General features: G+C 64.5%; 409 protein-coding genes and 3 tRNA genes (2 of these 412 only partly in view). 244 read left to right on the forward strand and 168 right to left on the reverse strand.

Features of this window, described 5'->3' with window-relative positions:
- The 8 genes from bioD to IB243_RS05880 form a co-directional block, all read right to left on the reverse strand.
- Window positions 1-661 carry the 5' portion of a dethiobiotin synthase gene (gene bioD, locus IB243_RS05845; RefSeq protein ID WP_192425715.1) on the reverse strand. It extends 11 nt beyond the left edge of the window, so 661 of the gene's 672 nt are visible here — the first part of the coding sequence; the start codon lies at window positions 659-661; the stop codon falls past the left edge of the window.
- Window positions 658-1,986, reverse strand: a complete 1,329-nt coding sequence (gene bioA / locus IB243_RS05850) for an adenosylmethionine--8-amino-7-oxononanoate transaminase (RefSeq protein ID WP_192425717.1) — start codon at window positions 1,984-1,986, stop codon at window positions 658-660. Before bioA ends, bioD begins: the two co-directional genes overlap by 4 nt.
- Window positions 1,987-1,988: 2 nt before the next feature.
- The gene (gene panD, locus IB243_RS05855) at window positions 1,989-2,369 is read right to left on the reverse strand and encodes an aspartate 1-decarboxylase (RefSeq protein WP_010463239.1); all 381 of its coding nucleotides are present in this window, start codon (window positions 2,367-2,369) and stop codon (window positions 1,989-1,991) included.
- An 82-nt stretch (window positions 2,370-2,451) separates the two neighbouring features.
- Window positions 2,452-2,826, reverse strand: a complete 375-nt coding sequence (locus tag IB243_RS05860; RefSeq protein WP_192425719.1) for a 6-carboxytetrahydropterin synthase — start codon at window positions 2,824-2,826, stop codon at window positions 2,452-2,454.
- 26 nt (window positions 2,827-2,852) lie between these two features.
- Window positions 2,853-3,488 (reverse strand): 7-carboxy-7-deazaguanine synthase, encoded by a 636-nt coding sequence (gene queE, locus IB243_RS05865; protein WP_192425721.1) that lies wholly within the window; start codon window positions 3,486-3,488, stop codon window positions 2,853-2,855.
- Window positions 3,485-5,104, reverse strand: a complete 1,620-nt coding sequence (gene nadB, locus IB243_RS05870) for an L-aspartate oxidase (protein ID WP_192425723.1) — start codon at window positions 5,102-5,104, stop codon at window positions 3,485-3,487. Before nadB ends, queE begins: the two co-directional genes overlap by 4 nt.
- A gap of 67 nt (window positions 5,105-5,171) precedes the next feature.
- On the reverse strand, window positions 5,172-5,969 hold the full coding sequence (locus IB243_RS05875; protein ID WP_225584818.1) for a ScpA family protein: 798 nt from the start codon (window positions 5,967-5,969) through the stop codon (window positions 5,172-5,174).
- A 123-nt stretch (window positions 5,970-6,092) separates the two neighbouring features.
- Window positions 6,093-6,299, reverse strand: coding sequence for a DUF3460 family protein (locus IB243_RS05880; RefSeq protein WP_192425725.1), 207 nt, complete (start codon window positions 6,297-6,299; stop codon window positions 6,093-6,095).
- A gap of 43 nt (window positions 6,300-6,342) precedes the next feature.
- Between IB243_RS05880 and IB243_RS05885 the strand changes: the two genes are divergently transcribed.
- Window positions 6,343-6,855, forward strand: coding sequence for an outer membrane protein assembly factor BamE (locus tag IB243_RS05885; protein WP_192425727.1), 513 nt, complete (start codon window positions 6,343-6,345; stop codon window positions 6,853-6,855).
- Window positions 6,856-6,867: 12 nt separating this feature from the next.
- Here the strand turns inward: IB243_RS05885 and IB243_RS05890 are convergent, their stop codons facing one another.
- On the reverse strand, window positions 6,868-8,535 hold the full coding sequence (locus IB243_RS05890; RefSeq protein WP_192425729.1) for a SulP family inorganic anion transporter: 1,668 nt from the start codon (window positions 8,533-8,535) through the stop codon (window positions 6,868-6,870).
- Between the two features lie 407 nt (window positions 8,536-8,942).
- Between IB243_RS05890 and IB243_RS05895 the strand changes: the two genes are divergently transcribed.
- Complete coding sequence (locus IB243_RS05895; RefSeq protein WP_192425731.1) at window positions 8,943-9,590, forward strand: YitT family protein; 648 nt, start codon at window positions 8,943-8,945, stop codon at window positions 9,588-9,590.
- A 254-nt stretch (window positions 9,591-9,844) separates the two neighbouring features.
- Window positions 9,845-12,175 (forward strand): FG-GAP repeat protein, encoded by a 2,331-nt coding sequence (locus tag IB243_RS05900; protein ID WP_225584767.1) that lies wholly within the window; start codon window positions 9,845-9,847, stop codon window positions 12,173-12,175.
- Between the two features lie 119 nt (window positions 12,176-12,294).
- Here the strand turns inward: IB243_RS05900 and metG are convergent, their stop codons facing one another.
- A complete protein-coding gene (gene metG / locus IB243_RS05905) occupies window positions 12,295-14,409 on the reverse strand; it encodes a methionine--tRNA ligase (protein ID WP_192425735.1) in 2,115 nt (704 codons plus the stop codon).
- A 175-nt stretch (window positions 14,410-14,584) separates the two neighbouring features.
- Between metG and IB243_RS05910 the strand changes: the two genes are divergently transcribed.
- Window positions 14,585-15,751 (forward strand): SMP-30/gluconolactonase/LRE family protein, encoded by a 1,167-nt coding sequence (locus IB243_RS05910; protein WP_192425737.1) that lies wholly within the window; start codon window positions 14,585-14,587, stop codon window positions 15,749-15,751.
- 69 nt (window positions 15,752-15,820) lie between these two features.
- Here IB243_RS05910 and IB243_RS05915 read toward each other — a convergent pair whose 3' ends face one another.
- Window positions 15,821-17,077 (reverse strand): patatin-like phospholipase family protein, encoded by a 1,257-nt coding sequence (locus IB243_RS05915; protein ID WP_192425739.1) that lies wholly within the window; start codon window positions 17,075-17,077, stop codon window positions 15,821-15,823.
- A gap of 209 nt (window positions 17,078-17,286) precedes the next feature.
- Here IB243_RS05915 and pyrF point away from each other — a divergent pair, with 209 nt between their 5' ends.
- Window positions 17,287-18,000, forward strand: a complete 714-nt coding sequence (gene pyrF / locus IB243_RS05920; protein ID WP_225584768.1) for an orotidine-5'-phosphate decarboxylase — start codon at window positions 17,287-17,289, stop codon at window positions 17,998-18,000.
- A gap of 86 nt (window positions 18,001-18,086) precedes the next feature.
- Here pyrF and IB243_RS05925 read toward each other — a convergent pair whose 3' ends face one another.
- Window positions 18,087-18,656, reverse strand: a complete 570-nt coding sequence (locus tag IB243_RS05925) for a restriction endonuclease (protein ID WP_192426323.1) — start codon at window positions 18,654-18,656, stop codon at window positions 18,087-18,089.
- A 142-nt stretch (window positions 18,657-18,798) separates the two neighbouring features.
- Here IB243_RS05925 and apbC point away from each other — a divergent pair, with 142 nt between their 5' ends.
- A complete protein-coding gene (gene apbC, locus IB243_RS05930) occupies window positions 18,799-19,890 on the forward strand; it encodes an iron-sulfur cluster carrier protein ApbC (protein ID WP_010463262.1) in 1,092 nt (363 codons plus the stop codon).
- A 25-nt stretch (window positions 19,891-19,915) separates the two neighbouring features.
- Complete coding sequence (locus IB243_RS05935) at window positions 19,916-20,869, forward strand: LysR substrate-binding domain-containing protein (protein WP_192425741.1); 954 nt, start codon at window positions 19,916-19,918, stop codon at window positions 20,867-20,869.
- Between the two features lie 66 nt (window positions 20,870-20,935).
- Here the strand turns inward: IB243_RS05935 and IB243_RS05940 are convergent, their stop codons facing one another.
- Entirely contained in the window at window positions 20,936-21,334 is a 399-nt protein-coding gene (locus IB243_RS05940; RefSeq protein WP_010463265.1) for a hypothetical protein, read from the reverse strand.
- A 17-nt stretch (window positions 21,335-21,351) separates the two neighbouring features.
- A complete protein-coding gene (locus tag IB243_RS05945; protein ID WP_192425743.1) occupies window positions 21,352-21,750 on the reverse strand; it encodes a DUF4345 domain-containing protein in 399 nt (132 codons plus the stop codon).
- A gap of 68 nt (window positions 21,751-21,818) precedes the next feature.
- On the opposite strand from IB243_RS05945, the gene IB243_RS05950 reads away from it, so the two are divergent.
- The 17 genes from IB243_RS05950 (at window position 21,819) to IB243_RS06030 (ending at window position 43,493) form a co-directional block, all read left to right on the forward strand.
- Window positions 21,819-22,427 (forward strand): TetR/AcrR family transcriptional regulator, encoded by a 609-nt coding sequence (locus tag IB243_RS05950; protein WP_225584769.1) that lies wholly within the window; start codon window positions 21,819-21,821, stop codon window positions 22,425-22,427.
- A 181-nt stretch (window positions 22,428-22,608) separates the two neighbouring features.
- Window positions 22,609-24,507 (forward strand): NAD(P)H-dependent oxidoreductase subunit E, encoded by a 1,899-nt coding sequence (locus IB243_RS05955; RefSeq protein WP_192425747.1) that lies wholly within the window; start codon window positions 22,609-22,611, stop codon window positions 24,505-24,507.
- The gene (gene fdhF / locus IB243_RS05960; protein WP_192425749.1) at window positions 24,504-27,410 is read left to right on the forward strand and encodes a formate dehydrogenase subunit alpha; all 2,907 of its coding nucleotides are present in this window, start codon (window positions 24,504-24,506) and stop codon (window positions 27,408-27,410) included. The genes IB243_RS05955 and fdhF overlap by 4 nt, the downstream gene beginning before the upstream one ends.
- A gap of 82 nt (window positions 27,411-27,492) precedes the next feature.
- Entirely contained in the window at window positions 27,493-28,071 is a 579-nt protein-coding gene (locus IB243_RS05965; RefSeq protein WP_192425751.1) for a DUF3305 domain-containing protein, read from the forward strand.
- The gene (locus IB243_RS05970; protein WP_192425753.1) at window positions 28,064-28,834 is read left to right on the forward strand and encodes a DUF3306 domain-containing protein; all 771 of its coding nucleotides are present in this window, start codon (window positions 28,064-28,066) and stop codon (window positions 28,832-28,834) included. Before IB243_RS05965 ends, IB243_RS05970 begins: the two co-directional genes overlap by 8 nt.
- Window positions 28,794-30,863: a 4Fe-4S binding protein gene (locus tag IB243_RS05975; RefSeq protein WP_192426324.1), complete on the forward strand. Its 2,070-nt coding sequence runs from the start codon at window positions 28,794-28,796 to the stop codon at window positions 30,861-30,863. Before IB243_RS05970 ends, IB243_RS05975 begins: the two co-directional genes overlap by 41 nt.
- Window positions 30,860-31,495: a molecular chaperone TorD family protein gene (locus IB243_RS05980; RefSeq protein WP_192425755.1), complete on the forward strand. Its 636-nt coding sequence runs from the start codon at window positions 30,860-30,862 to the stop codon at window positions 31,493-31,495. Before IB243_RS05975 ends, IB243_RS05980 begins: the two co-directional genes overlap by 4 nt.
- A 147-nt stretch (window positions 31,496-31,642) precedes the next feature.
- Window positions 31,643-31,852 carry a formate dehydrogenase gene (locus IB243_RS05985; protein WP_010463284.1) on the forward strand — a complete coding sequence of 70 codons (210 nt, stop codon included), beginning with the start codon at window positions 31,643-31,645 and terminating at the stop codon, window positions 31,850-31,852.
- Window positions 31,853-31,866: 14 nt separating this feature from the next.
- Entirely contained in the window at window positions 31,867-34,842 is a 2,976-nt protein-coding gene (locus IB243_RS05990; protein WP_192425757.1) for a formate dehydrogenase subunit alpha, read from the forward strand.
- A 25-nt stretch (window positions 34,843-34,867) separates the two neighbouring features.
- Window positions 34,868-35,485 carry a formate dehydrogenase FDH3 subunit beta gene (fdh3B, locus tag IB243_RS05995; protein WP_010463288.1) on the forward strand — a complete coding sequence of 206 codons (618 nt, stop codon included), beginning with the start codon at window positions 34,868-34,870 and terminating at the stop codon, window positions 35,483-35,485.
- Window positions 35,482-35,724 (forward strand): hypothetical protein, encoded by a 243-nt coding sequence (locus tag IB243_RS06000; protein WP_010463289.1) that lies wholly within the window; start codon window positions 35,482-35,484, stop codon window positions 35,722-35,724. The genes fdh3B and IB243_RS06000 overlap by 4 nt, the downstream gene beginning before the upstream one ends.
- An 8-nt stretch (window positions 35,725-35,732) precedes the next feature.
- Entirely contained in the window at window positions 35,733-36,956 is a 1,224-nt protein-coding gene (locus tag IB243_RS06005) for a formate dehydrogenase subunit gamma (protein ID WP_192425759.1), read from the forward strand.
- Between the two features lie 11 nt (window positions 36,957-36,967).
- Window positions 36,968-37,354 carry a hypothetical protein gene (locus IB243_RS06010; protein WP_192425761.1) on the forward strand — a complete coding sequence of 129 codons (387 nt, stop codon included), beginning with the start codon at window positions 36,968-36,970 and terminating at the stop codon, window positions 37,352-37,354.
- A gap of 228 nt (window positions 37,355-37,582) precedes the next feature.
- Window positions 37,583-38,566 carry a formate dehydrogenase accessory sulfurtransferase FdhD gene (locus IB243_RS06015; RefSeq protein WP_192425762.1) on the forward strand — a complete coding sequence of 328 codons (984 nt, stop codon included), beginning with the start codon at window positions 37,583-37,585 and terminating at the stop codon, window positions 38,564-38,566.
- Between the two features lie 174 nt (window positions 38,567-38,740).
- Window positions 38,741-39,172 (forward strand): hypothetical protein, encoded by a 432-nt coding sequence (locus IB243_RS06020; RefSeq protein ID WP_192425763.1) that lies wholly within the window; start codon window positions 38,741-38,743, stop codon window positions 39,170-39,172.
- Window positions 39,173-39,282: 110 nt separating this feature from the next.
- Window positions 39,283-40,920: a C13 family peptidase gene (locus IB243_RS06025; protein WP_192425764.1), complete on the forward strand. Its 1,638-nt coding sequence runs from the start codon at window positions 39,283-39,285 to the stop codon at window positions 40,918-40,920.
- A 53-nt stretch (window positions 40,921-40,973) separates the two neighbouring features.
- Complete coding sequence (locus IB243_RS06030; protein ID WP_192425765.1) at window positions 40,974-43,493, forward strand: ABC transporter permease; 2,520 nt, start codon at window positions 40,974-40,976, stop codon at window positions 43,491-43,493.
- Window positions 43,494-43,596: 103 nt separating this feature from the next.
- Here IB243_RS06030 and IB243_RS06035 read toward each other — a convergent pair whose 3' ends face one another.
- The 4 genes from IB243_RS06035 to IB243_RS06050 form a co-directional block, all read right to left on the reverse strand.
- A complete protein-coding gene (locus IB243_RS06035) occupies window positions 43,597-44,340 on the reverse strand; it encodes an amino acid ABC transporter ATP-binding protein (RefSeq protein ID WP_192425766.1) in 744 nt (247 codons plus the stop codon).
- The gene (locus IB243_RS06040) at window positions 44,337-45,056 is read right to left on the reverse strand and encodes an amino acid ABC transporter permease (RefSeq protein WP_192425767.1); all 720 of its coding nucleotides are present in this window, start codon (window positions 45,054-45,056) and stop codon (window positions 44,337-44,339) included. The genes IB243_RS06035 and IB243_RS06040 overlap by 4 nt, the downstream gene beginning before the upstream one ends.
- 200 nt (window positions 45,057-45,256) lie before the next feature.
- The gene (locus IB243_RS06045) at window positions 45,257-45,955 is read right to left on the reverse strand and encodes an amino acid ABC transporter permease (RefSeq protein ID WP_192425768.1); all 699 of its coding nucleotides are present in this window, start codon (window positions 45,953-45,955) and stop codon (window positions 45,257-45,259) included.
- Between the two features lie 174 nt (window positions 45,956-46,129).
- Complete coding sequence (locus tag IB243_RS06050; RefSeq protein WP_192425769.1) at window positions 46,130-46,957, reverse strand: ABC transporter substrate-binding protein; 828 nt, start codon at window positions 46,955-46,957, stop codon at window positions 46,130-46,132.
- A 178-nt stretch (window positions 46,958-47,135) separates the two neighbouring features.
- Between IB243_RS06050 and IB243_RS06055 the strand changes: the two genes are divergently transcribed.
- The 8 genes from IB243_RS06055 (at window position 47,136) to IB243_RS06090 (ending at window position 53,510) form a co-directional block, all read left to right on the forward strand.
- On the forward strand, window positions 47,136-47,549 hold the full coding sequence (locus IB243_RS06055; RefSeq protein ID WP_192425770.1) for a group II truncated hemoglobin: 414 nt from the start codon (window positions 47,136-47,138) through the stop codon (window positions 47,547-47,549).
- Window positions 47,550-47,772: 223 nt separating this feature from the next.
- Window positions 47,773-48,369, forward strand: a complete 597-nt coding sequence (locus IB243_RS06060; protein WP_192425771.1) for a LemA family protein — start codon at window positions 47,773-47,775, stop codon at window positions 48,367-48,369.
- A 150-nt stretch (window positions 48,370-48,519) separates the two neighbouring features.
- Window positions 48,520-49,611 (forward strand): M48 family metalloprotease, encoded by a 1,092-nt coding sequence (locus IB243_RS06065; RefSeq protein WP_192425773.1) that lies wholly within the window; start codon window positions 48,520-48,522, stop codon window positions 49,609-49,611.
- 154 nt (window positions 49,612-49,765) lie between these two features.
- Complete coding sequence (locus IB243_RS06070) at window positions 49,766-50,248, forward strand: RidA family protein (protein ID WP_192425775.1); 483 nt, start codon at window positions 49,766-49,768, stop codon at window positions 50,246-50,248.
- 48 nt (window positions 50,249-50,296) lie between these two features.
- A complete protein-coding gene (locus IB243_RS06075; protein ID WP_192425777.1) occupies window positions 50,297-50,710 on the forward strand; it encodes a GFA family protein in 414 nt (137 codons plus the stop codon).
- A 5-nt stretch (window positions 50,711-50,715) separates the two neighbouring features.
- Window positions 50,716-51,108, forward strand: a complete 393-nt coding sequence (locus IB243_RS06080; protein WP_057226513.1) for a GNAT family N-acetyltransferase — start codon at window positions 50,716-50,718, stop codon at window positions 51,106-51,108.
- Between the two features lie 14 nt (window positions 51,109-51,122).
- Complete coding sequence (locus IB243_RS06085) at window positions 51,123-51,341, forward strand: hypothetical protein (protein WP_192425779.1); 219 nt, start codon at window positions 51,123-51,125, stop codon at window positions 51,339-51,341.
- Between the two features lie 93 nt (window positions 51,342-51,434).
- Complete coding sequence (locus tag IB243_RS06090) at window positions 51,435-53,510, forward strand: bifunctional 2',3'-cyclic-nucleotide 2'-phosphodiesterase/3'-nucleotidase (RefSeq protein WP_192425781.1); 2,076 nt, start codon at window positions 51,435-51,437, stop codon at window positions 53,508-53,510.
- A gap of 129 nt (window positions 53,511-53,639) precedes the next feature.
- Here IB243_RS06090 and IB243_RS06095 read toward each other — a convergent pair whose 3' ends face one another.
- On the reverse strand, window positions 53,640-54,386 hold the full coding sequence (locus IB243_RS06095; protein WP_225584770.1) for a Smr/MutS family protein: 747 nt from the start codon (window positions 54,384-54,386) through the stop codon (window positions 53,640-53,642).
- Between the two features lie 194 nt (window positions 54,387-54,580).
- Window positions 54,581-55,294: a DNA repair protein RadC gene (gene radC / locus IB243_RS06100; protein WP_010463323.1), complete on the reverse strand. Its 714-nt coding sequence runs from the start codon at window positions 55,292-55,294 to the stop codon at window positions 54,581-54,583.
- Window positions 55,295-55,382: 88 nt separating this feature from the next.
- Here radC and IB243_RS06105 point away from each other — a divergent pair, with 88 nt between their 5' ends.
- Both IB243_RS06105 and ispH read left to right on the forward strand, forming a co-directional pair.
- On the forward strand, window positions 55,383-55,847 hold the full coding sequence (locus tag IB243_RS06105; RefSeq protein WP_192425783.1) for a peptidylprolyl isomerase: 465 nt from the start codon (window positions 55,383-55,385) through the stop codon (window positions 55,845-55,847).
- A complete protein-coding gene (gene ispH, locus IB243_RS06110) occupies window positions 55,847-56,842 on the forward strand; it encodes a 4-hydroxy-3-methylbut-2-enyl diphosphate reductase (RefSeq protein WP_192425785.1) in 996 nt (331 codons plus the stop codon). Before IB243_RS06105 ends, ispH begins: the two co-directional genes overlap by 1 nt.
- Before the next feature lie 111 nt (window positions 56,843-56,953).
- Here ispH and IB243_RS06115 read toward each other — a convergent pair whose 3' ends face one another.
- Complete coding sequence (locus IB243_RS06115) at window positions 56,954-57,670, reverse strand: HPP family protein (protein ID WP_192425787.1); 717 nt, start codon at window positions 57,668-57,670, stop codon at window positions 56,954-56,956.
- 170 nt (window positions 57,671-57,840) lie between these two features.
- On the opposite strand from IB243_RS06115, the gene IB243_RS06120 reads away from it, so the two are divergent.
- The 4 genes from IB243_RS06120 (at window position 57,841) to mnmH (ending at window position 62,696) form a co-directional block, all read left to right on the forward strand.
- Window positions 57,841-58,785, forward strand: a complete 945-nt coding sequence (locus IB243_RS06120) for a threonine/serine dehydratase (RefSeq protein ID WP_192425789.1) — start codon at window positions 57,841-57,843, stop codon at window positions 58,783-58,785.
- Window positions 58,786-58,818: 33 nt separating this feature from the next.
- The gene (gene serS, locus IB243_RS06125; protein WP_192425791.1) at window positions 58,819-60,138 is read left to right on the forward strand and encodes a serine--tRNA ligase; all 1,320 of its coding nucleotides are present in this window, start codon (window positions 58,819-58,821) and stop codon (window positions 60,136-60,138) included.
- 297 nt (window positions 60,139-60,435) lie between these two features.
- On the forward strand, window positions 60,436-61,506 hold the full coding sequence (gene selD / locus IB243_RS06130) for a selenide, water dikinase SelD (RefSeq protein ID WP_192425792.1): 1,071 nt from the start codon (window positions 60,436-60,438) through the stop codon (window positions 61,504-61,506).
- A 2-nt stretch (window positions 61,507-61,508) separates the two neighbouring features.
- Window positions 61,509-62,696: a tRNA 2-selenouridine(34) synthase MnmH gene (gene mnmH / locus IB243_RS06135; protein ID WP_192425794.1), complete on the forward strand. Its 1,188-nt coding sequence runs from the start codon at window positions 61,509-61,511 to the stop codon at window positions 62,694-62,696.
- Here the strand turns inward: mnmH and IB243_RS06140 are convergent.
- Window positions 62,673-63,584 (reverse strand): LysR family transcriptional regulator, encoded by a 912-nt coding sequence (locus tag IB243_RS06140; protein ID WP_192425795.1) that lies wholly within the window; start codon window positions 63,582-63,584, stop codon window positions 62,673-62,675. The two genes, mnmH and IB243_RS06140, sit on opposite strands and share 24 nt — an antisense overlap.
- A 111-nt stretch (window positions 63,585-63,695) precedes the next feature.
- On the opposite strand from IB243_RS06140, the gene IB243_RS06145 reads away from it, so the two are divergent.
- Window positions 63,696-64,901, forward strand: a complete 1,206-nt coding sequence (locus tag IB243_RS06145; protein ID WP_192425796.1) for an alpha-hydroxy acid oxidase — start codon at window positions 63,696-63,698, stop codon at window positions 64,899-64,901.
- Between the two features lie 104 nt (window positions 64,902-65,005).
- Here IB243_RS06145 and IB243_RS06150 read toward each other — a convergent pair.
- A tRNA-Ser gene (locus IB243_RS06150) sits at window positions 65,006-65,095 on the reverse strand.
- Window positions 65,096-65,330: 235 nt separating this feature from the next.
- On the opposite strand from IB243_RS06150, the gene IB243_RS06155 reads away from it, so the two are divergent.
- From IB243_RS06155 to IB243_RS06185, 7 genes are all read left to right on the forward strand, one after another.
- Window positions 65,331-65,951, forward strand: a complete 621-nt coding sequence (locus tag IB243_RS06155) for a hypothetical protein (protein WP_192425797.1) — start codon at window positions 65,331-65,333, stop codon at window positions 65,949-65,951.
- 110 nt (window positions 65,952-66,061) lie between these two features.
- Complete coding sequence (locus tag IB243_RS06160; RefSeq protein ID WP_010463337.1) at window positions 66,062-66,679, forward strand: hypothetical protein; 618 nt, start codon at window positions 66,062-66,064, stop codon at window positions 66,677-66,679.
- An 88-nt stretch (window positions 66,680-66,767) separates the two neighbouring features.
- Complete coding sequence (locus tag IB243_RS06165) at window positions 66,768-69,707, forward strand: hypothetical protein (protein ID WP_225584820.1); 2,940 nt, start codon at window positions 66,768-66,770, stop codon at window positions 69,705-69,707.
- On the forward strand, window positions 69,704-70,345 hold the full coding sequence (locus IB243_RS06170) for a tail fiber protein (protein WP_192425798.1): 642 nt from the start codon (window positions 69,704-69,706) through the stop codon (window positions 70,343-70,345). The genes IB243_RS06165 and IB243_RS06170 overlap by 4 nt, the downstream gene beginning before the upstream one ends.
- A gap of 42 nt (window positions 70,346-70,387) precedes the next feature.
- Complete coding sequence (locus IB243_RS06175; RefSeq protein ID WP_192425799.1) at window positions 70,388-71,797, forward strand: hypothetical protein; 1,410 nt, start codon at window positions 70,388-70,390, stop codon at window positions 71,795-71,797.
- Window positions 71,784-72,644 carry an FkbM family methyltransferase gene (locus tag IB243_RS06180; protein ID WP_192425800.1) on the forward strand — a complete coding sequence of 287 codons (861 nt, stop codon included), beginning with the start codon at window positions 71,784-71,786 and terminating at the stop codon, window positions 72,642-72,644. Before IB243_RS06175 ends, IB243_RS06180 begins: the two co-directional genes overlap by 14 nt.
- Complete coding sequence (locus IB243_RS06185; RefSeq protein ID WP_192425802.1) at window positions 72,645-74,942, forward strand: glycosyltransferase family A protein; 2,298 nt, start codon at window positions 72,645-72,647, stop codon at window positions 74,940-74,942. It abuts the gene before it with no gap.
- A 21-nt stretch (window positions 74,943-74,963) separates the two neighbouring features.
- Here IB243_RS06185 and IB243_RS06190 read toward each other — a convergent pair whose 3' ends face one another.
- Together IB243_RS06190 and IB243_RS06195 are read right to left on the reverse strand one after the other, a co-directional pair.
- Window positions 74,964-76,475, reverse strand: a complete 1,512-nt coding sequence (locus IB243_RS06190) for a protein kinase (RefSeq protein ID WP_225584771.1) — start codon at window positions 76,473-76,475, stop codon at window positions 74,964-74,966.
- A gap of 17 nt (window positions 76,476-76,492) precedes the next feature.
- Window positions 76,493-77,488, reverse strand: coding sequence for an FHA domain-containing protein (locus IB243_RS06195; protein WP_192425803.1), 996 nt, complete (start codon window positions 77,486-77,488; stop codon window positions 76,493-76,495).
- Between the two features lie 548 nt (window positions 77,489-78,036).
- On the opposite strand from IB243_RS06195, the gene IB243_RS06200 reads away from it, so the two are divergent.
- The 3 genes from IB243_RS06200 (at window position 78,037) to IB243_RS06210 (ending at window position 79,768) form a co-directional block, all read left to right on the forward strand.
- Window positions 78,037-78,705: a hypothetical protein gene (locus IB243_RS06200; protein WP_057227220.1), complete on the forward strand. Its 669-nt coding sequence runs from the start codon at window positions 78,037-78,039 to the stop codon at window positions 78,703-78,705.
- Between the two features lie 4 nt (window positions 78,706-78,709).
- Window positions 78,710-79,357 (forward strand): glycoside hydrolase family 25 protein, encoded by a 648-nt coding sequence (locus tag IB243_RS06205; RefSeq protein WP_192425804.1) that lies wholly within the window; start codon window positions 78,710-78,712, stop codon window positions 79,355-79,357.
- 87 nt (window positions 79,358-79,444) lie between these two features.
- Window positions 79,445-79,768: a hypothetical protein gene (locus IB243_RS06210; RefSeq protein WP_192425805.1), complete on the forward strand. Its 324-nt coding sequence runs from the start codon at window positions 79,445-79,447 to the stop codon at window positions 79,766-79,768.
- A gap of 176 nt (window positions 79,769-79,944) precedes the next feature.
- Here the strand turns inward: IB243_RS06210 and IB243_RS06215 are convergent, their stop codons facing one another.
- The 7 genes from IB243_RS06215 to IB243_RS06245 all read right to left on the reverse strand — a co-directional run bounded on the left by IB243_RS06215 (window position 79,945) and on the right by IB243_RS06245 (window position 88,621).
- Window positions 79,945-82,296, reverse strand: coding sequence for a CHASE2 domain-containing protein (locus tag IB243_RS06215; protein ID WP_192425806.1), 2,352 nt, complete (start codon window positions 82,294-82,296; stop codon window positions 79,945-79,947).
- 42 nt (window positions 82,297-82,338) lie between these two features.
- Window positions 82,339-84,141 (reverse strand): FecR domain-containing protein, encoded by a 1,803-nt coding sequence (locus tag IB243_RS06220; RefSeq protein ID WP_192425807.1) that lies wholly within the window; start codon window positions 84,139-84,141, stop codon window positions 82,339-82,341.
- 79 nt (window positions 84,142-84,220) lie between these two features.
- Window positions 84,221-84,919, reverse strand: a complete 699-nt coding sequence (locus IB243_RS06225) for a response regulator transcription factor (protein WP_010463363.1) — start codon at window positions 84,917-84,919, stop codon at window positions 84,221-84,223.
- Between the two features lie 95 nt (window positions 84,920-85,014).
- A complete protein-coding gene (locus IB243_RS06230) occupies window positions 85,015-86,040 on the reverse strand; it encodes a formylglycine-generating enzyme family protein (RefSeq protein WP_192426327.1) in 1,026 nt (341 codons plus the stop codon).
- A 47-nt stretch (window positions 86,041-86,087) separates the two neighbouring features.
- Entirely contained in the window at window positions 86,088-86,354 is a 267-nt protein-coding gene (locus IB243_RS06235) for a hypothetical protein (protein WP_010463366.1), read from the reverse strand.
- A 244-nt stretch (window positions 86,355-86,598) separates the two neighbouring features.
- A complete protein-coding gene (locus tag IB243_RS06240) occupies window positions 86,599-87,906 on the reverse strand; it encodes a tryptophan--tRNA ligase (protein ID WP_192425808.1) in 1,308 nt (435 codons plus the stop codon).
- Window positions 87,907-87,952: 46 nt separating this feature from the next.
- A complete protein-coding gene (locus IB243_RS06245; protein ID WP_010463370.1) occupies window positions 87,953-88,621 on the reverse strand; it encodes a site-2 protease family protein in 669 nt (222 codons plus the stop codon).
- A gap of 516 nt (window positions 88,622-89,137) precedes the next feature.
- Between IB243_RS06245 and IB243_RS06250 the strand changes: the two genes are divergently transcribed.
- On the forward strand, window positions 89,138-90,340 hold the full coding sequence (locus IB243_RS06250; protein WP_010463374.1) for a methyl-accepting chemotaxis protein: 1,203 nt from the start codon (window positions 89,138-89,140) through the stop codon (window positions 90,338-90,340).
- 182 nt (window positions 90,341-90,522) lie between these two features.
- On the opposite strand, the gene IB243_RS06255 is transcribed toward IB243_RS06250, so the two are convergent.
- Window positions 90,523-91,158, reverse strand: coding sequence for an L-threonylcarbamoyladenylate synthase (locus IB243_RS06255; RefSeq protein ID WP_010463376.1), 636 nt, complete (start codon window positions 91,156-91,158; stop codon window positions 90,523-90,525).
- 13 nt (window positions 91,159-91,171) lie between these two features.
- A complete protein-coding gene (locus IB243_RS06260; protein ID WP_010463379.1) occupies window positions 91,172-92,041 on the reverse strand; it encodes a 3',5'-nucleoside bisphosphate phosphatase in 870 nt (289 codons plus the stop codon).
- Between the two features lie 286 nt (window positions 92,042-92,327).
- On the opposite strand from IB243_RS06260, the gene IB243_RS06265 reads away from it, so the two are divergent.
- On the forward strand, window positions 92,328-94,157 hold the full coding sequence (locus IB243_RS06265) for a methyl-accepting chemotaxis protein (protein ID WP_192425809.1): 1,830 nt from the start codon (window positions 92,328-92,330) through the stop codon (window positions 94,155-94,157).
- A gap of 168 nt (window positions 94,158-94,325) precedes the next feature.
- A complete protein-coding gene (locus tag IB243_RS06270) occupies window positions 94,326-94,550 on the forward strand; it encodes a 4-oxalocrotonate tautomerase family protein (protein ID WP_057226547.1) in 225 nt (74 codons plus the stop codon).
- Window positions 94,551-94,732: 182 nt separating this feature from the next.
- Here the strand turns inward: IB243_RS06270 and recJ are convergent, their stop codons facing one another.
- The gene (gene recJ / locus IB243_RS06275) at window positions 94,733-96,457 is read right to left on the reverse strand and encodes a single-stranded-DNA-specific exonuclease RecJ (RefSeq protein WP_192425811.1); all 1,725 of its coding nucleotides are present in this window, start codon (window positions 96,455-96,457) and stop codon (window positions 94,733-94,735) included.
- Window positions 96,454-97,410 carry a phosphoglycerate mutase gene (locus IB243_RS06280; RefSeq protein WP_192425813.1) on the reverse strand — a complete coding sequence of 319 codons (957 nt, stop codon included), beginning with the start codon at window positions 97,408-97,410 and terminating at the stop codon, window positions 96,454-96,456. Before IB243_RS06280 ends, recJ begins: the two co-directional genes overlap by 4 nt.
- 82 nt (window positions 97,411-97,492) lie before the next feature.
- Between IB243_RS06280 and IB243_RS06285 the strand changes: the two genes are divergently transcribed.
- Together IB243_RS06285 and lolD are read left to right on the forward strand one after the other, a co-directional pair.
- A complete protein-coding gene (locus IB243_RS06285; protein WP_010463389.1) occupies window positions 97,493-98,746 on the forward strand; it encodes a lipoprotein-releasing ABC transporter permease subunit in 1,254 nt (417 codons plus the stop codon).
- Window positions 98,739-99,428: a lipoprotein-releasing ABC transporter ATP-binding protein LolD gene (gene lolD, locus IB243_RS06290; RefSeq protein WP_192425815.1), complete on the forward strand. Its 690-nt coding sequence runs from the start codon at window positions 98,739-98,741 to the stop codon at window positions 99,426-99,428. The genes IB243_RS06285 and lolD overlap by 8 nt, the downstream gene beginning before the upstream one ends.
- 55 nt (window positions 99,429-99,483) lie before the next feature.
- On the opposite strand, the gene IB243_RS06295 is transcribed toward lolD, so the two are convergent.
- The 5 genes from IB243_RS06295 to IB243_RS06315 all read right to left on the reverse strand — a co-directional run bounded on the left by IB243_RS06295 (window position 99,484) and on the right by IB243_RS06315 (window position 104,017).
- Window positions 99,484-99,732, reverse strand: coding sequence for a hypothetical protein (locus IB243_RS06295; RefSeq protein WP_010463393.1), 249 nt, complete (start codon window positions 99,730-99,732; stop codon window positions 99,484-99,486).
- A gap of 46 nt (window positions 99,733-99,778) precedes the next feature.
- Window positions 99,779-100,822, reverse strand: a complete 1,044-nt coding sequence (locus IB243_RS06300) for a VWA domain-containing protein (protein ID WP_057226559.1) — start codon at window positions 100,820-100,822, stop codon at window positions 99,779-99,781.
- 32 nt (window positions 100,823-100,854) lie between these two features.
- The gene (locus IB243_RS06305) at window positions 100,855-101,877 is read right to left on the reverse strand and encodes a DUF58 domain-containing protein (protein WP_192425817.1); all 1,023 of its coding nucleotides are present in this window, start codon (window positions 101,875-101,877) and stop codon (window positions 100,855-100,857) included.
- Window positions 101,878-101,886: 9 nt separating this feature from the next.
- Window positions 101,887-102,882, reverse strand: a complete 996-nt coding sequence (locus IB243_RS06310; RefSeq protein ID WP_010463399.1) for a MoxR family ATPase — start codon at window positions 102,880-102,882, stop codon at window positions 101,887-101,889.
- 184 nt (window positions 102,883-103,066) lie between these two features.
- Window positions 103,067-104,017 (reverse strand): S1C family serine protease, encoded by a 951-nt coding sequence (locus tag IB243_RS06315; protein ID WP_192425819.1) that lies wholly within the window; start codon window positions 104,015-104,017, stop codon window positions 103,067-103,069.
- Between the two features lie 122 nt (window positions 104,018-104,139).
- On the opposite strand from IB243_RS06315, the gene IB243_RS06320 reads away from it, so the two are divergent.
- From IB243_RS06320 to IB243_RS06360, 9 genes are all read left to right on the forward strand, one after another.
- On the forward strand, window positions 104,140-104,967 hold the full coding sequence (locus IB243_RS06320) for a TatD family hydrolase (protein WP_192425821.1): 828 nt from the start codon (window positions 104,140-104,142) through the stop codon (window positions 104,965-104,967).
- A 158-nt stretch (window positions 104,968-105,125) separates the two neighbouring features.
- Window positions 105,126-105,776, forward strand: a complete 651-nt coding sequence (locus tag IB243_RS06325) for a DNA-deoxyinosine glycosylase (protein WP_192425823.1) — start codon at window positions 105,126-105,128, stop codon at window positions 105,774-105,776.
- A gap of 9 nt (window positions 105,777-105,785) precedes the next feature.
- The gene (locus IB243_RS06330) at window positions 105,786-106,550 is read left to right on the forward strand and encodes a hypothetical protein (RefSeq protein WP_010463406.1); all 765 of its coding nucleotides are present in this window, start codon (window positions 105,786-105,788) and stop codon (window positions 106,548-106,550) included.
- Between the two features lie 46 nt (window positions 106,551-106,596).
- Window positions 106,597-108,390, forward strand: a complete 1,794-nt coding sequence (locus IB243_RS06335; RefSeq protein WP_010463408.1) for a GspE/PulE family protein — start codon at window positions 106,597-106,599, stop codon at window positions 108,388-108,390.
- Between the two features lie 138 nt (window positions 108,391-108,528).
- Window positions 108,529-109,017: a tripartite tricarboxylate transporter TctB family protein gene (locus IB243_RS06340; RefSeq protein ID WP_010463410.1), complete on the forward strand. Its 489-nt coding sequence runs from the start codon at window positions 108,529-108,531 to the stop codon at window positions 109,015-109,017.
- 15 nt (window positions 109,018-109,032) lie between these two features.
- Window positions 109,033-110,544 carry a tripartite tricarboxylate transporter permease gene (locus tag IB243_RS06345; protein WP_010463412.1) on the forward strand — a complete coding sequence of 504 codons (1,512 nt, stop codon included), beginning with the start codon at window positions 109,033-109,035 and terminating at the stop codon, window positions 110,542-110,544.
- 120 nt (window positions 110,545-110,664) lie between these two features.
- A complete protein-coding gene (locus IB243_RS06350) occupies window positions 110,665-111,963 on the forward strand; it encodes a DUF3422 family protein (protein ID WP_057226568.1) in 1,299 nt (432 codons plus the stop codon).
- A gap of 160 nt (window positions 111,964-112,123) precedes the next feature.
- A complete protein-coding gene (locus tag IB243_RS06355) occupies window positions 112,124-113,746 on the forward strand; it encodes a gamma-glutamyltransferase family protein (RefSeq protein WP_225584772.1) in 1,623 nt (540 codons plus the stop codon).
- A 33-nt stretch (window positions 113,747-113,779) separates the two neighbouring features.
- Entirely contained in the window at window positions 113,780-114,709 is a 930-nt protein-coding gene (locus IB243_RS06360) for a DMT family transporter (protein ID WP_192425825.1), read from the forward strand.
- Between the two features lie 43 nt (window positions 114,710-114,752).
- Here IB243_RS06360 and IB243_RS06365 read toward each other — a convergent pair whose 3' ends face one another.
- Entirely contained in the window at window positions 114,753-115,739 is a 987-nt protein-coding gene (locus tag IB243_RS06365) for a M48 family metallopeptidase (protein ID WP_225584773.1), read from the reverse strand.
- A gap of 10 nt (window positions 115,740-115,749) precedes the next feature.
- Window positions 115,750-116,364: an SH3 domain-containing protein gene (locus IB243_RS06370; protein WP_010463423.1), complete on the reverse strand. Its 615-nt coding sequence runs from the start codon at window positions 116,362-116,364 to the stop codon at window positions 115,750-115,752.
- 67 nt (window positions 116,365-116,431) lie between these two features.
- Between IB243_RS06370 and IB243_RS06375 the strand changes: the two genes are divergently transcribed.
- The 4 genes from IB243_RS06375 (at window position 116,432) to IB243_RS06390 (ending at window position 121,952) form a co-directional block, all read left to right on the forward strand.
- A complete protein-coding gene (locus IB243_RS06375; RefSeq protein ID WP_057226573.1) occupies window positions 116,432-117,262 on the forward strand; it encodes an SDR family oxidoreductase in 831 nt (276 codons plus the stop codon).
- Window positions 117,263-117,536: 274 nt separating this feature from the next.
- Window positions 117,537-118,646 (forward strand): TRAP transporter substrate-binding protein, encoded by a 1,110-nt coding sequence (locus tag IB243_RS06380; RefSeq protein WP_225584774.1) that lies wholly within the window; start codon window positions 117,537-117,539, stop codon window positions 118,644-118,646.
- A 59-nt stretch (window positions 118,647-118,705) separates the two neighbouring features.
- Window positions 118,706-121,342 carry an EAL domain-containing protein gene (locus IB243_RS06385; RefSeq protein ID WP_225584775.1) on the forward strand — a complete coding sequence of 879 codons (2,637 nt, stop codon included), beginning with the start codon at window positions 118,706-118,708 and terminating at the stop codon, window positions 121,340-121,342.
- Between the two features lie 103 nt (window positions 121,343-121,445).
- Complete coding sequence (locus IB243_RS06390; protein WP_010463431.1) at window positions 121,446-121,952, forward strand: hypothetical protein; 507 nt, start codon at window positions 121,446-121,448, stop codon at window positions 121,950-121,952.
- A gap of 50 nt (window positions 121,953-122,002) precedes the next feature.
- Here IB243_RS06390 and IB243_RS06395 read toward each other — a convergent pair whose 3' ends face one another.
- Window positions 122,003-122,902 (reverse strand): DMT family transporter, encoded by a 900-nt coding sequence (locus IB243_RS06395; RefSeq protein WP_192425827.1) that lies wholly within the window; start codon window positions 122,900-122,902, stop codon window positions 122,003-122,005.
- Between the two features lie 155 nt (window positions 122,903-123,057).
- Between IB243_RS06395 and IB243_RS06400 the strand changes: the two genes are divergently transcribed.
- The gene (locus IB243_RS06400) at window positions 123,058-124,041 is read left to right on the forward strand and encodes a quinone oxidoreductase (RefSeq protein WP_010463435.1); all 984 of its coding nucleotides are present in this window, start codon (window positions 123,058-123,060) and stop codon (window positions 124,039-124,041) included.
- Window positions 124,038-124,883: an NUDIX domain-containing protein gene (locus IB243_RS06405; RefSeq protein WP_192425829.1), complete on the forward strand. Its 846-nt coding sequence runs from the start codon at window positions 124,038-124,040 to the stop codon at window positions 124,881-124,883. Before IB243_RS06400 ends, IB243_RS06405 begins: the two co-directional genes overlap by 4 nt.
- 218 nt (window positions 124,884-125,101) lie before the next feature.
- Here IB243_RS06405 and IB243_RS06410 read toward each other — a convergent pair whose 3' ends face one another.
- From IB243_RS06410 to IB243_RS06435, 6 genes are all read right to left on the reverse strand, one after another.
- A complete protein-coding gene (locus tag IB243_RS06410) occupies window positions 125,102-126,757 on the reverse strand; it encodes a Na/Pi cotransporter family protein (RefSeq protein ID WP_010463442.1) in 1,656 nt (551 codons plus the stop codon).
- 400 nt (window positions 126,758-127,157) lie between these two features.
- Window positions 127,158-127,682: a signal peptidase II gene (gene lspA, locus IB243_RS06415; RefSeq protein WP_010463444.1), complete on the reverse strand. Its 525-nt coding sequence runs from the start codon at window positions 127,680-127,682 to the stop codon at window positions 127,158-127,160.
- A complete protein-coding gene (ileS, locus tag IB243_RS06420) occupies window positions 127,682-130,564 on the reverse strand; it encodes an isoleucine--tRNA ligase (RefSeq protein WP_192425831.1) in 2,883 nt (960 codons plus the stop codon). Before ileS ends, lspA begins: the two co-directional genes overlap by 1 nt.
- A 110-nt stretch (window positions 130,565-130,674) precedes the next feature.
- A complete protein-coding gene (locus IB243_RS06425; RefSeq protein WP_370540316.1) occupies window positions 130,675-130,839 on the reverse strand; it encodes a hypothetical protein in 165 nt (54 codons plus the stop codon).
- A gap of 35 nt (window positions 130,840-130,874) precedes the next feature.
- The gene (locus IB243_RS06430; RefSeq protein WP_192425833.1) at window positions 130,875-131,918 is read right to left on the reverse strand and encodes a DUF1513 domain-containing protein; all 1,044 of its coding nucleotides are present in this window, start codon (window positions 131,916-131,918) and stop codon (window positions 130,875-130,877) included.
- A gap of 176 nt (window positions 131,919-132,094) precedes the next feature.
- Window positions 132,095-133,108, reverse strand: a complete 1,014-nt coding sequence (locus IB243_RS06435; protein WP_192425834.1) for a bifunctional riboflavin kinase/FAD synthetase — start codon at window positions 133,106-133,108, stop codon at window positions 132,095-132,097.
- Window positions 133,109-133,276: 168 nt separating this feature from the next.
- Here IB243_RS06435 and IB243_RS06440 point away from each other — a divergent pair, with 168 nt between their 5' ends.
- Window positions 133,277-133,834 (forward strand): HNH endonuclease, encoded by a 558-nt coding sequence (locus IB243_RS06440; RefSeq protein WP_010463449.1) that lies wholly within the window; start codon window positions 133,277-133,279, stop codon window positions 133,832-133,834.
- A gap of 157 nt (window positions 133,835-133,991) precedes the next feature.
- Here the strand turns inward: IB243_RS06440 and IB243_RS06445 are convergent, their stop codons facing one another.
- From IB243_RS06445 to IB243_RS06455, 3 genes are all read right to left on the reverse strand, one after another.
- Entirely contained in the window at window positions 133,992-135,383 is a 1,392-nt protein-coding gene (locus IB243_RS06445; protein WP_192425835.1) for an alpha/beta fold hydrolase, read from the reverse strand.
- An 83-nt stretch (window positions 135,384-135,466) separates the two neighbouring features.
- Entirely contained in the window at window positions 135,467-136,582 is a 1,116-nt protein-coding gene (locus tag IB243_RS06450; RefSeq protein ID WP_192425836.1) for an acyl-CoA dehydrogenase family protein, read from the reverse strand.
- 12 nt (window positions 136,583-136,594) lie between these two features.
- A complete protein-coding gene (locus IB243_RS06455; RefSeq protein ID WP_057226592.1) occupies window positions 136,595-137,776 on the reverse strand; it encodes an acyl-CoA dehydrogenase family protein in 1,182 nt (393 codons plus the stop codon).
- A gap of 249 nt (window positions 137,777-138,025) precedes the next feature.
- Here IB243_RS06455 and IB243_RS06460 point away from each other — a divergent pair, with 249 nt between their 5' ends.
- Genes IB243_RS06460 through IB243_RS06470 form a run of 3 tightly spaced genes read left to right on the forward strand, consistent with a single transcriptional unit; the run spans window position 138,026 to window position 141,609 of the window.
- Entirely contained in the window at window positions 138,026-138,196 is a 171-nt protein-coding gene (locus IB243_RS06460) for a hypothetical protein (RefSeq protein ID WP_010463458.1), read from the forward strand.
- Window positions 138,197-138,207: 11 nt separating this feature from the next.
- The gene (locus IB243_RS06465) at window positions 138,208-138,663 is read left to right on the forward strand and encodes a hypothetical protein (RefSeq protein ID WP_192425837.1); all 456 of its coding nucleotides are present in this window, start codon (window positions 138,208-138,210) and stop codon (window positions 138,661-138,663) included.
- Window positions 138,664-138,672: 9 nt separating this feature from the next.
- On the forward strand, window positions 138,673-141,609 hold the full coding sequence (locus tag IB243_RS06470; RefSeq protein WP_192425838.1) for a DUF4132 domain-containing protein: 2,937 nt from the start codon (window positions 138,673-138,675) through the stop codon (window positions 141,607-141,609).
- A gap of 37 nt (window positions 141,610-141,646) precedes the next feature.
- On the opposite strand, the gene IB243_RS06475 is transcribed toward IB243_RS06470, so the two are convergent.
- Entirely contained in the window at window positions 141,647-142,336 is a 690-nt protein-coding gene (locus IB243_RS06475; RefSeq protein WP_192425839.1) for a YceH family protein, read from the reverse strand.
- Between the two features lie 21 nt (window positions 142,337-142,357).
- Here IB243_RS06475 and purN point away from each other — a divergent pair, with 21 nt between their 5' ends.
- Complete coding sequence (purN, locus tag IB243_RS06480; protein WP_192425840.1) at window positions 142,358-142,939, forward strand: phosphoribosylglycinamide formyltransferase; 582 nt, start codon at window positions 142,358-142,360, stop codon at window positions 142,937-142,939.
- A 317-nt stretch (window positions 142,940-143,256) separates the two neighbouring features.
- On the opposite strand, the gene IB243_RS06485 is transcribed toward purN, so the two are convergent.
- Window positions 143,257-143,511, reverse strand: coding sequence for a DUF1653 domain-containing protein (locus IB243_RS06485; RefSeq protein WP_192425842.1), 255 nt, complete (start codon window positions 143,509-143,511; stop codon window positions 143,257-143,259).
- 67 nt (window positions 143,512-143,578) lie between these two features.
- On the opposite strand from IB243_RS06485, the gene IB243_RS06490 reads away from it, so the two are divergent.
- The 3 genes from IB243_RS06490 to IB243_RS06500 all read left to right on the forward strand — a co-directional run bounded on the left by IB243_RS06490 (window position 143,579) and on the right by IB243_RS06500 (window position 148,227).
- Window positions 143,579-145,432, forward strand: a complete 1,854-nt coding sequence (locus tag IB243_RS06490) for a M48 family metallopeptidase (protein WP_192425844.1) — start codon at window positions 143,579-143,581, stop codon at window positions 145,430-145,432.
- Between the two features lie 171 nt (window positions 145,433-145,603).
- Window positions 145,604-146,878 (forward strand): RsmB/NOP family class I SAM-dependent RNA methyltransferase, encoded by a 1,275-nt coding sequence (locus IB243_RS06495; protein WP_192425846.1) that lies wholly within the window; start codon window positions 145,604-145,606, stop codon window positions 146,876-146,878.
- Between the two features lie 134 nt (window positions 146,879-147,012).
- Window positions 147,013-148,227: a fatty acid desaturase gene (locus IB243_RS06500; RefSeq protein ID WP_192425848.1), complete on the forward strand. Its 1,215-nt coding sequence runs from the start codon at window positions 147,013-147,015 to the stop codon at window positions 148,225-148,227.
- Between the two features lie 73 nt (window positions 148,228-148,300).
- On the opposite strand, the gene IB243_RS06505 is transcribed toward IB243_RS06500, so the two are convergent.
- Window positions 148,301-148,702 carry a hypothetical protein gene (locus IB243_RS06505; protein ID WP_192425850.1) on the reverse strand — a complete coding sequence of 134 codons (402 nt, stop codon included), beginning with the start codon at window positions 148,700-148,702 and terminating at the stop codon, window positions 148,301-148,303.
- 275 nt (window positions 148,703-148,977) lie between these two features.
- Here IB243_RS06505 and IB243_RS06510 point away from each other — a divergent pair, with 275 nt between their 5' ends.
- Complete coding sequence (locus IB243_RS06510) at window positions 148,978-150,465, forward strand: PLP-dependent aminotransferase family protein (protein ID WP_225584777.1); 1,488 nt, start codon at window positions 148,978-148,980, stop codon at window positions 150,463-150,465.
- An 83-nt stretch (window positions 150,466-150,548) separates the two neighbouring features.
- Here IB243_RS06510 and rpmG read toward each other — a convergent pair whose 3' ends face one another.
- The 3 genes from rpmG to trxB form a co-directional block, all read right to left on the reverse strand.
- Window positions 150,549-150,719, reverse strand: a complete 171-nt coding sequence (rpmG, locus tag IB243_RS06515; protein WP_008904999.1) for a 50S ribosomal protein L33 — start codon at window positions 150,717-150,719, stop codon at window positions 150,549-150,551.
- Between the two features lie 11 nt (window positions 150,720-150,730).
- On the reverse strand, window positions 150,731-150,964 hold the full coding sequence (rpmB, locus tag IB243_RS06520; protein WP_010463481.1) for a 50S ribosomal protein L28: 234 nt from the start codon (window positions 150,962-150,964) through the stop codon (window positions 150,731-150,733).
- A 182-nt stretch (window positions 150,965-151,146) separates the two neighbouring features.
- A complete protein-coding gene (gene trxB / locus IB243_RS06525) occupies window positions 151,147-152,100 on the reverse strand; it encodes a thioredoxin-disulfide reductase (RefSeq protein WP_010463482.1) in 954 nt (317 codons plus the stop codon).
- Between the two features lie 197 nt (window positions 152,101-152,297).
- Here trxB and IB243_RS06530 point away from each other — a divergent pair, with 197 nt between their 5' ends.
- The 11 genes from IB243_RS06530 to IB243_RS06580 all read left to right on the forward strand — a co-directional run bounded on the left by IB243_RS06530 (window position 152,298) and on the right by IB243_RS06580 (window position 163,825).
- The gene (locus tag IB243_RS06530; RefSeq protein ID WP_010463484.1) at window positions 152,298-152,975 is read left to right on the forward strand and encodes a Crp/Fnr family transcriptional regulator; all 678 of its coding nucleotides are present in this window, start codon (window positions 152,298-152,300) and stop codon (window positions 152,973-152,975) included.
- 73 nt (window positions 152,976-153,048) lie between these two features.
- A complete protein-coding gene (locus IB243_RS06535; RefSeq protein ID WP_057226605.1) occupies window positions 153,049-155,385 on the forward strand; it encodes a DNA translocase FtsK in 2,337 nt (778 codons plus the stop codon).
- A 50-nt stretch (window positions 155,386-155,435) separates the two neighbouring features.
- Window positions 155,436-156,068, forward strand: coding sequence for an outer membrane lipoprotein chaperone LolA (gene lolA, locus IB243_RS06540; protein WP_192425854.1), 633 nt, complete (start codon window positions 155,436-155,438; stop codon window positions 156,066-156,068).
- Between the two features lie 93 nt (window positions 156,069-156,161).
- Window positions 156,162-157,514, forward strand: a complete 1,353-nt coding sequence (locus IB243_RS06545) for a replication-associated recombination protein A (RefSeq protein ID WP_192425856.1) — start codon at window positions 156,162-156,164, stop codon at window positions 157,512-157,514.
- A 312-nt stretch (window positions 157,515-157,826) separates the two neighbouring features.
- Entirely contained in the window at window positions 157,827-158,756 is a 930-nt protein-coding gene (locus IB243_RS06550) for a branched-chain amino acid ABC transporter permease (protein WP_010463492.1), read from the forward strand.
- A 13-nt stretch (window positions 158,757-158,769) separates the two neighbouring features.
- Window positions 158,770-159,846, forward strand: coding sequence for an ABC transporter ATP-binding protein (locus IB243_RS06555; protein ID WP_010463494.1), 1,077 nt, complete (start codon window positions 158,770-158,772; stop codon window positions 159,844-159,846).
- 20 nt (window positions 159,847-159,866) lie between these two features.
- Window positions 159,867-160,661 (forward strand): ABC transporter ATP-binding protein, encoded by a 795-nt coding sequence (locus IB243_RS06560; protein WP_010463497.1) that lies wholly within the window; start codon window positions 159,867-159,869, stop codon window positions 160,659-160,661.
- A gap of 2 nt (window positions 160,662-160,663) precedes the next feature.
- Window positions 160,664-161,392, forward strand: coding sequence for an ABC transporter ATP-binding protein (locus IB243_RS06565; protein WP_010463498.1), 729 nt, complete (start codon window positions 160,664-160,666; stop codon window positions 161,390-161,392).
- A 232-nt stretch (window positions 161,393-161,624) separates the two neighbouring features.
- Window positions 161,625-161,987 (forward strand): DMT family protein, encoded by a 363-nt coding sequence (locus IB243_RS06570; RefSeq protein WP_029414044.1) that lies wholly within the window; start codon window positions 161,625-161,627, stop codon window positions 161,985-161,987.
- 161 nt (window positions 161,988-162,148) lie between these two features.
- The gene (locus IB243_RS06575) at window positions 162,149-162,796 is read left to right on the forward strand and encodes a DUF47 domain-containing protein (RefSeq protein WP_010463500.1); all 648 of its coding nucleotides are present in this window, start codon (window positions 162,149-162,151) and stop codon (window positions 162,794-162,796) included.
- An 18-nt stretch (window positions 162,797-162,814) separates the two neighbouring features.
- Complete coding sequence (locus tag IB243_RS06580; protein ID WP_010463501.1) at window positions 162,815-163,825, forward strand: inorganic phosphate transporter; 1,011 nt, start codon at window positions 162,815-162,817, stop codon at window positions 163,823-163,825.
- A gap of 115 nt (window positions 163,826-163,940) precedes the next feature.
- Here the strand turns inward: IB243_RS06580 and IB243_RS06585 are convergent, their stop codons facing one another.
- Both IB243_RS06585 and IB243_RS06590 read right to left on the reverse strand, forming a co-directional pair.
- Window positions 163,941-164,387: a TM2 domain-containing protein gene (locus IB243_RS06585; RefSeq protein WP_010463502.1), complete on the reverse strand. Its 447-nt coding sequence runs from the start codon at window positions 164,385-164,387 to the stop codon at window positions 163,941-163,943.
- A gap of 93 nt (window positions 164,388-164,480) precedes the next feature.
- A complete protein-coding gene (locus tag IB243_RS06590; RefSeq protein WP_010463503.1) occupies window positions 164,481-165,002 on the reverse strand; it encodes a GNAT family N-acetyltransferase in 522 nt (173 codons plus the stop codon).
- Window positions 165,003-165,146: 144 nt separating this feature from the next.
- Here IB243_RS06590 and rpsP point away from each other — a divergent pair, with 144 nt between their 5' ends.
- The 6 genes from rpsP (at window position 165,147) to IB243_RS06620 (ending at window position 169,195) form a co-directional block, all read left to right on the forward strand.
- Window positions 165,147-165,398: a 30S ribosomal protein S16 gene (rpsP, locus tag IB243_RS06595; RefSeq protein WP_010463504.1), complete on the forward strand. Its 252-nt coding sequence runs from the start codon at window positions 165,147-165,149 to the stop codon at window positions 165,396-165,398.
- Window positions 165,399-165,472: 74 nt separating this feature from the next.
- Complete coding sequence (gene rimM / locus IB243_RS06600) at window positions 165,473-166,042, forward strand: ribosome maturation factor RimM (RefSeq protein ID WP_192425857.1); 570 nt, start codon at window positions 165,473-165,475, stop codon at window positions 166,040-166,042.
- A 28-nt stretch (window positions 166,043-166,070) separates the two neighbouring features.
- Complete coding sequence (trmD, locus tag IB243_RS06605) at window positions 166,071-166,829, forward strand: tRNA (guanosine(37)-N1)-methyltransferase TrmD (protein WP_192425858.1); 759 nt, start codon at window positions 166,071-166,073, stop codon at window positions 166,827-166,829.
- A 128-nt stretch (window positions 166,830-166,957) separates the two neighbouring features.
- Window positions 166,958-167,347, forward strand: a complete 390-nt coding sequence (gene rplS / locus IB243_RS06610; protein WP_057226615.1) for a 50S ribosomal protein L19 — start codon at window positions 166,958-166,960, stop codon at window positions 167,345-167,347.
- 84 nt (window positions 167,348-167,431) lie between these two features.
- Window positions 167,432-168,151: a CoA pyrophosphatase gene (locus IB243_RS06615; RefSeq protein WP_029414045.1), complete on the forward strand. Its 720-nt coding sequence runs from the start codon at window positions 167,432-167,434 to the stop codon at window positions 168,149-168,151.
- A gap of 57 nt (window positions 168,152-168,208) precedes the next feature.
- Window positions 168,209-169,195: a CobD/CbiB family protein gene (locus IB243_RS06620; RefSeq protein WP_010463513.1), complete on the forward strand. Its 987-nt coding sequence runs from the start codon at window positions 168,209-168,211 to the stop codon at window positions 169,193-169,195.
- Window positions 169,196-169,323: 128 nt separating this feature from the next.
- Here the strand turns inward: IB243_RS06620 and rsgA are convergent, their stop codons facing one another.
- The 3 genes from rsgA to IB243_RS06635 are packed head-to-tail and all read right to left on the reverse strand — an operon-like array spanning window position 169,324 to window position 171,937.
- Window positions 169,324-170,268 (reverse strand): ribosome small subunit-dependent GTPase A, encoded by a 945-nt coding sequence (gene rsgA / locus IB243_RS06625; protein WP_192425859.1) that lies wholly within the window; start codon window positions 170,266-170,268, stop codon window positions 169,324-169,326.
- A 29-nt stretch (window positions 170,269-170,297) separates the two neighbouring features.
- Complete coding sequence (locus IB243_RS06630) at window positions 170,298-170,633, reverse strand: 4a-hydroxytetrahydrobiopterin dehydratase (protein ID WP_010463517.1); 336 nt, start codon at window positions 170,631-170,633, stop codon at window positions 170,298-170,300.
- Window positions 170,630-171,937, reverse strand: a complete 1,308-nt coding sequence (locus IB243_RS06635) for a M48 family metallopeptidase (protein ID WP_192425860.1) — start codon at window positions 171,935-171,937, stop codon at window positions 170,630-170,632. Before IB243_RS06635 ends, IB243_RS06630 begins: the two co-directional genes overlap by 4 nt.
- A gap of 37 nt (window positions 171,938-171,974) precedes the next feature.
- On the opposite strand from IB243_RS06635, the gene orn reads away from it, so the two are divergent.
- The 3 genes from orn to IB243_RS06650 all read left to right on the forward strand — a co-directional run bounded on the left by orn (window position 171,975) and on the right by IB243_RS06650 (window position 176,358).
- Complete coding sequence (orn, locus tag IB243_RS06640) at window positions 171,975-172,553, forward strand: oligoribonuclease (protein WP_010463521.1); 579 nt, start codon at window positions 171,975-171,977, stop codon at window positions 172,551-172,553.
- Between the two features lie 322 nt (window positions 172,554-172,875).
- The gene (locus IB243_RS06645) at window positions 172,876-174,750 is read left to right on the forward strand and encodes a DEAD/DEAH box helicase (protein WP_057226618.1); all 1,875 of its coding nucleotides are present in this window, start codon (window positions 172,876-172,878) and stop codon (window positions 174,748-174,750) included.
- Window positions 174,751-174,891: 141 nt separating this feature from the next.
- Window positions 174,892-176,358 carry a diguanylate cyclase domain-containing protein gene (locus IB243_RS06650; RefSeq protein ID WP_029414047.1) on the forward strand — a complete coding sequence of 489 codons (1,467 nt, stop codon included), beginning with the start codon at window positions 174,892-174,894 and terminating at the stop codon, window positions 176,356-176,358.
- Between the two features lie 60 nt (window positions 176,359-176,418).
- Here IB243_RS06650 and IB243_RS06655 read toward each other — a convergent pair whose 3' ends face one another.
- From IB243_RS06655 to bcsZ, 3 genes are all read right to left on the reverse strand, one after another.
- Entirely contained in the window at window positions 176,419-177,549 is a 1,131-nt protein-coding gene (locus tag IB243_RS06655; protein ID WP_225584778.1) for an HD-GYP domain-containing protein, read from the reverse strand.
- 112 nt (window positions 177,550-177,661) lie between these two features.
- Complete coding sequence (locus IB243_RS06660; protein WP_057226620.1) at window positions 177,662-178,894, reverse strand: multidrug effflux MFS transporter; 1,233 nt, start codon at window positions 178,892-178,894, stop codon at window positions 177,662-177,664.
- 78 nt (window positions 178,895-178,972) lie between these two features.
- The gene (gene bcsZ / locus IB243_RS06665; protein WP_225584779.1) at window positions 178,973-180,139 is read right to left on the reverse strand and encodes a cellulose synthase complex periplasmic endoglucanase BcsZ; all 1,167 of its coding nucleotides are present in this window, start codon (window positions 180,137-180,139) and stop codon (window positions 178,973-178,975) included.
- Between the two features lie 327 nt (window positions 180,140-180,466).
- Here bcsZ and IB243_RS06670 point away from each other — a divergent pair, with 327 nt between their 5' ends.
- The 3 genes from IB243_RS06670 to IB243_RS06680 are packed head-to-tail and all read left to right on the forward strand — an operon-like array spanning window position 180,467 to window position 182,833.
- Entirely contained in the window at window positions 180,467-181,033 is a 567-nt protein-coding gene (locus IB243_RS06670) for a dTDP-4-dehydrorhamnose 3,5-epimerase family protein (RefSeq protein WP_057270022.1), read from the forward strand.
- On the forward strand, window positions 181,027-181,959 hold the full coding sequence (locus IB243_RS06675) for a Gfo/Idh/MocA family protein (RefSeq protein ID WP_192425861.1): 933 nt from the start codon (window positions 181,027-181,029) through the stop codon (window positions 181,957-181,959). Before IB243_RS06670 ends, IB243_RS06675 begins: the two co-directional genes overlap by 7 nt.
- 4 nt (window positions 181,960-181,963) lie before the next feature.
- Window positions 181,964-182,833 (forward strand): glycosyltransferase family 2 protein, encoded by an 870-nt coding sequence (locus IB243_RS06680; protein ID WP_192425862.1) that lies wholly within the window; start codon window positions 181,964-181,966, stop codon window positions 182,831-182,833.
- 151 nt (window positions 182,834-182,984) lie between these two features.
- On the opposite strand, the gene IB243_RS06685 is transcribed toward IB243_RS06680, so the two are convergent.
- Window positions 182,985-183,060: transfer RNA gene (locus IB243_RS06685), tRNA-Lys, on the reverse strand.
- A gap of 84 nt (window positions 183,061-183,144) precedes the next feature.
- Window positions 183,145-184,029, reverse strand: a complete 885-nt coding sequence (locus IB243_RS06690; RefSeq protein ID WP_192425864.1) for an NAD(P)-dependent oxidoreductase — start codon at window positions 184,027-184,029, stop codon at window positions 183,145-183,147.
- Window positions 184,030-184,158: 129 nt separating this feature from the next.
- Between IB243_RS06690 and IB243_RS06695 the strand changes: the two genes are divergently transcribed.
- The gene (locus tag IB243_RS06695) at window positions 184,159-185,040 is read left to right on the forward strand and encodes an alpha/beta hydrolase (protein WP_192425866.1); all 882 of its coding nucleotides are present in this window, start codon (window positions 184,159-184,161) and stop codon (window positions 185,038-185,040) included.
- A gap of 34 nt (window positions 185,041-185,074) precedes the next feature.
- Here IB243_RS06695 and IB243_RS06700 read toward each other — a convergent pair whose 3' ends face one another.
- Window positions 185,075-186,052 carry a GMP reductase gene (locus tag IB243_RS06700; protein WP_010463537.1) on the reverse strand — a complete coding sequence of 326 codons (978 nt, stop codon included), beginning with the start codon at window positions 186,050-186,052 and terminating at the stop codon, window positions 185,075-185,077.
- A gap of 225 nt (window positions 186,053-186,277) precedes the next feature.
- On the reverse strand, window positions 186,278-187,003 hold the full coding sequence (locus IB243_RS06705; protein ID WP_192425867.1) for a hypothetical protein: 726 nt from the start codon (window positions 187,001-187,003) through the stop codon (window positions 186,278-186,280).
- Window positions 187,004-187,046: 43 nt separating this feature from the next.
- Here IB243_RS06705 and IB243_RS06710 point away from each other — a divergent pair, with 43 nt between their 5' ends.
- A complete protein-coding gene (locus IB243_RS06710) occupies window positions 187,047-189,500 on the forward strand; it encodes a UvrD-helicase domain-containing protein (RefSeq protein WP_192425869.1) in 2,454 nt (817 codons plus the stop codon).
- Complete coding sequence (locus IB243_RS06715) at window positions 189,497-190,060, forward strand: AAA family ATPase (protein ID WP_192425871.1); 564 nt, start codon at window positions 189,497-189,499, stop codon at window positions 190,058-190,060. Before IB243_RS06710 ends, IB243_RS06715 begins: the two co-directional genes overlap by 4 nt.
- Here the strand turns inward: IB243_RS06715 and IB243_RS06720 are convergent.
- Window positions 190,057-190,671, reverse strand: coding sequence for a hypothetical protein (locus IB243_RS06720; RefSeq protein WP_100199468.1), 615 nt, complete (start codon window positions 190,669-190,671; stop codon window positions 190,057-190,059). The two genes, IB243_RS06715 and IB243_RS06720, sit on opposite strands and share 4 nt — an antisense overlap.
- Window positions 190,672-191,048: 377 nt before the next feature.
- On the opposite strand from IB243_RS06720, the gene IB243_RS06725 reads away from it, so the two are divergent.
- The 9 genes from IB243_RS06725 to IB243_RS06765 all read left to right on the forward strand — a co-directional run bounded on the left by IB243_RS06725 (window position 191,049) and on the right by IB243_RS06765 (window position 199,863).
- Window positions 191,049-191,408, forward strand: a complete 360-nt coding sequence (locus IB243_RS06725) for a hypothetical protein (protein ID WP_010463544.1) — start codon at window positions 191,049-191,051, stop codon at window positions 191,406-191,408.
- 102 nt (window positions 191,409-191,510) lie between these two features.
- Window positions 191,511-195,089, forward strand: a complete 3,579-nt coding sequence (locus IB243_RS06730) for a beta strand repeat-containing protein (RefSeq protein WP_370540317.1) — start codon at window positions 191,511-191,513, stop codon at window positions 195,087-195,089.
- Window positions 195,090-195,151: 62 nt separating this feature from the next.
- Window positions 195,152-195,610, forward strand: coding sequence for a hypothetical protein (locus IB243_RS06735; RefSeq protein ID WP_010463547.1), 459 nt, complete (start codon window positions 195,152-195,154; stop codon window positions 195,608-195,610).
- Window positions 195,611-195,686: 76 nt separating this feature from the next.
- Window positions 195,687-196,850 carry a hypothetical protein gene (locus IB243_RS06740; RefSeq protein WP_225584780.1) on the forward strand — a complete coding sequence of 388 codons (1,164 nt, stop codon included), beginning with the start codon at window positions 195,687-195,689 and terminating at the stop codon, window positions 196,848-196,850.
- 14 nt (window positions 196,851-196,864) lie between these two features.
- Window positions 196,865-197,656: a sel1 repeat family protein gene (locus IB243_RS06745; protein WP_225584781.1), complete on the forward strand. Its 792-nt coding sequence runs from the start codon at window positions 196,865-196,867 to the stop codon at window positions 197,654-197,656.
- The gene (locus IB243_RS06750; protein ID WP_225584782.1) at window positions 197,656-198,183 is read left to right on the forward strand and encodes a hypothetical protein; all 528 of its coding nucleotides are present in this window, start codon (window positions 197,656-197,658) and stop codon (window positions 198,181-198,183) included. The genes IB243_RS06745 and IB243_RS06750 overlap by 1 nt, the downstream gene beginning before the upstream one ends.
- A 58-nt stretch (window positions 198,184-198,241) precedes the next feature.
- Window positions 198,242-198,862 carry a hypothetical protein gene (locus IB243_RS06755; RefSeq protein ID WP_192425875.1) on the forward strand — a complete coding sequence of 207 codons (621 nt, stop codon included), beginning with the start codon at window positions 198,242-198,244 and terminating at the stop codon, window positions 198,860-198,862.
- Window positions 198,862-199,605 (forward strand): OmpA family protein, encoded by a 744-nt coding sequence (locus IB243_RS06760; protein WP_225584783.1) that lies wholly within the window; start codon window positions 198,862-198,864, stop codon window positions 199,603-199,605. The genes IB243_RS06755 and IB243_RS06760 overlap by 1 nt, the downstream gene beginning before the upstream one ends.
- 3 nt (window positions 199,606-199,608) lie before the next feature.
- Window positions 199,609-199,863 (forward strand): zinc ribbon domain-containing protein, encoded by a 255-nt coding sequence (locus IB243_RS06765; protein WP_029414052.1) that lies wholly within the window; start codon window positions 199,609-199,611, stop codon window positions 199,861-199,863.
- Between the two features lie 121 nt (window positions 199,864-199,984).
- On the opposite strand, the gene IB243_RS06770 is transcribed toward IB243_RS06765, so the two are convergent.
- The 4 genes from IB243_RS06770 to IB243_RS06785 all read right to left on the reverse strand — a co-directional run bounded on the left by IB243_RS06770 (window position 199,985) and on the right by IB243_RS06785 (window position 205,017).
- On the reverse strand, window positions 199,985-201,121 hold the full coding sequence (locus IB243_RS06770; protein ID WP_370540318.1) for a DUF1513 domain-containing protein: 1,137 nt from the start codon (window positions 201,119-201,121) through the stop codon (window positions 199,985-199,987).
- Window positions 201,114-202,232, reverse strand: coding sequence for an imelysin family protein (locus IB243_RS06775; protein WP_192425878.1), 1,119 nt, complete (start codon window positions 202,230-202,232; stop codon window positions 201,114-201,116). The genes IB243_RS06770 and IB243_RS06775 overlap by 8 nt, the downstream gene beginning before the upstream one ends.
- An 80-nt stretch (window positions 202,233-202,312) precedes the next feature.
- The gene (locus IB243_RS06780; RefSeq protein ID WP_192425880.1) at window positions 202,313-203,803 is read right to left on the reverse strand and encodes a di-heme oxidoredictase family protein; all 1,491 of its coding nucleotides are present in this window, start codon (window positions 203,801-203,803) and stop codon (window positions 202,313-202,315) included.
- A 2-nt stretch (window positions 203,804-203,805) separates the two neighbouring features.
- Window positions 203,806-205,017, reverse strand: coding sequence for an imelysin family protein (locus IB243_RS06785; RefSeq protein ID WP_192425882.1), 1,212 nt, complete (start codon window positions 205,015-205,017; stop codon window positions 203,806-203,808).
- 313 nt (window positions 205,018-205,330) lie between these two features.
- Here IB243_RS06785 and IB243_RS06795 point away from each other — a divergent pair, with 313 nt between their 5' ends.
- Entirely contained in the window at window positions 205,331-207,556 is a 2,226-nt protein-coding gene (locus IB243_RS06795) for a PhoX family phosphatase (protein ID WP_192425884.1), read from the forward strand.
- Window positions 207,557-207,707: 151 nt separating this feature from the next.
- Here the strand turns inward: IB243_RS06795 and IB243_RS06800 are convergent, their stop codons facing one another.
- The 4 genes from IB243_RS06800 to IB243_RS06815 all read right to left on the reverse strand — a co-directional run bounded on the left by IB243_RS06800 (window position 207,708) and on the right by IB243_RS06815 (window position 210,954).
- Window positions 207,708-208,583 (reverse strand): iron dicitrate transport regulator FecR, encoded by an 876-nt coding sequence (locus tag IB243_RS06800; protein ID WP_192425886.1) that lies wholly within the window; start codon window positions 208,581-208,583, stop codon window positions 207,708-207,710.
- Complete coding sequence (locus IB243_RS06805; RefSeq protein WP_192425888.1) at window positions 208,531-209,382, reverse strand: BPSS1780 family membrane protein; 852 nt, start codon at window positions 209,380-209,382, stop codon at window positions 208,531-208,533. The genes IB243_RS06800 and IB243_RS06805 overlap by 53 nt, the downstream gene beginning before the upstream one ends.
- A gap of 158 nt (window positions 209,383-209,540) precedes the next feature.
- Window positions 209,541-210,491, reverse strand: coding sequence for a homoserine kinase (locus IB243_RS06810; protein WP_010463575.1), 951 nt, complete (start codon window positions 210,489-210,491; stop codon window positions 209,541-209,543).
- A 103-nt stretch (window positions 210,492-210,594) separates the two neighbouring features.
- Window positions 210,595-210,954, reverse strand: coding sequence for a hypothetical protein (locus IB243_RS06815; RefSeq protein WP_010463577.1), 360 nt, complete (start codon window positions 210,952-210,954; stop codon window positions 210,595-210,597).
- Window positions 210,955-211,007: 53 nt separating this feature from the next.
- Here IB243_RS06815 and polA point away from each other — a divergent pair, with 53 nt between their 5' ends.
- From polA to IB243_RS06845, 6 genes are all read left to right on the forward strand, one after another.
- Complete coding sequence (gene polA / locus IB243_RS06820; RefSeq protein ID WP_192425890.1) at window positions 211,008-213,806, forward strand: DNA polymerase I; 2,799 nt, start codon at window positions 211,008-211,010, stop codon at window positions 213,804-213,806.
- A gap of 180 nt (window positions 213,807-213,986) precedes the next feature.
- Window positions 213,987-215,708, forward strand: a complete 1,722-nt coding sequence (locus IB243_RS06825) for an AAA family ATPase (RefSeq protein ID WP_192425892.1) — start codon at window positions 213,987-213,989, stop codon at window positions 215,706-215,708.
- The gene (locus tag IB243_RS06830; protein ID WP_192425894.1) at window positions 215,695-216,570 is read left to right on the forward strand and encodes a DNA adenine methylase; all 876 of its coding nucleotides are present in this window, start codon (window positions 215,695-215,697) and stop codon (window positions 216,568-216,570) included. The genes IB243_RS06825 and IB243_RS06830 overlap by 14 nt, the downstream gene beginning before the upstream one ends.
- A 197-nt stretch (window positions 216,571-216,767) precedes the next feature.
- Window positions 216,768-217,676 carry a glutathione-dependent disulfide-bond oxidoreductase gene (yghU, locus tag IB243_RS06835; protein WP_192425896.1) on the forward strand — a complete coding sequence of 303 codons (909 nt, stop codon included), beginning with the start codon at window positions 216,768-216,770 and terminating at the stop codon, window positions 217,674-217,676.
- A 20-nt stretch (window positions 217,677-217,696) separates the two neighbouring features.
- The gene (locus tag IB243_RS06840; RefSeq protein WP_192425898.1) at window positions 217,697-218,329 is read left to right on the forward strand and encodes a glutathione S-transferase family protein; all 633 of its coding nucleotides are present in this window, start codon (window positions 217,697-217,699) and stop codon (window positions 218,327-218,329) included.
- Between the two features lie 115 nt (window positions 218,330-218,444).
- The gene (locus IB243_RS06845) at window positions 218,445-219,371 is read left to right on the forward strand and encodes a LysR family transcriptional regulator (protein WP_057226658.1); all 927 of its coding nucleotides are present in this window, start codon (window positions 218,445-218,447) and stop codon (window positions 219,369-219,371) included.
- Window positions 219,372-219,420: 49 nt separating this feature from the next.
- On the opposite strand, the gene IB243_RS06850 is transcribed toward IB243_RS06845, so the two are convergent.
- On the reverse strand, window positions 219,421-220,638 hold the full coding sequence (locus IB243_RS06850) for a D-amino acid dehydrogenase (protein ID WP_192425900.1): 1,218 nt from the start codon (window positions 220,636-220,638) through the stop codon (window positions 219,421-219,423).
- A gap of 319 nt (window positions 220,639-220,957) precedes the next feature.
- Here IB243_RS06850 and IB243_RS06855 point away from each other — a divergent pair, with 319 nt between their 5' ends.
- The 3 genes from IB243_RS06855 to IB243_RS06865 all read left to right on the forward strand — a co-directional run bounded on the left by IB243_RS06855 (window position 220,958) and on the right by IB243_RS06865 (window position 223,693).
- Window positions 220,958-221,848, forward strand: a complete 891-nt coding sequence (locus IB243_RS06855; protein ID WP_192425902.1) for an amino acid ABC transporter substrate-binding protein — start codon at window positions 220,958-220,960, stop codon at window positions 221,846-221,848.
- Between the two features lie 12 nt (window positions 221,849-221,860).
- Window positions 221,861-222,637, forward strand: coding sequence for an aspartate/glutamate racemase family protein (locus IB243_RS06860; protein ID WP_010463590.1), 777 nt, complete (start codon window positions 221,861-221,863; stop codon window positions 222,635-222,637).
- Between the two features lie 102 nt (window positions 222,638-222,739).
- Window positions 222,740-223,693 carry an amino acid ABC transporter substrate-binding protein gene (locus IB243_RS06865; RefSeq protein ID WP_225584784.1) on the forward strand — a complete coding sequence of 318 codons (954 nt, stop codon included), beginning with the start codon at window positions 222,740-222,742 and terminating at the stop codon, window positions 223,691-223,693.
- Window positions 223,694-223,733: 40 nt separating this feature from the next.
- On the opposite strand, the gene IB243_RS06870 is transcribed toward IB243_RS06865, so the two are convergent.
- Together IB243_RS06870 and IB243_RS06875 are read right to left on the reverse strand one after the other, a co-directional pair.
- On the reverse strand, window positions 223,734-224,624 hold the full coding sequence (locus IB243_RS06870) for an NAD-dependent epimerase/dehydratase family protein (protein WP_192425905.1): 891 nt from the start codon (window positions 224,622-224,624) through the stop codon (window positions 223,734-223,736).
- A 106-nt stretch (window positions 224,625-224,730) separates the two neighbouring features.
- Window positions 224,731-227,097: a GGDEF domain-containing protein gene (locus tag IB243_RS06875; protein ID WP_192425908.1), complete on the reverse strand. Its 2,367-nt coding sequence runs from the start codon at window positions 227,095-227,097 to the stop codon at window positions 224,731-224,733.
- Window positions 227,098-227,316: 219 nt separating this feature from the next.
- Here IB243_RS06875 and IB243_RS06880 point away from each other — a divergent pair, with 219 nt between their 5' ends.
- Together IB243_RS06880 and IB243_RS06885 are read left to right on the forward strand one after the other, a co-directional pair.
- The gene (locus IB243_RS06880) at window positions 227,317-228,213 is read left to right on the forward strand and encodes a dienelactone hydrolase family protein (RefSeq protein WP_192425910.1); all 897 of its coding nucleotides are present in this window, start codon (window positions 227,317-227,319) and stop codon (window positions 228,211-228,213) included.
- A 129-nt stretch (window positions 228,214-228,342) separates the two neighbouring features.
- Window positions 228,343-229,176 (forward strand): ZIP family metal transporter, encoded by an 834-nt coding sequence (locus IB243_RS06885; protein ID WP_057226670.1) that lies wholly within the window; start codon window positions 228,343-228,345, stop codon window positions 229,174-229,176.
- Window positions 229,177-229,248: 72 nt separating this feature from the next.
- On the opposite strand, the gene IB243_RS06890 is transcribed toward IB243_RS06885, so the two are convergent.
- Together IB243_RS06890 and IB243_RS06895 are read right to left on the reverse strand one after the other, a co-directional pair.
- Window positions 229,249-230,007, reverse strand: coding sequence for a LytTR family DNA-binding domain-containing protein (locus IB243_RS06890; protein ID WP_010463601.1), 759 nt, complete (start codon window positions 230,005-230,007; stop codon window positions 229,249-229,251).
- Entirely contained in the window at window positions 229,988-231,289 is a 1,302-nt protein-coding gene (locus tag IB243_RS06895) for a sensor histidine kinase (RefSeq protein ID WP_192425912.1), read from the reverse strand. The genes IB243_RS06890 and IB243_RS06895 overlap by 20 nt, the downstream gene beginning before the upstream one ends.
- Before the next feature lie 51 nt (window positions 231,290-231,340).
- Here IB243_RS06895 and argH point away from each other — a divergent pair, with 51 nt between their 5' ends.
- Both argH and IB243_RS06905 read left to right on the forward strand, forming a co-directional pair.
- The gene (gene argH, locus IB243_RS06900) at window positions 231,341-232,831 is read left to right on the forward strand and encodes an argininosuccinate lyase (protein ID WP_192425914.1); all 1,491 of its coding nucleotides are present in this window, start codon (window positions 231,341-231,343) and stop codon (window positions 232,829-232,831) included.
- A gap of 105 nt (window positions 232,832-232,936) precedes the next feature.
- The gene (locus IB243_RS06905; RefSeq protein ID WP_010463607.1) at window positions 232,937-233,929 is read left to right on the forward strand and encodes a Bug family tripartite tricarboxylate transporter substrate binding protein; all 993 of its coding nucleotides are present in this window, start codon (window positions 232,937-232,939) and stop codon (window positions 233,927-233,929) included.
- Between the two features lie 187 nt (window positions 233,930-234,116).
- On the opposite strand, the gene IB243_RS06910 is transcribed toward IB243_RS06905, so the two are convergent.
- Both IB243_RS06910 and IB243_RS06915 read right to left on the reverse strand, forming a co-directional pair.
- Complete coding sequence (locus IB243_RS06910) at window positions 234,117-234,725, reverse strand: hypothetical protein (RefSeq protein WP_057226678.1); 609 nt, start codon at window positions 234,723-234,725, stop codon at window positions 234,117-234,119.
- A 42-nt stretch (window positions 234,726-234,767) separates the two neighbouring features.
- Window positions 234,768-236,885, reverse strand: coding sequence for a catalase (locus IB243_RS06915; protein WP_192425916.1), 2,118 nt, complete (start codon window positions 236,883-236,885; stop codon window positions 234,768-234,770).
- Between the two features lie 236 nt (window positions 236,886-237,121).
- Between IB243_RS06915 and IB243_RS06920 the strand changes: the two genes are divergently transcribed.
- Window positions 237,122-238,588: a rhomboid family intramembrane serine protease gene (locus IB243_RS06920; protein ID WP_192425918.1), complete on the forward strand. Its 1,467-nt coding sequence runs from the start codon at window positions 237,122-237,124 to the stop codon at window positions 238,586-238,588.
- Window positions 238,589-239,578: 990 nt separating this feature from the next.
- Here the strand turns inward: IB243_RS06920 and IB243_RS06925 are convergent.
- Window positions 239,579-240,895, reverse strand: coding sequence for a tol-pal system YbgF family protein (locus IB243_RS06925; protein WP_192425920.1), 1,317 nt, complete (start codon window positions 240,893-240,895; stop codon window positions 239,579-239,581).
- Between the two features lie 15 nt (window positions 240,896-240,910).
- Window positions 240,911-241,450: a hypothetical protein gene (locus IB243_RS06930; RefSeq protein ID WP_192425922.1), complete on the reverse strand. Its 540-nt coding sequence runs from the start codon at window positions 241,448-241,450 to the stop codon at window positions 240,911-240,913.
- Window positions 241,451-241,633: 183 nt separating this feature from the next.
- Here IB243_RS06930 and IB243_RS06935 point away from each other — a divergent pair, with 183 nt between their 5' ends.
- The 5 genes from IB243_RS06935 (at window position 241,634) to IB243_RS06955 (ending at window position 254,183) form a co-directional block, all read left to right on the forward strand.
- Window positions 241,634-247,651: an MG2 domain-containing protein gene (locus IB243_RS06935; RefSeq protein ID WP_192425924.1), complete on the forward strand. Its 6,018-nt coding sequence runs from the start codon at window positions 241,634-241,636 to the stop codon at window positions 247,649-247,651.
- 56 nt (window positions 247,652-247,707) lie between these two features.
- A complete protein-coding gene (locus IB243_RS06940; protein ID WP_192425926.1) occupies window positions 247,708-248,076 on the forward strand; it encodes a hypothetical protein in 369 nt (122 codons plus the stop codon).
- Complete coding sequence (pbpC, locus tag IB243_RS06945; RefSeq protein WP_225584785.1) at window positions 248,069-250,411, forward strand: penicillin-binding protein 1C; 2,343 nt, start codon at window positions 248,069-248,071, stop codon at window positions 250,409-250,411. The genes IB243_RS06940 and pbpC overlap by 8 nt, the downstream gene beginning before the upstream one ends.
- An 84-nt stretch (window positions 250,412-250,495) precedes the next feature.
- Window positions 250,496-252,775, forward strand: a complete 2,280-nt coding sequence (locus IB243_RS06950; RefSeq protein ID WP_192425928.1) for a diguanylate cyclase domain-containing protein — start codon at window positions 250,496-250,498, stop codon at window positions 252,773-252,775.
- A 241-nt stretch (window positions 252,776-253,016) separates the two neighbouring features.
- The gene (locus IB243_RS06955; protein ID WP_010463628.1) at window positions 253,017-254,183 is read left to right on the forward strand and encodes an alpha-hydroxy acid oxidase; all 1,167 of its coding nucleotides are present in this window, start codon (window positions 253,017-253,019) and stop codon (window positions 254,181-254,183) included.
- 4 nt (window positions 254,184-254,187) lie between these two features.
- Here IB243_RS06955 and IB243_RS06960 read toward each other — a convergent pair whose 3' ends face one another.
- The gene (locus tag IB243_RS06960; RefSeq protein ID WP_192425930.1) at window positions 254,188-254,595 is read right to left on the reverse strand and encodes a c-type cytochrome; all 408 of its coding nucleotides are present in this window, start codon (window positions 254,593-254,595) and stop codon (window positions 254,188-254,190) included.
- A 272-nt stretch (window positions 254,596-254,867) separates the two neighbouring features.
- On the opposite strand from IB243_RS06960, the gene IB243_RS06965 reads away from it, so the two are divergent.
- The 5 genes from IB243_RS06965 to IB243_RS06985 all read left to right on the forward strand — a co-directional run bounded on the left by IB243_RS06965 (window position 254,868) and on the right by IB243_RS06985 (window position 258,594).
- Window positions 254,868-255,443: an RNA polymerase sigma factor gene (locus IB243_RS06965; protein WP_010463632.1), complete on the forward strand. Its 576-nt coding sequence runs from the start codon at window positions 254,868-254,870 to the stop codon at window positions 255,441-255,443.
- Between the two features lie 16 nt (window positions 255,444-255,459).
- Window positions 255,460-256,251 carry an anti-sigma factor domain-containing protein gene (locus IB243_RS06970; RefSeq protein WP_192425932.1) on the forward strand — a complete coding sequence of 264 codons (792 nt, stop codon included), beginning with the start codon at window positions 255,460-255,462 and terminating at the stop codon, window positions 256,249-256,251.
- Window positions 256,252-256,408: 157 nt separating this feature from the next.
- Window positions 256,409-257,341 (forward strand): DUF3034 family protein, encoded by a 933-nt coding sequence (locus tag IB243_RS06975; RefSeq protein ID WP_192425934.1) that lies wholly within the window; start codon window positions 256,409-256,411, stop codon window positions 257,339-257,341.
- A gap of 34 nt (window positions 257,342-257,375) precedes the next feature.
- Window positions 257,376-257,843, forward strand: a complete 468-nt coding sequence (locus IB243_RS06980) for a group 1 truncated hemoglobin (RefSeq protein ID WP_192425936.1) — start codon at window positions 257,376-257,378, stop codon at window positions 257,841-257,843.
- Between the two features lie 73 nt (window positions 257,844-257,916).
- Window positions 257,917-258,594, forward strand: coding sequence for a plastocyanin/azurin family copper-binding protein (locus IB243_RS06985; RefSeq protein WP_192425938.1), 678 nt, complete (start codon window positions 257,917-257,919; stop codon window positions 258,592-258,594).
- Between the two features lie 262 nt (window positions 258,595-258,856).
- Here the strand turns inward: IB243_RS06985 and IB243_RS06990 are convergent, their stop codons facing one another.
- The 8 genes from IB243_RS06990 to IB243_RS07025 all read right to left on the reverse strand — a co-directional run bounded on the left by IB243_RS06990 (window position 258,857) and on the right by IB243_RS07025 (window position 266,971).
- Window positions 258,857-259,906: a cytochrome c gene (locus tag IB243_RS06990; protein WP_192425940.1), complete on the reverse strand. Its 1,050-nt coding sequence runs from the start codon at window positions 259,904-259,906 to the stop codon at window positions 258,857-258,859.
- A gap of 185 nt (window positions 259,907-260,091) precedes the next feature.
- Window positions 260,092-261,165 carry an ABC transporter substrate-binding protein gene (locus IB243_RS06995; RefSeq protein WP_192425942.1) on the reverse strand — a complete coding sequence of 358 codons (1,074 nt, stop codon included), beginning with the start codon at window positions 261,163-261,165 and terminating at the stop codon, window positions 260,092-260,094.
- A 62-nt stretch (window positions 261,166-261,227) separates the two neighbouring features.
- Entirely contained in the window at window positions 261,228-262,388 is a 1,161-nt protein-coding gene (locus IB243_RS07000) for an FAD-binding oxidoreductase (protein ID WP_192425944.1), read from the reverse strand.
- On the reverse strand, window positions 262,385-263,797 hold the full coding sequence (locus IB243_RS07005) for an FAD/NAD(P)-binding oxidoreductase (protein WP_192425946.1): 1,413 nt from the start codon (window positions 263,795-263,797) through the stop codon (window positions 262,385-262,387). Before IB243_RS07005 ends, IB243_RS07000 begins: the two co-directional genes overlap by 4 nt.
- On the reverse strand, window positions 263,794-264,090 hold the full coding sequence (locus tag IB243_RS07010; protein ID WP_225584786.1) for a (2Fe-2S)-binding protein: 297 nt from the start codon (window positions 264,088-264,090) through the stop codon (window positions 263,794-263,796). The genes IB243_RS07005 and IB243_RS07010 overlap by 4 nt, the downstream gene beginning before the upstream one ends.
- A 15-nt stretch (window positions 264,091-264,105) precedes the next feature.
- Window positions 264,106-264,900, reverse strand: a complete 795-nt coding sequence (locus IB243_RS07015) for an ABC transporter permease (RefSeq protein WP_010463652.1) — start codon at window positions 264,898-264,900, stop codon at window positions 264,106-264,108.
- A 95-nt stretch (window positions 264,901-264,995) separates the two neighbouring features.
- The gene (locus IB243_RS07020) at window positions 264,996-265,868 is read right to left on the reverse strand and encodes an ABC transporter permease (RefSeq protein ID WP_192425949.1); all 873 of its coding nucleotides are present in this window, start codon (window positions 265,866-265,868) and stop codon (window positions 264,996-264,998) included.
- On the reverse strand, window positions 265,865-266,971 hold the full coding sequence (locus IB243_RS07025; protein WP_192426343.1) for an ABC transporter ATP-binding protein: 1,107 nt from the start codon (window positions 266,969-266,971) through the stop codon (window positions 265,865-265,867). The genes IB243_RS07020 and IB243_RS07025 overlap by 4 nt, the downstream gene beginning before the upstream one ends.
- Window positions 266,972-267,259: 288 nt before the next feature.
- Between IB243_RS07025 and IB243_RS07030 the strand changes: the two genes are divergently transcribed.
- The 6 genes from IB243_RS07030 to IB243_RS07055 all read left to right on the forward strand — a co-directional run bounded on the left by IB243_RS07030 (window position 267,260) and on the right by IB243_RS07055 (window position 274,735).
- Window positions 267,260-268,105, forward strand: coding sequence for an IclR family transcriptional regulator (locus IB243_RS07030; RefSeq protein WP_192425951.1), 846 nt, complete (start codon window positions 267,260-267,262; stop codon window positions 268,103-268,105).
- Between the two features lie 214 nt (window positions 268,106-268,319).
- Window positions 268,320-269,177, forward strand: coding sequence for a DUF5677 domain-containing protein (locus IB243_RS07035; protein WP_192425953.1), 858 nt, complete (start codon window positions 268,320-268,322; stop codon window positions 269,175-269,177).
- A gap of 693 nt (window positions 269,178-269,870) precedes the next feature.
- Window positions 269,871-270,257 (forward strand): TipAS antibiotic-recognition domain-containing protein, encoded by a 387-nt coding sequence (locus IB243_RS07040; RefSeq protein ID WP_192425955.1) that lies wholly within the window; start codon window positions 269,871-269,873, stop codon window positions 270,255-270,257.
- Between the two features lie 55 nt (window positions 270,258-270,312).
- Complete coding sequence (locus IB243_RS07045; RefSeq protein ID WP_225584787.1) at window positions 270,313-270,945, forward strand: GNAT family N-acetyltransferase; 633 nt, start codon at window positions 270,313-270,315, stop codon at window positions 270,943-270,945.
- A gap of 245 nt (window positions 270,946-271,190) precedes the next feature.
- Window positions 271,191-272,705 (forward strand): diguanylate cyclase, encoded by a 1,515-nt coding sequence (locus IB243_RS07050; protein ID WP_192425958.1) that lies wholly within the window; start codon window positions 271,191-271,193, stop codon window positions 272,703-272,705.
- Window positions 272,702-274,735, forward strand: a complete 2,034-nt coding sequence (locus IB243_RS07055) for an acyltransferase family protein (protein ID WP_225584788.1) — start codon at window positions 272,702-272,704, stop codon at window positions 274,733-274,735. Before IB243_RS07050 ends, IB243_RS07055 begins: the two co-directional genes overlap by 4 nt.
- 93 nt (window positions 274,736-274,828) lie before the next feature.
- Here the strand turns inward: IB243_RS07055 and IB243_RS07060 are convergent, their stop codons facing one another.
- Window positions 274,829-275,746, reverse strand: coding sequence for a LysR family transcriptional regulator (locus tag IB243_RS07060; RefSeq protein WP_192425960.1), 918 nt, complete (start codon window positions 275,744-275,746; stop codon window positions 274,829-274,831).
- Window positions 275,747-275,982: 236 nt separating this feature from the next.
- On the opposite strand from IB243_RS07060, the gene IB243_RS07065 reads away from it, so the two are divergent.
- The 10 genes from IB243_RS07065 (at window position 275,983) to IB243_RS07110 (ending at window position 286,697) form a co-directional block, all read left to right on the forward strand.
- Entirely contained in the window at window positions 275,983-277,518 is a 1,536-nt protein-coding gene (locus tag IB243_RS07065; RefSeq protein WP_192425962.1) for an aldehyde dehydrogenase family protein, read from the forward strand.
- A 23-nt stretch (window positions 277,519-277,541) separates the two neighbouring features.
- A complete protein-coding gene (locus tag IB243_RS07070) occupies window positions 277,542-278,738 on the forward strand; it encodes an FAD-binding oxidoreductase (RefSeq protein ID WP_192425964.1) in 1,197 nt (398 codons plus the stop codon).
- 119 nt (window positions 278,739-278,857) lie between these two features.
- Window positions 278,858-279,775 (forward strand): amino acid ABC transporter substrate-binding protein, encoded by a 918-nt coding sequence (locus IB243_RS07075; protein WP_192425966.1) that lies wholly within the window; start codon window positions 278,858-278,860, stop codon window positions 279,773-279,775.
- The gene (locus IB243_RS07080) at window positions 279,772-280,998 is read left to right on the forward strand and encodes a pyridoxal phosphate-dependent aminotransferase (protein ID WP_192425968.1); all 1,227 of its coding nucleotides are present in this window, start codon (window positions 279,772-279,774) and stop codon (window positions 280,996-280,998) included. Before IB243_RS07075 ends, IB243_RS07080 begins: the two co-directional genes overlap by 4 nt.
- A gap of 32 nt (window positions 280,999-281,030) precedes the next feature.
- The gene (locus IB243_RS07085) at window positions 281,031-282,716 is read left to right on the forward strand and encodes a thiamine pyrophosphate-binding protein (RefSeq protein ID WP_192425970.1); all 1,686 of its coding nucleotides are present in this window, start codon (window positions 281,031-281,033) and stop codon (window positions 282,714-282,716) included.
- A 164-nt stretch (window positions 282,717-282,880) separates the two neighbouring features.
- The gene (locus IB243_RS07090) at window positions 282,881-284,110 is read left to right on the forward strand and encodes a DNA polymerase IV (protein WP_192425972.1); all 1,230 of its coding nucleotides are present in this window, start codon (window positions 282,881-282,883) and stop codon (window positions 284,108-284,110) included.
- A gap of 117 nt (window positions 284,111-284,227) precedes the next feature.
- Window positions 284,228-284,866, forward strand: a complete 639-nt coding sequence (locus IB243_RS07095) for an RNA polymerase sigma factor (protein WP_192425973.1) — start codon at window positions 284,228-284,230, stop codon at window positions 284,864-284,866.
- Window positions 284,863-285,645, forward strand: a complete 783-nt coding sequence (locus tag IB243_RS07100) for an anti-sigma factor domain-containing protein (RefSeq protein WP_192425974.1) — start codon at window positions 284,863-284,865, stop codon at window positions 285,643-285,645. Before IB243_RS07095 ends, IB243_RS07100 begins: the two co-directional genes overlap by 4 nt.
- 151 nt (window positions 285,646-285,796) lie before the next feature.
- Entirely contained in the window at window positions 285,797-286,285 is a 489-nt protein-coding gene (locus tag IB243_RS07105; protein ID WP_010463691.1) for a tetratricopeptide repeat protein, read from the forward strand.
- A gap of 145 nt (window positions 286,286-286,430) precedes the next feature.
- Complete coding sequence (locus IB243_RS07110) at window positions 286,431-286,697, forward strand: hypothetical protein (protein WP_010463693.1); 267 nt, start codon at window positions 286,431-286,433, stop codon at window positions 286,695-286,697.
- 12 nt (window positions 286,698-286,709) lie between these two features.
- Here IB243_RS07110 and queF read toward each other — a convergent pair whose 3' ends face one another.
- The 4 genes from queF to IB243_RS07130 all read right to left on the reverse strand — a co-directional run bounded on the left by queF (window position 286,710) and on the right by IB243_RS07130 (window position 292,688).
- The gene (gene queF / locus IB243_RS07115) at window positions 286,710-287,555 is read right to left on the reverse strand and encodes an NADPH-dependent 7-cyano-7-deazaguanine reductase QueF (protein WP_192425975.1); all 846 of its coding nucleotides are present in this window, start codon (window positions 287,553-287,555) and stop codon (window positions 286,710-286,712) included.
- 57 nt (window positions 287,556-287,612) lie between these two features.
- Window positions 287,613-288,524, reverse strand: coding sequence for a 2OG-Fe(II) oxygenase (locus IB243_RS07120; protein WP_010463697.1), 912 nt, complete (start codon window positions 288,522-288,524; stop codon window positions 287,613-287,615).
- A 33-nt stretch (window positions 288,525-288,557) separates the two neighbouring features.
- Complete coding sequence (yaaA, locus tag IB243_RS07125) at window positions 288,558-289,340, reverse strand: peroxide stress protein YaaA (protein ID WP_192425977.1); 783 nt, start codon at window positions 289,338-289,340, stop codon at window positions 288,558-288,560.
- Window positions 289,341-289,553: 213 nt separating this feature from the next.
- Window positions 289,554-292,688, reverse strand: coding sequence for an Rne/Rng family ribonuclease (locus IB243_RS07130; protein WP_057269973.1), 3,135 nt, complete (start codon window positions 292,686-292,688; stop codon window positions 289,554-289,556).
- Between the two features lie 599 nt (window positions 292,689-293,287).
- Here IB243_RS07130 and IB243_RS07135 point away from each other — a divergent pair.
- From IB243_RS07135 to IB243_RS07150, 4 genes are all read left to right on the forward strand, one after another.
- Entirely contained in the window at window positions 293,288-294,289 is a 1,002-nt protein-coding gene (locus IB243_RS07135) for an RluA family pseudouridine synthase (RefSeq protein ID WP_192425979.1), read from the forward strand.
- Window positions 294,290-294,308: 19 nt separating this feature from the next.
- Entirely contained in the window at window positions 294,309-294,983 is a 675-nt protein-coding gene (locus IB243_RS07140; protein ID WP_192425981.1) for an HAD family hydrolase, read from the forward strand.
- A gap of 27 nt (window positions 294,984-295,010) precedes the next feature.
- Window positions 295,011-295,388 carry a Rieske 2Fe-2S domain-containing protein gene (locus IB243_RS07145; protein WP_057226752.1) on the forward strand — a complete coding sequence of 126 codons (378 nt, stop codon included), beginning with the start codon at window positions 295,011-295,013 and terminating at the stop codon, window positions 295,386-295,388.
- Between the two features lie 95 nt (window positions 295,389-295,483).
- Complete coding sequence (locus IB243_RS07150; RefSeq protein ID WP_010463709.1) at window positions 295,484-296,530, forward strand: S49 family peptidase; 1,047 nt, start codon at window positions 295,484-295,486, stop codon at window positions 296,528-296,530.
- A 150-nt stretch (window positions 296,531-296,680) separates the two neighbouring features.
- On the opposite strand, the gene IB243_RS07155 is transcribed toward IB243_RS07150, so the two are convergent.
- From IB243_RS07155 to IB243_RS07165, 3 genes are all read right to left on the reverse strand, one after another.
- Entirely contained in the window at window positions 296,681-297,859 is a 1,179-nt protein-coding gene (locus IB243_RS07155; protein ID WP_225584789.1) for a toxin-antitoxin system YwqK family antitoxin, read from the reverse strand.
- A 2-nt stretch (window positions 297,860-297,861) separates the two neighbouring features.
- Window positions 297,862-298,638 (reverse strand): SAM-dependent methyltransferase, encoded by a 777-nt coding sequence (locus IB243_RS07160; RefSeq protein ID WP_192425983.1) that lies wholly within the window; start codon window positions 298,636-298,638, stop codon window positions 297,862-297,864.
- Window positions 298,639-298,792: 154 nt separating this feature from the next.
- Window positions 298,793-299,392, reverse strand: coding sequence for a Maf family nucleotide pyrophosphatase (locus tag IB243_RS07165; RefSeq protein WP_192425985.1), 600 nt, complete (start codon window positions 299,390-299,392; stop codon window positions 298,793-298,795).
- A 25-nt stretch (window positions 299,393-299,417) separates the two neighbouring features.
- Here IB243_RS07165 and IB243_RS07170 point away from each other — a divergent pair, with 25 nt between their 5' ends.
- From IB243_RS07170 to nagZ, 21 genes are all read left to right on the forward strand, one after another.
- Window positions 299,418-299,966, forward strand: a complete 549-nt coding sequence (locus IB243_RS07170; protein WP_010463716.1) for a DUF177 domain-containing protein — start codon at window positions 299,418-299,420, stop codon at window positions 299,964-299,966.
- Between the two features lie 110 nt (window positions 299,967-300,076).
- A complete protein-coding gene (gene rpmF / locus IB243_RS07175; protein WP_005794249.1) occupies window positions 300,077-300,259 on the forward strand; it encodes a 50S ribosomal protein L32 in 183 nt (60 codons plus the stop codon).
- Window positions 300,260-300,367: 108 nt separating this feature from the next.
- A complete protein-coding gene (gene plsX / locus IB243_RS07180; RefSeq protein WP_057269968.1) occupies window positions 300,368-301,423 on the forward strand; it encodes a phosphate acyltransferase PlsX in 1,056 nt (351 codons plus the stop codon).
- Window positions 301,423-302,400, forward strand: coding sequence for a beta-ketoacyl-ACP synthase III (locus IB243_RS07185; RefSeq protein ID WP_010463733.1), 978 nt, complete (start codon window positions 301,423-301,425; stop codon window positions 302,398-302,400). Before plsX ends, IB243_RS07185 begins: the two co-directional genes overlap by 1 nt.
- A 60-nt stretch (window positions 302,401-302,460) precedes the next feature.
- A complete protein-coding gene (gene fabD / locus IB243_RS07190; protein WP_192425987.1) occupies window positions 302,461-303,411 on the forward strand; it encodes an ACP S-malonyltransferase in 951 nt (316 codons plus the stop codon).
- Window positions 303,408-304,154 carry a 3-oxoacyl-ACP reductase FabG gene (gene fabG, locus IB243_RS07195; protein WP_192425989.1) on the forward strand — a complete coding sequence of 249 codons (747 nt, stop codon included), beginning with the start codon at window positions 303,408-303,410 and terminating at the stop codon, window positions 304,152-304,154. The genes fabD and fabG overlap by 4 nt, the downstream gene beginning before the upstream one ends.
- Before the next feature lie 103 nt (window positions 304,155-304,257).
- On the forward strand, window positions 304,258-304,497 hold the full coding sequence (acpP, locus tag IB243_RS07200) for an acyl carrier protein (protein WP_003058049.1): 240 nt from the start codon (window positions 304,258-304,260) through the stop codon (window positions 304,495-304,497).
- 48 nt (window positions 304,498-304,545) lie between these two features.
- Window positions 304,546-305,790 (forward strand): beta-ketoacyl-ACP synthase II, encoded by a 1,245-nt coding sequence (fabF, locus tag IB243_RS07205; RefSeq protein WP_192425991.1) that lies wholly within the window; start codon window positions 304,546-304,548, stop codon window positions 305,788-305,790.
- A 651-nt stretch (window positions 305,791-306,441) separates the two neighbouring features.
- Complete coding sequence (gene rpoE / locus IB243_RS07210; protein ID WP_057226769.1) at window positions 306,442-307,068, forward strand: RNA polymerase sigma factor RpoE; 627 nt, start codon at window positions 306,442-306,444, stop codon at window positions 307,066-307,068.
- A 9-nt stretch (window positions 307,069-307,077) separates the two neighbouring features.
- Entirely contained in the window at window positions 307,078-307,749 is a 672-nt protein-coding gene (locus IB243_RS07215) for a sigma-E factor negative regulatory protein (protein WP_082606866.1), read from the forward strand.
- 141 nt (window positions 307,750-307,890) lie between these two features.
- A complete protein-coding gene (locus IB243_RS07220) occupies window positions 307,891-308,865 on the forward strand; it encodes a MucB/RseB C-terminal domain-containing protein (RefSeq protein ID WP_192426350.1) in 975 nt (324 codons plus the stop codon).
- A gap of 172 nt (window positions 308,866-309,037) precedes the next feature.
- Window positions 309,038-310,504: a DegQ family serine endoprotease gene (locus IB243_RS07225; protein WP_370540319.1), complete on the forward strand. Its 1,467-nt coding sequence runs from the start codon at window positions 309,038-309,040 to the stop codon at window positions 310,502-310,504.
- Window positions 310,505-311,008: 504 nt separating this feature from the next.
- Window positions 311,009-312,817 carry a translation elongation factor 4 gene (gene lepA, locus IB243_RS07230; protein WP_057226774.1) on the forward strand — a complete coding sequence of 603 codons (1,809 nt, stop codon included), beginning with the start codon at window positions 311,009-311,011 and terminating at the stop codon, window positions 312,815-312,817.
- Complete coding sequence (lepB, locus tag IB243_RS07235; RefSeq protein WP_192425995.1) at window positions 312,817-313,794, forward strand: signal peptidase I; 978 nt, start codon at window positions 312,817-312,819, stop codon at window positions 313,792-313,794. Before lepA ends, lepB begins: the two co-directional genes overlap by 1 nt.
- Before the next feature lie 38 nt (window positions 313,795-313,832).
- The gene (locus IB243_RS07240) at window positions 313,833-314,201 is read left to right on the forward strand and encodes a DUF4845 domain-containing protein (protein WP_057227248.1); all 369 of its coding nucleotides are present in this window, start codon (window positions 313,833-313,835) and stop codon (window positions 314,199-314,201) included.
- The gene (rnc, locus tag IB243_RS07245; protein ID WP_192425997.1) at window positions 314,201-314,884 is read left to right on the forward strand and encodes a ribonuclease III; all 684 of its coding nucleotides are present in this window, start codon (window positions 314,201-314,203) and stop codon (window positions 314,882-314,884) included. The genes IB243_RS07240 and rnc overlap by 1 nt, the downstream gene beginning before the upstream one ends.
- Entirely contained in the window at window positions 314,881-315,885 is a 1,005-nt protein-coding gene (era, locus tag IB243_RS07250; RefSeq protein ID WP_010463755.1) for a GTPase Era, read from the forward strand. The genes rnc and era overlap by 4 nt, the downstream gene beginning before the upstream one ends.
- 105 nt (window positions 315,886-315,990) lie before the next feature.
- Window positions 315,991-316,758: a DNA repair protein RecO gene (gene recO / locus IB243_RS07255; protein WP_192425999.1), complete on the forward strand. Its 768-nt coding sequence runs from the start codon at window positions 315,991-315,993 to the stop codon at window positions 316,756-316,758.
- A complete protein-coding gene (locus IB243_RS07260) occupies window positions 316,755-317,549 on the forward strand; it encodes a pyridoxine 5'-phosphate synthase (RefSeq protein WP_192426001.1) in 795 nt (264 codons plus the stop codon). Before recO ends, IB243_RS07260 begins: the two co-directional genes overlap by 4 nt.
- A gap of 59 nt (window positions 317,550-317,608) precedes the next feature.
- The gene (gene acpS / locus IB243_RS07265; protein ID WP_192426003.1) at window positions 317,609-318,004 is read left to right on the forward strand and encodes a holo-ACP synthase; all 396 of its coding nucleotides are present in this window, start codon (window positions 317,609-317,611) and stop codon (window positions 318,002-318,004) included.
- Between the two features lie 78 nt (window positions 318,005-318,082).
- On the forward strand, window positions 318,083-319,174 hold the full coding sequence (gene nagZ / locus IB243_RS07270) for a beta-N-acetylhexosaminidase (protein ID WP_192426005.1): 1,092 nt from the start codon (window positions 318,083-318,085) through the stop codon (window positions 319,172-319,174).
- Window positions 319,175-319,235: 61 nt separating this feature from the next.
- Here the strand turns inward: nagZ and IB243_RS07275 are convergent, their stop codons facing one another.
- From IB243_RS07275 to IB243_RS07330, 12 genes are all read right to left on the reverse strand, one after another.
- The gene (locus IB243_RS07275; protein ID WP_029414066.1) at window positions 319,236-319,898 is read right to left on the reverse strand and encodes a mechanosensitive ion channel family protein; all 663 of its coding nucleotides are present in this window, start codon (window positions 319,896-319,898) and stop codon (window positions 319,236-319,238) included.
- Between the two features lie 62 nt (window positions 319,899-319,960).
- Complete coding sequence (locus IB243_RS07280; RefSeq protein WP_010463761.1) at window positions 319,961-320,995, reverse strand: diguanylate cyclase domain-containing protein; 1,035 nt, start codon at window positions 320,993-320,995, stop codon at window positions 319,961-319,963.
- Window positions 320,996-321,062: 67 nt separating this feature from the next.
- Entirely contained in the window at window positions 321,063-322,607 is a 1,545-nt protein-coding gene (gene lysS, locus IB243_RS07285) for a lysine--tRNA ligase (RefSeq protein WP_192426006.1), read from the reverse strand.
- Between the two features lie 87 nt (window positions 322,608-322,694).
- Window positions 322,695-323,306 (reverse strand): sugar transferase, encoded by a 612-nt coding sequence (locus IB243_RS07290; protein WP_192426008.1) that lies wholly within the window; start codon window positions 323,304-323,306, stop codon window positions 322,695-322,697.
- A gap of 1 nt (window position 323,307) precedes the next feature.
- Window positions 323,308-324,477, reverse strand: coding sequence for a DegT/DnrJ/EryC1/StrS aminotransferase family protein (locus IB243_RS07295; protein ID WP_225584790.1), 1,170 nt, complete (start codon window positions 324,475-324,477; stop codon window positions 323,308-323,310).
- A gap of 43 nt (window positions 324,478-324,520) precedes the next feature.
- Complete coding sequence (locus tag IB243_RS07300) at window positions 324,521-325,219, reverse strand: class I SAM-dependent methyltransferase (RefSeq protein ID WP_192426010.1); 699 nt, start codon at window positions 325,217-325,219, stop codon at window positions 324,521-324,523.
- Window positions 325,216-326,247 carry a glycosyltransferase family 2 protein gene (locus IB243_RS07305; RefSeq protein ID WP_192426012.1) on the reverse strand — a complete coding sequence of 344 codons (1,032 nt, stop codon included), beginning with the start codon at window positions 326,245-326,247 and terminating at the stop codon, window positions 325,216-325,218. The genes IB243_RS07300 and IB243_RS07305 overlap by 4 nt, the downstream gene beginning before the upstream one ends.
- Window positions 326,248-326,252: 5 nt before the next feature.
- The gene (locus IB243_RS07310) at window positions 326,253-327,308 is read right to left on the reverse strand and encodes a glycosyltransferase (protein WP_192426354.1); all 1,056 of its coding nucleotides are present in this window, start codon (window positions 327,306-327,308) and stop codon (window positions 326,253-326,255) included.
- Between the two features lies 1 nt (window position 327,309).
- The gene (locus IB243_RS07315; RefSeq protein ID WP_192426014.1) at window positions 327,310-327,888 is read right to left on the reverse strand and encodes an acyltransferase; all 579 of its coding nucleotides are present in this window, start codon (window positions 327,886-327,888) and stop codon (window positions 327,310-327,312) included.
- Window positions 327,872-329,104 carry a lipopolysaccharide biosynthesis protein gene (locus IB243_RS07320; RefSeq protein WP_192426016.1) on the reverse strand — a complete coding sequence of 411 codons (1,233 nt, stop codon included), beginning with the start codon at window positions 329,102-329,104 and terminating at the stop codon, window positions 327,872-327,874. The genes IB243_RS07315 and IB243_RS07320 overlap by 17 nt, the downstream gene beginning before the upstream one ends.
- Window positions 329,101-331,017 carry a nucleoside-diphosphate sugar epimerase/dehydratase gene (locus tag IB243_RS07325; protein ID WP_192426018.1) on the reverse strand — a complete coding sequence of 639 codons (1,917 nt, stop codon included), beginning with the start codon at window positions 331,015-331,017 and terminating at the stop codon, window positions 329,101-329,103. Before IB243_RS07325 ends, IB243_RS07320 begins: the two co-directional genes overlap by 4 nt.
- Window positions 331,018-331,057: 40 nt before the next feature.
- Complete coding sequence (locus IB243_RS07330; RefSeq protein WP_010463783.1) at window positions 331,058-331,699, reverse strand: LON peptidase substrate-binding domain-containing protein; 642 nt, start codon at window positions 331,697-331,699, stop codon at window positions 331,058-331,060.
- Between the two features lie 79 nt (window positions 331,700-331,778).
- Between IB243_RS07330 and IB243_RS07335 the strand changes: the two genes are divergently transcribed.
- Window positions 331,779-332,327 (forward strand): YggT family protein, encoded by a 549-nt coding sequence (locus IB243_RS07335; protein WP_192426020.1) that lies wholly within the window; start codon window positions 331,779-331,781, stop codon window positions 332,325-332,327.
- Window positions 332,328-332,616: 289 nt separating this feature from the next.
- Here the strand turns inward: IB243_RS07335 and accD are convergent, their stop codons facing one another.
- The 7 genes from accD to asd form a co-directional block, all read right to left on the reverse strand.
- Window positions 332,617-333,489, reverse strand: a complete 873-nt coding sequence (gene accD / locus IB243_RS07340; protein WP_010463787.1) for an acetyl-CoA carboxylase, carboxyltransferase subunit beta — start codon at window positions 333,487-333,489, stop codon at window positions 332,617-332,619.
- A 109-nt stretch (window positions 333,490-333,598) separates the two neighbouring features.
- A complete protein-coding gene (gene trpA, locus IB243_RS07345) occupies window positions 333,599-334,408 on the reverse strand; it encodes a tryptophan synthase subunit alpha (protein WP_057226817.1) in 810 nt (269 codons plus the stop codon).
- Window positions 334,405-335,688: a tryptophan synthase subunit beta gene (trpB, locus tag IB243_RS07350; protein WP_192426022.1), complete on the reverse strand. Its 1,284-nt coding sequence runs from the start codon at window positions 335,686-335,688 to the stop codon at window positions 334,405-334,407. Before trpB ends, trpA begins: the two co-directional genes overlap by 4 nt.
- Window positions 335,666-336,421, reverse strand: coding sequence for a phosphoribosylanthranilate isomerase (locus IB243_RS07355; RefSeq protein WP_192426024.1), 756 nt, complete (start codon window positions 336,419-336,421; stop codon window positions 335,666-335,668). Before IB243_RS07355 ends, trpB begins: the two co-directional genes overlap by 23 nt.
- Window positions 336,418-337,239: a tRNA pseudouridine(38-40) synthase TruA gene (gene truA / locus IB243_RS07360; RefSeq protein WP_057226825.1), complete on the reverse strand. Its 822-nt coding sequence runs from the start codon at window positions 337,237-337,239 to the stop codon at window positions 336,418-336,420. The genes IB243_RS07355 and truA overlap by 4 nt, the downstream gene beginning before the upstream one ends.
- Before the next feature lie 26 nt (window positions 337,240-337,265).
- On the reverse strand, window positions 337,266-339,920 hold the full coding sequence (locus IB243_RS07365; protein WP_192426026.1) for a FimV/HubP family polar landmark protein: 2,655 nt from the start codon (window positions 339,918-339,920) through the stop codon (window positions 337,266-337,268).
- A gap of 289 nt (window positions 339,921-340,209) precedes the next feature.
- The gene (asd, locus tag IB243_RS07370) at window positions 340,210-341,340 is read right to left on the reverse strand and encodes an aspartate-semialdehyde dehydrogenase (RefSeq protein WP_192426028.1); all 1,131 of its coding nucleotides are present in this window, start codon (window positions 341,338-341,340) and stop codon (window positions 340,210-340,212) included.
- A gap of 380 nt (window positions 341,341-341,720) precedes the next feature.
- Here asd and IB243_RS07375 point away from each other — a divergent pair, with 380 nt between their 5' ends.
- The gene (locus tag IB243_RS07375; protein ID WP_192426030.1) at window positions 341,721-342,395 is read left to right on the forward strand and encodes a dihydrodipicolinate reductase C-terminal domain-containing protein; all 675 of its coding nucleotides are present in this window, start codon (window positions 341,721-341,723) and stop codon (window positions 342,393-342,395) included.
- 73 nt (window positions 342,396-342,468) lie between these two features.
- Here IB243_RS07375 and leuB read toward each other — a convergent pair whose 3' ends face one another.
- The 9 genes from leuB to grpE form a co-directional block, all read right to left on the reverse strand.
- Window positions 342,469-343,542: a 3-isopropylmalate dehydrogenase gene (leuB, locus tag IB243_RS07380; RefSeq protein ID WP_192426032.1), complete on the reverse strand. Its 1,074-nt coding sequence runs from the start codon at window positions 343,540-343,542 to the stop codon at window positions 342,469-342,471.
- Between the two features lie 89 nt (window positions 343,543-343,631).
- The gene (gene leuD / locus IB243_RS07385) at window positions 343,632-344,282 is read right to left on the reverse strand and encodes a 3-isopropylmalate dehydratase small subunit (protein ID WP_192426034.1); all 651 of its coding nucleotides are present in this window, start codon (window positions 344,280-344,282) and stop codon (window positions 343,632-343,634) included.
- 8 nt (window positions 344,283-344,290) lie between these two features.
- Window positions 344,291-344,416, reverse strand: a complete 126-nt coding sequence (locus IB243_RS07390) for an entericidin A/B family lipoprotein (RefSeq protein ID WP_010463809.1) — start codon at window positions 344,414-344,416, stop codon at window positions 344,291-344,293.
- 12 nt (window positions 344,417-344,428) lie between these two features.
- Window positions 344,429-345,850: a 3-isopropylmalate dehydratase large subunit gene (gene leuC, locus IB243_RS07395; RefSeq protein ID WP_192426036.1), complete on the reverse strand. Its 1,422-nt coding sequence runs from the start codon at window positions 345,848-345,850 to the stop codon at window positions 344,429-344,431.
- A gap of 21 nt (window positions 345,851-345,871) precedes the next feature.
- Window positions 345,872-346,828 carry a LysR family transcriptional regulator gene (locus IB243_RS07400; protein WP_010463812.1) on the reverse strand — a complete coding sequence of 319 codons (957 nt, stop codon included), beginning with the start codon at window positions 346,826-346,828 and terminating at the stop codon, window positions 345,872-345,874.
- Window positions 346,829-346,964: 136 nt separating this feature from the next.
- Window positions 346,965-348,332 carry an MBL fold metallo-hydrolase gene (locus tag IB243_RS07405; RefSeq protein WP_225584791.1) on the reverse strand — a complete coding sequence of 456 codons (1,368 nt, stop codon included), beginning with the start codon at window positions 348,330-348,332 and terminating at the stop codon, window positions 346,965-346,967.
- Window positions 348,333-348,484: 152 nt separating this feature from the next.
- Complete coding sequence (gene dnaJ, locus IB243_RS07410; protein WP_010463817.1) at window positions 348,485-349,630, reverse strand: molecular chaperone DnaJ; 1,146 nt, start codon at window positions 349,628-349,630, stop codon at window positions 348,485-348,487.
- Window positions 349,631-349,716: 86 nt separating this feature from the next.
- Entirely contained in the window at window positions 349,717-351,666 is a 1,950-nt protein-coding gene (gene dnaK, locus IB243_RS07415; RefSeq protein ID WP_010463819.1) for a molecular chaperone DnaK, read from the reverse strand.
- A 94-nt stretch (window positions 351,667-351,760) separates the two neighbouring features.
- Complete coding sequence (gene grpE, locus IB243_RS07420) at window positions 351,761-352,312, reverse strand: nucleotide exchange factor GrpE (protein ID WP_029414071.1); 552 nt, start codon at window positions 352,310-352,312, stop codon at window positions 351,761-351,763.
- A gap of 305 nt (window positions 352,313-352,617) precedes the next feature.
- Here grpE and rpsF point away from each other — a divergent pair, with 305 nt between their 5' ends.
- The 5 genes from rpsF to dnaB all read left to right on the forward strand — a co-directional run bounded on the left by rpsF (window position 352,618) and on the right by dnaB (window position 355,689).
- Entirely contained in the window at window positions 352,618-353,025 is a 408-nt protein-coding gene (gene rpsF, locus IB243_RS07425) for a 30S ribosomal protein S6 (protein ID WP_029414072.1), read from the forward strand.
- 14 nt (window positions 353,026-353,039) lie between these two features.
- Window positions 353,040-353,330, forward strand: a complete 291-nt coding sequence (priB, locus tag IB243_RS07430; protein ID WP_010463825.1) for a primosomal replication protein N — start codon at window positions 353,040-353,042, stop codon at window positions 353,328-353,330.
- Between the two features lie 17 nt (window positions 353,331-353,347).
- The gene (gene rpsR / locus IB243_RS07435; protein ID WP_005795932.1) at window positions 353,348-353,629 is read left to right on the forward strand and encodes a 30S ribosomal protein S18; all 282 of its coding nucleotides are present in this window, start codon (window positions 353,348-353,350) and stop codon (window positions 353,627-353,629) included.
- A 12-nt stretch (window positions 353,630-353,641) separates the two neighbouring features.
- Window positions 353,642-354,094, forward strand: coding sequence for a 50S ribosomal protein L9 (rplI, locus tag IB243_RS07440; RefSeq protein ID WP_010463838.1), 453 nt, complete (start codon window positions 353,642-353,644; stop codon window positions 354,092-354,094).
- A 179-nt stretch (window positions 354,095-354,273) separates the two neighbouring features.
- The gene (gene dnaB, locus IB243_RS07445) at window positions 354,274-355,689 is read left to right on the forward strand and encodes a replicative DNA helicase (protein WP_010463840.1); all 1,416 of its coding nucleotides are present in this window, start codon (window positions 354,274-354,276) and stop codon (window positions 355,687-355,689) included.
- Window positions 355,690-355,816: 127 nt separating this feature from the next.
- Here dnaB and IB243_RS07450 read toward each other — a convergent pair whose 3' ends face one another.
- The 4 genes from IB243_RS07450 to IB243_RS07465 all read right to left on the reverse strand — a co-directional run bounded on the left by IB243_RS07450 (window position 355,817) and on the right by IB243_RS07465 (window position 359,220).
- The gene (locus IB243_RS07450; RefSeq protein WP_370540320.1) at window positions 355,817-356,173 is read right to left on the reverse strand and encodes a hypothetical protein; all 357 of its coding nucleotides are present in this window, start codon (window positions 356,171-356,173) and stop codon (window positions 355,817-355,819) included.
- A 31-nt stretch (window positions 356,174-356,204) separates the two neighbouring features.
- Window positions 356,205-357,944 carry a PhoH family protein gene (locus IB243_RS07455; protein ID WP_192426040.1) on the reverse strand — a complete coding sequence of 580 codons (1,740 nt, stop codon included), beginning with the start codon at window positions 357,942-357,944 and terminating at the stop codon, window positions 356,205-356,207.
- A 193-nt stretch (window positions 357,945-358,137) separates the two neighbouring features.
- Window positions 358,138-358,623, reverse strand: a complete 486-nt coding sequence (locus IB243_RS07460) for a peroxiredoxin (RefSeq protein WP_010463846.1) — start codon at window positions 358,621-358,623, stop codon at window positions 358,138-358,140.
- Window positions 358,624-358,848: 225 nt separating this feature from the next.
- A complete protein-coding gene (locus IB243_RS07465; protein ID WP_057269942.1) occupies window positions 358,849-359,220 on the reverse strand; it encodes an Mth938-like domain-containing protein in 372 nt (123 codons plus the stop codon).
- A gap of 150 nt (window positions 359,221-359,370) precedes the next feature.
- Here IB243_RS07465 and IB243_RS07470 point away from each other — a divergent pair, with 150 nt between their 5' ends.
- From IB243_RS07470 to moaD, 7 genes are all read left to right on the forward strand, one after another.
- Window positions 359,371-360,615 carry a pyridoxal phosphate-dependent aminotransferase gene (locus IB243_RS07470; RefSeq protein ID WP_057226858.1) on the forward strand — a complete coding sequence of 415 codons (1,245 nt, stop codon included), beginning with the start codon at window positions 359,371-359,373 and terminating at the stop codon, window positions 360,613-360,615.
- Window positions 360,616-360,646: 31 nt separating this feature from the next.
- The gene (locus tag IB243_RS07475; protein WP_225584792.1) at window positions 360,647-361,672 is read left to right on the forward strand and encodes a DUF1176 domain-containing protein; all 1,026 of its coding nucleotides are present in this window, start codon (window positions 360,647-360,649) and stop codon (window positions 361,670-361,672) included.
- Window positions 361,673-361,736: 64 nt separating this feature from the next.
- Window positions 361,737-363,071, forward strand: a complete 1,335-nt coding sequence (locus IB243_RS07480) for a homoserine dehydrogenase (protein ID WP_192426042.1) — start codon at window positions 361,737-361,739, stop codon at window positions 363,069-363,071.
- Complete coding sequence (gene thrC, locus IB243_RS07485) at window positions 363,071-364,510, forward strand: threonine synthase (RefSeq protein ID WP_192426043.1); 1,440 nt, start codon at window positions 363,071-363,073, stop codon at window positions 364,508-364,510. The genes IB243_RS07480 and thrC overlap by 1 nt, the downstream gene beginning before the upstream one ends.
- Window positions 364,511-364,657: 147 nt before the next feature.
- Complete coding sequence (gene mobB, locus IB243_RS07490) at window positions 364,658-365,215, forward strand: molybdopterin-guanine dinucleotide biosynthesis protein B (RefSeq protein WP_192426044.1); 558 nt, start codon at window positions 364,658-364,660, stop codon at window positions 365,213-365,215.
- Window positions 365,212-366,462, forward strand: a complete 1,251-nt coding sequence (gene glp / locus IB243_RS07495) for a gephyrin-like molybdotransferase Glp (protein WP_192426045.1) — start codon at window positions 365,212-365,214, stop codon at window positions 366,460-366,462. Before mobB ends, glp begins: the two co-directional genes overlap by 4 nt.
- Entirely contained in the window at window positions 366,459-366,710 is a 252-nt protein-coding gene (moaD, locus tag IB243_RS07500) for a molybdopterin converting factor subunit 1 (RefSeq protein WP_010463863.1), read from the forward strand. Before glp ends, moaD begins: the two co-directional genes overlap by 4 nt.
- A 31-nt stretch (window positions 366,711-366,741) precedes the next feature.
- On the opposite strand, the gene dapA is transcribed toward moaD, so the two are convergent.
- The 3 genes from dapA to IB243_RS07515 form a co-directional block, all read right to left on the reverse strand.
- The gene (gene dapA / locus IB243_RS07505; RefSeq protein WP_192426047.1) at window positions 366,742-367,650 is read right to left on the reverse strand and encodes a 4-hydroxy-tetrahydrodipicolinate synthase; all 909 of its coding nucleotides are present in this window, start codon (window positions 367,648-367,650) and stop codon (window positions 366,742-366,744) included.
- 272 nt (window positions 367,651-367,922) lie between these two features.
- Entirely contained in the window at window positions 367,923-368,285 is a 363-nt protein-coding gene (locus IB243_RS07510) for a hypothetical protein (RefSeq protein ID WP_010463868.1), read from the reverse strand.
- A gap of 9 nt (window positions 368,286-368,294) precedes the next feature.
- Complete coding sequence (locus tag IB243_RS07515) at window positions 368,295-368,549, reverse strand: hypothetical protein (RefSeq protein WP_192426049.1); 255 nt, start codon at window positions 368,547-368,549, stop codon at window positions 368,295-368,297.
- A gap of 85 nt (window positions 368,550-368,634) precedes the next feature.
- On the opposite strand from IB243_RS07515, the gene IB243_RS07520 reads away from it, so the two are divergent.
- Both IB243_RS07520 and IB243_RS07525 read left to right on the forward strand, forming a co-directional pair.
- Window positions 368,635-368,865 (forward strand): hypothetical protein, encoded by a 231-nt coding sequence (locus IB243_RS07520; protein WP_192426050.1) that lies wholly within the window; start codon window positions 368,635-368,637, stop codon window positions 368,863-368,865.
- 47 nt (window positions 368,866-368,912) lie between these two features.
- Entirely contained in the window at window positions 368,913-369,386 is a 474-nt protein-coding gene (locus tag IB243_RS07525) for a molybdenum cofactor biosynthesis protein MoaE (RefSeq protein ID WP_192426051.1), read from the forward strand.
- A gap of 238 nt (window positions 369,387-369,624) precedes the next feature.
- Here the strand turns inward: IB243_RS07525 and IB243_RS07530 are convergent, their stop codons facing one another.
- Together IB243_RS07530 and IB243_RS07535 are read right to left on the reverse strand one after the other, a co-directional pair.
- Window positions 369,625-371,388, reverse strand: a complete 1,764-nt coding sequence (locus tag IB243_RS07530) for a hybrid sensor histidine kinase/response regulator (RefSeq protein WP_192426052.1) — start codon at window positions 371,386-371,388, stop codon at window positions 369,625-369,627.
- Complete coding sequence (locus IB243_RS07535; protein ID WP_192426053.1) at window positions 371,385-371,993, reverse strand: response regulator transcription factor; 609 nt, start codon at window positions 371,991-371,993, stop codon at window positions 371,385-371,387. The genes IB243_RS07530 and IB243_RS07535 overlap by 4 nt, the downstream gene beginning before the upstream one ends.
- A 530-nt stretch (window positions 371,994-372,523) precedes the next feature.
- Between IB243_RS07535 and IB243_RS07540 the strand changes: the two genes are divergently transcribed.
- From IB243_RS07540 to IB243_RS07560, 5 genes are all read left to right on the forward strand, one after another.
- A complete protein-coding gene (locus IB243_RS07540) occupies window positions 372,524-372,877 on the forward strand; it encodes an IPTL-CTERM sorting domain-containing protein (RefSeq protein WP_225584793.1) in 354 nt (117 codons plus the stop codon).
- A gap of 404 nt (window positions 372,878-373,281) precedes the next feature.
- Window positions 373,282-373,614, forward strand: a complete 333-nt coding sequence (locus tag IB243_RS07545) for a collagen-like protein (protein ID WP_057226880.1) — start codon at window positions 373,282-373,284, stop codon at window positions 373,612-373,614.
- A gap of 245 nt (window positions 373,615-373,859) precedes the next feature.
- Window positions 373,860-376,466, forward strand: a complete 2,607-nt coding sequence (gene clpB, locus IB243_RS07550) for an ATP-dependent chaperone ClpB (protein ID WP_192426055.1) — start codon at window positions 373,860-373,862, stop codon at window positions 376,464-376,466.
- A gap of 75 nt (window positions 376,467-376,541) precedes the next feature.
- Entirely contained in the window at window positions 376,542-376,898 is a 357-nt protein-coding gene (locus IB243_RS07555) for a hypothetical protein (RefSeq protein WP_057226882.1), read from the forward strand.
- Window positions 376,899-377,030: 132 nt separating this feature from the next.
- Window positions 377,031-378,470, forward strand: a complete 1,440-nt coding sequence (locus IB243_RS07560; RefSeq protein WP_192426056.1) for a coniferyl aldehyde dehydrogenase — start codon at window positions 377,031-377,033, stop codon at window positions 378,468-378,470.
- Here the strand turns inward: IB243_RS07560 and IB243_RS07565 are convergent.
- Both IB243_RS07565 and IB243_RS07570 read right to left on the reverse strand, forming a co-directional pair.
- Complete coding sequence (locus tag IB243_RS07565; protein ID WP_192426057.1) at window positions 378,442-380,316, reverse strand: hybrid sensor histidine kinase/response regulator; 1,875 nt, start codon at window positions 380,314-380,316, stop codon at window positions 378,442-378,444. The genes IB243_RS07560 and IB243_RS07565 overlap by 29 nt on opposite strands.
- Window positions 380,303-380,938 carry a response regulator transcription factor gene (locus IB243_RS07570; protein ID WP_010463891.1) on the reverse strand — a complete coding sequence of 212 codons (636 nt, stop codon included), beginning with the start codon at window positions 380,936-380,938 and terminating at the stop codon, window positions 380,303-380,305. The genes IB243_RS07565 and IB243_RS07570 overlap by 14 nt, the downstream gene beginning before the upstream one ends.
- Window positions 380,939-381,102: 164 nt before the next feature.
- Here IB243_RS07570 and IB243_RS07575 point away from each other — a divergent pair, with 164 nt between their 5' ends.
- From IB243_RS07575 to IB243_RS07585, 3 genes are all read left to right on the forward strand, one after another.
- A complete protein-coding gene (locus tag IB243_RS07575) occupies window positions 381,103-381,705 on the forward strand; it encodes a hypothetical protein (RefSeq protein ID WP_010463892.1) in 603 nt (200 codons plus the stop codon).
- 210 nt (window positions 381,706-381,915) lie between these two features.
- Window positions 381,916-382,437, forward strand: coding sequence for a GNAT family N-acetyltransferase (locus IB243_RS07580; RefSeq protein ID WP_029414078.1), 522 nt, complete (start codon window positions 381,916-381,918; stop codon window positions 382,435-382,437).
- An 18-nt stretch (window positions 382,438-382,455) separates the two neighbouring features.
- On the forward strand, window positions 382,456-383,631 hold the full coding sequence (locus IB243_RS07585; protein WP_192426058.1) for a methyltransferase: 1,176 nt from the start codon (window positions 382,456-382,458) through the stop codon (window positions 383,629-383,631).
- 38 nt (window positions 383,632-383,669) lie between these two features.
- Here the strand turns inward: IB243_RS07585 and IB243_RS07590 are convergent, their stop codons facing one another.
- Window positions 383,670-384,206 (reverse strand): hypothetical protein, encoded by a 537-nt coding sequence (locus tag IB243_RS07590; protein ID WP_057227257.1) that lies wholly within the window; start codon window positions 384,204-384,206, stop codon window positions 383,670-383,672.
- A gap of 244 nt (window positions 384,207-384,450) precedes the next feature.
- On the opposite strand from IB243_RS07590, the gene IB243_RS07595 reads away from it, so the two are divergent.
- Window positions 384,451-385,422, forward strand: a complete 972-nt coding sequence (locus IB243_RS07595; RefSeq protein WP_192426060.1) for a tRNA-dihydrouridine synthase — start codon at window positions 384,451-384,453, stop codon at window positions 385,420-385,422.
- Here IB243_RS07595 and IB243_RS07600 read toward each other — a convergent pair.
- The 9 genes from IB243_RS07600 to IB243_RS07640 form a co-directional block, all read right to left on the reverse strand.
- Window positions 385,419-387,341 carry a phospholipase D family protein gene (locus IB243_RS07600; protein WP_192426062.1) on the reverse strand — a complete coding sequence of 641 codons (1,923 nt, stop codon included), beginning with the start codon at window positions 387,339-387,341 and terminating at the stop codon, window positions 385,419-385,421. The genes IB243_RS07595 and IB243_RS07600 overlap by 4 nt on opposite strands.
- A gap of 121 nt (window positions 387,342-387,462) precedes the next feature.
- A complete protein-coding gene (locus tag IB243_RS07605) occupies window positions 387,463-388,665 on the reverse strand; it encodes an ammonium transporter (protein WP_192426064.1) in 1,203 nt (400 codons plus the stop codon).
- Window positions 388,666-389,236: 571 nt separating this feature from the next.
- Window positions 389,237-390,346 (reverse strand): bifunctional diaminohydroxyphosphoribosylaminopyrimidine deaminase/5-amino-6-(5-phosphoribosylamino)uracil reductase RibD, encoded by a 1,110-nt coding sequence (gene ribD, locus IB243_RS07610; protein WP_192426066.1) that lies wholly within the window; start codon window positions 390,344-390,346, stop codon window positions 389,237-389,239.
- A gap of 25 nt (window positions 390,347-390,371) precedes the next feature.
- The gene (locus IB243_RS07615; RefSeq protein ID WP_057226895.1) at window positions 390,372-390,800 is read right to left on the reverse strand and encodes a type IV pilin protein; all 429 of its coding nucleotides are present in this window, start codon (window positions 390,798-390,800) and stop codon (window positions 390,372-390,374) included.
- Between the two features lie 30 nt (window positions 390,801-390,830).
- On the reverse strand, window positions 390,831-394,157 hold the full coding sequence (locus tag IB243_RS07620) for a PilC/PilY family type IV pilus protein (RefSeq protein WP_192426068.1): 3,327 nt from the start codon (window positions 394,155-394,157) through the stop codon (window positions 390,831-390,833).
- A gap of 12 nt (window positions 394,158-394,169) precedes the next feature.
- Window positions 394,170-394,916, reverse strand: a complete 747-nt coding sequence (locus tag IB243_RS07625) for a PilX N-terminal domain-containing pilus assembly protein (RefSeq protein WP_192426069.1) — start codon at window positions 394,914-394,916, stop codon at window positions 394,170-394,172.
- A gap of 18 nt (window positions 394,917-394,934) precedes the next feature.
- Window positions 394,935-395,825, reverse strand: a complete 891-nt coding sequence (locus tag IB243_RS07630; protein ID WP_192426071.1) for a PilW family protein — start codon at window positions 395,823-395,825, stop codon at window positions 394,935-394,937.
- Between the two features lie 3 nt (window positions 395,826-395,828).
- A complete protein-coding gene (pilV, locus tag IB243_RS07635) occupies window positions 395,829-396,437 on the reverse strand; it encodes a type IV pilus modification protein PilV (protein ID WP_082606873.1) in 609 nt (202 codons plus the stop codon).
- Window positions 396,428-396,991: a GspH/FimT family pseudopilin gene (locus tag IB243_RS07640; RefSeq protein WP_192426073.1), complete on the reverse strand. Its 564-nt coding sequence runs from the start codon at window positions 396,989-396,991 to the stop codon at window positions 396,428-396,430. The genes pilV and IB243_RS07640 overlap by 10 nt, the downstream gene beginning before the upstream one ends.
- 201 nt (window positions 396,992-397,192) lie before the next feature.
- Between IB243_RS07640 and IB243_RS07645 the strand changes: the two genes are divergently transcribed.
- The 23 genes from IB243_RS07645 (at window position 397,193) to IB243_RS07755 (ending at window position 418,143) form a co-directional block, all read left to right on the forward strand.
- The gene (locus IB243_RS07645) at window positions 397,193-397,414 is read left to right on the forward strand and encodes a hypothetical protein (protein ID WP_192426075.1); all 222 of its coding nucleotides are present in this window, start codon (window positions 397,193-397,195) and stop codon (window positions 397,412-397,414) included.
- A gap of 168 nt (window positions 397,415-397,582) precedes the next feature.
- Window positions 397,583-397,849 carry a 30S ribosomal protein S15 gene (gene rpsO, locus IB243_RS07650; RefSeq protein ID WP_005793232.1) on the forward strand — a complete coding sequence of 89 codons (267 nt, stop codon included), beginning with the start codon at window positions 397,583-397,585 and terminating at the stop codon, window positions 397,847-397,849.
- A gap of 207 nt (window positions 397,850-398,056) precedes the next feature.
- Entirely contained in the window at window positions 398,057-400,303 is a 2,247-nt protein-coding gene (gene pnp / locus IB243_RS07655; RefSeq protein ID WP_192426077.1) for a polyribonucleotide nucleotidyltransferase, read from the forward strand.
- Between the two features lie 99 nt (window positions 400,304-400,402).
- A complete protein-coding gene (locus IB243_RS07660; protein WP_192426079.1) occupies window positions 400,403-401,389 on the forward strand; it encodes an NAD(P)H-quinone oxidoreductase in 987 nt (328 codons plus the stop codon).
- A 2-nt stretch (window positions 401,390-401,391) separates the two neighbouring features.
- Window positions 401,392-402,141 carry a triose-phosphate isomerase gene (gene tpiA, locus IB243_RS07665; RefSeq protein ID WP_057269921.1) on the forward strand — a complete coding sequence of 250 codons (750 nt, stop codon included), beginning with the start codon at window positions 401,392-401,394 and terminating at the stop codon, window positions 402,139-402,141.
- 39 nt (window positions 402,142-402,180) lie between these two features.
- Window positions 402,181-402,543, forward strand: coding sequence for a preprotein translocase subunit SecG (gene secG / locus IB243_RS07670; RefSeq protein ID WP_192426081.1), 363 nt, complete (start codon window positions 402,181-402,183; stop codon window positions 402,541-402,543).
- A gap of 114 nt (window positions 402,544-402,657) precedes the next feature.
- Window positions 402,658-402,742 (forward strand) — tRNA-Leu (locus IB243_RS07675).
- A 73-nt stretch (window positions 402,743-402,815) separates the two neighbouring features.
- Window positions 402,816-403,175 (forward strand): NADH-quinone oxidoreductase subunit A, encoded by a 360-nt coding sequence (locus IB243_RS07680; RefSeq protein ID WP_010463935.1) that lies wholly within the window; start codon window positions 402,816-402,818, stop codon window positions 403,173-403,175.
- Window positions 403,176-403,199: 24 nt separating this feature from the next.
- On the forward strand, window positions 403,200-403,679 hold the full coding sequence (locus IB243_RS07685; RefSeq protein ID WP_192426083.1) for an NADH-quinone oxidoreductase subunit B family protein: 480 nt from the start codon (window positions 403,200-403,202) through the stop codon (window positions 403,677-403,679).
- 10 nt (window positions 403,680-403,689) lie between these two features.
- The gene (locus IB243_RS07690; RefSeq protein ID WP_192426356.1) at window positions 403,690-404,298 is read left to right on the forward strand and encodes an NADH-quinone oxidoreductase subunit C; all 609 of its coding nucleotides are present in this window, start codon (window positions 403,690-403,692) and stop codon (window positions 404,296-404,298) included.
- A gap of 27 nt (window positions 404,299-404,325) precedes the next feature.
- Window positions 404,326-405,579, forward strand: coding sequence for an NADH-quinone oxidoreductase subunit D (locus tag IB243_RS07695; RefSeq protein WP_010463937.1), 1,254 nt, complete (start codon window positions 404,326-404,328; stop codon window positions 405,577-405,579).
- Window positions 405,576-406,085, forward strand: coding sequence for an NADH-quinone oxidoreductase subunit NuoE (nuoE, locus tag IB243_RS07700; RefSeq protein WP_192426085.1), 510 nt, complete (start codon window positions 405,576-405,578; stop codon window positions 406,083-406,085). The genes IB243_RS07695 and nuoE overlap by 4 nt, the downstream gene beginning before the upstream one ends.
- On the forward strand, window positions 406,082-407,437 hold the full coding sequence (nuoF, locus tag IB243_RS07705) for an NADH-quinone oxidoreductase subunit NuoF (protein WP_010463939.1): 1,356 nt from the start codon (window positions 406,082-406,084) through the stop codon (window positions 407,435-407,437). Before nuoE ends, nuoF begins: the two co-directional genes overlap by 4 nt.
- Before the next feature lie 14 nt (window positions 407,438-407,451).
- The gene (gene nuoG, locus IB243_RS07710) at window positions 407,452-409,596 is read left to right on the forward strand and encodes an NADH-quinone oxidoreductase subunit NuoG (protein ID WP_192426087.1); all 2,145 of its coding nucleotides are present in this window, start codon (window positions 407,452-407,454) and stop codon (window positions 409,594-409,596) included.
- On the forward strand, window positions 409,593-410,675 hold the full coding sequence (nuoH, locus tag IB243_RS07715; RefSeq protein WP_057269918.1) for an NADH-quinone oxidoreductase subunit NuoH: 1,083 nt from the start codon (window positions 409,593-409,595) through the stop codon (window positions 410,673-410,675). The genes nuoG and nuoH overlap by 4 nt, the downstream gene beginning before the upstream one ends.
- A 12-nt stretch (window positions 410,676-410,687) precedes the next feature.
- A complete protein-coding gene (nuoI, locus tag IB243_RS07720; protein ID WP_010463942.1) occupies window positions 410,688-411,200 on the forward strand; it encodes an NADH-quinone oxidoreductase subunit NuoI in 513 nt (170 codons plus the stop codon).
- A 50-nt stretch (window positions 411,201-411,250) separates the two neighbouring features.
- Window positions 411,251-411,919 carry an NADH-quinone oxidoreductase subunit J gene (locus tag IB243_RS07725; RefSeq protein WP_010463943.1) on the forward strand — a complete coding sequence of 223 codons (669 nt, stop codon included), beginning with the start codon at window positions 411,251-411,253 and terminating at the stop codon, window positions 411,917-411,919.
- A complete protein-coding gene (nuoK, locus tag IB243_RS07730; RefSeq protein WP_005793248.1) occupies window positions 411,916-412,224 on the forward strand; it encodes an NADH-quinone oxidoreductase subunit NuoK in 309 nt (102 codons plus the stop codon). The genes IB243_RS07725 and nuoK overlap by 4 nt, the downstream gene beginning before the upstream one ends.
- Window positions 412,225-412,255: 31 nt before the next feature.
- Window positions 412,256-414,304 carry an NADH-quinone oxidoreductase subunit L gene (gene nuoL, locus IB243_RS07735; protein WP_192426089.1) on the forward strand — a complete coding sequence of 683 codons (2,049 nt, stop codon included), beginning with the start codon at window positions 412,256-412,258 and terminating at the stop codon, window positions 414,302-414,304.
- Between the two features lie 12 nt (window positions 414,305-414,316).
- Window positions 414,317-415,792 (forward strand): NADH-quinone oxidoreductase subunit M, encoded by a 1,476-nt coding sequence (locus tag IB243_RS07740; RefSeq protein ID WP_192426091.1) that lies wholly within the window; start codon window positions 414,317-414,319, stop codon window positions 415,790-415,792.
- Window positions 415,793-415,805: 13 nt separating this feature from the next.
- Complete coding sequence (gene nuoN, locus IB243_RS07745; RefSeq protein ID WP_192426093.1) at window positions 415,806-417,299, forward strand: NADH-quinone oxidoreductase subunit NuoN; 1,494 nt, start codon at window positions 415,806-415,808, stop codon at window positions 417,297-417,299.
- A gap of 25 nt (window positions 417,300-417,324) precedes the next feature.
- A complete protein-coding gene (locus IB243_RS07750) occupies window positions 417,325-417,633 on the forward strand; it encodes a DUF2818 family protein (protein WP_192426094.1) in 309 nt (102 codons plus the stop codon).
- Between the two features lie 24 nt (window positions 417,634-417,657).
- A complete protein-coding gene (locus IB243_RS07755; RefSeq protein WP_192426096.1) occupies window positions 417,658-418,143 on the forward strand; it encodes a DUF1178 family protein in 486 nt (161 codons plus the stop codon).
- A gap of 165 nt (window positions 418,144-418,308) precedes the next feature.
- Here the strand turns inward: IB243_RS07755 and IB243_RS07760 are convergent, their stop codons facing one another.
- Window positions 418,309-420,123, reverse strand: a complete 1,815-nt coding sequence (locus tag IB243_RS07760) for an ABC transporter transmembrane domain-containing protein (RefSeq protein ID WP_192426102.1) — start codon at window positions 420,121-420,123, stop codon at window positions 418,309-418,311.
- 443 nt (window positions 420,124-420,566) lie between these two features.
- On the opposite strand from IB243_RS07760, the gene IB243_RS07765 reads away from it, so the two are divergent.
- From IB243_RS07765 to IB243_RS07785, 5 genes are all read left to right on the forward strand, one after another.
- The gene (locus tag IB243_RS07765; RefSeq protein WP_192426103.1) at window positions 420,567-421,337 is read left to right on the forward strand and encodes an ABC transporter ATP-binding protein; all 771 of its coding nucleotides are present in this window, start codon (window positions 420,567-420,569) and stop codon (window positions 421,335-421,337) included.
- Window positions 421,337-422,050: an ABC transporter ATP-binding protein gene (locus IB243_RS07770; RefSeq protein ID WP_010463951.1), complete on the forward strand. Its 714-nt coding sequence runs from the start codon at window positions 421,337-421,339 to the stop codon at window positions 422,048-422,050. The genes IB243_RS07765 and IB243_RS07770 overlap by 1 nt, the downstream gene beginning before the upstream one ends.
- Window positions 422,051-422,107: 57 nt before the next feature.
- A complete protein-coding gene (locus IB243_RS07775) occupies window positions 422,108-423,304 on the forward strand; it encodes an ABC transporter substrate-binding protein (protein ID WP_057226913.1) in 1,197 nt (398 codons plus the stop codon).
- Between the two features lie 130 nt (window positions 423,305-423,434).
- Entirely contained in the window at window positions 423,435-424,319 is an 885-nt protein-coding gene (locus IB243_RS07780) for a branched-chain amino acid ABC transporter permease (protein WP_010463953.1), read from the forward strand.
- A gap of 12 nt (window positions 424,320-424,331) precedes the next feature.
- On the forward strand, window positions 424,332-425,333 hold the full coding sequence (locus tag IB243_RS07785) for a branched-chain amino acid ABC transporter permease (protein WP_010463954.1): 1,002 nt from the start codon (window positions 424,332-424,334) through the stop codon (window positions 425,331-425,333).
- A gap of 57 nt (window positions 425,334-425,390) precedes the next feature.
- On the opposite strand, the gene IB243_RS07790 is transcribed toward IB243_RS07785, so the two are convergent.
- The 7 genes from IB243_RS07790 to IB243_RS07820 form a co-directional block, all read right to left on the reverse strand.
- On the reverse strand, window positions 425,391-426,470 hold the full coding sequence (locus IB243_RS07790; RefSeq protein WP_192426358.1) for a lipocalin-like domain-containing protein: 1,080 nt from the start codon (window positions 426,468-426,470) through the stop codon (window positions 425,391-425,393).
- A gap of 113 nt (window positions 426,471-426,583) precedes the next feature.
- Entirely contained in the window at window positions 426,584-427,657 is a 1,074-nt protein-coding gene (locus IB243_RS07795; protein ID WP_010463956.1) for a PLP-dependent cysteine synthase family protein, read from the reverse strand.
- Window positions 427,658-427,692: 35 nt separating this feature from the next.
- Window positions 427,693-428,763: a glycosyltransferase gene (locus IB243_RS07800; RefSeq protein ID WP_192426104.1), complete on the reverse strand. Its 1,071-nt coding sequence runs from the start codon at window positions 428,761-428,763 to the stop codon at window positions 427,693-427,695.
- A gap of 1,196 nt (window positions 428,764-429,959) precedes the next feature.
- Entirely contained in the window at window positions 429,960-431,030 is a 1,071-nt protein-coding gene (locus IB243_RS27350; protein ID WP_304503440.1) for a hypothetical protein, read from the reverse strand.
- Window positions 431,031-431,057: 27 nt separating this feature from the next.
- Window positions 431,058-431,756 (reverse strand): IPTL-CTERM sorting domain-containing protein, encoded by a 699-nt coding sequence (locus IB243_RS07810; protein ID WP_225584796.1) that lies wholly within the window; start codon window positions 431,754-431,756, stop codon window positions 431,058-431,060.
- A gap of 228 nt (window positions 431,757-431,984) precedes the next feature.
- Window positions 431,985-434,651 carry an FtsX-like permease family protein gene (locus IB243_RS07815; protein ID WP_192426105.1) on the reverse strand — a complete coding sequence of 889 codons (2,667 nt, stop codon included), beginning with the start codon at window positions 434,649-434,651 and terminating at the stop codon, window positions 431,985-431,987.
- A 172-nt stretch (window positions 434,652-434,823) separates the two neighbouring features.
- Window positions 434,824-435,585, reverse strand: coding sequence for an IclR family transcriptional regulator (locus tag IB243_RS07820; RefSeq protein ID WP_010463961.1), 762 nt, complete (start codon window positions 435,583-435,585; stop codon window positions 434,824-434,826).
- Between the two features lie 230 nt (window positions 435,586-435,815).
- Here IB243_RS07820 and IB243_RS07825 point away from each other — a divergent pair, with 230 nt between their 5' ends.
- The 11 genes from IB243_RS07825 (at window position 435,816) to IB243_RS07875 (ending at window position 447,626) form a co-directional block, all read left to right on the forward strand.
- Window positions 435,816-436,568, forward strand: coding sequence for an SDR family oxidoreductase (locus IB243_RS07825; RefSeq protein WP_192426106.1), 753 nt, complete (start codon window positions 435,816-435,818; stop codon window positions 436,566-436,568).
- A 32-nt stretch (window positions 436,569-436,600) separates the two neighbouring features.
- Window positions 436,601-437,470: an amidohydrolase gene (locus tag IB243_RS07830; RefSeq protein ID WP_010463963.1), complete on the forward strand. Its 870-nt coding sequence runs from the start codon at window positions 436,601-436,603 to the stop codon at window positions 437,468-437,470.
- Window positions 437,471-437,483: 13 nt separating this feature from the next.
- Window positions 437,484-438,998 (forward strand): sugar ABC transporter ATP-binding protein, encoded by a 1,515-nt coding sequence (locus tag IB243_RS07835; RefSeq protein ID WP_192426108.1) that lies wholly within the window; start codon window positions 437,484-437,486, stop codon window positions 438,996-438,998.
- Window positions 438,999-439,003: 5 nt separating this feature from the next.
- A complete protein-coding gene (locus tag IB243_RS07840) occupies window positions 439,004-440,038 on the forward strand; it encodes an ABC transporter permease (protein WP_192426110.1) in 1,035 nt (344 codons plus the stop codon).
- A gap of 54 nt (window positions 440,039-440,092) precedes the next feature.
- The gene (locus IB243_RS07845) at window positions 440,093-441,043 is read left to right on the forward strand and encodes an ABC transporter substrate-binding protein (RefSeq protein ID WP_010463966.1); all 951 of its coding nucleotides are present in this window, start codon (window positions 440,093-440,095) and stop codon (window positions 441,041-441,043) included.
- Between the two features lie 61 nt (window positions 441,044-441,104).
- A complete protein-coding gene (locus IB243_RS07850; RefSeq protein ID WP_192426112.1) occupies window positions 441,105-441,962 on the forward strand; it encodes an ureidoglycolate lyase in 858 nt (285 codons plus the stop codon).
- Window positions 441,963-441,997: 35 nt separating this feature from the next.
- On the forward strand, window positions 441,998-443,278 hold the full coding sequence (locus tag IB243_RS07855) for an L-fuconate dehydratase (RefSeq protein ID WP_192426114.1): 1,281 nt from the start codon (window positions 441,998-442,000) through the stop codon (window positions 443,276-443,278).
- 25 nt (window positions 443,279-443,303) lie between these two features.
- A complete protein-coding gene (locus IB243_RS07860; protein ID WP_057226933.1) occupies window positions 443,304-444,080 on the forward strand; it encodes an SDR family oxidoreductase in 777 nt (258 codons plus the stop codon).
- Window positions 444,081-444,115: 35 nt separating this feature from the next.
- On the forward strand, window positions 444,116-444,457 hold the full coding sequence (locus IB243_RS07865) for an L-rhamnose mutarotase (protein ID WP_192426116.1): 342 nt from the start codon (window positions 444,116-444,118) through the stop codon (window positions 444,455-444,457).
- A 144-nt stretch (window positions 444,458-444,601) separates the two neighbouring features.
- Window positions 444,602-445,666: a porin gene (locus IB243_RS07870; protein ID WP_192426118.1), complete on the forward strand. Its 1,065-nt coding sequence runs from the start codon at window positions 444,602-444,604 to the stop codon at window positions 445,664-445,666.
- 238 nt (window positions 445,667-445,904) lie between these two features.
- Window positions 445,905-447,626 carry a serine hydrolase gene (locus tag IB243_RS07875; RefSeq protein WP_370540321.1) on the forward strand — a complete coding sequence of 574 codons (1,722 nt, stop codon included), beginning with the start codon at window positions 445,905-445,907 and terminating at the stop codon, window positions 447,624-447,626.
- 15 nt (window positions 447,627-447,641) lie between these two features.
- On the opposite strand, the gene IB243_RS07880 is transcribed toward IB243_RS07875, so the two are convergent.
- From IB243_RS07880 to gdhA, 5 genes are all read right to left on the reverse strand, one after another.
- Window positions 447,642-448,298 carry an ABC transporter ATP-binding protein gene (locus IB243_RS07880; RefSeq protein WP_192426122.1) on the reverse strand — a complete coding sequence of 219 codons (657 nt, stop codon included), beginning with the start codon at window positions 448,296-448,298 and terminating at the stop codon, window positions 447,642-447,644.
- Window positions 448,295-449,326, reverse strand: a complete 1,032-nt coding sequence (gene miaA, locus IB243_RS07885) for a tRNA (adenosine(37)-N6)-dimethylallyltransferase MiaA (protein WP_192426124.1) — start codon at window positions 449,324-449,326, stop codon at window positions 448,295-448,297. Before miaA ends, IB243_RS07880 begins: the two co-directional genes overlap by 4 nt.
- Window positions 449,319-450,560, reverse strand: coding sequence for a multidrug effflux MFS transporter (locus tag IB243_RS07890; protein WP_192426126.1), 1,242 nt, complete (start codon window positions 450,558-450,560; stop codon window positions 449,319-449,321). Before IB243_RS07890 ends, miaA begins: the two co-directional genes overlap by 8 nt.
- Before the next feature lie 144 nt (window positions 450,561-450,704).
- On the reverse strand, window positions 450,705-451,538 hold the full coding sequence (locus IB243_RS07895) for an alpha/beta hydrolase (RefSeq protein ID WP_192426128.1): 834 nt from the start codon (window positions 451,536-451,538) through the stop codon (window positions 450,705-450,707).
- Window positions 451,539-451,678: 140 nt separating this feature from the next.
- Window positions 451,679-453,022: an NADP-specific glutamate dehydrogenase gene (gdhA, locus tag IB243_RS07900; RefSeq protein ID WP_192426130.1), complete on the reverse strand. Its 1,344-nt coding sequence runs from the start codon at window positions 453,020-453,022 to the stop codon at window positions 451,679-451,681.
- 252 nt (window positions 453,023-453,274) lie between these two features.
- Here gdhA and IB243_RS07905 point away from each other — a divergent pair, with 252 nt between their 5' ends.
- Window positions 453,275-453,827, forward strand: the 5' portion of a protein-coding gene (locus IB243_RS07905; RefSeq protein WP_192426131.1) for a glycerophosphodiester phosphodiesterase. Its footprint extends 611 nt past the window's final position; the window shows 553 of its 1,164 coding nt (coding positions 1-553); its start codon is at window positions 453,275-453,277; its stop codon lies off the right edge, out of view.

The raw sequence follows: 453,827 nt of genomic DNA on the forward strand, positions 1-453,827 counted from the left end.
CTCCGGGGAGCTCAAACACCAGGCTGCGCGCATCGGGCAGGTCCTGGTAAGGCACCTCGGCCAGCAGCGGTGCGCCCAGGCGCGCACGCAGGTAGGCGATGTTCTCGTCGGTGGCGTCCATCTCGGGGTCCACACGGTTGGCCACCCAACCGGCCAGGGTGAGGCCGCGCGTGCGAATGGCTTCGGCCGTGAGCAGCGCATGGTTGAGGCAGCCCAGGCGCAGGCCTACCACCAGCACCACCGGCAGCGCCAGGGCCTGGGCCAGGTCGGCACCGGTCTGGGTGTTGGTCAGCGGCACATGAAAGCCCCCCGCGCCCTCCACCACCACCGCATCGGCCTGCGCGGCCAGAGCCTGGTAGCTGCGCACGATGGCGGCGATGTCGATCTGCACCCCGGCGCGTTCTGCCGCGATGTGGGGCGAGAGCGGGTCGAGCAGCAGAACGGGGTTGTCCAGCTCTGGTGCCACGGCCAGGGTGGAGGCCGAGCGCAGTGCGATGGCGTCCTCGCTGGCCCAGTCCTCGCCCCACGGTACGACGCCGGCCGCCACGGGCTTCATGCCGACCACGCGGCGGTGGTGCGGCGCGAGGGCGTGCAGCAGGCCGGTGGACACCAGCGTCTTGCCGACGCCTGTGTCGGTACCGGTGACAAAACATCCAATCATGGGTTCTCCTCCTGCAGGGTGGCGTTCAGTGCGTCGAGCGCACCGCTGGCAAGGCACTGCACGGCCTCTTCATCCAGCGCATAGGGTGGCATGGCATACAACGTATTTCCAATAGGCCGCAGCACCAGCCCACGCGCCATGGCGTGCTGGTGGTAGCGGCGTGCAAAGTCGGGGGCTGCCGTATCAATGTCCCAGGCCCAGATCATCCCCAGACGGCGCGCATGGCGCACGCGCGGATGGTGGGTGAGAGGCGCACAGGCGGCGTCGAGGCGCAGGGCCAGGGTCGCGTTGGCGTTCAGGGCATCGAGTTCGTCGAACAGTTCCAGCGTGGCCAGCGCCGCGCGGCAGGCCAGCGGGTTGCCGGTGTACGAGTGCGAATGCAGAAAGCCCCGCGCCACATCGTCGTCGTAGAACGCGGCGTACACCCCATCGGTGGTCAGCACGGCCGACAGGGGCAGCGTGCCGCCCGTGAGTCCTTTGGACAGACAAATGAAATCCGGCCGGATGCCCGCCTGCTGGTGCGCGAACATCGTGCCGGTGCGGCCAAAGCCGACGGCGATCTCGTCCACCACCAGGTGCACCTCGTAGCGGCTGCACAGCGCGCGCGCCAGGCGCAGGTATTCGGGGCTGTGCATCGCCATGCCGGCGGCGCACTGCACCAGCGGCTCGACGATGAAGGCCGCGGTGGTGGTGTGGTGCTCCTGCAGCCAGGCTTCCAGCGCGGCGGCGGCGCGCCGTGCCATGTCCTGTGCCGTCTCACCCGGGGCCGCTCCGCGTGCATCGGGGCTGGGCACGGTGTCGGCCAGGCGCACCAGCGGGGCATAGGCCTCCCGGAAGATGGCGATGTCGGTCACGGCCAGCGCGCCCACCGTCTCGCCGTGGTAGCCCCCGGCCAGACCCACGAAGCGGCTCTTGGCGGGCAGGCCCCTGTTGCGCCAGTAGTGCGCGCTCATCTTCAGCGCGATCTCGGTGGCGGCTGCTCCGTCGCTGCCGTAGAACGCGTGGCCCAGGCCGGTGAGCGCAGCCAGGCGCTCGGAAAGCTCCACCACCGGCGCGTGCGTGAAGCCCGCGAGCATCACGTGGTCGAGCCGGCCCAGCTGGTCCACCAGCGCAGCCTGGATGTGCGGGTGGCTGTGGCCAAACAGGTTGACCCACCAGGAGCTGATGCCGTCCAGGTAGCGCTGGCCGTCGGTGCCATAGAGCCACGGGCCCTGCGCGCGGGCGATAGCCACGGGGGGCTGGGCCTCGTGCCGCTTCATCTGCGTGCAGGGGTGCCAGACGCTGGCGAGGCTGCGGGCCACGAGCCCGTCGTGCGTAGGCTGCATGTTCAGACCACTTGGGTAGGCACGGCGTGGCGCAGTTCGGTCTGGCGGTTGTGGTCGTCCACAAACACCAGCTGGGGCTGGTGGGTGGGCACCTGGTCCTCATGCACCTGGGCGAAGGCCGCGATGATGATCAGGTCGCCTGCGGATGCGCGGCGCGCGGCCGAGCCGTTCACCGAGATCATCCCGCTGCCGCGCTGGCCCTTGATGGCGTAGGTGACAAACCGCTCGCCGTTGTTGATGTTCCAGATGTGGATCTGCTCGTTCTCGGCGATGTTGGCCGCATCGAGCAGGTCTTCGTCGATGGCGCAGGAGCCCTCGTAGTGCAGCTCGCACTGGGTCACGGCCACGCGGTGGATCTTGGATTTGAGCAGGGTGCGGAACATCGGACTTCCTTGCGATGAAGACGTTGAAAGGATGACGGCAGACAGCGCCAGTGCTTGAAGGCACGCGAGGCGGGCGGCAGGGTCAATGGACAGAAAAATCGAGCACGCAGCTGTCACCCAGTGCTTCGCGCCACACGCGCACGCGGCTCACGCGGGGGCGAAGTTCGGAAGGCAGGGCCTGGGCGATGAAGACGCACAGGTTCTCGAGCGTGGGTGTGCCCAGGCCCGGCACGTCGTCCAGCATGTGGTGGTCGAGCTGCTCGCGCACCACCTCCAGGCCCCGGCGCAGCAGGCCCAGATCCAGCACCATGCCGGTGGCGGGGTCGAGCGGTCCGCTGAGCGAGACCTCGGCGTGGTAGGTGTGGCCGTGCACGCGGCGGCTGCCTTCGGCCTCGATCTCACGGCGCAGGGTGTGGGCGGCGTCGAAGAAGAACCGCTGGGAAATGGTGAACAACATAGACAACGACAACAAAGAAGGTCCGCTTACCGGATGCCGGTGAGCTTGTGGGTTTGCAGGCTCAGGCGCCACGCCGGGTTGGCCATGCAGGCATCAATGCAGGTGGCGGTGTTCTGGCGCTGCAGCAGGCCATCCATGGGTTGGAGAAAGCGGTGGGCAAACTGCGTGTCTTGTTCCAATGCCTGCAGGTCAAACCCCGGCTGGGGCCACACGAGTTTCAGCTCCTGCCCGCTGCGCTGCACCCACGGGGCACCGGCCTTGGGGCTGATGCACAACCAGTCGATGCCTTCGGGGGCGGCAACCGTGCCGTTGCTTTCGACGGCGATGCGGAACTGCTGGGCGTGCAGCGCGTCGATCAGCGCCGCATCGACCTGCAGCAGCGGCTCGCCACCCGTCAGCACCACCAGGCGGTGGCCCGCGCCTGCAGGCCATTGGGCGGCGATCAGCTCTGCCAGCGCCGTGGCTGTCTTAAACTTGCCGCCCAGCGTGCCATCGGTACCCACAAAGTCGGTGTCGCAGAACTGGCAGATGGCCTGCGCGCGGTCCTGCTCACGGCCCGTCCAGAGGTTGCAGCCCGCAAAGCGGCAGAACACGGCGGGTGTGCCCGCCTGGCCGCCTTCACCCTGCAGGGTGTAGAAGATTTCCTTGACGCTGTAGGTCATGGCCGCAGGCTCGGTTTCTCGGCGGTGCGCCGGGCCACCGGAGGTACCAGGATGGTGGGCGCGGCGGGAGCGGCCAGCTCGGGGTAGTCGCGGCTGAAGTGCAGGCCTCGGCTTTCGCGGCGCATCTGTGCGCTCTGCACGATGAGGTCGGCCACCTGCACCAGGTTGCGCAGCTCCAGCAGGTCGCGCGTGACGTGGAAGTGGGCGTAGAACTCGTTGATCTCGCCCTGCAGCGTGGCGATGCGGTGCGCAGCGCGCTCCAGGCGCTTGTTGGTGCGCACGATGCCCACGTAGTCCCACATGAAGCGGCGCAGCTCGTCCCAGTTGTGCGAGATGACCACGCACTCGTCGGCATCGGTCACGCGGCTGTCGTCCCAGGCGGGCAGGGCGGGCAGCTCGGGCGCGGGCGCTGCGGCAATGGCCTGGGCCGCAGCGCGCGCGAACACCATGCATTCGAGCAGCGAGTTGCTGGCCAGCCGGTTGGCGCCGTGCAGGCCGGTGCAGGCTACTTCGCCCACGGCGTACAGGCCGGGCAGGTCGGTGCGGCCGGCCAGGTCGGTCAGCACACCACCGCAAGTGAAGTGGGCCGTGGGCACCACGGGGATGGGCTCTTTGGTGATGTCGATGCCCAGCGCGGCGCAGTGGGCCAGGATGTTCGGAAAGTGTTCCTGCAAAAACGCGGGACTCTGGTGCGAGATGTCCAGGTGCACGCAGTCCAGGCCGTGTTTTTTCATCTCGAAGTCGATGGCGCGGGCCACCACGTCGCGCGGGGCCAGTTCGGCGCGCGGGTCGTGGTCGAGCATGAAGCGCGTGCCGCCGGCCGATGGGGGCAGCTTGAGTTGCCCACCTTCGCCACGCACCGCCTCGCTGATGAGGAAGGATTTTTCGTGTGGGTGGTACAGCCCCGTGGGGTGGAACTGGATGAACTCCATGTTCGCCACGCGGCAGCCCGCGCGCCAGGCGGCGGCAATGCCGTCGCCCGTGGCGGTGTCGGGGTTGGTGGTGTACAGGTACACCTTGCCTGCGCCGCCCGTGGCCAGGATGGTCTGCGGCGCGCGGAAGGTCACAACGGAATCGGTGTCGCTGTCCAGCGCATACAGGCCCAGGCAACGGTTGCCAGGCAGGCCGAGCTTGCGTGTGGTGATCAGGTCCACCAGCGTGTGTTGCTCGAACAGCGTGATACCGGGCGTGGCGCGCACCACGTCGATCAGCGTGCGCTGCACGGCCGCGCCGGTGGCGTCGGTCACATGGGCAATGCGGCGCGCGCTGTGCCCGCCTTCGCGGGTCAGGTGCAGCTGGTCGCCTTCGAGCGTGAAGGGCACGCCCAGCTCGCGCAGCCAGGCGATGGAGGCGGGTGCGTTTTCCACCACGAAGCGTGTGGTGGCCAGGTCGCACAGGCCCGCGCCCGCCACCAGCGTGTCTTCAATGTGGGCAGCAAAGCTGTCGTCATCGGCCAGCACGGCGGCAATGCCACCCTGGGCCCAGCCGCTGGAGCCATCCTGCAGCGTGCGCTTGGTGATCACGGCCACGCGGTGCGTGGGCGCCAGGTGCAGGGCCGCCGAGAGACCGGCGAGGCCGCTGCCTACGATGAGAACGTCGAAGTCGTGGGATGCCATGGCTTGCGGGTGAGGAATGGGAGTAGCGCCACGGCCACCGGCCAGGGCGGTGAACAGTGGGGCCAGCCTAGGCCGGCGTGTAGGCGAGGCGCACGTAGATGGGTGCGAAGGCCTCGGCCTGTGTGATCTCGATCAACGTCTCTTTGGCCAGCTCCAGCAAGGCGATGAAGGTCACCACCAGCACGGTGCTGCCTTTTTCAGGCTCGAAGAGTTCTTCAAACTCCACAAAACGGCGGCCTTGCAGTGTCTTGAGCACCATGCTCATGTATTCGCGCACGCTCAGTTCCTCGCGCGTGATCCGGTGGTGCTGTACCAGCTTGGCGCGTTTCAGGATGTCGCGCCAGGCGTCCTGCAGCTCCACCACGTGCACGTCCGGAAAGCGTGGCTGCAGGCTTTGTTCGATGTACACCTGCGCCTTCAGGAAGTCGCGCCCGTACTGCGGCAGCTGCCCCAGGCGGGCTGCGGCCATCTTCATCTGCTCGTATTCGAGCAGGCGGCGCACCAGCTCGGCGCGTGGGTCTTCGGGCTCTTCGCCCTCAGCCTGCTTTTTGGGCGGCAGCAGCATGCGCGACTTGATCTCGATCAGCATCGCCGCCATCAGCAGGTACTCGGCCGCCAACTCCAGGTTGCGGCTGCGGATCTCGTCCACATACGCCAGGTACTGCTTGGTGACTCCCACCATGGGGATGTCGAGGATGTTGAAGTTCTGCTTGCGGATCAGGTACAGCAGCAGATCGAGCGGGCCTTCAAAGGCTTCCAGGAAGACTTCGAGCGCATCGGGCGGGATGTAAAGGTCCTGCGGCAGCGCAAACAGCGGCTCGCCATACAGGCGCGCCAGCGCCACCTGATCGACCACCACGGGCATGCCCGCCGCATCCAGCACGGGCGCGCTGGGCGAATGGGCCGCTGCGTTCGCGGTGGTCATGAATGCTATTGAAAAGTGAGCTATCAGCGCTTGATGGTTAAGCGCTGCAGGCCAATTGGATGCTTATTCAGCGTTCGTCTGGTAGACGTAGGGCTTCTGGGGCACCTGGCCGTCGTGGTATTCGCCCCAGACCTTGCGGTCCACGTTCTTGTCCCACAGCAAAGCGCGGCCTGCTTGCTGCTGTTGGTCCAGCTCGGGGCGGCTGGCCTTGAGCTGGTTGATGAACTGGGTGGTGTCGGACTGGTAGTCGGGGCGGCGGAAAATGGACATGGACTGTTAACCTCTTTGCCACGGATTTTACCGGGACCGACTTATGCCCTTGATATATCGCGCCGCTGCCTTGGCCGCCGCCGCCTTTTCCCTGCTGGCGCTCACCGCCTGCGACCCGCAGCGCATCAGCGAACTGCAGCCCGGCGTCTCTACCGAGGCCGATGTGCGAGACCGCTTTGGGGCCCCCGAAAACGTGTGGGACGAAGCCGACGGTGCCCGCACCTTGGAGTACAACCGCCAGCCTGCAGGCCAGGTCAACTACATGATCACCATCGGCGGCGACGGCCGCATGACCGCGCTGCGCCAGGTGCTCACCCCCGAGAACTTTGCGCGCGTGGTGCCCGGCACGCGCATGGACGAGGTGCGCCGCCTGCTGGGCAAGCCCGCCAAGGTCACGCCCTACGAATTGAAGCGGGAAACCCACGCCGACTGGCGCTACCTGGAGGCGCCGAACCAGGCCAAGGTATTCACCGTGGTCTACGGGCCCGACCAGGTGGTGCTGCGCACCCAGACAGGCGCTGACCTGGATGCGCCGGAGTTCAAGGGCGGCAAGTAGCGCCGCAGACGATCACACCGGCAGGTCTTCCAGCCCCTGCGCCGCCAGCCGGGCGGCAAAGCCCGAACGCTCGATCAGCGAGCGCGGCTGCTCGTGCAGGTGCACCAGGCGCAGCCGCCCGCCGCGTGCGGCTACCCCCTTGAGGATCTGGGCCAGCGCGTCGAGCCCTGTGGTGTCCAGCGCCACCAGTTCGCTCGCGTCCAGCACCACGTCCATGCCGGGCGGGCCGGCCTCCACGGCCTGGAGGATGGGGTCGATCTTGGCGGCGGCACCAAAGAACAGCGCGCCGTGCAGGCGCCAGGTGGCCGTGGGCCGCCCCCGGGCCGGGGCGCCTTCAGGTTCCGGCTGGCGCACCACGCGAAAGAGCCCGCTCATGCGCCGCACAAACAGCGCGCAGGCCATGAACAGGCCCACCTCCACCGCCACCGTGAGGTCGAACACCACCGTGAGGAAAAACGTGCCCAGCATCAGCAGCCGGTAGTGGTTGCTGAAGTGCTTGAGGCGCACGAACTCGTGCCACTCCCCCATGTTCCAGGCCACATACAGCAGGATGCCCGCCAGCACCGCCAGTGGAATGTGCAGTGCCAGCGGCGCGGCCACCAGCACGATCACCGCCAGCGTGGCGGCGTGCACCATGCCTGCAATGGGCGATGTGGCGCCCGAGCGGATGTTGGTCACCGTGCGTGCAATGGTGCCCGTGGCGGGCATGCCGCCAAAAAACGGCACCACCAGGTTGGCCAGGCCCTGGGCCACCAGTTCCTGATTGGGGTCGTGTTTCTTGTGGTGCGGATCGGTGGCCAGCTGGTCGGCCACGCGGGCGCACAGCAGCGATTCGATGGCGCCCAGCAGCGCGATGGTGAGTGTGGGCGTGACCAGCAGCCGCACCGTCTCCCACGAAAAATCGGGCAGTTCGAACACCGGCAGCGCCTGTGGAATGCCGCCAAACCGAGAGCCAATCGTCTCCACCGGAAACTCCATGGCCCAGGCCAGCAGGCTCAGCGTGACGAGGGCCACCACCGGCGCAGGCACGCGTGCAAAGCTGCGCACGGTGTGCCGCTCCAGCACCTGCATCATGGGCGAGCCTTTCATCATCAGTTTGGGCCAGAGGAACAGCCCGGCCACACAGGCTGCGCCCAGCCCAAACGCATAGGGATTGAAGCTGTCGAGGTGCTGCGCCACCGTGCCGACCTGCGAGAAAAAATTGCCCGGCATGCGGTCAATCGACAGCCCCAGCCAGTCTTTCACCTGCGACAGCGCAATCAGCACCGCAATGCCGTTGGTAAAGCCGATCACGATGCTCACCGGCACAAAACGCACCAGCGTGCCCAGCCTGAAGAGCCCCAGCAACACCAGCAGCACGCCCGCGCAGGCCGTGGAGATCAGCAAATTGGCCACGCCATAGCGCTCGACGATGCCGTAGACGATGACGATGAACGCCCCCGCCGGCCCACCAATCTGCGCGTTGGTGCCCCCCAGGGCCGAGATCAGAAAGCCCGCGATGATCGCCGTCCACAACCCCGCTTCGGGCTTGAGCCCGCTGGCAATCGCAAACGCCATGGCCAGCGGCAGCGCCACGATGCCCACCGTCACCCCCGCGCCCACATCGGCCAGCCATCGGCCCTTGTCGTAGCCGCGCAGCGCATCGAGCAAGCGGGGGTGGAAGGCGAGTGAAAACTGCATGGTGGCGGGCACTTTCTTGTCGGGGGCTCTGCGGCGGCCCAGGGCATCGGCACCGCCGAGATGCAGCCACAACCGGATCAGTGCGAGGCAGACTTCAGTGTAGTGAGCCGGGTGCGGAGTGCAATGGGGCGGAATCTGTGCGCAGACCAAGCACATTGCGTGCCGAATGCGCCCGCTCCCGGGGTCCGCGCCGGGCGGCTTGGGTGTCGATGGATTTGCAAAATAGATAGCAAACTAACGAATACCAATAAGCGATTTAGGCTAAAAAAGCTAAAAATTTACCCGCCCACATGCTGCTAGGCAGGGGCGGCGCCCGCGCTCCCTGGCATATTGCTTGCTGATCTTGGATTGCCTTCCCGGCCCCCGCCTTGTGCGGCTTGATTGGACGATTGCCCGACCCCCACACCATGACCGACACCCCCGTCCCCGCTGCAGAGCCCAACGCCGCCGCCGATGCCACCACCCTGCGCCACGGGGCGTTCGAGGATGTGCAGGCGCTGTTTGCCGGCACGCTGTTTGTCGCCATGGCGCTCATGCTGTTCAACCAGGCGGGGCTGCTGGTGGGCGGCACGGCGGGCGCGGCATTTTTGCTGCACTACGTCACCGGCGTCTCGTTCGGCAAGCTGTTTTTTGTGGTCAACCTGCCGTTCTACTGGTTTGCCTGGACGCGCATGGGCCACGAGTTCACGATCAAGACCTTTGTTTGCGTGGCCCTGCTGTCGCTGCTGACCGAGCTGTTCCCGCACGTGATGCATGTGGACTACCTGAACCCGCTGTTCGCCTCGTTGCTGGGCGGGCTGCTGCTGGGCACGGGCTGCCTGTTTCTGGCGCGCCACCGCTCCAGCCTGGGTGGGGCTACGGTGGTGTCGCTGTACCTGCAGGCCCGCTACGGCATGCGCGCGGGCAAGGTGCAGATGATGATCGATGGCACCGTGGTGCTGCTGGCGCTGTTTGTGGTGCCGGTGGACCGCGTGGCGTATTCGGTGCTGGCCGTGCTGGTGATGAGCGGGTTCTTGTGGATCAGCCACCGGCCAGGGCGTTACGTGGGCCATTGAGGGCGAGGGCCGCCAGCGCGGCGGCTGCCTGCCTCAGATCGTGAACGGGTCACCGGGGTTTTGAGCCCCTGCGAAACCCCGGTGGTCGATTCAATTCCATCTGTCAACCCTGCTTCAGTGGGGGTGCGTTGGCACGTCCACCCGCACTAGAGTCCCTGTCACCCCGCCTGAACCTGCACCACGGGAGCCGGATTCGCCCGCGCTTTCTGAGGGGGTGAAGCGCCCACCCCGTTCACGTGCCCGGAGAACCCCTGATGTATCGAACTTTTTCTGCCAGAGCCGAGGCGCTGTGGGCAAGGCTTGCCGGGGCGGCAAGGCTGTTCCTTCCGGTGGTGAGTGGAGCACTGATGGCGTGTGGCGGTGGCGAAGACCCCGTTGCGCCCCCACCACCGCCACCCGTGGCGCAACATTCCGTGGGCGGCACCGTGACGGGGCTGGTCGGCACGCTCGTCCTGGCCAATGGCACGGGAGCGGAGCTGACCATCACGGCCAGCGGTAGCTATGCCACCAGCATCTCGCAGGGCGCGGCTTATCACATCGTTGTGCGGACCCAGCCCGCCGGGCAGACCTGCGTTGTGGAAAACGGCTCGGGCGTGGTGGCAGGCCCGGTCACCAATATCCTGGTGGCCTGCACCACCCATACCTACACCGTCGGCGGATCGATCACGGGGCTGCTTGGCGTCGTGACCTTGCGGCTCAACGGCGCCGCGGACCTGTTGGTGGCAGCCAATGGCGTTTTCAGTTTTGCATCTCCGCTGTCCCACGGCAGCCCCTACGCCGTGACGGTGCGCGAACAGCCAGCGGACCAGGTTTGCACGGTGGATGCTGCCACCGGTGTCGTGGTGGCGCCAGTGACCCAGGTGCGGGTGCTTTGCCGCACGGTATCTTCGCCTCCCCCTCCGCCACCTCCGCCCCCACCTGTGCCGGCGCCCCCCACGCCGGGTGGCCTGGGTATTGCCTATGGGACGAAGGCACTGGTCTTTTCCTGGACCTCGGCGCCCGGCGCCACCAGCTACACGGTGTACGAAGACCCGGACGGCCCGGGCCCGCTGGCATCCGCGCAGATCGGCTCGACGGCTACCACCGGGCTGACCTACGCCATACGGGGGCTGTTGCACGAGCGGCTGAATGCCGCGTACACGGTGCGCGCCTGCAACGCGGGCGGGTGCAGCGCCCCATCGGCCTCCGTGGCTGCGGACATGGTGCGTGCGGTTGGCTATTTCAAGGCTTCCACCACCACGGTCGAAGGTCGGTTCGGAAACCGTGTGGCCTTGTCCGGCAACGGCACCACGCTGGCAGTGGGGGCCTATGGAGAGGGCGGCAACACCGGCGCGGTGTACGTTTTCACGAAAAGCGGCGCCACGTGGTCGCAGCAGGCGCGCATTGCGGCCCCCAACGGCGAGGCCAACGACTATTTTGGCAACGCCCTGGCCTTGTCTGCCGACGGCAATACGCTGGCCATCGGCGCGGACGGCGAAAGCGGCGATCAGAAGGGCACGTTTTCGACGATGCCGGCGACCAACAACCTGGCCAGCAACTCAGGTGCCGTCTATGTGTATGCTCGCACGGGTGCATCCTGGTCGCAGCAGGCCTTCATCAAGGCGAACAACGCGGATGCGGACGATCTTTTCGGTTCATTCGTCGCCCTCTCGAACGACGGCAACACCTTGGCGGTTGGCGCCTACAACGAGGATGGCGACTTGAGCGGAGTGCACGGCAACGCAGCCTATTCCGCGTCTGGGGCTGCCTATGTCTTTACCCGCACAGGCACCAACTGGGCACAGCAAGGCTACCTCAAGGCCTCCAACGCGGGGGCGGGAGATTTCTTCGGGATCTACCTCAGTGTGTCCGGGTCGGGCGACACCTTGGCGGTGGGGGCCTTCTTTGAGCGCAGCGCCTTCACAAGCAATCCGGCGGACGACACGCTGGCCAATGCCGGAGCGGCCTACGTGTTCGAGCGCAACGCGGGAACGTGGTCGCAGCAGGCCTACCTGAAGGCTCCGCTACCCCTGGCGCAGGACCGCTTCGGCGTAGCGGTCCAGCTGTCGGGCGACGGCAATACGCTGGCCGTGGGAATGGACGGAGACAGCAGCAACCACACTGGCGTTTTCGTGGTGCCCCCCGCGAGCAACACGCTGGCCACCAACTCGGGAGCGGTGTTCGTGTTCATCCGTGCAGGCGGCGCCTGGCAGCCACAGGCCTATTTGAAGGCCTCCAATACCCGTGCGCCCCACCGTTTCGGGAACAACCTGGCCATGTCCAGCGACGGCAACACGCTGGTGGTGCCGTCGTACCGGGACAACAGCAGTGCGCGCGGATTCAATGGAGACCAGGCCGACACCGCGGCAGTCGATGCAGGCGCTGTGCTGGTGTTTCGCCGCAGCGCCGGCTCCTGGGCGCAGCAAACCTACCTGAAGGCCCCCAACACCGGCGCGGGGGACCGGTTCGGCGGCCGCGTCGCGATATCCGGTGACGGCACCACGCTGGCCGTGGGTGCATCGACGGAAGACGGCGGGTCGAACGGAGTTGGTGGCAACCAGATCGACGAAAGCAGAACCAACGCGGGCGCGGTGTACCTGTACTGATGCTTTGAGGAGCGGGGCTGGTGGATGTCCTGCCCCTTCCTTCATTGCCTGGTGGTGCGGCGGCCCCCAGCGCCCCTGAGTGCCCTTGGGCGCCGCCCGATCTGCTGGGTCTGCGCGCTTTACCGCACGCGCATGCCGGGCGTGGCGCCGGGCCAGGGGTTGAGCACGTAGATCCCGGGGTTGGCTTTTTCGTCGCCATGGCTGGCGGCCAGGACCATGCCTTCACTCACGCCAAACTTCATCTTGCGCGGGGCCAGGTTGGCCACCATCACGGTGTGTTTTCCGATCAGGTCTTCGGGCTTGTAAGCGCTGGCGATGCCGCTGAAGACGTTGCGCGTGCGGCCTTCGCCCACGTCCAGCGTCAGGCGCAGCAGCTTGGTCGATCCCTCCACGGCTTCGCAGTTCACGATCAGCGCAATGCGCAGGTCGATCTTGGTGAGGTCGTCGATGGTGATGGTGGGGGCCAGTTCTTCACCACCGGGTGCTGCTATGGTTTCGGTAGCTGCTGGCGCTTGTTCTGCCTGCGCTGGGGCCTCAAACAATGCTTCAAGCTGCTCGGGGGTGACGCGCTGCATGAGGTGCTGGTAGGGAGTGATCGCCTGCACGTCGCCCGCCACGTCCCATTGCTGCATGTCCACACCTACGAAGCCTTGCACGGCCTGGGCCAGGCCCGGCAGCACAGGAGCCAGGTAGCGCGTGAGCGACGCAAAGGTGTTGATGAGCACCGAGCACACCTGGTGCAGCGCCTCGTTGTTGGCGGCATCCTTGACCAGGTCCCAGGGCTTGTTCTGGTCCACGTAGGCGTTGACCTTGTCGGCCAGTTGCATGATCTCGCGCGTCGCCTTGCTGTACTCGCGGGTTTCGTACATCTGCGCGATGGCGCCGCTGGCACCGCGCACTTCGGCCAGCAGGGCCGTACCGGGGACGCCGAAGTCGCTGGTCAGCTTGCCGTCAAAACGCTTGGTCAGGAAGCCCGCCGCGCGGCTGGCAATGTTCACGTACTTGCCGATCAAATCACTGTTCACGCGGAGCATGAAGTCCTCGGCGTTGAAGTCGATGTCCTCATTGCGCGCGCTGAGCTTGGCCGCCAGGTAGTAGCGCAGCCATTCGGCGTTCATGTTCAGGCTCAGGTACTTGAGCGGGTCCAGGCCCGTGCCGCGGCTCTTGCTCATCTTCTCGCCGTTGTTCACGGTCAAGAAGCCGTGCACGAACACGTTGTTGGGCGTCTTGCGGCCGCTGAAGTGCAGCATGGCGGGCCAGAACAGCGTGTGGAAGGTGACGATGTCCTTGCCGATGAAGTGGTACTGCTCGGTGTCGGCAGCGGCCATGTACTCGTCGAAGGTGCGCGTCTCGCCATGTTTGGCCTTGGGGCCGCCCTTGTCGAACCAATTCTTGAGCGAGGCCAGATAGCCCACGGGCGCGTCGAGCCACACGTAGAAGTATTTGCCCGGTGCATCGGGGATCTCGATGCCGAAGTAGGGTGCGTCGCGGCTGATGTCCCAGTCGCCCAGGCCTTCGCTTTGTGTGCCGTCGGGGTTGGTGCGGACGGTGAACCACTCCTTGATCTTGTTGGCCACCTCGGGCTGTAGCTTGCCGTCCTGCGTCCAGTTCTCCAGAAACTCCACGCAGCGCGGGTCCGACAGCTTGAAGAAGAAGTGCTCGGAGTGCTTCAGCTCCGGCTTGGCGCCCGACAGGGCCGAGAACGGGTTGATCAGGTCGGTGGGCGCATAGACCGAGCCGCAGACCTCGCAGTTGTCGCCGTACTGGTCCTTGGCGTGGCACTTGGGGCACTCGCCCTTGATGTAGCGGTCGGGCAGGAACATGTTCTTCTCGGGGTCGAAGAATTGCTCGATGGTGCGCACCTCGATCAGCGAGCCATCCGCGCGGTCGCGCAGGTCGCGGTAGATCTGGCGGGCCAGGTCGTGGTTTTCGGGCGCATCGGTGCTGTGCCAGTTGTCAAAGCTGATGTGAAAACCATCAAGGTACTGCTTGCGGCCGGCAGCGATGTCGGCCACGAATTGCTGGGGCGTCTTGCCTGCTTTTTCGGCGGCAATCATGATCGGCGCGCCGTGGGTGTCGTCCGCGCCCACGAAGTTCACCGCGTGGCCCTGCATCCTTTGGTACCGCACCCAGATGTCGGCCTGGATGTATTCCATGATGTGGCCGATGTGGAAGTTGCCGTTGGCATACGGCAGGGCGGTGGTAACGAAGAGTTTGCGGGCGGATGACGTCATGAAAAGCGGCTTTCTCAGGCGGAACCCGTGATTTTAGGCGGTCGGCAGTGTCCTTGACCGCTGCGGCCGCTGCGTGGGCCCGGTTGGGTCGCCCAGGTGCCAGTCAGGGCGTGCGCGCAGGCCACCGATGGCGCCACAATGCCTCGCATTCCAACATGCAACGAGGAGATCTCAGATGGCCAGAACATGGGCGAAACGGGTGGGGTGGGGCGTCGGCGGCGCTGTGTTGGCGGTGGCCGCCTACCTGGCGGCGTGGCCGGTGCCCATCCAGCCGGTGGCCTGGAGCGCGCCTGCCGCGCCGGGCTACCAGGGTGTGCACGCACCCAACCAGCGCCTGGCCAAGCTGCAGATGATCGCTCTGAAGGGCGAGGTGGGGCCCGAGCACATCGCTTTTGGCAAGGACGGCAAGCTCTACACCACCGTGCTCAGCGGCAACATCCTGCGCATGAATGCCGATGGCTCGGGCCAGGAGGTGTTTGCCAACACCGGCGGGCGGGTGCTGGGCTTTGACTTTGATGCAGCAGGCAACCTGATTGCCGCCGATGCGGTCAAGGGCCTGTTGTCCATTGCGCCCGATGGCAAGGTCGCCGTGCTGGCCGACAAGGTGGGCAACGACCCTATCCGCTATGCCGATGCGGTGGTGGTGGCCCAAAGCGGCAAGATGTACCTGAGCGACGCCTCCACGCGCTTTGCCCCCAAGGACTGGGGCGGTACCTTTGAAGCCAGCGTGCTCGACATCCTGGAGCAGGCCAGCACCGGCCGCGTGCTCGAATACGACCCCGCCACCCGCAGCACCCGTGTGGTGGCGCGGGGCATCAGCTTTGCCAACGGCGTGGCGCTGAGCCAGGACGAGAAAAGCCTGTTCGTCAACGAGACCGGCAAGTACCGGGTGTGGAAGATTGCGGTAGACGCGAACGACCTCGACATCAGCGAGGCCGATGCCAAGGTCAAGGCGCCCGCCGGCAGCCAGCCCGCACCCCAGGCCCGCGTGCTGCTGGACAACCTGCCCGGCTACCCCGACAACCTGATGCGCGGCATGGACGGCCGCATCTGGCTGGGCTTTGCCAAGCCGCGCGGCGCCGCCATCGACAACATGTCCGGCAAGCCCTGGCTGCGCAGCCTGACCCTGCGCCTGCCACGTGCGCTGTGGCCCATCCCCAAGCCCTACGGCCATGTGATCGCGTTCACCGACGACGGCAAGGTGGTGGCCGACCTGCAGGACCCGAGCGGCGCTTACCCCGAGACCACGGCGATCACCGAAACGGCGGACCGGCTGTATGTGCAGAGCCTGCACGCGCATGGCCTGGGCTGGTTGCCCAAGGATGTACTCAAGGGGCAGTAGCGGTCTCTTGGTCGCCGCTGCCACGGTATGGCGCGCTGCCTGCAAGGCGCGAGGCGACCCAGGGGGGTGTCACGAATGCTCCCTCATCTGCACCTCGGCGCCAGTATCCGTCCAGCCGAAGAACCGGCACACCTCGGCCCGCATGGCCAGGGTGTCGGCCCGGCCCAGGGCCATCAGCTCCTTCGTGTAGCCCGACTCGAACAGCAGGTAGCTGGCCAGTGCGGCGCCGCGCACATCGGCCATGTTGGAGGTCACGCCCAACGCGCCCAGCATGGCGCGCACGGGCCCAGGCAGGTCGCCCACATGGCGTGCGGCCACGGCATCGAGCCGTTGCGAGGGGGCGATCACCAGCAGCTCGATGGGGCGCAGCGCGCTGTGCAGGCGTTTTTCCTCGGGGATGAGCGACAGGGTCTGGTTGATGCGTTGAACGCGCTCCACGTCCACCGCCAGCGCGTCCAGAAAGATGTTGGACAGCGCGTGCCCCGCAATCTGCGCCAGCGTGGGGTAGGTGGCCGTGGGATTGGCGGCGGCATCGCCCTTGGGCTCGTGCATGCGGCCCGCGCCGATCACCAGAATTCGCTCTGCCCCCAGATGGATCGCAGGGGCAATGGGCGCCGACTGGCGCATGGAACCGTCACCAAAATACTCGATGTGGTCATCCACCTCGATGGCCTTGGCCGGAAAAATGAACGGAATGGCCGAGGACGCGAGCAGGTGCTCGTGCGTGATGCGGTCGCTGGCAGCCTTGCGTTGCGAGCGCACCCAGGGCTTGACGGGCGTGGCGGCTTCAAAAAAAGTGACATGTTCGCCCGAGCTGTAGCTCGACGCCGTCACGGCCAGCGCCGCGAGGTGCCCCTTGCGGATGAGCCCCGGCAGGCGCACCAGCGGCACCATCTTGACGAGCAGTTTCTCCAGCGGCGAGTTGTCCAGCAGCGAGCGCGGGCGCATGCGCCGCCAGCGCGCCAGTGCCCAGCCCATCGACACCAGCGTGAGCCATCGCGCGCCGCTGCGCATCACCGAGAGCGAGTCGGCGCCATAGACCTGGCTGGCGTGGAACTGGCGCCACACGCGGGCAATGCGGCGCACCGCGCGGTCGAAATTGTCGGCCCCGCAGGCCAGTGCCGCCGCGTTGATGGCGCCAGCGGAAGTGCCCGTGATGATGGGGAACGGGTTGGGCCCGCCGCCTTCTCCGCAGGCGTGGCGGATGTCGGCAATGGCCTCCAGCACGCCCACCTGGTAGGCGGCACGGGCGCCGCCGCCGGTGAGCAGCAGGCCGGTAGGGGGGCGGTGGGAGGCAGGGGTATCGGAAGGGGCTGAGGGCGGCATGGGTGTTTGCTGGGTGGTGCCCCAAGTGTCGGGGGGCGGCCGCGAGCGTTTTATGTGGGAAAACCCGCATGGAGGAGGCTGGAGGTCTCGCCGTTGCCGAGGGGCTTCAATCTTGCAAACCCCCACCGAAGGGTTGGGGACGAGCCTGCGTCGGGCTTCCTCCATTGCAGCGCGGGTGGGGCACGGGTTGCCTGCGCGGTGCCTGTGGCATGCTCGTGAAGATTTCTTTGGGGGGCGGATTGAACCAGCGCATCATCGTTTCGCTTGATTTCCCTGCGGCTGCGTCCGACCTAGTCCGGAAGCTGGGCCCCGCCGCGTCTTTCTACAAGGTGGGCTTGCAGTTGCTCACGGCGGCAGGCCCTTCCTTTGTCCGCGAGCTGGTGGACGCCGGAAAGCGGGTTTTTTTGGACCTCAAGCTGTTTGAAATCCCAAGCTCGGTGGCTGCCGCCGTTGCTGCGGCCGGGGAGTTGGGCATTTCCCAGGTGACGGTTCATGCTTCGGCAGGATCTGCGGTGCTGGAAGCTGCCGTGGCGTCTGCGGCGCACTTCCCCGGGCTCGAAGTGCTCGCACTAACCGTCATCACCAGTATGGACGACGAGGCGCTGCGCGAAGTGGGCGTGGTATCGACAGTGCCAGAACAGGTGCTGCGCCTTGCGCTCCTTGCCCAAGCAGCAGGCTGCCATGGCGTAGTCGCATCGCCACTGGAAGCCAGGCTCCTGCGCAACACATTGCCGCAGGAGATGCTGATCGTCACGCCCGGCATACAGCCGTTGGAGTTTGCCAAAGGCGACCACGCCCGCTTCACCACCGCAGCGCAGGCCATCGAGGCTGGTGCAACGCATGTGGTGGTTGGCCGGCCGATATCACGCGCTTTGAACCCTGCCGTTTCTTTTGCCGCCCTGTGCGCAGAACTGGACGGTTGAAACCGTGGCCCAGGAAGGGCCGACTCGTCGCCTTTTGACTTCACTGCGGTGATTCAGCGGGGCTGCGGGCCTTGAAACATAGCTACCTAGCCTTGGCGCAGCAGAAGCTGCGCCACAGCATCGCCCTGCAGCACCACGATGGCGTGTTCGCCAGCAAACGCCCGGGCGTTGTCGCTGACCTGCCCCAGGGCTGCCACATAGACGCCCGCCTGGGCATCGCTGGCCACCATGGCCGCGTGCAGTTCGCGCAAGGGCTCCACGCCGTGGGTGGCAGCCTTCCAGCGCTTGGCGCTCACCAGCGTGGTCTTGCCGCCCAGGGTCAGGCGCATGTCGGCCCCGGCGTTGTTGCCGTTGATCCGCTCCACGGTGTAGCCCGCCCGGGTCCAGGCGGATGCCAGGGTGTCGGCAAAGCTGCGCCAGGGCATGCTCCCCATGGCCTCCAGCATCTCGGCAACCCTGGCAGGGTTGGGGGCGCGCAGTTGTTTCCAGGCAGCAATGCAGCCGACCACAAAGATGGGGAAACCCGCCAGCGCACCCACCGCGAAGTATTCCTTGGGCAGCAGCGCACCTGCGGCCAGGACGATGAGGCCGACCACCACAAAGCTGATCCACCATGGCGAGCGCAGCAGCATGGCAAACAGGGATTTCTCGGCCATCTTGAATTTCACGGGGGTCCTTTTCGTTCGGTTTCACGGGTTGCCGCCGCTGTAGAGCCAGGGACAGAGCGAGCGCATTGTCCTTCAGCTGAAGGGGCCTGCGCCTTCGGAATAGACTACCCGCCCCACAGGAGCTATTTGCATGTCAGTCACCGAACAGGGCCTTTTGGCCGCACTTTCCAGCGTGCTGGACCCCCACACGGCCAAGGATTTCGTCAGCACCCGCGCCTTGCGCAACCTGCAGATCACCGGTGGCGATGTGGCTTTTGATGTCGAACTGGGCTACCCCGCCAAAAGCCTGGTGCCCGAGCTGCGCCGCAGCCTGGTGGCCGCCGCCAAGGGCGTGGCGGGGGTCGAGAACGTGTCGGTCAACATCACCACCAAGGTCATCGCCCACGCCGTGCAGCGCGGCGTGCAGCTCTTGCCCCAGGTCAAGAACATCATCGCCGTGGCCTCCGGCAAGGGCGGCGTGGGCAAGAGCACCACCGCCGCCAACCTGGCCCTGGCCCTGGCCGCCGAGGGCGCCAGCGTGGGCGTGCTGGACGCCGACATCTACGGCCCGAGCCAGCCCATGATGCTGGGCATCAACCGCCGCCCCGAAAGCGACGACGGCAAGACCATGGAGCCGCTGGAGAACTACGGCGTGCAGGTCATGTCCATCGGCTTCCTGGTGGACCAGGACGAAGCCATGATCTGGCGCGGCCCCATGGCCACCCAGGCGCTGGAGCAACTGCTGCGCCAGACCAACTGGAAGGACCTGGACTACCTCATCATCGACATGCCGCCGGGCACCGGCGACATCCAGCTCACGCTGTCCCAGCGCGTGCCCATGACCGGCGCGGTGATCGTCACCACCCCGCAGGACATCGCCCTGCTGGACGCCAAGAAGGGCATCAAGATGTTCGAGAAGGTGGGCGTGCCCATCCTGGGCATCGTCGAGAACATGGCAGCCCACGTGTGCAGCAACTGCGGCCACGTGGAACACATCTTTGGCGCCGATGGCGGCAAGAAGATGGCAGCCGAATACAACATGGACTACCTGGGCGCGCTGCCGCTGGACATGAGCATTCGCCTGCAGGCCGACAGCGGCAAGCCCACCGTGGTGGCCGACCCGGATGGGGACGTGGCCAAGATCTACAAGAAGGTGGCGCGCGACGTGGCGGTGAAGATCGCCCAGCAGGCCAAGGACTTCTCCAACAAGTTCCCCACCATCTCGATCAGCAAGAACACCTGATCCTCCTGACCTGCCGCACTGCGCCATGAATCTGCTCGCGTCCCTGCGCTACCTGGTGGCGCTGCACGAGCACCGGCACTTTGGCCGGGCGGCGCAGGCCTGCCACATCACGCAGCCTGCGCTGTCCAACGCGCTGCGCGCGCTGGAGAAGGAGTTTGGCGTGGTGGTGGTGCGCCGGGGCCGCAGCTTTGAGGGCTTCACGCCCGAGGGCGAGCGGGTGCTGGCCTCGGCCCAGCGCATGCTGCATGAGCACCAGGTGCTGCAGCAGGACCTCTCCAGCGACGCCGCCCACCCACGCGGCACGCTGCGCCTGGGTGCTGTGCCCACGGCCATGCCCATCCTGGCGCGGTTTGCGGCGCAGTTGCAGGCGCGGCACCCGGGCATCGTGCCGGTGGCGCTGTCGATGAGTTCGCAGGCCATCGAAGCGGGGCTGGAGAGCATTTCGCTCGACCTTGCGCTGGGCTACACCGAGCGCATGCCGGCACGCGGCGGCCAGCTGCGGGCTTGGCCGCAGTACGTGGAGCACTACTTTCTGCTGCGCCGGGCCGACAGCCTCCAAGGCCGCGGCCTGCAGATCGGCCAGCCCATCGGTTGGGCCGAGGCGGCCGCCCAGCCGCTGTGCCTGCTCACGCCCGAGATGCACAACCGCAGCCTGGTCGACGGCGCTTTTCGCAGTGCGGGCGCCACGGTGTTGCCGGCCATGGAGACCGATTCGGTGCTGACCCTGGCCCTCTCCGTGGTGGCGGGCAAGCTGTGCAGCGTGTTGCCCGGCGCGTTGGTGGATGCCGTGCGCGGCCACGATGGGCTGGAGGCCTTGCCGCTTGTCGGGCCAGTGCTTACCACGCCCATCGGTTTCATGTCGCACCGCCAGGTGCAGCCCACGCGGGCGCTGGATGCGGCGCTGGCCCTGGCGCAGGACAAGGACTGGCTGCAGCACGCCACAGCGCACAGTGGGTTGCTGACGGCTTCCCAGCGATAGGGCGATAGGCAAAGCGCCCCCGCAGGCCAAAGTAATTTCAGCCGCCGGTTCAGCGGACCGCCACAGTCAGGGCTCGTTGAATGAAGGCACGCTGCGCACACCCATGCCCACCGTCGCCGCGATGACCAGGAAAAAAGGCCATAGGTACAGGCTGGTGACGTTGCCAAAGCGGGTGACGCTGTAAATCAGAAACAGCGCGGACAAGGCCACCAGTTGCGCAACGATGTATTTGGCGAGCGCGCCATTGTTCGGCTGGATGAACAGGTAAATGAGCGCCACCACCATGAGCCCATAGGCGGTGGTCACCGAATGCCAGGCCACCTCTGCAACCGCCCGAATGCCCGGCGGCAACGAGCTTTCTTGAACCGGCGCATTCAGTTGCGGGCTGCCCACGAAGATTTGCATCCCCATCATGAACAAGCACAGCGTTGCTGCGGCCAAGTACCAGTAGTTGAGCTTTCGCACAGGATTTCCTTTGGGTGTCATTGAACGGCCGATTGCGCAGCCACGTGGCGCTGCCAGGCGATGAAGGCGGGGGCGCCTACCAGTTCCAGCACCGTGAAGCCGATGAAAGGCGCGGGCGGAAGTCCGACGAAGGCCATCGACAGCGCCCGCCCCACGCCGCCCAGAAACACCGCGCCCCACAGCACGGCAAACAACCGGCCTTCGTGCTCGATGCGTGGCACCAGCGACCACATCGCCAGGCCCAGCGCCAGCCATACGCCGCCAAAAAAGCGCAGGTTGCCGTCGAGCAGGGCATCACGCGGCAGGCCGCTCGTGTGGTAGATCGGGTCGTCGATGCCCATCATCGTCAGCACGCCGGTGGCGACCGGGATCAACGCCATCACAGCGGTGGTGGCTTGGAGCAGGCGTCGGGTCATGGTAATCTTTACGGTGTCAGGATTGACGCATTGTCGAGATGTATCTTGACTGTGTCAAGATTGTCGCCATGACCGATCCTGAACTCCCCCGCGCCACCTACCACCACGGCGATCTGCGCAGCGCCCTGGTGGCGGCCGCCGAGGGCTTGCTGGCGTCCGGGACCACGCTCAGCCTGCGCTCGGTGGCCAAGGCAGCGGGCGTATCGCATGCGGCGCCTTACCACCACTTCGCCAATCTGGATGCCTTGCTCGCCGCAGTGGCCACGCGGGGTTTTCAAGACCTGGCGGCCGACATGGAGGCAGCGCACCATGGCACAGACACTGCCACCACGCTGGTGGGGCATTGCACCGCGTACGTGGCCTTTGCGCTCGCGCGCCCCGCCGCGTTCCGGCTCATGTTCAGCCCGCTGCTGCAGCGCAAGGCCGACCACCCGGCGTTTCAGGCGGCGGCGGACGGGTCTTTTCAGGTACTGCGGCAGGCCGCCCATGCCCATGTGGCCGAGGGGGCGGACGAACTGGCGCTGGCGGGATGGAGCCTTGCCCACGGCCTGGCCAGCCTTGCGATTGACGGCGCCTTGTCGGCTGCGCCCGTGTCCATGCCCTCTACGCAAGACCTGGCGGCCATGCTGGCGAGCCGGTTGCTGGTGGGTCTGCCGACGGGCAAGGTGGGTCGCTGACAGGCTGACCCTTGCCGCTGATGCCGCGCAAAACCACGGTGTGCAGCCCATTTGTTTTTGTGATCGACCCATGTGCATCGGCAATTTGACGCGCCAAGGGGGCTCGCCGACACTGCGCTCGCCAGGCGGCCTTATGCAGGCGGCTTCATAACCACAACAAGACATTCCACGATTTCGCTCCATGCACCTTGCCCCCGAAGCCCCCACCGTGGCCGCTGTGTCGGTCAACGACATGCGCGATCGCATCCGCCGAAAAAGCCGCCTCAAGGGCCGCCAGCCCGAAGACGCTGCGATGGCCGAAGTGGCGCAACTGCTGGGTCTGCGCCCGGCCGAAGGCTTTCGGCGCGACCTGCTGATTGAATTTCTGCACCGCCTGAACGACCACTTTGGCGTGCTGCACGACCGGCATTTGGTGGCGCTGGCCAAGCAGATGAATCTGCCCATGGCCGAGGTGTACGAGGTGGCCAGCTTCTACCACCACTTTGAGATCGTGCGCGGCGACGAAGCAGTGGCCCCGCGCCTGGTGCTGCGCGTGTGCGAGAGCCTGAGCTGTAGCTTGGCCGGTGCCAGCGAACTGTTGGCGGCGCTGACCGAACGCCTGCGCGCTGCAGGGCAGGCCGATGTGCAGGTGGTGGCCGTACCCTGCGTGGGCCGTTGCGAGCAGGCGCCCGTGGCCGTGGTGCACCAGTGCCCGGTGCCACACGCCACGGTGGACGCCGTGCTGGAAACGCTCAATTCAAAGCCAAATCGGGCTCTGGCGCTTCATCCACAAGCGCAAGTAGCTATTAATTTTGATATTGCAGCGCTGGCCGAGAACAGTGTGCCTGCGCAGCCGGACGGGGCCAGCCCCGCCCACACCGACCTCGCCGTCTATCGCGCCCATGGTGGTTATCAGACGGCGGCCGCGCTGGTCAATGGCGAGATGGATGCTGAAGCCGTGCTCGTAGCCATGGAAAACTCGGGCCTGCGCGGCCTGGGCGGGGCGGGGTTTCCGGCCGGGCGCAAGTGGAGGATCGTTCGGGATCAACCCGCTCCGCGCCTGATGGCAGTGAACATCGACGAGGGCGAGCCCGGCACCTTCAAGGACCGCACCTACCTCGAACGCGACCCGCACCGCTTTCTGGAAGGCGTGCTCATCGCCGCGCAGGTGGTGGGCACCGAGGCGGTCTACATCTACCTGCGCGACGAGTACCACGGCTGCCGCGCGCTGCTGCAAGCGGCGCTCGATGACCTGCACGCCCAGCCGCCGTGCCCGCTGCCCCACATCGAGCTGCGGCGCGGCGCGGGCGCGTACATCTGCGGCGAAGAGTCCGCCATGATCGAGAGCATCGAAGGCAAACGCGGCGAGCCCCGCATGCGCCCGCCCTACATCGCGCAGGTGGGACTGTTCGGCCGGCCCACGCTGGAGCACAACTTCGAGACGCTGTACTGGGTGCGCGACATCGTCGAGCGCGGGCCCGAGTGGTTTGCCAGCTTCGGCCGCCACGGGCGCAAGGGGCTGCGCAGTTTCAGCGTCAGCGGGCGCGTCCGGCAGCCGGGCGTCAAGCTCGCGCCTGCGGGCATCACGGTGCAGGAACTCATCGACGAATACTGCGGCGGCATGGCCGATGGCCACCAGCTCTACGCCTACCTGCCCGGCGGCGCGTCGGGCGGCATCCTGCCCGCCTGCCTGAACCACATTCCGCTCGACTTCGACACGCTGCAGCCCTACGGCTGCTTCATCGGCTCGGCCGCCGTCATTGTGCTCAGCCAGCACGACCGGGCGCGCGATGCGGCGCTGAACGTGATGCGGTTCTTCGAGCACGAAAGCTGCGGCCAGTGCACGCCCTGCCGGGTAGGCACGGCCAAGGCTGCGGCGTTGATGCGCGCCCCGCAGTGGGACGAAGAGCTGCTGGGCGACCTGGCCCAGGTGATGGGCGATGCGTCCATCTGCGGGCTGGGCCAGGCTGCGCCCAACCCCATCCGCTGCATCCACAAATATTTTGCGCACGAGGTGGGCGAGGCACCCTGGCCGGGCGACTTGCCCAGGCCGCGCAGCAGCCCGCTCGCCGAGCAACTGCCCCCGGGGGTGCGACCATGAGCGCGGTGTTGACCTCCACCGCGGCCGAGCCCGGCGTGGCCTTCGAGCTCGACGGCCAGCCCGTCACCGCCCACGCTGGCGAGACCATCCTCAAAGCCGCGCAGCGCCATGGCGTGGAGATCCCGCACCTGTGCTACACCGACGGACTGCGCCCCGACGGCAACTGCCGCGCCTGCGTGGTCGAGATCGCGGGCGAGCGCACGCTGGCCCCCAGCTGCTGCCGCGCACCCACGCCCGGCATGAAGGTGCAGGCCACCAGCCCGCGCGCCCGCAAGAGCCAGCAGATGGTGGTGGAGATGCTGCTGTCCGACATGCCCGATGTCGGATACCGGTGGAACGACGAAAAGACGTGCACTCCTGATTTGATAGCTGTTAGCGCACGTCCATCCAGCGATAGCGGCAATTTTGATTCAAAAAATGATGCCCCAGTGGGCCAGCATGGCGAGTTGAGCGCCTGGGCCGGCCGCCTGGGCGTCTCGGTGCGCCCGGCCCTCCACGCCCTGCGCCGCGAGCAGCCCGCGCCCGACCTGAGCCACCCCGCCATGGCGGTGAACCTGGACGCCTGCATCCAGTGCAACCGCTGCGTGCGCGCCTGCCGCGAAGAACAGGTCAACGACGTGATCGGCTACGCGCTGCGCGGCGCGCAGAGCAAGATCGTGTTCGACCTCGACGACCCCATGGCCGAGAGCACCTGCGTGGCCTGCGGCGAATGCGTGCAGGCCTGCCCCACGGGCGCGCTCAGCCCCAAGACGCACATCGGCCCGCAGGCGGTGGACCGCAAGGTCGATTCGGTCTGCCCGTTCTGCGGCGTGGGCTGCCTCATCACCTACAACGTGCGCGATGAAAAAATCATCAGCGTCGAGGGCCGCGACGGCCCGGCCAACCATGGCCGCCTGTGCGTGAAAGGGCGCTTTGGCTTCGACTACGCCCACCACCCCGACCGCCTGACGGTGCCGCTGATCCGCAAGAGCGGTGTGCTCAAGGAGGTGCGGCCCTACGGCGCGGACTGGCGCGACACTTTCCGCGAAGCGACCTGGGATGAAGCGCTGGGCCTGGCCGCCGGCACGCTCAGGTCGCTGCGCGACACGCACGGCCCCAAGGCGCTGGCGGGCTTCGGCTCGGCCAAGGGCAGCAACGAAGAGGCCTACCTGTTCCAGAAGCTGGTGCGCACCGGCTTTGGCAGCAACAACGTGGACCACTGCACGCGGCTGTGCCATGCCTCCAGCGTGGCCGCGCTGCTCGAAGGCGTGGGCTCTGGCGCGGTGAGCAACCCGGTGCACGACGTGGAGCATGCAGAACTGATCTTCGTGATCGGCTCCAACCCCACGGCCAACCACCCCGTGGCCGCCACCTGGATGAAAAACGCCGCACAGCGCGGCGCGAAGATCGTGCTGGCCGACCCGCGCATCACCGACATCGGCCGCCATGCCTGGCGCACGCTGCAGTTCAAGGCCGACACCGACGTGGCCATGCTCAACGCGCTGATCCACACGGTGATCGACGAAGGACTGGTGGATGAGGCCTTCATCCGCGACCGCGCCAACAACTTCGAGGCCTTGAAGGCCAACGTGATGGGCTGCAGCCCCGAGGCCATGGCGCCGGTGTGCGGCATCCCGGCAGAGACGCTGCGCGAGGTAGCGCGGGCGTTCGCAAAAAGCAAAGCCTCGATGATTTTGTGGGGCATGGGTGTGAGCCAGCACGTGCATGGCACCGACAACGCACGCTGCCTGATCGCGCTGTGCGCCGTCACCGGCCAGATCGGCAAGCCCGGCTCCGGCCTGCACCCGCTGCGTGGCCAGAACAACGTGCAGGGCGCGAGCGACGCGGGGCTGATCCCCATGATGTTCCCCAACTACCAGCGTGTGGACAACGCCGGGGCGCATGCGTGGTTTGAACAGTTTTGGGGCACCCCGCTGGACGAGACCCCCGGCTACACCGTGGTCGAGATCATGCACAAGGCCCTGGCGCCTGACAGCGACCCGCACAAGGTGCGCGGCATGTACATCATGGGCGAGAACCCCGCCATGAGCGACCCCGACCTGAACCACGCGCGCCACGCGCTGGCCAGCCTGTCGCACCTGGTGGTTCAGGACATCTTCCTGACCGAGACCGCCTGGCTGGCCGATGTGGTGCTGCCCGCCAGCGCCTGGCCCGAAAAGACCGGTACCGCCAGCAACACCGACCGCATGGTGCAGATGGGCCGCCGCGCCCTGAACCCGCCGGGCGGCGCGCAGCCCGACCTGTGGATCATCCAGCAGATCGCCGCGCGCATGGGGCTTGGCTGGAACTACGAAGGCGAAGAGTCCGGCGTGGCCGCTGTGTACGACGAAATGCGCCAGGCCATGCACGCCAGCATCGAGGGCATCACCTGGGGGCGCCTTGCGCGCGACTCCAGCGTGACCTACCCCTGCCTCACGCCTGACGACCCGGGCCAGCCCATCGTCTTCACCGAGAAATTCCCCACGCCCACGGGCCGCCTGCAGCTGGTGCCCGCCAGCGTGATCCCGGCGGCTGAAAAGCCCGATGCCGACTACCCCCTGGTGCTCATCACCGGCCGCCAGCTGGAGCACTGGCACACTGGCAGCATGACGCGGCGCAGCACCGTGCTGGACGCCATCGAGCCCATGGCCACCGCGTCGCTGCATGGCGACGAACTGGCGCGGCTGGGCGTGGCGCCCGGGGCGCTGGTGGGCATCCGCTCGCGGCGCGGCATGGTGCAGGTGCGCGTGCGGCGCGACGACGGCACGCCGCACGGCACTGTGTTCATGCCGTTTGCGTACGTGGAGGCAGCCGCCAACCTGCTCACCAACGCGGCGCTGGACCCGTTCGGCAAGATCCCCGAGTTCAAGTACTGCGCGGTGGCGGTGGAGGTGTTGCAGGGCACGGTCAGCGAGGTCGCCTGACGCTGCGTGATCTGCACGCTGGCTGCGGGGCTTTGCGGGCATTGCTGTCTGCGGGGGCCGCACAGGGGTACAGTCTGCGCCCATGACTGAGCGCCCCTACACCGACGTTGCCGTGATCATGCGCTGCGAGCACATCGACAACCGCTGGCAGCCCTGGAGGTGGTCGCTGGCCGAGGTGGTGATCAACGAGCCCGCCTTTGGCACCGAGCCGCGCCAGATCATCCGGGACGAGCGCGAGCAGCGCTGGCTGTTCCCGGGGTTCCGGGCAGAGCTGTACCGTGATGACGCCGAGGGTTACCACCTCAATCTCACCTCGCCCGCCCCCTGCTGGTTTGTGCTGTGGCGCCGCGACGAAGACCCCGGCGCGGGTGAGATCCCGCTGGCACGCCCTGTGGCCGTGAGCCTGAGCTACCACGACGCGGGCCGCTGGCTGGACGCGCAGGAAACCGTGGAACAGGTGCCTGCGGCGCCTGAGGTGGTGGAGACCTTGCGCGCCTTTGTGGCCGAGCACTACCAGCCCGAGCCCAAGCGCCGCAAGCGCCCCGACAGTTTCCGCACGCTGCAGGACCGGTTTGGCAACCCCGCATCCGTCTCCACCGAAAAGCAGCGTGGTGGTGGGGGGAGCGGCGGTGGCAATGCCGGAGGAGGGAGCCATGGCTGACGGGTTCCTGGGCCGCTGGTCGCGCCGCAAGCAGGAGGTGCGTGAAGGCAAGCCGGTGGAAGAGCCGCCACTACCGGCGCCGTTGCCCCCACCTGTTGCTTCGTCGTCACTGGCCCCTACGTCCGCCGTGGTGTCCGGTGCATCCGACACGGCGGCAGAAGGCGCCGCGCCCGTCGCCGAGGCTCCGCCATCCCCCACGCTGGCCGATGCCCAGGCGCTCACGCCCGCGTCTGATTTCAAGGCCTTTGTGGCCCGCGATGTGTCGCCCGAGGTGCGCAACCTGGCCATGAAAAAGCTGTTTGCCGACCCACACTTCAATGTGATGGATGGGCTGGATATCTACATCGGCGACTACACCCAGCCTGACCCGCTGCCCGAGGGCATGCTGCGCAAGATGGCCAGCGCCCACGCAATGGGCTTCTTTGACCATGAAAAGAAGGCCGAGGCCGAAGCATTGCCCGATGTGCCAGTCGATGGCACTGCTGTGGAAGCAGGTGCCGACATGGGGTCCGGCCCAATAGCCCCTGCCCGTGCTCAGCCTCGGGATGATGCGGAGGGGCAAGCCCCCGCAGACGTGGCACAGTCCGGGGTATGCAACGCTATTCCTAGCGACCCCTCCAGCGAGCGTGAGGTGGCCATCCCGCCCGATGAGGTTGCGGTGGCCATCCCAGCCAGCCACTCTGAACATGACCACGACGCTCATCTGCGACTGCAACCAGACGATGCCCCTCAACGCCAAGGCGTTGGGCGCGGCGCTGCATGAAGACCTGACCCTCCACTCCACCCTGTGCCGGCGCGAGGCGGGCGCCTTCCAGAAGGCCATCCAGTCCGGTGACGATGTGGTGGTGGCCTGCACACAAGAGCAACGCCTGTTTGGCGACCTGGGCCAGCAGACCGAAGGCGCGGTATCTCCCATCCGGTTTGTGAACATCCGCGAAACCGGCGGCTGGAGCCGCGATGCCGCCCAGGCCAGCCCCAAGATCGCCGCGTTGCTGGCGGCCGCCCGGCTGCCCGACCCTCCGCCCGTACCCACGGTCACCTACAAGAGCACGGGCCGCTTGCTCATCATCGGACCGCTCGACCAGGCCGAGCAGGTGGCCGCCCTGGTGTCGGACGTGCTGGATGTAACCCTGTTCACCCAAGGCCCTGGCAATGCCGGTGGCGCGCAGGCGCGGCGGTTCCCGGTGCTGGGCGGGCGCATCACGGGCCTCACGGGCTGGCTGGGCGTGTTCGAGCTGCAGTGGAAGGCCGACAACCCGATTGATCTGGACCTGTGCACGCGCTGCAACGCCTGCGTGGCCGCCTGCCCTGAGAACGCCATTGGCCTGGATTACCAGATCGACATGGCTGCCTGTCAGTCGCACCGCGCCTGCGTGAAGGTCTGCCAGGTGGCCGGTGCCATCGACTTCACCCGCGACGCCATCGCACAGACCGAGCGCTTCGACCTGGTGCTGGACCTGCGCTCCCCGACTGCTACGCCTACTTTCTTGCAGCACGCGCTGCCGCAGGGCTACCTGCGCTGGGACGGGCGGGACCTGGGCACGCTGCTCAAGTTGCGCGAGCTGGTGGGCGAGTTCGAGAAACCCAAGTTTTTTGTCTACAAACAAAAACTCTGCGCCCACAGCCGCAACGAAACCGTGGGCTGCAACGCCTGCGTGGACATCTGTTCGGCCGAGGCCATTGCCAGCGACAAGAGCCGCCAGCAAATCAAGGTGAACCCCAACCTGTGCGTGGGCTGCGGCGCCTGCACCACCGTGTGCCCCACGGGCGCGCTGACCTATGCCTACCCCAGTGCGACAGAGCAGGGCACCAAGCTCAAGACCTTGTTGTCCACCTACGCGGCCGCAGGCGGCAAGGATGCCGTGCTGTTGCTGCACAGCCAGGAGCGTGGCCAGGCACTGGTGGAAGAGCTGGGCCGCGCCGCGCAGCTCAAGCTGGCGCACGGCGTGCCTGCCCATGTGATCCCGGTGGCGCTGTGGCACACGGCCAGCACCGGGGTGGACCTGTGGCTCAGCGCCATCGCTTACGGCGCCTCGCAGGTGGTGGTGCTGACGACACAGGAAGAAGCACCGCAGTACCTCGATGGCCTGCAGGCGCAGATGGATGTGGCCCAGAGTCTCTTGCGCGGCCTGGGCTACACCGGCACGCATGTGCAACTGCTGCGCGCCACCCACCCCACCGAGCTGGATGCTGGATTGCAGGCCCTGGGCCAGACGCGCCAGAAGACTCCCGCCGTGGCCGCACGTTTTGCCGTGGCGCAAGAAAAGCGCAGCACGCTGGAGATGGCGCTCGACCACCTGATCGAACAGGCCCCGATGCCCGTGGCCGAGCGGCCCGAGGCCATTGCCTTGCCCGCTGTGGGATCGCCACTGGGCACCATTGAGGTCAACAAGGACCGCTGCACCCTGTGCCTGAGCTGCGTGAGCGCTTGCCCCGCCAGCGCGCTGCAGGACAACCCGCAACTGCCGCAGCTGCGCTTCATCGAGAAGAATTGCGTGCAGTGTGGCCTGTGTGCCGTCACCTGTCCGGAAGACGCGATCACCCTGCAACCCCGTTTGCTGTTGGCGCCGGAGCGCACTCAATTGCGTGTGCTCAACGAGGCCAAGCCCTGGGCCTGCGTGCGCTGCAGCAAGCCCTTTGGCACCGTCAAAGCCATCGAGGCCATGCTGGGCAAGCTGTCGGGCCATGCCATGTTCCAGGGCGAGGCACTGGAACGGCTCAAGATGTGCAGCGACTGCCGCGTGATCGACCTGTATTCCTCCCAAAGCGAAACGAAAGTGACGGACCTGTGAGCGCCCAACCTGCTTCTTTGACATCCGCTGGCGGCAGCTCCGCGCTGGACGAGGAAACCGCTCGGGCCGAACTGTATGGCCTGCTGTCGCAGCTGTATTACGCCGCGCCCAGCACCGAGCTGTTGTCGGCTCTGCGTGTGGCCGTGACCAAGGCGCCCGCCGATGGCGCCTTTTTGCAGGAGCCCTGGCAAGTGCTGGTGGGTGCGGCCCGCGAACTGAGCGACAGCGCGATGGCGCAAGAGTTCGACCGCCTCTTTGGCGGGGTGGGCAAGCCCGAGGTGTTTTTGTACGGCTCGCATTACCTGAGCGGCTTTCTCAATGAGAAGCCATTGGCCCGTCTTCGCACCGACCTGGATCGGCTGGGATTGGCACGCGACGAGTCGATGTCCGAAACCGAGGACCACATCGCCTACTTGTGCGAAGTGATGCGTTACCTGATTGCCGGGGATGACGTCGCTGTCTGCAACCTGACGGCGCAGCGCGACTTTTTTGCAACGCAGCTGCAGCCCTGGGTGCTGCTGCTGTGTGATGCCCTCGCTGCCCATCCGCAGGCGCAGTTTTATGCCGCGCTGGCCCAGTTCACGCGGGCCTTTGTATCGGTAGAAACCCAGGGCTTTGACATGCTCGACTAGCCTCCGGGAGGCCGGAAAAACCTGCCTGGGTTGCTATAAAAGATGAGTGCGTTAGTGGGAGGTGTAAAGCTCGATTGCAGGGTTTTACACACTGACATAGACTGTATGAATTCCGTTTCATAGCTGCCAGCCATTCTGGAGACAAGCATGCAGAACCGCCAGCCCAATTCCTCACGCCGGAGTTTCTTTTCCGGCGCCGCCACTGTAGGGGCTGCAGCAGCAGCCGTTGTGGCTCTCCCTCAGGTGATTCCCTCCGATGCCACGGTGTCAGAGCCTGCTCGTGTGGCACCTGAAAAGGGCGGTGGTTATCACCTGTCTGCCCACGTGAAGCAGTACTACAAAACCACCCAACTCTGACAGCGGGGCGCTCCATGTTGCTCACCAAGAAGTCCTCACACGCTGCGCAGGTCGCATCGTCGTCTGCCTCTCCCTTTGTTCATAGCCTGCGCCGTGGCCTTTCGCAGGCCTTGCCCACCATGGACCGGCGCTCGTTCCTGCGCCGTTCCGGTCTGGGTGTGGGCGTGGGTATTGCCGCATCGCAGCTGACACTGGTCAAGAAATCCAATGCTGCCGAAGGCGCCAAGGTTGGCATCGGCGACAGCAAGATCGAAGTGCGCCGCACCATCTGCACCCACTGCTCGGTGGGCTGCGCGGTGGACGCAGTGGTCGAGAACGGCGTGTGGGTGCGGCAAGAGCCTGTGTTCGATTCGCCCATCAACCTGGGTGCACACTGCGCCAAGGGCGCGGCGCTGCGTGAACACGGCCACGGCGAGTACCGCCTGCGCTATCCCATGAAGCTCGTCAACGGAAAGTACGAGCGCATCAGCTGGGACACGGCGCTGAACGAGATCACCGCCAAGATGCAGGAGCTGCGCAAGGCCAGTGGTCCGGACAGTGTGTACTTTGTGGGCTCGTCCAAGCACAACAACGAGCAGGCTTATCTGCTGCGCAAGTTCGTGAGTTTCTGGGGCACCAACAACTGCGACCACCAGGCGCGCATCTGCCACTCGACCACGGTGGCGGGTGTGGCCAACACATGGGGCTACGGCGCCATGACCAATTCGTACAACGACATGCAGAACAGCAAGGTCGCTTTGTACATTGGCTCCAACGCGGCCGAGGCCCACCCCGTGAGCATGTTGCACATGCTGCATGCCAAGGAAACCGGCTGCAAGATGATCGTGGTGGACCCGCGCTTCACCCGTACGGCCGCCAAGGCCGACGAGTATGTGCGCATTCGTTCGGGCACCGACATTCCTTTCCTGTTCGGCCTGCTGTATCACATCTTCAAGAACGGCTGGGAAGACAAGAAGTACATCAACGACCGCGTCTATGGCATGGACAAGGTGCGCGAGGATGTGCTGGCCAAGTGGTCGCCCGACAAGGTGGAAGAAGCCTGTGGCGTCAAGGAAGACCAGATGTTCAAGGTCGCCAAGATGCTGCACGACAACAACCCCGGCACCATCGTGTGGTGCATGGGCCAGACGCAGCACACCATTGGCAATGCCATGGTGCGTGCCTCGTGTATCTTGCAGCTGGCCCTGGGCAACGTGGGCAAGACGGGGGGCGGCACCAACATCTTCCGTGGACACGACAACGTGCAAGGCGCCACCGACGTGGGCCCCAATCCTGACTCGCTGCCCGGCTACTACGGCCTGGCCGAGGGCTCGTGGAAGCACTTCGCGGCGGTGTGGGGTGTGGACTTCGAGTGGATCAAAAAACAATACGCATCGCCCGCGATGATGACCAAGAGCGGCATCACCGTGTCGCGCTGGATCGACGGCGTGATGGAGAACAACGAACTCATCGACCAGGACTCCAACCTGCGCGGCGTGTTCTTCTGGGGGCACGCGCCCAATTCGCAGACGCGCGGCCTGGAGATGAAACGGGCCATGGACAAGCTTGATCTGCTGGTGGTGGTGGACCCATATCCTTCGGCCACCGCCGCCATGGCGGCCATGCCCGGCAAGGCCGAGGACCTGAATCCCAACCGTGCGGTGTACCTGCTGCCCGCGGCCACGCAGTTCGAGACCAGCGGCTCATGCACCGCATCCAACCGGTCGCTGCAGTGGCGCGAGAAGGTGATCGAGCCGCTGTGGGAGAGCCGCTCCGATCACATGATCATGCACCAGTTCGCCGAAAAGCTGGGCTTTGCCGCCGAGCTCTCCAAGAACTACAAGATGCAGAAGGTCAAGGGCATGGACGAGCCCGTGCCCGAGGACATCCTGCGCGAGATCAACAAGAGCGTGTGGACCATCGGCTACACCGGCCAGAGCCCTGAGCGCCTGAAGGCCCACATGAAGAACATGCACCTGTTCGACGTGAAGACCTTGAAGGCCAAGGGCGGCAAGGACAAGGACACGGGCTACGACTTCACCGGCGACTATTTTGGCCTGCCCTGGCCCTGCTACGGCACGCCTGAGCTCAAACACCCCGGCTCGGCCAACCTGTATGACACCTCCAAGCACGTGATGGACGGCGGTGGCAACTTCCGCGCCAACTTCGGCGTGGAGAAGGATGGCCAGAATCTGCTGGCAGAAGACGGATCGCACTCGCTCGGCGCTGAAATCACCACCGGTTACCCCGAGTTTGACCATGTGTTGCTCAAGAAGCTCGGCTGGTGGGATGACCTCAGCGATGCGGAGAAGGCCAAGGCCAAGGCCGAAGGCAAGAACTGGAAAACCGACCCCACGGGCGCGATCATCCGCGTGGCCATGAAGCATGGCTGTCACCCCTTTGGCAATGCCAAGGCGCGGGCCGTGGTGTGGAACTTCCCCGATGCCATTCCCCAGCATCGCGAGCCGCTGTATGGCACCCGGCCCGACCTGGTCGCCAAGTACCCCACACACGACGACAAGAAGGCCTTCTGGCGTCTGCCCACGCTCTACAAGAGCGTGCAGGACAAGAACGTGGCCGACAAGGCGTACGAAAAATTCCCGCTAATCCTCAGCTCAGGCCGTCTGGTCGAATACGAAGGCGGTGGCGAGGAAACCCGCTCCAACCCCTGGCTGGCCGAACTGCAGCAGGAATCGTTTGTCGAGATCAACCCCAAGACGGCTGCCGATCGGGGCATCCGCAATGGCGAACGTGTGTGGCTGAGTTCGCCCACCGGTGCCCGCATCAATGTGCAGGCGCTGGTGACCGAGCGCGTGGCACCCGATACGGTGTGGATGCCGTTCCACTTCTCGGGCCGTTGGCAGGGTGCGGACATGCTGGCTTACTACCCCAAGGGCGCAGCGCCTGTGGTGCGTGGCGAGGCGGTGAACACCGCAACGACGTATGGCTACGACAGCGTGACCATGATGCAAGAAACCAAGACCACGATCTGCAACGTGGAACGTGCTTGATCGCGCGGCGCAAGGAGACATCCCCATGGCACGAATGAAATTCATCTGCGACGCAGAGCGCTGCATCGAATGCAATGGCTGCGTGACCGCCTGCAAGAACGAGCACGAGGTGCCGTGGGGCGTGAACCGCCGCCGCGTGGTCACGCTCAACGACGGTGTGCCCGGCGAAAAGTCCATCTCGGTGGCCTGCATGCACTGCAGCGACGCGCCCTGCATGGCTGTGTGCCCCGTCAACTGCTTCTACCGCACCGAAGAGGGCGTGGTGCTTCACGACAAGGATGTGTGTATTGGTTGCGGCTACTGCAGCTACGCCTGCCCGTTCGGCGCTCCGCAGTTTCCGTCGCAAGGCACCTTCGGTGTACGCGGCAAGATGGACAAATGCACCTTCTGCGCGGGTGGCCCTGAAGCCCATGGCAGCCAGGCTGAGTTTGACAAATACGGCCGCAACCGTTTGGCCGAGGGCAAGCTGCCCGCCTGCGCAGAGATGTGCTCCACCAAGGCGCTGCTGGCCGGTGATGGCGATGTGGTGGCAGATATCTTCCGCAACCGTGTGGTGCAGCGTGGCAAGGGCGCCGAGGTGTGGGGCTGGGGGACGGCCTATGGTTCGCAGCAGGCAGGCCAGCCTGCAGGAGGCAAGTCATGACAAAGCGTCTTGTTCATTCGGCCCTGGCCGCCGCTGTGGCTCTGGTGGCGCTGACCGCCTGTGGCGAAAAGCCGCAGACCGGTGCGGGCATCCGCGGTGACGCTGCTCCCTATGCGGGCACGGGCAGCAATTTCATGCAGCCCGGCTGGAAGGCCGGGGACAAAGCCGGTTGGGAAGCGCAGCTCAAGGCGCGTCAGCAGTACGGCCAGAACGAATACACCCGCACCCAGTCCAAGTGAGGCCCGCCATGAAACACATCATGTGGTCCCTGGCTTTGGCGGCGGGGTGTGCCTGGGGGCCTGCGGGTGCCCAGGCTCCGGCAGCGCCGGATGCCGCCTCGCCTGCAGTTGCTGCACCAGTCGCCCCAGCGGCAGCCGGTGGCGGTGGCATCCAGAGCCAGAACATCTTTGAGGTCAAGCCGGACGCCAGCGCGGACCCCAAATACGCCGAGCAGACCAATGGCGAGCGCGCCAAGGTGCAGCCGGGCAACAACGCGCCCATGTGGCGCCAGGTGGGGCAGGGCGTCACGGGCTACAGCAGCCTGCCCAAAAGCCAGGCCCCCGAGGCAGGCAACCTGATCCAGCCTTTCGTGCAATACCCCGGCTCACGCTTCACCAACGCAGGCGAGGCATGGCGCCAGGTGCGCAACCACTGGATCATTCCATATGGTGCGGCCTTGTTTGCCATCGTCTTGCTGGCGCTGGGCATCTTCTACTCCATCAAAGGCCCGATGGGGCACGAACATCCCGATGGCGCAGGCACCCGCCGCATCGAACGTTTCACGCCGTTCGAGCGTGCGGCGCATTGGTCCAATGCCTTTGCGTTCATTGCGCTGGCCCTCTCTGGCATCGTCATGGCATTTGGCAAGTTCTTCCTGCTGCCCATCATGGGGACCACGCTCTTTGGCTGGCTTACCTATGCGCTCAAGAACGTGCACAACTTCATGGGCCCGCTGTTTGCCGTGTCCCTGCTGGTGATCATCCTCACCTTCGTCAAGGACAACATCGCCAACCGCGCGGACTTTGTGTGGCTGTCCAAGGGCGGCGGCATGCTGGGTGGTGACCACCAGGTTCCCTCCCACCGCTTCAATGCGGGCGAGAAGGGCCTGTTCTGGTGGGGCATCACCATCCCGGGCATCTTTGTGGTGGCCACGGGCCTCGTGCTCGACAAGCTCATCCCTGGCTTTGGTGACGTGCGCGGCGACATGCAGATCGCCCACATGATCCATGCCACCCTGGCGATCTGGATGATGGCGCTGATCTGTGGCCACATCTACATGGGCACGGTGGGCATGCGCGGTGCCTACAAGGCCATGAGGACGGGTTACGTGAGTGAAGGGTGGGCCAAGGAGCACCACGAGCTTTGGTACGACGATGTCCAGGCGGGAAAGATTCCTCGCCAGCGCAGCGCCAACCCACCGGCAGCCGATGCTGCAGCAACACCATCTGCGGGCCAGCCCGCGCAGGTATGAGGTTTCGCACCATGACGCAATTTTCTCGCTCTTCCTTGCTGGCGCTGTGCGCGGCCAGCGTCTGTACCCTGGCCTCGGCCAAGTTGCCTGCGCCTTCACCAGAAGCGGCTGCCAAGGCCGCAGAGACCGCCGCAAAAACCGCCTGGGCGGGCAAGGTCGACAACTACAAGCTGTGCCTGTCGCAGGACCGCGTGGCGGCCCACTACCGCAAAACCACGCCAGCGGCCAAGCCCGCAACGGCGGCAGGTGCTGCGTGCACCGACCCCGGCCCTTTCGCCTACACGCCGCCTGCGGCCAAGCCCATTGAAGCGGCGGGCGCCCATTCGCCACCGGGCACGGCCAGTAGCCCGCCCAGCACGCTGACGCCTGCCGCAGCCGCGTCAGCGCCCAAGTCCTGAGGGCCACCGTTGCCTGGCTGCTGAACGCCGCGCCCACCGAGTGGAGCGCGGCTTTTCTTTGTGGGCATGGCTTACGCAAGTAGGGCGGAGGCAAGTAGCTTGCCCCAAGGGGTGGCGGCTGTTGCATCCCGATTTGCGCAAGTCCTGGTGGGTTGTGGCACCCGTGCCGCAATCCATTCAGATCCCCCGTGCTCGTCCTTGGCGGCCTGTACTGCGTATATTCGCTCCATGCTCCCCCCTTCACCTTCTGCCTCCCCCGTTGCGCCCAAGCTGCCACGCCTGACGCAGGCGCATGCGCCCCTTACCCACAGTGTGGAGGTCGTCAACGAGCTGGGCGAGCGCGAGCAGGTGCAGATCCCCGCCGAGCGGCCCCTGACCATCTATGTCGACAAGCGTGAGCTCGTCACGCTCATGACCCTGGGTGCTCAACCCGAACTGTTGGTGCTGGGCTACCTGCGCAACCAGCGGCTGGTCGAGTCTGTGTTCGACATCGAATCCATCACCGTCGATTGGGAGGTGCACGCCGCTGCCGTGCGCACGCGCCACGGCATCGCCCGCATTGAAGAGCGCACTGCGAGCAAGGTGGTGACCACCGGCTGCGGCCAAGGCAGTGTGTTTGGCGGGCTTATGGACGAGGTGGATCGCATCACCCTGCCCGAGGCACGCCTGACACAGGGCGAGCTTTACGGCATCGTGAACGCCATCCGCCTCAAGGAAACCACCTACAAATCCGCAGGCTCCGTGCACGGTTGCGCCTTGTTCCGGGGCGAGGTGCTGCTGACCTTTGTGGAAGACGTGGGGCGCCACAACGCCATCGACACCATTGCCGGGTGGATGTGGATGAATACAGATGGCCTCCACGTGGCTGAAGATGTTTCCTCGGTGCTGCCGGGTGGCACGCCTGCAGAAAATGCCTCTTTGGAGAACCTGCACGCGCCGATGCCCGGTGCAGACAAGGTGTTCTACACCACGGGCCGGCTCACCAGCGAAATGGTCATCAAATCTGCGCAGATGGGTGTCCCCATCGTGGTGTCCCGCAGCGGCATGACGCAGATGGGGCACGCCGTAGCGCAGCAACTGGGCCTGTGCGCTATCGGGCGCGCCACCAATCGGCGGTTTGTCTGCTACAGCGGTACGGACCGGTTGGTGCTACAGCCGGAATTGGCGCAGCTGCCGGTGGTGCCTGTGGCTAAGGGGGCTGCTGCTTACTGAGACTGGTAGGAGCAAGGTGGATAGGCGCCACACTCGAAGGTTTGGGAGTAAGGGCTTTTCAAGCTGCCGCTGCTACCCATTCTTAACATCCAGTGTCTGAGCCGCAAAGCTATCAGCCGATGGTTGCTTTTCTCAAGAAGTTACAGTGTTTGCACCTTACTTAGCACAAACAAAATGGCTGATAGTTTCCCGCCTCTTAAGCCCGGTGACGCGGTTGTGCCATTGGCAAACCTCGCCATTCAATGCGGTTCAATTTCTGGCGCCGCTTCAGTTGGTCTGGTGCTCAGTCGCCTGAATTCAGCTTGGGGGCCAATGTTTATTGGAGCTCTGGCTGGCGCCTTTGTTGGAGCTGCAATTGGATGGGCTCTTGGCCGTCTGTGGTTCCCGGCAAGCTCAGGTCAAGTTTTTGTGGTCCGGGCGGGGAGGTCCGCGCTGCTGTTGACGCTGCGAGCTGCGCTTGCACCAGCCCTCTTGGCTGGAATCGGTTTGAGCATTCTCGCCGCAGTCTCTTTCGGCGCCTCGGCCTGGCCCTATGCCGTTTTGTCGGGGGCGATGGTCGCTGTTGCAGTTGGTCTGTTGTTTGGGCTTGGCTCCGCGCTGGCATGAGCGTGCGAGTTCGCACTCCCTTGCTTCGAGGTTTAAGTGACCGCTTCTTCATGCTGACATAGGTAGCGCTTGGCCGACAGAAGCCTCTCCCTCAATGGCATGATCCCCCCATGAAAGACCTGAACGCCAAGAGCGCCTGGGCCGACACCCTGCCAAGCCAGTGGGGGACCGAGCCCGCCAAGATTGAAATCCCTCTGGGCGAACAGCCACCAGTGCCTTCGTCGGACACGGCTTCCCCCATGGCCCCGGCTCCTACCCGGCTATCCCTTTGGGGCTGGATGCAAGAGGGCGTGCGGGCTGGATTGTTTCTGCCGCTGCGCACGGGCGCTGCCACGCCTTCGCCTTGGCAGGTGCTGGTGCTGTCGCTGCTGGGTGGCGCATTGCTGGTGGGGGCTGCGCGGTTTCAGGTGGCGGGGCCTGCGCAGTTCAATCTGCGGGGCTGGCTGGCACCGATGTGGAGCAGCCTGGTGCTGATGTGGCTGGCCTGGTGGGCCATGGCCCCGGCACAGCGCGCAGCTGCGGCAACAGAGGCGCCTTCGGCAAGTACCCCGGGGCCTTCGGGCGGGCTGGCGGCTTGGTATGTGCTGTCGGCGTGGGCGCCGCTGGCGCCCCTGTTGCTGTTGTATGCCTTGATGGGGGCCGTGGCGCACAAGCCTGCCCTGTGGGATGGGGCGGTGGCTGGCAATATTTTCTGGGTGGCCTATGCCTTGCTCACGCTGTGGGTGCTGGCTGTGCTGGTGGTGGTGAGTGCACGCTTCATTCGCTCGGGGTTGCGCACGGCCATCTTTTCGGTGGCGATGGCGGCAGTGATCGGGGTCGGCATGTGGCAGTTCCAGGACCAGCCCTGGGAGCTCGATGCACAGGCCCTGGCCGGTGCGTCCGCCCAGGCGGGCGACGGGGCGCAGGCACCACAGGAGCCCGCACGCCTTGTGCTGTCCCAGGCGGTCTTTGAAAACCAGCAGGCGCTGTGGGAGCGCCAGGTGAAGGCCCTGCCCGCCGGCCGCGATGGCGTGGTGGATGTCTATGGGCTCGTGTTCGCGCCTTACGCCAGCGAAAACGTGTTTCGACGCGAAAGCACCATGGTCAGTACGCTGCTGCAAGAGCGTTTTGACGCCCAGGGCCGCGTGATCCACCTGCTCAATCATGCCGAAACCGCAGACACCCACGCCTGGGCCACGCCGCAGAACCTGCAGCGCGCCATCGCCGCGCTGGCCCAGCGCATGGACCGCGATAGCGATGTGCTGGTGATCTACATGACCTCCCATGGCGCGCGCAACCATGAGCTGGCGGCCTCGCACTGGCCGCTGGAAGTGCCTCCCGTCACGCCCGAAATGCTGCGCACCATGCTGGACGAGGCGGGCATCCGCCACCGTGTGATTGCCGTGTCGGCCTGTTTTTCGGGTGGCTGGATCGAGCCCCTGGCTACCGACAGCAGCCTCATCATGACCGCCGCCGATGCCACGCACACCTCGTACGGTTGCGGCACGCGCTCCGAACTCACCTTTTTTGGCCGGGCAGTGTTCCACGAGCAGCTGCGCCAGACGCATTCGTTCACCGATGCCTTCGCCAAGGCCGTTCCCGTGATTGCGCAGCGCGAGGTAGAGGCTGGCAAGGAGGACGGCTTCTCCAACCCGCAGATCCATGTGGGCGCACAGATTGTGCCGGTGCTGCGGGCGCTGGAGCTGCGGCTGGCAGCCACCACGGTGGACGGGGAAGCTTCGGGCGCGCGGGGTGTCAAGCAACCCTGAGCCAAACACCCCACAGGCAGCCAGCCCGTTGACTTTGCGCTAAGGTCCATGCCATGAATCTGTCTTTTCTACGCTTGGGCTGGCGCACGCTGGCCCGTGACCTGCGCGCGGGCGAGTTGCGGCTGCTGATCGTGGCCGTGACGCTGGCAGTGGCTGCACTCACCTCGGTCGGCTTTTTTGCCGACCGCTTGCAGGGTGGCCTGCAGCGCGATGCATTGCAGCTGCTGGGTGGTGACGCCGTGGTGGCCAGCGACAACCCCACGCCCCCCGTGTTTGTCGAGCGTGCCAAGGCCCTGGGCCTGCAGACAGTGACCACCGTGGGCTTCCCGACGATGGGCCGTGCGAGTGACGCCCAGGGCGGCGCCAGCAAGCTGGTGGCGCTCAAAAGCGTGCCGCCGGGCTACCCGTTGCGCGGCAGCCTGAAGGTGGCAGACGCACCCGGTGCGCTCGACCAGCCCACCCGTGACATCCCGGCGCGCGGCGAAGTGTGGGTGGATGCCCCCCTGCTCGAATCGTTGAACCTGGCCATGGGCGACATGCTGCTGCTGGGCGATTCGCAGCTGCGCATTGCACGCATCATCGTCATCGAGCCCGACCGGGGCGCCGGTTTCATGAGCTTTGCCCCGCGTGTGATGGTCAACGATGCCGACCTGCCCGCCACGGGCCTGGTCCAGCCCGCCAGCCGCCTGACCTACCGCTTTGCCGTCATCGGATCGGTCCCCGCCGTCAAGGCGTTCAGCGAATGGGCCGTTGCCGAATCCAAGAAACCGGAGGTGCACGGCGTGCGCGTGGAGTCGCTCGAAAGTGGCCGCCCCGAAATGCGCCAGACGCTGGACCGTGCGCAGAAATTCCTGAGCCTGGTGGCCCTGCTGGCCGCGCTGCTGTCGGCCGTGGCCGTGGCCCTGGCCGCGCGCGGCTTTGCGGCCGAGCACCTGGATGCCTCGGCCATGCTGCGGGTGCTGGGGCAAAGCCAGCGCACCATCGCGGGTGCCTACACCGCCGAATTTGCGATGGTGGGCCTGTTCGCCAGCTCCCTGGGGGTGGCGCTGGGCTATCTGGTGCACTACGCCTTTGTGCTGCTGCTGGCGGGCCTGGTCGAGTCGGCCCTGCCGCCGCCCAGCCTGTGGCCCGTGGCGTTTGGGCTGGGCATGGGGCTCACGCTGCTGTTCGCCTTTGGCCTGCCGCCCGTGCTGCAGCTGGCCCAGGTGCCGCCGCTGCGCGTCATCCGGCGCGACGTGGGCGGGCTCAAGCCCGCATCGCTGGCGGTGCTGGGCATCGGCATTGCCGGGTTTGCGGCCCTGCTGCTCACGGTCAGCAGCGACATCACGCTGGGGCTGATCGCCGTGGGCGGTTTTGCCGGCGCGGTGGCCCTGTTTGCGGGGCTGTCGTGGGTGGCGGTGAAGCTGCTGCGCAAGAGCGTGAACGAGGCCACCGCCCCGCGCTGGCTGGTGCTGGCCACGCGGCAGATTTCTGCGCGCCCGGCCTATGCCGTGGTGCAGGTGAGCAGCCTGGCTGTGGGCTTGCTGGCACTGGTGCTGCTGGTGCTGCTGCGCACCGACCTGGTGGACAGCTGGCGCAAGGCGACCCCGCCCGATGCGCCCAACCGCTTTGTGATCAACGTAATGCCCGATCAGGCAGAGGCCTTCCAGCAGGCCCTACAGGCCGGCGGTGTCGCGAAGTACGACTGGTACCCCATGATCCGTGGCCGCCTGCTGGCCGTGAACGGCAAGCCCGTGGGCCCTGACAACTACACCGACGACCGCGCCAAGCGCCTGGTGGACCGCGAATTCAACCTCTCCAATGCCGTGGAGGCGCCGCCCCACAACCAGGTGGTTGCCGGTGCATGGACGCCGGGCGAAGAAGGCGCCATCAGCGTCGAAGAGGGCATTGCAGAAACCCTGGGCCTGAAAATGAGCGACCGCCTGTTGTTCGACATGGGCGGCGTGCAGAACGAGGCGCGCATCACCAGCCTGCGCAAGGTGGACTGGGGCTCCATGCGGGCCAACTTTTTCGTGATGTACCCCGTGGCCACCGTCAAGGACGTGCCCGTGACCTACCTGGCCGCCTACCGCGCGCCCGAGACCAATGGCTTTGACAACGGGCTGGTGCGCCAGTTTCCCAACATCACCAACGTGGACATGGGCGCCACCATTGCCCAGGTGCAGCGCGTGCTGGAGCAGGTGATCCGCGCGGTGGAGTTCCTGTTTGCCTTTACCCTGGCCGCTGGTTTGGTGGTGCTGTTTGCCGCTGTGACGGCCACGCGCGAAGAGCGCGCCCGCGAATACGCCATCATGCGCGCCGTGGGCGCCCGCGCCAGCCTGCTGCGGCAGGTGCAGCGCGCCGAGCTGATGGGCGTGGGCCTGCTGGCGGGTTTCCTGGCCAGCGCCGTGGCAGTGGGCGTGGGCTGGGCGCTGGCGCGCTTCGTTTTTGACTTCACCTGGACGGCCGCCCCGTGGGTGCCCCTGGCGGGCGCCGTGGCTGGGGCGGTGCTGGCGCTGGCCGCCGGCTGGTGGGGCCTGCGCGAGGTGCTGCTGCGCCCGGTGGTGGACACGCTGCGCCGTGCTGCAGAGTAGTTTGCTACTATTTTTATAGCTATTGACGCCTGTATATCAAGCGCCAGAGCCTTGTTTGATTCATTTTTTTCGACCCGCACGGGCCATTCCACCCCGGGTAGTCTCACGCTGGCTTGGCAAATGGCGTGCGGATGTCCGACAGAAACTGCTGCGCGCGCGGGTGCCGGGGCCGGGTAAAAAAGTCGGCGGGTATCGCACGTTCCAGCACACGGCCTTCGTCCATGAAAAGCACGCGGTCGGCCACCTCACGGGCAAAGCCCATTTCGTGCGTGACGCAGACCATGGTCATGCCGTCCCGCGCCAGGTCGCGCATGACCACCAGCACCTCGCCCACCATCTCGGGGTCCAGCGCGCTGGTGGGTTCGTCGAACAGCATGAGCGGCGGCTCCATGGCCAGGGCGCGCGCAATGGCCACGCGCTGTTGCTGGCCGCCCGACAGCTCATTGGCCCAGGCATTGGCCTTGTGCGCCAGGCCCACGCGGTCGAGCAGCGCCAGCGCCCGCCGTTCGGCTTGCGCTTGCGACAGGCCGTGCAGCTGAATGGGCGCAAGCGTGCAGTTGTCCAGCACCGAAAGATGGGGAAACAGATTGAACTGCTGGAACACAAAGCCGATGCGCGAGCGCAGCGTGTTCACGTCCACCCCAGGTCCATAGATGTTGTGCCCGTCGATCAGGATGCGCCCGCCCTGGATGGGCTCGAGCCGGTTGAGCGTGCGGATCAAGGTGGACTTGCCTGAGCCCGACGGCCCGCAGACCACGACCACCTCGCCCTGCGCGATGGTCTCGGTCACATCCACCAGGGCGTGATAGCTGCCGTACCACTTGTTAACTTCGTGCAGTTCGATCATGTTGTAAGGGGCTTGGGAGTAGAAGAGGGGGCCGATGCGGAGCGCCGCGCCAGCCGGCGTTCCAGCCCATAGGCCAGGCGCGAGAGGCCGAAGCACAGCACGAAGTAGGTGAAGCCCAGGATGCCGAACACTTCCGCCGGCCGGGTGAAGACCTGGGTGTTGATCTGGGTGGCGATGAAGGACACTTCGGTCAGGCCGATGATGTAGCCCAGCGAGGTCTCCTTGATGGTGGAGACGAACTGATTGACCAGCGAGGGCAGCATGCTGCGCAGCGCCTGCGGCAGCACCACCCGGCGCATGGCGCGCGGGTAGCTCAGGCCCAGCGCGCGCGCGCACTCCAGCTGCCCGCGCGGCACGCCCAGGATGCCCGCGCGAACGATCTCGGCCAGGTAGGCGGCGTTGAAGATCACGAGCGCAAGCAGCATGGTGGTGAACTGGCCGGTCTTCACGCCCGTCACGCTGGGCAAAAAGAAGTAGGCCCAGAAGATCACCATCAGGAGCGGTGTGCCGCGCACCACATACACGACGGCTGTCACCGGCCAGCGCACAGCACGCCACGGGCTCACGCGCGCGAGTCCAAACAGCACGCCCAGCGGCAGTGCCAGCAGGAGGGCGCCTGCGGCCAGCACCAGAATGAGTGCCAGGCCACCCAGCGGGCCATTGGGGTACTGGCCGACCAGGAAGTACAGCCAGTAGGTGTCAATCAGCTCCAGCATGTGTGCCTATCCATTGTTCACTGCGATGCGCGCTATCTGCGGCGCATAAAACTGGCGCTGCCAAGGCCAGTGCCCCCGTGCAAGGGCCGCCAAGCCGCATATGCGGCGCTTCGCTTGCGTGCACCGGGGGCGTCCCCCTCCCAGACTGCGAAGCAATATGAGAGAGGGGGAGGGCGCGAAGCGACTCAGGGGGTGTTTCATCAGATCGTCCGCACGGGATAGCGGTGGTGGTACCAGCTCGCCAGCCCGGTGACGAGCAGCGATACCGTAAGGTAGGCGGCGCTGGCGAAGGCAAAGGCCTCGATGCTGCGGAACGTCGCGCTCTCCACCTTGGCCGCCTGGTACATCAGCTCGGCCACGCCGATCACGGTGGCGATCGAGGTGTTCTTCCAGAGGTTGAGGGCCTGCGAGATCAGTGGCGGCACGGTCACGCGCAGCGCCTGCGGCAGCACCACTCGGCGCATGGTGGCCAGAAAGCCGAAGCCCAGGGCGCGGCCCGCCTCCATCTGCACTGTGGGGATGGACCGGATGCCGCTGCGGATGTCCTCGGCCATGAAGGCGGCGGTGTAGAGCGAGAGCGCAACAACGGCGGCCGCGGCCTCGGCATGGCCGCTGTCGTAGAGCCACTGCCTGGCCGCTTCGGGCAGCAGCTCGGGCGCGCCGAAGTACCAGAACAGCATATGCGCCAGCAGCGGCACATTGCGAATGCCTTCGACAAACACAAAGCCCGCCCAGCGCAAGGGCGCCACGGGCGCCAGGCGCAGCAGGGCGACCACCAGGGCGAGGGGCAGGGCCAGCACCAGCGATGCGGCCAGCAACTGCAGCGACAGCATCAGGCCACCCATCAGCATCAGGTGGTACTTGCCGCTCAGCAGCAGGGAATAGTCAAACAAAGGCATGCATGCCAGCCATTCAGAAAAACGGCACGCAGGGTGCGTGCGCGGCGGCATCCCACACCGGGACCGGGACCGGGACCGGGAGAATGTCTGGGAAAAGGCGTGTGGCATGCGCCAACGGCATGTGCGACGCCTTCATCCCACCCCCTTGCGGTCGCGCCGCCGTGGGTTCAGCCATCAACCGTCGATCTTGTCCGACTCGAACTTGAAGGGGCGGTTGGTGAACTTGATCTTGGTCTGTGGGCCGTACCACTTGAAGAAGATCTTTTCGGCTTCGCCCGACTTTTCCAGTTCGCGCAGCGTCTCGTCCACCACCGACTTCACGGCGGTCTCGCCTTTCTTGATGCCCAGGGCCAGCGGCTCCACGCTCAGGTTGGTGGGCAGGATGGCGTAGTCCTTGTTGCGCTCGCCCAGTTTGGCGAAGTCATCGATCAGCGAAGACTCGTCGTTCACGTAGCCCACGCCCTTGCCCTGCTGCAGTGCCAAAAAGGCCTGCTGGGTCGTCTCGAACGTCACCACGTCCACCGTGGGCACCGCCTTGCGCACATTGGGTTCCTGCGTGCCGCCCTTCACAGTGACCACACGCTTGCCGGCCAGGTCTGCCACGTCCTTGATGCCGCTGGCCTTCTTGACCAGCACCTTCTGGCCCGTGACAAAGGTGGTCAGCGAGAAGTCGATCTGCGCCTCACGCTCCTTGTTGTGCGTGAGCGAGGCGGCCAGGATGTCCACATGGCCCTGCTGCAGCTCGGGGATGCGGGCGGCCACCGCCAGTTGCTTGAACACGGGCTTGACGCCGATCTTCTTGGCGATGGCCTTGCCCAGGTCCACGTCGTAGCCGATCAGTTCGCGCGTCTTGGGGTCGATGAAGCTGTTGGGCTCGTCGGTGCCCAGCACGCCGACGACCAATTCGCCCTTCTTCTTGATGTCGGCCAGTTGGTCGGCGTGGGCGGCTCCTGCAACGGCGAACGCTGCTGCGACCAGGGAAGCAATGAAACGGATGCGCATCGATTTTTCTCCAGACAGTGATGAGGATGAGCCAGGGCTGCCATGCGGACTACCATGCGGACAGAGCCCTGAGCCCTCAAGCTTCGAAGGCTACCGATCCAACGGTCAGATATGAACATCGGTTTTTTTATAATCAAACTCAACAAACGAGCTTGCATTCGCGACGCCCTTCGATTCCATGGATGACACCCCCCACACTGCGGCCACGGCCACCACACCCTTTGAATGGATCGGTGGTGAAGACCGCGTGCACGCCCTCACCGAACGCTTCTACGACCTGATGGATCTGGAGCCCGGCTACGCCGAACTGCGTGCAGCCCACGGCAGCGACCTCGTGCAGGCGCGGCAAAAACTCTTCTGGTTCTTGTGCGGTTGGCTGGGTGGACCTGACCACTACCAAAGCCGCTTCGGCCACCCTCGCCTGCGCATGCGGCACATGCCGTTTTCCATCGGCATCAAGGAGCGCGACCAGTGGGTGGCGTGCATGGACCAGGCCATGGGCGAGACGGGCGTGCCCGACGCTTTGCGCGCCCGCTTGAAGGACAGCTTCATGGGCACGGCGGACTGGATGAGGAACAAGGGCACCCCCTGAGCGGCTGGGCCGTTTCCCTCGCAGCCTGTGGATGGGCCGGGTGTGCGACCATAGCACAGGACGCTATGTTTTTAATAGCTTATAGCGCTTGACAGGTAAGCGCTGCAGGCTGTTTTAACGCTTAAATCCCTACCCGCTGAAATGTATGGCCCCTTTGGGAAAGGCGCGCTACTAAGATGCGCCCATCATCCATTCATTCAATTCACAACAAGGAGGGTGGGACATGTCAGCTACTGCTTGGATCGTTCTGGGCCTGGCCGCCGTGCTGGTGGTGTGGGCCGTCATTGTGTACAACCGGCTGGTGCAGCTGCGCAACCGCATCGCCAATGCGTTCGGCCAGATCGACGTGCAGCTCAAGCGCCGCCATGACCTGGTGCCCAACCTGGTCGAAGTCGCCAAGGGCTACCTCAGCCACGAGGCCGCCACGCTCGAAGCGGTCATCAAGGCCCGCGGCCAGGCTCAGGGCGCTGCCGCCGCCGTGCGGGCAGAGCCTGGCAGCGCCAACGCCATGGGCGCGCTCGCAGCGGCCGAGGGCGTGCTGGGCAGCAGCCTGGGCCGCCTGATGGTGGTGGCCGAGGCGTATCCCGAACTCAAGGCCGACGCCACCATGCAGTCGTTGTCCGAAGAGCTGACCAGCACCGAAAACCGCCTGGGCTTCGCGCGCCAGGCGTACAACGACCAGGCGCTGGAATTCAACGACGCGGCGGCGCAGTTTCCTGACCTGGTCGTGGCGCGCCTGCTGGGCTTTCCCACCGTGCCCATGCTCGAATCCACGCGCAGCGAAGAAGAGCGCACCGCGCCGCAGGTGCGGTTCTCGTAAGCCATATCGATGGGCCTCTGAGTCGCTGGCGGCGCTGTTCCCTTCCGGGGAAGCACGCGGCGGCACGGCCCATCCCAATCCACGGATGCACCGGCAGGGCTGCGACCAGTTCTGCCCGCAGTGGATATCTCACCAACTGGAGAGGGTGCCATGAAGTTCTGGGACCATCAGGACAACGCGCGCAGCGAGACGCGGCGCCTGCTGCTGGGCTTTGCCCTTGCCGTGGCCGTGCTGGTCGTCGCAGTGCATGCGGCGCTGGCGCTGGCCTGGCTGCTGATGGCCGCCGTGCTGCCCGGGCAGCTCCCGTTTCCGCAGGGATTCCTGGCTGCCAATGTGGGCGTGTCGCTCCTGCTGGTGCTGGGCGGCTGGTGGGTGGAGACCTCCAACCTGCGCGCGGGCGGCGTCAAGCTGGCCCGGCGGGTGGGCGCGCGCGAGCTGCGGCCCTCGCTCTCGCATGCCGAGCAGCGCCTGTCCAACATCGTCGACGAGCTGTGCATCGCGGCCCACATGCCCCGGCCCGAGATCATGGTGATGCCGCGCGCCGACGCCATCAACGCCTTTGCCGCCGGCTGGGACGAGAGCGATGCGGTGATCGCCGTGACGCAGGGCGCGCTCGACTACCTGAACCGCGAGGAAATGCAGGGCATGGTCGCCCACGAGCTCTCGCACCTGCACGAGGGCGACACGCGCCTGAAGATGCAGCTGGCGGGCATGGTGTTCGGGCTGGAGTTGGTCTACAACTTCGGCGACACGCTGCGCGAGCGCCGGGGCCTGTCATGGTGGTTCGGGTCGGCCATCATGCTGGCCGGCCTTGCGGGCTGGCTGACCGGCCGCATGCTCAAGGCCGCGGTGTCGCGCCAGCGCGAGTACCTGGCCGACGCCCGCGCCGTGCAATGGACGCGCAGCCGCGACGGCCTGGGCGGCGTGCTGCGCAAGGTCATGGCCCAGCGCCGCGACCTGCCGCGCGGCTACGAAGAGCACAGCCATAAGGGACTGAACCACCCCTCGGTGCAGCACATGCTGCTGGTGGACCTGGGCGGCGGCGGTCGCATGGAGCGATGGCTCGACTCGCACCCCACGCTCGATGAGCGCGTGCAGCGCCTCTATGGCCGCAAAATGCAGCCGATCAAGGTCACACCGGTGGCCGCAGCCCCCGAGCCTGCCTGGCGCCCAGAGAGTGCAGGGCAGCCCGCCGGCGCGACGTTGGCGTCGCTGGTGGATCCGTTCGCACGGTATCTTTGATCCCCCCTGTGTCGCCTTCGGCGCCTTCCCCCCAGGGGAACGCACCCGGCGGCTTGGCCGAGCCAGTCCACGGGTGCACTGATAGTGGGCCGCGCCGGTGAGTGTCTGCGTTCTCGGTGGCATAGTGGTGGGCCTTTCAATGCCGAGATCTTTTATGTCCCGTGACACGCGTTTTCAGGAACAAGCCCAGGCCCTGGGCTACAGCTTCGATGGCGAGATCAAGATCGGTGGCAACTACGTGCCGCTGGTGCGCGACGGTCACCACATCTACCTGAGCGGCCAGATCCCGCGCGTCGGCGATACCGTGGTGGTCACGGGTGCGGCCGGTGCGGGTGCGTCGCTGGTCGATGCGCAGAAGGCTGCCAAGGTCTGCGCGATGCGTGCACTGGCTTTGCTGCAGCGCGCACTCGGCTCACTCGATGCAGTGCAGGCCATCCTGCGCATCACCGTGTACGTGCAGTCGGCGCCCACATTCACGCAGCAAAGCGAAGTGGCCGATGGCGCATCGGACCTGCTGTTTGCCGTGTTGGGCTCGGCGGGCGCCCACACGCGCACCTCGGTGGGCGTGCTGCAGCTGCCCAAAAATGCGACGGTCGAGGTGGATTTGATTGCCACCGTGGCATCCAAGGCCGTCTGAGCGCCGTGCGCCGCGCGCGGGCCGCCGCAGAAACCGCAGGAGAGTCCCATGACCATGACGGAATCCGTGCACCAGGGAAGCTGCCTGTGCGGCGGTGTGCGGTACGAGACCACGGCGCCCCTGCAGGCGGCCTCGCACTGCCACTGCTCGATGTGCCGCAAGGCGCATGGCGCGGCCTTTGGCAGCTATGCCAGCGTGCGGTGCGAACACCACCGGTTTGTGCAGGGCCAGGCATTGGTCCGTACCTACCAGTCTTCGGCCCAGGTCACGCGCACGTTCTGCGCGGTGTGTGGGTCGCCGCTGCTATGGCACAGCGAGGGCTCCCACGCCGATTGGGTGGCCGTGCCGCTGGGTACGCTGGATACCGTCTTTGATACGCCGCCCCAAAAACACATCTACGTGGACTCCAAAGCGCCCTGGGTGGTGATCTGCGATGGTTTCCCGCAAGAGCCACAGGGCTAGGGGCCATGCCAGTCCGAGACCTTCTCGATCAGGACATCCCGCAGGTGCATGCCTTGCTGGTTGCGCACGGCTGGTCGCACCGGCTAGGCACCCTGTCGCAGTTCGAGGCGCTGGTGGCTGCGTCGCAGTGCAACCTGGTGGCGCTGCACGGGGACGAGGTGGTGGGCTATGCGCGCGCCATTACCGACGGGCTCAGCAATGGCTACCTGTCCATGCTGGTCGTGGCCACTGCGTTTCGGGGCCAGGGGCTGGGACGCGCGCTGGTGCAACAAACGTTGGCCAAAGCGCCCGCAGCCACCTGGGTGCTGCGCGCTGGCCGTCCAGGTGCGTCCGAATTCTTTGCGAGAATGGGTTTTGCTCCGTCGGCCATTGCCATGGAGCGCACACGCTCCACCTGACACGCTTGAACGCCATGAACCACCCCCGTTTCAACGTCTTCGGCCGCATCGTCGAGGTGCGGCGTGAGGGCGCGCTGTGGCAGGCCTACCGCGTGGGGTCCGATGGCAAGCGGACTCCTTCGGGTTTCGTGATTCCCGACTTCGTGGAAGAGCACGAACTGGCGCAGTTTCTGGAAGACCTGTTCCACGAAAGCGCTTCCCCGCACAACGGCGACGTGCACCGCATCGCCTGAAGGGGCGGGCAGGCGTGGGCTTTTGCACCACGTCACACCGCTGTCAAACCCCGGCCAGACACTCGGACCCTTGTTCCAACAAGGGCCTTGTTCATGTCTGAACGCACTCGCAGCCGACTTCTTTCCCTTTCGTCCTTCCATGGCGGGCGCCGCACCGCCACGCTGAGCGCGCTGGCCCTGGCCGCGTCGCTGTCCGCATGCGGCGGCGGTGATGGCGGCAGCGTCAACAACAACGCTGGCGCCACCGCCACGCTGGCCGTGCTGGAGACCACCGACCTGCACTTCAACGTGCGCAGCTACGACTACTTCAAGCTGGCCGAGGACAAGAGCTACGGCTTCGAGCGCACCGCCACGCTGGTGCGCGCGGCGCGCAAGGAGTTTGCCAACACCCTGCTGGTGGACAACGGCGACACCATCCAGGGCACGGCGCTGGCCGACTACGAGGCCACCATCAACCCCATCCCCTGCACGCAGCAGCTGTCCATGTACAAGGCGATGGGCGCGCTGGGCTTTGATGCCGGCACGTTGGGCAACCACGAGTTCAACTACGGCCTTCCGTTCCTGAACCAGGTGCTGGGTGGCGGGCTGGAGGTGGACGGTGTGGATGCCGCCAAGAAGTGCGCAGGCGCGGGCTTCCCCGTGGTGCTGGCCAATGTGACCAGCAACAAGACGAAGAAGCCGCTGGTGCAGCCCTACACGGTGCTGGAGCGCACGCTGACGGCCAGGGGCTCGGACGGTAAAGAGGTGAAGCTGCCCATCAAGATCGGCGTGATCGGCTTCACCACGCCCGGCATCATGAACTGGGACAAGCGCTACCTGGAGGGCAAGGTCACTACCGAGGGCGCGGTAGAGGCCGCCACCAAATACGTGCCCGAGCTGCGTGCCAAGGGCGCGGACATCGTGGTGGCGCTGCTGCACGGCGGGCTCGATGGCGCGGCCTACTCGGCCACCATGGAGAACCCGGGCCTGCACCTGTCGAAGGTGGCGGGTATTGACGCGATGGTGATGGGGCACCAGCACGGCGTGTTCCCTGACACGGCGGCCACGCCGGGCTTCAACCTGCCGGGCGTGGACCACAAGGCTGGCACCGTGAATGGCGTGCCCGCAGTCATGGCCAGCTCCTGGGGCAAGTCGCTGGGCGTGGTGCAGCTGGCACTGCAGTGGGACGGTGCCAAGTGGGCGGTTAACAAGTCGGCCAGCAAGTCTGAGCTGCGCAACACACAGAGCAAGAACCCTGCGGGCACGACGGTGACCGTGGATGCAGACCCCGCCATTGCCCCGCTGATCGAGACCCAGCACCAGGCCGCCATCCAGTACGTGAAGACGCCCATCGGCCAGACCGACTTCCGCATGAGCACGCTGTTTGCCGACGTGGGTGACCCTGGCGCGATCCAGATCGTGAACCAGGCGCAGCAGGCCTATGTGGCGGCCTACATCAAGGCCAGTCTGCCGCAGTACGCGCAGCTGCCCGTGCTGTCGGTGAGCGCGCCGTTCAAGAGCGGCTTCCAGGGCGGTGCCGACTACACCGACGTGGCCGTGGGCCCGCTGGCCATCAACAACGCGGCCGACCTGTACCTGTACCCCAACACCGTGTACGCGGTGAAGGTGAACGGTGGCGACATCAAGAAATGGCTGGAGGCCGCTGCCAAGCGCTTCAACCAGATCGACCCGGCCAAGACCACCGAGCAGCAGCTCATCAGCACCTTCCCGGGCTACAACTTCGACATGTTCACCACGGCCGACGTGCAGTACGAGATCGACGTCACGCAGCCCGTGGGCAGTCGCATCAAGAACCTGGCCTACCTGGGCAAGCCCATCGACGTGGCGCAGGAGTTCGTGATCGCCACCAACAACTACCGCGCCACCAGCGGCAAGAGCTTTATCGACAAGCTCGATGGCTCCGGCACAATCTGGGCCTCACCCGACGCCAACCGGGACGTGGTGATCGACTACATCCGCAAGAACCCGGCGGTGACCCGCACCGCGAGCGGGGCAGCCAAGAGCTGGCGTTTTGCCAAGGCCACGGTGGCGGGCCCGGTGGTGTTCAGTTCGGGGGGCAATGCGCTCAGCGTGGCACAGGCGGCCGGGCTGGCCAATGTGTCGCTGCTGGCGGCCGATGACGGATCGGGCAAGGGCACGTCGAAGTACGGTGTGGACCTGTCGAAATAGGTATCAGCATCCCGCCATGGGGAGTGTGGCGGCGCGTGCCTTCGCGGCACCGTCGCTGCATATCCCGATAGATTGCTATGTTTTTGATAGCTTTCAGCGCATTTCCATCAAGCGCTAGAAGCTTTTTTCTTATGTATTTCTGTACAGCACGGGCTGCAGCAGCACGACCAGCGCCCCGGCGCCTCCGTCCATGGGCCGGGCCTGCACAAAGGCCAGCACCTCGTTCTTTTGCACCAGCCAGCGCTGCACGCGGCCCTTGAGCACGGGGCTCTTGCCGGGTGAGCCCAGCCCCTTGCCGTGCACCACGCGCACGCAGCGCAGGCCGATCTTGTGGGCTTGGCGGATGAAGTCGCCCAGCGCCTCGCGCGCCTCGTCCACGCGCAGGCCGTGCAGGTCGAGCTGGCGCTGGATGCTCCAGTGGCCTGAGCGCAGGCGGCGTGTCACCTCCACGCCGATACCGGGGCGGCGAAAGCTGAGCTGGTCGTCGGTGTCGAGCAGGGTGCTCACGTCGAAGTCGTCACTGATCGATTCGAGCAGTACCCGCTCTTCGTCCAGCCAGTGCTGCACAGGCAGCGGCGGCGGCAGGTGCTTGCGCAGCCGCGCCACGTTGGGGTTGCGCAGCGGGGTGACGGTGCCCACGCTGCGGCTGAAGAGGTGGCGCTCGGCCTCGGCCCGGGCGGCGGCCTCGCGTCGGGCCTTTTCTTCGGCCTGGCGGCGTTCCTGGTCCTCGCGCAGGCGGCGGGCCACGGTGGCCAGGTCCTGCAGCTGGGTGATGCGTTCACCCGTCCGGCGCGGGGTGGGTGGTGCGCGGCGCCGGGGTGGTGTCGCGATTTCACCGGCGACAGGTGCTGGGGGGGCGTGGCGCAGGGGGCGCATGGCAGCTTTGGCTGCGGCTTTTTTCTCGGCCAAACCAGCGCGCCGGGCTGTCCGGGAGATTGCGGGGGAGGGCGCAGCGGGAGCGGGTGTTGGCTCTGTTGCCGCCGTGCTGTTTACCCCAGCCGTGCGGGTAGCGCGTGCCAGCGCGGCGTGCAATGCCGTGGGCGGGTGGGCTGGCGCAGGCGCAGGGGCAGTCACACCAGTCCCTTTTCGGCCATCGACAGCGCCTGGCCCGGCGCCACGATGACGTGGTCGAGCACGCGCACGTCCACCAGGGCCAGCGTGGTCTTCAGGGTTTGTGTCAGGGCTTCATCGGCACGGCTCGGTTCCACGCTGCCGCTGGGGTGGTTGTGGGCCAGCACCACGGCGGCCGCCTGGTGGTGCAGGGCGCGCAGCACCACCTCGCGCGGGTACACGCTGGTCTGCGTGAGCGTGCCGCGAAACAGCTCCTCCATGGCCAGCAGGCGGTTTTGCGCATCGAGGAACAGCACCGCAAACACCTCGTGCCCCTTGGCGGCCAGGTGCAGCTGCAGGTAGTGCTTGACGGCATCGGGCGAGTCGAACACCTCGCGTTCGCGCAGCTGCTGGGCCAGGGCGCGGCGCGCGAGTTCGAGCACGGCCACCAGTTCGGCGCGTTTGGCGGGGCCCAGACCCTTGATGCGTTCCAGATCGGCTGCGCTGGTGTGCAGCAGCCCGGCAATGCCGCCAAAGCCACCTGTGATGCAGCCGGTGGTGGCGTCGATGCCGGGCGGGTCCAGCAGCTCCTGCGCCATCTGCAGCACGCCCTTGCCCACAATGCCGGTGCGCAGCAGGATGGCCAGCAGCTCGGCATCGGCCAGGGCGGCGGGGCCGCGTGCCAGCAGTTTCTCGCGGGGCTGGGCGTCGGCGGGCAGGTCTTTGAGGGGCATGGCGCAGGGTCTTTGACACCCGTCAGGGGCCGACGGGCGTAGGGCTTTGCCCGGTTTTCTACAATTGGGGCAGTTTATCGGGACTCTCATGACCATTACCGCCACCCCCCTTCCCACCGTTCAGCCGGGTTCTTTCCTCACGCTGCACTACCGCCTGGCCGGCCCGGCGGGGGATGTGATCAACACTTTTACCGACAAACCCGCCACCCTGTCGCTGGGCACGGGCGAGCTGTCGCCCGCCATGGAGCAGCGCCTGCTGGGCTTGGCCGAAGGCACGCGCACCACGTTCGAGCTGCCTGCGGGCGAGGCTTTTGGCGAGCGCAATGCCGACATGCAGCAGTGGGTGGCGCGCAAGCTGATGAACGAACTGGGCGATCCCGACGAAAAGTACAACGTGGGCGATGTGGTGCAGTTCCCTACGCCCGATGGCCAGGGCAGCTATGCAGGCGCCGTGATGCAGGTGCGCGACGACGGCGCGGTGCTGTTCGACTTCAACCACCCGCTGGCGGGCCAGCCGGTGACCTTTGAAGTGCAACTGATCGGAATCCTGTGATGCAGGCGCCGCAAGAGATCCTGCTGGCCGAGCCGCGCGGGTTTTGCGCGGGTGTGGACCGCGCCATCGAGATCGTGGAGCGTGCCATCCAGAAGTTTGGCGCCCCCATCTACGTGCGCCACGAGATCGTGCACAACACCTACGTGGTGAACGACCTCAAGGCCAAGGGCGCGATTTTTATCGAAGAGCTGTCGGACGTGCCACCCGGCGCCACGCTGGTCTTCAGCGCCCATGGCGTGAGCAAGGCCGTGCAGCAAGAGGCCGTGGCGCGCGGTTTCAGCATTTTTGACGCCACCTGCCCGCTGGTGACCAAGGTGCACGTCGAAGTGGCCAAGCTCGCCAAGGAGGGCTACGAATTCATCATGATCGGGCACAAGGGCCACCCCGAGGTGGAAGGCACCATGGGCCAGCTGGACCATGGCATCCACTTGGTGGAAGACGTGGCCGATGTGGCCCGTGTGCAGCCCGCGCAGACGGCAAAACTCGCGGTGGTCACGCAGACCACATTGAGCGTGGACGACGCCGCCGAGATTTCTGCCGCCGTGCGTGCACGCTTCCCCAGCGTGCGCGAGCCCAAGCAGCAGGACATCTGCTACGCCACCCAAAACCGGCAGGACGCCGTGAAAGTGCTGAGCCCGCAAGTGGACGTGGTGATCGTGGTGGGCAGCCCCACCAGTTCCAACAGCAACCGCCTGCGCGAGCTGGCCGCCAAGCTGGGCACCACCGCCTACATGGTGGACAGTGCTGACGAGCTGCGCGGCGAGTGGTTTGACGGCACGGCCCGCGTGGGCCTTACCGCCGGTGCCTCGGCCCCGGAAATCCTGGTGCAGCAGGTCATCGACCGCATCAAGGCGCTGGGCGCGGTATCGGTGCGCACCATGGCCGGCATCGAGGAAACCATCAAGTTCCCGCTGCCCAAGGGGCTCAAGATCGACGCAGCCACGGGCCTGAGCATCACCGAACGCACGCCAGAGACGGGGCCTGCGGGGCATTGAGCAGTGTGGTGCAGGGAGAGTGCTTCTAAATTGATAGCTACTGGCGCTTGATGGATAAGCGCTGGGGCTCAATTTTTATCATATTCTCGCCGTACGGACCCCGGCCGATCGCTACAGCGACACCGCCGGCCCACTCCACAGATCCAGCGGCGGGTCGGCGGCCACCGCACGCAGGATGTCGGTGCGCGAAATAAAGCCCGACAGCGCCCCCGCTTCGTCGGTCACCGGCAGGCCGGGCAGGCCGGTGTCCAGCAACACAGCGGCCACGCGGCGCAGTTCGGTGTCGGGCGCCACGGTGGGCACGGGGCTCACCATCACTTCGGACACGGGACGGCGCGCCAGGTCGATGGCCTGCTTGACGGCGCCCGGCTCGGGCAGCAGGTCCAGCGGCGCCATGTCGGCCCGCAGCAGCAGCCCGATCACGCGGCCCAGCGCATCCACCACGGGGGCCTGCGCCACCTTGTGCTCGGCCAGGGTCTGCCAGGCGTCGTTCACGCGGGCCTCCGGCTGCACACTGAGGGCACCGGTGGTCATCACGTCGCTGACCTTGGTGAGCGGCTGGCGGGCCACCTGGGGGCCTTGTCCGGTCTGGGCGTAGGCGCTCACGGCGTCCTGCATGCGTAGGTTGACGACCGCGGGGGCTGTGGCGGCGTCCGACGTTGCAGGGTGAGGCGGTGTGGGGAAGGCTGGTGCGGGTTCACCGGGCACATCCAGCGCCCGGGTGTGCAGCGCCTGGGGCCGCTGCACGCGCCGCACCGGCGAGATCTGCGACAGGTTTTCCGGGCCTCCCCGGTACATCTGCCCCGATGGTCCGAACACAAAGAACATGTTTTCCTCCTCCAACGGGTACGCCTTGCAGGCCCGCGAAGGGTGTTCGCGTGGGGTACTGCCCTACTCATGTTATCGGCAGTTGTGCGGCGCGCATGCAATGGAGGTTGTGTCCGCATGTTGCGGGCAACCCCTACACTGCCTCCCTTTGCCCCATCGGAGCCCCTTGCATGATCGACCGCGCCGCTATTGCCGCCGCCCGCCGCCACATTTCCGCCGCCCAGCCCGACTTTCTGCGCACCACGCCGCTGATGCGCGTGCCGGGCCGATCCCTGGGCGTGGATTGCGGCGAGGTCTGGCTCAAGCTGGAGCACCTGCAGGTGGGCGGCAGCTTCAAGGCGCGCGGCATGTTGTACCGCCTGCTGGCCAACCCGGTGCCAGACAGCGGCGTGATCATTGCCTCCGGCGGCAACGCCGGCATTGCCGTGGCCGCCGCTGCCAAGGCCCTGGGTGTGCGCTGCGAGGTGTTTGTGCCTGAAGTCTCGCCCGAAGCCAAACGGGCGCGCTTGCGTGCCCTGGGGGCAGAGGTGGTCGTCACAGGCGCAGCCTATTCCGAAGCCTTTGAAGCCTGCGTCGCCCGCCAGAAGGCCACAGGCGCGCTGCAGGCCCACGCCTACGACCAGCCCGAAGTGGTGGCGGGCGCGGGCACCCTGGCGCTGGAGATGGAAGAGCAGGGCGGCCGCCTGCCCGACACGGTGTTGGTCAGTGTGGGCGGTGGTGGCCTCATCGGCGGTGTGGCCGCGTGGGTGGAGAGCCGCGCCCATGTGGTCGCGTTGGAACCCGAACGCGCGCCTACCCTGCATGCGGCGCGCGCTGCGGGTCAGCCAGTGGATGTGGAAGTGGGTGGCGTGGCCGCCGATTCCCTGGGCGCCCGTCGCATCGGCGCCATCGGCTGGGAGGTGAGCCAGCGCCACGTGCACGATGCGCTGCTGCTGCCCGACGACGCCATCCGTGCCGCCCAGCTGTGGCTGTGGAAGGAGCTGAAACTGGCCGTGGAGCCCGCTGCCGCCCTGGGCCTGGCCGCATTGCAAACCGGCGCATACAAGCCCCAACCGCAGGAAACGGTGGCGCTCATTCTTTGCGGCGCCAACTTTGACCCTGTCAGCCTCGCCTGAGCCGAGACCGACCGCCCCTTTAAAATCGACACTATGCTTGACATCCTTCTCCTCCGCAAAGACCTCGACACCGCCATCGCGCGGCTGGAAACCCGCAAAAAGCCCCAGGCCTTCCTGGACGTCTCGGCGTTCCAGTCCCTGGAGTCCGAGCGCAAGACACTCCAGACCCGCACTGAAGAGCTGCAGGCCCAGCGCACCCAGCTGTCCAAGCAAGTCGGCATGCTGATGAGCCGCGGCGACAAGGATGGTGCCGACGCCGTCAAGGCCCAGGTGGCCGCAGGCAAGGTGGAGCTGGAGCAATCCGCCGCCCGCCTGGAACAAGTGCAGGCCGAACTGCTGGCCATGCTGGTCGCGGTGCCCAACCTGCCGCACGAATCTGTGCCGGTGGGCAGCGACGAAGCCGGCAACGTGGAAGTACGCCGCTGGGGCACGCCCGGCACCTTCGATTTCGAAGTGAAAGACCACGTGGACGTGGGCACACCGCTCGGCCTGGACTTCGACATGGGTGTCAAGCTCTCTGGCTCGCGCTTCACCGTGATGAAGGGCACCATCGCCCGCCTGCACCGCGCACTCGCCCAGTTCATGCTGGACGTGCAGACCCAGGAGCATGGTTACACCGAGTGCTACGTGCCCTACGCCGTGAACGCCGACTCGCTCAAGGGCACCGGCCAGCTGCCCAAGTTCGAAGGCGATTTGTTCGCGGCCAAGAAGGGCGGCCAGGACGGCGAGCCCGTGCCCGACAACGCGGCGCTGTATCTCATCCCCACCAGCGAAGTGCCGCTGACCAACTTTGTGCGCGACGTGGTGGTGGCCGAATCCGAGCTGCCCATCAAGCTCACGGCCCACACGCCGTGTTTCCGGTCCGAGGCCGGCAGCTATGGCCGCGACACGCGCGGCATGATCCGCCAGCACCAGTTCGACAAGGTCGAGATGGTGCAGATCGTGCACCCCGAAAAGAGCTACGAAGCGCTGGAAGAAATGACCCGCCACGCCGAGGCGGTGCTGCAAAAGCTGGGCTTGCCCTACCGCGTGATGAGCCTGTGCACGGGCGACATGGGTTTTGGCGCGGCCAAGACCTATGACTTGGAAGTGTGGCTGCCCGCGCAGAACACCTACCGCGAGATCAGCTCGGTGAGCAACTGCGAGGCCTTCCAGGCCCGCCGCCTGCAGGCCCGCTTCAAGAACGCGCAAGGCAAGAACGAGTTGGTGCACACCCTCAACGGCTCGGGCCTGGCCGTGGGCCGCACGCTGGTGGCGGTGCTGGAAAACTATCAGCGCGCGGACGGAACCGTCGAGGTTCCGGCCGTTCTCCGCTCCTACATGGGCGGAGTGTCGGAGCTTGCTCCGACCTGAGCGGATAGTTTCTGTGTAGGCTCACTTTCGCAACGCGAAAATTAAGCGAAGCGTGCCGGAACTACAACTACCAGCGCGCTGACGGCTCCGTAGAGGTGCCAGAGGTACTGCACCCCTACATGGGCGGAGTGTCGGAGCTGACACCCGCGGCCTGACCGGCCACGTGTTGCGCCCCGGATAGGCTTCGGCCGGGCGCACCCCGCAGGGCCTGCCCATGCAAATCAAATGCGTGGACAGGCCCTGGTGTTTTTGCGGTCCTGCAATGGCAGTGGGCCGCCGATTCGGGACAATGCAGTCATGACTTCTCCCGACACCCCTCCTGGCATCGCCTCGCCCAGCACCCCCATCCGTCTCACCCAATACAGCCACGGTGCAGGCTGTGGCTGCAAGATCAGCCCCAAGGTGCTCGACGTGATCCTGGCGGGCAGCGGCGCCCAGAACCTGGACCCGCGCCTGTGGGTGGGAAATGCGTCGCGGGACGATGCTGCCGTGTACGCGCTGGACGACGAACGCGGTGTGGTGTCCACCACCGATTTTTTCATGCCCATCGTGGACGACCCGTTCGACTTCGGGCGCATTGCAGCCACCAATGCCATCAGCGACATCTATGCCATGGGTGCCGACCCCCTGATGGCCATTGCCATCCTGGGTTGGCCGGTGAATGTGTTGCCGCCCGAGGTGGCACGTGAGGTGGTACGCGGCGGACGCGCGGTGTGCGACGCCGCAGGCATCCCGCTGGCCGGCGGGCATTCGATAGATGCGCCGGAGCCCATCTTCGGGCTGGCCGTGACGGGCGTGGTGGAAAAGCGCCACCTCAAGCGCAACGACACCGCCACGGCGGGCTGCCGCCTGTACCTGACCAAGCCGCTGGGGATCGGCATCCTCACCACCGCAGAGAAAAAGGCCAAGCTGCTGCCCGAGGACGTAGGCCGCGCGCGCGACCTGATGTGCACTCTCAATCAGCCCGGCAGCCGTTTTGGCAAGTTGCCGGGCGTCATGGCCATGACCGATGTCACGGGCTTTGGCTTGCTGGGCCACCTGGTCGAGATGGCCGATGGCAGTGGCCTGACGGCGGCCCTTGACTATGCCGCCGTACCGCGCCTGAGCGGCGTGGAGTACTACCTGGCCGAAGGCTGCGTGCCCGGCGGCACCCAGCGCAACTTCGACAGCTATGGCGCCAGGATTGCGCCGCTGGACGACACGCAGAAGCAACTGTTGTGCGACCCACAGACCAGCGGCGGCTTGTTGGTTGCCGTGGCACCCGAAGGCGAGAGCGATTTTCTGCAGATGGCGGCCGGGTGCGGCTTGCAGCTGGCGCCCATCGGCCACTTGACCGCGCGACAGGCCTTCGCTGTCGTTTTGGGCTGACCATGGAGAACTTGGCCGACTACCGGCACATCCTTCTGAACGATGTGCCCATGATGGATGTGCGTGCACCCGTGGAGTTTGCCCAGGGGGCTTTCCCTGCAGTGGTCAACCTACCCTTAATGGACGATGCCGAGCGCCAGCAGGTGGGCACCTGCTACAAGCAGCGGGGCCAGCAGGCGGCCATTGCGTTGGGGCACTCGCTGGTATCCGGCGACATCAAGCGGGCGCGCATCCAGGCCTGGGCCGAGTTTGCACGGGCCCATCCGCAGGGCGTGCTCTATTGTTTTCGCGGCGGCTTGCGCTCCCAGATCGTCCAGCAGTGGCTGCAGACCGAAGCGGGCATCGACTACCCCCGTGTGATCGGTGGTTACAAGGCCATGCGCACCTTCCTGCTGCAGACCACGCAGGCTGCCGCGCAGGAATGCCGGTTTGTAGTGCTTGGCGGGCTCACGGGCACCGGCAAGACCGAGTTGATCGAACAGCTGGCCAGCGGACTTGACCTGGAGCGGCACGCGAACCACCGGGGATCCAGCTTTGGCCAGCGTGTGAGCGGCCAGCCCGCGCAGATTGATTTCGAGAACCAGCTGGCCATCGACATCCTCAAGAAGCGCGCGGCAGGGCAGCGGCTGTTCGTCGTCGAGGACGAGGGCCGGCATGTGGGGCGCTGCGCTGTGCCGCTGGAGCTGAGGCTGTGCCTGGAGCAGGCCCCGATGGTTTATGTCGAGGAGCCCTTTGAAGCCAGGGTTGAGCGCATCCTGCGGGACTACGTGGTCGCGCAGTGCGCCGAGTTTTGTGCTGCGCAGGGCGAGGTGCAGGGGTTTGGCGCCTTCTCTGCCCGCCTGCTGGAAAGCCTGGACAAACTGCACAAGCGCCTCGGGGGAGATCGTCACCAGCTGCTGCGGGCGACGATGCTCCGCGCCCTGGCCCAGCAGAAGGCGCTGGGCGATGCTGCGCAGCACCGCGACTGGATCACGGCGCTGCTGCGGTATTACTACGACCCTATGTACGCCTACCAGCGCGAGAGCCGGGCTGACCGCATTGAGTTTCAAGGTGCATACGGTGAAGTCCTTGCTTATTTGCGGGAACGCGCCGGGCTCTCAAGCTGCCAGTCGTGGGGACCCTCTGCACGAATCACCGCGCCGTGTGCATCTGCGGCCACTTGCCGGTTAATTCGTGCAGAGGATCCCTAGCGCAGGCGACGTCGAAAAGTCCACCTCTGCCTGCGCCAGGCGTTGCATGGCGGGGATCAGTGCCCGCGTATCACCACGGCGCCACTGGAAGCTGTACTGCAGCGGCGCTAGTGGCGTGCGTGCGCCCGGGGTACGCAAACCCAGCGGGCCCACCCACCCCGAGGGCAGAAACCCCACACCCACTTTTGCGCGCAGCATGCCCGCCACGGCCCCCAGGCTGTTGCACAGGATGTGCTCGCGGACGGTGACACCTTGCGCCAGCAACCAGTCGTCCAGCAGCCGCGTGGTGCCAGCGCCTGGCGGCAGCGTGACGAGGGGATGCTGTTGCAGCAACGCTTTGATGCCCAGGCGGCTGGCGCCCGCTAGGCTGGGTGATATGGCCCAGGCGAAGCGCGCGGCGCCCACGGGCTGCGATAGCAGTGTGCTGCGCGACGAGCGTCCTGCGATCACGGCGAAGTCCAGTTCGCCGCAGTCCAGGCGGCGCTCCAGCACCCCGCCCACATCCACGCAAGGTTCCAGAGCCAGGCGTGGGTGCGTTCGCCGCACTGCCGCCACAAAGGTGGGCAGCCACGTGAGCGCAGAGAGGTCGCCCACGCCAAAGCGGCAGCGGCCCGCAAGCTCCTCGCGGGAGCCTAGCGCATGGCCCAGCGCCGCCATGGCGTTGAGTACTTCCAGTGCGGCCGGCAGCAGACGCTCCCCCGCCTCGGTGAGCACGGCACGGTGCCCGCTGCGGTCGAACAGCGACTGGCCCAGCGTGGACTCCAGTTCGGTGATGCGTTTGGACAGCGACGAGACCGACAGGTGCACCCGCTCCGCTGCCGTGGCGAAATTGGTGCAGGTGGCCGCCCACCAGAAGGCTTCAAGTTGTTTGACCGAGGGATGGGGCATGTGCAGAGATATTGGCAAAAAGCGAACAAAGTCATTCTAAATATTCCGCTTTTATTCACTGATATAGAAATCTACAGTGGCGCTGATTCCTTAACGCAATGACCATCTGCCATGCCCGTCTCCACTGCTACGCCGTCTACCCCCACGCCGCGCTCGCCTGCTGTATTGCGCCGCATGCTGTCGCTGCACGACTTTGAGGACGCCGCGCGCAGGCGTCTGCCTCGGCCCATCTTCGGTTACATCGCCGGTGCGGCGGAGGACAACGCCTCGCTGCGCGACAACCGCGCAGCGTTTGGAGACTTTGCCTTTGTGACGCGGGTACTGCGCGATGTATCGCAACGGTCGCAATCCGTCGAGCTGTTTGGCGAACGCTACAGCAGCCCTTTCGGGATAGCGCCCATGGGCATCAACGCGCTGTCCACCTACCGGGGCGATCTTGTGCTGGCGCGTGCTGCACGGCGCATGGGCATTGCGTCTGTGATGAGCGGTACGTCGCTGATTCCGATGGAGGACGTGGCCCGCGACAGCCCGGGCACCTGGTTCCAGGCCTACCTACCTGGCGATCAGGCGCGCATTGATGCGCTCATCGACCGCGTGGAGCGTGCGGGTTTTCGCACCCTCGTCGTCACGGTGGACATCCCCATCTCCGCCAACCGCGAGAACAACATCCGGACGGGTTTCTCCACACCCTTGCGCCCCAGCCTGCGTCTGGCATGGGATGGTCTCGTTCGGCCGCGCTGGGTGGCGGGAACCTTTTTGCGCACGCTGCTGCGCCACGGCATGCCGCACTTTGAAAATTCGTTCGCCACGCGCGGTGCGCCCATTGTTTCTTCCACGGTCCTGCGCGACTTCTCGGCACGCGACCATCTGAACTGGCGCCACATCGAGGCCATTCGCCGCCGCTGGAAGGGGCCCCTGGTGGTGAAGGGCCTGCTCAGCGTGGAGGACGTGTTGCAGGCACAGCGTGCCGGGGCCGATGGCGTGGTGTTGTCCAACCACGGAGGGCGCCAGCTCGACGGGGCCGTATCGCCGATGCGCGTGTTGGAAGAGGTGGTGGCCGCTGTAGGCGCTGGCTACCCGGTGCTTGTGGATGGAGGCTTTCGGCGCGGCTCCGACGTGCTCAAGGCCGTTGCGCTGGGCGCGCGTTTGGTGCTGGTGGGACGTCCGTTCAACTATGCAGCCGCCGTCGCCGGGGAGGCGGGGGTGCACCACGCAATCACGTTGCTGCGCGACGAGGTCGACCGCAACCTTGCCATGCTCGGTGCCACGGGTTGCAGCGAACTGGGGCCCCAGCACATCGTGCGCCAGCGGGGTTGAGAGGCAGATTTCAATGGACGGCACGGAAGTGCACCCTTATCCGTCCAAGGCGTCCAAAGAAAAAGCCCTGCGCTATTGATTGGATAGCATCAGGGCTTTGTCAGTGGCGGAGAGGGTGGGATTCGAACCCACGGTAGTGTTGCCACTACGCCTGATTTCGAGTCAGGTACATTCGACCACTCTGCCACCTCTCCTGTGTGTCGAAGCCTGCGATTATAGCAAGGTTTTCCGGGGCACCAGCGCCTCTTCCCCTCTCCCACTCCAAACGCGGTCACCTGTTGTGTAGCTGGCGTGCGCTTCGTCTGGCGGGGCTCCTGCCTGTAATTGCCTGTAATCGCTTTGCTTTTGGGGCCTGCCTACAGTCGCATCACTGCTTCAAAAAACGCAGTACCAAGCAACCCGGCGACAGGACATCAGGTAGGAGTCCCCATGGATATCAAGCTGCGATTTGTGAACCAATCCCGCGACGGCAACAAGTCGGAGGTGGTGATGTATCAGAAGAACCAGCTCACCAGCATGGCTTCGCTTGCAATGGCCTGGAAGGTGATCCGGTTCTGCGGACGTGACTGTTACCACCCCTTTGTTTTCCCAGCGGGTTTCGAAGTGGGCGTTGCCGATGAGTACGGCAATTTTTCACCCCGCATGGCCGCAGAAAACGGCCAGATGCTCAGGCTGGAATCCACCGCATCGGGTTCCCGGCGCCTGCGGCGTGCGGGGCCGGCCAATGCCTCCAATGAACTCGATGTGCTCAACGACCTGGGCCAGGGCGCGGTCAATGTCTGCGTATTCAGGGACGGCCGGATGGTGGGCATGAAGACTTCCGTCACGCCGGGCCAGAAGGCGGTTTTCCAGTACCAGCCGGTGCTGTGGATTGGCGTGGCCTCCCAGGTTGCGCAGGGCGTGGCGATCAGCTCTGCCGTCATGAGCAATGCCAACTCCGAGCTGTCGCTGTTGGGCATCGCCAGTGCGGACATCGTGATGTCGGGCGGTGGGCCTGGCGAGGGCTCCACGCCCTACGAATTCAATCTCGAGAACATCGTCCAGATCTGACCGAACAGGCAGAACAGGACACGCAGAGTTCGCCTTCAGGGCCGCAGGGTCCGGGGGCAAACGGGCAACGCATGGCGTGTTGCCACCACTTTCACCAACAGGAGAAACTCATGGGCGTTCAACTCAATTTCATCAATAACTCCAACGACACGAACAACTCGGAGGTCGTGATATTCCAGAAGAATGTCGCCACCAATTTCGACGAACTGTCGGTGGCCTGGCAGGTCATCAAGTACTGTGGCCAGGGCGACAACCATCCGTTCACGTTTCCCATGGGCATGCAGGTGGGGGCCAGTGACAGCTACGGCAACTACACGCCGCAGCTGGATGCCCAAAATGGCCAGCTGTTCCAAATGGCTTTGACGACCTCTGGCGACAGGCTCGTGTCTGCAGGCAGTGGCACCAGTTCCAAGGAAGTGCAAGTGCTCAACGCCTTGCCCAAAGGGGCCATCAATGCCAGCTGCTACAAGGATGGCAAGCTCCTGGCCATCAAGACCTCGATTGCACCCCAGCAAAAGGCGGTGTTCGAGTTCAAGCCCACCATCTGGATTGGTGTGGCTTCCCAGATCGTGCAGGGCCAGGTGATGAACTCGGCCATTATTTCCAACATCAACACCGAGCTGTCGCTCCTGGGCATTGCCAGCGCAGACATCGTGATGACCGGTGGCGGCCCAGGCGCCAACTCCACGCCGTTCGCGTTCAACCTCGAAAACATTGTGATGTGCTGAAGCAGCGCGTCGGCGTGGGGCCGTGTAGTGCCCAGCGCCGATGCTCTGCAGCGCGCGCAGTCCACCCAGGAAGCATGCCGTGAACGAAATGGTCCAAAGAAGATGGAGCGCCATGGATGGCTGCCTGGTCTTCGACATCACCATCAACCGAGCACCCCACGACGATGTTCCTTCGTGTGTCAGCGTGTCCTGTAGTTCAGGTGAGTCGGAGAGCCAGCGGGTCACCGTCACCAGGCAATGGCCCGCCCAGCCCTTCGAGTTCAAATTCTCCTCGGGGTGCTATGTGTCAGGCTACCTGCAGCAAAAAACGCCGGTGCACATCGACGGCGCCCCCAATACGGCCATCTTTGCCGACATCCACTACGGCATGCGGGGGCAGGCGGATGACCACCACTTCGAAGGCATCATGGCGGCGTGCCCGATGCGGGGCCCCATTCCGCCCCCTGGCCCACGGCCACCTGCTCCCACGCCGGTGGTGCCTGCGCCACCAGCCCCACCAGTCGATCCTGTCGAGCCGCTGCCTGTCCTCCACAGCCATCCGGAGGAGCTGTTTCCTTACGTGTACGTACGCCGCTGGCCCAAGATCTCGGCCGCGGATCTTTTGTATGGCTTTGTCCAGTACACCGTTGCAAGCCCTCCTTTCAGCAGCTTTTTCGAGGACCTGGTAGCGGCACGCAGCCAAGGCCGCGAAGCCGTGCAGTCCCTGGCGCTGCAACTTATTGACGGAGACCCGCCCTATCAGGGGCTGTTCATCGGCCACATGGATTGCCTCCCGGGACCCATGAGCCAGTTTGCATCTTTGCTAGCGCAACTCCCCGCCTCGGATGACAAGACACGGGAGTGGCTGGCGGCTGCCCATGCGGAGGTCGCGCAGTTGCTGCAGCGGTACGCCCTGACCTGGGCCTACTTGGAGTCGGGAAACTATGCACAGGCGCTGGACAGGGTTTGGCAGAGTTACTTTGCCTTGATCATCACCCTGGGGTATGACGCGGGCTTGCTCGATGGGTTGACCCGCACCCTGCAGCTGGCGAATCTGATCGCGGTGGCTTTGCAGCCCGGCAGCCAGGGCATGGCCACAGTAGGCGCCGCTTCGGCAACGCCCGTGCTCCTGCAGCCGGCTCCAATCAGTTCCGCGCAGATTGCATCGCTGCGTGAGGCCACGGTGGTGCTGCCGGGGCAGGTGTTTCCTTTACCGTCGGCCGGCGCTGCAGACCACTCACCGCCCGTGGCGCGAGACGGCTGGATTGAGCCCTATGCCATTGGCGACTTGCAGATGGTGCGCCAGCGTTTGCTGTGCTACCAAAGCGGAGAGATCGCGCGCATAGAAAACGTGATGCGCGGTGAACGCCGGGAGGTCACGCACAAACGCACCCACCGGCAAAAGGATGAGCAAAAGCAGACCCTGGCCGAGATGCAGGTTCTGCAAAACGATGCAGCGGACGAACGCAGCAATTTGCAGGAGGAATCGCGCAAGACCGTGGCCGAAGCGACCGAGACCCACCAGTACAACAAGTTCACCAGCAGCTATGGCCCTCCCACCCAGGCCACCCTGGATGGCTCTTGGACCAAGGCAGTGCAGCAAGGCGCCAACCCGGGACTCGACGACACCATCCGCTTTGCCCGCGACATCCTGAACAAGACAGTTAACCGCGTCAGCCGCAGTGTCAGCCACACGCGCTCCAGCAGCAGCATGAGCCAGACCGAAGATGCCGTGGTCAGCCTGATCGACAACACCGCTGGCACCCAGAACATGCGCGCCGTATTCCGCTGGGTGAACAAGGTGTACGAGGCATGTGTGGTGAACTATGGCCAGCGCCTGATGATGGAGTTCATGGTGTGCCAGCCCGCCGCGGGTTTTATCGCACAGGAGCAGGCGCTGGCGGGGCAGGACTTCGCCAAGCCGCTGCCACCGCTGCAACTGGGGGTTGCCACCTTTGAGGACATCAAGGTGGATGGTCCACGCAACTATGCGCAGCTAGGTGCCTACTATGGCGTGCTGGATCTGGAGCCGCCGCCCTTGGCGGAGCGCTTCGCCTCGGCCACCTTGCGCAATGGCGAAGAAAAGCAGATTGCCGTCCCCGCAGGGTATTGCGCCACCAGAGCCTTTGTCAGCTGCATAGGCTCGTCCCCTGGGTTGCCAGCACCTGTTGTGCTGGTGGGGCAGCAACTCGTGACCCCTGGCACTGTGTCCAGTGCCGTGGTGATGCGCGGAGAGGACGAGACCGTGCCGGTGTCCGTGACAGACTATCAACCCGGTTTCTCGCCGCCTGGCGATTACCCGTTGCAGGTCAATGTAGAGATCAGTTGCACGCCTTCCAGTCGGTGCATGGACCAGTGGCGCATCCGCACCTACGCCAGCATCGTGCGTGGCTATCAGGAGCGGATGGCGGCCTACCATAGCCGGGCCCAGGGCGGGGGGGCGTCTCCCGCGCCCGCCTTGTCACCACTGGCCCATCGGCAGATTGAGCAGCGCGAGCTGAAGAACGCATGTCTGCGCCTGTTGCTGGAGCGCCTGCAGACCCTGACAGGCATGTCCGCACATGCCGCGTGGGGGTCTCCGCCGTCGCAGTTTGAGGTCAACGAACCCCGCTATTTGCAGTTCTTCGATGAAGTGCTGGAGTGGAACGAGATGGCCTACAGCTTTTATGCCAGCCCCGGCATGACTGCTGTGGGCCGGGTGCCTGAGCTGGGGAGTCTTGCGGCCGACGACGATGCCTTGTTCGCCAACTTCTTGCAGGCTGGCCAGGCACGTGTCCTGTTGCCCGTGCAGCCGGCGCATGTCATGGCCTTTCTCTATTTCTACTCGGCCGGCATGCTGTGGGTCGCCCCGGATCGCCTTGCCCCCGTCAATGCGGGCGATATAGCGTTGGCCAACGACCTCAAGCATGCAGGGCCCAGGCAACAGAACCCTGCGCACCGCCCGGGGCCGTGCTGGCAGGTGGTGGTACCTACAGCCATGCAGGTGCTCGATGCGTCGGGCGTCGAACAGGGCGCTGACCTGCCCGCCGTCGGGGAGGCTGCGCCATGACGGTGATTCCAGGGGCTGCCAGCCCCTTCTTTGGCCGAATCGGCTTTGGCGACCTGCCCGTGGGTTCTGTGACGGCTTTTGCGGGCACCCTGGGGCTGCCCGACAGCGCGAGCCCTCCCGCTACGGTGAGTCCGACCGCTTACACCACCAACCCCCTGGAGGCGTGGGGATGGATGGTTTGCGATGGCCGGTCATTGGCCTGTGTGGACTACCCCGAACTGTTTGCCGTGCTGGGCTACGTGTATGGCGGTGCCGACGACAACTTCAACGTCCCCGACTACCGTGGTTACTTTCTTCGCGGCATTGGCACGGGCACCCGCAACGACCCGGACATCGGCCAGCGCAGCAAGCCGCCGGGTGGCCAGGGGGCGAGCGATGGGGTGGGTTCCATCCAGCCGTTTGCCGTGCAGACGCATGAGCACACCTACAGCAGTGCACCTGCTCCCTCGGCCACGTCCCCTAGTGGAACTGCAGCAGGCGCGCCCAGCGTCACCAGCACGCTGACCACCGGAGGGCCGGTCGCGGGCGCGGGCCATGCGCAGGCGGTGCAGGTGAGCCCGAACGAGACGCGCCCCCTCAATGTGTACGTCAACTACCTCATCAAGTTCACCTACGGACTGCTCCCGCTTTTGAGATGACCGCGCACGTGTCCCCAGAACCCTTTCCAAGGAGAAAATTGCATGGCATACACCAACGTCCAATTCATCGGCTACGTGCTCGACACGGCGCCCCAGGTGAACCCCGATGGATCCAAGACCTATCTGGGGCTGAGCGATCCCAAGCTCGACATTGAAGCGCGCTGCGATGTGATGTTGCGCGCCATGCAAACGGCCCGGGATGCGCTGCCGCAGGCGTCTCCACCGACACCCGAGGGGGAAACCCTGAAGGTCTTCATGGCACCCGAGTTCTTTTTTCGAGGTGCCTCGGGTGCCTACCAGATGGACGATGTCCAACGCGCCATTGCCTCCTTGCAGCGCATGGCGGCCGATGACCAGTGGGTGGACTGGGTGTTCGTGTTTGGCACCATTTTGGGCGCGTCGTCGGTCACCCAGCAGACGCCGCCCTACGACATCGACCCACTCGCGAGCACCGAGATCTACAACTTTGCGCTGGTGCAGCAGGGGGGCATTGCGGCACAGGGCGATGCGGGGGCGCGGATGGTGATGAAGGAGTTGATGTCGGGGGTTGATTTCATCGCCACTGCCGTGAATCCGGGCGGCCTGTTGCTGGGCGACGTGGAATACTGGCCTGCATCGACCGGCGGTGGGCTGGGACGTGAGCAGCAAGAGGTCAACTATGACGGTGCCGGCGTGTTCGAGTTGGCAGGCATCACCTGGGGGCTGGAGGTCTGCCTGGACCACAGCGGCACGGTGCGCCGGCTGCAGAGATCGCCACAATTGCCGGGCCAGAAGCTGATTCAGCTGCAGGTGGTGCCATCGTGTGGCATGGGCATACAAGCGCCGAGCGTGATCACGCAGGCGGGCGGCTATGTCTTCAATTGCGATGGTTCGGGCGCGGCAAGCCACTCCACCCTGGTGCAGCAGGTGCCACCGTTGGCCAATGTGCCCTTGCTGAGCAGTGCACCGGTCAGCGATGCCGATGTCGCGCTGCAAAGCACCTCGCCGGTGGAGGATGTTGCTCTCAGTGCCCTGTACGCCAGGGGACCGGGCGTGGTCAATATCTATCCGGCACTGGCCTTGCCTGCACAGCAGGTGGTGGTCGGCAACATCGTATGCCTCGACTGGCCCGCCAGCCCCGACTACCGTTTCATCTTCCAGCTGGTCTACAACAGCAGTGGCAACTTCGTGACGCTGGTGTGCGAAATACGCAGCAAGAAGGCTAACTTCTATGGGAACAACTATTTCTTGCCGCTTTCGCTGCAGACGCAGGACTCCTGGAAGCAGGACGTGCGCATCCAGATGACCCTGGCGGCGGGCAGCAGCCCCTACGCTGGCGCCGTGTGGTGCAAGATCAACGTGCCGGGTTTCATCTTTGAAGGCAATGCCTTTGAGTTCAGTGCCACGTATAGCGGCCCGGCGCCGTTCACCATCTGGCAGTCTGCGGAAGGCCTGGGCGATGAAAACCCATGACGCTGGTGGCGCCGAGAGCGCACTGCATGCACTGAGCGTGTCGGTGGGCCCGCAGGCGTTCCAGGTGCGTGCCAGTGCGGCCAGAAGTGCGTTCTGGCACCGGTTGGAGGCCGGCGCGTGGGAGCCGCAAACCTTCGAGGTCTTCCGGCGTTTCCTGCAGCCAGACTGCTCATACATCGACCTGGGTGCCTGGATCGGCCCTACGGTGCTCTACGGTGCGGCACTGTCGCGCTGCGTGCATGCCGTGGAGCCCGACCCGGTGGCGTTTGCAGAGCTCGGCCGCAACGTGCAAGCCAACCCCGGGCTGTGCGAAAAAATCCACCTGTACCCCTTCGGCATTGGCGCGGAGTCTGGCCCGCTGCAACTCTACGCCGGTGGTCTTTACTACGCTGGGCACAGCGAGTTCGGAGACAGCATGTCGGGCATGCTGGCTGCGCCGGATGTGCCTGGCCAGCCCTGCCACGAGGCGCGGGGTGTGGACATGGAGCGCTTTCTGGACATGTATGCCGGGAAGGACTGCAACTTCGTCAAGATGGACATCGAGGGTGGCGAATACGCTGTGATTCCCGGCCTCTGGCGCCGCCTGTGGCGGTGGGGGCCACCGACCCTCTGCGTGTCCTTCCATGCTCCGGAAATCGCTCGGCGCGAATCCTTGGTGCGTGCCTGCATAGAAGAGCTGCTGTTGTGTTATCCGCGCTTTTATGCGGCTGCCGATACCAAGGCCGTGGCGCTCGAGGAACTGGCGGACGCGGTGCACGACTGGGGCGACGAAGCCCCTGGCAGCCCCTGGCGCAAGCTGGAAGCGCTGCTGGGAGCGGGTCTGGTGGCTACCAGCGAGGAGTGGTGAATGACTGCTGCACAAAATCGCCAGATCCTGATTGGGGTGCATGTGACGGGGGCTGGCGAAGGTCTGGCCGCCACGCTGTGCAGTATTTTCGAGAACACGCCGCTGCCCTTCGGGCTGCGGATACTGCCGGACAGTGTCCTTGCATCCCAGGCCCCGGCCGTGCAGCAGGTGCGGCTTGCCCCCGAGTCCCTTGTTCAGCGGTCCAGCCCGGCGCAGCCGGGGGCTGCCGCCTGTTTCAACCAGCTGGTGAGCGAGCCTGCCGACATCTATGTGTTTCTGGAAAACGGCGCGCGGGTCTGCCCTGGCTGGCTGGAGCTGATCTTGGCCGCGCTGGACAGCGATGCCAGCCATGGGTTGGCGGGCCCCTCCACCAACCGGGGATGGAACGAGCAGGCCGTGGCACCAGACTGCGGCGCTACCCAGGAAGCGCTGTGGGACCAGGCGGACGCCTTGCTGGCTCGCTACGGCAATGCCTGCGTGCCCCTGGCGCCCCTGCACAGCCTGGCAGACTTCTGCTACGTGGTGAAGAACGAGGTGGTGGCCGCCATTGGCGCGGCGGACACGGCATACACCCAGGGCCCCTGCTGGGAGATGGACTACAACGTGCGCGCCGCCCGCGCCGGCTTCCTGGGGGTCTGGGTGCAGGGCGCCTTCGTCCATCGTGCGCCCCGCTGCGCGGTGCTGGCACCTGTCCACGATGGACTGCTGGAGGCCAACAAGCGGCTGTACCAGGACCGGTTCTGTGCCTGGCGCAGCGAGAGCCATCCGCAGGCACCGCCCTATCACGGCCACTGCGCAGGGGATGGTTGCCGCTACTTTGCCGTGCCGGAGCAGATGCGCATCTTTGTGCCACTGCCCGGCAATGTGGCACCTGCGCTGCAGGTGCCCGAAGGCACCGCGCCCTCGGCGCCGCCCTTGCTGAGCTGCGTCATGCCCACGCGGGGGCGTGCAGCCTTTGTTGCGCAGTCGATCCGCTACTTCCAGCGGCAGGACTATCCCGCGCTGGAACTCATCGTCGTCTACGAGCAAGAGTCTGATCTCCCCGCCGGCATCGACGACCCACGCGTCCGCTGCATCCGCATGCCGGCCCGTACCAGCATTGGTGCCAAGCGCAATGAAGCGGTGCGTGTGGCGCGGGGCGAGCTGATCGCGCATTGGGACGATGACGACTGGTATGGCGCGCAGCGCCTGAGCCGCCAGGCCGCGCCCATTCTGCACAACCTGGCGGATGTCACCGGGCTCAACGACATGTTGTTCATGGCCCGGCCGCTGGCCGAGTTCTGGGCGAGCAGCCGGGCGCTGTTTCGTCGGATGTTTGTCGAAAACGTGAGCGGTGGCACCCTGGTCTTTCGGCGCAGCCTGTGGGAGCGCCAGGGGCGGTACCCCGATACATCGCTGCGGGAGGATGCGGATTTCCTGCTGAAGACCCTGCGGGGCGGAGCGCGGCTGTGCCGCATTTCGGGGCGTTCACTGTGCATCTATGTGCGCCACGATGGCAACACCTGGAAGTTCAAGGAAGGCCACTACTTGCAGCAGGCCGCCTGGGCCCTGGTGCCTGTACCGGACTGTCTGCCGGACGACGACCGCAGCTTTTACTTTCCTGCCACCCCTGGTGGCACGGCTGAGACAGGTGGCCCGCAGGCGCCCGCGATGCCGATGGTGTCGTGCATCATGCCCACCGCGGACCGGCGTGAGTTTGTGCCACAAGCCATTCGGAACTTTCTGGCGCAGGACTATGAACCCCGTGAATTGATCGTGCTGGACGATGGGCGCGACAGCGTGGCCGATCTGATCCCATCGCACGGCGGAATCCGCTACCTGCGCCTGGACCGCAAGTCCACCATCGGCGCCAAGCGCAACATTGCCTGCGAGCTGGCGCGTGGCGAGGTGATAGCGCACTGGGACGACGACGACTGGATGGCACCCACCTGGCTCAGTTCGCAGGTCAAGGCCTTGCGCGGCCAGGGGGCCGACATCTGCGGCCTGGACAAGGTGTTCTTCTATGCGCCAGACACGCGCCGGGCCTGGCAGTATGTGTACGACGGGCGCACGCCCTGGGTGTGTGGCGGCACGCTGTGCTACCTGAGGGAGTTCTGGCGCAGTGCCCCGTTCGCGGATATCGATGTGGGGGAAGACAACGCTTTTGTCTGGTCGGTGCGGGACAAGCGGATTGCCACCAACCCGGATCAGCATCTGTATGTGGCCCGTGTCCACGACCGCAACACCAGTCCCAAAGACACCTGGAACCGGCGCTGGCACAGCTACCCGGTGGAGCGCGTTGAGAGGCTCATTCGCTGACCCGCTGACTCTGCGGGAGGCTTACGGGTGGGTAGCAGGTGCCAGCCGGTATACCGGCTCGGGTTCTGGTGGATGGGCCTTGCTGGTGCTGGCGTAGGCTTCCATTTTCACGCTGCCGGCCAGCTCGTGGTGCGCGCGGTGGCTCAGCAGAACCGTCCCGGGGCCCGCCAGGCTGTTCAGGTGCAGCGTGACGTTGGCCGCGTGGTGGCTGTCCAGGGGCTCCCCGTGGGGCTGCAGGGTGGCCGTGTGCATGCCTCCCGATATTTCCAGGCGCACCCCATGCCGCACCTCCAGCATGCGGCTTCTTCGTTGCACACGGATGCACAGGTCCTGTGCCAGGGCTGCGGCCTGCTGCAGGTTCTGTGCGCTGCTGGGGCCCTGCTCGAAGTGGAACAGCATGCAGTCTCCCAGCGTCCCCGCGCCATGACCCTGGCCCGACTGCACGGCATTGGCGCACCAGCGCAACTGCTGTTCGCGGATCTCCTGCAGGTCGGACAGGGCCAGGGATGCGTCGCGGGCGGGGTACAGGCGCAAGGTCAGGCACAGGATGGCGCGCGAGGGAGCCCCGGGGGGTTGTAGCCTGGGACGTTCCAGCGAATCCATGGTGGCGTGTTGCGCCCGGCCGGATGCGGCGTGGGCTGCGGGGATGGGCCCCGCCGGGTGGCTGGGACCGCGGGGCTGGCCTGCCTGTGCCAGGCACCGGGCGAGGTCACCGTGCAGTTGCACGGCATCGGCGGTGCGCCGGCGCACATCTTTTTGCAAAGCCTGCTGCAGCAGCGTGCCCAGCGGACTGCCTTGCAGTTCCTCGGGCAACGGGACGGTTTCCATGCTCATCTGGCGTTGCAGCACCTCCGTCAGGCTGGCACCCTGGATGCTCGGCCGGGCGCTCAGGCACTCCACGAACATCAAGGCCCAGGCATAGATGTCGGTGGCGGGCCCGCACGCCTCGCCGCGCAGCTGTTCTGGCGCGCAGTAGGCGGGCGTGCCTTCGGCCCCAGCCGTGAACTGGGGTTCCCCGTGGTGGCTGGCAAGCCCGAAGTCCAGCACCTTGGCGTGCAAGTTGGTGCCGCTGGAAACCACCATCACGTTCTCTGGCTTCAGGTCCCGGTGCACGATGTGGTGGGCATGGAGGAAAGCCAGGGCATCGAGCAACTGCGCCATCAGCCCCGCCGTGTCCGGCAATGACAGCTTGCCCTGGCGCTGCAGAAACTCGCGCAGCGTTTCGCCAGCCACGTATTCCAGCACGGCAAACGGCACGCCCTCATGGGCCAAGCCTTTGTCGATGAGCCGGACCACGTGGATGTGTTGCAGCAGGGCCAGCACCCGGGTTTCCTGGTGCAGCCGTTGATGCACACGCCGCCGGTTGGCGGGGTCGCGCGCGGCCGGGGTGCTCGGAATCTTGATGGCCACGAACTGGCCGGTGCTGCGCTGCCTGGCCTTGAAGACCTGGCCCGATGCGCCCTGGCCCAGCAAACCCAGCGATTGATAGCCCGGCACACCCACGGGAAAACCGTGCGTGGGCACTCGTGTCATTGCAATGGGGCGCAGGCTCAGGCCACAAGCGACTCTTCAGCGTGGATCTGGCTGACCAGTGCCAAGGGGTCGAAATCGGCTTCCAGCTGCGTGCCCCGCGTGATGCGAAAGCACAGGCAGCCAAAGCGCAAGGAGCCCCGGCGCCGCTCGATCAGCTCGGGGACATGGGAGTCGCCGGGCATGGCCAGTGCAAGTTGTTTGCGCATGCGGAATATCTGAATGTTGAGGTGCCCGGGCTCCACTCCCAGCATCTTCGCCAGGCGCTCCAGCTCGACCCAGCCATGGGCCTGGCTGTCCCGATGGCGCTGCGCATCGGCCCATCGCAAGCGCGCGAGGGTCAGCAGGGCGTAGTGGTGGGTGCGTTCGCCCAGGTCGAACTGACGGTCTGCCTCCTGCACCTGCAGGCGCACATGCTCTTCATCCAGGCTGACGTTGAAATGCAGGCTCGTGCGCGGCCGGATACATGGAGCTGCGCCGACCATGGCCTCCATGGTCGAGGTGACCTCCTGCGCCGCCATGAAGCACCAGGGCTGGTTGGAAAATCGGATCTCGTCGCCGTCTTCCAGTACCCAGCTGCCCTGTGGGGTGGTGCATATCCACCGGCCTTGCTCGGCGCAGTGGATGGACACCTCGGCGTGCTCGCCCTGGGGCAGCAGGTTGGACCGCTCCAGCGGCACGGGGGCGCTGTCGTGGCCCAGGGGCCAGAGCAGATTGGAGGGGGCTGCAAGGTCTTCCACGACCCAGGCAGAGCCAGCATCACGCCCGAAACCGATGGTGCTTCCCACGCGGAGTGCAAAGGCACCGTTGTGGGACAGCAGCGCGCCATCGAGTAGGGTTCCGTTGCGGCTGTGGTCGTGCAGTTCCCATGCGGTGCCCGTCCAGCGGATGGAGGCATGCAGCTGCGAGGCGTCCGGGTTTTCCAGCAAGGTGTCCGAAGAACGGCCTCGCCCAAACACGTGGAGTGTCCGCAAATGGATCTTGCGCTGTGTTGCGCGGTTTTTCAGGATTGCCATCAGTCAGTCCCTCATTTCTTCTTCGTCACACCTTGCGGCGCGGTTTCCTTTGGCCCCGCGCATGGCTGAATGTGATGCCACGCAGGCCGTGGCATGCCGCTGCTGCGATTGCCTTGCGGGATGCCGCTGTGCAGCTGACGCCGGTTTCCTATCCGGGCGTTCGCCAAGAATTCCCGATGCAGCCCAAAGAGTGTGTTGGCGCAGTCCTCCCCGCGCAACTACCAAATCTGGTAGTTAACGTTCTGTTTGCAATTGCACGGGATCGAAATGCACGAGGCCCATTGGCAAGGCATCGCAAGCAGCCCTGCCACGCACCTGCCTTTCGACCGTGCTGCGTGCAGGGCCGGGCACTTTTCTTGTTGACCGCGGTGGCACGATGACGCTGAAAGCCTGCCGCCACAACGGTGCGCACAGCGGCGTGCAGACCCACGGGCATCGGTGCCTGCGGCCTGTAATGGCCTGTAATCGCCAAGCCAGAAGGTGGCTCCCACAATTTGTCCGGCGAGATGGCGTTTGCCATTCGCACCGATCCATTGACGGAGAAAACCATGCCTTACCTGTCTGACACTCAACGCAATCTGCTGGCGCCCGCTGGCGGGCTGCATCCTCGCAACGGCGCCACGGTGCCGACCTCGCAGCAGGCGCCATTTGTGAACGCCGCGTGCTGGGGTTGGGCGTTGAATGGCGAATACGTGAATGCCGATGACCCGTACGCAGCCACCACCATCTATACCTCGGACAACGGCGCTTTCGTGTTCAATGCCGAGCGTGTGCCCACCGGCCTGAACGCAGCGTTCTTTGCTGTCACCGACGTGATTTTTCCGCAGACGGTGCCGTACCACACCACACTGACCGCCAATTTCGCCAATGCACTGGGTGGCAATGTGGCGGCGCAGGACGCCTGCCGTTTTGCACTGATGAAGCTCACGGCAGAACTCAATGGGCACACGGTGTTGCCCGACACCGGCTCTGCGGTCTACACCATGGTCATGAAGTCACCGAGCTGGTACGGCTGGTGCCATTGGGGCATCGGCATCCAGGGAACGGGCGGCGGGGACACGACCTACCAGCAAAAAGTCAACGGCAGCGTCCTGAACCCCAACACCCTGCAATACAACTGCGGCGTGATGTGGGATGAAGGCCAGCCGCTGACCACGACGATCCGCATCGACGGCCTGTTGCAGACACAGGTCACCATGCTCAACAACGTGGTGTGACGCCATGGCTGCGCAAACCCGTGGTATCGACGTCAGCCACTACCAGGGCAATGTCAACTGGCCGAGTGTGGCTGGCAGCGACGTGGCCTTCTGCTTCATCAAGGCCACCGAAGGCATTGCCTATGTGGACCCGCTTTTCCGCGCCAACTGGACGGGCAGCGCGGCCGCAGGATTGCGCCGGGGCGCCTACCACTTCGGCCATGCCGGCAGCGATGCCGTCGCTCAGGCGCAGTTTTTCTACGACACGGTCAGCGCCGATGGAACGCTGGGGCCTGGGGACTTGCCGCCGGTGCTGGATCTGGAAACCCTGGATGGGCAACGCCCCGCCGAAGTCCTGCAATGGACCCTGGCATTCCTGTCCAAGGCCGATGCGCTGTTCGGGCGCCAGACCATGGTCTACACCGACACGGGCTTCTGGCAGGCGCTTCAGGCGCTGCCCGGCTGCCAGGTGCTGGCCTCCCGCCCGCTGTGGCTGGCCGCGTATTCGGCCTACCCCCATGTGCCACCACCTTGGTCACCCTTGTCGTCCTGGACGTTCTGGCAGTACAGCGATGGCTCCGTCAATGGCGGCAGCCCGGTGGCTGGCGTGGCGGGTGCCGTGGACCAGAACTGGTTCGCCGGCTCCGTGGCGCAGCTCGCCGCTCTGGGCTAGTGCCCAGGCCACCCATCACCGTCTGGACGGAAGGGGACGCTTCCCATCGTTTCACTTTCCCACCACCACACCTTGAGGAGATTCGCCATGACTTGCTATACCGATGCCACCGACACCAAAAAGATCACGAAGGAGATCGAGAGAAATCTGCAGGTTGACGACAATGCCATCGCAGTCCTGCAATTGATTGCCAGGCTTTGCTTGACGACCGAGCTCTCGGAGGACCCGATGACGCTGTGGCTGCGCTTGCTCAGCGAAAACGGCGTGACAGCGCAGAAGTGGAAGGGCAGCCAAGATGTCATCGAGATCTATCCCAGCGGTACACACGGTATTGGAAAAAGCGACAGATTGTGGTTCCAGCTGGGAGAGACATCGGTCGCTGTCATCAAGGCCTACGAAAGCGAACATTAGGCTCATGCGCCGGCGTGGAGCATGGAAGGGCCGTGGTCCTTTCGTGCCCACGCAGTGTGTGGCCGATGGAGGGTGAGAATTGAATAAAAATGGCCACTAGCGCTTTTTGTTATTCGGTTTATTGCTATTAAAATAGTAGCAATTTTCCAGCCCTGTAGTGGTCTTGCCTGCGGCAGTCAAGTGCCCAGCGGCAATACCAGCCTGAACTCCGCCCCCCGTCCGACATCGCTGTCCACCTCCAGCGTTCCGCCATGCCGGTGGATCACGGTGTGCACCAGGGCCAGCCCCAGGCCCACGCCGCCGATGGCGGGGTGGCTGCGGTCATGCAGCCGCTGGAACGGTGCGAAAAGCTGGCCCTGCAGTTCCGGTGCGATGCCGGGGCCTTCATCGCGCACCGACACGATCCAGTGCTCCCCTCGCTGCACGATGGAGCACTGCACGATGCCTTCTTCGGGGCTGAACTTGACGGCGTTGTTCAGCACGTTGGCCAGCGCGCGGCACAACAGGGCGCGGTCGCCCACGGTGGGGGCGGTTTCCGGCGCCGTGGCAATGGTTACCTCCACACCCCGGTCGCGGGCCAGGGCCCAGATGTCGTCCACGGTTTCGGCCAGCACGGCCACCAGGTCCAGGGGCGCCATGCGGTATTCCTGCGACTCGGCGCTGGCGAGCTTGACGAAGTTCTCGGCCATGCCCAGGGACGTGCGCGCATAACGCTCGATGCGCAGCATCAGCTCATCGTCCGGCATGCGGCCGGGGTAGGCGCGCTGCATCTCCAGCAGCGTGAGGATGGAGGCGTTGGGCGCCCGGATGTCGTGTGAGATGAAGTTCATCGCCTGGTCACGCTGCTGCTGGGCGCGCCGCATGTCCGTCAGGTCTACCAGGGTCAGCAGCCAGCCAGCCTTGGCCAGGTCGGTGAAGGGCTTGCACTGCACCAGCAGGCTGCGGCCTTGGGCATCGCGCCCCTCGCTTTGTTCGGGCATGTGGTGGCCGCGCAGCTTGTCCAGGGTGATGAGGGGCTGGCCGGTGCCGGTGTGCACCAGGTCATGCAGCAGTTCGACCACCGACTGGCCCTGCAGCGGCACCAGGGGGTCTCCGCCCACGTGGTGGCGTGCCGCCATGTTGGTGAGCAGGATGTGCCCCTGCGGGTCGCAGACGATGGTGGGGGAGGGCAGCTGCTGCAGGCTTTCGCTCACGAAGTGGTGCAGGTCGCGCAGCTGGCGCGATGCGCGTTCCACGGCATTGATGCGCTTTTCCAGGAAGTCGCCGGAATCGCCGGGGCGGTGCTGCAGCCGCATCGACAGGCCGTCGCGCTGCAGACGCTCCATCTCCAGCCGCAGAAAGTGCGCGGCTGCGCTCAGGCGTCGCCAGCTCCACAGCGGATAGGCCAGCACCAGCCCGGTCAGCGCTGCAGCGGGCGCGAACTGCAGGCCTATCCACGAAGGAAGGGCCACGCTGAGCAGCAGGGTGGCCACGCCCAGCGCCGCGCTGGTGAGCAGGGCCACGAAGGGCCCCAGCAACAGCAGGGCCAGCAGTGCACACACCACGGGGGCCAGGTTGAACAGGGTGTTGAGAGCCGTGGCGGCAGGCTGGATCCGCACACCCGACAGGCGGCCGTCCAGCACCTGGGCCACCACCTCCACGCCAGGCATCAGCCGCGATTGTTGGCTCATGGGTGTGGCAAACATGTCGCCCAGGCCCGAGGCCGCAGCACCCACGAGCACGTATTTGCCGCGAAACGCCTGTGCAGGCACCTGGCCGCGCAGCACGTCGATGTAGGAATAGGTGGTGAAGTGGCCGGGACCACCGGCATACGCAATCAGCGTGCGGTCAGCGCGTTCCCAGGGGCCACTGCCTGGAGGCTGTGTGGCTGCGCCGTCGGCAACCGCCGCAGCGCGCGCGGCGTTGCACTGCGGCAACGTGGCGGGGGTGAGCGGTGCGGACGTGGCCACGCACTGCAGTGCCATGCTGAAGTGCTGCCAGGGTGCAGCGGCGGGCCCTTCCTGCAGGTACAGGCTGCGCACCACGCCGTCGTTGTCGGGAACCACGTGGACATGGCCCAGGCCGGCTGCGGCATCTGCAAATGCGGTCCAGGGCAGGTCGGCCATGTGGGCAGCCGGGCCGTGGCCGCGCCGCAGCACTGGCAGCACCACCCGCCCGCTGCGCCGCATGGCGTCGGCCAGCAGCACGTCGTCCTCGGGGTAGTCCAGGTCTTCTTCATTGAACAGCACGTCCATGCCGATGGCGCGGGGCTGCTGCGCCGATACGCGCGTGATCAGCTCCGCGTGCAGCGCGCGGCGCCAGGGCCAGCGGCCAATGGCTGCGATGCTGGGGTCGTCGATGGCAACGATGACGATATCGGGGTGCGCGGGGCGTGAGAGCAAGCGCAGGCCTGCGTCCTGCACGAGGTGGTTGACCCGGCTCAGGCTGTCGGCGGTGCTGAGCCATGCCACCAGCCCCAGCAGGGCGGTGGCCAGCAGGCTCCATTCCAGGCGCCGCTGCTGGCCCCGGGTGCGTCCGGCGGTGATCATGGGCTCAGAACCTCCGTGCCCAGGCAATGCTGCGTGCGCGCCTCAAGGGCGTCCCACGGGCTGGCCGCTCGAGGTGGAGACCGGCAGTCCCGAACCCGTGTTGATGCCCGAGCCGACCCGGATCTGGCGCGGTGGCGAGAAGTCGCTTTGCAGGCCTGTGGGGTCCAGTACCTGGATACGCACCAGGTAGTCGCCCGCAGGCAGGTTGCCGGCGGTCCATGCGGGGGCGTCGAGCTGGGTGTCGAGCACCACCTTGTCAAATGCCAGATCGTTGGCTGGGGCCAGTTGCAGGCGGAACCGCTGGCCGGGCTGCGCGGGCCAGTGCACCCGCACCGTGGTGTCGCCATCCTGCGCCTGCAACGACTGGGGAGACAGTGTGGCGGGGCGGTCTGCCACCGTGAAGGGCTGGGGCGGGGCAAACGGCCCTTGGTCGACCTGGCCTGCCGTGCCACCCGGGTCGGCCGGCCTCCCTGGATTCGCGGGGCCATGAGGCAGTTGCAGCAGGCTGGCCGCACGCCAGAAATAGTTGCCCACGGGCAGGGTGCTCAGAGGCAGGCGGCATTCGGTGAGGCGTTGCTCGTCCAGCACGGGCTGGGTGAACTGCGCATCGCGGGCCACCTGCAGGCGGTACCAGGCCACACCAGGCACCTGGGTGCACCGCAGTTCGCCCGCGCCGCTGGCCACCACCGCGCCGGGCGCGGGTTGCTGGTACAGCGGGGCCACGGGGCGCGTCTTGACCACAAAAGGCAGCAGGGCGGGTACGCCGGGGATGCCTGCGTCATCGAGGGCGCGCACCGACAGGTAGTAGCGCCCGTCCTCCACGGCTTTCCAGCGCAGCTGGCCGTCGGCAAAACTGCCGTGGCGCAGCACCTGGGTGAAGTCCGCATCCTGCGCCACCTGGGCCTGGTAGCGCACTGCGCCCGGCAGCGGTGGTACGTTGATGGCCAGGATGCCCGCATCGCTGAGCATGGCAGGGACGCCTGATGTGTCGGGTGCCGCCAGCAGCGGGCGCGGCGCGCCCACGCTGCCATCGGCCGCCACGGCCAGCCCTTGTCCCGGGGCCAGCATCGCGGCGGCCGCTGCGGAGGGGTTGGTGGGTTGGCCCGCGGTTTCTGGCTGGCGGGACTGAACGGCCACCGAACCACTGAGCACCGATGCAGTGGTCTGGCCCGATTCTCCCATCGCCACGCCGAAGCGGGTGCCGCGCACACTGGTCACGGCCAGGGGGGTGCGCAGCTCGAAGCGGCGAAAAGCCTCGGCATTGGGTGGAACACTGGATTCCACCGCACCGCTGCGCATTTCCAGCACCGATTGCAGGCTGCCCGCGCGACCCCGGCGGCGCAGTTGCCGCAGCAGCAGCTCGGACTGCGCCTGCACCCGCACGATGGTGCCATCGGCCAGCTTGACGGCGACGAAGGCGTCTGGCCCCACCTGCAGCGCGGTGCCCTCTTCGAGCTTGCCGCCCTGGGCGACGGGCGCTGGGGCGTCGCCAGCGCGGGTTTGCGCGGTGACCATGCCGTGCACGAACTCCACCGTGGCCGATTCGGCGGGCTGCAGGCGCACCGGAATCCACACCACCGAGCCCGGCACCAGGCGCCGAGGGTCGGCCACCTTGTTGCGGGCCTGCAGCAGTGGCCATTGCCGGGGCGCTGCCAGATAGGCCTTGGCCAGGCCTTCGAGGGTGTCCCCCTCCTGCACGGTGTGGGCAATTTCATCGCCTTGTGGCGTGGTGGCAGCGGCGGGGCGGGCCTGGGCGCAGGTGCTCGCCAGGCTACCGAGAAAACCCAGGGTGAGTGCCGCGCTGGCGCGCAGGGCCCAGCGGGGGCGGCCGGTTTTGGTTGCCAAGTGAAATCTCCTTCGTGCCGATCAGTGCAGGCGGGCTGGCCACGGAATCCCCTAAGGATGCCGCAGCTGGTAGTGGGGGTCAGGCCCTTCGCTGGGCCTCGACAGCTTCAAAACGGTAACCCACACCGTAGACCGCCGAGACAATGAAACCGTTGGCGGGCCGCAGGTCCAGCAGGGTGCGCAAGCGCGAGATGTGGGTGTCCAGCGAGCGCGACATGACATCCGCCACCTGGCCCCAGACGATGTCCTTGAGGTGGTCGCGCGACAGCAGCCGGCCCATGTTCTGAAACAGAAACAGGGCGAGATCGTACTCGCGGTTCTTGAGTTCCACGGGCACGCCGTCAATTTCAATGGACCGGGTTTCGGACAGGAAGCGGTAGCGCCCGAACTCCACCACGCCCCCCACATTGGCTGGGTAGGCCCGCCGCAGCAGGGCCGAGACGCGGGCATTGAGCTCGCCAATGCGCACCGGCTTGACCATGAAGTCGTCGGCGCCACTGCCCAGGCCTTCGACAATGTCGCGCTCCTCCTGGCGGTGCGTGACGAACAGGATGGGCAACTGGGTGCCCACGTTCTTGCGCACCCAGCGCACCACTTCGGGCCCTGTTGTGTCTGGCAGGTGCCAGTCCACGATCAGCAGGTCAAAGGTCTCGCGGCGCATCTCGCGCAGCAAGTCGGCTCCATTGAGGTGTGTGTGGCAGACGTGGCCCATTGCCTCCGTGGCCTGCTTGATCAGATCCAGCTGGAGCGCATCGTCGTCCAAAGCGGCTATGCGCATGGTGTTTCCCTGTCGAAAATGCAATTGCGGATTATTTGCGATAACCGTCGACCGCGCTGGAACGCTCCGACGCCCCCGCAGCCGGTTGACATTTGTTAACGCTTGGTGGCGCCCAGGGACGGGGAGCGGGGCGTGGGCGAGATTTCCCGCACCAGCCGCATGCCAACCAGGGTGTAGCGTGTCTCCGGGCTGTTCCAGTTGCGGTAGCCGCAGCGCGCATAGAACGACCAGGTGTGCCAGGAGCCCCCACGGCGCACGCGCACGGTGCCGTCTGCAGGGCCCTTTGGGTCGCTGCGCGGGGAGTGCGCATAGTAGGTGTCCCCGTGCCAGTCCGACACCCATTCCCAGGTATTGCCCAGCATGTCGTGCAGGCCAAAGGCATTGGGTGCATAGCTGCCCACGGGTGCGGTGAACGCATGGCCGTCGCTGCCCGCCAAGGCGTGCTGCTGCCAGCGGGGCCACAGGGGTGCGGCCTCCTGGTCGAAGGTGTTGGCGCTTTGCAGCAGGCCCTGCGGGTCATCACCATGGGGGTAGCGGGTGCGGGTGCCTGCGCGGCAGGCGTATTCCCATTCAGCCTCGGTGGGCAGGCGGTAGTGGTGGCCTTCGGTACGGCTCAGCCATCGGGCCAGGGCCTGGGCGTCGTTCCAGGTGATGTTGACCACCGGATGGTCTGGCCCTTGTGCAAAACCCGGGTTGCGCCACGAATAGCGGGGGTCTCGGCCCTCAAAAGCATCGCCGCGCCGCGTGGTGGCCGGGTCGTACTGGGCGTTGTAGCCATAGCCGCCTGTGCCATCGGCTTCCGATTCGGGCTGGTAGCCCGAGGCCTCGATAAAGCGCTGGAACTGCCCCACGGTGACCTCGTGCCGGCCCAGGTAGAACGCCCGGCGGATGCGCACCGTGTGCGCCGGGCCTTCATCGGCCAGATCGGTGAAGCGCCTGGGCTCCAGCGCGGGATAGGCGCGTGCCAGGACGTCTGGCGGCTCCACGCCACCCATCGTGAAGCTGCCCGCCGGAACCTGCTGGAAGACCATGCCCAGGCTGTTGGTCCAGCTGGCGGGCGCGGCGTTTTTTTCAGGCCCTGCATGGGCATAGGCGCAGGCAAGCACCGCCGCCAGGGCCATGCCATGCGCCCAGGGGAGGCGCCGTTGAGACCAGGCCACGCCGTGGGTCAGGGTTGGCGGTCGGGGGCTTCGCTCACGCATTCAAAAATCAGGCGCGAGCCATCGTTGCGCAGTAGTTTGGGAAACAGCGCCAGCGGCTGGCATTCGCGTGTGGCTGCCGCATAGGCGGGAGACGTGTCGTTCCCGTAGACGGGTACGCTGAAAGTGCGGTCGCGGCCCGATGCCATGGGCCCCGAGGGATGGTGGTGAGGGGCGGTGGCGTTGCAGCCCGCCAGCACGGCAAGCACGGAGAGGATGGCAACTGGCAGTTTCATGGGAATCTCCAAGAACAGAGCGGCCAGTTTACGCACATGGCCGGCTTTGCAGCGTAGGCGCAGTGCGCGGACGCCACACTCTTTGTTCTGGCGCTCCCTGGGAGGGCCCCGCACGGATGCAGGGGCGTCAGATTGCGAGTTCTTTTGGCGTCTGGCGCTTGTCTATCAAGAGCTTAATGCTATTAAAAAATGAGTATCCCGCCGTTTGCGGACCGTGATCTCGTGCCGCGCGCGCGGCGGTGGTCTACGCAGCGGCGGCCGCTGCTTCGGCCAGTGCCTGCAACGCGGCCGCCACGTCGGCGTCGGCCACGCCATCCACCGGGGACAGGTGCGGCGCCAGTGCCTGCTGCGCGCCGGGCTCTTTTTGCAGCCGCGCAATCGCCTGGCCCGCTTCCTTGGGGGCATCGAAGCCAGTGCTCTGCAGCAGCAGGCGGCCGTCGGCATCCACGAACTTGAAGTAGAACTTTCCGTCGGCTTCGCGGTACTGCTTGAACGAAGGCAGCGCAGCCTTCGCTGCCTTGGCGGGCTTGGCTGCCGCAGTGGTCTGGGCCAGGCTGCGCAGGCCCACGGCGGCGCGCAGCTCGCGGATGAACGGCGTGGCCAGCAAACGGGCGCGTTCGGCACCGGCCAGCAGCGTCTGCTCGATGCGGGCGGGGTTGTGGATGAGTTCTTCGTACTGTGCGCGCATGGGGGCGATCACCTGGTCCACACGTTCGAACAGCGTGTTCTTCGCATCACCCCAGGCAATGCCGTCGGCATAGGCCTTGCGCAGCGCCTCGGTCTCTTCAGGCGTGGCAAAAGCCTGGTAGATCTGGAACAGCGCCGATCCCTCGGTGTCCTTGGGCTCACCGGGTGCGCGCGAGTCGGTCAGGATGCCGCCGATCAGCTTCTTGAGCTGATCGCGCGAGCTGAACAGCGGGATGGTGTTGTCGTAGCTCTTGCTCATCTTGCGGCCGTCCAGCCCCGGCAGGGTGGCCACGTGGTCGTCGATGGCGGCTTCGGGCAGCACGAAGTGCTCGCCGTAGAGGTGGTTGAAGCTCGCAGCCATGTCGCGTGCCATCTCGATGTGCTGGATCTGGTCGCGGCCCACGGGCACCTTGTGGGCCTTGAACATCAGGATGTCTGCGCCCATCAGCACCGGGTACATGAACAGGCCGGCCGTCACGCCGTCGTCCTGCTCGCGCCCGGCGGCGGTGTTCTTGTCCACGCTGGCCTTGTAGGCGTGGGCGCGGTTGAGCACTCCCTTGCCGGTCACGCAGGTCAGCAGCCAGGTCAGCTCGGGAATTTCGGGGATGTCGGACTGGCGGTAGAACGTGACCTTCTCGGGGTTCAGCCCTGCGGCCAGCCAGCTCGCCGCGATCTCCAGCGTGGAGCGCTGAATGCGTGCCGGGTCCTCGCACTTGATTAGCGCGTGGTAGTCGGCCAGGAAGTAAAAGCTCTGCACATCGGGCGCGAGGCTGGCCGCCACCGAGGGGCGGATGGAGCCCACGAAGTTGCCCAGGTGGGGCGTGCCCGTGGTGGTGATGCCGGTGAGAAAGCGCGTGGTGCTCATGGGAACGGTGTCTGCAGGGAAATGAGAGAAAGAGAGAGAAGGAGAGTCAGCGCAGGAGGGCAGTCAGCGGAGTGAGCAGCAAATTGATGGCGCCGTAGCCCAGGGCCATGAGGGGACGCAGCCACAGTGTGCCCACCACCCCGGCGATCACCAAACCCATCACGATGAAGAAGCCCCAGGGCTCGATGCGGGACACCATGTGCGCCTGTTTCCAGGGCAGCAGTCCCACCAGGATGCGCCCGCCGTCGAGCGGAGGCAGCGGAAACAGGTTGAAAGCCCACATCACGAGGTTGACCAGCACGCCTGCGCGCGCCATCTCGATGAAAAAGCGCTCGTCCACCCCAAAGCCCACCAGCGAGACCAGCACCACAGCCCACAAAATGGCCTGGATGAAGTTGGACGCCGGCCCCGCCAGTGCCACCCACACCATGTGTTTCTTGGGGTTGCGCAGGTTGCCGAAGTTGACCGGCACGGGCTTGGCATAGCCAAACAGGAAGGCGCCCGAGGTCGCAAAGTACAGCAGCAGCGGCATCAGGATGGTGCCGACCGGGTCGATGTGCTTGATCGGGTTGAGGGTGATCCGGCCCATCATGTACGCGGTGTTGTCACCAAAGTGGCGCGCGGCGTAGCCATGGGCTGCCTCGTGCACGGTAATGGCAAACAACACCGGCAGGGCGTAGATCAGAACGGTTTGGATGAGATTGGAGATGTCCACCGGTCGATTGTCTCAGACAGAGCGCATGGTGGCCTTCCACAGCGCTGCCCTCGCCTGCACGGAATGCCGCTATCCCCCTCGGCAAGCAGAAGACACTCCGCCATCCCTATGGATTTCTTGGCACACACGCGCAGCGATCCTGAGGCCATTGGTGGCCGCCTGGTGCACGCGATGCACAGCAACTGCTCCAACAGGCCGATGAGGCCCTGTACACCGGCAAGCACAACGGCAAACACAACCTGCACCGAACGCGGGATGTGGCATCCGAAGTGCTCTCATAAAGATAGCTGAAAGCGGTATGGTTGATGCGCTGGCGCCTCATGGGCATTGAAAGGGCGAAGGGGATGCGTCTTGCACGGGTGCCATGGCGCGTGCCCCCGGGTCCGAACCGCTAGTCCGCATTTCCAATCATTGATAGCATGTCGCATACGGTTACGAATTGCAGCACTGCGGCTGCGCTCCCGTTGCCCCACCCGCGCCTCTTCTTGTCACGTCACGCTTCTGGAGACCCATCCCGTGCCATTTGAACAATTCAAAATCGGAACCCGCCTGTTGCTGGTGTTTGGCGGCATTGCGCTCATCGTGGCGGTGCTCATGGGCATGGGGCTTTCTCGGATATCGCGGGCGGAGGATGTCTACCGGGGTGCCCTGTCGTCCACTGCAGGCACAGGTGCCGCTGCCACGGCGGGCGAAGGCCAGCAGCGCGCTTCGCAGGCAGCACAGGAGCACCTGCAAAGCGCCCGCTGGTGGATCGTGGGTGGCGGTGTGGCCGTGATCGCGCTCTCGCTGCTGGGGTTCATGGGCCTGCGCGGCAGCATCGTGAGCCCGCTCAACCAGGCCATCCTGATTGCGGAGACCGTGGCCTCGGGCGACCTGAGCCAGGAGTTCAGCACCGAGCTGCAGGGCGATTTCGGCCGGCTGCTGGGGGCGCTGGGCACGATGGAAGACACGTTGACCGACCTGGTCTCCCGCATCAAGCAGGATGCGGACGCGATCAGCGCCTCGGCCGTGGACATCGACCATGGCAATACCGACCTTTCGCGCCGCGCCGAGGACCAGGTGTCTTCACTCACCGAAACTGCCGCCAGCATGGAGCAGCTGACGGCCACCGTGCGCCAGAACGCAGAGCGTGCGCATTCCGCCAGCGGCCTGGCCGTCAAGGCTTCCGCCATCGCTGAGCACGGTGGCCTGGTGGTGGGCGAGGTGGTGCAGACCATGCAGGCCATCAGTGGCAGCTCCCGCAAGATCGTGGACATCATTCAGGTCATCGAAGGCATCGCCTTCCAGACCAACATCCTGGCGCTGAACGCCGCCGTAGAAGCTGCCCGGGCGGGCGAGCAGGGCCGGGGCTTTGCCGTGGTGGCCAGTGAGGTGCGCAACCTGGCCCAGCGCAGCGCCGTGGCCGCGCGAGAGATCAAGGCGCTGATCAGTGCATCGGTCGAGCAGGTGGAAAACGGCGCCGGCCAGGTGGGCAAGGCTGGCAAGACCATGGAAGAGATCGTGACGGCCGTGGGCCAGGTCAGTGCGCTGCTGGGTGAAATCTCCATCGCCCTGCGTGAACAGAGCGATGCCATCAGCCATGTGAACGTGGCGGTGTCGCACATGGATGGCACCACCCAGGAGACGGCTGCGCTGGTGCAGAACGCGGTTTCCACCGCGACGTCGCTCACGGCCCAGGCGCGCGACCTGGAGCAGGCCGTGGGTGCGTTCAAGTTGTAGCCCCCTGAGCGGCTGCGCCGCTTCCCCCTCAGGGGGACGCCACCGGTGGCCTGGCGGAGCCAGTTCCACGGTGGCGCTGGTCTTTGGCAGCGACAGTTTTGGGTGCGGTAGCCTGAAAGGCGCTTTTGCTGACCCTCAAGACCGCTCTGCGCGGGCGCAGGGCGGGTCACGGGATTTCAGCTTTACAACCCCAAAGCCTTCAAGCTGCCCCGGCCTTCGCGCACCACTTCGGGGTCGCCGCCGGTGCCCATGGGGGTCAGGTCCACCACGGTGGTGGGTTCCAGCGGGCAGGCGCCCGCATCCACGACGGCATCCACCAGCTTTTCGTAGCGTTCGCGGATTTCCTGCGGGTCGTTCAGGGGCTCGGTCTCGCCGGCCGGGATCAGCGTGGTGGCCAGCAGGGGGGCGCCGTGCAGCTCCAGCAGCAGTTGCAGGCCCTTGCGGTCGGGCACGCGCAGGCCGATGGTCTTGCGTGAAGGGTGGCTCACGCGGCGTGGCACTTCCTTGGTCGCTTCGAGGATGAAGGTGTAGGGGCCAGGCGTACCGAGCTTGAGCAGGCGGTACTGGCGGTTGTCTACGCGGGCATAGTTGGCCAGCTCCGACAGGTCACGGCACAACAGGGTGAGGTGGTGCTTGTCATCCACCTGGCGGATGCGGCGCATGCGATCGACAGCATCCTTGTCGTCCAGGTGGCAGACCAGCGCATAGCTGGAATCGGTGGGCACGGCCAGGATGCCGCCCTTTTGCAGCAGCATGGCGCCCTGCTTGAGCAGGCGCGGCTGGGGGTTGTCGGGGTGAACTTCGAAATACTGGGCCATGAAATAGTGCGTCTCAAACGGCAGCGGGGTGCCGAATGCGTTCAGCGAGCAGCTCCCAGACCGGGGTAAGCTGGCCGGGCAGCAGCGGCAAGGTCCCCAGGTCGGTGTGGGACTCGTCCGGGCTGTGGAAGTCGCTGCCGCGTGACGCAGCCAGGCCAAATTCCTGCGCCATTGCGGCATAGGTGACATATTCGGCCGCGCTGTGGCTGCCGGTGACAACCTCCACCCCCCGCCCGCCGTGCGCCTTGAACTCGGAAAACAGCGCAAATTCTTCGTTGGCACTGAACTTGTAGCGCGCCGGGTGGGCAATGATGGCCATGCCACCTGCCTCGGTGATCCAGCGCACGGCATCGCCCAGGGACGCCCAGCGGTGTGGCACGTAGCCCGGTTTTCCCTCGATGAGGTACTTGCGAAACACCTCGGACGTGTCCCTGCAGACTCCGGTCTCCACCAGGAAGCGCGCGAAATGGGTGCGCGAGATCAGTGCCGGGTTGCCCACGAACTGCAGCGCGCCCTCGTAGGCACCGGGAATGCCCACCTGGGCCAGCTGTTCGGCCATGTCTTTGGCGCGTTCGCCGCGCCCGCCGCGCGTGGCGGCCAGGCCCTGGGCCAGCTGGGTATTGTCGGGGTCGAACCCCAGGCCCACGATGTGGACGGTGGTGTCGGCAAACGTGACCGAGATTTCGGTGCCTGTGAGATAGGCCATGCCCTGTGCGTGGGCGGCGGCAGCGGCACGGTGCTGGCCGCTGATTTCGTCATGGTCGGTGAGCGCCCACAACTCGACCCCGTTGGCCCTCGCCCGGGCGGCCAGGTCTTCCGGGGTCAGGGTTCCGTCGGATACCACGGAATGGCAATGCAGGTCGGCGTTCAGTATGGGTGTCACCGTGCCATTTTAGGGCTTGTACCGAAAATGCGCGCCACTGCGCGACCCCTGGGCTGTCGTGGGCAGGTTCTCGCAGATCTGGCATGGTGCCGCAGCCCTGGGGTGGGCTGTCCTGTCACCTTTGGCGCCCAGGGTGCGGGTTTTTCCCGGGGAGAACGGTGTGGCAATGGGCCGGGGCGGGGTCCGGGCTGACGTAGGCTATGGTCTGCTGTTGATGCAATCGGGTGTTGCGGGCGACGTGATGGCCGCAAACTCCCATTTCCAGGTTTACGAGGAAAGACGAACCATGCAAATCGACAATATCCGCGTAGCGCGCAAGCTGTGGGGTGCGTTCATCCTGCTGATGCTGGCCATGCTCCTGATCTCCGGGTTCCAGCAGTACCGGGCCAACAGCTCCATGTCGAGCGCGATGGACCGGGTCATCGAGATCGAAGAGCGCATTTCTGCCGCCATACGCTGGCGGGGTGCCACCGAGACCGCCGTGAACATGGTGATGGGCGGTGCCGTCACCACCGACGCGGTGCTGGCCCAGCAGTACGATGCCAAGGTCAAGGAGATCATTGGCGGCATCAACAAGATTCAAGAGGGGATCGTGGCCGGTGCCACGGCGCCTGAGGAAAAAGCGGCGCTCGACAAGGTGCTGGCCGAACGCAAGCTGGTGCTGGCCGCCACTGCCAAGACCTGGGAGCTCAAGGGCGCGGGCGATGGCGTGGCCACCCAGCAGTTTGCGGACAACGAACTCACCCCCATGGTCGGGCGCTACCTCAAGGCACAGGACGAGTTTGTCGCCGTGCTGCAAAAGCGCCGCGACGAGATCCGGGCTGAGACCACGCAACGGCGCGTTGCCTACGCCATCCAGGGCCTGGTGGTGTCGGCCGTGCTGATTGTGGTGGTGCTGCTGCTGGCCTGGAAGCTGGTGCGCTCCATCACCGTGCCATTGGACGAGGCGGTGGAAACCATCGACGCCATCGCTGCCGGCGACCTCACGCGCGAGCTGCAATCCACCCGCAAGGACGAGTTCGGCCACATGCTGAGATCCCTGTCGGCCATGTCCACCCGCTTGCGCGGTGTGGTGAGCGAGGTGCGGGTGGGTGTGGATTCAGTCTCGTCGGCTTCGATCCAGATCGCCAACGGCAACCACGACCTGTCGGCCCGCACCGAGCAGACCGCCTCGAACCTGGAGGAAACGGCCGCCAGCATGGAGGAACTCACGGCCACGGTGAGCCAGTCGGCCGACACGGCACGCCAGGCCAACCAGCTCGCGGGCACGGCGGCCCAGGCGGCGGCACGCGGCGGCGAAGTGGTGGGCCAGGTGGTCACCAGCATGCAGCAGATCACCGACAGCTCGCGCAAGATCAGCGACATCATCGGCGTGATCGATGGCATCGCCTTCCAGACCAACATCCTGGCGCTGAACGCCGCCGTGGAAGCCGCCCGGGCGGGCGAGCAGGGCCGGGGCTTTGCGGTGGTGGCCAGCGAGGTGCGCAGCCTGGCCGGGCGCAGCGCCGAGGCCGCCAAGGAGATCAAGAACCTGATCAGTGCCTCGGTCGAAAACGTCGAGTCGGGCTCTGCCCAGGTCGCGCAGGCGGGCCAGACCATGGGCGAGATCGTGGCCAGCGTGCAGCGCGTGAGCGACCTGATTGGAGAAATCACGGCATCCTCCTCCGAGCAGCGCGACGGGATCGCCCAGGTCAACCAGGCCGTGACGCACCTCGACCAGATGACGCAACAGAACGCGGCGCTGGTGGAAGAGTCCACCGCCGCCGCAGCCTCGATGCGCGACCAGGCCCAGCGCCTGGCTGAGGTGGTGGCGGTGTTCAATGTGGGCGCGATGGCGGTTCGCGCACCGGCAGCGCCCCGCCCGGCACCGGCGGCGGCAGCACGGCCCGCGCCAGCGGCCAGGACAACCCTGGGCAACAAACCCGCAACCGCCAAGGCGCCACAGCCCCTCAAGGCTCCCCAGGCCCCCAAGGCCCCTGTAACGGCCCGGCTGGCGTCTTCGGCCCCCTCCCCAGCCCGCCGGCCCGCCGCTGCGCCGGCACCATCGGCCACGCCCGCAGCACCGGCGCCCCGGGCTGTGGCCAAAGGCGGGGATGACGACTGGGAAAGCTTCTGAAGATCGCTGAGCGTGGCGAAGGTTTGCTATAAAAATAATAGCTAAAAGCGCTTTTCCATTCGGCGCTAGAGGCCAAAAAGCCTCAAAATTTTTTTTTGCACCACGCCCCCAAGGCAGCCCCGGCTGCCTTTTGTTTTGTTTTTTTGTGTATGACGAAAGGACCTGCCCATGCCCTTGGTCAACATCCGCCTTGCGCGCCGCGACCTGCCCACCACGGCAGCCCAGAAAGCCGCCTTGATTGCGGGCGTCACCCAGCTCATGCAGCAGGTGCTGGACAAGCGCCCTGAAACTGTCACTGTCATCATCGATGAGGTGGACCCGGAGAACTGGGGCCAGGGCGGCGAGCCGGTCACGGTGATCCGCCAGCGCAACAAGGGCCCTGCGCAGGCCTGAGCGGGGTGGGGCCTTGCCTTAGGAGTCTGTCGGACTTGGAAATCGTCGGCTGCAAATTGACCTCAGCGGTCCATTTTCCACCGTCTTTTTGCCCCATAGCTCGGCTATGGGGCTGCAAATCCGGCAAAAACTGTCCTCGCTGGGGCCAATTTTCGCTTCGACGCTCCAAGTCCGACAGACTCCTAGATCTGAGCCCCCTCGACCAGAAACTGCACCTTGCGCTCGCCCTTCCACTCGTTCACATCGAGCCGGAAGGCCAGCAGCACGCGTGCGGGCAGCTGCTCGGTGTGGCCGAACCAGATGGCGTCCACCGGGTTGCCCTGGTGCATGAGCTTGATCGACAGGTGGTTCTTGGATTCGCCCACCAGGCGCTGGCTCACGATCTGCACTTCTTCGCTGAAGGTGGGGGGCGCAAAGCCCTGGCCCCAGACCTCGTGGTGCAGGGTGTCCACCATGTCGGCGCGGCAGTATTCCGGGGCCAATGGGCCGTCGGTCTCGATGCGGCGGGTGAGCGTGGCGGCGTCCAGCCACTCCTGCGCCACCTGGGCCAGGGCGCGCTCAAACACCTCGAACGCTTCTTCGGCCACCGTGCAGCCCGCCGCCATGGCGTGGCCGCCAAACTTCAGCAACACGCCCGGGTGGCGCTTGGCCACCAGGTCCAGCGCATCGCGCAGGTGAAAGCCGGGGATGGATCGGCCGGAGCCCTTGAGCTCGTGCTCCTTGCCTGGTGCGCTGCTGGCCGCAAAGACAAAGGTGGGGCGGTGCAGCTTGTCCTTGATGCGGCTGGCCACGATGCCCACCACGCCTTCGTGAAAGTCGGGGTCGAACACGCTGATGGCCGGGGGCGGCTCCTCGTCTTCCTGGAACAGGCTCTCCGCCATCAGCATGGCCTGGTCGCGCATGCCGCCTTCGATCTCGCGGCGCTCGCGGTTGATGCCGTCGAGCAGGCCCGCCAGCTCGGCGGCGCGGCCCGCGTCGTCGGTCAGCAGGCATTCGATGCCCAGCGTCATGTCGGCCAGGCGGCCTGCGGCGTTGATGCGGGGGCCTAAAGCGAAGCCAAAGTCGAACGTGGTGGCTACCGGTGCCTTGCGGCCGGCGGCGGTGAACAGCGCAGCCACCCCGGCGGGCATCTGGCCTGCGCGGATGCGTTTCAGGCCCTGGGCGACCAGGCGGCGGTTGTTGGCGTCGAGCTTGACCACGTCGGCCACGGTGCCGAGCGCCACGAGCGTGAGCAGTGGGTCCAGCTTGGGTTGGGTGGCCGCATCAAAAACACCGCGCGCCCGTAGCTCGGCCCGCAGGGCCAGCAGCACATAAAACATCACGCCCACGCCAGCCATGGACTTGCTCTCGAACGTGCAGCCCGGCTGGTTGGGGTTGACGATGGCGTCGGCCACCGGCAGCTCGGGGCCGGGCAGGTGGTGGTCGGTGACGACGACCGTGAGGCCCAGCGCCTTGGCCTCGGCCACGCCATCCACGCTGGCGATGCCGTTGTCCACGGTGATCAGCACATCGGCGCCGCGCTCGGCCACGCGGCGGGCGATGGGTGCGGTGAGGCCGTAGCCGTCGGTCACGCGGTCGGGCACGAGGTAGTCCACGTGCTGCGCGCCCAGCAACCGCAGTCCGCGCACGCCCACGGCGCAGGCGGTGGCACCGTCGCAGTCGTAGTCGGCCACGATGACGAGGCGCTTGTTCTGCGCCATCGCGTCGGCCAGCAGGCGGGCGGCGGTGTCGATGCCTTTGAGGCCTTTTTCACCGCTGGGGGGCAGCAGGCGGCCCAGGCCGTCGTCCAGTTCGTCCTTGGCGCGCACGCCGCGTGCGGCGTACAGGCGGGCCAGCAGCGGGTGCACACCGGCCTGCTCCAGCGCCCAGGCGGCGCGGGGGGGAATGTCTCTTGCTACTATTTTCATAGCTTCTCGCGCATGTCTGTAAAGCGCTGGGGCCTGAAAATGCTTTGAAAACGCTGGGCCAGCGTGCGGGGCGCGCTGTGGAAGGCCAGCGCATTGCGCTCGCCGCACAGTGTCAGCAGCACGGGCGCGCCGCCTTCGGCTTGGCGCAGCAGGTCGGCCACTGGGCCTGCGTCCAGCGCAGTCCAGGCGGCGGCCCAGGTGCGCCAGTCCTCGTTCAACGCCGCGTCGCGCAACGTCGCCGGCACCGTCGGCGCAGTGGTGGCGGAGGGCGCGGGCGCAGGCAGTGGGCCGGTGCCATGCACCCAGAACGAGTTGATCACCGGCAGCCCGCGCGCCGAGCGTTCGTCATTGAAGGCGTGGGTGTAGAGCAGCATCTGCATCTCGCTGTGCAGGCGGTGCAGTGTGCGGGCTTGTTTCACATCCGGCATCCAGGCGCGCACGTCGCGCTGCAGCACGCGCTCCAGCGAGGCGGTGGCAAGCTGGGCAAACAGCGGGCCGCTGGCCAGCCAGCGCGTGGGCTGGTCGTAGTGCAGGGTGATGCCGTCTTCGGCAAACCAGGGCGACACGATAGCCAGCAGCGCGCGCGATGCGGCCTCGTCCAGCGAGAGGTGCTCGGGGTTGCGCAGCGTGACATGGTCGGTGCTGACCTGCCACTGGCAGGGGGTGACAAACGCCCAGGCATCTCCGTTGGTGGAGAGGTCTTGCTGTTGCCGGTGCCACGCAGCCCAGGGGATGCGGCCGTCATCAAAGGGCAGGCTCAACGCTCGGGCCAGGGCGCGTTCGTGGGGGGCGGAAAAGCTGGTCTCCTCGCCGCTGTCACTGTGGGCGGGGTGGGGGCTGAGCCGGGCCAGAAGCCGGTCCAGGTGGGGCAGGGCGAGTTCCTGCAGGGCTTGCTGGCATCCCGGGGAGGCGCTGGCGGCGTAGGGAATGAGCAAATGGGTGGTGTCCGACATGGGCCTATTGTCCGGGATGCCACAATCTGCCCCGGCCCGTGCCCGGCATTCCGCTGGAGCACAAGGCCTTCTTTCCTTATCCATGCAAATCCCCTACGAACTGGCCCTGGGCTGGCGCTACACGCGCGCGGGCCGCGCCACGCGGCGCAACGGCTTCATCTCGTTCATCTCGGGCGTGTCCATGCTGGGCATCGCACTCGGGGTGGCGGCGCTCATCATCGTGTTGTCGGTGATGAACGGCTTTCAGAAGGAAGTGCGCGACCGCATGCTCAGCGTGGTCTCGCACATCGAGATTTTTGCGCCCCAGGGCGCGGCGCTGCCCGACCCAGCGCGCACGCTGGCCGAGGCCAAGCAGAACCCCAACGTGGTGGGCGCGGCGCCGTTCGTCGCGGCGCAGGCGCTGCTGGCGCGCGGCGAGGACATGAAGGGCGCGCTGGTGCGCGGCATCGACCCGGCGCTGGAAGGCGCCGTGACGGACCTGGCCGCCACTAACGAAAAAACGCTCAACCTGCTGGTGCCCGGCGAGTTTCGCGTGGTGCTGGGCGGTGAGCTGGCCCGCGCTTTAGGCGTGCGCGCTGGCGATGTGGTCACCCTGATCGCGCCCGCAGGCCAGGTCACCCCCGCCGGGGTGGTGCCTCGGCTCAAGCAGATGACGGTGGCAGGCACCTTCGACTCGGGCCACTACGAATACGACTCGGCCCTGGTGCTGCTGCACCACGAGGACGCGCAGCGCATCTTCCGCCTCGAAGGCCCCACGGGCGTGCGGCTGAAGCTCAAGGACTTGCACCAGGCGCGTGAGGTGGCCCAACAGCTGGCGGGCAGCCTCAGCGGCCAGCTGCTGATCCGTGACTGGACCCAACAAAACCGCACCTGGTTTGCGGCTGTGCAGCTCGAAAAACGCATGATGTTCATCATCCTCACGCTCATCGTGGCGGTGGCCGCGTTCAACCTCGTCTCCACCCTGGTGATGACGGTGACCGACAAACGCGCCGACATCGCCATCCTGCGCACGCTGGGCGCGAGCCCCAAAAGCATCATGGGCATCTTCGTGGTGCAGGGCGCCATGGTGGGCGTGATCGGCACAGCCGTGGGCCTGTTGCTGGGCCTTGGCATTGCGCTCAACATCGACGTGATCGTGCCCGCCATCGAGAAAGCGCTGAACGCGAGCTTCCTGCCCAAGGACATCTACCTCATCAGCAAGATGCCCAGCGAGCCGCAAAGCAGCGACATCCTGCCCATCGGCATCATCTCGCTCGTGCTGGCCTTTGTCGCCACCCTGTACCCCAGCTGGCGCGCCAGCCGTGTGAACCCTGCCGAGGCGCTGCGTTATGAGTGATCAGAAAGTTGGAGTGGTGGTACTGGAGGCCAAGGGTCTCACCAAGCGATTCACCGAAGGCCGCCTCGACGTGACGGTGCTCAAAGGCGTGGACCTTCAGATCCATGCCGGGGAAACGCTGGCCATCGTCGGCGCGTCGGGCTCGGGCAAGAGCACGCTGCTGCACCTGCTCGGCGGGCTGGATGCGCCCACGGCAGGCACCGTGCGCCTCAAGGGCGAAGAGATGTCCTCGCTGTCGGCAGAGCGCCAGGGCCAGCTGCGCAACCAGCACCTGGGTTTTATCTACCAGTTCCACCACCTGCTGCCCGAGTTCAGCGCGCTGGACAACGTGGCCATGCCGCTGCGCATTCGCCGCCTGCCGCTGGCGCAATGCCATGCCGAGGCCGAGCGGGTGCTCACCTCCGTCGGTTTGAAAGAGCGCCTGATGCACCGGCCGGCCGAACTGTCGGGCGGCGAGCGCCAGCGCGTGGCGATTGCGCGGGCGCTGGTCACGCGGCCCGCCTGTGTGCTGGCCGACGAGCCCACGGGCAACCTCGACCGCAGCACGGCGGATGGGGTGTTTGACCTGATGCTGCAACTGGCGCGTGACCAGGGCACGGCGTTTGTGATGGTCACGCACGATGAGTCGCTGGCCGCGCGCTGCGACCGCGTGGTGCGGCTGGTGCTGGGGCGGTTGAGCTAGAGCACCGCCCCCTTGGCGCCACCGCTGCGCCCGGGGATGCGGGCCGGGGCGCGGCTCAGATACCGAGAATCTTCTTGGCTTCGGCCAGGGATTTCATCGAATCGTCGTGTTTGCCCGCCTTGTGGTGCGCTTCGCCGTCGGCGCGCAGCTGTTTGACCTTGGCGGCGTTGTCTGCCGTCAGGCTCGGGTTGGTGGCCAGCTTGGCGTCGATGGCTTTCATTTCATTGGGGCAGTTATGGGCCATGGCGGTGCCGGCGGCCGTGGCGACGAGCACAAGGGCGCAAGCCCGGATCAAAGAACGCATGGATGTCTCCTGGTTGGGTCGTCGTGTTGACGAACATGCTTGCTGGTTACATCACCCTCCCATACCACCACACCGACAGCGCCGCAGCCAGCAGGGCCAGCGCTGCGCCCGCCAAGGCGAGCAGGGCGGAGATCTCGGTCTCCTTCTTTTCCACCGTCAGCCGTGAGCTGAGCGTTTCGTACACCTTCTTCAAATCCGCTGCGGTGGCCGCGTGGAAGTATTCGGCGTTGGTGCGCGTGGCCACGGCCTTCAGGGTTTCTTCGTCCAGCCGCACCCGCATGGACCAGCCTTCAAAGCCGATGGTCTCCCCCGCCACCGTACCCACGCCCACGGTGTACACCCGCACCCCCCGGTCGGCTGCCCACTTGGCGGCCTCCAGCGGGTCCACGCCGGTGGTGCGCTGGCCGTCGGTCAGCATGATGATGGCGGCCGAGGTGTAGGAGCCGGGTGCCACGGGCGTGAACGCCTTGGCCGGGTCTTGTTTGCCGATTTCGTCGATGGGCTTGGGGCGCATGGCCTGGCGGCCGCCCAGGGCGGAGATGTCGATGCCCGCGTCGGGGAACAGCGTGGCCAGCGACAGCATGATGCCGTTGCCCGTGGCGGTGCCGCGCTGCAGCTGGAAGCTGTCGATGGCTTTCACCAGGTCTTCGCGACTCTGGGTGGGCAACTGGGCCAGCTGGGCGCTGCCGGCAAAGGCCACGATGCCCACGCGCACATGGCGCGGCAGCTCGGCGATAAAGGCTTTGGCGGCGTTTTGCGCAGCGGTGATGCGGTCGGGCTCCACGTCGGCGGCGCGCATGCTGCCCGAGACATCCATGGCCAGCATGATGGTCTGGTCCTGCGAGGGCAGCGTGATGACGGCGAGCGGGCGCGCGGCGGCCAGCAGCAGCGCCACCAGGGCCAGCAGGAACAGCGCGGGAGGGAGGTGGCGGCGCAGGTTCTGGCCTGGGCCCATGGCCTCGCGCACCAGCGACAGGCTCGAATAGCTCAGCGCTGTTTTCTTGCGCCGGTGCAGCAGCCACCAGTACAGCAGCACCAGCAGCGGCACGACCAGCAACAGCCAGAGCAGGGTGGGCCAGAGAAAAACCATGGTGTGTTCCTTCGGGCGGGGGTGCGGTTCGTTCAGGCGGCGCGCTGTGCCGGGTCTGCCGCACGGGAGGTAGAGGCTCGGGACGTGCGCACCCGGCGCTGGCGCAGGTCCATGAAACGCAGCAGGGCGTCGACCAGGTCGTCGTCGGTGCACAGCTCCAGCGTGTCGGCGCCCGCGCGGGTCAGCCCTTCGCGCAGCGCCGCCTCGCGCTCGGCCGTCAGGTGGGCAAAGCGGCGGCGAAAGCCCGCGTCGTGGGTGTCCACCTGCAGTTGTTCGCCGCTTTCGGCATCGTGCAGCGTGATGAGGCCCACATCGGGCAGTTCCAGCTCCAGCGGGTCGAGCAGGCGCACTGCGACCACGTCGTGCCGCTGCGCGAGTTGGGCCAGGGGCTTTTCCCAACCGGGTGCACTGATGAAGTCGGACACCACGAAGACGGTGGAGCGGCGGCGCAGGTTGGCCAACCCTGTTTGCAACAAACGATGCAGTTCTGTGGCGCCTCCGCCGGGTTTTGATGTGCCGGTGGTAGGGGCGGGCGGCGTCAACAGCCGGTGCACCAGATGCAGCACATGGGCGCGGCTGTTGCGAGGTGGTAACACCGCATCCACGGCGCGGGCGGGTGCATTGCCTGCGCCGTAGAGCATGGCGCCCACGCGGTTGCCGTGGCGTGTCAGCAGCCGCGACAACACGGCGACAAAGCCGGTCAGGATGTCGCGCTTGGCGTTGCCCTGCGGGCCGAAATTGATGGACGGGCTCAGGTCGAGCAGAAACCACGCGGTCATCTCGCGGTCTTCGGTGAACACGCGCACATGGGGCGTGTTCAGGCGCGCGGTCACGTTCCAGTCGATGTGGCGCACGTCGTCGTGCGGCTGGTATTCGCGCAGGTCGGCCAGGTCCAGGCCGCTGCCGCGCATCAGCGTGCGGTAGTCGCCCTGCAGCAGGCCGTCCAGGCGGCGGATCACCTTCCACTCCAGCTCGCGCAGCAGCCGGTCCGCCTGCCCGGGCAGTGTGGGCAGGGTGTGGACCGTGGCGGAGGTTTCAGGCGGCTTGCTGTTCATGGCGGGGGCTCAAGCGGCTTTTTGCTCGTGGTGCAAAGGGCGCGCGGGCGCCGGTATCTTGGCCATGATGCGCTTGACGAGGGCATCGGCATCCAGCCCTTCGGACAGCGCTTCGTACGACAGGGCGATGCGGTGGCGCAGCACGTCGGCCGCCAGGTCGGTCATGTCCTCGGGCAGCACATAGTTGCGCCCGCGCAGCATGGCCAGGGCCTGGGCGCCCTCGGCCAGGGCAATGGTGGCGCGCGGGCTGGCGCCGCAGCTGATGTAGCCCGCCAGGTCCTTGAGGCCATGCCGCGTGGGCTCGCGGGTGGCGGCCACCAGTTTCACGGCATATTGCAGCATCGACGGGTCCACATACACGGTGCGGCACTCGGCCTGCAGCGCCGCCAGCTGCGCCGTGGTGGCCACGGGCAGCACCTGCACGGGCAGGTCGAGTGCACGCTGGGCGATCACAAATTCTTCTTCCTCGGTGGGGTAGCCCAGCAGCACCTTCATCATGAAGCGGTCCACCTGGGCTTCGGGCAGTGCGTAGGTGCCTTCGGTCTCGATGGGGTTTTGCGTGGCCATCACCAGGAAGGGCTCGGGCACCTTGTGGGTTTCGCCCGCAATCGTCACTTGGCGTTCCTGCATCACCTCCAGCAGGGCGCTTTGCACCTTGGCGGGCGCGCGGTTGATTTCGTCAGCCAGCAGCAGGTGGGTGAAGACGGGGCCCAGCGTGGTGCTGAATTCGCCGGTCTTCTGGTTGTACATGCGCGTGCCCACCAGATCGGCGGGCACCAGGTCGGGCGTGAACTGGATGCGCTTGAAGCTGCCCTGAATGGTGCAGGCCAACGTCTTCACCGTGAGCGTCTTGGCCAGGCCGGGCACGCCTTCGACCAGCAGGTGACCCTGGGCGAGCATGGCGACCATGACGCGTTCCAGAAAACGGTCCTGGCCCACCACCACGCGTTTGACTTCGTAGAGCACCTGTTCCATCAGTGTCGCGGTGTTCGTTGTGGATTCCATGGGTTTCCTTCCTTGTCAGTGATCAACGACGTGCAAACTGTTCCAAGCTCACGCGGCGGGCGCGGCCAAGGCGGGGGACACCGAGCAAGGGCCGCCGCGATGTGCAGATGTCGCCTCCGCTCCGTGTGAGGGTTTCGTCCCCCTTGAGGGGGAAGGCGCGAAGCGACTCAGAGGGTGTTTCATACTAAAACGGCGGCATGCCCACGGCCGACGCCGCGTTCTCGATGGGCACCGCAAAGCCGATACCGATGAAGGTGCGGGCTGAAGTGGGGTTCAAGATGGCGGTGACGATGCCTACCACCTCGCCATCGAGCGTGACCAGCGGCCCACCAGAGTTGCCTGGGTTGGCTGCAGCATCGAACTGGATGAGATTGCTGAGCTGGCGCTTGCCTTCGGGCGAGGTGAATTCGCGCTTGAGGCCCGAGATCACGCCCGCTGAGGCCGACGGCCCGATGCCAAACGGGAAGCCCACGGCCACCACGTGATCGCCGGGGCGCAGGTCCTGGGTGGAGCGCAGCGGGGCTGCGAACAGATCGTCGGGCACCTTGTGGGCCTGCAGCACGGCCAGGTCGTTCTCGGGCTGGGCACCCGTGATGCTGGCGGTGGTTTCCAGGCCGTCGTGGAAGGTGATGGCAATGCGGTCCGCGCCCGCCACCACGTGCAGGTTGGTCAGGATGACGCCTTTGTCCACAATCACCACGCCCGTGCCGATGCCACGTTCCACCTCTTCCTTGCCGTTCTTGCTGCGGCTGTAGCCCACCACGCGCACGATGGAGGGCGAAATCGCTTCCACCGCACGGGCGGCGGCGGAGGGCGGGGTGGTGGTCTCCAGCGTGCGCAGCACAGCGGCGTCAATGTCTTCCTGGGTAATCCGGTGGGCAGTGGGGCGCTGGTGCAGCCACAGGCTGTAGAGCAGCAGCGTGGCCAGCAGCGCGATCAGTGCCCAAAGGGCGTGCAGATGGCTCCGCGAAAGGTTTGCACTGGCCGCTTGGGTGGTGGGCGAGGTGGGCGGGTTGGGCAGGGTGGCGTCCATGCCGGCCGCTGGCTGTGCGGTGGGCGCAGGCGCCTGTTCAACCGGCTCCGGCGGGGAGCGGCGGGTGTGGCGGGAGCTGCTGTAGAGGGCGGGCCGGGGCATCCTGTCACCTTTTCTACGGAAGACGCCGCGAGACGGCGCACGGTTTTCACGTTAGCACGGATCGCCGCAGAGTGCACTGGCAAGGTTTCAGGACTGAGGGCCTGATGGGGCATCATCGCCCTATGACTGTCTGGATCGATACCCATTGCCACCTGGATGCGCCGGAGTTTGACCCTGACCGCGATGCCGTGCGCGCCGAGGCGCGGGCCCAGGGCGTGGCCCACTGTGTGATTCCGGCGGTGGAGCGAAGCAACTGGGCCACGGTGCGGGCGTTGGCCCACCGGCACGGCGACAGCTATGCGCTGGGCATTCACCCCCTCTACACAGGGCGCGCGCACGACGCGGATCTGGAGCTGCTGGCGCAGGAGCTGGTGCAGCACCGGGCAGACCCGCGCCTGGTGGCTATCGGAGAGATTGGCCTGGATTTTTTTGTGCCCGGCCTGGACGCTGCCCGGCAAGAGCGGTTCTATCGCGTGCAACTGCAGCTCGCACGGCGGTTCGATCTGCCGGTGATCCTGCATGTGCGCCGCTCATCCGACCGGCTGCTCAAGGGCCTGCGAGAGCTGCCGGTCCAAGGCGGCATCGCCCATGCCTTCAATGGCAGCCTGCAACAGGCGCAGGCGTTCATCGCCCTGGGTTTCAAGCTGGGGTTTGGCGGTGCGATGACCTACGACCGGGCGCTGCAGCTGCGCCGCCTGGCGGCAGAACTGCCCGCAGAGGCCCTGGTGGTGGAGACCGATGCTCCTGACATTCCTCCCCATTGGTTGTATGCCACCGCCGCCCAGCGCGCTGAAGGCCTGGCCCAAGGGCGCAATGCACCCGGCGAGCTCCCGCGCATTGCCAACGCATTGGCAGAGGTGCGTGACCAGCCGCGGGAGGTTTTGGCGGGCATCACCTGCGCCAATGCGCTGGGGGCACTGCCCCGGTTGCAAGCGCTGGTCTCGTTTTGAGAACCTGTTCACGATCTCCCGCGATATCGTGAACAGGTTCTGAGCCATCAATTGGTAGGTTTTTAGGAGGCCAGCGCTTTGTGGTAAAGGGTTTACAGCTATCGTTTTTTTTGAGGCCCTCACGGGGTTGCTGATGGGTTTCGGTTCAGAATCGGCGGATGCCCGACGCCGCGCTGACGCAGCCCCCACCTATCCCTGATGCCCCGGCGCCAGCCCCACCGGTGCGCCTGGAGGGGCTGCCGCCGGTGGTGTCCGCGGGCACGGTGGTGCTGGTCCTCGGAAGTTTTCCGGGGGCGGCCTCCTTGCGGCTGCGCCAGTATTACGCGCACCCACAGAACCATTTCTGGAAGATCTTGCAAGCGCTTTGGCCCCAGCACCCCTTGCCGCCTGCGGGAGATGGCGGGTATGCCGCACGCTGCGACTGGCTGCTGGCACGGGGGCTCGGCCTCTGGGATGTATATGAAAGCTGCGAGCGGGAAGGCAGCCTGGACACCAGCATCCGCAATGCGCGGGTCAACGACTTTGCGCGATTGCAGGTGGCGTGTCCGCAGCTTGCCGCCGTCGCCCACAATGGTGGCGAAAGCTTCAAGCACGCCCCGGCGGTGCTGAACAGCTTTCGCAACCCCCGCGCTGCGGCGCACGATGGTGTGCTACCCGAAGGGCTATGGGGTACAGGTTCCGAGCCTGGTCCCGCCTGCTCCATCGCTTCGCACCGCTTGCCCTCGACCAGTCCGGCCAACGCCTCCTGGAGTTTTGAACGCAAATTGGCCGCCTGGGCGGCGCTGATGTCGGCCCACCGCCTGCTTTGACTGTTGTGAATGACCCGCAAAAAAGAAAAACCGCAAGAACTGCCTGAAGTCAGCGTCTCGGATGACAGCGAAGTCCGCCATCTGCACCTGGGTACACCCTGGATCCAGGGCTCCATGCGCATAGCCGAGCCTTTTGTGCTGGAGCTGGAGTATGTACAGCGCATGATGGCGTGGCTTCTGTTTGCCGACCCGGCGCTGGTGTCCAAGGGCCACGCCATGCAACTGGGGCTGGGGGCAGGGGCCATCACCAAGTTTTGCCACAAGAAGCTGCGCATCTGCACGACAGCCATCGAACTCAACCCCCAGGTGCTGGCGGTGTGTCGGCAGTGGTTCAAGCTGCCGCCCGACGGCCCCAAGCTGCGCGTGGTGCTGGCCGATGCGGCGAAAGAGATCCAGAACCCCATGTGGCAGGGCACCGTGGACGCGCTGGCCGTGGATCTGTACGACCACGAGGCAGCCGCCCCCGTGCTGGACAGCCCCGATTTTTACGCCGACTGCCGGGGGCTGTTAACCGAAACGGGCTGCATGACGGTCAACCTGTTCGGCCGAGCATCGAGCTTTGACCGCAGCCTGCAGAGCATGGCGGCGGCCTTTGGGGACAAGGCACTCTGGGCCTTCAAGCCCACCCGGGAGGGCAACACGGTGGTGCTCGCCCAGAAAACACCCACGCGCCCCAAGCGCGCGGAACTGGCAGAACGCGCCGAAGCCATCCAGGCGCGCTGGGATCTGCCCACGACCAAGTGGCTGCGGGCGTTCAAGCCCGTGGTGGCCTGAGAGGCCATCCACCGCACTGCATGGCCCCAATCTGGAAAGGTTCTTGATGAAAACATCCTTGGTTTCCCCGGACAACAAGACAACCCGGCCCTACGTCGGCCCGGTGGACTGGCGGCGCATGGTGCAGTGGCTCAGCGATGACGAGGTCATCGCCCCCGAAGAAGCGCAACGCACCATCGCCCGCTGTTCACAGGCCGAGAGCTCCCAGCACGCGCTGGTACGCCTGGCCAACGTGGCGATGGAGCGTGCCAGCGATGGCAAGCCGTTGGACATCGAGGCGTTGTCTGAATACCTGGCCAAGCGGGCGGGCCTGCCTTATTTGCGCATCGATCCGCTCAAGGTGGACGTGGGGCGCGTGGCCGAAACCATGAGCGCCACCTACGCAGAGCGCCACAAGGTGCTGCCCGTGCAGGTGACCACGAAGGAAGTGGTGGTGGCGACGGCCGAGCCGTTCATCGACGATTGGGTGGCCGAGGTGGAGCGGCAGTCCCGGCGCACGGTCCGCCGCGTGGTGGCAAGTCCCCTGGACATTCACCGGTTTACCGCCGAGTTTTTTGCCCTGGCCAAGTCGGTGCGTGCCGCACAGAAGGCGGGCGGCAATTCCGGGGGCAGCAGCTTCGAGCAACTGGTGGAACTGGGCAAGAGCAACAAGCAGCTCGACGCCAACGACCAGGGCGTGGTCAAGGTGGTGGACTGGCTCTGGCAGTACGCTTTCGACCAGCGTGCCAGCGACATCCACCTGGAACCACGGCGCGACCAGGGCGTGATCCGCTTTCGCATTGACGGGGTGTTGCATCCGGTCTACCAGATGCCCATGGGGGTGCACAACGCCATGGTCTCGCGCATCAAGCTCCTGGGTCGCATCGACGTGGTGGAAAAGCGCCGTCCGCAGGATGGCCGCATCAAGACGCGCAACCAGCGCGGGGACGAAGTGGAAATGCGCCTTTCCACCTTGCCCACGGCGTTTGGCGAGAAGATGGTCATGCGGATCTTCGACCCGGACAACGCCGTCAAGGACCTCGACGCCCTGGGCTTTGCCCAGCACGATGCCGAGCGCTGGGAAGGCCTGGTCAAGCGCCCGCACGGCATCATTTTGGTGACGGGGCCCACCGGCTCGGGCAAGACCACCACGCTGTATTCCACCTTGAAGCGGGTGGCGACCGAAGAGGTCAACGTGAGCACGGTGGAAGACCCGATCGAAATGATCGAGCCCAGCTTCAACCAGACCCAGGTGCAGCCCCAGCTCGATTTCAATTTCGCCGAAGGCCTGCGTGCCCTCATGCGCCAGGACCCCGACATCATCATGGTGGGCGAAATCCGCGATCTGGAGACGGCCGAGATGGCCATCCAGGCCGCACTGACCGGGCATCTGGTGTTCTCCACGCTTCACACCAACGACGCACCGTCCGCCATCACCCGCATGATGGAGCTGGGAGTCCCGCCCTATCTGCTCAATGCCACGCTGCTCGGGGTGCTGGCCCAGCGGCTGGTGCGTACGCTGTGCAAGCAATGCAAACAAAAGGACGACACGGCGGAACGCGAGACGCTGATGGCCGTGGTCAAGCCCTGGAAACTCAGTGGCGGCTACCACCCGTACAAGCCCGTAGGCTGCGTGGATTGCCGCATGGGGGGCTACCGTGGGCGCATGGGCCTGTATGAGCTGCTGACCGTCACCGAGGCACTCAAGGAGAAGATCAACCAGGCGCCCTCGATCGACCAGCTGCGCCGGCAGGCCGTGCAGGATGGCATGCGGCCCCTGCGCCTGGCGGGCGCGCTGCGGGTGGCAGAGGGGCTGACCACCCTGGATGAGGTGATTTCCGCCACACCCCCCCTGGAATAGGGACGGCGGTCGTCTCCTTGGATCTGCGCCAGCCGGGAACCGGGGCAAGCGTTACCGGATGTAGGTGGAATCCACATCCGCACGGACCCTGGTTGCCCGCACAATCGCGCAGTCGAGATTCCGCCAAGGAGACAATTCGTGAAAATCAAAAGTCAAAAAGACTTCTTTGCCGGCCTCATGTTCATGGGGGTTGGTGTAGCGTTTGCGTGGGGTGCCACCACGTACAACGTCGGCAACGGTGCCCGCATGGGCCCGGGCTACTTTCCCCTCTTGCTGGGTATCTTGCTGGCCATCATCGGCAGCGCGATCACCTTCAAAGCCACCACGGTCGAGACCCAGGATGGCGACAAGATTGGAAAGTGGGCCTGGAAGCCGCTGTTCTTCATCCTGGCTGCCAACTTCGCGTTCGGCATCCTGCTCGGCGGCCTGCCCAGCCTGGGCATTCCGGCGATGGGCCTCATCGTCGGCATCTATGCACTGACCTTCATTTCCAGCCTGGCTGGCAACGAGTTCAATGCAAAGGCCGTATTCGTGCTGGCCACGGTGCTTGCCATTGGCAGCTACGTGGCATTCGTCTGGGCGCTCAAGCTGCAGTTCCCTGTGTGGCCGAGTTTCATCACGGGTTAAGCAGGAGCACCGACCATGGATCTTATTAACAACCTATCGCTGGGTTTTGGTGTCGCGTTCACCTTCCAGAACCTGATTTACTGTTTTGTCGGCTGCCTGCTGGGGACGCTGATTGGCGTGCTTCCTGGCATTGGCCCCGTGGCGACCATCGCCATGCTGCTGCCTGCCACCTACGCGCTGCCTCCCGTGGCTGCGCTGATCATGCTGGCCGGCATCTATTACGGCGCGCAATACGGCGGCTCCACCACCGCCATTCTGGTCAACCTGCCGGGCGAATCGTCCTCGGTGGTGACCGTGATCGACGGCTACCAGATGGCGCGAAAAGGCCGAGCGGGGCCGGCGCTGGCGGCGGCGGGCCTCGGTTCGTTCTTCGCCGGTTGTGTGGGTACGCTGATCCTGGCGGCCTTCGCGCCTCCGCTGACCGAAGTGGCCTTCAAGTTCGGCCCTGCCGAATACTTCTCGCTGATGGTGCTGGGCCTGATCGGTGCCGTGGTGCTGGCCTCGGGTTCGCTGCTCAAGGCCGTGGCCATGATCGTGCTGGGGCTGCTGATGGGCCTGGTGGGGACCGACGTGAATTCGGGTGTGGCCCGCTTCAGCTTCGACATCCCTGAACTGACCGACGGTATCGGCTTTGTGACCATCGCCATGGGCGTGTTCGGTTACGGCGAAATCATTGCCAACCTCTCGCGTCCCGATGATGAGCGCGAAGTGTTCACTGCCAAGGTGGAGGGCCTGTTCCCGACCAAGGAAGACTTCAAGCGCATGATCCCGGCGGTGCTGCGTGGCACGGCACTGGGTGCGGCGCTGGGCATCCTGCCCGGTGGCGGCGCGCTGCTGGCAGCGTTTGCGGCCTACACGGTCGAGAAGAAGACCAAGCTCAAGCCCGGCGAAGTGCCCTTCGGCCAAGGCAACATCCGTGGTGTGGCGGCTCCCGAGTCGGCCAACAATGCCGGTTCGCAGACGTCCTTCATCCCGCTGCTGACGCTGGGCATTCCCCCCAACGCCGTGATGGCGCTGATGGTGGGTGCGATGACCATCCACAACATCCAGCCTGGCCCCCAGGTGATGACGAGCAACCCCGAGCTGTTCTGGGGCCTGATCGCCTCGATGTGGATCGGCAACGCCATGCTGATCATCCTGAACCTGCCGTTGATCGGCATCTGGATCAAGCTGCTCACCGTGCCTTACCGCTGGCTGTACCCTTCCATCGTGCTCTTTTGTGCGGTGGGTGTGTATTCCACCAACAACAATACGTTCGACATCTGGATGGTGGGTGCGTTCGGCCTGATCGGCTACATCTTCTACAAGCTGGGTACGGAACCTGCACCTTTGCTGCTCGGTTTCATCCTGGGCCCGATGATGGAAGAGAACCTGCGCCGCGCGCTGCTGCTGTCGCGTGGTGACTGGAGCGTGTTTGTGACGCGTCCGCTGTCGGCGGGCCTGCTGGCTGCCGCTGCACTGCTGCTCGTCATCGTGCTGCTGCCTTCGGTGAAGAGCAAGCGCGAGGAAGCGTTCGTCGAAGACTGACGGCGCCTCTTTTTCATCCGACTCCAGAACAGCGGCACCTTCGGGTGCCGTTGTTTTTTGGAGATCCTGATCGGCGGAACACCTTGGGTGCCAGTACACAATGGCGGGCAAGAGGCCCGCATGTCCACTCCATTCCATTTGCCGCAGCATCCCCACCGGGCGATGTTGCACAACGAAATCCACGCCCGTCCGCCCGAGGCCATGACGGCCCCCCTGGCCATTGCACACATCGTGATGCTGGCCGATGCCGCAGGGCGTGAAGCGAGCCGGGCCCATGTGGCGGCCCTTTTGCGTGATCACCACCTGGCGTTGCCCGATGCGAGCACCACCCACCTGCGCATGGACCTGGGGGCCTACCGCATGCGCTGGGAGCTGCATACCGAGTTTGTTTCCTGGACCTTCATGGTGCCCATGGCGGCGGACGCCTTTGGCGAGCGGGAGCCTGCCAGCGCCGCAGACGCCGTGCCCCGCGAGTGGCTGGCGGCGTTGCCCGGACATTGCCTGTGCAGCCTGAACCTCTGGGTGCTGCCCACGCACACCTTTGGCTCGGGTTCGCTGGTCAAGCATGTGCTGCATGAGGACACACTGGTGGCCTCCACGGTGGCCGATGGGCATGGCGAGGTCTACACCGACTTTGCGATCCACGCCGATGGGTTCTCGCGCATGGTGCTGCTGGCGGGCGGCATGACGCAGCGCCGCCTGGGTCGCTTGGTGCAGCGTCTGCTCGAAATCGAGACCTACCGCATGGCAGCCCTGCTGGGTTTGCCCGCCGCGCGCGAGGCGGCCAGTGTGCTGGCCTTTGCCGAACGCGAACTGGCAGAGCTGGCTGACGCCATCCGCACCGCCAACCGCGATGCCGAGCCTGCACTGCTGGACCGCCTGACCCGCCTGGCCGGGCAGGTGGAGAGCCAGTATGCGGCCACACATTCGCGCTTCTCGGCCAGCAGTGCCTACTTCGAGCTGCTGGACCGCCGCATCCAGGACATTGCCGAGTCGCGCCTGGCCGGCATGCAGACAATCCGGGAGTTCATGGATCGGCGCCTCACGCCCGCACGCAGCACCTGCGAATGGGCGGCGCGGCGCCAGGATGCGCTCTCGCAACGTGTCTCGCGCATGAGCAACCTGCTGCGCACCCGGGTCGAGATTGAGCAGCAGCAAAGCAGTCAGGCACTGCTGACCACCATGAACCACCGGCAGGATTTGCAGCTGCAGATGCAGTCCACGGTGGAAGGGCTGTCGGTCGCGGCCATCACGTACTACATCGTGGGCCTGGTGAGCTACCTGGCAAAAGGCGCGCAGAAGCTCGGTTGGCCCCTATCGCCCGAGACCACTGCGGCCATCGCGATTCCGGTGGTGGCGGTGGCCGTGTGGTGGTCGCTGAGGCGATTGCACCACCGGGTCTTCCGGAAGCACGGCTAGAAGAGAAGGCCACAAAAAGGGCCGCTAAAGACCCTTTCCACCACCTCGCAGGGCATCGCGCCAGGGGGGGTTGGCATGGGCTGGGTCCAAGCCCGACGGGCGTGCATGCCCATGCCGTGTGCCTCCTGCACGCACATGGGGCGCGGCCCATAATGGCCCGATGCACTTCAGCTACACCCCCTCCTATGCCAGCACCCGCCTGCCGGTGTTTGCGCGCAATGTCGTTTCCACCTCCCATCCGCTGGCGGCCCAGGCGGGCTTGCGCATGCTGCAGCAGGGCGGCAATGCCGTCGATGCCGCCGTAGCCGCCGCTGCGGCCATGACGATCTGCGAGCCCGTGAGCAACGGGCTGGGCAGCGATGCGTTCTGCATCCTGTGGGACGGGCAGGCCTTGCAGGGGCTCAATGCCTCCGGCCGTGCGCCAGCTGCGTGGACACCGGAATACTTTCACAGCCGTTACGGCAAGGGTCAAGTCACACCCCCCAAACGCGGCATGGATGCCGTCACGGTGCCGGGGGCTGTCAGTGCCTGGGTCGCCCTGTCCGAGCGCTTTGGCAAGCTGCCTTTTGCCGATCTGATGGAGCCCGCCGCCGAGATTGCCGAGCGTGGCTATCTGGTGCCGGTGGTGGTGCAGCAGAAATGGGCGGCTGCAGTGCCGGAGCTGCAGTCGCAGCCGGGGTTTGCGCAGAGCTTCATGCCGCGTGGGCGTGCGCCGCAGGTGGGCGAGCTGTTCCAGTTAGCAGCCGCAGCCCGTGCACTGCGCGCCATCGGTGCTACACAAGGGCAGGCGTTCTACACGGGCGAAATTGCCCAGGCACTGGTGGCCTTCTCCAAGGCCCAGGGCGGCAGCCTGACGCTGGCGGATCTGGCAGCGCATCGCCCTGAGTGGGTCACCCCCATTGCCCGCAACTACCGGGGCTATACCCTGCACGAGATCCCGCCCAACGGCCAGGGCATCGCGGCGTTGATTGCGCTGGGCATCCTGGACCAGTTCGATCTGGCCGCGCTGGCGGTGGATGGCGCAGCGTCCCAGCATCTGCAGATCGAGGCCATGAAACTCGCGTTTGCCGATGTGTACCGCTATGTGGCCGAGCCATCGTCCATGGAGGTGACACCCGCGCAAATGCTCGATGACGCGTACCTGGCGTCCCGTGCCAAACTCATCGACATGAACCAGGCGCAGGATTTTGGGGCAGGCAATCCGGTCAAGGGCGGCACGATCTATCTAACGGCGGCCGACGAAAACGGCATGATGGTGAGCTTCATCCAGAGCAACTACATGGGCTTCGGCTCGGGGTGTGTGGAGCCCACCTTTGGCATCAGCCTGCAGAACCGGGGTCAGGCGTTCAGCACTGATCCCCAGGGGGCCAACCGTGCCAATCTGGTAGCCCCAGGCAAGCGGCCGTTTCACACCATCATCCCTGCCTTCCTCACACAAAACGGCCAGCCGGTGATGAGCTACGGCGTGATGGGCGCCAACATGCAGCCGCAGGGCCACATGCAGACCCTGGTGCGCATGCTGGACTACGGCCAGAACCCACAGGCGGCGTGCGACGCACCGCGCTGGCGCTTCAATGAAGGGCTGTCGATCAATGTCGAAGCTGCCATGCCTGCGGCCACGGTGCAGGGCCTGCTGGGCCTGGGGCACCGCATGGAGGTGATCCAGGACTCCTACCAGGACTTCGGCGCCGGCCAGTTCATCTGGCGCATGGGCGACCCCAAGGTGCAGGGCTATGTGGCCGCCAGCGATCCGCGCCGCGACGGCCAGGTGGCGGGGTATTGACCGGCTGCCGCCAAATCAGGATTTGAAGAAAAAGTGGCTCCATCGCAATCTGAACAAGCGCAAGCAGCTACAAAAAGAGTAGCAACCGGTCTCGCCCTGGCCCTGCTGGGCTCCATCGCCTTCAGCGGCAAGGCCATCATCGTCAAGCTGGCGTACCGCCATGGTGTTGATGCGGTTACGCTCATCATGTACCGCATGCTGTTTGCGCTGCCCATCTTTGCCGTGATGGCCTGGTGGGCCAGCCGGGGCAAGCCCCCACTGACCCTCAAGGACTGGCTGGGCGTGCTGGGCCTGGGGTTCACGGGCTACTACCTGGCGAGTTTTCTGGACTTTGCCGGGTTGGCGTACATCAGTGCCAGCCTGGAGCGCCTGATCCTGTATCTCAACCCCACGCTGGTGGTGATGCTGGGCTGGGTGCTGTACCGGCGTGGCATCCACTGGGGGCAGGCGGTGGGCATGCTGATCAGCTACTGCGGCGTGGTGCTAGTGTTCGGCCATGAGGCCAACCTGCAGGGCGCCAACGCAGCCTGGGGCACCCTGCTGGTGTTCCTGAGTGCGGTGAGCTACGCCATCTACCTGGTCTACAGCGGAGAACTGGTGCGGCGCCTGGGTTCGCTGCGGCTTGTGGGCTTGGCCACCACCGTGGCGTGTCTGCTCTGCCTGTTGCAGTTTGTGGTGCTGCGGCCCTTCAGTGCTGCCGTGGTGGCGCCCGAGGTGATCTGGCTGTCCATCCTCAACGCCACGCTGTGCACGGCCGCACCCGTGCTCATGGTGATGATGGCGATCGAGCGCGTGGGCGCTGGCATGACCGCGCAGACCGGCATGGTGGGGCCGCTGTCCACCATCCTCATGGGGGTCTGGATTCTGGGCGAGCCGTTCACGGTGTGGGTGGCTGCGGGCACGGCACTGGTGATCACGGGGATCTTTGTGTTCACCCAGCTGGCCCGCCGCCAAGCGCCCTGACCTGGCTGCGCAGAGCGGGTGCGCCGCTCTCCTTTGGGGTGCCTTATCCCGCCTTCTTCGCCGCCGCAGGCCGGGCAGAGGGTGCCGGTGCAGGAGCATTGGCAGGTGCGTTGCCACCACCCAGGCGCTGCGCAATCGATGCGCGCGATCCGCCCAGCCCGTCGAGCTGGCGGCCCATGGATTGCTCCAGGTAGTCCAGGCGGGCCTGTGCGGCGGGGTGTGTGGACATCGTCAGCGTGAACATCGGGTTGTCCGGTGTCACGGTGCGCAGTTGCTGCAGCACCGAGACAAGGCCGTAGGGGTCAAAACCCGCCTTGGCTGCCAGCGACACACCGGTGCGGTCCGCCTCGAATTCGTCGGACTGGCTCAGCCCCTTGGTGTAGACCGTGCGGAACAGCGACAGCAGCTGGTCCTTGACGAGCTGGCCGGCCACGTTGCTGGTGCGGATCTGCGAGGCCAGCAGCTGCGTGCCGACCCCTGCCATGGCGCTTTGCCGGATGGCCTGCAGGTGGTGTTTGGAGGTCACGTGCGTGATCTCGTGCGCCAGAATGCCCGCCAGCTCGGACTCGTCGGCGCAGCGGTCGATGAGCCCCTTGGTCACGAAGACATAGCCGCCCGGCGCTGCGAAGGCGTTGTAGCCGCTGTCATCGAGCACCACGAAGGTCCAGGGCAGGCCGGGGCGCGATGACTGCAGGCTGACCCAGCGGCCCAGGCGGTTCACGTAGCGCTGCAGCGCCATGTCCGGGTGGGCGGGCTTGGCCCCCAGCAGCAGGGCGGCCAACTGGCGGCCGATCTCGATTTCCTTGGTTTCGTCGATGTTCTCCATCGACTGGGTCAGCAGGCTGATCAGATCGTCACCCTGTCCTGCCGAAGCGGGTTTGCCGCCTGTGACGGCAGAGCCGATGCCGCCGCCCAGCGAGTTCAGCAGGTTCATCACGTTCTGGCTGTAGGCGGCCAGCGGGGCTGCTGCCAGTGCCGCGCACAGGGCGGCTGTTCGGGCACAGCGCTTCCATGGGGGAGTTCGGGTCATGTGCATCTCCTCAATTGGGGCTGTAGTTGGGGTCGGACGGATTGCCGGAGCCGCTGCCCGACTTGCTGCCGCTGGAGGTCGGCAGGGACGGCTGGGCCAGTGCGGGTACATCGCGGGCGTTCAGCGACGCCGAGCTGGCGAACTGGCGTGCCTGGTCAGCATTGACCCGCAGGCCCTCTGCCCGGCCGACGGCGGCGGGGTTGGGCTGTGCGTTGGCGATGTCTTCGGCACCCAGGCCACGAATACCCACCGTGGAGGTGGCGGTGGTGGTGGTGCCGCTGTTGCCGCCAAACAGTCCGCCCAGGCCCCGCAGGCCGCTGGTGGTGGCATTGTTGGTGGGCGTGGCCGAGCCCGATTGTGGGCCCAGGTCAAACATGTGGACCCAGCCGGTGGCGCCTTGCTGTGTGCTCACCTTGGTCCAGGGGCCCTTGCGCTCGTTGCTGCGTGTGACCACCGTATTGGCCTCCAGTGGGGCCACGCTGGCGCCGCTGTCGGCGGGAGCGTCGCGCAACTGGGTGGCGCGCTTGACCACGGCAGCCTCCTGCGCGTGTGCGCCACCCGCCAGGGGTGCTAATGCGGCCAATGCCAGCCAGGTGGCCAGGGCTCCGCGGTGCAGCCAGTTCATGTTGCAGCTCTCCACTTATGATGATTTGTGAATGCTGCGGGTCGCAGCACCAGAACCGGAGATTGTTATGGATTTGGGTATCGCAGGCAAATGGGCGCTCGTGTGCGGCGCGAGCAAGGGATTGGGCTACGGCTGTGCGCTGGCCTTGGTGCGCGAGGGCGTCAACGTGGTGATCAACGCCCGCAATGCAGAGGCGCTCGATCAGGCAGCTATTAAATTAATAGCTGAAAATTCAATACCATCAAGCGCTGGTGGCCTGAATGGCTCAAAACCAAAGGTGCTGGCGGTTGCCGCCGACATCACCACGGCCGAGGGGCGCGCTGCCGTGTTCACCGTGGCCGGTGGTCCGGGCCGCGACTTCGACATTGTGGTGACGAATGCCGGCGGCCCGCCCACGGGCGACTTCCGCGACTGGGACCGCGACGCATGGATCAAGGCCGTGGATGCCAACATGCTCACCCCCATTGAACTGATCAAGGCCACGGTGGACGGCATGGCTGCTCGGGGCTTTGGCCGCATCGTCAACATTACCTCCAGCGCAGTGAAGGCGCCCATCGATATCCTGGGCCTGTCCAATGGCGCGCGCAGCGGGCTCACGGGCTTTGTGGCGGGGGTATCGCGCAGCAAGATCGCCGCGCGGGGCGTCACCATCAACAACCTGCTGCCCGGTAAGTTCGACACCGACCGGCTGGCCGCCACCGTGACTGCCGCCGCAGGCAAGGCGGGCAAGAGCGTGGACGATGTGCGCACCGCCCAGCAGGCGCAGATCCCGGCCGGGCGGTATGGCACGGCACAGGAGTTCGGTGCCATCTGCGCCTTTTTGTGCAGCCAGCAAGCGGGCTACATGACCGGGCAGAACGTGCTGGCGGACGGCGGCGCGTATCCTGGCACCTTCTGACTCGGGCTGGGCTTGCCAGCCACGCGCGTTGCCACGCCGCGTGGCGTTTTGCCGACAGCTTTCGCCGCCGAGGGGGAAAACTTGGTAAAGAATGGTGCCCCAGCACTCCAACCCGAAAGTACCGGAACATGACACTGTGCATCCATCCCCCGGGCGGCCTTCCAGATCCTTGTGAACTCCACGAGTGCCGCTGGGTGTCTGGCCATATTCCGGGTGCCGATGGTGCGCTGTGGGGGCCATCTGCGGTTCCCGGGTTAGAGCGCCAGAACTTGCCATGCTGCAGACACCCGCTGTGATTTCCCGCCTTCGCCACCGTGTTGCGCCGCTTTGCGCTGCGTTGGCCTTCCTGGGCTGCCTGCCACAGGCGGTGGCGCAAACAGCAGCAACTCCAGCGGTGGCCCCGGTGCCTTACAAGCTGCGCATCGTGGGTGGCCTGGCCAGCATCAACCAGTACATCCGCCAGGAAGAGCCGTTCTGGAGCAAGGAGCTGTCGCGCATGAGCGGCGGCCGGTTCGACGCTGAAATTGTCCCCTTTGACCGCGCCGGTGTGCCCGGCACTGAAATGCTGCGCCTGCTGCAGCTGGGCGTGGTGCCTTTTGGCACGACGCTCATGAGTTCATTCACGGCCCAATACCCCGAGTACACGGCGCCCGATCTGGCAGGGCTCAACCCCGACATCGCCACGCTCAAGTCCACGCTGGCGGCGTTTCGCCCTTATCTGGAGAAGAGCCTGCGCGACCAGCACGGTGTGGAGGCCCTGGCCGTGTATGTGTATCCGGCGCAGGTGGTGTTTTGCAAGAAGCCCTTGCGCGGGCTGGCTGACCTGGCCGGGCGCCGCACCCGGGTGTCGTCTTCCACCCAGGCCGATTTTGTCGGGGCGCTTGGCGGCATCCCCGTGCTGACGGGTTTCGCACAGATCGTGCCCAGCCTCACGGCGGGCAATACCGAATGCGCCATCACCGGTACCATGTCGGGCAACACGCTGGGCCTGCCGACGATGACTTCGCATGTGCACGCACTTCCCGTGACATGGGGGCTGGCGGTGTTTGGCGCCAACCAAGCCGCCTGGGAAGCGCTACCGCCCGATCTGCGGGCGCTGCTGCGGCGCGAGCTGCCCCGGCTGGAGGCCGCCATCTGGGAGGAGTCCGAGCGCGAGACCTCCGATGGCATGGCTTGCAACCGTGGCGTCCCGGCCTGTGTGGGTGGCCGCAAGGGCAGCATGGTGGTGGTGCCGGTGTCGGCCCAGGACGAGCGCAGCCGCCAGGAGATCCTGGCCTCCACCGTGCTGCCACGCTGGGTGCAACGCTGCGGGGCCCGTTGTGCCCAGGTGTGGAACCAGACGATCGGCCCCGTTCGCGGCCTGGTGGCGGCCCCTGCGAAATGAGGGAGACCACGACCCCGCGGCGCATCAGGGCCTTTGTATGGGCCGGAGCGGCGGTGTTCATGGCAGCGGTGGTGATGGTGTCCGCCGCGCTGGTGTGGAACGCCCGCAAGGTGGCGCTGGACGACTACGAAGCCCAGGCCACCCGTTTTGTGGCGGGCGCCGAGGCGGCGCTCAACCGATCCTTGCTGTCGGTGGACGTGCTGCTGGCCAGCATGGATGAACTGCTCGGCCTGTCGGGCTCCATGAGCGACTGGATCGACCCCGACGTGGCCAGCCAGCGGTTGCGCAGCTCGGCCCGGCAGAACCTGATGGTGCGCTACGTGGCGCTGCTGGATGCGAAGGGCAAGACCATTGCCTCCTCCGATGCCGCTGGCAGCGCGCTGTCGCTGCAGCTGCCCCCGGGGTTTTTGTCGGCGGTGCTGGAGCAGCCTGTGTCCACGCTGATGATCAGCCCGCCGGTGGTGAGCTTTGCCACCGCAGAGCGCGTGCTGTACTTCGCCCGCCACCTGCGCATGGCCGACAGCGCCCGTGTGGTCGCCATTGCCGAACTGCCGGTGGGAGCCCTCAGCTCGGTGCTCGTCCAGGGGGTGGACATCACAGGCCTGCAGGTGACGCTGGAACGCGCGGGAGGACTGCTGCTGCTGAGCGCGCCCAACCGCGAAGAGGCCATCACGCCGATGTTGTCCCCGCCACTGCATGAAGTGGCTGCCATGGGGCAGGAGTGGAAGGCCCCGGCCCGCTTGAGCGGCGAACCCGCGCTGGTGGTCTACCGGCCCATCCTGTACCAGGACCTGCGAATTTCTGGGAGCATTCCGTTGCGCGATGCGCTGGCGGGCTGGCGCGATCAGCGCGACGCCATCGCCCTCACGGGGCTGTTGTTTGTGGCCATGATCGTGGCGGCGGGCAACCTGGCGCTGCGCTACCTGCACCGCATGTCCCAGGCGCGCCTGGCCATTGCGCAATCCAAGGCCACGCTGGACCAGGCGCTGGAATCCATGGTGAGCGGTTTTGTGCTGCTCGACGGCGAGCAATGCGTGGTGCAGTGGAACAGCCGGTTCGAGGAAATTTTCCCTTGGTTGCGCACCGTGATGGCGCCGATGGTGCCGTTTCGGCGTGTGATGGAGGAGACCTCCCGGCACCACCTCCCGCGCGCCAGCGAGGAAGAACGCATGCGCTGGGTGGAGATGCGGCTGCTCAAGCAAAGCCAGCACCTGGAGCCCCACGAACAGGTGCTGCCCAACGGCCGCACGATCCAGATCACCGAACGGCCCACGCCCGAGGGCGGGCTGGTCATCACCTACCACGACGTGACGGCCCTGCGCCGGGCCAGTGCCGAGATCGAAAGCCTGGCCTTCTACGACCCGCTGACCAACCTGCCCAACCGCCGGCTGCTGATGGACCGCATGCAGCAGGTCATTGCCGCCAGCGTGCGCAGCGGGCAGTACGGGGCCTTGCTGTTTCTGGATCTCGACCATTTCAAGACATTGAACGACACCCTGGGCCACGAAGTGGGCGACATGCTGCTGCGCCAGGTGGCCGAGCGCCTGAAGACCTGCGTGCGCCGCGAAGACACCGTGGCGCGCCTGGGGGGCGATGAGTTCGTCGTCATGCTGCACGAGCTGTCGTTGCACAGTGAAGAAGCGGCCGCCAACGCGCGCCGCGTGGGCGAGAAGATCCTGCGCACGCTGAACATGCCGTACACACTGGGTGCACACATCCACCACAGCACGCCCAGCATTGGCGCCACGCTGATGGGGGGTGCGCTGCAGCCCTCGGTCGATCTGCTCAAGCAGGCCGACATCGCCATGTACCAGGTCAAGTCGCAGGGGCGCAATGCGCTGTGTTTTTTTGACCCGCAGATGCAGATCGCCATCAGCGTGCGTGCACAGCTGGAGGGGGACCTGCAGGCCGCCCTGACCGCGCGGCAGTTTGTGCTGCACTACCAGCCCCAGTTCCACCAGGACGGGCGCATTGTGGGCGCCGAGGCGTTGATCCGCTGGATCCACCCCGAGCGCGGCCTCGTCGCGCCGGGCGCCTTCATCGGCGTGGCGGAGGAGAGCGAGCTCATCGTGCCCATGGGCCACTGGGTGCTGCGCACCGCGTGCGAGCAGCTGGCAGCGTGGGAGAACGATGCCCGCTACCGGCATGTGCAGCTGTCGGTCAACGTGAGCGCCCGGCAGTTCCGCCAGCGCGACTTCGTGGCCCGCATCGTCGAGGTGCTGCGCGAAACCGGGGCGCGGCCCCACCTGCTCAAGCTGGAGCTGACCGAGTCGCTGGTGCTGGACAACGTGGACGACACCATTGCCAAGATGGGCCTCCTCAAGACCAAGGGCGTGCGCTTTTCAGTGGACGACTTCGGCACGGGCTATTCGTCGCTGGCCTACCTCACGAGGTTGCCGCTCGATCAGCTCAAGATCGACCAGTCCTTCGTGCGCAACCTGGGCGTGCGGCACACCGATGACGTGATCGTGCAGACCATCATCGGCATGGCCCGCAACCTGGAGCTGGATGTGATTGCCGAGGGGGTGGAAACCTCGGAGCAAAAGGCCTTGCTGGCGGACTACGGATGCCAGCTTTTCCAGGGTTATTTGCTGGGAATGCCTGGTCCGGTGGCCGATCTGGAAGCGCTGCTGCGCCGCGTTGCCGACGAGGCTCCCGTGGATTCGTCTGCAACCGGGGGCTCGCCCCAGCGCTGACGCCCGGCCGCATTCCGGTTCACGCTGCATGCAAACAGGAGGAATGCTTATGGCACGGTGGATGCGATGGCCGCGCAGGATCTGGAGTTGCGGCGCGGCGTGTGTGCTCGCCTGTGCCGCAGCCAGCGCGGAGCCGGTGGCCATCAAGACGCCGAGCGGCACCCTGCATTTCGAGACGCCTGCGGGCTACACCGCCCTCAGCGAGGACGAATTGCACATCAAGTTTGGACGCTACGGCCGCAGACCCCTGGCCGCGTGGGGGAACGCCCGCCGCAGCAGCACCGTGGCGGTGACCTGGTCGCGCATGGCGCAAAAGCCCCTGACCAGCGAACAATTGCCCGAGTTCAAATCGGCGATGGAAACCACACTCCCCAGGCTCACTCCGGGCATGGTGCTTCGGGATTCATCGCTGGTGCAGATTGCGCAGCGGCCCTGGGTGCGCATCGACAGCACGGCCCCGGCCGTGGACACCGAGATCCGCAACCTGATGTACCTGACCGACCTGGGCGGGCACATGGTGGGCGTGAACTACAACGCCACAGTGGCGGACTATGCGCAGCAGGAGGCGGGCTTCAGCAGCTCTGCCGGTACGCTGCGCACGCAGGACTAGGTGTCGGTTCGGACGGCACTGGCTGCACCCTTCCCCGCAGGGACTGCGCCTTACCTGCGCGACGACACCACGATCCCGCCCACGATCAGCGCAAACGCCACGCCGTGGAAAATCTGGGGCGTTTCCCCCAGGTAAGCGGCCGACAGAATGCCTGCGAACAGCGGGGTGAGGTTCACGAAGAAGCCCGCCACTGCAGGCCCCGCACGCTCCACACCCACGCCCCAGCAGCGGTAGGCCAGCACGGCCGGGCCCACGGCGATGAACACGAGCGCGGCGATCAGCGGCCAGCCCCCGTCGAAGTGGGTGCGGCCCACGGCCCATTCCACGCCCGCAAAGCTGCCCGACCAGGCCAGGCCAAACACCATCTGCGCCATCAGAAACGCCGCCCAGTCGCCCCGGATGCGGGCAGGCTCGCTGGTGCGCGACAGCAGCCAGCTGTAGAACGCCCACGAGATGGTGGCCAGCAGCATGAAAAAATCGCCCGGGACGAGCCGAAAGGCCAGCAGTTGCGACCACTCGCCCCGGCTCAGCACCAGCAGCACGCCACACATCGACAGCAACGCACCCAGCAACTGGCGCCGCGTGACGGCCGCGCCGAAGAACAGTGCCCCGACGGCCAGCATCCACACCGGCATGCTGGAGCCCACCAGCGTCGCGTTGATGGGCGTGGAAGTCTGCAGCGCCATGTACTGCAGCGCGTTGTACAGACCAATGCCCAGCAGCCCCAGCAGCGCGTAGCGGCGCCAGTGCGGCCACAGCGGGCTGCCCTTGCGCAGCACACCATGGGCCAGCGGCAGCAGGATGGCAAAGGCCAGCACCCAGCGGATGAAGTTGAGGGAGGCGGGGGAAATCAGGTCGTGCACCAGCCGTCCCACGACGGCATTGCCCGCCCACAGCAAGGGCGGTATCACCAGCAGCACGGCCGTGCCGGGTGTGAGTTTTTGAGTCATGGGGCTGCACTGTAACGGCGCCCGCGACGCCATGCTGCCGGAGGCGACAAGGCCCTAGTGCCAATCGACCCCGTGTCGGCCTGCGGCACGTTCACTCGATTCGTGGCAGGATGGCCGCCGTTTGTTTCTCTCACCCGTTACAGGAGTTGTTAGCCATGAGCCTTGCCGTCCAGATCCGCCAGCACGGTGGTCCCGAAGAACTCCATATTGTTGACGTCGCCGTGGGCGAACCCGGCCCCGGCGAGATCCGCATCCGCCACCATGCCATCGGCCTCAATTTCATCGACGTCTACCACCGCACGGGCCTGTACCCCTTGGGCATGCCCGCCACCATCGGCATGGAAGGCGCAGGCGTGGTCGAAGCGGTGGGCGAGGGCGTCACGCACCTGCAGGTGGGCGACCGCGCCGCCTATGCCAGCAACCCGCCCGGCGCCTACTCTGAAGTGCGCGTGATGCCCGCCAAATGTGTGTGCAAGCTGCCCGACGCCATCAGCTTCGAGACCGGCGCGGCCATGATGCTCAAGGGCTTGACGGCACAGTACCTGCTCAAGAAGACCCTGCCCGTGGAAGGCCTGCAGAGCGGCGACCACGTGCTGTTCCATGCCGCTGCGGGTGGTGTGGGCCTGATCGCCAGCCAGTGGGCCAAGGCGCTGGGCCTGCAGCTCATCGGCACGGCAGGCACCGATGCCAAGTGCCAGCTGGCCCTGGCCAACGGCGCGGCACATGCCATCAACTACAACACTGAGGACTTTGCGGCGCGCGTTAAAGAGATCACCGGCGGCAAGGGCGTGAAGGTGGTCTATGACTCCGTGGGCAAGGACACCTGGGACAAGTCGCTCGACTGCCTGCGCCCCTTTGGCCTCATGGCCAGCTTCGGCAATGCCTCGGGCCCCGTGGCGCCGTTTGCGCCGGGCTCGCTGGGTGCCAAGGGTTCGATCTACGTCACGCGCCAGACGCTGTTCACCCACATCGCCACGCGTGAAAGCACGCAGGCCATGGCCGATGAGCTGTTTGCCGTGGTGGCCAGCGGGCAGGTCAAGATCCACATCGAGCAGCGGTTTGCCTTGGCCGATGTGCAGCAGGCGCACCGCGCGCTGGAAGCACGCAAGACCACTGGCTGCACCATCCTCACGCTGTGAACGCCGCCGTCCAGCCCCGGTCCTTTGGCGACTGGTTGGTCAGTGCGCGCCAGGCTGCGCAGCAGCCCCCCGTCCAGCCGCGCCAGGCGCTGGTGGTGGCGGGGCAGGTAGTGGGTTCGGTGGCAGAGGGTTTTTTGAATAAAATTGGCCGCAAGCGCTTATTGGATAAGCGCTATAAGCTATCAAATAATGAGCATTCTGGCGCTGCAGCCTGGCACCTGGAGGTGCCGTTTGGAGCTTCAGCGGACGCCATCACCGATGCCCTCAATACCCTGGCCGCTGCCTTGCGCGACGAGGGCCTGTGTGGCCCCTGGCGCGATGAGCAACTGGCGGTGTGCAACCCGGCGGGCGAGGTGGTGGGCACGGTGGAGCGTGGTGCGGTGCGTGTGCTGGGCATCACCACCCGCGCTGTCCATCTGGTGGGCCTGGCGCCGGACGGCCGCATGTGGGTGCAAAAGCGCTCCATGACCAAGCCCAACAACCCCGGCCTGTGGGACACGCTGATGGGCGGTATGGTCTCTGCCGCCGATTCATTGCCCCAGGCGCTGGCCCGCGAGACCTGGGAGGAGGCGGGGCTGCACGTGGAAACGCTGGTCGGCCTGCAGCACGGTGGCCATGTGGACTTCAGCCGCCCCAGCCGGGAAGGGGATGGCGCGGGCTACATGTGCGAGCGCATCGACTGGTTTCGCGCCCAGGTGCCCGAGGGCATGGCGCCCGAGAACCAGGACGGCGAAGTGGAGCGGTTTGACCTGCTGCCCCTGGGCACGGTGCGCGAGCAGGTGGCGCAGGGCCTGTTCACGCTGGAAGCCGGGCTGGTGATTGCAGGCTTCCTCGGGCTGTGACCGGAATCCCGGTCGCGCAGCCTTCAAATCAGGTCCCATATCGCCTGGGCGGTTTCGCGCAGCACGGGCAACACCCGTGACACCGCGTCCTCGCTGCCCCGCAGTGTGCTGGCCTTGTTGCGCTGACGGGCTGCTGCCGCTTCGTTCTGCGCAACCGCTTCCCGTTGCGCGGCGGGGCCATCACCCAACAGGGCGGTGGGCAGCGCGGCCTTTGATCCTCAGGCCTGATCCACCATCGTCTTGAGCCGGTTGGGCGCCAGCGCCCCGGCCGATTCCAGAATGGGGTAGGCCACCGAGCACAGCAGCGAGTTGATGCGCTTGAGTTCGCTGATCAGGTCGATGTGCAGCGAGCTGGTTTCGATGCTCTGCACCGTGTTGTCCGACAGGCGCGCCAGGTGGGTGGCTGAATACGCATGCTCCAGGTCGCGGAAACGGGCCTTTTCTTCCAGCAGCTTCTGCGCGTCGCGCACGCTGCCGTTGAGGAACACGCTCATCGCCAGCCGCAGGTTGTCGATCAGGCGGGCGTGCAGCTCGGTGATCTCTTCCATGCCCGCTTCGGAGAACTGGCGGCCCTTCTTGATCTTCTTGTCCTCGATGTCGATGAGCACGCGCTCGATGATGTCGCCGATCTGCTCCATGTTGATCGTGAAGCTGATGATGTCCGCCCAGCGGCGGCCCTCGCGCTCGTCCAGCGCCTCGCGCGAGATCTTGGTCATGTAGTACTTGATGGCCGAGTACAGGCCATCCACCTCGTCGTCGAGCTTGCGCAGGTCCTCGGCCAGCTTGATGTCGTCGGTGCGGATCACCTTGTGCAGGCCCAGCAGCATCGATTCGACCACGTCGGCCTGGTGCAGGGCCTCGCGCGCAGCGCACGAGATGGCCAGGGAGGGCGTGGCCAGGGCTGACGGGTCCAGATGCTGGGGCCGGGTGCCGGCCGCTGCCTGCGCTTTTTCGACGGGCAGCAGGCGCTGCACGGTGCGGGCCACCGTGCCTGTGAGGCCGATGCAGATGATGCCCACCACCACATTGAAAGCCAGGTGGAACAGCACCACCAGCGCCGCGATTTCCGGCACGTAGGGGCGTACATGCTGCAGCCACAGCCCAGTGAGCGGTGTCATGATGACAACGCCGATGATCTTGAAGAACAGGTTGCCCAGCGGCACCTGGCGCGTCTGTACATTGGCCTTCATCGTGGTGAGAACGGCCAGCACGCCGCTGCCCAGGTTGGCGCCCAGCACCAGGCCCAGAGCCACGTCGGGCGGGATACCCCCCGAGCCGGCCAGCGCGGCAGTCAGCAGCACCGTGGCCAGGCTCGAATAGGCCACGATGGCCAGAATGGCGCCGGTGAAGATCTCCAGCAGCAGGTCGCTGGTCAATGCCCCCAGCAGGGTGCGCACGGTGGGCGACTGGGTGAGCACCGTGGTCGATTCGGTGATGAGGCGCAGCGCCAGCAGCATCAGCCCCAGGCCGATCAGCACCCGGCCCACCCGGCCCACGGCCGTGTCCTTGCGCGAGATGAACAGCACCACGCCCGCGAAGATGAACAGCGGCGACAGCCAGGACAGGTCCATCGAGAACACCACCGCCATCACACTGGTGCCTACATCGGCGCCCAGCATCACCGCGAGGGCAGCGGGCAGGCCCACCAGGCCCTGGCCCACGAACGAAGACACGATGAGCGCCGTGGCCGTGCTCGATTGCACTACCGCCGTCACCCCGATGCCCGACAGCACGGCCGTGAACCGGTTGCTGACGCTGTGCGCGATCAACTGGCGCAAATTGGCGCCAAAGACACGCAGGATGCCGGTGCGCACCAGGTGGGTGCCCCAGATCAGCAGCGAGACGGCTGCCAACAAATTCAAGAGATGCTTCATGGAGGAAAACCGTTATTTCTTCTTCTTGTGACGTGCGCAAAGAGCATGCACCTTGCCCCTGCCAGGCGCAAGGTGCATCTTGCGCTCCGTTTTTGAACAGGTGCGTGGAGGCTGGCGTTCACATTCTGTGCCCGTAGGCGGTGGCAGACGGGTCTGCGGTGCCGGGCTGCGCGACTTCCGGGGTGCATGGGTACACGCAAAAGCTGTGCGCACCCAGCATTGTCACAAAACTGACATATAAGCATACTCCTGATTCCATAGCGCGGGCGCATGCCCATGCTGCTGCTGGGTGCGTTGGCGACACCACCCGTTCCGTCAGCGGGGGTTAGGGCCGCCCTGGCCACCACGCAAACGGCCCGCACAGGGCGGGCCGTGGAGAGGTCAGGCAAAAACAACGGGTTCAGCGCTCGCGCCGCACTCTCAGGAACTCGTCCAGGATCAGGCACGCCGCACCCACGCTGATGGCCGTGTCGGCCAGATTGAAGGCTGGGAAGTGGCCGTTGGGGAAAATTCCGGAAAGGAAGGCCCAATGGAAATCCAGAAAATCCACGACATAGCCATGCATCAGCCGGTCCACCACGTTGCCCACCGCACCGCCCAGGATGCACGACAGCGCAAAGCCGAACAGCTTTTGACCGGGGTGCGCGCGCAACTGCCACACGATGAAAATGGTGGCCGCCACGCCGATGCCGGTGAACAGCCAGCGCTGCCAGCCTCCCGCGTCCTGCAGAAACGAAAATGCGGCCCCGGTGTTGTGCGCCCGCACGATGTTGAAGAAGCTGGTGATGATCGTGCCGTCGCCCAGCTGGTAGTGGTTGATGATCAGGGTCTTGGTGATCTGGTCCGCCACCAGAAGCACCATGGCCCAGGCCAGCCAGGGCCACATGCTCGCGCCGGAACGCCCGGCCTGCGATGTGCGGGCCATCAGGCGTGCACCCGGCTTTCGCCGTCTCCGTGCAGGTTGCTGGTGCAGCGGCCGCAGATGGTGGGGTGTGCGGCGTCTTGCCCCACGTCGCTGCGGTAGTGCCAGCAGCGCTCGCATTTGGTGTCAGAACTGGGCTTGACGTTGATCTGCAAAGCGCTACCAGCTACCAATTCGATAGCGGAGGTGATGAACACGAACTTGAGGTCATCGCCCAGGCTGGCCAGCAGCGCATGGTCCTCAGGCGCAGCCGTCAGCACCACGTTGGCCTGCAGCGACGAGCCCACCTGGCCCTCGGCACGCAGCACCTCGATCTCCTTGTTCACCGCATCGCGGATCTCGCGCAGGCGCGCCCACTTGGCCAGCAGGCCTTCGTCGGCCCCGGCGATGGAGCCGTAGGTTTCCAGGAAGATGGAGTCCGACGACCCAAACACCTTCCAGGCTTCCTCGGCGGTGAACGACAGGAACGGCGCCATCCAGCGCAGCATGCCGTGGGTGATGTGGTACAGCGCGGTCTGGGCGCTGCGGCGCGCCAGGCTCTTGGGCGCGGTGGTGTACAGCCGGTCCTTGAGCACATCCAGGTAGAAGCCGCCCAGGTCTTCCGAGCAGTACAGCTGCAGCTTGGCCACCACGGGGTGGAACTCGTAGACTTTGTAGTGCGCGAGCACTGTGGCCTGGAACTCGGCCGCACGCGTCAGGGCGTAGCGGTCGATCTCCAGCATCTGGTCGAACGGCACGGCGTCCGCGGCCGGGTCGAAGTCGCTCACGTTGGCCAGCAGGAAGCGCAGCGTGTTGCGGATGCGGCGGTAGGCGTCCACCACGCGCGCCAGGATCTTCTCGTCACCCGCGATGTCGCCCGAATAGTCGCTGGCGGCCACCCACAGGCGGATGATTTCGGCGCCCAGCTTCTTGTTGATCTCCTGCGGATCGATGCCGTTGCCCAGCGACTTGCTCATCTTGCGGCCCTGGCTGTCCACGGTGAAGCCGTGGGTCAGCAGGCCGCGGTAGGGCGCGCGGCCTTCGAGCGCGCTGGCCAGCAGCAGCGAGCTGTGGAACCAGCCGCGGTGCTGGTCGTGGCCTTCCAGGTACAGGTCGGCCTCGGGGCCCGTGTCGTGGTGCACGTTGGGGTGCGTGCCGCGCAGCACATGGCTGAACGTGGAGCCCGAGTCGAACCACACCTCCAGGATGTCGGTGCTCTTGGTGTAGCAGGCCGCGTCCTCGGCGCCGAGGATCTCCTCGGGCGTCACGCGGCTCCAGGCCTCGATGCCGCCCTTCTCCACAATGGCGGCCGCCTGGTCCATGATCTCCATGGTGCGCGGGTGCAGCTCGCCCGAATCCTTGTGCAAAAAGAACGGGATGGGCACGCCCCAACTGCGCTGGCGCGAGATGCACCAGTCGGGCCGCCCGGCGATCATGTCGTGCAGGCGGGTCTTGCCGTTCTCGGGGTAGAAGCTGGTGTGCTCGATGGCGTCCAGCGCGATCTGGCGCAGCGTCTTGGCAGGCTTCATGCCGGGCTGGGTGAACACGCCTTCGCCCTCGTCCATGCGGATGAACCATTGCGCGGCCGCGCGGTAGATCACCGGCGTCTTGTGGCGCCAGCAGTGCGGGTAGCTGTGCGTGATCTCCTTGGTGGTCATGAGGCGGCCCGCATTGCGCAGCGCCTCGATGATCACGGGCACAGCCTTCCAGATGTGCTGGCCACCAAACAGCGGGAAGTCGGCCGCATAGGTGCCGTTGCCCTGCACGGGGTTCAGGATGTCGTCCAGTGCCAGGCCGTGGGACACGCAGGAGTTGAAATCCTCCAGCCCGTAGGCGGGCGAGGAGTGCACGATACCGGTGCCATCGTCGGCCGTGGCGTAGTCGGCCAGGTACACGGGGGACAGGCGCTGGTAGCCTTGGCTGCCGTCTTCGCTCTTCACGTCGTACAGCGGGTGCTCAAATTCCAGCCCGCCGAGGTTCTTGCCCAGGGTGGTGGCCAGCACGCTGCCTGTGAGGCCATAGCGCTCCAGGCACGAGGCCACCAGCGGCTCGGCCACCAGCAGGATGCGCTCGCCGGTGTCCACCAGGGCGTAGCTGATCTCTGGGTTCAGGTTGAGCGCCTGGTTGGCGGGGATGGTCCAGGCGGTGGTGGTCCAGATGACGACGAAGGCGTCTTTGGTCAGCGCGGGCAGGCCAAACGCGGCCGCCAGCTTGGCAGGCTCGTGCGCCTTGAACGCCACGTCGAGCGTGGTGCTCTTCTTGTCCTGGTATTCGATCTCGAACTCGGCCAGCGAAGAGCCGCAGTCAAAACACCAGTACACGGGCTTCAAGCCGCGGTAGACAAAACCACGCTCCATCACACGTTTGAACGCGCGGATTTCGCCCGCCTCGTTGGCGGGGTTCATGGTCTTGTAGGGGTTGTCCCATTCGCCCAGCACACCCAGGCGCTTGAAGTCCACCATCTGCTGCGCGATTTGCTCGGTGGCAAACGCACGGCTCTTGGCCTGCATGTCGTCGCGGCTCAGGTTGCGGCCGTGTTTCTTCTCGATGGCATTTTCGATCGGCAGGCCGTGGCAGTCCCAGCCGGGCACGTACAGCGCGTCGAAGCCTTCGAGCTGGCGCGCCTTGGTGATCATGTCCTTCAGGATCTTGTTGACCGCGTGGCCCATGTGGATCTGGCCGTTGGCGTAGGGCGGGCCGTCGTGCAGGATGAACTTTGGCGAACCGCAGCGTGCGTCGCGCAGGCGCTTGTACAGGCCCTTGTCTTCCCACTCCTTGACCCAGCCCGGCTCGCGCTTGGGCAGGTCGCCGCGCATGGGGAAGGGGGTGTCGGGCAGGTTCAGGGTGCTGCGGTAATCCGTGGCTGCGGGGGCTGCGGAAGGGGTGCTGGCGTTGTCGTCGGACATGAGGGAGCCTTAAAAACAGGGCATTCCGGGGCAAGGCCCAGAGCAAGAACGGGGTGGAAGCGCGAAGGATGACGGGCCCGCCAGGCGGGCGCTGCGCAAAGCAGCCCCCCTCAAATTCGGTCGCGGGTGGTCTGGCGCCGGGTCTCGGTGTGGTTGGGCGCCTTGGCCGAGGCAAAGTACGCACGCGCGTCGGCACAGTCTTTGGCAATGCCTGTTGTCAGGGTGTCCAGACCGTCGCGTGTCGGCTGATCTTGCAGTGTGCGAAGTAGTTCCACGGAACGGATTTTACTGTAACGTGCATGGGCATCCGTCATGCAGGGCTTGCCAAGGCGGTGGCCAACGCGACAGGGTAGTTCAACAGGTGCGAGCCCGCCATCAGGGCCTGCCTCAGCACGGGCTGTACCGACGGCTCGCGCCCGTCCATCCTCAGTATGCTCAGTGAGCCTTGGGCGCCGTGGCTGAGCCACAGACTATGGCCGTCACCGGCAAGGGCCACGCCCCGCACGTTGTCTACGGGCATGCTGTGCCATAGCGATTGGTCGTCCAGCCGCCAAAAAGTGAGCACGCCAGGGGTTGGGTGTGTCACGACGGCCAGGCGTTCGTGGGGAAGCAGCGCGATGCTCAGGGCCTCCCCCAGCAGGCGGGGAAGGCGGTCTTGCGGATACGGCATGCCCCGCAATGTTGCTTCGCTCCGGTGGCACCAACTGACGGCACCTTCGTGGTCTACACCCAGCCCGAGCCGGGGGGCAGAGGCGATCAGTGCCGTGCTGCCGGAGACCGGGACCATATGCCCTGTGTTGAAAGCCGAGCCCGGCATGTCATGGCGATCCAGCAACTGATGTGTTTCCACGTCGATGTAGCTGATGCACGGGGCAGGGCTTTCGCCAGCTTTGGCCCCACCGTTGGTCACCGCCAATACCCGCCCGTTGTCGACTAGATGGCAATCGTGCGGGCGGGCGCCGAAACTGGGAAAGTCACCAAGGTAGCGCAGGGTGTTGGTGTCTCGCATGCCAATGAAACCCTGCCCCTGTGGGTCCGATTCGGTACTGAGCAATAGTTCGCCGGCCCCGGCGAGCACACCGTGTCCGTAGAACTGGCGTTGATCGAAAGGCGGGATGGTCCGCACAAACCGTTGCTGCTGCAGGTCAAAGACCCCAGCGCCAGTCCCATGTTTCTCAAAAAAGAAGGCCCGCTCTTTGCGTCGTGTGTCCAAGGCCCAGCCATGGGGGAAAAATGGGCATTCGATCAGGCGTGCCCCATTGATTTGGGAGCTTGCGTAAGCCAACGCTGTCTTGTGGGGCGCTCCCGGCTGCTCCTGGTAGCGGCAGCCTGCAAACAACTGGTCGTTGTTCATGGGGTTTGGCATTGCAGTGGCGCTGGATGGGGTGGGGGTGCTACGGGATTCCATGGTGATTGGAAGGAGGGTGCTCCCCATTCCATGGGCAAGAAGGGTGCGGCGGTTGATCCATGGCTTGGCTGGCAATTGAATGGGGACTTGCATAGAGACACCTTGTGCCGCAGAGTCGCTGGTCAACCAAGGGCGGTGTTGTGGTCCGTCCAAAGTGGCTTGGCGCGCCGCGCTTCAAAATGCCCCAGAGCCTGAACGCAATCCCGTGCGATGCCTTCCTTCAGCGCCTCCAGACTAGGGTATTGGAGTTCGTCATGCAACTTGTGCAGAAGGTCCACGTGAATGATCTTGCCGTAAGCACCATCTTTGCCCAGGTGGGCGGGCCAGGTCAGGCAGTGGGTTTCCAGGAGGACGCGTCCTCCGTTCACATCATTGGCGTCCAGCGAGGGGCGCACTCCAAGGTTGGCAACCCCGGGTAGCGGTTGTTCCGTGAGGCCTTGTACGCTGACTGCAAAAATGCCGCTGGCGGCGGGTTTCCAATGGCTAAACCGCATGTTCAGCGTTCGGAAGCCCAGTTCGCGGCCGAGTTTGCGGCCATGTACCACGTGGCCCGATATTGCGTAGGGTCGCCCGAGCAGGCGCGCTGCCGCCTCCATGTCCCCCGCCGCGAGGGCCTGGCGCACGGCCGAGCTGGAGACCCGCAGCCCATGCACCTCGTAGCTGTTCATGCGTGCCACATCAAAGCCTTTTGCTTGCCCCGCCGCGTCGAGCATCGCGTAGTCGCCCGCGCGCTGGCGGCCGAAGCGGAAGTCGTCGCCCACCAGCACATAACGGGCACCCAGGCCGCGCACCAGCACCTCGTCGATGAACGCCTCGGGGGACTGCGCGGCCAGTTTCGCGTCAAACGGCAGCACCACGGTCTGCTGCACGCCGCAGCGGGCCAGCTCGGTCAGCTTGTCGCGCAGGGTGCCGATGCGTGCGGGCGCGAGGTCGGGTTTGTGGAGGGCGCCCGCAAAGTAGTCGCGGGGATGGGGCTCGAACGTGAGCACGCAGCTTTCCACGCCCCGGTGTGCGGCCTCGCTGTTCAGCAGGGCCAGCATGGCCTGGTGGCCCCGGTGTACGCCATCGAAATTGCCAATGGTCAGCGCACAGGCGTTGGCGATGCCGGGATGGTGGAATCCGCGAAAGATCTTCATCGGTTTGTTATCTTTTTGATAGCAGCATGCGCAGGTGTATCAAGCGCAAGACGCCAATTTGTCATGAAAACGGAGTATATTGTGACCCACGGGCTGCCCAGCGCAGGGCAGTTCGCGAGACATCTGCGTTCCGAATCCTTGTGTACTTTGTGTTCCAGGAGGCGTGTTTTGAAGGTCTTGAAGCTGTCGGCCCAAGGGCTGCCCCAATCGTGGATTTCGCTCGAACAAGCGGTGATTCATTACGCCGCGGGTGAGGTGCGCTGGGAATCCGGCGGCCAGATCGCGCGGTTCCGTGGCGGGCACAACGCGATCACGGGCGAACAATCGGTGATTGCCGTGAACAGCATCATCGGAACCAAGGGCGTGCCCAGCATCAACCCGTTTGACCTCAAGCCCGGACTGACCAACAGCAAGCTTTTTGCTCGCGACCGCAATGTGTGTGCCTACTGCGGCGGGCATTTCCATGAAGAGGACCTGACGCGCGAGCACATCGTGCCGTTTGCCCGCAATGGGCAGGACCACTGGATGAACGTGGTCACGGCCTGCCGCCCGTGCAACCACCGCAAGGGCCCACGCACGCCAGAACATGCCCACATGCCGTTGCTGTACGCGCCTTATGTGCCCAGCCTGTGGGAAGACTTCATCTTGCGCAACCGCCGTATCCTCGCCGATCAAATGGAGTTCCTGATGGCGCACGTCCCCAAATCTTCACGGCTGTTGGCGTAGTTGGCGGAGCGGCCAATACGACGCCTGCTGGCGTCGTTGCTCCGTCTTGCGGTACTTTCAGTACTGTCTGCGACGGAGCGCCTAGCCATCGGGGCTGTCTTGACCGCTTTTGGTGGTGTGCTGCACGGTGCACAGGCACCGAGCAGCGCCTATCCCATCAGTAAGTCAGTTCGAGAAACACCAAATGGCCGCTGGCAGCGGGCCAGGTCTGTCCCACCACGCGTTCGCCATTGAATTCGCCCGCAATGCTGCGCACGCCGCCCGAGGTCTTGACCTTGGCCGACGCCACGCCCGCGCCTGGCGGCACACCGGCAGGTGCGGCGCCATCGAGCAGCATCTTGTCGCGTGCCGGGTCCAGGTAGCCGCGCGGGCGGGTCAGTGTCACCACGCTCTCGGCGCCTTTGTCGGCATCGGCCAAGCGCTCTGCGCGCAGGTGGATGAGATCGCTGCTGCGGGGAAAGCCGCTGCGGTAGATGTGGGTAGTGGCGTAGCCGGGTGCGGTGATCACGAACTCGGTGGGTGACCCAGCGGGAACGGCCAGCGGCCCCCATTGGCCATCCGTACCCACGGTTTTGCGCAGCAAGGCATTGCCCGTGCGGGCGCCCGTGGTGGGGTCGGTGGCATACACCTCCAGCTGCGCGCCCGCCAGGGGCAGGTTGTTGCTGAAGTTGCCCGTCTTGGTGTCTGCGGGGTCCACACCCAGGCCGGTGACCTTGCCGTTCAGCACCACCTGCTTTTCGGCCGCAATGGTGGTGGCCTGCGGCGCCTTGCCCGTGATGAAGCGGTAGGTGGCTTCAAAGGCTGCGGCGGAATAGGAGGTCTCACGGTGGTCGATGCGCGGGATCACCACATTGACCGCGCCTTTCAGCTCGGGCCCTGCGGCCGTCACGTTGGTGGGCGTGCCTTTCTGGCCGATCCACAGGCCATCGGGCTGCGCGAACTTGTCGTTGTTGTCCGAGCGGATGGTCATCCATTGGACGGGGCCGCTCACTTCATCGCCGGCTGCATTTTTGGGGGCGTTCAAGGCGGTGAGGAAGGGGCCGGTGCCCGAGAACTCGCTGCCTTCGCGAACCCCAGGGGTCGCCCACACACCGTGGTTGGGCGTACCACCCAGGATGGCGTGGCTCACGGTGGTGGTGCCGCCGCCGTTGTAGATGTAGTTGCGGATGGCATTGCCCCCGCGCGAATTGCCCACCAGCACCACCTTGCTGGCGCCCGTGGCCTTGAGCACCTTGTCCACCTCGGCCTTGAGGTATGCCATGTGCTCTGCAGCCGAGGTGCGGCCCGGCTGGGGCTTGGTGTCGTCATCGCGTGAGAGCGGGTAGGGCACGTCGATGGCGTGCAGGCGCTCACGGGGCCAGCCGTTCGATTCAAACCGCCACGCGGTGGCCTGCCACAGCGCAGCGGTGTCGCCATTGCCATGCACAAAGACGATGGGCGGCGCCTCGGCCAGGCTGGGGCTGCGGGTGGCGCAGCCGGCCAGGGCCAGGGTGGCCGCGGCGGCTGCCAGCAGAAGGGATCGGCGCTGCAGCAAGAGCTTATTGTTCATGGGTGTCTCCGATAAGAAAAAATGCCCGTGGACCGGTTCAGTCCACGAGCATTGCACGGTTGCGTGACAGTCCTTGCTTGGCGTCAGGCAAACACGCCTGCGGTGTCCTGCATGCGGCTCGACACTTCGCCCAGGTGGTGCAGGGTGTCGCCAAAGGTCATTTCCAGCTGCGTGAGCTTCTTGAAATAGTGGCTGCCGATGTATTCGTCCGTCACGCCGATGCCGCCATGCAGCTGCACCGATTGCTGGCCCACAAAACGCATCGATTGGCCCAGCTGCACCTTGGCGCGGGCCATGGCGGCGCGGCGTTCGGCCGCCGGGGCGCCGAGCTTGAGGCTGGCGTAGTAGCTCATCGAGCGGGCCAGTTCCAGCTGCATCTTCATGTCGGCCACGCGGTGGCGCAGCGCCTGGAAGCTGGCAATGAACACGCCGAACTGCTTGCGCTGGTTCATGTATTCGACGGTGAGTGCCACGGTTTTGTCCATCACACCCACGGCTTCGGCGCAGGTGGCGGCAATGCCGGTGTCCACCGCCAGCTCCAGCGCGGCCAGGCCGTCGGTGGTGATGAGCGTGGCGGGGGCGTTGGCCAGTTGCACTTCGGCGGCGCGGCTGCCGTCTTGCGTGACATAGCCACGTGTGGTCACGCCAGCGGCCGAGCGCTCCACCAGGAAGAGGGCAATTTTTCCGTTCAGCTGCGCAGGCACGATGAAGGCATCGGCCTGGTCGCCAGCGGCCACTATGCTTTTGGTAGCTGTTACCGCATACCCAGATTGCGCTGCGGCCGCTTTGGCCTCGCACACATCCAGGCGGTAGCGCGCCTTGCGCTCCTGATAGGTCAGCACCACCAGCGCTTCACCGCTGGCCACGCGCGGCAGCCAGGCGCCTTGTACGTGGGCGGGGGCGTGGTGCGACAGCACGCTGCTGGCGATGAAGGCCTGAGCGATGGGTTCCAGCACCATGCCACGGCCCAGTTCCTCGGCCACCACCATGGCGTCGATCGCGCCCTGGCCCATGCCGTCGTGGGCTTCGGGCACGGTCAGTGCGGTCAGGCCCAGCTCGGCCAGCTCGCCCCAGGCGGCGCGGTCAAAACCACCGGCGGCCACGGCAGCGCGGCGGCGCTCAAACGTGTAGCCCTTGTCCACCCACTTGCGCACGGCGTCGCGCAGTTGTTCCTGGTCGTCAGAAAAATCGAAATCCATGTTCTTGTCTCCTTAGCCCAGAACCGTCTGCGCGACGATGTTGCGTTGCACTTCATTGCTGCCGCCGTAGATGGTGGTCTTGCGCAGGTTGAAGTAGGTGGACGCCAGCGGCGCGTTGGCGGTGACGCCGCCAGGGAAGTCGCCCTGCCAACCAGCCTCCATGGCTTCTTCGATAAAGGGCATGGCAAAGGGGCCAGCGGCCAGCATCATCAGCTCGGCGTAGCGCTGCTGGATCTCGCTGCCCTTGATCTTGAGCAGGCCTGCAATGTCGAGCGAGTTCTTGCCCGACTTCTCGGCCGACAGCACGCGCAGCACCAGCATTTCCAGCGCCACGATGTCCACTTCGAGCAGGGCGATCTGGTCGCGGAAGCGTGTGTCGTCCCACATGCCTTCGGTCTTGGCAATGCGCTTCAGGCGCTCCAGCTCGCGCTTGCTGCGGTTCACGTCGGCGATGTTGGTGCGCTCGTGGCTCAGCAGGTGCTTGGCGTAGGTCCAGCCCTTGTTTTCCTCACCGATCAGGTTCTCGGCGGGCACTTCGACGTTGTCGAAGAACACCTCGTTGACCTCGCACTCGCCATCGAGCAGCTTGATGGGGCGCACGGTGACGCCCTTGGACTTCATGTCCAGCAGCAGGAAGGAGATGCCGGTCTGCGGCTTGCCTTCGGTGCTGGTGCGCACCAGGTTGAACATCCAGTCGCCGTGCTGGCCCAGCGTGGTCCAGGTCTTCTGGCCGTTGACGATGTACTTGTCGCCCACACGCTCGGCGCGGGTCTTGACGCTGGCCAGGTCCGAGCCCGAGCCTGGTTCGCTGTAGCCCTGGCTCCACCAGACTTCGCCGCTGGCGATGCCGGGCAAAAAGCGCTTTTGTTGTTCGGCATTGCCAAACGCCATGATCACCGGGGCCACCATCACGGGGCCGAAGGGGATGATGCGGGGCGCACCGGCCAGCGCACACTCTTCTTCAAACAGGTGCTTTTGCACGGCCGTCCAGCCCGGGCCGCCAAACTCTTTGGGCCAGCCAAAACCGAGCCAGCCCTTTTTGCCCAGGATCTTGGCCCAGCCCTGCATGTCTGCACGGGTCAGGCGCAGGGCGTTGTGCACCTTGTGGGAAATTTCCTGGGGTAGGTTGGCGTGAACCCATGCGCGAACTTCGTCGCGGAAGGCCTGTTCTTCGGGGGTGAATGCGAGATCCATGCGGCTTGTCTCCAAGTGATTCCGCATTTGTAGCACGATCGTTCGTTTTATTGCTGTCCGGGTGGCGACATGAGGCGCGCAGCCCTTGATTTGGCATCAACTCATTTGAAGTGCTTTCAAGCTGAGTTTGGCGAAGCGCTGCGCAAGGCTGGGGCAGGCCCAGCGCAAGCGGTGGGTTCAAATTCAAAGATGCCGGCTCAATAAGACGCTGCAGGGGTTGAATATGATCAGCCAAACGAGGGGCACCAGATGCTGAAGATTTTCGACCAGGCCGTTGAGGCGGCCACGGACAGGGATGACACCCGAGGGCAGCAGGCCGAGGTACGGCTGCTGGGGGGCAAACTGCTGATCCAGGACCGCCACGGCGGCATTGTCGTCTTCGTGTGCACTCAGGCCTGGGGGCCTGCGGGCCGCAGATAGAACCCATCGCCATGCCCAACTTGTTGTTGAACTGTGAAATCGCTGAACGCCAGAGTCCCGGCCTGCACCAGGGTCGGGTGGCTTTCCAGATCGATGATCTGTCGATCTCGACCCGCGAGCTGATCGCGCTGAGCGTTCGGACCCATCTCGCCTTGCAACGCATCGCCAGCGCAGGTGCTGCGTCACCCGCCCCGGGAGATCAAACCACGCCCACATTGACGCCGACCTTGATCGAAGAGGGCTTGGCACAGGGGCGTGTGGCCTTGCGCCGGCCACCCGAGCCTGCTTGCAAGCCCGACCTGGCGGCCGTTGAGCAAGCCGAGATCCTGCGGGCTCTGGCCGCCTTCGAAGCGGGTGAGTTCCAGATGATTGTCGATGGCACGCTGTACCGGTCGCATGCCAAGCTGAGCCTGACGGACAGCTCGCACGCTGTCTTCTTGAGATTGCGTCCGCTCGTTGGCGGATGAAAGGAACCTATGAGTGAGCACTGGGAGGCGAGCGCAGCGCAACGCGCCAGAGTCCAACGTTTCGAAGTCTGGTTGTTGGGCTATGTTCAGGAGGCCAAGGACGCTGGCCGCCTGGATGATGACGAGCGCGCCATCCGCAACGGAGATGCGGATTCACCGTTCTGTTCAGCGCTGCTGCAGGCGTACGGCAACGAGGCTGAGCAGCACCTGGCTGACTTTTTCATGTTCCCGGTGCTTCACGAAAGCATTCCCAACATGCGCGCACGCGTTGACCGGGTGTGGGGCTTCGCGCGCGATGTGAACGATCTGCTGACCGAGGCGGTCAAAAAATGGGGGCGGGATTACACCTGCCAGTTGGCTTTGCAACGCTTGCGCCACCAACTGAGCCATCCCGCCGATGCGACCGAATGCGCGGCACCGCGCTGGATGGACGCAGAGCGCGCGCTTATTCGCGCCCAGTATGCGGAGCCGGTGAGGAGTCATCAGATCGCGGACCTCAAAGCGGCGCTGACCCGCAGCAGCCATCCCTTTTTGGAGCCAGCCCCCGATACGCTGGCCCAGCTGATCTGCGACATGAAGTCCTCGCGCGCCACACTGAACGAGTTGATGGACTTGATGGAGCGCTCCTGCGACACCTGGGTCGACGAGCAGTTCCGCCCGCCACCTCAGGTGGAAGATTGCGAATGTACCGGCCGCATGCGCACTGCGGAGTTTTTCGGCCTGACCGAGCAAGCGGATGAACTGGCACAGGCCTACGCGCGCCAGGGGCCCCTGAGCGCTGAATGGGTCAAACGCCTGTTCGATCTGGAATGGCCACGCAGCGCGCGCGTGGTGGGCGCGTGCCTGTCTCAAGAGGACGATGTCTTGAAAGACTTTCAACCCGAGGCGCTGGACTGGGTGTACGGCCACTGCGTCAAACCGCTGACCGAAGCCATCACCTCGCTGGGGCAACTGGCACAAGAATTGGGTGTGGACTACGAGAGCGGCGAACGCCGAAGCTTGAGCGGCATTCGGTTCGTGGTGGCAGGTGCGCGCCTGTTGGCGCAGATGCCATCGCCGCCGCCGATCCTCGGCTTGGTTCAGACCGATGCCGAGCGCTCTGCTGCGCGTGCGTTGAAACTGATCTGCAATGTGCAACCCCTGGGCGCGGCGGAGTCCGCAGACTTGGTGGCTGAGCTGCGGCAGTTCGCCCCGGAGGTTCTGCTTCAATTGCTGCGCCACTGCCGCGCCCAGGCGGAGGAGGTGCTGGAGGCCCTCGGCTGGGGCAGCGCGGCGCCGCTGTACCGTTTCATGCGCGAGCGCGAACGGGCTGACCCGAACGAGTACTTCGATGTGCCGTTGTTGAAGGAACATCTCCAGTGCGCCGGGCAGCCTGGCGAGCTGCTGCTGGACTGGCACAAGAAGTACAAGCACCTGAAAGTCACCGTGTATCGCATCAACGCAGTGCGAGGCGTGGAAGACAAGAAGCTGGCCGGCATGCTGGGCAAGCTGTCCCAGGAGCACATTCGCGTGTGGGGTATGGTTCCCCTGCGGGACACAGCAGACTTGCGTGAGCGCTTCGACTTTTTCAAGGGCGCCGGCAAGCAGGCTTCGAAGCTGTTCGGCTCCGAGCGCAGTGCCAACGTGCGCGATGCGGCCGCCGCAGCGCTGGTGCAGCTGGCGCACAACGCCGGTTTTGCGGACGTGACCGAAATGGAATGGTCGCTGGACGCTACGTCCCAATCGGCCCAGGATTGGACCTGGCAGCAAGACGACTATGCCGTGGAGCTGAGCCTGGTCAGGTTTCAGCCGCAGCTGCAGGTACGCAAGGCCGGTAAGGCCTTGAAGAGCCTGCCGCCTGCGTTGAAGAAGGACGCGGGGCTGGCTCCGCTGCTAGCACAGCTCGACCTGCTCAAGGACCAGAGCAAGCGCTACCGCATTGCCCTGGAAAACCTGATGGTCAGTGGCCGTGCGCTCGCGCCGGACCAGCTTCGGGAGCTGTCCAACCTGCCGATGGCCCGACAGCTGCTGACCGCGCTCTACCTGCAAACGCCAGATGGCGGGCTGGGCCTGCTCGATGACAGCCTGGCCCAGTTGCGTCTTCTGGACGCGGATGGCGCGCTGGCCGATGCCGCCCGCCCGGTGGAGCTGCCGCTGACCATCGCGCACGTCCATTCGATATTGGCGACAGGCCGCTTGATCGCTTGCCAGCGACACGCGGTGCAGTCGTCCCTGGTGCAACCGTTCAAGCAGGCGTTTCGCGAATGCTATGTGTTGACGCCCGCCGAGCGCGAGGCGCGAGATGTGTCACGCCGCTTCGAAGGGCGCCGCGTCAAGACCTCGGTGCTGGGCGCCATCCTTTCGGCTCGCGGATGGCGAGTTGATGGGAGCGACTTCGATTTTGTAGCCCGAAAGCGCTTGGCGCCCGACATTGCCGTCGAGCTGTCGTTGCCCGATGTCTATCAATTCCTGACCCAGGAAGAGGCGACAGTGCTGGGTGAGATCTCGTTCACCCGCCAAGCTGAACCCATGGCGCTGGAGGAGGCGCCGCCGCTCGGATTCTCCGAGGCCATGCGCGACCTCGACCTCGTGATCACCGCCGGCGCCGCCGACAGCGATGAGCATTCCGCTGAGGTGCAGCACGCCCGCGTGGCCTTGGTGGGCGCCTTGCTCCCCAGCTTGGGGTTGAAGAACGTCAGCCTGGAGGGGCATCACGCCGTCATCCAGGGCAAGCGTGCGAGTTATCGTCTGCACCTGGGCACCGCGGTGATTCACGTGATCCCTGCGGGATACCTGTGCATCGTGCCGGCCGACAAAGCCAGCCAGAAGGCCGTGGCTTTGCCTTTCGTCGACGATGACCAACGTACCAGCGAGGTGTTGTCCAAGCTGCTGCTGCTCAGCGCCGACGACAAGATCAAGGACCCCAGCATCCTGGCGCAGATCGAGGGCCGAGTGGCCCAGGCCTGAGCGCTGGCGTGCTTCGCCGCGCCTGGCCGGGCAGAGGCTACTTGTCGTCTTCCAACCCGCGCACACCCAGTTCGTCGCACAGGCGGCGCACCGTGGCTTGCAGGCCCGCCACTTCTGCCTCCAGGGCTTGCACGCGGGCTTGCAGGGCGGGGGCAGGGGTGTCCTGCGAAGGGGCGGGGTGGCCGCCGTAGGCCTGCTGGCGGGTGTCCACCGGCCCACACATCAGGTGCGCCCAGCGCTGTTCGCGCGCACCGGGCGCGCGGGGCAGCTGCACGACCAGCGGGCCGCCTTTCTCTGCACTGCGCTCTTGCAGCTCGTCGAGGAAGGCCTCCACCGAAGAAATGTCGGCAAACCGGTACCAGCGCTCGGCGTTGATGCGCAGCTCGCCCGCCGTTTGCGGGCCGCGCAGCATCAAGAGCCCCAGCAGCACGGCCGATTGTTCGGGCACGCCCACGCCACGCTGAAAGTTGTGTTCCCACCGCGTGGTGCGGTTGCCGCTGCTCTCAAACGCCAGCGTCAGCAGCTTGAGCGAATCCAGCGCCTCCTGCGCCTCGGCGTCGCTGAGGTTCATCACCGGGTCGCGGCTGGTTTTCTGGTTGCAACCGGTCAGCAGGCCGTTGAGCGACATCGGGTAGCTGTCGGGCACGGTGCGGGCCTTTTCCATCAGGGTGGCCAGCACGCGGGCTTCGTGGGGAGTGAGGGGGCGGGTGATGGGATCGAAGGGCACTGGGATAATCCGTGGCAATTTATGAAGAACATCGTCATTCTGATCTCTGGCGGCGGCTCGAACATGGCCACCATCGTCCGCACCGCGCAACAGGAGAACTGGGCACAACGCTACGGCGCCCGCGTGGCGGCTGTGATCAGCAACAAACCGGATGCCGCCGGGCTGGTGTTTGCGCGGGAGCAGGGCATCGCTGCCGAGGCGCTTAACCACAAGGCGTTTGCCAGCCGCGAGGCGTTTGATGCCGAACTGGCCGCCACCATCGACCGCCACCAACCCGCCCTGGTGGTGCTGGCCGGTTTCATGCGCATCCTGACGCCAGGGTTTGTGGCGCATTACGCGGGGCGGCTCATCAACATCCACCCCTCGCTGCTGCCGGCCTTTACCGGGCTGCACACGCACCAGCGCGCCATCGATGCAGGCTGCAAGTTTGCGGGCGTCACGGTGCACCAGGTGACGGCCGAGCTGGATGTGGGCCCCATCCTGGAGCAGGCGGTGGTGCCCGTGCTCCCGGGCGACACGGCCGAGACGCTGGCGGCCCGGGTGCTCACTCAGGAACACGTGATCTATCCCCGCGCCGTGCGGGCGCTGGTTCAGGCCTTGTAGCCTGCGCGCGGACCGGTTTTGGGGGCCGTGCATAAATCCTGGCGGGCGCCGGCCGGAGGCTGGGGCTTTTCTTTTGCTATAAAAATGGTAGCTATTTGCGCTTATCCGTAAAGCGCCAGGGCCTGTTTTCAACCATATTTCCCTGCTGCCGGATGTCTCAGAGATCCGGCGCACGCAGCTCGTCAACTGACGGGCGAATCGCACTGCGTGGCCAGAAAACCTGCGGCCGGTGGCCGATGCTGACCATCGAAGTGCGCGACCACGACCCGGGGGCCGCCGCGGTTTTTCCGCGCAGGGTGGATTGATGCAGGCCGGGCTCAGCCAGCTCCGGTTGCATCTGTGCATTTCTCGAACCGTGGTCGCATCACGCCATCGATGAGCACCTGCTCTTCAAACATGGCGGCGGGCCGCACCCACAGCCCCCGCTGGCCATAGAGCGCGCGGTACAGCGTCATGGGTTCCAGCGTCTCGCTGTGGCGCACGGTGTCGATCACCTCGTAGAGCATGCCCTTGTAGTGGCGGTACAGGCCGGGCGGAGTGCGAATGAGTGCTGGCAGGTCTTCGTCGGTCATGGTGGCGAGTGGGCGTGCGTGAGTGGTTAGGATGGCGGCTGAAAACAACCAAGAGTGGGGGAAGCCCGTGGATCAGGCAGATTTTGTGCACCTGGTGCGCATGAGCGAGCATGCCAGTGCCGACAACAGCCGAGCGTACCGCCGCAGTGTGGCCGCGTTTGCGGCGCTGGGCTATGCCTGGGTGCTGGGTTGCCTGGGGCTGGCCGCTGGCATTGTGCTGTGGGTCGTGCCGCAGTTGCTGCAGGGGCGCTTTCGTTTTGCCATGGTGTGGCTGCTGCTGGGGGCTGCAGGCCTGCTGTGGGTCAGCCTGCGGGCGCTGTGGGTGCGTTTTGACGCGCCCGAGGGCGTGGAGATCACGGCGCTGGAGGCGCCGGAGCTTTTTGAGGCGCTGGAGCGCATTCGCCGCAAGATCAAAGGCCCGCCCATCCACAAGGTCACGCTGAACGACGAGTTCAATGCCAGCATCCAGCAGCTGCCCAAGTACGGCCTGCTGGGCGGCGCTGTCAACCACCTGAGCATTGGCTTGCCCCTGCTCATGGCCCTGGACCGGCCGCGTTTTCTGGCCGTGCTGGCGCATGAGTACGGTCATCTGCGCGGCGACCACGGCCGGTTTGCCGCCTGGATTTACCGCACGCGCCTGTCGTGGATGCGCCTGAACCACAGCCTGGCCGACGACGAAGGCCCGGTGGCTGCCGCCACGCAGGCTTTCATGCGCTGGTACTTTCCGCGCTTTTCGGCCAAGACCTTTGCGCTGGCCCGCCAGGACGAATACGAGGCCGACCGCATTGCCGGCAAGCTGCTGGGCCGTGACGTGACCGCCGCCGCCCTGGCCGAGATTGAAATCCGCGGCGCGGCGCTGCACGCGGAGTTCTGGGGCCACCACTGGTGCGGTGCCGCTGGCAATCCGCTGCCGGTGGGGCCCTATCGCAGCATGCGCCGCTACCTGGCCGAGGCCCCGGATGCCGCGTTTGCCAACGACGCACTGCGCCAGGCGCTCAAGCGCCTGAGCAGTGTGGACGACACCCACCCCGGCCTGCGGGATCGCATTGAAGCGCTGGATGCCACGCCCACACTGCCGGACTGGTCGCATGGCAATGCCTTGACCCTGCTGGGTGATGGGGCCAAGCGGTGGGTGAAGCACTTTGACAAACAATGGTGCCGCGACAACGCCACGGAGTGGAAGCAGCACCATGCGTGGCTGGAGCGTGTGCGTACGCGCGCCGAAGCGCTCAGCGCGTCGATAGCCCAGAGCAGTGCTGCCGAATTGGTGGAGCTGGCCCGCCTCAAACGCCATCTTGATCCCCGCGCCGATGTGCGTGGGCTGTATGAGCTGGCGCTTGAGCGCAGCGCGGAATACCCGCCCGCCCTGTGCGGACTGGTGCCTTGCCTGCCCGAGGACGACCGCGAGGGCAAGCTCCTGCTGCTGCACCGGGTGTGGGAAGCCGGCAGCAACGACCGCTACTGGGCTGCACGCACCGCACTGGCCGAGCTGGAGACCCCGCGCATGGGTAGGGACCATGACGCGGCGGCCTTCAAGCAATGGCGAAAGCGGCTGGAGCGTGCGCAGGAATCTGAAGAGCGCGCCTGGGAAGAGCTTTCGGGCACCCCCTTCTTCAGCCAGATCGCGCGCAACGACCTGAGCCCGTTTGAGTTGGCCGAGCTGCAATCGGAGCTGGCCCGCTGCGCGCCCCTCACCCGTTGTTGGCTGGTGCGCAAGAACCTGCGCGAGCATCCGCAGCGTCGGGCGTACCTTGTGTTCCTGGAGCTGCCAGGCATGGACGACGAAAGCCGCTACCACCTGTGCCGTGCCCTGGAGCGCAATCTGAGCCTTCCGGGCCCCGCGCTGGCGCTATGGGCGGGCGAATCGCCCACGCTCAAGGAAATCCAGCGCTATGCGTTCGATCCGATCTATACCCGTTGATGGCCAACTTTTTGCTCATCCCTTTCTCGTCTGCACGCTGAGTTGCACACGGTGGTGGAGACTGGCGCAGGCCCATCCCTGTGCCACCGTGGAACTGGCTTCGCCAGGCCGCAGGTGGCGTCCCCCTCCGGGGGATGACGCGAAGCGGCTCAGGGGGTGGACAATACGGGGATGCATCCCAAAGTTCTTCTCGACGCCTGCGCTGAATTGGTCAGGCTCACCCTCACGTTTGAACACCCCGCCGATGCGGTGGTGTCACGATTTTTCCGCGACAACCGGGGCCTGGGGCCTCGCGAGCGTGCCACGCTGGCCGAAACGGTCTACACCGTGCTGCGCAAGAAGCTGCTGTTCGACCACATGGCTCCCTCGGGCTCAGGCCCCAAGGAGCGCCGCCTGGCCATCCTGGGGTTTTATGGCCCGCGTGATTTCCTCAAGAGCGCACTGACCGACCAGGAAAAGAACTGGCTGGACCAGTGCGATGCCGTCACGGTCGATGACCTGATGGAGCGCCACCGCCACAACCTGCCTGAATGGCTGGTGAAACCCCTCAAGGACCAGCTGGGCGACGGATTCTGGCCGCTGGTGGAAAGCCTGGCGCAGAGCGCACCGCTGGATTTGCGCGTCAACGCGCTCAAGGACAAGCGCGTCGATGTACAGAAGGAGCTCGCCAAGGCCGGCATCAAGGCCAGTCCCACGCCGTATTCGCCCTGGGGCCTGCGCATTGACGACAAGCCTGCGCTGACCAAGCTGGATGCATTCACGCGTGGCGCCATTGAGGTGCAAGACGAAGGCTCGCAGTTGCTGGCCCTGCTGCTCGACGCCAAGCGCGGCGAGATGGTGGTGGACTTTTGCGCCGGTGCAGGCGGCAAGACCCTGGCCATCGGCGCGGGCATGCGCAGCACCGGCCGCCTGTATGCGTTTGATGTGTCGGCGCACCGCCTGGATGCCCTGAAACCCCGCCTGGCCCGCAGTGGCCTGTCGAACGTGCACCCCGCCGCCATTGCCCACGAGCGAGATGACCGCGTCAAGCGGCTGGCGGGCAAGATCGACCGCGTGCTGGTGGATGCGCCCTGCTCGGGCCTGGGCACCTTGCGCCGCAACCCCGACCTCAAATGGCGCCAGTCGGCCAAGGCCGTGGAAGAACTGGTGGCCAAGCAGACCGCCATTCTGGACAGCGCAGCGCGCCTGCTCAAGCCCGGCGGCCGTCTGGTGTATGCCACCTGCAGCATCCTGCCGCAGGAAAACGAGGCCATTGCCGAGGCCTTCAGTGCGTCCCACCCTGACTTCGAACTGCTCGACGCGGGTGAATTGCTGGAGCAGCTCAAGGTCGAGGGCGCCAAGGGCCTGTGCAGCGGCGGTGAGTCGGGCAGTGGATATCTGCGCCTTTGGCCCCATGTGCACCAGACGGATGGGTTTTTTGCCGCAACCTGGGCCAAAAAAGGCTGACTTTGTCCTCTAAAGACGCTAAAACGGCGCAAATACGGTGAATACCCCCGAGCCTGTCGGGGGGCTCCCGCTCTAAAATCAGATACCTGCTCCTCTGGCGAGCGGGTTCTTTGTAGACGTAAGGTTTTCTGAATATGCTGTTACCCGATTGGGCTGTGCTGAACGCCGCCATTGACTGGCTGGGCCACGGTTTGTGGAATCTGGCGTGGTGGCACGTCGTCCTGTACATCCTGGCGACGACCCACATCACCATTGCGGCGGTCACGATTTTTCTGCACCGTGCACAGGCGCACCGTGCGCTGGACCTGCACGCCATTCCCTCGCACTTTTTCCGCTTCTGGTTGTGGATCGGGACCGGCATGGTCACCAAGGAATGGGTCGCCATCCACCGCAAACACCACGCCAAGTGCGAAACCGTGGACGACCCGCACAGCCCGCAGACGCGCGGCCTGGACACCGTGATGTGGCGCGGCGCCGAGTTGTACCGCGCCGAGTCCAAGAACATGGAGACCATGAAGAAGTTCGGCCACGGCACACCCGATGACTGGATGGAACGCAATGTCTATACCCGCTACGGCTGGCAGGGTGTGGGCGTTATGCTGATCCTGAACCTCGCATTGTTTGGCGCGCTTGGCGCCGCTGTGTGGGCGGTACAGATGCTCTGGATTCCGTTCTGGGCGGCGGGTGTGGTCAATGGTGTGGGCCATTACTGGGGCTACCGCAATTTCGAGGCGCAGGATGCCAGCACCAACCTTTCGCCCTGGGGCATCATCATTGGTGGTGAAGAGCTGCACAACAATCACCACACATACCCGACGTCGGCCAAGTTCTCGGTCAAGCCCTATGAGTTCGACATTGGCTGGGTCTACATCACGCTGATGAAGAAAATCGGCTGGGCTACGGTCAAGAAGGTGCCGCCCAAGCTGCAGTTGGGCGACGTGAAACCCGTGGCCGATGAAAAGACGCTGGAGGCTTTGATTGCCAACCGCTACGAGGTGATGGCGGGCTACGCCCGTGGGGTGCGCCAGGCTTGTAAGGAAGAAATCGCTGCACTCAAGGCCCGCCAGGCCGATGTCTCGGTGCTCAAGGCGGCCAAGCGCTGGCTGCCTCGCGACGCGGAGAAGGTGCCAGCCGTGGCGCTGCCACAGCTGGCGCAGGCCCGCGCGGCGCACCCGGCGCTCGACAAGATGGTGACCATGCGCGAAGAGCTGCGTCAGCTGTGGCTCAACACTTCACAATCCCGCGAACAGCTCACAGCCGATTTGCAGGCGTGGTGCCGTCGGGCCGAGGAGAGTGGCATTGCCGCTTTGCGGGAGTTTTCGATCAGCCTGCGTGCGGCACGCGCCTGAGACCACCGGAGGCGGTTCTGTGCAAGGCCTTGCCTTCCCTGGCAAGGCCTTTGTTTTTTTAGACACCCTTTGTTCATCGTGCGGCGTGCAACGCGCCATACGCTCCATCCGGCTGCTCTTTTTTGCGGCCCGCGAAGATCGTCCGCAGAAGCGCCCAAGCTTTCTGCCGCAGCCCGGCTTCGGGCATGCTTTCCACAATCTTGATCTCTGCGGGGCCGTCTGTGGTGCTGCTGAGTTGCATCCAGGTGGCCCGGTCATGCCTCGGCAGTGGCAATTGGGCACCTGCCTTCAAGACGGCCCGTGGTGGTGAGTGCACTGCGTATCCATAGGAGCAGGGGGCCGAAAGTATGGTGATTTCCCCCTGGGTGGTGTGCAAAACGCTGCCGGGCGGAAGGCAGACCCACAGGATTTGACCGGATGCGATGTGGACCGCGAAGGGGGCTGTGGTTGCCTTGGGGTGGATGTCCGTTTTCATGGTGTAGATGCTCCTGGTGAAAAAGACTGTGAAAGGCTGTGGCGAGGGCTTTAGCGTAAGAAATGCCGTCCTGCGGCGACAGATACACGCGTCAGCTTGGTGGGGTAGAACAGCCGCAATTGCTGGCGTGCTGTTATGGTTCTTTCTGTCCTTTCCTGTATCTGTACCCGCAGGTGGCGTTAGGACACGATGCCTCTGCCTGCAGCCTCGCGCCTGCGTCTGGGCTGCAACAGTTTCCCGAGCTACGAGCCATGTCACGTCTCTCTGATACCCGTATGACTCCCCTTTATCGCCAACTGGCAGCTTTGTATGAACAGGCCATCGCTGCAGGCAGCCTGACGCCCGGCATGCGCATGCCATCCGTGCGCGAGCTGTGCCAGCGCCACCAGGTGAGCCTGACGACGGCGCTGCAGGTGCTGCGCCATCTTGAATCCCAGGGCCGTGTGGAAGCGCGCGAGCGCGTGGGCTACTTCGTGCGTGGGCTGGGCGGCGTGGTGCTACCGGGTGCGCGTGAGCCCGAGGTGCATGAACCCCTGGCCAGTGATCTCCATGTCTTTGCGGGTATCAACGAGCGCATTTCGGTTTTTCTGGACAAGGCCCGCCGTGCGGGTCCTCTGCCGCTGGACCTGGGCAGCGCGATGCCGGCACCCAGCCTGTTCGATGCGAAGGCGCTCAACCGGCTTGCGCAGGGCTTGCTGCGGGAGCAGCCGGACATCCTGGTGTATGGCCCATCGGCACCTACGACGCATCCCGAGTTCCAGCAAGCCATGGCGCGGCATGCGCTCACCTTTGGGGTCTGTGTGGCCCCTGCAGACATTGGCGCAACCCATGGAAACTCCGAGGCGGTCAACCTGGCCCTGGATGCGGTGGCCGAGCCGGGCGATGTGATTGCCGTCGAATCGCCCACCTTCTTCGGCATCCTCCAGGCCATCGAGGTGCGTGGGCTGCGCGCGCTGGAGATCCCCTGCAGCCCCCACACCGGCATATCACTGGAGGCGCTGGAGCTGGCTGCACGCAACGAGCCCCGGCTCAGAGGCGTGGTGGTGGTGCCCCATTTGCAGATGCCGCAGGGCAGCGTGATGCCCGACGCACACAAGGAGCGCCTGGTAGCCCTGTGCGTGGAGCACGGCCTGGCCCTCATCGAGGACGATATCTACCGCGAGTTCGTGGAGTCCCCGCACGTTCTGCGTCCGGCCAAGGCCTGGGACCGTCAGGGGGATGCGGGCCAGGTGATCTACTGTGCCTCGCTCAGCAAGAGTTTTGCCCCGGGCCTGCGCCAGGGCTGGATGAGTGCGGGGCGCTGGCAGGCCCGGGTGCAGATGCTCAAGTTCGCCCGCACGCGCAACATGCAGACGTGGTCGCAGCTGCTGGCCGCGCGCAGCGTGGATTCACCGGCCTACGAACGCCACATGCGCCGCATGCGCGCACAGCTGCGCGTCCAGCGGGAGCAGTCCGCGCGGGCTGTGGCCCGCTACTTTCCGGCGGGTACGCGGCTGAGCCTGCCGCCGGGTGGGTTGAGCCTGTGGCTGGAGCTGCCGGTCGGCATCTCGTCCACACGGCTTTACGACCAGGCGCTGCTGAGCGGCATACGTATTGCCCCTGGGCCCATGTTCACCAACACGGGGCGCTATGAGCATTTTCTGCGCCTGAGCTGCGGCATGCCCTTCACGACGCAGGTGGAGGAGGGCTACCGCACGCTGGGCGCCTTGATGGCGGATCAACTGGCCGCGCAGCAGCCCTTTCCGTCGCGCAAGGCTGCGTAGGGCAAGCAGGCGCAGGCAAAAACAGGCATAAAAAAACCGCCCGGGGTCCGGGCGGTTTTTTGGGGGAAGACGAGGCTGAACGATTACTTCAGCTTCATTTCCTTGTATTCCACATGCTTGCGAGCTTTTGGATCAAATTTCATGATCAGCATTTTCTCGGGCATGGTCTTCTTGTTCTTGGTCGTGGTGTAGAAGTGGCCAGTACCCGCAGTGGATTCCAGCTTGATCTTGTCGCGTCCGCCTTTGCTTGCCATGGTGCTTCTCCTTAAGCCTGACCACGTGCGCGCAGGTCTGCGAGCACCGAGTCGATACCGTTCTTGTCGATCAAACGCAGGGCAGCGCTCGAAACACGCAGGCGAACCCAGCGGTTTTCGGTCTCAACCCAGAAACGGCGGTATTGCAGGTTCGGCAGGAACCGGCGCTTGGTTTTGTTGTTGGCGTGGGAAACATTGTTCCCCGTCATGGGCTTCTTGCCCGTTACGTCGCAGACGCGTGCCATGAGGACACTCCGATACTTTTAACGGCCGCTCGCTGGGCCCTGGACTTGTTTGCCCAGGTTGGCTTGCGGCCTCACCTCGCCAGAAAGGGTGGCGGTAACCCGATTTGCCTTTTTCGAAAGGACCGCAAAAACGGGCCGAATTCAGCAAAGCAGCAGATTATAGCCTGCTGCCCAGTTTTTCATCAAGACTCTTGTTCCAGGAAGCGCTGGGCGTCGAGTGCAGCCATGCAGCCCGTGCCCGCGCTGGTGATGGCCTGGCGGTACACATGGTCCTGCACGTCGCCTGCGGCGAACACGCCCGGTACGCTGGTCTGGGTGGCAAAGCCCTTGAGGCCGCCCTGCGTGATGATGTAGCCGTTCTCCATTTCCAGCTGGCCCTGGAAGATCTCGGTGTTGGGCGCATGGCCGATGGCGATAAAGCAGCCCTGCAGCTTGATGTCTTCGGTGCTGCCGTCCTTGGTGCTCTTGATGCGGATGCCGGTCACGCCCGTGTTGTCGCCCAGCACCTCGTCGAGCGTGTTGAACAGCTTGAGCTCGATCTTGCCGGCAGCGACCTTCTCGTGGAGCTTGTCCACCAGGATGGGCTCGGCCTTGAACTTGTCGCGGCGGTGCACCAGCGTGACCTTGCGGGCGATGTTGGACAGGTACAGCGCTTCTTCCACCGCCGTATTGCCGCCGCCCACCACGCAGACGTCCTGCTCGCGGTAGAAGAAGCCGTCGCAGGTGGCGCAACCGGACACGCCCTTGCCCATGAAGGCCTCTTCCGACGGCAGGCCCAGGTATTTGGCCGATGCGCCCGTGGCCAGGATCAGCGCGTCGCAGGTGTAGGTGCCGCTGTCGCCCGTGAGCGTGAAGGGGCGCTGGCTGAAATCGACCTTGTTGATGTGGTCGAAGATGATCTGGGTCTTGAAGCGCTCTGCGTGCTCCAGAAAACGCTGCATCAGGTCCGGGCCCTGCACGCCGTGCACGTCGGCGGGCCAGTTGTCCACCTCGGTCGTGGTCATCAGCTGGCCACCCTGGGCCATGCCGGTGATGAGCACCGGGTTCAGGTTGGCGCGGGCGGCATAAACCGCTGCGGTGTAGCCTGCAGGGCCAGAGCCGAGGATCAGAACTTTCGCGTGTTGGGTGGTGGACATGGTAAAAGCCTGTGTTTTGCGCCCGCTACATGCGGCGCTGTTGGGGAAACTGGGGGTTGAACCGGCAAGTATCAACCGTGCGCCGCTCACGCGGGCAGCGCCTTTTTCAATCTCGGCGATTGTAAGAACCCATTGAGAGTCCCTTCATAACCCGCTGCGGCTCCGGTTGGGTCGCGCCCCTGAGAGGAGATGTTTTCATGTCGACGATGTTGTCCAACCTGGACCTGCTGCGCCGGGTGCCCTTGTTCTCGCTGCTGACGGTGGCCCAGGCCGAGGTGATCAGCGGTGCGGTGATCAAGCGCCGGTTCAAGCGCGGCGAGCCTTTGGTGGAGCAGGGGCAAAAATCCAACGCCCTGTATATCCTGCTCACGGGGCGTGCCAGGGTGATGACCTCCGACAGCCGGGGGCGCGAGGTGATCCTGGCCACGCTCTCGCAGGGTGACTACCTGGGCGAGATGAGCATCATCGACAACGAACCCCATTCGGCCACGGTGCGCGCCGAGGTGCAGACCGACGTGCTCATGCTGGGCCGCGCCGAGTTCGCCCGCTGCCTGACCGAGAACGCCTCGATGTCGCTGGTCGTGATGCGGGGGCTGGTCAAGCGCCTGCGCCATGCCGACCGCAAGATCGAGTCACTGGCGTTGCTGGACGTGTATGGGCGCGTGGCCCATGCCCTGCTGGACTTTGCAATACCCGATGCCCAGGGCCAGTTGGTGATCAAGGACAAAATCTCCCGGCAGGACCTGGCCAAGATGGTGGGGGCCTCGCGCGAGATGGTCAGCCGCGTGATGAAAGACCTGGAAGAGCGTGGCTTCATCGAGGCGCTGCCCAGTGGTGCCACGCTGCTCAAGGACCGCCTGAACGCGCTGGGCTGAACGCCGAGCCGGCGGATGTCAGCCCAGGCGCCAATCCCCTGTGGTGCATGGGGTAAGCTCGCCCGGCACGCTTATGACCTATTCCCTTAATACCCTGAATGCATCGGCTGCGGCCAAGTCGCCGCCGCGCACGGGCGCTGCCCGTTTTGGCCATGAAATTGGCCTGATGGTCGGGCTGCTGGCCCTGGTTTTCTGGTTGCTGGCGCTGGCCAGCTATTCCGCGCAGGATGCTGCGTTTTCCAATTCCGGCTCGCGCGAGGTCCGCATGGTGGCCAACTGGGCGGGCCGCTTTGGCGCCTGGCTGGCCGACGGCAGCTACTTTGCGCTGGGCTTTTCCGTGTGGTGGTGTGTGGCGGCAGGTGTGAGGGCCTGGCTGTCGTCGCTGGCGCGCTGGATGCGTGGTGGCGAGCAGGTGCCGGGCGCCGCCAGCCCGATGCAGCGCCGCGCGCTGTTCTGGGGTGGGCTCGTGCTGCTGATGTGCGCCAGCACGGCCCTGGAGTGGTCGCGCCTGTACCGGTTCGAATCCCTGCTGCCGGGCGGGCACGCCGGTGGCGTGCTGGGCTATGTCGTGGGGCCCGCGAGCGTGAAGTGGCTGGGCTATACCGGCTCGGCCCTGCTGTCGATCGTGCTGGCGGTGCTGGGCGCGGCGCTGGTGTTCCGCTTTTCGTGGGGGCACGTGGCGGAGTCGCTGGGTTCGCGCATCGATGCGCTCGTGCAATCGCGCCTGGCCAAGCGCGAAGTGGCCAAGGACGTGGCTGTGGGCCGCAAGGCCGCGCGCGAGCGCGAAGTGGTGGTGCTCGAAGAACGCACCGAGAGCGAAGTGCACCACCCTCAGCCGATCCAGATCATCGAACCCATCCTGGTGGATGTGCCGCAGAGCACCCGCGTGGTGAAGGAGCGCCAAAAGCCGTTGTTCACCGAGATGCCCGACAGCAAGCTGCCGCTGGTGGACCTGCTCGACGGCCCGCTGCAGCGCCAGGAGACCGTGGCACCCGAGACGCTGGAGATGACCAGCCGCCTCATCGAGAAGAAACTCAAGGATTTCGGCGTGGAAGTGCGCGTGGTAGCCGCCATGCCCGGCCCCGTGATCACACGCTACGAGATCGAGCCCGCCACGGGCGTGAAGGGCTCGCAGATCGTGGGCCTGGCCAAGGACCTGGCGCGCTCGCTCAGCCTTGTGTCCATCCGCGTGGTGGAGACCATCCCGGGCAAGAACTTCATGGCGCTGGAACTGCCCAACGCCAAACGCCAGTCGATCCGTCTGTCCGAGATCCTGGGCTCACAGGTCTACCACGAGGCCAAGAGCATGCTCACCATGGGCCTGGGCAAGGACATCGTGGGCAACCCGGTGGTGGCAGACCTGGCCAAGATGCCGCACGTGCTGGTGGCAGGGACGACCGGCTCGGGCAAGTCGGTGGGGATCAACGCGATGATCCTCTCGCTCTTGTACAAGGCCGAGGCGCGGGATGTGCGCCTGTTGATGATCGACCCCAAGATGCTGGAAATGTCGGTCTACGAAGGCATTCCGCACCTGCTGGCGCCCGTGGTCACCGACATGAAGCAGGCGGCGCACGGCCTGAACTGGTGCGTGGCCGAGATGGAGCGCCGCTACAAGCTGATGTCCAAGCTCGGTGTGCGCAACCTGGCGGGCTACAACGTCAAGATCGACGAGGCCAAGGCGCGCGAGGAGTTCATCTACAACCCCTTCAGCCTGACGCCCGAAGAGCCCGAGCCGCTGCAGCGCCTGCCGCACATCGTGGTCATCATCGACGAGCTGGCCGACCTGATGATGGTGGTGGGCAAGAAGATCGAAGAGCTGATCGCCCGACTGGCGCAGAAGGCGCGTGCGGCCGGCATCCACCTGATCCTGGCCACGCAGCGCCCCAGTGTGGATGTGATCACGGGCCTGATCAAGGCCAACATTCCCACCCGCATTGCGTTCTCGGTCGGCTCCAAGATCGACAGCCGCACCATCCTGGACCAGATGGGCGCCGAAGCCCTGCTGGGCATGGGCGACATGCTCTACATGGCCAGCGGCACGGGCCTGCCGATCCGGGTGCACGGCGCCTTTGTGTCGGACGAGGAAGTACACCGTGTCGTCAGTTACCTCAAGGAACAAGGGGAGCCGGACTACATAGAAGGTGTGCTCGAAGGCGGAACTGTGGATGGCGAGGGGGATCTGTCAGGGGAGGGCGGCGGCGACGGGGGTGAGAAAGACCCCATGTACGACCAGGCCGTCGAGGTGGTGCTCAAGGACCGCAAGGCGAGCATCTCGTACGTGCAGCGCAAGCTGCGCATTGGCTACAACCGCTCGGCGCGTTTGCTGGAAGACATGGAAAAGGCCGGACTCGTCAGTGGCCTCACCACCAGCGGCCAGCGCGAGGTTTTGGTGCCAGCGCGTAGTGAGTGAATGACCCACGCAGGGCGCCAAGCCCGGCCCGTGCCCCACAGGAGTTTTTGTTGAAAAAGACCGTTACTGCAATTTTGATAGCTGCAAGCGCAACACTGGCAAGCGCTGATGGCCTGAAAAGCCTGGAATCGTTTATGAAGGGCACGCAAACGGGCAAGGCGGATTTCACGCAGACCGTGACTTCGCCTCCCAAGGATGGTCAAACTGCACGCACCAAGACATCGACCGGCAGCTTTGAGTTTCAGCGCCCCGGGCGCTTCAAGTTCGTCTATAAGAAACCTTTCGAGCAGACCATCGTGGCCGACGGCCAGACTCTGTGGCTTTACGACGTGGACCTGAATCAGGTCACCCAGCGCTCGCAGTCTCAGGCGCTCGGCAGCACGCCCGCCGCGCTTCTGGCATCGGCCCCCGACCTGTCGGCGCTCAAGGCCGAGTTCGCGCTGGAGACCTCACCCGACCAGGACGGCCTGCAGTGGGTGCTGGCCAGCCCCAAGACCAAGGACGGCCAGCTCAAGAGCGTGCGTGTGGGATTTGCGGGCGAGCAGCTGGCGGCCCTGGACATCCTGGACAGTTTTGGCCAGCGTTCGCTGATTCGTTTTACCGGCATGCAGGCCAATGCGGCGCTGCCCGCCAGCACCTTCCAGTTCAAGCCGCCGGCTGGGGCGGATGTGGTCAAACAGTAAGTCGCTGCGAAAAAGATAGCTGCCCGCGCTTTATGGGTAAGCGCTAGAGTCCAATTTTGCTTGAAAATCAGCTGACGTAGACAGGACACGAACATGGCAGCACGCAGTGCCTCTGCCGCACCTTCCCAGGCCCACCCCTCGGCCCATCAGCCCCTGGCCGAGCGCCTGCGGCCCCGCACGTTGGGCGAGGTGATTGGGCAGCAGCATGTGCTGGGCCCGGGCATGCCGCTGCGGCTCGCGTTTGAATCGGGCCGTCCGCACAGCTGCATCCTCTGGGGCCCGCCGGGTGTGGGCAAGACCACCATCGCGCGGCTCATGGCCGATGCCTTCGACGCGCAGTTCATCAGCATCAGCGCCGTGCTGGGTGGGGTCAAGGACATCCGCGAGGCCGTGGAGCGCGCCGAGGCGGCGCGCGATGGCCTGATGCAGCAGCGCACCATCGTGTTCGTCGATGAAGTGCACCGCTTCAACAAGAGTCAGCAAGATGCCTTCCTGCCGCATGTCGAGTCAGGCCTGTTCACCTTCATCGGCGCCACCACCGAGAACCCTTCGTTTGAGGTCAATTCCGCGTTGCTGTCGCGTGCTGCGGTGTATGTGCTGCAACCGCTGTCCGAAGAGGATTTGAAGCAAATAGTGGCCCTGGCGCAGGCAGAGAAAGCGCTGCCAGCTATCGAAGATGTAGCAATCGACCGCCTGGTGGCCTATGCCGATGGCGATGCCCGCCGCCTGCTCAACACGCTCGAAACCCTGGCCATGGCAGCCACGCAGGAGAAGCTGGCCGAGATCACCGACGCCTGGCTGCTCAAGGTGCTGGGCGAACGCATGCGCCGCTACGACAAGGGTGGCGAGCAGTTCTACGACACCATCAGCGCGCTGCACAAATCCGTGCGCGGCTCCGACCCGGACGCCGCTCTGTACTGGCTGGTGCGCATGCTCGATGGCGGCGCCGACCCGCGCTACATGGCGCGGCGCCTGGTGCGCATGGCCAGCGAAGACATCGGCCTGGCCGATCCGCGCGCGCTGCGCCTGGCGCTGGACGCGACCGAGGTCTACGAACGCCTGGGCAGCCCCGAGGGCGAGCTGGCCCTCGCCGAATGTGTGGTGTACCTGGCGATGGCGCCCAAGTCCAACGCTGTCTACAAGGCCTACAACGCCGCCCGCGCCTGGGTGAAGCAGGATGGCACCCGCCCGGTGCCCATGCACCTGCGCAATGCACCGACCAAGCTCATGAAAGAGCTCGACTACGGCAAGGGCTACCGCTACGCGCACGACGAAGAGGGCGGCTTTGCCGCGGGCGAAAACTACCTGCCCGAGGGCATGCCAGCGCCCGGTTTTTATGCGCCGGTGGAGCGGGGCCTCGAAATCAAGATTGCACAGAAGTTGCGTGAGCTGCGCGCGCGCAATGTTTCAGCAGATTTTGAGGACGGGTCGGACGAAAAGTCCTGAGCCCGGCCCGCAAAGGCCGCAATCCGTGTCATGCTGATTTGGCATGAGTCTGGTAATAAGTTTGCACATCAATTTTCCTGCTTGCATCATGTGAGCTTATGGATTGCGTTGCCCGCTGATGTGCCGCCAACCCGAGGGAAAACCCCGCCCGGCTTGGTGGGGGCCGCTTGTGACTACTCGCTACAATCCCGTCCACAAACCCGCACAGCTGCACTTCTGGCGGGTTTTTTGCTAGATGGCAGTCGGGCCCACAAGGCTGTACCGATTCCGGTGCCAAAGCGGTGGGTACGTTACAAACGAAGGACTTCTCTTATGGACATTTTGCTGCAACAGATCATCAACGGTCTGGTACTCGGCAGCATGTACGCCTTGATAGCCTTGGGCTACACGATGGTGTACGGCATTATTCAGCTGATCAATTTCGCCCACGGCGAAGTGCTCATGATCGGGGCTCTGACCAGTTGGAGCTGTATAGGAATGATGCAGGGCGCAATGCCCGGCGCCCCCGGCTGGGTCATCCTGCTGCTCGCGACCATCATTGCCTGCGTGGTCGCAGCCACCCTCAACTTCGTGATCGAAAAAGTGGCTTACCGCCCTCTGCGCAGCAGTCCACGCCTGGCGCCCCTGATCACGGCCATCGGCATGTCGATCCTGCTGCAGACGCTGGCCATGATCATCTGGAAGCCCAACTACAAACCCTATCCGACGATGCTGCCCAGCTCGCCCTTCGAGATCGGCGGCGCGTTCATCACCCCCACCCAGATCCTGATCCTGGGCGTGACCGCAGTGGCCCTGGCCTCGCTGGTGTACCTGGTCAACCACACCAACCTCGGCCGCGCCATGCGCGCCACGGCCGAGAACCCACGCGTTGCGTCCTTGATGGGCGTGAAGCCTGACATGGTGATCTCCGCCACCTTCATCATCGGCGCCATCCTGGCAGCCGTCGCCGGCATCATGTATGCCTCCAACTACGGCACGGCGCAGCACACCATGGGCTTCCTGCCCGGCCTCAAGGCCTTCACGGCGGCCGTGTTCGGCGGCATCGGCAATCTGGCGGGCGCAGTGGTGGGCGGCATTCTGCTGGGCCTCATTGAAGCCATCGGCTCGGGCTACATCGGCACCTTGACGGGCGGCCTCCTGGGCAGCCACTACACCGACATCTTTGCGTTCATCGTGCTCATCATCATCCTGACGCTGCGACCCTCGGGCCTGCTGGGTGAGCGTGTGGCCGATCGCGCCTGAGGAGCCCCACACCATGAAGAACACAAAAACCAACTGGATCATCGGCGCGGTCGCGCTGCTGGTGCTGCCGCTGATCCTGCAATCCTTCGGCAACGCCTGGGTGCGCATTGCCGACCTGGCGCTGCTGTATGTGCTGCTGGCCCTGGGCCTGAATATCGTGGTCGGCTACGCCGGCCTGCTGGACCTGGGCTATGTGGCGTTCTACGCCGTGGGCGCCTACCTGTTTGCCTTGATGGCTTCGCCGCACCTTGCGGACAACTTTGCGGCCTTTGCCGCCATGTTCCCCAACGGCCTGCACACCTCGCTGTGGCTGGTCATACCGTTGGCGGCCTTGCTGGCGGCGTTCTTCGGGGCGCTGCTGGGGGCGCCCACGCTCAAGCTGCGCGGCGACTACCTGGCTATCGTGACGCTCGGCTTCGGTGAAATCGTCCGTATTTTCCTGAACAACCTGGACCATCCCGCCAACCTGACCAACGGACCCAAGGGCCTGGGCCAGATCGATTCGGTCAAGATCTTCGGGCTGGACTTGGGCAAGCGCCTGGAGTTGTTCGGCTTCGACATCAGCTCGGTCACGCTGTATTACTACCTGTTCCTGATCCTGGTGGTGGTGTCCATCGTGATCTGCTATCGCTTGCAGGATTCGCGCATTGGCCGCGCCTGGATGGCCATCCGCGAGGACGAGATCGCCGCCAAGGCCATGGGCATCAACACCCGCAACATGAAGCTGCTGGCTTTTGGCATGGGCGCCTCGTTTGGCGGCGTGTCGGGCGCCATGTTCGGTGCGTTCCAGGGCTTCGTGTCGCCCGAGTCGTTCAGCCTGATGGAGTCGGTCATGATCGTCGCCATGGTGGTGCTGGGCGGTATTGGCCACATCCCTGGCGTGATCCTGGGTGCCGTGCTGCTGTCGGCCCTGCCCGAAGTGCTGCGCTATGTGGCGGGCCCGCTGCAGGCCATGACGGACGGCCGTCTGGACTCCGCCATCCTGCGTCAGCTGCTGATTGCGCTGGCCATGATCATCATCATGCTGTTGCGTCCCCGTGGTCTGTGGCCTGCGCCCGACCATGGCAAGAGCCTCACGCAGAAGACCTGAACACCGCAGAAAGTTAGAACATGGCAGAGAACATCAAGAATTCGGCCAACGACGTGGTGCTGAAGGTTGCAGGCATTTCCAAGCGTTTTGGTGGCCTGCAAGCCCTCTCCGACGTGGGCATCACCATCGAGCGTGGCCAAGTCTATGGCCTGATCGGCCCCAATGGGGCTGGCAAGACCACTTTCTTTAACGTGATCACGGGTCTTTACACGCCCGACAGCGGCACTTTCGAGCTGGCCGGCAAACCCTACGAGCCCACGGCTGTCCATGAAGTGGCCAAGGCGGGCATTGCGCGCACCTTCCAGAACATCCGCCTGTTTGCAGAAATGACGGCGCTGGAAAACGTGATGGTGGGCCGCCATATCCGCACCAAGTCCGGCCTGCTGGGCGCCGTGTTGCGCACCAAGGGCTTCAAGGAAGAGGAGGCTGCCATCGCCAAGCGTGCGCAGGAACTGCTCGACTATGTGGGCATTGGCAAGTTTGCCGACTACAAGGCGCGCACCCTCTCCTACGGCGACCAGCGCCGCCTGGAGATTGCCCGTGCACTGGCCACCGATCCGCAACTGATCGCGCTCGACGAGCCCGCTGCGGGCATGAACGCCACCGAAAAGGTGCTGCTGCGCGAGCTGATTGACCGCATCCGCAACGACAACCGCACCATCTTGCTCATCGAGCATGACGTGAAGCTGGTGATGGGCCTGTGCGACCGCGTGACGGTGCTCGACTACGGCAAGCAGATCGCCGAAGGCACGCCTGCCACCGTGCAGAAGAACGAAAAAGTGATTGAGGCCTATCTGGGCACCGGAGGACATTGAGAATGGCCGAAAAATCCAACAAGGTACTGCTGCAGGTCAAGGGACTGAAAGTGGCCTACGGCGGTATCCAGGCCGTCAAGGGCGTGGACTTTGAAGTGCGCGAGGGTGAACTGGTCTCGCTGATCGGCTCCAACGGCGCCGGCAAGACCACCACCATGAAGGCCATCACCGGCACCCTGGGCATGAACGATGGCAGCATCGAGTACCTGGGCGAGAGCATCAAGGGCAAGGGCGCCTGGGACCTGGTGAAGAAGGGCCTGGTGATGGTGCCGGAAGGCCGTGGCGTGTTCGCCCGCATGACCATTACCGAAAACCTGCAGATGGGCGCCTACACGCGCCGCGACAAGGCGGGCATCCTGGCCGACATCGAAAAGATGTTCACCATCTTCCCGCGCCTGCGTGAACGCAAGGACCAGCTGGCCGGCACCATGTCGGGCGGCGAACAGCAGATGCTGGCCATGGGCCGTGCGCTGATGAGCCAGCCCAAGGTGCTGCTGCTGGACGAGCCCTCCATGGGCCTGTCGCCCATCATGGTGGACAAGATCTTTGAAGTGGTGCGTGACGTGTACGCCCTGGGGGTGACCATCCTGCTGGTGGAGCAGAACGCCAGCCGTGCGCTGGCGATTGCCGACCGTGGCTACGTGATGGAGTCCGGCCTGATCACCATGTCGGGCCCGGGCCAGCAACTGCTCAACGACCCCAAGGTGCGCGCAGCCTACCTGGGCGAGTAAGCCAACGCCAGCGTCTAGTCGTCTGGGCGCTCGCAAAGCTTGGTTCATGCAAGGCACTGCCATGTGGCAGTGCCTTTTTTTTATGGTGTGCAGATTTTCGATCAATGCATTGATTGCTATATTTTTTATAGCTATTGACGGATGTGTATCCGGCGCCAGGCACCAATTTTGTTCATAATTTGCTGCTGTCCAGCCACCCACCCGCCCACCTACCGCCCGTCGCTGCATGTCGATGAACTTCCTGCAATCCTTGCCCATCCCGCTCCAGACCGTGTTGCTGCTGGTGGCCAGCAACGTCTTCATGACCTTTGCCTGGTACGGGCACCTCAAGAACCTGGCCACTTCACCCTGGTACACCGCAGCGCTGGTGAGCTGGGGCATCGCGCTGTTTGAATACCTGCTGCAGGTGCCCGCCAACCGCATCGGCTTCACGCAGTTCAATGTCGGGCAGCTCAAGATCATGCAGGAGGTGATCACACTGGCGGTGTTTGTGCCGTTTGCGGTGTTCTACATGGGCCAGCCGCTCAAATGGGACTATCTCTGGGCGGGGCTGTGCCTGGTGGGGGCGGTGTATTTCATTTTCCGCGGCGCCTGATCGAGAAGAGAAAGAAGGCGCGCGGTGCCCTGCATTCGCGCGCGTGCCCCGTGGTCGAGAGGCGGGGACACCCGGTTAAACTCGCCCGGTCACCAAAAAGTCATGCCAATGTCATGGCTTTGCCTCTTTTTCAAAAAATCGATCCCGATCCAGGAGCCCCCATGCTGTTTGCCAAGCTGTTGCCACGCGAAGGCAATTTTTTCGAAATGTTCAACCAGCATGCGGACCGCATCGTCGAGGCGGCCAGGGCTTTCTCGCAACTGGTGGCCAACTACAACGACCCGCACCTGCGTGACAAGTACAACCAGGACGTGGACAACGCCGAACGTGCCGCTGACCGCGTGACGCACGAAGTGAACAAGGCCATTCACAAGACCTTCATCACCCCCATCGACCGTGAGCAGATCCACACGCTGATCAACACGATGGACGATGTGGCCGACCTGATCCAGGACTCTGCCGAGACCATGGCGCTGTACGACGTACGCCACATGACGGAAGAGATCACGCGCCTCACGGACCTCAGCCTCAAGTGCTGTGAACGCCTGCGCGATGCCGTCAAACTGCTCGACAAGATCGCCGACCCGGCCGTGGCCGAGGCCGCACTCAAGACCTGCGAAGAGATCGACAAGCTCGAATCCGACGCGGACCGCGTGATGCGCAGCGCCATGAGCAAGCTCTTCCGCGAAGAGCCCGATGTGCGCGAGGTGATCAAGCTCAAGGCCATTTACGAGCTGCTGGAGACCATCACCGACAAGTGCGAGGACGTGGCCAATTGCATCGAGGGCATCGTCCTCGAAAACTCCTGATCCGGCGGGCTGACCAGCATGGAAACCGTACAAACGGCCCTCTGGGTTGTGGTCCTGCTCGTGGCGTTGGCGATCCTGTTCGACTTCATGAACGGGTTCCACGACGCCGCCAATTCGATTGCCACGGTGGTGTCCACCGGGGTGCTCAAGCCTGCACAGGCCGTGCTGTTCGCGGCGTTCTTCAACTTCGTGGCGATCTTCGTCTTTCACCTGAGCGTGGCCGCCACGGTGGGCAAAGGCATCGTGCAGCCCGGCATCGTGGATACGCACGTGGTGTTTGGTGCCCTGGTGGGTGCCATCACCTGGAACGTGATCACCTGGTACTACGGTATCCCCAGCAGTTCTTCGCATGCGCTGATCGGTGGCATCGTGGGTGCCGTGATTGCCAAGGCGGGGGCTGGTGCCCTGGTGTCCGCCGGCATTCTCAAGACGGTGGCGTTCATCTTCGTTTCGCCGCTGCTGGGCTTTGCGCTCGGTTCTCTGATGATGGTGGGTGTTGCGTGGATCTTCCGGCGGGCGCGGCCCAGCAAGGTGGACAAGTGGTTCCGCCGGCTGCAGCTGGTGTCTGCAGGGGCCTACAGCCTGGGCCACGGTGGCAATGACGCCCAGAAGACCATCGGGATCATCTGGCTGCTGCTGATAGCGACGGGGTACTCTTCCGCATCCGACGCGTCGCCCCCCACGTGGACCATTGTGAGCTGCTATGTGGCCATCGGCCTCGGGACCATGTTCGGCGGCTGGCGCATCGTCAAGACCATGGGCCAGAAGATCACCAAGCTCAAGCCCGTGGGCGGGTTCTGTGCCGAAACGGGTGGGGCGCTGACCCTGTTCCTGGCGACCACGCTGGGCATTCCGGTGTCCACCACCCATACCATCACGGGTGCCATCGTGGGCGTTGGCTCCACCCAGCGCGCCAGCGCCGTGCGCTGGGGCGTGGCGGGCAACATCGTCTGGGCCTGGATACTGACCATTCCTGCCAGCGCGTTTGTGGCCGCCGTGGCGTACTGGATCAGCCTGCAGATGTTCTGAGGGTCAAAATTCCCGGGTAGATATAAAACATATAGCTAGTCACGCAATATGGATAAGCGCGAACGCCCCATTTGAATGCAAATTCAATGGGGCGTTTGCTTGGGAGCCTGTGAGGTCACTGCGAGATCTTGCGGGCTTCCTCGATCTGGTACTCGAAATACCGCTGAAAGCTGAACGCGAGACTGGCCATCAGCACGGCGGTACCGACCATCAGCGAGACCACGATGGCGCCGATGGTGATCCATTGGGTCCTGCCCGCCGGGGCGTCGGGTGCGGCCGTGGGGTTGTAGCGTGCGTTCCAGGCCTCAGGCGTTTTGAGCGCAAACAGGATGGCCTGCAATGCGCAGCCTGCAATCGTGAAGCCGAGCAGGGGAATCAGCATCCAGCTGTAGTGGTCGTCCTGGCCCAGCTGCTGCACACGCTGGATACCGTAAATGCCCAGCGCCGTCGGGATCGGTAGCAGCCATCCCAGCATGTCGGTGAGCCCGTGCAGGTAGAAGCGGTGCAGGCCCAGCGGCCCGCCCACGAAGGCGAGCCAGGCCGCCAGAGTTTTATTTTTCATGGGGCATTATTCATCGTCGGGCCGCCCCGAGATGAACAAGTGGTCTCCTTTGGAGGGGGCAACCCGCGCCGCTGGGGCGCATGGCGGCTGTTTTCATTCAGGCGAAGTGGTATCGCCCGCGCCCAGGGTTTTTTCCATGAGCACGATGTCGCGCCAGGCGCCGAACTTCCAGCCCACCGAACGCATCACGCCCACATCGGTAAAACCCAGTGCCCGGTGCACGCCGATCGATCCCGCGTTGGCCGAATCGCCAATGACGGCCAGCAGTTTGCGCACACCAGCCGCTTCGGCCTGCGTCGCCAGCTCGGCCAGCAGCGTGCGGCCCAGGCCCATGCCACGGGCGCTGTCGGCGACGTAGATCGAATCCTCTGCCGAGAAGCGGTAGGCCGGGCGTGGCTTGAACCAGTTGGCATAGGCATAGCCGAGCACCTGGCCGTCTTGCTCGGCCACCAGCCAGGGCAGGCCACGTGCCAGCACATCGGCGCGGCGGCCTGTCATGTCGGCCTCCGATGGGGGGTCGATCTCGAACGTGCCCGTGCCGTGGAGCACGTGGTGTTGGTAAATGGCCGTGATGGCCGGAATATCGCTGTCGGTGCTGGGGCGGATGGTAGGCATTGGAGGAAATGGATATAATCGCGGGCTTTGCAGCGTGTCGCTGGCCGGGTGGCCATGTCGCGTGTCTCAAGCGTTGCGAATATGGTTGCGAACACTGTGGCTCAAGGCAAATGTTGCCGGAGTTCACCACCCGAAGGATAAATCATGGTCGTCATTCGACTCTCTCGCGGCGGCTCCAAGGGCCGTCCTTTCTTCAATATCGTCGTTGCTGACAAGCGCGTGCGCCGCGATGGCCGCTTCATCGAGCGCATCGGCTTCTACAACCCCACCGCCAAGGAAACCGAAGAAGGCCTGCGCATCGTGCAAGACCGTCTGACCTATTGGCAGAGCGTGGGCGCCCAGTCCTCGCCCACCGTGGACCGCCTGATCAAGCAAGCCGCCAAGAAGGCTGCTTAAAGCTCCCTGAAAAGGGCGGGTTTCGTCGGTATTCCTGACGAAACCCGCCCTTTTCCTATTCTGGAATCACCGCCATGGCCACCAACCTGACCCTCGAACCCGCAGAGCTGCCCGCCGATGCTATTGAAGTGGGGCGCATTGCCGATGCCTGGGGCGTCAAGGGCTGGTTCAAGGTGCTGTCGCACAGCAGCAGTCCCGAGGCGCTGTTTTCGTCGAAGCGCTGGTACCTGCAGCCCTCGGAGCGCGGCGCCAAGAAGTTTGCTGGCACCGTGTTGTTGTCCATCCGCCAAGCCAAGGACCATTCGGACACCGTGGTCGCCTGGGCCCAGGGCATTGATGACCGCGACGCGGCCGAAGCCCTCCGCGGCGCGCGCATCTTTGTGCCACGCTCCAGCTTTCCGTCCACCACAGAAGATGAGTACTACTGGGTCGATCTGATTGGTCTTGAGGTCGTCAACCGCGAAGGCGTGGCGCTGGGGCAGGTGCAGGAGCTGATGTCCACTGGCCCCCAGACCGTGCTGGTGCTGGCCTACGAACAGGACGGCAAGGCGCAGGAGCGCATGATTCCTTTTGTCTCTGCCTTTGTCGACAAGGTGGACTTGGCCGAAAAACGCATCACCGTGGACTGGCAACCCGACTACTGATCGGCACGCACTGACCGCGCCGCGCACCATGCGCTTTGACATTCTCACCCTGTTTCCCGAGCTGTTTGCGCCGTTCCTGGCCAGCGGTGTGACCCGCCGCGCGTATGCCAGCGGTCAAGTCGATGTGCGCCTGTGGAACCCGCGTGACTACGCCGATGGCAATTACCGCCGTGTCGACGACAGGCCTTTTGGCGGTGGGCCTGGAATGGTGATGCTGGCCGAGCCCCTGGCACGGTGCCTTGCGGCCATCCGGGTCGAGCGTGGCGAGGCCGAGGGCAACCAGGTGCCGCTGGTCCTTTTTTCGCCCATTGGCGAGACGCTGAACCATGCTGCCGTGGAGCGCTGGTCTGCGAGTGCCGGTGCCATCCTTCTGTGCGGGCGCTATGAAGGCATTGACCAGCGTTTTATCGATGCCCATGTCGATCTGCAGATGAGTCTGGGGGATTTTGTACTGTCTGGTGGCGAAATTGCCGCCATGGCCTTGCTGGACGCCGTGGCGCGCTTGCAGCCCGGCGTGCTCAATGACGAGGGCAGCCACCAGCTCGACAGCTTCAACCCGGCGCTCGATGGTCTGCTCGACTGTCCGCACTACACGCGCCCCGAAGAGTGGGCGGGCCAGCAGGTGCCTGCCGCACTGATGTCCGGCCACCATGCGCAGATCGAGCGTTGGCGGCGTGACCAGCGCTTGGCCACCACGGCCCGGCACCGGCCTGACCTCATCGAGGCAGCGCGCAAAGCAGGGCATCTCGGCTCCGCCGATGAAGCCGTATTGGCCAAGCTTGCCTGAATTGCTATAATCAAGGGCTTTTCGATCCTCTGGCCGGCCGTTTTGACAGGGAGTTCTCCCGCAAAACACTGAGACGTCAATCCCGACGCAGCCATTTTTGGCGCGGACAAGATCGTTGGATATCAAACATGAACCTGATTCAGACCCTGGAAGCGGAAGAAATCGCCCGCTTGAACAAGACCATCCCCGAATTCGCCCCCGGTGACACCGTCATCGTGAGCGTGAACGTGGTGGAAGGTACCCGCAAGCGCGTGCAGGCTTACGAAGGCGTGGTGATTGCCAAGCGCAATCGTGGCCTGAACAGCGGCTTCACCGTGCGCAAGATCTCCAGCGGCGAAGGCGTGGAGCGTACGTTCCAGACCTACAGCCCGCTGATCGCCAGCATCGAAGTCAAGCGCCGTGGTGACGTGCGCCGTGCCAAGCTGTACTACCTGCGTGACCGCAGCGGCAAGTCGGCACGTATCAAGGAAAAGCTGCCTGCGCGTGCCAACAAGGTTGCAGCAGCCACCGCCGCATAAGGCGCAGGCTCAACCTGACAAGCCGCTACAGCATCTGCCTGTAGCGGCTTTTTGTTTTTTGGCTTTCTCGGCCTCGGCCTTTTTGTGAACCCTTCTTCCAGTCCTGTTGTCTCCTCGGCCATCGCTCCTTTGTCGAGCCTGCCCGACTTTGATCCCCGCCTCGTCCCGGTGGCGGGGGTGGATGCGCACCTGCCTGCAGTGCCTGCACAAGCACAGACTCCCGAAGCACTGCGGGCGCGTTTTGTGCACCCGCCGCAGTGGGAGCCCGAGGTACTGCTGGAAAAAAAGTTCATGAACCGCGAGCCGGCCCATGCGTCAGTCCTGATCGCCATCGTGCTGCGCGAGCAACCCATGGTGCTATTGACCGAACGCACGGCCCACCTGTCCACCCATTCGGGGCAGGTGGCTTTCCCGGGTGGACGGGCCGACCCTGGGGATGCCACGCCCGCCGACACGGCCCTGCGCGAGGCTCAGGAAGAGGTGGGGCTTGCGCGGGATTTTGTCGAGGTGCTGGGCACGTTGCCGATCTATGTCACGGGCTCGTCGTTCATCATCACGCCGGTGGTGGCGCTTGTGCAGCCGGACTGCGTGCTCCAGCCCAATCCCTATGAGGTGGCAGATCTCTTCGAGGTGCCGCTTGCTTTTTTGCTCAACCCTGCCAACCACCAGCGCCATGTCTTCGACCGGGATGGTGTACACCGCGAGTGGTTCTCGATGCCCTACCAGGACGGTGGCAAGAATCACTACATCTGGGGCGCCACGGCGGGCATGCTGCGCAATTTCTACCGTTTTATGCAGGCGTAAGCCGGGCTCGCGTGCGATGGGGTGCATGGGGGTAAAGCACCAGTATCATTGCCCTCCATGAGTTTCTTCGCCATCCTGTTCGCTCTGCTGATCGAGCAGGCCCGCCCGCTGGCACGCAGCAATCCCATCCATGCAGGTCTGCGTGCGTGGGCGCTGTCCGTGAGCCGCAATTTTGATGCGGGCAAACCACACCACGGCTGGGTGGCCTGGAGCCTTGCGGTGCTGGTCCCGGCCCTGGTGACCCTGGCCATCCACTGGCTTCTGCTCTGGGGACTGGGGTGGCCCTTTGCGGTGCTGTGGAGCGTCGCAGTGCTGTACATCACGCTTGGGTTTCGGCAGTTCAGCCACCACTTCACTGGCATCCGCGATGCGCTGGAGGAGGGCGATGAAGATGCTGCCCGCGAGCGCCTGGCCCACTGGCAGCAGGTGGATGTGGGAGCGCTGCCGCGCAGCGAGATCGTGCGCCATGTGATCGAGTATTCGGTGCTGGCAGCCCACCGGCATGTGTTCGGCGTGCTGGCATGGTTCTCCGTGCTGGCAGCTCTGGGCCTGGGGCCCACAGGTGCCGTGCTGTACCGGTTGGCCGAGTTTGTATCGCGTTACTGGCATTACAAGCAACGCGCGGGTGCCCAGCCTGCCAGTGCCTCGTTGCAGCAAGCCTCTGCCCAGGCATGGACGGCTATCGACTGGCTGCCGGCCCGTCTTACGGCGCTGAGCTTTGCCGTGGTGGGCAGCTTTGAAGAAGCCATTGAGGGCTGGCGGTTTCATGCGCAGCGTTTCCCCAATGACAATGATGGTGTGGTGCTGGCTGCCACGGCGGGTGCCATCAATGTGCGTCTGGGTGGCGAGGCGCTCAAGGCACGCACCGAATTGCACACGCCGCAGGGCCTGGAGATTGATGCCGACATGGGTGACAGCGATTCCACTCCGGGCCGCGAGCCTGAGGTGGGCCACCTGCGCAGCGTGGTGGGGCTGGTGTGGCGCTCGGTGGTGGTGTGGATGCTGCTGCTGGCGCTGCTCACGCTGGCGCGTTTGCTGGGATAGAGGCTAGAAGCCCCCTTGAGTCGCCTTCGGCGCCTTCCCTCAGACGGGGATGCACCCGATGGCCTGGCAAAGCCAGTTCCACTGGATGCGCTGGTGCGAATGCGCCAATGATGTTGGCCGCGTCCGGTTCAATACCGGGTGTGGCTCAGTTCTTCAAACAAATCACTATAAATTTTATAGCGTATTGCGCTGATACCACCAGCGCCAGGGCCTGACTTGACCGCATCCAGCACACCACAGCCTGGTTCATGCAGGTGGGTGCAGTTGTAGAACTTGCAGGCTGTCGCATGTGCTGCAATGTCGGGCATGCAGGCAGCCAGTTGCATGGGGGCAATGTGGTGCAGGCCAAACTCCTGAAAGCCCGGTGAATCGATGAGGGCGGTGGTGCGGGCCTTGTCCATCCAGTACCAGTGGGTGCTGGTGGTGGTGTGTTTGCCCGAGTTCAGCGCCTGCGAGATTTCGCCGGTCAGCACGGTAGCACCTGGCACCAGTAGATTGATGAGGGTGCTTTTGCCGGATCCCGAGGGGCCCAGCACCAGCGTGGTCTTGCCCTCAAGGTGCTCCATCAGGAGCGCGCGGTCCACTTCGCTGGAGAGCGCGAGCGACAGCGGCAGCACGCCATAGTGCTTGCCCGCACCCATGTGTCGGTAGGGCAACAAACGTTCCCAGGCGCGGGCGAAGGGCTCGACCAGATCACTCTTGTTGAGTGCAATGATGGGCTTGATGCCTTCGGCCTCGGCGGCAATCAGGGCGCGGGCGAGCTGGCTTTCCGAGAACACCGGCTCTGCTGCGATCAGGATGAGCACCTGGTCGAGGTTGGCGGCAAATGACTTTGTGCGGATTTCGTCCTGGCGGTAAAAGAGGTTGCGCCGCTCCTTGACCTTCTCGATGGTGCCCTCGTCGCCTTGGCCGGGTGGTGGTGCCTGCCACAGCACATGGTCGCCCACCACCGCCTGGCTCTTCTTGCCACGAGGATGGCAGATGCGGCGTACGCCGTCGGGGGTTTCCACCATGCAGTGGCGCCCATGGCTGGCCACCACGGTGCCATCCATAAGCGCGCTGCGTTCAGCCATGGGAAGGGGGCGTGCGCAGGGTCATGGGGTCACGCCACCAGGGCGTCGAACTGCGTCGCGCACTCAAAGTCCGTGGACGAAATGCCATGCACATCGTGTGTGTTCAGGCGCACCACGCAACGGCTGTAGTGCACCGACAGGTCGGGGTGGTGGTCCTGGGCATTGGCGATGAAGGCCAGGGCGTTCACGAACGAGATGGTCTCGTAGTAGTTGGCGAACTGGTAGGTCTTCTCGATGGCCACATCGGCGCCATCGCCGGTCAGGCTCCAGCCTTCGAGTTTGGCCAGGTTTGCTACAACTTCAGTAGCTGTCAGCGCACGGCGTGTCAGCGTTGACCAGTCTTTTTTCTTCAACATGGTAGTCATGGGAGGGAGGGGGTATGCATGCGCGCCAGCCGCTCGGTGGCGGGTGGATGCGAGTAGTAGAACTTCACGTACACCGGGTCGGGTGTGAGCGTGGAGGCATTATCTTCGTACAGCTTGAGCAGGGCGGAAGACAGGTCGGCGCCGCTGGCCTGGGCCACGGCATAAGCGTCTGCCTGGAATTCGTGGCGTCGCGAAAGCTGGGAGAACAGTGGCGAGATGAAAAATGTGAAGACCGGCACCACCAGCATGAAAAGCAGCAGGGCCAACGCATCGTTGGGGGCCGCGGCCATGGCGGGGTCCAGCGAGATGCTGGGCCGCACGCCCAGGCCGGTGTAGAACCACACCTGGTTGGACAGCCAGCCCAGCAGTGCAAAGCCTGCCAGGCTCATGGCGAACAGGGTCACGATGCGCTGGATGATATGGCGGTGCTTGAAATGCCCGAGCTCATGGGCAAGGACCGCCTCGACCTCGCCTGGGGCCAACTGGCGCAGCAGGGTGTCGTAGAACACCACGCGCTTGGCGGCGCCAAAGCCGGTGAAGTACGCATTGGCATGCGCGCTGCGGCGGCTGCCGTCCATCACGAACAGGCCCTTGGCCGAGAAGCCGCAGCGCTGCATGAGCGCCGTGACCCGGGCCTTGAGCGATTCGTCTTCGAGGGGCTGGAACTTGTTGAACAGCGGAGCAATGAAGGTCGGATAGACCACCATCAGCAGCAGGTTGAAACCCATCCAGAAGCACCAGGCCCACAGCCACCACAGCGGACCGGTCGCCCCCATGATCCACAGGATCAGCGCCGCGATAGGCAGACCGATGAGTGCGCCGACCAGCAGGCCCTTGAGCGCATCGGCAACCCAAAGGCGCCAGGTCATCTTGTTGAAACCAAAGCGCTCTTCCACGACGCAGGTCTGGTAGAGCGACAGCGGCAGGTCGATGAGTCCGCTGATGGTGGCAAAGGCAGTCAGCAGCGCCAACTGCTGCCACATTCCGCCGCCCAGGGCGTTGAGCAGGGCCTGGTTCAGCGCGTCCAGCCCGCCCAGCAGCGTCCAGCCCAGCAGCACGGCCGCGCCCAGTGCCATTTCCAGCAAGCCCAGGCGCGCCTTCGTGATCGTGTAGTCTGCGGCTTTCTGGTGCGCCGCCAGCGCGATGCGTTCTGCAAATGGGGTGGGAACTGCGCTGCGGTGCCGCGCGACATGCCGGATCTGGCGCGTAGCGAGCCAGAACTTGAGCACAAGGCCCAGAGAGAGCGCAATGGCAAACGCTAGCGTCAACGCCATGTCGGGAGAGAAAACGTCGGAAGTGGGCATGAGCGGCGAGTTTAGGCCATCGGCGACAATGCGCGCCATGTCAGAAGCCAACAACCCCACCCCTCACGCACTTGCCAAATCCGACCAGAACCTGGTCTGGCTGGACTGCGAAATGACCGGCCTGGAGCCCGATACCGACCGCCTGCTGGAAATTGCCGTCATTGTGACGGGCCCGAGCCTCGAACCCCGCATCGAGGGGCCTGTGTTTGCGATTCACCAGCCCGATGAGCTGCTCAACAAGATGGATGCCTGGAACAAAGGCACCCATGGCCGCAGTGGCCTGATCGACAAGGTGAAAGCCTCGACCGTGACGGAGGAGGAAGCTGAGCAGCAGATCATCGCCTTTCTGAGTCAGTACGTGCCCAAGGGTACGGCGCCTATGTGCGGTAACAGCATCGGCCAGGACCGGCGCTTTCTGGTGCGCTATATGCCCAAGCTCGAGCGCTTCTTTCACTACCGCAACGTGGATGTGAGCACCCTCAAGGAACTGGCAAAGCGGTGGAAACCTGAGGCCTACACCAGCTTCAAGAAGGCGCAGAAGCACACGGCCTTGGCCGATGTGCATGAATCGATTGAAGAGCTGGCACATTACCGCAAGCACCTGCTGTCGGTCTGATTGAACCCGGGGCGTGCTGTGGAGCGCGCTTTTTGTAAGGGACCGATGAAATACCTCAAAAATAGAAGAGGGGTTGCGGGGAAAACCCTATTCATGCCATAATCAGCGGCTGCGCAGGAATCCATTCCTCGCAGATTGTGCATCTCCCCTCACACACCGGGCTTGCCAGCCGACTGCTTTCAACGCAGTGCAGGACTAGCGAACAACGCCCACCAGCATCCGCCCAGAGCAATGCAGGTTTCGTTTGATGGTTGATGTTTTTTAACCATTGACGAAGCCACTCGCAGGCTACGCTTGCGATCGTCTTCGTGAGAGAAAAATCATGACCGACACCTCTTTGGTGCAGGGCGAATTCGCGCCTGCCGATACTTCCTTTGCTGCCGACGTTTCCGTGCAGTCTTCCCCTCTGGACGCCGTGGTGGCATCTGCTATTGAAGCCGATGTCGCCGTGACCGCCGAACCCAATGGCTTCATCGAGCTGGGTCTGGCCCCTGAACTCGTGCAGGCCGTGGCTGACCTGGGCTATACCCAGCCCACCAGCGTGCAGCTCAAGGCCATTCCCCTGGCCATGGGCGGCGGTAACGATGCCACCAAGTTCATCGACCTGATGGTCTCCAGCCAGACCGGCTCCGGCAAGACTGCTGCCTTCCTGTTGCCCGTGCTGCACACGCTGATCAACCAGCAAGCCGCTGCCGAGGCCGAAGAACGTGCTGCTTTCGAGCGCTCCGTGGCCGAAGCCGCCGAGCGTGGCGAACCCGCTCCCAAGCGCGCCAAGCGCAAGGACCCCACCAGCTCGCGCAATTTCAAGGCTGCCACCCCTGGCGCCCTGATCCTGTGCCCCACGCGTGAACTGGCGCAGCAGGTGGCGCATGACGCCATCGACCTCGTCAAGCATTGCCGTGGCCTGCGCGTGGCCAACGTGGTGGGCGGCATGCCTTATCAGTTGCAGATCGCCAAGCTGCAGAACGCCGACTTGGTGGTGGCCACTCCTGGCCGCCTGCTGGATCTGCAGCGCTCGATGCAGATCAAGCTCGACAAGGTGCAGTTCCTGGTTGTGGACGAAGCCGACCGCATGCTCGACCTGGGCTTCTCGGACGATCTGGCCGAACTGAACCAGCTGACTGCCCAGCGCAAGCAGACCATGATGTTCAGCGCCACGTTCGCACCCCGTATCCAGCAACTCGCCATGCGCGTGATGCACGACGGTGGTTCGTCTGTGCAGAAGGTCACCATCGACTCTCCGCAAGAGAAGCATGCCAACATCAAGCAGATGCTGTACTGGGCCGACAACGCCCAACACAAGCGCAAGATGCTGGACCACTGGCTGCGTGACACCACGATCAACCAGGCCATCGTTTTTGCCAGTACCCAGGTGGAATGTGACGGACTGGCCAATGACCTGCAGCAGGAAGGCTTCTCGGCCGTGGCACTGCATGGCGCCCTGAGCCAGGGTCTGCGCAATCGCCGTTTGATGGCACTGCGCGCTGGTCAGGTGCAGATTCTGGTGGCGACCGATGTGGCTGCACGCGGCATCGATGTGCCCACGATCACCCACGTGTTCAACTTTGGCCTGCCCATGAAGGCCGAGGACTACACCCACCGCATTGGCCGTACAGGCCGTGCGGGCCGCGATGGCCTGGCCATCACGTTTGCCGAGTTCCGCGATCGCCGCAAGATCTACGACATTGAGTCGTACAGCCGCCAGCAGTTCAAGGCCGAAGTGATTCCAGGCATGGAACCGTCGCAACGTGCCCCCCAGGCACCCCGCGGTGGTGGTGACTTTGCAGGCCGTGGTCGCCCCAGTGGCGGTTATGACCGCGACAGCCGTGATCGCAAGTTTGGCGGACCGGCCCGTGGTGGCAATGACCGTGGCGGATTCGGTGGTGGTTTTGGTGGCGGTTTCGCCGGCCGCGACAACCAGCGTGCAGCCCCCGCCCGTGGCGGTGAGGGTGGTGGTTTTGGTGCCCGCGATGACCGGGGTTTTGCCCCCCGCCGCGATGGTGACAGCTATGGCCGCAAGCCCGGCTTCGGTGACGCAGCAGGCCGTGGCGGTTTCGCCCCCCGTGGTGATGCGGGCGCGCCGCGCGGTGACTTTGCGCCCCGCAAGCCCAGCTTCGCCAAACCCGCTGGCGGTGGCGGCGGCAAGCCCTTTGTGGCCCATGATGCCCGCAAGCGTCCTGCACGCCCGGCACGCTGATTCGTCCGTTGGCCTCGTCTTGTCGAGGTGGTTTTTAAAAGGCTGGTACCGCAAGGTGCTGGCCTTTTTTGTTGTTGTGGGCACCCTGGATCAAGAATATGGAGAGCAGCTCGACAATAATTGCCCAGGGAGGAATCTGCAGTGTCGTCTTCGTTATCTTCCGGTGCAGACTTTGAGCACATGTTTGAGCTGGCGCCTGTATCCCTTTGGCTGGAGGACTACAGCGCCCTGAAGCAGCTTTTTGACAGTTGGCGCGCTGCAGGGGTCGTCGATCTCCGTGCCCACCTTGCGCAGGACCCCACGCGGGTACGGCAATGCAGCGCTGCCCTGAAGGTGATGAAAGTCAATCGCCGCACGCTGGAGCTGTTTGCGGCCGAGAGCCAACAGGTACTTGAAGCGAATCTGGACAAGGTTTTCAGGGATGACATGCACGACGCGGTCTCCCATGAACTGGCGGCGCTGTGGTCCGGGCAGCTTGAGTTCTCGAACCAGACCGTCAACTATGCGCTGGATGGCCGGCGTCTTGACGTTCAGATCCGCGCACGCATCCTGCCTGGGTACGAATCCGATTGGAGCCGAGTTCTGCTCTCGTTGGAAGACATCACCGCCCAGGTACGGGGGGCCCGCCAACTTCGGCGCAGCGAACAATATGCACGGGATTTGTTTGAGCATTCGCCGGTCTCACTGTGGGTCGAGGATTTCAGCGCCGTGAAGAGCCTGCTCGACGGCGTTCGCGCGCAGGGCATTGACGACTTCAAGACATTCATCACGGTGCATCCCGAATTCGTCACGCGCTGCATGCAGGAGATCCGTGTGATCGATGTCAACCAGCAGACGCTGCGCATGTTCGGCGCCTCTAGCAAGGAGATGCTCCTCAATAACATCGGACGGGTATTTCGGGGCGAGATGCACGAGTCCTTCGCTGACCAGTTGCTGGACCTGTGGGAGGGCAAGACCTTCCAGCAGCGCGAAGTGGTCAACTACGCGTTGTCGGGTGATGCGGTGCATATTCACATGCAGTTCTCGGTGCTGGCAGACCACCTGGCGGACTGGGGCTTGGTGCTGTTGTCGTTGGTGGACATTACCGCGCGCAAGAAAGCGGAGGCGTACCTGGAATACCTTGGCAAGCATGATGTCTTGACCCAGCTCCGCAACCGGGCCTTTTATGCCGAAGAACTCAACCGTGTCACCCGCAAGGGACCCTGGCCTTTGTCCATCATTGCGATTGACCTGAACGGACTCAAGGTCGTGAACGATGAGCAGGGCCATGCTGCGGGCGATTCCATGCTGCGCAGGGTGGGCGAAGTGCTGGCAAAGGCCGTGGACCCCCCTGCCTGCGCTGCACGCATTGGTGGAGATGAGTTCACGGTGTTGCTGCCGGGCATGGACGAGCGCAGCGCCTTTGCGCTGCAGGATCGCATCCTCTCCATGCTCGATTTGAACAACCAGTTCTATCCAGGCCAGCCGATCAGCCTGGCCATGGGCGTGGCCTCCTGCCGGTCGGGAGATATGGTGGAGGCAACCATCCATCGCGCCGACCAGGCCATGTATGCTGAAAAGATCCGGTACTACCAGGACAGGGGTGTGGACAGGCGGCAAGTCCCATAGAAGCCGCCACCGGATGCACCGAAGCTGAGGCGGTATGTAATGTGGGGCATGGCTGAAAACTCAGCCCGCGTGCACCGCATAGCCATACAGCCGCTCGGGAGGCACTCGGGCCAGCAAGCTGCGGTCCGAGGCCGGGCCCGTGATGGCATAGGCGGCCTGCGAGGTATCACGGTGCAGCGTGGTGGTGACACCCTTGCCTTGTGAGTCCGTCACAGCGGCGACCAGTGGGGTGCGCGCTTCCGAGCCGCGGCGCATCACCACCCCCATTTCTCCAGATGCCATTTGCACGAAATCGCCGGGAGGGTAAATGCCCAGCACCTTGATGATCGCAATGGAAAATGGCCCCCCCTTGTCATCCCGGAACATCAGCCGGGCGGCGTCCTGGATCGAGAGCGGCTGCCGCAGTTGCCGAGGGCTGATACGTGCCATGAACAGGTCCGCCATGCGCAGTACCTGAGCAGCGTCGCTCACCGATGAGATAGCTTGTGGGTACCCTGTGCCGTCTGTCTGTTCGTGGTGTTGCATCACCGTGGTGAGCCATTCTGTGTCCGTGACGCCCGCTTTCTCCAGAATGGCGACACTGAGTGCGGGATGCGCCCGGATTTGCGCGCGCTGCCGGTCCAAGGCGGGGTAGTCTTGCGCCGCCATCTGCCCCTGCAGCTCGGCAATGCTTGCGTTCATCGTCAGCGCAGCCAGAGTGAGTAGCCGTGCACGCGCGGCGGTCCATCCAAGCTGTCCTGCGATCAATATGCTGAGTAGCGCGGTGTAGACCGCGTGGCTGTATCCGTAGCGCAGATGTTTGGCCTGATCCTGCCGAATTGCCATGAACAAGCCGATATCGGCATCCTTTTCGGCAAGCTCCAGAATTTCATCGGCCAGCGCGCATATGGCGTCGAGGCCATCGGAGGTATCTCCAAGTCGGGGCAGCGCTGTTTCCAACGCGTCGATGGAGAGTGTCCAGCGGGTATAGAGGCTTTCCAGCGGCTTGGCTGGCGGGGCCTCCAATGCCTCCACCGCCTTGAACTCTTCGACATCGACAAACATGCCACGTTCCAGCAGTGCTTCCAGCTGGGCATCGCTACGGATCACGTGTCCGCGTGCCAGCAGCAGCGTGCAGTCCTGGTTGCGCACATTCCAGGGCAACGGGACTCCCACCCGTATTTTGGATTCAACCAATTTCAAGAGTTGCATGGTTGTCCTCAGGCACCTGGAGCCTCCCTCTCTCGCGTGCACACGCTTGTGCCGGGAGTGGGAGGGAAGCCCCATTGTTGCAGCATGCATGGTGGTTCACAACACATGCGGGTCAATCGGGCGCGGCGATCCGGCCCACATCCGGCCAGCGATGGTGCAGATAGATCCATGCTGCCATGCCCACGCACATCATGAGCAGCGACGCCAGGGCCAGCAAGACGGTCGAGTGCATGACCAGTGGAACCAGCACGCCTGCAACAAGACCATTGGCGGTAGAGCCCACAAACGCCTGCATGGACGATGCCATGCCACGGCGCTCGGGGTGAAGGTCCAACACCAGCAAGGTCACGACAGGCACCATCAGTGCCCAGCCGAACGCGAAGATGGCAATCGGTGCAAGTGACCATGCCGCGTGCGCCGGGAGGAGCAGGTTTGCTCCAAGGTTGAAGACAGCTACCGTGAACATGATCACAAAGCCGTGCCGTATTTGTCGTTTTGGCGCGATCTTTCCGGCCAGACGCCCGCTGAGCCACGCACCGCCCATGATGCCGGAAATGGTTAGTAAAAAGAACCAGAAGAACTGGGTGGGGGCCAGCGCGAGGTGTTCGCCCAGGAAGGCGGGCGCTGCCAGCACGTAAAGAAACATCCCGTTGAAGGGAACCCCGCTGGCGAGCGCCAGCAGAACAAAACGCGGGCTGGACCCTAGCTGCCAGTACCCCCGCATCAGATGCGGAATGTTGAACGGCTGGCGATGTTCGGCCTGCAGTGTTTCGGGCAGGAGCCTGAAGTTCGCGACCCAAAGTGCAACGCCCACAAAGGTCAGAAACCAGAAGATGCTGTGCCAGCCCGCATGCACAAACAACCAGCCGCCCACGATGGGTGCGATGGCCGGGGCTACGCCAAAGTAAATCGTGACCTGGCTCATCACCTGCTGCGCGCGCGCCGGTGGAAACATGTCGCGGATGACCGCACGCGATACCACGATCCCCGCCCCGGTGGACAGTCCCTGCAGTGCCCTGAACGTTATGAGCTGGCCGATGCTTTGCGAAAGCGCACAACCTGCCGAGGCCAGCGTGAACATGGCAATCCCGCACAAGACAACCGGCCGCCGACCAAAGCTGTCCGCGAGTGCCCCGTGGAAGAGGTTCATGAACGCAAAACCAAAGAGATACGCCGACAGGGTCTGCTGCATCTCCACCGGGGTGGCCCCCAGGGCGGTGGCAATCCCTGTGAAGGCCGGGATGTAGGTATCAATGGAGAAGGGGCCCAGCATGCCCAGCACGGCCAGGAGGGCGGCCAGGGCCCATTGGGGGGCGCGCCAGAGTGTGTGGGCGTTGGGATTCATCGGTGAGGGGATAGGGTGCGGCGGCGAGAGATGGCGGAGGCGTGTGGCCGAGGCTGGTGGCCGTTGTGACAGGAGCCTTCAGGGCTTGGTTTTTTGGGGTACCAGTTGGCCCCCGGATGCAAATCGGAACCAGCCTTCCATCCAGCCCAGGCCGAACAGCGCGAGGGTCTGCTCATAGTACGCCGTGGGGCGAATGGGGCTTGCGGCCAGGCGGCTGCGCTGTGCTTGCAGTGCGGTGTTTTCCCCTTGCGCCTGCAGGAAAGGCAGCATGGCTGCCGTGAAGCCCGCCGGCCCAGGGCCGGAGCCCTGCCCGGTCAGTACATCAATGGACTCAGGGGGGTGGCCCTGCTCGCGAACATACCTTGCCATGGGGCCCAATGCAGCCAGCAAGGACTTGCGGCCTGGGGCGGCAGGGTTCAGCATGCCGGCCCACAGGTAAACGCGAATGGCGTTGTAGGTGCCTTGGCCCTTTTCTTTGCCTTTTTCGTCAATGAGAAAACCTTGCCGTGCGTCGTACAAGGTCCAGTCAGGGGTATAGCCTTTGGGGGATGATCCCACCACGATTTTCTCGGAGCTTTGGGCCAGTTGTTTCCAGGCGGCCTGAGGGTAGAGCGTGGCCAGCCGCTGCATGACCTGCAAGGGTAAGTAGCTGGGATTGAGTTTCCACCGGCCTTCGCCCTCTACAAAACCGTGCGGTGCTGGCAGCAGGCTCAGGCCCAGACCTGGGAGGTCTGCGGTTTCCTCGGCAATGATCCGCGCAGCCAGGCGGACTCCCAACGCGTGGTATTGCGGTGCTTTCCATAAACGGGCGGCTTCGCCCAGAGCATAGGCAATCCAGAGGTCTGCATCAGATGCCGCGTTGCTGTCGAGGATGCCCCAGGAGCCATCCGGCCGGCGCCCCCACAGCCATGCAGGCAGACGTGCGCCCAGGTCTCCGCCGCTCAGGTTGTTTTCGGTCCAGCGCAGGAGGGTATCGAAACCCTTGCGATCATTGGCCACCAGGGCAAAGAAAAGCCCGTAGGCCTGGCCTTCAGAGTAAGTACGCCCTCCTTCCCCATCGTCCGAGACGACCCGGCCTTCTTCGCTGGTGAATTGCGCCTTGAAGGCGTCCCAAGCAGGCCAGTTGCCTCCACGGGCCAGTCCGGCCGGCGCACGTGTTTGTGCCTGCGCGCGTGGCAGCACGCAGAGTGCGATCAGACCCAGTCCTGTGAGAAGGGCCGTTCGCCGTAAGAGCGATGCAGTCATGTTGGGAGAATTCTTGTTTCTCGAGGGCAATGGTGTGGGCCTTTTCCTGGGTTCTGCCAATGGCGGCGCCTGCACGGTGTTTGGCTGAAAAAGCCACCCGGAACTTGCGGGGCAGGGCGGCGTGCCCAAGGGGTTCCCTATACTAGTACAGCACTGGTGCCGCCGCCCGAAGTTCCGAAACTTGAAGAGGGCGTATTCGCGATCTGCGGGGTTGCGGTGCGCAACTGCCAGCACGCTCTGAACCCAAGGTGCTACAAAAGGCGGGGGCCCTTTGCCCCGAAAGTGTTGCGGTATAGGCGCTGTTTCAGTGCTAACTTGCTCAAAGTCATGGATCAAATGCAACAGCAACTATTGGGCGGGACTGGCGATATTCCAGGGGTTCAAATCAGGCGACTACAACCGTGGGAAGACGAGCGTGGACGGCTGACGGAGGTTTTTCGTAACGAATGGCACCCAACCCTTCTCCCTGTGCAGTGGAACCATGTCCGGTCCAGGCCCCGCGTGTTGCGAGGTGTTCATGTGCACGTTCGGCATACCGATCATCTGTTGGTGCTGGGTGGCTCGATGCTGCTGGGTCTGGTAGACCTCCGAGAGGGGACTGAGCATTTCCGGCGGAGTACGGTGCTCGAACTTAGTGGTACCGAGCCCACCATGGTCAGCATTGAGACAGGGGTCGCACACGGCTTTTACTTTCCAGAGCCCGCAGACATTCTGTATTCCGTCACGCACTACTGGGATCCCGTGACGGATGAGTTGGGTTGCCGATGGGACGACGCTGGGCTCGGGCTGGATTGGCCCGTCAGCGATCCCATCCTCTCTCCAAGAGATCAAAACGCAAAATCCCTCGACGCATTGCTGGAAGAGTTGCGCGATACCAAGGACAAGCCATGGTGAAGATCGGGCTACTGGGATGTGGCCGCTGGGGGCGGCTGATTCTGCGCGACCTGAAGCAACTGGGGGCGCACGTCGCGGTCTTGGCTGTAGGGGAGGCAAGCCGTGCCCGTGCTTTGGAGGGCAAGGCCGACGCAGTGGTTTCCACCCTTGATGCGCTGCCGGAGGTGGATGGATATGTGGTGGCTGTGCCCACCGCGCTGCATGCAGCCTTTCTCCGGCAACTGGTGCCAATGGGCAAGCCCATTTTTTGCGAAAAACCCTTCACCTCCGACGCTTCGGAGGCGAGAGTCCTCGCGCAATTGGCTGGCGACAGAATTTTCATCATGGACAAGTGGCGCTACCACGGTGGCGTGCTCGCCCTGGCTGCGCTGGCACGGTCTGGCGAATTGGGCCCGGTGTTGGGGCTCAAGACGACCCGGCTGGGATGGGGCAACCCTCACATGGACGTAAGCGCTGACTGGATACTGCTACCGCACGATCTGAGCATCGCCATTGAGATTCTGGGCTACCTTCCAAAACCAACTGCTGCCTGGGCCGAAACCAGCGAAGATGGTTTGATAGCGCTCTCCGGGATTCTGGGGTTAGAGGATCGGAGCCGCCCATGGATGCAGTTTGAAATCGGAGCCCGTTCCCCTGTCCATCGACGGACTGTCGAATTGCGCTGCCGCGATGGCATTGCCTCGTTAAACGACGCGTACGACGACCATATTGCTCTGCAGCGCACGGCCAACTGCCTGGCGGAGGCGGGTGCATCGAGTGTGGAAATGCGCTCCGTTGCCACCACCATGCCCCTTTTGCTGGAGCTGACAGCGTTCCTGGAGTACCTGTGCCATCGCCAGGGGCCTCCCAAGAGCAGCGCAGCGGAAGGCTTGCTGGTGGTTGAGCGCATTTCGCGATTGCGGACACTCGCTGGGCTGGGCGGATGATTGGATGAGCGATCCTCTCTTTACGGTTGTGATCCCCACACACGACCACGCAGATACCTTGTGGTATTCGGTGGCCAGCGTGCAGTGGCAAACGTGCCAGGGCTTCGAGTTGTTCATCGTAGGGGATGGCGCGCCCCAGCGTACGCGCGAAATTGCCCAAACTCTGGCGGGGCGGGACCCCCGCATTCGCTATTTCGACAACCCCAAAGGTCAGCGGCATGGCGAGGCCTACAGGCATTTGGCCTTGCAGGAGGCGAAGGGCCGTTTTGTCGCGTATCAGTCGGACGATGACCTGTGGCTGCCGGATCACCTTGAAACGCTGGCGGATGCGCTGGCACAACACGATCTGGTTCACAGCATGCAGATCGATGTATCGCCTTCCGGCCAGACGGCCACCTGGCCGTTTGATGCTTTCGAGGACGACCAGCAAATCGCGCGCATGCGAAAGTCGGCGGGCGGCTTCGGCTTGGCCTGTGGAGCGCATACGCTTGCCGCCTATCGGGCACTGCCGACAGGGTGGTGTCCCGCGCCACTTGGCATCAACACCGATCTGCACTTCTGGCTGCAAGTGCTGGAGCAAACCGGGGTGCGCTACGCCTCGGTCAAATGGCCGACCGTGCTCCATTTTTCTTCAGTTACGCGCCGTAGCCTGTCCAACGCCGAAAGGGTGGCGGAACTGGAGAGATGGTGGGGCGACCTTCAAGGCCCGGAAAAGCGGCTGGCCCTGCTGAAAAGCGTGTTACTTCGCGTCAATGGCCATTGCTACGCTCAACCCAAACTGCAGGCAGAAATGGAAGCGCTCAAGAGCAGCCTATCCTGGCGGATCACGGCGCCGCTGCGCGCATTGGTGAGCCGACTCGGTATCAGGCCCTGACCCTTGCCCCTGACCTTTGCATTTGGCGGAGTCTGAATCCGGTGAGAGGTTGCAGAGGCGATTCACTCTGCCTCACACGGTAGCCAGAAAAACAAAAAAGCCGACGCTACGTTGAAGTAGCACCGGCTTTATGCGCCTTGCGGCTTTCGTTTGGTGGGTCCTGAGTGACTCGAACACTCGACCTACGGATTAAGAGTCCGCTGCTCTACCAACTGAGCTAAGAACCCAAACTTTTCGTTGATCTGTCCGCATTGCTGCAGAGCCTCGAATTATGCACTAATTTTTTGTGGCTTGGCAAGCGGTCCACAAAATTATTGCATGGCATTGCGGCTTGCCAGTTCGACAAAAAGGCCGCTGTGGTCCAGCTCGCCCAGGCCGTGGTCTACGCCTTCGGCATACAGGGTCTCGAACAGGGCGGTGATGGGGGCGTCGAAGCCAATCTCGCCTGCCGTCGCCAGGGCGTTGCGCATGTCCTTGAGCTGCACGGCCATGCGGCCGCGGGGGGCGAAGTCACGCTCCACCATGCGCTGGCCGTGCAGCTGCAGGATGCGGCTGTCGGCAAAGCCGCCCTGTATCGCTTCGCGCACCTTGGCCATGTCGGCCCCACCCTTGGCGGCAAACAGCAAGGCTTCGGCCACCGCACCGATGGTGATGCCCACGATCATCTGGTTGGCCAGCTTGGTGAGTTGGCCCGCGCCGTGCGGCCCCACATGGGTGGCGCGGCCGCAGGCGGCAAACACGGGCTCGGCGTGTGCAAAGTCTTCGGGGCGCCCGCCGACCAGGATGGCGAGCGTGCCATTTTCTGCCCCCACGGTGCCACCCGACACGGGTGCATCCAGGTGGGCCAGGCCCATCTCGCCCAGGCGCGCAGCGTGGTCGCGCGCCTCACGAGGCTGGATGGAGGCCATGTCGATGAACAGGGCGCCCTTGCGCATGGCCTTGGCGGTTCCCGCATCAAAGAGGACTTGCCCCACAACGGGGCCGTTTTCCAGCAGGCTGATCACCACATCGGCGTTCTGGACTGCTTCGGCGGGGGTGGTGTGGACGGCGATGCCCAATGCTGTCAGGGGCTCTGCCTTGGCGCGGGTGCGGTTCCATGCATGCACCTGATGGCCGGCGTCCTTCAAGCGGCGTGCAATGGGGTGGCCCATCATGCCGATGCCAAGGACTGCAATGCGAAGCGGGGTGGTGGTCATGGCGTCATTCATCCAGGATCGTTGTCTCTTTGTGCATCATGTGCCTTTTTGGTGCATCACCCTGTCACGGAGCTTGCAGCATGGCGGGATTGGAATGATGATCCCGCACAGCCACAGGAGACTTTACCCATGAGCCTGCCCTTGCACGACCCCGCCTGGCTGGAGCGCATGTACAACAACCGCGCCCTGGTGCCCGACCACATGGACTACCTGCAGCGCTGGGCCGGGGATTCTGCCCAAGTGCGTGCGAGCCAGCCTTGTGTGCTGGATGTGCCGTATGGCACCGGCACTGGGGAGGTGCTGGATATTTTCCCCTCTGCGCGGGCCTCGGACCTTGGCGTGCCTGTGCTGGTGTTCATCCACGGCGGGTACTGGCGCTCGCTCGACAAGTCAGACCACTCGTTCATTGCACCTCCCTTTACGCAGGCGGGCTTTTGTGTGGTGGTCGTGAACTACGCGCTGTGCCCCGGCACGCCCGAGGCGCCTGTCACCATTCCCCATATCGTGCGGCAGATGGAAAAGGCGCTGGGATGGGTGTGGCGCCACATTGCCAGCCATGGCGGGGATCCACGGCGCGTCACGGTGGCCGGGCATTCGGCGGGCGGCCAACTGGCGGCCATGATGCTCACCAGCGTGTGGCCCCTGATCGGCGACGGTCTGCCCGACGGGCTGGTGCGCAATGCGCTGTCGATTTCGGGCGTGCATGATCTGGAACCGATCATGTACACGCCCATGTACCAGTCGGTGCTGAACCTGACGGAGCAGCAGGTGCTGCAATACAGCCCTGCGCGCCTGCTGGAGCCCGCCACCGGCACGCTCCATTGCGCCGTGGGTGCGGATGAAAGCCCCGAGTTCCTGCGGCAGAACCAATTGATGCAAGACGCCTGGGGCAGCCACTTCGTGCCCCGTAGCGTGAGCTTGCCCGGCCTACACCACTTCAGCATCGTGGACGCCTTGGCCAAGCCGGGGCATGACCTGCACCACATGGCGCAAAACCTGCTGCGATCCTGATGCAGGGCCTGCATAGCAGGCCACTGGCACCGAGTTACATCAACAGGTGTTCGCCCGCGTTGTCGCCGCCCAGGATCACGTAGTTCACCTTGCGGATGTCCATCAGCTTCTTGCCGCCGGCATAGCTGATGGAGCTTTGCACGTCCTGCTCCATCTCTACCAGCGTGCCGGCCAGCGGGCCCTTGACGGGTTCGAGGATGCGCTTGCCCTCGACGTGTTTGTATTCGCCCTTGTTGAAGTCGCTGGCAGAGCCGTAGTACTCCTTGAAAAGCGCACCATCGACTTCCACCGTCTTGCCCGGGGACTCTTCATGGCCTGCGAACAGCGAGCCGATCATCACCATGCTGGCGCCAAAACGGATGCTCTTGGCGATGTCGCCGTGGCTGCGGATGCCACCATCGGCAATGATGGGCTTGGTCGCCACACGGGCGCACCACTTGAGGGCCGAAAGCTGCCAGCCGCCCGTGCCAAAGCCGGTCTTGAGCTTGGTGATGCACACCTTGCCCGGGCCCACGCCCACCTTGGTGGCGTCCGCGCCCCAGTTCTCCAGATCGATGATGGCCTCGGGCGTGGCCACGTTGCCGGCAATCACAAAGGCCTTGGGCAGCTTGGCCTTGAGGTAGCCGATCATGTTTTTCACGCTGTCGGCATGGCCGTGGGCGATGTCGATGGTGATGTATTCGGGCGTGATGCCTTCGGCCACCAACTGGTCCACGGTGTCGTAGTCGGGTTGTTTGACGCCGAGCGAGATCGAGGCGTAGCAGCCCTTGGCATGCATATCCTTGACGAACTGGAGGTTGTCCAGGTCAAACCGGTGCATGACGTAGAAGTAGCCGTTCTGGGCCATCCAGGTACAGATCTTTTCGTCCACCACCGTTTTCATGTTGGCCGGCACCACGGGGATGCGGAACGAGCGTCCGCCCAGCTCCACGCTGGCGTCGCATTCCGAACGGCTTTCCACGCGGCATTTGCGGGGCAGCAGCAGGACGTTGTCGTAGTCGAAAATTTCCATGAGATTCCAAGCTCCTTTGAAAAGGTCGCCCGCGAAGGATTTCACGGGCGTGGGCGCTTGGCTTGGGACCGGCTTTGTGGGCACTGGCGTGGTGGCCAGCTCCGAACCCCGCAGATTGCGCGGGCACAAAAAACCGGGCGTCAAGAAACTTGGGCCCGGTGATTGATTCTACCCGCCTGCCTGGCAGACCCTATAACGGTGCGGGTATGACCGGTATCACCGGCGTCACCTGCAAGTGGACTGCGCAGCCGCAATGACGCGGCCCTGGGCATCCTGCACCCAGCCCACCATGCGCAGCCGCTCGGCCTGTGCGCCTTCCGGGATGCGCATGGACCGGGTTTCCATCCATTTCATTTGCTCTGATTTTGATAGCTCATTGCGCATCTCCCACGTGCCATGGAGCATGTTTCGAACCATATTTCGCGCCACTTTCGTGCCTTCGGTGCCTGCAGGCACGGATTCGACAAGCAGCAGGTAGAAGTCCATGGCTGCGGGCGCCGCACCGGTGCGCTGTGCAGCCCGTTGCACGGGCGTGAACGCGATGGCCGTGCCCAGGTAGTCGTTGAACGGCATGCCATGGGCCACGCGCAGGCGGGCGGGCATGGTCGCTTCGATCGCAGCAGTGTGCACATCGGTGGCGACAGGGGGCTTGCGGTCCAGGGCCTGCAGGCGGGCCAGGGCGTCGCTGGTGGCGGCGGCCGACAGGGGTGCGTCGTCGCCGGCCTTGCCCGGCACGATCCAGTCCAGGACCGCCGCTCCCGCCGTGGCAGAGGGCGCGGGGGTGGCCGCATCGCTCCAGCAGGCTTCGCAGTCGGCGCTGATGAAACGCTCGAAAATGGCCACGGGCTGTGGGGTACCGTCACTGCTGCAACTGGCCTGGGCCAGCGCAGAAGGTGCATGGGTCAGTGCAAGGGCCAGAAGGCTGGCCAGGGTGCGGGCAATGTTTTTCATGGGCTCCAGGGGAGGGCGCCGGGGCGCTTTCTACAATGGCCGCATGTTCCCACAAGACCCGTTCCCGGGTGCACCCGAAGCCCTGGTGCCCCCACACGCTGCTGCGGCCTCGGCTGCAGCGCCCCTCCTGGCCAACCTGAACGACGAGCAACTGGCTGCCGTCACGCTGCCCGCAGGCCACGCGCTCATCCTGGCGGGGGCGGGCTCGGGCAAGACGCGTGTGCTCACCACCCGCATTGCCTGGCTGTTGCAAAACGGCTATGCCACGCCCGGCGGCATTCTGGCCGTCACTTTCACGAACAAGGCGGCCAAGGAAATGGTGGCCCGCCTTTCGGCCATGCTGCCGGTGAACGTGCGTGGCATGTGGATCGGCACCTTCCACGGCCTGTGCAACCGGCTCTTGCGCGCGCACCACAAGGCGGCCGGCCTGTCGCAGTCGTTTCAAATTCTGGATACGCAGGATCAGCTCTCGGCCATCAAGCGCCTGTGCAAGCAGCACAACGTGGACGACGAGCGTTTTCCGCCCAAACAGCTGTCCTATTTCATCGCCAACTGCAAGGAAGAAGGCCTGCGTCCCGGCGACGTGCAGACGAATGACAGCGATGCACGCAGAAAGGTCGAGATCTACCAGCTCTACGAAGAACAATGCCAGCGCGAAGGTGTGGTGGACTTTGGCGAGCTGATGCTGCGCAGCTACGAACTGTTGCGCGACAACGACCCCATCCGCGAGCACTACCAGCGCCGCTTTGCGCACATCCTGGTCGACGAGTTCCAGGACACCAACAAGCTGCAGTACGCCTGGCTCAAGCAACTGGCGGGCAACGAGGTGGGCGGGCGCTTTGAAGCCCGTGGCAGCGTGATTGCCGTGGGCGACGACGACCAGAGCATCTACGCGTTTCGCGGTGCGCGCGTGGGCAACATGACCGACTTCGTGCGCGAGTTCGATGTGCAGCGCCAGATCAAGCTGGAGCAGAACTACCGCAGCTATAGCAACATCCTCGACTCGGCCAACCACCTCATCAGCCACAACAGCCGCCGCCTGGGCAAGAACCTGCGCACCACGCAGGGCGCGGGCGAGCCCGTGCGCGTGTACGAGGCCAGTTCCGACCTGGCCGAGGCGCAGTGGATGGTCGATGAGATCAAGCAGCTGGTGCGCAACGATGGCTTTGAGCGCAAGGAAATCGCCGTGCTCTACCGCAGCAATGCGCAAAGCCGGGTGATCGAATCGGCCCTGTTCAATGCCAGCGTGCCCTACCGTGTGTATGGCGGCCTGCGCTTCTTCGAGCGCGCTGAAATCAAGCATGCGCTGGCCTACCTGCGCCTGTTGGAGAACCCGCACGACGACACCAGCTTCACGCGGGTCGTCAATTTTCCACCGCGTGGCATCGGCGCGCGCAGCATCGAGGTGCTGCAGGACGCCGCCCGCGCCGCCGGCTGCTCGCTGCACGATGCGGTGAGCGCCGTGCCCGGCAAGGCGGGCGCCAACCTGGGCGCGTTTGTCGCCATGGTGGATGTGCTGCGCGAGCAGACCCAGGGCCTGAACCTGCGCGGCATCATCGAGCAGATGCTCGAATCCACGGGCTTGGTGGAGCACTTTCGCACCGAAAAGGAGGGCGCCGACCGCATCGAGAACTTGCAGGAACTGGTCAACGCGGCCGAGAGTTTTGTCACCCAAGAGGGCTTTGGCCGCGATGCCGTGGCCCTGCCGCTGGACGAGCACGGCACACCGCTCACGCAAAGCGCGGTGAGCCAGGGGCTGGACCCCAACGCGCCGGTGCTGGATGAGCCGCTCAGGCCCGCAGTGCCGGGCATCGTGGACGCCGACACGGGCGAAACCCTCTCGCCCCTGGCGGCCTTCCTGACCCACGCGGCGCTGGAGGCGGGCGACAACCAGGCCCAGGCCGGGCAAGACGCCGTGCAACTGATGACCGTGCACGCCAGCAAAGGGCTGGAGTTTGACGGTGTGTTTATCGGCGGCATAGAAGAGGGCCTGTTCCCCCACGAAAACTCCGCCAGCGAGCGCGACGGCCTGGAGGAAGAACGCCGACTGATGTATGTGGCCATCACCCGCGCCCGCAAGCGCCTGTACCTGAGCCACTCGCAAACGCGCATGCTGCACGGCCAGACGCGCTACAACATCAAGAGCCGCTTCTTTGACGAGCTGCCTGAGGCGGCGCTCAAGTGGATCACGCCCAAGCAGCAGGGGTTTGGTTCGTTTGCTCCTAATTCAGGAGCTTCTAGCGCTTATCCATCAGGCGCTAGAGGCCAATTCGGCTTCAAATCCGAGACGTTTGCCAGCCCGCCCGTGCCCGTGCAGAAGACCGCGCCCTCCCACGGCCTGCGCGCAGGCATCAACGTGTTCCACACCAAGTTCGGCGAAGGCAAGGTGCTGGCCATCGAAGGCACGGGCGACGACGCGCGTGCGCAGGTCAACTTCCCGCGCCACGGCACCAAGTGGCTGGCGTTGTCGGTGGCCAAGTTGACGGTAGTGGATTGAGCGCAGCCACCGCGCCTGCTTCTGCGCCGATCCTAGTGGTGCTGGGCGGGCTGCCCGGCGTGGGCAAGAGCACGGTCGCCCATGCGTTGCTGGCGCTCTGGCCTGCGGTGTACCTGCGCATCGACACCATCGAGCAGGCGCTGCGGGATTCCGGCGTGCTCGTCGCCGGGGATGTGGGCGCGGCCGGCTACCGGGTGGCCTACGCGTTGGCGCGCACCCAGCTTGCGCAGGGCATGCCAGTGCTGGCGGACTGCGTCAATCCGCTGCCGGTGACGCGCGAGGCCTGGCGCGCAGTGGCGCGCGACGCCCAAGTGCCCGTGCTGGAGGTGGAAGTGATCTGCTCGGACGCAGCCGAACATCGGCGGCGCGTGGAAACACGGGCCACTGAGGTCCCTGGGCTGGTGGCACCCACCTGGCAGGCCGTGCTGCAGCATGGCTACACGGGCTGGGAGCAGGAGCGGCTCGTGGTGGACACAGCGCGCAGCAGTGCGGGTGAAGTGGCGCAGCGCATCCTGTCTGCGCTGCGCGAGCGCACAGCGCGAACTAACCAGGCGACTTAAGCCGGCAGGCAGTGCGCCGTGGTGTCCGGCAGCGCCAGTTTTTCGGCCACCAAGCCTTTGCGCTCGGGGGAGATCAGTGCCCCCAGCCCCTGCATGACCGTGACTTCGGCGCCGGCTTCCTTGTCGCGGTAACACTTGCCGAGCAGGTCCAGGGTGCTCACCAGCGCCTGCGCCTGGGGTGCTGAGGTTTTTTGGAGGGAAGCGGCCTGCTGCTTCAGCCAGGTCTCATAGACCTCGAGGGTGGCCTGCGGCAGCTTGGTGCGCTCGGCCTCGGGAATCATGCTGGCGTACAGGGCCTGGAGGCTTTGTATGCCCGGTTGCCCCATCACCAGCACGGCGTCGTAGCGCGCCTCGTAGGCGCCTTGCCGGTAGATCACCTGGTGGATTTGGTAGCGCAGCTTGCCCTTGTCACCCCCCAAGGTCCGGATCAGGTCGCGCGCGGCGGCGCTGTGGCGGTCGCTGGCGAACTGCGCTTCCAGGGCCGATGCAATCTGTGCATCGGTCGGGTAGCGAACTGCGCCCAGGGTTTCTGGCGCGGATGAGGGGTTGCACCCGAGCAAGGCGCCTGCCGCACCCATATACAAAAAGCCACGAAAGATAATTAATTTCATATTTATGACAATTTAATGGATGGGATTTTTATATTTTCCAGGAGACAAGGATTTCTGAATGTTATTCAGGGTTTCATAATGATTTTAAGTGTAAGTGCATGTTGAGTTTTTTACGCAATCTCGTGCGGTTGGTCTTGTGGTCTGGTTGTGGGGATTTGGCAGGCCATGATGTAAGTGCTTGTCCTATTTGCCTTATTTTTACAGGCAACACAGGGCGTGGCGGCTTGTACGAGATTGTGGATAACTGGACGGAGGCCCGCCAGGACTCCCGTCTACATTTTTTTACCGGGTGCGTGGATACACCCATCAACAATTCGTTCGCAGGCCGCAAGAGGCTGCTCGTCGATTAATTTTTAACCCATGGAAGGATTATTGATATGCGCAAACTTGCCATTACCACCCTTGCTACGCTGGCCTTCACCTGCAGCGCGGCTTTCGCCCAGAGCGGCAACGTCGCCATTCCGGGCTTGATCTCGGGCAAGGGCTCGGCGGGCTCCGAGGTGACCAACAGCAAGATCTCCGTCACCGGCAACAAAGCCACCAACGTGATCGCGGGCGGCGGCAAGGCGGGCATCAAGGTGGCCGAGGTGTCCATGGAAGGCGTGGCCAACGTCAACAGCATCAACATCACGGGCTCCAAGATCCGCAATTCGGAACTGACCGTGAGCGGCAACGAAGCCACCGACATCAAGGCCATTGGCGGCACGGCCAACGTCAACAGCATCAATATCAACTAAGCCCTGTGGCCCCCGGCGGGCCGCCTTGCCGCCTGGCCCTTGCGGGGTCCATACGGCTGCCTTTCCATCCAAAGTCTGTTCGTCGAAAACTGGGAGCTGTGAGTGCACACAACGCGCAAGACGCAACCGCATGAAGCGGCCGCGCTATGGCTGATTGGCATTTCCGTGGCCCTGGCGCCGATGCGTGTGGGGGCCCAGGAGTCCATGCTGGCTGGTGTGGGGTGGCACAAGAACAGCGCCGGCACACAGGTGGATGCGGGCAGCCAGATCCAGGTGCACGGAAACCGGTCCACGGGCCCCGTGGTGTCGACTGGCGGCAAGGGCTCGGCCCTCGCCAATGCCGGGATGCGTGTTGATCTGGCCGGCACCGCGCAGGCCAATGGCATTGGCCTGGCGGCGATGGATGTGCGCCAATCGCAGGTGCAGGTGCTGGGCAACCAGGTGACGGGTTTTGTGCACGCACTGGGCGGTGCCGCCACGGCCAACATGGTGCTGGCCGCGAGCGCCACAGGCACGAAGCCGCTCACCGCGAGCCGCTTGCTGGTGCAGGGCAACCGCGCGGCCGATGTGGCAGCTTTCGGTGCCAAATCCGAGGTACTGCTGGGCACCGGGTCGCTGCAGATGCCCGGCCGTGCCACGGCGAACAGCGTGCTGCTGGATGCGACCGAGGTGCGCAATTCCGAGGTGGCGCTTGCTGGCAACGAGGCCCGGCGTGTCACCTCCATCGGCGGATCTGCGCTCGCCAATGCCCTCACAGCGGCCCGCTCGGTCTTGGTGGACACCCGCGTCCTGCACACCGCAAACCGTGCAGAAGATGTGCGAGCAGGCGGCGGTAGTGCGGGCGTGGGGCGTGGCACCATTGCCCAGGTGGATCTGACGGGGGTGGCCGCTGCCAACGCGGTGACCCTGGCGTCGAGTGAATTGAAAGGTGCCCAGTTGACCCTGGCGGGCAACGAGGCGGCGCAGATCATCGCAACGGGTGGCAGCGCCCTGGCCAACAGCATCAGCTTCTCCGAGCACAAACTGGCCGGTTCGGCCGGGTACCAGGCGGGCGTATCGGGCAATACCGCACGCAACGTGCAAGCCTGGGGCGGCGAAGGCTCCATCCTCAGCGGGGCGCTGGCAGATGTGCGGGTGTCTGCCTCGGCCTTGGCCAACACCATCTCCGTGACCCGGGGCGAACTGGCTGAAGGGCCTGTGCACCGCCTCAGTGGCAACCAGGCCCGCGATGTGGTTGCGACCGGGGGTGGGGCAGGAGCCAACAGTCTCTGGCTGGACAACGCGACAGTGCGCGGTGGCAACGTGCTGCTGGCAGGCAACGTGGCCGACAGGGTGCGCACGGCTGGGGGCTCGGGCACCATTGGCGGTGGCCTGGTAGGTGCCCTGGAGCGCAATGGACGCGCCCTGGCCAACACCGTGGTGGCGGACCACCAGTCCACGCTGGAGCGGGCTGCCATCACCCTCAGCGGCAACCAGGGCCAGTCGATCACCGGCTCGGGCGGCCTGGCGGCGGCCAACACGGCCATGGTGAGCGAGGGGCGTGTGCAGGACACCACCCTGACCCTGGCGGGCAACCGCGCCGATGGGGTGCAGTCCACTGGCTATGCGGCGCAGGCTGGCGGAGGCCTTTTGTTTTCGGCCAGCCAGCAGTCGGCCGCGCTGGCGAACACGCTGGCGGTCACGGGCTCGCAGCTGGATGCCCAGACGCTGACCCTGGCGGGCAATACCGCGTCGCGCCTGAATGCACGCGGCGGCGCGCTGCTGGCCAACAGCATTGCCCTCGAAAACGGCGCGGGCGCGCCGTCGCGGCTTTCGGCGGCAGGTGCTGTGACGGGCAATGCCGCCACGGACATGACCACTGCTGCGGATTCGGTGTCGGGTGGGGGCGGTCTGGCCGGGCGCGAAAGCCGCGCCCGGGCCGCCGCCAACGCCCTGGTGTTGCACGATGGGGCGCTGGTGGATGCCTCGTCCCCCTGGTTGATCGCCGGGAACACCGCGCGCGGTGTACACGCGCCCGGAGGCACCGCCCTGGTCAATGCACTGTCGGCCTACCGTGGCGCACGGGTGCAGGGCAGCCCCGTGGTCATCGCGGGCAACACCGGCGAGGACATCCGCGCCGCTGGCAGTGGTGCACAGGCGCTGGGCCTGGGGGCCAAATCCAATGGGGTGCTGATCGCCAACGGGCTCTACATGGATGGTTCCGGTGCCACGGCGCTGGCCCAGAGCACCCTGCAGGTGGTCGGCAACACGGCGCGGCAATTGAACGCCGACGGTGGCCGCATCAACGCCAACGCGCTGTCAGTCAACGCCCAGGGCCGCGTGGACAGCAGCACCCTGACGCTCGCTGGCAACACCGCAGCCAATGTGCGCAGCGAGGGGCGTGAAGGCACGGTGGGCGGTTTTGCGGCCTTTGGCAAAGGCGTGGGCCAGGCCAATGCCAATGCGGTCCAGGTGCTTGGGACCTTGCGTGCGGCCAGCTTGCAGCTGACGGGCAACTCGGCGGGGCGCGTGCAGGCCACCGAGGGTCTGGCGGCAGCCAACAGCTTTTCGCAAGGCGCCGGTGGGCGTGTGGATGGTGTGCAGGCGCTATTGGCGGGCAACACGGCTGTGTCCACCCAGGCCGACCAGGGCAGCACAGCGTTGGCCAATAGTGTGCAGGCTGATGGCGCGCTGCAGGGCAGCTCAGTGCAAGTGGTGGCCAACCAGGGCAGCGCACGTGCAGCAGGCCAGGATGGGCTGGCCAACAGCGTGCGTGTGCAGGGCCGGGGGCGCCTCGCCGGTTCGTCCGTCACCGTGGCCGCCAACCAAGGCTCGGCACAGCAGGGGGTGGTCAACAGCGTGGACATCGCGGGCACTTTGCAGGGCGGCAGCATCACCATCCTGGGCAACCAGGGCTCGGCGCGCGATGGCGGGGCCATCAACAGCGTGGTGGGCGGTGGCCGCGTCACGGGCAGCCAGATCACCATCATTGGCAATGCGGGCTCGGCCACCGGCGGGCTGGCCAACAGCGTGCGCGCCGAGGGCAGCATCACCGGCTCCAACATCACCATCCTGGGCAACCAGGCCAGTGCGCAGGGTGGCAGCAGCAAGGTCAACAGCGTTACAGGCTCGGGCTCCATCAAGGGCAGCCAGGTCCTGATCGCGGGCAACACCGGCCGGGCCAGTGGCGGTGGCCTGGTCAATGGGGTGCACAACAGCGGCAGCATGGCCGGTGCGCAAGTTGCGGTGCTGGGCAACCAGGGCAACGCCACGGGCGGTGGCACTGTCAACAGTGTGGACAACCGGGGCCAGCTCTCGGGCCGGGTGCTGATTGCCGGCAACCGGGGCGGCGCCACCATGGGTGGCACGGTCAACTCGCTCGTGAACCACGGCGTGATGGCGGGCACGGTCGTGATCGCCGGCAACCAGGGGCAAGCAGCGATGGGTGGCGTGTCCAACTCGGTGGTCAACCAGGGCGTGATCACGGGCGCGGTGACCATCGTTGGAAACATGTCTGCCGCTGCAGCAGGCATGACGTCCGGCAGCGTGCGCAACGTGGGCGGCGCCATTACCGGCATTGTGGGTGTGGCGGGCAATACCCCGTTTGCCGCGAACCCTGGCTACACGTACACCATCCCTTCCACGGGCGTGGTGAACCAGTCTGTCACGGTGTTGCCTGCCGTGAATATTCTGAGCATGTAGAGGCTATTCGGCGGCCACGCAATGGCGCCCTTTTTTGGTTTTCTGTGGACGAAGGAGTGGCAATGAAATATCTGAACAGAACTTCCTCGGGGCGCGCACTGCGCACGCTTGGAGTGTGCGTGGGGGCTGGGGCGCTGGCGCTGCTGGGCGCGGGCGTACAGGCCCAAATGGTGAACTACGGCGAGCAACTGGGCGCCTACAAGGACATGGCCCAGAGTGGCGTGCGGCTCAACGATGGGGTCTATCCATCGGTCAGCGCCAAAGCACGCGTGAACCGTGCGATTTCGCAGAACACCCTGGTGGACCAAAGTGCCCTGGTCCAGCCGGACGGCACGCTGAAGCTGCCCGAGGGGCAGAAAAACATCGTGATCCGTTCCACGTACTCCGACATACAGCGGGGTGCGGACGGCACGCTGCGCATTGCCAGCCCCGTGATCCAGGGCAACGTGAACGGCAACGTGACGCTCTATGTGGAAGGCAAGGGCGTGGAGAACATCACGGTCCTCAACTCGCGGCGTTGAACCGCAACAGCGCATCTACAGCTTTTGCAGCCCCGAGAGAGCGGGGCTTTTGATACCACCACGACAACAAAGAACCATGACGAAAAGAACATTGCGATGGGGAGCGCTGGCGCTGGCGGTGGCCACCCTGGCCGGTTGTGCATCCACCGAGAACGCGCTCAAGGACGCCAACACACTGCTGCAAGACCGTGAGGCGGACAAGCTGCTGCCGGTTACCAACCTGAGCCCCTATGCGCTGGCGCTGGGCCGCTTCGGGCGCATGCTCGACATTTACAAGGAGGGCGACCCTGTCATCTACATGCAGACGCGCAGCATCCTGGATGCCACCAACCTGTCGAGCCCGCTGGTGGGTGCCGAGATTCCCGGAGACATCACGGAAATGGTGCGCACGGCTGTCAACCGCATTGGCGCGCGCGTGGTCTATGTGCCCTACCACCCGGACTACCTGGTGTCGCAAGCGCAGCTGGGCGCCAAGTTCGGCGTGACCATGCCCGACTTCCTGATCACCGGCGCGCTCACGGAGTTTGACCGTGCCATTGCTGGCGCGGGGCGTGTGAATTCGGCGGGCATCGAGTTTGGCAAGGGCAATGGCAAGGTCACGCTGGGTGGCGACATCAAGCGCACGGCCATCTATTCGGCCCTGGCGCTGGACTTGAACCTGGTGAGCTTTGCCACGCAGCAGATGGTGCCGCAGGTGCAGGCCTCCAACGTGGTCAAGGTGCTCAATTTCAGCTCTGAAGACAATGCCAGCCTGGGCTTTTACGGCGATGCCTTCGGCTTCAAGCTCGAAGGCAAGTACCTGCAGGGGCGCCACTCCGCCATTCGCACGCTGGTGGACCTCAGCGTGCTGGAGCTGGTTGGCAAGGCCACCAACACGCCGTATTGGCGCTGCATCCCCAACGGCACTCCCGACCCGGTGGTGGTGGAGAACATGCGGGCGGGTTACAACGCTTTGACGCCCGAACTCAAGCTCGGGTTGATCCAGGTCACGCTGCGCAAGTACGGCGAGCCGGTGCAGGTCACCCAGAAATACGACGACCAGACCCGGCAGGCGCTGGAGAAGGTGTACGCCCAGCGGTACGCCGCACTGGGCCCGGTGGACGTGATGACCTGGCAAGGCTTTGAGCCCCTGTTCTTTGGCGTGCCCATGGCCTGGGACACGGCGCAGACCCCCGCGTTGGCTGGTGCGGCCCCCGCTCCGGGCGGCGCGGCGCCAGCGGGCGCGAAGGCTGGCACATGATGCGTGGCGCCAGCATGCTTTACCGCTGGGCGCCCTGGTTGGTGATGGGCGTTGCCTTGCACGCACCCGCCTTTGCGCAGCTGCCGCCAGCCGGCCCACCAACGCCGTCACCCGGGCCCGCCCCGGCACAGCAGGCGGCGCCGCCGGGCGCCACGGCGGGCGCACGCTTTCTGGAATCCTGCAACGAGGCGCTGGAGCGCGGCGTGGCCGAGCTGGGTTGCCAGGGGCCGATCTACCGCAACGAGCTGGAGCGCTTGAAACGGGAAGCCCTGAACACGCAAAACCCGCAGCTGCTGTCGTTCGTGGGCGATGCCTACCAAAACCCCCGGTCCGGCCTGGGCGACATGGGGCAGGCCTACCGCTGGTACCTGCTGGCCGCCGTGCGCGGAGATCCCCGCGCGATGCAGCGTTTGACAGAGATGAACCGCAAGGGCCAGGGTGTGCCCAAGGACAACGTGCGGGCCCTGGGCTACGCACGCCTGCTGGAGCGCATGGCGCAGCCCGACACCGGAACGCACCGCAACGTGCTGTCGGTGATCAATGAACTTGGCGCCGAGATGGCCGTGGAAGAGGTGGCGCTGGCCGAGCGTTTTGCGTCGGAGCTGGAAGCGCGCATTCAGCGCCAGGCCGCCGGGGATGGCACGGACAAAAGCGGCGATTTGCGGCCTGCAGCAGCCGGGGCCGTTCGGCCGGGCTCGGGCTTGCCTGGCATGTCGGCGGTGCCCCGCACGCCCTCGGGTGTGCCAGCATCTGCGGCGATGCCCAGCAGCACTTTCCCCGGGACGCCCGGCAAGGCCCCGCCCTGATGCCCAAGTCTCACACCATGAACGGCGCTCCATTGTTCCACTGGCTGGTCTGGAGCTGCGCGGATGCGGTGGCCCGGGCATCGCGCTGTGGTGCTGTGGTGTTGTTCGCGCTCCTGCTGGCAAGCACTGCGGCCCGTGCTGCGGGCCCCGTGGGGCCGGTGGGACCGGTCGGGCCCATCGGGCCGGTGGGTGTGGAGCCGGTGGAGGCCCCCCGCAAGAGTCGCGCGAACCCTGTGCCACGGCCTGCAGCACCGGCGCAGCCTTCCGGCAGTGCTGCCAGCGGTGCTCCCATAGGCAATCGCATTGAGGTGTCGGGCAATACCGCGTCCGGCACACGCTGCGCTGCGGATGGCACGGCATCGGTAAACAGCGTGGACGTATCGGGCGCGCGCCTGGACGGTCGCACGGTCATCGTGCAGGGGCGCAATGCCAGCGATGTGCGAACCAGTGATTGCCCGGCGCGTGCCGAGCAGCTGCCGCAGGGCCATGGCGCCACGGGCCAGACCAACAGCATCCGCGTCCGCTGAGCGCGGCGCCCGCCACCTCCTTCCACCCGACCACTGCAAGAGCATTGCCAAGAACACCATGAAAATTCCGTCGGACACATCACACACCTTGACTTCACCCCGCCTGGCATGGCCCGTTCGGCGCAAGGGCGCAGCCCTGGCCGTGGCCACGGCAGCCCTTTTGCTGGCGGCATGCAAGGAGCGCCCGCCCGAAGCGCCCTCCGCTGCGCCCGCGGCCACCCCTGCGACCACACCGCCGGTTGCAGCGCAGCCCGCGCCCCCGCCAGCCGCAGCACCCGCCGCGGTAGCGGCAGCGGCGCCCAAGCGGGTCCCGCTGTCCATCCAGGGCGTGGCGGCTGCTGGCGTTACGGTGCGTGTCAAAGCCGTGGAGATTGGCGCAGACGCCACGGTGCTCGACGTGAGCATCTCGTTCGCCAATCGCATTACCGACACCACCATGCTGGCCCTGGCCGACACCTACCTGCAGGACGAAAGCGGTGCCCGGCTGCACATCAAGCGGCCCGACAACAACCGCGACATCACCATCCGCGAAGGCGAGACGCTGGACGGGCAGCTGGTGTTCATGGGAGCGGTGTCACCGTCTGCGCGCAAGCTCAAGCTTGTCTTCAACGAGGGCAATCAGGGCGACAACATCGTGGCCCCCGGGCTGGTGGTGGACCTGCCGTTGCAGGGCGCCTGATGCAGCAAGGAACGCAGTCCGCACCCACGGCGCATGGGGCGGGCGCACGTTTGTTCGGTTTGGTTTTGATGTGCCTTGCTTTCATGGCTGCGGCATGTGCATTGCCGGTGGCAGCGCAAGAGGTGGTGCGCAGCGGCCGGGCGCTGGCCGATGTGCCGACCCGGCTTGTACCGGCGGCTGGTGCGCCGGCCACCACGCTGCGCAAGCAGGAGCTCTCCGGCAGTTTGGTCAGCCGTACGCAAGACACGACGCTGCAGCGCAGCGCCGGGCCGCAGACCATCCTGCGCGAGGCCGAGGTGCCCAGGGAGCGGCTGGAGCAGACGCGCGCGCTGTTGGTCGAGCTAAAGGCCCGGCCGACCCCAGAGCAGGCGATCTCCATCGACCTGCCGGCCGACGTGCTGTTCGACTTCGACAAGGCCGAGCTGCGTGCCGACGCCGCACCGTCGCTGGACAAGGCTGCCGAGCTCATCAAGAGCTACGCCACCGCGCCGCTCACGGTGCTGGGCCACACCGACGGCAAGGGCACCGACGCATACAACGACGCGCTGTCACTGCGCCGCGCCGAAGCCGTCGCGCGTGCGCTGCAGCGGCACACCCAACGCCAGGCGCGCGTGGAAGGCCGGGGCAAGCGCGAGCCGGTCGCGCCCAACACCACCCCCGATGGGCGCGACGATCCGCAAGGCCGGCAGCTCAACCGGCGCGTGCAGATCCTGATCAGCGTGCCCAGGAAGGAAGGCAGGTAAACCATGGCCCTCATCCGTTGCCCTGAATGCGGTCGTGAAGTGTCCTCTCAGGCGCCGGTCTGCCCTTCCTGCGGCTATCCGATACAAGCCAGGAATGCGCCGCCCGTTGCACAACAACCGAATGCGCTGCAATCCCCGCACCTGTGGGGGCGCCTGGCCATGGTGCTGGGCGCGTGGCTGGTCACGCCGTGGATCGCCAAGCTCATCGTGGCGCTGGCGGTGTGCGTGCTGGCGTACTTCATGTTCACGGGGCGGTGATAGCCCTGAAGCGCGCGAACACACGGTGCGCTACCGCCAAGAGACGGCAATCCGGTTGCTATATTTTTAGTAGCTATTGGCGCTTGTGCAACAAGCGCCAGGGCCTGTTTTCATCTAAAAATCAGGCAGCGACCCAGTGGTTGTCCAGCCGCGCGCCTTGCAGGGTCTGGCCATGCGGGTGCATCACAGATGCGGCGGCCTGCGCGTCCTGCAGGCTCGCAGCGAGACCGCCTGCCCACAGCGCGTCACCGTGCACAGCCAGCGGGCACACCTCGGACAGCGGCACCAGGCCCTGCCACTCGCCCTGCAACGAAAACGTGGCAATGCCGTGCGCGCGCGGGCAGCTCACGGCCCAGCCAGCTGGCGTGGCCGCCATGCTGCCGCCATAGCCGTGAATGCCCTGGGCGATGTGCTCCGGCGCTGCCACCACGCGCAGCGCTGTGCCGTCGAACAGCGCCAGCACGGGGGCGGTGTCCTTGACGGCCGCGTCGTCGTGCTCGGCCTGCAGCGCGATGCCGAGCGTGGTTCCATCGGGGCTCCAGGCCAGGTGGCGCAGGCTCAGGCGCGGGTCCTGCAGGCGCCATTGGCCGAGCAGGCGGCCCGTGCGGGCGTCCAGCCGCACGAGCGATGAGTCCATGGTGTCCAGGTCGCGCTTGACGCGGCCGGTCTCGGGCACGGTGGGTACGCCGCCGTTGGCGACGATCAGGGTGGGGGCGGCGCCTTGGATCTGTCCGCCCCGCGTGTCCCAGACCAATTCGTGCGCGTCGACGCCGTGGGTGGGCCATTCGGCGGTCTTCGCGAGGGTTCTGGCGTCACGCACCACGATCAAGCTCGCGCCTGTCTCGGCATCGGTCTCGGTGGTGTACAGCTGCCGGCCGTCGGCGCTGGCCAGCACATGGCCGTTGAAGGAGCGCTCGCCGTCTTGCCACAGCCACCGCGGCTCGCTGCCTGCACCAGGCCGCCACCGCACCAGCCAGTCGCCAGGCCGGCGCGCCGTGCCCAGCACCGAGCCGTCGGGCAGCACGCACAGGCCGTGGGCGCGGGTGGGCACCTCCAGCGCTGTGTGGACTTGCAGCGCCTGCCCGGCGCCGTCCTGCGTGGACAGCACACCGATGTGAAAGCTGCCCTGGTGTTCCCATGCGGCAGCCAGGTGCACGCGGTCACCGGTTTTGGCGAAGGCGTGTCCTGGCGCAATCACGCAGGCGCCCAGGCCCCCGAGCATGGCCAGCGCATGGCGGCGGTTCAGAAGATCAGTCACCATCCGCATCCGAAAACCCGATGCTCACCTGCAGCGCAGGCGCCACTTCGGACTCGGCCAGAAACTTCAGCGCCGTCAGGTCTTTGGCCGTCTGCTGGATGGCCGCCTTGTTCTGCAGGCCCGACTTCTGCACCTGGGCCATCGACGCGTCGACCTTGTCGGTGGCCTGGCGCAGCTTGTCGGCCAGCGGGTTCAGGCCCTTGCCGCGCAGGTACATATCGAGCGGCACCAGAGCTTCGCCAGCAGCGGGGATGTCGGCGCTGGCGGGCAGGGTGGTCACGCTGCGCAGGCCGCCCCAAGTGGCCGCCCAGGCCGCCAGCGTGGTGCCGCTGGCGGTGCGGGGGTAGTCCGGCGTGCGGGTGCCGGATCCCGATCCCGCGGCGCGCAGCGGCTTGTCTATCTGTGCCCAGCGCAGGCGCTCTATGCCGCCCACCCACTGGTTCACGAATTCGCTGATGGCCGCAGTGGACGCCTCCTGCTCGTCCTCGGCGCCCCAGTCGGTGGTCGCCGCGTCGGCGTAGGCCTTGGCCAGTGCGGCGGATTCCCGCGCCACATCCTGCGCCACTTCGTGCGCGTAGCTGCAGGCAGGGCTGCCGGGCTGGGCCGGGCGCGTCCACAGCAGCCATTCCAGCGCGGGCAGGCCCTTGGCAGGCGTGCCGATGCGCTCGAAGGCCTTGGCGCCCTGGGGCTGGGTGGTGACAGCTTTTTCGATCAATGCGGGGCGCGTGGGCGTGAAGTCGATAGCGCGCTGGCTGCGGCGTGCGATGACCGGGCCGACGGACACAGCGGCGAGCTGCTCCCACGAGCGGGCCGTGGCCTGCCAGGCGGTGCGTGCGGATTCGAGCGCGGCCTTGCCGTCTGCCGCCGGGGCCTGGCACAGCGCCGCCACGGCGGGCACCAGGGCGCGGGCATCGCGGTCAAAGTCCTGTGCGCGTGGCAGGGCCCAGTGGCTGTAGATGCCTTGCAGGGCGTGCACCGTGTCGTAGAACGGCACGGCGTTGCGCTGCCAGGCTGGGATGGCGGGTGCAGTGGGCGCTGCAGACTGTGCCTGCGCTGTGAGAGGGGGCAGGGTGGCCAGCAGCAGGGCGGCTGCAAGGAGGGATGTTTTCATCGCCGGGCCGCCCCAAGATGAAAACGCGGCCCCCTCGGGGGGCAGCGACCACACGGAGTGGGGAGCGTGGGGGTAAATTCTCATAACGACTCCACGAATTTCACGAGCGCGTCCCGGTCGGCCTTCTTCATCTTCAGCACCTGGTTCTTGGCCTCTTCGGCCTCGCCGCCGTGCCACAGCACGGCTTCGAGCACACCGCGCGCACGGCCGTCGTGCAGCAGGCGGGTGTGGCCGTTCACGTCCTTGATCAGGCCCGTGCCCCACAGCGCAGGAGTCTTCCACTGTCGGCCGTTGGCGCCGAAGTCGGGCCGGCCGTCGGCCAGGCGCTCGCCCATGTCGTGCAGCAGCAGGTCTGTGTACGGAAAGATGCGCTGCCCGCTCAGAGCCTTGCTCGTCAGCTGCGGGAACGGCCCCTCCTGGGTGACGTAGCTCGGGCGGTGGCAGGTGGCGCATTGGGCCTGCGAGAACAGGGCCTGGCCGCGCAGCACCTGCGCGTCGTTGAGGCTGCGACGCGCGGGCGGCGCGAGCGTGGCCTGGTAGAAGATCACGTCGGCCAGGGTCTTGTCGTCGATCTCGACGCCGGGCTGGCCTTGGTCGCCGCCGCTCTTGCCGCTGGGGGCGGCCAGGCAGTCCTTCTGCGTGGGCGTGCAGGCCTCTTGCGCGAAGTGGCGCGAGGTGATGCCCATGTCGCCCAAAAAGGCGCCACCCGTCTGGTGCGCGATGGTGGCCACGTTGGCCTTCCAGCCGAAGCGCCCCGTCATCATGCGGCCGGCGGGGCCGTCCCACACCTTGTTGGGCACGCCCTTGATGGGGCCGGGGGCAGCGGCCTGGTCTGCGGCGTTGGCCAGGATGTCGGCCTCGGCAATCGCTTCGAGCAGGCCCACGCCGATGATCTGCGGCGCGATGCGCGGGCTCGTCATCACGTCCTTGTGCAGGGGGCCGTAGCCCAGGTCGGCAAAGCCGTAGGAGGGCTTTTGCAGCGTGTAGGGCGTGCCGTCGGCGAACTTGCCCTTGATGGTGTCGTAGCGCAGGGTCACGCGGCCTTCGGGCTTGACGCCCTGGATGGCAGCGTTGTTGAACTGGTCGCCGTACACCGGGTCATGCACCGGCCCGCCGTGCACGTCGGTGCCAGGGATGGACAGGCGGACGAGCAGGGCCACTGTGGGGTCCTTCGTCTCGCCCAGGCGGTTGAAGATTGCCGGTGGTTCGCCGCGGCCGTCCTGCACGTGGCAGCCGCCGCACGAGCGCGCGATGAAGTGCGGGCCGAGGCCGTCGCGGGCTTTGGTGGACGCGGGCGCCTCCACCCAGTTGCGGCGGAAGAACGAGTTGCCGATGACGAAGCGCGTGCGCTCCTCATCGGCCAGGTTGGCGGCCGGGAACGAGAAGGCATTGCGCCCGGTGGCGAACACCGTGGTCTCGCCGCCGGTTTTTTCGCCCAGCGGGTCGGGCTGGGGCGCTGCCGTCAACGACTGCAGGCCCAGGCCGCCGAAGCCGGCGAGTGCGACGATGGCGGTGCTGGCTGCCGCCAGGCGCACGGTGCGCCGGCGGGCAATGGCTTGCGCAGGCTTCATGCTCAAGGCTGGACCAGGGTCAGTTTGGTGATGCCGATCGCGTTGGCTGCGGCGACGAGGTCCTTGCTTTGCTGCGTGAGGCTGTCGATGGTCTTCTGGATGCGCTGGCGGCCCGGCGCGTCCTTGCCGCCGATGATCTCGCGGTCGAACGGTGCCTGGATGCCCTCGGCGGCAGCCACCGAGGCCGCGATCTGCTTCGTGGTCTTGTCGGCCAGCGCCGCGTCCTTGGCAGCCACCAGATCGCGCAGCGATGCGCCCTTGACCACGCTGCCGTCGGCGCGCTGGTATTCGCCCAGCCACACGTTCTGGATGCCCTTGGCATTGGTCACCGCGTCGCGGTGGGTGTTGTCGGAGAAGCACGAGTGCTCGTCTTCCTGGTCCTGGCTGTTCAGGGCCACTTCCAGGCGTTCGCCGGCCAGCTCGCCGCGCGAGAGCGAGCCCAGGCCCACGAGCATCTTGCGCACGGACTCCTGGCCGCCCCGCGCGAACTTGCTGCGGTAGTTGTTCTTGGCATCGGGCGCCCAGGCCTTCACGAGCGAGGTGAGGTCGTCGATGAGCAGGTCGGTCACCACGTTCAGGTACTGGCGGCGGCGGTCCGCGTTGAGGGCCTTGCCGTCCACGAAGTCTTCGAAGTTGCGGTCGCCCGGGCCGGTCTCGGACAGGTCCTGGCCCCACAGAAAGAACTCGATGGCGTGCCAGCCCGTGGCGATGTTCTCCTCGCCGCCGCGCTCGTTCTGCGCCGACAGGTTCTTCTTGTTGATGACGAACTTGCGGTTGTTCACGAGGCCCGCATTGGTCTTGCCCTGCACGCTGTCCACAAACGATTCGTCCATCGGCCAGGCGTTGATGCGGCCCTCGGGCCCGTTGTCGTTGTCGATGGGGCCGCCGTAGAAACGGAAGGCCTCGGTCTGGCCGTAGAACTCGCGCGCAGCCAGCCATTTTTTGCGGGCGTCGGCCAGCGTGTCGGCCGAAGGCTTGGCCGTGAAGGCCTGCACAGCCTCGCGCAGTGCCTGTGCGCTGGCGAGCGTGTCGGCGTAGTTGGCGTGCACCAGCTGTGCGTAGTGCGCGGCCACGGCCTGGTTTGTCACGGCCTGCGGCGCCTGGGCCTGGGGGGCTGCTGCCGTGGGGGCGATCTGTGCGCCCACGCCAGTGCTGTACGCGCAGACGGACAGGGCAGCCACCAAGAGGGACGTCTTGAGGGAGGGAAATGTCATGCAGTGGTCTCCAGAGGATCACGCGGGCCGCCGCACGCATGGCCGAAGGCCGGTGGTGGTGCCGCGCAGGATGGATGGGGGTGGCGGGGCCGCACTGGCTGGACGGGGCCTGCGCGCAAGCGTGGGCACAGACGAGTGGCTGGGTGGGCAGGACTGAGGAGGAATTATACAAATGGTAGTGATTCGTATTTGCCAAATCCATGGCCACTGGCTGGAAACGCCTGTCATCGAACCGACGCAAAACCTTCACGGTGATGTCACCCGTGGTTTCTACGCTCCATGGGTTTTGTAACCAACAACCCGAGGAACCCCCATGACCCACCGTGTGGATGCGCCAGAGCTGGCCATTGATTTCAACAACGAGAACGCCAACACCTCCGCCAACCCCACGTTCGACTCGGTGCTGGGCGCCCGTCTGTCGCGCCGTGGCGTGCTGCGTGGCAGCGTGGGCTCGGTAGGCACGGCCATGCTGGCCGGATTTGGCGTATCGGCCTGCGGCGGCAGCGATGATCCTGCAGTCACGCCTCCACCTGCCGGCCCCAAGCTGCTGGGCTTCGGCGCCGTGCCCAAGAGCTTGTCCGACGTGGTGGCTGTGCCTGCGGGCTACACCGCCAGCGTGATCTTTGCACTGGGCGACCCCATTGCCGCAGGCGTGGCTGCGTACAAGAATGACGGCACCGACGGCGACTTCGACAAGCGCGCTGGCGACCACCATGACGGTATGGAGTGGTTTGGCCTGGGCACCGACGGCAAGCGCAGCGACAACGCCACCGAGCGTGGCCTGCTGGCCATCAACCACGAAGCCACCACCGACGAGAAGCTGTCTTCGTACTTCCTGCACGCCAACGGCGGCACCACCACCTTGCCCCGCCCCGCAGCGGAAATCGACAAGGAAACGGCCATCCACGGCATTGCCGTGGTCGAAGTGGCCAAGTCGGGTGGCAAGTGGGCCTACGCGCAGAACTCTGCGCTGAACTTCCGCCTCACGTCGCTCAGCCCCATCGAGATTTCGGGCCCGGCCCGCGGCAACGCGCAGCTGTTCACCAAGTTCTCGCCCACCGGCACCACCACGCGCGGTACGCTGAACAACTGCGGCACGGGCAAGACGCCCTGGGGCACCTTCCTGACCGGTGAAGAAAACTGGTTTGGCTACTTCACACGCGGCGCCGCAGACGACGCCGCACGCGGCAACGACAAGACCGTGACGGCCCTCAAGCGCTATGGCCGCAACCAGGGCGCCGCATCGCGCCACGGCTGGGAAAGCGGCGGCGCGGACGACAAGTACCAGCGCTGGAACAACAGCAAGACCGGCACCTCGGTGGACGGCACGGACGACTACCGCAACGAGATGAACGGCATGGGCTACATCGTCGAGATCGATGCCTATGACAAGACCCGCATGGCCAAGAAGCGCACGGGTCTGGGCCGCTTCGCGCACGAGAGCGCAGCGTTCGGCAAGGTGGTGGCCGGCCAGCCTCTGTCCATTTATATGGGCGACGATTCGCGCGGCGAGTACATCTACAAGTTCGTGTCCACCGCCACGTGGAACCCGGCCGACGCCAACGCCAACGACCGCCTGGCCATCGGCGACAAGTACCTGGACAGCGGCAAGCTGTACGCAGCCAAGTTCAACGCCGACGGCACCGGCAGCTGGGTGGAGCTGTCGCTCACCAACACCGCCATCAGCGGCTATGCCACGTACAAGTTCGCCGACGCGGCCGACATCGTCATCAACACCCGTCTGGCCGCGGACGCCGTGGGTGCCACGAAGATGGACCGCCCCGAGTGGAACGCGGTGAACCCCGCCAATGGCGAGGTGTACTTCACGCTGACCAACAACAGCGCCCGCAGCGCCAACCCCGGCAGCGGCCAGTACCTGCCCGACGCGGCCAACCCCCGTGCCTACACCGACATGAAGGGCACCACCAAGCAGGACGGCAATCCCAACGGCCACATGGTGCGGCTGAAGGAAGGCGCCTCCGTCTCCGCCTTCACCTGGGACGTGTACCTGTTCGGCGCCGAAGCCAGCGCCGACAAGACGCTGATCAACATCTCGGCCCTGACGGACGAGCAAGACTTCTCCAGCCCCGATGGACTGGCTTTCAGCAAGGCCACGGGCATCTGCTGGATCCAGACCGATGACGGCGCCTACACCGATGCCAGCAACTGCATGATGCTGGCGGCCGTGCCTGGTCAGGTGGGCGACGGCGGCAAGAAGACGCTGACCTACACCAAGGCGGACGGCACCAAGTTCGACATCGTCTCTCCCGTGGGAAAGGCTGCCACGGCCGACACTCTCAAGCGCTTCCTGGTGGGCCCCAAGGGCTGCGAGATCACGGGCCTGACCGAAACGCCGGACGGCAAGACGATCTTCGTGAACATCCAGCACCCGGGTGAATCCACCGGCATGGCCAACCTGGGCGACCCGGCCAAGTACCAGAGCCAGTGGCCTGCCAACGCTGGCTACGGCGCGGGCAAGCGCCCCCGTTCGGCCACCATCGTGATCACGAAGAACGACGGCGGCAACATCGGTACCTGATCAGTTTGCATCAGGGGCTGCGGGCTGTGTGAGGGGTTCGCTCCTCACTCCCTTTGCATGCGGGCCAGCCATGGGGGGCTGGCCCTTGCTTTTTGGACTGGCGTTTTGGCTGCGCCTCTGGCTTGCGGCCTGCCTGGTGTTGTGTGGGGTGTCAGTAGTCTGCGCCGTAGGGCGAAGGCGGACGGGCGCGGGACACTGGCGCAGGTGGCAAGGGCGCGGGTGTCGGTGGGGGCAAAGCGGGTGATGCAGGTGCGGGTGGTGCGGTCGGCGCACTGCCACCGGGCGCCGAGGGATAGCTCATTTGCCCGCTGCCATCCTTGGTGCCCTTGCGCCCGGCAATCTGCCATGCCGTGCGCTGGCCGACGAGGCTGGCCAGAAACTCCAGCTCTTCGTCGGTGTGGTTGATGGCACCCGCAGGCGTCAGAAGGCGGCCATCGCGCGGTGCAGGTTCGGCCCAGAACGACTGGTGGTACACGGACTGGCTGACGATGTTCTCGCTGCCAGCGGCCAGGTCCACTGTTCCATAACAATTACAGAAATAGCCCCGGTAGGCCAGCTCGGGGAACACCTCGGCATACACACCTGTGCCCCGGATGCCTGCTGTGGCGGTGGGCAGGATCACTTGCCCTTCTGTACCTTGCCCCCAGACGCTGGCCACTGCGCCGGTCAGCACCCGCAGGATCTTGACTGCGGTGGGCGTGTCGCCCTCCAGCGCCATGCGCGTGTTCTGCCTGAGCATGAAAGCGCTGTTGCCCACGGTGAAAACGGCGGTGGAGCCGGGGCCGGTCTCGATGCGGTCACCGGCGGCGATGCTGTGGCGGGCGGTCAGCGGCTGGCCATTGCGCAGCACATCCCCCCGCACTTCAACGATGTTGCTGCCAGACTGCGCCTGGGCGGCCACCCATCCGCCGGTGGCCATCCACGCGGTGGCGGCCTGCAGCAGGCTGCGCCGCCGGTGCCAGAGAAGTTCCTCTTCAGTTCGGCCCAGGAGTTGGAGTGTCGGGTGGCGGTGCGGGTGGTGCGTCATGGGGCGCCTCGGATGCAGGGGTCGAAGGGGGCTCGAAGCTGTCACGGAAGGTGAACACCACCGACGTGAAGAACATCGCCGCCATCATCAACGCGGCACCCACCATGATGCCGCCAGCCGCCGATCCTGCAAGCCCCGCTCCCGCAAGCAGCGCCGAGACCAGCGTCACCACCAGCCCTCCCAGCAGAAACACGCCCAGCCAGCCCAGGCCGTAGACCAAGAAAGCGCCGAAGTTGCGCACGCAGGCCACGATGCTGAAGAACAGGGCCTTGACCGGTGGCACACCATGCCAGTGCACCAGCCCCGGGGCATGCCAGAACAGCAGCGACAGCGGCAGGTACAGCACCATGGAGAGCCACATGGCGCTCTGGAAGGCAGGGTCTTCCGCCACCTCCTTGGTCAGCGGGGCGCCGCCCAGGTACACCTTGGCAAATTGCCCGCCATCGAGCAAGGCCGACAGCCCCATCACCGCCAGGAAACCCACGGCATACAAGGCGCCCAGCACCAGCATGTCGCGCAGCCGTTGCTGCCCGGTGCGAAACGCCACCAGCAGCACGGCCGGTGTGGGAAAGCGCCCCTGCGAGGCTTGCGCCGCTGCCACCATCATGGCCAAGGTGGCCGACGGCAGCATCATCAGTGCGACAGCGGGGCCCACCAGGGGAATCAACGTGGTGAGCGACATGACCGCCATGGTCATGAAAAACAGCGCTGCCAGGGCCATGGGCTGCTGCCAGAACGTCCGGATGCCGAGCTTGACCCAGGCCATGCCGGTGCGGGCGGGGACGATGTGGAGTTTCATGAGGGTGCTGGAGAGAAAAAGTGGGGCCTGCGCCCGGGCACTGCCAGCAGCCGGGAGGCCACCCGTGGCAGTGCAATAGCTTGGAATTTACCCCAGCGGCCCATTCCGGCCACTGCGCAAGGGATCCGCCACGCGCCGCGAAGTCGCTGGCGCCGTGGTCAGGCTTGCACGGGGTAGGCAATGCGGGCGCGCAGGACCCGCTCAAAGTGAGTAGGGTCGTGCGGCGTGAGCATGGAGGCTTCGCGCGGCAGGTAGAAGTCCCACAGGCGCGAGATCCAGAACCGCAAGGCCCCCGCGCGCAGCATGGCGGGCAGCAGTTCGCGTTCGGCGGCGGTGAGGGGGCGTACCACCTGGTAGGCATCCAGCATGCGGGTGGCGCGCCCGGCATCGTGTTGGCCCGTTGCCAGGTCGATGCACCAGTCGTTCAGGCACACCGCCAGATCGAAGAGCCAGGTGTCCACCCCCGCAAAGTAGAAATCGAAGAAGCCCGTGAGTTCTTCGCCGTCGAACATCACGTTGTCGCGGAACAGATCCGCGTGGACGGGGCCCTGGGGCAGGGCGGCATACGCGGCGCTGGCGGCCACATGGTTCTGGTAGGCCAGCTCGGACCGCAGCAAGGCGGCCTGGGCCGGGTCAATGTGGGGCAGCACCACGGGCACGGTTTCGTTCCACCAGGGCAGGCCGCGCAGGTTGGGCTGGTGCCGGTCAAACCCGCGCCCCGCCAGGTGCATGCGGGCCAGCATGGTGCCCACGGCGGCGCAGTGTGCGCCTTGTGGCGCCAGCTGGCTTTTGCCGCGCAGCTTGTTCACCACGGCGGCGGGCTTGCCACACACAGCGTGCAGGATGTCGCCGTTCTGGTCGGCGCGCGGGTCGGGAACGGGCACGCCGCCGTGCGCCAGATGCTTCATCAGGTACAGGTAGAACGGCAGCTGTGCGGCGGTGAGGCGCTCGAACAGCGTCAGCACGAACTCGCCCTGGTCGCTGGTGAGAAAGTAGTTGGTGTTTTCGATGCCACCCTCGATGCCGCGCAGCTCTACCAGCTCACCCAGTTGCAAACGGCGCAGCAATTCGCGCGCCTCGTGGTTGGAGACTTCGGTAAAGACGGCCATCGCTCAGGGGGTTACAAAAGAAGAAAAACTGGCAGCAAAAAGCAGGGCGTACAGCGGCTCCATGGGTGCCAGCGCGGCTGCGCTGGAAGGTGCCGCAGGGGCCTCAGAACTTCAGCACGTTCCAGACGCGGGGGGCGGTGGTGGTTTCTGCGCCGTTGTTGCTGCCGGCGCGGCTGCGGGCGCCGTCGGGCGACTGCACCTCATAGCTGGGCAGGTTGCCGGTCTTGGGTTGCACGGAAATGGTCTGGGTCTGGCCGCCCACACGCAGTTCATCGACGCGGCTGCCCGCGTCTTCGATGTGGATGCGCTCGGTGCGCTGGTTGGAGCGGCCTGCAGCTTGCTCAGGTTCTGATAGCGCCTCGCGCTTGTCTGCCGTGCCCTGGGGCACATTTTGGCTTGAAGTCTGGGCCAGGGCGGAGCCGGAGGCAATGCCCAGCAGCAAAAGGAGGTAAAGAGCGCGCATCGGGCGATTGTAGAGCGCGGCCTGGGTGGCGCAGGGCCGTGCACAATTGCCGCATGAGCAACAAAAAGACCCTGGTGCTGGTGGACGGCTCCAGCTACCTCTACCGCGCCTTCCACGCCATGCCCGACCTGCGGGCCGTGCCGGGTGACCCCACCAGCGCCGCCACGGGCGCCATTCGCGGCATGATCAACATGATGCAGGCGCTGCGCAAAGAGGTGACGGCCGACTATGCCGTGTGCGTGTTCGACGCATCGGGCCCCACCTTCCGCGATGCCTTGTACACCGAGTACAAGGCCACGCGCTCGCCCATGCCAGACGACCTGCGCAGCCAGATCGAGCCCATCCACGAGGTGGTGGACCTGCTGGGCTGGAAGGTGGTGGCCGTGCCCGGCGTGGAGGCCGACGACGTGATCGCCACCTTGGCCAACGCAGCAGCCGCACAGGGCATTGAGGTCATTGTGTCGAGTGGCGACAAGGATTTGAGCCAGCTGGTCAACGAGCACATCACCATCATCGACACCATGAGCGGCAAGCGCCGCGACGTGGCGGGCGTGACGGCAGAGTTTGGCGTGCCACCCACGCTGATGGTGGACTACCAGGCCCTGGTGGGCGACACCGTGGACAACGTGCCCGGCGTGACCAAGGTGGGCCCCAAGACCGCCGCCAAGTGGCTGGAAGAATATGGCTCGCTCGACAGCCTGATTGCCAACGCCGAAGCCATCAAGGGCGTGGCGGGCAACAACCTGCGCGAGGCGATTGCCAGCGGTCAGCTGGCATTGAGCCGTCAGCTGGTCACCATGAAGACCGATTGCGCGCTGGCCGACTACATCCCCGGTTTGCCCGCATTTGACGACATCACGCTGGACGCGCCAGACAACGCCGGCCTGCTGCCGTTTTACGAAAAATATGGCTTTAAAGGCCTGGCCAGCGCGATCAAGGGTGCAGCGGCCCCCGCCACCGCAGCTCCCACCGTCGCCATGCCCGGCCAAAGCGGCGATTTGTTTGCCGACCACTCCGCTAGCACCGTGGCAGAGGAAGCCCAGCACCGCACCGTGGTGTACGACACCATCCTCAACTGGGCCGACTTTGACCAGTGGCTGGAACGCCTGCACAAGGCTCCGCTGGCAGCGATCGACACCGAGACCGATTCGCTCGACGAAATGCGCGCGCAGATCGTCGGCATATCTTTCAGCGTGCAGCCCGGCGAGGCCGCCTACATCCCCCTGCGCCACGAAGGCCCCGATGCGCCCGCGCAACTGCCGTTGGATGAAGTGCTCGCCCGCCTCAAGCCTTGGCTGGAAGACCCCAAGCACCACAAGCTGGGCCAGCACATCAAGTACGACCGCCATGTGTTCGCCAACCACAGCATCGAGGTGCAGGGCTACACGCACGACACCATGTTGCAAAGCTATGTGCTCGAAGTGCACAAGCCCCACAACCTGACCAGCCTGGCAGAGCGCCACACCGGCCGCAAAGGCATCACCTACGAAGACCTGTGCGGCAAGGGCGCGCACCAGATTCCGTTTGCGCAAGTGCCGGTGGACAAGGCCGCCGCCTACTCGTGTGAAGACTCCGACCAGACCCTGGACGTGCACAACGCCCTGTGGCCCCTGCTGCAGGCCGATGACAAACTGCGCTTCATCTACGAGCTGGAGATGCAGAGCAGCGAGGCCCTGTACCGCATCGAACGCAACGGCGTGCTCATCGACGCGCCCACACTGGCCAACCAGAGCCACGAGCTGGGCCAGCGCATCTTGCAGCTTGAAACCGAGGCGTATGAGATTGCAGGCCAGCCCTTCAACCTGAGCAGCCCCAAGCAGCTCGGCGAAATTTTCTTCGACAAGCTGGGCATGCCCGTGGTCAAGAAAACCGCCACCGGCGCGCGCAGCACCGACGAAGAGGTGCTCGAAAAACTGGCCAAGGACTACCCCCTGCCCGCCAAGCTGCTGGAGCACCGGGGCCTGGTCAAGCTCAAGGGCACCTACACCGACAAGCTGGCCCAGCTGGCGCTGCCACGCACAGGCCGCGTGCACACGCACTACGCCCAGGCCGTGGCCGTCACAGGGCGCCTGTCCAGCAACGACCCCAACCTGCAGAACATCCCCATCCGCACCCCCGAAGGCCGCCGCGTGCGCGAGGCCTTCGTGGCGCCCGCAGGCCGGGTGATTGCGAGTGCCGACTACTCCCAAATTGAGCTGCGCATCATGGCCCACCTGAGCGGCGACCACTCGCTGCTGCACGCCTTCCACGCTGGGCTGGACGTGCACCGCGCCACCGCCGCCGAGGTGTTTGGGGTGGAGGTAGACCAGGTCACCAGCGAGCAACGCCGCTACGCCAAGGTCATCAACTTTGGCCTCATCTACGGCATGAGCAGCTTTGGCCTGGCCAAGAACCTGGGCATCGAAACCAAGGCCGCTGCCGCCTACATCGACAAATACTTTCTGCGCTACCCCGGCGTGAAACAGTACATGGACGACACCAAGGCCGCCGCCAAGTCCATGGGCTATGTCGAAACCGTGTTTGGCCGCCGCCTGTACCTGCCCGAAATCAACTCCCCCAACGGCCCCCGCCGCGCAGGCGCCGAACGCGCCGCCATCAACGCCCCCATGCAAGGCACGGCGGCCGACCTCATCAAGCTGGCCATGGTGGCCGTGCAAAAAGAGCTGGATGCCCACAAGCCGGACATCAAGATGATCATGCAGGTGCACGACGAACTGGTGTTCGAGCTGCCCGAGGGCGAGGTGGGCTGGCTCAAGACCCACATCCCGCGCCTGATGGCGGATGTGGCGGCGCTGAAGGTGCCGTTGCTGGCGGAGGTGGGGGTGGGGGCGAACTGGGATAAGGCGCATTGAGCCGGGGGAGGCAGCGGTGATGAGCCAAGAGTTTGAGTGTTTTTGGCCTCTAGCGCTTATCTGGTAAGCGCTAGTAGCTATCGAATTTGATCGTGACTGCCTGCGTCGTCTTTGTTGGTGACGTGTGAAGTTGCTCACTGTTGATTTGCGAAACTTCAATAAGACATAAGGGGGAGCAACATGACTAAAACGCAACTCAAAAAGATAACAATTGAAAAGTTTCGCGCGTTAACCAACGTCGAGATTGAGTTTGGCGACTACATCACTGTTATTTGTGGCAAGAACGGTACGTCCAAATCTTCAATTCTTGGGATTGCCGCGCAGATTTTTAGTTTTGAAAAAGACTACGTGACAGGAGCTAGTCTGCGCGATTTCAAGCAAATCAGCGGCAAGGGCTTTAAATCGCAGTACAAGGAACACATTCGAATATCTAAGGAGTTTGATGTGCCGGGTTCCTTATCGGCAAGTATTTTTCTACACGAGGGGTACACCGATCAGATCGCAACAGCCAATTTGGAGTTGATGACACGGACTGACGATGAGACCAATAAAATATTGCCGCGCCCCGTCATCAGGAAGAACAGCACTGCCACGGGCAATACAAGCAGGAACTTCACACATCCCGTGATTTTTTTGAGCTTGAAGCGTTTATATCCGATTGCTGATCGCGACTACAAAGCAATTGATTTTGATTATTTGAAAGCCCATGAGCAGGAGTTCATTGCACTCACCAACGAGCTACTCAACCGCAGTTCGACCCAGGCCACTGGCACACATGGCACAATCACATCTGCTGTGGCTCACGGAGATAACTACAATCATGAATCGGTTTCGGCAGGCGAAGATAATGCAGGTCAAATTATCATGGCGTTGCTGTCTTTTAAAAAACTTAAAGCAGAATACGCCGACTATAAAGGCGGTTTGTTGCTGGTTGATGAGGCCGATGCTGGCTTATTTCCGACTGCTCAAGTCAATCTGCTGAAGATTTTTGAACGTGAATGCAGGAAGCTCAATCTGCAGGTAGTTATGACATCTCACTCCCCAGTAATGATCGAGTACGCATACGAGCAGAGTCAGCACGAGCACAGCAAGAAATTCAAGACTGTCTATCTGAGCAACACATACGGATCTGTTCAGGTCATACAGGATTGGTCATGGGCGAAGATTAGTGCTGACATTCATACGAGAACTGTCAGCGTAGGAACTGCGGCAAACCTGCCAAGCGTCAATGTGTATTTCGAAGACAAAGAAGCAGAGAATTTTTTTGATGCGTTGATTAGTAGGCAGCCGGTAAAAAAATGCATCACGGCAATGTCAGAAGTGACCCTTGGGTGTACTAACTACGTGAACCTAATAAAAAACAAGGTGCCGGAGTTTACTGAGAAAAGTGTTATTTGTCTTGACTCAGATGCATGTTCACATATTGAAGGGAAGAACTATAAAACCATTGTTCTTTTGCCTGGCGATCTCCCACCTGATCAATTGATTTTTCAGCATTTGTACAATCTTCCTGCAGATGATGGATTCTGGAAAAATGAGTTGCAATTCACCCGCGATGTATTCACCGATGCAGCACGGGACACGATCACTGAATTGAGAATTACAAGTCCCAAGGCTGATCTCAATGAACGTATCAAAGCGTATAAGGGTGGATTAAAGCCGCGTGAAATTTTTAAGAAATTTTACAAAGGCGGAGAAGTCCAGAAGGTGGTGAATTGTGGAGCTAAGCCTTACGGCGCATGGAAACATTGGATCGAAAGAAACCCAGTTTTGGTCAACCAGTTTTTGGAGCAATTCAAGGACACAATCTACGGTGTGATGAAAAATGGTTACGCCGTGGACGATGCCAAACTCACTACCTTGAAAGTTAATTTGAAGAAGGTGCCCAATGTTCTCGAATAGGCTTTACAGCCCACTGCGCTACCCCGGCGGCAAGGCGCCTTTTGCTCCGTTCATCGCTAAGCTGATGGAAGTTAATGGCGTTGCGGGTGGGCATTACCTGGAGCCTTACGCAGGCGGGGCAGGGGTTGCCCTCGGTCTGCTTTTTGAGGGACATGCCAGCCATATTCATATCAACGATGCAGATCCAGCAGTTTTTGCATTTTGGGCCTCTGTAACGCAGCATTCTGAGGAATTGCTGGACCTGCTTGCATCAACCCCTATCACTCTCGAGGAATGGTTCAAGTGGCGCTCGGTACTCCGAGAAGACTGCCAAGCCAGCCTTGTAGAGAAGGGGTTTGCCACGTTGTTCATGAACCGAACTAACCGTTCTGGAATTTTGAAAGCGGGTGTCATTGGCGGGAAGAGTCAGGAAGGTGTCTACAAACTGGATGCCCGTTTCAAGAAGGATGTTATTGCTGCACGGATTGTGGAGATCGCCAAGCGTTCGAAAGACATCTCCGTGTACAGCGAAGATTCTTTGGCTCTGCTGAAACGCTGCAAAGAGTTCTTGCCAAAAGAGTCGCTGATCTATCTTGACCCGCCTTACTACGTCAAAGGCAAAGGGCTGTACCGCAACTATTACGAGCATGATGATCACGTTGCGATCGCAAAGACTATCAAGGCTAAAAGCTTCAAACGGCACTGGGTCGTGTCTTATGACAATGCTGATGAAATTCGCGCCATGTATCAACTCGTTAACACGAAAACATACGGGCTCAACTACACGGCCCAACGACGCTACGTGGGCAATGAAGTCATGTTTTTTAGTCAAGACCTAATTGTTTCTGAAGACGCTATCCCTCAGACAAAGACGGCCGCTTGAATGGCTGCCCCTGCATCGCAGGGCGGCTGATATCCATGCAGAGCCAGAGGGGTGGATTTGGCGCTGCCATTCCATTCGACAAGACAAGATCTCCGCAGGACATTCGACCTAGCGCAGCGGCGAATCAACAGCATCGCTAGACTCAATTGGCAATCGCTAGCGACCCCGTTAGCTTTCGTATTTCAGCTTGGAGCCCCATGCCCGATTCCACCCCCTACACCCCCCCCGCCATCTGGCAATGGAACAAGGAAAACGGCGGCCAGTTCGCCAGCATCAACCGGCCCATTGCCGGTGCCACGCACGACAAGGAACTGCCCGTAGGCAAGCACCCGCTGCAGCTCTATTCGCTGGGTACGCCCAATGGCGTGAAAGTCACGGTCATGCTGGAAGAGCTGCTCGCGCTGGGTCACAGCGGCGCGGAGTACGACGCGTGGCTGATCCGCATCAACGAGGGTGAGCAGTTTGGTAGCGGTTTCGTGTCTGTGAACCCCAATTCCAAGATCCCCGCGCTGCTGGATCGCACTGACCCCGCCAACCCGGTGCGGGTGTTCGAGTCCGGCGCCATCCTGATGTACCTGGCCGAGAAGTTCGGTAGCGCCTTCTTGCCCAAAGACGGCGCGGCGCGTGCCGAGTGCCTGTCATGGCTGTTCTGGCAGATGGGCAGTGCGCCGTTTGTGGGCGGCGGGTTTGGGCATTTTTATGCCTATGCGCCGGTCAAGATCGAGTACGCGATCGACCGCTATGCAATGGAGGCCAAGCGCCAGCTCGATGTGCTCAACCAGCGCTTGGCCGTGCATGAGTATGTGGCGGGCAGCGAGTACACGGTGGCGGACATCGCCATCTGGCCCTGGTATGGCTTGCTGGTCAAAGGCCAGGCTTACAACTCCGGCGAGTTTTTGCAGGTGCACGAATACACGCATGTGGTGCGCTGGGCCGACCAGATTGCCAAGCGCCCGGCGGTGCAGCGGGGGCGCAAGGTGAATCGCGTCAACGGTGACCCGGCCAGCCAGTTGCGCGAGCGGCATGAGGCCAGTGACTTTGAGTCCAAGACGCAGGACAAGATCGAAGCTGCCGCGTTGGCTTCTTCTTCGTCACCCGCCCGATGAGTGTTTCGCAAGGCGCCACCATGATCACCTTGTACGACTGCGCCACGGCGCCCAGCCCGCGCCGCGCGCGCATCCTGCTGGCAGAAAAAGGCGTTGCCCACGACACCGTGCAGGTGGACCTGCGCAGCGGCGAACAGCTAGGCGATGCCTATCGGCAAATCAACCCGCAGTGCACGGTGCCCGCGCTGCGTACCGATGATGGCCTGCTGCTGGCCGACAACGCGGCGATCACCGCGTATGTCGAAGCGCGGTATCCGCAGCCTGCACTGCTGGGCGGGACGCCTGCAGAAAAGGCCGAGATTGCGAGCTGGAACTGGCGCATGGAGTTCGAGGGCCTGCAGGCCATTGCCGAGGCGCTGCGCAACAGTGCGCCCGCCATGGCCAACCGGGCGCTGCCGGGCGCGGTGGACTACCCCCAGATCCCGGCCCTGGCCGAGCGCGGGCTGGTGCGGGTGGCGCAGTTTTTTGCCCTGCTCAACGAGCGCCTGGCAGGTCGCGACTTCATCGCCACTGACCGCTTCAGCGTGGCCGATATCACGGCCGTGGTGGCTGTGGACTTTGCGCGCGTGGTCAAGCAAAAGCCGGGCGAGCAGCACCCGCACTTGCTACGCTGGCGCGCGGCCATGGCACAGCGGCCGTCGATGTCGCTGTAGCTGAGAGCACGGTTCCCGCCACCAGCTAACCGCCCGACCGGGCTGCCGCAGTCTGTCTCCGCAATGGGGAGATTCAAGGATTGCGCGCCCGGCGCGTTCCTTGCATCGTTGCCCCATGCGCCTTCGCCACATAGAAGTTTTCAACGCCGTCATGCTCACCGGCAGTGTGAGCGCGGCGGCCCGCCTCATCAACGTCACCCAGCCGGCGGTCAGCCGCATCCTGGCCCATGCGGAACTACAGCTCGGGTTTCCGCTGTTTCATCGACTCAAAGGCAAGCTGGTGCCCACCACCGAGGCACAGACCCTGTACCCCCACATTGAGCGCCTGTTCACCCAGCTCGACGATGTGCAGCGCCTGGCCAACAGCCTCAAGGGCGACCAGCGCGAGGGCGAGTTGCACATCCTGAGCGTGCTGGCGCTGAGCTACGAAGTCCTGCCGCGTGCGCTGCGGTTCTTTCGGCAGAAGCACCCGGACGTGAAGGTCACCATCGATGCGCTGCATTCGCCGCAGATCGTGTCGGCCCTGGTGTTGCAGGAGGCGGATGTGGGCTTTGTGTTCAGCGCCATCGCCCACCCCGCGCTCACGCAAGAGCACTTGGCCGATGGGCGCATGGTGTGTGTGGCGCCCAAGGGCATGCTCAATGCCGCACTGGTGGCTGCGGGCGTGGTGCACCTGGCCGACCTGGCGGATACGCCGGTGGTGCGGCTCGATGTGCGTGACCCCATCGGCACGGTGGTCAACCATGCCTGCCGGGAGGCCGGGGTGGGCTTGCAGACAGCGATCACGGTGCAGACCTACCACGCCGCGCTGGCCCTGGCGCACCACGGCCATGCGGTGGCGGTGGTCGACACCTGCACGGCCGCGTCGGCCGACCGCAGCAAGGTGGAGGTGCTGGCGCTGGCTCCCCACATTGCCGTGCCCATCAAGTCATTGCGCACCGTGAACCGGCCCAGCTCCCTGCTGGCCAGCGCCATGACGCAGTGCATGCGCCAGGCGGTGGCCGAGACGCTGGAGTCCGTGGGTCTGCGGGAAGCCGAATAGCGCTTTGTGCGGGACGCTGTTGCGCTCCCGCGCCAGCGCCCGTCTGGTGTCAGGCCGCGGGCGCTACCAATGCGGCCATCTGCGCCGCCGTGCCAAAGGCCAGCGTGAAACCCAGCGCACCGTGGCCCGTGTTCAGCAGCAGGTTCTCCGGTGCGTGGGGGTGCCGTCCCACCAGCGGCACGCCCGTGGGCGTGGCCGGGCGCATGCCGGTCCAGGGGCGCAGTTCACTGAAGTCGCTGCAGCCCGGAAACAGCGCGCTGGTGGACTCGCACAGGCTCTGGATGCGTGCTGGGGGGATGTGGTCGTTGTGCCCCACCAGCTCGGCCATGCCGGCCACGCGCAGCCGCCGGCCGATGCGTGCAAAGACCACCTTGCGCGCAGCATCGGTCACGTTGACGCGGGGTGCTGCGCCGGGAGCCTCCGTGGTGTCGAGCGTGATGCTGTAGCCCTTGAGTGGGTAGATGGGCAGGCGAAAGCCCAGCGTCTTCGCTGCCTGGTGGCTGGCGCTGCCCAGGGCCAGCACGAACTGCTGCGCCTCGATGGCCCCCGCGCTGGTCTGTACCGCCGCAATGCGCCGTGCATGGCGCACAAAGCCCTCCACGCGCGTGCCCAGCACAAAGCGCACCCCGCGTGCCGCCAGCAGCCTTTGCAGGCCCTGGCAGACCGCCAGGCAATCGGCGGCGCACTCGCTGGGGGTGTAGATGGCGCCTGCGATGTGGCGCTGGTAGTGCTGCAGCGCGGGTTCGATCGCCACGCAGCGCTGGGGCGACACGGCCTCCTGTTCGCTGCCCCAGCCGCGCTGCAGTTCCATCTGCTGCTGCGCTGCGGCGAGGCCAGCAGGGGTGCTGTACAGCACGAGCTTGCCAGTGTTGGAGAAATTGCAGTCAAGCTGCTCGGCCTGCAGCATGGCTTCAAAACCGTGGCGGCTGCGTGCGGCCAGGGCCAGCAGGTGTTGGGTGCTGCGCTCGGCCGTACGCCGGTTGCAGGCCCGCAAAAACTCGAGGCCCCAGCGCCACTGGTGTACGTCCCACTGCGGGCGCATCTTGAGCGGCGAGCGGGGCGACAGCAGCAGTTCGGGCAACTGTTGCCACAGGCCGGCATTGGCCAGGGGCTGCACATAGCTGTAGCTCAATTGCGCGCCATTGCCGCCGCTGGCGCCAGCACCGGGCTGGGCCTGGTCGATCACGGTCACCTGCATGCCGCGCTGGTGGAGTTCATAGGCGGTGGCCAGGCCCACGATGCCTGCGCCGAGGACACATACCTGCATCTTGTGTGTTCTACGTTGTTGGTTGACTGAAAGTCAATGTAGGGTGAGGGCTGGCCTTTGAACAATGCCAATGCCGGGGGCGCCCATGCCGGGAAGTTATGCATGTGCACCGGTGGGAGGCAAGCCGCGCGGAACAACAGCGTGTAGTTGCAGAAATGGCACTTGGATGGTGCGGCGGCGTGCACCAAATCGGCGGCATAACTTTTGGTCATGACGTACCCGTGCAAATGAATTGTTCAATCGCGGCGCGAATTTTTACAGTGGCCCTGCGTTCTGATTTTTCCATCCACCAATCTGCTTTTTGCACAAAGGGATTCCCATGAAGCTCTCCGCCGTCACCACCGCCGCCATCGTGGCCACCGGCCTGCTGGCCAGCACCGTGGTCAGCGCCGACACCCTCAAGAAGGTTGCCGAGTCGGGCAAGATCACGCTGGCCTACCGCGAGTCGTCCGTGCCCTTCAGCTACCTGTCCGGGCCCGGTGTCCCGGTGGGCTTTGCGGTGGACATCTCCAATGCGGTGGTCGATGCCGTGAAAAAGCGTGTCAACAACCCCGCCATCAAGGTGGAGCTGCAGGCGGTGACTTCGCAGAACCGCATTCCGTTGTTGACCAACGGCACCATCGACCTGGAGTGCGGCTCCACCACCAACAACACGGCGCGGGGCAAGGATGTGCAATTTGCCATCAACTACTTCTACACCGGAACGCGCCTGCTGACCAAGAAGACATCGGGCGTCAAGAACTACGCCGACCTGGCCAAGAAGAAGGTGGCCAGCACCTCGGGCACCACCAATGCGCAGGTGATCCGCAAGTACAACCGCGACAACAACCTCGACATGGACATCGTGCTGGGCAAGGACCATGACGACTCCTTGCTGCTGGTGGATACGGGACGGGCTGAAGCGTTTGCGATGGACGACATCCTGCTGTTCGGCCTGATGGGCAACCAGCGCAACCCGGCCGATTGGACCGTGGTGGGCGATTCGCTGCAGGTCGAGCCCTACGCCTGCATGCTGCGCAAGGACGACCCGCAGTTTCAGGCGCTGGTCAACGGTGTGATCGGCGGGATGATGAAGTCCGGCGAATTCGAAAAGCTCTACACCAAGTGGTTCATGTCGCCCGTGCCACCGCGCAACCAGAACCTGAGCCTTGCCATGAGCAAGGAGCTGCGTGAGAACCTGGTGGCGCAGAGCGACAAGCCCGCCCAGTAAGCCGGAGCACGCATGTCTTCTGTGTCTGCAAGCCACACGCACGCCCCGCAGGTGGTGGGGATTCTGGGCGGTATGGGCCCGGCCGCCGGGGCTGACTTTGTGCGCCTGTTTGTGCAGGCCTGTACCGACCAGATGGAGGTGCTGGGCATTCCGGTGCATGACCAGGCTTACCCCGAGCACTGGCTGGCGCAGGTACCCATTCCAGACCGCACGGCGGCGCTGAATGACAAGCGCCCCGGGGCGCACCAACCAGCGGACCCCATGCTGCAGGCCACCGGGCGGCTGGCGGCGCTGGGTGCGCGGGTGGTGGCGATTGCCTGCAACACGGCCCATGCGTGGCACGGCATCCTGCAGCAGCGGTTTCCGCAGATGGTGGTCTTGCACGGCGTGCAGGAGGTGGTTGCCGAGCTGTCGGCGCGCAAGGTGCAGGGCGTGGGGCTGCTGGCCACACGCGGCGCCTACGACGCGGGCCTGTACCAGCGTGAGCTGGAGCGCGCGCGCATCGCCTGCTTTGTACCCGACGACCATGAGCGCGAGCAGTTGATGCAGGGCATCTACGACGGCGTGAAGGCGGGCAACTATCCGCTGGCGCGCCAGCGCTTTGAGGCCGTGTCGATTGCGCTGCAGGAGCGCTATGGCGTGTCCACGCTGATCATGGGCTGCACCGAGATCCCCCTGGCTCTTTCGGAACACCCTCGGCTGGAGGGGCTCTCGCTGGTGAACCCCTCGGTGGTGCTGGCCTCGGCCTTGGCCCGGCATGCCTACCGGGACACTGTCCCCGTCTGCTGAGCCCGACGCTGCTGGATGCCCAGGGGGTGTCGGCAGCTTCTTTTTCTCGCCGCGATCTCCAGCCTGCCTGGGGCGGCGACTTCCTGAATGAAGGTGAAAGTCATGGCATTCACGACCGTCGGCAAGAGGCTGGGTGCGAGCGTGGGGGCGGCAATGCTCGCGTTTGCGTTTGGCGGGGCAGGGTGTGGCAAGGCGTGGGCCCAGTTGGCGGCACCGTCGCCGTCGCCACCGTCCGCTGGCACCACGCTGCAACGCATCCAGGCCAGCGGGGTGGTGGTCATCGGCCACCGCGAATCGTCCATGCCGATGTCCTATGTGGCCAACGGAACACCCATGGGCTACAGCGTGGACGTCTGCAGGCTGATCGCGCAGGCGCTGGGACGCCACCTCAAGCTGCGCGAGACCAAGGTGGCTTACCGTCTGGTCACGTCCAGCAGCCGTTTTGATGCCATTGAGAAAGGCGAGGTGGACCTGGAATGTGGCTCCACCACCAACACGGCCGCGCGCCGTGAGCGCGTGGCGTTCACCATTGCGCATTTCATCGCCTCGTCGCGCATCGTGGTGCAAAGCGACAAGCCGTATTCCCGCATCGAAGACCTGGACGGCAAGACGCTGGCATCCACGGCGGGCACCACCAACATTGATTCGCTGGCCCGCGAGGCGGCCACCAAGTCGGTCCGTGTGCACATCGAACCCGCCAAGGACCACGCCGAAGGTTTTGCCTGGGTGGTCAATGGCAAGGTCGAGGGCTTTGCGATGGACGATGTGCTGCTGTACGGGCTACGCGCCAGCCATGCACGGCCGCAGGACCTGAAGGTCATCGGCAAGCCCATGACGATCGAGCCCTATGCGGTGGCGTTCGAGCGCAACAACCCCGAACTCAAGGCCGTGGTGGACGCCGAGCTGCGCCGCCTGATCCAGACGCGCGAGCTGCACCGCCTGTACGACAAGTGGTTTACGCAGCCGATCCCGCCCCATGGCATCAACCTGGGAATGCGTATGCCGCACTTGCTGGTGGATTCGCTCAAATATCCGTCCGACTACGTGCCGCAGTAGGCGCCGTGGTGCCTCAGGGGTAGGTTTTCAGGACCCGTGCTTAACGCCAGGCCGTGGCCACCAGCTGGCTGTAGTGCACACCTTTGCGCCCCAGCAACTGCTCGAACACCGCAGGGTTGCCCACGTTGTCGCTGCCCAGCATGCTCAGGGTTTCGGTGCACCATGGAATGCCAGGTACCGCATCGCCCATGCGGGCGCTGAGCTGCGTGAGCACATCGGGCAGTCGCAGCACACGCGCGGGGAGGTGGCCCTGTTGTTGCCGCAGGCTGGCGACGAAATCACCCATGGTCAGCGCCTCCGGCCCGGGGCACTCGATGAGGCCCTGGGTGGCCATGGCTGGGCCCAGCAGGGCAACGATGGCGGCGGCCAGGTCGTGCACCGACACGGGCTGCACGCGCGCGGTGAGCATGGGCCCGGGAAACAGCGCCACGGGCAGGCGGGCCAGGTTCATGAACAGGGCGCTGCTGTCGCCGCCTTTGCCAAACACCACACTGGGCCGCAGGATGGCGGGGGCCAGTGCTCCCTGCGCGGCCAGCGCCTGCAGGTGCATATCGGCAGCGCGTTTGGTGCTGGCATAGCGCGTGTCGCTGCCCTCGATGCCCAGCGCCGAGATATGCACCACCCGCTTCACACCCGCCTGGGCGCAGGCGTTGAACAGGGCCACGGGCGTGTGCTGGTGGACCGCATCGATGGGGCGGGCGCTTCTGTCGCGCAGAACGCCCACGGCGTTGACCACCGCATCGATCCCCGCCAGGCGTGGCAGCCACGGTTCGGCCGTGGTGTCGCGGGCAAAGTCCATGGGGACCTGCAGCGGCATCACGGTGCGCTGCCGGGGAGACACGCCGCCGTGCACCGTATGCCCGGCTTGGGTGAGCGCGGCAGCCACGGTGTGGCCGATGAATCCGGTAGAGCCTGTCAGCAGGATGTGCATCAACAGTGCCTTTGAAACAAAGAGGGAGCCATGCGCGGTTGTGGCCTTGGCGTGGAGCGGCGCAAAAAACTCCTGGCTTCGCTGTAGCGTGCAACGCCGCGCCTGTTCAGAGGCCGGGGTCAAACACCTCAAAGCGGTTGCGGCCACCGTACTTGGCGCGGTACAGGGCTGCATCGGCTGCCTGCACCAGTGTGTCAGACCCGGCCTCCGGGCGTGGAACCACGCTCGCAATGCCCATGCTGAACGTGATGATGGGCGCCGTGGGGGAGCGGGGGTGCGCCAGGGCGGCATTCCGCAGGTTGTCCATGCAGCGCTGCGCCACGGTCACAGCCTCGGGCAGGGGCACGTCGGGCAGCAGGAAAACGAATTCCTCGCCGCCATAACGCGCGGCCACTTCATCCGCGCGCCGAATGGTGGCTTGCAGGAGCTGGGCCACGCGGCGCAGGCATTCGTCTCCGGCCAGGTGGCCATAGTGGTCGTTGTAGAGCTTGAAGTGGTCGATGTCGATCAGGATCACGGCCAGCGGCAGGCCGTGCCTGCCACAGCGCATCCATTCCGTGGCCAGCCGGTCGTCAAAACGGCGCCGGTTGCCGATGCCGGTGACGCCGTCGGTGGTGGACAGCAGCGCCAGCTTGGCGTTGGCCGCCGCCAGCTCCTGCTCCTTGCGCACCAGCTGGGTCACGTCGGTGCGCACACCGGCAATGCCACCCTGGGGCGTGCGCCTTTCGTCGGCCTGCACCCAGCGGCCTTCCGGCAGGCGCTGCAGCACGGCGTGGATGGCAGCACGGTGGTCGGCGATGCGCTGGGCCACCCAGACTTCTTCGTTGCCAACGGCATCAGGGTACTGGCCGCGCTCGGCGCCATAGCGGGCAATCTGCTCGAAGGTGCTGCCGGGCACGATCATGGGGGCCGAGATGGGATACAGCCGCCGGTACTGCGCGTTGCAAACCACCAGCCGGTCGTCGGCGTCGAACAGCGCAAACCCCTCGGGCAGCGATTCCACGGCATCCTGCAGCAGCTGCCGTGCCTGCTGGGCGGCATCCTGCGCCGCTTCCAGTGCCTGGCGCTGCTCGATGAGGTCGGTGATGTCCAGGCGCACGGCCACCACGTAGTTCTCGGGGGTGCGGGTTTCGTAGATGTTGATCCAGCGCCCGTCAGCCAGCCGCTGCACCAGCGTGGAGGTGCGGCTGCCGTGCTCCGACAGGCGCTCGGCAATCCAGGCCTCCTCGCGGCCGTTGGCAGAGGGGACCAGGCCCCGCTCCACCGAATGCCGCAGGATGTCGGCAAAGCTCTTGCCCAGGTGCTCCGCGTAGTTCATGTGCGGGTACATGCGCGAGAGCTGCTGGTTGTAGAGCACCAGCCGGTCCTGCTCGTCAAAGATTTCGATGCTGACGGGCAGGGCCTCCACGGCGCGTTCCAGCAGTTGCCGGATGTGCTGGCTCTCCTGGCGGGCTGCCTCCACTTTCTGGCGTTGCTCAATGAGGTCGCTGATGTCCAGCCGCACCACCACGGTCATGCCCGATGGGGTGCGGCTTTCGTGCATGTGCATCCACGCGCCGTTGGGGTAGTGGCGCACCTCCGGACCGGGCCGGTGGCCCCGGATGGCCAGCTCGTGGGCCAGCCACAGCTCTTCCTGGCCGAGCGCCTCTTCGGGAATGCCGTGCTTCAGGCCTTCGCGCAGCAGTTCTTCATAGGTCTTGCCCAGCGATGTCTGCACGGGCAGGTGCGGGCGCAGGGTCGCCATGAAGTTGTTGCACAGCACCAGCCGGTCGTTCTCGTCATAGATGTCGAGGCCGGCGGGCATCGCGTCCACCGCCTCGCGCAGCTGGCGTTCTGCACGTTCGGCATCGTCCAGCGCCTGTTTCAGCGCACGCTGCTTGTGAACGACATCGGTGATGTCCGTGCGCAGCACCACCACACCGCCGCCATCGAGCGTGCGCTCGGTCAGCTGCATCCAGCGGTCGCCCCGTACCTCCTGCACTTCGGGGCCGGACGGAGAGCGGTGGCGTTGCATGCGGCCCGCCAGCCAGGTCTCCAGATCCTGCTGTGCGTCGCGGATCTCGCCGGAGGCGGCGGCGCGGCGCAGCACGTCTTCAAACCGCGTTCCGTAGTCCACGGCCATCGCGATGCCCGGGGCCACCTCGCGGTAGCGCGTGTTGCACAGCACCAGCCGATCGTCTGCGTCATAGATGGCTAGGCCATCGGGCAGGATATCGAGCGTGGCGGACAGCTGTGTGGTGGCCTGGTGGGCGGCAGCCTGCCAGCGCTGTGCACGCCGCGCAAGGCGCCAGTGCAGGCAGGCGATGGTCCCCAGCCCCAGCCCGGCGGCCACCAGCGCAGCGCGCACGGGCCCTTCAAGGACATGGCTTGCCAGCGCCCAGGCCAGCAGGGCCAGCCCGCCCATACCGCACACCCCACACACGGCCACCACCTGCAGAGCCAGGGAGGTTTCGCGCGGAGGGGCAGGCGGCATGGTTGTGGGGTCCCAGGTTGGCGGTCGCAAGTCTTTCTTGGGGCTGCAGCGGCCTCTCCAGTTTGCACCATGCAGGTGCAAACTTCGGGCGGATCGGTCAGACCTTGAACAGGTTCGCAGAAAGTCTAGCAGTGCCATCCGGTTTGCGGTACCCGCAAATGCGGCAGTCCCTCAAAACCCCTAGACTGCGGTTCCGTCCTTTTCACCCTGGAGAAACCGATGCTCACTGAAGACCTCGATTCCGATGCCCGCGCCCTGGTGCCTGGCCGCACGACCGACGCGGGCGCCACCCGCCGCACTGCCTTGCAGACCGCGTTGGGCCTGGGCTATGCAGCGGCGGCCGCGCCCATCATGGCGCAGACGGCCATCGCCACCCCCAGCGATGGCCTCACCGCCGGCGAAGTGAGCTTTACGGTCAATGGCTTCAAGGCGCCCGCCTACCGGGCAGCACCTGCGGGCAAGACCGGCCTGCCCGTGGTGCTGGTGATCCAGGAGATCTTTGGCGTGCACGAATACATTGCCGACACCTGCCGCCGCTTTGCCAAGGCGGGTTACCTGGCCATCGCGCCGCAGCTGTACGCGCGCCAGGGCGATGCCACGCAATACACCGACATTGCCAAGCTCATGGCTGAAGTCGTCTCCAAGGTGCCTGACGCCCAGGTCATGGCCGACCTGGACGGCGCGGTGCAGTGGGCCGCCGCCAATGGTGGCGATGCCGCGCGCATTGGCATCACCGGCTTTTGCTGGGGCGGGCGCATCACCTGGCTGTATGCGGCGCATGGCCCGGTGAAGGCGGGCGTGGCCTGGTATGGCCGACTGGTGGGGCAGGCCAGCGAGCTGACGCCCAAGCACCCTGTGGACATCGCCCCCATCCTCAAGGCCCCCGTGCTGGGCCTGTATGGTGAAAAAGACACCGGCATCCCCCTTGACACGGTTGATAAGATGAAAGCTGCCCTGGCCAGTGGCTCGCCGCAGGCCAAGGCATCGGAATTTGTGGTGTACCCCGACGCCCCCCATGCCTTCCATGCCGACTACCGGCCCAGCTACCGCAAGGAAGCCGCCGAAGATGGGTGGAAGCGGGCGCTGGCCTGGTTCAAGACGCACGGCGTGGTCTAGGCCAGACACAGGGAGTCACTGGCACCTGCAGCCGCCCCCCTCGGGGGGCGGCTTTTTTAATCTCGCGTCCGGGGCGTGGGATTTGAACGAAAATAGGCCCTAGGGCTTATCTATAAAGCGTAAGAAGCTATGACTTTGGTAGCAATCATCCTGGCCACGCTGGCTGCGGGCATTGGCAGCGTCTGGCTGGCCGCACTGCTGATGCGGCTGGGGCTGGGCGGGCGTGCCGACAGCGTGGGGCCCCAGCACCTGCTGAGCCTGGCGGCGGGCGCCCTGCTGGCCACGGCCTTCATGCACCTGCTGCCCGAGGCGTTCGAGAGCCAGGCGGGTGCGCACGACCTGTTTGCCACCTTGCTGGTGGGCGTGGTGTTTTTCTTTTTGCTCGACAAGGCGGAGCTGTGGCACCACGGGCATGAGCACAGCCACCCCGAACCCGCCAGGCACGACCATGACCACGGCCATGCGCATTCCCACGAAGGCCATGGCCATGCGCACCACCACCATGCCCCCCGCGCAGGGGGCTGGGCCGTGCTCACCGGCGACAGCGTGCATTGTTTTGGCGATGGCATCCTGATCGCCTCGGCCTTCATGGCCGACATCCGCCTGGGCGTGATCGCTGCCGTGTCGGTGCTGGCGCACGAGGTGCCGCACCACATGGGCGACCTGGTGGTGCTGCGCCAGACCAGCCCCAACCGGCGCATGGCGCTGGTCAAGGTGTCGCTGGCGGGTGCGGTGACGGCGCTGGGCGGCGTGGTGGGCTACTTCCTGGTGGGGCAGCTGCAAGACCTGCTGCCTTACTTCCTGGCCGTGGCGTCTAGCAGCTTTGTCTATGTGGCGCTGGCCGACCTGATCCCTCAGCTGCAAAAGCGCCTGACGGCGCGTGAAACCATTGCACAGATTGCCTGGCTGGTAGCGGGCATGGTCATCGTGACGCTGGTGAGCGGGGCGGCGCACGGGCACTGAAGCGTGCTACCGGTTCGATAGCTGCCAGTGCTTGATGGATAAGCGCTGGAGGCCAAAAAATACCTCAGATATCTAGCGCGCCAGTTCTTCCCGCACGGCCGCCACCTGCCGCCGCGACACCGCCAGCAGCTCGGTCGATCCCTGCAGCCGCACGGCCCAGCCTTCGCCTTCCTCGGGGTCGTAGTGTTTTTCCAGCGCCCGCACGGCGCGGCGGGCTACCAGCGCGTTGCGGTGGATGCGCAGGAAGCGGGGGGCGAACTTGGTCTCGATCTCGCTGAGCGAGCCGTCCATGATGTAGCTGCGGGTGGCGGTGCGCACGGTCACGTACTTCTGCTCGGCCTTGAAGTACAGCACCTCGGCCAGGGGCAGGCGCTCGGTGCGGCCCCGGTCCTGGATCAGCAGGGTTTCGCCCTCGGGCACGCTGGGTGCCTGGGTGGGCGCGGGGGGGCGGGTGCTGCGCTGCACCTTGGCCAGTGCCTGCTGCAGGCGTTCGCGGCGCACGGGCTTGGTCAGGTAGTCGGTGGCATCCAGTTCGAACGCGCTCACGGCATGGTCGGCGTGGGCCGTCACAAACACCACGGCCGGGGGCTGGGGCAGGGTCTGCAGCGTGTGGGCCAGGGCCAGGCCGTCCTGGCCGGGCATGTGGATGTCGAGCAGCACCAGATCAAAACCCCGCCCGCCCGTGGGCCCGAGCAGGGCCATGGTTTCACCGGCATTGGCGGCCTCGGCCACTGTCATGCGCTGGGCAGGCTGTGCCTGGGCGCAATCGGCCAGCAGGGTGCGCAGGCGGCTGCGGGCCAGGGCTTCGTCGTCAACGATCAGGATGTTCATGGTCTCTCAAGGGGCTGTTGTTGTTGTCGTCGGTGTTGTCCGCCATGCGGCGCTGGAACGGCGCCACGCGGCTGCCGTTGCGGCTGCCGGGGCTGCCGACATTGCGGCGGGTGGATGGTGATGTGCTGCGCCCACCGCGGGCGCGGGGCTGGGGTTCGGGGGCGGGCAGGGTGATGCGCACCTGGTACAGGCCGTCCTGCATGCCGGCTGTGAATTCGCCCTGCACGTCGTGCAGCAACGCCAGCCGCGCCCGCACGTTGGCCAGCGCAATGCCGTGGCCCCGGGGCGCCGTGTCTTCGCCATGTCCGTTGCCGTTCTTGCCCTCCTTGGGGGGCAGCGTGTTGGTGATGCGCACCACCACACGGTTGCCGCGCAGCTCGGTCAGCACACGCAGCTTGCCGCCGCGCGGGCTGGGTTCCACGCCATGTTTGACGGCGTTTTCCACCAGCGGCTGCAGCAGCAGCGGGGGCAGGCGGGCGCTGTCGGTGCGGGGGTCCAGATTCCACTGCACCTGCAGGCGTTTGCCAAAGCGCACCTCTTCGATGCCCAGGTAGCGGCGCGCGAGCGTGATTTCTTCTGCCAGTGTGGTCGACTCGCCCTGCTCGATGAGGGCCACGCGGAACAGGTCGGAAAGGTCTTCCAGCAGCGATTCGGCCTTGGCCGGTTCTTCACGCACCAGGGCAATGGCGCTGTTGAGGGTATTGAACAAAAAGTGGGGGCGGATGCGCGATTGCAGCTCGGTCAGGCGTGCCGTGGTGGCTGCGGGCGTGCGGCCCCGTGCGCGCAGCACCAGCGCGGCCACCAGCATGGCGGCCAGCAATGCGCCCGTGGCGGCGCTGGCAAGCCAGGGCGGTGATGCGGGCTGCGCGACCAGCGCCAGCATGCCGCAGGCATAGGCCCCCGCCAGTGCGCCCAGCAGCACACCCGCCACGTATTGCTGCACGGTGGTCAGGCGCTGCAGCACGGTCTTGAGGCTGCAGGCCGTGACCAGCCACAGCAGCGTGGCGGGCAGCGCACCGCCTGTCAGCAGCGCCAGGGTGGCCAGCCATGCCACGGGGTTGCCTGCCCCGAACATCGCGCCCACACCCACCACCAGCTCCACGAACAGCACGGCCCGCAGCACCACGCCGACCTGGCAGGCATCGAACACCAGCGCCCGACCGCGCGGCGGCTGGCCGCCCGGCCCTGCGCCAGCGGCGGCCCGCACGCTGCGCGCAGGCCCTTCTGGAAGGGCAGAATCCGGCAGCGGTGGCTGGGTCGATAAAATTTGCGTGTTTTGCATTGCGGCGCCCGGGTTGTCCGGGTGTCTGAACCTCCGGATTATTGCCCTCCTATGTCCAAAGCCCAAGCCACCAGCGCCACGCCGTCTGCGCCGTCCCACAACCAGCTCGACACCAAGGCACAGGCCTGGTCGGCGCTGTTTTCCGAGCCCATGAGCGACCTGGTCAAGCGCTACACCTCCAGCGTGTTCTTCGACAAGCGCCTGTGGCAGGCTGACATTGCGGGCAGCCTGGCGCACGCCGAGATGCTGGCGGCGCAGGGCATCATCGGCGCTGAAGACCACGCTTCCATCCAGCGCGGCATGGCGCAGATCACGCAAGAGATCGAGTCCGGCGCGTTCGAATGGAAGCTCGACCTGGAAGACGTGCACCTGAACATCGAGGCGCGCCTGACGCAGCTGGTGGGCGACGCCGGCAAGCGCCTGCACACCGGCCGCAGCCGCAACGACCAGGTGGCCACCGACGTGCGCCTGTGGCTGCGCGGCGAAATCGACCTGATCGCCGACCTGCTCAAGGAGCTGCAGGTGTCGCTGGTGGATGTGGCCGAGCAGAACGTCGAGGTGATCCTGCCCGGCTTCACCCACCTGCAGGTGGCCCAGCCGGTGAGCTTCGGCCACCACATGCTGGCCTATGTGGAAATGTTTGCGCGCGACGCCGACCGCATGGCCGATGTGCGCCGCCGCACCAACGTGCTGCCGCTGGGCAGCGCGGCCCTGGCCGGCACCACCTACCCGCTGGACCGCGAGCGCGTGGCCAGGACGTTGGGCATGGTCGATGCCAACGGCTTGCCCATGGTCTGCCAGAACAGCCTGGACGCCGTGAGCGACCGCGACTTCGCCATCGAATTCACCGCCGCCGCCAGCCTGTGCATGGTGCACGTGAGCCGCCTCTCTGAAGAACTCATCATCTGGATGAGCCAGAACTTCGGCTTCATCAAGATCGCCGACCGCTTCACCACCGGCAGCTCGATCATGCCGCAGAAGAAGAACCCCGACGTGCCCGAACTCGCGCGCGGCAAGACCGGCCGCGTGGTCGGCCACCTGATGGGCCTCATCACGCTGATGAAGGGCCAGCCCCTGGCCTACAACAAGGACAACCAGGAAGACAAGGAGCCGTTGTTCGATACCGTGGATACGCTCAAGGACACGCTGCGCATCTTTGCCGAGATGGTCGGCGGCCAGTTGAACCCCGCCACGGGCAAAAAAGAAGGCGGCATCACCGTCAACGCGCCGGCCATGGAGCAGGCCGCACTCAAGGGCTATGCCACCGCCACGGACCTGGCCGACTACCTGGTCAAGAAGGGCCTGCCTTTCCGCGATGCGCACGAAACCGTGGCCCACGCCGTGAAGGCGGCCACCACCCATGCGTGTGACCTGTCGGAGTTGCCGCTGGCCGTGCTGCAGGGCTTCCACCCGCAGATCGAGAAGGATGTGTACGAGTGCCTGAGCCTGCGCGGCTCGCTCAACGCGCGCAACACGCTGGGCGGCACCGCGCCCGTGCAGGTGCGTGCCCAGCTGGCACGCCATCGCACGCGGCTGGCCTGAAGGGCGGCGACATTCCCCTGTGGCGCGGCGGCTGCTGGCCTGAACCGTGCTTGGTGTACGAATGCGCCCCGCAACGGCCCGATTTGAATAAACCGGAGTTCTTCCATGACGACGACGACCCGCCGCAGCCTGCTGTCCCGACTTCTGCGCACCAGCGCCTTTCTGGGGGCAGCGCTCACGGTGGGGCTCGCGGCTGCGCAGACGCACAAGCCCATCCGCCTGCTGGTGGGCTTTCCGCCGGGCGGCGGCTCGGACGCCATTGCGCGCACCTTGTCCGAGAAGCTCAAGGACGAACTGGGCGTGCCGGTGGTGGTGGAAAACCGGCCCGGTGCGGGGGGACAGATCGCGGCCCAGGCGCTCAAGGCCTCGGTGCCCGATGGCACCACGCTGTTCATCACGCACGACCACACCATCTCCATCCTTCCCCAGGTGGTGAAGAACCCCGGCTACGACCCTGTGCGCGACTTCGTGCCCGTGGGCGGTTTTGCCACTTTCGTGAATGCGTTTGCCGTCTCGGGCGGCACGCCAGCCAAGTCGTTCGGCGACTACGTCAACTGGGTGCGGACGGCGGGCCAGGGCAAGGGGGCCGTGGGCATCCCGGCACCGGCCTCCACCCCCGAATTCCTGGTCAAGCTGATCGGGCAGAAGTACCAGATCGATCTGGTGTCCGCCCCCTACCGGGGCAGCGCGCCCATGATGGCCGACATGCTGGGCAACCAGATCGGCGCGGGTGTGGCGTCGGTGCAGGATTTCATCGAGAACCACAAGGCGGGCAAGGTGCGCGTGGTGGGCGTGCTGGGCACCAAGCGCCAGGCCGCCATGCCCGATGTGCCCACATTTGACGAAATGGGCCTCAAGGGCTTTGAAGACCTGCCGTATTACGGCATCTACGCCCCCACCGGCACGCCGCAGAAGTTCATCACCGAGTTTTCGATTGCCCTGTCCAAGGTGGTGGCCATGCCCGAGGTGCGTGAGCACCTGACGGCCATGGGCCTCACGGTGGGCTACATGACACCGCAGCAACTGGCCACCCGCCAGACCGCCTACACCGACGCCTGGACGCGGATCATCAAGACCAGTGGTTTTGTGGCGCAGTAGTTAGTCCGGGGACCGGCCTGCGTGGCCATGCGGGCGAATGCCGCTGTGTCCTTCGGCCCCTGCAAACCTTCGATTTTCACGAGTTCAAGTAAAAATGGCCGCCAGCGCTTATCAGTAAAGCGCAGGCAGCTATTTTATTTGTAGCAAATGCCGGGGATGCACCATGGGCCTCCCGGCACTGCTGCGGTCAGAGCATGGTCTCGCGCTGCTGCTCGGCGCGCGACGCGCCAATCGCGGTTTCCACATTCTTGACCTCTTCGGGCGGGGGCAGCACCGCAGGCAGGCCCAGCGCCTCGATGGCCAGCTCGCGGCACCAGCCCTTGGTGTGGTACAGGTGGTGGTCCTCGTCTTTCTCCACCGCCTGGTGGGCTGCCTTCAACGTCTGGCCCACGTCGCCCGTGGCGACCTCGGCGACCTTGCCCAGCAACTCCCAGTTGGCGTGGTCCTTGGTCTCGGCGTGCACCACGCATTCGCAGGCCACCAATTGGGCGGCGGCGGGGTTGCCTCCCTGTTTGGCCAGCAACATGGCCTTGACCAGGGATTCGCCGATGTGCTTGACCACCGCCCGGCTGGGCGACTGCGCATCCGGGTCCAGGCCCAGGGTGTCGCACAGGCTGCGCACCACATCCTGGTGGGTCAGGGTTTCTTCCAGATAGCCTTCCCACTCCTTCTTGAGATCGGGGTTCACCGCACAGGTGAGCGCAGTGCGGTACACCTGCTCGCCGCCGAGTTCGGTTTCCATCATCTGGAGCACAAGATCATCGAGCTGGTGGCTGTCATAGTGGGCTTTGGGCATGGTTTCTCCTTGGGTGGTGGGGTTGGGAACGGGGTGGGTGCGTCATGCGAGGGTGCGGACCTTGGGTTCGCGCTCCCACTGTCGGGTCTGTGCGGCGGCGATGAAGCCCTGCGCGTCGGCGGGGTCCACCACGCCCGCGTCGGGCTCGATGCCACCGGCTTGCAGGATGGCCTGCGTGCCCTTGCAGGCGGCAATCGCCTTGAGGTGGCCGAACGCGTCGCGGAACCAGTCCACGGCGGCGGCCTCCTTGGCCAGCTGTGCGCCCATCTCGGGCGACAGCACCGAGGCCACGGCGTCAAACACGACCGATGGCGTGCCTTGCAGCTGGCCGTCGGCGGGCAGCAGGGTGCCGTCTTTCAGCACCGCTCCGCCCACCCTGGGGGCCACGATCTTCACCGTGCCTCCGGCCTTCTCCACGGCCTTGCGCAGGTTGGCCACCGTGTTGCCGTTGGAGCCATCGGCCACCAGGATGCCAATGCAGCGCCCCTGTAGCGTGGGCTTCATGCGGTCGATGATGCGCAGCGCGGGCGAGGGGGGGAGGTCCTGCACCGGCTCGGCGGCGGGCGGGGCGGGGGGCAGCGCCTGCATGCCCAGGCCGTCGGCCACACGCTGGGCCAGTTCGGGGTCTACATGCTGCAGGTGGCCGACCACCGCCTCGCGCACATGCGGCGTGCCCACCTTGGACAGCTCAAACACCAGCGCCGACGCCATGTGCGCCTGCTCCAGCGGGCTCTGGCTGCGAAAGAACATGCGCGCCTGGCTGTAGTGGTCGGCAAAACTCTCGGGGCGCACACGGCCCTTCGCACCATCATCGGCCTGCGCGAAATGGCGGAACCCTTGTGCTTGGGATGCACGCGGTGTGTCACCCTGCAGGCTGCTGGGCTCGTAGGCAACGCGGCCCTTGGGCACCTGCATCTGCATGTGGCCGTCGCGCTGCATGTTGTGGAACGGGCACTTGGGCGCATTGATCGGGATCTGCGTGAAGTTGGGCCCGCCCAGGCGCGACAGCTGCGTGTCCAGGTACGAGAACAGGCGGCCCTGCAGCAGCGGGTCGTTGCTGAAGTCGATGCCCGGTGGCACGTTGGCGGGGCAAAACGCCACCTGCTCGGTTTCGGCAAAGAAGTTGTCGGGCCAGCGGTTGAGCACCATGCGGCCGATGGGCTGCAGGGGCACCAGTTCTTCGGGAATCAGCTTGGTGGGGTCCAGGTGGTCGAAGGGGAAGCGCTCGGAGTCCTCCTCGGTGAACAGTTGCACCGACAGCTCCCATTCCGGGAAATCGCCCCCCTCGATGGCTTCGAACAGGTCGCGCCGGTGGAAGTCGTTGTCCGCCGCCTGCAGCTTCACGGCTTCGTCCCACACCGTGGACTGGATGCCCAGCTTGGGGCGCCAGTGGAACTTCACGAAGGTGCTGTCGCCCGCTGCATTCAGGAGCCGGAAACTGTGCACGCCAAAGCCTTCCATCATGCGCAGGCTGCGCGGGATGGTGCGGTCGCTCATGGCCCACATGACCATGTGCATGGTTTCGGGCATCAGCGAGACGAAATCCCAGAAGGTGTCGTGTGCGCTGGCCGCCTGGGGGAACGCGCGGTCGGGCTCCATCTTCACGGCGTGCACCAGGTCAGGAAACTTCATCGCGTCCTGGATGAAGAACACCGGGATGTTGTTGCCCACCAGATCCCAGTTGCCTTCGGTCGTGTAGAGCTTCACGGCAAAGCCGCGCACATCGCGCGGCGTGTCCACCGATCCCGCGCCGCCTGCCACGGTCGAAAAGCGCGTGAACACAGGCGTCTGCACGCCCACTTCCGTCAGCACCTTGGCGGTGGTGTGGTCCTTGAGCGAATGCGTGAGTTCAAAAAAACCGTGGGCTGCCGAGCCGCGTGCATGCACGATGCGCTCCGGGATGCGCTCGTGGTCAAAGTGCGTGATCTTCTCGCGCAGGATGAAGTCTTCCAGCAGCGCGGGGCCGCGTGGCGAAGGGCGCAGGGAGTTCTGGTTGTCCGCCACCGGAATGCCCTGCTGCGTGGTCAGCACCGGGTGCTTGCCACCAGCCTGTTGCTGCAGCTCGCCTGCGTTGCCGCGAAAGGTGTCGGACTGGGTGGAAGAGGGCAGTGCGGACGGCGATTTTTTTGCCGCGCCGCGCGAAGTGGGGGTTCGGGCCATGGGCGCTCCTGGGGGTTCTGGGTAATGAAACAAGACCAGCCAACATCGTTGGACCCCCGTGCCTTGCGGGGAGTAGGACGCAGCCCCATCCGCGCGTCGTCGTCGTCAGGCAATGGCCTGCTGCCTGTGCTCTGAAGCCGCCCGGTGTTTGCTACGCTTGCACCCTCCCCACCAGGGCCCTCCACACCCGTTGCCTTGCGGCGCGACCCGCTCCTTTGCCCTTGCCAGACTGATCGATGTTCTACGCCATCCCCCTCGAAAGCCGGCCCACCTGGCGCAACCCGCCTTGGATGACGGTGGTGCTGATCCTGGTGAACATGCTCGTGTTCTGGGGCCCGCAGCGGTCGGAGGAAAAGGCGCAGGACCGGGCTGCCGCCTTCTATGTGGCCAGCCCTTTGCCCGCTGTGGAAGTCCCGCGTTTTGTGGCCTGGCTGGAGGAAACCGGCGACAAGCACCTCAAAGACGCCCGCGCCCTGCAAAAGGCGGGCGACCACCGCATGCTGCTGCGCTGGATGGAGCAGGAAGACGGCTTTCAGCAGCGCCTGAAAAGCCCGCGTTTTGTGCCGCCCGAAGATCCGCAGTACGCCGACTGGAAGGCCGCACGCACCCAGTACGAAGCCCGGTTGCCTGTCCCCTTCACCCGCCAATGGGCGCAGGGCTTTGAAAAAGACGCGGAGCTGCGCCCCGTCACCTGGCTCACGGCCACGTTTTTGCATGGCAGCACCGGGCACCTCATCGGCAACATGGTGTTTTTGTTTCTGTTCGGCTTTTCGGTCGAGCTGGCACTGGGCAGGGGCTGGTACCTGGCGTTTTACCTGCTGGGTGGCGTGGGCGGCTCGCTGCTGGCGGGCTGGGCCTATGCAGGCATGGGCAGCTATGGCCTGGGTGCCTCGGGTGCCGTGTCGGCCCTCATGGGCATGTACGCCGTGCTGTACCGGCTGCGGCGCGTGCGGTTCTTCTACCAGCTGTTTTTCTACTTCAACTATGTGACCGCGCCTGCGTTGCTGTTGCTGCCCGCGTGGATTGCCAACGAGTTGCTGCAGCACTGGCTCAGCGGAAAGGGTGTGGCCTACATGGCCCACCTGGGCGGGTTGCTGACCGGTGCGTCGCTGATGGCGCTGGCCATGCTGCTGCGCAAGAAACCGCTGGAAGTGCCGGTGACGCAGGACGCCGCGCCCGACGACGGTTTTGACACCCATGTGGCCAACGCCCAGCGCCTGGCGAAGGGCATGAAGTTCGAGCAGGCCCTCGCCCAGTGGCGTGCCGCCGCCAAGCTGCGCCCACAAGACCAGACGGTGCTCAGCGCCTGGTTCAAAACGGCATCGCTGTGGCCCGAGGGCGAAGACTTCCACCGCGCCGCGCGCCGCATCTTCGGCCTGCACGCCCATGACGAGCACACGCTGCAGTTTCAGCATGCCTGCTACCGCACGTATTTTGAGAAAGCCAAGCCCGGTGCCCGGTTGCAGCCGGACGACATGGCCCGCCTCTCACGCCGCTTTGCCCGCGCGCAGCAGTGGGGCGATGCGGAAAAGCTGTTCAACGCCTTGCACAAGACCGCCCCCACGCACCCGGAGCTGGGCGAGACACTGGGCATGCTGGTGTCGGCCTTGTGCCATGCGGGGCGGCGCGGGGAGGCGGTGGCGTGGGGGCCGTTGTTGCAGCAACTGGCGCCGGGGAGTGCGGCGTTGCGGGGGCTGGGGTGAGGCGGTGATTTTTGGTTGATTTGGGTTCTAGCGCTTATCTGGAAAGCGCTGGAAGCTATTGTTTTTATAGTGAATGATTGCCTTCCATCCGTTCGGGCTGAGCTTGTCGAAGCCAGGGCGTGTGCGCTGGTTTGGTGGCGTGTTTGTGTGGAGGACGGGAGCCGGGTCTCGGCCCGGCGGCCGAGGTACTTGTTCTTTGCTTCGCCAAAGAAAAGTACCCAAAAGAAAGGCGACCCCCAGTCTGCGACCCCTGCGCTTCGCTACGGGGCAAACCTGCGTCGGGGCGGTTGCGGGGTGCGCCGTGGAACTCGCTTTGCGCTGCGCGCGCCGCTCGGACAACCACGGCGAGCTAGAGCACGAAGCATGGGCGCTCCGACGCCCATGCCACCCCGCAACCGCCCCGCCGCAGGCGCAGCCAGCAGGGGGTGGACAGCCGAACATCCAACAGCCGAACGGCCACACGGGCCTTTGCTTCGCTCGGCCGCGCCTGCGCAGCGCGTGGCGCTTGCGCCCGCGAGGTGGGGCCGAGCGCAGCAATGGCCCGTGTGGATGTCCGATCCCGGTGGGTTCCCTTCAGGATGCGCCGAGGAGCGGAGGTTTTGGCGGATCAGGGCTCGCGTCTGTTTGAGTGACGCGAAGCGGCGCGAGTTTAGCGAGACCCCGCCAAAACTGAGCACCGCAGGTTGCCCGTAGCGAAGCGAAGGGACGCAGCGTGTAGGGTCGCCTTCTCTTTGGTGACTTTCTCTTGGCGACCCAAGAGAAAGTTACTGCGCCGCCGGGCGCACATCCCGGCCTCCGCCCTCAAACCAGGCACGCCGCACAGATCAGCGAGCGAGCGTGCCCCGGCTTCGACAAGCTCAACTCGAACGGTTGGGTTGCGTGTCCCGGCTTCGACGGGCTCAGCCCGAACGGTTCAGATCATCCGGCAATCGCTATCAATACCATAGCTACCGACGCTTATCCAGAAAGCGCTAGATCCTCAAAAATTCTTCAACCCCCCGCCGCCTGCGGCACATGGTTGCGCAGCAGCCACCGCGTTTCCCGCGTGGCGTCCGTGTCCGGGTGGCGGGACTCCAGCGTGGCCAGCACGCGCAGGGCCATGTCGGCGCGGTTCATGCCTTGCAGCAGCACGCGGGCGACCAGTTCGTAGGCGGCGGGCACGCTGTCGTGGTTTTTGAAGCGGCGGTCAAAGCCCTGCAGCAAGGCCAGCGCGTCTTTGGCGTTGTTCGCATTCCAGGCGGTTTTCGCCAGGTGGAGGGTGGCGTTGGCATCCTGCAGCGCAAACTGGGCGTCCTTGGCACGGCAGGTTTGAAAGACCTTGAGCGCTTCGCCGCCCTGGCCCGAACGCAGCAGCAGCGGGATGTAGCGCTGGGCATGGTCGAGCAGGGTGGCGGTTTTGCCTTCGGCCAGTATCAGCACACCGTGGTAGCGGCGCTGTGCGGGCACTTCGTCGCTGCGGGTGCGCTGGTCTTCGTAGGCCACACCCAGGGCGCCCACCATGTCCCCGGCGGTGATCAGCTCGGCCACTTGCGCGTCGGTGGCGTCTTGCTCGATCTGGCGGGGGCTTCGGCGGTCCACGGGGGCGCCGTCTTCGTCCAGGCCCGCGCCGGGCAGCAGGTCAATGCCAAAAGCCGCGTGGTTCTGGTACATGGCGTAGCCCAGCAGGCTGGCCATGACCCAGCTGAAGTAGATGAGCAGCCAGTTGACGATGGGCAGCAGGATCCAGCCCTTGAAGATGGGCACGAGCATGCCCAGCGCGATGAAGGTGCCCTGGCTCAGCAGGAAGAGAAACAGGCACAGCAGCAGGTAGGGCCAGCCAATGGTGCGCACGGCGTTCCAGGCGTTGGCGGGGTTCAGGGTTTCGGTAAAGCTGCAGGTCTGTACCAGCACAATCTGCGTGGCGGGCAGCAAGAAGCACATGGCCAGCCAGGCCAGCGTGCCCAGCAGGGGGTTCAGGCGCTGCAGCCAGCCCACGGCGATGGCTTGCACGATCAGGATGGCGAACAGCTTCCAGGGCAGGTTCTTCCAGTCCGGGTCCAGCTCGGAGGGGTAGTCCTCGGCCTTGTAGATGCCGCGCGAGCCCAGGGCTGTGACCTTGAAGCCGTAGCGCGATGCGGCCAGCAGGATGCCGATCTCCACGATCAGGATGCCCAGGGCGTCGGGCACAAAGAAAATCAGCTTGAACAGCAGGCTGGAGAGTGCCAGCAGCACGCCGTACATCAGCGGCTTGGGTTGCAGCGGAAACGCAAAGAAGGTGTTGAGCCGGTGCCAGAACGGACGGGGCGCGGTCGCGGTTTCGCGCTGCATGTGGGGGCTCCGGTCCTATTTGGAGAAGAAGTCGGATTGCGACATGCCGCGTCCCCCCGCCATGCGCACCACGGTGCGCTGGTCGGAGCGCAGGAGCTTCATCTGCCCCATTTCGCGCACGAGTTGTTCGTTGAACGTGGAGCTGAACTGCATGACGGTTTCCCCCATCTTCAGCAGGCTGGTGCCTTTGACCTTGGCGCTTTTGCGGCCCGGTTCGATCTCGATGCTGTCGATGTGGAATTCGAACTCGACCGTCAGGATGCCGCCCATGCGGTCACCGATCTGCTCGAACATCTGCATGCTGGCCTTGAAGGCCTCGCACTGCTGGTCGTGGTTGAGTGTGCTGCGCTGCGTCTGGCCGTTCATCACCGTCTCGTCCTGGATGATGGCCTTGCTGCTGAGCTGTTTGCACATCAGCTCAGCGTCTCGCTTGTAGAGAGCGTGCGCGCTCTGGTCGTAGTAGGCGCGCACCATTTTTTCGTCCAATGTGCGCCCGCCGACAAAGTAATACCAGGCGCCCACGCACAGAGCCGCCAGCAATGCGATTTTTTTCACGATTCCCTCTCTCCCGCTTTATTTTGCGGCGCAGTATACCGATGGGTTTGTGCGGGCTGGGCGTAGGCTGCTGCTGGCGCGGAGTCTGCGAACGAGTTGTTACCTTCCGTGTCATCGCAGGACGGGGCGGCCCACGGCATATCGGCTACCCTCGCGGTCGAGTCGGATAGAGGGATGTCAAAAATGAAATTCTTACAACGTGCCCTGGTGTTGTTTTCGGGGGCTTTGGTGTCGCTGGGCGCACACGCCTTGCAGATCACCAGCTTTTCACCGCAGGGCGAAGTGGCGCGCGTGCGGCAGGTGGTGGCCAAGTTCGATGCGGCGGCCGTCAACTTTGGCGACCCCAAGGCGCCCGCACCCATCAGCCTGAGCTGCAGCGACGCCGGTGCCACCAAGGGCACGGGCCGCTGGACGGGCGAACGCGAGTGGGTGTTCGACTTCGAACGCGACCTGCCCCCGGGCGTGCGCTGCACCGCCTCGGTCAAACCTGGGTTCAAGTCGGCTGCTGGCGCTGAACTGACGGGCGCTAAAGGCTATCAATTCAATAGCGGTGGTCCGTTCGTGCAGACTATCCGCCCCAACCCCTACGAGCAGATCGACGAAGAGCAGTTCTTCGTGCTGCAGTTCAACGGGCCCGCCACCATCGCCAGTGTTCAGGCCAATGTGTGGTGCACGGTGGAAGGCGTGGGCGAGCGCGTCCCGGTGCGTTTGATCGAGGGCGCGCAGCGCGCCGAAATATTGAAGACGCTGGGCCTGGAAAAAAGCGCAGCGCAAGACCCCTTGCAGTACGCCACGCTGGCCTGCAACCGGCGGTTCACCTCGGGCTCGCGCATGCAGATCGTGTTTGGCAAGGGCGTGGCCACACCCAGTGGCGTGCCCAACACGGTGGAAAAACGCTTTGACTTCAAGGTGCGCGAGCCGTTCTCGGCCGAGTTCAGTTGTGAGCGTGAGAACGCGCAGGCTGCCTGTTTGCCCATCCGCCCATTGCAGCTGTCCTTCAATGCGCCGGTGCCGCGCAGCCTGGCCACGGCCATCCGCCTCAAGTCGGCCAAGGAAACCCTGAAACCCCAGACGGATGGGGCCATCGAAGGCCAGAAGGGCGATGCACTGGTCAACAGCGTGCAGTTTGCTGCGCCTTTGGCCGAAAACACGGCCTTCACGCTGGAGCTTCCCAAGGATTTCAAGGATGCCTCGGGCCGCCCGCTGCGCAATGCGGAGAACTTCCCGCTGAAGGTGGCCACCGGCGGCATGCCGCCCCTGGCCAAGTTTGCAGCGGCGCCGTTTGGCATCGTCGAGCGTTTTGCCGAAGGCCCGCGCTCTGAAAAGCCCCCGGCATTGCTGCCCGTGACTCTGCGCAACGTGGAAGCCGCCCTGCGCGTGCAGGGACTGCAGCCGGGTGCGGCGGTGCCCACAGCGGCGCCTGGCAAGGTCAGCACGCTCAAGCCGCGCACCGATGCCGACATCATTGCCTGGTTCAAGAAAGTGCAGCGCTACGACAGCTACGTGGTGAACCGCAAGCAGGCACGCCAGGACGTGAATGGCCCGCTGCCCAAGGTGCTGGACGACGACAAGGAAACCGTGCAGTCGCGCATGGTGTCGCTGCTGTCCGGCAAGGGCGGCGTGAAGACGCTGGACCTTCCCAAGCCCGCGAGCAACGACCCACGCCCCTTCGAGGTGGTGGGGATTCCGCTGTCGCCCGGTTTCCACGTGGTGGAGATCGCCTCGCAAAAGCTGGGCACTTCGCTGCTGGACGAACGCCATGGCGACGCCCGCACGATGTATGTGCGCACCTCGGCCCTGGTGACCAACCTGGGCGTGCATTTCAAGCTCGGCCGCGAAAACGCGATGGCCTGGGTGACCACGCTGGACAAGGGCCAGCCCGTGCAGGGCGCTACGGTGCGCGTGTCCGACTGCAAGGGCAATGAGCTGGCCCATGCGCAGACCGATGCCCAGGGCGTGGCCCGCTTCGAAGGCCTTTCGTCAGAACCTTCCGGCTGCGGTGAGGGCGGCGATGGCGGCGAGTATGGCGAAGGTGGCAACGCCTATTTTGTGAGTGCGCGCCACAAGGATGACGGCGGTGTGGAGGACATGGCCTTCACCTGGAGCGACTGGCAGCGTGGCATCGAGCCCTGGCGCTTCAACGTGCCCACCAGCCGGGCTCCCGCGCCGGACGAACGCGCCCACACCATCTTCGACCGCACGCTGTTTCGCGCGGGCGAAACCGTGTCGATGAAGCACCTGCTGCGCGCCGAAACACGCCAGGGCTTTGCCCTGTCGGGATCGCGTCCCGACACGCTTGTCATCACCCATCTGGGCAGCGGCCAGCAGTTCACCCAGCCGCTGGCGTGGCGGGGCACGGCCACGGGCGGACTCAGCGCGCAAAGTACCTTTGCCATCCCGCCGGCCGCCAAGCTCGGGGTGTACCAGGTCGAGCTGGCAGGCAACGGCACGGTGAACGGCAGCCTTGCGTCGGGTCAGTTCCGGGTGGAGGAGTTCCGCCTGCCCGTGCTGGAGGGGCGCATCACCCCGGTCGAGAAGAAGGCCCTGGTGCGCGTGCGCTCGGTGCCTACCGAGGTGCAGATCAACTACGTGGCCGGTGGCGGGGCGGCGAACCTGCCGGTGCGTGTGTCGGCCATGGTGCGCGGCAAGACGCTGCAATACAGCGACTACGAGACCTTCCGTTTCACCCCGCCGCGCAAGCGCGAGCAGGGCAGTGCGGACAGCGCCAGCAGTGACGACGAGGAAGCCGCGGCCAGCCAGGATGCGCGCGTGATTGCCGACAAGCTGCCGTTGACGCTGAACAAGGACGGCGCAGGCAAGGTCACCGTCGACAACGTGCCCCAGGCCCGCCAGCCGCAGGAGCTGCTGCTGGAGGCCACCTATGCCGACCCCAATGGCGAGGTGCAGACCATCCGCAGTACGCAGGCCCTGTGGCCTGCCGGCGTGGTGGCGGGCATCAAGACTGAGGGCTGGGTGTCGGCCCGCCAGAAGATCCGCTTCCAGGCGCTGGCGCTGCAGCACAACGGCAAGCCTGCGCCCGACACCTCGCTGCAGGTGCAGGCCGTGGCGCGCATCACCACCACCACGCGCAAGCGCATGGTGGGGGGCTTCTACAGCTACGACAACCAGACCGAAACGAAAGACCTGGGCACGCTGTGCAGTGGCAAGAGCGATGCGCGTGGCCTGCTGCTGTGTGAATCCAAGCTCGACGAGCCTGGCGAGGTGGAACTGGTGGCGACGGCCACCGACAAGGACGGCAACACCAGCGTGGCCGCCTCGTCGGTGTGGGTCACACGCCAGGGCGAGCTGTGGTTTGGTGGCGAAGACCACGACCGCATCGACCTGCTGCCCGAGAAGAAGAGCTACCAGCCCGGCGAGACCGCCAAGTTCCAGGTGCGCATGCCGTTCCGTTTTGCCACGGCCCTGGTGGCGGTGGAGCGCGAAGGCATCATCGACACCCAGGTGGTGCAGCTCAACGGGCAGGACCCGACCGTGAGCCTGAAGGTGCAGCCCGGTTGGGGCCCGAACGTGTACGTGAGCGTGCTGGCCCTGCGCGGCCGCCTGCGCGAGGTGCCGTGGTACAGCTTCTTCACCTGGGGCTTCAAGGCGCCGGGCGAGTGGTGGACGTCGTTCTGGTACGAAGGCAAGGAGTACCAAGCGCCCACCGCATTGGTGGATTTGTCCAAGCCTGCGTTCCGTCTGGGCATGGCAGAGATCCGCGTGGGCACGCAGGCCCACCAGATCGACGTGAAGGTGACGGCCGACAAGGAGAGCTATGCCGTGCGCGGCAAGGCCCAGGTCACCATCACCGCCACGCTGCCCGGCGGCAAACCCGCCGCGAATGCCGAGGTGGCATTGGCCGCCGTGGACCAGGCCTTGCTGGAGCTGATGCCCAACAACAGCTGGAACCTGCTCGAAGCCATGCTGCAGCGGCGCAGCTGGGGCGTGGAGACGTCCACTGCGCAGATGGAAATCATCGGCCGCCGCCATTACGGCAAAAAGGCCGTGCCTGCCGGTGGTGGCGGTGGACGGGCGCAGACGCGTGAGCTGCTCGACACCCTGCTGTTGTGGGAGCCCGCGCTCAAGCTCGATGCCAACGGCCAGGCCAAGGTGACCGTGCCGCTCAACGACGCGCTCACCACCTTCAAGATCGTGGCGGTGGCCGATGCGGCCACAGGCCTGTTCGGCACCGGCAGCACCAGCATCCGCGCCACGCAGGATTTGCAGATCATCAGCGGCCTGCCCCCCCTGGTGCGCGAGGACGACCAGTTCCGCGCCCAGATCACGCTGCGCAACACCACCAAGACGGCGATGAAGGTCGAGGTGGCCCCCCGTGCCACGCTGCTCGACCTGAAGCCACAAACCATTGACATCCCGCCCGAAGAAGCGCGTGAAGTCGCCTGGAACGTGACAGCACCGGCGCAACTGTCGCAAACGCGCGCCGAATCCATCCTGTGGGAGATCGAGGCCAAGGACACGGTGGGCGGCGCGCGCGATGCGCTCAAGGCGCGCCAGCGCATCATCCCGGCCGTACCACTCACGGTGCAGCAGGCCACGCTGGTGCAGGTGGACGGCAGCTTCAACCTGGATGTGAACCCGCCAGCGGACGCCATCCCCGGCCGGGGCGGCCTCAAGATGTCGCTGCAGCCCAAGCTGGCCGAAGGCCTGCCGGGCGTGCGCGACTGGTGGGCCCGCTACCCCTTTGCCTGCCTGGAGCAAAAGACCAGCAAGGCCGTGGGCCTGCGCGACGGCGCGCTGTGGCAGACCGTGGTGGCGCAGCTGCCCACCTACCTCGACAGTGACGGACTGGCCAACTACTTCCCGCCGCGCGACGGCGACAGCAACCGGGGCAGCGACACGCTCACGGCCTATGTGCTGGCCGCCACGCACGAGGCGTCCAGCATCAACCCCGCGTTTGCACTGCCCGACGCCGCCCGCGCGCCCATGGAGCGTGGCCTGATCGCGTTTGTGGAAGGCCGCATCCAGCGCGAGTTCTGGAGCCCGCGCAAGGACCTGGACATGCGCAAGGTGGCCGCGCTGGAGGCGCTGTCGCGCTACGGCAAGGCCCAGGGCCGCATGGTCAGCAGCATCACCATCGCGCCCAACCAGTGGCCCACGCACACGGTGATCGACTGGGTCAACGTCTTGAAGCGCGTGGCCGATGTGCCCGAGCGCGACAAGCGCCTGGCCGAGGCCCAGCAGATCCTGCGCAGCCGCCTGTCGTTCCAGGGCACCAAGCTCATCTTCAGCACCGAACAGGACGACTACTGGTGGTGGCTGATGCAAAACGGCGACGTGAACACGGCACGCCTGATGCTGGCCGTGATGGACGACCCCACCTGGAAGGACGACATGGGCCGCCTGGCCAACGGCTTCATCAGCCGCCAGCAAGCGGGCGCCTGGCACACCACCACGGCCAACCTGTGGGGTGGGCTGGCGCTGGAGAAATTCAGCGCCAAGTTCGAGGCCGTGCCGGTGTCAGGCAGCACCAAGGCCACGATGTCTGGCAACAGTGCTACCGTGGACTGGAGCAAGGTCGAGCGCGTGAAGGCCAGTGACGCCACGGGTTCCGCGCACCAGACGACCTGGTTCGGAGCCCCCGCATCGCCCGGCAACCTCAAGAACAACGACATGTTCCTGGCCTGGGGCAAAGCGGGTGGCAAGGAAAGCCTGGCGGTGGCCCACCAAGGGCCGGGCAAGCCGTGGCTCACCCTGCAGTCCGTGGCCGCCATCCAGCTCAAGGCTCCGTTTGCCGCAGGCTATGCCATCAAGAAGACCGTCACGCCGGTGGAGCAGGCCAACAAGTCGCTGCCCGCAGGCCAGTACACACGCGGCGACGTGCTGCGCGTGACGCTGGAGGTGAACGCCAGCGCCGACATGACCTGGGTGGCCATCACCGACCCGATTCCGGGCGGCGCCACCATCCTGGGCAGCGGCCTGGGCCGTGACTCCGCCATTGCCACGCAGGGCGAGAAGCCCCGCAGCGGCAGCGGCTGGCCCGCGTTCGAGGAGCGCAGCTTCGAGGCCTTCCGCAGCTATTACGACTACCTGCCCAAGGGAACAGTCAAGATGGAATACACCGTGCGCCTGAACAACGTGGGCGACTTTGCCTTGCCGCCGAGCCGCGTCGAAGCCATGTATGCGCCCGAGATGTTTGGCGAAGTGCCCAATGCGCGCGTGAAGGTGGAACCGGCCCGGTAGACCGCAGAGACCACCATGCCCCACCGTCCCTTGAGCCAACCCCCAGTCCACACGCCATGAGTCTCAGTGTGTTTGTGGAACTGCGGTTCTGGGTGCTGGTGGTGTTCTCGCTGGTGCTGCCTGCGGGCATCTACGGGCTGCTGCTGGCGACCCGGTCCATCTCGCGCATGGCGGTGCTGGGCTTTGGCGTGGCGCTGGTGCTGATTGCGGGGGTGGACGTGTACCTGCTGCAATCGCTCGCGTCCCTGGCCAAGACCACCCCGTCGCTGGCGGACGATGCGATGTTCATCTCCGAGCTGTCCATCGCGCTCTATGTGCTGCCCGTGGTGTTTGGTGGCATTGGCGTCAACCTGATTTCGCACGTGCTGCTGCGCCACCTGAGCGAGGCCGAAACCCGGTTTGACCGGGAGCACTCCGATGGCTGAACGGCGGTGGGCCGTGCGCCGCTGGTGCGCTGGCTGGGCTTTGTGGGTGGCATGTGGGTCGGCCGCCTGGGCTATCCCCGCATTTGACGAGGTGCGTGCCGACTTCAAACCGTCCGACACCCTCGTCCTCTCGCGCGAGGGCGAGGTGCTGCAGCGCCTGCGCACCGATGCCACGGTGCGGCGCGGCCAGTGGGTGCTACTCGCCGACGTGTCGCCCGCGCTGCGCACCGCCCTGGTGCTCAGCGAGGACAAGCGGTTTTTTGAACACAGCGGGGTGGACTGGCGCGCTGCGTCGGCTGCAGCCTGGGGCAACCTGTGGAACCAGCGCACGCGCGGGGCCAGCACCATCACCATGCAGCTGGCAGGTTTGCTCGACGGCGACTGGCGCCAGGGCCCCGGCGGGCGCACCGTGGCGCAGAAGCTGGGCCAGACCGTGGCCGCGCAGGTGCTGGACCGGCGCTGGCGCAAGGACCAGATCCTGGAGGCCTACCTCAACCTCGTGCCGTTTCGCAGCGAGCTGGTGGGCATTGATGCGCTCTCCCGCACGCTGTTTGGCAAGGCCGCCCATGGCCTGGATGACCGCGAGGCGGCCGTGGCGGCGGCGCTGGTGCGCGCGCCCAATGCGCGGCCTGCGCTGGTGGCACAGCGGGCCTGTGGTGTGCTGCGCGACATGCAGCAGCGCCCCGGCAGCACCCAGCCGGCGGCGGCGCGCGTGGACTGCGATGCGCTGGACTTGTTCACCACCGCCGCGCTGCAGCGCCGTGCGTTTGATGCGAGCGAGGGCGTGGCCCCGCACTTTGCACGTTATCTGCTGCGCCAGCGGTCCAAGGACGCGGCGGTGCCTGAACGCCTGCCCAGCACGCTGCGTGCGCCGCTGCAGCGTTTTGCCGTGCAGAGCCTGCAGCAGCAGCTGCGCGAACTGCGCGGACGCAATGTGGAAGACGGCGCCGTGCTGGTGCTCGACAACGCCACGGGCGCGGTGCTCGCCTGGGTGGGGTCTTCGGGGCAGCTCAGCCAGGCCCGCGAGGTGGATGGTGTGCTGGCCCTGCGCCAGCCGGGCTCCACGCTGAAGCCGTTTTTGTATGCACAGGCCATCGAGCAGCGGCGGCTCACGGCGGCTTCCCTGGTGGATGACTCGCCCGCGCACATTGCCACCCCCGGGGGGTTGTACATCCCGCAGAACTACGACCGGCAGTTCAAGGGATGGGTGTCCGTGCGTACGGCGCTGGCCGCGTCGCTCAATGTGCCCGCGGTGCGCACCCTGGTCATGGTCTCGCCCGACGCGTTCCACCGGCAGCTGCGCGCGGTGGGCCTGCCGCTGCGTGAAAGCGGCGACTATTTTGGCTACAGCCTTGCGCTGGGCAGCCCGGAGGTGCCGCTGCTGCACCTGACCAACGCCTTTCGCACGCTCGCCAACGGCGGGCGGGCCAGTCCTGTTGCAGGCACGCTGGCCAACGGCGGGCGCGTCAGCGCCGTGGCGCTGGCCGATGCCAAGCCGCACTTCACGCCCGCCATCGACCCGCGTGCCGCGTTCATCGTGGGCGACATCCTCTCGGACGGCAATGCGCGTGCGCGCACCTTTGGCACCGACAGCGTGCTGGCCACGCGTTTCTGGACGGCCGTGAAAACCGGCACCAGCAAGGACATGCGCGACAACTGGGCCGTGGGCTGGTCCGAGCGCTACACCGTGGGCGTGTGGGTGGGCAACGCCAGCGGCGCTGCCATGCACGATGTCAGCGGCACCAGCGGCGCGGCGCCCATCTGGGCGGCGGTGATGGGGTTTTTGCATGCGCGCGAACCCAGTCGCGCCCCCAAGGCCCCCCTGGGCCTGGCCCGCGCCGCGGTGCGGTTTGGGCCTGCCGCGCCGCAGCCCGGAAGCCCGGGCGACCACCCGCCGCTGGAGGCTGCACGGGAAGAATGGTTTGTGCAGGGTACCCAGCAAGCGCTATTTGCTATTGATTCGGTAGCTAATAACCAATACGTATCAAGCGCTGGTGGCAAAAAAGATCCAAAAAATTCCGCACAAAGTGGCGTGACTTCCGTCGCTGGCCTGGCTGCGCGCATCACCGCACCAGCTCCCGGCACCATCATTGCACTCGACCCCGACATTCCCCCTACACGCCAGCGCCTGCAGTTCACCGCCACGGGCGACGGGCTGTGGTGGCGCATGGACGGCAAGCCGCTCGGGCGCGGCGCGCGGGTGGCCTGGCTGCCCTGGCCGGGGCGCCACGTGGTGCAGATCACCGATGCCGGGGGACAGGTGCTGGACGAGATCCGCATCGAGGTGCGCGGTGCGGGTGCCGTGGCCCCCGCACCCAGGGGCACTGCGCATTGACGCCGTGAAGTCCGAGGAATACGGTGTGGCTTGCCGCCGGGGCATGCTGCAGCGGGGCGCCTAGAATCGTTACAAGATATTTCTATGCCTTTTCTGCGCCAGTTCTTCTCCCACCGCCTGATCTGGCTTTCGCTGCTGCTCTCGCTGGGGATCGGTGCCATCTTTGCGCGCACGATCTGGAGCATCCGCAACGACGAATGGAGCTACGCCAGCCAGAACAATGCCAACCTGGTGCGCACTCTGGAGCAGGGGCTGAGCTGGACCCTGGATTCATTCGACCAGTCGCTGGAGGGGGTGACCCGGGAGGTCAGCCGCCCGGAAGTCTGGGCGCTGCCTGCGGATCTGCGCTCCCGCCTGGTGTTTGACAACTCGCTGCGCGCGCGCGCCGGGGGTGTGTGGGTGCTGGATGCAGACGGCCATGTCGTGCTGGATTCGAACTCCAATGCCCCAAGCAAGCTCAACTTTGCGGACCGCGACTACTTCACCGCGTTCAAGTCCGGTGGGCACAAAGGGTTGTTCATCGGGCGTCCCGTTCCCTCGCGCGTCACGGGGCTCAACATTCTTCCCCTGTCGCGCGCCTATTTTCATGCGGACGGCAGTTTTGCGGGCGTTGTGGTGGGGGCGGTTCGCCTGAGCGTTTTCAACGAACTGTTTGGGGCGCTGGAGCTGGGGCTCAACAGTGGCGTGAATCTGTTGCGCAGCGACGGCGTGATGATCACCAGGTTTCCCTATGGCGACGCCGATGTGGGCCGCAGCCTGGCGGGCACGCCCAACATGCTGCGGTTTCAGCAAGAGGGCTCGGGCTCGTTTGTGGGCACGTCGATCGTCGACGGTGTGGAGCGCCTGTATACGTTTCGCCCGGTGGGGCGCTACCCGCTCATCATCAATGTGGCGCAGTCCGCAGACTCCGTGCTGGCCAAGTGGACCCGCAGCGCCTGGGTGCTGGGCGGCTTCGCGCTGCTGCTGATGGTCAGTTGTGTGGGGCTGGCCACGCTGTTTGTGCGCGAACTCACGCTGCGCCAGCAGGTTTCGGCGCGCCTGCGCGAGGCCGAGCACAACACCCGCACCATTCTCGACAACATGCCCTCGATGATTGGCTACTGGGATGGCGACCTGCGCAACCGGTTTGCCAACCAGGCGTACTTTGAATGGTTTGGCGTGTTGCCGGAGCGCATGCCCGGCATGCTCCTGGCTGATCTGCTCGGCCCGGAGCTTTTCGCGCAGGACCAACCCTACCTTGACAGGGCACTGCAGGGCGAAGCGCAGTTGTTTGAGCGCACAGGGGTCGATGCACATGGGGTGGTGCGCCACACCATGGTCTCCTATGTGCCCGATGCCGAAGGTGGCAAGGTGCGGGGCATCTTTGTGCAGGTGACGGACATCTCCGAACGCAAGCGCATGGAGAACGAGCTGTTTGACGAGAAGGAGCGGGTGCGCCTCACGCTGCAGTCGATCGGCGACGCTGTGGTTTGCGCCGACGCCCGTGGCATCGTCACCTACCTCAACCCCGTGGCCGAACGCCTGACCGGCTGGCAGGCCTTTGATGCCGCAGGCCGCCGCATCGATGAGGTGGTGGTGCTGCGCAACCCCGACAACGACAGCGTGCTCGCCAGCTCGCTGCTGGCGGCGATCCAGAGTGGAAAAGTTGCTGGGTCGGTGCGCGGCGTGCTGGTGCACCGCACCAGCGGCCAGCGGTTCCAGGTGGACAAGACCTCCAGCCCCATCACCGACCGCCTGGGCGCCGTGACCGGCGCCGTGGCCGTGCTGCGCGATGTGACCGAATCGGTGGTCATGGCCGAACGCATGGCGCACCTGGCCCAGTACGACGCGCTGACCGACCTGCCCAACCGCGTGCTGCTGCAGGACCGCGCCCAGCTGGCCATTTCGCAGGCCCACCGCTATGGCAAGTGCCTGGCCGTGATGTACCTGGACCTGGATGGTTTCAAGGACGTGAACGACACCCTGGGCCACGATGTGGGCGACCTGCTGCTGGTGCAGTTTGCGCAGCGCCTGAAAACCGCCGTGCGCGCGTCGGACACCGTGTGCCGCCAGGGCGGCGACGAATTTGTGGTGCTGCTGCCAGGCCTGGACGGTGCCGAGGCCGCCTGCAACGTGGCGCGCAAGATGCTCGCGTCGTGCGATGTGCCTTTCGAGCTGGGAGGGCGCCTGTTGCAGGTCGGGCTCAGCGGGGGCATCGCGCTTTTTCCGCAGCATGGCGACACGTTCGATGCGCTTTCGCGCCATGCCGACAGCGCGATGTACGCCGCCAAGCGCGGCGGGCGCATGCGCTTCATGCTCCACCGGGGGCCGGACGCCGATCCCGAGGTGGTGTTGGCCCCAGAGGCTGCAGGCCAGGGTCAGTAAGCACAGTTGCCTGTGTGGTGCTGATGTGCTATTTAATTAATAGCTGGTTGCGCATGTCTGATAAGCGCCAGGGCAGATTTTTGTCTGAAAATCTGCCCGCAGCGCCGTCCCGGTGCCGCGCCGTCTTGGAAATTTGTTGCAGCCCTGCGCAAATAATTTTGATGGCCCACCCGCAGGCAAGTGCCTACCATTCGGCGCAGTCCTGTCTGCCCTCTGTGCAACCCCTTTCTGGAGTGTCCGCGTGCCCGATCTGTCCAAAATCACCTGCATCGAAGACCTGCGTGCCGTCGCCCAGCGCCGTGTGCCGCGCATGTTTTATGACTACGCCGATTCGGGCTCGTACACCGAGGGCACCTACCGCGCCAACGAAAGCGACTTCCAGCGCATCAAGCTGCGCCAGCGCGTGGCCGTGAACATGGAAGGCCGCAGCACCCGCACCACCATGGTCGGGCAAGACGTGGCCATGCCCGTGGCCATCGCGCCCACCGGCCTCACGGGCATGCAGCATGCCGACGGAGAGATTCTGGGTGCCAAGGCCGCCAAGGCGTTTGGCATCCCCTTCACACTCTCGACCATGAGCATCTGCTCCATCGAGGACATTGCCGAGCACACGGGCCGCCATCCGTTCTGGTTCCAGGTGTATGTGATGCGCGACCGCGACTTCATCAATCGCCTGATCGACCGCGCCAAGGCCGCCAACTGCTCGGCCCTGCAGCTCACGCTGGATCTGCAGATCCTGGGCCAGCGCCACAAGGACATCAAGAACGGCCTGTCCGCGCCGCCCCGGCCCACACTGGCCAACCTCATCAACCTGGCCACCAAGCCCCGCTGGTGCCTGGGCATGCTGGGCACCCCGCGCCGCTCGTTCGGCAACATCGTGGGCCATGCCAAGGGCGTGGGCGACCTGTCCTCGCTCTCGTCGTGGACGGCCGAGCAGTTCGACCCGCAGCTCAACTGGGGCGATGTCGAATGGATCAAGAAGCGGTGGGGCGGCAAGCTGATTCTCAAGGGCATCATGGACGCCGAAGACGCCCGCCTGGCGGTGGACAGCGGCGCCGATGCGCTCATCGTCAGCAACCACGGTGGCCGCCAGCTCGATGGTGCGCCGTCCTCCATCGCCGCGCTGCCGGGCATTGCCGCGGCGGCAGGCAAGGACATCGAAGTGTGGATGGACGGCGGCATCCGCAGCGGGCAAGACGTGCTCAAGGCCCGCGCGCTGGGCGCGCAGGGCACGCTGATCGGCCGCAGCTTTCTGTACGGCCTGGGCGCCTACGGAGAGGCGGGCGTGACGCGCGCGCTGCAGATCATCCAGAAAGAGCTGGACATCACCATGGCGTTCTGCGGCCACACCAACATCAACACCGTGGACCAGTCCATCCTGCTGCCCGGCACCTATCCCACCGCGTGAACGCTCAACGAGCGCCCGCCGGCGGCGCGTATTTGAGCGTGGCGAGATAAGCGACCACGTCTTCGCGCTCACGTTCGTCGTCCAGCTGGTAGTCCATGCCCTGGCCGGGGATCAGTGCCTCGGGGTTGGTCAGCCAGGCCTTCAGCGTGGCGCGCGTCCACAGAATCTTGCTGCTGCGCAGCGCGGGCGAATAGTCAAAGTCTTTCAAGGCCCCCGCACGGCGGCCCACCACGCCCACGTGCGCGGGGCCGTCGCCATGCAGGGCCACGCTGTGGCAGCTGCTGCAATGCGCTGCATAGACGGCACGGCCGCGCTCCACCGACTGGGCCGCGCCAGGGCTGTGCGCGGCCGACAGCAGGGCTGCCACCACACTGGCAAGACGTAGGGAGGGCAGCGGGGCGAGGTGTTTCATGGATGATTTCAGCGTGCGATGGGTTTTGGTGGGCCGTGTGGCGGGGTGCCCGCAGTAGCCCCCGCAATACGGACGGACTTGCCGGCCGGATTCAAAGCGCGCTCCACGTTCGGGGCGTGTTCCCCGCTGCCGGGGTAGCCCGGGCGGGGCGCGGGTGCCGGAAAACACGGTTTTTTGCCCGCAGCTGCATCCAGATGGCCCGCTGTGGCGTATTCACCCACAGCAAACCCCTGCAATCCCGTGAAAACCGGCCAATCCCAGAGAATGGGCGCATGAGCACCCCCCAACCAGACCGTGAACTGATGGACCTCCTCGACCGCATCGCTGCGCAGGATGACTCCGCGCTCAAAAGGCTGTACGAGCGCACCTCGTCACCGCTTTTTGGCCTGGCCCTGCGCATAGTTCGCAACCGCGATGTGGCGGAGGACGTGCTGCAGGAAGCTTTTTTGAGCATCTGGCGCGGCGCCAGCAACTACCGTGCATCGCTCAGCCCGCCGATGGCGTGGATGGGGCTCATCGTGCGCAGCCGTGCGCTGGATGCGCTGCGCAAGCGCACCAGCGACCGGGCGGACCTCATGAACGAGCTGGACGACGAGCTGGCCCAGACGCTGGAGGGCGATTCGCCCAACCCCATGGATGCCGCCGACGCCAGCGAGCAGTCGTTTGCGCTGCACCATTGCCTGGGCAAGCTCGACCACAAACAGCGCGAGGTGGTCAGCCTGGCCTACCTGCGTGACCAAAGCCACGGCGAGCTGGCCGAGCAGCTCAAGCTCCCGCTGGGCACGGTCAAGACCTGGATTCGCCGGGGGCTGGAGCAACTGCGCACCTGCATGGCGCGGTACGCCTGAGCACGGAAGGTCCACCATGAACATCACCCAACACCCCGACCTGCTCGACCGCCTGGCTGCCAGCTATGCCCTGGGCACGCTGCGCGGCGGCGCCCGCCGCCGTTTTGAAACCCTGGCCCGCGAGCACGCCACCGTGCGCGCCGCCGCCCTGGTGTGGCAGACCCGCTGGTCGGGCCTGACCGAGCTGCAAGCTGCGGTAGACCCCGCCCCCGCCGTCTGGACACGCATCGACAACCTCGTGCAGGCCGACCGGTCTGCGGCGGCCTTGAGGGCTTCGCGGGCCGCCGAATCGGCCGCAGCCCACGGCGGCTGGTGGCGCAACCTGTTGGTATGGCGCGGCGCCGCAGCCGCGGGTGCCATCGCCACGCTGGCGGCCGTGGTGGTGGGCGTGCAGGTCAATGGCGGCCTGCGCACCACCGCCGGTGCGCAGATTGCCGCACTGCAGCAGCAGCTGCAGGCCACCCCCCAGATCCAGTACGTGGCCGTGCTGGCCGACGACAAGGCGGATGCCTCGATGCTGGTCACCTTCGACCCCAAGAACAACCAGCTCGTGCTGCAGAGGGTGGGCGGTTTCCAGGAGGGCGCAGACAAGTCGCTGCAGCTGTGGGCGCTGCCGCCTGCGGGGGGGCCGCGTTCGCTCGGTGTGCTGGGTCAGGACAAGCTGCTCAAGCTCGTGGCCCGGGAGGGCGACGTGAAAGAGGTGCCCACGCTGGCCATCAGCCTGGAGCCGCTGGGCGGCGTGCCGAGCGCTACAGGCCCCACGGGGCCGGTGCTGTTCAAGGGTGAGCTGATTCAGCGAATGCTTTGAACGCCTGTTCTCCGCCCAAGGCCTGGCCGGGCAGCGGCCGGCAGGTTGCGGCAGCAAGGGCGATCAACTATTTTTGTCGTTTTTGAATCCATTGCGCGGCGCAGGGCGTATGTAAAAGGCAACATCTTCTTACAACTGCTTTTCACTGGAGACCGCGATGAATCACTGGCATCGAACCGCGCTGTTGGCGGCCCTGGCAACCACGGCCGGGCTGGCCCAGGCCGACACCGGCAAGCTGCTGCTCACGGGCGGCGTCAGCACCATTGCCGGGTCGGCCGGCGGCGGGCTGACCCCCTGGGCGGTGATTGGCAGCAACGCCACGGAAGGCGAGGTGGGCTTCAGCGGCTACGCCACCCGCGCGGCCACGCAGGACTACAGCCTGAACGGTTACGGCGTGGCCGTGGGCTTGTTCGACAGGGTGGAGCTGTCGCTGGCGCGGCAGGACTTTGACGCCTCGCCCGCCATTGCGCTCAATGGCATTGCGCCCTTTGGCGTGACGCCGGGGCAGCACATCAAGATGGATGTGGTGGGCATTAAGGTCAAGGTGGCGGGCGACGCCGTGCTGAACGCCGACAGCTGGATGCCACAGATCGCCGTGGGGTTGGAGCACAAGCGTGTGCACCCAGGCTCCATCGGGTCGGTGCTCGACTTTTTGGGCACCAAGACCAGCGGCACCGACGTGTATGTGAGCGCCACCAAACTGTTGCTCGCTCAGAGCCTGCTGGTCAACGGCACGCTGCGCTCCACCAACGCCAACCAGAACGGCCTGCTGGGTTTTGGCTCTGCCGCGCCGGGCAAGAACAGCCGCAGCCTGCAGCCCGAGTTCTCCGTGGCCTACCTCATCAACAAGAACCTGGCGGTGGGTGCCGAAGTTCGCTTCAAGCCCAACAACCTGCAGGCGCTGGGCGCCGCAGCGGGCCTGGGCGCTGCGCTGCGCGAAGACGACTGGAAAGACATCTTCATCGCCTGGGCGCCCAGCAAGAACCTGTCGCTGACGCTGGCCTACGTGGACCTGGGCCGCATCGTGCCCGGCGTCACCCAAAACCGCCGCCAGACGGGCTACTACCTGTCGGCCCAGGTTGCTTTCTGACGCGGCAGTGCGCATTCCCCCTTTGGAGATTTCCATGAAGCACCACACCCTGATCGCCTGGGCACTCGCCCTGGGCGGCCTGCTGGCCCTGCCAGCAATCGCACAAACAACGAACGCTGCAGCCCCAGCTGCTGCACACGCACCGGCGGGCCTGTACCAGGCCCTGGGCGAAAAGCCCGGCATCACTCGCCTGATGGACGATTTTGTGAACCGCGTGGTCAAAGACCCGCGCATTGGCGGCCATTTCAAGGACGTGAAGCCCGCCGCGCTCAAGGAGAGCCTGACCGACCAGATCTGCCAATTGAGCGGTGGCCCTTGCAAATATGAAGGCGCTGACATGAAATCGGCCCATGCCGACATGGACATCAACAAGGGCCACTTCAACGCCCTAGTGGAGGTGCTGCAAAGCGCCATGGATGCCCAGGGCATACCGTTCGCTCAGCAAAACCGCCTGCTGGCCTTGCTGGCGCCCATGCACCGGGACGTGATCACCATCCGCTGAAGCTGTTGATATGAAAAATACTATGGTTTTTATAGCTGCTAGTGCTTTACTGACAAGCGCTGGCGCCGGAAATGTGCAAATCCAGGTGCTGGACCGCGAGGGCAAGCCGGTGCCCGAAGCCGTGGTGGTGGTGTACCCCGCTGCTTCGCCGGGCGCGGCCCCCAGCCTGCTGCAGGCCAGCCCCACCATCGAGCAGGAGCGCATGCGGTTTGTGCCCGCCCTGACGGTGGTGATGCCCGGCACCACGGTGCGGTTTACCAACCAGGACCGCTGGGACCACCATGTGCGCGGCGCAGCCGCAGGCCTGTCGTCCGCCCCAGCCACCAGCGGCTTCGAGCTGCGCCTGGAGGGCAAGACCGACGGCAAGCCGGCCAACTCCTTTGAGGTCAAGCTCGACACGGCGGGTGTGGTGCTGTTGTCGTGCCACCTGCACGGCTCCATGCGCGGCCATGTGTTTGTGACGGATTCGGCCTGGACGCTCAAGACCGATGCCGACGGCATCGCCCGCTTTGCCAGCGTGCCCGACGGCGCGGCCCAGGTGCGCGTCTGGCATGCCGAGCAACTGGTGGACTTGCCCCGCAAGGCGTTGAACGTGGCCCCGGGGCCTGTGCTGGACACCGTGCAGCTGAGCGTGGTGCCGCGCGTGCGGCGCGCACCGCCAGCGGCGCCTTCCAATACGCCGGGTGGGCCGACCGGGGGGTATAGCCAGGGACCCGCTGGGTTTGGGGAGCGGGTCGCGCATCGGCATTGATGGGCATCACTGTCGGCTGACGGGTTTAGGTGACGTCGTGCCTGGTTTGAGTGCGGAGGCCGGGAGTCGCCCGCCGGGGCGACATCCCGGCCTCCACCCTTAACAAAGGCACGAGGCTAGATCAGCACATGAGCCCCGGCTTCGAAGGGCTCAGCTCAAGCGGCAGGTACGAGAATCAGAGACTATAAAAACAATAGCTGCTAGCGCTTTATGGATAAGCGCCAGCAGCCAAAAAAACCAAAAAAAACAAGGCAAAAAATCATCACCCCGGCATCCGCAACCCCGAAGAAACCGAAGGCACATTCGACGGCCGATGCGGCTGCCCCTGCGGCTGCTCCACCCGCACCAGATGTGCATCGACAGCACCCCCCAGCCCCACATCCCCACGGGCCGGGGCATGGCCGGCACCCGCTCCGGCACCCGCCGCATTCGCACTCCCCCCAGGTGCCGTCAAAAACAGATACAGCGCCTGCGCATCCACATCACTCAACTGCCCCAGCGACTCAAAAGGCATCACCTGGATCGGTGTGCCATCCGGCCGCTTGCCGGTGCGCAGCATGGCCACAAAACTGGCTGCGTTGGGGTAGCGGGCCATGGCGCTGTCGGCACCAGGCCGGATGTCGGCGGCGGCCGGCCAGTCGGGTGGGCCGCCGGGGATCTTGCCGCCCGCCAGATTGGCACCATGGCAGCCGATGCACATGTTGGCCACGTACTGGCCGTTGGGCAGCGTCACGCCCGCAGGCACGGGGCGCGAAGGGGCCAGCTGGTGGTCGATGCGCGCGGCCGCATCGGGGATGGCACCCAGGCCGTACAGCACCCAGGCGGGGCGGGGCAGATCGACCACCGCCTGCGTGCCCTCCTGGGGCTTGAACTGGCGCACATACGACACCAGGGCGTTCAGGTCGTCGTTGGTGAAGCGGTTGTAGTCCTCGCTGGGCATCACCAGCAGCGGGCGGCCATTGGGTTTGACGCCGTGGCGGATCACGCTGTTCCAGTCCTCGGGCTGGTAGCGGGCGACCACGCCAGCGGGGGTGATGTTGGGGCCCACGATGCGCGTGCCCTTGCCGTCGTTGACAAACTCGCGGCCCGTGCCCTGCGCGCCGTGGCAATCGGTGCAGCCGCGCGATGCATACAGATAGCGCCCACGCTCGATGGTCTGCGCGTCGGTGGTGTAAGCCACGGGGCGTGGCTTGATGTCGATATAGCGGTTGCGCTTTTGCTCGGCCAGATACAGGCCGCTGGCCGCCGTGGCGGCAACGATGACGCCCAGCAGCAGCGCGCTGCCAGCGGTCCATTTGATCCAGCGTTTCATGGTGGTATCCCTCTTCTTCGAATGAATGACTGACTGAACGAACGAATTCACGTGTTCAGGCGCCGGATTCTGAATTCGAAGAAGCGGTTTGTGACACCCTCCCACCGCAGGGTGTGGCGCAGCCGGTGACATATGTCACAAACGGCGCTCCGGTGTGGCGGGGCGTGCGTCAACCGCCCCGGTGCTCAGCGCTCGATGGCCTTGTTCCAGCGCGTGTTCCAGGCCGGGCGGTTGGCGTTCACGCTATCCCAGTCCAGCGTCACGGCGTTTTTCATCCACTGGCTGATCTGCGCCACCTGGGCCGCACCTTCACCCACGGCGGGGGCCTTGGGGTTGGTGGGGATCTGCGCGCCAAACTGCAGCACGTTGGCCTGTGCCAGCGGGCTCAGCAAAAATTCGGCAAGCTTTTGCGCCAGCTCGGGCTCACTGTTCTTGGCGATCACGCACTGGCCGGTCATCAGCACCACCGAGCCTTCCTTGGGCTGTGCGTATTCCACCGGAATGCCCTTGGACTTGAGCGCGGCCACGGCCGTGGGCGTGAGCGGGAACAGCGCGGCCTCACCCGTCTGCACCATCTCGGAAATCTTGGCCGAGCTGGGGATGTACTCCAGCACGTTGGGGCCAATGGTCTTGGCCCAGTTGTTGAAGCCCGGCTCCACATTCTTGTCGTTGCCGCCCTGGATGCGGTTGAACATCAGGAAGCCGTGCAGGCCGAACGATGAGGAGGGCATGGACTGGAACACCACCTTGCCCTTGTACTTGGGGTCCGCAAAGTCCATCCATGAGGTGGGTGCAGCCCAGCCTTTCTCGGCAAACATCTTGGTGTTGTAGGCAATGCCCGTCATGCCCAGGCTCACGCCGCTGGCCAGGTCGTCCTTGAAGCGGGCTGCGGGGTAGATGTCGTTCAGGTGTGGGTTGGGGCGCTGCTTCTCGCACAGGCCCATGCCCATGGCGCGCACCATCACGCCATCGTCCAGAAACATCACGTGCATCTGCGGCTTGTCCTTGTTGGCCTGGGCTTTGGCCAGGATGTCCGAAGAAGTGCCGGGCACGACCACCACCTTCGCACCGTGCAGCTTCTCGAACGCCGGGAACACGTACTGCGTGTAGGCCTTCTCCATGGTGCCGCCGTTCATGCCGATGTAGATCGTTTTCGTCTGCGCGGTGGCGGTACCGGCCGTGGCGACAGCGGCCAGCGCAGCAACGGCCAGGATTTTGCGGCGCGCGGAGCCTGCGTGGCGATGGGTGAAGGTGGTCATGGTGATTCCTTTCAGTGGGGGAGGGAAGGGGGCTTTCAGGGCTTGTTCGGTGGCGTGTCTGGTCAGTGGGCGGCCGCAGCGGTGGCCACTTGCGCCGCTGTGGTGGAGAGAAATCGCTCGATGGAAAAGGCCTCGATCGGCGTGGTGCTGCGGCCGTCGCGCGCCAGCTCGGCCAGCACCTCTCCGACGGCGGGACCAATCTGGAAACCTGCGCCTGCAAAACCAAAGCCGTGGATCAAACCTGGTGTGGTGCGGCTCTGGCCCAGCACCGGCTGGCGGTCGGGCAGATAACCCTCGGTGCCGCTCCAGGTGCGGATGAAGTGTGCGTTTTTGAGCGCGGGCAGCAGCTCCATCGCCAGCACGGCCAGCGCGGCAATGGCGCCACGCTCCGAGCGGGCGCGGTCCGCATCCAGCGCCACACCGGCGCCACCGCCCAGCACCAGGTTGCCGCGTGCGACCTGGCGGCAGTAGATGCCGCCGCCTTCCACGCCCAGGCTCCAGTGCATGAAGAACGGCAATGGCTCTGTCACCGCCATGGCGGGGTGGCCGGACTGCAGGGGCACTGCCTCGCCAAACTGCGCAGCCAAGGCACCCGCCCAGGCGCCTGCGCAGTTGATGAGCACTGGTGCACGCACCGCTACTGCGTTGCCTGAGCGCACGGTGAACTGGTGTCCGTCGTGCTCCACCGAGGTCATCGGTGTGCGCTCCAGAATCTGCGCCCCCGCGCGCCGTGCGGCCAGCGCAAAGGCGGGCGACACCAGGCGCGGGTTGGCTTGCCCGTCATCGGGGCACAGCGATCCACCCACGGCACGCCCGCCCAGCCAGGGGCAGCGCTCGCGCAGCGTGGCGCCCGAGACGAGTTGAATGCCCAGGTCAAAGTCGCGGCTCAGCGCGGCGTAGTGTTCGAGCGAGGCCATGTCCGTCTCGCTGCGGCCGATCTTGAAGTGCCCGCTGCGCTGGTATTCGCCGTCGGTGCCAATCAGCGCAGGCAGGTCGGCCCACACCTGGTGGGCGCGCTGCGCCAGCGGCAATTGGCTCACAGGGCGGCCTTGGCGGCGCACGCCGCCGTAGTTCACACCGCTGGACCGCGAGCCGCACAGGTCGCGCTCCAGCAGCACCACGCTGACGCCCTTGCGGCGCAGCGCCAGTGCGGCCGACGCGCCCACAATGCCGCCGCCCACAATGGCGACATCGGTATCAATTGTTCGGGTGGCGGCGGTCATGCGGTGGCCTCCGCCGGGGTGTGGTGCGGTTCAGTGGCATGTGCTTGCAGATGGATCGGAATCGGTTTGATGGGCGCTTGTCCACGCAGGCGCCCCACCAGCTCTACCGGCTTGCCGGTGGCCTGGGCCAGGATTTCAGCCGCAGCCACGCCACACATGCGGCCCTGGCAGCGGCCCATGCCCACGCGGGTCAGGGCCTTGAGGCGGTTCATTTCGTCGGCCCCGGTGTCGCGGGCGCAGGCGCGCAGCTCTCCCGCCGTGATGTTTTCGCAGCGGCACACCACCAGCGCATCGGGCGCGTGGGCCGCCCAGTCGGTGGGGAAGGGGAAGGCGCGTTCCAGTCCTTGTCTGAAAGGCATCAGGTTCGTCAACTTGCGCTCTAGTTCTGCAGCACGTGCGGCATCTACCTTCACGCCGTGGTCGGCCAGCAGTGCCAGCGCGGCGCGCTCGCCCGCCCATTCGGCTGCATCCGCGCCCAGGATGCCCGCGCCATCGCCCGCCAGGTACACACCCGCCACGCTGGTGCGGCCCGCGCTGTCGCGCTCGGGCAGGTGGGCGCGGTGCATCGGCGCCCAGGCAAAGCGGCAACCCAGCAGGTCGGCCAGTTGGGTCTCGGACCGCAGTGCGTAGCCAAAGCCCACGGCGTCGCAGGGCATGGTGTGCTCGGTGTTCCCGTCGCTCCACACCACGGCGTTCACCCGTGTGTCGCCTTGCACGCGCACGGGCCGCACACCGGTGTGCACCGGCACGCCCTGCGCGCGCAGCCACCCCACGTAGTACAGGCCCTTGGCCAGCACGGTGGGCTGCCTCAGCATGCCGGGCAGGGCTGCGAGTTGGTCTGAAAAGCGGGCCGTGTCCAGCACCGCGGCCACCTTCGTGCCTGCCTTGGCATATTGGTACGCCACCAGGTACAGCAGTGGCCCGGTGCCCATCAGCACCACGTTGCGGCCGATGGTGCAGCCCTGAAACTTCAGCGCCACTTGAGCGCCACCCAGCGTGTACACGCCGGGCAGTGTCCAGCCCGGTAGGGGCAGCACCCGGTCGGTGGCGCCGCTGGCCACGATGAGCTGGCCGTAGGGCACCGTGCGCGTGGTCTGTGTGGGGCCGTGCAGCACATCGAGCTGGCCGCCCTGGGCGTTCCACACCAGGCTGTTGGGTTGGTAGTCGATGTGGGCGGCTATGCCATCCAGCGTGTTGTGCAATGCCGTGGCGCGCTTGGCCTCGGCGCCGTACAGCGTTTGTGGGCTGCGGGCAAAGTGCGCGGGCGGGCGGCGGTAGATTTGCCCGCCGCCGCGCGCGGCCTCGTCAATCAGCACGGGGCGCGCACCGTGTGCCACCAGGGCTTGCGCGGCGCGAATGCCTGCCGGGCCTGCGCCGACGATCACGGGTTGCAAATCAGAGGCGGTCATGCTGCCCCTCCCGTGGTCAGCTGCATGCCTGCCGTGATGAAGGTGGCGCAAGACCGCAACCGCTCACCGCTCGGAGTCAGCACCCAGCAGTCCTGGCACGCACCCATCAGGCAAAAGCCAGCACGCGGCTCGTGGCTGAACTCGTTGCGGCGCAACTGGGCGCGGTGGGTGAGGATGGCGGTCAACACCGTGTCGCCTTCGAGCGCGGTGGCAGGTTCGCCGTCGAGCATGAAGGGTACGGAGGCCCGATCTTTTTCGGCCACGCGGTGGAACAGGGCTGGTTTCACGGTCATGAAAGTCGTGCCCATTTATTTACGTCCCACGAGCACGCGGTCCAGTCCGTACACCCGGTCCAGCAACACCATCGCGCAGGCCGTCAGGGCCACCATCAGTGCCGACACCGCCGCCATCAGCGGGTCAATCGACTCGGTGGCGTACATGTACATGCGCACCGGCAGCGTCACCGTGCTGGGCGAGGTGACAAAGATCGACATGGTCACTTCGTCAAAGCTGTTGATGAAGGCCAGCATCCAGCCGCCCGTCACGCCGGGCAGGATCATCGGCAACGTGATGCGCGTGAACACCGTGGCCTGGCTGGCGCCCAGCGACAGGGCGGCATGCTCGGCACTGCGGTCAAACCCCACCAGTGCAGCCACCACCAGCCGCAGGGTGTAAGGCGTGACGATGAGCGCATGCGCAAACACCAGCCAGCCAAAGCTGCCCGTGCCGCCCAGCAGCGCAAACAGGCGCAGCAGGGCCACGCCCAGCACCAGATGCGGAATGATCAGTGGCGACAGAAACAGCCCGTTCAAAAAGCCGCGCCCCGCAAACTCGTAGCGTGTGATGGCAATGCCCGCAGGCACGGCCAGCACCGTGGCCAGCGTGGCCGATGCCAGCGCCAGCCACAGGCTGTTCCAAAACGACTGCACAAAGTCCGAATGCTCGAACACCGCCTTGAACCAGCGCAGCGAGAACTCGGTGGTGGGCAGCGTCAGCGTGTTGTGCGGCGTAAACGCCACGATGCACACCACCAGCAGCGGGGCGAGCATGAAGGTGATGACCAGCGCGTTGAACGCGAGGGCGAGAGGGCCGTTTTTTTGCATAAATCAGGACTCCCGCCGGGCCGCCCCAAGGGAGGCCTGAGCCCCCTTGGGGGGCAGCGAATACACGAAGTGATGGAGCGTGGGGGTGGCCATATTTACCCGAGAGATTTTTTGTAGCGGCCTTCAACCAATCGGTTGTAGCTCAGCATGACCACCAGGTTGGCCACCAGCAGCGTCAGCGCAATCGCTGCGCCCAGGGGCCAGTTCAGCTCGTGCAGGTACTCGTCGTACACCACCGTGGCCACCATCTTCAGCCGCCGCCCGCCCAGCAGGCCGGGAATAGCGAACGAGCTGGCCGCCAGTCCGAACACGATGAGGCTGCCGGACAGGATGCCAGGCAGCACCTGCGGCAACACAATGCGCCGCAGCGTGGTGAACGGCGTGGCCTGCAGCGACAGGGCTGCGTTCTCCACACCCGGGTCCAGCTTCTGCAGCGAGGTCCACACGGGGATCACCATGAAGGGCAGCATCACATGCACCAGGGCGATGACCACCGCGATCTCGGTGTAGAGCATCTTCACCGGGCCAATGCCAACGAGTTGCAGCGCGCCATTCACCAGCCCCTCGGGGCCCAGCAGCATGCTCCATCCAAAGGCGCGCACCACCACCGACACCAGCAGTGGCGCCAGCACCACCAGCAGCAAGATGGAGCGCCACGGGTTGCCCATGCGGCTCAGGATGTAGGCCTCGGGCGCACCAATGGCCACGCAGATCAGCGTGACCAGTCCCGCAATCCAGAACGTGCGCCAGAAGATCGTGTGGTAGTACGAATCAGTGAACACATGGGCGTAATGCTCCAGCGTGAACTCACCCGCCTTCACCCCCGTGGCCGGGTCAAACGCGTTGAACGACAGCACGGCCGTGAGCGCCAGCGGCACCAGCAGCAGCACCGTGAACAGCACCAGCGCCGGGCCAGACAGCCACCAGGGGGCGGCCTTTTTGTGCAGCAAGGTGGTGGCCAGGCTCATGGTGCCACCTCGGCGGTGTCTTCGGCCTCCAGTTCGGCCGTCGCCGTTTCATCCGCGGGCAGCAGGCGCATGCAGTGGTCGGGCCAGTCCACGCCCGTGCGCTCGCCCTCGGCCAGGTCGGGGCGGCCGTCGTTGGGGGTCAGCACCATCAGGTCACCCACAGGCGTGCCGATGCGGTAGAGCCACTGGCTACCCAGAAAGAAACGCTCGCACACCTGACCATCCATTCGGCCCTGCGCGGCGGGCACCAACTGCACTTTTTCAGGCCGCACGCTCAGCAGCACGGCGGCGCCGGGGCGGTAGCGGGCACCATCCACCTCCATCGTGAGGGCGCCCACCTTCACCTGCGTGTGCATGCCACTTGCATGCGTTACCTGACCGGGCAGCAGGTTGGCCTTGCCCACAAAGGTGGAGATGAAGCGGGTGCGCGGGTGCTCGTATACGCGATGCGGGTGGTCGATCTGCGTGGCGCGGCCCGCCTCCATCACCACCACGCGGTCGCTGATGGACATGGCCTCGCTCTGGTCGTGCGTGACCATGATGGTGGTGGTGCCCACCTTGCGCTGAATCTGCCGCAGCTCAAACTGCATCTCTTCGCGCAGCTTGGCGTCCAGGTTGGACAGGGGCTCGTCCAGCAACAGCACCGGCGGCTCGATCACCAGCGCGCGCGCCAGTGCCACCCGCTGGCGCTGTCCGCCCGACAACTCACGCGGGTAGCGCGTGGCGTGCGCCTCCAGGTGCACCAGTGCCAGCGCCTGGGCCACGCGCTCGGCGCGCTCAGCCTTGGGCACCTTGCGCATCTCCAGCCCAAAGCTCACATTGGCCGCCACCGTCATGTGCGGGAAGAGGGCATAGCTCTGGAACACGATGCCCAGCCCGCGCGTGTTGGCCTTGGCGTGCGTGATGTCCTTGCCATCGAGCTCAATGCGCCCGCTGGTCACCGCCTCAAACCCCGCCACCATCTGCAGCGTGGTCGTCTTGCCGCAGCCCGAGGGGCCCAGCAGCGACACAAATTCACCCTTTTGCACCGTGAGGTTCATGGCCTGCACCGCGCAGGTGCTGCCGTAGAACTTGGTCACATCCGTGAGCTTGAGAAACGACATGGCGAAGGCCTTTCCGGTGGTGGCACTGCGCGGGTTGGCTGGAGCCTGTGTGTGCGCCACCTGCTTGTGGAGTTGCATGGACGGGCTGCGGGGCTTTTGAGTGCTTGCACCGGGGTGGTGCAATCGCCTCGCAAAGTTTGAAACAGCCGCTCGATTCGATTGAATCTATTGCAATAAACAAACCAGAACGCTTCGGGTATTCCATTAATCAGAATTTTTCTTAAATTTATTCCATTCAATGAAATATAATGCCTTCGGTTTGAACACAAAATTCCACAGGAGCGATGTATGGAAGCCGCATCCACCGCCACCGGCGGCGTACCCCGGGTGTTTGCCGTCATCCGGGCCCTGTCGGCCGTGCAGGCCGAGGGCGGGCGAGTCACCCAATTGGCGCGTGCAGTGGGCCTCACGCAGGGCACCACGCACCGTTTGCTGCAATCGCTGGTGGCAGAGGGCATGGTCGAGCAGGACGAGCGCAGCAAGCTCTACCGCCTGAGCATGGACTTTTTTGCCCTGGCCGCCAAAGCCGGCAACCCCGGTGATTTGCGCAGCCTGTGCCGCCCCGTGCTGCTGCGCCTGTGCGCAAGCCTGGGCGACAGTATTTTTCTATTGGTGCGCAGCGGGTTCGACGCTGTGTGCCTGGACCGAAGCGAAGGCCCGTTCCCCATCCGGTCCTTCACCGGCGACATCGGCGGCCGCGTGGCCTTGGGTGTGGGGCAGGGCGCTCTGGCCATCCTGGCCTTCTTGCCCGAGGCCGAGCGCGAAGAGGTCATCCGCTTCAACCTCTCGCGCGTGCGCGAATACGGTGTGTTTGACGAGGTGTATCTGCGCACCGAAATCGAGCGCGTGCGCCAACTGGGCTACGCGGGCCGCAACACCGGCTTGCTCGAAGGCATGGCCGGTGTGGCAGTGCCCATCTGCGACCGCGAAGGCCGCGCCGTGGCCGCGCTGAGTGTGGGCACGATTGCGGACCGGTTGAACGCCGACCGCATGCCCACGGTGGTGGAACTGCTCAAGCGCGAGGCGGCTGCGATTGGGCCGAAGATCAATCCGTTTGATGCGACCTTGAGGCGGCCGGCGCAGAGTTTGTCAGGCGGGGCGCTGGGTCAGGCGATTGGGGTGGCTGTGGGGTAGACGGGGGACGGCTGTGGGCCCTTCAGAGACATATGGGCTTCTGAAAGCGTTGCTGCAACGTAGACGTTCGATAACGCAACTTACTGTTGCTGAATTGGGGGGAGCAGAGCAGAGCTACCTTGTCAAGGCACTCGTCGGGTTGCGACCGCTTAGCGGGCCTCTGCGACGCAAGGACGGCTCATACTTATATCCCGCGCAGTGATGTGATATAGCGATGGACACTAACAATAAACAGGTCATCGAAGAGCTTCGCGCAATCATAGGCGCACAGCAAGAGCTTCTGCGATTGACACTTTGGGTGATGTCTCAAGGCCCTGCGGACTTTTTCGGTCACAAGGTCATTTGTCGCTTGGAATGGGACCAAGTGCGTGCCGCAACTGCTACATCCCTCGGAGCTGGTCAGTCGATCAACACGATCTTGTCTGGCTCGGTAAATGTAGGTGTAGGAATCCCCGTTCGGGACCTATACCCCATCACACGGGCAGTGGTGGAAGGTTTCATCAACGCCTCGTTTTTCGTGACGCAGCCGGTCGAGGTTTCGGAACGTGCCATGAAACACAAGGAATATGCGGCCTGGAAGCATGTAAACCGTTCAATCGGCAACGGTGATTTTGCGTTCAGGCTGAGCTCTGATCCGGACCCCAAGGCAACGGCTGACAGGCTGTTCCCTGAATTCACAGGCAGAGGTCGGGACTCCTGGAGTTCGTTGGACGCACCCTCCAAGATCAACCGCATTGGCAAGGTCAATGGGCGCTCTGGCGGTGCGCTTTTGGGCGCTTACGCTCTCGTCTATGCCGTCTCCTCGGAGATCATTCACGGGTCTGTGTACGGCATGAGCTACTTCATGAATGCGCACAATCCAGGAGGGAGCGTCGAAGCCTTCCAGGCGGGCACAGAGGGGCAGGTGGTTGATATCCTGACCGCCGTCGTTCACGCGACGAGCGGCTTTCTTTCCGCCTTCGCAACAGTCCACGAATGCAAACAGTTGGCAGACATCGAGCGGGAACTGTTCCGCCGCATGTATAAGGCTGTCAGCGGCGAAGAGCTGAATGACGACAAGAGGGACAGCTGACGAGAACCAAGCAGCCAATCCAACTGCGGGCATTCATGAACGGCCGAATATGGCCGATTGCGGCATCGTGACTGTCGATTGGTCTGAGGTTGTTCCCACCGCCCAGCTGCTCTGAGTCAGCCATGGCCTATGCGGGCTTTTTGATTCAGCCCGTTTGGTATCTGTAGCAGCGTCGCAGCTTGCCAATTGTCTCGACAAAGCTGAGACAATTTCAACGCACTTCCCGTGGATTAAAGGCTTTTGGCAAAGTCAGTTGCTTCTGTTTTTGTAGCTGCTAACGCTTTACTCATAAGCGCCAGAGGCACTTTTATCCATATTCCACGACATCTGCCCGTGCTTGCCACGCCAAACCCGCGCTGCGCGCTTTTGTGTCACGGGCTCCTCACCCCCTGCCACTGCCCGCACACTCCACCACCAACCGAGCCCTGAACGTCTTCACCAAAGGCGTCTGCACCCACGCCTCAGGGTACATTCGACAGCACGCCTTGGTACTCGTCAGCATCTGCTCTGAAAGCGCCATAAGGCTGCCCGCCGCCAGTGCATGCCGATGAGAAAACGTGGCAATGGTCCTGCCACCAGGTGGGACGAGGGGCCTGACGATCATGGCCGAATTTTCGGACTGGGGCCGCGCAGGCCCTGCAACGATGCACGCTGCGGCCCACCCGCTACTTTCAAGAATAAAGAACAAACACCATGGATTTCCAGCAAGCCACTCCCGAATACCTCGACCAATGCCGCGCCGCACAACGGGCTGAGCAGGAGCAATCCCTGGCCAGCACCAACAACTGGGCGCACGTGGACAAGCCCCAGGCGCATGCCGACTTCGATGCGTTCTACAAGGAACTGGCGCCGTTGATCGATGCAAACGAGCCTGCGTCTCCCACCATCCAGGCCTTGATGGCAAAACACTTTGCCATCGTCTCGCGCTTTTACGTGCCCTCGCGTGAGGCCTATGTGGGCACTGCGCTGTTCTACGCGGACAACGCCGAAATGAAGGCGTTTCACAATACCTACCATCCCCGTCTGGTGGAGTTTTTGGGCGGGGCGGTGCACGCCTATGCCCAGCAGAACCTGGCCTGAATTCCCGGTCTGGCCCGCCCGCCACAGCCATGCTGGCCACGCGTTCTCAATGCCCATGCAACCCCTCTCTGCACCACCCGCACCGCATTCACCGCCGGAGCCCTTGCCGGTGTGCGCAGCTCTGGCCGAGGCGTTGATGGATGACCCGTTCTATCAGGCCGTCACCATCGACCACGCGGCAGCCCCTGCACTGCGGCACAGGGTGCTGGCCCACTACTTTGCGCTGGCCATGGACGAGGCTTGTGCCGTCGGCGAGGTGCTGCAGGCAGGCACCGACGGGGCAGCATGCTGGATCACGAACCGGGCCACCGCCAGCGAGAAGGCCATGCACAGCGCACGGCGCACCGAAGGCCTGGCCCGGTGCCTGGGGCCCCTGGGGTTCGACAACTACCAGCGCATCGCCGCTGCCATGGAAGAACAGGTGCCCGGCAATCTGCACAACGCCTGGTACCTGTCGATCCTGGGCGTGCGCACGGCGGCCCGTGGCCAGGGCCTGGCGCAGCGGCTGATTCTGCCGACCTTGGTCCGCGCAGACCTGGCAGGCGCAGCCTGCTATCTGGAAACCTTCAACCCGCTCAGTCTTCCGTTTTACCGGCGCCTGGGGTTTACCGGCGAGACGGAGTGCGTTGAGCCCGTCTTGGGCCGCACGTACTGGCTGATGGCGCGCGATGCAAGGCCTCCATCCTGATGGCGGCGGCGGTTGCCAGCGCGCCTACTTTCTCGCAAGCCCTGCACTGAATTGCCATGGGTCATGGTTTGCCTGGCAAAGCGATGATCTGCCCGCTCATCCCCGATTCGGGGCTGTCATTGATCACGTAGTATCGCTGGGCAATAGAGAGAAACAAGCCACCCAGCGAGGGCGAATCCTGTGCGATCCCTTGCTCGTCCGGCAGGGACTGGCAAGGAAGCTGGTGTGCGAGAGGGCAATAAATAATGAAGCGTGATGTTCGCTGGGCTGCGCTGCTGCTGGTGGTGGTGTACCTGTCGGTGTCTGCCACCACCGCTTGGCAGATATGGTCGGTACGAGAGCACTCGCTGGCCGAAATCGACACCCAGAACCTCAACCTGGCACAGACCCTGAACACCTACACGGAAGGCGTCATCACCCAAAGTGCCATGCTGCTTCTGGGCATCGTCGAGCGCCTTGAGGAAGAGGGGGCGGAGCCCGGGCATCTGCAGCGCCTGCAACGGCTGATTGGCCGGCAAGAGCACCTGCTCAACCAGCTCAATGGCATGGCCATCTACGACCATGCGGGCAACCGGCTGATGTCCTCCATCGGCCCCGCACCAGCCCATGCGAGTGGGGCAGACAGGGCCTTCTTTGCGCACCACCGGGACAATTCATCCCCTGAGCCTTTTATCGGACCCGCCATCCAAAGCCGCTCCACGGGCGACTGGGTCATTACCGTGAGCCGGCGCTTTGACGACCATGACAAGCGCTTTGCCGGTGTCGTGGTCGTGAGCCTGGGCATCAAGGATTTCCTGGAGTTGTTTGGCAAGATCGACGTGGGCACGCAGGGGGCCATCGGCCTGTCTACCACCGGCGGGCAGATGCTGGTGCGCTACCCCTACCGCGAGCAGGACATGGGCCGCGACTTCTCCAAGTCTCCCAACTTCCAGCGCTTCTACTCGGGCGCGGTGTCCGGCACCGCCGCGTTCAAATCCGGCATCGACGGAACGCAGCGGTTGTACGCCTACCGCAAGAACGACCGCTACCCCCTGATCACCACCGTGGCCGTGGGCAAGGAAGAGGCCTTGAGCCGCTGGCGGCGCCAGGCGCTGCTCACCGCAGGTGTCGTGGGGGCCTTGTTGCTGGGCATCACGGCCATTGGGTGGCATCTGCTGATCGACATCCGCCGCCGCACCCGTGCCGAGGTCTCGCTGGTAGCGGCGCGAGAAGACCTGATGGCTGTGAACCAGAAGCTCGAAGCGCTGGCTACGCAAGACCAGCTCACAGGCCTGGCCAATCGCCGCTGCTTTGATGAAACCTTGAATGTGGAGTGCCGCCGCGCCGGCAGAGAAGGCACTCCGCTGTCCCTGCTGCTCATCGATGTCGACCACTTCAAAGGCTTCAACGACACCTACGGCCATGTGGAGGGCGACGCCTGTCTGCAGGCGGTGTCGAAGTGCCTGGTGCAGTACGCAAAGCGCCCGGGGGATCTGGTTGCGCGCTATGGGGGTGAGGAGCTGGCCATCATCCTGCCCAACACCGACCTGCCAGGCGCGCAGGTCGTTGCAGAGGTGGTGCGTGAGCGAATTGAAGCCCTGGCCATCCGCCACGGCACCAGCGCCTTCGGGCATGTCACGGTCAGTGTGGGCGCCGCGTGCATGGCAGGTTCTTATGGGGAAGGCAGCGAGCGGCAGTTGATCGAGGCGGCGGACCGCATGCTTTACCGGGCGAAGGCCTCAGGCCGCAATCGGGTGGAGACCGGAGCGGACAGAAAATGACGGCGCCACATGTTCCCCTATCGCACCCCAAATACCGCCCGGATATCGATGGTTTGAGGGCCATCGCGGTTGTTTCGGTGGTGGCCTTCCACGCATTTCCCTCCTGGATCGGGGGGGGATTCATTGGCGTCGATATCTTCTTCGTGATATCTGGCTATCTGATCTCCTCCATCATTTTCGAAAGCCTGGACAAAAAGGCTTTCAGTTTTTCTGAATTTTATGCGCGCCGCATTCGGCGCATATTCCCGGCGCTTCTATTGGTCTTGATAGCCTGCCTTGCCTTTGGCTGGTTTACGTTATGGGCAGATGAATACAAGCAGTTGGGCAAGCACGTGATGGGAGGCGTTGGATTTGTTTCCAATTTTGTGCTTTGGGGGGAGGCAGGCTATTTTGACAACTCTGCGGAAACCAAGGTCTTGCTGCATTTGTGGAGCCTGGGGATCGAGGAGCAGTTCTACATTGTCTGGCCCGTGCTGCTCTGGGTGGCCTGGAAGTGCAAATTTAATCTCTTCGCAATCACTGTGGTGTGCGCAATTTTATCCTTTGCGCTCAATATAAAAGGTGCAGGGCAAAATGCCATCACGACTTTTTATTCACCTCAAACCCGATTCTGGGAGCTTCTTTGTGGAAGCCTGCTGGCTTGGTTTTTTCTTTATGGGAAGGATGTGTGCAGAAAGTGGGCGGTTGCACTCCATGGCTGGCGAACCATCGCCGTTCACTACCAAAAAATCAAACCCCGCGATGGGTTCTTGTTGAACGTATCGTCGCTGCTGGGTTTGTTGTTGCTGGCGTATGGGTTCTGGCGAATCGATAAAAACATGAACTTCCCAGGTGTTTGGGCGGTAGTGCCTGTGCTGGGGACCATGTTGATGATTTCAGCGGGGCCAAGCGCATGGATCAACAGAAAAATACTGTCGAACAGAATCGCAGTCTGGTTGGGTTTGATCAGTTTTCCATTGTATTTGTGGCACTGGCCCCTGCTTTCCTTCGCGCGGATTGTGGAAGGTGAAGTGCCGAGCCGGGATGTCCGCATTGCGGCTGTCGCTCTGTCTGTGGTGCTGGCATGGCTGACTTATCGCCTGGTGGAGCACCCGGTGCGGCTGGGCCGGCGCAGTCCATGGAAAGTGGTGGCGCTGGTGGTTTTGATGGTCACCATTGGCGGTGCTGGATATATCGTCTACGACAGCGATGGCGTCAAATCACGGAGCCATGTGGTCAAAATGAATTCCATCAATGCCCAATTTGTGGGGCCGTTGTGGAAGTTTGCAAAAAATGACCTCTGCGAATCAAAGTATCCTTTTGCGGAAACCGAAAAATATGGCTGGTGGTTTTGCATGGCCAATAGCCCGGAAAAGCCAACTCTGCTGTTGTTGGGCAGTAGCTTTGCAAACCATCTCTATCCGGGTTTTGCCCTGAATGATGAGTTCAAGCACCATTCGGTGCTCTCCATCGGGACTTGCGATGCCGGCTGGGTTGAAAGGTCTGACCCAACCACCGAGCTGACTTCCTTGCCCTGTTCTGGCCAGAGGCGGTTTGATCAGCAGGAGTTCATCAACCATCTTGTTGTGAAAGAGAATTCAATCCGATATGCGGTCATCGGTGGCGTTCGCCACAACACCGATCCAGGCTACCTGGAAAGACTGAGAAAAAGAATTGATTTTCTCGAAAAAAATAACATCAAAGTCATTGTTTTTAGCCCGCATGTGAGGCTGAAATACGATATCAAGGGCTGCTACGCGCGGCCCCTGAAGGAAACTGAAAAAACCTGCCTAGCTTCTGTGGATGATTATGCTGAAATAGCGAATGATTTCCATCGGCTGATGTGGTCAATTCTAAAAACCAATCCCAATGTTCTGGTATTCGATCAGAACACGGTTTTTTGCGATGCACGTGTGTGCCAATTCAAGCTCCCTGTCATGCCCGCTTTCAGGGATGAATATTCGCATTATTCAGAATTTGCCAGCAGACTGGTCATCGAGGAGTTTGCCAGGTGGGCCAAAATTCATGCCCCAGACATGCTGGCGCCCTGAAATCCCGATGCGGAGGGGCTCCCTTGTCTCGGCGCACCGGCCTCGTGGTCGGGCTGGCTTGCCTGCGGTGGCGGGCTGCATCTCTCCACCGGCTCATCCTGCAGCGGTCGGCAGTGCGTGGCACTCCTTCACCACCCAATCCCTGAACGCCTTCACCAACGGCGTCTGCGCCCGCGCCTCGGGGTAGACCAGGTAGTACGCATCGGTGCTCGTCAGCACCTGGTCTGACAGCTCCACCAAGCTCCCCGCCGCCAATTCCTGCTCAATCAAAAAGCGCGGCAGCAGCGCAGCACCCAGGTGGGAGACGGCAGCCTGGGCAATCATGGCGAAGTGTTCGGACTGGGGGCCGCGCAGGGCTAGGGCCGTGGGGGCGCCCACCAGCTCAAACCATTCGGCCCACTGCGTGGGGCGGGTGCTTTGCTGCAGCAGCACCACGCGGGTCAAATCCTGCGGGGTGTGGATGTTGTGGCGGTCACGGTAGGCGGGGCTGCACACAGGCACGGTTTCTTCGTGCATCAGGTATTCGCACACGGCGCCCGCCCAGTGCGGCGCGCCGAAGTGGATGGCAGCGTCAAACGGCGTGCCCGCAAAGTCAAAGGGCTCGGTGCGGGCCGAGAAGTTGACCATGGCTTCGGGGTGCAGCGCCATGAAGCCGCCCAGGCGCGGGATGAGCCAGCGCGTGCCCAGCGTGGGCAGCACGGCCAGGTTGAGCAGACCGTCGGTGCTGGAGAACGCCATGGTTTTTTGCGTGCTGGCCGACAGCTGTTGCAGCACGTTTTGCACGTCGGCGGCATAAACGCGGCCCGCGTCGGTCAGCACCACGCGCTGGCGCACGCGGTGGAAGAGGGCGGTGCCCAGTTGATCTTCCAGCTGCCGGATCTGGCGCGATACGGCGCTTTGGGTGAGGTGCAGTTCCTCCGCCGCGCGCGACACGCTCTGGTGGCGTGCTGCTGCCTCAAAGGCCAGCAGGTCGGCTGTGGAGGGCAGGAAGGTGCGGCGCAGCAGGGTCATGCGTAGGGGGAATGATTGGCGGTGGCAAAAATTACATATTTTTAGCCACGGGCGCTCAATTGATAAGCGTTCGTAGTCTTGATATTTTCAGATACTTCATTCTCATTTGTGATCAAGTAGTTCCATTTTTTTGCTATCCAGCACGGCGAGATTGGCGGATATTGGCGTATTCGCTGGGTGCTTTCTTCATCCGCTTTTCCCTTCTTCTCCCGCCTTCCTGACCTTTGCGAGTCGCCATGCCTGCCACCTCTGCCGCCACCCTCCTTGTGACCGAAGTCGATCAACTGCTGCAACGCCTGGGCGTGCCCCGCGCCGCGTACACCGGCGGCACGCTGGCTGCCCGCTCGCCCATCACGGGCGAGGTGCTGGCCCAGGTGCCGCAGCAAAGCCCGGCCGATGCCACGGCCGCCATTGGCCGCGCGCATGCGGCCTTTTTGGCGTGGCGCAATGTGCCGGCACCGCGCAGGGGTGAGCTGGTGCGCCTGCTGGGTGAAGAGCTGCGCGCCGCCAAGGCGGACCTCGGCCTGCTGGTAACCATCGAGGCGGGCAAGATCCCGTCCGAAGGCCTGGGCGAAGTGCAGGAGATGATCGACATCTGCGACTTTGCCGTGGGCCTGTCGCGTCAGCTGTATGGCCTGACGATTGCCACCGAGCGCCCCGGCCACCGCATGATGGAAACCTGGCACCCGCTGGGGGTGTGCGGCGTGATCTCGGCCTTCAACTTCCCCGTGGCCGTGTGGTCGTGGAACGCGGCGCTGGCGCTGGTGTGCGGTGATTCGGTGGTGTGGAAGCCTTCGGAAAAGACCCCGCTCACGGCCCTGGCCACGCACGCGATTGCCCAGCGCGCCATTGCGCGTTTTGGCAGCGACGCACCCGAGGGCCTGCTGGAGCTGATTGTGGGCCAGCGCGACATTGGCGAGGTGCTGGTGGATGATGCCCGCGTGCCCGTGCTGTCGGCCACAGGCTCCACCGCCATGGGCCGCGCCGTGGGCCCGCGCCTGGCAGCGCGTTTTGCGCGCGGCATCCTGGAGCTGGGCGGCAACAACGCGGCCATCGTGGCTCCCACGGCCGATCTGAATCTGGCGCTGCGCGGCATCGCGTTCGCCGCCATGGGCACAGCGGGCCAGCGCTGCACCACGCTGCGCCGCCTGTTTGTGCACGAGAGCATTTACGACCAGCTGGTGCCCCAGCTGGCCAAGGTGTACGCCAACGTGCAGGTGGGTGATCCGCGCACGCCCGGCACGCTGGTGGGCCCGCTGATCGACCGCCCCGCCTTTGACGGCATGCAAAAGGCGCTGGAGCAAAGCCGCGCGCTGGGTGCCACGGTGCACGGTGGTGGCCGTGTGGAAGGCATCGGTGGTGGCGAAGCGTATTACGTGCGCCCCGCACTGGTGGAACTGACAAAACACGAAGGCCCCGCGCTGCACGAAACCTTTGCGCCCATCCTTTACGTGGTGCGCTACGGCACCATTGACGAAGCCATTGCCATGAACAACGCCGTGGGTGCCGGCCTGTCTTCGTCCATCTTCACCCTCAATGTGCGCGAGGCTGAACAGTTCATGTCGGCCGCTGGCTCGGACTGCGGCATTGCCAACGTGAACATCGGCCCCAGCGGCGCCGAAATTGGCGGCGCGTTCGGCGGCGAGAAGGAAACGGGCGGTGGCCGCGAAGCGGGCTCGGACAGCTGGAAGGCCTACATGCGCCGCGCCACCAACACCATCAACTATTCCACTGCTTTGCCGCTGGCGCAGGGCGTGACGTTTGATGTGTAAGCCACGCGCTGCTGGCACCGTTCATGTTGACCGCTAAGGCCTCACACCCCATCGTCATCATTGGCGGTGGTGTCATTGGTAGCGCGATTGCGTACTTCCTCACGCTGCAGCAACCGGGCTGCGAGGTGGTGGTGGTCGAGCGGGACCCGACCTATGCGCGCGCTTCGTCGGCGCTGTCGGCCAGCTCCATCCGCCAGCAGTTCTCGACCGACATCAACATCCAGATATCGGCCTACGGCATTGGCTTTCTGCGCAACGTGGGCACGCTCCTGGCCTGCAACGGCGATGTGCCCAACATCGGTCTGCACGAAGGCGGCTACCTGTACCTGGCCACGCAGGCGGGCGAGGCCACGCTGCGCGAGAACCATGCGTTGCAAAAGCAGTACGGTGCCGATGTGGCGCTGCTCAGCCCGCAGCAGCTGGCCGGGCGATTTCCGTGGCTGGCACTGCAGGATGTGGCGCTGGGCTCGCTGGGCCTGTCGGGCGAGGGCTGGTTTGATGGCTACCTGCTGCTGACGGCGCTGCGCAAGAAGGCACAGAGCCAGGGCGTGCGCTATGTGGCCGATGATGCCGTGGGCCTGGATACGGTCTTTGGCGATGGCGTGTTGCATGTGAACGCGGTGCGCCTGCAAAGCGGCGCCGTGCTGCCTTGCCGCTACGCCGTGAATGCCGGCGGCCCGTGGGCGGCGGCCATCGCGGGCTGGGCGGGTATTGATTTGCCCGTGGTGGGTAAACGCCGCACGGTCTTCAACCTGGCCAGCCCCGCAGCGCTGCCGGGCTGCCCGCTGCTCATCGACACAAGCGGCATTTGGCTGCGGCCGGAGGGAAAGGGCTTTATCTGCGGCTTTGCACCCGATGCCTACAACGACGCCGACTTTGCCCCGCTGGAGCCCGAGTACGACGCGTTTGACAACCACATCTGGCCCACGCTGGCCGAGCGCGTCCCGGGCTTTGAAGCGCTGCGCATGCAGGGCGCCTGGGCGGGCTACTACGAGATGAACACCTTCGACCACAACGCCATCGTGGGCCTGCACCCGGCGTGCGACAACCTGGTGTTCGCCAATGGCTTTTCGGGCCACGGCCTGCAGCAGTGCCCGGCCGTGGGGCGTGGCTTGGCGGAGTGGATGCTGACCGGTCACTACCAGAGCCTGGATTTGTCGCCCCTGTCCATCGAGCGCATTGCGCGCAACCGGCCGCTGCTGGAGAAGAACGTCATCTGAGCCTTGAGCCCCCTGCGGCGATGCCCCTGCGCACCGCCCGGTCGATTTTTCCTTTTTCGGTATTTCTGCTTTCAACGCTTTCCAACCTGCCAATCACAACACCACCGGAGACAACGACCATGGCAATTTCCCGCAAGACATTCACCGCGCTCGCCGCAGGGCTGGCACTGGCCTGCATGGCTTTTGCACCTGCGCACGCACAGACCCCATCCACCCCCACGCTGGAGAAGATCAAGGCATCTGGCAAGGCGGTGCTGGGCGTGCGCGAGACGTCGCCGCCCATGGCCTATGCGCTGGGAGCCAACGAGAAGTATGTGGGCTACCACGTGGAGCTGTGTGAGCGCGTGCTCAAGGAAATCGTGCCCGATGCCAAGCTCGAATACATGGCCGTCACCGCACAGAACACGCTGCCCCTGGTGCAGAACGGAACGCTCGACATCGGCTGCGGCCCCACCACCAACAACACGGCGCGCCAGCAGCAGGTGGCATTTGCCGTGACGACCTATGTGAGCGAAGTGCGGATGGCGGTGCGCAAGGATTCGGACCTCAAGTCCCTCAGCCAGCTGGCGGGCCGCACCATTGCCGCATCCACCGGCACCACGGCCGTGCAGCTGCTGCGCAAGCAAGAGCGTGCCTTGGGCGGCGCCCCCATCAAGACGGTGCTGGGCAAGGACCACCACGAGAGTTTTCTGCTGCTCGAAACAGGCCGTGCCGACGCATTTGTTCTCGACGACAACCTGCTCGCCGGGATGATTGCTAACTCCAAAGACCCATCGGCCTACCGCATCGTGGGCGAGCCGCTGGGCGCAGAGCCGATTGCACTCCTGTTTCGCAAGGACGACCCCGCCTTCAAGGCGGCGGTGGATGGTGTCCTCACCAGGCTGATGCAAAGCGGCGAGATGGAAAAGATTTACACCAAGTGGTTCGTGAACCCCATTCCGCCGAAGAACATGAGCCTGAGCCTGCCGCTGGGCACCACGCTGCGCCAGCTGTTTGCCACGCCCAACGACAAGCCCCTGGAGACCTACCAGCAATGAACGCACCCATCCCCGCCACGGCCTTCCGCGCGGCCGATCGCATCAGCGCCATCGGTGTGTCCGACATCGTGCGCATCACCCAGGCTGCCAACGAACTCAAGCGCCAGGGCCAGCCTGTGATCGTGCTGGGCCTGGGCGAGCCCGACTTCGACACGCCCGCCCATGTGATTGAAGCCGCGCAGCAGGCCATGGCGCAGGGCGACACGCACTACACGGTGCTTGATGGCACGCCCGCGCTCAAGGCGGCCATCCAGCTCAAGTTCCGCCGCGATAACGGGCTGGAGTTTGCAACCAACGAAATCACGGTAGGTGCGGGCGCCAAGCAGGTCATCTACAACGCGCTGATGGCCAGCCTGAATCCTGGCGACGAGGTGATCCTGCCCGCGCCGTACTGGACATCGTATGCCGACATGGTGCTGATTGCCGGTGGCGTGCCTGTGGTGGTGCCGTGCAGCGAGGCCAACGGGTTTCGCATCACGGCTGAGCAGCTCGATGCGGCCATCACGCCACGCACGCGCTGGGTGTTCATCAATTCCCCCTCCAACCCCAGTGGCACGGCCTACAGCGCCGAGCAGCTGCGGCCCATTTTGGAGGTGGTGCTGAACCACCCGCAGGTGTGGGTGCTGGCGGACGACATCTACGAACACATCCTGTACGACGGCCATGCGTTTGCCACTCCCGTGGCGGTGCTGCCCGCACTGCGCGACCGCACCCTCACGGTGAACGGAGTCTCCAAGTCGTACGCCATGACGGGCTGGCGCCTTGGCTATGGTGCAGGCCCGCGCGCACTGATCGCGGCCATGGCTGTGGTGCAAAGCCAGGCCACATCGTGCGCGTCGTCCATCAGCCAGGCGGCGGCGGTGGCTGCGCTCACCGGCCCGCAGGACGTGGTGGCCGAGCGCTGCCGCGCGTTTCAGGCGCGGCGCGACCTGGTGGTGGCGGCCCTCAACGCATCGCCGGGCCTGCGCTGCGGCGTGCCCGAGGGGGCGTTCTACACCTTTGCCAGTTGCGAAGGCGTGCTGGGCCGCACCACACCGGGTGGCGAGCTGTTGCGCACGGACGCCGATTTTTGCGACTACCTGCTGCGCGAGTTCCACGTGGCCGTGGTGCCAGGCAGCGTGCTGGGGCTGGCGCCGTACTTCCGTATCTCGTACGCTGCCAGCATGGCCGACTTGCAGGAGGCCTGCGCACGCATCCAGCGCGCGTGCAAGGCGCTTTTCTGAGTTCTTGTTTTTTTGTGAAATGACCGTCTGACATGACCACCGCACCCACCACCTCCCGCACCGGCGGCCAGATCCTGGTCAGCCAGCTCATCACCCATGGCGTGAAGCAACTGTTTTGCGTGCCGGGCGAGAGCTACCTGGCCGTGCTCGATGCCCTGCACGATGCAGACATCGGCGTGACGGTGTGCCGCCAGGAAGGCGGCGCGGCCATGATGGCCGAGGCGCAGGGCAAGCTCACGGGGCAGCCGGGCATCTGCTTTGTGACGCGCGGGCCGGGCGCCACCAATGCGTCGGCCGGTGTGCACATTGCGCACCAGGACTCCACACCGATGATCCTGTTCGTGGGCCAGGTGGCACGTGGGACCATGGGGCGCGAGGCGTTCCAGGAGCTCGACTACAGCGCGGTGTTCGGCACCATGGCCAAGTGGGTCGTGCAGATCGACGACCCGGCGCGCGTGCCCGAGCTGATCTCGCGGGCCTTCCATGTGGCCACGTCCGGACGACCCGGCCCCGTGGTGGTGGCATTGCCGGAAGACATGCTGACCGAAGCCACCACGGTGGCCGATGCGCTGCCCTACCAAGTGACCGAAACGCACCCCGGCCCGGCACAGATGGCCGAGTTGGCTGAGCGTTTGAAGGCCGCGCACCAGCCGGTGGCGATCCTGGGTGGCAGCCGATGGTCCGAGCAGGCGGTGCGCGAGTTTGTGGCGTTCGCCGAGGCGTGGTCACTGCCGGTGTACTGCTCATTCAGGCGGCAGATGCTCTTCCCGGCCAACCATGCCTGCTACGGCGGCGACCTGGGCCTGGGCGTGAACCCGCGCCTGCTGGCGCGCGTCCGTGCGTCAGACCTGGTGCTGGTGGTGGGCGGGCGTCTGTCCGAGGTGCCGTCGCAAGGGTATGAGCTGTTTGCTGTCCCCAACCCCACACAGCCGCTGGTGCATGTGCATGCTGACGCGGATGAACTGGGCAAGCTCTACCGCCCCGCGCAGGCCATCCACGCCACGCCGCAGGCATTCACGGCGGCGCTGGCGGGTGTGCGGCCTGCAGGGGCCGTGGCCTGGCATGCCCATGCAGAGATGGCGCGGTCTGAATACTTGGCCTGGAGCGACACCGACCCTATCCACATCCCGGGTGAGCTGCAGATGGGCCAGGTGATGCAGCACCTCAAAGACGTGCTGCCCGCCGACACCATCTTCTGCAACGGTGCCGGCAACTTTGCCACCTGGGTGCACCGCTTCTGGCCGTTCACCACCTATGCGAGCCAGCTCGCACCCACCAGCGGATCGATGGGTTACGGCCTGCCCGCCGGTGTGGGCGGCAAGCGGCTGTGGCCGCAGCGCGAGGTGGTGGTGTTTGCGGGTGATGGCGACTTCCTCATGCACGGCCAGGAATTCGCGACCGCCGTGCAATACGGCCTGCCCATCATTGTGGTGCTGCTGGATAACGCCATGTACGGCACCATCCGCATGCACCAGGAGCGCGAGTACCCCGGCCGCATCAGCGCCACCCAGCTCAAGAATCCGGACTTCAAAGCCTACGCCCAGGCCTTTGGCGGGCATGGAGAGCGGGTAGAGCGCACCGAAGACTTCGCCCCGGCGCTTGCCCGTGCACGGGCGAGCGGTCTGCCCAGCGTGTTGCACTGCCTGATCGACCCCGAGGCGATCACGCCCACGGGCACGCTGCAGGGCATTCGCAGCGCGGCCATGGCCAAGCGATAGCCAAACGATAGCACCGTCATGCCAGGTGGCAGCAGTCTGTCACTCTGCCGCGCACAATAGCGGGCGTGACCGTTTCAGCGCCCGATTTCCCCGATAACGAGCCCGCAACTGGCGCCCCGCCACAGCGCCAGGGGCAGCGGCTGCGCCGCATCGCACATCTCGATATGGATGCCTTTTTCGCATCTGTCGAACTGCTGCGCTACCCGCAGCTCAAGGGCCTGCCCGTGGTGATTGGGGGCGGGCGGCGCAAGGTGGATGAACTGTTGCTGCAAGGCCCGGATGGCACGGGCTTGCGCGAGCGGCATTTCATCCCGGTGGAGGACTTTCCGCTGCTCAAGGACTATGTCGGCCGGGGCGTGATCACCACCGCCACCTACCCCGCGCGGCAGTTTGGTGTGGGCTCGGCCATGGGGATGATGAAGGCCGCCAAGCTGTGCCCGCAGGCTATCGTGCTGCCGGTGGATTTTGACGAGGTGCGGCGGTTTTCACGCCTGTTCAAAAGCACCATCATGGAGATAGCCCCCGTGATGCAAGACCGGGGCGTGGACGAGGTGTACATCGACTTCACCGACGTGCCCGGCGGTCAGCGCGAAGGGGGCAGGGTGCTGGCGCGGCTTATCCAGAAGAGCATCTTTGACGTGACCGGGCTGACTTGCTCGATTGGCGTGGCGCCCAACCGGCTGCTGGCCAAGATGGCCAGCGAGTTCAACAAGCCCAACGGGATCTCCATTGTTTACGAGGAAGATCTGCAGACCAGGATCTGGCCGCTCAATGTGCGCAAGATCAACGGCATTGGCCCCAAGGCCGGCGAGAAGCTGGCACGGCTGGGCATTGAAACCATCGGGCAGCTGGCGGCGCAGGATGAGCAATGGCTGATGGGCCACTTTGGCAAGTCCACCGGGGCGTGGATGCACCGGGTGGCCTGGGGGCGGGACGACAGCCCGGTGGTGACCGAGAGCGAGCCCGTGAGCATGAGCCGCGAGACCACGTTCGACCGCGACCTGCACGCAGTGCGAGACCGCGCTGAACTGGGCGCGATCTTCACCGACCTGTGTATGCGCCTGGCCGAAGACCTGCAGCGCAAGGGCTATGTGGCGCGCACCATCGGCATCAAGCTGCGCTACGACGACTTCAAGATCGCCACGCGCGACCACACGGCGAACCTCTACACGGCCGATGGCGCCACCATCCGCCAGCTGGCCGGGCAGTGTCTCAAACGCGTGCCGCTGGACAAGCGCCTGCGGCTGCTGGGCGTGCGGGCCAGCACGCTGGCGCGGCGGGGCGAAGAGCCCTTGCTGGAGCCACGGGCTGGGGCAACGGCAGAAACACGCCGGCGCAAGCCAGGCTCCGCAGATGGCGCAGAGGGTGTGGGTGGCACGGCGCAGCTTTTTTAGCGCGGGTTGACGTCGTTTCCTGCCAGTTCACGGCCCGGTGGGGTCGTGGCAATCGGCGTAAACACCCAGAGTGAGACCTGCCTGCACCGCCTGTTGCGTTCCTATACTCGCCCGCATATGGCCACTGCCACCGATGTTCCTTCCGCCAACCTGCAAGCGTTGATCCGCGCCGCAGCCGGGGGAGACCATGCCGCCTTCGCGCAGATCTACCAGCGCACCCACGTGCATCTGTTCGGCGTTGCCGTACGTATGTTGGGACAAGGACAGGCGGCCGAGGATGTGCTGCAAGAGGCGTATGTGAGCATCTGGAAGAACGCTGGGAGCTACCGCAGCGAAGTGGGCGGGCAGCCCATCCAGCCCATGACGTGGCTGATTGCCATCGTGCGCAACAAGGCCCTGGACGCCTTGCGTGCCCGTGCGCGGCGGCCAGAAAGCGCCTGGAACGACACCACGGAGCTTGCAGGCAGCGATGGGGATGGCAGCGACGCGCCGCCGGGTGCTGCGTCTGCATTGGCCCCCGCACCCAGCGCACTGCATCTGCTGGAGCAGGTCACCCAGGCGCTGCGCATCGAAGGCTGCATGAATGCGCTGGACGGAAGCTACCGGCAAAGCTTGGCACTGGCTTACTACCAGGGCCTGTCGCATTCCGAGGTGGCGGCGCAGATGGGCGCGCCCCTGGGTTCGGTCAAGGCCTGGATCCGGCGGGGCCTGGAGCGCCTGAAAAGCTGCCTGGCCGCGCAAGGGGTGGGCGCATGAGGTATACCCACCCCGCGCTGCTGGACCACCTAGCGTCTGCCTATGTGCTGGGCACGCTGGGCGGTGGCGCGCGCCGCCGCTTCGAGCGGCTGCTGCGCGATCGCGGCGACGTGCAGTTGCTGGTGGCGCAGTGGGAAGGGCGGCTGGGGATGCTGGCCCGTTCGGTGCCGGTGCAACAGCCACCGCAGCGCGTGTGGGCCGCCATAGAGGCGCGCACCCGGCCGCGCGATGTGAAAGACGCAGCCCCGCAGGGCGGTTGGGCCGGTGTGCTGTGGCGGCGCCATGGTGTGTTGCAGGGCTTGGCGGGTGTGGTGTTGGGTGTGGTGGCCACCGTGGCCCTGGTGGCTGCGGTGCCAACCTTGTTTGTGTCGAGCGACCAGGTGGCCTTGCGCGCAGGGGACAAACTGCCGCAGGCCTATGTGGGCCTGCTGACGGACGAGGCGGGCAACGGCAAGGTGCTGGTGAGTTCGCTGCGCCATGGACGCACGCTGACGGTGAAGGTCATCGGGCCTATCACGCTTCCAGCGATGCCAGCGACTTCAGCGACGATGGCGGGTGCAGCCCCCCAGCTGGTGCTGTGGGCGGTGCCAGCTGACGGTGCCCCGTTTGTGCTGGGCACGGTGCCGGTGGCAGGTTCTGCGGTGTCGGTGTTGCCCGATACGTCGGAGAAGCTGCTGCTCAAGGTCAGCAAACTCATGGTGACGCTGGAGACATCGGCAACGCCGCAGGTGCCCAGCAACACCGTGCTCTTCACCGGCAACTGCGCCAAGCTGTGGTGAGCGGCGCAAGGCTCCCATCGGCTTTGCAAAAATAATTGTCCGGCGCTGCATCCGTTTTGCATTCCGTGTCGTTTGTCCGAGGTGCCGGTCTCCGGCATGGGGCCAGCGCGGCCTCCTACCTTTCCCACTTCACGTTTTTCAGGAGCCTCCCATGCCTTCATTTTCTGTTCGCCCCTTGATGTCTGTGCCCCTGCTGAGCCTGGCGCTGGTGCTGGTGCCCGTGTTGGCACTGCCCATGGCCCACGCGGCCGATATGCCCACCACGCCAGTGGAGAACGCACGCATTGACGATTTTGCCGTGGGCAAAAAAGCCATCGAAGCCAAGAACTGGGCGCTGGCGGCCAGCAGCTTCAGCAAGGTGGTGGCGCAGAACCCGCAGAACGCAGACGCCTACAACCTGCTGGGCTACTCCAACCGCTGGCTCGGCAAATACGACGAGGCTTTTGCGGCCTACAACAAGGCCCTGGCGCTGGACCCCCGCCACAAGGGCGCGCTGGAATACTCGGGCATGGGCTACCTCAAGGTGGGCCAGAAGGCGCAGGCCGAAGCCCAGCTCGCCAAGCTGCAGGCCATTTGCGCGCAGTGCGAGGAAACCACCGATCTGGCCAAGGCCATTGCGGCTTACAAGCCCGCGCAGTAACGCTGGCTGGCCTTGGGAGTCACCCGGCAGGTGGGTGGGCGGTTGTTGCCCGGGGTGATGGCGCACCGCCCTCCCTTTCCGGTATTTCTTGACGAATTCTTACTCGTAACTTACATTGAATTTCCCCGTTTTCCGGGAGATTCCCATGACCCTGAACGAGCTGCAACGCATCAAGCAATGGCATGTGGTGCACAAGGCCGACCATCCGCTCGAATACCACCTTTGGGATCTGGTGCTGACGCTCTGGATGCTGGGCTGGGTGGGCTGGTTTCCCATCTTTGCTTTTGGCGAGCCGTTGACTGCGCCGCTGTGCATGATGGGGATCTTCGGGCCCAGCCTCTATGTCAGCTGGCGAACGCGCGCGCACTTGCGCCACACCTTGCGGTGCGACTGGATCGATGCACGGGGCTGATGGACTAGGGGGTTACTGCCGCGCCGTGCGCACGTTGCGCGGCAGGCCCTGCGGGTGGCTGGTGCGCAGCGGGTTGATGTCGAGCCCGCCCCGGCGCGTGTAGCGCGCATACACCGTGAGCTTGATGGGTTTGCAGCGTGTCCAGATGTCCATGAAGATGCGCTCCACACACTGCTCGTGAAATTCGTTGTGGTTGCGAAAACTCACCAGGTACTGCAGCAGGCCTTCCTGGTTGATCTGCGGGCCGCTGTAGCTGATCTGCACGCTGCCCCAGTCGGGCTGGCCGGTGACCAGGCAGTTGCTCTTGAGCAGGTTGCTGGTCAGGACTTCGGACACGGGGGGCTGGTCAGACTGCGCAGTCAGCAGCTCGGGCGCGGGCTGGTATTGCGTGCATTCCACATCCAGCCGATCAAGGCTCAGGCCGTCGAGTTCGTGCACGGGCTCCTGGTCGAACAGCTCGGGGCTGAGAAGCCTCACGCCCACGGTGGCCGGGTGCTCTGCCCCGCGCCACACGGCTTCGCTGATGTCGGCACGGATGCGGGCCTGCACTTCGGCCGCATCGGCAAAGCGGGTGTTGTTGAAGCTGTTCAAGTACAGCTTGAACGACTTGCTCTCCACGATGTTGGGCGTCTCGCAGGGCACGGTGATGTGCGCCAGCGCCACCTGCGGCTTGCCGCGCTGGTTGAGCCATGACAGCTCGAACGCTGTCCACAGGTCGGCCCCGAAGAAAGGCGCGGCGCCAGTGATGCCGATCTCGGCCCGCTTGCCCGCGCGGGGGATGGGGAACAGCAACGAGGCGTCGTACTGGTCGATGTAGGCCGATGCCTTGCCGAGTTGGGATTGTTCCGGGGTGTTCATGGATACTATTAAATTGATAGCTATTGGCGCAATATGGATAAGCGCTAGGGCCTATTTTTATTTGAATTCCCGCTCGCGCAACCACTTGGTGGCGATCCACTTCTCGCCCGCGAGCACCGGCGCGCCGCCGTGCAGGGTGCGGGTGGACGGGTGCGGGCGTTCGTAGCTGAAGAACACCGCGTTGCCGCGTTGGGGCGCCACCTCTACATGCACATCGGGGAAGGTGGTGCCACCGCCTTTTTCGGGGGTGTTCAGGTACATCACGAGGGTGCCCACACGCTGGCCACCGCGTTTGACGATGGTGGGCGTGCCGGGCTCGGCGGGGTCGAAGTAGTCGTAGTGCGGCTTGTATTCGGCGCCGGGGCGGTAGTGCAGCACTTGCAGGCCCTCGCCGTTTTCGATGGGCCAGTTCAGCAGGCGGGCGATGCGTTCTTCGATGCGCTGGATCAGCGGGCTTTGGCCGCGCTGAAAGAACATGCCGTCGCTGGTGCGGTCATCATTGATTTCCTCGCCGCCCGTCTTGGTGGCCACGGTGAGCGAGCGCGCCATGCGCGGCGCTGCGTCGGCGATCAGGGCGTCGCATTCTTCGGGCGAGAGCAGGTTGCCGAACACCACCACCCGTGGCTGGGCGATGGCCAGCAGCACGTTCACGGTGCGGTCACCGCAGTCCACCTGGGCGGGGGAGTCATGAAGCCGGGGCTCGGGCACAGGCACTGCGGCGGGCTGGCCCTGTCGCTCGGCCAGCTCGTTCAAATGGTCCTGCAGCGTGACTTCCAGCGCGTCGGCGGCCACGTCTTCATCCCAGCCCGCATCGCGCATGGACTGCAGCACCACGGGCGCGGCGTAGCCAGCCTGGGCCTGTTCGATGATCCAGCGGCGCAGCTCGGGCGTGATGGCCTGCCGTGTGGTGCTGGAGCGCTGGGTGGTTGCGGTGCTGCTGTCCGGGTGCTGCTCAGAACGCGATGCCATGGCGGTCCTTCAACATGGGTGGATTCTTGGGGTTTACGCCGTGGGCGTCTTGCGCCTAAAGACAAGGCGCTCGGGTTCGGATGATGCCGGGGCAAAGGCATAGCCGTCCAGATCAAATCCTTCCAGCTTGTGCGGTGTGGCTACGCGGTGCGTGATGGCATAGCGTGCCATCAGGCCCCGCGCGCGCTTGGCGTGAAAGCTGATGATCTTGTAGGCGCCGCCTTTCCAGTCCTCGAACACACATTCGATGACACGCGCCTTGAGCGCCTTGCGGTCTACGGATTTGAAGTATTCCTGCGACGCCAGGTTGACCACCACGGGCGTGGTGTCGGCGCGCAGGCGGGTGTTGAGGTGCTCGGCAATCTGGCTGCCCCAGAACTGGTACAGATTGCTGCCGGCTGCCGTGGCCAGGCGGGTGCCCATCTCCAGGCGGTAGGGCTGCATGCGATCGAGTGGCCGCAGCACGCCATACAGCCCGCTGAGGATGGCTACATGGGTCTGGGCCCAGTCCAGGTCCTGGGGCGCCAGCGTGCGGGCTTCCAACCCTTCGTACACATCACCGTTGAAGGCCAGCAGCGCCTGTCGCGAGTTGGCGGCCGTGAAACGCGGGCGCCAAGCCTGGTAGCGCGCCACGTTGAGCGCCGCGAGTTTGTCGCTCAGGTCCATCAGCGAGGCGATCTGCTGGGGGGATTGCACGCGGAGCACCTCGATGAGGGCCGTGGATTGCGCCACGAACTGGGGCATTGTGTGCGGCAGGCCTTCGGGCAAGGGCGTGTCGTAGTCGAGCGATTTGGCGGGAGACAGCAGGAACAGCATGGGCGGCGGAAGGTCCGTGGATCTCGAAGGGTGAAGCAGGCGGGGCGGTGCATAGGGTGGCAGCCAGGGGCCAGGGCGGCTTGAAATGGTACCTGCTGAAAGGCTGTCTTCGGTCGCTGACGGGTATTTGGCAGGCGCCCATAAAAGAAGGCGGCCAGGGCCGCCTTCTTTGTGGAAGGCTGCGGCCCCGGGGGGCGCAGCCGTTTCAGGGCATCAAGCCGCTGGTGGCTGCTCAAAAGGCAGCTTCATGGCCGACAGGTCGCGGCGGGTTTCCACCAGCACCAGAGGGCCTTCATCCAGCACCACGGCCGGTGGGCGCTCACGCGGCACGCGGATGGGCTTGGGTTCTGCGGCAATCGCGGCCTGGACGGCAGCGATCTTGTCGACGTCGGAGTTCACCCACTGCAGGCCCGATGCGGCAGCAACCTGCTGCAGTTCATCAATGGGCAGTGCGAACGTCTGGACGCGTGGCAGGCCACTCGCTGCGGGTGCTGCAGGTGCGGTGGGCGCCACTGGCGCTGCAGCGGCCACAGCGGGAGCCCGGGCGGCTGCGACAGGCGCTGCTGCAACGGCAGGTGCTGGCGCAGCCGCCACCGGGGCCACTGGCGCAGCGGCAGGCGCAGCAACGGGTGCCGGTGCAGCGGCCTCGGCAACAGCCACCGGCGCTGCAGTGGGTGCAGCTTGCTCTGCGGCGGGGGCGCTGAAGTAGCTGCGGCGCGGAGCCTCGTCCTGTGCGGGCGCGGGCTCGGCTTGCGTGGGGTCGAAATCCAGCATCGCGGGTGCTGCAGCTTCAGCGCCGGTGTTGTCGCGCGGACCCCGTTCGCCACGCTCGCGGCGGTCACGGCCGTAGCGGTCGCGCGAACGGCGCTCGCGGCGCTGCTCTTCTGCGGCGGCACCGTTGCCGTTGGGCTGGGCGTCGCTGCCGGTCAGGTCCAGGTCGGGCAGGGCAGCCAGCGGCGCAGTGTCCACAAAGTCGCCGGGCGCGGCGGCTGCGGCGGTTTCCTGGGCTTCCACGGCGCGGGGCGTGCGTTCACCACGTTCGCCACGGTTGCCGCGATCACCACGCTCACGGCGCGGGCCACGTTCGCCACGGGGCTGTTGGGCGGGATTGCCTTCTGCGTTGTTGCCGTTGTTGCCGGCATTGGGGCCTTCCACCTGCGCATTGGCAGCCGCGGTGTTGTCACCGTTCAGCCCGGCGTTCTGGTTGCGCGGCTCGGTGTCGCGGCGGCCACGGCCACCTTCGCGTCCATTGCGGCCACCTTCGCGCCCTTCACGGGCCTCGCCTTCGGGGCGGCGTTCTGCGTCACGCGGTGGGCGGCTCTCTGCGTCGCGGGGTGCGCGGCCTTCGGCCGAGCGTTCGCCACGGCGGCCACGGCCTTCGCCGGTGCCTTCGCGGTTGCCGTCACGGGGCGCGCCTTCGCGCTGGCCGTCACGGTTGCCGTCGCGGCCACCACGGCGGCCACGGCCTTCACCGTTGCGTCCATCGCGGCGGGGTTCGCCACGGCCGGTGGTTTCTGGGGCGGCTGCCGGTGCGGGTGCTGCCACGGGGGCAGGGGCTGCCGGTGCAGCGCCACCGCCGAACAGGCTCTTGATCCACCCAAAGAAGCCTTGCTCTTGCGGTGCCGCGGCAACCGGGGCAGGGGCTGCCGCAGGTGTGGGGGCTGGCGCAGTCGCAGCGGCTGGGCGTTGGCCGGCGCGTGGTGGGCGGGTGGCGCCTTCAGCGCGGGGCTCGGCCGTCGGGGCGGGGGCGTCAGGGAGCACGCCCTTGATCACCGGGGTCTGCTTGTTGGTGGGCTCTTGCGAGCGGCGCGTCACGGCCGTGGGGTCTTCCACTTCTTCGGCGAGCTTGTAGCTGGCTTCGATGTGGTCCAGGCGCGGGTCGTCGTGCTTGAGGCGTTCCAGGCGGTAGTTGGGGGTTTCCAGCGTCTTGTTGGGCACCATCAGCACGGCCACGCGCTGCTTGAGTTCGATCTTGGCGATTTCGGTGCGCTTTTCGTTCAGCAGGAACGAAGCCACTTCCACCGGCACCTGGCAGTGCACGGCGGCCGTGTTGTCCTTCATGGACTCTTCCTGAATGATCCGCAGGATCTGCAGGGCCGAGCTTTCCGTGTCGCGGATGTGGCCCGAGCCGCCGCAGCGGGGGCAGGGGATGGACGAGCCTTCCGACAGGGCGGGCTTCAGGCGCTGGCGGCTCATTTCCATGAGGCCGAACTTGCTGATGGTGCCGAACTGCACGCGGGCGCGGTCCTGGCGCAGCGCATCGCGCAGGCGGTTTTCCACTTCGCGGCGGTTCTTCGACTCTTCCATATCGATGAAGTCGATGACGATCAGACCGCCCAGGTCGCGCAGGCGCATCTGGCGGGCCACTTCGTCGGCGGCTTCCAGGTTGGTGCGGGTGGCGGTTTCCTCGATGTCGCCGCCCTTGATGGCGCGGGCCGAGTTCACGTCCACGCTGACCAGCGCTTCGGTGTGGTCGATCACGATGGCGCCGCCCGAGGGCAGTTGCACGGTGCGGGCGTAGGCCGATTCGATCTGGTGCTCGATCTGGAAGCGGCTGAACAGGGCGGCGTCGTCGCGGTAGCGCTTCACGCGGGCGGCATGCTCGGGCATGACGTGCGCCATGAACTGCTGCGCCTGTTCGTAGATGTCGTCGGTATCGATGAGGATGTCACCGATGTCGTTGTTGAAGTAGTCGCGGATCGCGCGGATGACGAGCGAAGATTCCTGGTAGATCAGGAAGGCGCCCTTGCCGCCCTTGCCAGCGCCGTCAATCGCGGTCCACAGCTTGAGCAGGTAGTTCAGGTCCCACTGCAGCTCGGGCGCGGTGCGGCCAATGCCGGCCGTGCGCGCGATGATGGACATGCCGTTGGGGTATTCCAGCTGGTCCATCGCCTCCTTGAGCTCGGCGCGGTCCTCGCCCTCGATGCGGCGCGATACGCCACCGCCACGGGGGTTGTTGGGCATCAGCACGACGTAGCGGCCGGCCAACGAGACGAAGGTGGTCAGCGCCGCGCCCTTGTTGCCGCGCTCTTCCTTTTCGACCTGGACCAGCAGCTCCTGGCCTTCCTTGATCACTTCATTGATGCGCGCCTGGCTGGGCGAGACACCGGGGGTGAAGTAGCTGCGCGAGATTTCCTTGAACGGCAGGAAGCCGTGGCGGTCTTCGCCGTAGTCGACGAAGCAGGCTTCCAGCGAGGGCTCGACGCGCGTGACGACGGCCTTGTAGATGTTGCCCTTGCGCTGTTCACGCCCTTCGATTTCGATTTCGTAGTCGAGGAGCTTTTGTCCGTCGACGATGGCCAGGCGCCGTTCTTCGGGCTGCGTGGCGTTGATGAGCATCCGCTTCATGATGCGATTCCTTCAGTGTTTCGCGGACAGCAGCGGTGCAGCCAACCTGACCAGCAGGGAGGGCTGCGCGGGCTGCCGCCCACAGTTTCCAAACCAATACAACAAGCTCTACAGGAGCTGTGAATGCCTGGACTGACGCATCGAAACGAAGGGAATTGCCGGGGATGCCAGTGATCTGCCGCGCTCTAGCGCAGCATCGTGAGGCAGGGGCGCGTGGAAGGGGGCGAGTGGTAGGAGCGCAGTTTTGCTATCAAAAGAGTAGCTGATTGCGCTTGCTGGCTGTGCGCTGAGGGCGATTTTGAGCATGCAGCCGAAGGCCGCAGCCTCCGCCACAGGGTCTCTATCCATGCCATCAACAGCCACATGCTCGCTTCGATCCGCTGGCAGACCGCTCCCGGGTAGGGAACATCTGCAAGCTTGGGGGATTCCGTATCAGTGTTTCAATCTGTCAGCCCGCCGCACGGCGTGCTGGCCACCACAGGCATCTGGCCTGCAATCTGCGCGCACGACGCCCGCTGGCATCGACCTGCCTGCACGAGGGGCAAGGGCTGTGTGGACTAAACTCCAGACAAATCAACCACTTACATGACAACGCGCAGGTGAAACACATTATAGGGGCCAAACCGCCCGCCGCCCCCGGGGGGCTTCCCGCAGTCCGCCTGGTGGAGGTCGATGAAGACTCCGCAGGCCAGCGGCTCGATAACTTTTTGATACGCCACTTGAAGGGTGTGCCAAAAACGCATGTCTACCGCATCATCCGCAGCGGCGAGGTGCGCATCAACAAGGGCCGGGTGAGTGCCGACACGCGCGTTGAGGTGGGGGACGTGGTGCGTCTGCCGCCCGTGCGCATCTCTGACAAAGTGGCCGAAAAAGCCGAGCGCCCGGCACCCGCGCGCGAATTTCCCATCCTGCTCGAAGACGACCACCTGATTGCCATCGACAAGCCTGCCGGTGTGGCGGTGCATGGTGGCAGCGGCGTGAGTTTTGGGGTGATCGAGCAGTTGCGCCAGGCGCGCCCGCAGGCGAAGTTCCTAGAACTGGTGCACCGGCTGGACCGCGAAACCTCGGGCATCCTGCTGGTGGCCAAGAAGCGCTCGGCGCTCACCCACCTGCAGGACCAGTTCCGCGAGCGCGAGACCGGCAAGACGTACCTGGCGCTCGTGACGGGCGCGTGGCCTGCCAACAAAAAAGTCATCGACCTGCCGCTGCACAAGTACCTGCAGGCCGATGGCGAGCGCCGCGTGCGCGTGACCACGGCCGACGATCCGGACGGCATGCGCTCCATCACGCTGGTCAAGGTGCGCAGCACGGTCACGGCGCGCCCCGCCCAGGGCCTGCCAGTGATGTCTTTGCTGGAGGTGACGATCAAGACAGGCCGTACGCACCAGATCCGTGTGCACCTGGCCAGCCAGGGGCATGCCATCGTGGGCGACGACAAGTACGGTGACTTTGAGCTGAACAAGCGCCTGCAAAAGCAGGGGATGAAGCGCATGTTCCTGCATGCCTGGCGGTTACAGTTCAACCACCCCGCCTCGGGTGAACGGGTGGCTCTGAATGCCGAGCTGCCGCCCGAGCTGGCCGATTTTGTGTCCCCTGCCTGAGAAGGCATGAACGAACCCCATGCCCGCCAAAACCTTCCGTCCGCGCCGCTTCGATCTCATCGCCTTTGACTGGGATGGCACCTTGTTTGATTCCACCGCCATCATCGTGCGCTGCATCCAGGCCGCGGTGCGCGACGTGGGTGGCACCGTACCCACGGACAAAGAGGCTTCGTATGTGATTGGCATGGCGCTGGCGCAGGCGCTGGCCCATGCGGCCCCGGATGTGCCGCCTGAAAAGTACAACGATCTGGGCAACCGCTACCGTTTTCACTACATCCAGCACCAGGATGACCTGAGCCTGTTTGAAGGTGTGCTGCCGCTGCTGACAGACCTGCGCGAGCGTGGCCACCTGCTGGCCGTGGCCACGGGCAAAAGCCGGCGCGGGCTGGACGAGGCTTTGCACTCGGTGCAACTCAAAGGCGTGTTCGACGGTTCGCGCACGGCGGACCAAACTGCAGGCAAGCCACACCCGCTGATGCTGCAGGAGCTGATGGCCGAGTTCGACGTGCCGCCCGAGCGCCTTCTGATGATTGGCGACACCACCCACGACCTGCAAATGGCGGTCAACGCGGGCTGTGCAAGCGTGGGAGTGAGCTACGGCGCCCATGAACCCGATGCGTTCCAGGTGCTGAACCCGCTGGGTGTGGCCCATTCGGTGCGCGAACTGCATGACTGGCTGCTGCAGCACGCCTGAAGTGCGGCACCGGAGCGGGGAAAACCCATGACGACCGTTCCCGAGCAGGCCATTGCACTGTGCAACAGCAGCGAGTTGGTCGACAGCGGGCTGGCCGTTGCGTTTGATGTGATTTATTCAGGCCAGACCTGCCGCGCTTTTGCCATCCGGCACCGGGGTGTGCCCCACGCTTATCTCAACCGTTGCACCCATGTGGCCATGGAGATGGACTACCAGCCGGGCCGTTTTTTTGACGACACCGGCCAGTGGCTGCTGTGCGCTACGCATGGGGCGGCCTACCTGCCCAGCACCGGCCAGTGCGCGGGCGGTCCCTGCCGGGGCGGGCTTGTGAAAATTGCCTTGTCCGAGAGCGATGGTGTGGTGCACTGGCATACTGCTTACAACCTGCGGCCCGTAGAGTTCTAGAAAATCCAGTTGAAATACCCTTATGTGCTGTCGCCCGGTGCCAGCCTGCGCGATGCGCGGGCAACACTGCCAGCGCAGTACCCAGGACGCATGACATGACCGACCCCCAGCAGCCCGGCTCTTCGGGCTTTGACCCAAAAAGCAATCCCGCGCCCGACCTGTGGGCGCAAGCAGCTACAAATTCAGGAGCATCTGTGAGCGATTCATCGCGTGAACCCGGCTGGGAGCGCGCCACGCTGGAAAAGCTGGCCTTCTCTGCCCTCAATGAACAACGCAGCGCCCGCCGCTGGAAGATCTTCTTCCGCCTGGCCTGGCTGGTGCTGATTGCCGCCGTTGCTTTCCTGGCCCTGCGCCAGGCATCACCCAGTGCGAGCAAAAGTGCTCCGCACACGGCGGTGGTGGATATCAAGGGCGAGATCGCCAGCGGCGCCGAGGCAAGCGCCGAGTTCGTCGTGGCCGCCATGCGCAGCGCGTTGGAGGACGAAGGCTCGCAGGCGCTGGTGCTGCTCATCAACTCACCCGGCGGCAGCCCGGTGCAGGCCGGCATCATCAACGACGAGATCGTGCGTCTGAAGGCCAAGCACAACAAGCCGATCTACGCGGTGGTCGAAGAAACCTGCGCCTCGGCCGCCTACTACATCGCCGCCGCCGCCGACGACATCTACGTGGACAAGGCCAGCATCGTGGGCAGCATCGGGGTGCTGATGGACGGATTTGGCTTCACCGGCACCATGGAAAAGCTGGGCGTGGAGCGCCGCTTGCTGACGGCGGGCGAGAACAAGGGCTTTCTGGACCCGTTCAGCCCGCAGACCGAAAAGCAGCGTGCCTATGCGCAGACCATGCTCGACCAGATCCACCAGCAATTCATCGCTGTGGTGAAGGCAGGCCGTGGCGATCGCCTCAAGACCACGCCCGATACTTTCAGCGGCCTGTTCTGGACCGGCCAGCAGGCTGTGGAAATGGGCCTGGCTGACAAGCTGGGCAACCTGGACTACGTGGCGCGTGAAGTGGTGAAGGCAGAAGACATCATCGACTACACCCGCCGCGACAACGTGGCTGAACGGCTGGTCAAGCGTTTTGGTGCAGCGATCGGTGTGGGCGCGGTGAAGTCGCTGTCAGTGGCTGGACCTCAGCTGCGCTGAAACTGTCCGCCCTGGCTTGCGGGCCATTCAAAAAAATGCCCCGGGTGGAGATTTCACACGGGGCATTTTTGCGTCTGGGCGTGCGTGGCATGCGTGGTGTGACGCAGCCGGCCGTGCCGGGCCTCCGAGGGCTGGCAAGAGGGCGGTTCTTTAGCTGTCCAGCCCGCTGGCCTTGCGCTGGCGCGAACCGTCTTCGAGGATGGTGTCGTCTGCCACGAGCTTGCCCGCCTCGTCCCACTGCTTGCGGGCCGTGAGGCGCGTGCGCCCCCGGGCCTCGGGTGCGGAATACTGTTCTTCCACGGCCAGCCGCCCGTTGTCGTGAAAGGCTTGCTGGGTGCCCACCGGCCATTGCTCGGCATTGAGCTGCTCGCGCCGCGCCAGCTTGCCATCGTCGCGGTACATCTCGCGCTGCATGCGCGCCTGTTCGCCGGTGCCGCTCCAGGTGCTGCGTTCGCGCACCGATCCGTTCAGGTACCAGCGCTCCACCTGCACTTCGCGGCCGTCGGCAAAACTGCGCTGTTCGATGAGCTGGCCGGATGCGCCGTAGCGCTTGGCGCTGAGCAGCGGGCCGCGCGTATCGCGCAGCGTGCGTTCATCCGGGTTGAAGACACGCTCTTCACGCAGCACGCTTTTGCCGCCCTCCGTGGTGAAACTGCGGTGCACACGCCGGCCGTCCACCATGAGCTGCTGCGCGGCGACGACACCTTCGGGGGTCCATTCGGTTGCGCTCAGCAGGCGGCCCTGGTCGTAGCGCAGTTGTGCGGTTTTGGTGCCGTTTTCTGCGTGGAGCAGGGTATCGGTGGCACCGTCAAAGCCGCAGAGCTTGCGGTCTTCGGGCAGCACGCTGGCGCGCGGGCAGAGCAGGCGTGTGGGCTGGCCCTTGCTGTTGGTCTCCACAGAGAACAGCTCCTGCCCGTCGCCGTGGAACGACACGCGCTCCACGCGCCCGGTGGCATCAAAGCGCCGCACGGCGCCCTGGGTGCGGCCGTTGTCGGCGGTTTCCTCGCGCCGCACCTGGCCGTTGGGCCAGAACTCGGCCACCCGGCCATGGCTGTTGCCGCGTTCGTTGACCGTGCGTTCGCGCTGCAGGCGACCTTCTCGGTCGAACATGCGCTCTAGGCCTACGAACTTGCCGCCGCGCAGTTCCTGCTCGCGCTGGAGGTGGCCGGTGTCGTCTTCGCGGCAGCGCACCAGTCCGGATTGGCCGGCCGTTTCGGCACCGTTGGAAATACTGATGGCCTTGCCATTCAATTCACAGCGAATAATGGCCTCAGCGCTTGATCCGTAAGCGCTGATAGCTATTAGAAATATAGCAAATGAAAACTTCATGTTCAGCGGCCCAGTGCAAACACGACAGGGGTGCGGTTGTCGGGAGGCGTCGGTTGCTGGCGCCATTGCCGCACCAACTGGCTGCGGATGCGTGCATCGGGCAACGTCAGCCCGCTGGCCAGTGCCAGGCGGGTGTGGGGTTGTAGCGTCTGCACCAGGGCCTGCCACAGGGCGGCGTTGCGGTACGGGGTTTCGATGAAAAGCTGGGTCTGCCCCGTCTTGAGGGCCAGGCCTTCCAGCTCCTTGATGCGCTGGATGCGTTCCTGGCTGTCCTGGGGCAGGTAGCCAACAAACGCGAAGTTCTGCCCGTTCAATCCGCTGGCCGCCAGCGCCAGCAGCAGCGACACCGGGCCCACCAGGGGGACAACGGGGATATCGAGATCGTGTGCCGCGCGCACCACGGACGAACCGGGATCGGCCACGGCAGGCATGCCCGCCTCGCTGACCAGCCCCATGTCGTGCCCCGCCAGGGCTGCGGCGAGCAGCGGGCGGGCGTCGAACGGGGCCGAGCCCTTGTCGCCGTGGTCGCCTTTTTTGTGTACTTCTCGGGGCAGTTCCGTGATCTGCTGCTGCTGCAGGGGCGCGGCCAAAGGGTAGAGGGCGTCCACGCGCTTGAGGTAGGCGCGGGTGCTTTTGGCGTTCTCGCACACCCAGTGGGTGAGCTGCGCGGCGGCCTTCAGGGTGCTGGTGGGCAGCGCATCCTGAAGCGGGACCTGGCTGTCGCAGCCAAAATCGAGCGGAGCGGGCACCAGGAACAGCGTTCCGGTTTTGGTATTCATCGTTGGCCTCCACCGCGCTGCGCTGTATCCGCAGCCCCAGAAGCTGGCGTGATCCAGGCCAGTGCACCCGTGGAACTGGCTTTGCCAGGCCACCGGGTGCGTCCCCCTCCCGAAGGAGGGGGGGAAGACGCGAAGCGACTCAGGGGGGGCTTCATCATGGCAGCACCAGCCCTGCAGCGCGCAGCATGCGGCAAGTGCGGATCAGAGGCAGTCCAATGAGCGCGGTGGGGTCGTCGCTGTGGATGGCGTCCAGCAGCGCAATGCCCAGGCCTTCGCTCTTGGCGCTGCCGGCGCAGTCATAGGGTTGCTCGGCGCGCAGATAGCGCTCGATTTCCGCGTCGGACAGGTCGCGGAATTTGACCTCCACAGGGGCCAGGTCGACCTGCTCGAAGCCTGTTGCCGTGCACACCACGGCCAGGGCGGTTTGGAAAATCACCGTTTGTCCGCGCATCTGGCGCAGCTGCTCCACTGCGCGTTCATGAAGGCCTGGTTTTCCCAACGGCTCGCCAGCGAGGTCTGCCACCTGGTCGGAGCCGATCACCACCGCCTCGGGGTGCTGCTGTGCCACGGCGCGCGCCTTGGCCAGCGCCAGGCGCAAGGCCAGAGCACGAGGGGCTTCGCCGGGCAGTGGGGTCTCATCCACATTCGGGGCCGCGACGTCAAAAGGCAGGTTCAACCGCTGAAGCAACTCGCGCCGATAGCGCGAGGTGGAGCCCAATACCAGAGGGCGTTGCAGGGGAGGGGATTGATGCATGCGCCGATTCTCTTACACTGCCGCCATGACCAAGGAATTCTCCGCACAGCGCCTCGACGTGAAAGCCTTTGCACAGGCGGGTGGTCGGCTGGCGGGCCACGATTCACTTTTGAAGTACGAACGGTTGGCCCAGGAGGCCAAGGGCCTGCACCCAGATTTGATGGTGGATTGGGAAGCTCTCGGTGAAGTGCGTACTGCGTTGGGTGGAATGGGCCAGGTGTGGCTGCATATCAAGGTGCAGGCGAGCTTTCCCATGGAATGCCAGCGTTGCATGACTCCTGTGGATGTGCCGCTGGAGGTTGATCGGGAGTTCCGCTTCGTGGCCGACGAGGCCACTGCCGAGGCGCTGGACGACGAGAGCGAGGAAGACCTGCTTGCCATGAGCCGCGAGTTTGACCTTCATGAACTCATCGAGGACGAGTTGCTGATGGCATTGCCTGTGGTGCCCAAACACGACGAGTGCCCTACCTCGGTGCCGCTGGCTTCTTCGGACGACGATTTCGAGGAAGCCAATGACGAAAAGCCCAATCCGTTTGCAGCGTTGGCAGCGCTGCGCAAAGACGACAAGGGTTGATTGGCCGGCCCAAAAATCATTTGGGTTATAATCGTGGGCTTCACGCGAACCCCATCGTGTCTTTTGGGCTGATCGCGTTTTTACCAACCTATTCCAGATCAGGAGCCATCATGGCCGTTCAGCAAAACAAAAAGTCTCCCTCCAAGCGCGGCATGCACCGCTCGCACAATGCCCTGAATGTGCCAGGCATTGCAGTGGAACCCACCACCGGTGAAACCCACCTGCGCCACCACATCAGCCCCAATGGCTTCTACCGTGGCCGTCAGGTGCTGAAGAACAAATCTGAAGCCTGACCTTCGCCCCACCCAAAGGCCCGTTGCTACTGAAATCGTAGCGCGGGCCTTTGTTTTGACCCTTGCATTTCATCTTCCGGCCTGTGTGGCCGGTCGGACAAGTCGCCCATGATCACACTGGCTGTTGACTGCATGGGGGGCGACCATGGCCCCCGCGTCACGCTCGCGGCGTGCCGCCAGTTCCTCGACAAACACCCTGATGCCCGCCTGCTGCTCGTCGGCCTAGTGGACAGTTTGCAATCGTTTTCGCACGACCGTGCCACTATGGTTCCCGCTTCCGAAGTGGTCGCCATGGACGATCCGGTCGAGGTCGCATTGCGCAAGAAGAAGGACTCTTCGATGCGTGTGGCGATCCAGCAGGTCAAGGATGGCGCAGCCTCTGCAGCCGTTTCGGCGGGCAATACCGGCGCGTTGATGGCCATTGCGCGCTATCTCCTCAAGACGCTGGATGGCATTGACCGACCCGCCATTGCGACTCAGCTGCCCAACGCTGCGGGTGGCGCCACGACGGTGCTCGACCTGGGTGCCAATGTGGATTGCTCTGCCGAACATTTGCTGCAGTTCGCTGTGATGGGTTCTGCCCTGGTGTCGGTCCTCAAGGACGGGGGTGAGCCCACTGTCGGGTTGCTGAATATCGGTGAAGAAGCCATCAAAGGCAGTGAAGTTATCAAAAAAGCCGGTGAACTGCTGCGATCAGCCGCTAGTTCCGGTGATTTGAATTTTTACGGCAATGTCGAGGGCAACGACATTTTCAAGGGCACGGTTGACATCGTGGTCTGTGACGGATTTGTGGGAAATGTCGCCCTCAAAGCCAGCGAAGGGGTTGCATCGATGATCATTGGTGCCCTCAAGACTGAGTTTTCGCGCAATATCTTCACCAAAATTGCTGCGATCACCGCTTATCCTGTCTTAAAAGCGTTGATGAAGCGCATGGACTACCGGCGCTACAACGGCGCGGCACTTTTGGGGCTGCGGGGGCTGGTGTTCAAGAGCCACGGATCGGCCGACACAATGGCGTTCGAGCAGGCTTTGAACCGGGCGTATGATGCAGCCCGCAACAACCTGCTCGACCGCGTCCGGGCCCGGATTGCGCATGCAGCGCCGCTTCTGGTGCCTGCGGATGCCCAACCCAAGCCTGGCGTTGCGGCGACGATGACACATTGATGAGACGCTACTCCCGCATTACCGGTACCGGCAGCTATCTGCCTCCGCGCCGGCTGACCAACGCTGATCTGGTGGCTGAATTGGGCCAGCGCGGCATCGAAACCTCGGACGAGTGGATCGTCGAGCGCACTGGCATCCGCGCACGCCACTTCGCAGCGCCTGATGTCGCTTGCAGCGATCTGGGTCTGGAGGCTGCACGCAATGCCTTGCAGGCTGCGGGCCTTTTGCCGACAGACATTGACCTGATCATTGTGGCTACGTCCACCCCGGACATGGTGTTTCCTTCGGCCGCCTGCATATTGCAGAACAAGCTGGGAGCCAACGGTTGTCCGGCGTTTGATGTGCAGGCAGTGTGCAGCGGTTTTGTCTATGCCTTGTCCGTGGCGGATGCCATGATCCAGACGGGTGCCGCCAACCGCGCACTGGTCATTGGGTCGGAGGTTTTCAGCCGTATTCTGGATTTCAACGACCGCACCACCTGTGTGCTGTTTGGCGATGGGGCCGGGGCTGTGGTGCTGGAGGCGTCTGAGACGCCTGGCATCCTGTCCAGCGATCTCCATGCCGACGGAAAACATGTGGGCATCCTGTGTGTGCCTGGCAATGTGGCGGGCGGCAAGGTGCTGGGTGACCCTGTCCTCAAGATGGACGGGCAAGCCGTCTTCAAGCTGGCGGTGGGGGTGTTGGAAAAGGCTGCCCACGCGGTGCTGGCCAAAGCGGGGCTGACCGAGGCTGACATCGACTGGTTGATCCCGCATCAGGCCAATATCCGCATCATGCAAGGCACGGCCCGCAAGCTCAAGCTGTCCATGGACAAGGTCGTGGTCACGGTGGACCAGCACGGCAACACGTCCGCAGCCTCCATCCCTCTCGCGCTGGACCATGCAGTGCGCACCGGCCAGGTCAAAAAGGGCGAGACCCTGCTGCTCGAAGGCGTGGGGGGGGGCTTCACCTGGGGTGCAGTGCTCCTGAAGTTATAGCTGTTTGCGCTTGATAGATAAGCGCTAGGCCTCAATTTCAATCATATTTCTGGATTTTTCATGAAGTCTTTTGCATTTGTCTTTCCGGGACAAGGTTCGCAATCGGTGGGCATGCTCGATGGGTGGGGTGATCATCCGGTGGTGGCCCAGACCGTGCAGGAAGCATCGGAGGCTCTGGGTGAAGATATTGGCCTGCTGATCAAGGAAGGCCCCAAAGAGGCGTTGGCGCTGACCACCAACACCCAGCCGGTGATGCTGGTGGCCGGTGTGGCTGCATGGCGTGTCTGGCGCGCCGATGGTGGTGCTACCCCGGTGGCGGTTGCAGGGCATTCGCTGGGCGAGTACTCGGCATTGGTCGCGGCGGGTGTGTTGACGCTGGCGCAGGCGGCGCCGCTGGTGCGCCTGCGCGCAGCGGCCATGCAGGAGGCGGTGCCGGTCGGCACTGGGGCCATGGCTGCCATTCTGGGTATGGAGGCTTCCAAGGTCATTGCAGGGTGTGCCGATGCTATGGCTTCGTTCGGTGCCGGGACAGCGGAGGTGGTTGAGGCTGTCAATTTCAACGACCCCGCCCAGACCGTCATTGCGGGCACCAAGGCGGGTGTCGACAAGGCCTGCGAGCTGCTCAAGGCCGCAGGTGCCAAGCGCGCGTTGCCGTTGCCCGTGTCTGCCCCCTTTCACTCCAGCCTGATGAAGCCTGCCGCCGAGAAGTTGCGCCTGGCGCTGGCGGATGTGGCGCTTGCCACTCCCCAGATTCCTGTGCTGAACAACGTGGATGTCGCTGTGCAGCAGGACGCGGGTGCGATCCGGGATGCCCTCTACCGACAGGCCTTTGGTCCTGTGCGCTGGGTAGAGTGTGTGCAGGCGCTGAAAGCCCGGGGTGTTACCCATATTGTTGAAAGCGGCCCCGGCAAAGTGCTGGCGGGCCTGGCCAAGCGCATCGATCCTGAACTGGTCGGTGCTGCGCTGTTTGATCCGGCCACTCTGGCCGAAACCCGGGAGTTGTTGGCATGACGCAATCCATATCTGCGGCGCAAGTGGCGCTGGTCACGGGCGCATCGCGTGGCATCGGCGCTGCCATCGCTCTGGAGCTGGCTGTGCGTGGTTATCAGGTGGTGGGTACTGCCACGACAGACGAGGGTGCTGAGCGCATCAGCCAGGCCCTGTCGGCCTATCCTGGCTGCCGTGGCGCCAACCTGAATGTGAACGATGCTGCTGCCATTGAAGTGCTGCTCGACACCATCGTCAAGCAGCAGGGTGGCCTGCATGTGCTGGTGAACAATGCGGGTATTACCCGCGACACCCTGGCCATGCGCATGAAGGATGACGATTGGGATGCTGTCATGGATACCAATCTCAAGGCGGTCTTCCGTGTCAGCCGCGCTGCGATCCGGCCGATGATGAAGCAGCGGTTTGGGCGCATCATCAGCATTACCAGTGTGGTTGGTGCTTCGGGCAATCCAGGTCAGGCCAACTATGCTGCGGCGAAGGCGGGCGTCGCGGGCATGACCCGTGCCCTTGCACGCGAATTGGGCAGCCGGAGCATCACGGTGAACTGCGTGGCGCCGGGCTTTATCGAGACCGACATGACCTCCGTGTTGCCTGAAGAACAGCAAAAAGCCCTCAACGCCCAGATCCCGCTGGGGCACATGGGCAAGCCACAAGACATCGCGCATGCCGTTGCCTACCTTGCTTCGCGTGAGGCGGGGTATGTGACTGGACAGGAGTTGCATGTCAATGGCGGCATGTACATGTAGTTGATGGAAGATAACGCCGGTTCATCCGGACGGCGGGCTGCTGAGGGGCTTCTCCTTAAGCGGCTAGAATCGCGGATTCATTCACAACCCCCAGAGGGAAACCATGAGCGATATCGAAGCACGCGTCAAAAAAATCATTGCCGAACAACTCGGTGTGGAAGAGTCCCAAGTCACCAATGAAAAAGCCTTCGTGGCAGACCTCGGTGCCGACTCGCTTGACACGGTGGAACTGGTGATGGCGCTGGAAGACGAATTCGGCATTGAGATTCCGGATGAAGACGCCGAGAAGATCACCACGGTGCAAAACGCCATCGACTACGCCAACACCCATCAGAAGGCCTGAGCGGCGCACTGCGCCTGACTCAAGCGATCAGCAGAAGGTTTTTTACGCATGAGCCGTCGTCGCGTTGTCGTGACCGGCCTGGGATGCGTCAGCCCCGTGGGCAACACGGTGGCCGAATCCTGGGCCAACCTCCTTGCCGGAAGATCCGGCATTGATCTCATCACCAAGTTCGACGCGTCGAACTTCGCCTGCAAGATTGCGGGGGAGGTCAAAGGTCTTGACCTGGAGTCGTACATCAGCGCCAAGGATGCGCGCGCGATGGACAGCTTCATCCATTTCGGTATTGCAGCTGCTGCACAAGCAGTAGCAGATGCCGGCCTGCCCACGGGTGAAGCGCTCAGTGAAGAGTTTGCGACACGCATAGCCTGCGTGATCGGCTCGGGGATTGGTGGCTTGCCACTGATCGAAAATACGCACGCGGAGCTGGTCAATCGTGGCCCCCGGCGTATCACGCCGTTCTTTGTGCCGGCGTCCATCATCAATATGGTGGCGGGCCATGTGTCCATGCGTTTTGGCTTCAAGGGGCCCAACCTTGCTGTGGTGACGGCCTGTACGACGGGCCTGCATTGCATCGGCGAGGCGGGCCGCATGATCGAATACGGTGATGCGGATGTGGTGGTGGCGGGCGGTACCGAATCCACCGTGTCGCCGCTGGGCATCGGTGGTTTCGCTGCGATGCGTGCCCTGTCCACCCGCAACGATGACCCCAAGACCGCATCTCGCCCCTGGGACAAGGACCGCGATGGTTTTGTGCTGGGCGAGGGGGCCGGGGTCATGGTGCTCGAGGAATATGAGCACGCAAAAGCCCGGGGCGCCAAGATCTATGCGGAACTGTGCGGCTTTGGCATGAGTGCTGATGCCGGTCACATGACGGCGCCCAATATGGACGGCCCGCGCCGCGCCATGCTCAACGCCTTGCGCAACGCGGGCATGAACGCCGACGAAGTCGACTATCTCAACGCCCATGGCACTTCCACGCCTCTGGGTGATATCAACGAAACAAATGCGATCAAGGCGGCCTTGGGCGACCATGCTTACAAGACCGTGGTGAGTTCCACCAAATCCATGACTGGCCATCTGCTGGGCGGAGCCGGTGGGATCGAGAGCATTTTCACGGTGCTGGCCCTGCATGAGCAAAAGGTGCCGCCCACCATCAATTTGTTGAATCAGGATCCCGAGTGCGATCTGGATTACTGCGCCAATACGGCGCGGGACCTGAAGATCGACGTCGCAGTCAAAAACAACTTCGGTTTTGGCGGCACCAACGGGACGCTGGTTTTCAAGCGCGTCTGATTTTCTGGCAAGACGCTCTGCCGCCCGGAATGGCGAGGCCTGCTTGCCTAGTCGCAGTCATGCAATCCGTGGCGGTGTCGGCACGAGGCTGTGGTCTGTGTTGAGGGGGGGTCGGCCATGGCTGGGTGCCACTCCATGGGTGTGACGTCAAAGCGACCGCCAGCAGTGCTCTATCCCCTGCGGCGAAGTCGGATTTTGGGGCTCTTGTTGGTGGCTTTGCTGCTGGCCAGTGCAGGAGGGCTCGGCGCTTGGCTCGTCCAAAGCGGTGGCGCAGCTTCGCTATGGCCCGCTGTTGTGGCCAGTATCCTTTGGTGTCTGGCTGCTGCCAGCACATTTCATTGCTGGTTTTATCAGTTCTCTGGTGTTCTTCGCTGGGATGGTCAAGCCTGGACGCTGGAGTCCCCGAGCTCCGGTGTTGCAGGCATGGCGCTGTCTGCCCCCCCTGAAGTCCTTCTCGATGTGCAGTCATATTTGTGGCTGCATGCCTGTCCAATGGGAGGTGGCCGCATCTGGTTGTGGTTGGAGCGTTCCACACAGCCCGAGCGTTGGCTGGATCTGCGGCGTGCGGTATATTCGCGCGCCAGACCGGGCGCTGACAACGCTGACGCAACCGCCCCGGCCAGCAGCCGTGGGTGGGAATCTTGAGTATCCATGACTGTAACTCCGCCTTCCCCATCCGAAGATAGCGATCTCCAACTGGTGGAGCGTACGGTAGCGGGCGACCAGCGCGCCTATGAATTGCTGGTCATCAAGTACCAGCGCCGCATTGAGCGCCTCATTGGCCGGATGGTGCGCGACACCGACATTGTTCAGGATATAGCCCAGGAGACGTTCATCCGGGCGTACCGTGCGCTGCACCAGTTCCGGGGGGACGCACAGTTCTACACTTGGCTCTACCGGATCGCTGTCAATACTGCCAAAAAGGCGTTGATGGACATGAAGCGCAATCCGGTCATCTCCGAGAATGCGTTGCGGGGGAATGATGACGACGATGAAACTTCCCGCCTTGGACACGAACTAACCAGCGATGAAACTCCCGAAACGGTGCTCGCAGCCCGAGAAATTGCCCAAGCCGTGAATGCGGCCATGGAGGCATTGCCTGACGATCTGCGGCAGGCGGTAACGTTGCGTGAGATCGAAGGACTCAGTTACGAAGAGATTGCAACGGCCATGGATTGCCCCATCGGCACGGTGCGGTCACGGATTTTTCGGGCGCGTGAAGCCATTTCGGCAAGAGTGCGTCCCCTGCTTGAAAACCAGTCAGGCAAACGGTGGTGAGGTAATGAAATGAACAAGGCTGTACGAAGCGATGGGTTGGCAGGCGGTTCCGTGGTGAATGAGATGGGCAGGCGTGAGCAGCTGTCTGCGTTGGCCGATGGCCAATTGCAGGGGGATGAGATGACAGAAGCCCTGGCCTATGCCGCGCAAGCCGAAGGCCATGCCACTTGGCAGCTCTACCATCTGGTGGGGGATGTGTTGCGTTCTTCCGATCTGGCGCAGCCTGCCAATCCAGATTTCATGGCCCGGTTGCGCGGGGAATTGGCCAAGGAAGGCCCTGTTGCACGGCCGGAAGCCCGGACGCAGCAAGTGGAAGTGGTCGCCCCTGCGATGGAGAATGCCGCCAATGCGTCTGTCTTCCGCTGGAAGATGGTCGCGGGTTTTGCCTCTCTGGCCGCGGTTGCCGCCATTGGCTGGACCTCTTTGGCCACGTTGCCAGGCGGTGGTGTCCCCGGGGCTTCTGGTGGCGCTCAGCTGGTACTGTCGCCTGAAGTGCCTCCGAGCGCTGGCGGTGCGCCCGTGGTCTCGGTGGCCGATGCCGACGGTGGGCAGCAGGTGATGATTCGGGATCCTCGCCTGGACGAGTTGCTCGCGGCCCACAAGCAGTTTGGCAGTACGTCTGCACTGCAGATGCCTGCAGGTTTCTTGCGCAATGCGACCTTTGAGACGCCCAGCCGTTGAGTCTGGGTGGCGCATGTGACCTTGTGCTGAGATCTTGCGATGGGCAATATAGGGGTTGCGGGTGGTTGGTCGGGTGTGCTGCGCCGCCAGTTCAAACCTTGGATGATGGCAGCGCTTTGCGCGACGGAGCTTTCCGTCGCGATGGGTGCGCCTCCCGTCGAGAGTTCGCTTAGTTCTGCAGGGGAAATAGCCCCGGCGCCGATAGAGCGAAGTCTTGTCCAGTGGATCGAGCGCATGCACAACGCTCCTTGTGCGCGCCCTTATGCCGGTACTTTTGTGGTTTTGGCTGCTTCCGGCGCGATGGCCAGCTCGCGCATCTGGCATGCGTGTGATGGGCCGCTGCAGATGGAGCGCGTAGAGGCGTTGACTGGCACGCCACGGACTATTTTCCGGCGCAATGATGAGGTGCGTACTTTCTGGCCTCAGGCACGTGTGGTGCGCTCGGATCGCCGCGAAGCCTCTGGACTGTTTCCGCGTGTTCCCGTTGTCGACGGTACTTCGATTTCCCAGTTCTATTCCGCGCGTTCCGTGGGGCTGGAGCGGGTTGCGGGTTTCGTTGCTGATGTAGTGTGGTTCAAGCCTGTGGACTCGCTGCGTTTCGGATACAAGCTATGGAGCGAGCGGGAGACAGGCCTGGTTGTGAAGCTGCAGACCTTGGGCGCAAATGGACGCGTTCTGGAACAGGCTGCCTTCTCGGAGCTGGACTTGAACGCGCCGGTACGCGTGGAGCAGCTCTCGCGCCTGATGGATGCGACGGCAGGCTATAAGGTGGTGGCTCCGGCCGTGGTCAAGACCACAGCCACTGCGCAGGGCTGGGCCCTGCGCCAGCCCATTGCGGGTTTTGTTCCCGTGAGTTGCCATCGGCGCTCGGTGTCCGTCGACGACGATGCTCAGGGCGTTCTGCAATGCCTCTACTCCGACGGCCTTGCATCGGTATCTTTGTTCATCGAGCCGTTTGATCCCCAGCGCCATCCCGCCCAGCCCCAGATTTCGAACATGGGTGCCACGCAACTGCTTGCACAGCGCATCTTGGCCGATGTGTGGCTTACAGCGGTGGGGGAGGTTCCCCTTCAGACCCTTCGTCTGTTTGCAGGTCAGTTGGAGCGCACACGCTGACTCTGGTGTCTGCCGGAGTAAGGCTGGTTGTTGCTACCTCTACGCCAGCGCGGTGGCACGCAGGGTTGCAGGGGTATGCAAAGCGCCTTCCGATGCGGGAACCAAATGGCCGCACACTCTTCACAGTTACACACGGTTAATGACTGTATTTGCTACCAATCACGAAAGGTCGATGATGCCGAAGTTCGATGGAAATGTGCTGCGCTCCGTAGCATTTGCGTGCATGTTTGCTGGGGTTGTCGGGGGAGGGCTTTTGCCGCAAGCGGCGATCGCTCAGCCTGCCGCCGCCGTTCGTGGCCTGCCAGACTTTACGGATCTGGTGGACCAGGTGGGGCCATCGGTGGTCAATATCCGGACGGTGGAAAAAGCGTCGAGCCGTGCAAGTGCAAATGGGATGGACGAGGAGATGCTGGAGTTCTTTCGCCGTTTTGGCGTGCCGATTCCTAACGCGCCTAGGCAGCAACGTCCCCAGCGGCCGCAAGACGATGAGCAACCCCGCGGCGTGGGCTCAGGCTTCATCCTGACTGCGGATGGGTTTGTGATGACCAATGCGCATGTCGTGGACGGGGCGGATGAGGTGATTGTGACGCTCACCGACAAGCGTGAGTTCAAGGCCAAGATCATTGGCGCGGACAAGCGAACCGATGTGGCTGTGGTCAAGATCGAGGCGATGGGCCTGCCTGCCGTCAAGGTGGGCGATGTGGGGCGCTTGCGGGTGGGGGAATGGGTGATGGCGATCGGATCTCCCTTCGGGCTGGAGAACACGGTGACTGCGGGCATCGTGAGTGCCAAGCAGCGAGATACTGGGGATTACCTGCCGTTCATTCAGACCGATGTGGCCATCAACCCGGGGAACTCGGGAGGCCCGCTCATCAATATGCGCGGTGAGGTCGTGGGGATCAACAGCCAGATCTATTCGCGCTCTGGCGGTTTCATGGGTATTTCATTTGCGATTCCCATGGATGAGGCCATCCGCGTGAGTGAGCAGTTGCGCGCATCTGGGCGGGTCACACGGGGCCGCATTGGTGTGCAGATCGGGCAGGTCACCAAAGACGTTGCAGAGTCCATTGGTTTGGGCAAGGCCCAGGGGGCGCTAGTGACCGGGGTGGAGGCCGGATCACCCGCAGATAAGGCGGGTGTAGAGGCTGGCGACATCATCACCCGTTTCGATGGCAAGTCCATCGAGAAGGTTGCGGATCTGCCCCGGCTGGTCGGCAACACCAAGCCCGGCAGCAAAAGCACCATGACCGTATTTCGCCGAGGCGCCTCGCGGGATCTAGGTATCACCATCGCCGAAATCGAGCCCGACAAGCCGGCTGCCAAAACAGCGGAGCGTGAAGAGAAACCCAAGGCTTCAGCCGCTGCACAACAGATGGGATTGGCGGTGACGGAGCTTTCGGACGCCCAGAAGAAGGAACTCAAGATCAAGGGCGGGGTGCTGGTGGCGACTGCCACGGAAGCCGCTGCGCGGGCTGGCCTGCGCGAAGGGGATGTGATTCTTGCGATCGCCAACACTGAAGTGTCCGGTGTGAAGGAGTTTGAGGCTGCACTGACCAAGGCTGACAAGAGCAAAGCCATCAATGTGCTGTATCGGCGCGGTGATTGGGCTCAATATGCTTTGATCCGTCCAGGTCGCTGACGAGCGTTGTGACAAGTGGGGCGATGGGGTCGGCCAATGTCCTCACTTCAGCAATGGATGTTTGGTGTGGGCTTCGGCGTTGGTTTTTTTACTTTCCCTTCTGTTGACGGCAAAAGTTAGCCGAGGCTAACTTTTTTAAAGTCTATCAACTGATTTCGATAGAATAGAGCCCCCTGTTCAACGCTAATTCATATATTGGCCGGACACTGATTCACGATGCGGGATGTGGCAGCGCAATACACAGCTGATCCACAGCTCACCCACAAGTTGTCCAGCGTTGTAGTTGTGCGGACTGTGGATAAGTTGTTAATAAATTTCCTGTTGCACCCTGGCCACTCCCCTCGGATGCATTCGGATGGGCTTTTTCCTGCGGGCTTTTTGCCTACAATGAAGCTCCAACTATCGCAGTTGCCAATGATTGTTGGTTCAGGGCGCGTCGCCATTCGACGCGCCCTTTTTTCTTGTGTGCTCCGTTTTAATTCAATCACTTGACGCTTTCCGTTGATGAACCACATCAGAAATTTTTCCATCATTGCGCACATCGACCATGGCAAGTCGACGCTTGCGGATCGCTTGATTCAGCGCTGTGGAGGGCTGGCTGACCGTGATATGGAGGCCCAGGTTCTGGACTCGATGGATATCGAAAAAGAGCGTGGGATAACCATCAAGGCGCAGACCGCAGCGCTGCAATACAAGGCGCAAGATGGACAGGTCTACAACCTCAATCTGATCGACACGCCCGGGCACGTGGACTTCTCGTATGAAGTGAGTCGCTCGTTGTCGGCATGCGAGGGCGCGTTGTTGGTGGTCGATGCTTCACAGGGCGTTGAAGCTCAGACCGTTGCGAACTGCTACACGGCGCTGGACCTGGGTGTCGAGGTCGTGCCGGTGCTGAACAAGATGGATCTGCCCAATGCCGATCCCGACAACGCCAAGGCCGAGATCGAAGACGTGATCGGTATCGATGCCACCGACGCCATCCCGTGTTCTGCCAAGACCGGCATGGGCATCGACGAGATCCTCGAAGCCATCGTGGCCAAAGTGCCCGCGCCGCGCGGCAAGGCCGACGGCCCACTGCGCGCGATGATCATCGACAGCTGGTTCGACAGCTATGTGGGCGTGGTGATGCTGGTGCGTGTGGTGGATGGTCGCTTGCTCAAGGGCGAGCGCATCAAGATGATGGCCAGTGGAGCGGTGTACAACGCGGACAACCTTGGGGTGTTCACGCCTGCCAACGAGCCCCGCGATTCACTCAACGCAGGGCAGGTGGGTTACATCATTGCGGGCATCAAGGAGTTGCAGGCAGCCAAGGTGGGCGACACGATCACGCTCGAAAAAAAGTTGCCCAACAACGCAGGTCCTGCGGCCGAGGCGTTGCCGGGCTTCAAGGAAATTCAGCCCCAGGTGTTTGCAGGGTTGTATCCCACCGAGGCCAGCGAATACGACTCGCTGCGTGATGCGCTCGAAAAACTCAAGCTCAATGACGCCTCTTTGCACTACGAGCCCGAAGTGAGCCAGGCGCTAGGCTTTGGCTTTCGCTGCGGCTTCCTGGGCCTGTTGCACATGGAGATCGTGCAGGAGCGTCTGGAGCGCGAGTTCGACCAGGACCTCATCACGACGGCGCCCAGCGTGGTCTACCAGGTGGTCAAGGCCGATGGTGAAGTGATCATGGTCGAGAACCCCTCCAAGATGCCCGACCAGGGGCGGCTGGAGGAAATCCGCGAGCCCATCGTCACGGTGCATCTGTATATGCCCCAGGACTATGTGGGCCCGGTGATGACGCTGGCCAACCAGAAGCGCGGCGTGCAGATGAACATGGCGTACCACGGTCGCCAGGTGATGCTCACCTACGAAATGCCGCTGGGTGAAATCGTGCTCGACTTTTTCGACAAGCTCAAGTCCGTGTCGCGCGGCTATGCGTCCATGGACTACGAGTTCAAGGAATACCGCGCGTCCGACGTGGTGAAGGTGGACATCCTTCTGAACGGCGAAAAGGTGGACGCTTTGTCCATCATCGTGCACCGCTCACAATCGCAGTACCGTGGCCGTGCCGTGGTCGCCAAGATGCGCGAGATCATCAGTCGCCAGATGTACGACGTGGCCATTCAGGCGGCCATTGGTGCCAACATCATTGCGCGCGAGACCATCAAGGCTTTGCGTAAGAACGTGCTGGCAAAATGTTATGGCGGCGATGTGAGCCGCAAACGCAAGCTTCTTGAGAAGCAGAAAGCAGGCAAAAAACGCATGAAACAGATCGGATCGGTTGAAGTGCCCCAAGAGGCATTTCTGGCCATTTTGCAGGTGGAAGATTGATGCTTCAGTTCATGCAGATTCTCACGTCCCTGGTGCTGGCCGCATTTGGTGGTTATATCGGCGCCTGGTACTTTGGTGCCGTCGAGGGCAATTTCGCCTTGCTCTTGTTCCTGGCCACGGTGGTGACCGGGGCGTACTGGCTGGCCGAGCGGTTTTACTTTCTGCCACAGCGCCGCCGGGCGGCCCAGGCCATTGAAGATGCCGCCATCGAGCGCCGTGCGGAGTTGGACCGCATGGGCATCCAGAAGGTCGATGTGGACGTGCGGGAGGCCAAGGGGCGGCTGCTCATGCAGCCCTGGTGGCTGGACTGGACGGCCGGGCTTTTCCCGGTCATCGTCGCTGTGTTCCTGTTGCGGTCCTTTCTTTTTGAACCCTTCAAGATTCCATCGGGCTCCATGATTCCCACGCTGCTGGTGGGTGACCTGATCTTGGTGAACAAATTCACCTACGGAGTCCGCCTGCCGGTCATCCACACCAAGATCACAGAAGGCACCAAGCCTGCGCGCGGGGATGTCCTGGTGTTCCGCTACCCACCTCAGCCGAGCCTCGACTACATCAAGCGGGTAGTGGGGGTGCCTGGTGACGAGGTGGCGTACATCAACAAGCGCCTCACGGTGAACGGCCAGGCCGTTGATACCAAGGCCCTGCAGGACTTTTTCGAAGAAGATTCGATGCGCTATTTCAAGCAGTTTGAAGAGCAATTGGGCGTCCAGCCCCACCGCTTGCTGAACAACCCAGATGTGCCAGCCTTTGTGCAGGGTGCCAGCAATTTTGCCTATCGCAAGAACTGCCGCTACAGTGTTGAGGGTGTCGTGTGCAAGGTGCCGGAGGGCCACTACTTCATGATGGGTGATAACCGGGACAACTCGCTCGATTCACGCTATTGGGGATTTGTTCCAGAGGGCAACATTGTCGGGAAGGCCTTTTTTGTCTGGATGAATTTCGGCAATCTCAAGCGGATTGGTTCGTTTCATTGATGGATGGTCAACTTTTTAGAACATTGGAGGGGAAAAACATGCATATCAATCGTTCCAGCAGCCCATTTCGGCAACGTGGCATGTCATTCATTGGCGTGGTGTTCATCGGGTTGATCGCGGTGGCTGCATTTGCGATTGGCGGGCAGTCTGTCCCGATTTTTCTGGAGTACCAGGCGATCAGCAAGGCTGCGAACAAAGCCGCCAAGGAAGCCTCCACGGTCCCGGAGGTTCGAGCTATTTTTGATCGTGCCGGAGCGATTGACAACATTAGCTCTATCCAGGGCAAGGATCTGGAAATTGCCAAGCGTGGTGACAACAAGATCGTGGTTTCCTATAAGTATTCCCGCGAGATTGCGCTGGCAGGCCCGGCATATCTTGTCTATCGCTTTGAAGGACAGACCAACTAGTGCACCCCGGCCTTCAAACGCTGCAGGCTCGCCTGCAGCATGTTTTTTCCGATCCATCACTTCTCCAGCGCGCCACCACGCACCGCAGTTTTTCGGCCGACCACAATGAGCGGCTGGAGTTTCTGGGTGATTCCGTTTTGAATCTGGCGGTCGCGAGCCTGCTCTATCGGCAGTTGTCGGCATTGCCAGAAGGCGATTTGTCCCGCGTGCGTGCCAACCTCGTCAAGCAGGACACCCTGCACCAGCTGGCTCTGGGCCTCAAGATTTCCGAGGTGCTGCGTTTGGGGGAGGGGGAGTCCAAATCGGGCGGCCAGCAGCGCCCGTCCATCCTGGCCGATGCACTGGAGGCGTTGATTGGCGCGGTGTACCTGGATGCCGGGTACACGAGTGCCGAAGCGTTGGTGCACCGCCTTTTTCAGGGGGTGGAGATCAATCCTCAGATGCAGGCCGCGTCCAAGGACGCCAAGACCGCATTGCAGGAGTTGCTCCAGGGCCGCAAAATGAAGCTGCCGCAGTACAAGGTCGTCGCCACAGTGGGCGCTGCACACCGTCAGACCTTCGACGTCGAGTGCGATATTCCCGAACTGGGCCTCACCGAACGTGGTATCGGTGGCTCCCGCCGGGCGGGCGAGCAGGCTGCCGCGGCTGCCATGCTGGCCACATTGAAAGCAAAGAAATTATGAATGATGCTACCAAAGATGTAGCGGGTGACGAAGGCCAAGAAAGCGCTGGAGTGCAAAATGACCTCGAAGCCATGCTAGCGGCAGCTGGTTCCCCTGCCGCCGTGCCAGGCCAACGCTGTGGCGTGATCGCCATCGTGGGCAAGCCCAACGTGGGAAAGTCCACGCTGCTCAATGCCCTGGTGGGGCAGAAGATCAGCATCACCTCGCGCAAGGCGCAGACCACGCGGCACCGCATCACCGGCATCCGCACGCGCGAGCAGACGCAGTTCATCTTCGTGGACACGCCGGGTTTCCAGACGCGCCACGCCACAGCGCTCAACAAGTCACTCAACAAGACCGTGATGGGCGCCATTGGCGACGTGGACCTGATCCTCTTCGTGGTCGAGGCGGGCAACTTCACGCTGGCCGATGCCAAGGTGCTCTCGCTGTTCAAACCCGGCATTCCCACGCTGCTGCTGGCCAACAAGCTCGACATGGTGCACCGCCGTGCGGAGCTGGCCCCCTGGCTCAAGAGCATGCAGGAGCGCCATCCGTTTGCCGAGTTCGTGCCCATGTCAGCCAAGAACAAGGGCGACATCGAGCGCCTTTTTGGCATCTGCGCCAAGTACCTGCCCGAGCAAGGCTGGTGGTACGGCGAAGACGAGCTGACGGACCGCAGCGAGAAGTTCCTGGCCTCGGAGACGGTGCGCGAAAAGCTGTTCCGCTTCACGGGCGACGAACTGCCTTACACCTCGACTGTGGTGATCGACAAGTTTGAGGAAGAAGCCAGCAAGCAGCACAAACGCCTGGTGAAGATCGCAGCCACCATCGTGGTCGAGCGCGACAACCACAAGATGATGGTGATTGGCGACAAGGGTGAGCGCTTGAAGCGCATCGGCACCGAAGCGCGGCAAGAGCTGGAAAAACTCATGGACGCCAAAGTTTTCCTGGAGTTGTGGGTCAAGGTGCGGTCCGGCTGGGCGGACGACGAGGCCCGTGTTCGCTCGTTTGGCTACGAGTAAGTCCGGGTGTGTGGTGGGCGCCAGCCCATCCGGCGGGGCCATCGCCCTGCCACAGCCTCCGTGTTTTCCGGCCTGACCGACACTGAACCCCACTGCTGATCCACTGTGGCTGCTGCCAAGCGCATTTCTGATGAACCCGCCTTCGTGCTGCACAGCTACGACTGGAGCGAGTCCAGCCTGATCCTGGAAGTCTTCTGCCGACGCCAGGGCCGGGTGGCGCTGGTGGCCAAGGGCGCCAAGAAGCCTACCTCCAACTTCCGCCCCGTGTTGTTGCCGCTGCAGCCACTGTTGCTCACCTACAGCCTGGCGGGCGACGGCAGCGCGGACATCCACACCCTCAAAGGTGCGGAGTGGGTCGGCGGCCATGTGATGCCCACCGGCGATGCCCTGCTGTCGGGCATGTACCTCAACGAGCTACTGCTGCGCCTGCTGGCGCGCGCCGATCCGCACGCGGCCCTGTTCGACGCCTATGCCGGTGTGGTGCGCGTGCTGGCCAGCGAACACGGCGATGCGTTGGAGCCTGTGCTGCGCAGCTTCGAACTCCTGCTGCTGCGCGAGATCGGCTTGCTGCCCAGCCTGGATGTGCAGACCATGACCCTCGCGCCGCTCCATGCGGGTACCCGTTATGCCCTGGTGCCCGAGGGCGGGCTGCGCACGGCATCTTCCTCCGACCGTGCGTGTTTGCTGGGCAGCCAGTGGCAAGCCCTGCAGCATGCGCTGGACGACGAAACCGCCAGCTACACCGCCACCTTGCGGGCCTGCGCACCCGTGGCCACCGAACTCAAACCCCAGTTGCGCGCCGTGCTGCAATACCATTGCGGCAGCCCGACGCTGCGCACCCGCCAGCTCATGATCGATCTGCAGGCCCTATGAACCCGACCTCACGCACATCCCAAGCCTCCCACGCCACGGCCCTCTCGGTCAATGTCAACAAGGTCGCCTTGTTGCGCAACACGCGCCATCTGGGCATTCCCAGCGTTACCCGCGCGGCCGAGCTGTGCCTGCAGGCCGGCGCGCAGGGCATCACCGTGCACCCCCGGCCCGACGAGCGGCACATCCGCAGCCAGGATGTGTTCGAGCTGGCAACGCTGATGAAGGCCTGGCCCGACCGCGAATACAACATCGAGGGCAACCCGTCGCAGAACCTGATGGATTTCATCCGCCAGGTGCGTCCCCACCAGGCCACCTTTGTGCCCGACAGTGAAGACCAGTTCACCAGCGACCACGGCTGGAGCTTTCCGCAGGATGCCGAGCGCCTGGCGCCGCTGATCGCCGAGTGCAAGGCACTGGGCGTGCGCGTGAGCCTGTTCATGGACCCGGTGCCCGAACAGATGGCGGCCGCCAAGGCGGTGGGCGCCGACCGGGTGGAGCTGTACACCGAGCCCTATGCCGCCGCCTGGGGCACGCAGCAGCAGGAGGTTGAGCTAAAACGCTACGCCACCGCCGCCCAGGCCGCGCTGGATGCAGGCCTGGGCGTGAACGCAGGCCACGACCTCAACCGCGACAACCTTGCCGCCTTTGTGCGCGAGGTGCCCGGCGTGCTCGAGGTCTCGATTGGTCACGCCCTCATTGCCGACACGCTGGAACTGGGCTACGCCGCCACGGTGTTGGCCTACCTGGGCTGCATCCGGTCGGGTTTTGCGGCACAGGTAGATAACCCCTGATTTGATAGCTGCTTGCGCTTGATAGGTAAGCGCTAGCAGCCAATTTGATTCAATAAAACATGATCTACGGCATTGGCACCGACATCTGCGACGTGCGCCGCATCGCGGCCAGCCTGGAGCGCCACGGCGAGCGTTTTGCCCAGAAGGTGCTGGCCGACGGCGAACTGGCCACCTGGCGCGAGAGGAGCAGCCGCTGGCCCGACCGGGGCCTGCGCTACCTGGCCACGCGGTTCTCTGCCAAGGAAGCGTTCAGCAAAGCCATTGGCCTGGGCATGCGCATGCCCATGACCTGGCGCCACTGCGAGGTCGCCAAGCTGCCATCTGGCCAGCCGGTCATCGTGTTGCACGGGGCGCTCAAGGAATGGTTCGATGCCAAAGGGCTTAAGGTGCACCTCAGCGTGACCGACGAGACCGACTACGCCGCCAGCTTCTGTGTGGTAGAGGAATCTGAATAAAAATAGGCTCTGGCGCTTGATAGATAAGCGCTGGTAGCTATTGTTTGAATAGCATTTTTGAGTTTGAGCCAACACACCATGACCGAACACGCCCCCCTCATTCTCGACGTGGCAGGCCTTGAACTGACCGCTGCCGACCGCCGCCGCCTGGCCCACCCGCTGACCGGCGGCGTGATCCTGTTTGCCCGCAACTGGGAAAACCGCGCACAGCTGCTGCAGCTCACCAGCAGCATCAAGGCCGTGCGTGACGACCTGCTGATCTGCGTGGACCATGAAGGCGGGCGCGTGCAGCGCTTTCGTACCGATGGCTTCACGCACCTGCCACCCATGCGCGCGCTGGGCGAGATGTGGATGGATGACGGCAAAGGTGCCAAGGCCGTGCCCGGCAGCGGCGCGCTGCGTGCCACCAACGCAGCCACGGCCGCGGGCTACGTGCTCGGGGCCGAGCTGCGCGCCTGTGGCGTGGATTTCAGCTTCACGCCTGTGTTGGACCTGGACTGGGGTGAAAGCGGTGTGATCGGCGACCGCGCCTTTCACCGCGACCCGCGTGTGGTGGCGCTGCTCGCCAAGAGCCTCATGCATGGTCTGCTGCAGGCCGGCATGGCCAACTGCGGCAAACACTTTCCCGGCCACGGCTTCGTCAAGGCCGACTCGCACACCGAGGTGCCGGTGGACAAGCGCAGCCTCAAGGCCATCCTGGCCGACGATGCCGCGCCGTACCCCTGGCTCAGCAGCACGCTCACCAGCGTGATGCCGGCCCATGTGATCTACCCCAAGGTCGACAGCCGCCCCGCAGGCTTCTCGCAGCGCTGGCTGCAGGACATCCTGCGCCGCCAGATGCGTTTTGATGGCGCGATCTTCAGTGACGACCTCAGCATGGAAGGTGCACGGCGCCTGGACGGCCAGGTGGTCAGCTACACCGACGCGGCCGTGGCGGCGCTGGAGGCAGGTTGTGACCTGGTACTGCTGTGCAACCAGAGCGTGGGTGATGGCAAGGCCGTGGATGAACTCATCGATGGCCTGGAAAAGGCCCAGAAGCAGGGCCGCTGGCAGCCGAGTGTGGACAGCGAGTCCCGCCGCCTGGCGCTGCTGCCGGAAACCCTGCCGCAGGCCTGGGACGACCTGATGTACCAACCCGCCTACTTGCAGGCGCTGGACCTGCTGCCCTGAACCGCCGAGAGCGCGTGGCCTCGTGCAAGGCCACCCAGTGCGGCTCTCCCGACTTTTCTCACTATGGCGTGTTGAAGGGTCCTGGCGTGACCGGCGGCGGGGCTGCCGGTGCACTCTCTGTGGCATCCGCAACGCTGGCATGGGCGGGGGGCGCAGGGGGGGGGGGCACCCCCTGAAATCTGCGCACCACGCGCTGAAACACCAGCGCATTCGGAATCTGCAGCCAGGCCACCTGGCCCGTCGCTGCGCCATGGTCCTCCAGCGTGGTGTAGAGCAGGTTGATGTCCACCACGCGCCCCTTGGCGCCGGGTTTTTCGGCGGTGTCCAGCACCTCGATGTAGTCACCAATCCGGAAAGGCCGCACGGTAAAGATCAGCAGCGCACAAAACAGGTTGGAGAGCACGCTCCACGCCGCGAAGAAGGCCACGGCCCCCACAGTGGCAAACCCGGTGAACGCGGTCCAGAGCACGGTGGCCGAAACCCCCATGCGCTCCAGCACCAGCAGCAGGGCGCTGGCCACGATGAACCAGCGGATCAGCCCGTTCATGGGCACCACCAGCTCGTCGGGCACCTGGTAGTGCGCGCTGGCACGGCGCACGATGCGGCGCAGCACCCGTTGCAGCAGCCAGGCGACAAAGAGGATCAGCAGGATCTGCGTGCCGGGGATGATGACTTCGAGCCAGTCCTGCACCCAGTCTGGAAGGCGGGTTTTCAGAACCTGCATGCGCGAAACGGCGGTGCGGGCGTTGCGCTCGGTGGCGTCAAACGAGAAGGCGGAAAAGAAACTCAATTGCGCAATTGCTCCACGGTATCCATCTGCATTTCAAAACTGAAAAAGCGGTTGCGGCCCTGCGCCTTGGCGGCATACAGGGCCTGGTCGGCCCGCATGATCATGCTTTCGGCGTTGGTACTGTCGTCGGGCACACAGGTGGTAATGCCGCCTGACAGCGTCAGCGTGTCGCCCAGTGGCGAATCCGCATGCGGAATGGCGCGCACCTTCAGCAGCTGCCCCAGGGCGCGCGCGAAGGTCATGGCGCCCGAGCGTGGCGTGTTGGGCAGGATGAGGGCGAATTCCTCGCCGCCGTAGCGCGAGGCGATGTCACGCGGGCGCACACACACCTCGCGCAGCAGGCGGCCTACTTCCTTCAGGCAGGCATCGCCTTGCACATGCCCGCTGGCGTCGTTGAAGAGCTTGAAGTGGTCCAGATCGCACAGCATCAGCGTGAGCGGCGTCGCTTCGCGGCGTGCGGCCAGGATCTCGTTGTGCAGGATGCGGTCAAACCCCCGGCGGTTGACCAGGCCCGTGAGCGCATCGATTTCCACCATTTCGTTGAGTCGCTGGTTGGCCAGATGCAACTCGGCCGACACAGAGACGAGCCTGCGGCGCATGTCCAGCAGCCGGCGCATGGCGCGCAGCTTGGCCATCAGCACAATGGGCTTGACGGGTTTGACGAGGTAGTCGTCGCCCCCTACCTCAATGCCACGCCACACGTCGAGTTCGTTGTCCAGGCCCGACAGAAAGATGATGGGCGTCCAGTCCCCGGCTTCGCTGGCGCGCATCTGCTGGGCCACCCAGTAGCCGTCCTGGCCGGGCAGCCGGATGTCCAGCAGTACCAGATCTGGACGGTGGGTTTTGAACAGCTGCAGGGCGGCGTTGCCCTCGGGTGCCTCAAAGATGTCCGACACGCCCGCCCGCCGCAGCTCGGCCACCAGCGCAGCGCGGACGGAACCCTGGTCTTCCACCACCAGCACCGAAAAAGCATTGCCCGAGGGCAAGGGCTGGCTGGCCGGGTAGGGGGCATTGCTGGAGCTGAAGGGCACGGGGTGTCTCCTTGGGGCCGTCAAAGGGCGGGTCCGGGGTACCCCGAGTGCATCCGGGGCGTGCGATTCAGGACTCGCGGCGCAGCGCCGGGAACAGGATCACGTCGCGAATGCTGGGGCTGTCGGTCAGCAGCATCATCAGGCGGTCAATGCCGATGCCGCAACCCCCCGTGGGCGGCATGCCGTATTCCAGTGCGCGCACAAAATCATGGTCGTAGAACATGGCTTCGTCGTCGCCGCTGTCTTTGGCGGCCACCTGGGCGTGAAAGCGCGCGGCCTGGTCTTCGGCGTCGTTCAACTCGCTGAAGCCATTGCCGAACTCGCGGCCGGTGATGTACAGCTCAAAACGCTCCGTCACCTCGGGGCGGGTGTCGTTGGCGCGGGCCAGGGGCGAGATCTCGGTGGGGTGCTCCATGATGAAGGTGGGCATCCAGAGCTTGTCTTCCACCGTTTCTTCAAAGTACAGCACCTGCAGGCTGGCCAGCGACCGCGTGGACAGCTTGTTCTTTTCTTCGTTCAGGCCCAGCTTCTTCAGGGCGCTGATGAGCCAGGCGGCGTCGTCCACATGGGCGCCGGCCTCGGTGTACTGGAAGATGGCTTCACGGATGGTCAGGCGGGCAAACGGCTGCGTCAGGTCCACCGCACGGCCCTGGTAGGTCATCTGCAGCGAGCCTGTGGCCTTCAGTGCGACTTCACGGATCAAGGTCTCGGTGAAGTCCATCAGGTCCAGGTAGTTCCAGTACGCCGCGTAGAACTCCATCATGGTGAACTCGGGGTTGTGGCGCACCGAGATACCTTCGTTGCGGTAGCTGCGGTTGATCTCGAACACCCGCTCGAAACCGCCCACGATCAGGCGCTTCAGGTACAGCTCGGGGGCGATGCGCAGGTACATCTCCTGCTCCAGCGCGTTGTGGTGCGTGACAAACGGCTTGGCGTTGGCGCCACCCGGAATCGGGTGCAGCATGGGCGTCTCGACTTCGAGGAAGCCGTGGCTCACCATGAACTCGCGCAGCCCGCTCACAGCCTTGCTGCGCGCCATGAAGCGCTTGCGGGCCTGCTCGTCGGTGATCAGGTCCACATAGCGCTGGCGGTATTTCTGCTCCTGGTCGGCCATGCCGTGGAACTTGTCGGGCAGGGGGCGCAGACTCTTGGTCAAGAGGCGCAGGCCGGTCACCTTGACCGACAGTTCGCCGGTCTTGGTCTTCATCAGCGTACCTTCGGCGCCCACGATGTCGCCCAGGTCCCAGTGCTTGAAGGCGGCGTACAGGTCTTCGCCCACGGCATCGCGGGTCACATAAAGCTGGATGCGCCCGCCCACTTCGCCCAGCGACCCGTCCTGCACCGTGGCAAAACTGGCCTTGCCCATGACGCGCTTGAGCATCATGCGGCCGGCCACCGAGACATTCACCGGCGAGGCCTCCAGGGACTCGTTCGTGGCAGCGCTGTGTTCCAGGTGCAACTGGGCAGCCTTGTGGCCTGGCTTGAAGTTGTTGGGGAAGGCAACGCCACCGCCGTTGGCCTGGGCTTCGCGCAGAGCGCGGAGCTTTTCACGGCGCTCGGCGATGAGCTGGTTTTCGTCCTGGGGAGCGGGGGCGTGGTTTTGGTCTGACATAGGTGCCGTCGGTGCGGGGGCGTGAAATTTGGGGGCTGGGTTCAGCCAAACCCCTCATTTTATCGGCTATGTGTTACTGACAGGTTCTTAGCCCTTGGACGGGCGGTCGCTCCACAGCGCGGATGCTGTCCCTGCGAGGATCTTCAGATCGCTCCAAAGCGTGTGCGAGCGGGCGTACTCGGCGGCGTAGCGGAGCTTGATGGGCAGGATCTGTTCCACATAAGTGCGCTCTGGATCGCTGCTTTGGCCCAACAAGGTGCTTTCGTCGCGGAATTCGATGGAGGCGCGGTCTGTGATGCCGGGCCGCACGCTGAGCACCAGTTCCCGCACGGAATCTGGGTAGAGCGCGACATAGTGCGGCACCTCAGGCCTGGGGCCGACAAGGCTCATATGGCCCAGCAGCACGTTGAAAAGCTGCGGCAGCTCATCGACCTTGGTGCGCCGCAGCCAGTGGCCCGCCCGGGTAATGCGGGCATCGGCTCCTACGGTAATCGCCGGGCCCGAGGCTTCGGCGCGCGGGTGCATGGTGCGGAACTTGTAGATGCGGAACAACCTGCCTGCGCGGCCCACACGCTGTTGGCGAAAGAGTGCTGGGCCCGGAGAATCCCACACCACCCACAGTGCCACGGCCAGCAGCACGGGCGCGAGCAGCAGCAGCCCGAGGGCGGCAAAACACAGGTCGAACAGCCGCTTGGGCATGTCAGCCCAGCACCTCGTGCAGCGCAGCAATCACGCGCTCCTGGTCGCTGTCACTCATGGCGGTGAACAAGGGGATGCTGATCATGGCTTGGTAGGCTGCGTCGGCCTGAGGGAACATGGCCGGTGTCAATTGGTACCGGTCGCGCCAGTACGGGTGCCGGTGCAGCGGCACATAGTGCACGCTGGTGCCAATGCCCCGGTCCGACAGCGCCTGGATGACCTCGTCACGCCCCAGCGGCGCGTCCGCCCGCAGCCGGATCACATAGAGGTGCCACGCATGGGTGTCGCCTGGTGGCGCAGTGGCTGGCAAGGTCAGGGGGAGGGGCGCCAGCTGTTCGCGGTAGCGGGTTGCCAGGTCTTGGCGCCGCTGCACGAACTGCGGCAGCCGTGCCAGTTGCTCCACCCCCATGGCGGCGGCAACGTCCGTCATGTTGTATTTGAAACCGGGTGCCACCACCTCGTAGTACCAGGCCGGCGTTTTGGAGGTGAAGCGGTCAAATGCATCGCGGCTCATGCCGTGCAGCCGCATGGTGCGCATGCGCTGCGCAAGCGCCGGGTCGTGCGTGACGGCCATGCCGCCTTCTCCGGTGGTGATGGTCTTGTTGGCGTAGAAGCTGAACACCGTGACATCGGACTGCAGTTGCCCCACCAGGGTGCCGCGCCAGGTGGTGGGCAAGGCATGGGCTGCGTCTTCCACCACCTTGAGCTGGTGTTCCTTGGCGATGGCCAGGATGGCGTCCATGTCGCAGGCCAGGCCCCCGTAGTGCACGGGCATGATGGCTTTTGTGCGGGGCGTGATGGCCGCGCGTACCTTGGCCGGGTCGATATTGAGGGTCACCGGGTCCACATCCACCAGCACCGGGTCGGCGCCCAGGTAGCGCACCACTTCCACGGTGGCGGTGAAGGTCAGTGTGGGCGCGATCACTTCGTCGCCGGGACCAATGCCGAGTGCTTCCAGCGCAAGGTGCAGGCCCGCCGTGGCAGAGTTGACGGCGATGCTCTGCAGACCACCGCCGCCCAGGAAGGCGGTGAATGCCTGCTCGAACTCCTTGGTCTTGGGCCCGGTCGTGACCCACCCCGAGCGCATGGCCGCGCTGACAGCATCGATTTCTGCCGGCCCGATGTCGGGGCGGGCGAACGGGAGAAAAGGCAGGTCGGTGGCGGAGTTCATGGGTATTGTGGTGCGTGCTAAAAGGGCCAGAGCGAGGCCGCGCTCAGTGCGGCTTCACGGCCCAGGTCAGGCGGTGGGTGCGCAAAAACCACAGCAGTGCGGACGCTGGCGCAATCGCTGGCGCGGGCAGGCGCCGCGCCAGCGGAGGTGCCAAAGTAACGCGGCGGGAGTGTATCTGTGCCTCTGGAAACAGGATGCTCAGTTCGCGCAGTGGAATGCCCTGCACATCGCTGTTGGCAGGATTGTTGACGACAAAATCGTAGACCAGTACGCCGCCGCCGGGCGCAACCCATTGCCAGATCACGTGGGCCAGATGGCGGCGGTAGTCTTCGTCGAGCAAGGAGCTGAAGAGCGTGAACGCCAGCACGGCATCCTGGCTGGCCGGTTGCACCGGGGCCAAGGCGGCATCACCTTCGACAATAGGCACACCTGCTGGCAGCGAGGCGCGCGCTGCGGCGGCACGTTCGGGAAGAAGCTCCAGGCCCGTCAGGCAAGCGGGCGTGGCGCCCAGCCGCACCAGGTCGTGCAGATTGCCCGCGCTTCCACAACCAACTTCCAGCATCGGCCGGTGGGCCAGGCTGCTCCAGCCGTGGGCCTGCCAGATCCGTGCCATGGCACGCAGGCGCTCTTGCTGCGCCTGCAGCGCCGCCGCATTGGCATACAGGCTGTAGCGGGCCTCGTCGACCGCAGCATCGCGCCTCGCGTAGCGGGCCTTGACGGCCTGGGGTTCGTTGTCGGTCATCGCGTGATGCGTGCAAAGTCGGACGAAGGTGCGCGCGAGCGTGCAATGTCCCACAGCCCGCGCCAGGTGCCCAGGCCGTAGCCCACGTGAAACGCTGCAATCGTCGCCGGGAGGCGGGGCAGCAGCCCCCGGTTGCGGGCCGATCGGGCTGCCGCCACCGATGCCGCCAGAAGATACCCCGTATAGGCGATGCCCAGTGCGGCCAGCGGCCAGGCAGACCAGGGCAAGACGGCGGCGCTGGCCACTGCGGCAGCCACAAAAGCTGCAGGTACCAGCTGCCGCACGGAGCCTGGTTGCCCGTGTTTGCGCATCACAAAAGGCCGCCAGTAACCGTATTGCCGCTGTTGCGCGAACAGGTGCCGGAGCGAATTGCGCGGGTGGTAGGTGGAATGGATGCGCCGGCTCTGCCAGATGCGAGCACCCCCCAGGCGCATGCGCAGGTTGTGCTCGTCGTCCTGATTGCGCACCAAGGCTTCGTCAAACAGCCCGAACCGGTCAAACACGCTGCGGGGCCAGCATCCCAGGTAGACGGTATCCACCTCGCCTTCGTATTGCATATCGCGCGACCGCGCGCCGCCCACCACCCAGCGGCACTGGAAGGCGGCGGCGATGGCGGCCCCGGTGGGGCCGGTTCCTTGGGCGACCCAGGGGCCACCCACGTTGTCGGCGCTGGTGCGTTCGAGCGCCTGGATGCACTGCGCAAGGTAGTCGGGGGCAAACTGGCTGTGCACGTCCATGCGGGCAATGGTGCCGCCCCGCGCGCGGGCAATGCAGGCGTTGAGTCCGGTGGAGACAATGCGGCCGGGGTTGTCCACCAGGACGAGCCGGTGGTCTGCAGCACAGCGCTGCAGGAGATGCTCGCGCGTGCCGTCATCGCTTTCACCGTCTGCAATCAGCACTTCCATGCGCCAGCCTGCGGGCAGTTCTTGGCGCAGGGCGGAGTTGCAGAAAGCGTCGATGTGCTGGCGCTCGTTGCGGCACGGCACGATCACGCTGATCAGGTTGTCCAATTCAAGGCCTTGGGGCATGGGTTTCAAGGTGTGCGGAGCAGTTGCTGGTACAGCGCGTGCATGCGGTTCATTTGTACCGCGCGGTCTCCGTCCCGGGCGATGCGGGCGGCATTTTGCAGGCCGGCTTGTTCCGCCAGGGCGTCGTTGCCGATGAGAGCTTCCAGCCGGGCGGCGAGCACTGCGGCGTCTCCGGCTGCAACCAGCCACTGCGGGTCGATCCAGTGCCGGTTGGCCTGCAGGTCGCTAGCCACCACCGCGAGGCCACACGCCATGCTCTCCAGCAAGGCGACCGATGTTGCATCGCTGCTGGGCACCGACACAGATATCTTGCTTTCGCCCAGTACCCGGGCCATGCCGGCGTCATCGAGTCGGCCGTGGAACTGCACCTTGTTTTCCAGCTGCGCCTTGTGCACCTGACTGCGCAGGGCGCTTTCCATGCTGCCTCCTCCGAGCAGGTGCAAGCGCAGGTCGGCCGCAGGCAACCGCGCCTGCAGAAGGGCGAACGCCTCGATGATGGTGTCGATGTTGTAGTTGGGTTCCCAGGCGCGCAGGCTCACCAGTTGGCTGCCTCGCTTGAGCTTCCAGGGAGCGGGTCGAAAGCGCTGCAGTTCCACACCCCAGTGAATTTCCTCGGCAGGGCATTGCGGGCGGAAATCCGCCACGGCGCTCATGAGGCTGGCAGAGTCGCCAGTGATGAGGTCGGCCCGGCGCAGTATCCAGCCAGTCAGCCAGCGCATCCACGCGCTTTTGCCGGGGGTGACCAGCAGGTCGCTGCCCCATGCAGTCATCACCAGCGGATATTTGCCGCCCCGTGCGGCCAGATAGCCATAGGAAGTGATGTAGTGGGCGTGGAGGAGGTCCGGGGCCAGTTCGGCCACGTGGCGCCTGGTTTCCCGGACACGGAACAGCCAGTCGAGCGAGCGGTGCACAGGCCGGATGGCCCGCACGGTGACGCCATCGATGGACGCGGGTCGGGCTGAGATCAGCGAAACGCGGTAGCCGCGCTGGAGCATCTCCCGTGCCCATCGCTGGACATGGGGGCTGGTGGCATCGCCCAGCAGGCACAGGTGTGTGGCCATGTCAGCTTGCCCGTGTCCAGGATTCATAGTGGGGGCGCAGTTCTGGATGCTGCAACAGCAGGCGCTCGTCCTGTTCGCGCACGTCGCCGATCTGGCGTGCGGGGGCCCCCGCCACGATGGCGAAGTCGGGCACCTCACCGCGCACCTGCGCATAGGCACACACCACCACCCCCTTGCCGATGCGTGTACCCGCTTCGATCAGGCTGTGGGGGCCGATGAACGTGTAGGCGCCGATCTCCACAGGGGCGCTGATGTAGCCAGGCTTGGGGCCTTCGTGGACTGCGTAGTCGCTGCCCAGGAGGCGAATGGCACGGTGGGAGCTGTGGGTGACGATGCTGACAAAGTTGGTGATCTGAACCCCTTGCCCAATCTGCAGGCCCGCTGTGGCGTCGATGAAGTTGAATTGCCCAATGAACACGTGGTCGGAAAGCCGCAGCCCCTCCGCGCCCTCGATGCAGGTGCTGGGGGCAATGCGGGTGTGGGGCAGGCTGCGGTCCAGGTGGTCGCTTTCCCCGAACACCATGCGGTAGAACAGCGCTTGCCAGAGGCGGCGGCGCCAGCGGTTAAGCACGGCTCTCATGGGGAATATCCTTCCAGTTTGCCAGCGCCCAGAAATAGTAGGCAAAGTAGGCCAGCATGCTCGCTGACACGCCCCATCCGGCGCCGGTTAGCCCGCCCAGATGGAGACCCAGCAGCAGGCCCGCAAAAAACAGGCATTGTCCAATCAATGCCAGGCGCAGCGCCCAGGCCTGTGCACCCCAGGCCATGGTGACCACCGCAAGGGGCGATGCCATGAAATGCACGGCGATGTACGGCGCGATGGCTCGGGCCAGCTCCCCAGTTCCTGCCCACTGGGCTCCAAAGGCCAGGGTAAAGATGTCCGGGCCCCATGTGAGCAGGACTACCACCAGCGGGCACGCCAGGGCAGCGAGCCCCAGCATGGCCCGGCGCACCAGCTTACGCGCCTCGTCAGGGCCACCGGCCTGGAGGAGACGAGGGTACAGGGTTTGCGACAGGGCACCGCCGACGAGGGTTGCTGGTGCCTTGAGGTAGCGCAGCGCCAGCGCCCAGAATCCCGCTGCGGCATCCCCTGTCCATGCCGCCACCAGCACCAGGGTCAGGGTGTCCTGCAGCGCCCCCATGAAAGCGTGGGGTGTGTTGAGCAACGGAAAGTCCCGGTGCTGGTGGGCCATGGACCGGAGCACGGAAAACGGCTGGCGCCACAAACCCATCCAGCCTCCCACCGGTGCAGGCCTAGCCAACACCCATGCGGCGCCCAGGCTGGCCACCGTGGCTCCCAGCACCAGGCCCAGCGGCCCAGCTTTCAGGAATCCGAACAGCAGTTGCAGGATGGCGCCGCCACCTTGCTGCAGCAGCCTGGCCGCCGACAGCAGTCCAAAGCGCTGCGACCGTGTCGCCCACAGCGTGAGCCATTGCACAGCGCCGCCTGCGAACACCGCCAATGGCAGCGCCCAGGCCATCGGCATGCCTTGCCACAGCAGGAGCACGGCCCCGGCTGCGGCGGATGCAGCGGTCACAGCGAGCAAAATGCGTGCGCACAACGCCATGAGCTGGGCGGCGCGCAGCTCGGTGCTTTCCAGGGGCAGTGCGAATTCATAACGGGCGCAGCCCACCACCGCCAGGTTGGTGGCCAGCGCCCACAGCAGTGCAAACTGTCCGAAGGCTTCAGGGCTGTAGAGGCGTGTGAGCGCCGGGCCCAGCACCAGCGGGATGGCGTGGGCTGCAACGCTTCCCGTGAGCAGGGTCAGCGTTGCCCGCAAAAGTCCCGACTTCATGGCAGCACGGGTTGCGTTTCGGGGTGGTAGCCAGGCACCAGCTGCCGCAACAGGGCGGTCATGGCGGTGGGGTCGCCCGCATAGGCCGCCTGCTGCAACGCCTGGAGCAAGGCCTGCAGTTCATCCCACGGGCGATATTCTTCACGTGCTCGCAGGATGCGGGGGTGGTCTGTGGGGAAGGGGTTGTCCCCAATCAGCAGTTCTTCGAAAAGCTTTTCACCCGGCCGCAGCCCTGTGAAAACGATTTCGATGTCTCCTTCAGGGTGCCGATCGTCGCGCACGGTCAATCCCGACAGGGCCACCATGCGCTCTGCAAGGTCCAGAATCTGCAGTGGCTCGCCCATGTCCAGTAGGAACACGTCGCCGCCCTCGGCCATCGCCCCTGCCTGCAGTACCAGCTGGGCGGCTTCGGCAATGGTCATGAAATAGCGCGTGACATCCGGGTGCGTCACCGTAATGGGGCCACCGGCTGCAATCTGCTTGCGAAACAGCGGTATCACGCTGCCGCTGGAGCCCAGCACATTGCCAAAGCGCACCATGGACAGGCGGGTGGGGCAGCAGGTCCAGGCGGGCGGGCTTTCGGCAAGGGGGGCGAAAGGAGGGCGCTGCGACGCTGCAATGGCTTGCAACACCATTTCCGCCACACGCTTGGTGGCGCCCATGATGTTGGTCGGGCGCACGGCCTTGTCGGTGGAAATCAGCACGAAATGGCTGGCGCCGCACTCCAGCGCCACCTGCACCATGTGCAGGGTGCCAAAGACGTTGTTCAAAATGCCTTCGCCCGCATTGGCCTCCACCATGGGCACGTGCTTGTAGGCCGCCGCATGGTAGATGGAGGTGGGCCGGTATTGCCGGCAGATGTCTGTCATGCGCTCCCTGTGGGTGACGCTGGCGAGCAGTGGCACCAGCGCACATGCGTGCTCGCCCTGGTCTGCCAGCGCCGCCAACTCATGGTGGATGGAGTACAGCGCATATTCGCTGTGGTCCACGAGCAGCAATTGGCGCGGCCCTTCGCGCACGATCTGACGGCACAGCTCGCTGCCAATGCTGCCGCCCGCTCCGGTAACCAGGACCACGGTGCCCGCCAGATTGCGCCCCAGCAGTCCGGGGTCCGGGGCCACCGGCTCCCGGCCCAGCAGGTCTTCGATTTCGAGGTCCTGGAAGTCCGTGACCGTGACCCGCCCGCTGGCCAGGTCGGACAGGCCGGGCAGCGTGCGTATCCGCACGGGCAATTCACGCAGGCTTTCGATGATCTGCCGCCGGCGCTCGCGGGTGGTGCTGGGCAGCGCCAGCAGCACGTCCGTGATGTCCAGGCGGCGCACGACCTCGGGCAGCGCCTGGGGGGCGTGCACGCGCACGCCATTGATGCTGCGCCCGATCTTGCTGGCGTCGTCGTCCACAAAACCCTGGAGCAAGTACTGGTGCATGCTGCCCAGCCCCGCCGCCGTCTGGGCGCCCGCGCTGCCGGCGCCGTAGATCAGCAGGCGGTAAGACGCATGGCTGCTGCGCCCTGCCAGCGCCAGCCACCCCAGTGCGCGGCTGGCCCCCACCAGCAGCATGAACAGCAGGGGCTGCAGAATGCCGACGCTGCGGGGTACGCCCTCCCATTGGGCCGCCAGCAGGCAGCCCAGTAGAAGGGTTCCATAGATGGCCACGGCCTTGCCGGTGGTGATGAGTGCGGTGATCCCCGTATAGCGGAAGATGGCGCGGTACAGCCCCAGCTTGGCAAAAATGGGAAAGGCGAGGGCGGGGGCCAATGCATACGCGAGCCACTGCATGCCTGAGGGCCAGTGGGGTGTTTCCAGCCTCAGTGTGAAGGCGAGCCACATGGCGATCAGGCCCAGGCAGATGTCCATGGCCACCACCACGAGGCGTTTGGCTGCGCGTGACCAGCCCAGGATGCGGTTCAGCATGGGCTGGGGGGGAAGGGTGGGGCAGCAGTGATTCGGCGGCTCATTGCGTGGGCGCAATCCCGGTCCGCTCAAGGACATCGCCCACCAGTTCCAGCCGCACCAGCGGGTTGTCCAGCTCCATCAGGCGCTGCTTGAGTTCCAGTGGCACCGGCAAAAGCTCGCACCAGCGGTTGGCCACCCATCCGCAGTCGTCCAGCTGGGCTGCCGTGGGGACAATCGCGGTCGGAGTGTCGGGGTCTCGCTGCTTCAGGGTGTGCAGCACCTGGGCGAGCGCTGTCGATGCCTTTCTCAGGTCTTCGGGGATCGGCACCGTCAGATCCTGGTCGATGTGCCCCACATCGGCAATCCACAGGCCATGGGGCAGGTGGCTGCGCTGGGTGATGCGAAAGCGCTGGCTGCCACGGCACAGCAGGGTGATCAGGCCAGGCTGCGGGGTGTCGATCTGCTCGATGACGGCCAGGGTGCCCACATCATTGAACTGCTCTTCGGGGGCGCCTGCCTGGCGCACTTCGCGGCCCTGCGTGAGGGCGACAACGCCAAAGGGCGCACCCGCCTGGTGGCATTTGCGCACCATGTCCAGGTAGCGCACTTCGAACACGCGCAGGGCCAGCAGGCCGCCCGGGAACAGCACGGACCCCAGAGGGAAAAGGGGCAAGGATGACAGGGTGAGGGGTTGTGTCATGAATGGGGGAATACCTTGGCTCGCTATCATCCCATGGCGCAGCCTGCTTTCGCAGCGGCCCCTTATTTTTGTCTCATCCATGCTCTACCAGATCGCCTCTTTCCTGCTTGACGTTGTTGGTGGCCTGCTCACGGGGGCGTGCCTGCTGCGCCTGTATATGCAATGGCAGCGGGTACCGTTTTCCAACCCTGTCGGCGGTCTGGTTTTTGCACTGACGGACTGGCTCATCATGCCGCTGCGCCGTGTGATCCCGCCGGTGGGGCGTTGGGATGTGTCGAGCCTCGTAGCGGCCGTGCTGCTGCAGCTGGCGCAATACTTTTTGCTGACCCTGTTGTTGGGCGCCGCCTCGGCGTCGGCCTGGCTGCCGTGGCTGGCATTGTTTGGGCTGGCGCGTGTGGCAGTGTCGGGGCTGATTGGCTTGTTGATCGTCTATGCCGTGATGTCGTGGGTGCAGGCGCGGTCCCCGCTCTCGGATGTGATCGCCCGGCTGTGCGAGCCCATCCTGCGGCCGTTTCGCCGCGTCATCCCGCTGGTGGGCGGCATCGACCTGTCGCCGCTGGCGGCATTGGTCTTGCTGCAGGTGGCGATGATTGTGCTGGGCCATTTGCAGGCCAGTGTCATGAGGTAGCCCCGCTGGAGGTGCCCCCCTGAGTCGCCTTCGGCGCCTTCCCCCCAGGGGGATGACGGCTTCGCTACGGGGCGGCCCTTGCTTGCCGTCCCTGGCGGGGGCAGCGCCAGCCTCCTTGGCTGCGTGCGTTGCACAACAAGTGGTTTCTGACACTGAAAATGTCAACCAAATTGACGTCTGGCGCTTATCTGTCAATCGCTAATAGCTATCAATAGTGTAGCTATTTGGGGGTGCTGAAGCGGCGCATCACCTCTGCAAGAGGTTTTGCGCATGCCACCACCTGCTTGCGTTACATCACTGCGTCAGCGGGCAAACGCTGCAGCATGGCCAGGCTGCTGGCCACGGTGTTGCGCAGCTCGCGGCGGTCGCAGATGAAGTCCACGGCACCCTTGGTCTGCAGGAACTCGGCGCGCTGGAAGCCTTCTGGCAGTGTCACGCGCACGGTGGATTCGATCACGCGCGGGCCGGCAAAGCCGATCAGGGCCTTGGGCTCGGCAATCACGATGTCGCCCACAAAGGCAAAGCCGGCGCTCACGCCGCCCATGGTCGGGTCGGTCAGCACGCTGATGTACGGCAGGCCCTTCTTGGCCAGGCGGGTCAGCGCTGCATTGGTCTTGGCCATCTGCATCAATGACAGCAGGCCTTCCTGCATGCGCGCACCGCCGGTGGCGGTAAAGCAGATGAAGGGCACTTTCTGCTCGATGGCGGTTTCCACGCCGCGCACAAAACGCTCGCCGACCACCGATCCCATGGAGCCGCCCATGAAGTCGAATTCAAAACAGGCGGCAACCACGTTGATGCTCTTGACCGCGCCACCGATGACGATGAGGGCATCGGTCTCGCCCGTGTTTTCCAGGGCTTCTTTTAGGCGTTCTGGGTACTTGCGGCTGTCCTTGAACTTGAGGGCATCCACGGGCAGCACTTCCTGGCCGATTTCGTAGCGGCCTTCAGCGTCCAGAAAGGCATTCAGCCGTGCGCGCGCGCCAATCCGGTGGTGGTGGCTGCAGTGGGGGCACACGTTCTGGTTGTGTTCCAGATCGGCCTTGTAGAGCACCGTTTCGCAGCTCGGGCACTTGATCCACAGGCCTTCTGGCACCTGGCGGCGCTCGGTAGGGTCGGTTTGCTGGATCTTGGAGGGCAGGAGTTTTTCGAGCCAGGACATGGTGTTTTCCTCTTCAGTGGCAAGACCTGCAAGCGGAGCCGGTAGACGTCCTGGGCGCAGGCCTGGAGTGAAATGAGGGCGCACACCACAAGGTGCGCGCCGGGCAGCATTATGCGTCGAGTGCCTTGCGCACCCCGCGAAGGAAGTCCACCGTCAGGGGGACCACCTTGGCGTGCTCCTGGTCTTCAATCAGCTGGATGATGCGGCTGCCGATGACCACGGCATCGGCCACCTTGCCAATCGCCTGGGCGGTGGCGGCGTCACGGATGCCAAAGCCCACGCCCACGGGGATCTGCACATGCTGGCGGATGCGGGGCAGCATCTGCTCCACGGCAGCCGTATCCAGCGCGCCCGAGCCGGTCACGCCCTTGAGCGACACGTAGTACACATAGCCGCTGGCCACGCGGGCCACCTGGGCCATGCGCTCGTCCGTGCTGGTGGGGGCCAGCAGGAAGATCAGGTCCATGCCGTGCTCCCGCAAACTGGCGGCGAAGGCTTCGCACTCCTCGGGGGGGTAGTCCACGATGAGCACGCCGTCCACGCCCGCGGCTGCGGCGTCGCGCACAAAGGCGCCTGCGCCGTGCTTCTGGTCGTAGCGTTCCACGGGGTTGGCATAGCCCATCAGCACCACCGGCGTGGTGCTGTTGCGCTTGCGGAATTCGCGCACGTGGTCCAGCACCTGCACCATGCCAATGCCCAGGCTGAGGGCCTTTTCGCCCGCTTTCTGGATGACGGGGCCGTCGGCCATGGGGTCGGAAAAGGGCACGCCCAACTCGATCACGTCGGCACCGGCCTCCACCATGCCGTGCATGAGGGCGGGGGTGATGTCGGCAAACGGGAAACCAGCGGTCACATAGGGAATCAGCGCCTTGCGGCCCTGGGCCTTGAGGGCGGAGAAAGTTGCTTCGATGCGGCTCATTTGACCACCTTGACGGGTTGCTCAGCGCCCTTGACGGACTGCCCCTGGCAACTGGGGCGACAGTAAAAGTCGGCACCACTGAGGTCGGCCACGGTGCCAATGTCCTTGTCACCCCGGCCCGACAGGTTGACCAGGATCGACTGGTCTGCGCGCATGGTTTTGGCCAGCTTCATGGCGTAGGCCACGGCGTGGCTGGATTCGAGTGCGGGGATGATGCCTTCGGTGCGGCACAGGTAGTGGAAGGCCTCCAGCGCCTCCTTGTCGGTGATGCCGACGTACTCGGCACGCCCGATTTCCTGCAACCAGGCGTGCTCCGGGCCCACGCCGGGGTAGTCCAGCCCCGCGCTGATGCTGTGGGTTTCGGTGATCTGGCCGTTGTCATCCTGCAGGATAAAGGTACGGTTGCCATGCAAGACGCCCGCGCTGCCCTTTTGCAGTGACGCCGAGTGTTTGCCCGACTCCAGCCCCTCGCCCGCCGCCTCCACGCCAATGAGGCGCGTCTTTTCAAACGGAATGTAGGGGTGGAAGATGCCCATGGCGTTGCTGCCGCCGCCTACGCAGGCGATCACGGCATCGGGCTGGCCGCCCATCACCTTTTGTTCGGCCAGCATCGCGGGCATCTGCTCGATGCATTCCTTCCCGATCACGCTCTGGAAGTCGCGCACCATCATCGGGTAGGGGTGCGGGCCTGCTACCGTGCCAATGATGTAGAAGGTGTTGTCCACATTGGCCACCCAGTCGCGCATGGCTTCGTTGAGCGCGTCTTTCAGCGTCTTGCTGCCAGATTCCACGGGCACCACCGTGGCGCCCAGCAGCTTCATGCGGTACACGTTGGGGCTCTGGCGCTTCACGTCTTCAGCACCCATGTACACCACGCATTCGAGCCCATAGCGTGCGCAGATGGTGGCCGTGGCCACGCCATGCTGACCAGCGCCGGTTTCGGCGATCACGCGAGGCTTGCCCATGCGCTTGGCGAGCATGGCCTGGCCGATCACGTTGTTGATCTTGTGGGCACCGGTGTGGTTCAGGTCCTCGCGCTTGAGGTAGATCTGCGCGCCACCCATTTCGCGGCTGGTGCGGGCTGCGTGGTAGACGGGAGAGGGTCGGCCCACGAAGTGTTTGAGTTCGTAATGGAACTCGGCCAGAAACGCGGGTTCGTGCTGGTAGCGGGCGTAGGCCTCGCGCAACTCCTGGATGGCGTGGGTCAGGGTTTCGCTGACGAAACTGCCGCCGTAAGGGCCGAAGTGGCCCGAGGGATCAGGTTGCTGATAGGAATTCATGGGGGTTCTTTGCAAGTTGTGCATCGGCCGCACGCACGGCGGCAACGAAGCGTTGGATCTTCATGGCGTCCTTGATGCCCTTGATGGGCTTTCCATCGGGCCCATCGGCCTCGACGCCGGAACTGACATCAACCGCCAGCGTGTGGCAACGCGGACGGACTTGCAAAATGCCATCGGTCACGTTTGCAGGCGTGAGTCCACCAGACAAAACGAGGTGAGAGCTGACGCTTGGTGGAAGGAGTGACCAATTGAATGCCTTGCCGCTGCCGCCAAAACCCTCGACATGGGCGTCGAGCAGGATGGCTTGGGCGTGAGAGTAATCGTGGGCGTATTTTACGAGGTCGAAGCTGGCTGCACCGTCGCCCAGGGGAATTCGTGCCGCTCGCAGGTAGGGCCGCGCGCCCTGGTGGGTGGCGTCCAGGCAATCCTGTGGGGATTCATCACCGTGAAATTGGATGGTAGCGCCCGCTATCAAAGCGGTAGCTGCTATCACATTGGTAGCGGATTCGTTGACGAACAGCAAAACCGGGGTGACAAAAGCCGGCAGGCGCCTGGCCAGTTGTGCGGCGCGTTCGGGTGTCACGGCGCGGGGGCTGGGGGCGTAGAGCACAAATCCGACCGCATCCGCACCTGCCGCCACGGCGGCATCCACGTCCTGCTCGCGGGTCAGGCCGCAGATTTTGATGCGGGTGCGCGAAGCGGGGAGCGTGGGGGTGTACTTATCAGCATTCATGGCAACCAATCATACGCAGCCGTGCGTTGGGGCAGTCCCCAGCTGGCGTCATAGATTGGCCCTTGAAAGTACAGCCCATCCGGGGAAAACGTCGGCGCCGCGGCATCGCGTGACTTGGCGGCGAGCACTTCGGTGATCCACCCAGGGGGCTGGTTGCCTTGGCCAATGGCAATCAGGCAGCCCATGATGTTGCGGATCATGTGGTGCAGGAAGGCGTTGGCCTCGAATTCGAAACGCCAGTAGCAGGGGCTCCAGCCCAGCTCCGGGTGGGGCGCGTTCAGGCCACGGCGGACAATATCGATGCGCTGCAGGGTCTTGATGGGAGATTTCGCCTGGCACGCCGACGCGCGGAATGAGGTGAAGTCATGTTCCCCCAGCAACTGGTCTGCAGCTTGCCGCATCGCATCGTGGTCCAGCGGGTGGTAAACCCAGCCCACACGGCCTGCATCCACACTGGGACGCACGGGCGATTGCAGCAGCACGTATGCGTAGCGCCGCGCTACGGCGCTGGCACGGGCGTGAAAATCATGCGGCACGGGCTGCGCCCATTGCACGGCGATATCGGCAGGAAGAAAGGTGTTGGTACCACGGACCCACGACGAGGGCGGGCGTTGGAGTGGCGTGTCGAAGTGCACCACCTGCATCAGTCCGTGCACCCCTGCGTCCGTGCGACCCGCACACAAGGTGCTGACAGGGTGCGTGGCAAAGCGGCCCAGGGCCGCTTCGAGTTTGTCTTGAACCGTATTGCCAGACAGCTGGCTTTGCCAGCCGCTGTAGGTCTGTCCGTTGTAGCTGACACCCAGCGCCACCCGCGTCATGGGGTGGCCTGGGGGAAGGGGCTGCATCAGCCCAGTTCAGCCAGCATGCGCTGGGCCCGGGTCTTGAGTGCCCCGCTGGACTCTGCCACCACCTCTTCAATCAGTGTGCGCGCGCCGTCGGTATCGCCAATGGCGTTGAACTCTTCAGCCAGTGCCAGCTTGGTGGCCAGTGGATCATCCTGCGCTGCCGCCGAACCATCGTCAACAAACTCTGGTGCTGGAGCAAGTGCCTTGGCGGCAGGGGCAGCCATGGGCTTGGATGGTGCGTTCAGATCGAGCGACAGTTCGCCCAGGTCAAATTCCATAGGGCCGGAATCCTTGGCATCACCTGCCAGAGGCATGGGGCCAGAGGGTGCCATGCTCAGATCGTCTGCGCTCGGGAAGTCCAGGTTGGCCACGGGCGGAGGGGCCATGACCGGGCCGGGCGCAGTATCTTGACCGCCCCAGGCAGGGGCCGTTGCAGATGGCAGCTCTGGCAAATCCAACTCGGGCCGCAGTGTTTGCGGTTCGTCTGCATCGGTGGCACGGCGGACTCCACCTGCAGCCGCAGCAGCGGCGGCCGCAGCGGCAAATCCGCCTGGAGGCGCTGGTGCCACTGAGGGAGCGTCTGTCAGTGCGTCGTCGGGCAGATCCAGGTCGAGGTCCAGATCAAGATCCGGGGGGAGTGCCGCCGAAGCTGCGGCGTTGCCTGCACCTGTGAAGGTGCTTGGGAAACCCCCTGGGGGCAGCGATGGGGATTCATCCTCGGCCATGCCGGGCCGGCCACCAGGCTGGTACAGCCGGTTATCAGGGTCCAGATCGCGGCCCAGTTCCGCAATGCGGTTCCAGTCCGGCCCTTCGCCCTGTGTCAGCTTGAACACATCTCCCGCCACGGCCTCCAGCGCCTTGCGGTCCTGGCGCTTGGCATAAATTTCGCCAAGCTTTACATGGACGGATACACGGGCTGGGTTGTGGCGGATGGCTTCCTTCAGGATTTCCTCGGCCTGCAGGTCACGGCCGTAGGCCAGGTACACATCGGCTTCTGCCACCGGGTCCACATCGCCGCCCGCATCCAGCTGGCTGGGCGAGTAGGCCATGGACGAGCCGGTTGTCATTTCGCTGTTGGCGGTATCGACACGCTGTCCACCGCTGGCACCGAAGAACGAGTCGGGCTGGATGCGGCTTTCGAGGAAGGAGCTGTCCACGCCAGCGTTCTGGCGGCGACGCTGCACCACGCGGTAGGCGCCATAGCCCAACAGGAGGGCGAGCAGACCGCCACCAGCAAGGGGAAGTATCGGGTCGTCCATGAGGCCGGACAGGAAGCTCGGCTCTTCCACTGGGGCTGGAGCCGGTGCAGGCACTCGCACAGGGGCTGCGGGAGCCGACGCCACAGGAGCCGGTGCAGAGGCGGGCTCGGAAGCTGCTTCTGCGGGAACGGCGGCATCTGCTACCGGAGCGCTGGCTGCGGCCACCGGGGCGGATGCCGGGGTTTCCGGCATGGCGGGCGCCGTGGGCGTGGCGGGGACAGCAGGGGCCTGCACGGCCACACCGGCAGGGGCGCTGGCGCTACCGGCGGCCGCAGGCGAGGCACTGCCAGCGGTCGCAGATGCCGCCCCCAGCTTGTTCAGGTCCGTGATGTTCTTGGACAGTTCCGCCATCCGCGTGGCCGCTTCGCCGGCTTGCTTGTCCTTGGCGAGTTGATCCTCGGCCGCTTTCTGGCCTTTGACAGAGCCTTTGGACAGCGTGAGCTTGTCGGGCGCGGTCGTCGCAGGCTTCTTGTCCTCTACACGGGTCTGCACCGTGCCCGACGCAGAGCGCTCGGCGGCAGCCACGGCGGTGGTGGGGGCTGCGCCTGCCAGCTTGCGGCGGAACTCGTTGAAGTCCCGGGCCTGGGCGGCAAGAATCTGGCGAGCTTCTGGAGCTGGTGTCGCCTGCGCGGTGGCTTCGTCGGGCATCTGTAGCACTGCGCCAGCCTTGAGTCGGTTGACATTGCCCTGAATGAAGGCATCGGGGTTCGCTCGCATCATGGCTACCAGCATCTGATCGAGAGAGACGCTGGCTGGGCGATAGGTGTTCGCAAGGCGGCCTGCCGTGTCACCAGCCTGCACCTTCACGCCGTCAGTGGGCGTGGCGCGGGGGGCTGCTGCCGGGCGTGGCGCTGGCTGGGTAGCAGGGGCTACTGCAGCGGGAGATTCGCTGGCGCGCGGGGCGGCCGGGGCGCGCACTGCAGGCGTCTGCTGTGCCGCAGGTGCTGAGATCTGGGGGGACGCCGTCACACTCGGCGCAGCGCGGCGCAGTGCTGGCGGGTCAAACAGCATCGTGTAGCTGCGCACGATACGGCCCGAGCCCCAGTTGGCATCCAGCACCAGGTCCAGGAAGGGATCGTTCACCGGACGATCACTCGTCAGGCGCAGCACGGCGCTGCCATCGGGGCGCCGCTGTAGCTGGATCCGCAGGTTGTTGATCGTTGGCGTGTATTCCATTCCCTGGGCACGGAAAACTTCCGGGGTGGCCGTGGTGGCGCGCAGGGTGTCGGCTTCGGCCGGAGTGATCTGGGGCAAGTCGATTTCGGCGCGCAGAGGCTCGCCCAGGGCAGACTGCACGGTGATGCGACCCAGCGCCAGAGCGGAGGCATCGCCAGCGTAAAAGCCGACCGACGCTACGGCCGCAGCCGCCAGGACAGAAAATTTCCAACGATGCATGTTTGCCATCAACTGATTAGGTTTTTGTGCGGCTCGGTCGAGCGGTGCTTTTTTTCTCATGGTCTGGTCCCGCCCCGGCGCGTGAAAATATGTAAAAAGCACCATAGCATCAATGTTTTGCACTGACAAGCTGAGGTGGCTCCGAAGCTTTGTGTGGGGTCGAGTCGCACCAATTTGGGGCATTCAAATGTTGCCAATTGCCAACGTGGCGTAACGGAGTGTGTCATGGTGCTGGGCGCAAAAAAGCGCGCACAACGGGGGCTGTGCGCGCTTTTTGGAGGATGCCGGCTTAAGCGTCGAGCAAGATGCGCAGCATGCGGCGCAGAGGCTCGGCAGCCCCCCAGAGCAGTTGGTCGCCAATGGTGAAGGCGCCTACATATTCGGGGCCCATGGCCAGCTTGCGGATGCGGCCCACAGGGATGGTCATGGTGCCGGTCACAGCCACGGGCGTCAGATCCTTGATGGTGGCTTCACGGGTGTTCGGCACTACCTTGACCCACTCGTTGTCGGCGGCAATCATGGCTTCCAGGTCAGCCAGGGGCACATCCTTCTTCAGCTTGAAGGTCAACGCCTGGCTGTGGCAGCGCATGGCGCCCACGCGCACGCAGAAGCCGTCCACCGGCACGGCAGGGGCGCTGAAGCCCTCGCCCTGGCCGAGAATCTTGTTGGTTTCCGCCATGCCCTTCCACTCTTCCTTGGACATGCCATTGCCCAGGTCCTTGTCGATCCAGGGGATCAGGCTGCCGCCCAGCGGCACGCCGAAGTTGGTGGTTTCAGCGCTGGTCAGGGCACGCTGTTTGGCGATGACCTTGCGGTCGATTTCGAGGATGGCGCTCTTGGGGTCATCGAGCAGGGACTTCACTTCGGCGTTCAGCGTGCCGTACTGCGTGAGCAGTTCGCGCATGTGCTGCGCGCCGCCACCCGAGGCTGCCTGGTAGGTCTGGGTGCTCATCCATTCCACGAGACCTGCCTTGTACAGAGCGCCCACGCCCATCAGCATGCAGCTCACGGTGCAATTGCCACCGATCCAGTTCTTGCCGCCGTTGGCCAGGGCATCCTTGATGACCGGCATGTTGACGGGATCAAGAATGATCACGGCGTCCTTGTCCATGCGCAGGGTGGATGCGGCGTCGATCCAGTGGCCATTCCAGCCCGCTGCGCGCAGCTTGGGGAACACTTCGGAGGTGTAGTCGCCGCCCTGGGCGGTGATGATGATGTCGCAGCGCTTGAGGGCCTCGATGTTGAACGCGTCCTGCAGCGCAGTCTCGTTCTTCGCTTGGGCAGGGGCCTTGCCGCCTGCATTCGAGGTGGAGAAGAACACGGGTTCGATCAGATCGAAGTCCTTCTCTTGTTCCATGCGGTCCATCAGGACCGAGCCAACCATGCCGCGCCAGCCGACCAAACCTACCAACTTGCTCATTTCAACGCCCTTTCTAAGTAAGAAACAGTGCCAGACCGGACTGCTCGCCTGGCTCGTCTGGCCAGGGAGGGCGCACGACGAACCAGGCTGAGTCAGCCCTTAATGGTCGTGGTTTTGGTGATGGTTGCGCGCGCAGCGACACCGGCCAGGGCGGCGGGTGCAATGTTCAGGGCGAACGTGTGGGCGGCAAACATAGGCTGGGATTGTAGCGGATGTGGGCTTTGGGCTCTGTGCTGTTGCTCCAACAGCGTCTCTGTGGAGCGACCGGCGGGATAGACGGTAGAAAAAGCCAATGACTTCGTGGGGAGCCTCCGCTTGGGGTCTGCATCGCACTACAGTCCTGCCTATCGTTTTGTCTGTGATTCATCGAGAGTAGAAAAATGCAAGTCATCGTTGTGGGGTCCGGCAAGCTGGCCAGGGAGCTTCTGGGCGCGCTGCCCTCTGGGGACGCTGGCGAGGTTGTGCCCTGGGCCGCCGAGGGGCTGCCTGCAGAAAAATCGGTGGTGGTGCACGCTGGCTCGGGCCGGGAGCTGCAAGCCGTGAGCGCGTTCTGCGCATCCACGCAATCTCCGCTGGTGGAGCTGTCCACGGGGTCAGCGCTGGAACACACTGCCGTGGGGTTTCCGGTCATCCTGTGTCCGAACACCAACCTCCTCATGCTCAAGTTCATGGCCATGCTGGAGCGCAGCGGGCATCTGTTTCGCGGCTACCGCATAGGGCTTACCGAATCCCATCAGGCCCAGAAGTCCTCCGTGCCGGGCACGGCGGTCAGCATGGCGCAGGCTCTGGGCCTCAGTCCGGCTGAAATCCGGTCCGTGCGCGATCCGGAGGTTCAACGGGGCGAGTTAAAAATCCCCCAAGAGCATCTTGCCCGCCACGCGTACCACCAGGTGCGGATGGAGGATGGCGCTTGCAGCGTGAAGCTGGAAACGCTTGTCTATGGAGATGCGCCGTATGCAGATGGCGTCGCGCACATCGTGGCGGCCGCGCAGGAGCGGCCGCTGGAAAACCGGCGCTATTCCATCATGGAGTTCATCGACAACGCCTGGCTGTAGGCGGTACGCGGGCTCGACAACGAAGAAAGCGCCGGAAGACCGGCGCTTTTTCGTGACCGCCGAGCGGTGCGGTTCAGGCGGCCAGCGCCTTGACCACGGCATCCCCCATCTGCGCTGTGCCCACCTTGGTGGTGCCTTCGCTGTAGATGTCGGGGGTGCGCAGGCCCTGGGCCAGCACCTTTTGCACCGCGGCTTCGATGCGCTGGGCGGCGGCTTCCTGGTTCAGGCTGAAGCGCAGCATCATCGCGGCCGACAGGATGGTGGCCAGCGGATTGGCCACGCCCTTACCGGCGATGTCCGGCGCGCTGCCGTGGCTGGGCTCGTACAGGCCCTGGTTGGTGCTGTTCAGGCTTGCCGAGGGCAGCATGCCGATGGAGCCGGTGAGCATTGAGGCTTCGTCCGACAGGATGTCGCCGAACATGTTGCCGGTGACCACCACGTCGAACGCCTTGGGCGCCTTCACGAGCTGCATGGCGGCGTTGTCCACGTACATGTGCTGCAGCTCGACGTCGGGGTATTCCTTGTGTACGTCGGTGACCACGTCCTTCCAGAATTGGAAGGTTTCGAGCACGTTGGCCTTGTCCACGCTGGTGACCTTCTTGTTGCGCTTGCGCGCAGCCTGGAAGGCGACGTGGGCGATGCGCTCGATCTCGGGGCGGCTGTAGCGCATGGTGTCGAAGGCTTCCTCGGCACCGGGGAAGTGGCCGTCGGTGGCCACACGGCGGCCGCGCGGCTGGCCAAAGTAGATGTCGCCGGTCAGTTCGCGAATGATGAGGATGTCGAGGCCCGCGATCAGCTCGGGCTTGAGGCTCGATGCGCCCACCAGTTGCTCGTAGCAGATGGCGGGGCGGAAGTTGGCGAACAGGCCCAGGTTCTTGCGCAGGCCCAGAATGGCCTGCTCGGGGCGCAGGGGGCGGTCGAGCGTGTCGTATTTCCAGTCGCCCACGGCGCCGAACAGGATGGCGTCAGCCTCCTTGGCGAGCTTGAGCGTGGACTCGGGCAGCGGGTGGCCGTGGGCGTCGTACGCTACGCCGCCCACCAGGGCGGATTCCATCTCGAACGGGAGTTCCAGAGCCTCCAGGACCTTGATGGCTTCAGAGACGATTTCGGTGCCAATGCCGTCACCCGGCAGAACTGCGATTTTCATTGAATTTGCTTTGTTTTTGATAGCTGTTAGCGCTTATAGGTAAAGCGCTAGATGCCAATTTGACTGATACTTTGGATGCCCACGCCGTCTCACGACACCATGGTGTGCGCCAGCCAGGGCTTGGTGGCCAGCCGCTGGGCTTCAAAGGCCTTGATCTTGTCGGACTGGCGCAGGGTCAGGCCGATGTCGTCAAAGCCATTGAGCAGGCAGTATTTGCGGAAGGCCTGCACCTCGAACGGAATCTCTTGGCCCTGCGGACGCACGATGACCTGGCGCTCCAGGTCGATGGTGAGCTGGTAGCCGGGGAAGGCCAGCACTTCGTCAAACAGTTGGGCCACGGTGGCCTCGGGCAGCACGATGGGCAACAGGCCGTTCTTGAAGCAGTTGTTGAAGAAAATGTCGGCAAAGCTCGGCGCGATCACCGCGCGAAAGCCGTACTGGTCCAGCGCCCAGGGCGCGTGTTCGCGGCTGGAGCCACAGCCGAAGTTCTTGCGCGCCAGCAGCACGGAGGCGCCTGCGTAGCGCGGCTGGTTCAGCACAAAGTCGGGGTTGGGCTTGCGGCTGGCGGGGTCTTGGCCGGGTTCGCCGTGGTCCAGGTAACGCCACTCGTCAAACAGGTTCACGCCAAAGCCGGTCTTCTTGATCGACTTGAGGAATTGCTTGGGGATGATCGCGTCGGTATCGACGTTCTCGCGGTCCATCGGGGCCACAAGGCCCACGAGCTTGGTGAATTTCTGCATGACGTTCTTTATTTTGCGGCGCGTTCAAGGGCGCCACCGGCGCGCTGTACGTCCTGGCCCACGCCCTTGACGGTGTTGCAGCCGGCCAGCACGAAGGTGATGGCGAGCACGATGAGGGTTGCGGTCTTTTTCATGACAGGGCTCCTTCAGGAAAATTGACGAATGTCCACAAAGTGGCCGTGCACGGCAGCGGCTGCTGCCATGGCGGGGCTCACCAGATGGGTCCGGCCACCAGCGCCCTGGCGGCCTTCGAAGTTGCGGTTGCTGGTGCTGGCGCAGCGCTCGCCGGGCTCCAGGCGGTCGGCATTCATGGCCAGGCACATGGAGCAGCCGGGTTCGCGCCACTCAAAGCCCGCGGCCACAAAAATCTTGTCCAGTCCTTCGCGCTCGGCCTGTTCCTTGACCAGGCCCGAGCCCGGCACCACCATGGCCAGCTTCACGTTGCTGGCCACCTTGCGGCCCAGGTTCTTCACCACGGCGGCGGCTTCGCGCATGTCTTCGATGCGGCTGTTGGTGCAACTACCGATGAACACCTTGTCGATGGTGATGTCGTTGATGGCCTTGCCGGGCGTGAGGCCCATGTAGGTTAAGGCGCGCTCGATGGCGCCACGCTTGTTTGCGTCCTTTTCCTTGTCCGGGTCGGGCACGCGGGCGTCGATGCCCAGCACCATTTCGGGCGAGGTGCCCCAGGTCACTTGTGGCTGGATGTCGGCTGCGTCGAGCTTGACGACGGTGTCAAACTTCGCATCGGCATCCGAATGCAAGGTCTTCCAGTACGCCACGGCCTGGTCCCATTCCACGCCCGTGGGCGACAGGGGGCGGCCCTTGACGTACTCAATGGTCTTGTCGTCCACCGCCACCAGGCCTGCGCGCGCACCTCCTTCGATGGCCATATTGCACACGGTCATGCGGCCTTCCATGCTCATCGCACGGAAGACGGAGCCCGCAAACTCGATGGTGTAGCCCGTGCCGCCGGCCGTGCCGATCTTGCCGATGATGGCCAGCACCACGTCCTTGGGCGTCACGCCTTTTGCGAGCTGGCCATCTACCTGCACTAGCATGTTCTTGGCCTTCTTGGCCAGCAGGGTCTGCGTGGCCATCACGTGCTCGACCTCGCTGGTGCCGATGCCGTGCGCCAGCGCGCCGAAAGCTCCGTGCGTGCTGGTGTGGCTGTCGCCGCAGACCACCGTCATGCCGGGCAGGGTGGCGCCGTTTTCGGGGCCAATCACATGCACGATGCCCTGGCGTTTGTGCATGAACGGGAAGAATGCCGCAGGCGAGATCTGCGCCATGTTGTCGTTCAGCGTGGTGATCTGTTCCTTGCTGATCGGGTCGGTGATGCCGTCGTAGCCGTTTTCCCAGCCCGTGGTGGGTGTGTTGTGGTCGGCGGTGGCCACGATGGAGCTCATGCGCCAGACCTTGCGGCCCGCCTCGCGCAGCCCTTCAAAGGCCTGGGGGCTGGTCACCTCGTGCACCAGATGGCGGTCGATGTAGAGGATGGATGTGCCGTCCTCTTCGGTGTGGACGACATGCTCGTCCCAGATCTTGTCGTACAGGGTGCGTCCCATGGCGTGGCTTTCTTTCTGCTTTCAGGTGGGTGATTGGATTTTAGTGCCGGGGTCTTGGCGTGGTGAGAGGTGTTCCACCAGCAAACGCGCCGTGACGGGCAGTGCGTCAAAGTCGCGGGCCACCACGCGCAGCTCGCGGTGGGCCCAGGCGTCGGTCAATGGGACGGCTTGCAGGTTGCCCACGCCGCGCATCAGCGCAAACGCCCGGTCGGGCAGCAGGCCCACGCCCAGGCCGTTGTCGATCATGCGGCACATGGCGTCCAGCCCCGTGACCTGAATACGCTGGCGCAGCGGGCGCCCGGCGGCAGCTGCTGCGGCGCGCATGGCCAGGCTGATGCTGCTGTTGGCGTGCAGGCCCACGATGTCCCAGTCCAGAACTTCTTCAAAATTGATAGCTGCCAGCGCAGACAGGTCGTGCGCCAGGGGCACAACGAGCACCAGATTGTCGGCGCGATAAGGGCGGCTTTGCAATTCCAGGGCACCGTTGCCACTGGCCATGCCGATGTTGCAGATGCCCAGGTCTGCAGCGCCCTCCTGCACGGCGTGCAGCACGTCGCTGGAGAGGTGCTCCTGCAGGTCGATCTTGATCTGGCTGTGCTCGCGCGCAAAGGCGCCCAGGTCTTCGGGCAGGAACTGGAAGATGGCCGAGATGTTGGCGTGCATGCGCACATGGCCGCGCACACCGTCGGCGTATTCGCTCAACTCGCCCTGCATGCGTTCGAGGCCAAACAGCACGGTGCGCGCATGGTGCAGCAGGCTCTCGCCTGCGGGTGTGAGCGTGACGCCCCGGCTGTGGCGGTAGAGCAGGGCGGTGTCCACGGCCGTTTCCAGGTCCGACAGGCGCTTGCTCACCGCCGATGCCGCAATGAATTCGCGCTCAGCCGCGCGGCCAATGCTGCCGAGCTCGCACACCGCCACAAACAGTTGCAGCGAGGTCAGGTCGATACGGCGCGCAAAACTGCGCTCGGAGCTTTTCATGGGGTTTTGTCTTCTCGGAATGAGAAGGTTGTCTATTTTCTCTGCATTATGGGTGCTTTGCCATCGCGATACGCGATGGTTGGGGTGCCCGTCTGCGGGTGAGCAGACCCTCTGAAGCCCAGAACGCTACCGTGGCTCAGGCGGTGCAGGTGCTGCCGTGTTCTGGCACAGCGGCACGCCAGCGCAGCTCATGCTCAATGCGCTGGCGCAGCAGATCGGCGGCGCCCATTTCGCCGTGCACCACATACACCTGGTCCGGCGCGTGGCCCATGCTGCGCAGCCAGGCGATGAGCTGGTTGCCATCGGCGTGGGCTGACGCAGAGGACAGCCGTACCACCTCGGCGCGAACGGCCACGTCCTGTCCGTGGATGCGGATGGTCTTCTCACCCTCTGCCAGTCGCGCGCCGCGCGTGCCCGGGGCCTGGTGGCCAGTCAGGATGATCATGTTGCGGTGGTCGCCCGCGTGCAGCGCCAGGTGGTGCAGCACGCGGCCCCCTGTGGCCATGCCACTGGCCGACAGGATGACCATGGGGCCATGCAGCTTGGCCAGCCCCTTGGATTGCTCGGGCGTCTGGACCATGGTGGCGCCATGCTCCAGTGCCTGTACTTCGCGGCCGCTCAGGCGGTGTTCCTGCATATGGTGCTGGAACAGCCCCGTGGTGCTGACCGCCATGGGGCTGTCCAGAAACACCTTGAGGGAAGCGGGCACCACACCCTGCGCCTTGAGCAGGCCAATGGCGTGCAGCACCACCTGGGCACGCCCCACGGCGAACACGGGCACCACCGCTATGCCCCCGCGTGCGGCCAGGCGCTGCAGGGCGGGACCCAGTTCGTCGAGCAGGCCTTCGGGAGGGTGTTCGCGGTCGCCGTAGGTGGACTCGATGAGCACCGTGTCAGCCTGGGGCGGCGCGTCGGGCGGGTTCATGAGCAGGTCATCGGGCCGCCCCAGGTCGCCGGAGAACAGGATGCGCCGCCCTCCGACTTCCAGCAGCACACTGGCCGCGCCGAGGATGTGGCCAGCGGGCGAGAAAGTCATGCGCCAGCCGGGCAGGGGCTCGAACGCTTTGTGGAACGCATGGATCTGGAACTGTTGGAGGCAGTGCAGTGCATCGAGCCGCGTGTACAGCGGCAGGGCGGGGCTGTGGCTGCTGAGCTGGTGCCGGTTGAGAAAGGCCGCGTCTTCCTCCTGCAGGTGCCCACTGTCGGGCAGCAGGATGGTGCACAGGTCGCGCGTGCCCGGCGTGCAGTGGATGGCGTGGGTGTAGCCATCGCGCGCCAGCAGGGGCAGGTAGCCGCTGTGGTCCAGGTGCGCATGGGTCAGCACCACCGCGTCGATCTGGCGGGGCGTGACGGGCAAGGGCTGCCAGTTGCGCAGGCGCAGCTGCTTGTAGCCCTGGAACAGGCCGCAGTCGATCAGCAGGCTTTTGCCGTTGTGCCGAACCAGGTATTTGGAGCCTGTGACGGTCCCGGAGCCACCCAGAAAGGTGATGTTGACATTGTTCATGGACCGCAGCTCCCGCTTCATCGCCGATGGATTTTCATCGTACTGCGCAGGCTGCGCCAGCGGGGGTTGACTGCGATTTTCTTGCCTTGCATCAAGAAAAAACCGCCCGGGCCGAAAGGCCGCAGGCGGTTTTTTGGGGGGCAGGCTGGTGATCAGCTGAAGAAGTTCTTCAAGCGGTCCGTCCAGCTTTCGCCGCTGGGCGAATGGCGGCCGCCACCCTTCTTGAGCGAATCCTCCAGCTCGCGCAGCAGCTTGCGCTGGTGCTCGGTGAGCTTCACGGGGGTCTCTACGGCGATGTGGCAGTACAGGTCGCCCGGGTAGCTGGCGCGCACACCCTTGATGCCCTTGCCGCGCAGGCGGAACTGCTTGCCGGCCTGGGTGCCTTCCGGAATGTCGATGGCCGCCTTGCCCGCCAAGGTGGGCACCTCGATCTCGCCGCCCAAAGCCGCCGTGATGAAACTCACGGGTACCTGGCAGTGCAGGTCGTCGCCGTCGCGCTCGAAGATGTCGTGTTTCTTCAGGCGGATTTCGATGTACAGGTCGCCGGGCGGGCCACCGTTGGTGCCAGGTTCGCCGTTGCCGGTGCTGCGAATGCGCATGCCGTCGTCGATGCCCGCAGGGATCTTCACTTCCAGCGTCTTTTGCTTCTTGAGCTTGCCCTGGCCATGGCAGCTGGTGCAGGGCTCGGGAATGATCTTGCCCGTGCCACGGCAGTGCGGGCAGGTCTGCTGCACGCTGAAGAAGCCCTGGCGCATCTGCACCGTGCCCGCGCCCTGGCAGGTGCCGCAGGTCTTGGCGCTGGTGCCGGGCTTGGCGCCGCTGCCGTGGCAGGTGTCGCAGCTCTCCCACGACGGGATGCGAATCTGCGCATCCTTGCCGCGTGCGGCCTCTTCCAGGGTGATCTCCATGGCGTAGCTCAGGTCGCTGCCGCGGTAGACCTGGCGGCCACCCGCGCCCCGCCCACGCCCGCCCTGCTGGCCGAACATGTCGCCGAAGATGTCGCCAAAAGCCTCGGCAAAACCGCCAAAGCCCTCTGCACCCGGGCCTCCCGGGCCGCGCATGTTGGGGTCGACCCCGGCGTGGCCGTACTGGTCGTAGGCCGCACGCTTTTGTGGGTCGGAGAGCATCTCGTAGGCCTCCTTGGCCTCCTTGAATTTCTCTTCGGCAGGCTTGGCCGCATCCCCCTGATTGCGGTCAGGGTGGTGCTTCATCGCCAGCTTGCGATAGGCCTTCTTGATTTCTTCGTCCGAGGCGTTCTTGGGAACACCCAGGATTTCGTAAAAGTCTCTTTTGGACATGGTCTTTCTGAGCCCGGTTGGAACAGGAACGCCGCGCAAGCACCGTCAACGGCACCGCGCGGCGGCTGGGGTCAACGGGAGCGTGCTCAGCCCTTCTTGACTTCCTTGACTTCGGCATCGACGACGTTGTCATCGTCTGCAGGCTTGGCCGAAGATGCGGAGGCCGAAGCACCGGCATCAGCACCACCGGCAGCCTGAGCGGCTTGCGCCGCTTGGGAGTCGGCGTACATCTTTTCGCCCAGCTTCTGGCTGGCGGCCATCAGCGCGGTCGTCTTCTCGTCGATCGCGGCCTTGTCTTCGCCCTTCAGGACTTCTTCCAGGGCCTTCACGGCTGCGGTGATCGCATCCTTCTCGCCGGCATCCAGCTTGTCGCCGTGTTCGGCCAGGCTCTTGTTCACGCTGTGCACGGCGGCTTCGCCCTGGTTGCGGGCTTGCACCAGCTCCAGCTTCTTCTTGTCGTCGGCAGCGTTCAGCTCGGCATCTTTCACCATTTGCTGAATTTCTTCTTCCGACAGGCCGGAGTTGGCCTTGATGGTGATCTTGTTTTCCTTGCCCGTGCCCTTGTCCTTGGCGCCCACGTGCAAGATGCCGTTGGCGTCGATGTCGAACGACACTTCGATCTGTGGAACACCACGTGCTGCCGGTGGAATGCCTTCGAGGTTGAACTCGCCCAGCAGCTTGTTGCCCGCCGCCATTTCACGCTCACCCTGGTAGACCTTGATGGTCACGGCAGGCTGGTTGTCGTCGGCCGTCGAGTAGGTCTGCGCGAACTTGGTTGGGATGGTGGTGTTCTTCTGGATCATCTTGGTCATCACGCCACCCAGGGTTTCGATACCCAGAGACAGCGGTGTCACGTCCAGCAGCAGCACGTCCTTGCGGTCGCCCGACAGCACCTGGCCTTGAATGGCAGCGCCCACGGCCACGGCTTCATCGGGGTTCACGTCCTTGCGGGGGTCTTTGCCAAAGAACTCCTTGACCTTCTCTTGCACCTTGGGCATGCGCGTCATGCCGCCGACCAGGATCACGTCATGGATGTCGGACACCGACACGCCTGCGTCCTTGATGGCCATGCGGCAAGGAGCGATGGTGCGCTCGATCAGCTCTTCCACCAATTGCTCCAGCTTGGCGCGGGTCAGCTTGATGTTCAGATGCTTGGGGCCCGAGGCATCGGCGGTCACGTAAGGCAGGTTGATGTCGGTCGAGGCCGAGTTCGACAGCTCGATCTTGGCTTTCTCGGCGGCTTCCTTCAGGCGCTGCAGGGCCAGAACGTCGTTCTTGAGGTTGACGCCCGATTCCTTTTTGAACTCTTCGATGATGAAGTCGATGATGCGCTGGTCGAAGTCTTCGCCGCCCAGGAAGGTGTCGCCATTGGTCGACAGCACTTCGAACTGCTTTTCGCCGTCCACGTCCGCGATTTCGATGATGGACACGTCGAACGTGCCGCCACCCAGGTCATACACGGCGATCTTGCGGTCGCCCTTTTCCTGCTTGTCCAGGCCGAAGGCCAGGGCAGCCGCAGTGGGCTCATTGATGATGCGCTTGACGTCCAGGCCTGCAATGCGGCCGGCGTCCTTGGTGGCCTGGCGCTGGGCGTCGTTGAAGTACGCGGGCACCGTGATGACGGCTTCCGTCACGGGCTCGCCCAGGTAGTCCTCGGCCGTCTTCTTCATCTTGCGCAGGATGTCGGCAGACACCTGCTGTGCCGAAAGCTTGTTGCCGCGCACTTCGATCCAGGCGTCGCCGTTGTCGGCGGCCACGATCTTGTAGGGCATCAGGTCGATGTCCTTTTGCACTTCTTTTTCGGTGAACTTGCGGCCGATCAGGCGCTTGACGGCGTACAGCGTGTTCTTGGGGTTGGTCACGGCCTGGCGCTTGGCCGAGGCGCCGACGAGGATCTCGCCGTCTTCCTGGTAGGCCACGATGGAAGGCGTGGTGCGCGCGCCTTCGCTGTTCTCGATCACGCGCGTCGTGTTGCCTTCCATGATTGAGACGCAGCTGTTGGTCGTGCCCAGGTCAATGCCGATGATTCTTCCCATGATTTTTCTCCGGATGCTTGAATGGTTTGGATGGCTAGTAACTTGTGGATAACTTGTGGCGGTTCAAGTCATCCGTGCTGATTTATTTGAAGATTTACTTCGGGGCTGTCACGGTGACAAGTGCCGGGCGCAGCACGCGGTCAGCGATCACATAGCCCTTTTGCAGCACGGCCACCACGGTGTTGGCTTCCTGGTCGGCAGGCACCACGCTGATGGCCTGGTGCTGGTGGGGGTCGAACTTGGCGCCCGCCTCGGGGTTGATGGCCAGCACCTTGTTGCGCTCCAGTGCCGAAGTCAGTTGGCGCAGGGTGGCGTCGGCGCCTTCGCGCAACTGCTGGGGCGTGGCTTCCTTGATGGCCAGGGCGGCATCCAGGCTGTCGGCCACGGGCAGCAGGCTCTCGGCAAAACTCTCGATGCCGAACTTGCGGGCCTTGGAGACTTCGTCTTCGGCCCGGCGCCGGGCATTCTCGGTCTCGGCCTTGGCGCGCAGGAACTGGTCGGCCAGATCGGCGCTTTTGGCCTTGAGCTCGGCCAGCTCGCCCTGCAGGCGTGCCAGCTCGTCCGAGGCGTGGGCTGCCATGGCGGCTTCGACTTCTTCGGGGGCGGGAGCATTCTGGGGGGCTGTGGTTTGGCTGTTATCTGACATGTCTTGGTCTGGAGGTAAATGAACAGTACGCGCGAGAGTTGGGGCCGTGCCACCACAAATCAAGGTCTGCGCCAGGGGTATGTCCTTTCGGCCCCCGCGTACAGCGCGCTTTGTTGTATGGCATGTCGGCCCAGCCCCTGGTTTTGCAAGAGGCCAGGCGTTTGTCAGGCGCCTATTTGTATGTCCTGGCGGTGAGTTGGGCGGACCTGAGTGTACAAGCGGCAGAGGTCGGGCTATAATCGCAGGCTTTCCCTTGCCACACCACTTCAAGACGCAGTGGGTGGTCTTACCCAAAAGGAGTATGCATGCGTCATTACGAAATCATTTTGTTGATCCATCCGGATCAAAGCGAACAAGTTCCAGCCATGCTGGAGCGCTACAAGGGCATGATCACCGCTGGCGGTGGCAAGGTGCACCGTGTGGAAGACTGGGGCCGCCGTCAACTGGCGTACCTGATCAACAAGCTGGCCAAGGCCCACTATCTGTGCGTGAACATCGAAGCCGACCAGGCCGTGATGGCTGAACTGGAGCATGCCTTCAAGTTCAACGACGCCGTGTTGCGCCACCTGACGGTTCAAAAGAAGAAGGCCGATGCAGGTCCTTCTTCGATGATGAAGACCGTCGAGCGTGAAGAAGCCCGCAAGGCCAGCCAAGCTGAATACGCAGCTGCTGGCGGTGAGCGTGGCGAGCGCCCAGATCGCGCCGAGCGCTGATCCAGCCCGTTGGAGTGGAGAACCGCGTAGTCTTGACCGCTTGTATCGCAGAGGCTGAACCCCTGCGTTACACACCCGCCGGACTGCCTGCCCTTACGCTGCGACTCGAACACGAGTCCTGGCAAACCGAGGCAGGCCACCCCCGCGAAGTCAAGGCCGCCATGAAAGCCGTTGCCTTTGGTGCGATGGCTGAGCGTCTGGCAAGGCAGAACATCGGAAGTCTCTGGACTTTCAGTGGATTTCTAGCCACCCCACGCAATGGCAAGACCGCAGTGCTGCACATCCAGGATATTCAACAAAATTAATTTGCAAGGGGTCCGCAATGGCCACGTTCAAGAAGTTCAACAAAGACAAGCGCCCAAAGCGCAACACCCAGTCCCTGCTGTTCAAGCGCAAGCGCTTTTGCCGCTTCACGGTGACCGGTGTTGAAGAAATCGACTACAAGGATGTCGACACGCTGCGCGATTTCATCGCCGAAAACGGCAAGATCATCCCCGCACGCCTGACCGGCACACGCGCCATCTTCCAGCGTCAGCTGAACACCGCCATCAAGCGCGCTCGCTTCCTGGCCCTGGTGCCTTACAGCGACCAGCACAAGATCTAAGGAGCACAACCCATGCAAATCATCCTGCTCGACAAGGTTGTGAACCTCGGCAACCTCGGTGAAATCGTCAAGGTCAAAGACGGCTACGCCCGCAACTTCCTGATCCCCGCTGGCCGCGCCCGTCGCGCCACGGAAGCTGCCAAGGCAGAGTTCGAAGCCAAGCGTGCTGAACTCGAAAAGGCCGCAGCTGCCAAGCTGGCAGAAGCCCAAGCCCAAGGTGAAAAGCTGGCAGGCACCACCGTCAAGCTGACACAAAAGGCTGGCGTGGATGGCCGTCTGTTTGGTTCCGTGACCAACCACGACATCGCTGAAGAACTGAACAAGCAGGGCTACAAGGTTGCCAAGGCCCAGATCCGCCTGCCCAACGGCCCGATCAAGGTTGTGAGCGAAAGCACCGTGAACGTTGCTCTGCACACCGATGTGGTGGTGGAAGTGACCGTGTCGGTCTACGGCGAAACCGCCTGATACACCCCGGTGTTTCATCAGAAGCCGCCCTCGGGCGGCTTTTGTCTTTTGGTTCGCGCCATTTGTACATGATTGCCCACCGGTAATCCACGGATTACCCACAGGCTTGTCCCCCGGCCGTTGCTCTGATGTGGCAAGTGCCGGGAACGTATTTCGTCAGGCCCTGTCCGGAGAAACCCATGTCTGCTGTCTTTCCCCCGTTGGATGACCAAGGCTTCGCGCCCCCTCCCGACCGCGAAATCGCCCAGTTGCGCGTGCCGCCGCACTCCATCGAGGCGGAGTCCAGTGTGCTGGGAGGGCTGCTGCTGGACAACAACGCCTGGGACCGCGTGGGTGACCTGCTGGTGGAGAGCCACTTCTACAGGCATGAGCATCAGATGGTCTATTCGGCCATCGGTGCGCTGATCAATGCCAGCAAGCCGGCCGACGTCATCACGGTGTTCGAGCACCTGCAGAACCAGGGCAAGGCGCAGGAAATGGGGGGGCTGGCCTACCTGAACAACCTGGCGCAGTACGTACCGAGCGCGAGCAACATCCGCCGCTACGCGGAAATCGTTCGCGAGCGTGCCATCCTGCGCAAGCTGGTCACGGCCAGTGACGAAATCTCCACCAATGCGTTCAACCCGCAGGGCAAGACGGTCGAGCGCATCCTGGACGAGGCCGAGGCCAAGATCTTCGCCATCGGCGAAGAGGGCTCGCGCACCAAACAGGGCTTTCAGTCGCTCGACACCCTGGTGATCGACCTGCTCGACCGGGTGCAGGAGATGGCGGACAACCCGGTGGACGTGACTGGCGTGCCCACCGGCTTTGCCGACCTGGACCGCATGACGTCCGGCCTGCAGGCGGGTGACATGGTGGTGCTGGCAGCCCGCCCATCCATGGGCAAGACCTCGTTCGCGGTGAACATCGCCGAACACGTGGCGCTCAATGAAGGCCTGCCGGTCGCTATCTTCTCGATGGAAATGGGCGCCGCCCAGTTGGCCGTGCGTATCGTCGGCTCCATCGGCCGTGTGAACCAGGGCAACCTTCGCACCGGCAAGCTCACGGACGACGAGTGGCCGCGCCTGACGGAAGCGATTGAAAAGCTGCGCACGGTCTCGCTCCACATCGACGAGACGCCTGGCCTGACGCCGGGTGAGCTGCGTGCCAATGCCCGCCGTCTGGCGCGCCAGTGCGGCAAGCTGGGCCTGATCGTGGTGGACTATTTGCAACTCATGAGCGGCTCGGGTTCCTCCAGTTCGGACAACCGCGCCACCGAGCTGGGCGAGATCTCCCGGGGTTTGAAGATGCTGGCCAAAGAGCTGCAGTGCCCGGTGATCGCACTGTCGCAGCTCAACCGCTCGGTGGAGCAGCGCACCGACAAGCGTCCCATGATGTCCGACCTGCGCGAATCGGGCGCCATTGAGCAGGATGCCGACATCATCATGTTCATCTACCGCGACGACTACTACAACAAGGACTCGAAGGAGCCCAACGTCGCGGAGGTCATCATCGGCAAGCAGCGGAACGGGCCCACTGGCACCGTGAAGCTGTTCTTCCAGAAGAACCAGACGCGTTTCGAGAACCTGGCGATGGGCTCGGGCGACGATTTCTAATGAAAATAGCTGCTGGCGCTTATCCTATAAGCGCCAGCAGCTATTGAATTTATAGCATTTTCGCAGTGCCCGGGTGAAGGTGCCGTGCAACGCCTGTGTATTCGCCTTTGTTGTGTGCTGGTGGCCCTTACTGTCGCAGCGCCCACACCATCAAACCTATACAGCCCGCCGCCAGAACACCCACGGCCACCATGAGCTGTCGATGGCGCTGGCGCAGCACTTCCACGGCCTGCACCACCTGGGCGTTCTGTTCGGCCAGGGACTGGATCAGCGCCGCGGACTCCTGCTGTTCCTGCTCCAGCCGCGCGACACGGTCGCGCAGATGCTGCAGCTGCAGGGCGACCGGAATGGCGGGCTCGCTGCCAGCACCTTCGAGTGTATCTGCAGCCGCCTCGGCATTTCCTTTTTGGGTGGTGCCCAGCAGCTTTCTGGCCGCTTGGAGGATCTGGGGCGTCGCCTCGATGACGTCGCCCCAGGGCACCATTTTCAGTGCTGCAACCCAGCCCACCGCCAACTCAAAGCACCTCGCTGGCGAAATCTGCCAGGCGTGAGCGTTCACCCCGCGCCAGCGTGATGTGCCCACTGTGCGGCCAGCCCTTGAAGCGGTCCACTGCAAAGGTCAGACCCGACGAGCCTTCGGTCAAGTAGGGGGTGTCGATCTGTGCCAGGTTGCCCATGCAGATGATCTTGGTGCCGGGGCCGGCCCGCGTGATCAGCGTCTTCATCTGCTTGGGCGTCAGGTTTTGTGCCTCGTCGATGATCACGTACTTGTTCAGGAAGGTACGCCCGCGCATGAAGTTCATGCTCTTGATCTTGATGCGGCTGCGGATGAGTTCGTTGGTGGCAGCCCGGCCCCATTCGCCCGCATTGCCGCCATCGCCCTTGGCAAGGAACTCCAGGTTGTCGTCCAGCGCGCCCATCCAGGGGCCCATCTTTTCTTCCTCGGTGCCGGGCAGGAAACCGATGTCCTCGCCCACGCTCACCGTGGCACGGGTCATGATGATCTCGGTGTAGCGGCGGTCGTCCAGCACCTGGGTCAGGCCTGCGGCCAGGGCCAACAGGGTCTTGCCGGTGCCGGCCGTGCCAGTCAGCGTCACGAAGTCGATCTCGGGGTCCATGAGCAGGTTCATGGCGTAGTTCTGCTCGCGGTTGCGCGTGGTCACGCCCCACACGGCGTTCTTGGCCGAGCCGTAGTCCTTGAGCGTCTGCAGCACCGCTGTCTTCTCGCGGATTTCGCTCACGCGCGCAAACAGGCTGGGCTCGCCGGGGGCTTCGAAGTACACGAACTGGTTGATCATCAGTTGCGGCACGATGGGCCCGCCGATGCGGTAGTACGTGTGGGCGCCGCTTTGCCAGCTCTCCACATTCTTGCCGCTCTTGGCCCAGAAGTCGGGCGGCAGGGCGAGCACACCGGCATAGAGCAGGTCGCCGTCTTCCAGTGTCTTGTCGTTCTGGTAGTCCTCGGCGTTCAGGCCCAGGGCACGCGCCTTGACGCGCATGTTGATGTCCTTGGACACCAGCACCACTTCGCGCGGCGCGTGTAGCTTGCGCAATGCCTCCACCACGCCCAGGATCTGGTTGTCGGCCTTGCCCGGTGGCAGGCTGGTGGGCAGGCTGTAGTCCAGCGGCGCGGTCTGGAAGAACAGGTGGCCGCCAGCGGCGCGCTGGCCTGTGGAATCGAGCTTGAGGCCGTGGGCGATGTCGGCGCCGTGCACGCCAGCCAGGGCGTCCAGGGTGCGGCTGGTCTGGCGGCCGTTGCGGGCGACCTCGGTCATGCCCTTCTTGTGTCCATCCAGTTCCTCCAACACGATCATCGGCAGGAAGATGTCGTGTTCTTCAAAGCGGAACAGGCTGGTGGGGTCGTGCAACAGCACGTTGGTGTCCAGCACAAAAAGCTTGGTCGGACCTTGCGGGGCGGACTTTCTTCCACGTGTGGTGGAGGGTGCGGCAGCGTTTGCCATCGTGGGTGCGGCACCGGTGGTGCGCGCCTTGCGTGTGGTGGTCGGACGGGTTGCGGGCTCCGGCGCGCGGGCGCGGGTCTCGACCTGGACGAGCGGTGCAGTGGCCGGTGTGGCGGTCGCTGATGCCACGCTGTCGGCCTTGCGTCCCGGGCGGGCTGCGGGTGTTGCGCGCGCGGCGGGCGCCACCACGGGCTCGTTGGCAGAGGTCTGTGACACCCGAGGGCGGGCCGTGACTTCAAAGGCTTCTGGCGCGAGGAGTGCAGCGCGCCGGCTGGGGGCGGGGGGCAGGGGCATGGTGGCAGGGCCTCGGTCGGTAAAAGAAATGAAATAGGGGGTCAGAAAGCAAAAAGCCGCCTGGAGGCCAAGGCGGCTTTTTGGGGAGGGACAAACGTCGCGGTAACCAGGGGCATAAATCCATTATGCCTACTCCCGATGTCTTGCCTGGGCAAAACAAGTGGGGTGTCGCGTCAATGCCCCAATGTGCAGATCAGGCGGCCTTTTTCAGGGCCTTGATGGATTTGACGGCTTTCAGGACTTCATCCACATGGCCGGGGACCTTGAGGCCACGCCACTCCTGGACCAGAAGGCCATCGGGGCCGATCAGGAAGGTGCTGCGCTCGATGCCCTTGACCTTTTTGCCGTACATGATCTTGTTCTTGACCACGCCGAACATGTGGCACATTTTCTCTTCGGTGTCCGCGATGAGTTCAAAGGGCAGCTCCAGCTTCTCCTTGAAATCGTCGTGCGACTTCATGTTGTCGCGGGACACGCCGAACACGGCGGCGCCCGCCTTCACAAAGTCCTTGTACTTGTCGCGAAACTGCATGGCCTCCGTGGTGCAGCCAGGCGTGTTGTCCTTGGGATAGAAGTAGAGAACCAGAATTTGGCCAAGGTGGGAGGTATTGGAGACCTTGAGTCCACCGGTAGCGTTGGCTTCAAATTCAGGGAGGGGTTTGTTGACAACGATCGCCATATCACTTCAATCTCTCAGGATGTAGTCGTTGATAAGCCGGGGGAGCTAGTGTGTTATTGCTCTTGGTGGTGCCCCCGACCGCAACCGGTGATTTTACCCCGAAATCGCCCCTCGGCCAAATGTAAGACAGTGTGTCCGGCCCGGAGCGCCGGGCATCTAGGCAAAGCGCTGCATAGGTGTCGGCGCCGAAGCTGGGGCCTGAATGGCAGGCTGCAGACCTGCCATTCAGGTTTCCAGGATCAATGCCGCCACCACGTTTCGCCCTTCGCTGGCCAGAATGTTGTAGGTGCGGCAGGCGGCCGGGGTATCCATGGTCTCCAGCCCCAGTCGGCGGGCGATGAGTGGGGCCAGCCAAGCCGGCGGCGGAAACCGGTTGCGTGTGCCACTGCCAAAAATGATCAGCTCTGTCTCCAGGGCGGCCAATTGCGCGAAGTGTTCGGGGGTCAGGTCTTCAAAACGTGTGCAGGGCCAGGCTTCGCGCAGGCCATTCGAGCCGATGATGACGCTGTGCGTGATCCTCTCGGCATCCACGCCGATCCAGCCTGGGCCGTAACCGCTGATGGTTTGTGCGTTCGAGCGGTCGGGCTGGAATTTCATGGATGTTGGCGTGGGTTGCAGGCGGTGGCACTGCGGGTGGGCCGGGGCGCAGGGCCCGGGGGCGCTTGTGATCTGTGGTCAAATTATAGGTTTCGCCAAGGTGCCAGCCGCTCTGGCCGCCACCTGACCCCACTGCACCACCGTCAGCGCATGAAAACCGTCCAAAAATCCGCCAAGCTCGCCAACGTCTGCTATGACATCCGAGGGCCCATCATGGACGCGGCCAAGCAGATGGAGGAGGACGGCCACAAGATCATCAAGCTCAACATCGGCAACTTGGCTGTGTTCGGGTTTGATGCGCCCGAGGAGATCCAGCTCGACATGATCCGCAACCTGCCCAATTCGGCGGGATATTCGGACAGCAAGGGCATCTTTGCAGCGCGCAAGGCGGTGATGCACGAGACGCAGAAGCAGGGCATCAAGGGCGTGATGCTGGACGACATTTACCTGGGCAATGGCGCCAGCGAGTTGATCGTGATGGCGACCAATGCGCTGCTCGACAATGGCGACGAGCTGCTGCTGCCCTCGCCCGACTATCCGTTGTGGACAGCGGCGGCCAGCCTGTCGGGCGGCACGCCGGTGCATTACCTGTGCGAAGAAGCCAACGGCTGGATGCCCGACCTGGCCGACATCCGCTCCAAGATCACGTCCCGCACCAAGGGCATTGTGGTCATCAATCCGAACAACCCCACGGGCGCGCTGTATTCGGACGCGCTGCTCAAGGGCATCGTTGCTATTGCGCGCGAGCATGGTCTGGTCATCTTTGCGGACGAGGTGTATGACAAGGTGCTGTACGACGGCGCCAAGCACACGGCCATCGGCTCGCTGAGCGAGGATGTGCTCACACTCACCTTCAATTCACTGTCCAAGAGCTACCGCTCCTGCGGCTATCGTGCCGGCTGGCTGGTGGTATCTGGCGACAAGAAGCCCGCCAAGGACTACATCGAGGGGCTGAACATGCTCTCGAACATGCGCCTGTGCGCCAACGTGCCCGGCCAGTGGGCGGTGCAGACCGCGCTGGGCGGTTACCAGAGCATCAACGAGTTGGTGGGCGAGGGTGGACGCCTGCGCAAGCAGCGCGATCTGGCCTACGAACTCATCACTGCCATCCCGGGCGTGACCTGCGTCAAGCCGCAGGCGGCTCTCTATATGTTCCCGCGCCTGGACCCTGCCGTGTACCCCATTGAGGACGACCAGCAGTTCTTCCTGGAGCTGCTGCAGGAAACCAAGGTCATGCTGGTGCAGGGCACGGGCTTCAACTGGGCCGCGCCCGACCATTTCCGTATCGTGTTTCTGCCCCATGAGGATGACCTGCGTGACGCCATCGGCCGCGTGGCACGCTTCCTTGAGCAGTACCGCAAGCGCAAGCAGGCAGTGGCTGTTGCTGCTGCCTGAGGTGGCGTGGCGCCGAGTGAGCCCATCTTCCATGCGCATTCGCTCTGATGTTCACCGGGCCTGGCGCTTCATGGCGTGCGCGCTGGCGTTCGCCGCTCCATTGGTGCCTGTACAGGCTGCAGATAACAAAGGTGCCGTCAGTTTCCAGCACAAGGACTGGGCACTACAGTGCGACAACACCCGCACCTGCCGGGCTGTGGGCTACCAGCCCGAGTCGGGAGACTCCGAGCCCGTCTCCATCCTCCTGACCCGCGACGCCGGGCCTGACACGCCGGTACTGGTGGGTTTTCAGGTCTCTACGGAGAAAACCACCCCTGCATCGCTGCACCTCAAGGTCGGCAAGCTTTCATTGCCAGGCCTCAAAGGCGACGCCCCGCAGGTGGCGGCAGGCGACGTGCCTCGCCTGCTGCAAGAGCTGCTCAAGAACGAAGAAGCCACCCTCGCCGCCGGCAAGGACCGGTGGGTGCTGTCGCTCGCCGGGGCCAGTGCCGTGCTGCTCAAGATGGACGAGGCCCAGGGCCGTGTGGGCACCCCGGGCGCGCTGGTGCGTCGTGGCACGCGGCCTGAAGCCTCTGTGCTGCCGCCCGTACCGGCACCGGTGGTCAAGGCCGTGAGCCCCCTGCCCACGCGCAAGGGCGATGCAACGCTGGCCAAGCCCCTGATCGCGGCGCTGGACCGCGCCAGCGCGGAGGGCCAGTGCAATGGCGACGACCCCTTCAACCTAGCCAACGTGCAGGTCTATCGTCTGACGGAGCGCAAGTTGCTGCTGTCCGTGCCCTGCGGCATGGGGGCCTACAACTTCAGCAGCCTGCTGTGGATGGCCAACGACCGGCCCCCGTACAAGCCCGAGCCTGTGCAAGACGTGGACGGCGAATTCGATCCCGCCACGGGCAGCGTGCATTCGGCCATGAAGGGGCGCGGCATCGGCGACTGCTGGTGGGTGCGCCAGTGGCAATTTGACGGCCAGGGTTTTGTGCTGACCAGCGAGTCGGGTGACAGCATGTGCCGTGGCTTTGCCGGTGGCGCCTGGCAGTTGCCCAGCTATGTCACGCGGTGATTGTGTGCTACGCCGTGTCGCCTCCTATTCCATCCCCTCTTAAAAAACTCTTCCCCCCATTGCTATGAAACCCATCCAAGTAGGCCTTCTGGGCATCGGCACCGTCGGCAGCGGCGTGTTCAACGTGCTCGCGCGCAACCAGGACGAGATCAGCCGCCGCGCTGGCCGTGGCATCGAGATCACCATGGTGGCCGATCTGGACGTGGAGCGTGCCAAATCGGTAGTGGGTGCTGACATTCAGGTCGTGAACGACGCCCGCGCCATCATCGCCAACCCCGACATCGACATCGTCATCGAACTCATCGGCGGTTACGGCATCGCCCGCGCGCTGGTGCTGGAGGCGATCGCCGCCGGCAAGCACGTCGTCACCGCCAACAAGGCGCTGCTGGCCGTGCACGGCACCGAGATCTTTGCGGCCGCATCGGCCAAGGGCGTGATGGTGGCCTTCGAGGCAGCCGTGGCTGGTGGCATCCCGATCATCAAGGCGCTGCGCGAAGGCCTCACCGCCAACCGCATCCAGTGGATCGCCGGCATCATCAACGGCACCACCAATTTCATCCTGTCCGAGATGCGCAGCAAGGGCCTGGATTTCGACGTCGTGCTCAAGGAAGCACAGCGCCTGGGCTATGCCGAAGCCGACCCGACCTTCGACATCGAAGGCGTGGACGCTGCCCACAAGGTCACGCTGATGAGCGCCATCGCCTTCGGCATCCCGGTGCAGTTCGACAAGGCCTATGTCGAGGGCATTACCAAGCTCGGCGCGGCCGACATCAAGTACGCCGAGCAGCTGGGCTACCGCATCAAGCTGCTTGGCATCACCAAGCGCGCGGACAAGGGGATCGAGTTGCGCGTGCACCCGAGCCTGGTGCCCACCAAGCGCCTGATCGCCAACGTCGAAGGCGCGATGAACGCCGTGGTGGTGCAGGGCGATGCCGTGGGCACCACGCTGTACTACGGCAAGGGCGCGGGCAGCGAGCCCACCGCCAGCGCCGTGATCGCCGACCTGGTGGACATCGCCCGCCTGCACACGGCCGACCCCGAGCACCGCGTGCCGCACCTGGCCTTCCAGGCCAACACACTGACCGATGCCATGGGCACGCTGCCGGTGCTGCCCATGAGCGAAGTGGTCACCAGCTACTACCTGCGCCTTCGCGTGGCCGACCAGGCCGGCGTGCTGGCCAAGGTCACCGGCCTGCTGGCCGAGGCCGGCGTGAGCATCGACGCCGTGCTGCAGCGCGAAGCCGATGAGGTCGGCGGCGAAGGCTCCACGCAGACCGACCTGATCATCCTGACCCACGACACCCGCGAAGGCACCATGGACGCCGTCATTTCTCAGATGCAGGCGCTGCCCACGGTGCTGGCACCCATCACGCGCATCCGCAAGGAGGAACTGAACTGATGCTGTACATCTCCACCCGCGGCCACGCCGACCACAAGCGGTTTTGCGACATCCTGCTGGAGGGCCTGGCGCCCGATGGCGGCCTGTACCTGCCCGAGCACTACCCGAAGATCAGCGATGCCACGCTGACCAAGCTGCGCAAGGCCTACCACGAGCAAGGCTACGCCGAGCTGGCCTTCCAGATCCTGTCGCTGTACATCGACGACATCCCCGCCGACGACCTGAAGGCCATCTGCGCCAAGACGTACACCGCCGAAGTCTTCGGCACGGGCGAGATCGTGCCCCTGCGCCACCTCGAAGACGGCCTGTGGCTCGAAGCCCTGTCCAACGGCCCCACGCTGGCCTTCAAGGACATGGCCATGCAGCTGCTGGGCAACCTGTTCGAATATGAACTCAAGCGCCGCGGCGAAGAGCTCAACATCCTGGGCGCGACCAGCGGCGACACCGGCAGCGCGGCCGAATACGCCATGCGCGGCAAAGAGGGCGTGCGCGTCTTCATGACCAGCCCGCATGGCCGCATGAGCGCTTTTCAGCAGGCGCAGATGTTCAGCCTGCAGGACGAGAACATCCACAACATCGCCATCGAAGGCGTGTTCGACGACTGCCAGGACATCGTCAAGGCCGTGAGCAACGACCTGGCCTTCAAGCGCAAGTACAAGATCGGCACCGTCAACTCCATCAACTGGGCACGCCTCTTGGCGCAGGTGGTGTACTACTTCGCGGGCTACATCCAGGCCACCGAGACCAACAGCCAGAAGGTCAGCTTCACCGTGCCTTCAGGCAACTTCGGCAACGTGTGCGCAGGCCATGTGGCGCGGCAGATGGGCTTGCCTATCGACAAGCTGGTGGTGGCCACCAATGAGAACGACGTGCTCGACGAGTTCTTCCGCACCGGCTCGTACCGCGTGCGCGCCGCGGCCGACACGCACGAGACTTCAAGCCCCTCGATGGACATCAGCAAGGCCAGCAACTTCGAACGGTTCATCTTCGACCTGCTGGGCCGCAACGGCCAGCGCACGAACGCGTTGTTTGCCAAAGCGCTGCCCGCTTATGGCCGATTCGATTTGAGTGCCGAACCGCTGTTTGCCGAAGCCGCTACCAAGTACGGCTTTGAAAGCGGCAAGAGCACGCACGCCGACCGCCTGGCCACCATCAAGGACAACTTCGAGCGCCACGGCGTCACCATCGACACCCACACCGCTGACGGCGTGAAGGTGGCGCGCGAGCACCACCAGGACGCCAGCGTGCCGATGATCGTGCTGGAGACCGCGCTGCCCATCAAGTTCGCGGAAACCATCGTCGAAGCCCTGGGCCATGCACCCGAGCGGCCCGCCAAGTTCGCGGGCATCGAAGACCTGCCCAAGCGTGTGCACGTCCTACCTGCCAACGTGCAGTTGGTGAAGCAGTACATCGAGCGCCACTGCGCGCCAGCCCCGTAGGCGGGTGGCCGACAATCCAGAGACGTTTTGCTGCTGCGCAAGCGGTGGACGGCTCCGGATGGCTTGATTTGATATAAAAAATGCCCCTGGCGCTTGTCTGATAAGCGTTAGCAGCTATAAATACAATAGCTAACCAAGGAGCAGTGGATGAAGGTTGTCGGTTTTGCCGGTTTTTCCGGCAGTGGCAAGACCACACTGGTCGAGCAGTTGATCCCCGAGCTGCGGATGCGGGGGCTGCGCGTGTCGGTGGTCAAGCATGCCCACCATAGTTTCGACATCGACCACCCGGGCAAGGACACATACCGCCACCGCGAGGCGGGGGCCTTCGAGGTGGTGGCTGCCTCGGACAAGCGCCTGATGCTGGTGCGCGAGTTCGAGCAACCCGCCACGCTCAGTGTGCACCACCTGCTGGCCGAGCTGTACCAGGGTGTGGACTGGGTGCTGGTGGAAGGTTTCAAGGACAGCGACCTGCTCAAGGTGGAGGTGTGGCGCGCGGCCGAAGCCGGGCAGCTGGCCAAGCCCGTGCGTTACCCCGAGGACGACTTTGTGGTCGCCGTCGCCACCGATGCCCCGCAGGGCCTGCCTGTGCCCACCCAACTGCCCTTGATGGATCTCAACGCGCCCGCCCAGGTGGTGGACTGGCTGATCCAGAACCAGCACCGCTTCGACTACGACTGTGAACTCTATGGGGTGGGTCTCGCATGAGTCGCCTGAATACGCCCTTGAAGCCCCTCGATGAAGCATTGGCCGACCTGTTGTTGCAGGCCGCACCTCTGCAGGGCACAGAGAAGGTCGTCACCTTCGATGCGGACGGCCGCGTGCTGGCACAAGACTGCGTCTCGGCCCTGCAGGTGCCGCCGCAGGACAACAGCTCCATGGATGGGTACGCTGTGCGCTGCGCGGATGTGACGGAGTTGGGCGTGGTGCTGCCGGTGTCACAGCGCATTGCGGCGGGCAGTGCGGGGGATCCGCTGCAGCCAGGGTCGGCTGCGCGCATCTTCACGGGTGCTCCGGTGCCTGCGGGTGCCGACGCGGTCCTGATGCAGGAGGACTGTGAGGCGTTGGCCTCTGCCACCGAGGGTGATGGCCTGGGCCAGGTGCGCATCAACGCCGTGCCCAAGCGGGGCCAATGGATTCGCAGTGCAGGTGAAGACATCACCCGGGGTGCTGTGGTGCTGACGGCAGGAACACGCCTTACCCCGGCCGAGCTGGGCCTGGCCGCCAGCATAGGCTTGCACCAGTTGCAGGTGGCGCGCCGCCCGCGCGTGGCGCTGTTCTCCACGGGCGATGAACTCGTCATGCCCGGCGAGGTTCCGCCCGAGCAGATGCGCCCTGGTGCCATCTACAACAGCAACCGCTTCTTCCTGCGCGCCATGCTGCTGCGCCTGGGCTGCGAGGTGACCGACTTTGGCATCGTGCCCGACCGGCGCGACGCCACCGTCGACGCCTTGCGCGAGGCGAGTGCCGCACACGACCTGATCCTGACCAGCGGCGGCGTGAGTGTGGGCGAGGAAGACCACATCAAGCCTGCGGTGGAGACGCTGGGCACGCTGGACCTGTGGCAGATCGCCATGAAGCCCGGCAAACCGTTCGCCTATGGCCGCATTGGTGCGGCCCATTTCATGGGCTTGCCGGGCAATCCCGTGTCAAGCTTCCTGACGTTTGCGCTGCTGGTGCGGCCGTTTTTGCAGCGCCTGCAGAGTGTGCAGGATGTGGCTCCTCAATCCATCGCTGCCCGCGCTGATTTCACCTGGCCCAAGGCCGATAAACGCCGCGAGTTTCTGCGCGTGCGGCACAACGCGTCGGGCGGGCTGGATCTGTTCAATAACCAGAGTTCGGGCGTGCTCACTTCTGCCGCCTGGGGCGATGGCGTGGTGGACAACCCGGCGGGCCGGACGATTGCGACGGGAGACACTGTGCAGTTCATCGCTTTCTCGGAGCTGTTGTCATGAAGGTGTCTGTGCGCTACTTTGCCTCCATCCGAGAGGCCATCGGCCAGGGCAGCGAGGCGGTCGAAACCTCTGCCGCCACGCTGGGCGCCCTGCGCGACGAACTCATCGCACGCGGCGGCGCCCACGCCAGTAGCCTTGCACGAGGCCGGGCCGTGCGCATGGCGCTCAACCAGACCTTGAGCGATGAGTCCGCCACCCTGGCCGATGGGGCCGAGGTGGCGTTTTTTCCGCCGGTAACGGGCGGTTAGCCGGGGCGCTCTCGCGCGCCGGCAAGTCACCTCAGAGCGCCTTCAAACGATCTTGCAGCGCCGTCGAGGCCGGCATCATCGGGGCGCGCAGCTCGTTGTACATCCAGCCTGCGTGCGCCAGCATCGCCTTGAGCGGTGCAGGGTTGGGCTCGGCAAAACACACTTCCACCCAGGGTTGCAGGGCCTGCCACAAGTGGCGGGCCGCAGGCAGATCGCCCGAGCGCAGCAACGCGATCAACTCCACAAAACGCGGTGTCTGCCAGTGCGCGCAGGCAGAGATGGCCCCCGCGCCGCCAAGGGCCAGCGTGTGGAAGATCTGCGCGTCTTCACCCGTCAGCACCTGCAACCGGCCATCGGCGATCAGGGCCTGCGTCTTGGCGGGGCTGCCGCCACAGTCCTTGATGGCCTCTATGCGCGGATGCGCCGCCAGCGCCAGCAGCGTCTCGGTGGTGAGCGTGGCACCCGTGCGGTAGGGAATGTCGTAAATCAGCAGGGGCACCGCGCTGGCGTCGGCCAGCGTCCGGAACCAGTGCAGCAGGCCTTCTTGCGAGGGGCGGATGTAGTGGGGGGCGGACACCAGCAGGCCCGCAACCGGGTAGTGCGCCAGGGCCCGCACCTGTTCCAGCACCTGGCCCTGGTGGTAGCCCGACACGCCCATCACCACGGACAAGCCCTGGGCGGCTCCGAGCACGGTCTCCAGCACCTGCAGCTGCTCGGCCTTGTCGAGGGCCGCCGCCTCACCGGTCGAGCCGCACGCAACGAAGCCAGCAACACCGTCGGCGCGCAGCCGGGCGGTGAGGGCGGTCAGGGCCGGATGGTCCACGGCGCCGTCCTTGAACGGCGTGACCAGGGCGATCCACAGCCCGATGAAGGGGGGGCGGGTGGGCGCCGGGAGGGTGGCCGGGGGTGTCGCGGGGGAGGGTGTCGTCAGTGTGGGCATGCGTAGCGTCCTTTCAAGGTTCGACCAAGGGAAGAACCGTCCGAAAAAGAACGCGCGGAATGCCGGGGAGGGAAGAAAAATAAGGGGGATTTCTCTACCAGGTGGTTCCGTCGCTCATCCGGACGGAACCACAGCTCCGGTCAGATGAGCTCTGGTTTTTTGGCTTTGACCACGCACTGCAATGCCACCGCAGGCGCGGCTGTCATGGCAAAGAGTGTGTGCGTGGGCATGGGGCGCAGTATAGCCAAGCCTCAGCCCGCGCAAAAGGCCATTCAGGGCGTGGGCGGTTGTGGGGGGGCTTCTTCGTCCACCGGCTTGGGCAGTGGTGCCACCAGCACGGGGCACTGCCACACCAGCAGTTCGGCCAGCCGGGTGACGATCCATGTCGCTTCGGCCACCGACACACCGGATTCAACCGTACACAGCCCTGCGTGAATGCGCTGCAGGATCTCGGTTTCAGACGGTGCCTGCACGTGGTACAGCGTCTGTGCGTGCTCCACCAGGTGGCCCGCCAGGTCTTCGCACAGCTCGTAGCGGGCCCGTACGCCATCTGCCTTTTCAGTCAGACGCCCCCGTGCGTCGGTGTACACCGCCATGAAGGAGGGCGGCACGTGGATCTGGTTGTCGTCGTCCATGGGGTGGGCTCAGTCGGGTGTGAACAGCCGCTCGAACTTGGCCTGGTCAGAGGGCAACTCGAAGGTCACCACCTGGCCCATTTTCATGTCCGACAGGCGGCAGGCTCCAAACAGCGTTGTTTTGCCCGCCAGCTCCATCACATCCAGGTCAATGATGGCGTAGGGGTGGGGCACGAAGACCTGGTGCGCGAAGACGTCGCGGACCGTGTTGCGTGGGGACGGATAGAGCTTGTACAGATCGGTTTGAATTGTTTGTGTGGCCATGGGCGTTGACAGGAGCCTGTTCAAAGGTGTCAGCAGTGCGGGTACAGTGCGAGCGAATCGTACAGACAAACCTTTTTACCTATTTATGGCACGAAACAAAAGTGAATGGCCGGCCAAAGTGCTGGCGCTGGTGCGGGGCGGCAATGTGGACGCCGCCATCGCGCAGATCAAGGTGGCGCCCACGGTCGGTGATGTCACCCGCCTGCAAACCCTGCTGGCGCAATTGCCACCTTCCCCTTCGCTGGCACAGTTGCACAGGGTGGTCGAGGAAGAGCGCGCATTGCTGGCCGCACCCCGGCTGCACCGTTCTCCCTGAGTTTTCATCCGCCTTTGCCGCCACCCGTCCCGTAGAGAGTTTGTGCCATGACCTTGCCCCGTGTTTCCATCCAGACCGAGGACTTCGACCTGTCCACCGAAGTCGCTGCGCTGCGCCGTGAAAACAAAGGTGTCGGCGCGGTGTGCAGTTTTGTGGGCACCGTGCGGGATCGCAATGAGGGCGACCAGGTGTCTTCCATGGAGCTGGAGCACTACCCCGGCATGACGGAAAAATCCATCGAAACCATGGTGGACGAGGCCTTCCGGCGCTTCGATATTTTTGGCGCCCGCGTGATCCACCGCGTGGGGCTGCTGCAGCCGCTCGACCAGATCGTGCTGGTGGCCGTGACCAGTGCCCACCGGGGTCAGAGTTTTCAGGCCTGCGAATTTTTGATGGACTACCTCAAGACCCAGGCGCCGTTCTGGAAGAAGGAAGAAACCGCCCAAGGGGCACGCTGGGTGGATGCGCGGGTGAGCGACGATGCGGCTGCCGTCCGTTGGGGCTTGCCTGCTCAACAATGAACCGCTCCATGCCCCGCCGCTGCAGTTTGCAGGCGGGCCTTTGTGGGCCTGCATGGCAATTTCATGTGCGAGGGGCCAGCCACTCACTGCTGCTGCAATCTGTCAGAAATCCGCTCTTATCGCACGCCCCTGTGGCCGCAATTCCGCAGCGCAAAGCACACGTAGACTCCTGATTTGATAGCTGTTGCCGCTTGCAGGTATTGCGATAGAGTCCCAAAAATCTTGCAATCCTTGGGTTTCAACCGCCCGTCACCTGGACCATTTGTTCGTGCAGCTGGGCGGGGGACACCGGTTTGTGCAACAAGGGGATGTTGCTGGCGAGAGCCTCGCGCAGGCGGTCGGGGGCGGTGTCTCCAGTGATCAGGAGTGCGGGCAGGGGCAGGCCACTGTGGGCTCGCACGGCAGCAATGGCCTGGGCACCCGTGCACTGGTCTCGCAAGCGGTAGTCGCTGATGATCAGCTGAGGGCAGCGCTGGGCCGTCGCCGCCAGGGCCTGGTCAATCGACTCCACTGCAGTGCAATCGCAACCCCAGCTTTGCAGCAACTTCTGCATGCCGTGGCGCACGGCGGCATCGTCGTCAATCACCAGCACATGCAGGTCCAAGCGGCGCATGGGGCGGGCCACGGCTTGCGGGGGGTCGTCGACGACGGTGGCGCGGGCGTTGGGCAAGCGCAGACGAAACACGCTGCCGCGCCTGGGCCGGGAGCGCACGCTCAACGCATGCCCCAGCGCCCGTGCCAGGCCATCAACGATGGCCAGCCCCAACCCCAAGCCTTTTTCCCGGTCGCGCTCAGGGTTGCCCAGTTGATGGAATTCCCTGAAGACGGTTTGTAGCTGGTCGGCTTCGATGCCAATGCCGGTGTCCCAAACCTCCAGCACCGTGTCGTCACCACGCTTTCGGCATCCCACCAGAACCCCGCCACGCACCGTATAGCGAATGGCGTTGGACACCAGGTTGCGCAGCATCATCTCTACCAGGACCGGGTCGGAGTCGATGGCCGCGTGGGTTTCGCGCAGGCGCAGCACCAGTCCCTGTGCCAGAGCTTGGGGCGCCAGTTCGCGGTCGATCTTGTTGAGCAGCGGCTGCAGGTGAAAGGGAGCGCGTCGCACCTCGACCACGCCAGCGTCGATGCGCGAGAAGTCGAGCAGCGTGCCCAGCATGCCGGTGGTGGTGTCGGATGTGGCGCGGGCATTCGCCAGGACTTCTTGCTGCTCGGGCGACAAGGGGCTGCGCGACAGCACCTCCAGAAACAGGCCCTGGGCGTGGATGGGTTGACGCAGATCGTGGCTGGCAGCGGCCAGGAAGCGGGTTTTGGCTTGGTTGGCGTGCTCGGCTTCTTGATGAGCGGCCTGGGCTTTGTCGGTTTCGATGCGCAATTGCTGGATCAGCGCCATGTTTTCAAACCGCAGGGTGATGGCATCGAGCGCTACGCGCCCGCCGTTGCGCCCTTGGGCCGTGAGGGTCGCCACGTAGACGGTCGAAATCAAGGCCATGGCGATGTAGGCCGGGTCGGGCATCAGCCAGAGCTTCAAGCCCAGGCAGGCCAACGCACTGGTGGCAAAGGCCACGAACACCGGCATTACCACACAAGTCACGGCCATGGCGTTGGCGGTGACGCCGGCCATGACCGCCATTACCAAAGCGGTCCCCACCACGGTGGCCGAGTCCAATCCCGCCCAGGCCAGCCCCGCCCAGATGGCGCCGTCGAGGCCGTTGATGGCAATCAGAATCCACACGTGGCGGACGGCCGTGGACTCGGTCAGATCGCCGCTCAGCGCGAACCGCGCATGAAATACATGGACCAACCGCGACACCACTACCGCGCCAGCCCACACCCACAGGCCCAGAGCGTTGCTGGGGTTGGACATCATCCACAACACAATGGCCAGCAGCGGGAAGATGGGGAGCAGCGACGGCCCCACATTGCCCATCAGCAGGCGCAGCAGCTCGACCAGGATGCGGTCGCCAGGCAGGCGCAGAAGTTGTTGGGGGCGTTTCATCCCACCAGCCCCTTGCGGCGGGCGGCAAACACCGCCTCGGACCGATTGGACACACCCAGGTGCGCCAGGATGGCCTGCACATGCACCCGCACCGTGTTTTCTGCGAGTCCCAACTTGCGCCCGATGGCCTTGTTGGTCAAGCCCTGGCACAACTGGTCCAGCACTTCGCATTGGCGGGGGGTGAGGCCAGAAGGTGTCTGGGGCACGGTGAGCACTGGAGGCGAGGCCCCGTCGGCAGGGGGCAGTGCCAGCACCTGTTTGACCACCGACAGAATGTCGTCCGCCGTCTGCTCTTTCGACACGAAGGCCGACGCGCCCCGTTCCATGGCCAGACGCATTGCGTCGGGTGAGGGGTCTGCGGTCAGCACCACGATGGGGGTCTTGGCCCAACGCCGCTGAAGCAGCGCCATGCCATCGAGCCCATTGAGCCCCTGAAGCCGCACGTCCAACAGGATGAGCTGGGGTGGTGCCACCTGTTGCAGGGCCTCGTCGATGGAGCCCGCCTTGAGCACCTCCAGGTCGCTGAGCACAGACCTCAGCAACAGATGCAACCCCGTGCGGAACATGGCGTGGTCGTCAATCAGCAGAACACGGGTAGGTGGCATGGGCGGGGACTGTACCCTGCCCAACCCCCGCCCATGCCCACTGATGCTGCGGGTGTTGTGTCCTAGCTCAATTGGACTATAGGGCGACGGAGAACGCATTTTTAGCATTGCCGGCGAGTCTTGACGCTTTCATCTTTAGAAAAAAGTTTGTGTCAACGCCTTCGAGGGTGCTCAGTGCTGTCTTGCTGAAACGCATTGCTGCGACGTCAGCGATGCCAAGGCGACGTGAGTCCATCCCTGTCTGGCCGTTCAAACCATGGGTGGCCGTTCTTTTCCTTCTTGAATGAGTAAATATGTTGAAAAAATTCCTGGTAGCTGTGGTGTCCTGCTTGGCGCTGAGTCCTGCTTTCGCAGTGCTGACGTTCACGCTGACCGAGGCCGGCGGTAACGTGGTGCTGACTGCAAGTGGGAATGTGAATACCTCGGCCTTGACCCCCTTTGGTCCTGGCACCTGCACCATGCCGGGGCAAATACTGCCAAGTACCGGAGGCTTGTGCTCTGGAGCCGGTATAGGATTTTCCTACTTGGGCATGACGGGGCCGATGAGTTTTGGCCCGGGGGCACAGACGGGGGGGGTCAGCACATCGGGCGACACCGTGGCGGTGATAGGTGTGGCTGGGGGAGTCCTGCTGCCGGTAGGCTACACATCCGGTTCCGCCCTTTCGGGTACCGCTACTTTTGCAGGCGCCACCTTGACCAGCCTGGGCGTCACGCCTGGCATTTACACCTGGACGTTTGGCTCCGGTGCGTCAGCGGATTCCGTGGTGGTGATTGCCGCAGCTGCTGCGAGTAGTGTGCCCACCCTGGGTGAATGGGCGTTGGTGCTGCTGGCGGGGTTGTTGGGCTGGATGAGCTTGGGTGCGCTGCGGCGGCGTGCTGCCTGACCAGCGCGCATACCCCAGCGTGCGCCGGGTTGCTGGCGTTGCGGGGCGCTCGACGCATGGCCATACAGGCCGACGAGCAGGCGCTTGAACTGAAATTTCGAGAAAAATTGGCCGCTAGCGCTTATTGATAAAGCGCTAGCAGCTATAAATTTTGTAGTGTTTGTGAAAGTGCCGGATGGAAGGTGTCGGCGGCACCAGGGCTCCGGCGGTGCATTGGGTTGCGGGATGACGCATCGCCAGGAACCACAAGCAGTCGTCGGGCCGTCCTACAAGGCAGCAGGGGATGCCTGGATAAATTAGCGCTACCGCTGGCAGTGACTGTTGAAGGCCAAAAGTCACTGCCAGCAAGAAACTCTCCGCACAGTTTCATCATCACGTGCGCTTCATCTCCTACAAGGCTCCCCATGAAAAAATCCCTGCTGCTTGCTGCACTTATCGCCACCTTTGGTCTTGCCGCTTGCGAGAAAACGGTTGTTACCCCTCCCGCCACGGCCCCCGTGGTCGTGGTCCCGGGCCCGGCAGGCCCCGCTGGCGCTACGGGCGCAACCGGCTCGACCGGTGCCACGGTGGCCGTTCCCGGCCCTGCGGGCGAAACGGGTGCCACTGGTGCCACCGGTTCCTCGGGTGCCCCCGGTTATGACGGTGCCAAGGGGTCCACCGGCGCTACCGGTGCCACGGGCGATACGGGAGCCGATGGCAAGAAGGGCGATACCGTGATCGTCGTTCCCGCCAAGTAATTCCTGGTGGACCCTAAAAAGCGCAGGCGGTATTCCGCCTGCGCTTTTTGCTTTGCGGGCCCACGGATGCGCAGCCCTTGCCACGCTCTGCGCTGGCGGTCTGAATCGGCGGTGATGAAACGAACCGGTCCAGGGCATCAGGGCGCCTTGGCGATGATTGATCTGGCGCAAGGCCCGCGCGGGGGCGTCGTCTTGAAATTCCGGAAGATTTGCCCCAAGTGCAGCGCAATTCGGAGGACATCCACATGCGTCTCGACAAATTCACCACCAAGTTCCAGGAAGCCCTGAGCGATGCCCAGAGCATTGCGCTGGGCAATGACCACGCCTACATCGAGCCCGTGCACATGCTCGTGGCCATGCTCAAGCAGGACGACGGCCCCAAGGCGCTGCTGCAGCGTGCGGGCGCCAACGTGCCCGGCCTGCTGGCGGCAGCCGAGGCTGCCGTCAAGCGCCTGCCCCAGGTGCAAGGCAATGACCAGGTGCAAGGCGGCCCCGAGCTGGGCCGTGTGCTGCAGGCCACCGAGAAAGAGGCCATCAAGCGCGGCGACCAGTTCATCGCCAGCGAGCTGTTCCTGCTGGCGGTGATCGACAGCAAGGGCGAAGCCGCCAAGATCGCCAAGGACAATGGCCTCACGCGCAAGAGCCTGGAGACCGCGATCGAAGCCGTGCGCGGTGGCCAGAAGATGGACAGCGCAGAGGCCGAGGGCCAGCGCGGCGCCCTGGCCAAATACTGCATGGACCTGACCGAGCGCGCCCGCCTGGGCAAACTCGACCCAGTGATCGGCCGCGACGACGAAATCCGCCGCGCCATCCAGGTGCTGCAGCGCCGCACCAAGAACAACCCCGTGCTCATCGGCGAGCCCGGCGTGGGCAAGACCGCCATCGTCGAAGGCCTGGCCCAGCGCATCGTGGCTGGCGAGGTGCCCGAATCGCTCAAGGGCAAGCGCGTGCTCAGCCTGGACATGGCGGCCCTGCTGGCCGGTGCCAAATACCGGGGCGAGTTTGAGGAGCGTCTGAAAAGCGTGCTGAGCGAACTGGCCAAGGACGAAGGCCAGACCATCGTCTTCATCGACGAGTTGCACACCATGGTGGGTGCGGGCAAGGGCGAGGGCGCCATGGACGCGGGCAACATGCTCAAGCCGGCCCTCGCGCGTGGCGAGCTGCACTGCGTGGGCGCGACTACGCTCGACGAGTACCGCAAATACATCGAAAAGGATGCCGCGCTGGAACGGCGTTTCCAGAAGATCCTGGTGGGCGAGCCTACTGTGGAGGCGACCATCGCCATTCTGCGTGGCCTGCAAGAAAAGTACGAAGTGCACCACGGCGTGGACATCACCGACCCGGCCATCGTGGCCGCTGCCGAGCTGAGCCACCGCTACATCACCGACCGCTTCCTGCCCGACAAGGCCATCGACCTGATCGACGAGGCCGCCTCCAAGATCAAGATCGAGATGGACTCCAAGCCCGAGGTCATGGACCGCCTGGACCGCCGCCTGATCCAGCTGCAGATCGAGCGCGAGGCCGTGCGCCGCGAAAAGGACGAGTCGTCGCTCAAGCGCTTTGGGCTGATCGAGGAAGAGATCGCCAAGCTGCAAAAGGAGATCGCCGACTACGACGAGATCTGGCAGGCCGAAAAGGCCCAGGCCCAGGGCAGCGCGCACGTGCGCGAAGCCATCGACAAGCTCAAGTTCCAGATCGAGGAGTTCACCCGCAAGGGCGACTTCAACAAGGTGGCCGAGCTGCAGTACGGCAAGCTGCCTGACCTGGAACGCCAGCTAAAAGAAGCGCAGGCGCAAGAGGATGGCAAGGACGGCGCCCCCGCCACGCGCCGCCTGTTGCGCACGCAGGTGGGTGCCGAAGAAATTGCCGAGGTGGTGAGCCGCGCCACGGGCATCCCCGTGGCCAAGATGATGCAGGGCGAGAAGGACAAGCTCTTGCAGATGGAGACCAAGCTGCACGAGCGCGTGGTGGGCCAGCAAGAGGCGATTGCTGCGGTGGCCAATGCCATCCGCCGCTCGCGCTCGGGTTTGTCGGACCCCAACCGGCCCACGGGCTCGTTCCTGTTCCTGGGCCCCACGGGCGTGGGCAAGACCGAGCTGTGCAAGGCGCTGGCGGGCTTTTTGTTCGACAGCGAAGACCACCTGATCCGCATCGACATGAGCGAGTTCATGGAAAAGCACTCTGTGGCCCGCCTCATCGGCGCGCCGCCCGGCTACGTGGGCTACGAGGAGGGTGGCTACCTGACCGAAGCCGTGCGCCGCAAGCCCTACAGCGTGCTGCTGCTCGACGAGGTGGAAAAAGCCCACCCAGACGTGTTCAACGTGCTGCTGCAGGTGCTGGACGATGGCCGCCTGACGGACGGCCAGGGCCGCACCGTGGACTTCAAGAACACGGTGATCGTGATGACGAGCAACATCGGCTCGCACCTGATCCAGGCGATGGTGGGGCAGGACTCGGAGGACATCAAGGAAGCGGTGTGGGGCGAGCTCAAGAACCACTTCCGGCCCGAGTTTCTGAACCGCATCGACGAGACGGTGGTGTTCCACGCGCTCGATGCGCAGCACATTGCCTCCATCGCAAAGATCCAGCTGCAGTTGCTGCAAACCCGGCTGGCGAAGATGGATTTGGAATTGCAGGTGTCGGACGCGGCCTTGGCAGAATTGGCCAAGGTGGGATTCGACCCGGTGTTTGGTGCGCGGCCGCTCAAGCGGGCGATCCAGCAGCGCATCGAGAACCCTCTGTCCAAGCTGTTGCTGGAAGGGCGTTTCCCGCCCAAGAGCGTGATCCCGGTCACCGTGAACCCGGTGCTGGAGCCGGGTGTGTTCCAGTTCGGCGTGGCACCGCAGGAGTGATGCGGGCCCGGGAAGGGATAGCGGCCCTAGTCAGGGCTGCCATCCCTTCCCCAAGATGTGAAGGAGAGGTGTCGTTTGAATGAATTTGTTGCGGGCGTTGTGCGCCTGTTGCTGCGGGTGGTGGTCATCGCCATGGGCTTGGTGCTGTTCGCCAGCCTGCTGATCGCCATGATGGTGCTGGCGCTGGTGTGGACGCTGCGCGCAGGCTGGGCACGCCTCACAGGCCAGCCGGTGACCCCCTGGGCCATGCGCATGGATCCCCGCACGGGCTTCAGCACCGTGTTTCGCTCCACAGAGCGCTGGTCGTCCGGTCGCCGTGGTCCTGCGCCAGCCGCAGATGACACCAGCGACGAGGCCGCAGCGTCGCGCCGGGGTGGCATCCTGCCTGGCGCCGCCGAGGTCACGGACGTTGAGGCGCGCGAAGTGCGCTGAGGGGGCACTGGCCGGCCGATGCACCGCGCCTTTGGCGGTCCCGCGTGGAGCTGCTTGCGCAGTGAGCCCTTGTACCGGTCTCGCCTGCTTTTTCCGTGACGCGCCTGTCGGGGTGTCTTCTATGATCCGACCATGACACCAGCCGATATCCACGCCCATTTCGATCTTCAACGCCAGGCCAGCCGCGCGCATGTGGATGTGCCGCTGCTCGTGCGCCGTGAGCGGCTGCTGCGCCTTCGCAAGATGCTCGACGAGAATGGCCCCGTGCTGGCAGCGGCCGTGCAGGCCGACTTTGGCATGCGTTCGCCACGCCTGACCGAGGTGGCCGACTTCTTTGTGCTGCGCACCCTGCTGTCGCACACGCTGCGCCATCTGGCGAAGTGGATGAAGCCCCGCAAGGTCCATACGCCGATCTACCTGCAGCCGGCCCATGCCTTCATCCAACGCCAGCCGCTGGGCGTGGTGGGGGTGATTGCCCCGTGGAACTACCCGGTGCAACTGGCCCTGGCGCCCGCCATCACGGCATTGGCAGCGGGCAACCGCGTGATGCTCAAGCCCAGCGAGCTGACGCCCCACACTTCGGCCCAACTGGCGTTGCTGGTGGCGCAGTTCTTTGCCCCCGACGAGTTCTGCGTGGTGCAGGGCGACGCCAACTTGTCGGCCCTGTTTGCCTCGTTGCCGTTCGACCATCTGGTGTTTACCGGCTCCACCGCCGTGGGCCGCAAGGTGGCGCAGGCAGCGGCGCAGAACCTGACACCCACCACGCTGGAGCTCGGCGGAAAGTCCCCTTGCATCATCGATGGCCACTGTGACATGGCGGATGCGGCGCTCAAGATTGCGCACGGCAAGCTGCTCAACGCGGGGCAAACCTGTATTGCCCCCGACTATGTGCTGCTGCCGCGCGGCCGCGAGGGCGAGTTTGCACAGGCCTACCGGGCTGCGGTGGCGCGCCTGTTCCCCACCATCGAGGGCAATGCCGACTACGCCTCCATCATCACCCCGCGCCACCATGCGCGCCTGCGCACCATGCTGCAGCAGGCACAAACGCAGGGTGCGGAGGTGCAGACCATCGACCCCACCGCTGGCAAGCCGGTGGTCCACACCGTAGGCACGCTGGGCGACGGCGCCAGCCGCCAGATGGCGCCAACGCTGGTGTTTGGCGCCACGTCGCAGATGCAGCTCATGCAGGAGGAGATTTTTGGCCCCATCCTGCCGGTGATCTCGTACGAGCGGCTCGACGATGCCATTGCCCACATCAACACCGGGCCACGCCCGCTGGCGCTGTACTGGTTTGGCCAGAGCGAGGCGGTGCAGGCCGATGTGCTGCGGCGCACAGTGAGCGGCGGCGTGACGGTGAACGACACGCTGATGCACATCGCGCATGACAACCTGCCGTTTGGCGGCGTGGGTGACAGCGGCTGGGGTGCTTATCACGGTGAACAGGGCTTTCTGCGCTTTTGCCACCAGAAGTCGGTGCTGGTGCAGTCGCGCTGGGCCATGGGATCGCTGTTCTACCCGCCGTACGGCGCGAAGTTCGACCAGGTCACGGGGTTGCTGCGGCGCTGGCTGTAGCTGTCCGTTCGTCGTCTTCCTGGGTGGTTCCGCTTGCTGGCGCTGGCTGCGGCTGTGTGATGAGCTGCACCATGGCGTCGCGCAGTTGCCCGGTGGACACGGGCTTGTGCAGCAGCAGCGCAGAGGTGGATTGCGCGTCGCGAAGGCGCTGGGGTGATGTGTCGCCCGTCATGATGATCGCTGGAACCGGCGTGCCCAGGTAGGCGCGCAGGGCCTGCAGCACCTGCTTGCCGGTCTCTTCGTGGCGCAGGCGGAAGTCCGTGATGATGAGGTCGGGTGTGATGTCTTCCAGGCATTCGAGCGCATCGGCGCTCGACTCTGCGGTGATGCACTGACAGCCCCAGCTGTGCAGCAGCGATTGCATGCCAATGCGCACGGCTTCGTCGTCATCGATGGCCAGCACCTTCAGGCCCACGAGGTTGCCGGTGTCGGGCGCGGGTGCGGTGTCGTCTTCCAGGGCGCCCTGCCAGCGGTCAAGCCACAGCCGGAACACCGAACCCCGACCCGGCTGTGACAGCACCTCCACCGAGGTGCCCATCTCCCGCGCCAGCCGCTGCACGATGGCCAGGCCCAGTCCCAGGCCCTTGCGGCGGTCGCGTTCGGGGTTTCCAAGCTGGTGGAACTCCTTGAAGATGTTCTCCCACTGGCTTCGTGGGATGCCTGGCCCCGTGTCCCAGACCTCCAGCGCCAGGCGCTTGCCGCGCGTGCGGCAGGCAATCAGCACGCCGCCCCGGGCGGTGTAGCGCAACGCGTTGGAGATGAAGTTGTGCATGACCAGCCCGACCAGCGAGCGGTCGGCAAAGGCGGCAGCCGACGTCTCCCGCGTGCGGTACACGAGGCCCGCCGTGTCGGCCTGCACGCCGAACTCCTGCTCCAGCGCCGTCAGCAGTGGCTGCACGGCAAAGGCATCGGGCCGCACTTTCACCACACCGGCTTCCAGCCGCGAGTAGTCGAGCAGGGTGGTCAGCATCTCGGCCGCTGCGCCCGAAGCCGCGTGGGCGTGCCCCAGCACGGTGAGCTGATGGTCGTTGAGCGGGCTGCGCTGCAGCGATTCCAGGAACAGGCCCATGGCATGCAAGGGCTGGCGCAGGTCGTGGCTGGCGGCAGCCAGGAAACGGGATTTGTCGCGGTCGGCCTTCTCGGCGGCCTCCTGGGCCGCCAGTGCGCGTTGCGATTCGGCGCGCAGCTGGGTCACGAGCCGGTCGTTCTCCAGCTTGAGCGCAATGCTGCGCCGGGTGGCCCGGTCGGCGGTGCGCGCCTGCATGCCCGTAAGTGCGTAATAGACACCGGTGAGAAACAGCGCGGGCCACATCACCGGCCCACCGGCCAGCGCCACCGCCATCATCACGCCGCCGATGGCGCAGGTGAGGTAGGTGACATAGGCGCGATACAGCGGGGCGCCCAGCCCGAGCGCGCCGGACGACACCGTGCTGATGATGCCGATGGCGTAGATGACACTTTCCGCCGTGCCCCAGTAGAGCACCACATACCCCAGACTGCCCCAGCTCAGTCCCATGGCTGCCATGCAGGCGATCAGCTTGCGCGCCGCCTGTGGTGCCGGATCGGTGAAAGGCGCAATGCTGTGCAGGGTGAGATACACCCCGGCCACCACCAGCGTGTGCGACACCAGCCACACCGTGATGGTCTGTGTGTCGGCCACACGCGCCATGACCCACAGCGTGCCGAGCGCGGTGGCCAGCGATGCGAGCAGCGTCATCGGGAAGTTGTGCCGCAGCAGGGCCACCTGCTCGCGCAGCACCTCATCGCGTTCCCAGACTGGCCATCCCCAGCGCGTGGGGGGCTGGATGGCGTCCGACGGCGCCGGCAGGGCCTCAGAGGGAGTCATGCAGCTGGGGAGTGGACAGGCCCAGGCGCTGGGCCGCCAGCAAGGCAGCGCTGCGGCTGTTGACGCCCAACTGCGCAAAGATGGCTGCCACATGCACGCGCACGGTGTTTTCGCTCAGGCCCAGGTCGCGTGCGATGACCTTGTTGGGCTTGCCAGTACACAGCAGCGACAACACGTCGAGCTGGCGCGCGGTCAGCGACGGCGTGTCGGGGCCGCGCGTGGTGGCGCTGTTGCCGCTGTTGATCGGAAAACACGGCTGCCCCGACAGGGCGCAGGAGATGGCCTCCAGGATGTCTTCGGCGCTGGCGGATTTGGGCAGAAAACCATCGGCGCCACGGGCTCGCGCTTCATGGATGGCATCGGGCGCCACGCTGGCCGAGACCAGCACGATGCGCGCCTTGGGGCAGGCCTGGCGCAGCAGGCGCAGCCCGTCCAGGCCGCTCATGCCTGGCAATTGGATGTCCAGCAGCACCAGATCGGCATCCGCCAGCTGCAGCGCGCAGGCTTCGGCAATGGAGCCTGCCTCTGCAATCGTGCCCACGCGGGGGTGGTCCTGCACGATCAGGCGCAGCCCGGTGCGAAACAGGTTGTGGTCATCCACAAGCAAAAGGCGGGCAGTCATACAGCAAGTATTGCGCACAACGCGCTGTTGCGGACTAGTCCATTTGTGCGATGGACGCTCCGTTGTGCACTTTCTAGACTTTCCGTCAAGCATTGAAAAGCACCTGAGGGGGTGCACACCCACCATCCATCAATGCGCAACCTTCGTTTTTCAAAGGGTTTCTCATGACTGCCAATGCACTTCACCCAGGTTCCGCCGCTTCCGATGTGTCCCGCCACCACAGCGAACGGCGACCGGGGGGCATCGCTTCGCCGCAGGGCAGCGCGGGGCTGGGGGGCAACACGCTGGCCCAGATCGTGGAAGAAAACTGCCCAGGCATGCTGGCATCGGCCGGGGTGGTGATCGAGCACCTGGACGCGCAGGCGGGCACCTGGCAGTTCTCTGCGGACGAGGGGAAAACCTGGCGTGCCATTCGCACCGACCTCATCAACCGCGCTGGCAATCTGGGGCTGGCGCTGGACTGTGATGCGCGGCTGCGGGTTCTGCCTTTTGGGGGCCACCGCGTAAACGGCGCGCGGGTGGCCTTCCATACCGTGGAACGCCGCCATGGGCAGGGCAATGGAAGTTACCGTGCCTATGCCAGCGACGAGCGCGAGGAGGGGTGTTCGCGCACCGTCACGCTGGTGCTGGGGCTCTCGGCCATCAACGGTGCGCCGCCGATCGTGCATGTCCCGCGCCCCCGCAACAAACGCGCGCTGGTGCAGCGTGCGGCGGCGGCAGCAGGTGCGGCGGGGGCTTCGCTCTCGGGCTCCATGGCGCTGGCCTGAGGCTCTGCGCGGCGCCCGCAGCCAGGTTTTGCAGTGCGGCGCGACCCGCAGCGCCAGCCGCTGATACCCGGCGCTGAAATGCTATGTACACAGGCATTTGAGGGGGCTCCACCGGGGGCTTGAGAGGGGGCCGGACAGGGGGAAAAACCGTTTGCGGCGACAATGCCGGTCCTTTCGTTTTTTCATTCCCCGTTTTCGTTCGGTTTTTTCATGTCCAGTATCCAGGTTCGTCCCGCCACGCTTCGCGATGCCAAAGCCATTGCCCAGATCCATACCGTCTCAGCCCAAGAGGTCTACAAAGGGCTGGTGCCAGACGAGCAGTTGAAATCCATGTCGGTCGAAAAGCGCCAGGCCTACTGGCGCGAGGCCATTGAATATTGCGAGCCGCAGGTCCAGGTGGCCGTGGACGGCGAGAAGATCGTCGGTTTTGTCGGCTACGACCGCTCGCGCGATGAAAAATCCCGCCCCACCACCGGTGAAATCTGGGCCATCTATGCCGCGCCCACCCACTGGAACCAGGGCGTAGGCCTGGCCCTGTGGGATGCCGCCCGCGATGGGCTGCAAGAAGAAGGTTGCACCAACGTTACGGCGTGGGTGCCCCTGCGCAACGAGCGCGCGATCCGGTTCCACGAACTGGCGGGCTTCAAGCAGGAGCTCTCCACGGCCAAGACGGCCGTGGTGGGGGGCGTCAAGATTGAAGAAGTGCGCCTGAAGCGCCCGATTAATGCTTAAGAACGCACAAGGCACTCAATGATCGAATGGAGCCGCCAGGGCCAGATTCAACAAGCCCAGTGGCGCTCCGAGAGCGGAGCCCCGGCCCCGCGCCGAGTCGTCACCGCCGACGATACCTTGGCCGCCGACACGGCCTACCGCATGGCCTGTGAAGGCACCGGCCTGCTGTGGCAGGGCGACTTTCAGAACGCCCGCATGCTGCTGCAGGCGCTGATGCGCCGGGCCGATGCCAAGTCCGGCAAGGGGGGCAAGTCGGCCAAGCCGCGCAAGTCTGCCGCCAAGGCAGCCGAGAAAGCTGCTGCAGCCACACCTGCTGAAGCCTTTCACTTGCACCGCCAGGCGCAGGCGCAGCGCGCGCGGGTGCTGGCGTCGGTGCTCATCCCGCTCGAAGGTGACTACACCATTGACCTGCGCCGTGCACCCGACTGGCGCCAGGCCTGTACCGAGGCCTGGGGCCCGGCCACGGGTGAACGTTCGGTGGCCACGCTGCGCGAGTTGCTGGGCCTAGTGGGTGCGCACGAGTGGCGCAAAAAGGGTGTGGAAGTGCCTGCCTTGGGCGCGCCCCCGCTCAACCGCATCCACCCGCACTACGGCGTGTTCTCGCCCGTGCGCGGCGAATATGTGGGCCTGGTGGCCGACACCGCGCTGCCCACCAAGACATTGGCCTTTGACATTGGCGTGGGCACCGGGGTGCTGTCTGCCGTGCTGGCACGCCGTGGTGTGCAGCGCGTGGTGGCCACCGACCAGGACCCGCGCGCCCTGGCCTGCGCCCGCGAGAACCTGCAACAACTGGGGGTCATGCCCCGGGTCGAGCTGCTGCAGGCCGACCTGTTTCCGCCGGGCCGCGCGCCCCTGGTGGTGTGCAACCCGCCCTGGCTGCCTGCACGCGCCAGCTCGCCCATCGAACATGCGGTATACGACGAAGGCAGCCGCATGCTCAAGGGCTTTCTGGCGGGTTTGGCGGACCATCTGGAGCCTGGAGGCGAGGGCTGGCTGATCCTGTCGGACCTGGCCGAACACCTGGGCTTGCGCCCACGCGCGCAGTTGCTCGAGTGGATCGCCGGTGCGGGGCTGGTGGTGCGTGGCCGGCACGATGTGAAACCGCACCACGGCAAGGCGGCCGATGCGGGTGATGCCTTGCACGCCGCCCGCGCGGCAGAGGTCACGTCGCTGTGGCGGCTGGCTGCGGCCTGATGGCTGGCTTGGCGGCGTAGCTGCCTAACCCCTGACCCTCAAGCCAGGGCTGAAGGCTGCGTGGATTCGTACCGTTCTGGGGGCAGGAGCTGCTCGAACCTTTCGCGCAGGCTGGCAGCGCGTTCGGCCCCTGCGGCCAGCGCCACTTCGTCAAACATGGCTTCGCCCACGTCCAGCATGCTCGCGCGGTCCTTGGCGGCGCGCAGCGCCTCGCGAAACTGCTGCGCCAGCACGGGATCGCGGCGCACAAACAGCCGTTCGCACGTGTCGAACAGGTACATGCGGGCGCCGGCTAGCGAGCGCAGGGCGTCGCCAGGCTCGGGGCGCTGGATCGACGGCACGTCTTGGGGCATGCGGGGCGCAGCGGAGGGCGGCGGCAGTTCGGCCGGGCCGGCCAGGTAGCCCTGGCGCATGAGGTTGTCGACAATCTGTGCGCCGATGCCGTTGTACATCGCCTGCAGGTCGGACAGCGATTTGCCGTCCACCAGGAGCAACAGCGAACGCTCGCGCAGGCTCAGGGTGCGGACGCCGGGCAAGAGTTCCAGGCGGGCTTTTTCGGTTTTTTGTAGCAGCATGGGGGTCTCCATTCACGGGTGAATGGCGGCGATTGCAGCAAGCCGCCATGACGCTGTGATGACCCCGCTGCCGCACAATGGCGGGCTGCCCCCGCTCGCAGATTGCTGCGGAAAGTGTGCTTGCTACTTATTTTGTAGCTATTGGCGCTTATCTATCAAGCGCTAGGGCCCTGTTTGATTCATTTTTTGGCTGTGTGCTGGCCGTGCCCCGTGCTGGGGTGCAGGTGCGGCGGCCTATCTCGCGATGACCTTGCTGCTTGCCCCGATGGAGGGGCTCCTGGATTTTGTGCTGCGTGATGTGCTGACCCGCGTGGGCGGGGTGGACCGCTGCGTCTCGGAGTTCATCCGCATCACCGGCACGCTGTTGCCCGACAAGGTGTTTCTGCGCTATGTGCCTGAGTTGCACAACGGCAGCCGCACGTTGGCCGGCGTGCCGGTGCGTGCGCAGCTGCTGGGCTCCGATCCCGTCTGCATGGCTGAGAACGCGGCGTGCCTGGCAGCCCTCGGGCCCGAGGGGATCGACCTGAACTTTGGCTGCCCGGCCAAGGTGGTCAACCGCCACGGTGGTGGCGCGGCGCTGCTGCAGGAGCCCGAACGCATCGCCTCCGTGGTGGCCGCCGTGCGCCGCGCGGTGCCCCTGCACCTGCCCGTGTCCGCCAAGATGCGCCTGGGCTTCAACGACACAGGGCTGATGCGCGAATGCGCGCAGGCGATGCAGGCGGGCGGCGCCGCCGAGCTGGTGGTGCATGCCCGCACCAAGGCCGACGGCTACCGGCCCCCCGCGTATTGGGAGCACATCCCCGCCATCCGCGCGGCGGTCCGCATTCCTGTGGTGGCCAATGGCGAGATCTGGACCGTGGCCGACGCGCAGCGTTGCCGCGAGGTCTCTGGCTGCGATGCGCTGATGCTCGGGCGCGGCATGGTGGCCGACCCCGGCCTGGCCCGTGCCATCCGCGCTTTGGACGCCGGTCAGCCCGGCGCGGACACCGTGGCCTGGGCCGACCTGCTGCCGCACCTGGCGGCCTTCTGGCAACTGGTGTGTGACGACCTGGAGCCGCGCCAGCGCGCGGGGCGGCTCAAACAATGGCTCAACCTGCTGCGCAGGCGCTTCCCGGAGGCCGAGGTGGCCTATCAGCATGTGCGCACCATGACGGACCAGCGGGCGATCACCGCATGGGTGGCGGCGCTGCGCTGCGCTGCTGTCAACGCAGACTAGAGCAGGTGGTCGGGCGCCAGCGGGCCCAGCAGTTGCAGCATCAGCCGCAGCGGGGCGCTGGCATCGGGTTCGGTGGTGGCATCCGGCAGGCCACTGCCCTCGGGGGCGTGCCATACCAGCTGGCCACCATTGCGCAACTGCACTTGCCAGGCGGCTTCGCGCAGCGCGGTTTCGATCTGCGTGGTGGCGCGGCGCGACAGGTCGCTGCTGCGGATCAGCAGCGCGATCTCTGTGTTCTGGCGCTGCGAGCGGATGTCCAGGTTCATCGAGCCCACCACCAACAGGCGGCCATCCATGATCAGGAGCTTGGAGTGCAGCATGGCGCGCGAGCTGCCCACGGAGCCAGCAGCACCGTTGCTGTCACGCCCCCCCGTGCTGCCCGTGGAGCCGAGTGCCCCGCGCAGAACACCCGTGAGCTCGCTGCGCATCTCGTACAGCTCGACGCCCATGGCCAGCAGATCGGGCCGGTGGCGCGCATAGCCTGCGTGGGCAATGGGCGCATCGTTGGAGGCCAGTGAGTTGGTGAGCACCCGCACCCGGACGCCCCGCGCGCGCGCGGCCGCAAAGGCTTGCTTCATGTCGGGACCCGGCACGAAGTAGGGCGAAATGATGAGCAGATCGCGCCGCGCCTGGCCCATGAGGTGCAGCAGGCCATCCACCACGGTATCGGTCTGGGCGTCGAGGGTGTTGCTGTCGGGTGGCGGCGCGGCCGTGGCGCCAGGTGTGGCGCCATTTGCCGAGGCGGGAGCCGGGGGCTGGGGAGACACGGGCCCCACGGAAGCGGGCAGAGCTGGGCTTGTTGGCGCCGTCGCAGGCGCGTGTGCCGCGCCGCGCGACACGACGGCCAGGGGGGTGGTCCGGGACGGGGGCTTTTCAGGCAGCGTGGCTGAGGATGTGCCATCGGGCGGGATCTTGGCAGGCTTGTCCACCAGCACCGCCGCTGGTGCCCAGGTGAACTGCGCTTGCGCCAGGTCCATGGGCTGGTAGTCCCAGATGCGCGCGCGCTGTGCGGCGGTGGTGCGCCGGCCGTCTTCCACGGGCTGGCGGTCGGGGGCCAGGGCTCCCCCCTGGCCCGCGATGCGGTCCCGCTGTGTGGCGTCGGCGCTGCGCATGCGCTCGCGCAGGATGTCCAGCTCCTCCCGCGTCACCAGCGATTGCACAGGGTAGGCGCGCTCGTTGTTCCAGTAGCTGTCGAAACTGCGGGAAAGATCCTGCACCACAGGCCCTGCGGCCAGCACGTCCAGATCCACAAAGTTGCCAGAATCGGCATTGCCGAAGTAGGCATCCCCCAGGTTGCGTCCCCCGGTGACGCCCATGGCGTTGTCGGCGACGAAGAGCTTGTTGTGCATGCGCTGCTGCACACGGGAAAAGTCGCCCAGCGCGCTGAACATGCGCCCCAGCGGCGAGCCACGCGCCCCTGTGAGCGGGTTGAACATGCGCATCTCGATGTTGGGCACAAAGGCCAGGCGCATTACCTGTGCATCACGGCCCACGCTGTGAAAATCGTCCAGCAACACCCGCACCCGCACGCCGCGCCGGGCCGCAGCGACCAAGCTCAGCAAAAGCCGCTCGCTGCTCGCATCGGCGTGGATGGCGTAGTACTGCAGGTCCAGCGTTTTCTGCGCGGCATCCACCAGCGCCAGGCGGCTGCTGTAGGCCGCCTGCGGTCCGCTGAGCAGCAGGAACCCCGAGGGGTGGCGCCCGCCCACCGATGCCCGGCGCTCTTCTACCAGTTGGCCCAGGGCCGTGCCTGCGGGGGAGTCCCATGCACTCGACACCGGCCGGTCCACGTCTTTGGGCAGGCCTGCGCAGCCGCTGATGGTCACCCCAAGGCAGAGGACCATGATTGCCAGCCAGCCACGGCGCGCGGTGGTGCCTGGAAATGCAGGAGCGGCGAGGGCAGGGGGCAATGCAAGCATGGCGCGATTGTGACCGTGCGGCGGTGGCCGCGCTTGTCAGACGTGGCGCCAACACCATCGCCATCGTGGCCGGGCCAGGCCGGGTGTGCGCTTTCGGCGCTCCGGCTTTCCGGCGCTGCGTTTACCAGCTCACTTCGCGGTCTGGTGTGGCGCTGATCTTATGGATCGACAGGTCGGCCCCGTCAAATTCCTCTTCCTGCGTGAGCCGAAGGCCCACCGTGCTCTTGAGGATGCCGTACACCACAAAGCCCCCCACCAGCGCCCAGGCCACGCCCAGGGTGGTGCCGATCAGCTGGGCCGAGAGGCTCACACCACCCAGCCCGCCCAACGCCTTGCTGCCGAAAATGCCTGCAGCCAGCCCACCCCACGTGCCACAAAGGCCATGCAGCGGCCACACGCCGAGCACATCATCGATCTTCCAGCGGTTCTGCGTGAGCGTGAACATCACCACAAAGATGGCCCCCGCTACGGCGCCTACCACCAGTGCGCCCAGCGGGTGCATCAGGTCAGAGCCCGCGCACACGGCCACCAGCCCGGCCAACGGGCCGTTGTGCACAAAGCCTGGATCGTTCTTGCCCAACACCAAGGCAGCCAGCGTGCCGCCCACCATGGCCATCAACGAATTGACGGCTACCAGGCCGGAGAGCTTGTCCACGGTCTGTGCGCTCATCACATTGAACCCAAACCAGCCCACCACCAGCACCCAGGCGCCCAGCGCGAGGAAGGGGATGTTGGACGGCGGGTGTGCAGAGATCGCACCGTCCTTGCGGTAGCGGTTGGCGCGCGAGCCCAGCAGGATCACGGCGGGCAGGGCGATCCACCCGCCCATGGCATGCACGACGATGGAGCCCGCAAAGTCGTGGAACTCTTCGCCCGTCAGTCCCTTGATCCAGGCCTGCACTCCAAAGTGCTGGTTCCAGGCAATGCCTTCAAAGAACGGATACACAAACCCCACAATGACCGCCGTGGCTATCAACTGGGGCCAGAACTTGGCCCGCTCCGCGATCCCGCCCGACACAATCGCCGGAATGGCTGCCGCAAAGGTGAGCAAGAAGAAGAACTTGACCAGCGCATAACCGTTTTGCTGCGTCAGCGATTCCGCACCCACGAAGAAGTGCGTGCCGTACGCCACGCTGTAGCCGACCAAGAAATACACCACGGTGGACACCGAGAAATCCACCAGGATCTTGACCAGCGCATTCACCTGGTTCTTTTTGCGAACCGTGCCCAGTTCCAGAAAGGCAAACCCTGCATGCATGGCCAGCACCATGATGGCCCCCAGAAGAATGAACAGGGCATCTGTGCCCTGTTTGAGTGCTTCCATAACATCCTCGCGCGATTGGTTGATCTGTTCTGGTGCGTTTTGAGCCTGTTCACCAGATTTGCACCAAATTGAAGCAAAAATCGCGCCAGACGATGGTGCGTTGTTTTGCACCGTTTTGGTGTGGTGGGGCGAAATGTGGGGCGCATTGGCGCGCACTGGGTATGGGCTCGCCAATTGCCTGGTGTGGGAGCGTGCAATCCGCGTGTGGTGGGACGAAGGACGCAGGGGGCCTTGCTGCAAACTCCAGTTCTGAAATAAACAGGGCTCTAGCGCTTAGTGGGTAAAATTTTATTGCTATAAAAATAATAGCTATTGAGCGGATCTTTCTCTTTCTATCTCTGTCCCCCAGTGCGAAACCAACCCAAACTGCGTGGTGTGGAATTGCTCGGTCGCTGCATGGCCGCGCATGCTGAATCGGTGAAAGGAGATAGTGCAAGAGGGGCGTAGGTTCTTTTTGAACGCGCCCAGTGAGGCTGTGACGCCAGACCATTGCCATCTTTTGACTAGCGCCAACCCCGACTCACCAGTCCATCCACAGGCGGTGATTGGTAGGTAGGGCTCTATCGGAACTCTAGAAGCTATCGCGCCCCTGCACGCGGGCCACAATGCGCAGATCCGCCCCCAGGGTGTCTACGGATTTGAATTCCAGCGCCAGGCCATCGGCCAAGGCTGTCAGTGGGCCAAAGTCTGCAATGCCACGCCCCGTACCCAAAAGCCGTGGTGCCAGGTACAGCAACAGCTCATCAACCAGACCTTCTCGGACCAGAGAGCCATTGAGCTTGTGCCCGGCCTCTACATGCAGCTCGTTGATGCCCCTTGTGCCAAGGTCCCAGAGCATTGCCGAAAGATCGACTTTGCCGTTCGCATTGGGCAAATGGATCACGGTTGCCCCACGGGCTTGCAAGGCCGCCTTCTTGGCTTCGTTTGCGGAGGCCGTGTAGACCAAGCAGTCACGCCCATCCATCAAAAGATTGGCATCCGTGGGCAGCTGCAGCTGGCTGTCCACCACCACCACATGGGGCTGGCGTGGCGTAGGCACTTCGCGGACGTCAAGCCGAGGGTTGTCATCCAACACGGTGCCGATGCCCGTCAAGATAGCGCACGCCCTGGCCCTCCACGCATGTCCATCTGCCCGTGCCGCACGAGACGTAATCCACTGGCTGGCGCCATTGTTGAGGGCGGTGGTGCCGTCCAGAGAGCTTGCAACTTTCAGCCGAACCCAGGGCGTACCCCGGATCATGCGGCTGAAAAAACCAATGTTGAGTTCTCGGGATTCTTCAGCCCCCGGGCCGACCACGATCTCCACGCCTGCTGCACGCAGCCGATCAAAACCATGCCCCGCCACCAGCGGATTGGGGTCGGCAATGGAGGCAACCACTTTGGCGATCCCCGCCTGAATCAGTGCATCGCAACAGGGGCCGGTTCGCCCGTGGTGGGAGCACGGCTCCAATGTCACATAGGCCGTTGCTCCTCTCGCATCAAGTCCCTTGTCGGCAACGTCGCGCAGGGCCATGACTTCTGCGTGAGGGCCGCCTGCGCGTTGTGTGAAGCCCTGGCCTATCACGTGGCCATCCGGCGCCACGAGTACGCAGCCAACGTGAGGGTTGGGGTTGGAAACAAAAAGCGCCTGGGTGGCGAGCCCAAGCGCTTGGTGGATATGTGAGGGCGCTTTGTTAATCATGGCGCCCACGATGGTAGCTCAGCGGCTATTTGTTCCAGCAGGTGGCGTCAAAACCGGCATCGGTTTGGATCAGACCATTTGCTCCTCGAACACCGGTGTGTGTGAGCGTGTAGGTGCCACATTTGTCCCCGACTTGGGGCGTACCAGCCTTAGGTGTTGCTGTCAGCGTGAAGGACGTTGTGGTTGCTGGGCCTCCTATTGCAATGGCATACCGCTTTGTGCTGTCCGCCGCCCAAGTCAGAGTAGCTGGAAGCGCCGTGGGGTAGTTTCCTGTTGCCGTGGAAGCCCTCTCCAACCACTGCTGAGCCTGCAGTAGTCCAGCACGGGCGTCTGCACGGTGCCCGCGTCGGATGTACTCGCTGTAAGAAGGTATGGCAATTGCGGTGAGGATGCCGACGATTGCCACCACAATCATCACTTCGATCAGCGTGAAGCCCTGTTGCTTTGGGTGCATTTGATTTTTGCTCCTTGGTTGGAGGGCTGATTATTGCAGCTGGCGCCAGCTGGGACGTGCAGGTTGTTCGGGCATGCGCGCAAGCGGGTCAGGCTTGTTGTCTCCACCGGAGAGCGTAATAGTTTTCTTGCCGGCAACATTGCTAATTGCTCCGGGCGGTAGTGTCATGCGAGAAACGCCATCGTCAGTGGTGTTATAGAAGCCATCACCATTACGATCCATCACTTGAACACCTGGCTTTTTTCCATCCATGATATTGAGCAATGTAAGGTAAGCTTTTTCAGGTGTCCCTGCTGGCTCACAAGTTTCGTCAGTAGAACCATTGCCTCCATACGCCGGAGTGACTGAAAATACCATCAGGTTATTGCTGCCATCGAAGAAGCTCATCGGGCGAAGCACCCGTTCGCTCGTCACCTGAAAATTGAAGTACCAGCCTTTTTTAACGGGTCCTTTGGTTGGATCATAGTTGACATCATTCTGGGTCATTTGCCAGAATCTGCGAGCAGAACTCGTGCCCTGTCCTGCGATTCCTGTTGTATTCACCATATCTTGCTTGACCAGGTCGCTTGTACCCACAATAGCAGTAGGAATCACACCATCGTCTGCAGTATCAGTATTTACAACAAGCTTGCCGGAAACAATTTTGTAGTGCGTGTTGTCTAATATCGAATAAACGGATTGTACGTCCGTGCTACTGCGATCATTGTCAGTAAGGTTTGCCCCGGTGCCAAAGGCGACCATCATGCCACCAGCACCACGGTCATTGGCTTTGACGGTGGGTGGTGCAGTAATTGGTTGCCGCTTTCCGGAATATGTTGCCGTAAACAGGGGTTTGCAAATAGATGTTTTCCAGGCGCAGGGTGTCGCGTCCGTACTTCCCCATGACGCCACCGACCATACATTGGCATTTGGGCTTGTAAGGTCGAATTTCCAGAGGTTTCCCTTCAGATCACCCGCATATACAATATCTACTTTGCCATCGCTATTAATGTCCACTGTTTTGGGTGCCGACAAACCATTGGCTAGCACATTCGTATCAGTTGTGATATTGACTGGGACGCTGACTGCTTGATTTCCAGTTGCCACAATTTTTACCAACTCTTTGAGTCCATCCAAATATTGAATCAACAATACCGGGCGCTCATTTTTGCTGTTATAGCCATTGCCCATAATGACAGCCCACCGATTGTCGTTCATCATAACGACTTGGCTTGCCTTGAATGGATTGTTATCATCCATAACGGGCGGGTGGAAAATGTGTCCAATATCTTCATCATCGCTGCCAGCTGTCAATGGCGCACTGGGGTGCAGTGTTTTATCCATGACTACCAAGTCTTTGGCATTTATGGTAGCAAACGTCGTTGCCGGTGTGCCTGACTTCCCGCCGGGCTGGGTTACATCGAGCACGAAGTAGCCCTTCCCTCCTGCGCCCAAGGAGCCAATCAGCAGAGTTCGCCAATCAGGAGGTGAGGCATTGTCTGCAAGATTCACATCCCCGGTAAATGGAGATCCATCCACATAATAGCGATGTGTATAGCCGGGATCACTCAGCTTGGTAAGTTCTGGAATAACAGCTTTGGGGATATATGCAATCTGTTCTTCTCCGTCTACCCCAGAAAATCCGTGCAACATACCATCATTGCCACCCACATAGACCATAGGGAGTCGGTTTTTATGTGTGGAGACAAAAGTTTTGTAGCCCTTGAAAGAATAGTTGCTAGCAGGCTTGTCCACGTACCAGATACTGGAATTTCCAATATCTCCCTGGCGCGAGTCGCGCACACGAAATGGCTTGCTCACAGTGCCTTCTTCGTAGGTTCGCTCGCCCCGTATGAAGTTGGTGCGCTTTTCCCCGAGGCTACCATCGTCAAGCAGGGTCTTCTGGGTTGCACTCAACTTTGTAGTACCGATTTCCCATTCGAAAGACACTCCTTTGTTGGTGTCATCATTTGTGGTGAGAACTACGCGGGTCGATACGTCACGAGCATCCAATTTGTTTGCTGTGGTCTTGTGGGTACTGCCACTGACTACGCCCCATCCGGGGTCCGGTATTGTATTGCCTGCAGTATCAATTTTATCAGCCTTTACATATCCAGACCACTTCTTTGGATCGTAACCAGCAGTAAATCGCTGTAAATCCGTCCGTATATTGGTGCTGGAACTCGCTGCCATACTGGCAACATCTGCTGTATTTTCAAGATTAATATTTTCGAGAATCTTCTTGAAAGCTTCTTTAAGGTCATATTTTCGGCCAGGTCCGGTAGGGTAGAATTTTCCGCGGCTATTAATTGCAATGTGCCAAAGTTCGGCAGGGTTGTTTGCATTCAAATTTTGCAGTACCGTTGGCACCCAAGAAACTGTACCGGCAACTAGTTTTGAATAGTCGCCACCTGCCCCGTAATTGTCGTCATCTACCATCGACCATTTTGGAGCGTTCGGCCATGAATAAGCGCCGGTGCCATATCCGATCGTATAATTTACGAGATGCTGCCATGTTGCAGGATTGTGCTTTGGATTCCAGTATCGCTGCAGGGTTGTTGAACCAAAGGTCTCCGTGGCTGGGACGCCATCGGTGGTACTTGGTTTAACTAAGTTATCAATTCCTGTTTGTAGATCCTCACGCCACATTCTCATGGCCCAATCTGCCAAAAGATCCCCTTGCGCCCCACGGTACACATTGGTCTGATCAGATGCCGTATCGTAGGTCTGTCCGTCAGGAAGTGCATAATTTGCATTATCTGCTTCACCTGGCAATTCACTTGCAGCGTAGCCGTTCCAACCACCGTCAGTCATAAAGATATGGTATGAGCGGCGGCAGCCCAAATAGGGCTCTTCCTTCACGCCGGGCGTGTATGCCCAGGGGCTGCTAATGCTCTTACCTACTTTCATGTAGGTATAAGCTTGCTTCATCATTTTGTGGGACGGTGTGCCATTGTTTGATGTCAGCGTGCTGGCAAAGCTCAGAAAATTGGTTCGATGTGCATCATCGAGAACTTTCATTGAGTTCACGGCACCTACCGCAAGGCTACCGGCCCCTGGCGAACCGCCATTGTTGTGCATTGCCTGCCACGACAAGCGAATTTTCCCGTCAGGCAGGAGGAGCTTATCGTTGAACACAGTTGCTAGAGCCTCTTTCAGGCGGAACATTTTGGTTTTTGTATCTCCCCCTCCCACTACTTCATCCATGCTGCCGGAATCATCCACAGACAGGACGACATTGGGGGTTGGGGGTATGGAGACCAAACCAGGGGGTAGGGTTGAAAAATCCAGAGGGGCAGCCAATGTAACTTGGGGGGTGCAAACGGCGGCAATCAATGCGGCGATGGCAGTTTTTTTGAATAGTGGTGAATTTTTCATGGGATTCTCCGATCAGTTCTTCATCTTCTGACGAACAAAAGTTGACTGCAATACAACTTGTGTACTTGGTTTTAGTCCTCTAGCTACAGCCGTGATTCGGTATGCAACACTTGGCAAAAGATTTAGTGCTAGGCTGTTAGATCCGTTGGTGATAAGGCCTGTATTTCCCGCATTATTGTCATACGGGAGGATTTCAATCCAATACCAACCACCTTTTGCAGCGTCGTCTCCTGGTTGGTTTAGCTTTAGAATCGGGTTGCTTTTTGTCCCGGCTTCAGCGCCCGTGAATTGCCCATACCGGGCGCCAATCCCATCTGCCATCAATGTCGTCAAGGTGGCAGCGTCATTCCAAAAATCCTGATTGCCTGTTCGCTTCAAGCATATACCTTTGATGCATTTTGTTGTGGCAGAATCTAATTCGCTCAGAATATCCCCAATTTCCTTGTCCTCGGTAGGAATCCATACTTTGTTTACTACGGAGTCTGGAACTCTGCATATCTCGGGTTTCCCCGCATTGGGGGTGCAAGCGGTTCCATCAGGTCGTTCACCTCGGATATCAAATTCCGCATCTTGTATGAGTGCTTGAGCGGCCTCAAATGCGCGTTGATAGTCTGCATCGTTACCAACAATCATTTCGTTGAAAAGAGACGTTCGAGATCCCCATAGCGCCAGCAAAGCTGACAGCATGACGATAACAATTACAACGAACAATGAAATACCGCGTTGATATTGGGTAGGTTTTTTTGGCATGCTTTGCATGATGATTTTATCCGTAAATCAACCTGTGAGCCCTTGACTTCGCAGCTGGTACGTTGTGCGAAAAGTCAGGTGGAGACGGTTTTTTCGATTGGTAGGAAGGCTGCCCGTACCGCTCATATTGACTGCAGCGCCATCGCAACCGGTGTAAGAGCTCCCGGCGGGCATATCAATAGGCTCATCACCATAGAGCACGACACATACGTCAGCGCCATAGACGGTGTTCCAGGCCGCACCAATTGCGGCCGCATTGACAGTTTGTATCTTTGGTATACCTGTATTGCTATCTGTTTGGCGGAGGTAATTGACTTGGAGGTCTGCGACATTGCGAGCAAGGGCCTGGGATCCGATGCCAGTTCCCGCGCATCGAAATTCGTTGCTCTGCACTACAAACTGACTTTGGATAACATTTTGTTCAAGTGGCGCTACTGGTAACGTGGGCGCATTGGCCAGGCAATCGCGAAAGAATGACACATTGGAGGCGGAAGTGAAGCTGGGTTCTGCGTAATTCTGGTAAGCTACTGACAGCTTGTATTCCGAACCGGTTGGTGAATCTTTTCCCGAAATCGGTGGTGTAGAAGCGGTTACCGAGTGAAGTGTTTCATCGGGAGTGAATGCCACCACATCTGCTGCATCGATGGGATCGGCTGGCCCCTTATTGGCAGCCAAATCTAAGCGCATCGAGCCTGCTTGCCGCAGTTGTTGTCCAATAATTCGAAAAATGTAAGATGCTTGTTGCTGAATTTGGCTGGCGTCACTGACAGTGCCAGAAACTCCACGCGAAATCATCAGTGCGCCAGCTGCAACGGCAATAGTCATCAGGCCAATGGTGATTCCAACCAGCAACTCAACCAATGTGGCACCCCGTTGGGAATTTGTAGGTAAATACTTTGGAGGATAAAAGTTTTTCATATTTCAAACTCCAGGGCAAAAAGTTTGCATCATGGTAGGCCCACCCATGGTGTACGGTGCACAGCGCGCTGTTAACTGAATGTATTGAAGGTGACAAATGCTATTTGCTGGACAAGAAACGCTACCAGTTTCGGTATTTGTTATTTTAAAAATTGTGGCGGTTCCTGTGTCTTTTTCATTTTCGCGCCAACTGACCATGACTCCTAATTGTCGATTGTTGTTGGCAACAGTTTCATCAGGCACAGTGAAGATATTGACATCTGCATTTGGTAGTGCGCTAATAACATCTTGACGCCACCTGGAGACGTCATAGAGCGCCAATTGTTGGGAGTTGCAAGGAAGGCTTTTGCAATCAACGGGCGCCGTAGGTGTAGCACCCCAGTTCATTAAATAACTGTTAAAATTTCCTAGTGCATTTGGGTTTACTTTGGTGTGCTCGCTCAAGTCTTCAATCAGTCGAATGGCTTGAGCGCGTCGTACACCTGTCTGTGTATCTGCAAGTGTGCGAAGTTGCACGCCCAAAATTCCCAATATACCCAGTGCTGTAACGACAATGGCGACGAGCGATTCAATCAGACTGACGCCGCGTTGTTGATTGTTTTTCACGGACATGAGACCGTTCCTTTCGTTGTCTTGATTCGGCCGCCTGACGTGATGCATAAAGCCGTCGCATGCCTTGATGCCACGCCCAGCGGTTCTGGCACTACGTTGAAGCTGGCGGCCCCAAGTCCTCCGATTTGGCCCCAGCGATCCACCTTGTAGAACGCGCCGCCTGCAATATGATTAACAGTGACATTGGATAGGGCTGGAAATGTCTGCAAAATCACATCGGTTCCATTCAGAGTCCCATCGTCATTAGCATCTGTAAAGACAATCCACCCACATTGCCATTCTTCAACAGGTGTTGTGGCACAGTTTTTTCTGACAGAAACGAGACCTCCTCGCTTGATCGCCTCAGAACGAGCAAAATAAATGCTATTTGTGATCTCTTCGGTTGCGCCTCTCACACGGAAACCGTCCATCAGATCTCGAAAGCTGGGTCCGGCCAAAGCTGCCAAGATGGCCACGATGGCTACAACAACCATCAATTCGATCGCCGTAAAGCCATGGCTTGGTCGAGCGCGTAGGTGCCAGCGGGATAAGGGGGGTAGTTTTGATGCTCGCATAGCGTGATCCTACGAAGATAAGATGCGTGGGAGTCGCGTAAGGTGACAGGTGGCATCCGCACACCGACGAGAGGCTGGATTTTTGTCTGTCACTTGCTCGTGTAGCCTCTGCAGGCTCCCGCATTGTGTAAGCCTCGGCACTCCCGGAGCATGCGGCGATCACGTTCGGCTGCTGTCTCTTCGGAGGTGCTGCGTTGATACGTGACCTTGTTCACGTTTTTCTTCTTGGGAGAAGTTTTTGATGCGGGTGTGTCATTGCTTATTGGGCGCTTTGCCTGTGTGGAGCTTGTGCCCGTGAGCATTCCTAGCGCGATGCTTGCGGCCAGCAAGGCGCGTATGCCCTGGCGCAGGATGTGGACAGGAGTGTGGGGTGGGGAGGCCTTGATTTGCATCATGGGTTTCCAGTTTGAGGCGATTGAATAAGCCGTAGTGTTTCAGGATCAGGTGGCGCTTGGCAAGGTTCAAATGCTGCTGGGCTATAATCGAATGGTTTTGCATGGTGCAAGACGCACGCCTGTAGCCGTTCCAGCTTCTGGCGCAAGTAAAAATCACGGCCCAGCTAGCTTTGCGGGCCTCATTCAAGGAAAAACAATGATCGCATCCTCCATCAAGGCCGAAGTCGTCAAGGCGAACGCCCGTGCTGCCAATGACACTGGTAGCCCAGAAGTGCAAGTGGCCCTGCTGACCGCCCGCATCAACGAACTGACCCCCCACTTCAAGACACACGCCAAGGACCATCATGGTCGCCGTGGCCTGCTGCGCATGGTGAGCCGTCGTCGCAAGCTGCTGGACTATCTGAAGGCCAAGGACGCTGACCGTTACACCGCGCTGATCGCCAAGTTGGGTCTGCGCAAGTAATTTTCATTGCATGCGAAAACGCCTGGGTTAGTCCGCTAGCTCAGGCGTTTTTTACTTCGGAGCCGCAAAACAGAGCGAAGCTGTGTCATTCCAATGGGGTTGCTGCCACGCGCTGGCAGGCAGTTTCACTGGAATGGCATCGTGTTCTGAATTGCCCTCCAGAACAATCTGGTAGCGCGCTACCAGCTATTAAAACAGGAGCTGAACATGAGCATTTTCAACAAAGTCACCAAGACCTTCCAATGGGGTGACAAGACCGTCATCATGGAAACGGGCGAAATCGCCCGCCAAGCCTCCGGCGCCGTGCTGGTGAATATTGACGACACCGTGGTGTTGGCCACCGTGGTTGCCTCAAAGGGTGCCAAGCCCGGCCAGGACTTCTTCCCCCTGACGGTGGACTACATCGAGAAGACGTACGCCGCAGGCAAGATCCCCGGCAGCTTCTTCAAGCGCGAAGCCAAGCCCAGCGAGCACGAAACCCTGACCAGCCGCCTGATCGACCGTCCGATCCGTCCGCTGTTCCCTGAAGGTTTCTTCAACGAAGTGCACGTGGTGATTCACACGGTGTCGCTGAACCCCGAAGTGGACGCTGACATCGCCGCTTTGATTGCCACCAGTGCAGCCCTGGCCATCTCCGGCATCCCGTTCAACGGTCCCATTGGCGCCGCGCGCGTGGGCTACATCAACGGCGAATACGTGCTGAACCCCGGCCAGACTGCGCGCAAGAACTCGCAGATGGATCTGGTGGTGGCTGGTACCGAAGCTGCTGTACTGATGGTCGAATCCGAAGCTCAGCAGCTGTCTGAAGAAATCATGCTCGGCGCCGTGGTGTTTGGCCATGAGCAAGGCAATGTGGCCATCAACGCCATCCACGAACTGGTGCGTGACGCCGGCAAGCCCGTGTGGCAGTGGGAAGCCCCCGCCAAGGACGAAGCCCTCATCGCCAAGGTGGTGGCACTGGCCGACGACAAGCTGCGCGCTGCCTACCAGATCCGTAACAAGCAAGCCCGTACCCAAGCTTGCCGAGAAGCCTACGCTGCTGTGATGGCTGCGCTGAAGGCCGATGGTGTCGAATTCGACGCTGTCAAGGTTGAAGGCATGTTGTTCGACATCGAAGCCGGCATCGTCCGCAGCCAGATCCTGGCCGGCGAGCCCCGTATCGATGGCCGTGATACACGCACCGTGCGCCCCATTGAGATCCGCGGCAGCGTGCTGCCCCGTGCCCATGGCTCGTCGCTGTTCACGCGGGGCGAAACCCAGGCGCTGGTCGTGACCACGCTCGGTACAGAGCGCGACGCCCAGCGCATTGATGCCCTGGCTGGCGAGTACGAAGACCGCTTCATGATGCACTACAACATGCCTCCCTTTGCCACCGGCGAAGTGGGTCGCATGGGTTCGACCAAGCGCCGTGAAATCGGCCACGGCCGTCTGGCCAAGCGGGCTCTGATCGCTGTGCTGCCGACGAAAGAAGAATTCCCCTACACCATGCGTGTGGTGTCCGAAATCACGGAATCCAACGGCTCGTCGTCGATGGCTTCGGTGTGTGGTGGCTGCCTGTCGCTGATGGATGCGGGTGTGCCCATGAAGGCGCACGTAGCGGGTATCGCCATGGGCCTTATCAAGGATGCCAACCGCTTTGCCGTGCTGACCGATATCTTGGGCGATGAGGATCACCTGGGTGACATGGACTTCAAGGTGGCCGGTACCACGGGTGGCATCACGGCGCTGCAGATGGACATCAAGATCCAGGGCATTACCAAGGAAATCATGCAAGTTGCACTGGCCCAGGCCAAGGAAGCGCGCATGCACATTCTGGGCAAGATGCAAGAGGCCATGGGCGAAGCCAAGACCGAGGTGTCGAACTTCGCGCCCAAGCTCTACACGATGAAGATCAACCCCGAGAAGATCCGTGACGTGATCGGCAAGGGCGGCGCCGTGATCCGTGCGCTGACCGAAGAAACTGGTTGCCAGATCAACATCGAGGAAGACGGCACGATCACCATTGCCGCGACCGATGCGGCCAAGGCCGACGAAGCCAAGAAGCGCATCGAGCAGATCACGGCTGAAGTCGAGATCGGCAAGATCTACGAAGGTCCTGTGACGAAAATCCTGGACTTCGGTGCATTGATCAACCTGCTCCCCGGCAAGGATGGCCTGCTGCACATCAGTCAGATCGCCCACGAGCGCGTTGAGCGTGTGGGTGACTACCTCACCGAAGGCCAGATCGTGAAGGTCAAGGTCATGGAGACTGATGAAAAGGGCCGCGTCAAGCTGTCGATGAAGGTGCTGGCCGAGCGCCCCGCCGGCGGTAGTGATCGCCCTGCGCCTGCCGAGCGCGGTGATCGCGAGCCACGCCGCGACCACGGTCGTGATGGTGGTCGTCAGCCAGCGGACCAGCAACAGCAACAGCAATCGCAGCCTTCGGAAAACGGTTCCGGGCAGATCGTCGGCTGATTGGGTTGTTTGCTATTGATTTTGTAGCTACTTGCGCTTTTAGATAAAGCGCTAGCGGCCAAAATCACTCAAATACCCAATTTTCCGAGGAGTCGCAACATGCGCGCAGTCGAGATCACATCCTTTGGTGGGCCTGAAGTGTTGCGCCTGGGTGAGCGGCCCGTGCCGCAACCGGGCGTTGGTGAGTTGCTGATTCGCGTTGCTGCCAGTGGCATCAACCGCCCCGATGTGCTCCAGCGGATGGGGCACTATGCCCCACCGCCGGGCACCTCGGATCTACCGGGCCTGGAGGTTGCGGGGGTGGTGGAGTCGGGTGATGCTTTGGCCATGGCCGAGGCGGGCATTCGGGTGGGCGACCGCGTTTGTGCGCTGGTGGCGGGTGGTGGCTATGCTGAGTGGTGTGTGGCACCGGTCTTGCAGTGTTTGCCGGTGCCTGAGGGCTTCAGCGACGTGGAGGCGGCCTCGCTGCCGGAGACGTTCTTCACCGTGTGGAGCAACGTGTTCGACCGGGGGCGCCTGCAGGCGGGGGAAAGCCTGCTTGTGCAAGGTGGCACCAGCGGTATTGGTGTGACTGCTGTGCAACTGGCACACGCCTTTGGCGCGACGGTCATTGCGACGGCGGGCAGCGACGAGAAATGCGCCGCATGTCTGCAGTTGGGTGCCCACCATGCCATTCATTACAAGTCGCAGGACTTTGTGGCAGAAACCAAGCGCATCACGCAAGGCAAAGGCGTGGATGTGGTGCTGGATATGGTTGCCGGGGACTATGTAGCACGCGAGGTGGAGTGTCTGGCTGAAGATGGCCGCCTGGTCATCATTGCGGTGCAGGGTGGGGTCAAGAGCGATTTCAACGCGGGGCTGGTGCTGCGCAGACGGTTGACCATCACTGGGTCTACCTTGCGCCCGCGCTCTGTGGCGTTCAAGGGGGCCATTGCTCGTGCACTGCGAGAGCATGTGTGGCCTCTGCTGGTGGCGGGGCGTGTGCGGCCAGTCATCCACAGCACGTTTGTGGTGGCAGAGGCTGCCAAGGCCCATGCGCTGATGGAGTCGAACCAACACATTGGCAAAATTGTTTTGACGTGGTGATCATGAAAAGCAAGAAAAAACTCATCGCAGGCAACTGGAAGATGAACGGCAGCCTGGTTGCCAACGATGCTTTGCTGAAAGGCATCATGGCGGGGTTGGCTGACGCGGTTTGTGATGTGGCCGTTGCTGTGCCGGCGCCTTACATAGCGCAGGTGCAGGCTTCCACGGTTGGATCTGTGGTAGCTGTGGCTGCCCAGGATGTATCGCCGCACGAGGTGGGGGCATACACCGGTGAGGTGTCGGCCTCCATGTTGAAGGACTTGGGTGTGCGCTACGTGTTGGTGGGGCATTCAGAGCGCCGCCAATACCATGGTGAGACCGATGTGGTGGTCGCCGAGAAAGCGCAGCGCGCACTGGCGGCGGGCATCACGCCCATCGTCTGTGTGGGTGAAACGCTGCAGGAGCGTGAAACAGGCCAGACCGAGGCTGTGGTCAAGCGCCAGTTGGCAGCGGTGATTCACCTCAATGGGCACTGCATCAGCGAAGTGGTGGTGGCGTACGAGCCGGTCTGGGCCATTGGCACTGGCCGTACCGCGTCGCCCGAGCAGGCGCAGGAAGTGCATGCTGTGCTGCGCTCGCAACTTTCAGCGGCCAGCGAGCATGCGGATCGGATCCGCCTGCTTTACGGCGGCAGCATGAATGCGGCCAATGCGGCCCAACTGCTTGCCCAGCCGGACATCGATGGCGGCCTTGTCGGGGGCGCATCGTTGAAGGTGTCCGATTTCCTGCAAATTATTGCGGCCGCCTCTTGAGGCGGCCCTTCAAACTATTCAATCAGGAGTGAACAGAGAATGAACGTGATCGTGAATGTGGTTTTGGCTGTACAGATGCTGACGGCTTTGGGGATGATTGGCTTGATCCTGATTCAGCACGGCAAGGGTGCTGACATGGGGGCGGCGTTTGGCAGTGGCAGTTCCGGGAGTTTGTTTGGTGCCAGCGGCAGTGCCAACTTCCTGTCGCGCACCACGGCGGTACTGGCTGCGGTATTTTTTGTGGCAACGTTGGCCTTGGCTTACTTTGGCAATGCGCGTCCTACCAGTTCGGGCAGTGTGCTGGAAACTCCGGCCGCAGCCGTACCCGCCGGATCGACGTCGGACGCCTCAGTAGCACCTGCGGTGCCTGCATCGGGTGCTGCTCAGATCCCCACCAAATAATCTGCACTAAATTGGGTTTCGGAAGCCGAAGCAGGGTTTTTCCGGAGTAGAATTCTGGATTGTCTGGAAAGCCAAAACCGCAAGGTTCCTCATGCCATCCAGATGCAAAAATCAGCCGTCGTGGTGAAATTGGTAGACACGCTATCTTGAGGGGGTAGTGGCGAAAGCTGTGCGAGTTCGAGTCTCGCCGACGGCACCAAAACAAAGGCCTGCCTGCATGACCCGGCTTGGGTCCTGACGGGCAAGGCCACAGCGGTGAGCACATCCTCAAGATGAACCTCGATCAGTACCTCCCCGTCCTTTTGTTCATCTTGGTCGGCATCGCCGTAGGCGTTGTCCCCCTTGCACTCGGCTACATACTGGGCCCCAACCGCCCGGATGCCGCAAAGAACTCTCCCTACGAATGTGGCTTTGAAGCCTTCGAGGATGCGCGCATGAAGTTTGATGTGCGCTACTACCTTGTGGCCATTCTCTTCATTCTGTTCGATCTCGAAATCGCGTTTCTTTTCCCGTGGGCGGTGACGCTGCATGAGGTTGGGATCGCTGGTTTTGTGGCGGTCGTGATTTTCCTGGCCATCCTGGTTGTGGGTTTTGCCTACGAGTGGAAAAAGGGTGCCCTGGATTGGGAGTGAGCGAGCCTCAACAAGGATGATGCAATGATTGAAGGCGTGATGAAGGAAGGCTTCATCACCACGAGCTATGACTCCGTGGTGAATTGGGCCAAGACCGGTTCCCTGTGGCCGATGACATTTGGCCTGGCGTGCTGCGCCGTTGAAATGATGCATGCTGCTGCAGCGCGCTATGACATCGGGCGCTTTGGTGCGGAGGTGTTTCGTGCCAGTCCTCGTCAGTCGGATCTGATGATTGTTGCTGGCACGCTGTGCAACAAGATGGCACCCGCGCTGCGCAAGGTGTACGACCAGATGTCCGAACCACGTTGGGTTCTGTCTATGGGATCGTGTGCCAATGGTGGTGGTTATTACCATTACAGCTACTCTGTGGTGCGCGGCTGTGACCGTGTCGTGCCTGTGGATGTGTATGTCCCAGGCTGCCCTCCCACGGCGGAGGCGCTGATCTACGGGATCATTCAGCTGCAGCAGAAGATTCGTCGTACCAATACCATTGCGCGCGTCTGAAGGGTTGATGATGACTGCTGTTGCCATTCGCCCCGAAAAACTCAAAGACAACATTGCTGCGGCGCTGGGTGCAAAGGTGCGCCAGATCACGGTGGCTTTGGATGAGGTCACCTTGGTGGTTTCTGCTGCCGACTACCTGGAAGCCATGCGCTTGCTGCGCGATGCAGAGGGTTGTCGTTTCGAACAACTGATTGATTTGTGCGGAGTGGACTATTCTGCATATGCCGATGCGGTGAACGAGGGGGCGCGCTATAGCGTGGTGTCGCACCTGTTGTCCGTGAGTCTGAATCAGCGTGTGCGCGTCAAGGTGTTCTGTGCCGACGACGACTTCCCGGTGGTGGCTTCGGTTGCTGATCTGTGGAACTCGGCCAACTGGTACGAGCGTGAGGCGTTTGACTTGTTTGGCATCGTGTTCGACGGTCACAACGACCTGCGCCGCATCCTGACCGACTACGGCTTCATCGGCCATCCCTTCCGCAAGGACTTCCCGCTGTCCGGCCATGTCGAGATGCGCTACGACGCAGAGCAGCGCCGGGTGGTCTACGAGCCGGTGTCGATCGAGCCGCGCGAGATCACGCCGCGCATCATCCGCGAAGACAAGTACGGAGGCCTGCACTAAGGCGCCCTGCGCCCCACGTGATCCACCATGGCTGAAATCAAAAACTATTCCCTCAACTTCGGGCCGCAGCACCCTGCCGCGCACGGCGTGTTGCGTCTGGTGCTCGAGCTCGACGGCGAAGTCGTCCAGCGCGCTGACCCGCACATCGGCCTCCTGCACCGTGCCACGGAGAAGTTGGCCGAGCACAAGACCTACATCCAGTCGCTGCCCTACATGGACCGTCTGGACTACGTGTCCATGATGTGCAACGAGCACGCCTACTGCCTGGCCATCGAAAAGCTGCTGGGCCTGGAAGTGCCTATCCGCGCCCAGTACATCCGTGTGATGTTCTCCGAAATCACGCGCCTGCTGAACCACCTGATGTGGCTTGGTTCGCACGGCAACGACTGCGGCAGTTCCACCATCCTGATCTACACCTTCCGCGAGCGCGAAGACCTGTTCGACATGTACGAAGCCGTCTCCGGCGCGCGCATGCACGCGGCGTACTTCCGTCCGGGCGGCGTCTACCGCGACCTGCCGGATTCCATGCCGCAGTACAAGGTCAGCAAGATCAAGAACGCCAAGGCCCTCGAGGCCATGAACCAGAACCGCCAAGGTTCCATGCTCGACTTTATCGACGACTTTACGCAGCGCTTCCCGGCCTGTGTGGACGAGTACGAAACCCTGCTCACTGACAACCGTATCTGGAAGCAGCGCACCGTGGGCATCGGCGTGGTGCCCCCCGAGCGTGCACTGAATCTGGGCATGACCGGCCCCATGCTGCGGGGCTCCGGCATTGCATGGGACCTGCGCAAGACGCAGCCCTACGACGTCTACGATCGCATGGACTTCGACGTGCCAGTCGGCAAGACGGGTGATTGCTATGACCGCTACCTCGTGCGCGTGCAGGAGATGCGCGAGTCCAACCGCATCATCAAGCAGTGCGTGAACTGGCTGCGCGCCAATCCGGGTCCTGTCATTACCGACAACCACAAGGTGGCTGCGCCCGATCGTGAATCCATGAAGTCGAACATGGAGGAGCTGATCCACCATTTCAAGCTCTTCACCGAAGGTTTCCACGTGCCAGAAGGCGAGGCCTACGCCGCTGTCGAGCATCCCAAGGGCGAGTTCGGCATCTACCTGGTCAGCGACGGCGCCAACAAGCCCTACCGCCTGAAGATCCGTGCGCCCGGCTTTGCGCACCTGGCCACTCTCGATGAAATGGCGCGCGGCCACATGATCGCCGACGCCGTGGCCATCATCGGCACCATGGATATCGTGTTCGGGGAGATCGACCGATGAGCAGCAGCAATACCAAGATCACCGAAGCCACGCTGGCGCGCTTTGCGCGCGAAGTGGCCAAGTACCCGCCCGAGCAAGCGCAGTCTGCCGTGATGGCCTGCCTGTCCATCGTGCAGCAGGAGCAGGGCTGGGTCAGCGTCGAGAGCGAGGCTGTGATCGCCGAATACCTGGGCATGGCCCAGATCGCGGTGCACGAAGTCACCACGTTCTACAACATGTACAACCAGCAGCCTACCGGCAAGTACAAGCTCAACGTGTGTACGAACCTGCCTTGCCAGCTGCGCGACGGCCAGAAGGCGTTGCACCACCTCGAGAAGAAGCTTGGCGTGACTATGGGCGGAACCACGCCGGACGGCCTGTTCACGCTGCAGCAGTGCGAGTGCCTGGGTGCCTGCGCCGACGCGCCCGTGATGCTGGTCAACGACCGCACCATGTGCAGCTTCATGGACAACGACAAGCTCGACCAGCTGATCGATGGCCTCAAGGCTGCGGAAGGGCAGGCATGACCACCGCAGCACAGATCCTCTCGCAGTTCCAGGCCACCGGCGTCCAGACCTGCTTCCACGACCGCCACATCAACCCGCAGATCTATGCGGGCCTGGACGGCACGAACTGGAGCATCAAGGACTACGAAGCGCGCGGCGGCTACGCCGCGCTGCGCAAGATCCTGGGTACCGACGGCAGCGAGCCGCTGACGCAGGACCAGGTCATTGCCACCGTCAAGGAATCGGGTCTGCGCGGCCGCGGCGGCGCGGGCTTTCCGACGGGCCTCAAGTGGAGCTTCATGCCCCGCTCGTTCCCTGGCCAGAAGTACCTGGTGTGCAACTCCGATGAAGGCGAGCCTGGCACCTGCAAGGACCGCGACATCCTGCAGTTCAACCCGCACATCGTCATCGAAGGCATGATCATTGCGGCCTACGCGATGGGCATCTCCGTGGGCTACAACTACATCCACGGCGAAATCTTCCAGACCTACGACCGCTTCGAAGAAGCGCTCGAAGAGGCGCGCGCTGCCGGCTATCTGGGCGACAAGATCCTGGGCAGCAACTTCAGCTTCCAGCTGCATGCGGCGCACGGTTTCGGCGCCTACATCTGTGGCGAAGAGACCGCGCTGCTCGAGTCGCTGGAAGGCAAGAAGGGCCAGCCGCGCTTCAAGCCACCGTTCCCCGCAAGCTTCGGTTTGTACGGCAAGCCCACCACCATCAACAACACCGAGACCTTCGCGGCCGTGCCGTGGATCATCCGCAATGGCGGTGCGGCGTACCTGGAGTGTGGCAAGCCCAACAACGGCGGCACCAAGATCTTCTCTGTCTCGGGCGACGTGGAAAAGCCTGGCAACTATGAAGTGCCGATGGGCACGCCCTTCGCCAAGCTGCTCGAACTAGCCGGTGGCGTGCGCAAGGGGCGCCAGCTCAAGGCGGTGATCCCTGGTGGCTCGTCCTCTCCGGTGCTGCCAGCTTCCATCATCATGGAATGCACGCTGGACTACGACTCCATCGCCAAGGCCGGCTCCATGCTGGGCTCGGGCGCCGTGATCGTGATGGACGACTCCCGCAGCATGGTCGAAAGCCTGCTGCGCCTGTCGTACTTCTATTCGCACGAATCCTGTGGCCAGTGCACGCCCTGCCGCGAAGGCACCGGCTGGATGTGGCGCGTGATCGACCGTATCCAGCACAACCAGGGCCGCACGGGCGACCTGGATCTGCTCAATTCGGTGGCAGACAACATCCAGGGCCGGACGATCTGCGCGCTGGGCGACGCTGCCGCGATGCCGGTGCGCGCCATGATCAAGCATTTCCGTCCCGAGTTTGAAGCACTGATCCGGAACAACGCCTCCCAGGCTGCGACCTCCGCCTGATCGCGAGAAGACATATGGTTGAAATTGAACTGGACGGTCAGAAAGTGGAAGTCGCCGAAGGTTGCATGGTGATGCATGCAGCCGAGAAGGCGGGCACCTACATTCCACATTTCTGCTACCACAAGAAGCTTTCGATTGCCGCCAACTGCCGCATGTGCCTGGTGGATGTGGAAAAGGCACCCAAGCCCATGCCCGCCTGCGCCACGCCGGTGACGCAGGGCATGATCGTGCGCACCAAGAGCGACAAGGCCATCAAGGCCCAGCAGTCGGTCATGGAATTTTTGCTGATCAATCACCCGTTGGACTGCCCCATCTGTGACCAGGGTGGCGAGTGTCAGCTGCAGGATCTGGCGGTAGGCTACGGCGGATCTTCCTCGCGCTATGAGGAAGAAAAGCGCGTGGTGCCCGTCAAGGATGTGGGGCCGCTGATTTCCATGCAGGAAATGAGTCGCTGCATTCACTGCACCCGCTGCGTGCGCTTTGGCCAGGAGGTGGCTGGGGTGATGGAGTTGGGCATGATCCATCGCGGCGAGCATTCCGAAATCACCACGGTGACTGGTGACACGGTAGATTCAGAGCTTTCGGGCAACATGATCGACATCTGCCCCGTGGGTGCCTTGACCAGCAAGCCGTTCCGCTACAGCGCCCGTACCTGGGAGCTGTCGCGCCGCCGCTCGGTCAGCCCGCACGACTCCACCGGCGCCAACCTGATCGTTCAGGTCAAGAACCACAAGGTCATGCGCGTCGTGCCGCTGGAGAACGAAGCCGTCAACGAATGCTGGATCGCCGACCGTGACCGTTTCTCCTACGAATCGCTCAACAGCGACGAACGCCTGACCCAGCCCATGCTCAAGCAGGGCGGGGTGTGGAAGGAAGTCGACTGGCAGACTGCGCTCGAGTACGTGGCCAATGGCCTCAAGAGCATCAAGAACGACCACGGTGCCAAGAGCATCGGCGCTCTGGTGAGCCCGCACAGCACGGTCGAAGAGCTGTACCTGGCCAGTGCGCTGGTGCGCGGCATTGGCAGCGACAACATCGACTACCGCCTGCGCAATGCTGAGTTCGCTGCACCCGAAGGCATCCGTTGGCTGGGTACGTCCATCGCTTCCCTGTCCACGCTGCAACGCGTGCTGGTGGTGGGCTCCAACCTGCGCAAGGACCATCCGCTGTTCGCGCAGCGCATCCGACAGGCTGCCCGCCATGGCTGCCAGGTCACGGCTGTGGGCTCTGTGGCCCACGACTGGGCCATGCCTGTGTCGTCGTTCGTTGCGCAAAGCGCCAGCGAATGGGTGCAGACACTCGGCGGCATCGCCTCTGCAGTGGCACAGGAAAAGGGCGTGACCGCTCCTCAGGGCGCTGCAGCCTACGACGACGCCACCCAGGCCATCGCCCGCGCGCTGCTCGGCGGTGAGCGCAAAGCCGTGCTGCTGGGCAACGCCGCAGCGCACCATGCGCAGGCCACGCAATTGCTGTCGTTGGCCAACTGGATCGGCGAGCACACGGGTGCCTCGGTGGGCTACCTTACGGAAGCCGCCAACACGGTGGGCGCGCAGTTTGCGGGTGCTCATCCTGTGAACGGTGGATTGAATGCGGGTCAGATGCTCTCGGGTGGACTGAAGGCGGCTGTGCTGCTCAACACCGAGCCGGTCCATGACTCGGCGGCAGGTGCCAACGCTGCTGCTGCGCTGTCTGGTGCAGAGATGGTGGTGACCTTGAGCCCCTTCAAGGCCAACCTGGAGTTCAGTGACGTTCTGTTGCCAATTGCTCCCTTCACCGAAACCTCCGGCAGCTTCATCAACGCCGAAGGCCGCCTGCAGAGCTTCCATGCGGTGGTGCGCCCCCTGGGCGATACCCGCCCTGCGTGGAAGGTCCTGCGCGTGCTGGCCAACCTGCTGGGTGTGTCCGGTTTCGACTTCGAGACCTCGCAAGACGTGCTGGCACGCGCCACCAACGCCGCGGCCGGTACCGTCACGCAAGTGCCTGCTGAACAGCTGTCGAACCTGGTGACTGCGGTGCCTGCTGCGGCCGCAGCAGCCACGGCAACCGCCTGCGAGCCTGTGGTCGCTTCCATCTATCAACTCGACGGCCTCGTGCGCCGTTCCACGTCGCTGCAGCTCACCGCCGATGCGCGCACGGCACGTGAAGGAGTCGCCGCATGATCGACGCGATCTACAACGCGGGCCTGAACCTGCTTTCCTTTGGCTGGTGGACCGGCGTTGTCTGGCCCGTGCTCTGGATTTTGATCAAGATCGTCTGCATTTTGGCTCCTCTGATGGGCGCAGTGGCCTACCTCACGCTGTGGGAGCGCAAGCTGCTCGGCTTCATGCAGGTGCGCCATGGTCCCAACCGGGTTGGTCCACTCGGCTTGCTGCAACCGATTGCAGACGCTCTGAAGCTGCTGACCAAGGAAATCATCCAGCCTACGGCGGCCAGCAAGGGTCTGTTTGTATTGGGTCCCATCATGGCGATCATGCCGGCGCTTGCCGCATGGGTCGCGATCCCCTTCGGTCCCGATGTCGCGCTGGCCAACGTCAATGCCGGTTTGCTCTTGGTGATGGCGATTACCTCCATCGAAGTCTATGGCGTGATCATCGCCGGCTGGGCATCGAACTCCAAGTACGCCTTTTTGGGCGCACTGCGCGCCTCGGCGCAGATGGTGAGCTACGAAATCGCCATGGGCTTCTGCTTCCTGGTGGTGATCATGGTCTCGGGCAGCATGAACCTGACCGAAATCGTGATGTCCCAGTCCCGTGGTATGGCCGCAGACAAGGGCCTGGTATTCCTGTCCTGGAACTGGCTGCCGCTGCTGCCCATCTTTCTGGTGTACCTGATCTCCGGCGTGGCTGAAACCAACCGCCACCCCTTCGACGTGGTTGAGGGTGAAGCCGAAATCGTGGCCGGCCACATGGTCGAGTACTCGGGTATGGGTTTCGCCGTGTTTTTCCTGGCCGAATACGCCAGCATGTGGCTGGTGTCCATCCTGGCGGCGCTGATGTTCCTGGGCGGCTGGCTGTCGCCCATCGACAGCGTGCTGTTCAACTGGATTCCAGGCTGGATCTGGCTCGGCATCAAGACCTTCGTCGTGGTGTCCATGTTCATCTGGATTCGCGCCACCTTCCCGCGCTTTCGCTATGACCAGATCATGCGTCTGGGCTGGAAGATCTTCATTCCGGTCACCCTGGTGTGGCTGCTCATCGTCGGCGGGTGGTTGCTCTCGCCGTGGAACATCTGGAAATAAGCGGGGACACACATGACTGCTGTTGCTGCTGCTGCACCTTTCTCGTTCAAGGATTTCTTCAAGAGCTTCATGCTTGTGGAGCTGCTCAAGGGCATGGCCCTGACGGGCCGCTACGCCTTTCGCCGCAAGGTGACCGTGCAGTTCCCCGAAGAGAAGACACCCTTGTCGCCGCGCTTTCGCGGCCTGCATGCCCTGCGCCGTTACGACAATGGTGAAGAGCGCTGCATCGCCTGCAAGCTGTGCGAGGCGGTTTGCCCCGCCATGGCGATCACGATTGAATCGGACGTGCGTGCCGATGGCTCCCGCCGCACCACGCGCTATGACATTGATCTGACCAAGTGCATCTTTTGCGGTTTCTGCGAGGAAAGCTGCCCGGTGGATTCCATCGTGGAGACACACATCTTTGAGTACCACGGCGAGAAGCGTGGCGATCTGTATTTCACGAAGGACATGCTCCTGGCCGTGGGTGACCGGTACGAAGGTGAAATCGCGGCAGCCAAGGCTGCAGATGCCAAGTACCGCTGAGCGGTGCCTGGTTCAGCCTCTTTGCCAGACTTTCTATAAAGACCCGATTCATGGACGCCAAGACTGGTTTCTTCTATCTCTTCTCGGTGGTGCTGCTGTTTGCAGCCTTCCGGGTCATCACCGCGCGCAATCCTGTGCATGCTGTGCTCTATCTCATCCTCGCGTTCTCGCAGGCGGCCGCAGTTTGGTTGTTGCTCAAAGCCGAGTTTCTGGCCATTGCCCTTGTATTGGTGTACTTGGGCGCAGTGATGGTGCTCTTCCTGTTCGTCGTGATGATGTTGGACATCCATATCGATACGGTGCGCAAGGGTTTCTGGAAGCACTTTCCCCTCGCTGCTACCGTGGGTGCCTTGATTGCGCTGGAAATGGCCGCTGTGCTGATGGGCGGTTTCCGTGGCATGGACGAGCCAAAGGCCGTCGCTACGGCAGTGGATGCTGCAGGTCACGTGGTGCAGTACTCAAACACCAAGGCACTGGGCAAGCTGCTTTACACCGAATATCTCTATCCGGTGGAAATCGCAGCCGTGATCCTGCTGGTGGCCATGATCGCTGCCATCGCTCTGACTCTGCGCCAGCGCAAGGATAGCAAGGCCATCAATCCTTCCTTGCAGATCCGCGTGCGCGCTGCGGACCGTCTGGAAGTGGTGAAAGTTGCCGCGACCCAGAAGGCGGCGGACGAAGCACCGACTGAGACCGCTGCCGAGGAGAAAAAAGCATGACGCTGACTTTGGGCCATTTCCTGTCGCTGGGCGCGATGCTGTTCGCGCTGGCCGTGATCGGCATTTTCCTGAACCGCAAAAACCTGATTGTGCTGCTGATGGCGATCGAGTTGATGCTGCTGGCGGTCAACATGAACTTCGTGGCGTTTTCGCACTACCTGGGCGACATGCATGGCCAGGTGTTCGTGTTCTTCATCCTGACAGTGGCAGCTGCCGAGTCGGCCATCGGTCTGGCCATCCTGGTGCTCCTGTTCCGCAACAAGTCCAGCATCAACGCGGAAGACCTCAACACCCTCAAGGGTTGATGGGTCGCCAGCATTCCCAAGGTTCTCAAGAATGAGTCAAACCCTCTCTGCTTCAACGCTCCTGGCCGTGCCGCTGGCACCGCTGGCGGGCGCATTGCTGGCCGGTATTTTCGGCACGACCTTCGGTGGTAACTGGATCGGTCGACGACTTTCCCACACCCTCACCATCCTGGGCGTGCTGGTCGCGTTCGTGCTGTCTGCGATGACGCTCAAGAGCGTGGCGCTGGACGGTGCCCGCTTCAACGAGACGCTCTACACCTGGATGGTGGTGGGCGGCCTCAAGATGGAGGTCGGTTTCCTGATCGACAGCCTCACCGCCATGATGATGGTGGTCGTGACCTTCGTGTCGCTGATGGTGCACATCTACACCATCGGCTACATGGAGGAAGACGACGGCTACAACCGTTTCTTTGCCTACATCTCCCTGTTCACGTTCTCCATGCTCATGCTCGTCATGAGCAACAACCTGCTGCAGCTGTTCTTCGGCTGGGAAGCCGTGGGCCTGGTGTCCTACCTGCTGATCGGCTTCTGGTTCAACAAGCCCACGGCGATCTTCGCCAACATGAAGGCGTTCCTGGTCAACCGCGTGGGCGACTTCGGCTTCATCCTGGGCATCGGCCTGATCGCGGCCTACACCGGCACGCTCAACTACAGCGAGATCTTCGCCAAGGCTGGCGAACTGGGCGGTCTGCCGTTCCCGGGCACCGACTGGATGCTGATCACCGTCATCTGTATCTGCCTGTTCATCGGCGCGATGGGCAAGTCCGCCCAGTTCCCGCTGCACGTGTGGCTGCCCGATTCGATGGAAGGCCCAACCCCCATCTCGGCACTGATCCACGCGGCCACCATGGTGACTGCCGGCATCTTCATGGTGTCGCGCATGTCGCCGCTGTTTGAGCTGTCGGACACCGCGCTCAACTTCATCCTGATCATCGGTGCCATCACGGCGCTGTTCATGGGCTTCCTGGGCATCATCCAGAACGACATCAAGCGTGTGGTGGCTTATTCGACGCTCTCGCAGCTTGGCTACATGACCGTGGCCTTGGGGGCATCGGCATACTCGGTGGCCGTGTTCCACCTGATGACCCACGCGTTCTTCAAGGCGCTGCTGTTCCTGGGGGCAGGTTCGGTCATCATGGGTATGCACCACAACCAGGACATCCGCTGGATGGGCGGCGTGCGCAAGTACATGCCCATCACCTGGATCACGTCGCTGCTGGGTTCGCTTGCACTGATTGGCACGCCCCTGTTCGCGGGTTTCTACTCCAAGGACAGCATCATCGAGGCGGTGCATTTCAGCCACCTGCCCGCAGCCGGTTTTGCGCACTTTGCCGTGCTAGCAGGCGTGTTCATTACGGCGTTCTACTCGTTCCGCATGTACTTCCTGGTCTTCCACGGCAAGGAACGGTTCGACCAGAACCCCGACGCACACCATGATGCGCACCACGACGACCATGGCCACGGCCATGACGATCACCATGAGCCGCACGAGTCTCCATGGGTGGTAACGGTGCCCCTGGTGCTGCTGGCCATTCCATCGGTGGTAGTGGGTTTCATGTTCATCCAGCCCATGCTGTTCGGCGACTTTTTCAAGGGCGTGATCTTTGTCGATGCGGTCAAACACCCTGCGATGGCCAAGCTGGCGGAGATCTTCCACGGCCCGGTAGCGATGGCCCTGCACGGGCTTCAGACCGCACCATTCTGGCTGGCAGCGGCTGGTGTGGCCCTGTCGTACTACATGTACATGGTGAACCCGGCCTTGCCTGCCGCGATCAAGCGCACCTGCATGCCGATCTACACGCTGTTCGAAAACAAGTACTACCTCGACTGGATCAACGAGAACATCCTGGCCCGTGGTGCACGTGCTCTGGGGGTTGGCCTGTGGAAGGTTGGCGACCAAGCCATCATCGACGGCGCTCTCGTGAATGGGTCATGGAAGGCGGTACGAGGGGTTTCCGGCATCGTGCGCTGGATGCAGTCGGGCTTTATCTTCCACTACGCACTGGTGATGATCCTGGGTGTCTTCGCACTGATGACCTGGTTTGTCTGGGGCGACGCTCTCTTGCAGCTCATCAAATAAGGAAAACAACAAATGGGTCTGTTGAGTCTTGCAATCTGGACACCGATTGCCTTCGGTGTGCTGCTGCTGGCCATTGGGCGGGATGAGCATGCCCGTGCGGTGCGCTGGCTGGCGTTGGTGGGGGCTGTGATTGGCTTCCTGGTGACACTGCCCCTGTACGACGGCTTCCAGTTGGGCACGGCGGCGATGCAGTTTGTCGAGAAGGCTGCCTGGATCGAGCGTTTCAATGTCCATTACCACCTGGGTGTGGACGGCATCTCGTTCTGGTTCGTGCCGCTGACGGCGTTCATCACGGTCATCGTGGTTTTGGCTTCGTGGGAGTCCATCACCGAGCGCGTCAACCAGTACATGGGGGCGTTCCTGATCCTGTCGGGCCTCATGGTTGGCGTGTTCACGGCGTTGGACGGCATGCTGTTCTACGTGTTCTTCGAAGCCACGCTGATTCCGATGTACCTGATCATCGGTATCTGGGGCGGTCCCAACAAGATCTACGCGGCGTTCAAGTTCTTCCTGTACACGCTGCTTGGCTCGCTGCTCATGCTGATAGCGCTGATTTTCTTGTACAACCAGTCGGGCGGCAGCTTTGACATTGCCACGTGGCACCAGTTGCCTCTGAGCCGCACGGCGCAGACTCTGCTGTTCTTTGCCTTCTTTGCGGCTTTTGCCGTGAAGGTGCCCATGTGGCCGGTGCACACCTGGCTGCCCGACGTGCACGTGGAGGCGCCCACTGGCGGCTCCGCCGTGCTGGCGGCCATCATGCTTAAGCTCGGCGCCTACGGCTTCCTGCGCTTCTCGATGCCCATCGCCCCCGACGCCTCGCGCGAATGGGCCTGGCTGATGATCGCGCTGTCGCTGATCGCCGTGATCTACGTGGGCCTCGTGGCCATGGTCCAGAAGGACATGAAAAAGCTGGTGGCGTACTCGTCCGTGGCGCACATGGGCTTTGTGACCCTGGGTTTCTTCATCTTCAACGACCTGGGCGTCTCCGGCGGCCTGGTGCAGATGATTGCCCACGGCTTCGTCTCGGGTGCGATGTTCCTTTCCATCGGCGTGCTCTACGACCGCGTGCACTCCCGCGAGATCGCTGCCTATGGTGGCGTGGTCAACACCATGCCCAACTTCACGGCGTTTGCACTGCTGTTTGCGATGGCCAATTGCGGCCTGCCGGGCACTGCCGGTTTTGTGGGCGAGTGGATGGTGATCCTTGGCGCCGTCAAGGCCAACTTCTGGATCGGACTGGCTGCCGCCACCGCGCTGATCTTTGGTGCGGCCTACACCCTGTGGATGTTCAAGCGCGTGTACCTGGGGCCTGTGGGCAATGACAACGTCAAGGGCCTGACGGACATCGACAGCCGTGAATTCCTGGTGCTCGCCCTGCTGGGCATCGCCGTGCTGGCCATGGGCCTGTATCCCCGTCCGTTCACGGACGTGATGGACACCTCGGTGGCGGAGCTGCTTAAGCACGTTGCGCTGTCCAAGCTGAACTAAGAGATTCAAGAAGATGATTGACAACATCAGCTGGCTCGCGATTTACCCCGAAATCGTGCTGTTGACCATGGCCTGCGTGATTGCGCTGGTCGATCTGGGCGTGCACAGTGCCCGCCGCACTGCTACCTACGTACTGACCCTGCTGACGCTGGCCGTGGTGGCAGGTCTGCAGGCGATGTATGCCAGCAGTGGCAATACCTTCTACGGTTTTGGCAACATGGTGGTCAGCGACGCCATGGGCAACTGGCTCAAGTGTTTTGCCACCGTGGCCATGATGATCACGTTGGTTTACGGGCGCCCCTATGCGGCGGATCGCGGCATGCTGCGCGGTGGTGAAATGTTCACGCTTTCGATGTTCGCGCTGCTGGGCATGTTCATCATGATCTCGGGCAACAACTTTCTCGTGATCTATCTGGGACTGGAGCTGCTGACGCTGTCAAGCTACGCGCTCGTGGCCCTGCGCCGCGACAACGCCACGGCCACCGAAGCGGCCATGAAGTACTTCGTACTGGGCGCGATGGCCAGCGGTTTCCTGCTGTACGGCCTGTCCATGATCTACGGAGCCACTGGCTCGCTCGATATCGGCCAGGTGTTCAAGGCTGTCAATTCGGGCCAGATTCGCCACCAAGTGCTGGTGTTCGGCCTCGTCTTCGTGGTGGCTGGTCTGGCTTTCAAGCTGGGTGTGGTGCCTTTCCACATGTGGATTCCCGACGTGTACCAGGGCGCTCCCACGGCGGTCACGCTCATGATCGGTGGCGCGCCCAAGCTGGCAGCATTTGCCATCACCATACGCCTGCTGGTGGACGGCTTGCTGCCCCTGGCGATCGACTGGCAGCAGATGCTGGCGGTGCTGTCCATTGGTTCGCTGCTCGTGGGCAACCTTGCGGCCATTGCGCAGACCAATCTGAAGCGCATGTTGGCGTACTCCACGATTTCACAGATGGGCTTTGTGCTGCTGGGCCTGATGTCGGGTGTGGTGAATGGCAATGTGGATGCCACCGCTGTGGAGAATGCCTACAGCGCCTCGATGTTCTACGTGGTGACCTACGTGCTCACCACCCTGGCGGCCTTCGGCGTGATTTTGCTGCTGGCCCGTGAAGGCTTCGAGAGCGAAGAGATTTCAGACTTTGCGGGCCTCAACCAGCGCAGCCCGCTCTACGCTGGCGTGATGGCAGTGTGCCTGTTCTCCATGGCTGGTATTCCTCCGCTGGTGGGTTTCTACGCCAAGCTGGCCGTGCTGCAGGCGTTGGTGGCCTCAGGCCAGAGCCTTTACATCGCGATGGCGGTGTTCGCAGTGATCATGTCGTTGATTGGCGCGTTCTACTACCTGCGGGTCGTCAAGGTCATGTACTTCGATGCACCTCTGACGGCTTCGAGCGTCTCCGCACCAGTGGATGTGCGTGTCGTGCTGACCCTCAATGGCGCGCTCCTTCTGGTGCTGGGCCTTTTGCCCGGTGGCCTGATGGCCCTCTGCGCTGACGCTGTTGTGCGCGCGTTGGCAACCTGAGCCTTATCCGCTTTCTGCTGCTCCTGTGTCGCTTACCGGGTCCGTCTGGCTGGTCATTGTGGCAGCCTTCATCGCTGCCAATCTGCCATTTGTAAACCACCGCTGGTTAGCGGTGGGGCCTGTGGCTGCGGCCCCGCGCAAGCCGCTGGTGGGCCGTCTTGCCGAGCTCATCCTGCTGTACTTTCTGGTGGGTGGCCTGGCGCTGCTGCTGGAGCGCAGGGCAGGGCAGATTGCGCCGCAAAGCTGGGAGTTCTATGCGATCACTGGGACGCTGTTTCTCACGCTGGCCTTTCCGGGTTTTGTCTATCGTTACCTGCTGCGCCGCCACGGTTGATGGCCTGCGCATCTTGGTATCGCCATGAAGGTCCTTGATCTCCAATGCCAGCTGGGCCATGTCTTTGAAGGCTGGTTCGCGTCGGAAGACGACTTTCAGAGCCAGAAGCAGCGCGGCTTGGTGCAATGTCCGCTGTGTGCCGACGATCACATTGAAAAACGCCTGAGCGCCCCCCGGTTGAACCTGGGTGCCCGCGCGCCGTCTTCCGCATCGGTTGAGCCCAGGCCGTCAGCTTCATCCGATGGCGGCACCCTTCAGGTCGGAACCTCTCCGGCCCTTTCCCCTGTGCTGCAAGCCGCCTGGCTGGAGCTGGCCCGCAAGATCGTGGCAAATACCGAGGATGTGGGCGCGCATTTTGCACAGGAGGCGCGGCGCATGCACCACGGCAAAGTTCAGGAGCGCGCGATTCGAGGACAGGCCACTCCGGGCGAAGCGATGGAGTTGCTGGAGGAGGGCATCGCCGTCATGCCCTTGCCGCTGCCCGCCGCCGCCAAGGAAACCCTCCAGTAGCTGTCCGGCCTTTGGTGCCACCAAAAATATCAGTCTTTTTGCTGCCTAGCGCTTGTCTGATCAATAGTTTTTGCTATCAATTTAATATCAATTGACTTGCGCCGAATGTAGTGCGGACCCAAGTCCCTTGAAGCCCCTGGCGATGGCAATGCCGCTTGTGGGAACCTACACCGTGAACTGCAGGGCCGCCAAGCGGGCGTAGACGCCGCCTTGCGCCAGCAGTGCCGTGTGGGTGCCTTGCTCCACGATGCGCCCATGTTCCAGCACCACAATGCGGTCCGCGTTCTGCACAGTGGCCAGCCGGTGGGCAATGACCAGCGTGGTGCGGCGTCCCGTATGGCGCTGCATGGCGGTGTCCAGCGCCGCCTGCACCATGCGTTCGCTTTCGGCGTCCAGCGCACTCGTGGCTTCGTCCAGCAGCAGCAGGGGCGGGTTTTTGAGCATCGCCCGGGCGATGGCAATGCGCTGGCGCTGGCCACCGGACAGCCGCACGCCCCGTTCTCCCAGGAAAGTGCCATAGCCCTCGGGCAGTGCCATGAGGAAGTCGTGTGCAAATGCAGCGCGTGTGGCCGCCATGACTTCTTCGTCCGTGGCCTGAGGGCGCCCGTATCGGATGTTGTCCATGGCCGAGGCGGAGAAGATCACGGCATCCTGCGGCACGGTGCCCGTATGCGAGCGCAGGGTTTCCAGCCGCAGTTGGCGGATGTCCACACCGTTAAGGCGGATGGCGCCCTGGCCCTGATCGTCCGCACCGTTGTCTACGTCGTAGAAGCGTTGCAGCAGCTGGAACACGGTGGTCTTGCCGGCACCGCTGGCGCCCACCAGCGCCACGGTTTCGCCCGGTGCCAGGCGTAGTGAAAAGTCGTGCAGGGCGGGCTGGTCAGGGCGGGAGGGATAGTGGAACAGAACGTTTTCAAATTCCACCTCCAGGCCCCGATCAGACAGAGGCAGGTCTTGCGGCAGGGCCGGGTCCGCCACGGGCGATCGGCTCGCCAGCAACTCCATCAGCCGCTCCGTGGCGCCTGCTGCGCGCAGCAGGTCGCCATAGACCTCGCCCAGCACGGCCACGGCACCGGCCAGCAGGATCACGTACACCACCGTCTGCCCCAGATGTCCGGCGGTCATCTTGCCCGCAAGCACCGCCTCCGTGCCCCGGTACAGCCCCCAGAGCAGCAGTGCAGCGTTCGCAATGATGATGAAGGCCACCAGCAGAGCGCGAGCCCGGGAGCGCTTGACGGCGACCAGGAACGCGTTCTCGGTGGCATGCATGAAGCGGCTGGTCTCGCGGGGTTCGGCGGTGTAGCTTTGCACCACCGGCACGGCGTTGAGCACCTCGGCTGCGATGGCGCTCGAATCGGCAACCCGGTCCTGGCTGTCGCGCGACAGGCGGCGTACGCGCCGTCCGATCCACATGGTCGGCAGCACCACCAGCACCACGGCCACCAGCACGATCGACATCACGTAGGGGTTGGTCCACACCAGCACTGCCAGCGCACCCACTCCCATGACGGCATTGCGCAGTCCCATCGACAGGGACGAGCCCACCACGGTCTGTACCAGCGTGGTGTCGGCGGTCAAGCGTGACAGCACTTCGCCGGTCTGGGTGGTTTCAAAGAACTGTGGGCTTTGCTGCAGCACATGGCCGTACACAGCATTGCGCAAGTCGGCGGTCACCCGTTCGCCCAGCCAGCTCACCATGTAAAAACGCGCGGCGGAGAACACCCCGAGTGCCACCGCCACTGCGAACAGCGCCTCGAAGTGATTGCGCAGTGCCATGGTCTGCGCGCCATTGTCGGCGTTCACCAGTCCACCATCCACCAGGTTGCGCAGGGCGAGGGGAAACGCCAGGGTGGCGAGGGCCGCGAGCACCAGGAACACCACCGACAAGGCGATGCGCGTACGGTACGGCCGCAGAAAAGGTAGCAGCCCGGTCAGGGAGCGGGGGGCGCCGCGCGTGGGTTGGGTGGGGGGAGAAGCCATGGGGGCAGTGTAGAGGTGCGCCCGCGTGCAGGCCCATGGCACGGGAATCGGCCCCCGACCGGCAGGTGTTTTCCACCGGCGGTTTCGCAGGTCCTGCGCAAGCGGGCACCAAATGGTGCAACCGGCAGGGCGGGTGTCAGAAAAGAGTCAGTGTTTTACCCGTCGCGGTGGCGTGTCTCTACGGGCAAATCACAGACTGCGTCGCGCAGGTGCAGCCGGACAAAGCCATGGGGGACAGGCGATGCAGTGGCTGTGCGTGGCTGGCTGGAGCGCGCAGGCATGCCTCGCCGTATCGGGAGCGTAGGCGTTTATACATAGGCATTAGTCCCAGTATCTACTGCAGGGTAGGGGGGCATACGATGCACTGCGATCCCAACGCACGCACGAAGACCTTGTCGGCCAAGGCTTTTTTCCTCAGCACCCAACGGAGCGACCCAGGCGCAATGAGCGACGTCATTCTTGAAACCCACAGCCTGACCAAAGAGTTCAAGGGCTTCACTGCCGTCAGCGATGTGAACCTGGCGGTCCGCCGGGGCTCCATCCATGCGCTGATTGGCCCCAACGGCGCAGGCAAGACCACGTGCTTCAACCTGCTGACCAAGTTTCTCACGCCCACTTCGGGCACCATTCGTTTCAACGGGCACGACATCACGCGCGAGGAGCCTGCGCAGATCGCCCGCCGTGGCGTGATCCGCTCGTTCCAGATCTCGGCGGTGTTCCCCCACCTCACGTTGATGGAGAACGTGCGCCTGGGCCTGCAGCGCAAGCTTGGCACCTCATTTCACTTCTGGCGCAGCGAGCGCACCCTGCGCCAGCTGGACGACCGTGCCATGCAGCTGCTGACCGAGGTAGGGCTTGCAGACCTGGCCGACGAAGTGACCGTGAATCTCCCCTACGGCCGCAAGCGCGCGCTGGAGATCGCCACCACACTCGCCATGGAGCCCGAGCTGATGCTGCTCGATGAGCCCACGCAAGGCATGGGCCATGAAGACGTGGACCGCGTCACGCAACTGATCAAGAAGGTCTCTATCGGCCGCACCATTTTGATGGTGGAGCACAACATGAAAGTCGTCTCGACCATTGCAGACCGCATTACCGTGCTGCAGCGTGGCGCCGTGCTGGCCGAAGGGCCCTACGAAGAAGTCTCGAACAACCCGCAAGTCATGGAAGCCTACATGGGCACCACCGACGGCCAACTCCAGGGAGCGCATTGATGGCTGCCGCTCCCGCCCTCGAAATCAAGAACCTCGAAGCCTGGTACGGTGAATCGCACGTGCTGCATGGCGTGAACATCGTCGTGCAGCCCGGCGAGGTGGTCACGCTGCTCGGTCGCAATGGTGCCGGCCGCACCACCACCATGCGCGCCATCATGGGTCTGACCGGTGCACGCAAGGGGTCGGTCAAGATCCACGGCGTGGAAACGGTGAACATGCCCACGCACCGCATCGCGCACTTGGGTGTGGGCTACTGCCCGGAAGAGCGTGGCATCTTCTCCAGCCTTTCTTGCGAAGAAAACCTGCTCCTGCCCCCGGCACTGAAGACCGGCACGCCCGGCATGTCGGTGCAGGAGATCTACGCCATGTTTCCCAACCTGGCAGAGCGCAAGAACAGCCAGGGCACACGCCTGTCCGGGGGCGAGCAGCAGATGCTGGCCGTGGCCCGCATCCTGCGCACTGGCGCCAAGCTGCTGTTGCTCGACGAGATTTCCGAAGGCCTGGCGCCCGTCATCGTGCAGGCCCTGGCCCGCATGATCACCATGCTGCGCGAGAAGGGCTACACCGTGGTCATGGTCGAGCAGAACTTCCGCTTTGCCGCGCCGCTGGCAGACCGCTTCTATGTCATGGAGCATGGCCGCATCGTGGAGAAATTCGGTGCGTCGGAGCTGGAAGAAAAGATGCCTGTCCTCACCGAACTTCTGGGCGTTTGAACGCGACCAGAAGTCTTGCTTCCCGTTTTCTTCAACCACACCCACAGGAGACAATCCATGAAGAACAAACTCAAAGTGCTGGCACTGATGCTGGGCGCTGCCGGCCTGGCCACCTCGGCCGCGCATGCGCAAGACAAGGTCAAAATCGGGTTCATTACCGACATGTCCAGCCTGTACGCCGATGTGGAGGGCAAGAACGGTGCGGTGGCCATCCAGATGGCGATTGACGATTTTGGTGGCAAGGTGCTGGGCATGCCCATCGAGTTGCTGACGGCTGACCACCAGAACAAGGCCGACATCGCAGCCTCCAAGGCACGCGAGTGGATCGACACCCAGGGCCTGACCATGCTGTTTGGCGGCACCAACTCCGGCACAGCCCTCGCGTCGGCCAAGGTGGCTGCCGAGAAGAAGCGCGTGTACATCAACAACGGTGCTGCCAGCTCGGCGCTGACCAATGACCAGTGCACACCCTACACCGTGCACTATGCGTATGACACCGTGGCGCTGGCCAAGGGCACAGGTTCTGCCATTGTGGATACCGGCGGCAAGTCCTGGTACTTCCTCACGGCGGACTATGCGTTTGGTCATGCACTGGAAGCCGACACCAGCACCGTGGTCAAGGCCAAGGGCGGCACCGTGGTGGGCACGGTGCGCCATCCGCTCAACGCGTCCGACTTTTCATCCTTCCTGCTGCAGGCACAGAATTCCAAGGCCCAGATCCTGGGCCTGGCCAATGCAGGGGGTGACACCATCAATGCCATCAAGGCCGCCAAGGAGTTCGGCATTGGCAAGAGCATGAAGCTCGCGGGCCTGCTGATCTTCATCAGCGACGTGCACAGCCTGGGCCTGCGCAATACCGAAGGCCTGCAGTTCACCACCAGCTGGTATTGGGATCTGAACGACGACACGCGCAAGTTTGCGGCGCGCTTCTTCGAAAAGACCAAGCGCATGCCCACCGAAATCCAGGCGGCTGACTACTCCGCCACGATGAACTACCTCAAGGCCGTGGAAGCGGCCAAGAGCGTGGACGCCGACAAGGTCATGACCACATGGCGTGGCATGAAGATGAACGACTTCTTTGCATCGGGCCAGTTGCGCGCCGATGGCCGCTACGTGCATGACATGTACCTGATGGAAGTGAAGAAGCCCGCCGAGTCCACCAAGCCCTGGGACTATTACAAGCTCGTCAAGAAGCTGCCCGGCGACTCGGTGTTCACCACCAAGGCCGAGAGCAAATGCGCGCTCTGGAAATAGCCCGCTGACAAGGTACCGGCAAGCCCCAGGGTCCATCCCCTGGGGCTTGCCGCAGCAGCCTGATGGCGTGTACCAGATGCCTTCTTCCCCCCTGACCTGACCCGATCACCACCACCTGCCGCTGCCTCCCATGGAAATCTTTGGTGTCTCATTGCCGGGCCTGCTGAGCCAGCTCCTTCTGGGGCTGGTCAATGGCTCGTTCTATGCCATTCTCAGCCTCGGACTTGCCGTGATCTTCGGCCTGCTCAACGTCATCAACTTTGCCCATGGGGCGCTGTTCATGACGGGGGCCCTGATGACCTGGATGGCCATGAACTACTTCGGCATCAACTACTGGTGGATGCTGGTGTTGGCTCCGCTGGTGGTGGGCTTGTTCGGGGTGTTGATCGAGCGCCTGTTGCTGCGCTGGATCTACAAGCTCGATCATCTTTATGGCCTGTTGCTCACACTGGGTCTCACGCTGCTGATTGAAGGCGTGTTCCGTTCCATCTACGGTGTATCGGGCCTGGGCTACGACACGCCAGAACTGCTGGAAGGTGCCACCAATCTCGGCTTCATGATCCTGCCCAACTACCGGGCCTGGGTGGTTGTGGCCTCGGTGGTGGTGTGTCTTGCCACCTGGTATGTGATTGAAAAAACCAAGCTTGGCGCCTACCTGCGCGCCGGCACCGAGAACCCCCGCCTGGTGGAAGCCTTCGGCATCAATGTGCCTGTGATGGTGACACTGACCTATGCCTTTGGGGCCGCGCTGGCCGCCTTTGCCGGTGTGCTCGCTGCACCGGTGTACCAGGTCACGCCGCTCATGGGCCAGAACCTCATCATCGTGGTGTTTGCCGTGGTGGTGATTGGTGGCATGGGTTCCATCATGGGCTCCATCCTGACGGGATTGGGGCTGGGCGTCATCGAAGGTTTTACCAAGGTGTTCTACCCGGAAGCGTCTTCCACCGTGGTGTTTGTCATCATGGTCATCGTTCTCCTCATTCGCCCCGCCGGCCTGTTCGGCAAAGAGAAATAAGGGGCCGCCAGCATGAATCTCAAGAACACTGCCTCCATCGGTTATGGGCTACTGCTGCTGGCCCTGATTGCCGCGCCATTCCTTGGCGCCTATCCCATCTTTGTGATGAAGCTCATGTGCTTTGCACTGTTTGCTTCGGCGTTCAACCTGCTGTTGGGCTACACCGGCCTGCTGTCTTTCGGGCACGCTGCCTTCCTGGGGGGGGCGGCCTATGTGGCCGGGCATGCCATCAAGGTCTGGGGGCTCACGCCCGAAGTGGGACTGCTGCTGGGAACGCTCGGCGGAGCCTTGCTGGGCCTGCTGTTCGGCTGGCTGGCCATCCGTCGCCAGGGCATCTATTTTTCAATGATCACGCTCGCGCTGGCGCAGATGCTGTTCTTTGTCTGTCTGCAGGCGCCCTTCACCGGGGGTGAAGATGGCCTCCAAGGCGTGCCACGCGGCAAGCTCTTTGGCCTGATTGATCTGCAAAGCGATCTGGTCATGTACTACGTGGCGCTGGTCATCGTGGTGCTGGCATTCCTCGTCATCGTGCGGACCATCCATTCACCGTTTGGCCAGGTGCTCAAGGGCATCAAGGAAAACGAACCCCGTGCCATCTCGCTGGGCTATGACACCCACCGCTTCAAGCTGCTCGCCTTCGTGCTGTCGGCCGCGCTGGCGGGGCTGGCGGGTTCGCTCAAGACCCTGGTGCTGGGCTTTGCCACGCTGTCGGACGTGCACTGGACCGCCTCGGGCCAGGTCATCCTGATGACGCTGGTCGGGGGCCTGGGCACCCTGTCGGGGCCGCTCATCGGCTCGGCCGTGGTGGTGCTGCTCGAAAACAAGATTGGTGAGTTCGGCAACCTGCTGGCCGCCCTGACGAGTGTGGAGTGGTTCAAGACGCTGGGTGAGTCAGTCACCATGGTCACGGGCCTGATTTTCGTGGTCTGCGTACTGGCTTTTCGCCGCGGCATCATGGGTGAGATCATCGCCTGGTTGGCACAGCGCCGTGCCGATGGCCCAGCCAAACACTGACGTTGTGGCCGCTTATACCGGGCGGCCTCAACCCCTAATCAATAGCCGCTGCGGCCTTTACAGGCGCAGCGGTTTTGCATATCCGGTCATCTCCAGGTAGCCCCGGCCTACGGGCTGCCCTGCGCTGTCCATCAATTCGGACAGACCCTCCCAGTAGATCGCCCCGGTGGATCCACTGCTGTCCAGCTCCTGGTTGTCCAGCAAGGCGCGTACCTCAAAGACGCCTGCGGGCGTCTGCACCCGCCACTGCACCGGGTAGCGTGCCCCGCTCTGCGGGCTGGCCCAGATGCGTTGGGGCGTGAACACCACGGCCTGCGCGTCAAATACCTGCACCGGCTGGCCCGGTGTTCGCAACGAACCCCCGGCCCACAGGGCCGAGCCGTCTGCACGGCGCAAGCGGAACGCCGTGAGCGCACTGCCATCGCGCAGGTTCATACCGATCCAGTCCCAGCCCTGGGCTTCGGGGTGCAGCAGGGCCTCGCTCCATTCGTGGTCCATCCACGCGCGACCACTGCCGGGGCTCACGCCCATGCGCTTGCCCTCCACTGTCAGGGTGCCGGTCACGGCGAGTTGCGGTTGGCTGTAGTAATAGCTGGCCTGTGCAGCATCGGGCCCCTTGCGCGACAAGCCTTGCTGGCCCTGCAGCAGCACCGGTTGGGTGCTGTCGAATTGGAGATCCATGCCGAATTCGCTGCCCGCAATCTGGGCGGTGTACCGGCTGACCGGAAAGTCTGGCTTGCTGTGCGCCGTATTGCTCCGCGCGAGCGTCCAGTCCTGCAACCGGATGGAGGTGTCGGCCTCGCTGGCCTGCGCCACGCCAAAACCTGCGCGCGCGATGCGCTGGTCATGCAGCAGGCGCTGGCCCTGCACATCGGTGATGGCTGCGTGTGCGAACAGCAGTTGCTTGGCTGCAAACGCAGACTGCAGGTTTTGCGTGGCATCCACCCGCGAGCGAAAGAACGTGAGCTGAAATCCCCACGGCCTGCCCTGCGCCTGCACATGGCCCGTGATGTACCACCACTCGGTGCGCAGCTCCGGGTGGCTGCCATGGTCGCGCGGAAAGGTCAGTGCGCGTGCGGGCAGGGCACGGGCGGCCTGGGGCAGCAGCGTCAGTGCCATGCCGCCCAGGCCTCCCATGCCCAGTGGTACCTGCATGGCCAGCCACTGGCGGCGTGTGGCAAAGGTGCCCGCAGGCGATGGCGCAGCAGGGACTGGTGGCGGGACGGGTGGCACGGGGCGCTTTGCGGGTGTCAGCCGATGAGGGCGTCGATTTTTTGCTGGGCTGCCGAACAATCTCCGAAAGAGCGGTCCACCCACTCGGTATCGAAATACGTGGGAAGATACCGCTCCCCTGCATCGCACAGCAGCGACAGGATCGAGCCACGCTCGCCCCGCTCTCTCATCTCGCTGGCCAGCGTGAGCATGGCGACGAAGTTGGTGCCCGTAGACGGCCCCACGCGCCGCCCCAGCAGCTGCGACAGCGCACGCATTGCGGCGATGGATTCCACATCGGCCACATCCACCATGCGGTCCACCAGCGTGCGGATGAAACTCGGTTCCACACGCGGGCGGCCGATGCCTTCGATGCGCGAGCCGGGCGCCGTCAGTGCGGCATCCCCCGTGCGGTGGTAGGCGCTGAACACCGAACCTGCCGGGTCGGCCACACACACCTCGGTGGTGTGCCGCTGGTAGCGCACATAGCGGCCAATCGTGGCGCTGGTGCCCCCCGTGCCCGCGCCCACCACGATCCAGCGCGGCACCGGGTGCGGCTCGCGCGCCATCTGCGTGAACATGCTCTCGGCGATGTTGTTGTTGCCGCGCCAGTCGGTGGCGCGCTCGGCGTAGGTGAACTGGTCCATGTAGTGGCCGCCGGTCTCCGCCGCAATGGTGCGGGCGGCTTCGTACACGGCGCCCGCGCTGTCCACAAAGTGGCAGCGCCCGCCGTGGAACTCGATCTGCGCCACTTTCTCGGGTGAGGTGCTGCGCGGCATCACGGCCACAAAGGGCAGGCCGAGCAGGCGCGCAAAGTAGGCCTCGCTCACGGCGGTGGAGCCGCTGGATGACTCGACGATGGTCGAGCCCTCGTGCACCCAGCCATTGCACAGCGCATACAAAAACAGTGATCGCGCCAGCCGGTGCTTGAGACTGCCCGTGGGGTGGGTGGATTCGTCCTTGAGGTACAGGTCAATGCCGTGCGTGGCAAAAACGGGCAGGCGCAGCGGGATCAGGTGGGTGTCCGCGCTGCGTTGGTAGTCCGCTTCGATGCGGGCGATGGCCTCGTGAAGCCAGGGGGAAGCGGGGAGCTGTTTCTGCATGGGCAGCATTGTCGCAGCCCGCCTAGCCTGTGCCGCAGGGGTGGTCAAAGGCCGTAGAACGCCTGGTTGGCCTCAATGCGCTGGGCCTGGGCTGCCGGGTAGTGGCGCTCGGCCAGCAGACGTTGCAGAGCGGCGCGACCCAGGTCACGGTGGGGGGTATAGAAGGCGCTCACGGCCAGCTCGTCCAGTGCACGCCAGGCGTACACCTGCGTGTCTACAAAAAGAATGTCGGGAGGCTGAGGTATCTGGGAAGCCTGCAGGGCAAACACGGTGGCCAGCGCATGTTCGGCACGCTCACGGTGGTAGCGGGCCAGTTCACACAGAGGCTCGGCACGCTGGGGGCGGGCTGCGTAGGCGGCCAGATAGGCCTCGCGCACGGTGGCAACAGGGGCCTGGTTACGTTCGTGCAGCACGGCGATCTGGAACAGTGCATACCAGCGCTCTTCGTCCCAGCCTCCCATATCCACCCGGCGCTGGTACCACTGCAGGCTGGGCTCGATCTGCCCCGCATCGCGGCAGCTCTGGGCCAGGTAGAACACGTTGCGCGTGTTGGTGGGGTCGTCCCGCACGGCCTGCTCCAGCAAGGCCATGTCGCGCAGGTAGGTTTCCGGGTCGCGTGCACGGGCACCATCATGGGATACGTGGATGACAGGCCCCTGCAGCGTTTGCCAGGGGCCGTGCTGCTTGGCGGTCAGGTACTCGTGCAACACGCCCTCCCAACGCCAGCCGATGCGTGTGGCCACAAGGCTGTTGCGCTGGTACTCCCAGCCGTCCATGTGGCAGGTCAGGGTGTACCCGTCGGCCGAGAGCGCGGGCCAGGTAAAACCTGACGGCACCCGCAGTTGCTCATCGGCGTCAATGAAGAGCAGATAGCCGCCATAGGGGCGCGCTAGTTCCAGTGCTTCGTTGCGGTTGTGCGCAAAGTTCTTCCAGGGGCGCTCGAACAGCGTGCCGGGAACGCCTTGCATGAAATCGCGGACGATGTCTTGCGTGCCATCGGTGGAACCCGTGTCCACGATGACCCAGTGGTCTATCAAGGGCTTGACCGAGCCGAGGCACCGGGTGATGACCGGTGCCTCGTTCTTGACGATCATGTTGAGGACGACGCGAGGCATATGTCTTCAGCGAGGGATTTGGAGGCTGGGTGTGTATCCCCCCAGACGGCGTGCAGCCCCTTGCGTTCGGTCTGAACTCAGTCCCGTGGATGCGCCATTCTTGTACAGCGCAAGAGCGATGGAGGCCAACGCATCCTACTGGCAGATTGCATAAGCTTGCGCTGACAGTGCACCCCAAATTGAGTATTCACAGGTCCATTTGTCGGCCGCAGAGGGGTAGCCACCTCCAAAATAGCTGCCGTTGGCCCCTGCTGTTGCGCGGCAGCCCCCACTAACCACTGTTTTTCCTACTGAGCAAGTTGCGGTGACCGTGACCTGGTCACCTCCAGCTGGATCACCCATGCCGCCGAAAGTCCAGCTGTCGCTGTTGGAGACGGTGGCCAATGTCACTGTTCCAGCCCCTGTGGCGCCCGTGGCTCCGGTGGGGCCTATCGGGCCTTGAATCCCCTGGATACCTTGTGGCCCGGGTACCACGCTGTCTGCCCCGGTTGCACCGATGGGGCCCATAGCTCCTAGGGCCCCCGTGGCTCCTGCAGGTCCTGTCGCACCGGTCGCGCCAGTAGCCCCGGCCCCGGTAGCTCCAGTTGCACCGGTGGCGCCGGTGGAGCCGGTAGGTCCAGTAGCACCCGTCGTACCGGTAGTGCCTGCAGCGCCTGTGACCCCGGTAGGTCCAGTCGGGCCTAATGCTCCCGTGGGGCCTGTCGGTCCGGTTGCGCCGGTAGCTCCGGTGCCGATGCCCCCCGCGCAGGGCCCCAGGCGACCCGTGGGGCCATCAAAGCAGGTGAGATTGGTATTGGGCGTTGCACCGCTCAGGCCCGGGGCCCGCACTTCGCCGCTGTCCTGCACGCGAAAACGCTCCTGGGTGCCCGTGGAGTTCTTGATCACAAACCCGCCGCCGCTCGGCACCGTGGCAGAGATGTCGGCGGCCAGGGCCACTGGGCTGTACAGAGCGTATGCCGCGCCCAAGGTGACAACCAGATGAAGGGGTTGGAATCTAAGTGTCATGGCAGGTGGGTGTTAAAGGTGGTGATGGGTGAGGCGCCATGGACCTTCGGGGTCAAACGTCGTATTCGTACTGCGTGCTGCGGAGCGCCCCTGATTCAAGGCGCGTTTTACGTGGGCCGTCTGTTGTTGCCCGCAACTCAATGGGCACGCCCGTGGGGAGGATCAAGCGCTTCAACCCGGGCCTGCGGTACTCAAGGGGTGAACGAAAGCGGCGCCGCAATGCTGTTCGGCAGCCCCACGCTGGCAGGCGTGACCAAGGTCAGCGGGAACATGTGCTGGGTGGAAGCCGACGTAGTGCAAGTTCCTGACACGTTGTCCTCGATGGAGTTCACGTCGATACCCAGCGTGGCTTGTGAAACAGGTGTGGCCAGGCCGTTGGCGTCGGGGTTGGACAGCGTATAGAGCTGCCCTGTCGATCGGTAGACCACGGTCTTGGCAAAGCGCTGGTTGCTCGAAGTACCCCCGCTGCCGCCATACGGTGTGCCTGTGCAGTCGGTCGACACAAAATAAATGGAAGACTCGTTTTGGATCGTTCCGTTGAAGCGTAGCTTGACGTAGTGCTTGGTGGACGTCATGACGGCCACATAGGACTGGCTGCTCACGGATATGTCGATGACCGTGCCAAGGCTGGTGCTGCTGTTGTCTCGAACTCCCAGGCCGCCGCCGGCTGCACCAGCTGCCCCGGTAGCGCCCGTCGCCCCCGCAGGGCCTGTGGCGCCTTGAACCCCTTGAATCCCCTGGGCGCCCGTGGGCCCGGCGACGGAGCTGTCTGCACCAGTGGGGCCGGTAGGGCCGGCGGGGCCTTGGGCACCTGTGGGGCCCTGCACGGCGCTGGCGGCCCCGGTGGCGCCAGTGGGGCCTGCGGCGCCAGTGGCTCCCACCGCGCCCGCCGGTCCCGTTGCACCCGTGGCGCCAGTAGCACCTGCGCCGGTGGCACCGGTCGCGCCAGTGGGCCCTGTGGGCCCGGTAGCACCTGTCGCACCGGAGCCAATGCCTGCGGCGCAGGGCCCAAGCCGACCGGTGGGGCCGTCAAAGCAGGTGAGGCTGGTATTGGGCGTGGCGCCGCTCAGGCCCAGGGCCTGCACTTCGCCGCTGTCCTGCACGCGAAAACGCTCCTGGGTGCCCGTGGAGTTCTTGATCACAAAGCCGCCGCCACTCGGCACCGTGGCGGAGATGTCGGCGGCCAGGGCTACCGGGCTGTGCAGGGCATAGGCGGCGCCCAGGGCTCCGATCAGCCGCAGAGGGTGAGGCAGGTACTTCATGGTGGAGATCTGTGGAGGCCTGAAAACTCAGCTGCGTGGAGCGGCTGCGACGTGGCGTTGGCGCTGCCAGAAGGCCGCCATGCCCATCAGCAGTGCCAGCAGCATCAGGCCGTACTCGCTCAGCGTGGGGATGTTGGTGGCCGCCACTGCGCCACCGATCTGCACATTGCCTGCCAGGGACGTAAAGGTCTGGTTCACCGTGGCACCGGGGCCGAGGTTGATGACCGCCGTGCCGCCGCCAGAGGAGACCAGCTGGATGTTTTGCCCCGGCGCGCCCTGCAGTGTCAAGGTGCCCAGCACGGTAATGTTGGTACCGGCTGGAATGACAAAGGTGCGGCCTGTGGTGCTGCTCAGGGTCAGGTTCTGGAACACCAGCGTGCCCGACAGCTGGCTCGTATTGCCCGTACAACCGTCTGTGAGCGCCACCGTACCTGCCCCGGGGTTGAACGTGCCAGAGCTGCTCAGATCGCCGCCCACGGTCAGCAGACCGGAGCCACCATTGAAAACGCCCGTGCCAGCGACGTTGAGGTTGCTGGTGGTCGAGAACTGGCCAGAAATGATGTTCAGTGCACCCTCAACCTGCACGGGAAGACAACCCATGTCGATAGAGCCGCCGGGCACGTCGAATGAACTTCCTGCAGGGATGGTGAATTGTGCCCAGGCAGGTGCTGCCAGGCCGCAGCAAAGCGCAGCCATGGCCGCCATTTGGCGAAATATCGATTTCATTGATCTCCCTCGGGTTGCGCGGCGGCACTCTTTGTGGGGCCAAGAGGCGGCGCGTCTGGTCTTGAATCAGGGTGGCTGGACATGGGGCTGCTGGCTGCTGGCGCGGTGCGCCGGCATGGTTGGCAACCCCGGGGATGGGCTTACTTGGTGATGGATGATTATCAAAATCTGCAGGGATTGCAAACAATTTTTAACCAAACTATCGGAACTTGACAGACCGCCCGCCGTTCACCAATCTTCCTTGACCGCCATCACCGCATCGCGCCCAGCCGCAGCCCGCCCTGCCAGCCACGCCGTCACCGTGCCCGAGGCGACCACGGCCACACACAAGCCCAGCAGGCGCCCGGTGGGCAGGCTGAGGTCCATGGTCCAGTGAAAGCTTTGTGGGTTGACCACGTGCACCAACACCACCGAGACGGCCAGGCCGAGCAGCAAGCCTGCGGCTGCACCCACGCCCGTCCAGGCGGCGCCCTCGCCAGCCACCACGGCCAGGATCTGGCGGCGCGTCAGGCCCAGGTGGGCGAGCAGGCCGAACTCCTTACGGCGCGCCAGGATCTGGGCACTGAAGCTGGCGGCTACACCAAACAGGCCGATGCCGATGGCCACGGCCTGCAGCCAGTAGGTGACGGCGAAGCTGCGGTCAAAAATGCGCAGCGAGCGCTCGCGGATCGCGCCCACCGAGACGAATTCCACCAGGGCCTCGTCCGCCGCGCTGGTGCCGTCCCGGGCCGGGGGCGCACGGCCCGCCTGGGCTGCCGCCACTGCGCGGATCGAATCCTGCAACGCCGTGATGTTGATCCCTTCTGTTGGCCACAGCGCCAGGTCGCTGGTGCGGGAGTCGCCCGTCAGGCGCAGCCACACTGCGCGGTCCATCGCCACGGCGCCCGACTGCCGCGCATAGTCGCGCCACACGCCTGCTATGTAAAAGATAGCTGGTTGCGCTTGTCTATCAAGCGCCAGGGGGGTAAAAGCATCAGAAAGTGCGGGCCACTCCATGCCGGGGCGCAGTCCATACAGGTCCACCACCGCCTCGCTGACGTAGACGCCAGTGCGTCCGGCGGGCACGGGCAGGGCTTCGCCCACCAGGGGCAGGTGGCGGGCGGGATCGGTGCCCAGCGGGCGGCTGATGACCATGAGCGCGGGGCGCGTGGCGTCGAGCTGCAGCGGGCTGGCGCGCAGGGCTTGCACACGCGCGAGGCCGGGCAGCTGCGCGATGGCCTCGGCGAAACCCGCCGGCAGCAGTGCGGCCTCGCTGCCCGGCGCACCCAGGGCCGAGCGCACATACAGGGGCGATGGCAGCACAGCGTCCAGCCACTGCGTGACCGAGCCACGAAAGCTTGACACCATCACCGTCAGCGCGACGGCCAGGCTCAGGCTGGCCACCACCCCGCCTACCGCGATAGCGGCCGTGCCACGCATGCGCCGAGCGCGCTCCAGTGCCAGCAGCGCCAGGGCGTGGCGTGCGGCCAGCGGCTGCAGGCGGTGCAGTAGCCAGGCCATGGCCCAGGGCAGCACGGCAATGCCACCCACCAGCAGCAGGCCGATGGCCAGGTAGGCGGCCAGTGGTATGCCAAAAACGGGTGGTGCGCTAGTCAGTATTGCGCCAATAGCTATCAAAATGATACCAAGCCAGCCTTGGCCCGCCTGGCTGGACACTGTGCCCAGGCCCTTCAAGGTTTGCGCGGGCGGCAGCGTCTGCGCCGCGCGCGCGGGCCACCAGCCGCCCACCAGTGCTGCCAGCACGCCCAGTGCGCCATAGGCAAGGGCCGCTGGCGCGCTCCACTGCAGCACCGGCTGCACCCCTGCAAAGTAGCCGCCGCCCAGGTCGCCCCCCAGCAGCCGCAGCGCGGCGGCGGCCAGGGCTGTACCCAGGGCGATGCCGGCGGCACTGCCCACAACGCCCAGCACGGCGGATTCGGCCAGCACCAGCGCCAGGCGCTGGCGGGGTGTGGCGCCCAGCACGGCCAGCAGCGCAAACTGCGGCGCACGCTGCGCCACGCTGAGCGCCAGCACCGAAAACACCAGGAACGCACCCGTGAACAGCGCCACCAGCGCCAGCACCGTGAGGTTGACGCGGTAGGCGCGCGACAGATTGCTGATGCGCTGCGCCGCGTCACTTGGCTGTGCAAACACCACCTGCTTGGGCCAGCCGGGCAGGGCGCGCACGGCCTGCTCCCACGCGCTGCGGTCGGTGCCGGGCTGTAGCTGCAGGTCGATGCGGCTGAGCTGGCCGGCGCGGCCAAACAGGTCTTGTGCGGCACCGATGTCCATCACTGCCAGCGGTGCGCCCCCCGCAGCCACCGTGCCGGCAACGCGCACCGGCCATTGCTGCAGCCCGGCCTGCAGCAGCAGCTGCGGCGACGGTTCTGCAGAGGTGGGGGCCGTGGTGGGCAGGCCCAGCGCCTGCAGCGCCGCCGTGTTGAGGAACACCGTGGCCGGTGCGAAAAGGGCCAGCCGGTCAGCCCCCGCCCAGGGCCGTGGCATGAGCGCGGGGGCCATGGCGGGCAGCAGCAGGGCGTCCACGCCCAGCACGCGCAGCGGCGTGGGGGGCGGAGTGGGTACGGTCGCCGTACCCCACCCCTGCCGCAGGGCCCGCGCCACGGCCGACAGCTCCAGCAGCGGGCTGGCGCGCGCCACCTGCGGATGGGTGGCAAGCTGCCCGTACAGTGCCTCAGGCAAGCTACCCTGCATGGCGCGAAGCTCCAGGTCAGGTTGCCCGTTGACGGCTCGCACGGCCTGGGAGAATTCGTCCAGCGCAGACGCATTGATCACATGCACCGCAAACGCCAGCGCCACGCCCAGCATCACCGCCGCCACTGCCGCAGCACTGCGCCAGGGGTGGTGGCGCAGGTCCTGCCAGGAGAAGGTGCGAAGCAGCGCAAGCATGGCCTGCATTGTGGCTGCTGGCGGGGCGCCTGGCGGATCCGGCGGATGAACGTCGCATGGCAACCCGACCGCTGGGTTGCCCGGGTTGGTGCTTGGCTTGGATGCCCAGGCCAGCCTCGGCCCGGTAGTTGGCATTCCTTGTCAGAAGTGCCAACCATGAACGCTCTCTTGTACCGCTTGTCTAGCGCAGTGACAGCCCGGTCGCCGCGCGTGCCAGCAGTTCGCGGGCGGTGTCCAGGTCCGAGCCGACATGGCGATCAATGCGCCGGATGAAGGGGCAGGTGAGCACGGCCAATGCATGCCCCTGGGGCCCGAGGATGGGCATCGAAATATCCGTGACGCCATAGGCCTGCTGGCTGTCGCCTTGCCAGTGTCCCAGCGTGCGGATGTGGTCCAGAATGGCCTGCAGCTCGGCCTCCGGCATGGGCACCTCACCCTCCAGCGCGTCGTGTTCTGCCAGCATTTCGGTGCGGCGCTGCTCGGACTGAAACGCCAGCACCACATGGCCCGATCCGGTGTCGATCAGGCTCACCCGCACCCCGAGCCGGATGGACAACCCCCAGTTGCCCGGGCCATTGACCTGCGCTACCACGGTGATGTTGCCCCGGTTGTAGATGCCCAGGTGGCACGACTGCTCGGCCGCCGTGGCAAAGGCTTCCATCGCAGGCAGGGCCTGCGCCACCAGCCTTTCGATGGGCGGGTGCCGGTGCCCCAGCACAAACAGCTTGAGGCTGAGCGCATAGCGGTCGCCTTGCTGCGACCGCGTGACGTAGTCCCGGGCGACCAGGCGCTCGAGCATGCGGTAGATCTCGCTCGGCCCGCGGCCCATGGCCTTCACGATCTCGGCGCGTGTGAGGCCGTGCGGCTGCTCTGCCAGCAGCTCGAGGATGTCCAGCCCTTTGTCGAGGGCGGGGGCGCGGTAGCGGTCGTTGGGTTCTGTCATGGAGAAAAAGGAGTGCTTGCAGCGCTACGGATTCAGGGGGGCGGAATGGAGTGTCCCTTGGCGCCGGTCAGCGCGCAGAAAAAGCGGCTTCACCTTACCAGAGGGTATCCCGGTCGCGGGACATCGGCCAGGGCAGGGTAAGCACTGATTGGATGGCAGTCGTCGCCTTTGTACATTATTTTCTAATGAACAAACAGTTCATATATGAAGTTACAGATCAAAGGTACTCCATGAGACTGCAAGGCAAAACCATCCTGATCACCGCCGCTGGCCAAGGCATTGGTCGCGCCAGCGCACTGGCCTGTGCCCGCGAAGGCGCCCAGGTCATCGCCACCGACCTCAACCCAGCCTTGCTGGCGCGGCTGGCCCAGGATGGAGCGGGGCTCACGACCCATGTGCTGGATGTGCGCGACAGCGCTGCCGTGGTGGCCCTGGCTGCGCAGCTGCCTGCGCTGGACGGGCTCTTCAATTGCGCGGGCTACGTGCACAACGGCAGCGTGCTTGAATGCGACGAGGCAGCGTGGGACTTCAGCATGGACCTCAACGTCAAAGGGGCCTACCGCGTGGCGCGGGCCTTCCTGCCGGGCATGCTGGCCCGGATGGAGCGCGCGGGCACCAGTGGCTCCATCGTGAACATGGCTTCGATGGCCTCGTCGATCAAAGGCTTCCCGAACCGGTTCGTCTATGGCGCCAGCAAGGCTGCCGTCATCGGCATGAGCAAGGCGATCGCGGCGGATTTCGCCCGCGTGGGCCTGCGCTGCAATGCGCTGTGCCCGGGCACGGTGGACACGCCATCCCTGCGCGAGCGCATTGCGGGCGCTGCCGACCCGGTGCAGGCCGAGAAGGACTTCATCGCGCGCCAGCCGCTGGGCCGCCTGGCCACGGTGGACGACATCGCCCCCCAGGTGGTGTACCTGCTGAGCGACGAGTCCTGCTTCGTGACCGGACAAGCGGTGCTCGTCGACGGTGGCGTGACCATCTGAGCGGCAACGCCATTCAGCACCGGTAGCCCTCCATGACGCGCATCGACTCGCACCAGCACTTCTGGAACCCAGCACGCGGTGACTACACCTGGCTGCGTGCCGATGAGCCCGCGCTTGCGCCGCTGTTGCGTGCGTTCATGCCTTGCGATCTGGAGCCCACGCTCCAGGCCACGGGCACCGTCCGCACCGTGCTGGTCCAGGCTGCAGACTCGGTGGCGGAAACCGAATTCCTGTTGGGACTCGCCGCAGAGCATGACTTCATCGGCGGTGTGGTCGGCTGGGTGGACCTGAGCCGCAGCGACGCGGCCGCCACGCTGGAGGCGCTGTCGCGGTACCCGCAGTTCAAGGGCGTGCGCCCCATGCTGCAGGACCTGCCGGACGTCGATTGGATCGAGCGCGCGCCGCGTGCGGACGCCGTGCAGGCACTGAGCCGGCTGGGCTTGCGCCTGGACGCGCTGGTCAAGCCGGAGCACCTGCCATCGCTGCTGCGCTTTCTGCACGCCTGGCCCGACCTGCAGGTCGTGGTGGACCACGCTGCCAAGCCGCAGCTGGCCCAGGGCTGGCATGCCGACTGGGCGCCCCTGTGGCGCCGCTGCATGGCCGAGCTGGCGGCACTGCCGCGCGTGCACTGCAAGTTTTCGGGCCTGCTGACCGAGCTGCAGCCACAGCAGCGCACATCGGCCGAGGCCTGCGTGGCCGCAGTGCGGCCGGTGTGGGATGCGCTGCTCGAAGGATTCGGCCCGGCGCGGCTGATGTGGGGCAGCGATTGGCCCGTGGTCACGCTGGCCAGCAGCTATGGCCAATGGCTGGCCACCGCCGGCGTGTTGATCGGCCAGTTGCCGCCGGCTGACCAGGACGCGGTGTGGCGCAGCACCGCACAGCGCTTTTATGGCATTGCATGAGGCCCAGGCAGCCATGACATCTCCGCTCATCGAGATCCGCAACCTGTCCAAGGCCTTTGCCGGCGTGCGGGCGCTGGACAAGGCGCGCTTCGAACTCATCCCCGGCGAAGTCCATGCCCTCATGGGCGAGAACGGCGCGGGCAAGTCCACCCTGATGAAGGTGCTGTCCGGCATCTACCCGCGCGATGACGGCGAGGTGCTGGTGAACGGACGGCCCGCTGACATCGGCAGCCCGCGCGCCGCCCAGGCGCTGGGCATCGGCATCGTTCACCAGGAGCTCAACCTGATGAACCACCTGAGCGCCGCCCAGAACATCTTCATCGGCCGCGAGCCGCGCCACAGGCTGGGCCTGGTGCTGGACGAGGACGCGCTCAACGCCCAGGCGCGTGCCATCTTCGAGCGCCTGAACCTTCAGCTCGACCCGCGCACGCTGGTGGGCGAGCTCACGGTGGCCAAGCAGCAGATGGTCGAGATCGCCAAGGCGCTGTCGTTCCAGTCGCGGGTGCTCATCATGGACGAGCCGACCGCCGCGCTGAACAACGAAGAAGTCGCCGACCTGTTTCGCATCATCCGCCAGCTCAGGGCCGAGGGCGTGGGCATCGTCTACATCTCGCACAAGATGGACGAGCTGCAACAGATCGCCGACCGGGTCACGGTGATGCGCGATGGCCAGACCATCGCCACCGTGCCCATGGCGTCGACCAGCGTGGACAGCATCATCGGCATGATGGTCGGCCGCCAGCTCGAAGCCCTGGAAAAGCACGTGCCCGACACCACGGGCAACGAGGTCGTGCTGCAGGTGCGGGGGCTGTGCCGCAAGGCGGCCATCGTGGATGTGGGCTTTGAGCTGCGGCGCGGCGAAATCCTGGGCTTTGCCGGGCTGATGGGCGCGGGGCGCACCGAGGTGGCGCGGGCCATCTTCGGTGCAGACCCCATCGATGCTGGCGAGATCCATGTGCGGGGCCAGCGCGTCACCATCCGATCGCCACAGCAGGCGGTGGCGCTGGGCATCGGGTATCTGTCGGAAGACCGCAAGCATTTTGGCCTGGCCACCGGGCTCGACGTCGAGACCAACATCGCCTTGTCGTCCATGCGCTCCTTTGCGCGGGGCGGCATCGTCCTGGACCAGGCCGCCCTGCGCAGCACGGCGCAAGCCTACGTGCGCCAGCTGGGCATCAAGACGCCTTCGGTGCAGCAGCAGGTGCGCCTGCTTTCCGGCGGCAACCAGCAAAAGATCGTCATCGCCAAATGGCTGCTGCGCGACTGCGACATCCTGTTCTTCGATGAGCCCACGCGCGGCATCGATGTCGGCGCCAAGGCCGAGATCTACAAGCTCCTGAACGCCCTGGCCGAGCAGGGCAAAGCCATCGTCGTGATCTCTTCCGAGCTGCCCGAGGTGCTGCGCCTGTCACACCGCGTGCTGGTGATGTGCGAGGGACGCATCACCGGCGAGCTTTCGGCCGCCGATGCCACCCAGGAACGGATCATGGAACTCGCCACCCGACGGCCCACCACGTTGACGAACTGAAGACCATGCCAAAAGCCACACCAACATTGACGACGCCCACTGCATTGAAGGCTGGCCCCTGGGCCGCGATCAAAGAGCGGCTGTTTCGCGCCGAGACGCGGCAAAAGCTGCTGGCCTTCGCCAGCCTGCTCGCGCTGATGGCGTTCTTCACGGCCGCGTCCGGCAACTTCCTCAAGGCCGACAACATGGTGAGCATCCTGCAGGCCACGGCCGTCAATGGCGTGCTGGCCATTGCCTGCACCTTCGTCATCATCACTTCGGGCATCGACCTGTCGGTGGGCACGCTGATGACCTTCAGCGCCGTGATGGCCGGGGTGGTGCTGACCTACCTGGGGTTGCCGCTGCCCCTGGGCATTGCGGCGGCCATCCTCTCGGGGGCGTTGTGCGGGTTCATCTCGGGCGTGCTGATCGCCAAGCTCAAGATCCCGCCCTTCATTGCCACGCTGGGCATGATGATGCTGCTCAAGGGGCTGTCGCTCGTGATCTCGGGCACCAAGCCCATCTACTTCAACGACACCGAAGGCTTCAGCGCCATCTCGCAGGACTCGCTGATCGGCGAGCTGCTGCCGTCGCTGCCCATTCCCAACGCGGTGCTGATCCTCTTCGTCGTGGCGGTGGCGACCAGTTTCGTGCTGAACAAGACTATGCTGGGCCGCTACACGTTTGCCCTGGGCAGCAACGAAGAGGCTGTGCGCCTGTCGGGCGTGAACGTCGATTTCTGGAAGATCGTCGTCTATTCGGTCAGCGGCGGCATCTGTGGCATTGCCGGGCTGCTGATTGCCTCGCGGCTCAACTCTGCGCAGCCGGCGCTGGGGCAGGGCTACGAGCTGGATGCCATCGCCGCCGTGGTCATCGGCGGGACCTCGCTGGCGGGGGGCACCGGCACCATTCTCGGAACCATCATCGGCGCTTTCATCATGAGCGTGCTGACCAACGGGCTGCGCATCATGTCCGTGGCCCAGGAATGGCAGACCGTGGTCACGGGCGCCATCATCATTTTGGCCGTCTACACCGACATCCTGCGGCGCCGCAGCCGCTGAGGGCCGTCCATCCCGAGTTCCGGTTTTTCCACAACCACTAAAAGGAGACAAACCATGTTCAGCAAACGCGTACTCAGCATCGCCGTGGGCCTCACCATGGCATGGGGCGGCACCACGGCCGCCATGGCCCAGCAGCAACAGCAGGTCTACATACCGCTGGTGTCCAAGGGCTTCCAGCACCAGTTCTGGCAGGCCGTGAAATCGGGCGCCGAACAGGCAGGCAAGGACCTGGATGTGCGCGTCACGTTCGAGGGGCCGGAGTCCGAAGCCATGGTGGACAAGCAGATCGACATGCTGTCCGCAGCGCTTGCCAAGAACCCCAAGGCCATCGGCCTGGCCGCACTGGACAGCAAGGCCGCGATCCCGCTTCTGAAAAAGGCCCAGGCCGCCAAGATCCCGGTCGTTGCCTTCGACTCCGGCGTGGACAGCGACATCCCGGTGACCACCGCCACCACCGACAACAAGGCGGCAGCGGCGCTGGCGGCCGACAAGATGGCTGAACTCATCGGCGGTGCGGGCGAGGTGGCGCTGGTGGTGCACGACCAGACCAGCCGCACCGGCGTGGACCGACGCGACGGCTTCGTCGAGCGCATGAAGGCCGCACATCCCAAGATCAAGATCGTGAGCGTGCAGTACGGCGGAGGCGACCACCTCAAGTCCACCGAAATCGCCAAATCCATCCTGCAGGCCTACCCCCAGCTCAAGGGCATGTTTGGTGCCAACGAAGGCTCGGTGCTCGGCGTGGTGAATGCGGTGCGCGAAACCAAGCGCAAGCTCGTCGTCATCGGCTACGACTCGGGCAAGCAGCAGAAGGACGCCATCAAGGAAGGCTTGATTGCCGGCTCCATCACGCAGAACCCCGTGGGCATTGGCTACAAGACCGTGGAGGCGGCAGTCAAGGCGCTCAAGGGCGAAAAGCTGCCCAAGGTGATCGACACCGGCTTCTTCTGGTACGACAAGACCAGTATCAACGATCCCAAGATCGCCGCCGTTCTGTACGACTGATGGTCTCTGCGACGGATCGCTTTTTCAACTCGGTGCGTTGCCACCCACAAGGAATTCTTTCGTGAAACTTCTTCGCTACGGCCCCCAGGGCCAGGAAAAACCCGGCTTGCTCGATGCCCAGGGCCGCGTGCGCGACCTCTCGGGCGTGGTCTCCGATATCGCCGGCGATGTGCTCACGCCCGAGGGGCTGGCACGCATTGCGCAGCTCGATGTGGACTCGCTGCCGCTGGTGGCGGGCACCCCGCAGCAGGACCTGCGCCTGGGGGCCTGCGTGGGCCGCGTGGGAAAGTTCATCTGCATCGGCCTGAACTACGCGGACCACGCGGCAGAGTCCGGCATGCCGGTGCCCGCCGAACCCGTGGTGTTCTCCAAATGGACGAGCGCCATCGTGGGGCCCAACGATGCGGTGGAGATTCCGCGCGGCAGCCAGCGCACCGACTGGGAGGTGGAGCTGGGCGTGGTCATCGGCCAAGGTGGCCGCTACATCAGCGAGGCCGACGCCATGCGGCACGTGGCCGGCTACTGCGTGATCAACGACGTGTCCGAGCGCGAAGTGCAGCTCGAGCGCGGCGGCGGCCAATGGGACAAGGGCAAGGGCTGCGACACCTTCGGGCCCACCGGGCCCTGGCTGGTCACTGCCGACGAGGTGCCGGACCCGCAGGCGCTGGACCTGTGGCTGGAGGTCGACGGCCGGCGCTACCAGAACGGGAACACCCGCACCATGGTCTTTGGCGTGGCGCAACTGGTCAGCCACCTGAGCCAGTTCATGAGCCTGCAGCCGGGCGACATCATTTCTACCGGCACCCCACCCGGCGTGGGTCTGGGCCAGAAGCCGCCGGTGTACCTGGTGGCGGGCCAGACCATGCGCCTGGGGATCGGCGGCCTTGGAGAGCAGCAGCAGCGCACCGTGCAGGCCTAAACGCGAGCCGACTTTCTCCGCAAAACCACCGAGCTATGACCACCATTCGATCAATGCGCGTCCTGGACGTGCGCTTCCCCACGTCCGCCCACCTCGACGGCTCCGACGCGATGAACCCTGACCCGGACTATTCGGCCGCCTATGTGGTGCTGGAAACGGACCAGCCGGGGCTGGAGGGGCACGGCCTCACGTTCACTATCGGCCGGGGCAACGAGATCTGCTGCGCCGCTATCCGCGCGATGGAGCACTTGGTGGTCGGGCTGGACCTGGCGTGGATCGCCGAGGACATGGGCCGCTTCTGGCGCCATGTCACCTCCGACAGCCAGCTGCGCTGGATCGGCCCTGACAAGGGCGCCATCCATCTGGCCACCGGCGCGGTGGTCAACGCCGCCTGGGACCTGTGGGCCAAGTCGGAGGGCAAGCCGGTGTGGCAACTGGTGGCCGACCTGAGCCCCGAAGAGCTGGTGCGGCTCATCGACTTTCGCTACATCACCGACTGCATCACGCCCGACGAGGCGCTGGCATTGCTGCGCGAACGCGCCGTGGGCCAGGCCGAGCGCCGCGCCGACCTGCTGGCCCATGGCTACCCCAGCTACACCACGTCTGCCGGCTGGCTGGGCTACGACGATGCCAAGCTGCGCCGACTGGCGCAGGAGGCGGTGGATGCCGGTTTTACCCACATCAAGCTCAAGGTGGGGCGTGACCTGCAGGACGACATCCGCCGCGTGCGCGTGGCCCGCGAGGTCCTGGGCCCCGATCGCAAGCTCATGATCGACGCCAACCAGGTGTGGGAGGTGGGCCAGGCCATCGACTGGCTCCAGGAGCTGGCATTCGCCAAGCCCTGGTTCATCGAGGAACCTACCAGCCCCGACGACATCGAGGGCCACCGCCGCATCCGCGAGGCTGTGAAGGATTCGATGCAGGTGGCCACGGGCGAGATGTGCCAGAACCGCATCATGTTCAAGCAGCTCATCATGCGCGGCGCCATCGATGTGGTGCAGATCGACGCCTGCCGCCTGGGCGGCGTGAATGAGGTGCTGGCCGTGATGCTCATGGCCGCCAAGTACGGCCTCAAGGTGTGCCCGCATGCGGGCGGCGTGGGCCTGTGCGAGTACGTGCAGCACCTGTCGATGATCGACTACCTGTGCATCGCAGGCACCAAGGAGGGCCGTGTGATCGAGTACGTGGACCACCTGCACGAGCATTTCGTGGACCCGTGCGTGATCCGCAACGCGGCCTACATGCCGCCGCAGCGTTCTGGCTATTCCATCGAGATGAAGCCCGAGTCGCTGGCCCGCTACGAGCACCGCGGCTGACCCGCACCCACGCCAGGAGCACCGTATGGACCTGCATCTCAAAGACAAGGTGGTCATCGTGACCGGCGGCGGTGCCGGCATCGGCGGCGCCATCAGCCTGCAGCTGGCGCGCGAAGGGGCGGTGCCCGTGATCCTGGGCCGCCACCCATTGGGCGACGACTTTGCCGCCACGCTGCGTGCGCTGTGCCCCACCTTTGCGTTCTTTGCCCTGGAGCTGGGCGACGAAGCAGCCTGCACGGACGCGGTGGCGCAGACGCTGCGCCGGTTCGGCGGCATCGATGGGCTGGTGAACAACGCCGGTGTGAACGATGGGGTGGACCTCGCGGCCGGCACCGCCGCATTCCGCCGGTCGCTGGAGGACAACCTGGTGCACTGCTACTTGATGGCTCACCTGTGCGTGGAATCGCTCCAGCAGCGCCAGGGCGCCATCGTCAACATCTCCTCCAAGACCGCGCTCACGGGCCAGGGCGGCACCAGCGGCTACGTGGCCGCCAAGGCCGCCCAGCTCGGGCTCACGCGGGAGTGGGCTGCAGCGCTGGCGCCGCACGGCGTGCGCGTCAACGCGGTGCTGCCGGCCGAAGTGATGACGCCGCTGTACGAGCGCTGGCTGCAGACGCTGCCCGACCCTGCCACTGCGCTGCAGCGCATCACCGCGCGCATACCGCTCGGGCACCGCATGACGCGGGACCAGGAGATCGCGGACCTGGTGGTCTTTTTGCTGTCGGACCGCTCGTCCCACACCACCGGGCAGTGGCTGCACCCGGACGGGGGCTATACGCACCTCGACCGCGCATTGCCCTGACCCCTGCACTCCTACCTTCAACCCCAGGAAGCCCCATGCGCCACTGCCTGATGCTCGACCTCCAGGACGCCCCCGCCCTGATTGCGCAATACGAGGCGCACCACCGCGCCATCTGGCCCGAGGTGCGGGAGCACCTGCGCGAGCACGGGGTGACGGGCATGGAGATATTTCGCCTGGGCACGCGGCTGTGCATGTTCATGGAGACGGACGACGCGCGCTTTGACGGCAACCGCATGGCACAGGCCGAGGCCCTCGATGCCCGTCTGCAAGCCTGGGAAGCACTGATGTGGCGCTTCCAGGCGCCCACGCCATGGACGCCCGCGGGCCGCAAGTGGATGCCGGCGACGCGCATCTTTGATCTGGCGGCGCAGGGCTAGCCGCTTCTACCGAACGTCAAAAACACCCGTGCGCCGGGCCCCAGCGCACGGGTGGGGCGCCAGCCTGGGCGCACGGTTTGCGGGGCAGACAGCCACCTCTGAACGCATCACGAAGAACTCACCAACGAATGGAGACACACCACCATGAACAGCACATTGAAAAAGACCCTGGCGGTCGCGGCCACGCTGGTGGCTGCGGGCGCATGGCCTCAGCTGGCACAGGCGCAGTCCAGCGTCACCCTCTACGGCCGGGTGGTGGCCGGGGTGGAGCATGTGGACAAGATCGCCAACCCCGCCACAGGCAGCACCGGATCGCTCACGCGGGCGGCGGACAACCAGTGGGGCACCAGCATGCTCGGCTTTAAGGGCACCGAAGACCTGGGTGATGGCCTGAAGGCCGTGTTCCGGCTGGAGGGCGGCTTCAGCGCCCCCAAGGGCGCCACGGGCGATGCCTTCTTCAACCGCCGCAGCTTCGTGGGCCTGTCGAGCCCGGGTTGGGGCACGTTCCAGCTGGGCAAGAACCTGCTCAACAGCAACGATGTCTGGTTTCTGGACCCCACGGGCCAGCAGTTCATGAGCAGCGCCACCCTGGTGCGCGGGCGCAGCTGGCAGGGCGCGAACAATGTGTTCGAGTACACCACGCCGAACTGGGGTGGTTTCACGCTCAATGCCCAGGTGGCCCTGGGCGAGCAGCCTGCATCGGCCACACAGTTGCGCAGCGAGGGGGTGTCTGCGGCCTACGTGGCGGGCGACCTGGAGCTGCGTGCCATCCATACCAGCCGGCGCGACGGCAACGGCCGCCACAGCGACGTCTACAGCTTCTCCAACGAAACCATCGTGGGCGGCACCTACACCGTGGGCAACGCCAAGCTCTTTGCAGCGCTCGACAGCGTCTCGGCCCCCGATGCCGCGGCCGGCACGCCGACCAAGCTGCGCCACGGATGGGTGGGGGTGCGCTACCAGGTCACGCCGCTGCTCACGCTGATCGGGGCGGGCTACCACGTCAGCGCCAACCGGGGCAACGGCAAGGCCACGCTGCTGATGGTGGGCGCAGACTACTACCTGTCCAAGCGGACCTTTGTGTATGCGTCGCTGGGCGGCGTGAGCAACAGCGCATCGGCCAACTATGCTGCAGATGTGACGGTCAACGGACCGGGCGCAGGTGGCTCGCAGCGCGCCATCTACGCGGGCCTGGGGCACTCGTTCTGACACTGCTGATTGCCTGACATGCGAGGCCGCCCTGGCGGCGTTGGGCTGCAGCGCTTGCCGCTGCAGCCTTTTTTTTGACTCCGTCCCGCAGGCCCAGGTGGTGGTGTTTGCCGCTGCGGCAGACCTTCCCTGCGCGCTTTCGCTTTCTTAAGCTGGCCCACAGCCAGCGCGTGCGACCATGCCGTCCTGGCACCCGCGTTGCGGTGCCGTTCAAAAGGGCGATGGCATGGTGTGCACTGTGGAATCCTTTGTCTGGGCGCACAGGGTGGCGTGGCGTGTGTTGGCTGCCGCGTTGGTGTGGGCTGCGTTGGCGGGGCATGCCGGCGCGCAGGCGCCGCAGCCCGCCGACACAGCCACAGCGCCCGCCGCACCAGTGTTGCAACGCAGCTTCGACTGGTCGGGCCCGGCCGACGCCATGGCGGCCGCAGCGCTGGGCACGTGGCGTGGCGCGGCCGAGGTGGGTGTGTGGCACGGTGGCCAGGCACGTTTCGGTACAGCCTACAACCGCGTGGCACGGGCGCCTGCCCAGGCGCTGTTTGAAGTGGGCTCCATCAGCAAGGTGTTCACCGGCCTGCTGCTGGCGCAGGCCGTGGAGCGTGGCGACATGGCGCTGGACGACACGTTGGGCGGGTTGCTCAATGGCTCGCCCGCGCTGGCGCCCGTCTTGCCCGCCCCGGTGGCTGCCATCACCCTGCGCCAGTTGGTCACGCACACCTCGTGCCTGCCACGCTTGCCTGCGGACTTTCGCCGCGACTCGGACGCCGCCAACCCGTACTTGCGGTACGACCGCGCACGGCTGTGGCAGGCGCTGGCCGATGCGCGTCTCGCCCAGTCGCCGCCGTGTGCCGGCGCATACAGCAACCTCGGCTTTGCGGTGCTGGGCGAGCTGCTGGCCCAGCGCTATGGCAAGCCCTGGGCTGCGCTGGTGCAAGAGCGCATCACCGGCCCGCTGGGCATGCACGACACGGTGCAGTCGCTGGGTGACAAGGCGCCGCGCCTGGCTGTGCCGCATGAGGGCGAGACGCCGGTGTCGGTGTGGGAGTTCGATGCGTTCGCCGGTGCGGGCGCCCTGCGCTCCACGGCGGCCGACATGCTGGTGTTCAGCCGCGCGCTGCTGGCCGGCGCGCAAGGGCCTCTGGGCCCCGCGGCCGAGCGCCTGTTCACACCGCTCGCGGACCACGACGGCGGCCAGATCGGCTACGCCATCATGCTGCGCGAACGTGATGGGCTGCGCACCTGGCTGCATGGCGGCGGCACGGGGGGCTTTCGCAGCGTATGGCTGCTGGCACCCGACCGGGGCGAAGCGGTGATTGCCCTCGTGGCCAACGCCCAGGCCGCGCAGCAGGATGTGATGACCCCGCTGCTGGCGCAGCGCTACCCCGTGCCGCCCGGCCAGCCCGCCACCGATGCAGCTGCATTGGCACCGTACGAAGGGGTTTACCGCGCGTCGCCTGCGGTGGCCCTGAGCCTGGCCCTGGTGGATGGTCAACTTCAGCTTCGGCCCACGGGCGGTGTGTTCGAGCCGCTGCAGGTGCTGGGGACCGACGCCTTCACACAGCCCGCATCGGGCCGGCAGCTGCGCTTTGAGCGCGACAAGGAAGGGCGGCCCGCGGTGCTGCGCTACACGCGCTTTGGCGCGCGCTTGACGGCCCTGCGTGTAAAGGAGCCCGTGCTGGGCCTCGCGCCGCCACAGTCCGACGAGGTGCTGGCTCCGTACCTGGGCCGCTATCGCCTGCGCGGCGGCACTGTGATGGATGTGCAGGCCACCAGTGGCCGCCTGCAGGTGCGCCTGGGCTCTCAACCGCGCTACACCGTCTACCCGCTGCCTGGGCAGCGCGACCGGTTTGCGTACGACGCGGTGCGGGCGGAGCTGGAGTTTGAGCGTTATTCCAGCGGCGAGGTGCGTGCCGTGGTGCTGCACCAGAACGGGCACTTCCGCGCGCCGCGCCTCGAACCGTGATGCGGGTGTTGCGGGTCAGCCGCCCGCACTGATGCCGTCGCTGCGCAGCCGCAGTACCCGGTCGGCCCGGGCGGCAGCGGCGTCTGAATGCGTGACCAGCACCAGCGACGCGCCGTGCTCGCGTGTCTGCGCCAGCAGCAGGTCCATCACGCGGGCTGCGGTGGTGGGGTCGAGGTTGCCGGTGGGCTCGTCCGCCAGCAGCAGGGCAGGGCGGTGGACCAGCGCACGGGCGATGGCCACGCGCTGCAGCTGCCCGCCGCTGAGCTGCTGGGGCAGCCGCGCGCCCAGTGCGCCCATGTCCACGGCGTCCAGCATCTGCTGCACGCGCGCCGGTTCGTTCTGGCCCAGCAGCATCAGCGGCAGGGCCACGTTCTGCGCCACGTCCAGGTGCGGCAGCACATGGAAGGCCTGAAAGACAAAACCCACATGGGCACGGCGCCACAGGGCGCGCTCTGTGTCGCCCAACTGGCCCAGGTCGGTGGTGCCATGGGTGATGCGGCCGGTGTCCCAGGTGTCCAGCCCGGCCAGGCAGTTGAGCAGGGTGGACTTGCCCACGCCCGAGTCGCCCACGATGGCCACGAATTCACCCGGTTCCACGGTGAACTGCACGTTGGAAAACACCGGTGTTTCGCCGTAGTGTTTGCCCAGCTGTTCGGTGCACAGCAGCGTCATGGGGTGGTCTGCTCTTGCTGATCCGGCCGCTGCTGCAGCCGCTGCAGCACGGCCTGCACGAGCTGGGCCACGGCGTGGGGCTGGTCGCAGGCGATGGCGTGGCGCCCCGGCATGCTGCGCAGCCAGGTGATCTGGCGCTTGGCGAGCTGGCGTGTGGCGGCAATGCCGCGCTCGCGCAGCAGGCCCATGTTGAGCGGTGTGCCCGGTGCGCGCGTGGCCTGGAAGTCCAGCTCTTCCCACGCCTGGCGGTAGCCCACGCAGCGCATGGAGGGCAGGTCGGGGTGCAGGTCGCCGCGCGCGCGCAGGGCCAGCACTTCGTCGATGAAGCCGCTGGCCAGCATGGCGTCAAAACGCTGGGCAATGCGGCCGTGCAGCCAGGCCCGATCGTCAGGTTCCAAGGAAAATAGGGCTTCTGCGCTTATTCCGTCTGCGCTGGTAGCTATCTTTTTTATAGTGTGAAAGCTCGACAGTGGTTGACCCGATACCTGCCAAACCTCCAGCGCGCGCTGGATGCGCTGGCTGTCGGCCGGTGCCAGCCGGGCGGCCGTCACAGGGTCTACGCGCGCCAGTTCGGCATGCAATGCGGGCCAGCCCTGCTCGGCCGCCTGGGCTTCGAGCCGTGCGCGCACGGCAGGGTCTGCGGCGGGCATGTCGTCGATGCCGTCAAACAGCGCCTTGAAGTACAGCATGGTGCCGCCCACCAGCAGCGGCAGCGCGCCGCGCGCGCGAATCTCTGCGATGAGTCGCGTGGCGTCCTGAACGAACTCCGCCGCACTGTAGGCCTGCAAAGGGTCGCGGATGTCGATGAGGTGGTGCGGCACGGCGGCCAGTTCGTCGGGTGTGGGCTTGGCGGTGCCGATGTCCATGCCTCGGTACACGAGCGCCGAGTCCACGCTGATGATCTCCACCGGCGTGCCCTGCTTGCCCAGCACGGCGGCCAGTGCGAGGGCACCGGCCGTCTTGCCCGAGGCCGTGGGGCCTGCCAGGGCGATGGCGGGCAGAGTGTTGTGCAACAAGGGCTCAGGCATGCTCACGCGGCGCTCCGAACTTCTGCACCAGCGTCCACGAGATGAGGGCGAGCACCACCGACCAGAACCAGATGCCGTTGACCAGCGGCCACACCGTGCCATCCAGGCGCATGCCCAGCCAGCCACCGATTCCGAACGCGGCCAGCATCATCATGAAGCCGTTGAGTGCGGAGGCCACGCCGGCTGCCTTGGGAAACGGCCCCACCGCCCCGCTTTGCCCGCAGGGCTGGTGGATGCCGTGGCCCAGCATGAACAGGTAGAACGGCAGCAGCAGCGCCCAGGGCTGGTGCCAGCCCATGAAGGCCACGGCGGCCATCAGCGTGCCGCCGCTTGCGCTCAGCGCGCCAGCAATGGCCACCGTGCGCAGCAGGCCCTGGCGTACCAGCAGGCGCCGGCACAGGAAAGTGCCCGCGAGGTACGCCACGCAGGCCGACGCCATCGTCCACCCGAACTGCGTGCGCGTGAGACCCAGCACGTCGATGAAGACAAACGAGGACGCGGCCAGAAAGGTGAACAGCCCGCCATAGGTGGCTGTGGTCTGCAGCGAGAACGCCCAGAATGTGGGGCTGCGCAAAACCTGCATCCAGGTGCCGACCAGGGCGCGGGGCTGCAGGGCTTTGGGGTTGCGGTGCGCCAGGGTCTCGGGCAAACGCAGCGCCACCAGCGCCAGCGTGGCCACGGCATACACCGTGAGCGCCATCAGCGCCGCGCGCCAGCCGAGCCACTCGCTCAGCACCCCACCCAGTGGTGCGCAGATGCACGCCACGACGCCGAGGCCGGTGAGCGCCTTGGACATGGCGCGTGCGCCATCGAGCGGGGTGTACAGGTCGCGCACGATGGCCCGGGCGCACATCACCACCGCGCCCATGGCGGCGCCTTGGGCAATGCGCCACACGATGAGCAGCGCCATGGTGGGCGCAAACGCGCTGCCCAGCGAGGCCACGGTGTAGATGCCCAGCCCGGCCAGCAGGATGGGGCGGCGGCCAAAGCGGTCCGACAGCGGCCCCCACACCATTTGCGAGCAGCCAAACGCCAGCAGCAGCCCGCTGAGCGTGAGCTGTGCCGCTGCCATCTGCGCGCCTAGACTGCGCGTGAGGGCGGGCAATGCGGGCAGGTACAGGTCGGTGGTGACAGGCTGGATGGAGAGCAGCATGGCCAGCACCAGGATGGCCATGCCGGGCTGGATGGAGGCAGAAGCAGCCGCAGGCACGGCGGTGGCGGAGGGGGCAGACATATCTGTCTGAGGGTACCAGATGGGGCGTGCGGGCCGGTGCCAGCGGGACCTGTGCGCAGTGGTGCGCATTTGCGCCACATCAACGCGGCGGGACGGGGGCTTCGCACGCCGCCAGCGGCGCGTGCCACCGGGGAGCGGCAGGGCCTACTTCAGCTTGAAAAGCGAGGCCATTGCCTCGCGATAGAGGCCCTGGCCCACCGAATTGGTGTTGTGGTGCGAGCCCCCTTCGACCAGGATGAATTGTTTGGGCTCCTGCGCCGCCTCGAACAGCTTGCGGCCCAGGGCGGGCTGGATCAGGCTGTCCTGGCTGCCATGCACCACCAGTAGGGGCGAGCCGATCTCGGCCACCTTGCGGACGGATTCGAACCGCTGCGTGATCAGGCCCGACACCGGCAACCAGCCCCATTTGAAGGTGCTGACCACCTCGGGGATGCTGGTGAACGTGCCTTCCACCATGGTGCCCTGTTCGTCGGGCACCTGGCGGGCCAGGTCGATGGCAATGGCACCCCCCAGCGAGTGGCCGAAGATGTAGCGGGCCTTGCCCGGTTGCTGCTGGCCCAGCCAGTCCCACGCTGCGCGGGCGTCTTCTCCGGCGGTCGCCTCGGACGGCAGCGCGGCGCTGCTCTGGCCAAAACCCCGGTAGTCGATGGCCAGCACCGAAAAGCCCAGCTCCTGCATGCGCCGGATGCGGCCGGACGAGCCCGCCACGTTCCAGCGCGCGCCATGCAGGTACAGCAGCACGGGCGCATCGGCACGTTCATGGGCCAGCCACAGGCCATGCAAGCGCTCGGCCTTGCCGCTGGCATCGGACTGGAAGTCGATCCAGACATCCTGCATGTCTGCGGTGGACTGCGCGCCACCCCAGCTGCGGTCGCTGGGCTGGAAGATCCACTCGCGCTGCTTGGCGTCGAGAGTGGCGCAACCCGCCGTCACGGCGATGGCCAAGGTCAGGGAAACCAGGAGGGGGGTGCGCTTCATGGTGGAGACAGACTCGGCTTCGCGTCAGAAAGTTCTGACCAGCGAAGCAGGGTTTGTGCCCATTGCGTGCAAATGGGACGAAATGGCGGGTAACGCGCCTTCTTGTCCCATCTTCGGGCGCCTTGCCTTCGGGACCGGGGTTACACCACGCCTTGCGCCAGCATGGCGTCGGCCACCTTCACAAAACCTGCGATGTTGGCGCCGTCCACATAGCTCACCGTGCCGTCGCTGCGCTTGCCATAGCGCAGGCAGGCAGCGTGGATGCCCTGCATGATCTGCAGCAGGCGCGCATCCACCTCTGCGCGCGGCCAGGACAGGCGGGCGGCGTTCTGGCTCATCTCCAGGCCCGAGGTGGCCACACCGCCTGCGTTGCTGGCCTTGCCCGGCGCGTACAGCACGCCCGCAGCCTCAAAGGCCTTGGCCGCCTCGATGGTGGAAGGCATGTTGGCGCCCTCGGCCACGCAGACCACCCCGTTCTTGATCAGCACCGCAGCGTCGTTCGCGTCCAGCTCGTTCTGGGTGGCACAGGGCAGGGCCACGTCCACCGGCACATGCCAGGGGCGCACACCGGCTTCAAATTGGACCCCGGTCCGCGCCGCGTAGTCGCTCACGCGGCCGTAGAGGTGGTTTTTCACCTCCATCAGCTCGGCCAGCTTGGCGGGGGTGAATCCGTCCTCGTCCACGACGGTGCCGCTCGAATCCGACACCGTGACCACCTTGGCGCCCAGCTGCAAAGCCTTTTCCACGGCGTATTGCGCCACATTGCCCGAGCCGGAGACCGATACGCGCAGGCCATCCAGTGACCGGCCGGTGGACTTGAGCATCTCTTGCGCAAAGTACACCGTGCCGTAGCCGGTGGCTTCAGGCCGGATCAGCGAGCCGCCAAACGACAGCCCCTTGCCGGTGAACACGCAGTCCGCCCGGTTACTGAGCTTTTTCATCATGCCGGCCATGAACCCCACCTCGCGGCCCCCCACGCCAATGTCGCCTGCGGGCACGTCCGTGTCGGCACCCACATGGCGAAACAGCTCGGACACAAAGGCCTGGCAAAAGCGCATGACCTCGCCAGGACTCTTGCCCTTGGGGTCGAAGTCGGAGCCGCCCTTGCCGCCGCCCATGGGCAGCGTGGTCAGGGCGTTCTTGAAGGTCTGCTCGAATGCCAGGAACTTCAGCACCGACAGGTTGACCGATGGATGGAACCGGATGCCGCCCTTGTAGGGGCCAATGGCCATGCTGTGCTGGATGCGGTAGCCCCGGTTGACCTGCACGCTGCCATGGTCGTCCACCCAAGAGACGCGGAACATGACGATGCGCTCGGGCTCCACCAGGCGCTCCAGCAGGCCGTGTTCGGCATAGCGGGGGTGTTCTTCGATGAAGGGCCACAGGCTTTCCATCACCTCGGTGACAGCTTGCAGAAACTCGGGCTGTCCCGGGTTGCGAAGGGCGACGTGCGAAAGGAAGCTGCCTGCGGACGCGTGTTTCATGTTTCAAAGGACTTTCAGAAGATCAAGGGCGGTGGCACGCCATGGCGCGCTGCAACATCGAATTATGTTCAAAAGTTATACGTTTATGCGTATGCCTCTGCACAATGGTGGGGAATGTGGCGAGACAGTTGCCACTTTCTGGTGCGGATGGTGGGTGGCACGGCCTGTCACCGGTTCGCAATAGGGGCGTCACGGCCTTGTCACAGGCCGAGCCCACAGTTCGGCGGTTCTAAACACAACGAGGAGAAGAGCATGCACATTTCTGGTGCGAAGTTGGGTGCGCTGGCCTTGCTGGCCACGCTGGCAGCTTGTGGAGGCAACGATGACAACCCCTATCCCACTTTGAATGGCGACAAGCCGCTGGTGATTGGCCACCGTGGTGCTGCCGGTTACCTGCCCGACCACACCCTGGAGGGCTACAAGCGGGCCATCGAGATGGGCGCCGATTTCATCGAACCCGACCTGGTGGCCACCAAGGACGGCGTGTTGATTGCCCGCCACGAGCCCAACATCACCGGTACCACCGACGTGTCCACGCGCGCCGAATTTGCGAGCCGCAAGACCAAGAAAATGGTGGACGGCGTGGAAGAGGAGGGCTGGTTTGTTTCTGACTTCACCCTGGCCGAAATCAAGACCCTGCGAGCCGTGCAGCCCCTGGCCGACCGCGACCAGTCGCACAACGGCAAGTACCAGATCCCCACTCTGGAAGAAGTGCTGGACCTCGCCAAGAGCGAAGGCGCCAAGGCCGGCCGCAGCGTGGGCGTGTACCCGGAGACCAAGCACCCCACCTTCCATTCAAAACTGG

The organism is Acidovorax sp. ACV01 (genome assembly GCF_014851495.1).
Classification (GTDB): domain Bacteria; phylum Pseudomonadota; class Gammaproteobacteria; order Burkholderiales; family Burkholderiaceae_C; genus Acidovorax; species Acidovorax radicis.

What these genes read in the sequence shown, in the direction of transcription:
- bioA (WP_192425717.1), bottom strand. Translation starts at nt 1,986, where the DNA reads ATGCAGCCTACGCACGACGGGCTCGTGGCCCGCAGCCTCGCCAGCGTC.
- panD (WP_010463239.1), bottom strand. Translation starts at nt 2,369, where the DNA reads ATGTTCCGCACCCTGCTCAAATCCAAGATCCACCGCGTGGCCGTGACC.
- IB243_RS05860 (WP_192425719.1), bottom strand. Translation starts at nt 2,826, where the DNA reads ATGTTGTTCACCATTTCCCAGCGGTTCTTCTTCGACGCCGCCCACACC.
- queE (WP_192425721.1), bottom strand. Translation starts at nt 3,488, where the DNA reads ATGACCTACAGCGTCAAGGAAATCTTCTACACCCTGCAGGGTGAAGGC.
- nadB (WP_192425723.1), bottom strand. Translation starts at nt 5,104, where the DNA reads ATGGCATCCCACGACTTCGACGTTCTCATCGTAGGCAGCGGCCTCGCC.
- IB243_RS05875 (WP_225584818.1), bottom strand. Translation starts at nt 5,969, where the DNA reads ATGCCCGTGGTGGTCGATCAGGTGGCGCTGGCGCGCCTGTATGGCGAG.
- IB243_RS05880 (WP_192425725.1), bottom strand. Translation starts at nt 6,299, where the DNA reads ATGTCCATTTTCCGCCGCCCCGACTACCAGTCCGACACCACCCAGTTC.
- IB243_RS05885 (WP_192425727.1), top strand. Translation starts at nt 6,343, where the DNA reads ATGCCCTTGATATATCGCGCCGCTGCCTTGGCCGCCGCCGCCTTTTCC.
- IB243_RS05890 (WP_192425729.1), bottom strand. Translation starts at nt 8,535, where the DNA reads ATGCAGTTTTCACTCGCCTTCCACCCCCGCTTGCTCGATGCGCTGCGC.
- IB243_RS05895 (WP_192425731.1), top strand. Translation starts at nt 8,943, where the DNA reads ATGACCGACACCCCCGTCCCCGCTGCAGAGCCCAACGCCGCCGCCGAT.
- IB243_RS05900 (WP_225584767.1), top strand. Translation starts at nt 9,845, where the DNA reads ATGTATCGAACTTTTTCTGCCAGAGCCGAGGCGCTGTGGGCAAGGCTT.
- metG (WP_192425735.1), bottom strand. Translation starts at nt 14,409, where the DNA reads ATGACGTCATCCGCCCGCAAACTCTTCGTTACCACCGCCCTGCCGTAT.
- IB243_RS05910 (WP_192425737.1), top strand. Translation starts at nt 14,585, where the DNA reads ATGGCCAGAACATGGGCGAAACGGGTGGGGTGGGGCGTCGGCGGCGCT.
- IB243_RS05915 (WP_192425739.1), bottom strand. Translation starts at nt 17,077, where the DNA reads ATGCCGCCCTCAGCCCCTTCCGATACCCCTGCCTCCCACCGCCCCCCT.
- pyrF (WP_225584768.1), top strand. Translation starts at nt 17,287, where the DNA reads ATGCTCGTGAAGATTTCTTTGGGGGGCGGATTGAACCAGCGCATCATC.
- IB243_RS05925 (WP_192426323.1), bottom strand. Translation starts at nt 18,656, where the DNA reads ATGGCCGAGAAATCCCTGTTTGCCATGCTGCTGCGCTCGCCATGGTGG.
- apbC (WP_010463262.1), top strand. Translation starts at nt 18,799, where the DNA reads ATGTCAGTCACCGAACAGGGCCTTTTGGCCGCACTTTCCAGCGTGCTG.
- IB243_RS05935 (WP_192425741.1), top strand. Translation starts at nt 19,916, where the DNA reads ATGAATCTGCTCGCGTCCCTGCGCTACCTGGTGGCGCTGCACGAGCAC.
- IB243_RS05945 (WP_192425743.1), bottom strand. Translation starts at nt 21,750, where the DNA reads ATGACCCGACGCCTGCTCCAAGCCACCACCGCTGTGATGGCGTTGATC.
- IB243_RS05950 (WP_225584769.1), top strand. Translation starts at nt 21,819, where the DNA reads ATGACCGATCCTGAACTCCCCCGCGCCACCTACCACCACGGCGATCTG.
- IB243_RS05955 (WP_192425747.1), top strand. Translation starts at nt 22,609, where the DNA reads ATGCACCTTGCCCCCGAAGCCCCCACCGTGGCCGCTGTGTCGGTCAAC.
- fdhF (WP_192425749.1), top strand. Translation starts at nt 24,504, where the DNA reads ATGAGCGCGGTGTTGACCTCCACCGCGGCCGAGCCCGGCGTGGCCTTC.
- IB243_RS05965 (WP_192425751.1), top strand. Translation starts at nt 27,493, where the DNA reads ATGACTGAGCGCCCCTACACCGACGTTGCCGTGATCATGCGCTGCGAG.
- IB243_RS05970 (WP_192425753.1), top strand. Translation starts at nt 28,064, where the DNA reads ATGGCTGACGGGTTCCTGGGCCGCTGGTCGCGCCGCAAGCAGGAGGTG.
- IB243_RS05975 (WP_192426324.1), top strand. Translation starts at nt 28,794, where the DNA reads ATGCCCCTCAACGCCAAGGCGTTGGGCGCGGCGCTGCATGAAGACCTG.
- IB243_RS05985 (WP_010463284.1), top strand. Translation starts at nt 31,643, where the DNA reads ATGCAGAACCGCCAGCCCAATTCCTCACGCCGGAGTTTCTTTTCCGGC.
- IB243_RS05990 (WP_192425757.1), top strand. Translation starts at nt 31,867, where the DNA reads ATGTTGCTCACCAAGAAGTCCTCACACGCTGCGCAGGTCGCATCGTCG.
- fdh3B (WP_010463288.1), top strand. Translation starts at nt 34,868, where the DNA reads ATGGCACGAATGAAATTCATCTGCGACGCAGAGCGCTGCATCGAATGC.
- IB243_RS06000 (WP_010463289.1), top strand. Translation starts at nt 35,482, where the DNA reads ATGACAAAGCGTCTTGTTCATTCGGCCCTGGCCGCCGCTGTGGCTCTG.
- IB243_RS06005 (WP_192425759.1), top strand. Translation starts at nt 35,733, where the DNA reads ATGAAACACATCATGTGGTCCCTGGCTTTGGCGGCGGGGTGTGCCTGG.
- IB243_RS06010 (WP_192425761.1), top strand. Translation starts at nt 36,968, where the DNA reads ATGACGCAATTTTCTCGCTCTTCCTTGCTGGCGCTGTGCGCGGCCAGC.
- IB243_RS06015 (WP_192425762.1), top strand. Translation starts at nt 37,583, where the DNA reads ATGCTCCCCCCTTCACCTTCTGCCTCCCCCGTTGCGCCCAAGCTGCCA.
- IB243_RS06020 (WP_192425763.1), top strand. Translation starts at nt 38,741, where the DNA reads ATGGCTGATAGTTTCCCGCCTCTTAAGCCCGGTGACGCGGTTGTGCCA.
- IB243_RS06025 (WP_192425764.1), top strand. Translation starts at nt 39,283, where the DNA reads ATGAAAGACCTGAACGCCAAGAGCGCCTGGGCCGACACCCTGCCAAGC.
- IB243_RS06030 (WP_192425765.1), top strand. Translation starts at nt 40,974, where the DNA reads ATGAATCTGTCTTTTCTACGCTTGGGCTGGCGCACGCTGGCCCGTGAC.
- IB243_RS06035 (WP_192425766.1), bottom strand. Translation starts at nt 44,340, where the DNA reads ATGATCGAACTGCACGAAGTTAACAAGTGGTACGGCAGCTATCACGCC.
- IB243_RS06040 (WP_192425767.1), bottom strand. Translation starts at nt 45,056, where the DNA reads ATGCTGGAGCTGATTGACACCTACTGGCTGTACTTCCTGGTCGGCCAG.
- IB243_RS06045 (WP_192425768.1), bottom strand. Translation starts at nt 45,955, where the DNA reads ATGCCTTTGTTTGACTATTCCCTGCTGCTGAGCGGCAAGTACCACCTG.
- IB243_RS06050 (WP_192425769.1), bottom strand. Translation starts at nt 46,957, where the DNA reads ATGCGCATCCGTTTCATTGCTTCCCTGGTCGCAGCAGCGTTCGCCGTT.
- IB243_RS06055 (WP_192425770.1), top strand. Translation starts at nt 47,136, where the DNA reads ATGGATGACACCCCCCACACTGCGGCCACGGCCACCACACCCTTTGAA.
- IB243_RS06060 (WP_192425771.1), top strand. Translation starts at nt 47,773, where the DNA reads ATGTCAGCTACTGCTTGGATCGTTCTGGGCCTGGCCGCCGTGCTGGTG.
- IB243_RS06065 (WP_192425773.1), top strand. Translation starts at nt 48,520, where the DNA reads ATGAAGTTCTGGGACCATCAGGACAACGCGCGCAGCGAGACGCGGCGC.
- IB243_RS06070 (WP_192425775.1), top strand. Translation starts at nt 49,766, where the DNA reads ATGTCCCGTGACACGCGTTTTCAGGAACAAGCCCAGGCCCTGGGCTAC.
- IB243_RS06075 (WP_192425777.1), top strand. Translation starts at nt 50,297, where the DNA reads ATGACCATGACGGAATCCGTGCACCAGGGAAGCTGCCTGTGCGGCGGT.
- IB243_RS06080 (WP_057226513.1), top strand. Translation starts at nt 50,716, where the DNA reads ATGCCAGTCCGAGACCTTCTCGATCAGGACATCCCGCAGGTGCATGCC.
- IB243_RS06085 (WP_192425779.1), top strand. Translation starts at nt 51,123, where the DNA reads ATGAACCACCCCCGTTTCAACGTCTTCGGCCGCATCGTCGAGGTGCGG.
- IB243_RS06090 (WP_192425781.1), top strand. Translation starts at nt 51,435, where the DNA reads ATGTCTGAACGCACTCGCAGCCGACTTCTTTCCCTTTCGTCCTTCCAT.
- IB243_RS06095 (WP_225584770.1), bottom strand. Translation starts at nt 54,386, where the DNA reads ATGCGCCCCCTGCGCCACGCCCCCCCAGCACCTGTCGCCGGTGAAATC.
- radC (WP_010463323.1), bottom strand. Translation starts at nt 55,294, where the DNA reads ATGCCCCTCAAAGACCTGCCCGCCGACGCCCAGCCCCGCGAGAAACTG.
- IB243_RS06105 (WP_192425783.1), top strand. Translation starts at nt 55,383, where the DNA reads ATGACCATTACCGCCACCCCCCTTCCCACCGTTCAGCCGGGTTCTTTC.
- ispH (WP_192425785.1), top strand. Translation starts at nt 55,847, where the DNA reads ATGCAGGCGCCGCAAGAGATCCTGCTGGCCGAGCCGCGCGGGTTTTGC.
- IB243_RS06115 (WP_192425787.1), bottom strand. Translation starts at nt 57,670, where the DNA reads ATGTTCTTTGTGTTCGGACCATCGGGGCAGATGTACCGGGGAGGCCCG.
- IB243_RS06120 (WP_192425789.1), top strand. Translation starts at nt 57,841, where the DNA reads ATGATCGACCGCGCCGCTATTGCCGCCGCCCGCCGCCACATTTCCGCC.
- serS (WP_192425791.1), top strand. Translation starts at nt 58,819, where the DNA reads ATGCTTGACATCCTTCTCCTCCGCAAAGACCTCGACACCGCCATCGCG.
- selD (WP_192425792.1), top strand. Translation starts at nt 60,436, where the DNA reads ATGACTTCTCCCGACACCCCTCCTGGCATCGCCTCGCCCAGCACCCCC.
- mnmH (WP_192425794.1), top strand. Translation starts at nt 61,509, where the DNA reads ATGGAGAACTTGGCCGACTACCGGCACATCCTTCTGAACGATGTGCCC.
- IB243_RS06140 (WP_192425795.1), bottom strand. Translation starts at nt 63,584, where the DNA reads ATGCCCCATCCCTCGGTCAAACAACTTGAAGCCTTCTGGTGGGCGGCC.
- IB243_RS06145 (WP_192425796.1), top strand. Translation starts at nt 63,696, where the DNA reads ATGCCCGTCTCCACTGCTACGCCGTCTACCCCCACGCCGCGCTCGCCT.
- IB243_RS06155 (WP_192425797.1), top strand. Translation starts at nt 65,331, where the DNA reads ATGGATATCAAGCTGCGATTTGTGAACCAATCCCGCGACGGCAACAAG.
- IB243_RS06160 (WP_010463337.1), top strand. Translation starts at nt 66,062, where the DNA reads ATGGGCGTTCAACTCAATTTCATCAATAACTCCAACGACACGAACAAC.
- IB243_RS06165 (WP_225584820.1), top strand. Translation starts at nt 66,768, where the DNA reads ATGGTCCAAAGAAGATGGAGCGCCATGGATGGCTGCCTGGTCTTCGAC.
- IB243_RS06170 (WP_192425798.1), top strand. Translation starts at nt 69,704, where the DNA reads ATGACGGTGATTCCAGGGGCTGCCAGCCCCTTCTTTGGCCGAATCGGC.
- IB243_RS06175 (WP_192425799.1), top strand. Translation starts at nt 70,388, where the DNA reads ATGGCATACACCAACGTCCAATTCATCGGCTACGTGCTCGACACGGCG.
- IB243_RS06180 (WP_192425800.1), top strand. Translation starts at nt 71,784, where the DNA reads ATGAAAACCCATGACGCTGGTGGCGCCGAGAGCGCACTGCATGCACTG.
- IB243_RS06185 (WP_192425802.1), top strand. Translation starts at nt 72,645, where the DNA reads ATGACTGCTGCACAAAATCGCCAGATCCTGATTGGGGTGCATGTGACG.
- IB243_RS06190 (WP_225584771.1), bottom strand. Translation starts at nt 76,475, where the DNA reads ATGACACGAGTGCCCACGCACGGTTTTCCCGTGGGTGTGCCGGGCTAT.
- IB243_RS06195 (WP_192425803.1), bottom strand. Translation starts at nt 77,488, where the DNA reads ATGGCAATCCTGAAAAACCGCGCAACACAGCGCAAGATCCATTTGCGG.
- IB243_RS06200 (WP_057227220.1), top strand. Translation starts at nt 78,037, where the DNA reads ATGCCTTACCTGTCTGACACTCAACGCAATCTGCTGGCGCCCGCTGGC.
- IB243_RS06205 (WP_192425804.1), top strand. Translation starts at nt 78,710, where the DNA reads ATGGCTGCGCAAACCCGTGGTATCGACGTCAGCCACTACCAGGGCAAT.
- IB243_RS06210 (WP_192425805.1), top strand. Translation starts at nt 79,445, where the DNA reads ATGACTTGCTATACCGATGCCACCGACACCAAAAAGATCACGAAGGAG.
- IB243_RS06215 (WP_192425806.1), bottom strand. Translation starts at nt 82,296, where the DNA reads ATGATCACCGCCGGACGCACCCGGGGCCAGCAGCGGCGCCTGGAATGG.
- IB243_RS06225 (WP_010463363.1), bottom strand. Translation starts at nt 84,919, where the DNA reads ATGCGCATAGCCGCTTTGGACGACGATGCGCTCCAGCTGGATCTGATC.
- IB243_RS06230 (WP_192426327.1), bottom strand. Translation starts at nt 86,040, where the DNA reads ATGGCCCTGGCGGCGGTGCTTGCCTGCGCCTATGCCCATGCAGGGCCT.
- IB243_RS06235 (WP_010463366.1), bottom strand. Translation starts at nt 86,354, where the DNA reads ATGAAACTGCCAGTTGCCATCCTCTCCGTGCTTGCCGTGCTGGCGGGC.
- IB243_RS06240 (WP_192425808.1), bottom strand. Translation starts at nt 87,906, where the DNA reads ATGAGCACCACGCGCTTTCTCACCGGCATCACCACCACGGGCACGCCC.
- IB243_RS06255 (WP_010463376.1), bottom strand. Translation starts at nt 91,158, where the DNA reads ATGGCCCAGTATTTCGAAGTTCACCCCGACAACCCCCAGCCGCGCCTG.
- IB243_RS06265 (WP_192425809.1), top strand. Translation starts at nt 92,328, where the DNA reads ATGCAAATCGACAATATCCGCGTAGCGCGCAAGCTGTGGGGTGCGTTC.
- IB243_RS06270 (WP_057226547.1), top strand. Translation starts at nt 94,326, where the DNA reads ATGCCCTTGGTCAACATCCGCCTTGCGCGCCGCGACCTGCCCACCACG.
- recJ (WP_192425811.1), bottom strand. Translation starts at nt 96,457, where the DNA reads ATGAAAATAGTAGCAAGAGACATTCCCCCCCGCGCCGCCTGGGCGCTG.
- IB243_RS06280 (WP_192425813.1), bottom strand. Translation starts at nt 97,410, where the DNA reads ATGTCGGACACCACCCATTTGCTCATTCCCTACGCCGCCAGCGCCTCC.
- IB243_RS06285 (WP_010463389.1), top strand. Translation starts at nt 97,493, where the DNA reads ATGCAAATCCCCTACGAACTGGCCCTGGGCTGGCGCTACACGCGCGCG.
- lolD (WP_192425815.1), top strand. Translation starts at nt 98,739, where the DNA reads ATGAGTGATCAGAAAGTTGGAGTGGTGGTACTGGAGGCCAAGGGTCTC.
- IB243_RS06295 (WP_010463393.1), bottom strand. Translation starts at nt 99,732, where the DNA reads ATGCGTTCTTTGATCCGGGCTTGCGCCCTTGTGCTCGTCGCCACGGCC.
- IB243_RS06300 (WP_057226559.1), bottom strand. Translation starts at nt 100,822, where the DNA reads ATGGTTTTTCTCTGGCCCACCCTGCTCTGGCTGTTGCTGGTCGTGCCG.
- IB243_RS06305 (WP_192425817.1), bottom strand. Translation starts at nt 101,877, where the DNA reads ATGAACAGCAAGCCGCCTGAAACCTCCGCCACGGTCCACACCCTGCCC.
- IB243_RS06310 (WP_010463399.1), bottom strand. Translation starts at nt 102,882, where the DNA reads ATGGAATCCACAACGAACACCGCGACACTGATGGAACAGGTGCTCTAC.
- IB243_RS06315 (WP_192425819.1), bottom strand. Translation starts at nt 104,017, where the DNA reads ATGCCCCGGCCCGCCCTCTACAGCAGCTCCCGCCACACCCGCCGCTCC.
- IB243_RS06320 (WP_192425821.1), top strand. Translation starts at nt 104,140, where the DNA reads ATGACTGTCTGGATCGATACCCATTGCCACCTGGATGCGCCGGAGTTT.
- IB243_RS06325 (WP_192425823.1), top strand. Translation starts at nt 105,126, where the DNA reads ATGCCCGACGCCGCGCTGACGCAGCCCCCACCTATCCCTGATGCCCCG.
- IB243_RS06330 (WP_010463406.1), top strand. Translation starts at nt 105,786, where the DNA reads ATGACCCGCAAAAAAGAAAAACCGCAAGAACTGCCTGAAGTCAGCGTC.
- IB243_RS06335 (WP_010463408.1), top strand. Translation starts at nt 106,597, where the DNA reads ATGAAAACATCCTTGGTTTCCCCGGACAACAAGACAACCCGGCCCTAC.
- IB243_RS06345 (WP_010463412.1), top strand. Translation starts at nt 109,033, where the DNA reads ATGGATCTTATTAACAACCTATCGCTGGGTTTTGGTGTCGCGTTCACC.
- IB243_RS06350 (WP_057226568.1), top strand. Translation starts at nt 110,665, where the DNA reads ATGTCCACTCCATTCCATTTGCCGCAGCATCCCCACCGGGCGATGTTG.
- IB243_RS06355 (WP_225584772.1), top strand. Translation starts at nt 112,124, where the DNA reads ATGCACTTCAGCTACACCCCCTCCTATGCCAGCACCCGCCTGCCGGTG.
- IB243_RS06365 (WP_225584773.1), bottom strand. Translation starts at nt 115,739, where the DNA reads ATGACCCGAACTCCCCCATGGAAGCGCTGTGCCCGAACAGCCGCCCTG.
- IB243_RS06370 (WP_010463423.1), bottom strand. Translation starts at nt 116,364, where the DNA reads ATGAACTGGCTGCACCGCGGAGCCCTGGCCACCTGGCTGGCATTGGCC.
- IB243_RS06375 (WP_057226573.1), top strand. Translation starts at nt 116,432, where the DNA reads ATGGATTTGGGTATCGCAGGCAAATGGGCGCTCGTGTGCGGCGCGAGC.
- IB243_RS06380 (WP_225584774.1), top strand. Translation starts at nt 117,537, where the DNA reads ATGCTGCAGACACCCGCTGTGATTTCCCGCCTTCGCCACCGTGTTGCG.
- IB243_RS06385 (WP_225584775.1), top strand. Translation starts at nt 118,706, where the DNA reads ATGGCAGCGGTGGTGATGGTGTCCGCCGCGCTGGTGTGGAACGCCCGC.
- IB243_RS06395 (WP_192425827.1), bottom strand. Translation starts at nt 122,902, where the DNA reads ATGACTCAAAAACTCACACCCGGCACGGCCGTGCTGCTGGTGATACCG.
- IB243_RS06400 (WP_010463435.1), top strand. Translation starts at nt 123,058, where the DNA reads ATGAGCCTTGCCGTCCAGATCCGCCAGCACGGTGGTCCCGAAGAACTC.
- IB243_RS06410 (WP_010463442.1), bottom strand. Translation starts at nt 126,757, where the DNA reads ATGAAGCATCTCTTGAATTTGTTGGCAGCCGTCTCGCTGCTGATCTGG.
- lspA (WP_010463444.1), bottom strand. Translation starts at nt 127,682, where the DNA reads ATGGCCCGCACATCGCAGGCCGGGCGTTCCGGCGCGAGCATGTGGCCC.
- ileS (WP_192425831.1), bottom strand. Translation starts at nt 130,564, where the DNA reads ATGTCCGACGACAACGCCAGCACCCCTTCCGCAGCCCCCGCAGCCACG.
- IB243_RS06430 (WP_192425833.1), bottom strand. Translation starts at nt 131,918, where the DNA reads ATGAACAACGACCAGTTGTTTGCAGGCTGCCGCTACCAGGAGCAGCCG.
- IB243_RS06435 (WP_192425834.1), bottom strand. Translation starts at nt 133,108, where the DNA reads ATGAAGATCTTTCGCGGATTCCACCATCCCGGCATCGCCAACGCCTGT.
- IB243_RS06445 (WP_192425835.1), bottom strand. Translation starts at nt 135,383, where the DNA reads ATGAACAATAAGCTCTTGCTGCAGCGCCGATCCCTTCTGCTGGCAGCC.
- IB243_RS06450 (WP_192425836.1), bottom strand. Translation starts at nt 136,582, where the DNA reads ATGGATTTCGATTTTTCTGACGACCAGGAACAACTGCGCGACGCCGTG.
- IB243_RS06455 (WP_057226592.1), bottom strand. Translation starts at nt 137,776, where the DNA reads ATGGATCTCGCATTCACCCCCGAAGAACAGGCCTTCCGCGACGAAGTT.
- IB243_RS06460 (WP_010463458.1), top strand. Translation starts at nt 138,026, where the DNA reads ATGCTGAAGATTTTCGACCAGGCCGTTGAGGCGGCCACGGACAGGGAT.
- IB243_RS06465 (WP_192425837.1), top strand. Translation starts at nt 138,208, where the DNA reads ATGCCCAACTTGTTGTTGAACTGTGAAATCGCTGAACGCCAGAGTCCC.
- IB243_RS06470 (WP_192425838.1), top strand. Translation starts at nt 138,673, where the DNA reads ATGAGTGAGCACTGGGAGGCGAGCGCAGCGCAACGCGCCAGAGTCCAA.
- purN (WP_192425840.1), top strand. Translation starts at nt 142,358, where the DNA reads ATGAAGAACATCGTCATTCTGATCTCTGGCGGCGGCTCGAACATGGCC.
- IB243_RS06485 (WP_192425842.1), bottom strand. Translation starts at nt 143,511, where the DNA reads ATGACCGACGAAGACCTGCCAGCACTCATTCGCACTCCGCCCGGCCTG.
- IB243_RS06495 (WP_192425846.1), top strand. Translation starts at nt 145,604, where the DNA reads ATGCATCCCAAAGTTCTTCTCGACGCCTGCGCTGAATTGGTCAGGCTC.
- IB243_RS06500 (WP_192425848.1), top strand. Translation starts at nt 147,013, where the DNA reads ATGCTGTTACCCGATTGGGCTGTGCTGAACGCCGCCATTGACTGGCTG.
- IB243_RS06505 (WP_192425850.1), bottom strand. Translation starts at nt 148,702, where the DNA reads ATGAAAACGGACATCCACCCCAAGGCAACCACAGCCCCCTTCGCGGTC.
- IB243_RS06510 (WP_225584777.1), top strand. Translation starts at nt 148,978, where the DNA reads ATGACTCCCCTTTATCGCCAACTGGCAGCTTTGTATGAACAGGCCATC.
- rpmG (WP_008904999.1), bottom strand. Translation starts at nt 150,719, where the DNA reads ATGGCAAGCAAAGGCGGACGCGACAAGATCAAGCTGGAATCCACTGCG.
- rpmB (WP_010463481.1), bottom strand. Translation starts at nt 150,964, where the DNA reads ATGGCACGCGTCTGCGACGTAACGGGCAAGAAGCCCATGACGGGGAAC.
- trxB (WP_010463482.1), bottom strand. Translation starts at nt 152,100, where the DNA reads ATGTCCACCACCCAACACGCGAAAGTTCTGATCCTCGGCTCTGGCCCT.
- IB243_RS06530 (WP_010463484.1), top strand. Translation starts at nt 152,298, where the DNA reads ATGTCGACGATGTTGTCCAACCTGGACCTGCTGCGCCGGGTGCCCTTG.
- IB243_RS06535 (WP_057226605.1), top strand. Translation starts at nt 153,049, where the DNA reads ATGACCTATTCCCTTAATACCCTGAATGCATCGGCTGCGGCCAAGTCG.
- IB243_RS06545 (WP_192425856.1), top strand. Translation starts at nt 156,162, where the DNA reads ATGGCAGCACGCAGTGCCTCTGCCGCACCTTCCCAGGCCCACCCCTCG.
- IB243_RS06550 (WP_010463492.1), top strand. Translation starts at nt 157,827, where the DNA reads ATGGACATTTTGCTGCAACAGATCATCAACGGTCTGGTACTCGGCAGC.
- IB243_RS06555 (WP_010463494.1), top strand. Translation starts at nt 158,770, where the DNA reads ATGAAGAACACAAAAACCAACTGGATCATCGGCGCGGTCGCGCTGCTG.
- IB243_RS06560 (WP_010463497.1), top strand. Translation starts at nt 159,867, where the DNA reads ATGGCAGAGAACATCAAGAATTCGGCCAACGACGTGGTGCTGAAGGTT.
- IB243_RS06565 (WP_010463498.1), top strand. Translation starts at nt 160,664, where the DNA reads ATGGCCGAAAAATCCAACAAGGTACTGCTGCAGGTCAAGGGACTGAAA.
- IB243_RS06570 (WP_029414044.1), top strand. Translation starts at nt 161,625, where the DNA reads ATGAACTTCCTGCAATCCTTGCCCATCCCGCTCCAGACCGTGTTGCTG.
- IB243_RS06575 (WP_010463500.1), top strand. Translation starts at nt 162,149, where the DNA reads ATGCTGTTTGCCAAGCTGTTGCCACGCGAAGGCAATTTTTTCGAAATG.
- IB243_RS06580 (WP_010463501.1), top strand. Translation starts at nt 162,815, where the DNA reads ATGGAAACCGTACAAACGGCCCTCTGGGTTGTGGTCCTGCTCGTGGCG.
- IB243_RS06585 (WP_010463502.1), bottom strand. Translation starts at nt 164,387, where the DNA reads ATGAAAAATAAAACTCTGGCGGCCTGGCTCGCCTTCGTGGGCGGGCCG.
- IB243_RS06590 (WP_010463503.1), bottom strand. Translation starts at nt 165,002, where the DNA reads ATGCCTACCATCCGCCCCAGCACCGACAGCGATATTCCGGCCATCACG.
- rpsP (WP_010463504.1), top strand. Translation starts at nt 165,147, where the DNA reads ATGGTCGTCATTCGACTCTCTCGCGGCGGCTCCAAGGGCCGTCCTTTC.
- rimM (WP_192425857.1), top strand. Translation starts at nt 165,473, where the DNA reads ATGGCCACCAACCTGACCCTCGAACCCGCAGAGCTGCCCGCCGATGCT.
- trmD (WP_192425858.1), top strand. Translation starts at nt 166,071, where the DNA reads ATGCGCTTTGACATTCTCACCCTGTTTCCCGAGCTGTTTGCGCCGTTC.
- rplS (WP_057226615.1), top strand. Translation starts at nt 166,958, where the DNA reads ATGAACCTGATTCAGACCCTGGAAGCGGAAGAAATCGCCCGCTTGAAC.
- IB243_RS06620 (WP_010463513.1), top strand. Translation starts at nt 168,209, where the DNA reads ATGAGTTTCTTCGCCATCCTGTTCGCTCTGCTGATCGAGCAGGCCCGC.
- rsgA (WP_192425859.1), bottom strand. Translation starts at nt 170,268, where the DNA reads ATGGCTGAACGCAGCGCGCTTATGGATGGCACCGTGGTGGCCAGCCAT.
- IB243_RS06630 (WP_010463517.1), bottom strand. Translation starts at nt 170,633, where the DNA reads ATGACTACCATGTTGAAGAAAAAAGACTGGTCAACGCTGACACGCCGT.
- IB243_RS06635 (WP_192425860.1), bottom strand. Translation starts at nt 171,937, where the DNA reads ATGCCCACTTCCGACGTTTTCTCTCCCGACATGGCGTTGACGCTAGCG.
- orn (WP_010463521.1), top strand. Translation starts at nt 171,975, where the DNA reads ATGTCAGAAGCCAACAACCCCACCCCTCACGCACTTGCCAAATCCGAC.
- IB243_RS06645 (WP_057226618.1), top strand. Translation starts at nt 172,876, where the DNA reads ATGACCGACACCTCTTTGGTGCAGGGCGAATTCGCGCCTGCCGATACT.
- IB243_RS06655 (WP_225584778.1), bottom strand. Translation starts at nt 177,549, where the DNA reads ATGCAACTCTTGAAATTGGTTGAATCCAAAATACGGGTGGGAGTCCCG.
- IB243_RS06660 (WP_057226620.1), bottom strand. Translation starts at nt 178,894, where the DNA reads ATGAATCCCAACGCCCACACACTCTGGCGCGCCCCCCAATGGGCCCTG.
- bcsZ (WP_225584779.1), bottom strand. Translation starts at nt 180,139, where the DNA reads ATGACTGCATCGCTCTTACGGCGAACGGCCCTTCTCACAGGACTGGGT.
- IB243_RS06670 (WP_057270022.1), top strand. Translation starts at nt 180,467, where the DNA reads ATGGATCAAATGCAACAGCAACTATTGGGCGGGACTGGCGATATTCCA.
- IB243_RS06675 (WP_192425861.1), top strand. Translation starts at nt 181,027, where the DNA reads ATGGTGAAGATCGGGCTACTGGGATGTGGCCGCTGGGGGCGGCTGATT.
- IB243_RS06680 (WP_192425862.1), top strand. Translation starts at nt 181,964, where the DNA reads ATGAGCGATCCTCTCTTTACGGTTGTGATCCCCACACACGACCACGCA.
- IB243_RS06690 (WP_192425864.1), bottom strand. Translation starts at nt 184,029, where the DNA reads ATGACCACCACCCCGCTTCGCATTGCAGTCCTTGGCATCGGCATGATG.
- IB243_RS06695 (WP_192425866.1), top strand. Translation starts at nt 184,159, where the DNA reads ATGAGCCTGCCCTTGCACGACCCCGCCTGGCTGGAGCGCATGTACAAC.
- IB243_RS06700 (WP_010463537.1), bottom strand. Translation starts at nt 186,052, where the DNA reads ATGGAAATTTTCGACTACGACAACGTCCTGCTGCTGCCCCGCAAATGC.
- IB243_RS06705 (WP_192425867.1), bottom strand. Translation starts at nt 187,003, where the DNA reads ATGAAAAACATTGCCCGCACCCTGGCCAGCCTTCTGGCCCTTGCACTG.
- IB243_RS06710 (WP_192425869.1), top strand. Translation starts at nt 187,047, where the DNA reads ATGTTCCCACAAGACCCGTTCCCGGGTGCACCCGAAGCCCTGGTGCCC.
- IB243_RS06720 (WP_100199468.1), bottom strand. Translation starts at nt 190,671, where the DNA reads ATGAAATTAATTATCTTTCGTGGCTTTTTGTATATGGGTGCGGCAGGC.
- IB243_RS06725 (WP_010463544.1), top strand. Translation starts at nt 191,049, where the DNA reads ATGCGCAAACTTGCCATTACCACCCTTGCTACGCTGGCCTTCACCTGC.
- IB243_RS06735 (WP_010463547.1), top strand. Translation starts at nt 195,152, where the DNA reads ATGAAATATCTGAACAGAACTTCCTCGGGGCGCGCACTGCGCACGCTT.
- IB243_RS06740 (WP_225584780.1), top strand. Translation starts at nt 195,687, where the DNA reads ATGACGAAAAGAACATTGCGATGGGGAGCGCTGGCGCTGGCGGTGGCC.
- IB243_RS06745 (WP_225584781.1), top strand. Translation starts at nt 196,865, where the DNA reads ATGCTTTACCGCTGGGCGCCCTGGTTGGTGATGGGCGTTGCCTTGCAC.
- IB243_RS06750 (WP_225584782.1), top strand. Translation starts at nt 197,656, where the DNA reads ATGCCCAAGTCTCACACCATGAACGGCGCTCCATTGTTCCACTGGCTG.
- IB243_RS06755 (WP_192425875.1), top strand. Translation starts at nt 198,242, where the DNA reads ATGAAAATTCCGTCGGACACATCACACACCTTGACTTCACCCCGCCTG.
- IB243_RS06760 (WP_225584783.1), top strand. Translation starts at nt 198,862, where the DNA reads ATGCAGCAAGGAACGCAGTCCGCACCCACGGCGCATGGGGCGGGCGCA.
- IB243_RS06765 (WP_029414052.1), top strand. Translation starts at nt 199,609, where the DNA reads ATGGCCCTCATCCGTTGCCCTGAATGCGGTCGTGAAGTGTCCTCTCAG.
- IB243_RS06775 (WP_192425878.1), bottom strand. Translation starts at nt 202,232, where the DNA reads ATGAAAACATCCCTCCTTGCAGCCGCCCTGCTGCTGGCCACCCTGCCC.
- IB243_RS06780 (WP_192425880.1), bottom strand. Translation starts at nt 203,803, where the DNA reads ATGAAGCCTGCGCAAGCCATTGCCCGCCGGCGCACCGTGCGCCTGGCG.
- IB243_RS06785 (WP_192425882.1), bottom strand. Translation starts at nt 205,017, where the DNA reads ATGACATTTCCCTCCCTCAAGACGTCCCTCTTGGTGGCTGCCCTGTCC.
- IB243_RS06795 (WP_192425884.1), top strand. Translation starts at nt 205,331, where the DNA reads ATGACCCACCGTGTGGATGCGCCAGAGCTGGCCATTGATTTCAACAAC.
- IB243_RS06800 (WP_192425886.1), bottom strand. Translation starts at nt 208,583, where the DNA reads ATGACGCACCACCCGCACCGCCACCCGACACTCCAACTCCTGGGCCGA.
- IB243_RS06805 (WP_192425888.1), bottom strand. Translation starts at nt 209,382, where the DNA reads ATGAAACTCCACATCGTCCCCGCCCGCACCGGCATGGCCTGGGTCAAG.
- IB243_RS06810 (WP_010463575.1), bottom strand. Translation starts at nt 210,491, where the DNA reads ATGGCCGTCTTTACCGAAGTCTCCAACCACGAGGCGCGCGAATTGCTG.
- IB243_RS06815 (WP_010463577.1), bottom strand. Translation starts at nt 210,954, where the DNA reads ATGCGCGCTCTTTACCTCCTTTTGCTGCTGGGCATTGCCTCCGGCTCC.
- polA (WP_192425890.1), top strand. Translation starts at nt 211,008, where the DNA reads ATGAGCAACAAAAAGACCCTGGTGCTGGTGGACGGCTCCAGCTACCTC.
- IB243_RS06825 (WP_192425892.1), top strand. Translation starts at nt 213,987, where the DNA reads ATGACTAAAACGCAACTCAAAAAGATAACAATTGAAAAGTTTCGCGCG.
- IB243_RS06830 (WP_192425894.1), top strand. Translation starts at nt 215,695, where the DNA reads ATGTTCTCGAATAGGCTTTACAGCCCACTGCGCTACCCCGGCGGCAAG.
- yghU (WP_192425896.1), top strand. Translation starts at nt 216,768, where the DNA reads ATGCCCGATTCCACCCCCTACACCCCCCCCGCCATCTGGCAATGGAAC.
- IB243_RS06840 (WP_192425898.1), top strand. Translation starts at nt 217,697, where the DNA reads ATGATCACCTTGTACGACTGCGCCACGGCGCCCAGCCCGCGCCGCGCG.
- IB243_RS06845 (WP_057226658.1), top strand. Translation starts at nt 218,445, where the DNA reads ATGCGCCTTCGCCACATAGAAGTTTTCAACGCCGTCATGCTCACCGGC.
- IB243_RS06850 (WP_192425900.1), bottom strand. Translation starts at nt 220,638, where the DNA reads ATGCAGGTATGTGTCCTCGGCGCAGGCATCGTGGGCCTGGCCACCGCC.
- IB243_RS06855 (WP_192425902.1), top strand. Translation starts at nt 220,958, where the DNA reads ATGAAGCTCTCCGCCGTCACCACCGCCGCCATCGTGGCCACCGGCCTG.
- IB243_RS06860 (WP_010463590.1), top strand. Translation starts at nt 221,861, where the DNA reads ATGTCTTCTGTGTCTGCAAGCCACACGCACGCCCCGCAGGTGGTGGGG.
- IB243_RS06865 (WP_225584784.1), top strand. Translation starts at nt 222,740, where the DNA reads ATGGCATTCACGACCGTCGGCAAGAGGCTGGGTGCGAGCGTGGGGGCG.
- IB243_RS06870 (WP_192425905.1), bottom strand. Translation starts at nt 224,624, where the DNA reads ATGCACATCCTGCTGACAGGCTCTACCGGATTCATCGGCCACACCGTG.
- IB243_RS06875 (WP_192425908.1), bottom strand. Translation starts at nt 227,097, where the DNA reads ATGCCGCCTGCCCCTCCGCGCGAAACCTCCCTGGCTCTGCAGGTGGTG.
- IB243_RS06880 (WP_192425910.1), top strand. Translation starts at nt 227,317, where the DNA reads ATGCTCACTGAAGACCTCGATTCCGATGCCCGCGCCCTGGTGCCTGGC.
- IB243_RS06885 (WP_057226670.1), top strand. Translation starts at nt 228,343, where the DNA reads ATGACTTTGGTAGCAATCATCCTGGCCACGCTGGCTGCGGGCATTGGC.
- IB243_RS06890 (WP_010463601.1), bottom strand. Translation starts at nt 230,007, where the DNA reads ATGAACATCCTGATCGTTGACGACGAAGCCCTGGCCCGCAGCCGCCTG.
- IB243_RS06895 (WP_192425912.1), bottom strand. Translation starts at nt 231,289, where the DNA reads ATGCAAAACACGCAAATTTTATCGACCCAGCCACCGCTGCCGGATTCT.
- argH (WP_192425914.1), top strand. Translation starts at nt 231,341, where the DNA reads ATGTCCAAAGCCCAAGCCACCAGCGCCACGCCGTCTGCGCCGTCCCAC.
- IB243_RS06905 (WP_010463607.1), top strand. Translation starts at nt 232,937, where the DNA reads ATGACGACGACGACCCGCCGCAGCCTGCTGTCCCGACTTCTGCGCACC.
- IB243_RS06910 (WP_057226678.1), bottom strand. Translation starts at nt 234,725, where the DNA reads ATGCCCAAAGCCCACTATGACAGCCACCAGCTCGATGATCTTGTGCTC.
- IB243_RS06915 (WP_192425916.1), bottom strand. Translation starts at nt 236,885, where the DNA reads ATGGCCCGAACCCCCACTTCGCGCGGCGCGGCAAAAAAATCGCCGTCC.
- IB243_RS06920 (WP_192425918.1), top strand. Translation starts at nt 237,122, where the DNA reads ATGTTCTACGCCATCCCCCTCGAAAGCCGGCCCACCTGGCGCAACCCG.
- IB243_RS06925 (WP_192425920.1), bottom strand. Translation starts at nt 240,895, where the DNA reads ATGCAGCGCGAAACCGCGACCGCGCCCCGTCCGTTCTGGCACCGGCTC.
- IB243_RS06935 (WP_192425924.1), top strand. Translation starts at nt 241,634, where the DNA reads ATGAAATTCTTACAACGTGCCCTGGTGTTGTTTTCGGGGGCTTTGGTG.
- IB243_RS06940 (WP_192425926.1), top strand. Translation starts at nt 247,708, where the DNA reads ATGAGTCTCAGTGTGTTTGTGGAACTGCGGTTCTGGGTGCTGGTGGTG.
- pbpC (WP_225584785.1), top strand. Translation starts at nt 248,069, where the DNA reads ATGGCTGAACGGCGGTGGGCCGTGCGCCGCTGGTGCGCTGGCTGGGCT.
- IB243_RS06950 (WP_192425928.1), top strand. Translation starts at nt 250,496, where the DNA reads ATGCCTTTTCTGCGCCAGTTCTTCTCCCACCGCCTGATCTGGCTTTCG.
- IB243_RS06960 (WP_192425930.1), bottom strand. Translation starts at nt 254,595, where the DNA reads ATGAAACACCTCGCCCCGCTGCCCTCCCTACGTCTTGCCAGTGTGGTG.
- IB243_RS06965 (WP_010463632.1), top strand. Translation starts at nt 254,868, where the DNA reads ATGAGCACCCCCCAACCAGACCGTGAACTGATGGACCTCCTCGACCGC.
- IB243_RS06970 (WP_192425932.1), top strand. Translation starts at nt 255,460, where the DNA reads ATGAACATCACCCAACACCCCGACCTGCTCGACCGCCTGGCTGCCAGC.
- IB243_RS06975 (WP_192425934.1), top strand. Translation starts at nt 256,409, where the DNA reads ATGAATCACTGGCATCGAACCGCGCTGTTGGCGGCCCTGGCAACCACG.
- IB243_RS06980 (WP_192425936.1), top strand. Translation starts at nt 257,376, where the DNA reads ATGAAGCACCACACCCTGATCGCCTGGGCACTCGCCCTGGGCGGCCTG.
- IB243_RS06990 (WP_192425940.1), bottom strand. Translation starts at nt 259,906, where the DNA reads ATGAAACGCTGGATCAAATGGACCGCTGGCAGCGCGCTGCTGCTGGGC.
- IB243_RS06995 (WP_192425942.1), bottom strand. Translation starts at nt 261,165, where the DNA reads ATGACCACCTTCACCCATCGCCACGCAGGCTCCGCGCGCCGCAAAATC.
- IB243_RS07000 (WP_192425944.1), bottom strand. Translation starts at nt 262,388, where the DNA reads ATGACCGCCGCCACCCGAACAATTGATACCGATGTCGCCATTGTGGGC.
- IB243_RS07005 (WP_192425946.1), bottom strand. Translation starts at nt 263,797, where the DNA reads ATGACCGCCTCTGATTTGCAACCCGTGATCGTCGGCGCAGGCCCGGCA.
- IB243_RS07010 (WP_225584786.1), bottom strand. Translation starts at nt 264,090, where the DNA reads ATGACCGTGAAACCAGCCCTGTTCCACCGCGTGGCCGAAAAAGATCGG.
- IB243_RS07015 (WP_010463652.1), bottom strand. Translation starts at nt 264,900, where the DNA reads ATGCAAAAAAACGGCCCTCTCGCCCTCGCGTTCAACGCGCTGGTCATC.
- IB243_RS07020 (WP_192425949.1), bottom strand. Translation starts at nt 265,868, where the DNA reads ATGAGCCTGGCCACCACCTTGCTGCACAAAAAGGCCGCCCCCTGGTGG.
- IB243_RS07025 (WP_192426343.1), bottom strand. Translation starts at nt 266,971, where the DNA reads ATGTCGTTTCTCAAGCTCACGGATGTGACCAAGTTCTACGGCAGCACC.
- IB243_RS07030 (WP_192425951.1), top strand. Translation starts at nt 267,260, where the DNA reads ATGGAAGCCGCATCCACCGCCACCGGCGGCGTACCCCGGGTGTTTGCC.
- IB243_RS07035 (WP_192425953.1), top strand. Translation starts at nt 268,320, where the DNA reads ATGGACACTAACAATAAACAGGTCATCGAAGAGCTTCGCGCAATCATA.
- IB243_RS07040 (WP_192425955.1), top strand. Translation starts at nt 269,871, where the DNA reads ATGGATTTCCAGCAAGCCACTCCCGAATACCTCGACCAATGCCGCGCC.
- IB243_RS07045 (WP_225584787.1), top strand. Translation starts at nt 270,313, where the DNA reads ATGCAACCCCTCTCTGCACCACCCGCACCGCATTCACCGCCGGAGCCC.
- IB243_RS07050 (WP_192425958.1), top strand. Translation starts at nt 271,191, where the DNA reads ATGAAGCGTGATGTTCGCTGGGCTGCGCTGCTGCTGGTGGTGGTGTAC.
- IB243_RS07055 (WP_225584788.1), top strand. Translation starts at nt 272,702, where the DNA reads ATGACGGCGCCACATGTTCCCCTATCGCACCCCAAATACCGCCCGGAT.
- IB243_RS07060 (WP_192425960.1), bottom strand. Translation starts at nt 275,746, where the DNA reads ATGACCCTGCTGCGCCGCACCTTCCTGCCCTCCACAGCCGACCTGCTG.
- IB243_RS07065 (WP_192425962.1), top strand. Translation starts at nt 275,983, where the DNA reads ATGCCTGCCACCTCTGCCGCCACCCTCCTTGTGACCGAAGTCGATCAA.
- IB243_RS07070 (WP_192425964.1), top strand. Translation starts at nt 277,542, where the DNA reads ATGTTGACCGCTAAGGCCTCACACCCCATCGTCATCATTGGCGGTGGT.
- IB243_RS07075 (WP_192425966.1), top strand. Translation starts at nt 278,858, where the DNA reads ATGGCAATTTCCCGCAAGACATTCACCGCGCTCGCCGCAGGGCTGGCA.
- IB243_RS07080 (WP_192425968.1), top strand. Translation starts at nt 279,772, where the DNA reads ATGAACGCACCCATCCCCGCCACGGCCTTCCGCGCGGCCGATCGCATC.
- IB243_RS07085 (WP_192425970.1), top strand. Translation starts at nt 281,031, where the DNA reads ATGACCACCGCACCCACCACCTCCCGCACCGGCGGCCAGATCCTGGTC.
- IB243_RS07090 (WP_192425972.1), top strand. Translation starts at nt 282,881, where the DNA reads ATGGATGCCTTTTTCGCATCTGTCGAACTGCTGCGCTACCCGCAGCTC.
- IB243_RS07095 (WP_192425973.1), top strand. Translation starts at nt 284,228, where the DNA reads ATGGCCACTGCCACCGATGTTCCTTCCGCCAACCTGCAAGCGTTGATC.
- IB243_RS07100 (WP_192425974.1), top strand. Translation starts at nt 284,863, where the DNA reads ATGAGGTATACCCACCCCGCGCTGCTGGACCACCTAGCGTCTGCCTAT.
- IB243_RS07105 (WP_010463691.1), top strand. Translation starts at nt 285,797, where the DNA reads ATGCCTTCATTTTCTGTTCGCCCCTTGATGTCTGTGCCCCTGCTGAGC.
- IB243_RS07110 (WP_010463693.1), top strand. Translation starts at nt 286,431, where the DNA reads ATGACCCTGAACGAGCTGCAACGCATCAAGCAATGGCATGTGGTGCAC.
- queF (WP_192425975.1), bottom strand. Translation starts at nt 287,555, where the DNA reads ATGAACACCCCGGAACAATCCCAACTCGGCAAGGCATCGGCCTACATC.
- IB243_RS07120 (WP_010463697.1), bottom strand. Translation starts at nt 288,524, where the DNA reads ATGGCATCGCGTTCTGAGCAGCACCCGGACAGCAGCACCGCAACCACC.
- yaaA (WP_192425977.1), bottom strand. Translation starts at nt 289,340, where the DNA reads ATGCTGTTCCTGCTGTCTCCCGCCAAATCGCTCGACTACGACACGCCC.
- IB243_RS07130 (WP_057269973.1), bottom strand. Translation starts at nt 292,688, where the DNA reads ATGAAGCGGATGCTCATCAACGCCACGCAGCCCGAAGAACGGCGCCTG.
- IB243_RS07140 (WP_192425981.1), top strand. Translation starts at nt 294,309, where the DNA reads ATGCCCGCCAAAACCTTCCGTCCGCGCCGCTTCGATCTCATCGCCTTT.
- IB243_RS07145 (WP_057226752.1), top strand. Translation starts at nt 295,011, where the DNA reads ATGACGACCGTTCCCGAGCAGGCCATTGCACTGTGCAACAGCAGCGAG.
- IB243_RS07150 (WP_010463709.1), top strand. Translation starts at nt 295,484, where the DNA reads ATGACCGACCCCCAGCAGCCCGGCTCTTCGGGCTTTGACCCAAAAAGC.
- IB243_RS07155 (WP_225584789.1), bottom strand. Translation starts at nt 297,859, where the DNA reads ATGAAGTTTTCATTTGCTATATTTCTAATAGCTATCAGCGCTTACGGA.
- IB243_RS07160 (WP_192425983.1), bottom strand. Translation starts at nt 298,638, where the DNA reads ATGAATACCAAAACCGGAACGCTGTTCCTGGTGCCCGCTCCGCTCGAT.
- IB243_RS07165 (WP_192425985.1), bottom strand. Translation starts at nt 299,392, where the DNA reads ATGCATCAATCCCCTCCCCTGCAACGCCCTCTGGTATTGGGCTCCACC.
- IB243_RS07170 (WP_010463716.1), top strand. Translation starts at nt 299,418, where the DNA reads ATGACCAAGGAATTCTCCGCACAGCGCCTCGACGTGAAAGCCTTTGCA.
- rpmF (WP_005794249.1), top strand. Translation starts at nt 300,077, where the DNA reads ATGGCCGTTCAGCAAAACAAAAAGTCTCCCTCCAAGCGCGGCATGCAC.
- plsX (WP_057269968.1), top strand. Translation starts at nt 300,368, where the DNA reads ATGATCACACTGGCTGTTGACTGCATGGGGGGCGACCATGGCCCCCGC.
- IB243_RS07185 (WP_010463733.1), top strand. Translation starts at nt 301,423, where the DNA reads ATGAGACGCTACTCCCGCATTACCGGTACCGGCAGCTATCTGCCTCCG.
- fabD (WP_192425987.1), top strand. Translation starts at nt 302,461, where the DNA reads ATGAAGTCTTTTGCATTTGTCTTTCCGGGACAAGGTTCGCAATCGGTG.
- fabG (WP_192425989.1), top strand. Translation starts at nt 303,408, where the DNA reads ATGACGCAATCCATATCTGCGGCGCAAGTGGCGCTGGTCACGGGCGCA.
- acpP (WP_003058049.1), top strand. Translation starts at nt 304,258, where the DNA reads ATGAGCGATATCGAAGCACGCGTCAAAAAAATCATTGCCGAACAACTC.
- fabF (WP_192425991.1), top strand. Translation starts at nt 304,546, where the DNA reads ATGAGCCGTCGTCGCGTTGTCGTGACCGGCCTGGGATGCGTCAGCCCC.
- rpoE (WP_057226769.1), top strand. Translation starts at nt 306,442, where the DNA reads ATGACTGTAACTCCGCCTTCCCCATCCGAAGATAGCGATCTCCAACTG.
- IB243_RS07215 (WP_082606866.1), top strand. Translation starts at nt 307,078, where the DNA reads ATGAACAAGGCTGTACGAAGCGATGGGTTGGCAGGCGGTTCCGTGGTG.
- IB243_RS07220 (WP_192426350.1), top strand. Translation starts at nt 307,891, where the DNA reads ATGGGTGCGCCTCCCGTCGAGAGTTCGCTTAGTTCTGCAGGGGAAATA.
- IB243_RS07225 (WP_370540319.1), top strand. Translation starts at nt 309,038, where the DNA reads ATGATGCCGAAGTTCGATGGAAATGTGCTGCGCTCCGTAGCATTTGCG.
- lepA (WP_057226774.1), top strand. Translation starts at nt 311,009, where the DNA reads ATGAACCACATCAGAAATTTTTCCATCATTGCGCACATCGACCATGGC.
- lepB (WP_192425995.1), top strand. Translation starts at nt 312,817, where the DNA reads ATGCTTCAGTTCATGCAGATTCTCACGTCCCTGGTGCTGGCCGCATTT.
- IB243_RS07240 (WP_057227248.1), top strand. Translation starts at nt 313,833, where the DNA reads ATGCATATCAATCGTTCCAGCAGCCCATTTCGGCAACGTGGCATGTCA.
- era (WP_010463755.1), top strand. Translation starts at nt 314,881, where the DNA reads ATGAATGATGCTACCAAAGATGTAGCGGGTGACGAAGGCCAAGAAAGC.
- IB243_RS07260 (WP_192426001.1), top strand. Translation starts at nt 316,755, where the DNA reads ATGAACCCGACCTCACGCACATCCCAAGCCTCCCACGCCACGGCCCTC.
- acpS (WP_192426003.1), top strand. Translation starts at nt 317,609, where the DNA reads ATGATCTACGGCATTGGCACCGACATCTGCGACGTGCGCCGCATCGCG.
- nagZ (WP_192426005.1), top strand. Translation starts at nt 318,083, where the DNA reads ATGACCGAACACGCCCCCCTCATTCTCGACGTGGCAGGCCTTGAACTG.
- IB243_RS07275 (WP_029414066.1), bottom strand. Translation starts at nt 319,898, where the DNA reads ATGCAGGTTCTGAAAACCCGCCTTCCAGACTGGGTGCAGGACTGGCTC.
- lysS (WP_192426006.1), bottom strand. Translation starts at nt 322,607, where the DNA reads ATGTCAGACCAAAACCACGCCCCCGCTCCCCAGGACGAAAACCAGCTC.
- IB243_RS07290 (WP_192426008.1), bottom strand. Translation starts at nt 323,306, where the DNA reads ATGCCCAAGCGGCTGTTCGACCTGTGTTTTGCCGCCCTCGGGCTGCTG.
- IB243_RS07295 (WP_225584790.1), bottom strand. Translation starts at nt 324,477, where the DNA reads ATGAACTCCGCCACCGACCTGCCTTTTCTCCCGTTCGCCCGCCCCGAC.
- IB243_RS07300 (WP_192426010.1), bottom strand. Translation starts at nt 325,219, where the DNA reads ATGACCGACAACGAACCCCAGGCCGTCAAGGCCCGCTACGCGAGGCGC.
- IB243_RS07305 (WP_192426012.1), bottom strand. Translation starts at nt 326,247, where the DNA reads ATGCCCCAAGGCCTTGAATTGGACAACCTGATCAGCGTGATCGTGCCG.
- IB243_RS07310 (WP_192426354.1), bottom strand. Translation starts at nt 327,308, where the DNA reads ATGGCCACACACCTGTGCCTGCTGGGCGATGCCACCAGCCCCCATGTC.
- IB243_RS07315 (WP_192426014.1), bottom strand. Translation starts at nt 327,888, where the DNA reads ATGAGAGCCGTGCTTAACCGCTGGCGCCGCCGCCTCTGGCAAGCGCTG.
- IB243_RS07320 (WP_192426016.1), bottom strand. Translation starts at nt 329,104, where the DNA reads ATGAAGTCGGGACTTTTGCGGGCAACGCTGACCCTGCTCACGGGAAGC.
- IB243_RS07325 (WP_192426018.1), bottom strand. Translation starts at nt 331,017, where the DNA reads ATGCTGAACCGCATCCTGGGCTGGTCACGCGCAGCCAAACGCCTCGTG.
- IB243_RS07330 (WP_010463783.1), bottom strand. Translation starts at nt 331,699, where the DNA reads ATGACACAACCCCTCACCCTGTCATCCTTGCCCCTTTTCCCTCTGGGG.
- IB243_RS07335 (WP_192426020.1), top strand. Translation starts at nt 331,779, where the DNA reads ATGCTCTACCAGATCGCCTCTTTCCTGCTTGACGTTGTTGGTGGCCTG.
- accD (WP_010463787.1), bottom strand. Translation starts at nt 333,489, where the DNA reads ATGTCCTGGCTCGAAAAACTCCTGCCCTCCAAGATCCAGCAAACCGAC.
- trpA (WP_057226817.1), bottom strand. Translation starts at nt 334,408, where the DNA reads ATGAGCCGCATCGAAGCAACTTTCTCCGCCCTCAAGGCCCAGGGCCGC.
- trpB (WP_192426022.1), bottom strand. Translation starts at nt 335,688, where the DNA reads ATGAATTCCTATCAGCAACCTGATCCCTCGGGCCACTTCGGCCCTTAC.
- IB243_RS07355 (WP_192426024.1), bottom strand. Translation starts at nt 336,421, where the DNA reads ATGAATGCTGATAAGTACACCCCCACGCTCCCCGCTTCGCGCACCCGC.
- truA (WP_057226825.1), bottom strand. Translation starts at nt 337,239, where the DNA reads ATGACGCGGGTGGCGCTGGGTGTCAGCTACAACGGACAGACCTACAGC.
- IB243_RS07365 (WP_192426026.1), bottom strand. Translation starts at nt 339,920, where the DNA reads ATGCATCGTTGGAAATTTTCTGTCCTGGCGGCTGCGGCCGTAGCGTCG.
- asd (WP_192426028.1), bottom strand. Translation starts at nt 341,340, where the DNA reads ATGAGCAAGTTGGTAGGTTTGGTCGGCTGGCGCGGCATGGTTGGCTCG.
- IB243_RS07375 (WP_192426030.1), top strand. Translation starts at nt 341,721, where the DNA reads ATGCAAGTCATCGTTGTGGGGTCCGGCAAGCTGGCCAGGGAGCTTCTG.
- leuB (WP_192426032.1), bottom strand. Translation starts at nt 343,542, where the DNA reads ATGAAAATCGCAGTTCTGCCGGGTGACGGCATTGGCACCGAAATCGTC.
- leuD (WP_192426034.1), bottom strand. Translation starts at nt 344,282, where the DNA reads ATGCAGAAATTCACCAAGCTCGTGGGCCTTGTGGCCCCGATGGACCGC.
- IB243_RS07390 (WP_010463809.1), bottom strand. Translation starts at nt 344,416, where the DNA reads ATGAAAAAGACCGCAACCCTCATCGTGCTCGCCATCACCTTCGTGCTG.
- leuC (WP_192426036.1), bottom strand. Translation starts at nt 345,850, where the DNA reads ATGGGACGCACCCTGTACGACAAGATCTGGGACGAGCATGTCGTCCAC.
- IB243_RS07400 (WP_010463812.1), bottom strand. Translation starts at nt 346,828, where the DNA reads ATGAAAAGCTCCGAGCGCAGTTTTGCGCGCCGTATCGACCTGACCTCG.
- IB243_RS07405 (WP_225584791.1), bottom strand. Translation starts at nt 348,332, where the DNA reads ATGAACAATGTCAACATCACCTTTCTGGGTGGCTCCGGGACCGTCACA.
- dnaJ (WP_010463817.1), bottom strand. Translation starts at nt 349,630, where the DNA reads ATGTCCAAAAGAGACTTTTACGAAATCCTGGGTGTTCCCAAGAACGCC.
- dnaK (WP_010463819.1), bottom strand. Translation starts at nt 351,666, where the DNA reads ATGGGAAGAATCATCGGCATTGACCTGGGCACGACCAACAGCTGCGTC.
- grpE (WP_029414071.1), bottom strand. Translation starts at nt 352,312, where the DNA reads ATGTCAGATAACAGCCAAACCACAGCCCCCCAGAATGCTCCCGCCCCC.
- rpsF (WP_029414072.1), top strand. Translation starts at nt 352,618, where the DNA reads ATGCGTCATTACGAAATCATTTTGTTGATCCATCCGGATCAAAGCGAA.
- rpsR (WP_005795932.1), top strand. Translation starts at nt 353,348, where the DNA reads ATGGCCACGTTCAAGAAGTTCAACAAAGACAAGCGCCCAAAGCGCAAC.
- rplI (WP_010463838.1), top strand. Translation starts at nt 353,642, where the DNA reads ATGCAAATCATCCTGCTCGACAAGGTTGTGAACCTCGGCAACCTCGGT.
- dnaB (WP_010463840.1), top strand. Translation starts at nt 354,274, where the DNA reads ATGTCTGCTGTCTTTCCCCCGTTGGATGACCAAGGCTTCGCGCCCCCT.
- IB243_RS07450 (WP_370540320.1), bottom strand. Translation starts at nt 356,173, where the DNA reads ATGGTGCCCTGGGGCGACGTCATCGAGGCGACGCCCCAGATCCTCCAA.
- IB243_RS07455 (WP_192426040.1), bottom strand. Translation starts at nt 357,944, where the DNA reads ATGCCCCTGCCCCCCGCCCCCAGCCGGCGCGCTGCACTCCTCGCGCCA.
- IB243_RS07460 (WP_010463846.1), bottom strand. Translation starts at nt 358,623, where the DNA reads ATGGCGATCGTTGTCAACAAACCCCTCCCTGAATTTGAAGCCAACGCT.
- IB243_RS07465 (WP_057269942.1), bottom strand. Translation starts at nt 359,220, where the DNA reads ATGAAATTCCAGCCCGACCGCTCGAACGCACAAACCATCAGCGGTTAC.
- IB243_RS07470 (WP_057226858.1), top strand. Translation starts at nt 359,371, where the DNA reads ATGAAAACCGTCCAAAAATCCGCCAAGCTCGCCAACGTCTGCTATGAC.
- IB243_RS07475 (WP_225584792.1), top strand. Translation starts at nt 360,647, where the DNA reads ATGCGCATTCGCTCTGATGTTCACCGGGCCTGGCGCTTCATGGCGTGC.
- IB243_RS07480 (WP_192426042.1), top strand. Translation starts at nt 361,737, where the DNA reads ATGAAACCCATCCAAGTAGGCCTTCTGGGCATCGGCACCGTCGGCAGC.
- thrC (WP_192426043.1), top strand. Translation starts at nt 363,071, where the DNA reads ATGCTGTACATCTCCACCCGCGGCCACGCCGACCACAAGCGGTTTTGC.
- mobB (WP_192426044.1), top strand. Translation starts at nt 364,658, where the DNA reads ATGAAGGTTGTCGGTTTTGCCGGTTTTTCCGGCAGTGGCAAGACCACA.
- glp (WP_192426045.1), top strand. Translation starts at nt 365,212, where the DNA reads ATGAGTCGCCTGAATACGCCCTTGAAGCCCCTCGATGAAGCATTGGCC.
- moaD (WP_010463863.1), top strand. Translation starts at nt 366,459, where the DNA reads ATGAAGGTGTCTGTGCGCTACTTTGCCTCCATCCGAGAGGCCATCGGC.
- dapA (WP_192426047.1), bottom strand. Translation starts at nt 367,650, where the DNA reads ATGCCCACACTGACGACACCCTCCCCCGCGACACCCCCGGCCACCCTC.
- IB243_RS07510 (WP_010463868.1), bottom strand. Translation starts at nt 368,285, where the DNA reads ATGGACGACGACAACCAGATCCACGTGCCGCCCTCCTTCATGGCGGTG.
- IB243_RS07515 (WP_192426049.1), bottom strand. Translation starts at nt 368,549, where the DNA reads ATGGCCACACAAACAATTCAAACCGATCTGTACAAGCTCTATCCGTCC.
- IB243_RS07520 (WP_192426050.1), top strand. Translation starts at nt 368,635, where the DNA reads ATGGCACGAAACAAAAGTGAATGGCCGGCCAAAGTGCTGGCGCTGGTG.
- IB243_RS07525 (WP_192426051.1), top strand. Translation starts at nt 368,913, where the DNA reads ATGACCTTGCCCCGTGTTTCCATCCAGACCGAGGACTTCGACCTGTCC.
- IB243_RS07530 (WP_192426052.1), bottom strand. Translation starts at nt 371,388, where the DNA reads ATGAAACGCCCCCAACAACTTCTGCGCCTGCCTGGCGACCGCATCCTG.
- IB243_RS07535 (WP_192426053.1), bottom strand. Translation starts at nt 371,993, where the DNA reads ATGCCACCTACCCGTGTTCTGCTGATTGACGACCACGCCATGTTCCGC.
- IB243_RS07540 (WP_225584793.1), top strand. Translation starts at nt 372,524, where the DNA reads ATGACGGGGCCGATGAGTTTTGGCCCGGGGGCACAGACGGGGGGGGTC.
- IB243_RS07545 (WP_057226880.1), top strand. Translation starts at nt 373,282, where the DNA reads ATGAAAAAATCCCTGCTGCTTGCTGCACTTATCGCCACCTTTGGTCTT.
- clpB (WP_192426055.1), top strand. Translation starts at nt 373,860, where the DNA reads ATGCGTCTCGACAAATTCACCACCAAGTTCCAGGAAGCCCTGAGCGAT.
- IB243_RS07560 (WP_192426056.1), top strand. Translation starts at nt 377,031, where the DNA reads ATGACACCAGCCGATATCCACGCCCATTTCGATCTTCAACGCCAGGCC.
- IB243_RS07565 (WP_192426057.1), bottom strand. Translation starts at nt 380,316, where the DNA reads ATGACTCCCTCTGAGGCCCTGCCGGCGCCGTCGGACGCCATCCAGCCC.
- IB243_RS07570 (WP_010463891.1), bottom strand. Translation starts at nt 380,938, where the DNA reads ATGACTGCCCGCCTTTTGCTTGTGGATGACCACAACCTGTTTCGCACC.
- IB243_RS07575 (WP_010463892.1), top strand. Translation starts at nt 381,103, where the DNA reads ATGACTGCCAATGCACTTCACCCAGGTTCCGCCGCTTCCGATGTGTCC.
- IB243_RS07580 (WP_029414078.1), top strand. Translation starts at nt 381,916, where the DNA reads ATGTCCAGTATCCAGGTTCGTCCCGCCACGCTTCGCGATGCCAAAGCC.
- IB243_RS07585 (WP_192426058.1), top strand. Translation starts at nt 382,456, where the DNA reads ATGATCGAATGGAGCCGCCAGGGCCAGATTCAACAAGCCCAGTGGCGC.
- IB243_RS07590 (WP_057227257.1), bottom strand. Translation starts at nt 384,206, where the DNA reads ATGCTGCTACAAAAAACCGAAAAAGCCCGCCTGGAACTCTTGCCCGGC.
- IB243_RS07595 (WP_192426060.1), top strand. Translation starts at nt 384,451, where the DNA reads ATGACCTTGCTGCTTGCCCCGATGGAGGGGCTCCTGGATTTTGTGCTG.
- IB243_RS07600 (WP_192426062.1), bottom strand. Translation starts at nt 387,341, where the DNA reads ATGCTTGCATTGCCCCCTGCCCTCGCCGCTCCTGCATTTCCAGGCACC.
- IB243_RS07605 (WP_192426064.1), bottom strand. Translation starts at nt 388,665, where the DNA reads ATGGAAGCACTCAAACAGGGCACAGATGCCCTGTTCATTCTTCTGGGG.
- ribD (WP_192426066.1), bottom strand. Translation starts at nt 390,346, where the DNA reads ATGATTAACAAAGCGCCCTCACATATCCACCAAGCGCTTGGGCTCGCC.
- IB243_RS07615 (WP_057226895.1), bottom strand. Translation starts at nt 390,800, where the DNA reads ATGCACCCAAAGCAACAGGGCTTCACGCTGATCGAAGTGATGATTGTG.
- IB243_RS07620 (WP_192426068.1), bottom strand. Translation starts at nt 394,157, where the DNA reads ATGAAAAATTCACCACTATTCAAAAAAACTGCCATCGCCGCATTGATT.
- IB243_RS07625 (WP_192426069.1), bottom strand. Translation starts at nt 394,916, where the DNA reads ATGCAAAGCATGCCAAAAAAACCTACCCAATATCAACGCGGTATTTCA.
- IB243_RS07630 (WP_192426071.1), bottom strand. Translation starts at nt 395,825, where the DNA reads ATGAAAAACTTTTATCCTCCAAAGTATTTACCTACAAATTCCCAACGG.
- pilV (WP_082606873.1), bottom strand. Translation starts at nt 396,437, where the DNA reads ATGTCCGTGAAAAACAATCAACAACGCGGCGTCAGTCTGATTGAATCG.
- IB243_RS07640 (WP_192426073.1), bottom strand. Translation starts at nt 396,991, where the DNA reads ATGCGAGCATCAAAACTACCCCCCTTATCCCGCTGGCACCTACGCGCT.
- rpsO (WP_005793232.1), top strand. Translation starts at nt 397,583, where the DNA reads ATGATCGCATCCTCCATCAAGGCCGAAGTCGTCAAGGCGAACGCCCGT.
- pnp (WP_192426077.1), top strand. Translation starts at nt 398,057, where the DNA reads ATGAGCATTTTCAACAAAGTCACCAAGACCTTCCAATGGGGTGACAAG.
- IB243_RS07660 (WP_192426079.1), top strand. Translation starts at nt 400,403, where the DNA reads ATGCGCGCAGTCGAGATCACATCCTTTGGTGGGCCTGAAGTGTTGCGC.
- tpiA (WP_057269921.1), top strand. Translation starts at nt 401,392, where the DNA reads ATGAAAAGCAAGAAAAAACTCATCGCAGGCAACTGGAAGATGAACGGC.
- secG (WP_192426081.1), top strand. Translation starts at nt 402,181, where the DNA reads ATGAACGTGATCGTGAATGTGGTTTTGGCTGTACAGATGCTGACGGCT.
- IB243_RS07680 (WP_010463935.1), top strand. Translation starts at nt 402,816, where the DNA reads ATGAACCTCGATCAGTACCTCCCCGTCCTTTTGTTCATCTTGGTCGGC.
- IB243_RS07685 (WP_192426083.1), top strand. Translation starts at nt 403,200, where the DNA reads ATGATTGAAGGCGTGATGAAGGAAGGCTTCATCACCACGAGCTATGAC.
- IB243_RS07690 (WP_192426356.1), top strand. Translation starts at nt 403,690, where the DNA reads ATGACTGCTGTTGCCATTCGCCCCGAAAAACTCAAAGACAACATTGCT.
- IB243_RS07695 (WP_010463937.1), top strand. Translation starts at nt 404,326, where the DNA reads ATGGCTGAAATCAAAAACTATTCCCTCAACTTCGGGCCGCAGCACCCT.
- nuoE (WP_192426085.1), top strand. Translation starts at nt 405,576, where the DNA reads ATGAGCAGCAGCAATACCAAGATCACCGAAGCCACGCTGGCGCGCTTT.
- nuoF (WP_010463939.1), top strand. Translation starts at nt 406,082, where the DNA reads ATGACCACCGCAGCACAGATCCTCTCGCAGTTCCAGGCCACCGGCGTC.
- nuoG (WP_192426087.1), top strand. Translation starts at nt 407,452, where the DNA reads ATGGTTGAAATTGAACTGGACGGTCAGAAAGTGGAAGTCGCCGAAGGT.
- nuoH (WP_057269918.1), top strand. Translation starts at nt 409,593, where the DNA reads ATGATCGACGCGATCTACAACGCGGGCCTGAACCTGCTTTCCTTTGGC.
- nuoI (WP_010463942.1), top strand. Translation starts at nt 410,688, where the DNA reads ATGACTGCTGTTGCTGCTGCTGCACCTTTCTCGTTCAAGGATTTCTTC.
- IB243_RS07725 (WP_010463943.1), top strand. Translation starts at nt 411,251, where the DNA reads ATGGACGCCAAGACTGGTTTCTTCTATCTCTTCTCGGTGGTGCTGCTG.
- nuoK (WP_005793248.1), top strand. Translation starts at nt 411,916, where the DNA reads ATGACGCTGACTTTGGGCCATTTCCTGTCGCTGGGCGCGATGCTGTTC.
- nuoL (WP_192426089.1), top strand. Translation starts at nt 412,256, where the DNA reads ATGAGTCAAACCCTCTCTGCTTCAACGCTCCTGGCCGTGCCGCTGGCA.
- IB243_RS07740 (WP_192426091.1), top strand. Translation starts at nt 414,317, where the DNA reads ATGGGTCTGTTGAGTCTTGCAATCTGGACACCGATTGCCTTCGGTGTG.
- nuoN (WP_192426093.1), top strand. Translation starts at nt 415,806, where the DNA reads ATGATTGACAACATCAGCTGGCTCGCGATTTACCCCGAAATCGTGCTG.
- IB243_RS07755 (WP_192426096.1), top strand. Translation starts at nt 417,658, where the DNA reads ATGAAGGTCCTTGATCTCCAATGCCAGCTGGGCCATGTCTTTGAAGGC.
- IB243_RS07760 (WP_192426102.1), bottom strand. Translation starts at nt 420,123, where the DNA reads ATGGCTTCTCCCCCCACCCAACCCACGCGCGGCGCCCCCCGCTCCCTG.
- IB243_RS07765 (WP_192426103.1), top strand. Translation starts at nt 420,567, where the DNA reads ATGAGCGACGTCATTCTTGAAACCCACAGCCTGACCAAAGAGTTCAAG.
- IB243_RS07770 (WP_010463951.1), top strand. Translation starts at nt 421,337, where the DNA reads ATGGCTGCCGCTCCCGCCCTCGAAATCAAGAACCTCGAAGCCTGGTAC.
- IB243_RS07775 (WP_057226913.1), top strand. Translation starts at nt 422,108, where the DNA reads ATGAAGAACAAACTCAAAGTGCTGGCACTGATGCTGGGCGCTGCCGGC.
- IB243_RS07780 (WP_010463953.1), top strand. Translation starts at nt 423,435, where the DNA reads ATGGAAATCTTTGGTGTCTCATTGCCGGGCCTGCTGAGCCAGCTCCTT.
- IB243_RS07785 (WP_010463954.1), top strand. Translation starts at nt 424,332, where the DNA reads ATGAATCTCAAGAACACTGCCTCCATCGGTTATGGGCTACTGCTGCTG.
- IB243_RS07790 (WP_192426358.1), bottom strand. Translation starts at nt 426,470, where the DNA reads ATGGGAGGCCTGGGCGGCATGGCACTGACGCTGCTGCCCCAGGCCGCC.
- IB243_RS07795 (WP_010463956.1), bottom strand. Translation starts at nt 427,657, where the DNA reads ATGCTGCCCATGCAGAAACAGCTCCCCGCTTCCCCCTGGCTTCACGAG.
- IB243_RS07800 (WP_192426104.1), bottom strand. Translation starts at nt 428,763, where the DNA reads ATGCCTCGCGTCGTCCTCAACATGATCGTCAAGAACGAGGCACCGGTC.
- IB243_RS27350 (WP_304503440.1), bottom strand. Translation starts at nt 431,030, where the DNA reads ATGAAGTACCTGCCTCACCCTCTGCGGCTGATCGGAGCCCTGGGCGCC.
- IB243_RS07810 (WP_225584796.1), bottom strand. Translation starts at nt 431,756, where the DNA reads ATGAAATCGATATTTCGCCAAATGGCGGCCATGGCTGCGCTTTGCTGC.
- IB243_RS07815 (WP_192426105.1), bottom strand. Translation starts at nt 434,651, where the DNA reads ATGCAGGCCATGCTTGCGCTGCTTCGCACCTTCTCCTGGCAGGACCTG.
- IB243_RS07820 (WP_010463961.1), bottom strand. Translation starts at nt 435,585, where the DNA reads ATGACAGAACCCAACGACCGCTACCGCGCCCCCGCCCTCGACAAAGGG.
- IB243_RS07825 (WP_192426106.1), top strand. Translation starts at nt 435,816, where the DNA reads ATGAGACTGCAAGGCAAAACCATCCTGATCACCGCCGCTGGCCAAGGC.
- IB243_RS07830 (WP_010463963.1), top strand. Translation starts at nt 436,601, where the DNA reads ATGACGCGCATCGACTCGCACCAGCACTTCTGGAACCCAGCACGCGGT.
- IB243_RS07835 (WP_192426108.1), top strand. Translation starts at nt 437,484, where the DNA reads ATGACATCTCCGCTCATCGAGATCCGCAACCTGTCCAAGGCCTTTGCC.
- IB243_RS07840 (WP_192426110.1), top strand. Translation starts at nt 439,004, where the DNA reads ATGCCAAAAGCCACACCAACATTGACGACGCCCACTGCATTGAAGGCT.
- IB243_RS07845 (WP_010463966.1), top strand. Translation starts at nt 440,093, where the DNA reads ATGTTCAGCAAACGCGTACTCAGCATCGCCGTGGGCCTCACCATGGCA.
- IB243_RS07855 (WP_192426114.1), top strand. Translation starts at nt 441,998, where the DNA reads ATGACCACCATTCGATCAATGCGCGTCCTGGACGTGCGCTTCCCCACG.
- IB243_RS07860 (WP_057226933.1), top strand. Translation starts at nt 443,304, where the DNA reads ATGGACCTGCATCTCAAAGACAAGGTGGTCATCGTGACCGGCGGCGGT.
- IB243_RS07865 (WP_192426116.1), top strand. Translation starts at nt 444,116, where the DNA reads ATGCGCCACTGCCTGATGCTCGACCTCCAGGACGCCCCCGCCCTGATT.
- IB243_RS07870 (WP_192426118.1), top strand. Translation starts at nt 444,602, where the DNA reads ATGAACAGCACATTGAAAAAGACCCTGGCGGTCGCGGCCACGCTGGTG.
- IB243_RS07880 (WP_192426122.1), bottom strand. Translation starts at nt 448,298, where the DNA reads ATGACGCTGCTGTGCACCGAACAGCTGGGCAAACACTACGGCGAAACA.
- miaA (WP_192426124.1), bottom strand. Translation starts at nt 449,326, where the DNA reads ATGCCTGAGCCCTTGTTGCACAACACTCTGCCCGCCATCGCCCTGGCA.
- IB243_RS07890 (WP_192426126.1), bottom strand. Translation starts at nt 450,560, where the DNA reads ATGTCTGCCCCCTCCGCCACCGCCGTGCCTGCGGCTGCTTCTGCCTCC.
- IB243_RS07895 (WP_192426128.1), bottom strand. Translation starts at nt 451,538, where the DNA reads ATGAAGCGCACCCCCCTCCTGGTTTCCCTGACCTTGGCCATCGCCGTG.
- gdhA (WP_192426130.1), bottom strand. Translation starts at nt 453,022, where the DNA reads ATGAAACACGCGTCCGCAGGCAGCTTCCTTTCGCACGTCGCCCTTCGC.